This window comes from Streptomyces sp. NBC_01707 (assembly GCF_041438805.1).
Taxonomy (GTDB): Bacteria; Actinomycetota; Actinomycetes; order Streptomycetales; family Streptomycetaceae; genus Streptomyces.
The window spans coordinates 57,672-519,044 of record NZ_CP109190.1 but is presented as its reverse complement, the minus strand read 5'-3'; the positions used below and the strand labels follow the sequence as shown (position 1 = coordinate 519,044).

The 461,373-nt window shown below is 67.7% G+C and carries 385 protein-coding genes, 1 tRNA gene, 56 pseudogenes and 1 CRISPR repeat array (2 of these 443 running past the window's edge); of the genes and pseudogenes, 239 read left to right on the top strand and 203 right to left on the bottom strand.

All coding sequences use genetic code 11. From position 1 onward, the window contains the following. Positions 1-342: the start of a translation initiation factor 2 gene (locus tag OG963_RS02460; protein WP_093771429.1), read on the bottom strand. The gene continues 669 nt to the left of window position 1, outside the view; only the first 342 of its 1,011 coding nucleotides appear in the window; it begins with the start codon at positions 340-342; its stop codon lies beyond the left edge, outside the window. Between the two features lie 86 nt (positions 343-428). On the opposite strand from OG963_RS02460, the gene OG963_RS02455 reads away from it, so the two are divergent. The 4 genes from OG963_RS02455 to OG963_RS02440 all read left to right on the top strand — a co-directional run bounded on the left by OG963_RS02455 (position 429) and on the right by OG963_RS02440 (position 8,217). Then, on the top strand, positions 429-4,856 hold the full coding sequence (locus tag OG963_RS02455; protein ID WP_371798277.1) for an AAA family ATPase: 4,428 nt from the start codon (positions 429-431) through the stop codon (positions 4,854-4,856). Between the two features lie 71 nt (positions 4,857-4,927). After that, a complete protein-coding gene (locus tag OG963_RS02450; RefSeq protein WP_093771432.1) occupies positions 4,928-6,364 on the top strand; it encodes a hypothetical protein in 1,437 nt (478 codons plus the stop codon). A 325-nt stretch (positions 6,365-6,689) separates the two neighbouring features. Beyond that, complete coding sequence (locus OG963_RS02445) at positions 6,690-7,220, top strand: kinase (protein WP_093772239.1); 531 nt, start codon at positions 6,690-6,692, stop codon at positions 7,218-7,220. 193 nt (positions 7,221-7,413) lie between these two features. Continuing rightward, complete coding sequence (locus OG963_RS02440) at positions 7,414-8,217, top strand: hypothetical protein (RefSeq protein WP_093771434.1); 804 nt, start codon at positions 7,414-7,416, stop codon at positions 8,215-8,217. A 67-nt stretch (positions 8,218-8,284) separates the two neighbouring features. On the opposite strand, the gene OG963_RS02435 is transcribed toward OG963_RS02440, so the two are convergent. Beyond that, positions 8,285-9,802, bottom strand: coding sequence for an ATP-binding SpoIIE family protein phosphatase (locus OG963_RS02435; RefSeq protein WP_319740948.1), 1,518 nt, complete (start codon positions 9,800-9,802; stop codon positions 8,285-8,287). Positions 9,803-10,013: 211 nt separating this feature from the next. Next, positions 10,014-11,273, bottom strand: a complete 1,260-nt coding sequence (locus tag OG963_RS02430; protein WP_371798276.1) for a PP2C family protein-serine/threonine phosphatase — start codon at positions 11,271-11,273, stop codon at positions 10,014-10,016. 194 nt (positions 11,274-11,467) lie between these two features. Here OG963_RS02430 and OG963_RS02425 point away from each other — a divergent pair, with 194 nt between their 5' ends. The 4 genes from OG963_RS02425 (at position 11,468) to fumC (ending at position 16,696) form a co-directional block, all read left to right on the top strand. Continuing rightward, complete coding sequence (locus OG963_RS02425) at positions 11,468-12,193, top strand: response regulator transcription factor (RefSeq protein WP_093771440.1); 726 nt, start codon at positions 11,468-11,470, stop codon at positions 12,191-12,193. Continuing rightward, a complete protein-coding gene (locus OG963_RS02420) occupies positions 12,190-13,230 on the top strand; it encodes a sensor histidine kinase (protein WP_093771442.1) in 1,041 nt (346 codons plus the stop codon). The genes OG963_RS02425 and OG963_RS02420 overlap by 4 nt, the downstream gene beginning before the upstream one ends. 323 nt (positions 13,231-13,553) lie before the next feature. Beyond that, on the top strand, positions 13,554-15,236 hold the full coding sequence (locus OG963_RS02415) for an NAD-dependent malic enzyme (RefSeq protein WP_319740946.1): 1,683 nt from the start codon (positions 13,554-13,556) through the stop codon (positions 15,234-15,236). After that, complete coding sequence (gene fumC / locus OG963_RS02410) at positions 15,233-16,696, top strand: class II fumarate hydratase (RefSeq protein WP_319740945.1); 1,464 nt, start codon at positions 15,233-15,235, stop codon at positions 16,694-16,696. The genes OG963_RS02415 and fumC overlap by 4 nt, the downstream gene beginning before the upstream one ends. A gap of 137 nt (positions 16,697-16,833) precedes the next feature. Here fumC and OG963_RS02405 read toward each other — a convergent pair whose 3' ends face one another. After that, the gene (locus OG963_RS02405; RefSeq protein WP_030922311.1) at positions 16,834-17,574 is read right to left on the bottom strand and encodes an SDR family NAD(P)-dependent oxidoreductase; all 741 of its coding nucleotides are present in this window, start codon (positions 17,572-17,574) and stop codon (positions 16,834-16,836) included. Positions 17,575-18,300: 726 nt separating this feature from the next. Between OG963_RS02405 and OG963_RS02400 the strand changes: the two genes are divergently transcribed. Beyond that, positions 18,301-19,083, top strand: a complete 783-nt coding sequence (locus OG963_RS02400) for an MBL fold metallo-hydrolase (protein WP_319740944.1) — start codon at positions 18,301-18,303, stop codon at positions 19,081-19,083. 135 nt (positions 19,084-19,218) lie between these two features. Here OG963_RS02400 and OG963_RS02395 read toward each other — a convergent pair whose 3' ends face one another. Both OG963_RS02395 and OG963_RS02390 read right to left on the bottom strand, forming a co-directional pair. Then, the gene (locus OG963_RS02395) at positions 19,219-20,145 is read right to left on the bottom strand and encodes a CU044_5270 family protein (protein WP_371798275.1); all 927 of its coding nucleotides are present in this window, start codon (positions 20,143-20,145) and stop codon (positions 19,219-19,221) included. Further along, positions 20,142-20,753, bottom strand: a complete 612-nt coding sequence (locus OG963_RS02390; RefSeq protein WP_319740942.1) for a sigma-70 family RNA polymerase sigma factor — start codon at positions 20,751-20,753, stop codon at positions 20,142-20,144. The genes OG963_RS02395 and OG963_RS02390 overlap by 4 nt, the downstream gene beginning before the upstream one ends. Before the next feature lie 290 nt (positions 20,754-21,043). Between OG963_RS02390 and OG963_RS02385 the strand changes: the two genes are divergently transcribed. From OG963_RS02385 to OG963_RS02370, 4 genes are all read left to right on the top strand, one after another. Continuing rightward, positions 21,044-21,718: a helix-turn-helix domain-containing protein gene (locus tag OG963_RS02385; protein ID WP_030922302.1), complete on the top strand. Its 675-nt coding sequence runs from the start codon at positions 21,044-21,046 to the stop codon at positions 21,716-21,718. After that, a complete protein-coding gene (locus OG963_RS02380) occupies positions 21,715-22,452 on the top strand; it encodes an SRPBCC domain-containing protein (RefSeq protein ID WP_371798274.1) in 738 nt (245 codons plus the stop codon). The genes OG963_RS02385 and OG963_RS02380 overlap by 4 nt, the downstream gene beginning before the upstream one ends. 209 nt (positions 22,453-22,661) lie before the next feature. Beyond that, positions 22,662-23,234 (top strand): dihydrofolate reductase family protein, encoded by a 573-nt coding sequence (locus tag OG963_RS02375; protein ID WP_093771454.1) that lies wholly within the window; start codon positions 22,662-22,664, stop codon positions 23,232-23,234. 195 nt (positions 23,235-23,429) lie between these two features. Next, entirely contained in the window at positions 23,430-24,074 is a 645-nt protein-coding gene (locus OG963_RS02370) for a dihydrofolate reductase family protein (protein WP_093771456.1), read from the top strand. Between the two features lie 294 nt (positions 24,075-24,368). Here OG963_RS02370 and OG963_RS02365 read toward each other — a convergent pair whose 3' ends face one another. Then, positions 24,369-25,286 carry a DUF6461 domain-containing protein gene (locus OG963_RS02365; protein ID WP_371798273.1) on the bottom strand — a complete coding sequence of 306 codons (918 nt, stop codon included), beginning with the start codon at positions 25,284-25,286 and terminating at the stop codon, positions 24,369-24,371. 377 nt (positions 25,287-25,663) lie between these two features. Next, entirely contained in the window at positions 25,664-26,404 is a 741-nt protein-coding gene (locus OG963_RS02360; RefSeq protein ID WP_093771460.1) for an alpha/beta hydrolase, read from the bottom strand. A 700-nt stretch (positions 26,405-27,104) separates the two neighbouring features. Here OG963_RS02360 and OG963_RS02355 point away from each other — a divergent pair. The 3 genes from OG963_RS02355 to OG963_RS02345 all read left to right on the top strand — a co-directional run bounded on the left by OG963_RS02355 (position 27,105) and on the right by OG963_RS02345 (position 28,348). Then, complete coding sequence (locus OG963_RS02355) at positions 27,105-27,380, top strand: hypothetical protein (RefSeq protein ID WP_093771462.1); 276 nt, start codon at positions 27,105-27,107, stop codon at positions 27,378-27,380. Positions 27,381-27,786: 406 nt separating this feature from the next. Continuing rightward, a tRNA-Ala gene (locus OG963_RS02350) sits at positions 27,787-27,860 on the top strand. 122 nt (positions 27,861-27,982) lie between these two features. Next, positions 27,983-28,348 carry a hypothetical protein gene (locus OG963_RS02345; RefSeq protein ID WP_093771464.1) on the top strand — a complete coding sequence of 122 codons (366 nt, stop codon included), beginning with the start codon at positions 27,983-27,985 and terminating at the stop codon, positions 28,346-28,348. A gap of 187 nt (positions 28,349-28,535) precedes the next feature. Here the strand turns inward: OG963_RS02345 and OG963_RS02340 are convergent, their stop codons facing one another. Together OG963_RS02340 and OG963_RS02335 are read right to left on the bottom strand one after the other, a co-directional pair. Then, positions 28,536-28,967: an ankyrin repeat domain-containing protein gene (locus OG963_RS02340; RefSeq protein ID WP_371800252.1), complete on the bottom strand. Its 432-nt coding sequence runs from the start codon at positions 28,965-28,967 to the stop codon at positions 28,536-28,538. Positions 28,968-29,075: 108 nt separating this feature from the next. Then, positions 29,076-30,347 carry an MFS transporter gene (locus OG963_RS02335; protein WP_319740935.1) on the bottom strand — a complete coding sequence of 424 codons (1,272 nt, stop codon included), beginning with the start codon at positions 30,345-30,347 and terminating at the stop codon, positions 29,076-29,078. Between the two features lie 134 nt (positions 30,348-30,481). Between OG963_RS02335 and OG963_RS02330 the strand changes: the two genes are divergently transcribed. The 3 genes from OG963_RS02330 to OG963_RS02320 all read left to right on the top strand — a co-directional run bounded on the left by OG963_RS02330 (position 30,482) and on the right by OG963_RS02320 (position 34,488). Further along, positions 30,482-31,417 carry a LysR family transcriptional regulator gene (locus OG963_RS02330; RefSeq protein ID WP_093771470.1) on the top strand — a complete coding sequence of 312 codons (936 nt, stop codon included), beginning with the start codon at positions 30,482-30,484 and terminating at the stop codon, positions 31,415-31,417. 455 nt (positions 31,418-31,872) lie between these two features. After that, positions 31,873-33,390, top strand: coding sequence for an MFS transporter (locus OG963_RS02325; RefSeq protein WP_051878200.1), 1,518 nt, complete (start codon positions 31,873-31,875; stop codon positions 33,388-33,390). A 552-nt stretch (positions 33,391-33,942) separates the two neighbouring features. Then, complete coding sequence (locus OG963_RS02320; protein WP_143019973.1) at positions 33,943-34,488, top strand: hypothetical protein; 546 nt, start codon at positions 33,943-33,945, stop codon at positions 34,486-34,488. A 349-nt stretch (positions 34,489-34,837) separates the two neighbouring features. On the opposite strand, the gene OG963_RS02315 is transcribed toward OG963_RS02320, so the two are convergent. After that, positions 34,838-35,242, bottom strand: coding sequence for an STAS domain-containing protein (locus OG963_RS02315; protein WP_051878260.1), 405 nt, complete (start codon positions 35,240-35,242; stop codon positions 34,838-34,840). A 247-nt stretch (positions 35,243-35,489) separates the two neighbouring features. Next, entirely contained in the window at positions 35,490-35,852 is a 363-nt protein-coding gene (locus OG963_RS02310; protein ID WP_371798272.1) for a DUF488 domain-containing protein, read from the bottom strand. A gap of 239 nt (positions 35,853-36,091) precedes the next feature. Here OG963_RS02310 and OG963_RS02305 point away from each other — a divergent pair, with 239 nt between their 5' ends. Continuing rightward, positions 36,092-36,832 carry a uracil-DNA glycosylase gene (locus OG963_RS02305; protein ID WP_093772247.1) on the top strand — a complete coding sequence of 247 codons (741 nt, stop codon included), beginning with the start codon at positions 36,092-36,094 and terminating at the stop codon, positions 36,830-36,832. Between the two features lie 368 nt (positions 36,833-37,200). Here OG963_RS02305 and OG963_RS02300 read toward each other — a convergent pair whose 3' ends face one another. After that, positions 37,201-37,707 carry a signal peptidase II gene (locus OG963_RS02300; RefSeq protein WP_356505573.1) on the bottom strand — a complete coding sequence of 169 codons (507 nt, stop codon included), beginning with the start codon at positions 37,705-37,707 and terminating at the stop codon, positions 37,201-37,203. Positions 37,708-38,198: 491 nt separating this feature from the next. Next, positions 38,199-38,795, bottom strand: a complete 597-nt coding sequence (locus OG963_RS02295; RefSeq protein WP_093771531.1) for a TetR/AcrR family transcriptional regulator — start codon at positions 38,793-38,795, stop codon at positions 38,199-38,201. Between the two features lie 65 nt (positions 38,796-38,860). On the opposite strand from OG963_RS02295, the gene OG963_RS02290 reads away from it, so the two are divergent. From OG963_RS02290 to OG963_RS02280, 3 genes are all read left to right on the top strand, one after another. Further along, on the top strand, positions 38,861-39,058 hold the full coding sequence (locus tag OG963_RS02290; protein WP_030922246.1) for a hypothetical protein: 198 nt from the start codon (positions 38,861-38,863) through the stop codon (positions 39,056-39,058). 342 nt (positions 39,059-39,400) lie between these two features. Then, on the top strand, positions 39,401-39,886 hold the full coding sequence (locus tag OG963_RS02285) for a hypothetical protein (protein ID WP_319740931.1): 486 nt from the start codon (positions 39,401-39,403) through the stop codon (positions 39,884-39,886). A gap of 589 nt (positions 39,887-40,475) precedes the next feature. Beyond that, positions 40,476-41,207 (top strand): alpha/beta fold hydrolase, encoded by a 732-nt coding sequence (locus tag OG963_RS02280; protein ID WP_371800251.1) that lies wholly within the window; start codon positions 40,476-40,478, stop codon positions 41,205-41,207. Positions 41,208-41,292: 85 nt separating this feature from the next. Here OG963_RS02280 and OG963_RS02275 read toward each other — a convergent pair whose 3' ends face one another. Both OG963_RS02275 and OG963_RS02270 read right to left on the bottom strand, forming a co-directional pair. After that, a complete protein-coding gene (locus OG963_RS02275) occupies positions 41,293-42,189 on the bottom strand; it encodes an RNA polymerase sigma-70 factor (RefSeq protein WP_319740930.1) in 897 nt (298 codons plus the stop codon). Positions 42,190-42,457: 268 nt separating this feature from the next. Further along, on the bottom strand, positions 42,458-43,657 hold the full coding sequence (locus OG963_RS02270) for an NAD(P)/FAD-dependent oxidoreductase (protein WP_093771539.1): 1,200 nt from the start codon (positions 43,655-43,657) through the stop codon (positions 42,458-42,460). A 396-nt stretch (positions 43,658-44,053) separates the two neighbouring features. On the opposite strand from OG963_RS02270, the gene OG963_RS02265 reads away from it, so the two are divergent. Continuing rightward, on the top strand, positions 44,054-44,221 hold the full coding sequence (locus tag OG963_RS02265) for a hypothetical protein (protein ID WP_093771541.1): 168 nt from the start codon (positions 44,054-44,056) through the stop codon (positions 44,219-44,221). Between the two features lie 198 nt (positions 44,222-44,419). Continuing rightward, on the top strand, positions 44,420-45,271 hold the full coding sequence (locus tag OG963_RS02260) for a class I SAM-dependent methyltransferase (protein ID WP_093771543.1): 852 nt from the start codon (positions 44,420-44,422) through the stop codon (positions 45,269-45,271). Between the two features lie 317 nt (positions 45,272-45,588). On the opposite strand, the pseudogene OG963_RS02255 reads toward OG963_RS02260, so the two are convergent. Beyond that, positions 45,589-46,425: pseudogene (locus OG963_RS02255) on the bottom strand (RNA repair domain-containing protein); the annotation flags it as partial. A 356-nt stretch (positions 46,426-46,781) separates the two neighbouring features. Here OG963_RS02255 and OG963_RS02250 point away from each other — a divergent pair. The 4 genes from OG963_RS02250 to OG963_RS02235 all read left to right on the top strand — a co-directional run bounded on the left by OG963_RS02250 (position 46,782) and on the right by OG963_RS02235 (position 52,315). Beyond that, positions 46,782-47,027, top strand: a complete 246-nt coding sequence (locus OG963_RS02250) for a hypothetical protein (RefSeq protein ID WP_143019974.1) — start codon at positions 46,782-46,784, stop codon at positions 47,025-47,027. A gap of 799 nt (positions 47,028-47,826) precedes the next feature. After that, the gene (locus tag OG963_RS02245) at positions 47,827-48,852 is read left to right on the top strand and encodes an NlpC/P60 family protein (protein ID WP_362276746.1); all 1,026 of its coding nucleotides are present in this window, start codon (positions 47,827-47,829) and stop codon (positions 48,850-48,852) included. A 719-nt stretch (positions 48,853-49,571) separates the two neighbouring features. After that, positions 49,572-49,937: a hypothetical protein gene (locus tag OG963_RS02240; protein WP_371798271.1), complete on the top strand. Its 366-nt coding sequence runs from the start codon at positions 49,572-49,574 to the stop codon at positions 49,935-49,937. A gap of 1,151 nt (positions 49,938-51,088) precedes the next feature. After that, positions 51,089-52,315, top strand: coding sequence for a cytochrome P450 (locus tag OG963_RS02235; RefSeq protein ID WP_371798270.1), 1,227 nt, complete (start codon positions 51,089-51,091; stop codon positions 52,313-52,315). Positions 52,316-52,387: 72 nt separating this feature from the next. Here the strand turns inward: OG963_RS02235 and OG963_RS02230 are convergent. Beyond that, positions 52,388-52,661: pseudogene (locus OG963_RS02230) on the bottom strand (cytochrome P450); the annotation flags it as partial. A 141-nt stretch (positions 52,662-52,802) separates the two neighbouring features. On the opposite strand from OG963_RS02230, the gene OG963_RS02225 reads away from it, so the two are divergent. Both OG963_RS02225 and OG963_RS02220 read left to right on the top strand, forming a co-directional pair. Continuing rightward, a complete protein-coding gene (locus OG963_RS02225) occupies positions 52,803-53,447 on the top strand; it encodes a LysE family translocator (protein ID WP_371798269.1) in 645 nt (214 codons plus the stop codon). Positions 53,448-53,906: 459 nt separating this feature from the next. Next, the gene (locus OG963_RS02220; protein ID WP_371798268.1) at positions 53,907-54,815 is read left to right on the top strand and encodes a hypothetical protein; all 909 of its coding nucleotides are present in this window, start codon (positions 53,907-53,909) and stop codon (positions 54,813-54,815) included. Between the two features lie 156 nt (positions 54,816-54,971). Here OG963_RS02220 and OG963_RS02215 read toward each other — a convergent pair whose 3' ends face one another. The 3 genes from OG963_RS02215 to OG963_RS02205 form a co-directional block, all read right to left on the bottom strand. Further along, positions 54,972-55,322 carry a hypothetical protein gene (locus OG963_RS02215; protein WP_319740921.1) on the bottom strand — a complete coding sequence of 117 codons (351 nt, stop codon included), beginning with the start codon at positions 55,320-55,322 and terminating at the stop codon, positions 54,972-54,974. Between the two features lie 716 nt (positions 55,323-56,038). Next, positions 56,039-56,902, bottom strand: a complete 864-nt coding sequence (locus OG963_RS02210) for an alpha/beta hydrolase (protein WP_256328302.1) — start codon at positions 56,900-56,902, stop codon at positions 56,039-56,041. A 188-nt stretch (positions 56,903-57,090) separates the two neighbouring features. Continuing rightward, the gene (locus OG963_RS02205; protein ID WP_107441141.1) at positions 57,091-57,585 is read right to left on the bottom strand and encodes a transposase; all 495 of its coding nucleotides are present in this window, start codon (positions 57,583-57,585) and stop codon (positions 57,091-57,093) included. A 310-nt stretch (positions 57,586-57,895) separates the two neighbouring features. Between OG963_RS02205 and OG963_RS02200 the strand changes: the two genes are divergently transcribed. Continuing rightward, positions 57,896-58,636 (top strand): hypothetical protein, encoded by a 741-nt coding sequence (locus tag OG963_RS02200; RefSeq protein ID WP_371798267.1) that lies wholly within the window; start codon positions 57,896-57,898, stop codon positions 58,634-58,636. A 27-nt stretch (positions 58,637-58,663) separates the two neighbouring features. Here the strand turns inward: OG963_RS02200 and OG963_RS02195 are convergent, their stop codons facing one another. Together OG963_RS02195 and OG963_RS02190 are read right to left on the bottom strand one after the other, a co-directional pair. Further along, positions 58,664-58,801, bottom strand: coding sequence for a hypothetical protein (locus OG963_RS02195; protein WP_176902389.1), 138 nt, complete (start codon positions 58,799-58,801; stop codon positions 58,664-58,666). A gap of 454 nt (positions 58,802-59,255) precedes the next feature. Continuing rightward, entirely contained in the window at positions 59,256-59,675 is a 420-nt protein-coding gene (locus OG963_RS02190) for a CoA-binding protein (RefSeq protein WP_030931138.1), read from the bottom strand. A gap of 918 nt (positions 59,676-60,593) precedes the next feature. Here OG963_RS02190 and OG963_RS02185 point away from each other — a divergent pair. Beyond that, positions 60,594-60,995: a hypothetical protein gene (locus tag OG963_RS02185; RefSeq protein WP_371798266.1), complete on the top strand. Its 402-nt coding sequence runs from the start codon at positions 60,594-60,596 to the stop codon at positions 60,993-60,995. Positions 60,996-61,074: 79 nt separating this feature from the next. Here the strand turns inward: OG963_RS02185 and OG963_RS02180 are convergent. Then, a pseudogene (locus OG963_RS02180) lies at positions 61,075-62,056 on the bottom strand (IS481 family transposase). Positions 62,057-62,205: 149 nt separating this feature from the next. On the opposite strand from OG963_RS02180, the gene OG963_RS02175 reads away from it, so the two are divergent. Beyond that, complete coding sequence (locus OG963_RS02175; protein WP_319741529.1) at positions 62,206-63,081, top strand: IS5 family transposase; 876 nt, start codon at positions 62,206-62,208, stop codon at positions 63,079-63,081. Positions 63,082-63,091: 10 nt separating this feature from the next. On the opposite strand, the gene OG963_RS02170 is transcribed toward OG963_RS02175, so the two are convergent. Next, positions 63,092-63,613, bottom strand: a complete 522-nt coding sequence (locus OG963_RS02170) for a hypothetical protein (protein ID WP_319741530.1) — start codon at positions 63,611-63,613, stop codon at positions 63,092-63,094. Positions 63,614-63,991: 378 nt separating this feature from the next. Then, positions 63,992-64,957 (bottom strand): annotated as a pseudogene (locus OG963_RS02165) (IS982 family transposase). Positions 64,958-65,027: 70 nt separating this feature from the next. Here OG963_RS02165 and OG963_RS02160 point away from each other — a divergent pair. After that, positions 65,028-65,417 carry a hypothetical protein gene (locus OG963_RS02160; RefSeq protein ID WP_371798265.1) on the top strand — a complete coding sequence of 130 codons (390 nt, stop codon included), beginning with the start codon at positions 65,028-65,030 and terminating at the stop codon, positions 65,415-65,417. Positions 65,418-65,589: 172 nt separating this feature from the next. Here the strand turns inward: OG963_RS02160 and OG963_RS02155 are convergent, their stop codons facing one another. Further along, positions 65,590-66,012 (bottom strand): pentapeptide repeat-containing protein, encoded by a 423-nt coding sequence (locus tag OG963_RS02155; protein WP_371798264.1) that lies wholly within the window; start codon positions 66,010-66,012, stop codon positions 65,590-65,592. Here OG963_RS02155 and OG963_RS02150 point away from each other — a divergent pair. Beyond that, a complete protein-coding gene (locus tag OG963_RS02150) occupies positions 66,011-66,142 on the top strand; it encodes a hypothetical protein (RefSeq protein WP_256328300.1) in 132 nt (43 codons plus the stop codon). The two genes, OG963_RS02155 and OG963_RS02150, sit on opposite strands and share 2 nt — an antisense overlap. 803 nt (positions 66,143-66,945) lie before the next feature. Here the strand turns inward: OG963_RS02150 and OG963_RS02145 are convergent. The 9 genes from OG963_RS02145 to OG963_RS02105 form a co-directional block, all read right to left on the bottom strand. Continuing rightward, positions 66,946-67,326 carry a hypothetical protein gene (locus tag OG963_RS02145; RefSeq protein WP_093779213.1) on the bottom strand — a complete coding sequence of 127 codons (381 nt, stop codon included), beginning with the start codon at positions 67,324-67,326 and terminating at the stop codon, positions 66,946-66,948. 961 nt (positions 67,327-68,287) lie between these two features. Next, a complete protein-coding gene (locus tag OG963_RS02140) occupies positions 68,288-69,436 on the bottom strand; it encodes an aromatic acid exporter family protein (protein WP_371798263.1) in 1,149 nt (382 codons plus the stop codon). A 214-nt stretch (positions 69,437-69,650) separates the two neighbouring features. Beyond that, positions 69,651-70,067: an SsgA family sporulation/cell division regulator gene (locus OG963_RS02135; protein WP_371798262.1), complete on the bottom strand. Its 417-nt coding sequence runs from the start codon at positions 70,065-70,067 to the stop codon at positions 69,651-69,653. 85 nt (positions 70,068-70,152) lie between these two features. Continuing rightward, positions 70,153-70,581, bottom strand: a complete 429-nt coding sequence (locus OG963_RS02130; RefSeq protein ID WP_319787767.1) for a hypothetical protein — start codon at positions 70,579-70,581, stop codon at positions 70,153-70,155. Between the two features lie 715 nt (positions 70,582-71,296). Next, complete coding sequence (locus tag OG963_RS02125) at positions 71,297-71,584, bottom strand: hypothetical protein (RefSeq protein WP_371798261.1); 288 nt, start codon at positions 71,582-71,584, stop codon at positions 71,297-71,299. Between the two features lie 49 nt (positions 71,585-71,633). Next, on the bottom strand, positions 71,634-72,428 hold the full coding sequence (locus OG963_RS02120; RefSeq protein ID WP_093779203.1) for a L,D-transpeptidase family protein: 795 nt from the start codon (positions 72,426-72,428) through the stop codon (positions 71,634-71,636). Between the two features lie 387 nt (positions 72,429-72,815). Continuing rightward, positions 72,816-74,048: a CU044_5270 family protein gene (locus tag OG963_RS02115; RefSeq protein ID WP_371798260.1), complete on the bottom strand. Its 1,233-nt coding sequence runs from the start codon at positions 74,046-74,048 to the stop codon at positions 72,816-72,818. Further along, positions 74,045-74,611 (bottom strand): RNA polymerase sigma factor, encoded by a 567-nt coding sequence (locus tag OG963_RS02110; protein WP_371798259.1) that lies wholly within the window; start codon positions 74,609-74,611, stop codon positions 74,045-74,047. The genes OG963_RS02115 and OG963_RS02110 overlap by 4 nt, the downstream gene beginning before the upstream one ends. A gap of 266 nt (positions 74,612-74,877) precedes the next feature. Next, positions 74,878-75,873, bottom strand: coding sequence for an ArsR/SmtB family transcription factor (locus OG963_RS02105; protein WP_371798258.1), 996 nt, complete (start codon positions 75,871-75,873; stop codon positions 74,878-74,880). Positions 75,874-75,983: 110 nt separating this feature from the next. On the opposite strand from OG963_RS02105, the gene OG963_RS02100 reads away from it, so the two are divergent. The 6 genes and pseudogenes from OG963_RS02100 (at position 75,984) to OG963_RS02075 (ending at position 85,643) form a co-directional block, all read left to right on the top strand. Continuing rightward, positions 75,984-76,961, top strand: coding sequence for a hypothetical protein (locus OG963_RS02100; protein ID WP_256328298.1), 978 nt, complete (start codon positions 75,984-75,986; stop codon positions 76,959-76,961). Between the two features lie 241 nt (positions 76,962-77,202). Next, positions 77,203-77,465, top strand: a pseudogene (locus tag OG963_RS02095) (prolyl aminopeptidase); the annotation flags it as partial. A gap of 549 nt (positions 77,466-78,014) precedes the next feature. Then, positions 78,015-78,230 (top strand): annotated as a pseudogene (locus OG963_RS02090) (HU family DNA-binding protein); the annotation flags it as partial. An 813-nt stretch (positions 78,231-79,043) separates the two neighbouring features. Beyond that, positions 79,044-81,815: a LuxR family transcriptional regulator gene (locus tag OG963_RS02085; protein WP_093779195.1), complete on the top strand. Its 2,772-nt coding sequence runs from the start codon at positions 79,044-79,046 to the stop codon at positions 81,813-81,815. 801 nt (positions 81,816-82,616) lie between these two features. Beyond that, on the top strand, positions 82,617-84,299 hold the full coding sequence (alsS, locus tag OG963_RS02080; RefSeq protein WP_371798257.1) for an acetolactate synthase AlsS: 1,683 nt from the start codon (positions 82,617-82,619) through the stop codon (positions 84,297-84,299). A gap of 120 nt (positions 84,300-84,419) precedes the next feature. Further along, entirely contained in the window at positions 84,420-85,643 is a 1,224-nt protein-coding gene (locus OG963_RS02075; RefSeq protein WP_371798256.1) for a PP2C family protein-serine/threonine phosphatase, read from the top strand. Between the two features lie 123 nt (positions 85,644-85,766). Here the strand turns inward: OG963_RS02075 and OG963_RS02070 are convergent, their stop codons facing one another. Beyond that, a complete protein-coding gene (locus OG963_RS02070; protein ID WP_371798255.1) occupies positions 85,767-88,322 on the bottom strand; it encodes an ABC transporter permease in 2,556 nt (851 codons plus the stop codon). A 92-nt stretch (positions 88,323-88,414) separates the two neighbouring features. Further along, positions 88,415-89,182 carry an ABC transporter ATP-binding protein gene (locus OG963_RS02065; RefSeq protein WP_371798254.1) on the bottom strand — a complete coding sequence of 256 codons (768 nt, stop codon included), beginning with the start codon at positions 89,180-89,182 and terminating at the stop codon, positions 88,415-88,417. A gap of 137 nt (positions 89,183-89,319) precedes the next feature. On the opposite strand from OG963_RS02065, the gene OG963_RS02060 reads away from it, so the two are divergent. The 8 genes and pseudogenes from OG963_RS02060 to OG963_RS02025 all read left to right on the top strand — a co-directional run. Then, complete coding sequence (locus OG963_RS02060; protein WP_371798253.1) at positions 89,320-89,625, top strand: hypothetical protein; 306 nt, start codon at positions 89,320-89,322, stop codon at positions 89,623-89,625. Between the two features lie 126 nt (positions 89,626-89,751). Then, positions 89,752-90,399: pseudogene (locus OG963_RS02055) on the top strand (ATP-binding cassette domain-containing protein); the annotation flags it as partial. A gap of 113 nt (positions 90,400-90,512) precedes the next feature. Next, positions 90,513-91,184, top strand: a complete 672-nt coding sequence (locus OG963_RS02050) for an ABC transporter permease (protein WP_371798252.1) — start codon at positions 90,513-90,515, stop codon at positions 91,182-91,184. Continuing rightward, positions 91,181-91,321, top strand: a complete 141-nt coding sequence (locus tag OG963_RS02045; protein ID WP_371798251.1) for a hypothetical protein — start codon at positions 91,181-91,183, stop codon at positions 91,319-91,321. The genes OG963_RS02050 and OG963_RS02045 overlap by 4 nt, the downstream gene beginning before the upstream one ends. Next, positions 91,314-92,678, top strand: a complete 1,365-nt coding sequence (locus OG963_RS02040; RefSeq protein WP_371798250.1) for a sensor histidine kinase — start codon at positions 91,314-91,316, stop codon at positions 92,676-92,678. Before OG963_RS02045 ends, OG963_RS02040 begins: the two co-directional genes overlap by 8 nt. Positions 92,679-92,713: 35 nt before the next feature. Beyond that, positions 92,714-93,358: a response regulator transcription factor gene (locus OG963_RS02035; protein WP_319741218.1), complete on the top strand. Its 645-nt coding sequence runs from the start codon at positions 92,714-92,716 to the stop codon at positions 93,356-93,358. Between the two features lie 365 nt (positions 93,359-93,723). After that, positions 93,724-94,290 (top strand): hypothetical protein, encoded by a 567-nt coding sequence (locus OG963_RS02030; protein ID WP_371798249.1) that lies wholly within the window; start codon positions 93,724-93,726, stop codon positions 94,288-94,290. A 233-nt stretch (positions 94,291-94,523) separates the two neighbouring features. Continuing rightward, a pseudogene (locus OG963_RS02025) lies at positions 94,524-94,842 on the top strand (transposase); the annotation flags it as partial. Between the two features lie 347 nt (positions 94,843-95,189). Here OG963_RS02025 and OG963_RS02020 read toward each other — a convergent pair. After that, positions 95,190-96,224 (bottom strand): CBS domain-containing protein, encoded by a 1,035-nt coding sequence (locus OG963_RS02020; protein WP_371798248.1) that lies wholly within the window; start codon positions 96,222-96,224, stop codon positions 95,190-95,192. Positions 96,225-96,245: 21 nt separating this feature from the next. Next, positions 96,246-96,557, bottom strand: coding sequence for a hypothetical protein (locus tag OG963_RS02015; protein WP_371798247.1), 312 nt, complete (start codon positions 96,555-96,557; stop codon positions 96,246-96,248). Between the two features lie 436 nt (positions 96,558-96,993). Between OG963_RS02015 and OG963_RS02010 the strand changes: the two are divergent. Next, a pseudogene (locus tag OG963_RS02010) lies at positions 96,994-97,251 on the top strand (Tn3 family transposase); the annotation flags it as partial. Between the two features lie 207 nt (positions 97,252-97,458). Here OG963_RS02010 and OG963_RS02005 read toward each other — a convergent pair. Together OG963_RS02005 and OG963_RS02000 are read right to left on the bottom strand one after the other, a co-directional pair. Beyond that, positions 97,459-98,082: an NADPH-dependent F420 reductase gene (locus OG963_RS02005; RefSeq protein WP_371798246.1), complete on the bottom strand. Its 624-nt coding sequence runs from the start codon at positions 98,080-98,082 to the stop codon at positions 97,459-97,461. A 33-nt stretch (positions 98,083-98,115) separates the two neighbouring features. Then, complete coding sequence (locus OG963_RS02000; RefSeq protein ID WP_093779171.1) at positions 98,116-98,850, bottom strand: SDR family NAD(P)-dependent oxidoreductase; 735 nt, start codon at positions 98,848-98,850, stop codon at positions 98,116-98,118. Between the two features lie 144 nt (positions 98,851-98,994). On the opposite strand from OG963_RS02000, the gene OG963_RS01995 reads away from it, so the two are divergent. Then, on the top strand, positions 98,995-99,606 hold the full coding sequence (locus tag OG963_RS01995; RefSeq protein ID WP_362276833.1) for a helix-turn-helix domain-containing protein: 612 nt from the start codon (positions 98,995-98,997) through the stop codon (positions 99,604-99,606). Positions 99,607-100,059: 453 nt separating this feature from the next. Here OG963_RS01995 and OG963_RS01990 read toward each other — a convergent pair whose 3' ends face one another. Next, complete coding sequence (locus OG963_RS01990; RefSeq protein ID WP_078879313.1) at positions 100,060-100,332, bottom strand: hypothetical protein; 273 nt, start codon at positions 100,330-100,332, stop codon at positions 100,060-100,062. Continuing rightward, positions 100,329-100,607: a hypothetical protein gene (locus OG963_RS01985; protein WP_371798245.1), complete on the bottom strand. Its 279-nt coding sequence runs from the start codon at positions 100,605-100,607 to the stop codon at positions 100,329-100,331. Before OG963_RS01985 ends, OG963_RS01990 begins: the two co-directional genes overlap by 4 nt. A 419-nt stretch (positions 100,608-101,026) precedes the next feature. On the opposite strand from OG963_RS01985, the gene OG963_RS01980 reads away from it, so the two are divergent. Continuing rightward, the gene (locus OG963_RS01980) at positions 101,027-102,244 is read left to right on the top strand and encodes a PP2C family protein-serine/threonine phosphatase (RefSeq protein ID WP_371798244.1); all 1,218 of its coding nucleotides are present in this window, start codon (positions 101,027-101,029) and stop codon (positions 102,242-102,244) included. 16 nt (positions 102,245-102,260) lie between these two features. On the opposite strand, the pseudogene OG963_RS01975 reads toward OG963_RS01980, so the two are convergent. After that, positions 102,261-102,512, bottom strand: a pseudogene (locus tag OG963_RS01975) (XRE family transcriptional regulator); the annotation flags it as partial. A gap of 78 nt (positions 102,513-102,590) precedes the next feature. Continuing rightward, entirely contained in the window at positions 102,591-104,207 is a 1,617-nt protein-coding gene (locus tag OG963_RS01970; protein WP_327419898.1) for a metallophosphoesterase family protein, read from the bottom strand. Between the two features lie 835 nt (positions 104,208-105,042). Between OG963_RS01970 and OG963_RS01965 the strand changes: the two genes are divergently transcribed. Both OG963_RS01965 and OG963_RS01960 read left to right on the top strand, forming a co-directional pair. Next, positions 105,043-105,567 (top strand): hypothetical protein, encoded by a 525-nt coding sequence (locus OG963_RS01965; RefSeq protein ID WP_371798243.1) that lies wholly within the window; start codon positions 105,043-105,045, stop codon positions 105,565-105,567. 256 nt (positions 105,568-105,823) lie between these two features. Next, positions 105,824-106,675, top strand: a complete 852-nt coding sequence (locus tag OG963_RS01960) for a hypothetical protein (RefSeq protein WP_371798242.1) — start codon at positions 105,824-105,826, stop codon at positions 106,673-106,675. Between the two features lie 7 nt (positions 106,676-106,682). On the opposite strand, the gene OG963_RS01955 is transcribed toward OG963_RS01960, so the two are convergent. Next, positions 106,683-106,970 (bottom strand): transposase family protein, encoded by a 288-nt coding sequence (locus tag OG963_RS01955; RefSeq protein ID WP_371798241.1) that lies wholly within the window; start codon positions 106,968-106,970, stop codon positions 106,683-106,685. A gap of 270 nt (positions 106,971-107,240) precedes the next feature. On the opposite strand from OG963_RS01955, the gene OG963_RS01950 reads away from it, so the two are divergent. Next, entirely contained in the window at positions 107,241-107,984 is a 744-nt protein-coding gene (locus tag OG963_RS01950; protein WP_371798240.1) for a DUF6193 family natural product biosynthesis protein, read from the top strand. Between the two features lie 10 nt (positions 107,985-107,994). On the opposite strand, the gene OG963_RS01945 is transcribed toward OG963_RS01950, so the two are convergent. Next, the gene (locus OG963_RS01945; RefSeq protein WP_371798239.1) at positions 107,995-109,116 is read right to left on the bottom strand and encodes an IS630 family transposase; all 1,122 of its coding nucleotides are present in this window, start codon (positions 109,114-109,116) and stop codon (positions 107,995-107,997) included. 47 nt (positions 109,117-109,163) lie between these two features. On the opposite strand from OG963_RS01945, the pseudogene OG963_RS01940 reads away from it, so the two are divergent. The 7 genes and pseudogenes from OG963_RS01940 to OG963_RS01910 all read left to right on the top strand — a co-directional run. Beyond that, positions 109,164-110,297, top strand: a pseudogene (locus tag OG963_RS01940) (DNA polymerase III subunit alpha); the annotation flags it as partial. A 272-nt stretch (positions 110,298-110,569) separates the two neighbouring features. After that, positions 110,570-111,283 (top strand): hypothetical protein, encoded by a 714-nt coding sequence (locus tag OG963_RS01935; protein WP_371798238.1) that lies wholly within the window; start codon positions 110,570-110,572, stop codon positions 111,281-111,283. A 329-nt stretch (positions 111,284-111,612) separates the two neighbouring features. Then, on the top strand, positions 111,613-112,176 hold the full coding sequence (locus tag OG963_RS01930; protein ID WP_371798237.1) for a hypothetical protein: 564 nt from the start codon (positions 111,613-111,615) through the stop codon (positions 112,174-112,176). A gap of 176 nt (positions 112,177-112,352) precedes the next feature. After that, a complete protein-coding gene (locus OG963_RS01925; RefSeq protein ID WP_371798236.1) occupies positions 112,353-112,997 on the top strand; it encodes an ArsR/SmtB family transcription factor in 645 nt (214 codons plus the stop codon). Beyond that, on the top strand, positions 112,994-114,343 hold the full coding sequence (locus tag OG963_RS01920; protein WP_371798235.1) for an MFS transporter: 1,350 nt from the start codon (positions 112,994-112,996) through the stop codon (positions 114,341-114,343). Before OG963_RS01925 ends, OG963_RS01920 begins: the two co-directional genes overlap by 4 nt. A gap of 273 nt (positions 114,344-114,616) precedes the next feature. Then, the gene (locus OG963_RS01915) at positions 114,617-114,922 is read left to right on the top strand and encodes a hypothetical protein (protein WP_327419891.1); all 306 of its coding nucleotides are present in this window, start codon (positions 114,617-114,619) and stop codon (positions 114,920-114,922) included. Between the two features lie 386 nt (positions 114,923-115,308). Further along, on the top strand, positions 115,309-115,737 hold the full coding sequence (locus tag OG963_RS01910; RefSeq protein WP_371798234.1) for a hypothetical protein: 429 nt from the start codon (positions 115,309-115,311) through the stop codon (positions 115,735-115,737). Between the two features lie 352 nt (positions 115,738-116,089). On the opposite strand, the gene OG963_RS01905 is transcribed toward OG963_RS01910, so the two are convergent. Further along, positions 116,090-116,395 (bottom strand): hypothetical protein, encoded by a 306-nt coding sequence (locus tag OG963_RS01905; RefSeq protein ID WP_371798233.1) that lies wholly within the window; start codon positions 116,393-116,395, stop codon positions 116,090-116,092. Here OG963_RS01905 and OG963_RS01900 point away from each other — a divergent pair. From OG963_RS01900 to OG963_RS01890, 3 genes are all read left to right on the top strand, one after another. Next, a complete protein-coding gene (locus OG963_RS01900; protein WP_356476608.1) occupies positions 116,385-116,570 on the top strand; it encodes a hypothetical protein in 186 nt (61 codons plus the stop codon). The genes OG963_RS01905 and OG963_RS01900 overlap by 11 nt on opposite strands. Positions 116,571-117,177: 607 nt before the next feature. Beyond that, complete coding sequence (locus OG963_RS01895) at positions 117,178-117,450, top strand: hypothetical protein (protein ID WP_371798232.1); 273 nt, start codon at positions 117,178-117,180, stop codon at positions 117,448-117,450. A 1,195-nt stretch (positions 117,451-118,645) separates the two neighbouring features. After that, positions 118,646-119,884 carry an IS256 family transposase gene (locus OG963_RS01890; RefSeq protein WP_371798231.1) on the top strand — a complete coding sequence of 413 codons (1,239 nt, stop codon included), beginning with the start codon at positions 118,646-118,648 and terminating at the stop codon, positions 119,882-119,884. A gap of 3 nt (positions 119,885-119,887) precedes the next feature. On the opposite strand, the gene OG963_RS01885 is transcribed toward OG963_RS01890, so the two are convergent. The 3 genes and pseudogenes from OG963_RS01885 to OG963_RS01875 form a co-directional block, all read right to left on the bottom strand. Continuing rightward, positions 119,888-120,526, bottom strand: coding sequence for an SMI1/KNR4 family protein (locus OG963_RS01885; protein ID WP_371798230.1), 639 nt, complete (start codon positions 120,524-120,526; stop codon positions 119,888-119,890). A 75-nt stretch (positions 120,527-120,601) separates the two neighbouring features. Next, positions 120,602-121,126 carry a hypothetical protein gene (locus OG963_RS01880; protein ID WP_371800365.1) on the bottom strand — a complete coding sequence of 175 codons (525 nt, stop codon included), beginning with the start codon at positions 121,124-121,126 and terminating at the stop codon, positions 120,602-120,604. 261 nt (positions 121,127-121,387) lie between these two features. After that, positions 121,388-121,522: pseudogene (locus tag OG963_RS01875) on the bottom strand (hypothetical protein); the annotation flags it as partial. A gap of 179 nt (positions 121,523-121,701) precedes the next feature. Between OG963_RS01875 and OG963_RS01870 the strand changes: the two are divergent. Beyond that, on the top strand, positions 121,702-122,190 hold the full coding sequence (locus tag OG963_RS01870) for a hypothetical protein (RefSeq protein WP_371798229.1): 489 nt from the start codon (positions 121,702-121,704) through the stop codon (positions 122,188-122,190). A gap of 544 nt (positions 122,191-122,734) precedes the next feature. Here OG963_RS01870 and OG963_RS01865 read toward each other — a convergent pair. Beyond that, a complete protein-coding gene (locus OG963_RS01865; protein ID WP_371798228.1) occupies positions 122,735-123,970 on the bottom strand; it encodes an MFS transporter in 1,236 nt (411 codons plus the stop codon). 119 nt (positions 123,971-124,089) lie between these two features. Here OG963_RS01865 and OG963_RS01860 point away from each other — a divergent pair, with 119 nt between their 5' ends. From OG963_RS01860 to OG963_RS01850, 3 genes are all read left to right on the top strand, one after another. Continuing rightward, positions 124,090-125,112 (top strand): ArsR/SmtB family transcription factor, encoded by a 1,023-nt coding sequence (locus OG963_RS01860; RefSeq protein ID WP_371798227.1) that lies wholly within the window; start codon positions 124,090-124,092, stop codon positions 125,110-125,112. Positions 125,113-125,473: 361 nt separating this feature from the next. Next, a complete protein-coding gene (locus tag OG963_RS01855) occupies positions 125,474-125,824 on the top strand; it encodes a hypothetical protein (protein WP_371798226.1) in 351 nt (116 codons plus the stop codon). A 536-nt stretch (positions 125,825-126,360) separates the two neighbouring features. Next, positions 126,361-126,921, top strand: a complete 561-nt coding sequence (locus OG963_RS01850; RefSeq protein WP_371798225.1) for a YrhB domain-containing protein — start codon at positions 126,361-126,363, stop codon at positions 126,919-126,921. A 321-nt stretch (positions 126,922-127,242) separates the two neighbouring features. Here OG963_RS01850 and OG963_RS01845 read toward each other — a convergent pair. Continuing rightward, a protein-coding gene (locus OG963_RS01845; protein WP_371798224.1) for an IS5 family transposase occupies positions 127,243-128,051 on the bottom strand; the annotation gives its coding sequence in 2 pieces (ribosomal slippage) (positions 127,243-127,712 and positions 127,712-128,051; 810 coding nt in all). Continuing rightward, positions 128,009-128,602 carry a hypothetical protein gene (locus tag OG963_RS01840; protein ID WP_371798223.1) on the bottom strand — a complete coding sequence of 198 codons (594 nt, stop codon included), beginning with the start codon at positions 128,600-128,602 and terminating at the stop codon, positions 128,009-128,011. The genes OG963_RS01845 and OG963_RS01840 overlap by 43 nt, the downstream gene beginning before the upstream one ends. Positions 128,603-129,101: 499 nt before the next feature. Between OG963_RS01840 and OG963_RS01835 the strand changes: the two genes are divergently transcribed. After that, positions 129,102-129,239 (top strand): hypothetical protein, encoded by a 138-nt coding sequence (locus tag OG963_RS01835; protein WP_199823013.1) that lies wholly within the window; start codon positions 129,102-129,104, stop codon positions 129,237-129,239. A 153-nt stretch (positions 129,240-129,392) separates the two neighbouring features. On the opposite strand, the pseudogene OG963_RS01830 reads toward OG963_RS01835, so the two are convergent. After that, positions 129,393-129,812: pseudogene (locus OG963_RS01830) on the bottom strand (NAD-dependent epimerase/dehydratase family protein); the annotation flags it as partial. 88 nt (positions 129,813-129,900) lie between these two features. On the opposite strand from OG963_RS01830, the gene OG963_RS01825 reads away from it, so the two are divergent. Then, a complete protein-coding gene (locus tag OG963_RS01825; protein ID WP_371798222.1) occupies positions 129,901-131,349 on the top strand; it encodes a hypothetical protein in 1,449 nt (482 codons plus the stop codon). Here OG963_RS01825 and OG963_RS01820 read toward each other — a convergent pair. Further along, a protein-coding gene (locus tag OG963_RS01820; RefSeq protein WP_371800250.1) for an IS5 family transposase occupies positions 131,319-132,136 on the bottom strand; the annotation gives its coding sequence in 2 pieces (ribosomal slippage) (positions 131,319-131,788 and positions 131,788-132,136; 819 coding nt in all). The two genes, OG963_RS01825 and OG963_RS01820, sit on opposite strands and share 31 nt — an antisense overlap. A gap of 135 nt (positions 132,137-132,271) precedes the next feature. Further along, the gene (locus OG963_RS01815) at positions 132,272-133,519 is read right to left on the bottom strand and encodes an IS701 family transposase (protein WP_371798221.1); all 1,248 of its coding nucleotides are present in this window, start codon (positions 133,517-133,519) and stop codon (positions 132,272-132,274) included. 127 nt (positions 133,520-133,646) lie between these two features. Here OG963_RS01815 and OG963_RS01810 point away from each other — a divergent pair, with 127 nt between their 5' ends. From OG963_RS01810 to OG963_RS01800, 3 genes and pseudogenes are all read left to right on the top strand, one after another. Continuing rightward, the gene (locus OG963_RS01810) at positions 133,647-134,372 is read left to right on the top strand and encodes a hypothetical protein (protein WP_371798220.1); all 726 of its coding nucleotides are present in this window, start codon (positions 133,647-133,649) and stop codon (positions 134,370-134,372) included. A 151-nt stretch (positions 134,373-134,523) separates the two neighbouring features. Next, positions 134,524-134,880, top strand: a complete 357-nt coding sequence (locus tag OG963_RS01805; protein ID WP_371798219.1) for a hypothetical protein — start codon at positions 134,524-134,526, stop codon at positions 134,878-134,880. Positions 134,881-135,178: 298 nt separating this feature from the next. Further along, positions 135,179-135,388 (top strand): annotated as a pseudogene (locus OG963_RS01800) (N,N-dimethylformamidase beta subunit family domain-containing protein); the annotation flags it as partial. Between the two features lie 29 nt (positions 135,389-135,417). On the opposite strand, the gene OG963_RS01795 reads toward OG963_RS01800, so the two are convergent. Both OG963_RS01795 and OG963_RS01790 read right to left on the bottom strand, forming a co-directional pair. Continuing rightward, positions 135,418-135,927, bottom strand: coding sequence for a hypothetical protein (locus OG963_RS01795; protein WP_371798218.1), 510 nt, complete (start codon positions 135,925-135,927; stop codon positions 135,418-135,420). A gap of 372 nt (positions 135,928-136,299) precedes the next feature. Next, complete coding sequence (locus OG963_RS01790) at positions 136,300-137,148, bottom strand: helix-turn-helix transcriptional regulator (protein WP_371798217.1); 849 nt, start codon at positions 137,146-137,148, stop codon at positions 136,300-136,302. 137 nt (positions 137,149-137,285) lie between these two features. On the opposite strand from OG963_RS01790, the gene OG963_RS01785 reads away from it, so the two are divergent. Continuing rightward, positions 137,286-138,140, top strand: coding sequence for an NAD-dependent epimerase/dehydratase family protein (locus OG963_RS01785; protein ID WP_371798216.1), 855 nt, complete (start codon positions 137,286-137,288; stop codon positions 138,138-138,140). 515 nt (positions 138,141-138,655) lie between these two features. Here the strand turns inward: OG963_RS01785 and OG963_RS01780 are convergent. Together OG963_RS01780 and OG963_RS01775 are read right to left on the bottom strand one after the other, a co-directional pair. Then, a pseudogene (locus tag OG963_RS01780) lies at positions 138,656-139,072 on the bottom strand (DUF488 domain-containing protein). Beyond that, positions 139,033-139,131, bottom strand: a pseudogene (locus OG963_RS01775) (hypothetical protein); the annotation flags it as partial. The pseudogenes OG963_RS01775 and OG963_RS01780, both read right to left, overlap by 40 nt. Positions 139,132-139,328: 197 nt before the next feature. Between OG963_RS01775 and OG963_RS01770 the strand changes: the two are divergent. Beyond that, a complete protein-coding gene (locus tag OG963_RS01770) occupies positions 139,329-141,674 on the top strand; it encodes a SpoIIE family protein phosphatase (RefSeq protein ID WP_371798215.1) in 2,346 nt (781 codons plus the stop codon). A 621-nt stretch (positions 141,675-142,295) separates the two neighbouring features. Here the strand turns inward: OG963_RS01770 and OG963_RS01765 are convergent. Beyond that, positions 142,296-142,418 (bottom strand): annotated as a pseudogene (locus tag OG963_RS01765) (type III effector protein); the annotation flags it as partial. 407 nt (positions 142,419-142,825) lie between these two features. Here OG963_RS01765 and OG963_RS01760 point away from each other — a divergent pair. The 6 genes and pseudogenes from OG963_RS01760 to OG963_RS01735 form a co-directional block, all read left to right on the top strand. Then, positions 142,826-143,092, top strand: a pseudogene (locus OG963_RS01760) (MerR family transcriptional regulator); the annotation flags it as partial. A gap of 247 nt (positions 143,093-143,339) precedes the next feature. Then, positions 143,340-143,543, top strand: coding sequence for a cold-shock protein (locus OG963_RS01755; RefSeq protein WP_019072426.1), 204 nt, complete (start codon positions 143,340-143,342; stop codon positions 143,541-143,543). A gap of 555 nt (positions 143,544-144,098) precedes the next feature. Then, positions 144,099-144,302, top strand: a complete 204-nt coding sequence (locus OG963_RS01750; protein WP_093779146.1) for a cold-shock protein — start codon at positions 144,099-144,101, stop codon at positions 144,300-144,302. A gap of 303 nt (positions 144,303-144,605) precedes the next feature. After that, positions 144,606-146,108, top strand: a complete 1,503-nt coding sequence (locus OG963_RS01745; protein ID WP_093779144.1) for a DEAD/DEAH box helicase — start codon at positions 144,606-144,608, stop codon at positions 146,106-146,108. Between the two features lie 51 nt (positions 146,109-146,159). Next, the gene (locus OG963_RS01740; RefSeq protein WP_030935862.1) at positions 146,160-146,564 is read left to right on the top strand and encodes a CBS domain-containing protein; all 405 of its coding nucleotides are present in this window, start codon (positions 146,160-146,162) and stop codon (positions 146,562-146,564) included. Between the two features lie 55 nt (positions 146,565-146,619). Further along, the gene (locus OG963_RS01735) at positions 146,620-146,928 is read left to right on the top strand and encodes an SCO5918 family protein (RefSeq protein WP_093779142.1); all 309 of its coding nucleotides are present in this window, start codon (positions 146,620-146,622) and stop codon (positions 146,926-146,928) included. Between the two features lie 205 nt (positions 146,929-147,133). Here OG963_RS01735 and OG963_RS01730 read toward each other — a convergent pair whose 3' ends face one another. The 4 genes from OG963_RS01730 to OG963_RS01715 form a co-directional block, all read right to left on the bottom strand. Beyond that, the gene (locus OG963_RS01730) at positions 147,134-147,430 is read right to left on the bottom strand and encodes a hypothetical protein (RefSeq protein WP_371798214.1); all 297 of its coding nucleotides are present in this window, start codon (positions 147,428-147,430) and stop codon (positions 147,134-147,136) included. A gap of 292 nt (positions 147,431-147,722) precedes the next feature. Continuing rightward, positions 147,723-148,727 carry an ABC transporter permease gene (locus OG963_RS01725; protein WP_371798213.1) on the bottom strand — a complete coding sequence of 335 codons (1,005 nt, stop codon included), beginning with the start codon at positions 148,725-148,727 and terminating at the stop codon, positions 147,723-147,725. Further along, entirely contained in the window at positions 148,724-149,668 is a 945-nt protein-coding gene (locus OG963_RS01720) for an ABC transporter ATP-binding protein (protein ID WP_093779138.1), read from the bottom strand. Before OG963_RS01720 ends, OG963_RS01725 begins: the two co-directional genes overlap by 4 nt. Before the next feature lie 94 nt (positions 149,669-149,762). Further along, positions 149,763-150,017 carry a hypothetical protein gene (locus OG963_RS01715; RefSeq protein ID WP_371798212.1) on the bottom strand — a complete coding sequence of 85 codons (255 nt, stop codon included), beginning with the start codon at positions 150,015-150,017 and terminating at the stop codon, positions 149,763-149,765. A gap of 170 nt (positions 150,018-150,187) precedes the next feature. Between OG963_RS01715 and OG963_RS01710 the strand changes: the two genes are divergently transcribed. Beyond that, entirely contained in the window at positions 150,188-151,363 is a 1,176-nt protein-coding gene (locus tag OG963_RS01710; protein ID WP_143020035.1) for a sensor histidine kinase, read from the top strand. Between the two features lie 19 nt (positions 151,364-151,382). Then, positions 151,383-152,087: a response regulator transcription factor gene (locus tag OG963_RS01705; protein ID WP_093779245.1), complete on the top strand. Its 705-nt coding sequence runs from the start codon at positions 151,383-151,385 to the stop codon at positions 152,085-152,087. A 195-nt stretch (positions 152,088-152,282) separates the two neighbouring features. Here OG963_RS01705 and OG963_RS01700 read toward each other — a convergent pair. The 4 genes and pseudogenes from OG963_RS01700 to OG963_RS01685 form a co-directional block, all read right to left on the bottom strand. Beyond that, a pseudogene (locus OG963_RS01700) lies at positions 152,283-152,393 on the bottom strand (short-chain dehydrogenase); the annotation flags it as partial. A gap of 195 nt (positions 152,394-152,588) precedes the next feature. Next, positions 152,589-152,888 carry a hypothetical protein gene (locus tag OG963_RS01695; RefSeq protein ID WP_371798211.1) on the bottom strand — a complete coding sequence of 100 codons (300 nt, stop codon included), beginning with the start codon at positions 152,886-152,888 and terminating at the stop codon, positions 152,589-152,591. 655 nt (positions 152,889-153,543) lie between these two features. Beyond that, positions 153,544-154,974: an NAD(P)/FAD-dependent oxidoreductase gene (locus OG963_RS01690; RefSeq protein ID WP_371798210.1), complete on the bottom strand. Its 1,431-nt coding sequence runs from the start codon at positions 154,972-154,974 to the stop codon at positions 153,544-153,546. Positions 154,975-155,419: 445 nt separating this feature from the next. Continuing rightward, a complete protein-coding gene (locus OG963_RS01685) occupies positions 155,420-155,893 on the bottom strand; it encodes a VOC family protein (RefSeq protein ID WP_319740958.1) in 474 nt (157 codons plus the stop codon). A gap of 982 nt (positions 155,894-156,875) precedes the next feature. Between OG963_RS01685 and OG963_RS01680 the strand changes: the two genes are divergently transcribed. Beyond that, the gene (locus tag OG963_RS01680) at positions 156,876-157,346 is read left to right on the top strand and encodes a MarR family winged helix-turn-helix transcriptional regulator (protein ID WP_093779126.1); all 471 of its coding nucleotides are present in this window, start codon (positions 156,876-156,878) and stop codon (positions 157,344-157,346) included. A 265-nt stretch (positions 157,347-157,611) separates the two neighbouring features. Here OG963_RS01680 and OG963_RS01675 read toward each other — a convergent pair whose 3' ends face one another. Further along, on the bottom strand, positions 157,612-157,803 hold the full coding sequence (locus OG963_RS01675; RefSeq protein ID WP_143020033.1) for a hypothetical protein: 192 nt from the start codon (positions 157,801-157,803) through the stop codon (positions 157,612-157,614). Between the two features lie 678 nt (positions 157,804-158,481). Here OG963_RS01675 and OG963_RS01670 point away from each other — a divergent pair. Both OG963_RS01670 and OG963_RS01665 read left to right on the top strand, forming a co-directional pair. After that, positions 158,482-158,901 carry a hypothetical protein gene (locus tag OG963_RS01670; RefSeq protein ID WP_093779122.1) on the top strand — a complete coding sequence of 140 codons (420 nt, stop codon included), beginning with the start codon at positions 158,482-158,484 and terminating at the stop codon, positions 158,899-158,901. An 809-nt stretch (positions 158,902-159,710) separates the two neighbouring features. Beyond that, positions 159,711-160,187 carry a hypothetical protein gene (locus OG963_RS01665; protein ID WP_256328289.1) on the top strand — a complete coding sequence of 159 codons (477 nt, stop codon included), beginning with the start codon at positions 159,711-159,713 and terminating at the stop codon, positions 160,185-160,187. A gap of 370 nt (positions 160,188-160,557) precedes the next feature. On the opposite strand, the gene OG963_RS01660 is transcribed toward OG963_RS01665, so the two are convergent. Next, positions 160,558-161,499: an NADP-dependent oxidoreductase gene (locus OG963_RS01660; protein ID WP_319740961.1), complete on the bottom strand. Its 942-nt coding sequence runs from the start codon at positions 161,497-161,499 to the stop codon at positions 160,558-160,560. A 290-nt stretch (positions 161,500-161,789) separates the two neighbouring features. Then, positions 161,790-162,839 (bottom strand): 1-aminocyclopropane-1-carboxylate deaminase/D-cysteine desulfhydrase, encoded by a 1,050-nt coding sequence (locus OG963_RS01655; protein ID WP_371800249.1) that lies wholly within the window; start codon positions 162,837-162,839, stop codon positions 161,790-161,792. 101 nt (positions 162,840-162,940) lie between these two features. On the opposite strand from OG963_RS01655, the gene OG963_RS01650 reads away from it, so the two are divergent. Then, positions 162,941-163,843, top strand: a complete 903-nt coding sequence (locus OG963_RS01650; protein WP_093779116.1) for a LysR substrate-binding domain-containing protein — start codon at positions 162,941-162,943, stop codon at positions 163,841-163,843. A 274-nt stretch (positions 163,844-164,117) separates the two neighbouring features. Here OG963_RS01650 and OG963_RS01645 read toward each other — a convergent pair whose 3' ends face one another. Both OG963_RS01645 and OG963_RS01640 read right to left on the bottom strand, forming a co-directional pair. Continuing rightward, complete coding sequence (locus OG963_RS01645; RefSeq protein WP_371798209.1) at positions 164,118-164,864, bottom strand: hypothetical protein; 747 nt, start codon at positions 164,862-164,864, stop codon at positions 164,118-164,120. A gap of 19 nt (positions 164,865-164,883) precedes the next feature. Next, the gene (locus tag OG963_RS01640) at positions 164,884-165,645 is read right to left on the bottom strand and encodes a sulfite exporter TauE/SafE family protein (protein WP_371798208.1); all 762 of its coding nucleotides are present in this window, start codon (positions 165,643-165,645) and stop codon (positions 164,884-164,886) included. A gap of 83 nt (positions 165,646-165,728) precedes the next feature. On the opposite strand from OG963_RS01640, the gene OG963_RS01635 reads away from it, so the two are divergent. After that, positions 165,729-166,679, top strand: a complete 951-nt coding sequence (locus OG963_RS01635) for a LysR family transcriptional regulator (RefSeq protein ID WP_030934613.1) — start codon at positions 165,729-165,731, stop codon at positions 166,677-166,679. A gap of 445 nt (positions 166,680-167,124) precedes the next feature. Here the strand turns inward: OG963_RS01635 and OG963_RS01630 are convergent, their stop codons facing one another. Next, the gene (locus tag OG963_RS01630) at positions 167,125-167,685 is read right to left on the bottom strand and encodes an SMI1/KNR4 family protein (protein ID WP_371798207.1); all 561 of its coding nucleotides are present in this window, start codon (positions 167,683-167,685) and stop codon (positions 167,125-167,127) included. Beyond that, positions 167,682-167,963 (bottom strand): annotated as a pseudogene (locus OG963_RS01625) (hypothetical protein); the annotation flags it as partial. The gene OG963_RS01630 and the pseudogene OG963_RS01625, both read right to left, overlap by 4 nt. Before the next feature lie 112 nt (positions 167,964-168,075). On the opposite strand from OG963_RS01625, the gene OG963_RS01620 reads away from it, so the two are divergent. The 6 genes from OG963_RS01620 to OG963_RS01595 all read left to right on the top strand — a co-directional run bounded on the left by OG963_RS01620 (position 168,076) and on the right by OG963_RS01595 (position 175,702). Beyond that, positions 168,076-170,253: a HEAT repeat domain-containing protein gene (locus tag OG963_RS01620; protein WP_371798206.1), complete on the top strand. Its 2,178-nt coding sequence runs from the start codon at positions 168,076-168,078 to the stop codon at positions 170,251-170,253. 513 nt (positions 170,254-170,766) lie between these two features. Next, the gene (locus OG963_RS01615; RefSeq protein WP_093779108.1) at positions 170,767-171,186 is read left to right on the top strand and encodes a YciI family protein; all 420 of its coding nucleotides are present in this window, start codon (positions 170,767-170,769) and stop codon (positions 171,184-171,186) included. After that, complete coding sequence (locus OG963_RS01610; RefSeq protein WP_319740967.1) at positions 171,159-172,490, top strand: DUF6596 domain-containing protein; 1,332 nt, start codon at positions 171,159-171,161, stop codon at positions 172,488-172,490. Before OG963_RS01615 ends, OG963_RS01610 begins: the two co-directional genes overlap by 28 nt. 672 nt (positions 172,491-173,162) lie before the next feature. Beyond that, positions 173,163-173,543 (top strand): FKBP-type peptidyl-prolyl cis-trans isomerase, encoded by a 381-nt coding sequence (locus OG963_RS01605; protein ID WP_093779239.1) that lies wholly within the window; start codon positions 173,163-173,165, stop codon positions 173,541-173,543. 126 nt (positions 173,544-173,669) lie between these two features. Further along, positions 173,670-174,794, top strand: coding sequence for an NADAR family protein (locus OG963_RS01600; RefSeq protein ID WP_371798205.1), 1,125 nt, complete (start codon positions 173,670-173,672; stop codon positions 174,792-174,794). 275 nt (positions 174,795-175,069) lie between these two features. Next, positions 175,070-175,702 carry a DUF2461 family protein gene (locus OG963_RS01595; protein ID WP_362277203.1) on the top strand — a complete coding sequence of 211 codons (633 nt, stop codon included), beginning with the start codon at positions 175,070-175,072 and terminating at the stop codon, positions 175,700-175,702. A gap of 212 nt (positions 175,703-175,914) precedes the next feature. Here the strand turns inward: OG963_RS01595 and OG963_RS01590 are convergent, their stop codons facing one another. Further along, a complete protein-coding gene (locus tag OG963_RS01590) occupies positions 175,915-176,151 on the bottom strand; it encodes a hypothetical protein (RefSeq protein WP_371798204.1) in 237 nt (78 codons plus the stop codon). Between the two features lie 480 nt (positions 176,152-176,631). Then, entirely contained in the window at positions 176,632-177,366 is a 735-nt protein-coding gene (locus tag OG963_RS01585; protein ID WP_371798203.1) for a TetR/AcrR family transcriptional regulator, read from the bottom strand. Between the two features lie 129 nt (positions 177,367-177,495). Between OG963_RS01585 and OG963_RS01580 the strand changes: the two genes are divergently transcribed. The 7 genes from OG963_RS01580 to OG963_RS01550 all read left to right on the top strand — a co-directional run bounded on the left by OG963_RS01580 (position 177,496) and on the right by OG963_RS01550 (position 186,043). Beyond that, positions 177,496-178,044 carry a carboxymuconolactone decarboxylase family protein gene (locus OG963_RS01580; protein WP_093779096.1) on the top strand — a complete coding sequence of 183 codons (549 nt, stop codon included), beginning with the start codon at positions 177,496-177,498 and terminating at the stop codon, positions 178,042-178,044. Between the two features lie 81 nt (positions 178,045-178,125). Beyond that, positions 178,126-178,950 (top strand): isocitrate lyase/phosphoenolpyruvate mutase family protein, encoded by an 825-nt coding sequence (locus OG963_RS01575; RefSeq protein WP_093779094.1) that lies wholly within the window; start codon positions 178,126-178,128, stop codon positions 178,948-178,950. A 59-nt stretch (positions 178,951-179,009) separates the two neighbouring features. After that, a complete protein-coding gene (locus tag OG963_RS01570; protein ID WP_093779092.1) occupies positions 179,010-179,657 on the top strand; it encodes a nitroreductase family protein in 648 nt (215 codons plus the stop codon). A gap of 52 nt (positions 179,658-179,709) precedes the next feature. After that, positions 179,710-180,627 carry an NADP-dependent oxidoreductase gene (locus tag OG963_RS01565; protein WP_093779090.1) on the top strand — a complete coding sequence of 306 codons (918 nt, stop codon included), beginning with the start codon at positions 179,710-179,712 and terminating at the stop codon, positions 180,625-180,627. A gap of 134 nt (positions 180,628-180,761) precedes the next feature. Then, positions 180,762-181,145 carry an MmcQ/YjbR family DNA-binding protein gene (locus OG963_RS01560; RefSeq protein WP_371798202.1) on the top strand — a complete coding sequence of 128 codons (384 nt, stop codon included), beginning with the start codon at positions 180,762-180,764 and terminating at the stop codon, positions 181,143-181,145. 633 nt (positions 181,146-181,778) lie between these two features. Continuing rightward, a CRISPR array of direct repeats spans positions 181,779-182,107; the repeat unit is 24 nt; unit sequence GGATCCACCCCCGCGTACGCGGGG. A gap of 228 nt (positions 182,108-182,335) precedes the next feature. Further along, complete coding sequence (locus tag OG963_RS01555; RefSeq protein ID WP_371798201.1) at positions 182,336-185,194, top strand: CRISPR-associated endonuclease Cas3''; 2,859 nt, start codon at positions 182,336-182,338, stop codon at positions 185,192-185,194. Positions 185,195-185,821: 627 nt separating this feature from the next. Next, complete coding sequence (locus OG963_RS01550; RefSeq protein WP_371798200.1) at positions 185,822-186,043, top strand: type I-E CRISPR-associated protein Cse1/CasA; 222 nt, start codon at positions 185,822-185,824, stop codon at positions 186,041-186,043. Here OG963_RS01550 and OG963_RS01545 read toward each other — a convergent pair. Then, entirely contained in the window at positions 186,014-186,199 is a 186-nt protein-coding gene (locus OG963_RS01545) for a hypothetical protein (protein WP_371800364.1), read from the bottom strand. The genes OG963_RS01550 and OG963_RS01545 overlap by 30 nt on opposite strands. A gap of 243 nt (positions 186,200-186,442) precedes the next feature. After that, positions 186,443-187,272, bottom strand: a protein-coding gene (locus OG963_RS01540; RefSeq protein WP_371798199.1) for an IS5 family transposase whose coding sequence is annotated in 2 segments (ribosomal slippage) — positions 186,443-186,945 and positions 186,945-187,272 — 831 coding nt in all. Because the reading frame shifts where the segments join, the coding sequence is not laid out codon by codon here. On the opposite strand from OG963_RS01540, the gene casA reads away from it, so the two are divergent. From casA to OG963_RS01500, 8 genes and pseudogenes are all read left to right on the top strand, one after another. Then, positions 187,259-188,725: a type I-E CRISPR-associated protein Cse1/CasA gene (casA, locus tag OG963_RS01535; RefSeq protein WP_371800248.1), complete on the top strand. Its 1,467-nt coding sequence runs from the start codon at positions 187,259-187,261 to the stop codon at positions 188,723-188,725. The genes OG963_RS01540 and casA overlap by 14 nt on opposite strands. A gap of 83 nt (positions 188,726-188,808) precedes the next feature. Next, positions 188,809-189,510 carry a type I-E CRISPR-associated protein Cse2/CasB gene (locus OG963_RS01530; RefSeq protein ID WP_319740972.1) on the top strand — a complete coding sequence of 234 codons (702 nt, stop codon included), beginning with the start codon at positions 188,809-188,811 and terminating at the stop codon, positions 189,508-189,510. Position 189,511: 1 nt separating this feature from the next. Continuing rightward, complete coding sequence (gene cas7e, locus OG963_RS01525) at positions 189,512-190,705, top strand: type I-E CRISPR-associated protein Cas7/Cse4/CasC (RefSeq protein WP_319740973.1); 1,194 nt, start codon at positions 189,512-189,514, stop codon at positions 190,703-190,705. Next, complete coding sequence (gene cas5e / locus OG963_RS01520) at positions 190,702-191,490, top strand: type I-E CRISPR-associated protein Cas5/CasD (RefSeq protein ID WP_319740974.1); 789 nt, start codon at positions 190,702-190,704, stop codon at positions 191,488-191,490. The genes cas7e and cas5e overlap by 4 nt, the downstream gene beginning before the upstream one ends. After that, positions 191,487-192,146 (top strand): type I-E CRISPR-associated protein Cas6/Cse3/CasE, encoded by a 660-nt coding sequence (gene cas6e, locus OG963_RS01515; RefSeq protein ID WP_319740975.1) that lies wholly within the window; start codon positions 191,487-191,489, stop codon positions 192,144-192,146. Before cas5e ends, cas6e begins: the two co-directional genes overlap by 4 nt. 40 nt (positions 192,147-192,186) lie before the next feature. Beyond that, entirely contained in the window at positions 192,187-193,776 is a 1,590-nt protein-coding gene (locus OG963_RS01510) for a Mu transposase C-terminal domain-containing protein (protein ID WP_319740976.1), read from the top strand. Beyond that, a complete protein-coding gene (locus OG963_RS01505) occupies positions 193,773-194,552 on the top strand; it encodes an AAA family ATPase (protein WP_371798198.1) in 780 nt (259 codons plus the stop codon). Before OG963_RS01510 ends, OG963_RS01505 begins: the two co-directional genes overlap by 4 nt. A gap of 195 nt (positions 194,553-194,747) precedes the next feature. Further along, a pseudogene (locus tag OG963_RS01500) lies at positions 194,748-195,019 on the top strand (transposase); the annotation flags it as partial. Positions 195,020-195,058: 39 nt separating this feature from the next. Here the strand turns inward: OG963_RS01500 and OG963_RS01495 are convergent. Then, positions 195,059-195,946, bottom strand: a complete 888-nt coding sequence (locus OG963_RS01495) for an SDR family oxidoreductase (RefSeq protein WP_371798197.1) — start codon at positions 195,944-195,946, stop codon at positions 195,059-195,061. An 868-nt stretch (positions 195,947-196,814) separates the two neighbouring features. Continuing rightward, on the bottom strand, positions 196,815-197,405 hold the full coding sequence (locus OG963_RS01490; protein WP_327419754.1) for a TetR/AcrR family transcriptional regulator: 591 nt from the start codon (positions 197,403-197,405) through the stop codon (positions 196,815-196,817). A 111-nt stretch (positions 197,406-197,516) separates the two neighbouring features. Here OG963_RS01490 and OG963_RS01485 point away from each other — a divergent pair, with 111 nt between their 5' ends. Then, the gene (locus OG963_RS01485; RefSeq protein ID WP_030932034.1) at positions 197,517-198,527 is read left to right on the top strand and encodes an NADP-dependent oxidoreductase; all 1,011 of its coding nucleotides are present in this window, start codon (positions 197,517-197,519) and stop codon (positions 198,525-198,527) included. Between the two features lie 359 nt (positions 198,528-198,886). Then, on the top strand, positions 198,887-199,399 hold the full coding sequence (locus OG963_RS01480) for a cupin domain-containing protein (RefSeq protein WP_371798196.1): 513 nt from the start codon (positions 198,887-198,889) through the stop codon (positions 199,397-199,399). Positions 199,400-199,666: 267 nt separating this feature from the next. Here the strand turns inward: OG963_RS01480 and OG963_RS01475 are convergent, their stop codons facing one another. The 3 genes from OG963_RS01475 to OG963_RS01465 all read right to left on the bottom strand — a co-directional run bounded on the left by OG963_RS01475 (position 199,667) and on the right by OG963_RS01465 (position 201,335). Next, positions 199,667-200,083 (bottom strand): hypothetical protein, encoded by a 417-nt coding sequence (locus OG963_RS01475; RefSeq protein ID WP_362277184.1) that lies wholly within the window; start codon positions 200,081-200,083, stop codon positions 199,667-199,669. Further along, the gene (locus tag OG963_RS01470) at positions 199,978-200,478 is read right to left on the bottom strand and encodes an aldo/keto reductase (RefSeq protein ID WP_371798195.1); all 501 of its coding nucleotides are present in this window, start codon (positions 200,476-200,478) and stop codon (positions 199,978-199,980) included. Before OG963_RS01470 ends, OG963_RS01475 begins: the two co-directional genes overlap by 106 nt. Before the next feature lie 299 nt (positions 200,479-200,777). Next, on the bottom strand, positions 200,778-201,335 hold the full coding sequence (locus tag OG963_RS01465; RefSeq protein WP_371798194.1) for a hypothetical protein: 558 nt from the start codon (positions 201,333-201,335) through the stop codon (positions 200,778-200,780). A gap of 168 nt (positions 201,336-201,503) precedes the next feature. Here OG963_RS01465 and OG963_RS01460 point away from each other — a divergent pair, with 168 nt between their 5' ends. Then, on the top strand, positions 201,504-202,196 hold the full coding sequence (locus OG963_RS01460) for a TetR/AcrR family transcriptional regulator (protein WP_371798193.1): 693 nt from the start codon (positions 201,504-201,506) through the stop codon (positions 202,194-202,196). Between the two features lie 225 nt (positions 202,197-202,421). Further along, a pseudogene (locus tag OG963_RS01455) lies at positions 202,422-203,287 on the top strand (IS5 family transposase). Positions 203,288-203,307: 20 nt separating this feature from the next. Here OG963_RS01455 and OG963_RS01450 read toward each other — a convergent pair. After that, a complete protein-coding gene (locus tag OG963_RS01450) occupies positions 203,308-204,273 on the bottom strand; it encodes an NAD(P)-dependent alcohol dehydrogenase (RefSeq protein WP_371798192.1) in 966 nt (321 codons plus the stop codon). A gap of 101 nt (positions 204,274-204,374) precedes the next feature. On the opposite strand from OG963_RS01450, the gene OG963_RS01445 reads away from it, so the two are divergent. After that, positions 204,375-205,055, top strand: a complete 681-nt coding sequence (locus tag OG963_RS01445) for a TetR/AcrR family transcriptional regulator (RefSeq protein ID WP_030932015.1) — start codon at positions 204,375-204,377, stop codon at positions 205,053-205,055. 204 nt (positions 205,056-205,259) lie between these two features. Further along, a pseudogene (locus tag OG963_RS01440) lies at positions 205,260-206,717 on the top strand (NF041680 family putative transposase). 3 nt (positions 206,718-206,720) lie between these two features. Here OG963_RS01440 and OG963_RS01435 read toward each other — a convergent pair. Further along, positions 206,721-207,101: a hypothetical protein gene (locus OG963_RS01435; protein WP_371798191.1), complete on the bottom strand. Its 381-nt coding sequence runs from the start codon at positions 207,099-207,101 to the stop codon at positions 206,721-206,723. Between the two features lie 232 nt (positions 207,102-207,333). Between OG963_RS01435 and OG963_RS01430 the strand changes: the two are divergent. From OG963_RS01430 to OG963_RS01405, 6 genes and pseudogenes are all read left to right on the top strand, one after another. After that, positions 207,334-207,435, top strand: a pseudogene (locus tag OG963_RS01430) (IS5/IS1182 family transposase); the annotation flags it as partial. 69 nt (positions 207,436-207,504) lie between these two features. Beyond that, positions 207,505-208,313 (top strand): IS5 family transposase gene (locus OG963_RS01425; protein ID WP_371798178.1). Its coding sequence is split into 2 segments (ribosomal slippage): positions 207,505-207,844 and positions 207,844-208,313, totalling 810 coding nucleotides; the frame shifts between segments, so codons are not numbered across the junction. 196 nt (positions 208,314-208,509) lie between these two features. Beyond that, entirely contained in the window at positions 208,510-208,746 is a 237-nt protein-coding gene (locus OG963_RS01420) for a hypothetical protein (protein ID WP_371798190.1), read from the top strand. Between the two features lie 319 nt (positions 208,747-209,065). Beyond that, positions 209,066-211,237, top strand: coding sequence for a SpoIIE family protein phosphatase (locus OG963_RS01415; RefSeq protein WP_371798189.1), 2,172 nt, complete (start codon positions 209,066-209,068; stop codon positions 211,235-211,237). A gap of 886 nt (positions 211,238-212,123) precedes the next feature. After that, a pseudogene (locus tag OG963_RS01410) lies at positions 212,124-212,444 on the top strand (PAS domain-containing protein); the annotation flags it as partial. Between the two features lie 691 nt (positions 212,445-213,135). Beyond that, positions 213,136-214,008, top strand: a pseudogene (locus tag OG963_RS01405) (SpoIIE family protein phosphatase); the annotation flags it as partial. Between the two features lie 443 nt (positions 214,009-214,451). Here OG963_RS01405 and OG963_RS01400 read toward each other — a convergent pair. Beyond that, a complete protein-coding gene (locus OG963_RS01400) occupies positions 214,452-214,604 on the bottom strand; it encodes a hypothetical protein (protein ID WP_371800363.1) in 153 nt (50 codons plus the stop codon). A gap of 288 nt (positions 214,605-214,892) precedes the next feature. After that, positions 214,893-215,090: pseudogene (locus OG963_RS01395) on the bottom strand (IS256 family transposase); the annotation flags it as partial. Between the two features lie 125 nt (positions 215,091-215,215). Between OG963_RS01395 and OG963_RS01390 the strand changes: the two are divergent. The 3 genes from OG963_RS01390 (at position 215,216) to OG963_RS01380 (ending at position 218,254) form a co-directional block, all read left to right on the top strand. Continuing rightward, entirely contained in the window at positions 215,216-215,719 is a 504-nt protein-coding gene (locus tag OG963_RS01390) for a metallophosphoesterase family protein (RefSeq protein ID WP_371798188.1), read from the top strand. Positions 215,720-215,953: 234 nt separating this feature from the next. Next, positions 215,954-216,762, top strand: a protein-coding gene (locus tag OG963_RS01385) for an IS5 family transposase (protein ID WP_371798178.1) whose coding sequence is annotated in 2 segments (ribosomal slippage) — positions 215,954-216,293 and positions 216,293-216,762 — 810 coding nt in all. Because the reading frame shifts where the segments join, the coding sequence is not laid out codon by codon here. Positions 216,763-216,988: 226 nt separating this feature from the next. After that, entirely contained in the window at positions 216,989-218,254 is a 1,266-nt protein-coding gene (locus OG963_RS01380; RefSeq protein WP_371798187.1) for an MFS transporter, read from the top strand. Between the two features lie 300 nt (positions 218,255-218,554). Here OG963_RS01380 and OG963_RS01375 read toward each other — a convergent pair whose 3' ends face one another. Further along, the gene (locus OG963_RS01375) at positions 218,555-219,532 is read right to left on the bottom strand and encodes an aldo/keto reductase (protein ID WP_371798186.1); all 978 of its coding nucleotides are present in this window, start codon (positions 219,530-219,532) and stop codon (positions 218,555-218,557) included. 336 nt (positions 219,533-219,868) lie between these two features. Between OG963_RS01375 and OG963_RS01370 the strand changes: the two genes are divergently transcribed. Further along, on the top strand, positions 219,869-220,756 hold the full coding sequence (locus OG963_RS01370; RefSeq protein ID WP_371798185.1) for a helix-turn-helix domain-containing protein: 888 nt from the start codon (positions 219,869-219,871) through the stop codon (positions 220,754-220,756). Between the two features lie 141 nt (positions 220,757-220,897). After that, a pseudogene (locus OG963_RS01365) lies at positions 220,898-221,122 on the top strand (aldo/keto reductase); the annotation flags it as partial. A 487-nt stretch (positions 221,123-221,609) separates the two neighbouring features. Here the strand turns inward: OG963_RS01365 and OG963_RS01360 are convergent. Next, entirely contained in the window at positions 221,610-222,647 is a 1,038-nt protein-coding gene (locus OG963_RS01360; protein ID WP_371798184.1) for a hypothetical protein, read from the bottom strand. A 182-nt stretch (positions 222,648-222,829) separates the two neighbouring features. Here OG963_RS01360 and OG963_RS01355 point away from each other — a divergent pair, with 182 nt between their 5' ends. The 4 genes from OG963_RS01355 (at position 222,830) to OG963_RS01340 (ending at position 226,072) form a co-directional block, all read left to right on the top strand. Continuing rightward, a complete protein-coding gene (locus OG963_RS01355) occupies positions 222,830-223,093 on the top strand; it encodes a helix-turn-helix transcriptional regulator (protein WP_267007816.1) in 264 nt (87 codons plus the stop codon). Between the two features lie 156 nt (positions 223,094-223,249). Next, the gene (locus tag OG963_RS01350; protein ID WP_371798183.1) at positions 223,250-224,107 is read left to right on the top strand and encodes a DUF6083 domain-containing protein; all 858 of its coding nucleotides are present in this window, start codon (positions 223,250-223,252) and stop codon (positions 224,105-224,107) included. A gap of 191 nt (positions 224,108-224,298) precedes the next feature. Beyond that, on the top strand, positions 224,299-225,762 hold the full coding sequence (locus OG963_RS01345; RefSeq protein ID WP_371800247.1) for a UvrD-helicase domain-containing protein: 1,464 nt from the start codon (positions 224,299-224,301) through the stop codon (positions 225,760-225,762). Positions 225,763-225,916: 154 nt separating this feature from the next. Further along, on the top strand, positions 225,917-226,072 hold the full coding sequence (locus OG963_RS01340) for a hypothetical protein (RefSeq protein WP_371798182.1): 156 nt from the start codon (positions 225,917-225,919) through the stop codon (positions 226,070-226,072). Here the strand turns inward: OG963_RS01340 and OG963_RS01335 are convergent. Next, positions 226,041-226,364, bottom strand: coding sequence for a DUF1905 domain-containing protein (locus OG963_RS01335; protein ID WP_371798181.1), 324 nt, complete (start codon positions 226,362-226,364; stop codon positions 226,041-226,043). The two genes, OG963_RS01340 and OG963_RS01335, sit on opposite strands and share 32 nt — an antisense overlap. 219 nt (positions 226,365-226,583) lie before the next feature. On the opposite strand from OG963_RS01335, the pseudogene OG963_RS01330 reads away from it, so the two are divergent. Beyond that, a pseudogene (locus OG963_RS01330) lies at positions 226,584-226,700 on the top strand (TetR family transcriptional regulator); the annotation flags it as partial. A gap of 260 nt (positions 226,701-226,960) precedes the next feature. Then, the gene (locus tag OG963_RS01325) at positions 226,961-227,836 is read left to right on the top strand and encodes an IS5 family transposase (protein ID WP_319741529.1); all 876 of its coding nucleotides are present in this window, start codon (positions 226,961-226,963) and stop codon (positions 227,834-227,836) included. Between the two features lie 10 nt (positions 227,837-227,846). Here the strand turns inward: OG963_RS01325 and OG963_RS01320 are convergent, their stop codons facing one another. Together OG963_RS01320 and OG963_RS01315 are read right to left on the bottom strand one after the other, a co-directional pair. Further along, positions 227,847-228,368, bottom strand: coding sequence for a hypothetical protein (locus tag OG963_RS01320; protein ID WP_319741530.1), 522 nt, complete (start codon positions 228,366-228,368; stop codon positions 227,847-227,849). A 299-nt stretch (positions 228,369-228,667) separates the two neighbouring features. Next, the gene (locus tag OG963_RS01315) at positions 228,668-229,030 is read right to left on the bottom strand and encodes a DUF488 family protein (protein WP_319741008.1); all 363 of its coding nucleotides are present in this window, start codon (positions 229,028-229,030) and stop codon (positions 228,668-228,670) included. 229 nt (positions 229,031-229,259) lie between these two features. On the opposite strand from OG963_RS01315, the gene OG963_RS01310 reads away from it, so the two are divergent. Beyond that, positions 229,260-230,000, top strand: a complete 741-nt coding sequence (locus tag OG963_RS01310; protein WP_319741042.1) for a uracil-DNA glycosylase — start codon at positions 229,260-229,262, stop codon at positions 229,998-230,000. Between the two features lie 194 nt (positions 230,001-230,194). After that, positions 230,195-231,355: an alpha/beta hydrolase gene (locus OG963_RS01305; protein WP_371798180.1), complete on the top strand. Its 1,161-nt coding sequence runs from the start codon at positions 230,195-230,197 to the stop codon at positions 231,353-231,355. Positions 231,356-231,749: 394 nt separating this feature from the next. Here the strand turns inward: OG963_RS01305 and OG963_RS01300 are convergent. Beyond that, positions 231,750-232,984 (bottom strand): annotated as a pseudogene (locus OG963_RS01300) (amidohydrolase family protein). A 340-nt stretch (positions 232,985-233,324) separates the two neighbouring features. After that, positions 233,325-234,587, bottom strand: coding sequence for an MFS transporter (locus OG963_RS01295; protein WP_319741011.1), 1,263 nt, complete (start codon positions 234,585-234,587; stop codon positions 233,325-233,327). Between the two features lie 162 nt (positions 234,588-234,749). Here OG963_RS01295 and OG963_RS01290 point away from each other — a divergent pair, with 162 nt between their 5' ends. Continuing rightward, positions 234,750-235,664, top strand: coding sequence for a LysR family transcriptional regulator (locus tag OG963_RS01290; RefSeq protein WP_352307135.1), 915 nt, complete (start codon positions 234,750-234,752; stop codon positions 235,662-235,664). Between the two features lie 120 nt (positions 235,665-235,784). Here the strand turns inward: OG963_RS01290 and OG963_RS01285 are convergent. From OG963_RS01285 to OG963_RS01275, 3 genes and pseudogenes are all read right to left on the bottom strand, one after another. Further along, positions 235,785-235,979, bottom strand: a pseudogene (locus OG963_RS01285) (IS5/IS1182 family transposase); the annotation flags it as partial. A gap of 79 nt (positions 235,980-236,058) precedes the next feature. After that, the gene (locus tag OG963_RS01280; protein ID WP_319741013.1) at positions 236,059-236,598 is read right to left on the bottom strand and encodes a MarR family transcriptional regulator; all 540 of its coding nucleotides are present in this window, start codon (positions 236,596-236,598) and stop codon (positions 236,059-236,061) included. A gap of 717 nt (positions 236,599-237,315) precedes the next feature. After that, entirely contained in the window at positions 237,316-238,008 is a 693-nt protein-coding gene (locus OG963_RS01275) for an alpha/beta hydrolase (RefSeq protein ID WP_319741014.1), read from the bottom strand. A gap of 692 nt (positions 238,009-238,700) precedes the next feature. Here OG963_RS01275 and OG963_RS01270 point away from each other — a divergent pair. From OG963_RS01270 to OG963_RS01245, 6 genes and pseudogenes are all read left to right on the top strand, one after another. After that, a complete protein-coding gene (locus OG963_RS01270) occupies positions 238,701-239,567 on the top strand; it encodes a hypothetical protein (protein ID WP_319741015.1) in 867 nt (288 codons plus the stop codon). Between the two features lie 592 nt (positions 239,568-240,159). Next, positions 240,160-241,287 carry a BTAD domain-containing putative transcriptional regulator gene (locus OG963_RS01265; RefSeq protein WP_371798179.1) on the top strand — a complete coding sequence of 376 codons (1,128 nt, stop codon included), beginning with the start codon at positions 240,160-240,162 and terminating at the stop codon, positions 241,285-241,287. A 614-nt stretch (positions 241,288-241,901) separates the two neighbouring features. Next, positions 241,902-243,128, top strand: a complete 1,227-nt coding sequence (locus tag OG963_RS01260) for an acyl-CoA dehydrogenase family protein (RefSeq protein WP_319741017.1) — start codon at positions 241,902-241,904, stop codon at positions 243,126-243,128. Positions 243,129-243,491: 363 nt separating this feature from the next. After that, positions 243,492-243,929 (top strand): annotated as a pseudogene (locus tag OG963_RS01255) (hypothetical protein); the annotation flags it as partial. A gap of 59 nt (positions 243,930-243,988) precedes the next feature. Beyond that, positions 243,989-244,105 (top strand): annotated as a pseudogene (locus tag OG963_RS01250) (hypothetical protein); the annotation flags it as partial. A gap of 87 nt (positions 244,106-244,192) precedes the next feature. Then, positions 244,193-244,849 (top strand): annotated as a pseudogene (locus OG963_RS01245) (transposase family protein); the annotation flags it as partial. Positions 244,850-245,698: 849 nt separating this feature from the next. On the opposite strand, the gene OG963_RS01240 reads toward OG963_RS01245, so the two are convergent. Continuing rightward, positions 245,699-246,661 carry an NADP-dependent oxidoreductase gene (locus tag OG963_RS01240; RefSeq protein ID WP_319741019.1) on the bottom strand — a complete coding sequence of 321 codons (963 nt, stop codon included), beginning with the start codon at positions 246,659-246,661 and terminating at the stop codon, positions 245,699-245,701. A gap of 552 nt (positions 246,662-247,213) precedes the next feature. Beyond that, positions 247,214-247,978 carry an SDR family oxidoreductase gene (locus OG963_RS01235; protein ID WP_319741020.1) on the bottom strand — a complete coding sequence of 255 codons (765 nt, stop codon included), beginning with the start codon at positions 247,976-247,978 and terminating at the stop codon, positions 247,214-247,216. Between the two features lie 566 nt (positions 247,979-248,544). Between OG963_RS01235 and OG963_RS01230 the strand changes: the two genes are divergently transcribed. Then, complete coding sequence (locus tag OG963_RS01230) at positions 248,545-248,736, top strand: hypothetical protein (protein ID WP_319741021.1); 192 nt, start codon at positions 248,545-248,547, stop codon at positions 248,734-248,736. Between the two features lie 196 nt (positions 248,737-248,932). Continuing rightward, positions 248,933-249,514, top strand: a complete 582-nt coding sequence (locus OG963_RS01225) for a TetR/AcrR family transcriptional regulator (RefSeq protein ID WP_319741022.1) — start codon at positions 248,933-248,935, stop codon at positions 249,512-249,514. Between the two features lie 234 nt (positions 249,515-249,748). On the opposite strand, the gene OG963_RS01220 is transcribed toward OG963_RS01225, so the two are convergent. After that, a complete protein-coding gene (locus OG963_RS01220; protein ID WP_319741023.1) occupies positions 249,749-251,233 on the bottom strand; it encodes an MFS transporter in 1,485 nt (494 codons plus the stop codon). 746 nt (positions 251,234-251,979) lie between these two features. Here OG963_RS01220 and OG963_RS01215 point away from each other — a divergent pair. Continuing rightward, positions 251,980-252,600 carry a nuclear transport factor 2 family protein gene (locus tag OG963_RS01215; RefSeq protein WP_319741024.1) on the top strand — a complete coding sequence of 207 codons (621 nt, stop codon included), beginning with the start codon at positions 251,980-251,982 and terminating at the stop codon, positions 252,598-252,600. 462 nt (positions 252,601-253,062) lie between these two features. Then, on the top strand, positions 253,063-253,644 hold the full coding sequence (locus OG963_RS01210; protein ID WP_319741025.1) for a TetR/AcrR family transcriptional regulator: 582 nt from the start codon (positions 253,063-253,065) through the stop codon (positions 253,642-253,644). Positions 253,645-253,885: 241 nt separating this feature from the next. Here OG963_RS01210 and OG963_RS01205 read toward each other — a convergent pair. From OG963_RS01205 to OG963_RS01195, 3 genes and pseudogenes are all read right to left on the bottom strand, one after another. Beyond that, positions 253,886-254,694 (bottom strand): IS5 family transposase gene (locus OG963_RS01205; protein ID WP_371798178.1). Its coding sequence is split into 2 segments (ribosomal slippage): positions 253,886-254,355 and positions 254,355-254,694, totalling 810 coding nucleotides; the frame shifts between segments, so codons are not numbered across the junction. A 65-nt stretch (positions 254,695-254,759) separates the two neighbouring features. Continuing rightward, a pseudogene (locus tag OG963_RS01200) lies at positions 254,760-255,538 on the bottom strand (transposase). A 588-nt stretch (positions 255,539-256,126) separates the two neighbouring features. Continuing rightward, complete coding sequence (locus OG963_RS01195) at positions 256,127-256,594, bottom strand: nuclear transport factor 2 family protein (protein WP_319741026.1); 468 nt, start codon at positions 256,592-256,594, stop codon at positions 256,127-256,129. 741 nt (positions 256,595-257,335) lie between these two features. Here OG963_RS01195 and OG963_RS01190 point away from each other — a divergent pair. Further along, a complete protein-coding gene (locus tag OG963_RS01190) occupies positions 257,336-258,694 on the top strand; it encodes an MFS transporter (RefSeq protein WP_371798177.1) in 1,359 nt (452 codons plus the stop codon). Between the two features lie 857 nt (positions 258,695-259,551). Here OG963_RS01190 and OG963_RS01185 read toward each other — a convergent pair. The 8 genes and pseudogenes from OG963_RS01185 to OG963_RS01150 form a co-directional block, all read right to left on the bottom strand. Further along, entirely contained in the window at positions 259,552-259,740 is a 189-nt protein-coding gene (locus tag OG963_RS01185; RefSeq protein WP_319741043.1) for a hypothetical protein, read from the bottom strand. A gap of 100 nt (positions 259,741-259,840) precedes the next feature. Further along, positions 259,841-260,029, bottom strand: a pseudogene (locus OG963_RS01180) (MFS transporter); the annotation flags it as partial. Between the two features lie 8 nt (positions 260,030-260,037). Then, complete coding sequence (locus tag OG963_RS01175) at positions 260,038-260,304, bottom strand: hypothetical protein (RefSeq protein ID WP_319741028.1); 267 nt, start codon at positions 260,302-260,304, stop codon at positions 260,038-260,040. Between the two features lie 16 nt (positions 260,305-260,320). Beyond that, on the bottom strand, positions 260,321-261,283 hold the full coding sequence (locus OG963_RS01170; RefSeq protein WP_319741029.1) for an NADP-dependent oxidoreductase: 963 nt from the start codon (positions 261,281-261,283) through the stop codon (positions 260,321-260,323). Between the two features lie 786 nt (positions 261,284-262,069). Continuing rightward, positions 262,070-262,873 (bottom strand): citryl-CoA lyase, encoded by an 804-nt coding sequence (locus OG963_RS01165; RefSeq protein WP_319741030.1) that lies wholly within the window; start codon positions 262,871-262,873, stop codon positions 262,070-262,072. After that, entirely contained in the window at positions 262,866-264,023 is a 1,158-nt protein-coding gene (locus tag OG963_RS01160; RefSeq protein WP_371798176.1) for a CaiB/BaiF CoA transferase family protein, read from the bottom strand. Before OG963_RS01160 ends, OG963_RS01165 begins: the two co-directional genes overlap by 8 nt. Then, positions 264,020-264,274, bottom strand: a complete 255-nt coding sequence (locus OG963_RS01155; protein WP_319741032.1) for a hypothetical protein — start codon at positions 264,272-264,274, stop codon at positions 264,020-264,022. Before OG963_RS01155 ends, OG963_RS01160 begins: the two co-directional genes overlap by 4 nt. A gap of 269 nt (positions 264,275-264,543) precedes the next feature. After that, on the bottom strand, positions 264,544-265,422 hold the full coding sequence (locus OG963_RS01150) for a dioxygenase (RefSeq protein WP_371798175.1): 879 nt from the start codon (positions 265,420-265,422) through the stop codon (positions 264,544-264,546). A 158-nt stretch (positions 265,423-265,580) separates the two neighbouring features. On the opposite strand from OG963_RS01150, the gene OG963_RS01145 reads away from it, so the two are divergent. Continuing rightward, a complete protein-coding gene (locus OG963_RS01145; protein ID WP_319741034.1) occupies positions 265,581-266,387 on the top strand; it encodes an IclR family transcriptional regulator C-terminal domain-containing protein in 807 nt (268 codons plus the stop codon). Positions 266,388-266,419: 32 nt separating this feature from the next. Here the strand turns inward: OG963_RS01145 and OG963_RS01140 are convergent. From OG963_RS01140 to OG963_RS01125, 4 genes and pseudogenes are all read right to left on the bottom strand, one after another. Then, positions 266,420-267,228: pseudogene (locus OG963_RS01140) on the bottom strand (IS5 family transposase). A 74-nt stretch (positions 267,229-267,302) separates the two neighbouring features. After that, positions 267,303-267,989 carry a DUF6518 family protein gene (locus tag OG963_RS01135; RefSeq protein WP_371798174.1) on the bottom strand — a complete coding sequence of 229 codons (687 nt, stop codon included), beginning with the start codon at positions 267,987-267,989 and terminating at the stop codon, positions 267,303-267,305. A 396-nt stretch (positions 267,990-268,385) separates the two neighbouring features. Continuing rightward, positions 268,386-269,078, bottom strand: a complete 693-nt coding sequence (locus tag OG963_RS01130; protein WP_319741037.1) for an alpha/beta fold hydrolase — start codon at positions 269,076-269,078, stop codon at positions 268,386-268,388. Between the two features lie 824 nt (positions 269,079-269,902). Beyond that, a complete protein-coding gene (locus tag OG963_RS01125; RefSeq protein ID WP_319741038.1) occupies positions 269,903-270,508 on the bottom strand; it encodes an HD domain-containing protein in 606 nt (201 codons plus the stop codon). Between the two features lie 518 nt (positions 270,509-271,026). On the opposite strand from OG963_RS01125, the gene OG963_RS01120 reads away from it, so the two are divergent. The 3 genes from OG963_RS01120 to OG963_RS01110 all read left to right on the top strand — a co-directional run bounded on the left by OG963_RS01120 (position 271,027) and on the right by OG963_RS01110 (position 273,693). Beyond that, complete coding sequence (locus OG963_RS01120) at positions 271,027-271,815, top strand: alpha/beta hydrolase (protein ID WP_319741039.1); 789 nt, start codon at positions 271,027-271,029, stop codon at positions 271,813-271,815. Between the two features lie 499 nt (positions 271,816-272,314). Then, a complete protein-coding gene (locus OG963_RS01115) occupies positions 272,315-272,938 on the top strand; it encodes an acyl-CoA dehydrogenase family protein (RefSeq protein ID WP_319741040.1) in 624 nt (207 codons plus the stop codon). Positions 272,939-273,051: 113 nt separating this feature from the next. Continuing rightward, positions 273,052-273,693 (top strand): TetR/AcrR family transcriptional regulator, encoded by a 642-nt coding sequence (locus OG963_RS01110; protein WP_319740693.1) that lies wholly within the window; start codon positions 273,052-273,054, stop codon positions 273,691-273,693. A 45-nt stretch (positions 273,694-273,738) separates the two neighbouring features. On the opposite strand, the gene OG963_RS01105 is transcribed toward OG963_RS01110, so the two are convergent. After that, complete coding sequence (locus tag OG963_RS01105; protein WP_352307166.1) at positions 273,739-274,701, bottom strand: SDR family NAD(P)-dependent oxidoreductase; 963 nt, start codon at positions 274,699-274,701, stop codon at positions 273,739-273,741. A gap of 114 nt (positions 274,702-274,815) precedes the next feature. Here OG963_RS01105 and OG963_RS01100 point away from each other — a divergent pair, with 114 nt between their 5' ends. The 9 genes and pseudogenes from OG963_RS01100 (at position 274,816) to OG963_RS01060 (ending at position 287,718) form a co-directional block, all read left to right on the top strand. After that, positions 274,816-275,733 (top strand): AraC family transcriptional regulator, encoded by a 918-nt coding sequence (locus OG963_RS01100; protein ID WP_371798173.1) that lies wholly within the window; start codon positions 274,816-274,818, stop codon positions 275,731-275,733. 83 nt (positions 275,734-275,816) lie between these two features. After that, a pseudogene (locus OG963_RS01095) lies at positions 275,817-276,603 on the top strand (IS5 family transposase). A gap of 861 nt (positions 276,604-277,464) precedes the next feature. Continuing rightward, positions 277,465-278,607, top strand: a complete 1,143-nt coding sequence (locus OG963_RS01090; RefSeq protein ID WP_371798172.1) for an amidohydrolase family protein — start codon at positions 277,465-277,467, stop codon at positions 278,605-278,607. Between the two features lie 175 nt (positions 278,608-278,782). Further along, a complete protein-coding gene (locus OG963_RS01085) occupies positions 278,783-279,859 on the top strand; it encodes a tellurite resistance/C4-dicarboxylate transporter family protein (RefSeq protein WP_352307169.1) in 1,077 nt (358 codons plus the stop codon). 62 nt (positions 279,860-279,921) lie between these two features. Next, positions 279,922-282,291 (top strand): molybdopterin oxidoreductase family protein, encoded by a 2,370-nt coding sequence (locus tag OG963_RS01080; RefSeq protein ID WP_371798171.1) that lies wholly within the window; start codon positions 279,922-279,924, stop codon positions 282,289-282,291. 7 nt (positions 282,292-282,298) lie between these two features. Beyond that, entirely contained in the window at positions 282,299-282,757 is a 459-nt protein-coding gene (locus OG963_RS01075; RefSeq protein ID WP_352307172.1) for a hypothetical protein, read from the top strand. 1,069 nt (positions 282,758-283,826) lie between these two features. Further along, positions 283,827-284,846, top strand: a complete 1,020-nt coding sequence (locus OG963_RS01070) for a DUF4331 family protein (RefSeq protein WP_371798170.1) — start codon at positions 283,827-283,829, stop codon at positions 284,844-284,846. 837 nt (positions 284,847-285,683) lie between these two features. After that, positions 285,684-286,505 (top strand): PAS domain-containing protein, encoded by an 822-nt coding sequence (locus OG963_RS01065; protein ID WP_371798169.1) that lies wholly within the window; start codon positions 285,684-285,686, stop codon positions 286,503-286,505. Next, on the top strand, positions 286,465-287,718 hold the full coding sequence (locus OG963_RS01060) for a SpoIIE family protein phosphatase (RefSeq protein ID WP_371798168.1): 1,254 nt from the start codon (positions 286,465-286,467) through the stop codon (positions 287,716-287,718). Before OG963_RS01065 ends, OG963_RS01060 begins: the two co-directional genes overlap by 41 nt. A gap of 298 nt (positions 287,719-288,016) precedes the next feature. Here OG963_RS01060 and OG963_RS01055 read toward each other — a convergent pair. Next, a pseudogene (locus OG963_RS01055) lies at positions 288,017-289,280 on the bottom strand (PP2C family protein-serine/threonine phosphatase). 937 nt (positions 289,281-290,217) lie between these two features. Between OG963_RS01055 and OG963_RS01050 the strand changes: the two are divergent. Both OG963_RS01050 and OG963_RS01045 read left to right on the top strand, forming a co-directional pair. Then, the gene (locus tag OG963_RS01050; protein WP_371798167.1) at positions 290,218-290,553 is read left to right on the top strand and encodes a MerR family transcriptional regulator; all 336 of its coding nucleotides are present in this window, start codon (positions 290,218-290,220) and stop codon (positions 290,551-290,553) included. Positions 290,554-290,945: 392 nt separating this feature from the next. Further along, the gene (locus tag OG963_RS01045; RefSeq protein ID WP_371798166.1) at positions 290,946-291,650 is read left to right on the top strand and encodes a TetR/AcrR family transcriptional regulator; all 705 of its coding nucleotides are present in this window, start codon (positions 290,946-290,948) and stop codon (positions 291,648-291,650) included. Positions 291,651-291,927: 277 nt separating this feature from the next. Here OG963_RS01045 and OG963_RS01040 read toward each other — a convergent pair whose 3' ends face one another. Next, positions 291,928-292,332, bottom strand: coding sequence for an SsgA family sporulation/cell division regulator (locus tag OG963_RS01040; RefSeq protein WP_371798165.1), 405 nt, complete (start codon positions 292,330-292,332; stop codon positions 291,928-291,930). A 358-nt stretch (positions 292,333-292,690) separates the two neighbouring features. Continuing rightward, positions 292,691-293,098, bottom strand: coding sequence for a hypothetical protein (locus tag OG963_RS01035; protein WP_371798164.1), 408 nt, complete (start codon positions 293,096-293,098; stop codon positions 292,691-292,693). An 815-nt stretch (positions 293,099-293,913) separates the two neighbouring features. Between OG963_RS01035 and OG963_RS01030 the strand changes: the two are divergent. From OG963_RS01030 to OG963_RS01020, 3 genes and pseudogenes are all read left to right on the top strand, one after another. Next, a pseudogene (locus OG963_RS01030) lies at positions 293,914-294,213 on the top strand (DNA helicase); the annotation flags it as partial. 300 nt (positions 294,214-294,513) lie between these two features. After that, positions 294,514-295,950 carry a cytochrome ubiquinol oxidase subunit I gene (locus OG963_RS01025; protein WP_371798163.1) on the top strand — a complete coding sequence of 479 codons (1,437 nt, stop codon included), beginning with the start codon at positions 294,514-294,516 and terminating at the stop codon, positions 295,948-295,950. After that, a complete protein-coding gene (locus tag OG963_RS01020; protein WP_371798162.1) occupies positions 295,947-296,948 on the top strand; it encodes a cytochrome d ubiquinol oxidase subunit II in 1,002 nt (333 codons plus the stop codon). Before OG963_RS01025 ends, OG963_RS01020 begins: the two co-directional genes overlap by 4 nt. 41 nt (positions 296,949-296,989) lie before the next feature. Here OG963_RS01020 and OG963_RS01015 read toward each other — a convergent pair. The 5 genes and pseudogenes from OG963_RS01015 to OG963_RS00995 all read right to left on the bottom strand — a co-directional run. Beyond that, positions 296,990-297,109 (bottom strand): annotated as a pseudogene (locus OG963_RS01015) (IS3 family transposase); the annotation flags it as partial. 222 nt (positions 297,110-297,331) lie between these two features. After that, positions 297,332-297,547, bottom strand: a pseudogene (locus OG963_RS01010) (dehydrogenase); the annotation flags it as partial. A 454-nt stretch (positions 297,548-298,001) separates the two neighbouring features. Beyond that, positions 298,002-298,448, bottom strand: a complete 447-nt coding sequence (locus tag OG963_RS01005; RefSeq protein WP_327419835.1) for a hypothetical protein — start codon at positions 298,446-298,448, stop codon at positions 298,002-298,004. Positions 298,449-298,547: 99 nt separating this feature from the next. Continuing rightward, positions 298,548-299,162: a TetR/AcrR family transcriptional regulator gene (locus OG963_RS01000; RefSeq protein ID WP_327419834.1), complete on the bottom strand. Its 615-nt coding sequence runs from the start codon at positions 299,160-299,162 to the stop codon at positions 298,548-298,550. Continuing rightward, entirely contained in the window at positions 299,162-300,010 is an 849-nt protein-coding gene (locus tag OG963_RS00995) for an oxidoreductase (RefSeq protein WP_327424971.1), read from the bottom strand. Before OG963_RS00995 ends, OG963_RS01000 begins: the two co-directional genes overlap by 1 nt. Positions 300,011-300,200: 190 nt before the next feature. On the opposite strand from OG963_RS00995, the gene OG963_RS00990 reads away from it, so the two are divergent. Continuing rightward, on the top strand, positions 300,201-300,380 hold the full coding sequence (locus OG963_RS00990) for a hypothetical protein (protein WP_371798161.1): 180 nt from the start codon (positions 300,201-300,203) through the stop codon (positions 300,378-300,380). Here the strand turns inward: OG963_RS00990 and OG963_RS00985 are convergent. The 4 genes from OG963_RS00985 to OG963_RS00970 all read right to left on the bottom strand — a co-directional run bounded on the left by OG963_RS00985 (position 300,367) and on the right by OG963_RS00970 (position 302,748). After that, entirely contained in the window at positions 300,367-300,618 is a 252-nt protein-coding gene (locus OG963_RS00985) for a transposase domain-containing protein (protein WP_371798160.1), read from the bottom strand. The two genes, OG963_RS00990 and OG963_RS00985, sit on opposite strands and share 14 nt — an antisense overlap. 305 nt (positions 300,619-300,923) lie before the next feature. Further along, on the bottom strand, positions 300,924-301,370 hold the full coding sequence (locus OG963_RS00980; RefSeq protein WP_371798159.1) for a heme-binding protein: 447 nt from the start codon (positions 301,368-301,370) through the stop codon (positions 300,924-300,926). A gap of 61 nt (positions 301,371-301,431) precedes the next feature. After that, positions 301,432-301,752 (bottom strand): NIPSNAP family protein, encoded by a 321-nt coding sequence (locus OG963_RS00975; protein WP_327419831.1) that lies wholly within the window; start codon positions 301,750-301,752, stop codon positions 301,432-301,434. A 30-nt stretch (positions 301,753-301,782) separates the two neighbouring features. Further along, positions 301,783-302,748: an NADP-dependent oxidoreductase gene (locus tag OG963_RS00970; RefSeq protein ID WP_371800246.1), complete on the bottom strand. Its 966-nt coding sequence runs from the start codon at positions 302,746-302,748 to the stop codon at positions 301,783-301,785. 128 nt (positions 302,749-302,876) lie between these two features. On the opposite strand from OG963_RS00970, the gene OG963_RS00965 reads away from it, so the two are divergent. Both OG963_RS00965 and OG963_RS00960 read left to right on the top strand, forming a co-directional pair. Beyond that, complete coding sequence (locus OG963_RS00965) at positions 302,877-303,857, top strand: GlxA family transcriptional regulator (protein ID WP_371798158.1); 981 nt, start codon at positions 302,877-302,879, stop codon at positions 303,855-303,857. A gap of 485 nt (positions 303,858-304,342) precedes the next feature. After that, the gene (locus OG963_RS00960; protein WP_371798157.1) at positions 304,343-304,780 is read left to right on the top strand and encodes a nitroreductase family protein; all 438 of its coding nucleotides are present in this window, start codon (positions 304,343-304,345) and stop codon (positions 304,778-304,780) included. Positions 304,781-305,338: 558 nt separating this feature from the next. Here the strand turns inward: OG963_RS00960 and OG963_RS00955 are convergent. After that, positions 305,339-305,905, bottom strand: coding sequence for a TetR/AcrR family transcriptional regulator (locus OG963_RS00955; protein ID WP_327419828.1), 567 nt, complete (start codon positions 305,903-305,905; stop codon positions 305,339-305,341). A 168-nt stretch (positions 305,906-306,073) separates the two neighbouring features. On the opposite strand from OG963_RS00955, the gene OG963_RS00950 reads away from it, so the two are divergent. From OG963_RS00950 to OG963_RS00940, 3 genes are all read left to right on the top strand, one after another. After that, positions 306,074-306,799: an SDR family oxidoreductase gene (locus OG963_RS00950; RefSeq protein WP_371798156.1), complete on the top strand. Its 726-nt coding sequence runs from the start codon at positions 306,074-306,076 to the stop codon at positions 306,797-306,799. A gap of 66 nt (positions 306,800-306,865) precedes the next feature. Further along, positions 306,866-307,936, top strand: a complete 1,071-nt coding sequence (locus tag OG963_RS00945) for an aldo/keto reductase (protein ID WP_327419826.1) — start codon at positions 306,866-306,868, stop codon at positions 307,934-307,936. Between the two features lie 70 nt (positions 307,937-308,006). Then, entirely contained in the window at positions 308,007-308,753 is a 747-nt protein-coding gene (locus OG963_RS00940) for an SDR family oxidoreductase (RefSeq protein ID WP_327424968.1), read from the top strand. A 39-nt stretch (positions 308,754-308,792) separates the two neighbouring features. On the opposite strand, the gene OG963_RS00935 is transcribed toward OG963_RS00940, so the two are convergent. Further along, a complete protein-coding gene (locus tag OG963_RS00935; RefSeq protein WP_327419825.1) occupies positions 308,793-308,984 on the bottom strand; it encodes a hypothetical protein in 192 nt (63 codons plus the stop codon). Positions 308,985-309,062: 78 nt separating this feature from the next. Here OG963_RS00935 and gndA point away from each other — a divergent pair, with 78 nt between their 5' ends. Further along, positions 309,063-310,496, top strand: coding sequence for an NADP-dependent phosphogluconate dehydrogenase (gene gndA, locus OG963_RS00930; protein WP_371798155.1), 1,434 nt, complete (start codon positions 309,063-309,065; stop codon positions 310,494-310,496). On the opposite strand, the pseudogene OG963_RS00925 reads toward gndA, so the two are convergent. Continuing rightward, positions 310,463-310,637: pseudogene (locus OG963_RS00925) on the bottom strand (IS5/IS1182 family transposase); the annotation flags it as partial. The gene gndA and the pseudogene OG963_RS00925 sit on opposite strands and share 34 nt — an antisense overlap. Before the next feature lie 213 nt (positions 310,638-310,850). On the opposite strand from OG963_RS00925, the pseudogene OG963_RS00920 reads away from it, so the two are divergent. The 4 genes and pseudogenes from OG963_RS00920 to OG963_RS00905 all read left to right on the top strand — a co-directional run. After that, positions 310,851-311,828: pseudogene (locus OG963_RS00920) on the top strand (IS481 family transposase); the annotation flags it as partial. 415 nt (positions 311,829-312,243) lie between these two features. After that, the gene (locus OG963_RS00915; protein WP_327425463.1) at positions 312,244-312,732 is read left to right on the top strand and encodes a DUF4265 domain-containing protein; all 489 of its coding nucleotides are present in this window, start codon (positions 312,244-312,246) and stop codon (positions 312,730-312,732) included. Positions 312,733-312,956: 224 nt separating this feature from the next. Further along, on the top strand, positions 312,957-313,400 hold the full coding sequence (locus tag OG963_RS00910) for a hypothetical protein (protein ID WP_327425462.1): 444 nt from the start codon (positions 312,957-312,959) through the stop codon (positions 313,398-313,400). Between the two features lie 186 nt (positions 313,401-313,586). Then, positions 313,587-314,900, top strand: coding sequence for a HEAT repeat domain-containing protein (locus tag OG963_RS00905; protein ID WP_327425461.1), 1,314 nt, complete (start codon positions 313,587-313,589; stop codon positions 314,898-314,900). Positions 314,901-314,998: 98 nt separating this feature from the next. On the opposite strand, the gene OG963_RS00900 is transcribed toward OG963_RS00905, so the two are convergent. Further along, a complete protein-coding gene (locus OG963_RS00900) occupies positions 314,999-315,811 on the bottom strand; it encodes a DUF4253 domain-containing protein (RefSeq protein WP_327425460.1) in 813 nt (270 codons plus the stop codon). Between the two features lie 45 nt (positions 315,812-315,856). After that, positions 315,857-316,741 (bottom strand): barstar family protein, encoded by an 885-nt coding sequence (locus OG963_RS00895; protein WP_327425459.1) that lies wholly within the window; start codon positions 316,739-316,741, stop codon positions 315,857-315,859. Between the two features lie 188 nt (positions 316,742-316,929). On the opposite strand from OG963_RS00895, the gene OG963_RS00890 reads away from it, so the two are divergent. Further along, positions 316,930-317,472: a hypothetical protein gene (locus OG963_RS00890; RefSeq protein WP_327425458.1), complete on the top strand. Its 543-nt coding sequence runs from the start codon at positions 316,930-316,932 to the stop codon at positions 317,470-317,472. A 196-nt stretch (positions 317,473-317,668) separates the two neighbouring features. Here the strand turns inward: OG963_RS00890 and OG963_RS00885 are convergent, their stop codons facing one another. Then, positions 317,669-317,986, bottom strand: coding sequence for a helix-turn-helix transcriptional regulator (locus tag OG963_RS00885; RefSeq protein ID WP_327425457.1), 318 nt, complete (start codon positions 317,984-317,986; stop codon positions 317,669-317,671). Between the two features lie 168 nt (positions 317,987-318,154). On the opposite strand from OG963_RS00885, the gene OG963_RS00880 reads away from it, so the two are divergent. Both OG963_RS00880 and OG963_RS00875 read left to right on the top strand, forming a co-directional pair. Beyond that, the gene (locus OG963_RS00880; protein WP_371798154.1) at positions 318,155-318,988 is read left to right on the top strand and encodes a hypothetical protein; all 834 of its coding nucleotides are present in this window, start codon (positions 318,155-318,157) and stop codon (positions 318,986-318,988) included. After that, positions 318,985-320,814: a hypothetical protein gene (locus tag OG963_RS00875; protein ID WP_327425455.1), complete on the top strand. Its 1,830-nt coding sequence runs from the start codon at positions 318,985-318,987 to the stop codon at positions 320,812-320,814. The genes OG963_RS00880 and OG963_RS00875 overlap by 4 nt, the downstream gene beginning before the upstream one ends. A 230-nt stretch (positions 320,815-321,044) precedes the next feature. On the opposite strand, the pseudogene OG963_RS00870 reads toward OG963_RS00875, so the two are convergent. The 4 genes and pseudogenes from OG963_RS00870 to OG963_RS00855 all read right to left on the bottom strand — a co-directional run. Then, a pseudogene (locus OG963_RS00870) lies at positions 321,045-322,373 on the bottom strand (NF041680 family putative transposase); the annotation flags it as partial. Between the two features lie 171 nt (positions 322,374-322,544). Next, positions 322,545-323,797, bottom strand: a protein-coding gene (locus OG963_RS00865; protein ID WP_327425453.1) for an IS3 family transposase whose coding sequence is annotated in 2 segments (ribosomal slippage) — positions 322,545-323,518 and positions 323,518-323,797 — 1,254 coding nt in all. Because the reading frame shifts where the segments join, the coding sequence is not laid out codon by codon here. A 410-nt stretch (positions 323,798-324,207) separates the two neighbouring features. After that, positions 324,208-324,648, bottom strand: coding sequence for a hypothetical protein (locus OG963_RS00860; RefSeq protein WP_327425452.1), 441 nt, complete (start codon positions 324,646-324,648; stop codon positions 324,208-324,210). A 22-nt stretch (positions 324,649-324,670) separates the two neighbouring features. Then, a complete protein-coding gene (locus OG963_RS00855) occupies positions 324,671-331,771 on the bottom strand; it encodes a polymorphic toxin-type HINT domain-containing protein (protein WP_327425451.1) in 7,101 nt (2,366 codons plus the stop codon). Between the two features lie 607 nt (positions 331,772-332,378). On the opposite strand from OG963_RS00855, the gene OG963_RS00850 reads away from it, so the two are divergent. Beyond that, on the top strand, positions 332,379-332,852 hold the full coding sequence (locus OG963_RS00850; protein WP_327425450.1) for a hypothetical protein: 474 nt from the start codon (positions 332,379-332,381) through the stop codon (positions 332,850-332,852). A gap of 362 nt (positions 332,853-333,214) precedes the next feature. Here the strand turns inward: OG963_RS00850 and OG963_RS00845 are convergent, their stop codons facing one another. The 6 genes from OG963_RS00845 to OG963_RS00820 form a co-directional block, all read right to left on the bottom strand. Next, positions 333,215-333,409: a hypothetical protein gene (locus OG963_RS00845; protein ID WP_327425449.1), complete on the bottom strand. Its 195-nt coding sequence runs from the start codon at positions 333,407-333,409 to the stop codon at positions 333,215-333,217. Then, entirely contained in the window at positions 333,406-333,990 is a 585-nt protein-coding gene (locus OG963_RS00840) for a hypothetical protein (RefSeq protein ID WP_327425448.1), read from the bottom strand. The genes OG963_RS00845 and OG963_RS00840 overlap by 4 nt, the downstream gene beginning before the upstream one ends. 209 nt (positions 333,991-334,199) lie before the next feature. Next, positions 334,200-336,254 (bottom strand): hypothetical protein, encoded by a 2,055-nt coding sequence (locus OG963_RS00835; protein WP_327425447.1) that lies wholly within the window; start codon positions 336,252-336,254, stop codon positions 334,200-334,202. Further along, positions 336,254-337,039, bottom strand: coding sequence for a hypothetical protein (locus OG963_RS00830; protein WP_327425446.1), 786 nt, complete (start codon positions 337,037-337,039; stop codon positions 336,254-336,256). The genes OG963_RS00835 and OG963_RS00830 overlap by 1 nt, the downstream gene beginning before the upstream one ends. 111 nt (positions 337,040-337,150) lie before the next feature. Beyond that, the gene (locus tag OG963_RS00825) at positions 337,151-337,879 is read right to left on the bottom strand and encodes a Crp/Fnr family transcriptional regulator (RefSeq protein ID WP_371798153.1); all 729 of its coding nucleotides are present in this window, start codon (positions 337,877-337,879) and stop codon (positions 337,151-337,153) included. Further along, positions 337,876-338,370, bottom strand: coding sequence for a Pycsar system effector family protein (locus OG963_RS00820; protein ID WP_327425444.1), 495 nt, complete (start codon positions 338,368-338,370; stop codon positions 337,876-337,878). The genes OG963_RS00825 and OG963_RS00820 overlap by 4 nt, the downstream gene beginning before the upstream one ends. Before the next feature lie 566 nt (positions 338,371-338,936). Between OG963_RS00820 and OG963_RS00815 the strand changes: the two genes are divergently transcribed. Then, positions 338,937-339,743 (top strand): endonuclease VII domain-containing protein, encoded by an 807-nt coding sequence (locus OG963_RS00815; RefSeq protein ID WP_327425443.1) that lies wholly within the window; start codon positions 338,937-338,939, stop codon positions 339,741-339,743. Positions 339,744-340,007: 264 nt separating this feature from the next. Here OG963_RS00815 and OG963_RS00810 read toward each other — a convergent pair whose 3' ends face one another. After that, positions 340,008-341,102, bottom strand: coding sequence for a hypothetical protein (locus OG963_RS00810; protein ID WP_327425442.1), 1,095 nt, complete (start codon positions 341,100-341,102; stop codon positions 340,008-340,010). A gap of 235 nt (positions 341,103-341,337) precedes the next feature. On the opposite strand from OG963_RS00810, the gene OG963_RS00805 reads away from it, so the two are divergent. From OG963_RS00805 to OG963_RS00795, 3 genes and pseudogenes are all read left to right on the top strand, one after another. Next, positions 341,338-341,535, top strand: coding sequence for a hypothetical protein (locus OG963_RS00805; protein ID WP_327425441.1), 198 nt, complete (start codon positions 341,338-341,340; stop codon positions 341,533-341,535). Positions 341,536-341,751: 216 nt separating this feature from the next. Beyond that, a complete protein-coding gene (locus OG963_RS00800) occupies positions 341,752-344,583 on the top strand; it encodes an N-6 DNA methylase (protein WP_327425440.1) in 2,832 nt (943 codons plus the stop codon). A 454-nt stretch (positions 344,584-345,037) separates the two neighbouring features. Continuing rightward, positions 345,038-345,556 (top strand): annotated as a pseudogene (locus tag OG963_RS00795) (IS5 family transposase); the annotation flags it as partial. Positions 345,557-345,565: 9 nt separating this feature from the next. Here OG963_RS00795 and OG963_RS00790 read toward each other — a convergent pair. After that, positions 345,566-346,543 carry a winged helix-turn-helix domain-containing protein gene (locus tag OG963_RS00790; RefSeq protein WP_327425439.1) on the bottom strand — a complete coding sequence of 326 codons (978 nt, stop codon included), beginning with the start codon at positions 346,541-346,543 and terminating at the stop codon, positions 345,566-345,568. 88 nt (positions 346,544-346,631) lie between these two features. Here OG963_RS00790 and OG963_RS00785 point away from each other — a divergent pair, with 88 nt between their 5' ends. The 3 genes from OG963_RS00785 (at position 346,632) to OG963_RS00775 (ending at position 350,084) form a co-directional block, all read left to right on the top strand. Further along, entirely contained in the window at positions 346,632-347,948 is a 1,317-nt protein-coding gene (locus OG963_RS00785; protein WP_327425438.1) for an MFS transporter, read from the top strand. Between the two features lie 153 nt (positions 347,949-348,101). Beyond that, entirely contained in the window at positions 348,102-349,793 is a 1,692-nt protein-coding gene (locus tag OG963_RS00780) for an ISAzo13 family transposase (protein WP_327425437.1), read from the top strand. 147 nt (positions 349,794-349,940) lie between these two features. Next, positions 349,941-350,084, top strand: coding sequence for a hypothetical protein (locus tag OG963_RS00775; RefSeq protein ID WP_371798152.1), 144 nt, complete (start codon positions 349,941-349,943; stop codon positions 350,082-350,084). A 29-nt stretch (positions 350,085-350,113) separates the two neighbouring features. Here the strand turns inward: OG963_RS00775 and OG963_RS00770 are convergent, their stop codons facing one another. The 4 genes from OG963_RS00770 to OG963_RS00755 form a co-directional block, all read right to left on the bottom strand. Further along, complete coding sequence (locus OG963_RS00770) at positions 350,114-350,725, bottom strand: DinB family protein (protein WP_327425436.1); 612 nt, start codon at positions 350,723-350,725, stop codon at positions 350,114-350,116. A 102-nt stretch (positions 350,726-350,827) separates the two neighbouring features. After that, complete coding sequence (locus tag OG963_RS00765; RefSeq protein ID WP_371798151.1) at positions 350,828-351,079, bottom strand: DUF6406 domain-containing protein; 252 nt, start codon at positions 351,077-351,079, stop codon at positions 350,828-350,830. A 5-nt stretch (positions 351,080-351,084) separates the two neighbouring features. Then, the gene (locus tag OG963_RS00760) at positions 351,085-352,239 is read right to left on the bottom strand and encodes a C2 family cysteine protease (RefSeq protein ID WP_327425435.1); all 1,155 of its coding nucleotides are present in this window, start codon (positions 352,237-352,239) and stop codon (positions 351,085-351,087) included. A 10-nt stretch (positions 352,240-352,249) separates the two neighbouring features. Further along, positions 352,250-352,738, bottom strand: a complete 489-nt coding sequence (locus OG963_RS00755; RefSeq protein WP_327425434.1) for a hypothetical protein — start codon at positions 352,736-352,738, stop codon at positions 352,250-352,252. A 327-nt stretch (positions 352,739-353,065) separates the two neighbouring features. Here OG963_RS00755 and OG963_RS00750 point away from each other — a divergent pair, with 327 nt between their 5' ends. Further along, positions 353,066-353,302, top strand: a complete 237-nt coding sequence (locus tag OG963_RS00750) for a hypothetical protein (protein WP_327425433.1) — start codon at positions 353,066-353,068, stop codon at positions 353,300-353,302. Positions 353,303-353,671: 369 nt separating this feature from the next. Here the strand turns inward: OG963_RS00750 and OG963_RS00745 are convergent, their stop codons facing one another. Beyond that, complete coding sequence (locus OG963_RS00745; RefSeq protein ID WP_327425432.1) at positions 353,672-355,426, bottom strand: tetratricopeptide repeat protein; 1,755 nt, start codon at positions 355,424-355,426, stop codon at positions 353,672-353,674. 985 nt (positions 355,427-356,411) lie between these two features. After that, positions 356,412-358,202: a TerD family protein gene (locus OG963_RS00740; RefSeq protein WP_327425431.1), complete on the bottom strand. Its 1,791-nt coding sequence runs from the start codon at positions 358,200-358,202 to the stop codon at positions 356,412-356,414. Between the two features lie 71 nt (positions 358,203-358,273). On the opposite strand from OG963_RS00740, the gene OG963_RS00735 reads away from it, so the two are divergent. After that, positions 358,274-358,837: a hypothetical protein gene (locus OG963_RS00735; RefSeq protein ID WP_327425430.1), complete on the top strand. Its 564-nt coding sequence runs from the start codon at positions 358,274-358,276 to the stop codon at positions 358,835-358,837. Positions 358,838-359,132: 295 nt separating this feature from the next. On the opposite strand, the gene OG963_RS00730 is transcribed toward OG963_RS00735, so the two are convergent. Both OG963_RS00730 and OG963_RS00725 read right to left on the bottom strand, forming a co-directional pair. Then, positions 359,133-361,139, bottom strand: coding sequence for a DEAD/DEAH box helicase family protein (locus OG963_RS00730; RefSeq protein ID WP_327425429.1), 2,007 nt, complete (start codon positions 361,137-361,139; stop codon positions 359,133-359,135). 61 nt (positions 361,140-361,200) lie between these two features. Beyond that, positions 361,201-361,776 carry a hypothetical protein gene (locus OG963_RS00725; protein WP_327425428.1) on the bottom strand — a complete coding sequence of 192 codons (576 nt, stop codon included), beginning with the start codon at positions 361,774-361,776 and terminating at the stop codon, positions 361,201-361,203. 746 nt (positions 361,777-362,522) lie between these two features. On the opposite strand from OG963_RS00725, the gene OG963_RS00720 reads away from it, so the two are divergent. Continuing rightward, positions 362,523-363,326 carry a hypothetical protein gene (locus tag OG963_RS00720; protein WP_327425427.1) on the top strand — a complete coding sequence of 268 codons (804 nt, stop codon included), beginning with the start codon at positions 362,523-362,525 and terminating at the stop codon, positions 363,324-363,326. 539 nt (positions 363,327-363,865) lie between these two features. On the opposite strand, the gene OG963_RS00715 is transcribed toward OG963_RS00720, so the two are convergent. Then, entirely contained in the window at positions 363,866-366,103 is a 2,238-nt protein-coding gene (locus OG963_RS00715; RefSeq protein WP_327425426.1) for a hypothetical protein, read from the bottom strand. 240 nt (positions 366,104-366,343) lie between these two features. On the opposite strand from OG963_RS00715, the gene OG963_RS00710 reads away from it, so the two are divergent. Then, entirely contained in the window at positions 366,344-368,518 is a 2,175-nt protein-coding gene (locus OG963_RS00710; RefSeq protein ID WP_327425425.1) for a DUF262 domain-containing protein, read from the top strand. A gap of 631 nt (positions 368,519-369,149) precedes the next feature. Here OG963_RS00710 and OG963_RS00705 read toward each other — a convergent pair. Further along, positions 369,150-370,019, bottom strand: coding sequence for a hypothetical protein (locus OG963_RS00705; RefSeq protein WP_327425424.1), 870 nt, complete (start codon positions 370,017-370,019; stop codon positions 369,150-369,152). Between the two features lie 183 nt (positions 370,020-370,202). On the opposite strand from OG963_RS00705, the gene OG963_RS00700 reads away from it, so the two are divergent. Next, positions 370,203-370,379: a hypothetical protein gene (locus tag OG963_RS00700; protein WP_327425423.1), complete on the top strand. Its 177-nt coding sequence runs from the start codon at positions 370,203-370,205 to the stop codon at positions 370,377-370,379. A gap of 196 nt (positions 370,380-370,575) precedes the next feature. Here OG963_RS00700 and OG963_RS00695 read toward each other — a convergent pair whose 3' ends face one another. From OG963_RS00695 to OG963_RS00665, 7 genes are all read right to left on the bottom strand, one after another. Further along, positions 370,576-371,703, bottom strand: a complete 1,128-nt coding sequence (locus OG963_RS00695; RefSeq protein ID WP_327425422.1) for an ATP-binding protein — start codon at positions 371,701-371,703, stop codon at positions 370,576-370,578. A gap of 124 nt (positions 371,704-371,827) precedes the next feature. Continuing rightward, entirely contained in the window at positions 371,828-372,565 is a 738-nt protein-coding gene (locus OG963_RS00690) for a hypothetical protein (RefSeq protein WP_327425421.1), read from the bottom strand. Continuing rightward, the gene (locus OG963_RS00685; RefSeq protein WP_371798150.1) at positions 372,562-373,743 is read right to left on the bottom strand and encodes a hypothetical protein; all 1,182 of its coding nucleotides are present in this window, start codon (positions 373,741-373,743) and stop codon (positions 372,562-372,564) included. Before OG963_RS00685 ends, OG963_RS00690 begins: the two co-directional genes overlap by 4 nt. Continuing rightward, positions 373,656-374,024, bottom strand: a complete 369-nt coding sequence (locus OG963_RS00680; RefSeq protein WP_327425419.1) for a hypothetical protein — start codon at positions 374,022-374,024, stop codon at positions 373,656-373,658. The genes OG963_RS00685 and OG963_RS00680 overlap by 88 nt, the downstream gene beginning before the upstream one ends. A 133-nt stretch (positions 374,025-374,157) precedes the next feature. Beyond that, on the bottom strand, positions 374,158-374,421 hold the full coding sequence (locus OG963_RS00675) for a hypothetical protein (RefSeq protein WP_331762198.1): 264 nt from the start codon (positions 374,419-374,421) through the stop codon (positions 374,158-374,160). A gap of 33 nt (positions 374,422-374,454) precedes the next feature. Then, the gene (locus tag OG963_RS00670) at positions 374,455-374,862 is read right to left on the bottom strand and encodes a hypothetical protein (RefSeq protein ID WP_327425417.1); all 408 of its coding nucleotides are present in this window, start codon (positions 374,860-374,862) and stop codon (positions 374,455-374,457) included. 25 nt (positions 374,863-374,887) lie between these two features. After that, entirely contained in the window at positions 374,888-375,376 is a 489-nt protein-coding gene (locus OG963_RS00665) for a hypothetical protein (RefSeq protein ID WP_371798149.1), read from the bottom strand. Between the two features lie 248 nt (positions 375,377-375,624). Between OG963_RS00665 and OG963_RS00660 the strand changes: the two genes are divergently transcribed. Further along, positions 375,625-376,152, top strand: coding sequence for a transposase (locus OG963_RS00660; RefSeq protein WP_371798148.1), 528 nt, complete (start codon positions 375,625-375,627; stop codon positions 376,150-376,152). Positions 376,153-376,185: 33 nt separating this feature from the next. Here OG963_RS00660 and OG963_RS00655 read toward each other — a convergent pair. Then, positions 376,186-376,557, bottom strand: a pseudogene (locus tag OG963_RS00655) (transposase family protein); the annotation flags it as partial. A 410-nt stretch (positions 376,558-376,967) separates the two neighbouring features. Further along, the gene (locus OG963_RS00650) at positions 376,968-377,177 is read right to left on the bottom strand and encodes a hypothetical protein (RefSeq protein ID WP_331740998.1); all 210 of its coding nucleotides are present in this window, start codon (positions 377,175-377,177) and stop codon (positions 376,968-376,970) included. Between the two features lie 326 nt (positions 377,178-377,503). Between OG963_RS00650 and OG963_RS00645 the strand changes: the two genes are divergently transcribed. From OG963_RS00645 to OG963_RS00630, 4 genes are all read left to right on the top strand, one after another. After that, complete coding sequence (locus tag OG963_RS00645) at positions 377,504-378,295, top strand: hypothetical protein (RefSeq protein ID WP_327425415.1); 792 nt, start codon at positions 377,504-377,506, stop codon at positions 378,293-378,295. Positions 378,296-379,034: 739 nt separating this feature from the next. Continuing rightward, complete coding sequence (locus OG963_RS00640; protein ID WP_327425414.1) at positions 379,035-379,193, top strand: hypothetical protein; 159 nt, start codon at positions 379,035-379,037, stop codon at positions 379,191-379,193. 135 nt (positions 379,194-379,328) lie between these two features. Next, positions 379,329-380,468 (top strand): Fic family protein, encoded by a 1,140-nt coding sequence (locus tag OG963_RS00635; protein ID WP_327425413.1) that lies wholly within the window; start codon positions 379,329-379,331, stop codon positions 380,466-380,468. Positions 380,469-381,041: 573 nt separating this feature from the next. Further along, positions 381,042-381,314, top strand: coding sequence for a hypothetical protein (locus OG963_RS00630; RefSeq protein WP_327425412.1), 273 nt, complete (start codon positions 381,042-381,044; stop codon positions 381,312-381,314). A 137-nt stretch (positions 381,315-381,451) separates the two neighbouring features. On the opposite strand, the gene OG963_RS00625 is transcribed toward OG963_RS00630, so the two are convergent. The 5 genes and pseudogenes from OG963_RS00625 to OG963_RS00605 all read right to left on the bottom strand — a co-directional run bounded on the left by OG963_RS00625 (position 381,452) and on the right by OG963_RS00605 (position 390,347). Then, the gene (locus OG963_RS00625; RefSeq protein ID WP_327425411.1) at positions 381,452-382,462 is read right to left on the bottom strand and encodes an SDR family oxidoreductase; all 1,011 of its coding nucleotides are present in this window, start codon (positions 382,460-382,462) and stop codon (positions 381,452-381,454) included. 4 nt (positions 382,463-382,466) lie between these two features. Beyond that, entirely contained in the window at positions 382,467-384,248 is a 1,782-nt protein-coding gene (locus tag OG963_RS00620; RefSeq protein WP_327425410.1) for a glycoside hydrolase family 15 protein, read from the bottom strand. Positions 384,249-384,286: 38 nt separating this feature from the next. Next, a pseudogene (locus tag OG963_RS00615) lies at positions 384,287-385,437 on the bottom strand (enolase C-terminal domain-like protein). Next, positions 385,434-387,251, bottom strand: a complete 1,818-nt coding sequence (locus OG963_RS00610; RefSeq protein WP_327425409.1) for a thiamine pyrophosphate-requiring protein — start codon at positions 387,249-387,251, stop codon at positions 385,434-385,436. Before OG963_RS00610 ends, OG963_RS00615 begins: the two are co-directional and overlap by 4 nt. A 60-nt stretch (positions 387,252-387,311) precedes the next feature. After that, complete coding sequence (locus tag OG963_RS00605; protein WP_327425753.1) at positions 387,312-390,347, bottom strand: FAD-linked oxidase C-terminal domain-containing protein; 3,036 nt, start codon at positions 390,345-390,347, stop codon at positions 387,312-387,314. Between the two features lie 850 nt (positions 390,348-391,197). On the opposite strand from OG963_RS00605, the gene OG963_RS00600 reads away from it, so the two are divergent. Together OG963_RS00600 and OG963_RS00595 are read left to right on the top strand one after the other, a co-directional pair. After that, positions 391,198-393,684, top strand: coding sequence for a nitrate reductase (locus OG963_RS00600; protein WP_327425408.1), 2,487 nt, complete (start codon positions 391,198-391,200; stop codon positions 393,682-393,684). Next, positions 393,681-394,172: a hypothetical protein gene (locus OG963_RS00595; RefSeq protein ID WP_327425407.1), complete on the top strand. Its 492-nt coding sequence runs from the start codon at positions 393,681-393,683 to the stop codon at positions 394,170-394,172. The genes OG963_RS00600 and OG963_RS00595 overlap by 4 nt, the downstream gene beginning before the upstream one ends. 109 nt (positions 394,173-394,281) lie before the next feature. Here OG963_RS00595 and OG963_RS00590 read toward each other — a convergent pair whose 3' ends face one another. After that, complete coding sequence (locus tag OG963_RS00590) at positions 394,282-394,956, bottom strand: DUF6766 family protein (protein WP_327425406.1); 675 nt, start codon at positions 394,954-394,956, stop codon at positions 394,282-394,284. Positions 394,957-395,986: 1,030 nt separating this feature from the next. Between OG963_RS00590 and OG963_RS00585 the strand changes: the two genes are divergently transcribed. From OG963_RS00585 to OG963_RS00565, 5 genes are read left to right on the top strand one after another with little or no spacing between them, the layout of a single operon-like run. Then, positions 395,987-397,303, top strand: coding sequence for a hypothetical protein (locus OG963_RS00585; RefSeq protein ID WP_327425405.1), 1,317 nt, complete (start codon positions 395,987-395,989; stop codon positions 397,301-397,303). Between the two features lie 9 nt (positions 397,304-397,312). After that, positions 397,313-397,654 (top strand): hypothetical protein, encoded by a 342-nt coding sequence (locus OG963_RS00580; protein ID WP_327425404.1) that lies wholly within the window; start codon positions 397,313-397,315, stop codon positions 397,652-397,654. Further along, the gene (locus OG963_RS00575) at positions 397,654-398,526 is read left to right on the top strand and encodes a peptidoglycan-binding protein (RefSeq protein WP_327425403.1); all 873 of its coding nucleotides are present in this window, start codon (positions 397,654-397,656) and stop codon (positions 398,524-398,526) included. Before OG963_RS00580 ends, OG963_RS00575 begins: the two co-directional genes overlap by 1 nt. 12 nt (positions 398,527-398,538) lie before the next feature. After that, positions 398,539-398,769 carry a holin gene (locus tag OG963_RS00570; protein WP_327425402.1) on the top strand — a complete coding sequence of 77 codons (231 nt, stop codon included), beginning with the start codon at positions 398,539-398,541 and terminating at the stop codon, positions 398,767-398,769. After that, positions 398,766-399,017, top strand: coding sequence for a hypothetical protein (locus OG963_RS00565; protein ID WP_327425401.1), 252 nt, complete (start codon positions 398,766-398,768; stop codon positions 399,015-399,017). The genes OG963_RS00570 and OG963_RS00565 overlap by 4 nt, the downstream gene beginning before the upstream one ends. 186 nt (positions 399,018-399,203) lie before the next feature. On the opposite strand, the gene OG963_RS00560 is transcribed toward OG963_RS00565, so the two are convergent. Further along, positions 399,204-399,611 carry a hypothetical protein gene (locus OG963_RS00560; protein ID WP_327425400.1) on the bottom strand — a complete coding sequence of 136 codons (408 nt, stop codon included), beginning with the start codon at positions 399,609-399,611 and terminating at the stop codon, positions 399,204-399,206. Between the two features lie 47 nt (positions 399,612-399,658). Further along, positions 399,659-400,483, bottom strand: a complete 825-nt coding sequence (locus tag OG963_RS00555; RefSeq protein ID WP_327425399.1) for an ATP-binding protein — start codon at positions 400,481-400,483, stop codon at positions 399,659-399,661. A gap of 902 nt (positions 400,484-401,385) precedes the next feature. Here OG963_RS00555 and OG963_RS00550 point away from each other — a divergent pair. Further along, a pseudogene (locus OG963_RS00550) lies at positions 401,386-402,768 on the top strand (IS1380 family transposase). A 324-nt stretch (positions 402,769-403,092) separates the two neighbouring features. On the opposite strand, the gene OG963_RS00545 reads toward OG963_RS00550, so the two are convergent. The 3 genes from OG963_RS00545 to OG963_RS00535 form a co-directional block, all read right to left on the bottom strand. After that, positions 403,093-404,304 (bottom strand): IS110 family transposase, encoded by a 1,212-nt coding sequence (locus OG963_RS00545; RefSeq protein WP_327425398.1) that lies wholly within the window; start codon positions 404,302-404,304, stop codon positions 403,093-403,095. Positions 404,305-404,534: 230 nt separating this feature from the next. Next, positions 404,535-405,071 (bottom strand): transposase, encoded by a 537-nt coding sequence (locus OG963_RS00540; RefSeq protein WP_327425749.1) that lies wholly within the window; start codon positions 405,069-405,071, stop codon positions 404,535-404,537. Then, positions 405,068-405,607, bottom strand: a complete 540-nt coding sequence (locus OG963_RS00535) for a winged helix-turn-helix domain-containing protein (protein ID WP_327419962.1) — start codon at positions 405,605-405,607, stop codon at positions 405,068-405,070. Before OG963_RS00535 ends, OG963_RS00540 begins: the two co-directional genes overlap by 4 nt. A 223-nt stretch (positions 405,608-405,830) precedes the next feature. Between OG963_RS00535 and OG963_RS00530 the strand changes: the two genes are divergently transcribed. From OG963_RS00530 to OG963_RS00500, 7 genes and pseudogenes are all read left to right on the top strand, one after another. Continuing rightward, positions 405,831-406,130, top strand: a complete 300-nt coding sequence (locus OG963_RS00530) for a transposase (RefSeq protein ID WP_371798147.1) — start codon at positions 405,831-405,833, stop codon at positions 406,128-406,130. 219 nt (positions 406,131-406,349) lie between these two features. Then, positions 406,350-407,237, top strand: coding sequence for a transposase (locus OG963_RS00525; protein ID WP_327425397.1), 888 nt, complete (start codon positions 406,350-406,352; stop codon positions 407,235-407,237). 195 nt (positions 407,238-407,432) lie between these two features. Then, the gene (locus OG963_RS00520; protein ID WP_327425396.1) at positions 407,433-408,164 is read left to right on the top strand and encodes an IS3 family transposase; all 732 of its coding nucleotides are present in this window, start codon (positions 407,433-407,435) and stop codon (positions 408,162-408,164) included. A 67-nt stretch (positions 408,165-408,231) separates the two neighbouring features. Continuing rightward, a pseudogene (locus tag OG963_RS00515) lies at positions 408,232-408,912 on the top strand (transposase); the annotation flags it as partial. Positions 408,913-409,591: 679 nt separating this feature from the next. Continuing rightward, positions 409,592-411,397 (top strand): group II intron reverse transcriptase/maturase, encoded by a 1,806-nt coding sequence (ltrA, locus tag OG963_RS00510; RefSeq protein WP_327425395.1) that lies wholly within the window; start codon positions 409,592-409,594, stop codon positions 411,395-411,397. A gap of 72 nt (positions 411,398-411,469) precedes the next feature. Then, positions 411,470-411,988: pseudogene (locus OG963_RS00505) on the top strand (IS30 family transposase); the annotation flags it as partial. Continuing rightward, on the top strand, positions 411,972-412,268 hold the full coding sequence (locus OG963_RS00500; protein ID WP_371798146.1) for a transposase: 297 nt from the start codon (positions 411,972-411,974) through the stop codon (positions 412,266-412,268). The pseudogene OG963_RS00505 and the gene OG963_RS00500, both read left to right, overlap by 17 nt. A gap of 8 nt (positions 412,269-412,276) precedes the next feature. On the opposite strand, the gene OG963_RS00495 is transcribed toward OG963_RS00500, so the two are convergent. Next, positions 412,277-413,473, bottom strand: coding sequence for an IS110 family transposase (locus OG963_RS00495; protein ID WP_371800245.1), 1,197 nt, complete (start codon positions 413,471-413,473; stop codon positions 412,277-412,279). Positions 413,474-413,761: 288 nt separating this feature from the next. Here OG963_RS00495 and OG963_RS00490 point away from each other — a divergent pair, with 288 nt between their 5' ends. Further along, positions 413,762-414,976 (top strand): IS110 family transposase, encoded by a 1,215-nt coding sequence (locus OG963_RS00490; protein WP_327425394.1) that lies wholly within the window; start codon positions 413,762-413,764, stop codon positions 414,974-414,976. 371 nt (positions 414,977-415,347) lie between these two features. Beyond that, positions 415,348-415,797, top strand: a complete 450-nt coding sequence (locus tag OG963_RS00485; protein ID WP_327425393.1) for a hypothetical protein — start codon at positions 415,348-415,350, stop codon at positions 415,795-415,797. 872 nt (positions 415,798-416,669) lie between these two features. On the opposite strand, the gene OG963_RS00480 is transcribed toward OG963_RS00485, so the two are convergent. From OG963_RS00480 to OG963_RS00470, 3 genes are all read right to left on the bottom strand, one after another. Then, on the bottom strand, positions 416,670-416,873 hold the full coding sequence (locus tag OG963_RS00480; RefSeq protein ID WP_327425392.1) for a hypothetical protein: 204 nt from the start codon (positions 416,871-416,873) through the stop codon (positions 416,670-416,672). 148 nt (positions 416,874-417,021) lie between these two features. After that, positions 417,022-417,594 carry an HD domain-containing protein gene (locus OG963_RS00475; protein WP_327425391.1) on the bottom strand — a complete coding sequence of 191 codons (573 nt, stop codon included), beginning with the start codon at positions 417,592-417,594 and terminating at the stop codon, positions 417,022-417,024. 12 nt (positions 417,595-417,606) lie between these two features. Continuing rightward, positions 417,607-418,740 carry a helix-turn-helix domain-containing protein gene (locus tag OG963_RS00470; RefSeq protein ID WP_371798145.1) on the bottom strand — a complete coding sequence of 378 codons (1,134 nt, stop codon included), beginning with the start codon at positions 418,738-418,740 and terminating at the stop codon, positions 417,607-417,609. A 1,115-nt stretch (positions 418,741-419,855) separates the two neighbouring features. On the opposite strand from OG963_RS00470, the gene OG963_RS00465 reads away from it, so the two are divergent. Together OG963_RS00465 and OG963_RS00460 are read left to right on the top strand one after the other, a co-directional pair. Then, positions 419,856-420,398: a hypothetical protein gene (locus tag OG963_RS00465; protein WP_327425389.1), complete on the top strand. Its 543-nt coding sequence runs from the start codon at positions 419,856-419,858 to the stop codon at positions 420,396-420,398. Positions 420,399-420,605: 207 nt separating this feature from the next. Beyond that, entirely contained in the window at positions 420,606-420,761 is a 156-nt protein-coding gene (locus OG963_RS00460; RefSeq protein WP_327425388.1) for a hypothetical protein, read from the top strand. A gap of 155 nt (positions 420,762-420,916) precedes the next feature. On the opposite strand, the gene OG963_RS00455 is transcribed toward OG963_RS00460, so the two are convergent. From OG963_RS00455 to OG963_RS00445, 3 genes are all read right to left on the bottom strand, one after another. Then, positions 420,917-421,420, bottom strand: coding sequence for an NUDIX hydrolase (locus OG963_RS00455; RefSeq protein WP_371798144.1), 504 nt, complete (start codon positions 421,418-421,420; stop codon positions 420,917-420,919). A 146-nt stretch (positions 421,421-421,566) separates the two neighbouring features. Continuing rightward, a complete protein-coding gene (locus tag OG963_RS00450; protein WP_331740964.1) occupies positions 421,567-422,133 on the bottom strand; it encodes a transposase in 567 nt (188 codons plus the stop codon). Then, positions 422,120-422,641, bottom strand: a complete 522-nt coding sequence (locus tag OG963_RS00445) for a transposase family protein (protein WP_327425385.1) — start codon at positions 422,639-422,641, stop codon at positions 422,120-422,122. The genes OG963_RS00450 and OG963_RS00445 overlap by 14 nt, the downstream gene beginning before the upstream one ends. On the opposite strand from OG963_RS00445, the gene istA (OG963_RS00440) reads away from it, so the two are divergent. The 4 genes and pseudogenes from istA (OG963_RS00440) to OG963_RS00425 all read left to right on the top strand — a co-directional run. Beyond that, positions 422,580-423,833, top strand: a complete 1,254-nt coding sequence (istA, locus tag OG963_RS00440) for an IS21 family transposase (protein ID WP_327425384.1) — start codon at positions 422,580-422,582, stop codon at positions 423,831-423,833. The genes OG963_RS00445 and istA (OG963_RS00440) overlap by 62 nt on opposite strands. Before the next feature lie 3 nt (positions 423,834-423,836). Beyond that, the gene (gene istB / locus OG963_RS00435; RefSeq protein ID WP_327425383.1) at positions 423,837-424,634 is read left to right on the top strand and encodes an IS21-like element helper ATPase IstB; all 798 of its coding nucleotides are present in this window, start codon (positions 423,837-423,839) and stop codon (positions 424,632-424,634) included. Positions 424,635-424,971: 337 nt separating this feature from the next. After that, positions 424,972-426,476: pseudogene (locus OG963_RS00430) on the top strand (ISL3 family transposase). Between the two features lie 171 nt (positions 426,477-426,647). Next, positions 426,648-428,204, top strand: a pseudogene (locus OG963_RS00425) (transposase); the annotation flags it as partial. A gap of 114 nt (positions 428,205-428,318) precedes the next feature. Here the strand turns inward: OG963_RS00425 and istB (OG963_RS00420) are convergent. Beyond that, entirely contained in the window at positions 428,319-429,089 is a 771-nt protein-coding gene (gene istB / locus OG963_RS00420) for an IS21-like element helper ATPase IstB (RefSeq protein ID WP_327425382.1), read from the bottom strand. Further along, positions 429,086-430,504, bottom strand: coding sequence for an IS21 family transposase (gene istA, locus OG963_RS00415; RefSeq protein WP_327425381.1), 1,419 nt, complete (start codon positions 430,502-430,504; stop codon positions 429,086-429,088). The genes istB (OG963_RS00420) and istA (OG963_RS00415) overlap by 4 nt, the downstream gene beginning before the upstream one ends. Before the next feature lie 163 nt (positions 430,505-430,667). Between istA (OG963_RS00415) and OG963_RS00410 the strand changes: the two genes are divergently transcribed. The 4 genes from OG963_RS00410 to OG963_RS00395 all read left to right on the top strand — a co-directional run bounded on the left by OG963_RS00410 (position 430,668) and on the right by OG963_RS00395 (position 433,433). Further along, entirely contained in the window at positions 430,668-431,219 is a 552-nt protein-coding gene (locus OG963_RS00410; RefSeq protein WP_371798143.1) for a hypothetical protein, read from the top strand. A gap of 799 nt (positions 431,220-432,018) precedes the next feature. Further along, positions 432,019-432,888 carry an IS5 family transposase gene (locus tag OG963_RS00405; RefSeq protein WP_327425380.1) on the top strand — a complete coding sequence of 290 codons (870 nt, stop codon included), beginning with the start codon at positions 432,019-432,021 and terminating at the stop codon, positions 432,886-432,888. 57 nt (positions 432,889-432,945) lie between these two features. Then, positions 432,946-433,245 carry a hypothetical protein gene (locus tag OG963_RS00400; protein WP_327425379.1) on the top strand — a complete coding sequence of 100 codons (300 nt, stop codon included), beginning with the start codon at positions 432,946-432,948 and terminating at the stop codon, positions 433,243-433,245. Next, complete coding sequence (locus OG963_RS00395; RefSeq protein ID WP_327425378.1) at positions 433,242-433,433, top strand: hypothetical protein; 192 nt, start codon at positions 433,242-433,244, stop codon at positions 433,431-433,433. The genes OG963_RS00400 and OG963_RS00395 overlap by 4 nt, the downstream gene beginning before the upstream one ends. Before the next feature lie 781 nt (positions 433,434-434,214). On the opposite strand, the gene OG963_RS00390 is transcribed toward OG963_RS00395, so the two are convergent. From OG963_RS00390 to OG963_RS00375, 4 genes and pseudogenes are all read right to left on the bottom strand, one after another. Then, complete coding sequence (locus OG963_RS00390) at positions 434,215-434,871, bottom strand: helix-turn-helix domain-containing protein (protein ID WP_327425377.1); 657 nt, start codon at positions 434,869-434,871, stop codon at positions 434,215-434,217. Further along, positions 434,872-435,240, bottom strand: a complete 369-nt coding sequence (locus OG963_RS00385) for a ParB N-terminal domain-containing protein (RefSeq protein ID WP_327425376.1) — start codon at positions 435,238-435,240, stop codon at positions 434,872-434,874. Continuing rightward, positions 435,237-436,492: pseudogene (locus OG963_RS00380) on the bottom strand (ParA family protein). Before OG963_RS00380 ends, OG963_RS00385 begins: the two are co-directional and overlap by 4 nt. Before the next feature lie 296 nt (positions 436,493-436,788). Next, positions 436,789-437,235 (bottom strand): hypothetical protein, encoded by a 447-nt coding sequence (locus OG963_RS00375; RefSeq protein ID WP_327425375.1) that lies wholly within the window; start codon positions 437,233-437,235, stop codon positions 436,789-436,791. A gap of 225 nt (positions 437,236-437,460) precedes the next feature. On the opposite strand from OG963_RS00375, the gene OG963_RS00370 reads away from it, so the two are divergent. Both OG963_RS00370 and OG963_RS00365 read left to right on the top strand, forming a co-directional pair. After that, the gene (locus OG963_RS00370) at positions 437,461-437,667 is read left to right on the top strand and encodes a hypothetical protein (RefSeq protein ID WP_327425374.1); all 207 of its coding nucleotides are present in this window, start codon (positions 437,461-437,463) and stop codon (positions 437,665-437,667) included. Positions 437,668-438,324: 657 nt separating this feature from the next. Then, positions 438,325-439,677 carry a replication-relaxation family protein gene (locus OG963_RS00365; RefSeq protein ID WP_327425373.1) on the top strand — a complete coding sequence of 451 codons (1,353 nt, stop codon included), beginning with the start codon at positions 438,325-438,327 and terminating at the stop codon, positions 439,675-439,677. A 121-nt stretch (positions 439,678-439,798) separates the two neighbouring features. On the opposite strand, the gene OG963_RS00360 is transcribed toward OG963_RS00365, so the two are convergent. From OG963_RS00360 to OG963_RS00350, 3 genes are all read right to left on the bottom strand, one after another. Then, positions 439,799-441,451, bottom strand: a complete 1,653-nt coding sequence (locus tag OG963_RS00360) for a hypothetical protein (protein ID WP_327425372.1) — start codon at positions 441,449-441,451, stop codon at positions 439,799-439,801. Between the two features lie 480 nt (positions 441,452-441,931). After that, positions 441,932-443,158, bottom strand: coding sequence for a SpoIIE family protein phosphatase (locus OG963_RS00355; RefSeq protein ID WP_327425371.1), 1,227 nt, complete (start codon positions 443,156-443,158; stop codon positions 441,932-441,934). Positions 443,159-443,412: 254 nt separating this feature from the next. Beyond that, on the bottom strand, positions 443,413-443,586 hold the full coding sequence (locus OG963_RS00350) for a hypothetical protein (RefSeq protein WP_327425370.1): 174 nt from the start codon (positions 443,584-443,586) through the stop codon (positions 443,413-443,415). A gap of 47 nt (positions 443,587-443,633) precedes the next feature. Here OG963_RS00350 and OG963_RS00345 point away from each other — a divergent pair, with 47 nt between their 5' ends. The 5 genes from OG963_RS00345 to mihF all read left to right on the top strand — a co-directional run bounded on the left by OG963_RS00345 (position 443,634) and on the right by mihF (position 445,912). Then, entirely contained in the window at positions 443,634-444,122 is a 489-nt protein-coding gene (locus tag OG963_RS00345) for a hypothetical protein (protein WP_327425369.1), read from the top strand. Between the two features lie 171 nt (positions 444,123-444,293). Further along, positions 444,294-444,806 carry a hypothetical protein gene (locus OG963_RS00340; RefSeq protein ID WP_331740953.1) on the top strand — a complete coding sequence of 171 codons (513 nt, stop codon included), beginning with the start codon at positions 444,294-444,296 and terminating at the stop codon, positions 444,804-444,806. Continuing rightward, entirely contained in the window at positions 444,803-445,180 is a 378-nt protein-coding gene (locus OG963_RS00335; RefSeq protein WP_327425367.1) for a hypothetical protein, read from the top strand. The genes OG963_RS00340 and OG963_RS00335 overlap by 4 nt, the downstream gene beginning before the upstream one ends. An 82-nt stretch (positions 445,181-445,262) precedes the next feature. Further along, complete coding sequence (locus tag OG963_RS00330; RefSeq protein WP_327425366.1) at positions 445,263-445,508, top strand: helix-turn-helix domain-containing protein; 246 nt, start codon at positions 445,263-445,265, stop codon at positions 445,506-445,508. A gap of 89 nt (positions 445,509-445,597) precedes the next feature. Beyond that, positions 445,598-445,912 (top strand): integration host factor, actinobacterial type, encoded by a 315-nt coding sequence (gene mihF / locus OG963_RS00325; RefSeq protein ID WP_327425365.1) that lies wholly within the window; start codon positions 445,598-445,600, stop codon positions 445,910-445,912. A gap of 254 nt (positions 445,913-446,166) precedes the next feature. Here the strand turns inward: mihF and OG963_RS00320 are convergent, their stop codons facing one another. Next, on the bottom strand, positions 446,167-447,219 hold the full coding sequence (locus OG963_RS00320) for a PP2C family protein-serine/threonine phosphatase (RefSeq protein ID WP_327425364.1): 1,053 nt from the start codon (positions 447,217-447,219) through the stop codon (positions 446,167-446,169). A 1,231-nt stretch (positions 447,220-448,450) separates the two neighbouring features. On the opposite strand from OG963_RS00320, the gene OG963_RS00315 reads away from it, so the two are divergent. After that, positions 448,451-451,171 carry a tetratricopeptide repeat protein gene (locus OG963_RS00315; protein WP_327425363.1) on the top strand — a complete coding sequence of 907 codons (2,721 nt, stop codon included), beginning with the start codon at positions 448,451-448,453 and terminating at the stop codon, positions 451,169-451,171. A 125-nt stretch (positions 451,172-451,296) separates the two neighbouring features. On the opposite strand, the gene OG963_RS00310 is transcribed toward OG963_RS00315, so the two are convergent. Both OG963_RS00310 and OG963_RS00305 read right to left on the bottom strand, forming a co-directional pair. Continuing rightward, positions 451,297-451,467, bottom strand: a complete 171-nt coding sequence (locus tag OG963_RS00310) for a hypothetical protein (protein WP_327425751.1) — start codon at positions 451,465-451,467, stop codon at positions 451,297-451,299. A 17-nt stretch (positions 451,468-451,484) separates the two neighbouring features. After that, on the bottom strand, positions 451,485-451,997 hold the full coding sequence (locus tag OG963_RS00305) for a helicase associated domain-containing protein (RefSeq protein WP_327425362.1): 513 nt from the start codon (positions 451,995-451,997) through the stop codon (positions 451,485-451,487). Between the two features lie 635 nt (positions 451,998-452,632). Between OG963_RS00305 and OG963_RS00300 the strand changes: the two genes are divergently transcribed. Continuing rightward, positions 452,633-452,920 carry a hypothetical protein gene (locus OG963_RS00300; protein ID WP_371798142.1) on the top strand — a complete coding sequence of 96 codons (288 nt, stop codon included), beginning with the start codon at positions 452,633-452,635 and terminating at the stop codon, positions 452,918-452,920. Positions 452,921-453,226: 306 nt separating this feature from the next. Here OG963_RS00300 and OG963_RS00295 read toward each other — a convergent pair whose 3' ends face one another. The 3 genes from OG963_RS00295 to OG963_RS00285 form a co-directional block, all read right to left on the bottom strand. After that, the gene (locus OG963_RS00295) at positions 453,227-454,543 is read right to left on the bottom strand and encodes an AAA family ATPase (protein ID WP_331762217.1); all 1,317 of its coding nucleotides are present in this window, start codon (positions 454,541-454,543) and stop codon (positions 453,227-453,229) included. Continuing rightward, positions 454,540-454,662: a hypothetical protein gene (locus OG963_RS00290; protein ID WP_327425358.1), complete on the bottom strand. Its 123-nt coding sequence runs from the start codon at positions 454,660-454,662 to the stop codon at positions 454,540-454,542. Before OG963_RS00290 ends, OG963_RS00295 begins: the two co-directional genes overlap by 4 nt. Positions 454,663-454,729: 67 nt before the next feature. After that, positions 454,730-455,509, bottom strand: coding sequence for a hypothetical protein (locus OG963_RS00285; RefSeq protein WP_327425357.1), 780 nt, complete (start codon positions 455,507-455,509; stop codon positions 454,730-454,732). A 354-nt stretch (positions 455,510-455,863) separates the two neighbouring features. Here OG963_RS00285 and OG963_RS00280 point away from each other — a divergent pair, with 354 nt between their 5' ends. The 5 genes and pseudogenes from OG963_RS00280 (at position 455,864) to OG963_RS00260 (ending at position 461,160) form a co-directional block, all read left to right on the top strand. After that, positions 455,864-458,725 carry a DEAD/DEAH box helicase gene (locus OG963_RS00280; RefSeq protein ID WP_327425750.1) on the top strand — a complete coding sequence of 954 codons (2,862 nt, stop codon included), beginning with the start codon at positions 455,864-455,866 and terminating at the stop codon, positions 458,723-458,725. Then, a complete protein-coding gene (locus OG963_RS00275; RefSeq protein WP_327425356.1) occupies positions 458,722-460,083 on the top strand; it encodes an SWIM zinc finger family protein in 1,362 nt (453 codons plus the stop codon). The genes OG963_RS00280 and OG963_RS00275 overlap by 4 nt, the downstream gene beginning before the upstream one ends. Positions 460,084-460,307: 224 nt before the next feature. Then, a pseudogene (locus OG963_RS00270) lies at positions 460,308-460,586 on the top strand (transposase); the annotation flags it as partial. A 62-nt stretch (positions 460,587-460,648) separates the two neighbouring features. Continuing rightward, positions 460,649-460,915 carry a type II toxin-antitoxin system prevent-host-death family antitoxin gene (locus OG963_RS00265; protein ID WP_327425355.1) on the top strand — a complete coding sequence of 89 codons (267 nt, stop codon included), beginning with the start codon at positions 460,649-460,651 and terminating at the stop codon, positions 460,913-460,915. Then, complete coding sequence (locus OG963_RS00260) at positions 460,912-461,160, top strand: type II toxin-antitoxin system RelE/ParE family toxin (RefSeq protein WP_327425354.1); 249 nt, start codon at positions 460,912-460,914, stop codon at positions 461,158-461,160. The genes OG963_RS00265 and OG963_RS00260 overlap by 4 nt, the downstream gene beginning before the upstream one ends. A 108-nt stretch (positions 461,161-461,268) precedes the next feature. Here the strand turns inward: OG963_RS00260 and OG963_RS00255 are convergent. Beyond that, positions 461,269-461,373, bottom strand: a pseudogene (locus tag OG963_RS00255) (IS3 family transposase) (its annotated part continues 361 nt past the right edge of the window); the annotation flags it as partial.

Sequence of the window (461,373 nt, the reverse complement as noted above, 5' to 3'; positions counted from 1 at the left end):
GCGATCCAGGTTGATGGACGTGGTGAGGAAGTCGAAGTAGTCGGCGTCGCAGAGCGTCAGGGTGGTGACCGGGTCCTCGGCCGTGTGGGTCCGGGTGACGACCAGACGCCGCACCGCGAACCGCGGGTTGTTCCAGCGGTGTGGCTCGCCGGCCGCTTCCTTGACGGCCTCCTCGGCCTCGATCTCGCGACGCCACTCGGCGATCTCCTCGGGGAGCTTGACCGACTCGGGCACGTACCTCACCCGCATGTTCTCCTCGGCGATCGGGCGCGTCCCGTCGCCTTCGAAGACGTGGCAGTCGGTCCGGCGTCCCACCACGGTGAAGCGGTCCCTTGAGGTCATCAACGTGCCCTTCTCGAGGCTTTGTTGGCGATCACGCGACACACGTCACGGAGATCCACCAGTATAGGTGCGGGAGGGGCTACGGGATGTCGCTCGAGTTCGAGATCAGACGCGAAGAGCTACGGACGTCCGGCCTGGTCGGAACGGTGGCCATCGCCGAGTACGGCGAGCAGGGTGGGCTGCGGGACCGCAAGCATGTGCTGCACGCCCGTGAGCGGTTCATTCGGCTGTGCGACCAGCTCGGCTTCGGCAGGGCGGAGAAGCTGGAAGGAGACGGCACGCGGGCGGCGGTGGAGGTAGGCCTCCACCGATTCGTCGCCGCCGAGGCCGACCGGAAGATCCTCTACTGGACCGGGCACGGCCACGCCACCGACGACAGCTACGTCCTTGCGTGCCGGGACAGCTACAGGCTGGGCACTCCGCATCCCGACCCCCGTCTCGCGATGCCGTTCGACATGCTGATGGTCGAACTCTCCCGAGTGCAGGGCTCCGAACTCCTGGTGGTCATCGACGCCTGCGAATCGCAGCGCACCCTGCACGGCAGCCGATCACTCCACGACGCTCTGCGCGGCGCCCGCAGGACCGGTCTGTCAGCGGACGGTTTCGTGGTGCTGGCCACCGCGGGCGCCGACCGCCCTGTGGAGGAGAGCCTCTGGGTGGACTGGCTGCATCAGGCCCTGGACGACCCTCAGCTCGAACTCGACGGAACCGTAAGGCCATTCGAGCGGACGGCGCCCTTCCTTCTGATGCCGGACCTGCTGGAGGCGATCGACCGACGTGCCCAGGCCGCGGGTTTCGAGGATGCCGCGATGCGACCGGCGTTCAGCGAAATCCACTCCTTGAGCCGCCGGTTTTTACACAACCCGCACTTCGATGCGATCGGCCCTGTCTACCGCCCCGCCGTGCTGCCCCCGGACCGCGAGCCCTGGCTCACCTCCCACCGACTCGGCCCGATCACCGGCGGCATACAGCCGCATCAGTTCTCCGGCCGCGTGCGCCCGCTGAGCCGGCTCGCCACCTGGATGGCCTCCCAGAGCCGCGGCATGCTCGTGGTCACCGGCCCTGCCGGCACCGGAAAGACCGCGCTCCTCGCCCGCCTGGCCCTGCTCTCCGTACGCCGCCTGCGGCAGGCCCTGGACTCCGTGCCACCGCCGCAGACCGTGCCGCCGCCCGGCTCCGTCCACGGCGCGGTGTCCTGCCACGGCGCTTCGTTGCACTCCCTGGCCGCGTCCCTGCTGAACGCGCTGGCCCCGCTCGGCGTCGAGGTGCCGGAGGAGGCGGCCATCACCGCGCAGGCTGCCGTGGACCGGATCGGCACGGCGGTGCCACGGATCGGCGGCATCACGCTGCTCGTGGACGGGCTGGACGAGGCCATGCCCGGGCAGGCCCACGAGATCGCGCGCCGCCTGCTGAACCCGCTCTCCCGGTGCCCCGGTGTGAAGGTGATCGTCGGCACGCGTGCCCACCCGCGTCGACCGATGGACGGCGAGGCGCGCGAGTCGTTACTGGACGCGCTGGACCGCTCCTCACCCGACCTTGTGCTCGACCGTGACCGGGAGACGGAACGCGACATCGCGGCGTTGGTGGCATCCCTGCTCGACGACGTCCCCGGATCGCCGTACGCCGGTCCGGACGCCGAGGCACTGCGGCGGGAGGCTGCGGCACAGGTGGCGCGGCAGTGCGGCCGCAGATTCCTCGTCGCCCGTCTGGTGGCCCAGGCCCTGGCCCGGCGGCCGGAACCACTGTCCGCGGAGCAGTTGGACTCCTTCGTCCGGCACGGGGGCGACGAACTCCGTGAGCGCATGACGGACGAGCTGAACGTCCTCGACCCCGGCGACCGCGGTCGCTACGCCGAGCTGTTACTGCCGCTGGCCGTGGTCCAGGGCCCTGGCCTGGCCGACCGCGAGCTGTGGCTGCACCTGGCCAACAAGCTGCGCCGGAGGGGCACTTCCGAGATCATGCGCGTGATGCTCGACGGCATGCTCCAGCGGCTCAAAGGCGTGCTGATCACGACGGAACGCCGGCCGGGGCAGGAGCCGCTGCACCGGCTCGATCACGCCAGTTACGGCACCGCACTCCTGGAGCGCGCCCGGCTGAGCGAGGCGGCGGCGCACCGCCGCGTCTTCGACGCCCTGTACCGGCGGGCAGGCGACTGGGACCAGGCAGACGAGTACACCCTGACCTACCTGGGCGCGCACGCGGCCCAGATCCCGGCGAGCCTCGACGACCCACCGGACGAGCAGCACCCGCTCGAGCAGCTTTTCTGCGACCCGGGGTTCCTGGTGCGCACGGAGCCCGACGTGATGATGCCGCTCACCGGGCGGCTGATCGGCACCTGTGACGGTGCCGCGCTGTACCGGCGGGTCGCTGCCAGGTTTAAGAGCCACACCTCGCAGGACCAGCGCCGGGCAATGCTCGGCGCCGAGGCGTTCGTGGGCCACCCAGACACCCACGAGACGCTCGGTCGGCTGCCGGGCTTCGCCGAGCAGGTCTGGCGGGAGGTGTGGACCGACGCGGTCCCGCAACCGCCGGAACTGGCACTGCCTGCGCCGCTCGGCGGCGCCCTCGCCCTGAGCTGGAGCCGGGCCGCGGGTGGCACGATCTCCGTCGCCGGGCGCGGCGAGATCGTCACCCGCCGCGCCGACACGGGCGCCTATCTGCACACCAGGCGCCCTGACGACGGGCGGACGGCGGGGTCGGTGTTCGCCGAGGTCCGCGAGGTGACCGCACGGGGTGGGCGGATCACCGTGTCCCACGACGGACGGTGGCTGCACCTGTGGTGGGGCGACGAGCGCCGGCCCCGCAGAAGTTACACCTGGGACGGCCGGATCGGCGCTCTCGACGCCGCCCGCTGCGACGACGGGGTGCAGATCGTCGCGGCGGACGGAAAGTGCGTGTGGGCCTGGCGCTGTGCCGTGGCGCCCCGGAGTGCCGAGCCGGAGCAGGACATACGCTACGACGTCCTGCCGGTCGCGGCCGAGCGGGTGGCGCTGTTGAGCCTGCGGGACCGCTGCTTTCTGCTCACCGCGGGCGACACTCTGACCTTGCACGAGCTGAACGGCAAGCTGTACGGCGATCAGGACCTGGTGCGGGCGCGATGGAAGGTGCCCGCGGCCTCCGGCCGGTGCCTTGCGGTCTCCGCACTGCCCGAGGATGCCGAACGCGGGCTCGTCGCGGTCTCCGAGGCCACCTCGGACGGTGAACGGGTCACTGTGTGGCGCGTCACCGCGCAGGGACACACGCCGCCGGTGGTCACCCGGCTGCGCCAGTACGACTCCGTGGCACGGGAGCTCACCCTCGGGCGGCGCGGCGACTTACCGCTGCTCGCCCTGCACGAGGGTCACCGCGTGAGGGTGCACAGCCCCACCGACGACACGATCGAGGCCGTGCTGGAACTTTCCAACGAGCGCAGCGGCCTGGCGTTCGACCCCGCTGGCACCGGATGGCTGGCCGTCGGTGACGGCGACGACGTAAGGGTGATCGACACCGCGGTGCCGGCGGCGGCCGGCGCACTGCCCCTGCCTCGGCGCAGTGAGCCCTGGCCGAGGCCTGCCGTCACGACGGACGGGTCCGGGAACGTCATGCTGCTGGGGCGAGCAGCCGGCCGGCAGGTGATGGTGGGCCTGCATCACCCGGTGCGCGGGCGGGCCGGAGAAGGCCTGGTCCTCCCGTGCGAGTCGCGCGTGACCGCCGTCGCCGCCCTGGGGCACGACGATGGATGGACCGTGGCCGCCGCGGCGGGTCGCCGGGTCCGTGTGTGGCGCCTCGACTCGTCGTTGACGGTGCAGGCCGAGGACACGGTCGTTGACCTCAGCGGCGACGCCGGGGACACCATCCCGGGGCTGGCTCTGGTGTCTGGTCCGTCCGGCGGCCTCTGGCTGTTCGTGCCCGAGGGCAGGCGGGTGGTGCCCTTCCTGCGCAAGGGCGCCGGCTGGGCACCCCAGGGGGCCATCGAGGCCGCCCAGATCCGGGTGTGTGACGTGGCCGCGTACACGGCCTCAGGGCGGACCTGGGTCGCGGCGCACTGCGGCGACGCGCTGAGCTTGTGGGAAAGTACCGAGCAGGGCGGCTTCACCCGCCTCGGAACGCGTCGCGCCGAACCCGATTCCCGCGCGGGCATCGCTCTGACCTGCCAGTACGAAGACGGTGAGTTGTTGCCCATCGTTGCTTGGAGCGAGGCGGGCTCCGGGCGCCTGGCGGAGTACGACGGGGACTCGCCCGCGCGCCACTTCTCCAGCCCCCACGGCACCCCCACCGCCCTGGCCTTCGCCGGCACCTTGAGGCGCCCCCTGCTGCTGGCATTCGGCGGCGAAGGGACAGTCGCCGTCCGGGACGTCGTGGACAGGAGGTGGGTGACGGGACTGACCGTCCCGTACCGCGGTGCCGCCGTACACACGGCGAACGCCTTGCACATCACGCGGCACGGCCTGTCGCTGTTCTTGCAGGGCCGTGATCGGTGTGACCAGGTGAGGATTCCCCCGGATCGCCTCGGGACCGCCGTCGGCCGCGCGTGACCGGGGCGACGGAATGACTGCCGGGCCGGTGGTCGGCCCCAGGAGAGAAACGAAGACGGAGAACCCACCATATGAACCACGACCTGGTTGTCTTCGTGCCGGGCATCCTCGGCACGCGTCTGACCCGCGACGGCAAGGACCTGTGGAACCAGTCGAAACAGGCGCTGCTGAGTCTGCGCAGCCCGCGCAAAGTCGTGGACGGTCTGTTGCTGCCACCCGGCATCCGCGACCAGGCGCCCGACGGACCGTACGCGTTGGAGGCCAACCGGCTGCTGAAGGGTCCCGAAGCGCTGCCCGGGTTCCTGTCCTGCATCGGCTATCCCGACGTGCGGGCGGCGCTGGGCTGGAACGACGGACAAGCCGACCAACAGCTCCACCCGAAACAGTACTTGGTATTCCCCTATGACTGGCGGCTGTCGAACCGGCTCACCGCCCAGCGGCTGAAGGAGCAGCTCGACAGCTCTCTGGACGAGTGGCGGTCGATCGCTCCGGGCGTGTATCCGGAGGCCCACGACGATCCGCCCAAAGTCGTTCTGATGTGCCACTCCATGGGCGGGCTCGTCGCCCGCTACTACCTCGAGTGCCTCGGCGGCCGTGAGGACGCCCGCGCGCTGGTCACCTTGGGTACGCCCTTCCAGGGAGCGGCGAAGGCGGTCCGTGTCCTCACCGGTCATGCGTTGGAGCCCCGGAACCTGGCCACCCGAGCCGCTCAGCGGGTGCTGTCGGTCAACGAGAGACTCGCCGCACTTGCCAGGTCGTTTCCATCCGTCGCCCAATTGCTGCCGTTCTACGAGTGCGTGGTGAAGGAGGACGGACGCAGGAAGCGGCTGAACCGCGTGGCCGTACCCGATCTGCCGTCCGAACTGGTGCGGGAGGCGTTCGCCTTCCACGACGAGATCAACGACGCGTGGGACCGAAACCAGGTCGGACTTGCCGCACCGCCGTACCGAGTGCACTGCTTCGCCGGCCGGGCACACCCCACCGTGGCCGGCGTCGTCGTGGGTGTCGACGGCGGCCTCACGTTCCCGACGCGCCTCGACAACGACCGGGACTGGGGCGGGGACGGCACGGTGCCTGGCGGGTCGGCCTTTGCCTCGTGGGTGCTGGAGCGCGAAGACGACGCGCTGTGGAACGGGGAGCGTCATGCCGGGATGGCCGGCGCGGAGGCTCTGCGGAACCAGCTGATGGCGATCCGCCGCAGCAGGCTGGCCCGGCAGATGCTCGCGGGCGAAGCCGACTTCGGTCTCGAGGCGCCCGAAATGGCGGTGGCGGGTGAGCCGTTCACCGTCCGGGCGAGCGGCCCGACCGTCACCGGCCGGACGCTCTGGGCGCGGCTGACCGCTCCGGGGCTGCCGACGAACGACGCCAGGCCCGTGACGCTGCTGCCGGACGGGACGGGTGAGCTGGTTGCCGAGCTCACGGCGGCCGAGGGGACGTGGGTGCTGGAGGTTGAGGCGGATCGCCCGTACGGGGTGTGCCACGAGGTCGTCACCGTCGCTGGGGTGTGAGGCTGCCCGGTCCTGTGTCGGGGCTGGTCACCGTCGGCGTGCGGCGACCAGCCGACTCGTAGGCGAACGAACACCACCAGCTGTGCCCGGTCCCGGGCGCCCGGCTGGGGCATGGCGCGACCGATGTGGGTCTTGACGGCCAGCGCGCGGGGCGGTTCGACGGCTGGCTGCGGCCGGTGTCGATCTCCTACGGACGGAGACGCTGATCGTAGGGCCACAATTGATCACTCGTCCCATCCGGCAACGGCGCCGTGGCACGGCGCCAGGGCGAGCGCCGACGGACGGACGAGCGGTGTCGGTGGTCGCCGGTAGCCTTCTTCGGGTGATGGTGGGCACCGAGTACACGAGGTTGGTGGTCCTACGCGGCAACAGCGCCTCGGGCAAGTCGTCCGTCGCGGCCGGCATCCGCGACCGCTTCGGCCGCGGCCTGGCGCTCGTCGGCCAGGACAACCTGCGCCGGATCGTGTTGCGCGAGCGGGACCGGCCCGGCGCGGCGAACATCGGTCTGATCGACCTGACGGCCCGCTACGCCCTCGACGCGGGTTACCACGTGGTGCTCGAAGGCATTCTCTACGCCGACCACTATGGGGGCATGCTCGACCGGCTGCGCGCCGACCACCGCGGCCCGACCCACGGCTACTACCTGCACGTGCCGTTCACGGAGACCCTCGCCCGGCACGCCACCAAGCCGATCGCGAACGACGTCGGGGAGGAGGCGCTGCGCGACTGGTACCGGGAACGTGATCTCCTGCCCGGCGGCGTCGAGACCGTCATCGGCGCGGACAGTTCCCTGGCCGAGACTGTCGACCGCATCATGGTCGAAACCGGCTTGCTGGGCCTCCCCGCCCTCGAATAGGGGCGCGGCGAGCTGCTCCCGGCGGCCTGTGACGCTGATAGTCGGCTGGCCGCCTCCGCGCAGGCGATGGTTTCCGCGATCAGGGCCGGCAGATGCTCCAGGGCCCGGCTGCGGGACCTTCGCGATCTACACCGTGTGCCGCCAGCTGCCGGCTTCCTGCGTACCGGGGGTTTCTACGGCTAACCTCCGCAGCATGCTGCGTATCGTCGACGTCCGCACCGGCCGCCTGGTGGAGATTCCCTCCGCGCACCGCCACCTCCTGCGCATCTGCGTCCATCTGCCGGTCGTCGGCGACGGGATCGGCGCGCTGCACCTGCGTGTGCTGCTGCTCGGCGACGTACTGGCGCGCACCGCTGAGCTGCACGGCCTGCAGGCCCTCACGGTACTCACGGCGGGGGACCTGCCGAAGGAGCAACTTCAGGCGCTCGACCGGGTCATGGCCGTACTCGGCATCCATCCGCCCGCCACCGTCCGTGCTCACGAACCGTGTGAGACACCGAGCGCCGCTGCCGACGTGCACGTGCTCGCGCACGGTGCCGACCAGCAGGACAGCGTCGGCGGGGTACGGATCGACGTGGGCCAGGTCCGCACAGCACCCCCGGAGGAGGGCGGCCCGGGCTCCCTGGACGCAGCCGTCCCGGAGGCCGATCCGCTGGCTCTCAGGATGCTGCTGCTCGGCCATGCCCACCGTACGCCCGTCATGGTCACGGGTACCGCGCTCGCCGAGGCCCGGCGGACACTGCGGCACTGGCGGCAGCTGGTGGCCGACTGGGCGCAGGAGCCATCCAGGCCGATCCCTGCCGACCTGGTGCAACGGGCTCATGCCGCGCTCGCCGACAACCTTGGCTCCCCAGCCGTCCTGGACATGCTGCGCAATATGGAGAGCGACGCGGACGTGCCGGCCGGTGCCAAGTTCGAGACGTTCGCCCATCTCGACCGGGTCCTCGGGCTGGACCTCGCACGCGAGGTCGGCCACCAACACCCGGCGACACCATGACCTCGGGCGACGCTTGACACCACCGCGCGTATCAGCGCATGGACGGCAACGGTTCTGGACGACATGCTCAGGCCGTGGTGGCGGGTTGGTCGGGTGTGGGTGTGTGCTCGGCCCAGATGGTCTTGCCGTGGTGGTTGTGGCGGGTTCCCCAGCGTTCGGCGAGTTGAGCGATGATGAACAGTCCGCGCCCGCTCTCGTCGAAGGTGCAGGCCCGGCGCAGGTGCGGGGAGGTGCTGCTGCCGTCGGCCACCTCGCAGACCAGGCTCCCGGCGTGGTGGATCAGGCGCAGCTGGATGGGGGGTTCGGCGTGGCGGATGGCGTTGGTGACCAGTTCGCTGACGATGAGTTCGGTGGTGGGGGCGGCGTCCGTCAGGCCCCAGGCGGCCAATTTCTCCGTGATGTGGGTGCGGGCGTGGGAGACGGAAGCCGGGTCGGCCGGCAGGTCCCAGGCGGCGACGGTGTGGGTGTCCAGGGCATGGGTGCGGACGGCGAGGACGGCGGCCTCTGGTGCGGGGAGCAGGGCGTCGAGGGCGGATCGGCAGGTGGCGTCCAGGCTGGGCTCGGGCCGGGCCAGTGCGCTGGTCAGCTTCTGGCTGTCGAGTTCATCAGCGGTGGCGCTGTGTGTGTACAGCAGGAGCCGGCTGCCTTCGGGGAGGTCCACACCGGTGGCTTCGAAGGGCAGGTCCGTCTGCCCGAGGGGTGGGCTCTCGGGCAGGTCCACGGTCGTGACCGTGCCGTCGGGTGTGACGACGGCGGGTGGCGGGCCTCCGGTGCCGGCGAGCGTGCAGTGGCAGGTGATCGGATCGTAGACCGCGTACAGGCATTCGGCGCTGACCGTGGTCTGGGTGTCGTTGCCCTGTATGCGGGTGCGGATGTCGGGTCGGAGCCGGGCGAGGACATCGTTGAGATGGGTGAGCAGTTCCTCGGGCTGCAGGTCGATGTCGGCCAGGGTGCGTACCGCGGCGCGGAGTTCGGCGGCGGTGGCGTCGGCGCCCGGTCCGGTCACGGTGCCGATGACGAGCCCGACCCGGGCGCCGGACAGCGGGATGGCGTCGAGCCAGTGGGCGCGCATGCCCAGGTGGTCGCATCCGGTCCGGTAGTGACCGGCCAGTTCTACGACTGCGGGTTGCGGCAGCGCTGCGGGCACGATGCCGGGGGGTGGGGCAGGCACGGCACGCGGTGTGTCGGGGGCGTTGTCGGCCTGCCTGTTGGCCGGGCGGGGCAGGGTGGGCTGGTTCGGGGCGGCCGTGGCGGGCACGTACGGCAGATACGGCCGCGCCCGGTAGATGACGAGGCTGAAGACGAAGGACAGCGCCACTGCGGCGATGACGGCGGTCCGGCCACCGGCGGATACGCCGCGGATGGCGAAGCCGTAGGTGGCGATGCTGGCAGCCAACGTGACGATGCCGATGATCAAGGAGCGCCGTAGGGGCAGGAGGGCGGCGGCCGTGACGGGGACGAGCACGGAGAGTCCCGACCAGCGGACGAGGCCGCCCGCGGATTCCTCGAGTTGCACAGTGCACGATGCGCCGATGTAGACGATGAGCAGCGCGCACAGCCGCCCGTTCAGTCGCGTGACGGTCATTGTCGTCATCGCCTTTCACTAGGTGGTGCGTCGTGCCGGGAGCTCCCGGGGGGTGCCGGTGCGCCCGGCTCCGCGTGGCCGCGGGGTGGCGGCCTTCGAGGGGGATCCCGGGTTCGGCTGGATCGCCGGTGAAGGGGCAGGTACGTACGGTGGGTGCCGGATGGCCCGCCAGGCGGTCCGGGGCTACCCGGGGCGAAGCGGTGGTCGCGCCTCACGGGTCGGCCTCTGCGGGGTGGGGTGGCTCGGGGGAGTGCGGACCGTGGCCGGTGTCCGGCGCTGAGGTGCGTTGGATGGCCACCAGGGCGAGGTCGTCCTCCAGACGTCCGCCGGTGTGGATGTCCACGTCGTGGTTGATGTGCCGCAGCAGGTCGTGCGGGCATGCCCAGGGCCAGGTGGAGGCTCGCTCGAGAACGGGATAGAAGTCGCCGGTGGCGTTCCGGGCTTCGATGACGCCGTCGGTGTAGAGCAGCAGGGCATCTGCGGTGCCGAACTCGAACGTGTCGACGTGGTAGGCGTCGGGGGCGGTGCCGGCCAGCCCGAGGGGTGGTGCGGGACGCGGTATGCGTAGCGTGGTCACCTGGCCGCGGTGGCCCCGCAGGGGTGGTGGGTGCCCGCAACTGATGGCCTGGGCGAGAGGCGCCTCGTCGGGTATCTCCACCAGCAGCGCGGTGATGAAGCGCTCGCTGCTGTCGGGCTCGCTGTCGCTGAGCTGCGCCAGGTGTCTGCGGACGCTGCGCTCCAGCGCGGCAGCCAGCGCGGGAAGGGTGGCGTGTTCGTAAGCGGCCTCGCGAAAGGCGCCGAGAAGAGCGGAGGCGTCCTCGACAGCAGGCAGGCCTTTGCCACGGACGTCGCCGATGAGGAACCGTGTCGCGTGGTCGGTCCGGGCGGCGGCGTACAGGTCGCCGCCGACCAGGGCGTGCGCAGCGGCCGCCCGGTACGTACAGGCGACGCGCAGGGGACCCAGCCGACGGGGCAGGGGATGCAGCACGACCCGCTGGGCCACCTCGGCCACCGCGCGTACCTGGCTCAGTTCCCTCAGGTCGCGGTCGTGCAGAGCCCGGGCGGCTACGACGAAACCCGATACCACCAGCAGGGCGGCGATGTGGATCGGCAGGAGTGACGAGTGCAGCAGGCCGTCATGGCGATCGATGACGAACATCGCCGCGCTGGAAACCACTGCGGTGCCTGCGGTGAAGCGGGAAGAGCCGAACGCCGCCGTGGAGGTGGGAGCGGCGACCAGAAGAGGGGACAGGTGGACGGCCACAGGGGCGAAGGTGGCGGCCAGAGTGATCGCGGTGATCAGCGTCACCGGGACCGCCGCCTGGGCCAGGATCACTCCCGGCCACGGACGGCCCCACGCCAGGGGGATGCGCCACAGACGCCACTCACGCCCGCCGGTACCTCCGTCGACGGCCGGGCGCTTAGGCCTGCCGGAGCCGGCCGGGGAGACCGGGAGAGCGGAGTGGATCATGATGGCTTCCTCAGGAGGAGAAGGGGATGCACGTTGTGCTCCTTTGAGCATCCGTCCGCAGGACGGTGAGCACATCGGTGCAGACCCGCAGTGCACGTCCGCTTCTGCGCCATCCCCGCACACCTCCCTGCGGGTTTCCCGCACGCGCCCGACAGCGGCTGCCTGACGGCCATCGCGGATCTACCGTTGCACCTATGGACGCCCCCAGCTCCACCCCGTCCCGACAAGGCTCCCCGGAGGTCACCGTCGTACTGGCCGACGACCATCTGGTGGTCCGGGCCGGAATGCGACTTCTGCTGGCCCAGGACCAGGCATTCCGGATCGTCGCCGAGAGCGCCACAGTCCCCGACACTCTCGATGCCGTGCGTGAACACCGTCCGCGCGTGCTGGTACTGGACCTGACCATGGCCGGACAGTCGAGTCTGCCGATGATCCCCGCGCTGCTCACCGCTTCACCCGGCACTCGGATCCTGGTCCTCACGATGCAGGAGGATCCGGCGTTCACCCGAGAGGCACTGCGCACCGGTGCGGCCGGTTACCTGCTCAAGGAGGCAGCCGCCGAGGAGCTGCTGGCCGCCGCACACCAGGTCGCCGACGGTGCGACATACGTGCAGCCGGTTCTGGGAGCCAGGCTTGCCGTGGAGACGCCGGGCCCGGCGCACCAGGAGCCGTTGCCGGAGCTGGGAGCCAGGTCTGCCGCCGCGACGCCGGGTCCTGCGGACCAGGAGCCGCTCACCGTACGTGAGGCAGAGGTTCTTTCGCTGATGGCGTTGGGCCACACCAACCAGGAGATCGCGCAGCGTCTCTACGTCTCGGTCCGGACGGTGGAGACCCATCGCTCCCGGATTCGGGACAAGCTCGGCAAGGACACCCGGGCGGAGCTCATCGCCGCGGCCCGTGAGCGCGGCCTGGTGGCATGAGCGGATCACGCCGGAACCCATGGGCCCTTGCGCTGCAGGCGGCGGGGACCGGTCTGCTCGCGGCTGCGGTGGTTCTGGAGATCACCGACGAGCCGCTGCCCACCGAACTGGCCCTTTCTCTTGCCGCGGCCACCCCGTATCTCGCCGCAGCGCCGCTGTACACCGCGGGACGCCGGACCTGGATGGTGGTGGCCGCCGCCATCGCGCTCATGCTCGCCGTGGCCAGCCTGGTCCGCATCACCGAGCAACCGCTGGTGAACGCCCTGCACGTGCTGCCGCTGCTCCTGGTCGCGTACACGGCGTCCACCGTGCGCAGTGCGACCCACCGCGACCGGGGCCTGCAGCGCGCACGTGTACGGGCCCGCCACGACGGCGCTGAGCGCGAGCGCCGCCGCTGGGCCCGTGAACTGCACGACGACACCCTCCAGGAACTCGGCGCCGTCCAGGTGGTGCTCTCGTCCGCCGCCGCCGACGGCCGCCCCGAGGCCATGCGCGGCGCCATCGACCAGGCACGCTCCCTGGTGGGCAACCAGATCACCTCGCTGCGCCACCTGATCACGGATCTGCGTCCCCTGGTCCTGGACGAACTGGGACTGCGCGCGGCCCTGGATGCGCTGTGCAGGCGCACCTCGGAAACCTTCGGTATCCGCGTCGATCTCCGGACCGATCCGCAGGACGCCGACATCGGCGACAGGCTGACCTCGGAAGCACAGGCCCATGTGTACCGCATCGTGCAGGAGGCACTGACCAACGCGGTGAAACACGCCCAGCCCACCAGGATCACGGTCACGATGGAGGCCGATCACCACGCGGTGACGCTGACCGTTGCCGACGACGGGCACGGAATGCCCCAGCCCCCGGACTCCAGGCGCTGGCCGGCCCTGCGCGCGGCCACACCCCCGGCCCCCGTCGTGCGAGGCGTGGGACTCTCCGCCATGCACGAGCGCGCAGACCTGATCGACGCCCAGCTCACGCTCCGCAGCGTTCCCGGGAAGGGCACCACGATCACCCTGAGAGTGCCCCATGCGCAGACTTGAGCCGGCTCTCCCGCGCAGACAACCGGCGGATCCCGTCGGCGCGACTCCCAACTGCTGAGCCGGCATACCGATCTCGACCCACGCGAAGCGACCCGAGATCCGCCCCGACAGCCGTCGAACACCTCCAGCCGGCGGGTGGGAGCTACGCTGTGCCACCGTCCCGTCATCGTTCGTGGACACACCTGTCGCAGGTCAACGGCGGGCGTATCCCGCTCTGTACCCCCTGACCCGCCCGATCGCTATCGACGGCCGGAGTACCTACGCTTGTTCTGGGGGCTCAGGGCGCCCGGCTCAGGGCGCGCATCCAGACGCTGGAGTTATCCATGTCTCAGAGCACGCACCAACAGCACGGCCGCAGTCTCAGTGTTCTCGACGACCCGGCGCAGAACAGAGGCGTCGCCTACACCCAGGAGCAGCGCAGGACGCTGGGTATCACCGGCAGGCTCCCCACGGCCGTACTGAGCCTGGACGAGCAGGCCGCGCGGGCTCATCGGCAGTTGCAGGCCCAGCCGGACGACCTGGCGAAGAATGTGTTCCTGGAGGAACTGCACGACAGCGACGAGACGCTGTACTTCAAGGTGCTGATGGATCACCTCACGGAACTGCTTCCGGTGGTCTACGACCCCACGGTCGGGATGGCGATCGAGCAGTACAGCCACGAGTACCGCCGGCCGCGGGGACTGTTCCTGTCCATCGACCAACCGCAGGAGGTCGAGGAGGCGTTCGCAGGGCTCGGACTGGGCCCTGACGACGTCGACCTGATCGTGGTCACCGACGCCGAGGAGATCCTCGGGATAGGCGACTGGGGCGTGGGCGGCATACAGATCTCGGTCGGGAAGCTGGCGGTCTACACAGCTGCCGCAGGGGTGGATCCGACCCGGGTGATCCCGGTCACGCTCGACGTGGGAACGGACAACGAGACCCTGCTCAACGACCCGCTGTACCTGGGCAATCGGCACTCCCGGCGGCGCGGCGCCGAGTACGACAACTTCATCCGCACCTATTTGGAGACCGCCTCCCGGCACTTCCCGCACGCGTTGCTGCACTTCGAGGACTTCGGGCCCGGTAACGCCCGCCGCATCCTGGAAACGTACAAGGACCGCTTGCGGATCTTCAACGACGATCTGCAGGGCACCGGAGCGATCACGATCGCCGCTGTCCTGTCGGCACTGCGCATCACGGGCGTCCCGATGCGGGAGCAGCGGGTGGTGGTGTTCGGCGCCGGCACCGCGGGCGTCGGGATCGCCGACCAACTGCGTGATGCGATGGTGCGCGACGGCGCGCCCCACGACGAGGCCGTCGGCGGGATCTGGCTCGTCGACAAACAGGGCCTGCTCACCGACGACATGGACGGACTGCGCGACTACCAGCAGCCTTACGCGCGGCGCGCCCCGGAAGTGTCCGACTGGGCCTCCGACCCGCACGGCGCCCCTTCCCTGCTGGATACCGTACGCAAGGCACGCCCATCCATCCTCATCGGCACCTCGACCGCGCACGGCGCGTTCACCCGTGAGGTCGTCGAGGCGATGACCGAGGCGGCCGAGCGGCCGGTCATCTTCCCGCTCTCCAACCCGACCGAACGCATCGAGGCCATGCCCGCCGACATCATCGCCTGGTCCCAGGGGAAGGCGCTGGTATCGACCGGCATCCCGGTGGAGCCGGTGGAGTACAAGGGCGTCACCCACACCATCGGCCAGGCCAACAACGCGCTCCTCTACCCCGGGCTGGGACTGGGCACCATCGTGTCCGGTGCCGAGCGTGTCACCGACGGCATGCTGCTCGCCGCCGCCGAGGCCGTCGCCCGCCAGGTCGACGTCAGCGAGCCCGGGGCGTCACTCCTGCCCCCGGTGGCCGACCTGCGCGCCTCCTCGGCCGGCGTGGCCGTCGCCGTGATCGAGGCGGCCCAGGACGGTGGGATCGCCACCGCCGCCATCGACGACCCTGTGCAGGCCGTACAGGACGCGATGTGGCAGCCGGTCTACCACGACGGCGGCGGCGCGTCATGACCGCGCGCCACCAGGAAACCTCCGGCGCGCACACGCAGACTCCGCCTCGTGTCCTGGACCTGCCGGTGGGGCTGACCGCGACGGGCTTCCGCCGTGAGACGGATTCCATGGGCGAGATCGAGGTGCCGGCGGACCGCTACTGGGGCGCCCAGACCCAGCGGTCGCTGCTGCACTTCTCGATCGGGGACGACCGGATGCCGAAGGCCGTCTATCACGCGTACGGCTACGTCAAGAAGGCCGCGGCGCTGGTCAACGGCCGGGCAGGCAGGCTGACCGGGTGGAAGGCCGACCTCATCGCCAGGGTCGCCGACGAGGTGACCGGCGGGCAACTGGATGAGCACTTCCCGCTCTTCGTATGGCAGACCGGCTCCGGCACCCAGTCCAACATGAACACCAACGAAGTGATCAGTAACAGGGCCATCCAGCTCGTCGGCGGGGAGCTCGGTACCAAGAGCCCGATCCACCCCAACGACGACGTCAACATGGGGCAGTCCTCCAACGACACCTTCCCCACGGCCATGCACATCGCCGCCGTTCTCGAGATCGAAGACCATCTGATCCCGCAGGTACGGCGACTGCGGGACGCCGTTGATGCGAAGGCCCGCGCCTGGCAGGACGTCGTCAAGATCGGTCGGACCCACCTCGAGGACGCGGTCCCGCTGACGGTAGGCCAGGAATGGTCGGGATACACACGCCAGTTGGACGACGCGCTGGAGCGGGTCCGAGCCACCCTGCCAGGGCTGTTCGAGCTTGCCGCGGGCGGCACCGCCGTCGGCACCGGGCTCAACGCCCCCGACGGCTTCGGCACGGACATCGCGGCGCAGATCGCCGAACTGACCGGCCGGCCGTTCGGGACCGCGCCGAACAAGTTCGCCGCGCAGGGTGGACTCGACGCCATGGTGGCGGCCTCGGCGGGCCTGCGTGCGCTGGCCGTACCGCTGATGAAGATCGCCAACGACATCCGGTGGCTGGCTTCCGGGCCGCGCTGCGGCTTCGGTGAACTCGTTCTCCCGGCGAACGAGCCGGGCAGCTCGATCATGCCCGGTAAGGTGAATCCGACACAGTGCGAGGCCATGGTGATGGTCTGCATCCAGGTCCTGGGAGACGACGTGGCCGTCGCCTTCGCGGGCACGCAGGGCAACTTCGAGCTGAACGCGATGCGCCCCGTCATCATCAACAATTTCCTGCATTCGGCGAGGACTCTCGGTGACGCCTGCGGCAAGCTCCGCGAGTTCTGCATCGAGGGGATCGACCTCGACCGGCACCGGATCGGCGAGTTCGTGGACCGCTCCCTCATGCTGGTCACCGCGCTCTCCCCGGTACTCGGCTACGACCGGGCCTCGGCCATCGCACACAAGGCCGACCGCGAGGGCACCACACTGCGCGAAGCCGCCCTCGCCAGCGGCTACATCACCGCGGACCAGTTCGACCGCATCGTGAATCCGGAGCAGATGGTCTGACCGGTGCCGCGCGCACGTTCCTGCGCGCGCCCGTTGCGAGGTCGAGAACATGAAACTCGGAGGGAGATCCCGATCTCTCAGTCCGCGCGGTGAGGGTGCATCGCAAGCAAAGGGCCGATGGCAGAGATGCCCTTGGGTCAGCCGATTGCGAGGTGGCCGCCGCCGGCTTCAAGAACCGAGCCGGTGATGTAGCTGGCGCGGGATGAAGCGAGGAACAGGACTGCTTCGGCGATCTCTTCAGGCTCTGCGGGCCGCCCCAGTACGGTGGTTCGCGCAATCGTCTGGAGGGCTTCGTCTCCCATCTCCTTCGTCCCGGGGGTATGGACGGGGCCGGGGGACACGGCGTTCACCCGGACGCCCTGGGCGCCGAACTCGTCGGCCCACACACGGGTGAGGAGTTCGAGCGCGGCTTTGGAGGCTCCGTAGGCTGCCGCGCCTCGGGCGGGCGTGGTGGCTGCCACGGTGCTCAGACTCACGATGGCGCCGCGTCCTCGCGCGGCCATCCCTGGTGCGAGCGCGCCGACCAGGAGCAGCGGCGCGCGCGTGTTGATGGCCATATGGGTGTCGAACAACTCGGCTGTGGTCTCCGGCGTGCTACTGAACCGGTAGATGCCGGCATTGTTGATCAGAACATCCACCTCGCCCGCGGCGGCGGCAAGGCGCAGCACGTCCTCGGCGTCGCTCAGGTCCGCGGCGACGAACCGGGCGCTTCCGCCTGCGACGGCGACTTCGTCGACGATCTCGGCACCTCGCTGCTGGTCCCGCCCATGAACCACGACCGAGGCGCCCAGAGCGGCCAGGCGAAGGGCGATGACCCGTCCGATGCCGGCGGTGGCACCGGTGACAAGAGCGGTGGATCCGGTCAGTTCCGCAGTCACGGGGCTCCTCGGAGACGAGACGTGCCACATGCGTGCCAGTGGCCGTCCTGCGTGTAGTTGGTACCGTCCGTGCTCGATGTCTATCTCATGACCCCGGCCCCTCGGCGCCGGGCTCGCCGCGAAGGGGCCAAAAGGGCTCCGTCGCCCCGGGGTGACACGACAGGGACGCTCAGCCCTCTGGTCGTCACCCATCTGCTGACACGCCGGCTCAAGGAGTCTCAGTTGCGAGCTCCGCTTCCGGCGATCCAGCGGGCCGGCGGTCCTTCACGGCGTCGTCACCGGGAAGTGACCCGGCCGCGCGAGCCGGACGCACCACCGCTCCTGGGCGACGTCCTGCGACGACGGACCCTGGTTCCGTTGTCCGGTGGCCTGACGGAAGATGCTGTCATGGCTCCCGAGGAGAGGGCGCCGTGGGCGCTCCGCCGCAGTCGTCCTCGGTGAAGTGGAACGGCGACCGGTCACGACTGGAGGACACCGCGCGCTGCGTCGAGGGCCGCGCCCGCCACGCGGGCATTCTGAAAGGCTGCCCAGCGGCCGGGCTGTGGACAGGACTGCCGCGGCTGTCCGGGGGAGGCCGGACGGGACAGTCTGTGTGCGGTACGGAGGGTGGTCGCCTCTCGGCGGAGGGCGCTCCATGGGACTTGAGCCGAAGGATCTTCCCCATGGGCTATAGGTGAGGCCCGGGGACGTCGTCCCCTCCGTGTCCATCCGAGAGGCCTTTCCTTCATGTCTGCGACCAGCCCCGCCGGCGAGCAGTTTCCCGTCCGAGTCTTCGGCGGCCCGACCGCCCAGTTCGAGTACGGCGGCCTGTGGTTCCTGACTGATCCGACCTTCGATGCCCCCGGCGACTACCGGAGGCCCGGCCACCCGCTCCTGGTGAAGACCGCGCCCGCCTCCGGCAGCCCTGCGGACCTCGGCCGCGTCGACGTGGTCCTGCTCTCCCACGACGAGCACGCCGACAACCTCGACAACTCCGGGCGGGCCCTGCTCGCCGACATCCCGCTCACCCTCACCACCCCCGCCGGCGGACGGCGCCTGGGAGACCGTGCCAAGGGACTGGCCGACTGGGAGTCCATCGAGCTGGACCGTCCCGGCGGCGGCACCATCACTGTGACGGGCGTGCCCGCCCTCCACGGGCCCGGGACGCGGGAGGAGGTGGAGGCGATCGTCGGCCAGGTCGTCGGCTTCGTCCTGACCGGCGAGGGTCTGCCGACCGTCTACGTCAGCGGCGACAACGCCTCCCTCGACCTGGTCAAGGAGATCGCCGAGCGTTTCGCCCCCGTGGACACTGCCATCCTCTTCGCCGGGGCTCCGCGCTTCTCCGCAGTCTTCGACGGAGAACTGATCGTCCTGGACAGCGCACAGGCTGCCGAAGCCGCCAAGAGCCTCGGCGCCCGCCGGGTGGTCCCCGTCCACTACGACAGCTGGGCCCACTTCACCGAGGGCCGTGACGAGCTGGTGGCCGCCTTCACCACCGCCGGTCTTGCCGACCGCCTCCAGATGGGCTGAGCAGACCCGACCGGTTATCTGGGCCGCGTGCGGGCCCGGCCGCGTCGGCGACTGGGCCCTCGCCCTGGAGGCCCACGGACGGGAGTGCCGATGCTTGCACTCCCGTCCGTGGGCCTCCGGCCCCCGTCCGGTGGTTCAGCCGATCCTGTCGACCGGGCCGACTTCCAGGTAGGTGGCGCGAGAGTCCGGCATGCCCTTGGCCGTGTCGTACGACTCCAGGAGCTTGCCCGATTCCGGGTCGATCACGAGTCGGGTGGTCCGGGACGGAAGGATGGTCCTCTTGCCTTTGGCCGGGTCCTCCATCCATCCCGGCCGACCGGTGAACTCCACAGCTGTCCCCTTGCGGCCCTTGGTGTCCTCGACCTGTCCGATGAGCTTCACGCCCTCGGTCCTTGCCATGATCCTGAAGAGTGCCGCGCGCACCTCCGGGGCGAGCGGGGCGTCCTGGAGCAGGGCCGACGCCTTGCCGAAGACATCGTCACCGAGCCGCCTCTCCAGCGCGTCCGGGGCCGTCGGCAGGCTCTCCAGCTGCTTCCAGGTGAGGAACCGGTCGCCCACCGGCCACGCCTTCAACTTGCTGCCGGGGGACGGCTTCTCGATGCTCCCGTCGGGGTTCCGAGACCACAGGTGACCCTCGCGGTCGAACCACGAAGTCGACCGACGCTGCCTGTCGTCCTCGTTGTCGACCTCGACGTACACCTTCCAGTACGGCGCGTCCGTCTCCGACGCGCCCGCCGCCGTCGCCGCCATTCTGTTCAGGAACTCCGCCGCGGCCGCGGATGCGGGCGGCCTGCTCTCGCCAACCCCGATCACCGGATACGCCACCGCGCCCGCGGCGATCGCCGCGACCGCTGCGGCCGCGACGAGCAGACGCCGGCTGCGGGACGGCTTCCGCCGAGGAGCTTCCAGGGGTACGACGACGAGGCCCGCCGAAACCTGGCTGCGGGCCGCATCCACCACCCGGGACGAGGGCGGCTCGACGCGGCCGGCCGCGATCAAGGCGTCCGCGCCCGGGAAGTCGAGCACGTCGATGGAACCGTGACGCTGTGTGTTGTCGGTCATGCCGGGTCTCCAGTCAGCTGGATGCGGGTCTTGGCCGGGGCGAGCGCCGCGTGCGCCCGCAGTCGACCGCGGGCACGGTGCAGCCGCGAACGCGCGGTGCCCGCGGGGATGCCCACCACTGCGGCCGCCTCCGTCGGGGTGAGCTGCTCCCAGGCGATCAGCAGCAGCAACTCCTTTTCTTCGTGCGGGAGTTCGCTGATGACGCGCCGGAGCTCGGGCGCGAGCGCGGATGCGTCGAGCCGGTCGTCGACGGCCGCCCAGTCCATGACGTCCGCGTCGCCGGACGCCAGCAGCCCCGGACGGTCCTGAGCGAGACTGCGCCAGTGCGCGGAGAGCACGTTCCTGGCCACGCCGAACAGCCAGGCGCGGGCCGAGCCGCGCGCCGGATCGAAGTTCTGTCTGGCGGCGTACGCCTGGAGCCACAGCTCGGCGAGCAGGTCGTCGGCGGCGACGGGCGCTCGGCGGGCGAAGTAGCCGTGCAGCGCGGTGGAGTGCCGCGTCACCAGCGGCTCGAAGGCGGCCGGGTCGCGCGCGGAACGCGCCAGTGAGTCGTCGTCCCCCGCCCCGGTCAAGTTCCGGGTACCCCTGGTGTCCCCGTTCCTGTTCACGGGCCCTCCCTCTCGACCACCGGTCGGCGGTCTCACCCGGTACTTGTCACCTGCGCGCCGGAGCGTTCGGACTTCTCCCTCCGCCCCGCCCGGGCGGAGCCCGGAATCCCTGCTGAGCCAAGAGTGGCCGATTCTCCGGACAGGCGTCGGGCGAACGGACGCGCCATCACGCAGGTCCTGGTTGTGGGCTCGATGTCAGGTCGTCGCCATGTGGTTCCGGACCCCAGCCGCGATCATCCGACAATTTCTCCTGCCTTGACAAAATATTTTGTCGGTTGGATCCTGGGATGGTGCTTGACGTTGCTGTGATCGAAGAACCCGCCGCGGCCGAGGCGTCCCTGGACCCGATACGGTCCCGGATCCTCGCGGCCCTGGCCGAGCCCGGCTCGGCCGCCATGCTGGCCGTCCGCTTGGGGCTGCCCCGGCAGAAGGTCAACTACCACCTGAAGGAGCTGGAGCGGCACGGGCTGGTGGAGCTTGCCGAGGAGAGGCGCAAGGGCAACGTCACCGAGCGGATCTACGGTGCCACCGCCGCTTCCTACGTGATCTCTCCCAGCGCCCTGGCCGCTGTCAGCCCGGACCCCTCCCGGTCTCCCGACCAGCTCTCGGCCCGCTGGTTGCTGGCGCTGGGGGCTCGGCTGGTACAGGAGGTCGGGACGCTGCTGACCGGAGCCGCCCGGGCCAAGCGGAGGGTCGCGAGTTTCGGCATCGACGCCGAGGTGCGGTTCGCCTCCGCGGCCGACCGGATGGCCTTCGCCGACGAGCTGGCCCAGGTGGTGGGGGCCCTTGTCGGCCGCTACCACGACGAGTCCGCCCCAGGAGGCCGAACCCACCGGGTGATCGTCGGGCTCCACCAGGTCCCCGCGCCGCAGTCCGGCGCCCCGGGGAGCACGGCCGGCCCGCGGCAGGAGGCCGCCGGAACACACGAGACCGAATCCGAAGCAGGACAGGAAGACCGACCATGACGCACCCGTTCGAAATCGGGCAGGAGACGACCCTGCCCGCGAGCCCCGAAGAGGTCTGGGAGGCGATCGCCACCGGACCGGGAATCGACTCCTGGTTCATGGGGCGCAACGAGGTCGAGCCGCGCGAGGGCGGCTCCGCCGCCATGGATATCGGCGGCAACCGGCAGGAGGCACAGGTCACCGCCTACGAGCCCGGCAAGCGCTTCGCCACCCGCACCGGCACCGACGACGACGGCCGCTTCATGGCCTTCGAGTACCTGATCGAGGGGCGCGACGGCGGCAGCACCGTGCTCCGCGTCGTCCACAGCGGCATGCTCGGCGACAACTGGCAGGACGAGTACGACGCACTGCGCCGCGGCTGGCCCTTCCACCTCCACACGCTCCGCGAGTACCTGGCCCACTTCCCCGGACGCACCGGCTTCCCGGTCTTCGCGATGGCGCCTTCGGGCGAGCAGCCCACGCAGCAGCTGCGAGCGGCCTTCACCCGCGCGCTGTCCCTGCCGAGCGACGCCGCCGTCGGTGCGCGGGCGCACGCCGAACCCATTGGACTGCCGCCACTCGACGGCGAAGTGACCTGGGCGGACGACGAACGCATCGAGGTCCGCACCGCCGACGGGCTCTACACCTTCCACCACGCCCCCGGCGTCGTGCTGATGTTCCACCACCTTTTCGGCCCGGACACCGACAGCGCCCAGGCCGCCTGGCAGCGGTGGCTGACCGGCCTGATCGCCTGACCCTGACCCTGACCCTGACCCTGACGCGCCCGGGCACGCGGCCGCACCGTTGCGCACCCTGGACGCGCGTCCTCGCAGCAGCTGGACATGCCGCTCCTCGCAGTGGTCACCGGCACCTCAGCTTTCGTGCGTCCGCGCCGCAATACGCGGTCCGGGCGCGCACTGAGCAGTCACACATCGCACATCCACGACACCGAGGAAGAATTCTCATGCGCACTGTGATCAGCACCGCCTTCATCTCGCTCGACGGCGTCGTCGAGGGCCCCGGCGGCGAACCCGGCTACCGCAACTCCGGATGGACCTTCAAGGACATCGACTTCGTCCCTGAGGCGTTCGAGATCAAGGGGCGCGAACAGCAGGAGTCCACCGCGATCCTGATGGGCCGGAACAGCTATGAGGCCTTCAGCCCCGTGTGGCCGGACATGGCGGAGTTCGCGCACTACAAGACCATGCCGAAGTACGTCGTCTCCACCTCCCTCCCCGAGGACGAGCTCGTTGCGAACTGGGGCGAGACCACCATCCTGCGCTCCCTCGACGAGGTCGCCGCCCTCAAGGAGACCGATGGCGGCCCGATCATCGTCCACGGCAGCGCCCAGCTCAACCGCAGCCTCTCGGACGCCGGCCTGATCGACCGCTACCACCTGCTGGTCTTCCCGCTGCTGCTCGGCGCCGGCAAGCGGCTGTTCTCCACCACGGACAAGGACACGCAGAAGCTGAAGCTCGTCGAGCACGAGGCCTACTCGAACGGCCTGCAGAAGAACGTCTTCGACGTCGTCCGCTGACCAGACTTCGGTAGCTCGCGATCCAGCGACCTCTTCGCAGGGGGCGAGATGCCGGTCCCGGCGAGCGAGGCGTCGTAGGCTTCGGGTGCGATACCGACACCAGGCAACCTGACTTCTGAACCGTCACGGACTCAGCGATGAGTTCGTCCGGTCCCGGGAGTCTCACCACCGTTGTCGCGATCACAGGAGGAACACGTGGCTCAGCTACTGCGAGTCCAGAACTTCAACGTCTCGAGTGACGGAATCGGTGCTGGTGAGGACCAGACCCTCGACAGGCCGTTCGGTCATGTCGAGCCCGAGAAGCTGTTCGCCTGGGCCGGCGCCACGGCGAGCTGGCCCATGCGCACAGACCCCGGGGGCAGCCGGGGACTTGACGACTACCTCACGCGGGACTACGCCCGCAACATCGGCGCTGAGATCATGGGCCGTAACAAGTTCGGGCCTCAGCGCGGGCCCTGGCACGACCACGAGTGGAAGGGCTGGTGGGGTGACGAGCCCCCGTTCCGTACACCGGTGTTCGTCATGACCCACCACAAGCGTCCTTCGTTCACACTCTCCGACACCACGTTCCACTTCGTCGACGGCGACCCGGCCACCGTCCTCGATCAGGCGCGGGAAGCGGCGCAGGGCAAGGACATCAGGCTCGGCGGGGGAGCCACCACCATCCGGCAGTTCCTCGAAGCCGACCTCGTCGACACCATGCATGTGGCGGTCTCGCCTGTGAAGCTCGGTTCCGGAGTACGACTCTGGGAGTCCCCCGAAGAGCTGCTCGACCGGTTCCACCTGGACGTCGTGCCCAGCCCGAGCGGCGTGACGCACCACCTGTTCTGGCGAAAGTGACCGATCCTCAGGCCGGCCCCGGATGGTTGTCCTTCCTTCCGGGGTCGCCCTGAGGCGGGCCGGCTTTCGAAGGCCTGGGTCTCAGGCAGTGGTCTGCGGCCTTGAGGGGACCAGGTGACGACGACGCCGGAGTGCCGCATGGCACCCCCGGCGTGACGACGAGCGCGCGGAGAGCGAAGGGACTGATTTCAGAGAGGAACGAGAAGGAATTCCGTTCATGGCCTCGCCGGCGTCGACGCCGGCAGTCGACGGGGGATCAGGGCGCGCCAATTTTCCGGGGTGGTGATCACGGAATCAGGGTGCAGTCTCTCCGGACGTTCCTGGCTGCCCACAGCAAGTGCCCCGGGGCACCCTCCACGCGCTCGCTCGCCACTCACCTGTCTCGTGCTCCGAACGGCCCATGGCCGGCGGCTCGTTGTAGGTGATCACGACCGGCGGGTTTGCCTCCGCCCGTGCGCGGTCCGACGCCGCCGCGATCTCCTCGTAGGTCCATTCCCTGTACAGGCGCTCCCCGTGGGCATCGGTGATGTCGATGACCACGCCGGTCCACTCCTCGGCGGGCTGTTCGGGGACGAGTCCCAGCTCGTACGTAGCGTCCTGGAGGAGGGATTCGGTGACGCGTATGCCGGTGAGTCTCTCGGCCAGAGCGAGGACCGCCGCCTTCCGGTCGACGTCCGGGGCACGCTCGTCGTGCTCTCCCTCGGGGGTGAGGGGGAAGCCGACTTCCCGCAGCAGCGGGACCAGTTCATCGGGGGTGTTGCCGTCGCGCGACGAGGGGCCCTCGAACGTCGTACGGAGCTCACCGTCCTCGAACCAGTGGAAGAGGTCGATGGGATTGCCGCCGTTGGTCGAGTGCGCCACGGCCCGGCCGCCCTTCGACAGCGTCTCCACGCACGGGCCCGCGATCCCCAGGCCACCGTCGAAGCCGAGGACGAGTGTCCAGTCGCCGTTCTCGCCCGGAGTGCTGAAGGCGCCCGCGACGTAGGACTCGTCCCAGTAGTCGTAGTCCACCTCGGCGCGGTGGGCGTCCTCCGCCTCGATCAGCCCAGCCGTTCCCTCCCCGGTGCCGCGCGGTTCCGCCTCCATCGCGCGCAGCACCTCGCGCGGGGTCCGCCCCCGTACAAGTGTCAGGGTGTATCCGCTCTCCATCGCGTGGCGGAAGAGCGGCGAGGTGCGGATCCAGGCGTAGTCGTGCGCGGTCACCGAGTTCATACGGCGCAGTGTGCCTGATGCCCCTGACAACGCCCGGTGCAAACCGGTTCCTACAGCTGGAGCTGGTCCGCGGGTCGCGCCGAGTCCGTGTCAGCAACATGATCTTGTACGAGCTCATAGGGGCAACCGGAAGTACATGCTCCTATGTGGTTTGGGACGGTCGCTGTCGCCGCACCGCAGAAGTCCATGACGTCCACAGCCGTTCGAAGATCCTCCGGCAGGTCGTCCGACCGTCCGCCCTCGAGGATCAATGCGACATCTTCCTGAAGCATGACCGTGGCCCCGAGCCGGCGCATCAACCGGGCGACCGCGTCGAGCATCCGTCCCGGCCGAAGTGGGTGACCATGAACGCTCACCAGCCTCTGGTCGACGGACGGTCAGCCTTCGTACAGGCCGACGCCCTCGTCGGCCGCGGCGCGCACCAGGATGTCGGCCAGCTCCACCGGGGTGGAGAGCATCGGGTAGTGGCCGGTGGCCAGTTCGAAGAAGGTGACTCCGGGCTCGGCGAGCTTGGCGAACCGCGGCAGGCCGGTGCCGTGCAGTGCGCGGGCGAACTCCAGGCTGAGGCCGTTCGCGAGGCAGAACACCCCGGTGGTCGGGAGCTTGAGCCAGGCACCGGTCAGCTCGATCGGTTCGGTGACGGTCCGGACCGGGTGCGGGGTGGCCAGGCGGTGGTAGCGCTCCCGCTCCGTCGACGGGACGGCGTGCACCGCCGGGATCTCCTCAGGCACCGGGATGACACCGCCGATGGCGCGGTCCAGCAGAGCGAGCTGCGGCATCTGAGTCACCACCGACTCACCCGGCTCCGGGAAGCCGGTGTCCACGCACACCACCCGGGCGACCTGCCCGGGACGCCGGTCGGCCGCCGCGAGGGCGGGGAAGATGCCGTAGCTGTGCGCCACCAGCACAATTCCCGGGCCCTCCGCGTCGAGCAGCGCCGCCACGGCGTCGGTGTGCTCGCCCAGCCCGACGCCGGAGAGGTCCTCCGCCGCTCGCTCGGCCATGCCGGGCAAAGTGACCGGAAACGCCCGGTGCCCTTGCGCGGTCAGCTCGGCGGCCACCGCCTCCCAGGCCCAGCCACCCATGAAAAGCCCCGGGACCAGCAGAAACGTCGTCATGACAGACCTCTTTCGAAGCATCGCCTGTGCGGTCGGTCTGGACGGTAGGACCTCCTCCTGGGGGAGATTCCAGCCGCTTCTGGCGCGCGGGCCCGGCAAGACCCGCCGAACAGAGCCAAGGCCGCGGCTCCCGCCGATTCTGGCCACGAGGCGTCCTGGCGACGGGGCCTCAGGTGCCGCCCGGACGCGACAGCGCCGCCCGCCGACCGAGTTCGCCCCTCGCCACGTCGGCCTACCGGCCTCCGGCGACTGTGTGGCCGGCTGTGCACACAGCGTGCCCGGCGGCCATCGATCCCGATCGGCTCGTGGCGAGGCGCCCCCCGTCGTACGGTGGTAGCAGCAGGTGGCGCGCCTCCGCAGCACACTGCGGTGGTATCCGTCTCACTACAGGTCACGCACCGGCCTGCGGTCGATCCCACGCGGCCACTCCGGGGCCGGATGCCGTGGGCGGCTCCCCAACACCCCTCCCAGGGGCGGGACTCCCATGGGCACCAGCTAGAACTGCAAGTTCAAGGAATCCGGGATCGGTGCGAACGGCCAGTACACCGTCGAGCTCCCGTCACGTCGTGGTAGCCGCACGGCTGCTCCAACACCGAAGGAGACGTCAAGTCGTCGCCGAGCGACGCTCGGCGCCGTTCCCACACGGTTCGGGCACTGCTGAGGCCGGGCCGCGTGCAATCCCGGAAAGCAGGTACGTCACATGCGCACGTCGACCCGCGTCGCCGGTCTCATCACCGGCATTGCCCTCACGCTCGGCGCCACCGCTCTCACCGCCCCCGCCGCCCATGCGGACATCCCCGCCTGCACAAACATGGCCGCCCAGGCGGGTGTCGGCGCAACCGACGCCGTCACGACGGCGTGCCACCGTGGTGTGAGCGGCGACCTGCAGGGTTGTGTGAACGGGCTGACCGACGCCGGAGTGCCGGGGGGCGCTGCCAACGGCGCCTGCCGGTTGGCAGCCCATGAACCCCGATAGACCTGCCCGTCACGGTCGGCCCAGCGCACGAATGTCGGGGCTTCGCCGGGCGGATCACCGCCGGCTCCGGACCCGACCACATGTCCGTTCCGACTCAAGCAGATCCCGACGACGGGCCGGCAAGACCATCTGGTCAGGGTGGACCTCGGGGAACACGACATGTGGGTGCCGGGGCGTCCGACCGCGGACGCCCGCCCGGCATGGCGGCGGTGCCTGCCCCTGCACGGGTCGCTGCCCTTAGCGATGGGCTTGTCTGCGGCGCAGTTCGTCCGTCTCACCGGCTCTGCCCACCAGAACGGGTTTCTGGCTCAGCCCCGATGGCGTGGTCATGCCGAGCGACCCGCCGTCGCCTTCGATAATTCGAAAGCGGCGAAGCGCAGGTGGCTTGTACGATCCCGAGCGGGATGTGGCCCGTAGCGCAGTGGTTGTCGCGCCTTCACCGCATGTGGGAGGACACCGGTTCGAATCCGGTCGGCCGCATCCCGTCTGCCCTTGGCTGCGGTCTGAGTGGCCATGGCCTTCAACTCATCGGGTCGGCCGGGACCCGCCGATGTGCGGTCCGCGCAGGGGTACCTGGTCGAACATGAGGAGCTGGCAGGCTGATGGACGCACCCGAACCACTGACCGACGAGGAACTCGCCGAGATCGAGGAACTCACCGAGGCTACGACCCCAGGTCCGTGGTACGTCCGGATACTCGACGACGACTGGGCCATGAATTTCGTCGCCGTCAGTACCCTTCCCGACACCGGGCGCGCCGAACGCTGGCCGGACTTCGATCACCAACAGATCGTGGCCGCGACCCTCGTCCAGCAGCCGCGTTATGTCGACGTCGCAGACGCACGCTGGGACGAGAACGCCCAGTTCATCGCCAACGCCCGCCAGGACGTACCGCGCCTGATCGCCGAGATCCGCTTCCTCCGCCAACTGCTCGAAGCCAAGACAGCACCGGGCGCCGAAACGAGTTGATCACGCAGGGAGGAGTCCGGCGAGAAGGTCGCCTTCGGCAAGATCTTGACGATCGCCCAGGGTGGCTGTCCGGACGCCGGGAGCCTGACGCCCCACCGCCGTCACAAAGGCGAAGACCTGCCCAACCGGGGTTGAGTTGTGCGGAAATCTGTCGAGCTGGCTGGAGTCCTGATGGCGGATGCTGATGCTATGCAGTTTCCACGCGGGTTGCTCCGGCTGCGGTGAGGAGAGCGATTGTTTCGGGGTGGGGGCCGTCGATCGCCCATGCGAGGGGGGAGCGGCCCGTGCCGTGATCTTCATGCATGTTCGGATCCGCGCCGCGCGTCAGCAGGGCGTGCACCGCTTCGGTGTGCCCCCAGCATGCGGCTGCACACAGCGGCGTACCTTCCGAGCCGAGTCCGTTGCTCTCGGTGTCCGGCGAGGCCCCGGCCGCCAGGAGCAGGCGGACGACCTCGGCTTCTCCATTCACGGATGCCACATACAGAGGGGTGGTGCCCTCGCTGTCCACCAGCTCCGGATCGGCTCCAGCCTGCAACAACGTCTTCACGCGCGCGGTCTCGCCCATCAGGACCGCTACGAAGAGGTGCCTGGACAACTTCTTCCGCTGACGCCTGTTCATGGAGGGTGAGGTTAACGACTGAGTACACCGCAATTCCAGTTGTTTCCACCCGTTGACGGTGGTGACCGGCACGGTCCCTGGATCGCCCGGACATGTCCTGGCGGCCCGTCAGGTGGGGCTCGGTGTCGGCTCCGGCTCGGAGAGAGGCGCCTCCGCCGCGCGGCGGGGGAGCAGCAGCGGAGTCGCCAGAAGGAGGACGCCGGCCAGGCCGATGGCTGTGCGTGGGCCGAGCAGCACGCCCAGCACGCCCCAGACGGCTGTCAGGAGTGCGGTCATGGCCTTGGTCGTCACCGCCCAGGCGGACAGCGTGCGGGCGACCCGGTCGGTCGCGGTGCGTTCGAGGCGGCACGTGGTGTAGACGGGGTTGAAGACCCCGCAGCAGAAGATGAGCCCGAACTCGACGCCCATCACCAGCAACAGCCCGCCGGTGCCCGGCCCCAGGAAGGCCAGGCCGACGGGCCAGATCGCGCGCAGAGCCCCGGCCGTGACCAGGACCTGGTGCTGCCCGAACCGGCTGGCGAGCGGCCGGGCCAGCCGTGAACCGAGCAGCCCGCCGATCGAGGGCGCGGCGAAGGCGAGGCCGTACTGCCACGGTGCGAACCCGAGTCGGCCGAGCATCAGGACCGCCAGCAGCGGCTCGGCTGCCATCACCAGGCCGTTGAACAAGGCGGTGTTGAAGAACAGGGGCCGCAGCGTCGTGTCGGCGAGGATGTACCGCCACCCGTCGAGCAGGTCCCCGGCCCGCATGCGCGCGGCCTTCCGGCGCCCGGGTCGCGGTTCGTGCCCGCCCGTCGCGCGGATACCCAGGGCCGAGAGCAGGTAGCTGACCGCGTCGACCACCACCGTCGCCACCGGACCGAGGAGCCCGATCGCCGCGCCTCCCAGCGGCGGTCCGATGATCGTGGTCGTCCAGGCCGTGGACTCGAACCGGGCGTTGGCGACGAGCAGGTCCTCGGCCGGCAGCAGCGTCTTCAGGTACGCGCCGGAGGCGGCGCGGAAGGTGATGTCGGCCGCCGCGACGACGACCGAGACCAGCAGAAGCTGTAGGAATGTGAGGACGCCGAGTGCGAACGCGGCGGGGATCGTCAGCAGCGCCGCGAACCGCACAAGGTCCATCGCGATCAGCGCCGGCCGCTTGCGGCGGAACTCCACCCACGGGCCGAGCGGCACCGCCGCGGCCGCGCCCACCGCAGCCCCCACCGAGGAGAGCGCGGCGACCTCTGCCGGTCCGGCGTGCAGCACCCGGATGGCGATCAGCGGGAACGCGCCGAACGCGAGCCACGTGCCGAGCGCGCTGGTCCCGTACGCTCCCCAGAGCCACCCGAACCGCGGCCCCAGCCGATGTCCGAGCAGATCTCCCAGTCGGCGCCCGCTCCTCATGTCCGATGCCCCTCGCCACTCACCCTGCACAACCGATCCGTGATCGGAAGCATCAAAGCGAGTGCCACAACCAGGAATCAAACAACCACGGAGCCGTCAGCCACAACCAATGGTTGTGCCCCTAGGGTATCTGCATGGATCTCGACACCGTCCGGACCTTCGTCGCCGCAGCCGACGCTGGGCAGTTCCAGGAGGCCGCCGCCGAGCTGGCGGTCACCCAGCAGGCCGTCTCCAAGCGCATCGCCGCGCTGGAGCGCACCCTCGGCGTGCGGCTGTTCACCCGCACCGCGCGCGGCGCCGAGCTGACGATCGACGGGCAGGCGTTCCTGCCCCATGCGCGCGAGCTGCTGCGCGTCGCCGAGCGCGCGGTCGCGTCCGTGCGCACCGGCCGCCGTCCGCTGCGCGTCGACGTGATCGCCTCGCGCGGCGCGGCGGCGGGCCTGCTGCGCGGTTTCCACCGCGCACACCCCGAGATCGACCTCGACGTGGTGATGCTGTTCGACATCGAGACGGCCGTCGCCGCCATCCGGTCCGGTGCGATCGACGCGTCCTTCCGCGCCGTCGCCGTGCCCGGCCGGCCCCTTCCCGAGGACATCGAATCCGTACGGGTGCTCGATGAGCCGCTCCAGCTCCTCACCGGCCCCGCCCACGCGCTGGCGGGCGCCCGGTCAGTGCCCCTCGCTCAGCTCGCCGGGCACCGGATCTGGATGCCCGGCATCGTCCCAGGTACGGAGTGGGCCGCCTACTACGACGACCTCGTCGCCGAGTTCGGCCTCACCATCGAGGCGACCGGACCCAACTTCGGCTCCGACGCTCTCCTCGACACCATCGCCGACACCCCGGCCCTGGCCACCTTCATGGGCGAGCACACCCGCCTCGTCTGGCCGGCCGGCCACGGCCTCCGCCGCATCCCGGTGACCGACCCGACGCCCGTCTACCCGCACTCGCTCCTCTGGCACCGCGACAACCCTCACCCAGCGCTGACCACCCTCCGCGCCCACCTCGCCACCACAACGGCCGGCCACGACGCCGCCGGGACCTGGGCGCCGAGTTGGGTGATTCCGCGCTGAACGCCGCCGGGCCTCCGAGCGGCATGGCCGGAACGACGGACGGTGACTCGGGGGCAGGCGTCGCCGTGGGTACACTCCGGCTCTCCGCCTGCGTACGCCCCACCCGGATACGGTCGCGTAGTGCCCGACCGTCCTGGACCGTGACGGGGAGTCGAGGGCCTCGTGGCTGAGGATGTCGACACCGGTGGTCAGTCCCGGGACGAGCGTCGGCACGCATCGGTTCGTGTGTTCGTGGGCGAACCGCTACGCGCTGGAGCAGACGTGTACGTGGTTCCCGAGGCCTGCGAAGCCCGACCGGACAGGATCTGGTCAGGGAGTATCCCTCTCCACGTTGACCGGCGCGCCTCCCCAGCAAGGCATTGCTTCATGGTGCTGTTTATCCGTTTGGACCCGGGGTACCCGGCCTCGGCGCCAAGGGCGGCGACGCAGGCCGCCCTGTGAGGAGGCAGAGTTCCATGAGCCGAGTCGGAGGAGCAGTCACCGGAACGGTCACGACGAAGGTTCCCGCGAGACTGGACCGCCTGCCGTGGTCGCGATGGCACTGGATGATCGTGATCGGCCTGGGCACCGTCTGGATCCTCGACGGCCTGGAAGTCACGGTTGTCGGGAACATTGCCGGCCGACTCTCCGAAGCCGGCAGCGGCCTGCCGATCAGCAGCGCCCAGGTCACGGGTGTCGCGGCAGCGCTCTACGTGGCGGGCGCCTGCTCGGGCGCTCTCTTCTTCGGCTGGCTCACGGACCGTTACGGCCGCAAGAAGCTCTTCCTGATCACCTTGGCCGTCTATCTCGCGGCGACCGCGCTCACGGCCATCTCCTTCTCCGTCTGGTGGTTCTTCCTCTTCCGCTTCCTGACCGGGTTCGGTATCGGCGGCGAGTACGCGGCCATCAACTCCGCCATCGACGAGTTGATCCCCAGCCGGTTCCGGGGCCGCGTCGACCTGATCATCAATGGCAGTTACTGGCTGGGTGCGATGGGTGGTGCGCTCCTGTCGGTGCTCGCACTCGATACCGACATCTTCCCCAAGGACGTCGGCTGGCGGCTGACGTTCGCCCTCGGCGTCGTTCTGGGACTGGTCATCCTTCTGGTACGCCGTCATGTGCCGGAAAGCCCGCGATGGATGTTCATCCACGGACAGTCCGAGGGAGCGGAGAAGCTCGTCGACGAGGTGGAAAGGGGGATCGAGGAGGAGACAGGCCGCCCGCTCCCCGAGGCGGAGAGCGAGATCACCGTCGAACAGCGACGCAGCGTCGGTTTCATCGAGATCGGGAAGACCGTCTTCCGTGACTATCCCAAGCGTGCGACGCTCGGTTTCGCGCTCTTCGTCGGGCAGGCGTTCCTCTACAACGCGATCACTTTCGGCTTCGGTTCGATTCTGGTGACGTTCTTCGACGTCTCCACCGGAACAACCGGCTACTTCTTCGCCGCCATCGCGTTCTGCAACTTCCTGGGCCCTCTGTTCCTGGGCCGTCTCTTCGACACCTGGGGCCGCCGGCCGATGATCGCGGGGACCTACATCCTCTCCGGAGTGCTCCTGTTCCTCACCGCCTGGCTGTTCGATGCCGGACGGCTCGACGCCGTCACGATGACGTTGTGCTGGTGCGTGGTCCTCTTCTTCGCATCGGCGGGTGCGAGTTCGGCATACCTCACGGTCAGTGAGATCTTCCCGATGGAGACGCGGGCCATGGCGATCGCCTTCTTCTACGCCATCGGGACAGCGGCCGGCGGTATCTCGGGCCCCCTGCTCTTCGCGGGCCTGACGCAGAGCGGGGTCGTCGCGGACGCCGCTCTCGCGTTCTGCGTGGGCGCGGCCCTGATGGTGATCGCGGGCCTGGTGGCCGTCTTCTTCGCGGTGGCCGCAGAACAGAAGTCGCTGGAACAGATCGCAGCGCCGCTTTCGGCGGTCACGCCACAGGACAGCGCTCTGCGGCTCGGGGCCGACGAGAAGAAGCCGGGCTCCTCGCCAGGCCCATGAGGGTCCGTCGGATTCCCGGCGGTCCTTTTCGGCCGTCCGATCTGCCTGCCGACGAGACCGAAAATCGTTTGCCGCAGTCCCTGGAGCCAGAGGCCACAGATTGCCGGCGGGGTGCCCGAGACTGCTCGGGCACCCCGTCATGGGTCAGGTCACTGGACGACGACCTGGGCGCTGCCGTGATGCCACCGGAGGTCGCCGAGATGATGACGGGGCCGGGGCGGTGGGTGGGCAGGGCTCAGGCGGAGGGTTCCACCGAGGCGACCTTGGGGTTGCCGGACGGGCAAAACGGTCTGCCCCGCGCGCTACCGTCCACGCCTGCCAGGCAGGGTGAACCGATGAACAGAATTCCGAGCTCGGGGTGACGAAGTGCCCGAGCGGGGCCATCGGACAAGGGATGCAACAGGGTTGATGCCAATGAGGTCGGTACTGCGCGCCGGTCGCACGGTGACACGGCCTTGTGCGAGTTGACCCAGGCTGTCACCGTCGAATTGCAGATCACGAGGTCTGCATCGGCGGCGCCGGACCGGGCGCGCATACTCAACGGGGGAACACATGAACGTTCTGAGGGTGGTGGGGAGGGCCTGTGCGGTCCTGATCCTGGCCGCGGGCGCGATCGTCTGCGGCGGCGGCCCATCCCCTGCAGCGACCACCACGGCCGCAGGTGCGCCGACCCTGGCTGCGCCCGCCGCAAGTGCCGCAGTGCACAGCACGTACTTCTCCTGGAACGGAGAAATGTGGGGGCATATCAGCTTCGCCGAGTCGCTCCGGTTCGCCAATGCCAACGGCTATGCCGTGGCGGTGTTCTACGACGGGCTGGGCTACAACAACACCACCGGAAGCACGCTGGTGATCGTCACGCCGGAGGACTGCACCCTCTCGTCGAGCAACAAGGACTGGCGCTTTTCCCATATGCCCAATGGGTGGAACGACAGGGTCAGTTCGGTGACCACGCAGATGGGGAACGGTACGCACTGCGACGTTTGGTTCTCCTCCGACATCAACTTCGAGGGCGAGTGCGGCAACCGGTGGATCCACATGCAGGCGGACCTCCGCAAGGACGGCTGCCAGAACCGAGCCAGTTCCTTCGAACTCACCTGAACACCTGGTCTGCGGCCCGACTCCGCGGGCTTCGTCACCACGCGTGGATTCTTGTCAGCCCAAAGACCCGCATCGGCCGCCGGGACGGATGCGCCGCGTCACCGAAGTTCCTGGGTGAGCCGAAGGAGACCTTGGGCAAGCCGCCCTCCGCGACGGCTTGCCCACCTTCAGTACCTGAGTGGCGCTGTCCATCGCCCCGATGCCCGATACATCTTGAGAGGCGGCGGAGCTGCGGCTCATGACCTCCGCGTGGTGCACGGTCCGGGCCTTCGTTCAATCCGAACTCTCCTCGAGGCCGCGGACTCCGAGGCCAGAGTCCACGCTCGCCCTGCACGCCGGTGAGCGGTCCTCAGCTTGACGGGTGGGGCCAGTGCGCCAGGCTGCCGAGCGAGGGGGCATGTCGGGTTGCCTCCTCCGGCGAGGGGTGGATCTCGTAAGCCTCACGCAGGCCGCTGATGTCGAAGACCCTCACTATCCGGCCAGAGGCGGACGCGATCCGCAGTGAGCCGTCGTGTTCACGGATGCGCTTCGTGACCGCCACGAGCACGCCCAGCCCCATCGAGTCCAGGAAGGATACGAAGCTCAGATCAAGGACGAAGTGGCGGTGTCCCTCGTCGACGAGCTTGATCACTGCTTCACGGACCAGTGGGGAGGTATGGGCGTCCACATCGCCGTCGATCTCGACAACCGTCCAGCCGTTCACCGTGTCGTAGCTGATGGCCATGCGCTCGTTGCGGATAATATTCGTTCGCATCATCATCCTCCTCACGTCTCCAGGCGGTGCAGGATCCGCCGGCATGGCGTCACATGTGGGAATGGATTCGTCCGCGCGGCCGACGTACCGGCACCGCGAGGCCCGGGCGTGAGTCGGCATGGTCGACGAGTGACTGCGACGGTGCAGTCCGCGCCGACTGCGCAACGCCGCACGACGTGCGCTCCGCCGCTCCCACCGTCGACGATCAGATTCCGCAGCTCGCCGTCCTTATGCACACTCGTGTTCGTCACCGCTTCTTGGCCAGCCACTCGGCCAGAACAGCGGCCTGGCTGTGGTCGACGTCCTTGGTGGCGGTCAACAGCATGAGCTTGTCGTGCGCCGCCAGGTCACGCAAATGCTCGACGGCCTCGCGGTGCCCGGCATCGCGTAGTTCTGCCAGGTAGCGGCGACGGAACTCGGTGAAGCGGCTGGGGTCATGGCTGTACCACTTGCGCAGTTCGGTCGACGGGGCGACGGCACCCAGCCACTGGTCCAGGTGCGCGTCCTCCTTGCGCATGCCGCGCGGCCAGACCCGATCGACGAGGACCCGTTTGCCCTCCTTGGGCGCGGTCTCCTCGTAGACTCGGCGATAGGTGATCTGTTCGGCCATGACGGCACCCTTCAGATCGATCGGCCGCCCCGGCCCGGGACCGGCGGACAGCGGGTACGGCTCCCCGCGGGAGCGGATGTTCTCGGCTCACCCAATTTTATCGCCCGACGGGTGGGTCGGCCGGATCCCGCGCGGCCCGCACCGGCGCCTTCAGCCCGCAGAAGAGGAGAACGGCGTTGCGCGACACCGGCCCTGCCACCCCGGAGGCAGAGCACTTCCCGGCCGCGACCGCACCGCGGATGCATGACGTGAGCAGGTTGGACACCGCCGTGGCCTCCTGCCGCGCCTGCCCGCGCCTGGTCGCCTGGCGGGAGGAGGTCGCCCGGGTCAAGCGCCGGGCATACAGGGAGTGGGAGTACTGGGCGAGGCCCGTGCCCGGCTTCGGACCGCCGGACGCGGCGCTGGCCATCGTCGGTCTGGCACCGGCCGCACACGGCGGCAACCGCACCGGGCGGGTCTTCACCGGCGATCCGTCCGGCGATGCGCTGTACGCCGCCCTGTATGACCTCGGCCTGGCCTCCCAGCCGACCGCCACCCAGCGTGGTGACGGCATGGAACTGTACGGCGTGCGGATCACCATGCCGGTTCACTGCGCGCCGCCCGGAAATCAGCCGACCACCACCGAGCGTGACACCTGCCGCCCGTGGCTCGTTCGCGAACTTGAACTTTTGCAACCGTCGTTGCGGGCTGTCGTGGTACTCGGCGGCTTTGCCTGGCAGGCACTGCTGCCCGTGCTGACGGGTTCAGGCTGGCAGCTGCCTCGCCCCCGCCCGGCCTTCGGTCACGGCGCCGAAGTCCTCCTCACCGACATCGGCGGTGAACGGCGGGTGCACTTGGTCGGCGGATTCCACCCAAGTCAGCGCAACATGTCGACCCGGACCCTGACCCCGGCCATGCTTCGCGACGTGCTGCAACGGGGCGCTACGCTCGCAGGGCTACCGCAGGAGCCGCATCGCCCGCAGGCTCCCTCGTCGTCCTGAGAAGCGGCCGACGGATTTCACCTGTCCCGGTCCGTTCTCGATGACTTCTGCCAAGCCCTGACCTACCTGGGGGAGACCGGCCAAAGCGAGACAGCCGACGTGCGGATCAGGACTCGTGCGCACGAGGAGCTCACGCCAGGCTCCTAGCACGTCCGCGCATCCGGGTGGCCAAGCACGATCGGCCGGCAGCCCCCGATGCCGGGATGACTCACTGGGACATCCGCGGGTGGAATACCCGCGACTGGCGCCGACCGCAACCTGGGGGGCTGCCGGCCTTCCGCCAGGCAGCCCCCCAAGCATTCTTGCTCGACCTCGGTGCCGTGAGGATCCCGGTGCGTCGGACCGGGGGAGAGGCCTGCGCTGCACTGTCACCGCTCCAGCACACGACTCCCGAGGCCGCTCGTAACGACGGAGCGCATGGGAATGCCGCGGAAGGTCTGGATGAGGACGATCGCGGCACCGGCGGTCACACACTGGTCGGCGAGGTTGAAGATCCCTGACTCGCCGAACTGGATGAAGTCCAGCACAGCTCCACGACCGAATCCAGGGGTACGGAATATGCGGTCGGCGAGGTTGCCGCCGGCGCCCGCGAAGATCAGTCCGAGACCGACCGCCCAGCCGGTGGACCGGATGGAGGGGGCGACCCTCGCGATGAGGATAAGGACGACGACAGCCAGGAGTGTGAAGACAAGGGTTGCGCGGGGCGCGAAGGAGCCGGCCGCTCCGGAATTCCGGAAAGCGGTGAAGGTCACCGCACCGCCCAGCGAATGCTTTGGCTCATGGCCCTCAACGACAACCGCGGCGATCGCCTTCGTGATCTGGTCCACGGCGAATCCTGCCGCCGCAATCTTCCACAGCAGATACATCCGCTGCATCGCCCACCTCCTGATCGCTGGCCGTCCTTCACCGAGCCTACGCGCCAGGGCAGCATGATCCGCCCGCGCCATCTGGCGAAATCGACAGGCTGATGATCAGCGGCTATGAGCCGTGATCGACAGGGCGAACGTTGCGCAATGCGGGACCGTTTTACCAGTACTGCTTCAGCCGTCAGAGCCAGGTCCTCTCGCCTTCAACCACACATCCTCGAGCGTGGCCGTTCCCGCCACTGAGGAAGTTGATCCAGGAGGCGACAGTGCCGACCCGGAGCAATCGGTGCGGTACACGCCGTCGAGTGAGCGCTGGAGCACATCAGGAGCAGTCCCCGGCGGGTCGACGTTCGCAGTGGGTCAGGGCTGTGGTCTGGGTCGGGCGATGAGTACGGACACGTCGTCGTGGTCGTTCGGATCACGCAGTGTTTCCAGGAGTTGGTCGCAGGTTTCTTCGGGGGCCTCATCCGCAATCGGACACCAACTTGTGCACCGCTCACTCACGCGCAGAGCTCAGCCAGATGCTGGACCAACATGTCCCGCGCCTGCTGCGGGCTCAGCCGCGCTGGTCGGGCCAGCAGTTGCACCACCATTCCGTCCAGCAGGGCGTGCAGCCGCGCCGCTTCCACCGCTCGCGTGCGCCCCGCACCGAGCGTCCCCAGCTCCTCCAGCGCGGCCACAGCACTCTCCACCGCGCCGCGGATCAACTCGTCGACCTCATTGCGGCGCTGCGCCGCCGAGACGTCGCCGCGCGCGAGCACCACCAACGCGAACCAGGCCTCGGATTCCAGCCGGCGCTCGTCGTCCAGCGGCAACAACTGCTCCAGGTGGGCCTGTATCAACTCTGGCGAGAGTGAGCCCGCGGCGGCATTGGCCTCGCTGATCCGCTGTCGCACCGACTCCACCACGAAGTCGATGGCGAACAGGACCATCTCCGTCTTGTCCGGGAAGTAGTGTCGCAGCGCTCCCGCCGACCAAGCGGACTCCTCGGCCACCGAGCGGACGGACACCGCGTCGAAGCCGTCGCGCAGTGCGACCCGCCACAGGGCGCCGGCCAGCTCGGCGCGGCGGCCCTCGTGATCTACAACCTTCGGCACTCGGCCATTATCACACAGGCGTGTTACATTGTTTTCAATACGGACGTGTCAAAAAGGGGGCGGCCATGACCCGCATTCGCCGGGCTCCTTGGTGGATCTACGTCGTCGCCATCGGGGGGCTCAACATCGTTCGCCAAGTCCTCTTCCCGCCCGCTCAGGTGGGCACCGCGGTCACCGTCGGTCTGTTCTTCGCGGTGCTGGCGATCGGCTTCGCTGTCGTCACGGTCCTGCACGCGTTCATCGCGCCGCGAGTCCGCGAATAGCGGCCGCCACAGCCGGCATCACGCGGAGGCGGGCCGGAGCGCGTGGACAGTCACAGAATTCGCGGGGTCGATGCCGGGGCGCACCTCGCTGGCGCGTCTCGGTGTGGCTCAACAGGCCGAGCCGCAATGCGTGGATCCGGCCAGTTGCGAGGTTCACGCGGTGGGCGGGGGAGGAGCAACGAGGCGGTCGAGGGCGCTGCGGACGGTGTTGACGTTGCCGGTGCCGTCGTTCGCGGCCGAGTCGGCCATGACGGCGCGGCGAATGCCGGAGTCCCCGAGCGGAGGCCATGTCAGTGCTCCGTGAGACAGTCGTTCCCCTGATCGTGGTCCGGGGAGGAGCACATGCGCGTGTTGCCTGAGATTGTCGGACGTGATGAATTTGCTGCCCTGATCATCAGGACCGACTACAACGACGAATCCGCATGGCAGGCGGTGGCGACGGATCTGACCCAGCCATGGGGTGAGAACGGCGAGATCGAGGCCCACGTCCACCTTGTCGAAGATCCCGCCTGGGCCGATGCCACGCCCGATGACGTGCTCACCGCCGTGAGACGGGACGAGAACCTGAGCGTGGTGTTCATCGCCGACCGTGTGACCATGCACTCCGCCGACGGTCCGCTTCTGGCCTGCGATGTCTGGTCCGAGAGCGAGGATCTCGACCCGATGTACTACCAGGAACTCATCGACTCCCCGCCGCCCCGTGAGTTCCGTACGGCTCCGGCCGCCGTCCACGGCGTCCACGCGAATCTGTCGATTGCGAACATGGATTTCGAGGAGTTCGCTGAAGAGGCGTCCGCCGATCCCGAGGGTGTGCTCCGACCCCTGTAAGGCGACCTCCCTTCCGCTTCGATCGTTGGTCCTGGCGTGTCTGGCTTCGTTCACTTCCAGGAACAATGTTCGTCGATGGGTTCCGTCAGCGGTGTGGATCAAAAGCGCAGCGGAAGTTCACGAGTTTTGGTTCCGGCTCACCTTTTCTGGTGCTGTGCAAAGCACCGGTCTGCACACACAGAGGATCAACCCAGGTCGGCGGCACGGCGGTTGTGCCCGTCTCGGGCAGATCAACTACCACGCGATGGTGGTCGATCTCTGCTGGAGGCCGCCCCCGAGCGCATCCGCTGGATTCGCGCTGGGCATCAGGCGGAGGGTTGGGGCACAGGCGACGCGACGGAGTCGTGCACCCGTACAGCGAGCTGCATGAGGAAGCCCTACGTCGACGGGAGCCCTCGGAGGCGACGGAATTCGGACCGGTCGGAGCACTGAAGATTTCTCGACGACGGCGTACCTTCCAGAGCCTGTGCACGTAAGAATTCACCGCCTGCAGGAGGGCCGCCGCTTTGCCTTCCGGGCTGCCCTCGAATTTCGCACGGAGATCTCGCCGGTAGAGTCCCCTCATGGCCGGTGCCACCTGGGGGAATTGATGACAGCAGCGGAAGCGGTGCCCATAGTCTTCGTGCACGGGACGCGCTTGAGCGCGGGACAGTGGAGCATGCAGCTTGCTGCGCTCCAGGATGAATTCCCGGTAGTCGCCGTCGACCTGCCCGGCCACGGGGAGCGCTCGGCTCAACCCTGGAGCCTGAGCACCTCGACAGAGATCATCGCGTCCGCGGTGGACTCGCTCGATCGCGGACCGGCTCTGGTCGTCGGGCACTCGCTCGGCGGTTATGCCTCGCTGGAGTTCGCGCGGCGCCGTCCGGAACGCCTGCGCGGGCTGATCCTCGCAGGAGCCAGCGCCGCCACTTGCGGCCCCTGGGCAGCTCCGTATCGGTGGGTCGCCAGGCTGGTTCCTCGCCTACCGGCGGACCGACTGGCCCGGTGGAACGACCGGTTGTTCCGACGGCTCTATCCGCCGGAAGTGGTGGAGGCAACCATCCGTTCCGGCTATGCCTTCCATACCCTGCCGGCAGCCTGGGAAGAGATACTGGGGCGGTTCGACGCGGATGCGATGCGTTACGTGGAGGCTCCGGCGCTGATCCTGAACGGGGAGAAGGACACCCTCTTCCGCACCGGCGAGGCGGACTTCGCCCGCGCCCATCCGCATGCCCGCGTCGAATTGATCCCGCGGGCAGGACATCTCGCGAACTTCGACGCCCCGGACGCCTTCACCGATGCCGTCCGCCGCTTCGCCCGCCAGCTCACTGCCGTCGGCTGAGCTCGCTGCAGCCGGGATCGCCCGGCGGCCTTGAATATCTCGACGGAGACCGCGCATCACGGCCGCGGCCGTGATGCGGGGACGGTCAGCGGGAGGTGAGGGGGGTTTCCGATTCGACGCGGGTGAGCTTTTCGGGGTTGCGGACGTAGTAGAGGCCGCTGACGCGGGCGTTCTCCACGCGGAACGCCAGCACGCCGTCGATCACGCCGTCCAGGCGCAGGATGAGTCCGGGGTTGCCGTTGACCGTGGTGGGCTCACTGGTGAAGGCGCCCCCGGCCTTGGCGACACTGCCCGCCATGTAGCGGAGCACCTTGTCCGCGCCGACGACCGGCCGCAGGGCCGCAAGCTTGAAGCCGCCGCCGTCGCTGACGAAAACAACGTCCGGGGCGAGTACGGACAGCAGCCCCTGCAGGTCTCCGGTCACGAGCGCGCGCTGGAACGAATCCAACGCTGCCCGGGCTTCTTCCGGGGAAACCTGTGTGCGCGGACGACGGGCGTCGACGTGCCGGCGGGCGCGGTAGGCGATCTGGCGTGCCGCGGCGGGGCTCTTGCCGATCGCGGCCGCGACGTCGTCGTAGTCGATGTCGAACACCTCGCGCAGCACGAAGACGGCGCGTTCGGTCGGTGAGAGAGTCTCGAGGATGAACATGAGTGCCAGCGACAGGTTCTCGGACAGTTCGACGTCCTCGGCCACGTCCGGCGCGGTGAGCAGGGGCTCGGGGAGCCAAGGGCCCACATAGGCCTCCCTACGCCGCTTGAGAGTGCGTAGCCGGTTGAGCGCCTGCCGGGTCGTGATCCGCACCAGGTAGGCGCGCTGGTCCCGCACCTGCGCCTGGTCGACCTTGACCCACCGCAGCCAGGCCTCCTGGAGGACGTCTTCGGTATCCGCCGCCGAACCGAGCATCTCGTAGGCGACGGTGAACAGCAGGTCGCGGTGGGCGACGAAAGCCTCGGTCGCCGGGTCGGTCACGTGGTCGTTCATGTCGTGCGGTTCACTCTCTCGCGGTCGGCCCATGGGCCGGAAGCAGTCCGTGGACATGTACCCGGTCATAAGACGGGATATCGGCAGCAGCCACCCCGCTGATCAGGACACGTGGGGTGGGCGGGCTGATGGGAATGGCGCCCCGGCGCCTGGCCATGACACATGAGGCCGCGGCGTTGCGCGCTCGTCAGTCCGGGCTTGGTCCTTCTTCGGCCGGACCGGTCGGTCCGGCCGAAGAAGGGGAGACCTGGCTTCGCGTCCAGGGCCGCTAGACCGAGCGTCGGGTGCTGGATGCCGTCGTGCGGTTTTCCGGCCGAGGCGTTTCCAGGCGGTCGGGACCGTCGCCGTGGGATGCGCGGGAACTGGCCTTGCCCGCTCCGGAGACCAACTTGTTGAGGGTGAACCGGCAGGCCATCTCCTTGACGCCGGCACCGGGCCGACCGCCGATGTGGAGCGCGTTCACCCTGTCGTTCGGGTAGGAGAACTGGGTGACGCCCTCGTCTCTGCCGAGACTGAGGCACTGCCCCGCGAAGAACATCCGGACAGGAGCGGGTGTTTTCCCCGCGATCCGGCGCAGGATCGTAGCGGCGGCTGCCGGGCCCAGCTGCACGGCGGCCTGGCAGCTCATCCGGAACGGCCGGTCCGTCATCGCCGCCCCGTCCCCGGCGGCGACGATACGTACGTCGTCCACGCTGGTCAGCGTCGCGTCGGTGAGCAGACGGCCTTCGGTATCGGTACGCAACCCGCTGCGGGCGGCCAGATCCGGGACACGGAATCCTGCAGTCCAGATCGTCACCGCGCTGGGCAGCTCGCGGCCGTCGTCGAGCTGTACGCCGTCGCGGGTCACTCCCGTCACCCGCGCACGGGGACCTTCGAGGACGGTCACACCCAGCTTGACGAGCCGGCGGGTCACCGGGCGGCGGACCCGGGCATGCAGGGAGGGGCCAAGCACGTCACCGCAGACCAGGGTGACCTTGCGGCCCACTTCCGCCAGCTCGGCCGCGGTCTCCAGGCCGGTCGGACCGGCCCCGACCACGGTCACCGGAGCCGACGCGGGCGTCGCGGCGAGCGCCGACCGCAGTCGTTCCGCCCCCTCCAGGTCCGACACCCGATGAGCGAACTCCGCTGCTCCGGGCACGCCGGGGTCGGAGGTGCCGCTGCCCACCGCGTAGACGAGGTAGTCGTATGAGACCGTGCCACCGCCCGCCAGCGACACCTTGCGCTCGGCAGCGTCGATCCGGGTCGCAGTGTCGACCACCACATGGACGTTCCCGCCCAGAACCTCACTGAAGCCCACGACTGCGTCATCGGAGCCGGTCACGAGCTGGTGCAGGCGGATCCGCTCGACGAATTCGGGACGCGGATTGACCAGCGTCACCGACACGCCATCGCGCCGAGCCAGGCTGTTGGCCGCCGTCACGCCCCCGTACCCGCCGCCGACCACGACCACCTCGACGTTCCCGTTCATCATGTCTCCCTCGCGTTATGGACTCGGCATTGAGACACCAGCCGCGTCTCCGGTGTAACAACCCGCGGATGAGACGTGGCGCACATCGGACGCGGCGGAAACGCCGCACCTCCCGCCCCGTGTGCCGTGACGCGGCCCTGACCAGGTCGGGCAGGGGCCAGGCAATCGCGCGGCAACGGGCGAGTGGGGTCCGGCCCGCAGCATTCGGCCTGACACGGCTCGGTGGTGACCGCGGGGGCGACATGCATGGTCGGACACGACGTGGTGCCGGCGACAGCCCGCCATGGCCAGGCGGGTGACCCAGCTGTGGCCGAATCCCGTCGGCTGCGGTCCCGAGAGGTCTGCTTCTCGTATGTGGGGGCACACGTGTTCCAACTACGGAAAAGGAGTTCCGTCATGTTGGGTATAGCTGCGGCCGTGCTGTTCTTCATCGCTTTCCTGATCAACGCTGCCGATGTCGCGACCAACGAGGTCTTCGCCTCGGTGAACGTCATGCTGCTGGGCCTGGGTCTGTTGGCCTTGCATGTTGCAGGTATCGGAACCGGCTGGTCCCGTCGGCGCTGACCGCACCTCCCTCTCGGACGGAGGCCTCTCCGCCCACATGCGCGCCCGAACCACCTCACCTGGCGTCCGTGGCTGTTGATCTTCGCCGGATGGCGGTTTCAGTGGTCGTGTGAGGTCAGTGCGCACATGACTGGCCGGCCGCGCATGAACCTGGCTCCCCTCGTCAGGCCCCTGGAATCGTTCATCTAGGCTGGCGCGGTGACTGATGAGCAGGAGCGGGTGCAACCATCGGGAGTGTGGGCCACGGCGGTGGGGGTGGCCAGGGTGCGGGCACTGGAGACCGAGCGGGAGAACGCGCTGTTCCGCGACCCACTGGCACAGGCTTTCGCCACCGCCGGCGGGCTGTGGCCCTCCTCGGCGCCGCTGCCCGATGACGAGGCCGCGCGACGTCGTCGGCTGGCCGTGTCGTACTCCATCGTCATCAGGACGAAGTTCCTCGACGACCTGTTGCAGCAGGCCTCCGCGTCCGGGGTCCGGCAGGTCGTGCTGCTCGGCGCCGGCATGGACAGCCGGGCCTTCCGGATCGACTGGCCCGAGGGCACCCGGCTGTTCGAGGTCGACACCGCCGCGCCACTGGACTTCAAGGCTTCGGTGCTGCGCCAGGAGCGGGCCGTCGCACGCTGCGAGCGGATCACCGTCCCGGTGGATCTGCGTGAGGACTGGCCAGGCGCGCTGGCCGCCGCAGGGCACAACCCGGCCCTGCCGACCGCGTGGATCGCCGAAGGACTACTGATCTATCTGCCCGAGGACGCGGTGGAGCTACTGCTGGCCCGGATCAGCACGCAGTCGGCGGCAGGCAGTCGGATGGGGCTGACATTGGGCTCGCGCGGCGTGATCGAGCGCTTCGGCGCGGACGCCGCGCCGGGATCGGCGGCGTCCATGTGGGTCTCGGAGATGCCCGACGACCCGGTGGGCTGGCTGGCCGGGCACGGCTGGGAGGCCGACAGCCACACCCTGCACGAGCGCGCTGCCGCCTACGGCCGTCCGATCAGCACTCCACCGCAGCGCGAGGAGCGGCCCGGCGGACTGATCTCGGCGGTCCGCCGGTAGAGCGCCTCCCGGTTCCCGATCGGGAGGTGGACACGTTCGCAGCCCGGCTCGCCGAGCGGCTCGGCATCGAGATCGTCTGAGGTGACCGGGCGACCTTCTTCGCCGCCGGTCGGCCTCCGCCCGCCGTCAGCCCGGGCCGTTACGCGCTGGATCGTCACCCACCCCGACGCCGTACCCGAAGGCGATCGGCTCCAGCTCAAAGCCGTCCTGGCCAACTGCCCGAGCTGACGGCATGTGCCTCACCTGTCGGTGATCTCGGAGAGCCAGGCAGTGTCCTCCGGGCCCGGCGCTTCGGGGCCGGTTGCGGGCAGCGGGCGGACCTCGCCCGTGCGCAGGGCGACCGTGGCCCGTGGCCGCATCGGCCCGTCGCCCCTGCGCGAGAGCAGGACGATCTCCCAGACCGTCGCCGTCATGGCGTCGAGCCGGGTGGCACAGTCGGCCGTGACACGCCGCGGATCCCGGGTTCGGCCCAGTGACAGATGTGGGGTGAAGTTCTTGGCGGGCCTACAACAGCGCGGGAACCTCTGCTGCAGTGCGCGGTACAGGTCTGCCCACGGCGCTGGGCCGGCCGCAGTCGGGTCGAGCCACACGGTGAAGTACGCCCTGTGCCGGAAGGTGCGCACCCCGTCCAGCAGGGCGGTGAAGACCGGTGTCTCGGCCGTCGCCGCGGCGAGCAGCGGGGCCGCCCGCTCGAAGTCGGACTCCGGCACGAAGCCGAAGAGCACATTCACGTGCGGCGGCCAGCGGTGGATCTGCGGGTCGTAATCCCGGCGGATGTCCTGGATCGGGGGCCACAGTTCCGCGGGCGGGATCCAGGCGACCGCCGTGCGGGCCGTCGGGGACACGTCGAGGAAGTCGGCGGGCTCGCCCCTGCCGGAGCCCGTGTCGGAGCTCAGCTCCGCTTGCCGGTCCTGCACCCGGCCGACGCGCGACGCGTCGATGCGGTCCACACCCGTGGACCGGTCCCAGACCACCTCGCCGTCCGCCTCGATGAACACCACCCGGTGCCACGGGATGTCGCCCCCGGGCACGAAGGCAGGCAGTGGGACGCGTTTGAGGGCATCCCCACGCTGGCTGATCCCCAGCACGAACCGGGCCGGGTCGAACCGCGGGTCCCAGCGGACCCGGTGATAGATCTCGTCGCTGGTCCGCATCATGCCTCCTCTCCCGCCTTCACACCTTCTCTTTCTCCAGGGTGCCGCCCACCCTGTCGTCGACGGTTGTACCGCTCGCACCGCGACGCATGGATATGGCCAACCCGCCGCAAAGGCCAGAAGAGCGGCCTGGGCGCTGATTCAGTCGCACACTGATCTGCCGGACTCGCAACGCCGAAGTTCTCCTCGCCGGCAACAGCGTTGAGAAGGACGCCGAGCGACCGAGGACCTCTTCGCTCCCGCTTCGCGACGGCGGGTTGTTTCCGCAGGTCAGCGGACCAGGAGGACACCTTGGCAGCCGATCGGGATGTGCGCATCGGTACGCGCTACAGTGCTTCTTCTTGGAGGGGGCGGTGATGACCGAGAAGCGCGGTGGAGGCCGGATATACGGCCTGTGGATCACGATGATGATCTTCATTTCTGGCAGGGCTACCGTCTGGCCGTACCTCGAAGGGCACCGATTCGCTCAGGACGTGGCGATCTTCGCGTTGATGTTGCTCGTCTACCTGTTCGGGTTCGCCGGCGGAAGTCGGTCTACCTCTGCGAGTGACCAGAACTCCCCTGAGTGCCCGGCTGACGCGACCGAAACCCCGCTTGCATGAGCGGGGATTTCGTCAAGACCGCACGCGGCGGCTGGCATCGACGACTGACACCAACAAGCGTGAACCTGCTGTCAGGCCATTGCCGCGTCCATGGCGAACTCACCCGGTCGGGTATCACCGCCGCCACCACCGTCCAGGCAGAACTGCGGCAGGGCAACGTTCCGCGCGCGGGACGTGTGGGGCTCCTTCCCGCGGGCCCAGGCTTCCTCCACCGGCACCGCTCCACCTATCGCTCCGCCGAGGACCACGCCGGACCGTGGAGACCGGCCGGACAGCCCCCGTAATCCCGCTCCGACCGTATCCGCCGTTCCCTTCTACTCGGCGGCCCCCTCAAATGAGTACCGTGCGGCCTGACCGCGCCGAGCGAGCACGCTGGTCGGCCCGTCGAACCGAGGTCTCCACACGGCACGCCCTCAAGCACAGCCCGCTGGGCATCAGTTGCCGATTCCGGCGGGATGCTCGGACGAGGACGACTCGTGCCGGACTAGCGACGAATCTCCGACTCAGGTCGCTAGTGAGACTTGTTGCGATGTGCCGGAAATTAGGGAACTGGCCGTCAGATGGCCGCTACACGCCGTGTGATGTGAGTAAAGGATGTACCTCGCGTGACGAGATTCTTCCTGTGAGGATTGAATCGGTCACAAGATGGTCACTAGGGTCGTACTTCGAACCTTCGCGCGATTGATCACCCATCCGGGGTGGCAGCGGAGGAACCGCCGAGTCCGTGATGTGCACGGAGCCGGGGATTCACCTCCCCCATAGCCCGGTAGGCGGGTCGAGGAAGAAGGAGCTCGCCTTCGTGGCGTCCCACCGTCGTCCCAAGCAGCCGAGCCGCACCCGCGTGACCGTGCTCACCGCGACCGCCGCCGCGGCCGTTGCCCTGACCTCCCAGGCCGCCCACGCCGACCCCAAGCCGACCAAGAGTGAGGTCAAGGCGAAGGTCGACAAGCTCTACCATGAGGCGGAGCAGTCCACCGAGAAGTACAACGGGGCCAAGGAGCAGCAGGAGAAGCTCGAGAAGCAGATCGGCGCGCTGCAGGACAAGGTGGCCCGCGGTCAGCAGGAGCTCAACACGCTCCGCAGCGGCCTCGGTTCGCTCGCGGCCGCGCAGTACCGCTCCGGTGGCATCGACCCGTCCGTGCAGCTCTTCCTCGCCTCGGACCCGGACAGCTTCCTCGACGAGGCCTCGGCCCTCGACCAGTTGACTGCCAAGCAGACCGAGTCTCTGGAGAAGATCCAGGAGAAGCAGCGCTTCCTCGCGCAGCAGCGCAAGGAGGCCCAGGACAAGCTGGCCGACCTCGCGGACGTCCGCAAGACGCTCGGTGAGAACAAGAAGAAGTTCCAGGGCAAGCTCGCCGAGGCGCAGCGCCTGCTCAACACCCTGACTGCCGCCGAGCGCGAGAAGATACGCCAGGACGACCAGCGGGCCAGCCGCGCCGCCGGTGACCGGGTCGATCTCGGCAACGAGGTCCCCGCCTCCGCCCTCGGCGCCGCCGCCCTCCAAGCCGCCAACACGCGGGTGGGCAAGCCGTATGTCCGCTCCGCCACCGGCCCCAACTCCTTCGACTGCTCGGGCCTGACCCAGTGGGCCTACGGCCAGGCCGGTGCCCAGATCACCCGCACCACGTACACGCAGATCAACCAGGGCACCCGCATCGCGCGCAGCCAGCTGAAGCCGGGCGACCTGGTCTTCTTCAACAACACCTCGCACGTGGGGCTCTACGCGGGCGGCAACACCGTGCTCCACGCTCCGTACCCGGGCGCCTACGTCCGCTACGAGTCGATGAACACCATCGGCAGCTTCCAGGCCGCAGTGCGCATCTGATCGGGCCCGAACGGGCGAATCTCCACGCCCAGGAGTTGTTCGGCCTCCTCGCTCCGGGCACACGAGCAGAGACGCCCCAGCCCTGACAGGGACTCGGCCAGGAGCCCGGCCCTGTGACGATCCGGTGGCCCGGGCGATCGGTCCGTCCGCCGACAGGGTCGCCAGGCCGGACTCCATGACGCCGCAGTCGGGTGGCCAGGTCGGTGATGGTCCCGGTCAGGGTGTCCTTGCTTCCCTGGGTGTGGGCCAGGTGTCGGCGTGCAATCGAACGCGCCCAGGCGGGCACACGGACACGTATCAGGCCTTTGCGGTCAACGCGCGGACTGCGCGGACGTGTTGACGTTCCCCGCGCTCCGTCCAGGAGCAGGACGGCGGCGTCGCGGCCGATCCGGGCTCTTGACCTGATTCAGCAGGGGGGGCGATCGCACGCGACTGTTCAGGTCGAGGCGTGTGGCGTGGCTGTCATGCCGGAATGAGTGGCCATTGGTCAAATCGCAGATGGTTGCCGGGGAGCCAGCGGAGGAAACAACCGTCGGATTGGCGATCCCCCTGGCTGCTCCGGCGTTGCTGACCGCGTGCGGAGGGGTCGCGCGAGACACCCATCCCTGCACCCTGATGGGCACGCCGGCCGGATCCGGGTCGAGGTCCACCCTGAACTGGCGCACAGGGTAGCCGAAGCGACACTTGTTGCCTGCTGGGACGCCGCATACCAGGAGCGCATGCTGCTGCTGCGGAAGACCTGGTCGGAGGTACCGGCGACCCCGAATGTGGTGCACGATGGGGTCGACCGCGTACCGATCGGAAGAAGCCTCGTGATTGACCCAGTGGTCAAGCGCGCCCTGCGCCATCTCCGCACTGTGAAGTCGCGGCTGCCGTCCGATGCGGACCCCGTCGAGTTCGCCGACTGGCGGGAGAGGATCGCTGAAGCCTTGGACGGACTGGGCTGTGTGCTGGTCTTCGAGAAGGACCGGGTCAGGGCCGAAGCGGAGGCTGCAGCGGCACGGGAGCAGGCTGCAGAGGTTCGTCGCCGGGTCGAGACCGAGGCTAACAAGCACCGCTTGTGCGGCTGGCCATCCAGATGGTGAGGTCGCGGGCGATGTCGTAGATCCTGGTCGAGGAGGTGACTTCGTGTTCGTTTCGGGCGGCGTCGCGCCGGACAACCTCGTAGCCCCCATGACGTGGGACGCGTGCTCGCCACTGGTGAGCCCTACAGCCGCCCAGCACACCATCAAAGGGGAACGAAGCCCAGACGCGTCAGGACTGACGCGATAATGCAGCAGGCGGATCTCGCCCGTCCACTACATCAACCCACGTGACTTCAGACCGAGACCGATCAACACCCAGCAGGAACAGCGTGTCTTCTTCACGCTCCAGCGCGATGACCCACGGCGAGGGCGTCCCCTCTGGAGCCGTCAACACGTAGTTGCGGCAGATCCCGTGAAAGGGAAGGCTCGAGATCGAGTCCGCGATCGGGTCTCCCGGATGTGAGTCCCGCAGCAGGGCAACTATCTCGCCAACGAGATCAGGGCAGACATCCGCCAGGCACAACGGACTTTTCTCGGGACTCTTCCCGGACTCCATGCCGTGAAGCATGTCAGGTCCCCCAGCCCACCTGCTCGACGAAGTGGCAGCGCGCACGTTCAATGACAAGCTTAGGCGGCCTGTGTCCCCGACACACCGTCAGCGAAGTGCATTGAGTCGTCGCCAGCAGATGAGTGCGCATCCGAGGGTGAGGATGGCTTCGTGGATGCCGTCGCGGATCTCCCAGCGGATCCGCAGGCGGTGGAACCAATGCAGGTGGGCGAAGGCGCGCTCGACGAAGCAGCGTTGGCGGGCGCGCGACGACAGCTACGGCACTTCGCCGCGTTGTCGGAACGCCCGAATACGCCCAGTCTGAGGACCCCCCTCCACCTCGCGATCCACCGCATCTGACGCCGCGCGCTGATCCACCGGGGATTGCGGTACAGCCGTTGGCCGCGATTTTTCGTGACGGTCCATCGGTGGAACCGGGAGTCCGCTCACCGGGGGCACGAGCGGCCTGCACGGATCCGGTAGGCGTCAGGGCGATTCTGTCCCGGCTCCTGCCCCGAGGCCGAGTGCCCGTCCGCGCGTCGACCTCGTTGTTGTGAATGCATTGTCTGTCGGGCGCTCAACTTCGTTGTACGGCACACTGTTTGAGCCAACGAAAGATCATTAACCTGCACTGTGACGATGCGCATCTACCTCAAGGAGTCCCGTGTCCACTGCCCCCCAGGTGTCCGACATCCTCTCGCCCGAGTTCGCGACGGATCCCTATGCCGCATACGCGGCGATGCGCGAGAAGGAACCGCTGATCTGGCACGAGGCCACGCAGAGTTACATCATCTCCCGCTACGACGACGTCGAACGAGTCTTCAAGGACAAACAGTCCGAGTTCACCACCGACAACTACAACTGGCAGCTGGAGCCCGTCCACGGCAAGACGATCCTTCAGCTCAGCGGCCGGGAACACGCGGTGCGCCGCGCGCTCGTCGCGCCCGCGTTCCGCGGCAGCGACCTCCAGGAGAAGTTCCTGCCCGTCATCGAGCGCAACTCGCGTGAACTCATCGATGCCTTCCGGCACTCCGGCGCGGCCGACATCGTCAGCGACTACGCGACCCGGTTTCCGGTCAACGTCATCGCGGACATGCTGGGTCTGGACAAGGCCGACCACGCGCGGTTCCACCGCTGGTACACCACGGTGATCGCGTTCCTCGGCAACCTCTCCGGAGATGCCGAGGTGACCGATGCCGGCGAGCGCACGCGTGTGGAGTTCGCCGAGTACATGATCCCGATCATCCGCGAGCGGCGTGACAACCTCGGTGACGACCTGCTGTCGAGCCTGTGTGCCGCCGAGGTCGACGGCGTCCGAATGAGCGACGAGGACATCAAGGCGTTCTGCAGCCTTCTGCTGGCCGCCGGGGGTGAGACCACCGACAAGGCGATCGCCAGCATCCTGGCCAACCTGCTGCAGCACCCTGAGCAACTTGCCGCGGTCCGTGAGGACCGGAGCCTGATAGCCGCTGCCTTCGCGGAGACCCTTCGCTACACCCCGCCGGTCCACATGATCATGAGGCAGTCGGCCACCGACGTCGAGGTCAGCGGCGGCACCATCCCGCAGGGCGCCACGGTGACCTGCCTCATCGGAGCCGCCAACCGGGACGAGCGCCGCTACCGTGAGCCCGACCGGTTCGACATCTTCCGGGACGACCTCACCACCACCTCGGCGTTCTCGGCCGCGGCCGACCATCTGGCCTTCGCGCTCGGCCGGCACTTCTGCGTCGGCGCGCTGCTGGCCAAGGCAGAGGTCGAAATCGGTGTGAACCAGCTGCTCGACGCCATGCCCGACCTCCGTCTCGCCGACGGCTTCGACCCGCGTGAACACGGCGTCTTCACCCGCGGCCCGCAGTCGCTGCCGGTGCGTTTCACCCCGGTCACCGGCTGAACGCATACCGGTCGTCGCGCCCACCCCCTTCGCGTGCCGGGCAATCCCGCGCCCGGCACGCGAAGAGCGTGATCAGTGCATCGACGGGGTGAATCGCACCGGCAGGGACGTCAGCCCCCGCATCCAGATCGACGGACGCCAGGTCAGCTCCGACGGTTCGACGGCGAGCACCAGATCGGGGAGGCGGCTCCAGTAGCGTCTCCACCGCTGTACACGCCATCACACCGGCCAGGTGCGGGACCGGATAGCGGCAGCGGTGCTCGCCGTTGCTGAAGTACAGGTGTGCGGAGTTCTCGGCACCGACATGCGCCTCGGGCCGGGCCTGGAGGCCTGTGTTGGCCGCCGCGCGTGGAGATGCCGAGCGGCAAGGCCGTATCCTGCAGTAGGCGAAGGAAGGCGCTGCTGATGCGTCGCACCCGTCCGTTGCAGCCGGGCGACGCCCTACTCCGGGTACCAGGTACCCGACGAACGACCAGGAGGTCGACCGGTGATCACTCTGGCGGCAATCGGAGGAGTGGCCCTGGTCGAACTGGGCATGGCCCTGACTCCGGGACCGAACATGATCCACCTCGCCTCCCGCGCGATCACCCAAGGCCGCAGGGCGGGCCTGGTCAGCCTCAGTGGGACCGCTATGGGATTCGTGTGCTATCTGCTGGCCGCGGCTGCTGGACTGTCCGCGTTGTTCGCCGCCGTGCCGGTGGCGTTCACGGTGGTCAAGCTTGCTGGGGCCGCCTACCTGGGCTACCTCGCGTGGGGCATGCTCAAGCCCGGGGGCCGCTCGCCCTTCGCTCCGGCCCAGGACCTGCCTCCGGTCTCCGACGCCCGCCTGTTCTCGATGGGGCTGCTGACCAACCTACTCAACCCCAAGATCGCGCTTATGTATGCCGCCCTACTGCCCCAGTTCTTGGACCCGCAGGCAGGTCCGGCCTGGGGACAACTGCTCCAACTCGGTGGTGTGCAGATCATCGTGGGGATCTCCGTGAACGCTCTGATCATGCTGAGCGCAGCACGGGTGTCGGGGTTTCTGGCCGCCCGGCCCCGCGCCATGACCGCACAGCGGTTCACGGCAGGTGGTTTGCTCGGAGCCTTCGCGCTGCGCACCGCCCTGTCCCGCACTCCTGTCTCCAGCTGAGCCAACCCTGTGCGCCCGTGAACCGGTCCTGCTGTGAGCCCGATTCGGGGACGTTGTTGGCATCCATGGATGCCGGAATTCATCCCTGCCCAGGGCAGACCGCCCCAGCTCCCATCCCTTAAGCCGTCGACCCACATACTGTGGTCGGTCGCGATGTTCACGGCGCGGAACGTCACCGAGACGGCGGGTCTGGACTGTCGTGTCCCGGGGGTAGTGAACGGCCACGTCATCGCTCTGGCAAGGGGCGGCGGCCGCTGCTGTGCTGCAGGCCTGCCGCAGCGGCGATCAGCCATCGAGTGCAGAGTGAGTACATTTCTGGCCGGTGATTTGCAGCATTACTTGCCTTGCCGGCAGGTTGATTCCGCCGGCGGAGGGCGGGAGAGGACGTACTGAGTAGGAGAACTCATGTGCGTCAGGAGCCGGGCTGACAGGCTCTCAGGAATGACAAGTGGCAGAGGGGTGCTGACGGCCCTGCATCTTTTCCTGGTCTGGGCGGCGATGGCGGCAGCGATGCCTGTGCTCGGCTTCGAGTTGGTGGTGACGGCCTGGGGTGGGGGTGCCGGGGCGGCGGTGCCGGTCCTTGCCTTGAGTGTGCCGCTGATGGTGGGCCTGCTGGCCATGGCGGGCATACCGGCACGGACCGTGGTGCCGCTGTGTGGCTCAGTGGGCCGGCGGCTGGGTTGGGCGGCGGTGGTCTTCGTCCTCGGCACGCTCGGCGTCCTGGCGGGCCTGTCCGCCTACGGCGGGGACGTAGATTTGGGGAGTGTCGGCACTCGGGTCGCGTTGACAGGGGTGCCGTACGCCGTTGCCGCGGCGTTCTTCGTGCCGAGCCGGTGGGTACGGCTCGGGGCGGTGGCTGCGCTGGCGGCCGGCGTGGTCTACGGGGGATCCATCGGGCCGGTGCAGGCACAGCAGCGCCGGCACGCGGCGGAAATCGCGCGCTACCGGGAGCATCCGGAACTGCTGTATCTAGGCGATCCGCCGCCTGGAATGCGGTTGTCCCGTGCCGTGGTCGGGCCTGCCTACTTCAGCGTCGAATACCACCCTGTCCGGGAGGGGTACGAGTTGGGGTACGTGGGACTCGTGATGCGTCCACCGCTCACGCAGACACCACGATGCCCCAAGCTCGTCGAGAAGAGTGTGACCTGCACGGTGGACGTGCACGGCGAGATGCGTATGATCCGCCGTCTGCCCGGGGGCATCCGCGACATCACATTCACCCGCCGCCATCACGACGCGGAGGTCGAGGTCACCAGCCAGTCCCTCGACGAACCCGGCCTGCGCCGCCTCCTGAACACGCTGCACCCGGTGTCGAACGCGGAGCTGGAAAGGCTGATGCGGGAAAAGGCGATCACTCAGGGCCACTGAGTCATGCCTGCCCCGGGCCTCAAGCTAGTGTCCTGCGCCAGTAATTCGTCGGTAGATCCGTCCAACCCCCTGGCGGCCAGGGGGCTGGATGCCGACCGCGCGTGTTGGCCCTTCGAGCCCCAGCCGGAACTACCTAGGAACTTCCGGCGCGGGACACTAGCGTCCGTCGGCGCGCTTCCGGGTGGCGATCACGGTGGCGGCCTCGCCCGCCGTTCCGTACAGCGTGTACAGCAGGCCCTGGCCCAGGAGGTCGCCGCGCTTCACCTCCTGGGCGTACTTGAGCTGGTCGAACGTGGCTGTGCCGGTCGAATCGCCGCCGCGGACGCTGTAGTCGAGCGCGCAGGTATGGCCCTGCCGCATGGGGCCGGGGTGGTCCTCGCCGTCCTCGCCCAGCTGGAGCCCCGGGCAGTCCGGGACGCCGTGGGCCGCCCCAGCCCTCAGCAGGGTGATCACCCCCCACGCCAGCGGGACCAGGAAAAATGCGATGAACACTCCGCGCAACCTCATTGCGGCACCCTAGTGTCCTGCGCCAGTAATTCGTCGGTAGATCCGTCCAGCCCCCTGGCGGCCAGGGGCTGGACGCCGACCGCGCGTGTTGGCCCTTCGAGCCCCAGCCGGAACTACCTAGGAACTTCCGGCGCGGGACACTAGCCAGCGCTTGCCAGGCTCTCGCTCCCGGCGGTATCCGGACGTAGCGGGCTGTCCGACTGCGGTGCACATCTTCGCCAACTGTCGTGCTCAGTCATATACGTTCGGTGGCCGCGTAAGCGCACTGCGGCGGTCTGCCCTCGCGGAGTCCGCACCACGTATGCGAGGCCGAAGGGGTCCAGGATCTGGCCGCCCGACGGCGGTACCCACCGCCCACTCGCCCCTCAGGTTGCCGCGCCGTGCGAGCCGGTCGAACCCGCCCGCGTCGGCCGGTGCGTGGTGCGCCGTCGCGCCAAGGGCATGACCGCCGACGCCATCGCGGCGGCCCTCGAGGCGGCCCGGTGCGACGCGCGCCAGGACTCGCGGACGGCGGACGTGGGGCCTGCGAACGATGGCGGCCAGGACGGTGGGCGGATCGCACCGCAGGACCGGAGGGTGTTCGTCGTCGGGGGGTGGTTTTGGCCGTGCTGGTGGGCGCTGTCCCTGCGCCACGGGGCGCGGAGAGGCTGACGCCTTGGGTCCGCCAGTGTGGTGCTCACCGCCGAGCCGGCCGGTGAGCACCACACTGCGCTACGTCATTTCACCGACGCGATCGCCGACTCGATGACCTTGGTCACGGCAGCCGGATCGGACACCAGGGTCAGATGAGAACCGCCGGGGAAGATCGTCACCTTCGACCCCGCGCGACGTGCCATCTTCTTCTCCGACTCCGGCGTGATGATCTGGTCCCCGCTGCTGATGAAATACCAGGAGGGGATCGTCTTCCATGCCGCAGCCTTGGAGGGCGTGCTGAAGGCCGCTGTGGTTGCGGCCCGCTGCGAGGCCCACAGATTGATCGCCTGCTCGCGTGGCACACTGCTGGCGAACTTCGTGACGAATACGTCCTTCTTGAGGTAGAGGTTGGACGCCTTGGCAGGGGCGTTCGCGTACGACACAGCGTCGAACAGCTGGGAAGCCGGACGCTGCAGCGCGGACTTCGCACCGCTGAGCTGCGCCGTGGTCTCCCCGACAGCCGGAGCGGCAGCATCTACGTACACGAGTGCCTTGACGTTGCTCACTCCTGCCGCAGCGTTCGTGATCACCGACCCGCCGTAGGAGTGTCCCACCAGCACGATCGGCCCTGGGATGCTCTTGAGGAAGTCCTTGACCGTGAGTGCGTCGGTCGTCAGGTTCTGCAACGGGTTCCCGATGGCACGGACCGTATAGCCCGCGCGGCGCAGGATCTGTACCTCGCCGTTCCAGCTCGAGGTGTCCGCCCAGGCCCCGTGCACCAGCACCACCGTGGGCTTCGTGTTCTGACTGGCCACCGTCTGGGCAGCCGGATGCCCGACTGTCGTAGCGCCGTTCGCGGGGAACGCTGTAGCCATGGTCGCAGTGGTGGCAGTGGCCACCATCAGCGCCATCGGGATGAACCGCCGTCGCGTAGGGGATGCCTTCATCAGAAGTCTCCTTGCTCCAGCTCCGCTGGGGGACGCATCCTGAGAAGAGTGAGGGGCAGCGCACCGAATTGAGGGGGTACCGCGCTTCCACCAACGACACGTCCCGGCTCTGCCCTGAAGCTAGCGGCTGGCCGCTCCATCGGCCTCACAAACGGGCCGAACGGGTGAATGAGGCGCTGCCGCGGCACTCATGTCGTGGAAAGGACCCGTTTGCGGAGCAGGCCGAGGTTGGCTCGGCCATGGCCCTTTCGCTTGAGGATCTTGATTCGCGTGACGTGGCCTTCGACCTGGCCTGAGCTCCGGGAGCTTGATAATCCCGCGACGACGGCGTCCTGGTCCCGGCGCAAGCCGGTGACCAGGGAGTGCAGAGCTGGTAGGCCATCGGCGAGGACACCCGTCATCCAGTCGGGCAGCAGAGCGCCCCGTCGGTCGTGAAGCATGGCGGCGAAGTCCCGGACGTGCCCGGCCGCGGCGCCGAGGTGCGGGCAGACGGCCCGGACCTCCTTGAGTTCTCGGGCGTCGCCGGCAGAAAGGCGTCCCGGGTTGGTCGCGATCCATCGGACCGCACGGCGGGGCGGTGGGGCAGGCCGTGATACCGCGGGAAATCCGCCTTCCTTCGCCTGCCGAAGGTAGCGGCGGACGGTCTGGACATCCCCGGGGAAGCTGGAGCTGGGGGATGTCATGACAGCCCTCGTTCCAGCATTGGTGCAGGTGGGACTTGTCCCCGTCAAGGATCGACTGCCGGTCGGCAGCCTTGAACAGTAGCTCGTCGGTACTGGTGGCGCTGGCGAAGCGGCGCACAGTGGAGTGGTCCAGCCGCAATTCCCGGCTGATCGCCGTCAGAGACTTGCCCTCGGCGATCCGTTCCTGCACCGCCGCGTAGCGTTGATGAGGATCTGTGAATTTCCCCGGAGGTGCTCTCCCCTCCACTTGTTGGATTTTGAAGGGTGAGGGGAAGGCGGGGAGCGAAGAGCGTGTTCCGGGAGGTTTCTGGTGCTGTCGGCGGTGTCGCCTAGGATCACCGGCGATCGGGGGCGGGCTCCGGTGGGCAGGGGCATGATGAGTTTTGATCTTGCAGTGTGGTTCGAACAGACGCGTCCGTCGCGCGCGGAGGCTGTGCAGAAGCATCGGCGGATGTGCGAGGGCGGGTCCGGAGTGGCTGTCGGGCGCCTGGCCGTGGCGATGTTCCATGGGGCCCTGGTTGCCGAATTTCCCGAGGTGCCGCATCCGGTTTCGCCGTGGTCGGCCGGCTTGGACGTCTCCGAGGAAAGCGTGCTGATGCCGATGGCGTGGGGCCGGGTGGCAGAGGTGGCTCCGCGTGTGGTCGAACTGGCGGGTGAACACGGGTTGGTCTGTTTCGATCCCCAGGCCGGGGTGGTCCATGTCCCGCCTGGCCTGCGGGGGCCGGACGCGTTGCAGCTGCAGTCGTGTGTCGGACTGCAGGTGGAGGATCCGGATCCTGAGACCGTTGAGCGGGCGGTGCGGCGCTTGTCGGCGGAGAACTGGTTCGTGATCCTGGAAGGGAGCCCGGACCGGTATGTCCAGGTCGGGACCGGGTCGCGGGCTGGTGTCGCCTCGGGAGGTTTCGGAGTCGAGCACCGTGACGGTTCGCCCGATCGTCACTACCGCTGTGTGCTGCGCGACCTGGACCAGGTCGTCGCTGTGTTCGCGGACTTCGCGCGCGGCACTTCGGCCTGGAGCGTGGAGGCGAAGTGGGAGAAGCTGTCGATGTGACCGGCGGGCCCTTGCCGTCCGGTGAGTTCAGGGGCGACGCATCGGGACCACGTCAGGGATGCGGCCGGTGATGACGGGGCGGGCGGCCTCGGGGGTGGCCAGGAGCGCGACGATGGTGATCGGCTGGTCGCAGTGCCGGCAGTTGCGGGTCGCGGCGGGCTCCAACGGGTCGCGTTGCTGGGGCGGCTGACGTTGCGTCGGCCTGGGTGCGGGCAGGTCGGTGCGCGCGGCGGGTTCCGGGCGGGGCCGGGGACTCTCGCCCAGGCGTGCGGCGCGTTGCTGGTCGCGGTCCAGTTCTCGTCGAAGGTGTACGTCTTCCCGAAAGCCATGTCTTCGGCGGGGTCGATCGTATCGATCCGGCTCTTATCGGCTGCCGCTCTGTCCCCGTCGTCGTAGCTGGTGCGGTGAGTGATGGGGCGGCGGCGAGCAGGATGGCCGCGATGATGTGTGTACGCATGTTCCCCCGTATGCCGTGTACCTCACGGCCAACCTGCAATCGTGCACGAGCTCGACGACCGAAGCCCGCTTTGCTCCGCGGCCCTCGGCGGTCTCATCAACGAGCATCGATATGCCGTGTGACGTGCAACGACGACTTTTCGAGGCCCACAGGTCGTGGGGGTCAGCCCAGAGCCAGCCGGGGTATCTCTCGTCCGGGGGAGCGGTCCATCACCATCAGCAGGCCGGCTTCGCGAGTCCTGTCGTAGGCGGCCTCGTCGATGACGCCGAGTTGGAACCAGATTGCTTTGGCGCCGATCGTCACAGCTTGGTCCGCGATGCCGCCGGCGAGGGCGGAGTTGACGAACACGTCCACCACATCCACCGGGAAAGGGATCTCCGCAAGAGATGCGTAGCCCTGCTCGCCGTGCACCGTCTCTGCCTTCGGGTGCACGGGCACCACTCTCTTGCCTATGCGCTGCAGCTTCTCGGCCACGCGGTAAGCGGCCCGTTCGGGGTTGTCGGACAGGCCTACCACGGCCCAGGTGTCTCCGGCAGCGGTGAGAATCTGCCTGATTGTCGCGTCATCGCCGTAAAGCGTCATGCCAGGCACCTCCGTGCGGTGGTGAGTTTCGCGCCAGTTGCCACCAACCGCAGGCTGATGGGGCGCTCCGGGTCTGTGGGCTTTGCCAGTCGCATGAGTGGACGCTAACCGGTTTGCATACTGTATGCAATAGGGCTGCAGGTGTCCGCTGCTCGACACGAACGGCAGGGGAAGATCCTCATCTGCAGGAGCATCGCGCGTACCAACGCCGGCCGCACCGCTCCGCGGTGCGGCCGCGCAACGGGCTCGTAGCGCGCATCCGGACGTCGGGTCGCTTCGAGCGTGGTTGGCCGCTGTGCGCCCGATCGCCCCTCCGGATCGGGCGCATCCGGGCGAAGTTGAGCATGGAATGGTGGACGCCGTCGAACGTAGCTCCAACTCGCCATCAGACGCCCGCATTACTGCGGTTGCTTGTGCCAGCACGACCCGATGGTCAGTGGGGACTCCACTGCAGCGGCGATCAACGCCATCAGGTTGTCGGTCCAGTTGCACCCCTCGTTCGTTCGTTGCGACTTCGACACCACAGCCAGAACAGGCTGGGCCAGCCTGTCCGCTCGGTGGTTCGTCGGCATCGACCGGCGGGGGCGCGTCACTGGCGGCCTGGTCCCCGATAGGTTCCACGCTCGGGCAAGCGCTCTCGAAGTGGGCCGGCGTGCCGTTCCCTGGACCGGGCACTGTCTGCGCATCGGGCTGGCCTCTATCGGCCGCAAGAGGGGCAGGAACCCCATCGCTGTTGTCAGGCAGGGGGGCTGGGCCGCCGCTCCCGCTCTGAGGCGCCAGGCCCATGGCACCTTGCTCCCGTCTCACCTGGCCTTGTTCGTTCGCGTACCGGAGACGACGTCACGTGAGACGGACTCAGGGATTGGCCTGGCGTGCGGCCGCCCTGGCTGCGATAGCACCCTGCTAGATTCGTCCGCCATGCGATCACGTGAGTACGACCTCGACTTCCGCGACAGAGCCGGGCGGATACGAGCCTGGGGCATCGGTCTGTTGACTGTGGCGGTGCTGCAGTGGGCATGGTGTGCTCTGTTGCTGCTCACGCCGTACGAGGTCGATGAGGAGCCCGGCGACCGTTACCCCGCGGAGTGCGAGTCACGGTTGTTGACCGAACGTGGCACGGCCAACGACGGTCTGCGAAACGGTGATTGGTGTCAGAACGAACGTGACTGGCCTGAAGCCCTGGCCGTGCTCGGGCTGTCCGTGCCGATGTCGGTCGCTGGTGTGGCGCTCTTCATGAGCGGCAGTATGAGTATCCGGATGAGCGCCCACGCCGAGGCGATGCGTGAACTTGACAAGATCGCCGACGCGCCGGACGCGTAGCCCGCACGGTCAGTCAGCCATCCGGCCGCAGCCTGCAGAGGCCAGTCGGTACGGCTGGTGCCGTCCTGGGGCGCCCGAACTAGGTGTATTGACCCGTAGCGTTGTTGACTCGGCTGATCGGTGGCTTGCCGCCGAGTGCGGTGTGGCAGCGGTGGTGTTGTAGATGTGGAGGAAGTCTGCCAGGGCCGCGGTGCGTTCGGTGTTGGTGGTGTAGGGCCGTAGGTAGGCCCATTCCTCCAGCAGGGTGCGGTTGAAGCGTTCGACCTTGCCGTTTGTCTGTGGCCGGTAGGGGCGGATGCGTTTATGGGCGATGCCGGCTGCGGTGAGAGTCTGGGTGAACAGCTTGGACTTGTAGCAGGAGCCGTTGTCGGTCAGCACCCGTTCGACGGTGATGCCGTGGCCGGTGAAGAATGCCTGGGCGCGTTGCCAGAAGCCGATCGCGGTGTGCTGGCGTTCGTCGGGCAGCACCTCGCTGTAGGCGAGGCGGGAGTGGTCGTCGACGGCGGAGTGGATGTAGCTGTAGCCGATCACCGGCTTGCAGCTCTTGCGCAGGTCGGTGGTGGCCTGCCGGTTCTGGTTGCCGGCTGTTCTGCCGACCGAGCGCCAGCCGCCGCCGTCACGGATATTGCCGAGTTTCTTGATGTCGACATGCACCAGCTCGCCAGGGCGGCTGCGTTCGTAGCGGCGTATCGGCTCGCCGGTCGGCCGGTCCAGCCAGGCCAGACGGTTCAGTCCGTGACGGGTCAGGATCCGGTGCACCGTGGAGGCGGGCAGCCCGAGGATCGGGCCGATCCGGGCCGGGCCGAGCTTGCGGGCCTGCCGCAGATCGCAGACAGCGGCTTCCGTCTCGGGGACCGTGCGATGCGGGGTCGTGTGCGGCCGGCTCGAGCGGTCGAACAACCCCGGATCGCCTTCCGCGCGCCAGCGTCGCACCCACTTGTGGGCGGTTGCCCGTGAGATCCCCATCTCCTTGGCCACATGGCGACCGGGCGGCCGGAACGGACACGCTGGATCAACAGCCGCCTGCCATGAACAGTCAGCCGGGCATTACGGTGGGACACGAAGACCTCCGTGTGGTGCAGTCCTAGACAGCTCCACCACACCGGAGGTCTTCGCCTTTGATCAAGACCCTCGTGTCAACAACGCTCGTGATCAATACAACTAGGCCGTGTGTCGAAAGTGGATCTTGAGCGATGAATGATCACGGTTCATGGGGCGGGGAGATCTCACGGACGAGCAGTGGGCGGCGCTGGAGCCGTTGTTGCCGAAGGGGACAAAGTCGGGACGGCCGCCCGTCTGGCCTCGGCGGCAGCTGATCGACGGCATACGGTTCCGGGTCCGGACCGGTGTGCCGTGGCGGGACGTACCCGTCGAGTACGGACCGTGGGGACGGATCTACGACCTGTTTCGCCGATGGCAGCGGAACGGCACCTGGCACCGGATCCTCACCCGGCTCCAGTCTCTGGCCGACGCGAAGGGTTCGATCACGTGGGACCTGAGCGTCGACTCCACGGTCTGCCGCGCCCACCAGCATGCTGCCGGGGCTCGCAGGCAGGGCGAGCTACAGAAGGAACCGCCGGGTGGCGTGTTCACCGAGCCCGGTGATCACGGGCTGGGACGCTCGCGCGGCGGGTTCACCACCAAGCTGCACCTTGCCGTCGAGCAGGGCCAAAAGCCCATGTCGATCGTGGTCACGGCAGGACAACGCGGGGACTCGCCGCAGTTCGAACCCGTGCTGGCAAAGGTCCGTGTGCCCCGGATCGGGCCGGGCCGGCCGCGCGTCCGTCCCGATCGAGTGCGGGCTGACAAGGCGTACGCCTCCCGCAGGAACCGCGCCTACCTGCGCCGCCGCGGGATCCGCTGCACCATCCCTGACAAGGCCGACCAGGCGCGCAACCGCCAGAAGCTTGGATCCCGTGGCGGTCGACCGCCGCACTTCGACCCGGTCGACTACCGGGAGCGTCACGCGGTCGAGTGCGGGATCAACCGCCTCAAGAGATACCGCGCCGTTGCCACGCGATATGACAAGCTCGCGGTCCGCTACGAGGCGACCGTCCTTGTCGCTGCCATCAACGAGTGGCTGTGACCCTCGGCCGTCACGCGGTGGGATCCACGTTCCACGCCGTAGGCAGATCGCTGCCGCAGAAGACGCAGACGAAGTCGTCCTCGCGCACGATGTTGTGTTCCTGGCAGTCGGGGCACCGCCGGAACACCACCTCGTGGGTGAAGCCGGAGGGCCGCACGAGCTCCACGTCGTCCAGAGCACGGGCGACTTCCGACCAGGAGGCGATGTCCGGGCAGTATCCGGTGGACTGGTTGGTGACCTCACTCACGACCCACTGATCTGCCTCACGGGTGAAGCTGATCTCGCCGGCACTCAGAACCATGTCTCCGCCGGCACAGGCCACGTGCTCGCTTCGTCGCGGCGCCAGTCGAAGTACACCGTCCATACCGACCACGAAGGTGAACGGTTCGGCCAGCTCCGCCGCCGATCGCTCAGCGATCCAGCTGTCGAAGTCAGCCGCCGAGCTGATCCTGCACCCGCCGCCACCAGGACGGACCGCAGTCTTCAGCTCGACCGGTCCGACATATCTGTAACTCCGCCCCCGCGCACTCACGTCAGCCAACCTAGAGCACTTCCGACACAGGCCCTAGCACTGGGCCATGTACCAGGCTGCGCCCTATGTTCGGCCGCCCACCCGCGTGCTTCGCTCCGCACGGCGAATCGGTAACTATGGTGGCCTGCTCCTGCACACTGCTTGCAGCCTCGTCGCCCCTGCCGGCGAGGCTGTTCTCTTAATTGCCCCCGCCGAGCGACTGCGTCGGGCCCCGGGCGAGCGAAATGGCTTCGCCGATACGCGAGGCCGTTTCGCTGCCCCGGTTCCAGACGTTTTTCAGCTGGCCAGTGGCGCCCGCGGGCATCGGATGTGTATACGGCCAAGGCAGAAGTGATGGGTTCCGCCTCACAGTCTCCAGACATCTGGGCGCAGCGACGCTCAATCCGCGGCGCAACGGTGCTGCTCGACGAGATGATCTATTCCAAGGGGCCAGTGATCGTAAGCGATCAGTGAGCGTAGGACGGTTTTTCCGGTGGCGGCGTTGTGCCAGATCGCGGCGGTCAGCGCGAGGATGCGTTGCACGACGCGGGCTATGACACCTCCGTGTGCGCCCTCGGTGCCGTTCGAGGTCAAGCTGTCTCTTGAAGGTCTCGTTGGTCGATTCGATGACCTGTCGCATCGGCCTGAACAGGGCTGCGCCAGGCCGTTCCCGTTCACTTTTACGGGCAGGCCGCAGCAACTCGACTCCATGCTCGCACAGTTCGCGTTCGAAACCACGGCCGAAGTAGTTCTTGTCGCCGATGAGAGTCTGTCGGGGGCTCTCTCGCAAAGGCCCGCATTCGGCTGCCAGGAGGTCAAGGAGGGTCTCCCGTTCGTCGGCCTCGGCCCCCCGGTCAGGGCGAAGGCGATGGACAGGCCCTGAAGGGTGCAGACCAGGTGCAGGCGCCGGCCCCAGACGAAGCGGCTGTGGCTGGCGCAGTAGCCGTATTCGGCCCAACCTGCCAGGTCGGAGCGTTTGACGGTCTCGCGGGAGCGGCCGCATTCCGCCGGGGTGGAGTCCATGACCCCTACTTCGTCGCTCCACACCGAGGTGGTGGTGGCCAGGGTCCGGTTGACGCTTCGCATCAGACCGGCGGCCTTGCGCAGTCGCTTGTTGTAGCCGGGTTGCTGGGGCAGGTAGGGGAAGAGGTGGCGCAGGTGGGCACGGGTATGGCGGAGCCATTTGGCCTCGGAGGTGTAGTCGAGTACGGCCTGCATCGTGGCGAGGGTGACCAGTTCGGCATCGCTCAGGAGGGGCGTAATGCCGACCGGCGGGCGCCACGGCGCAAGGTCGGGATGCTCCCTCAGCATGTCGTCGGTCGTCGCATAGAGTGCTGTCGCGAGGGTATCCACGTCGTTCGTCACAAAACGATCTTGGACGCCCTCGTTCTCGTCTCCGCAGGCACCCCTTGGACCACGCCACCAGGAGGAACCAGTGTCATACCCGCAACTGCTCACCCCTGAGGAGAAGCTCGCCGACGCGAAGAAGCTGTTGGGCCTCCCGCGTATCGTCGTGGTCTGCGGCTCCACCCGCTTCATGACCGAGATGAACGAGGCCGATCTGCGGGAGACCAAAGCTGGAAAGATTGTCGTCAAACCGGGCTGTGACTTGAAGTCGCCGCACGAACTTTGGTCCGATCCTGTCGAGGCCGAGGCGCTGAAGGTTCGACTCGACGATCTGCACCGGGCGAAGATCCGGCTCGCTGATGAGGTGCTCGTAGTCGGCGACTACATCGGAGACAGCACCCGAGCCGAAATCGCCTACGCCCGGTCGCTGGGCAAGCCCGTGCGGTTCACGTATCCCGAAGTCGACCCTGACGCCTGACCGCCCGCTGCCACTTCGACAACCAGGACCGGCAGGCCGCCGCCTGTCCGTCTCGCGGTGGCTTCGGCCGCCGCCCACCCCACACCCTCCGCAGGCATCCCTTGGAATTGATCACCTAGGGGTGCCGGCCTGCTGGGTCAAGGCGGGTCCATCCGCCTCGGACGTCGGCCGGTTACCCGATGATGGGCCAGCCGATGACCTGGTCAAGCTGCAGGTCGCGGAGGATGGCATTGTCCAACTTGATGCCAGTGGCATTGGTCAGCCCATAGGGCGGGGTGCCGGTGAGGACCTGGCCCAACTGCGCGCCGCTCAGGTCCGCCCCCCGGAGGTCAGCTCCGGTCAGATCGCAGCCCGCCAGGGAGACCCCTCGCAGGGAGGCGCCGCTCAGGTTGCTCCCGCGTAGGTCGCACAGCTTGAAGCGGCAGCCGTCCAGGGTTGCTTGACGCAGATCAGCTCCGCGAAATGAGCACCGCGTGAACCACAACTGTTGCAGGCGCACTGATGGGAGATCGCCACCGTCGAAGGATTCCCGTTGGAGCGCCGCATATCGACGGCGGGACGTGAGGTTTTCCCTGGCCGTCACCACCTTGTCCATGGCGGACATCCTGTCAGCCCTGACAGACGGCTGTCGTCAGGAATTGTCGGCGCCGGCGCCGGCCGGCCCGGATGAGGATGTGCAGAAGCGGCACATGGGCCTGATGAGGGAGTTCAACGTCGGTGCGTGAAAACTGAGTTGGATTCCCTAGCGGCGCACTCTCTGTGCAGACGGGCTGCTGAAGAGATCGCCGTGGCTGGCCCCGGGCTGATGGTGGGGATCGAGCCGCAGTTGAGCGACGCGGAGCTGGTGACCTTGGCGATGGTGCAGGCTGTACTGGGCTTCACCTGCGAGGCCCGTTGGTTGGGGCACGACTGGCGCCTGCCTGCGGCACTAGTTTCCCCGTCTGCCCCGGCAGCCAGGCTGCGACACGTGCCTGCGTAAGGCCGCGGGGCTCGCCCCGACGTATCACCCGCGTACTGGCGAGCGGTAGCACGCTGTGGAGCGACCGTGCGTGGGTCGTGGGCTCCGTGCCGGTCGAGTGCGGCGGCCAACGGAGACCGTCAATCGCTCCGGCCTGGCGGGATAGGTCCAGTTCGGCTGACGCGTCAGCCGCAGGCGGTATTTCTGGGGCCTGCGACTGCGGTTGCACCCGGCCGGCCGATGATGGGGGAGGCCAGCTGGGCAACGGTGCGGTGCTGCCATGGGCGAGTTGCGGAGGCGTGGACGCGCTGCGGGCCAGTCAGTGTTGGGGGCCACCGTTTGGCGGGCTGGGGCCAGCGCCGTGGGTCGCGGGATGCGGGTGCCGGAGGGCGCCGTGGCGGCGCGTGGCCGACGTGAACGGCCGAGGGAGTCTCTCCGGGTGCGTGAAGCAAAGGGAACTGCAGGGATGGAGGGGGCTCGGCGGTGTGAACGCCCCTTGTGCTCGTCTCGGACCCGGTGGTGAGGTTCATCGTGGTCCCGGATTGACTCGGTCTGGTCAGTGCCCCGGTGTCAACGGTCGTTGCCGTCGTTCGTCTGCTGGGTGGCGGGGCTGTGGTGCAGGGTCCATTCGATCTGGTCGTTGACCCAGCGCCGGCGGGCGTCGTCGTCGTTCGTCTGCTGGGTGGCGGGGTCGTGGTGCAGGGTCCATTCGATCTGGTCGTTGACCCAGCGCCGGCGGGCGTCTTCGTCGTTGTAGGCCCGTCCTGCGTCCCGGCTGCCGCTGTCGTCATGGGAGTCGAGGAGTTGCACGTGGTGGGCAACGATGGCCGTTCGGCCGTCGGTGGGGTGGGTCGCTGCAGAGACGGGGCCACCCGTAGTGAGGAGTCCGGTTGCCGCGATGGTCACAGAGGCGGCCGCGAGAGCGGCGCGCCGCGCGATCCTGAAAGCCATGATCTTTCTCCTTGCTTACCGCGTGACCTGCGTAACAGGCCACGAGGGCTTGCCTTTGACGAGGCACTGACGACAGTACTCCGGAATGGTTGAACGATGAACTACTTGGGGGGTGATGTGTGCCATGTCCCGGAGAGTGGTTGCGTGAGGTTCTCTCCGGCGGCTCCATCGGTCGCCTGCCGCTCGGGGCCTCGCAGTTGGCAAGGCGGCTCTTTCTTCTGTACGTCGGTGCTGACGGCCGACTCGCGGTCGGCTCGGCGTGTGTGACCTGCTCGTCGATGGAGCGGAGCCAGGTGTTGCGGTCCGGGTACTGCTGACCTTCCAGGGTCCTGGCCGGCCTGAGGCTGACGCCTTGACCCCTTCGGCGAGTGACCGCCGGGACGCGCGGCTCCGGCGGATCGGTTCCTCGGCGGGCTCGTCCCCGCCCGGCTGCCGTACTCGCTCACCGCGGCGACATGAGCAGTGGTTTGTGCGTCGCCGTGCCTCAGCAGCCCCGCTCCGGTGGCCGGCACCGGCACCGGCACCGGCCGAAGCTGCCGCTCGTTGCGAGGGCGGCACCACAACGCCGTCAAGCGCACAGCCGGTTGGCCGCACATTCCTCCGGGTCGCCACGCTGGATCGACGACGGCCGCGACCGGAGGTGATGCCTTGTCTCCCTGCGGCTGCGGCTGCGGCGGGGGTGGTGCAGGTCTGCATGACGGGCTGCGGCCGGGTGTCGTTCACGGCCCCTTCCGCCTGGCTGAGCGCGTCATGGTGCGGCCGGGGAGCCCTTTGGTTGTCAGGGCATGCCAAAAGCCCCCGGTCCATGACTCCTGGGCCCTGCGCGGGTCAAGGGGTCGGCGTGAGGGCCCGGTGGGGCGGTATACGGGGTGGCTGATCTGATCCGTGCCGACGTCAGGTGCTTCGGCGGCCCTGATCTGGAAGTCCGGCGTGGCCGAAAGCCGCGCGAACCGGTGAAACCTCAGTCGGTGCGTGTCGGTGCGTGTCGGTGCGTGTCAGTGCGGTCGAGGTCGGCCAGCAGTCTTTCCGCGTCGGTCATGAGTGAGCCGTAGACGTGCCAGGCGCCTGGTTTGGTGAGGGTGCCCCGGGCGATCATGTCGGTCATGGTGTCGTGCCAGGCCAGTGTGCCGTCGATCGCTCCGCGCAGGCGTTCGCGAGGGGATGCGTCCGGTGAGCTGGTTGCCGGGGTGGGTTCGGCGAATGTCCGGACGGCTGCTCCTGCCAGCTGGAGGGTTTCGGCGTACTGGTCGAGGAACTGGTGTCCCAAGTGGTGGTCGGCGTGGTTGTCGTGCGCGTTGTCGGCGAGGGTCCGTGCTATTCCGCGTACCTGGAGCGACACGCCGCGCAGGGCCCTGAACGTGTCGTCGTCCTTGAAGGCCGACTCCTTGCGCCGCGTGTGCGCGACACAGCGTGTGTTCCACCGCAGGCTCTCGTTGGCCTGCCGAACCTGTTCCTCTGCACGGGTGAGACGCTCGTCCAGGCTGCGTGCCTGGTGCAGCCACGTGTGGGACTTCGAGGTGAGCTGTCGCCGGGAGAGGCCGGTACCCATGTCGTGCAGCAGTGTTCCCATGGAGCGGGCGAGGTCGCGTACGGCGGAATCGGACTCGCTCAGGTAGAGCGGTGGCAGGACGAGGGCGTTCACCGCGATGCCCACGGCCGCGCCGGTGAATGTCTGGAGCACGGGGGATATGAGACTGCCCATGGGATCGGCTGTGGTGGCGGCCAGTGCGATGACTGCGGTGGAGGCGATCTGGAGTCGGTCCTCAGCGGTGCGGCGGGGGCCTGCCAGGACCGCGATGATCGCGATGACGGCGACGGCGCCCGCGGTCGGTCCCAACAGTTGGGCTGCCGCGAGGGCGAGGATCAGTCCGGCGACCCTGGCCACTACGTTTTGTGCGGCTTTCGTCACGGACCGGTAGACCGTGGACGCGTTGACCATGAGCAGAGCCGTGGCTACTGCCATGTAGGGCCGGCCCCCGGTGGACCACGGGGCCACGATGACCCAGGTGAGCAGCGCCGCGATGAGGGTCTTGGTGCCGTGCACCACGTGGTCCGCACGCTTGGTGCGGAGTCGGCCGGCGAGGCGAGGTATCGGCCCTGGGGTCGTCACGGGCGTGCGCTCAAGGTGAATGGTTGAATCTTGCACGATATCGATGATGGCATCGTATGTCCGTTTTGACCTGGTGACGTCGGCCACGGTCACCCGAGGTGCCCGGTGCACCGTCTTCGCTGCTGTTGCGTCGGCCCGTCACCGTCGGTGTCGGGCGGGCAAGGGGGCTCGCGTGTGTGCCGATAAGCGAGGCTCCAGGGATCCCGGAACGGTTTCAGGCCGCTCCGTCCAGGAACTGGGTGAGGTGGGTTTCGAGGTCCAGTGCCTGGGTTTCCCTGGCGGCGGGCACGAGCTGGTACGTGCGGTGCAGCCACCGCTCGATCGCCGGGAGCGAGGCCGTGAGGTGGGCGGACCCGTGCGGGGAGGACGGCAGGAGGTGCAGCAGCGCCTCGCGGCCGGACCCGTCGGGCCAGACCTGTACGTCCCCGTCCCCGCTGAGGGTCTGAGTCCCTGCGGCGAGAAGGTCGCGCGCGAAGACCCACGGGACCAGGCCATGGAGGCCGTCCTGGAAGAGGAGCTGAACGGCGAGCGGGTCCTGTGACCTGTAGAGCAGGTGGGTCGGCACGAGGATCCGCTCACCCAGAGGGGAAGCGAGCTCCATGTCGAGCATGTGATCTACGCAGCTGGTCATGGTTCGGAGTGTGTTGGGGCCGGGGGCGCCGGGCCCGGACGGTAGAGCGGGTGCCCGGGCTCGGCGCGCGCCATGGTCCGTGCGTTCAGCGGAAGATGCCGTAGTCGAAGTCGTGCCCGTTGCTGATCACGACGACCCATATGCCGCGCTCCCACTGGTAGAAGCGGTGGTTGTCGAAGCGGTAACGGTGGCCGTGGTCGTTGCTGTACCAGTACCGGCCCTGCCGCTCCCAGCGGCGGTGACCATCCCAGCGCCAGTCGCCGCGGCGGTCGTCCCGGTCGCCCCAGCGGTGGCCGTCTCCGTCCCGGTCGCCCCAGCTGCCGCGGTGGTCGTTCCGGTCGCCACGGTGGTCGCCGTTCGTCGACGCGCCCGAGGTGTGGGAGGCGACCGCGGCATGGCCGGCCGCAGGATTCGGAGCTGCCGAGGCGGCGCCGCCCGCTGCCAGCAGGGTGCCGGCTATGGCTGCGAAAGCGACGGCCGCGGTGGCGGCGCGACGCCCGAAGGTGCGATTCATGATCTTTCTCCTTGTTCGGTGCCGGAGCCCTGTGGGTGGGGCCCTGGCGGCGCCCCGGGGCGGTGGGGCAAGAGCGACGCTACTCCCAAGCAAGTTGAACGTTAAACGTTGCGTCTGTGACATATTTCATCACCTTCAGGATCTGGTTTTCCCGCTCCGGGGATGTCGTGGCGAAGCCGGCCGCCGTCGCCTGCGCCCCTCTCGCCTACGCAGCCCGCGCTCACAAGCGTTCTGCGGAACAGGCAGTAGCCAGGCGTTGTTCCTCCCCGTCTTCTGGTTCGGCCATCCCGAGCGCGGCGCTGCCGCGCACCACACCCCTGCCGTGCTTCTGCGGGCATGCCGCAGGCTGTCCGAAACAGACTTCGATGCTCAATGAAGCGAACTCGAACCACAGCTGACCACCACTCACCCCGACGGCACGAACAACGGTCTGCACATCAGGCCCAGCTCCGGACCGCTTCACGCTCGAAGGCTTCCACCCCCCATGAGCGGCAGCCGCAGGCGGTTCCCGCTGCGGGCGCGGGCGGCGCCGCGAGACGGCCCGGCCAGATGGCTTGGCGAGGTGCCGTCAGGCAATCCCCGTCGTCGTGGCAGAGGCCGTATGCGTCCGGCCCCGTGTGCGATGCCATGCCAGGTGTGCGGAGAAGTGCGCGGAACGCCTGCTACCGGGATCGGGTCTGCCCGAGGTGCCGCAGGCCAGGGCGGCGTCGGGGGATCAGCGACGGTGGGCTCCGGCCACCGTCCTCGATGCCGGTTGTCCGCCCCTGGTGATGAGGGTGACGGACGAGGCCTTTCGTCCGAAGACTTCGACGTCGCCCGCGCTGCCGACGGACGCGTGCCTCTTGCCGTCGGCGACGCCCGCGGTGAGCTGGAAGGTCGCGGCCCGCCGCTCGAACGAGGAGGCCTTGGACGGTGCTGTCCGTTGCACGGTGGGCACGGTGCCGCGGGTCGGGCCCACGCTGGCCGCGAGCACCGACGCCCCGACGACGGCAAAGGCGGTCACTGTCAGACGGGGGAGGGGCGGAATACTTGCTCCTGTGGACCGCGAACTGTCATCGGACGAGAGAGGCCGCGTCGCCCATGACCACGACGGGGTGGTCAGCGGGGTCGAGGGCCTGTAGCAACTGCTTCATGTGCGTCTTGGAGAGGCTGACGCAGCCGCGCGTGGGGCCGCCGTGGTCGACGTGGATCCATATACCCCCGCCGCGGTTCGCGCCCATCGGCTGGGCGCCGTTCATCGGTGATGTGCCGGGCTGCCGGTTGTAGTTGATGGCGATGACGTAGTCGAAGGAACCAGTGAGCGGTTCGCCCTCGAAACCGGTGCCGCTGACGTAAAACGCGCCGGAATGGTGGTAGGGCAGCTTGGTGCCGGGGTCGGCCAGTCGTCCGCCGGCGTCGGTGAGAGCGAACACTCCTACGGGGCTGTGGAGGTCGCCCTCGTAGTGTTCGTCGGTCCAGCCTTTGTAGGCGTTGTGTGCGTCCCACACCGACCCGGGACGCCAGCCGTCGTCGACGCGCTCGTAGAGCACGACCTTCGAGGACGCCGAGTTCCTCGCAGCTCCCCTGACCAGGACGACCTGCCGGGTCTCAGCCGGGATGCGCGACAAGGTCTTGGGGCCGAGCCCCGGTAGCTGTGCGGGGAATTCCGTCCGCGGCGAAACCGTCGTCCGTGGTTTGACGGGCGCGGCCGCCGGCTGCCCGGCCGCCGGGCCGACGGCCTGGACGACCGACGCCGTCCCAGGCGCCGGGGTGGGGTTCCTCTCGGGTACGTGGTGGTACGCGGCGATTCCCAGCGAGGAGACGATGACCGCTGCAGTTGCGGATATGTAGGGCCTGTGGAGGCGCATTGGTGCAATCTTTCTCAAGAGGACGGGGAATTGAGGGGCAGCCCCATGGCGGGGCTCGCAGATCCGGCAGACCGGATGATGTCCGTGGGCAATGCGGCACGTCTGACATCGGTGGCCACGTCAGGGGCGCGAGCCTGGACCGGAGGTGGTTTCAGGCACGTTCAACCAGGCGGACTCCAGCTCGGGTTGCCCGGATGTCGAGGACCCGGCCGGGACCTGACGCCGAGGCTCCATTCGCCGTCAGACCGCGGCCGGGGACGCTGACCGTCGCTCGTGGATCTGCGGCGTCGAATCAGCGGCAGATCTCCGAGTCCGTCAGTCGGTGCGCACCGGGGGCGAGTTGTCCTTGCCTATGCTCCTTCTGGGTCGCGAAGCTCGACTCTCGGCTCAGCTACGAGCGTTCTTCGGCACGGTGATCTGGCGCTCGCCCCAGCTCATCCGGGTGGTCGCCGCGTAGTTCACCGTCGTGCCCGCGTCGAGCCCCGCCTCCTTTGCCCTGGCCGACGGATGGACCAGCAGGACGTCCTCGCTGAGCATCGCGCCGGTGGACGGGTCCACGACCAGCCGCTGCCGCGTGCTCCCCAGCGGGGTCCGGTAGGTGTCGGGGAACTCGACGCCGACGCCCTTACGCCCCAGGGGATCGGTGACCCGCCCGACCACCCGGACTCCGGGCAGATCCGCCATCACCCGGTACGCGGCCGCCCGGACGCCGGGCTTCACGGGCATCGTGATCAGGTCGGCTGCCTGGCGTAGCATCCAGGCGCTGTGGCCGGAGGTGCTGGTCTCGGCACCGCTGTCCTGCGCGTACAGTCGCTCCAGATATCGGCGCAACTCACCGCTGGTGGAGGGCAGCGCACGCAGATCCTTGTAGGAGACGTTGCGCGGGCCGACGGCGTAAATCTTGTCGTCGATGCTCGTCCGCATGACCATCGGCCGCCCGGTTCCCATTCTGTAGCCGATCCTGCCGGTCCCGGATCTTTTCGCGACCTCGGCTCGCACCGTCCCGGGCGAGCCCGCAGCGCGCCAGCGTGCCTCGTCCGCTGCCGTCCGCGGCTCGGTCACGGAATCCAGGCCGGAGACCATCAGGCTCCGGGTTCCGGGGCGCACGCCCACCGACCAGTCGACGGTCGACGTGGTGTGCACGGCGAAGAGCTGCCCCTTCTCACCGACGACGTCCACGTTCTCCGAGCGCGTGATGGTCTGCCAGTACGTTCCTTCGACGACCGAGCCTTCCGCCTTCGTGGCCGCGCTGAGCAGTTCGAAGTGGGCGTCGGCGCGGACGTCCTCGTCGGCGACCGTCCCCTCCGTGCCGGCGGAGGACCGCGGCTGTGCGGTCGGCCGCTCACCCGGCTCCTGCCAGCCGAGTGTGCTTACGACCACCACGGACGCCGCCACGGCTGCGAGGGCTGCTGCTCCCAGCGGCCGGAACCCACTTCTCCGGCGCACCGGTGTGAGGAAGCGTGCCGCGCGGCCGTCCGTCGCTCCGGCGACGATGCGTGCGAGGTCCTCCAACTGCCGCGCGGGGTCAACAAGCCGGGACGGATCCAGTTCGTCGGGCCGTGCGTCCGCGAGTACCTTCATGACGTCGGGCCGCCCGGACCGCTTGTGGCTGTTCTTCACGCAGGTGCTCCTTCGTGACGGGTGGGGTACGAGGCCTCTACGGGAGGTGTGGACGCCGCCTCTGACAGGGGTGCCGCCTCCAGGGCTCTCTCCAGACGGCGGCGGGCCCGGTACAGCCGGACGGTCAGCGTCGCGGTGGTGCAGTCCAGGACCTGCGCGGCCTCCTTGGCGCTCAGGCCGTGCCAGGCGATGAGTGCCAGCAGTTCCCGGTCGGCCTCCGGCAGGCTCGCGAGGGCCTGCAACGCGTTGTGCCGATCGGTGACCTCCGCCGCGATGTCACCGACGTCGGTCTGGGCTCCGCTGCTGATGCGCTGTGCTTCCTCGGCGGCGAGGACGTACTGGTGGGCGTCCCGCCGATGTAGTTCGCGCACCAGGTTGCGGGCCACGCCCAGGAGCCACGGCAGTGCCGGGTGAGGAATGTCCCGCACCCGCCGCCAGGCGACGGTGAACGTCTCGCTGGTGATGTCCTCCCCGATCTGCCGTCCGACGAGGCTGGTGGCGTACGCAAGGACACGTGGATAGCACTCCTCGTAGACGTCCCGGAAGCGTTGGGCATGTGTCACGCGCCGTCCCCTCATCTCGGCTCTCTCACCAAGGAATGAGCGAAGCAGCCCGTTTCTTACATTCCGAAACGAAATTCCTGCAGATGTGGTCCACATCACGTCCCCCTCGGCGTCACCCCACCCTCTGCGGGCCGGAGCTGGTCGAACGCGAACGTGCCACCTGTGCCAGTACGCCGACGAAGGCGAGCTCGTACGGCTCCTGTGGTGCCGGGCATACGGGTCCAGGAGCTACCGGACATCGGTCTCGTTCCGGATCAGACGCCCACTTAGCCGAGAAGGGCCGGGGGCTCGCCGTCCAGCAGGGCCCGGCCGAGTGGAGTGAGGCTGTGCAGGACCGCGATGCCGATCCGGGTCGTGCGCAGCAGCCCCGCGTTGCGTAGCACAGTCGCGTGCTGGCTGGCCGTGGCCAGGGAGACACCGACGCGTTGGGCGAGCGCGGTGGTCGTCGCCGGATCGCGCACACCGGCGAGGACCGCGGCGCGGGTCCTTCCGAGCAGCGGGCCGAGCACCTCGGGCGGGCCGGCCGGCGCGTCGGGGAGATGCATCGGGTAGGCGAGCACGGTCGCCTCCTCGGGCCGGTACATGATCACGGGACCCGTCGCGAACCAGGACGGCATGAGCAGCAGTCCCCGGCCGCACAGCGGGATGTCGTAAGAGGAGCGCGACGGCAGGTGCAGGGTCGGCGGGTCCCAGAGCCAGGTGGGGTTGAGAGTGGTCAGGAGGGCGTCGACGCCGCCACGCAGCAGCATCTCGGCCCGTAGGACGCGATCGGCCGTGGTGTCGGTGCGGACCTGCGGCCACAACGGAGCTATGGACGAGGTGAAGTACCGCCGCAGATCGTCCATCAGGGTGTGCCGGGCGGCGGCCGACCCGGCGGCGAGTTCCCGCGACCACCGGCTGGACGCCACCGGGCCTCCGTCGCGCCCGGGCAGGTCCGCGATCCGCAGGTCCTTGACGAGCAGCTCGGACGGCGTCCGTCCGGCCAGGTCGACAGCGGTGGCGAAGTCCCCGGCGGACGGCTGCAGCAGGAAGTCCGGCAGGTAGCCGTCGCGTGGCACCAGGTCGAGGAGCACCCCGGCGCGTTCGGTCAGGCTGCCGTTCACCCGGCGTCGCCACTGGTCGACGGCGGGCCGCGCGCGACCCTGCGCGGTCGTTCCGGTGCGCAGGCCGCGGACGCTGAGGGCCGCCTCGAAGAGGGCGTTGGGTGCCGGGGCGAGGGTGATCCGGCGGAGGTCGGCGGCGTCGAGGTGTAAGCGAATCACGTCGACCGATTATCGTCTGGGCGAAGCCTTTCGCCCAGACGTGAAAGGCCATGCGATCGCGAGGCACCCTGGGCAGGCTCTCGAGCGTCCCCGCGCGGCGGGGCCCACCCATGTACCCGGAGGTCGCAATGATGCCCGGCACCAACCGTCTTCTGTGTCTCGGCGCCTCGGTCCTGCTGGTCGGCCTGGCAGCCCAGCCCGCCTCGGCCGTTGCGCACGATCTGCCCCGCACCTATGTGGTCTCGCGGTCCCCGGGGGTCCTGCCCGAGGGGATCGCGATCGACCGCGACGGCACGATGTACGTGTCCTCCGACGGCACCGGCGCGCTGTACCGGGGGACCGTCCGCGACCCGCGCCTGCGTCCCTTCCGCGCGGACGGCGTCGAGGACCGTACGAGCACCCTGGGGGTGCACACCGACGCCCGGGGGCGGGTCTTCTCGGTGGGAGGCGCCGAGCTGACCGTCCACGACCGCCGCGGGCGCCTGCTGGCCACGCGTACCGCGCAGAGCGGACCGCTCGGCGCGTCCGACCTCAACGACCTTGTGATCACCGAGGACGCCGTCTACGTCACGGACTGGGCCAATCCCGTCGTGCACCGCGCCGAGATCCACGGCGGCGAACTCGGGCCCTTGGAGCCCTGGCTGGACGTCCGCTCCGCCTTCCCGCAGTTCCCGGCGCAGTTCTGGCTGCTCAACGGCATCGTGGCGGACCGGTCGGGCCGAACTCTGCTGGTGGCCTCCAACGGGACGGAGGCCGTGTGGCGGGTCGACGTCGCAACCCGGCAGGTCGGTCAACTGGATCTGGACGGGGCGTCCTTCGGTGCCGATGGCATGCTGCTGCGCGGGCGGACGCTGTACGCGGTGCTCAACTACGGCGCCCCGAGCGGGGTCTACGTAGCCACGCTCGACGAGGAGCTGCGCACCGGAGTGGTGACTCACCGGATCACGGGCGCGCCGTTCGACCTGCCCACCACGCTGGCCCGCCATAACTGCCGGCTCTACGTGGTGAACAGCCAGAACGACGCCCCGCCGGGGGAGCCCCCGTACACCGTGAGCGCGATCGACGACCCGACCTGCGACCGTCCCTGAGGGCTGTCCCGTAATCCCTGGCGGGCGCACGACGACAGGTACGGCACCTCACTGCGTTGTCGTAACGTCCTGATGCGACCGGTATGAGGACGCCCGTCCGCCTTGCGATGCACCGCATCCGACGCCGTGCGCCGATCCACCACGGATCACGGGACAACCCTTGGCTTGCTCGTCAGCTTCAGACCATACGTGCTGTGTTCGGCTCATGCCTTCGACGAACTCGATGGGGGAGTGCCGGACCATGGCCGTCCCTTACCCGCCGACCGAACCGTACGACCCCGGCATGTTCGATACGGGCGACGGCAACCTCGTCTACCGGAAGGCGTGCGGCAACCCGGACGGTAAGCCCGCTCTCGTGGTGCAGGGCGGCCACGGTCCGGGGTGCTCGGCAGGCCCCGCAAGACCTTCGATCCGGAGCGATAGCGGATCATCCTCTTCGATCAGCCCGGATGCTGCCGAAGCACGCCTCACGCGAGCGACCCGGCCACCGACATGAAGCTCAACCGGCCCATGGGCGCCCCTCCCGGACGAGTGTCGCTTCTACTTCTGCGGTGGCAGGGAGGGGAACACGTGCGGGTCTTTGACCGGTCGCGTGTCGACGAGGTGCGGCCCTGGCAAAGGGAGGACCCTCGCCACCGGGTGATCGCCCGCCGCAGCGTCAGCCGCTCCGACGAGATCTCCTGCTGCATCGGCTCCTGCCCCGCGGACACCACGCCCCATCAGCTGATCCACATCGTCGGCAGCCGCTCGGCCGTCGAGGAGTTTCTACTGGGTATTGCTCGTCCTGATCGATCAGTTCAGGTGGCGGAGGGGGCCGCGCTGTGGCCACGGCGCCACCCCGGAGGACTCCGTCGCCTACGCGTGAGGGAGGACCCCGGTGGCGGAGGGGACCGCACCGCAGACAGCGCCCTTTTTCCCTACGCCATGGTCATGGGCAGGTCATGGTATGGGCTGACAGGGCGAACTGTGGGAGATCCCGGTCAGGCCTCCGTCGGGAAGCCGAAGCCGTGGCTATCGTCGGACTATTCCCTACCTCCACCTATCGGGATGGACATGAACAAGGCTCAGCTCGTCGAAGCGATTGCCGACAAGCTCGGTGGGCAACAGCAGGCCGCCCACGCGGTCGATGCGGTCCTCGACGCCATGGTCCGCGCAGTCGTCGCGGGCGAACGCGTGTCGGTCGCCGGAATCGGCAGCTTCGAAAGGCTTGACCGGACCGCTCGTTACGCAGGCAAGCCGCAGACAAGTGAGCGCGCTCCCGCCAAGCAGGAAGAGCGCCGATTGAAATCCGGCGACGCCTAGATGCCGGCCTACAGCGAGTTGCTGGCAGACGGCACGATTTCCATGTCGAGGCCGAGGCGTGCCACGGAGAATGCCTCAGACGAACAAGTTCACCTCGGATCCGACGACAGCCCAACCGCGGATTCCCTTCGGCGGGCCGCAGCACCAGCGCCTTCACCGGGTCCGCGGTCGGCGGCCTGCCCGCCCGGCTCCGGCGCTTGCCGTAGTCCCACTTGCGGGTGATGAGTCTGGCGGTGCCACGGGGAAGGGGAACGGGCGTCACCGGGAACATGCGCACTCAGCGGCGTCGCGTGACCAGCGAGGACAGCGCAGCGAACCGCAGCGAACCACAGCCGGTCCGTCGGTTCGTACCGCCCTGCTGGCGAGAGCTGCCCGCGCAGCACCGCGTTCTCATGGTGCAGCACCAGCAATTAGGCATCCTTTGCCGCGCATCGGCGTAGCAGCACCGTGGGGACCGACAGCAGTTTCCGTGCCACCCGACACACGGGCGAGACGAACATCCGGACAGGGTTCCAGACGTGCGTCACCGTGCACCAGACCCACTCTGAGCAGCGGCGATGAGTTTCCGAACGCCACAGGGTGACAGGCAGTTCCTACACCGAAGACCGACCGTACACACCCAGCCCGGAGCCGGCCTGTGGCTCGGTCCGTCGGTCGGTCCAGGTCTGCCGGCGCGATGCACCTGCGGCTTCTGGCGGTCTTGTCGGCCGGTGACTGCGTTCGAGGGCATAAGCCCAGGTCGGAGAGGTACGGGCTGGATGCCGCAGGTAGATTGGGAACATGGTGTTGCCGGGGCGTGCTGCGGTCTTCCTGGGTCGGCGTGCCGAATGTGCGTTGTTCGACCGCTGGCAGGATGCCGTCAAGGCCGGTCGAGGTGGCGCTCTTGTGATCGTCGGTGAACCTGGTATCGGCAAGTCCGCGCTCCTCGACCACATGGCTTCGACTGCGGTCGGCTTCCGCGTGGTGCGGGCCGCCGGTGTGGAAGCGGAGGCGGAGCTGCCCTTCGGTGGGTTGCACCAGGTCTGCGCGCCGTTCCTACCCGCACTGGAGCACCTGCCCGGACCGCAGCAGGACACCCTGGCTGCGGCATTCGGGCTGCGGACAGGAGCTGCGCCCGACCGCTTCGTGCTGGGCCTGGCCGTACTGGGCTTGTTGTCCGAAGCGGCGGCCCGCCAACCGCTGATCTGTGTGATCGACGACGCCCAGTGGCTCGATCCGGGTTCGGCCCAGGCGTTGACGTTCGTGGCGCACCGCGTCGGTGCGGAGCCCCTCGGCCTCGTGTTCGCCACCCGCCATGCCGATGGTGGTCTGGGCGGGTTGCAGGAGGTGGTGCTGACCGGGCTCGGCCCTGGCGACGCCCGTGCCTTGCTGCACTCCGCTCTGCACGTGCCGTTGGACGAGGAAGTCGTGGACCGGATCGCGGCGGAGGCCCGGGGCAATCCGCTGGCCCTGCTCGAACTGCCCCGGGCGATGACGGCTGCCGAGTTCGTGGGCTGTTTCGGTCCGACGGGCACCGCAGCCGTGCCGGGGCGCATCGAGGACAGTTTCCGTAGCCGGGTCCTCAGACTTCCGCCGGCCACCCGGATGCTGCTCCTGGTGGCCGCGGCAGAGCCGACCGGCGACTCCGCGCTGTTGTGGCGCGCGGCCGCCCGTCTGGGAATCGGAGTCTCGGCCGCGACAGCGGCCGAGACCGACGGGCTGCTGTCCATCGGCACGCAGGTGGTCTTCCGCCATCCCCTGGTGCGGTCGGCTGTCTATCAGGCGATGCCGCCGTCGCAGCGGCGGGCCGCGCACCGGGCTCTGGCCGATGTCACCGGTCCTTCGGAACCGGACCGGCGTGCGTGGCACCGCGCGCAGGCCGCCGTCGGCTTCGACGAGGAAGCCGCATCGGAGCTCGAGGGGTCGGCTCACCGGGCCCTGGCACGCGGCGGTATCGCTGCCGCTGCGGCATTCCTGGAGCGGTCGGTCGCGCTCACTGCCGACCCCGCCGCCAGGGCGGAGCGGGCGCTGGGTGCGGCACGCGCCAAACAGCAAGCCGGCGCGTACGACAGCGCTCTGGACCTCCTTGCCCTGGTCGACCGGGGACCCGAGAACGAGCTGCGGGCCGCCAACAGCGAGCTGCTGCGAGGGCAGATCGCGCTTGCTCACAGTTTCGGCGGCGGCGCCGCCCCCGTGCTGCTGAGCGCGGCCCGCCGCTTCGAGTCCATCGACGTCTCCCGTGCCAGGGATGTCTACCTGCAGGCCCTGACCTCAGCAATGCTCGCCGGCCGGCTGGGCGACGAGTGCCGGATCGCGGAGGTTGCCCACAGCGCTCGCCGGCTGCCTGCGGCGTCCGTTCCACGCGCCTCCGACCTCCTGCTGGACGGGCTGACGCTCCTGATCGTCGAAGGCCGAGACGCCGCAGTTCCGGTGTTGCGCAAGGCGGTGTCGGCGTTCACCACAGCGGAACTGGCCCCCGAGGAGGAGTTGTACTGGCTGTGGCTGGCCGGCCACGGCGCCGGGCTGTTGTGGGACGACGAGGCATGGCGACTGCTGGCCACGAGGCTGCTGCGATCCTGCGAGGAACGAGGAGCACTCAGCATTCTCCCGATGGCCGCAGCCACACGTGCGGGACTGCACCTGCTGAGCGGGGAGCTCATGCAGGCCGCCTCGTTGGCCGAGACGGCCGCCGACGTCACTTTGATGACCGGAGCCGGCCCGGTTGCCTACGCGGAGGTGGGGCTCGCCGTCTTCCGCGGCCGGGATGATGAGGCCGCTGCCGCGATCCGCACCGCGACCCGGGACTCGCTGGCGCGGGGCGAAGGCATGGCGCTGACCTACCTGCAATGGGCCACCGCCGTGCTCCACAACGGTGCATGCCGGTACGATCAGGCGCTGGAATCCGCCCGCCAGGCCGTCGCCGACTCCAGCGTCCAGCGGATCCGCAACTGGGCGCTGCCTGAGCTCATCGAGGCGGCCGTACGTACCGGACACCAGGACCTGGCCGACGAGGCGCTGAGGGAGTTGTGCCGGACGACCGAGCCCTGCTCCAGCCACTGGGCCGCAGGCCTTGAAGCACACTGCCGGGCTCTGCTTGCCGTTGGCACGGACGTCGAAGACCTGTACCGCACGGCCTTGGGACAGCTTGAGTGCACCGGCTTGCGCGCCGCGGTGGCTCGTGTCCATCTTCTGTACGGGGAGTGGCTGCGGCGCGAGCGCCGCCTCCTCGAGGCACGAGACCAACTACGGCAGGCACACGACATGTTCGTGCGGTTCGGCATGGACGGTTTCGCCGAACGGGCTCGCAGCGAACTGTCAGCGGCCGGCGAACCCACCCGCAAGCGTCGGTCCGGTTTCGATGAGCAGCTCACTCCCCAGGAAAGACGGGTTGCGATGCTGGCGGCCGAGGGAGCCACCAACCCCGAGATCGCGTCGCGATTGTTCATCAGCGCCAGCACGGTCGACTACCACCTGCGCAAAGTCTTCCGTAAGTTCAAGGTCACCACGCGTACTCAGCTCGCCCGGCTGCTGCAAGACGGCCAGCCGATTCCCGGAGACACGGACCGGTCCTGACGCCGCGACCCGAGCACGACTACGCATTCACGTGGTGCCCTCGGGCGGGGGCGTGTGCCTACCGTTACAAGTGATGCGGCACCGGCGCGTGCCGGCGGCAGAACGTCGGCCGTGCTTGCCGCGACACACCGCGGAAAGCGAGCGGACCGCCATGATCACGCCCACGACCACACCTGATTCCTCCGTGTCCTGCCACGAGGTATTCCACCGGTGGGCATGCCTCCTGCTTCCCCTCGACCCGCCCAGGCAGCGCCATCGTCCTGAAGCGGCTCCAGGGGAGGACTCGGCCTCCACGATCGCCACCCAGTTCGACGGTATGTGGCGGCGAGGTGACGATCCGCGAACTCCCGTCGCAAGGCGGCGACTTCGGCTCGGACGCCTTCAACCCCCACGACAGCGCGTACTCGTCCTCGACGACCTGCCGCCATCTGCGCGTGCAGGGGCGCCCCGGCCGACCGGTCCCTGCCCGGCCGAACCTTCCCTGCGCGATCCGGGCGACCGGGGGCTCGATCGGCATCACCACCCGCCGGCATGGCGCAACATCCTGCCTGCTCGCTGCCGGCCCAGGCCCGCGGCGGACAGGAGGAAACCACCGGTGTCCGCTTCGACGGCGCTCCGGCCGGCTTCCACGTGCCCGGATTCGAGCACGCAGACCCGCCCGGCGGAGGGCGGGTGACGGCCCGACCTGGGCCGAGAACCGACCGGATCCGCACAGGTCGGCCCGGCAACGGTCACCACACCCCGCGCGGCAACTGCCACCACCGTTGCGCAAACCCAACGTTCAAGAAAGGCGGCGGGCACATGCCCACCCCACCCGTCGGTGCGGCCCATCGCATGGTCGAGACCCTCTCGCAGTACGGCGTGCCGTACGTCTTCGGTGTTCCCGGAGCCACGATCGACGCCGTTCACGGTGCCCTGGCCGTCGGAGGGCCCGAACTTGTGATGTGCCGCCACGAACAGAACGCTGCCGTGATGGCCGCCGCTGTCGGGCTGCTGACCGGTACGCCCGGAGCGGTCCTGGCCACCTCAGGAGCCGGCACCACCAATCTGATGACCGCTCTGCTCACGGCGACGACTGAGCAGTACCCCATGATCGCTGTGTGCGGGGCTATGACCCGCCGGGGCCGGTTCGAGCGAACCCAGCGGTCGATGGACGCCATCGCCGCACTGAGGCTGGTCACCACTTATACCTGCGAAGTCCACGACCCCGACAACGTCCCCGAAGCCATCGCCAGCGCCGTGCGTGCGGCGGTCACCCCACCCCGCGGTGCGGCCGCGGTGGTGATACCTGACGACGTCGCAGGCGCGCTCACCGCCGCCACCGTCGTCCAGCCGCACAGGCACCCTTCACCCGGCCCCGCTCCCGCTGAATGCATCCACCGTGCCGCACAGATCATCCGCGCCGCACAGCAGCCCGTCCTGCTGGTCGGGCTGCGTGGTGCGGATCCCGAGGCCTGCGCCGCGGTGCGCGAACTGATCCGCGTCACAGGCCTGCCCGTGGTGGAGACATCCCAGGCGGCGGGCATCGTCCCGCGCACACTGGAGGAGCAGTACGCCGGTCGGATCGGCCTTTTCCGCAACCAGCCCGGGGACGTCGTGGTGACACATGCCGACGTCCTGATCACCGTCGGCTACGACCCCGTGGAGTACGACCCGGGCCTGTGGAACACCGACCCGGCCCGTGCGATCGTCCACATCGATGCACTGCCCGCCGAGATCGGCAGCCACTACCAGCCCGCTCTGGAACTGCGGGGCGATGTGGCCGCGACGGTCGGTGAGCTGTCAGGGGAGCTGTCCGGGCTGGCGATCAGTAACCGGACCCGAGCTGCCCTGGCCGAACAGCGCGCCGCCCTGGCCTGTATCGAAGAGGAGGCAAGGGCGGTCCCGGCCACCGCTGTCGGCCTCAATCCCGCCGCGGTGATCCTCAAGATCGCTGAGAACGTGGAGGACGACGCCACCGTGGTGTCCGACACGGGCTCGCACATCTACATGGCCCGTCACCTCCGCGGACACGAGCCGCGGCGCATCCTGCTCTCCAACGGCATGCAGGCACAGGGAGTTGCCCTGCCACGGGCGATGACCGCCGCACTGCTGCGGCCGGGGACACAGGTGGTGTCGGTCTCCGGGGACGGGGGGTTTCTGTCCAGCGCACCGGAAATAGAGACCGCCACCCGTCTGGGCCTCCATGCCACGCATGTGATCATGCGGGACAACGCTTACGACATGGTGGCCTTCCAGGAGCATCGCAAATTCGGCAGGGCGTCCGGTGTCCGGTCGGGCGACTACAACATCGCCCTGTACGCCGGCGCGTTCGGCGCCAGAGGAATCCGGACCGAGACCATGGATGCCTTCGAGTCCGAACTGCGCTGGTCTCTCGACCCGGGCAGACTCTGCGACCCCGGCATCACGATCATCGACGTCCCGGTCGACTACGCACAGAGCACCGAACTCTTCGCGCAGCTCCATGACAGCAATCTGAGATGACGGGACGACGACCGCGGCTCGGGCGCAGCCCCCTCCAGCTGGTCCGGTCGGTCGGCCCAGCCCACGGTGGCGATCAGCCGCGGTGAGGCAGGCACACATCGCGACAAGCAGGAGGTTCTCATGACGACGCAGACACACATGATGACAAGCACGGGCCGCGCCGCGACATCCGCGGGACTCGCCTTCAGCCTCTCGGCGGTACGGCTACGACCGCTCATCGCGGTCGTGGTCGCCTCGGCCGTCCTGCTCGGCGTCACCCTGGGGGGTGTGATCGTCCCCGCGGACGTCCACCTGGTAGTGCTGCTGGTGGCGGTGCCGGCTCTCACCGCTGCGGCAGACAACACGTGTACCACCGTCAGCATGACAGCCCTGGCCTGTCTCGGCGTGGTCGCGGTCGACGTCGACGACGGTCTGCCCAGCTCACCGATCCTCCCGATCGACGTCCTGGGCCTGTTGGTCGTCTGCGTCCTGGTCCTCGTGTTCCGGCGAATGCGGGACGTGGACCATCGAACGCTTCGTGCGGTGCGCTCCGTTGCGGAGACGGCGCAAAGGGCGCTGCTGCCCCCCTTGCCCTGTCGTGTGGCAGGCCTGGAAATCGCCACCGCCTATCGCTCGGCCGCCGCCCACGCACACATCGGCGGAGACGTGTACGCCGCCGAACGTGTCGACCGCACGGTCCGGATGTTGATCGGTGACGTGCGGGGCAACGGCTTGGCGGCGGTCGACGACGCCGCAGCCGTCATCGGTGCGTTCCGCGAAGCCGCGCACCGTGACGTGCGACTGGAGCATGTCGCCCTGGCCCTGGACGCCGGCGTGCGCCGCCGTGTCGACCAGGCCGGACAGACGGACAGCAACGCCGCGGAGCGGTTCATCACCGCTCTCGTCCTGGAGATACCCGACGACTCGCACGTCGTCCACGTGATCAGCTGCGGCCACCCCGACCTGATGCGCTCTCACGGCACAGACGTGGACCTCCTCGAAGTGCCGCAGCCGGCACCACCGCTCGGCCTGGGCGGTGACCAAGCGGCCTATCAGGTCAACACGTTCGGATTCGAGCCGGAGGACACGCTGCTCCTGCACACCGACGGCCTCCTTGAGACCCGCGACGCAGCGGGCGTCTTCTACCCGGCGCTGGACCGTTTCGCGCTCCTTGCCGAGGACGAGCCGCAGTACCTGATCGAGCGCCTCATGAGCGACCTGACGGTCCATGCGGGCGGGGAGGTGCAGGACGACGTCGCCATGGTCGCGGTGCGCCGCCGGGCCGCACCGCCCACGGAGGGTGCCGACGAGGACGGCCACCATCCGAGTCCGTTCACTACCGAGTTCGGCTCGTGGCCCGCATAGACACCGGTGGGGCTCGTAAAGCCATCGCCACTGGTCAGCACCGGCTTCCAGGCTCGTCGACGATGAACCGGGGGCCGGGCCCTCCTCAGGGGAAGGCCCGGCCCTCTCGTCGTACGACAGCCGCTACTCGGTCTTGATCGCGTTCAGCATGTTCAGCTTCGCGGCGCTGCGGGCCGGCCACAGCGAGGCCAGCACGCCGACGAGTCCCGCGAGCACCAGGAAGATCCCGATCCGGTCCCAGGGCAGGACGAGCTCGTAGCCGGGGATCGACGCCCTGATGGTCTCGCCGATCGCCCAGCCGAGGAACACGCCGAGGCCGATGCCGATCAGTGCGCCGAAGAGGGAGATGACCACGGCCTCCAGCCGGACCATCCGCTTCACCCGGCGTCGGTCGAGACCGATCGCGCGGAGCATGCCGATCTCCTGCTGGCGCTCGAAGACCGACATCGCGAGGGTGTTGACCACGCCGAGGACGGCGATGAGGAGGGCCATCGCGAGAAGGCCGTACAGGATGTTCAGTATCAGGTTGATCATGCCGCCGAACTGGTCGCGGATGTCCTGGTGGTCCATCACCGTGATGGCCGGGTTCTCACCGAGGGCGCTGATCAGGGCCTTCTCGTTCGCCGTGGTCCGGCCGCCGTCCATCTTCACGAAGATCTGCGGGATGAACGGCTTGGCCTCGTGCGGGTTGACGACCTCGGTGCTGACGATGACGGGGGACACGAACTCGCTGTCCTTGTAGACCGCGCCGACCGTCAGGGTGCCCTGCTTCTTGTCGCCGAAGGTGACGGGAATGTCCGTGCCGACCTTCCAGCCCCTCTTCTCGGCCGTCTTCTCGGCGACCGCGATCCGTCCGTCGGCGAGCGATCCGAGGCCGCCCTGCACGACGTCGATGTTCAGGACCTTCTCGATGGCGCCAGGGGTAACCGCCGACACCGACACGAAGCCGTCCCTCTCGCCCTTCCTGTCCTTCCTGAGTTCGAAGTACACGGACTGCTGCGGCGAGACCGCGGAGACGCCGTCCGCCTTCTCCAGGGCGGTCAGCGCGGACTGGTCGAGGTCACCGCCGTTCGCCATCACGACCATGTAGTCGGCCTTGATGTTGTCCGTGGTCATCTTGTCGAGGGCCTGGCCGACCGTGACACCGAGCACCGACAGACCGGTCACGAGCGTCAGACCGATGGCGAGCGCGGATGCCGTGGCGCCGGTGCGGCGCGGGTTGCGGACCGCGTTCCGCCCGGCCAGCTTGCCGGAGACCCCGAACGGGCCGGTGAGCAGCGGGCGGATGAGCGCGATGACGGGCCGCGACAGCAGCGGGATCAGGATGATGATACCGATCAGCGCGAAGAACGCGCCTGCCGCGATACGGATCCGGCCGTCATCGCCGCCCATTCCGGCGCCCCACACGATGGCGGCGGCGCCGAGCGTGCTGATGAACGCGCCGATGGAGTTGCGTACCACCAGGGACTTGGTGGTGGCGACCGCGTGGACGCTGATCATCGCCGCCACGGGCGGGATCTTCGCGGCTCTGCGGCCCGGCAGCCAGGCGGCGAGCATCGTGATCAGCACGCCGACGGCGAGTGCGGCGATCACCGGGGTGGCGGTCACGACCAACGGTCCGGGCGGAACGTTCATGCCGAACGTGGCCATGCCCGAGCGCAGCCCGAGCGCCAGACCGACGCCGATGACGAAGCCGATCGCCGAGGCGATCGCGCCGACAACCGCGGCCTCGATGAGCACCGAGCGGGTGATCTGCTTGCGCGAGGCGCCGACGGCGCGCATCAGGGCGAGCTCCTTGGCGCGCTGGGCGACCAGCATCGAGAAGGTGTTGGAGATCAGGAAGACGCCGACGAAGAGCGCGATGCCGGCGAAGCCCAGCAGCACCTGCTTGAGGGCGCCCAGGCCCGACTCGATCTCCTTCGCCTGCACTTCGGCGGTCGCCTGGCCGGTCTTGGCCTCGGCGGACTTCGGCAGCAGCGGTTCGATCGCGTCGAGGAGCTTCGCGTCGTCGGCGCCGGGGTCGGCGGTGACGGTGACGTCCTGGTACCAGCCCGCCTCGAGGTACTGCTTCTGGGCGACGGCCGTGTCGAAGAGCACGAGGCTGCCGCCGGCTTTCACCTCGCCGTCGTCGGTGGTGAAGACACCGCTGAGGGTGAACACCTTCACCGGCCCGTTGATCGCGACCCGGACACGGTCGCCGACCTCGTAGCGGCCCTTGGCGGCAGTGCCCTCGTCCAGCGCGATCTGACCGGCCTTCAGCGGGCCCGAGCCGTCGGTGAAGGCGTAGGCGGGGTCCTTGCCGTCGTTGCCGGGGGCGAAGTTGGAGCCCTTGGGGCTGCCGAACGTGCCATCGATGAGCTTCCCGTCGGGGTCGGCGACCCCGGCGAAGCCCTCGACGCGGCCGTACGCGGCGGCCACGCCGTCCAGTGCCCGGATCTTGTCGACGGTCTTCTGGGAGATGCCGGGGTCGGACTCGGGGTCGTTCGGGTCGCCGAACGAGGTGACGGCCACCGCCACGTTGTCGTAGCTCTTGGCGGACTGGTTGCGGAAGGCGTTGCCGAGGGTGTCGGTGAAGACCAGGGTGCCGGAGACGAAGGCCACGCCGAGCATCACGGCGAGCACGGTCATCAGCAGCCTGGCCTTGTGCGCGAGCACGGTGCGCACGGCGGTACGGAACATGTGGGCGTCCAGGTGGTGGGGCGTCCGGACCCACCGGGACCGGACGAAGCGACGGGAGCGGGGGCTGGGCCCCGGAGAGGGGGCCTGAGGGCTCAGCTCGTGCGGCCCTTGGCGTCGAACGCCTTCATACGGTCCAGCACACCGTCCGCGGTCGGGGCGAGCATCTCGTCCACGATCCGCCCGTCCGCGAGGAAGACCACGCGGTCCGCGTACGAGGCCGCCACCGGGTCGTGCGTCACCATCACGACGGTCTGGCCGAGCGCCTGTACGGAGTTGCGCAGGAAGCCCAGCACCTCGGCGCCGGAACGGGAGTCGAGGTTTCCGGTCGGCTCGTCGCCGAAGATGATCTCGGGCTGGGAGGCGAGCGCGCGGGCGACGGCGACGCGCTGCTGCTGGCCGCCGGAGAGCTGGGCGGGACGATGGTGGAGCCGCCCGGAGAGCCCAACCATGTCGATGACCTGCTCCACCCACTGCTTGTCGGGCTTACGGCCGGCGATGTCCATCGGCAGCGTGATGTTCTCCAGCCCCGTCAGAGTCGGCAGCAGGTTGAACGCCTGGAAGATGAAGCCGATCTTGTCCCGGCGCAGCTGGGTCAGTTGCTTGTCCTTGAGGGAACCGAGCTCCGTCTCCCCGATCCGCACGGAGCCGCTGCTGAAGCTGTCGAGACCGGCCACGCAGTGCATCAGCGTGGACTTGCCGGAGCCCGACGGGCCCATGATCGCGGTGAACTCGCCCTGCGGGAAGTCCACGGTGACCCGGTCCAGCGCGACCACCTGGGTCTCACCGTGTCCATAGACCTTGGACAACTCCATGGCGCGCGCGGCCACTGCGGTGGCACGGTGGGTGATGGCGGTGGTCACGTGACGGCTCTCCTGGTGGCTGATCCTGAGGGACCTCACCATCCTGCTGTCCGTCAGGCCTCCGGATCGTCCGTCCTGGTGCCCGTTCCCGGGGCCCTCTTGGGTCTGACGGCGGTGCCAGCCCGTCCTCCTCTGGTATGACGGCGCCCCGGGTCGGCGGGCGCCCGAGCCTCGCCACCGAGGAAGTCATCCGCGCCGCCCGCGATCTGCTGCCCGATCCCGGCCGCTCGATCGGTGCGCTCGTCGCCTGGGCCGGCCGACAGGGCGTCAAGGTCCGGGTGTTGTTCTCTCCCGCCGACTTGGCGGTCATACGGGGGCTGCGGCGCGTCCTGCCGTTTCGGGCCGGGCAGGCCACCCCGGGGGCGCTGCTCGACAAGATTCGGGTCCACGACCGACAACTCGCCTTTCTGGGGCAGGTGCACCAGATCGTGCCCGACGCCTGAGGCCGGTCCCTGCGGGCGGGGCCGACTGGGGGAAATCCCCCAGGGAAGACGGAGGAAAGCCGCGTTCCACCGCCCCATGCCCACCCCTGGCGTGAAGACCATGAATGCACGCACCAGGAAGTCGCGATGATCGAGGCCAGGGGTCTCACCAAGCGCTACGGATCGACTGCCGCCGTCCCCGCCGTCACCGGTCTGAGCTTCGACGTCCGGCCGGGAGCCGTGACCGGCTTTCTCGGCCCCAACGGGTCCGGCAAGTCGACCACCATGCGCATGATCATGGGGCTCGATACCCCCGACGCCGGACAGGCCAAGATCAACGGTCGTCCCTACAACGAACTGCACTGGCCGCTGCGCGGGGTCGGCGCACTGCTCGAGGCCCGCACGCAGCACCTGGGCCGCAACGCCCACCACCATCTCTCCGCGCTCGCCGCCGGCGGCGGAATCCCGCGCTCCAGGGTCGATGAAGTCCTGGGCACAGTGGGTCTGTCCGAGGTTGCGGGCAAGCGAGCCGGCACCTTCTCGCTCGGCATGTCCCAGCGCCTCGGCATCGCGGGCGCCCTGCTCGGCGACCCCGGAGTACTGCTCTTCGACGAGCCGGTCAACGGGCTCGACCCCGAGGGCGTGCGCTGGATCCGCAATCTGATGAAGGGCCTGGCCGCAGAGGGCCGAGCGGTCCTCGTCTCCAGCCATCTGATCAGCGAAATGGCGCTCACCGCCGACCACTTGGTGGTCATCGGCCAGGGCCGACTGCTCGCCGACACCTCGGTGACCGAACTGACCGCGGGCGGCTCCAGTCTCGAAGAGGCGTTCTTCCGGCTGACCAGTGAAAGTGCCACCTACCGTGGCGTCGAATCGCAGCTGCCCTCGGCGGCGCAGAGGAGGCAGCGGTGAGCACCGCGAACCCCACCTGGACCGGTGAGCGGCGCATCCCCGCCGGGAGCTATGGCTTCGGCAACGCCGCACGAATGGAGTGGATCAAGCTCCTCTCACTGCGCTCGACCTTCTGGACGCTTGCAGCCGTGGTCATCGGAATGACCGGCATCGGCGTGGTCACCATGGCCAACACCAAAGCCCCGTCCGCCGACAAGCTGGCCACCTTCGACCCGACCAACAATGTGCTCGCCGGGATCGCCCTGGGTCAGCTCCTGATCGGGGTGCTCGGCGTCCTCGTCGTCACCGGCGAGTACTCCTCCGGTTCGATCAGGTCGACCCTGGCGGCCGTGCCCAGGCGTCCGACGATGCTCGCCGCCAAGGCCACCGTCGTCGGAGTCCTCGCGCTCGTCCTCGGCGAGCTGGTCACCTTCGTCACCTTCTTCGCCGGGTGCGCCACGCTGGAAAGCTCGGTGCCGAGCCCCTCGCTCGGGGATCCCGGAGTGCTGCGAGCCCTGCTGATGTCCGGCTCGTACCTCGGCATGATCGCGGTCATGGGCATCGCGATCGGGGCCATCACCCGGCACACCGCGAGCGCCATCGGCACACTGGTCGGTGTGACCTTCGTACTTCCCGCACTCCTCGCGGGAGTGACCGGGACGGCCGTCGCGAAGTTCTTCCCGACATGATTCTCGCGAACTCGCTTGCCGTCGCCAAGCCGGTGGACGGGCTGCTTGCCCCCTGGCCCGGATTCTTTCTGCTCTGCCTCTACACCGCGGCCGTATACGTCGTGGGCAGCCGGCTTCTGGTACGCAGCGATGCCTGAGCAGACGCGCCCGCCGGGACGGGGAGTCGAGGTGCGCGCCCTGGTCCGTACGGTGCTGCGCGACCCGCTGACCGGACGGGCCTGGGCCGAGGCGGCGTACTGCCTGCTCACCGCGCCCGTCGGCATTGCGGGTGCGCTGGTCCTGCTCGTGCTGCTCGCCCTGGGTGCCGGGTTCCTGGTCTCGCTCCTGGGTGCGGTTCTCGGGCTGCTCCTCATGGTGACCGGGATGGGTCTGGGCCGTGGACTCGGCTCGGTGCACCGGATACTCGCGGGGCGGCTCCTCGGCGAGCGATTTCCCGGGCCGGTCCCGTTCCGGTCTCCCGAGGGTCTGGGCCTGGTCGGGCGGCTCGATGCCCGGCTGCGGGACCGGACCGGCTGGCGGCATGTGGGCTACACACTGGTGAAACTGCCCGTGTCGCTGGTCTGTCTGTACGCCGCGCTCTGGTGGGCGTCCGGCCTTGCCAATCTCACCGCGCCCCTGCGCTGGGCTCTGTTCGGCGCCTTTCCGCCGGCCGACGGCGGGCGTGGGATGGTGGCGCTCACCCCGCTGCCGTTCGGTGGCTCCCCCACCGTCACCACCTTTCCCGGCACCCTCCTCGCCGCGGCCATCGGCTTGGCCACGGTCCTGACCGCTCCCTGGCTCGCCCGGGCGGTGGTCGGCGCCGACCGGCGGCTGATCCGTGCCCTGCTCGGACCGGTGTCGCTGAGCGAGCGGGTCCGCGACCTGGAGGAGACCCGGGCGCTCGCGGTCGACGACTCGGTGGCGCTGCTCCGCCGAGTGGAGCGCGATCTGCACGACGGCCCCCAGGTCCGCCTTGTCGCTCTCGCCCTCAGCCTCGACATGATCAAGAACAAGCTGAGCGACGACAAGCAGCCGATCGACATCGCGACCGTACGACGCCTGGTGGAGAGCGCGCACACCAACGCCACCGAGGCCCTCACCGAGCTGCGCGACCTGTCCCGCGGGATACATCCGCCGGTCCTGGACGACGGACTGCCCGACGCCCTGGCCACCCTCACCGCACGCAGCACCGTGCCCGTTCAGCTGCACATCGAGGTGGACGAGCGACCGTCGCCCGCCATCGAGACCATCGCCTACTTCTGCGCCGCCGAACTGCTCACCAACCTCATCAAGCACAGCGGCGCTCGACAGGCCGAGATCTCGGTGCTGCGCCGGGACGACGGCACGCTGGGGCTGCGGGTCTCCGACGACGGCTGCGGCGGAGCGCGGGCGGGGGCGGGCAGCGGCCTGACCGGGCTGCAGCAGCGGGTCCGTACGGTCGACGGGACCCTGGACATCCACAGCCCCGAGGGCGGGCCGACGGTGATCACCGTCGAGCTGCCGCCCCGCGCATGAGCCCGCCAGGAGGGCCTCGTGAGAGCATTTCCGCCATGCGGGTAGTGATCGCCGAAGACGCCGCCATCCTGCGGGAACTGCTCGTGCAAATGCTCACCGACCGCGGTTACGAGGTCTGCGCCGCGGTCCCGGACGCGGAAACGCTGCGATCGGCGGTCGCCGAACACCGCCCGGACGTCACGATCGTCGACATCCGGATGCCCCCTTCCCACACCGACGAAGGACTGCGCGCCGCCATCGGGATCCGCCGGGAGCACCCCGGCACCGGTGTGCTGCTCTTCTCCCAGTACGTCGAGACCAAGTACGCCACAGAACTGCTCGCCGCCGGTTCCGCGGGCGTCGGCTATCTGCTCAAGGAACGGGTGGCGAACATCGCGGAGTTCACCGACGCCCTGGACCGGGTCGCCACCGGCGGCACCGCGCTCGACCCCGAGGTGGTCACCCAGCTCGCCGGCGCGGGCCGGCGCGCCGCCGACCTCAGGACACTCACCGACCGCGAACGCGACGTCCTCTCACTCATGGCCGAGGGCCGCTCCAACACGGCAATCGCCCAGGCGCTGCACATTTCGCCGGGCACGGTCGAGAAACATGTGGCAAGCCTCTTCGGCAAGTTGGGCCTGCCGGCCTCGGAGGACCTCAACCGCCGGGTGCTCGCGGTGCTGCGGTTTCTGCGGGACTGACCGACGGCTTCAAGCAGGTCGTGGGCGAGGGCGGCTGTCGTCCACTCGGGGTGGTCGTGTCTGTCGTTGACGACGGTGACCGGGGGCCGGCCGCCGATCCGCCCTCCTTCGTCCCCCTGCACTCGAAGGACGCCCCGGTCGCTGTCGCGGCCGCCGTGGTCATCAGCCATGCACGACCGACTGTCGTTCCCGACGACTTTCGCTGAGCAACTCTCTCGGTGCAGCCGGCCGCTGGGGGCCGTCCGCCGCCGGAGAGGTTGGTGAGCTGATGGATCACCACTTTCGGGGCGACCCGTACAACCAATCCCGTGACCGGCATGTCGTACATGGCAGGAAACCAAGAGCCGCAAACACAAGGGGGAACGATGCGCACGAGACGATACGGGGCGATGCTGGCCGCCCTGACGATGGCCGGTGTCGGCGTGGTAGTGGCCGCGCCCGCGACGGCGGGCGCGACCACGACGGCTGTCGCGTGCCCGACCGGCTGGGGCAGCCTTCCGAAAACTGCGGCGGACACCAGCGTCGGCTCGCTGACCGACATCAGGACCGGTGAGCACGACTGCTACGACCGCATGGTCTTCGACGTACCCACGGCGGGCATCGAGCCGATCGGGTACACCGTGCGCTACGTCGGCGCCTTCTATCAGGACCCTTCCGGCATGCGCATTCCGATCTCCGGCGGGGCGATCATCGAGATCAGGGTGTCCGCCCCCGCCTACGACCCGGAGACGCACATGGCGACCTACCCAGGCCGGGGCGGCCGAGTGCTTCCGGGCGTCGACCTGACCGGCTACCGCACCTTCCGGGAGGCGAAGTTCGGGGCCAGCTTCGAAGGGGTCACGCAAGTGGGCCTTGGTGTGCGGGCCCGGCTGCCGTTCCGGGTGTCCCAGCTCTCCAACCGCTTGGTGGTCGATGTCGCTCACACCTGGTGAGGCAGTCACCTCAGCCGCATCCGGCCGGTGGCGCGGTGCGGTGACGCCGGCGCCCCCGCACGCGGTCGGCGGCGGGACGCTGTCGCGAGAGGGCCGCGGGGCATCCAGGGATCGCCTGCGCCGGCCTTGGCAGCCCACCAATCGGTCCGACAGCCGAACAGGGGAATGGGCGTTGTCCCGTTGGCTGAAAGGGGGGAGGGTCGTCGGGCTGATCGCGGGGGAGGGGGTCGTCCGTGGAGGGCGTGTCGCCGTCACACAAGTGGCACCGGTATCGGGTTCGAGGTGATCTCGCACTGCGTGTGGCTGTACTTCCGGTCCCCGCTCAGTTTCCGTGAGGCCGAGGAGCTGGAGCGCGGCGTGTTCGTTTCCTACGAGACGGTCCGCCGCCGGTGCCTGAAGTTCGGTCAGCAGTACGCCAACGGACTGTGCCGTCGGCGGTCCCAGCCCGACGACAAGTTGCATCTGGACGAGGTCTTCATCAGGATCAATGGTGAGCGGGAGTACCTGTGGCGGGCTGTCGACCGGGACGGCAGCGTGCTGGATGTCCTGGTGTAGAGCCGCCGGGACACAACTGCGGCCAGTCGTTTCTTCGGCGCGCCGCTGACGGTTGGCACTACGGCACGAGAACGCGATGCTGCGGCGTCAGATCGCCCGAGGCCGCTACGAGCCGGCCGACCGGATCCGGCTCGCGACACTCTCCCGGCGTCGGTCGCGGACGAGTGGCTTTGGGTAAAGATGCAAAACTTCTCCCACAGATGGCGGATTTCAATCGCTGACACACACGTCACAACGGTCGACGGCAAGGCTGCAAGGGGGTGCAACACCCGGGAGTTCCGTGCCACCCGCAACGACGCGGGGACCGCCATCCCGGAGAAGGCCGGCCAAAGGCACGAGTCCACTCAGTGGTTGGCCTCGGCTTGGCTGAGGGCTACCAGGATCTCCTGGGCGTGGGGTGTTTCGCAGATGTCTCCCAGGGAGAGCAGACCGACGAGCTGCCCCTGTTCCACGACGGGCAGCCGGTGAAAGTTGTGCATGCACATCAGTGCCGCCGCGTCGCAGAGAGTGGCGCCCGGAACCACGGTGACCAAACTCTTGGATGCCGCCTGCTGCGCTGTGGTGGTGCCGGCGATCAGCCCCTCGGCGGTGATCCGGACGGTGATGTCACGGTCGGTGATGATGCCTTGGAGGGCACCGTCATGGGTGACCATGACGCACCCGACGTTGTCATCTCGCATGCAGGCGGCGACGGCGGTAAGGGACGTGTACGGAGGCACTGTGACGCATCGCGTGGTCATCGCGTCGCGAACGAGTTCCATGAGCTTCTCCGGTTCCGGTGTGCGGAAGAGTCTGTACACCGCGCCCCATGCATGTCGCCACTCCGAGAGCAGTGAGCGTGATGTCTGGGTCCAGAATGCGGCACTTTGGTTACACCGTTCGTTTGACAGACCGTCGCAGGGGGGTGCCGTCGGCGTGGGTGCCGCACAGCCGATGGGTGAGCACGGTGCGGTGCCTGCACACCCGGCCCAGGAGGGCGGCCGTGAGCGCAGCCCCCACCGTGGTGGCGAGCAGGTAGACCCACAGGAGGCGGAGTTGCCCAGAGACCATCGTCGACCGAACTGGCGTGCCGGGTTGACCGAGCCTCCCGTGGCGGTGCCTAGCAGTGCGATCACCGCTGCGATCAGGAGTCCGGCGAGCCAGGGGACCAGGGGCGCCAGTTTGGGGGTCTGCAGGAAGAACCCGATGGCGTAGACGATGAGGCCCATGGTGGCGGTCTCGGCCGCGAACAGCTCACCGGCCGACCAGCCGAGGCCGGAGTGCAGCGTGGCGTTGGCCACCGGCGGGTTCTCGACTGCGACGCCCCGTACGGCGCGGGCTGCGAGGACTCCGAGCACGGAGCCGATGAGCTGCGCCACGATGTAGGGGAGGACCGACACGCCGGGGAAGACCCCGAAGCGCTACATGGCGAGGGAGCTCGCGGGGTTGATGTGCCCTCCTGACGTCCTCCCCGGTCGACTGAGGATCAGCCCGACCAGGAGCAGCCCCACGCAGCCGCCGATGATCAGCAATTGCAGGCGGATCTGCGGGACCGCGTCGGAAATGGGTGAGGGCCCTGCGACCCAGCGAACGATCGTGGTCACACCGAAGAGCAGCACGAACGTCAGGAGGCACTCCAGGGCGCTGTGTCCTGCAATCAGCGCCGGTGTGGGCCTGGTGCCGGTCCGGTCGGGGAGTTCTGGTCGGCGGGGTGGTGCGGGAACTGCTGTCATGGTCGCGGACACCTAGTGGGAGCGGATGGGGAACGGGAGCGAGTGGCTGCCATCCGATGCCAGGTGCTTCCCGGATCGCCGCGGCGACCGGTCAGTGCCATGCGGAGGAGGCGTCGGCGTTGATCATTGCGATGGTCGTCGGAGGGCGGACCAGCTCGTGCCGCAGGAGGAGCCGACGGCCGAGCACGGCTTTGCCGAGCAGGGCGAGAACCGAAATGATGCGTGGCCCAGCAAGCCTGCCGTCGACCGACCTCTGACCGACACCCCCGGCAGCCTCGAACCCGGCGGACGGAGTCGGTGCGGATCTGACCGCATGACCAGATGAGGCCCCGCCGATGCTGCGGAGAGGCCTCACCGCTATCCAGAACCACCGGTACACGCCCCGGTCGCGGCCTCAAACCCCTGAAGCCGAGAACTCGGGCGGCGGTCACGACCGATCTTCGCCTGCGACTATCTCCCTGATGAGCATCTCCGGCGCCAGATCAACGGCGGACTACAGGTCGTCGAGAGCTGGAACTCCACCAACGACAAGATCTTCTACGGCCGCGAGAGCGTCCTCGCCGGCGCCGACCGCGAGCACGCCGAGGTCTCCATGCTCGCACTCCATCTCCTGCAATCCAGCCTGCTCCTGATCAGCACTCAGCTTCTCCAGGCGGTCCTCCGCGACCCGCAGTGGGCCGGGAAGCTCACCGCCACAGACCGGCGCGGGCTGTCCCCGCTGTTCTGGTCCCACGCCAACCCGTACGGGAGTTTCACCTCGATATGGACAGCAGGCTCGACATCATCAGGAGGTGGGCCTACCTCGGATGGTCTGGGTGCCGCTTACTGCCCGTCGCCGCGATGCGGCGGCGGCCACTTCCGCGGCGGGCGCTCTCCTTTCGGTAATCCGTCAACCGTTTGCTCAGACGGCGAGTTCGGTGATGCTGAGGGCGAAGTCCAGGTTCCCCACCCCATGGTTGGCGAGGCCCACGGTGACCACGCCTGCTCCTTCCAGCCAGTGCGCCATTCTCAGGCCGCCGACGTCCAGCGGGCGCAGCCCGAGGGTCTCGATGAACGCCTCCACACTTGCCTTGGCCTGCGCATTATCGCCAGCGATGAAGACGTCGGGCCGGCCCTTCTCCAGGACATGGCGGAAGATGGTGTTGAACGCCTTCACCACGCTGGCGCTGGCCGGGGCCGCCTTGGCGACTTCCTGCGCGATCGAGGTCTCCTCGCGGTGGGCCAGCCCGTCGAACGTGGAATTGAAGGGGTTGCTGATGTCGACGATGACCTTGCCCGCGAGAGCGTCTCCGTACTGGGCGACGGCCGGCACGACACCGTTGTGCAACAGGGCCACGATGACGATGTCCCCGGCCGGGGCGGTGCCCCATTCTCCCGTCGTGGTGCCGTCGCCGAGTGCCTTGGCCAGGTCAGCGGCCTTGGACTGATCGCGGCCCATGACCTCGACGGTGTTGCCGCCCGCTATTGCCCGCGCGCCGATGGTGCGGGCCATGTTTCCGGTGCCGATGATGCTGATGTTGCTCATGAGATGTCCTGCCCTGGTTGTGTGTTGTTCGGTTCAGATGGCGGTGGTGCCGCCGTCGGCGACGAGTTCCGTGCCGTTGACGTAGCTGGAGTCGTCGGAGGCGAGGAAGAGGGCGGCGGTGGCGATCTCGTCGGGGCGGCCCATCTGGCCGCGGGGGATGAGGGACTCGAACTGGCGCTTGGTGGCCTCGTCGAAGAGTTCTTCCTGCTTGGCGGTGGCGACCTGGCCGGGGGTCAGGACGTTGACGCGGATGCGGCGGTCCTTGAGCTCGTTGAGCCAGATGCGGGCCCAGGCCTGCTGGACGGCCTTGCTGCCGGCGTAGACGCTCCAGCCGGGGAAGGCGCCGAGGGAGGCGTTGGAGCCGGTCATGAGGATGGAGCCGCCGTCGTTGAAGAGCGGAAGGGCCTTCTGGACGGTGAACAGGGTGCCGCGGGCGTTGAGCCCGAACCAGGTGTCGAACTGGGCCTCGGTGATCTCGCCGAGCGGGGCGGCCTCGCCCCCGCCTGCGCTGGCCCACAGCACGTCGATGCTGCCCTTCTCACGCTTGACGGTGTCGTACAGGCGGTCCAGGTCGTCCAGGTCGGCGGCGTCGCCCTGGACGCCGGTGACGTTGCGGCCGATCTGCTTCACGGCCTCGTCCAGGGCGTCCTGGCGGCGGCCGGTGATGAAGACGTGCGCTCCCTCGTCGACGAACAGCTTCGCGCCTGCCAGTGCCATGCCGGTGGTGCCGCCGGTGATGACCGCGACCTTGCCGTCGAGCTTTCCCATAGTCGTTCCCTTGGGTCGGTGGTGCCGTGTGCACCTGGGACGACGGTGTTATGTACACCGCTCTGTGTACGTACCGTACGGGGCGGGCGGCCGGGACGCAAACTATGTACACCGGCCGTTACCCGGCTGCGGTACGATGGGCTCATGACGGAGTTGGAGAAGGGCCCCACGGGCCGCCGCCGCGGCCGGGGAGCCCGCGAGCGCATCCTCAGCGCATCCCAGCAACTGTTCCGCGAGCAGGGCATCAACCGCACCGGCATGGACCAGCTCTGCGCAGCGGCTCAGGTGTCCAAGCGCACGGCCTACCAGCACTTCACCGGCAAGGACGAACTCGTCGCCGAGTACCTGCGCCGGTTCGACCCCTCCGTTCTGTCCGGCGTGTTCGACCGCACCGACCTCACGCCCCGCGAACGGCTCCTCGCCGCCTTCGACATCCCCCCCACCACCCCCCTGTGCCCCTACATCGGTGCCGCTGTCGAACTCCACGACCCCCAGCACCCCGCGTCCCAGTACGCGCGTGACTACAAGAAGGCCGTCGCCGCGCGGCTTGCCGACACCGCGCGCGAAGCCGGTGCCGCCGACCCTGAACAGCTCGGCGAGCAGCTCGCGCTGCTCATCGACGGCGCCGCAGCCCGCACCCGGGTCCTCAACGCCGACGCCTTCCCCACCGCCGCCGCCATCGCCGCCGTCCTCATCGACAACGCCATCCCCGCCACAGCCGGTGATGACCGGCGGCGGGAGGAAGTGTCGAGTTGACTTGGCACTCCGCGGCCGGGCTGGACGCGCTGCCGATCGGGCGGCTGCACCCGCTGGTTCGCGACACCAGCCGCCCGGCACCTCGCCCAGATCTGCCGGCTTTTACGCTGCCCGCCCGCCTGCTGCAGGCCGCGGAGAAGCTTCGCCGGCCTGGACATTAGTTCGTGAACCGGATAGACCGGCCCTGCGTTCACCGAGCGCTGCGCGAAGAAGCCAACCGCCCGGGGGACGAGACCACCACCGACACGTAGCCATACCTGGCGCCAGACCAAGGTTGTTGGCGGGGCCCCCAGGCGGTCAGCCTGCACTCAAGTCAGGGGCCCCTCAATTCGTCAGGCGGCGGAGCGAGTACACAGATGCCCGGTGGGGCAGGCCTCGCAGCCCTTCTAGTCGACGTACCCGGACGCCAGTTCCGGCTCGCGTGCGAGGCGTGCGCGACGGGCCGGTGGGCGGTCAGTGGAACCAGACCAGGACAGGCACCCGGATTTCCTTCGCGTCCCTCATGATCATGTACTCGATGATGACCGGCTCGCCGGGCACTTCCAAGGAGTACCGGACTGCGATGTCGTCCATCGGATCACCCGGGGGACGCCGCCCGAGATCGAGCGCACCTGCGACTTCGATCGCCAGTGCCCTCAAGAAGTTCGCGGTCCTCCTCCGCAGATCCGCAGGCATGTCCAGGACAGTCTGTGCGGGAATCTCTTCGGTCCAGACGCTCCAGCTCATGCGACGTCGATGCGGGCGATGAGCTCGTCCACCGACAGCAGGGCACGTCCACTCTCCACGTTCGCACGGCTACGGGCAGCCTCGGGAACGCGGGCGATCATGGCTGCTTTCCACCAGCGGCGCATCACCCCAGGCACGGCCGACTCTTCCGCCGCGAGAACCTCGGTCTTGAAGCGCGCACTGTCGGCGCCGCCAAGGGCGTCAGCAATGGCGTTGATGGTGTGCGGAATGGCAGGGACCCGGCGGTCCCGCGGGCTCTCGGGCTGGGCGCTCACACTCGTCCTCCAGGTCGGTACTCCGAGTGTCCTACATCATCGCGCGCGAGGCAGGCCACATAGCGGGCTTCGTACGGAAAGGGGTAAGGGAATCGAAGTTCCCTGCGAATATCTGTCCGGGTGCAGCCGGACAGCGCCGCTTCACGGAAGGACGTGCCGACCTGCTCGGCGTGATCCTGGGCGATCCGCCCGGAGACCTCTCGTTCGGACACCGCCTCAAGGTACACGGCGACCTACGCCCCGTCCGGGCTGGGTTGTACCGCAAGGCGGGCATCGTCGGCGTCGATCCGGGCCCGGTTGAACCAGCCGATGCCACCGTTGCTGCGACGTGGGGAGTGTCGGCCGGCCGAAAGAGGTCTGGCTGGGGTAGACGTCGGAGAATGTGCGCTTCCGGCAGTGATGAGGGTCCGTCGTTCGCTGTGGACTATGCGGCGGTCTTCCGCGCGTTCGCGGGCCCAGCGCTGCTCCTGACGCCGGATCTGCTCGTGGTGGACGCCAACCAGGCTTTCCTGGATTCGTGCGGCCACGTTCGCGAGGATCTGGTGGGCTCTTCGGTGTTCGACGTGCCTGTGCAGGACCCTATGGTTCCGGGCGACCGGCTACGCGCGTCCGTGGAACGAGTGCTCGCGACACGGGAGCCGGACACCATGGAGCTGTACCGGTACGACCTTCCGGTGCCCGGCCGCCGGCCAGGGCGTTCCGAGGAGCGTTATTGGAGCTCCTTCACCGCGCCGGTTCTGGGCCCAGACGGGGAGGTCCTTCTGATCATTTCGCAGGTGAAGGATGTCACCGCGCAGGTCCGTGCCCGTGTTGCTCTGCACAACGGCGAGACGCTGAGCGGTGAAGAGGCCACGACCGCCGCGCTGCTGGCCTGGTCCCGGGAACTTCAAAAACGCAACGAAAACCTGCGGCGCGCTCATGAGCAGGAGAGCGAGATCGCGGTGAGTTTGCAGCGGGCCATGCTGCCCGACACCGCACGCGAACGCACCAATGTTGCGGTGCGCTACCGGCCCGCCACCAGCGCGCTGCACGTCTGCGGGGACTGGTACGACTTCCTCGAGCTCGGCCCCGGCTGGCTCGCGGTCGCCGTCGGGGACGTAGTCGGCCACGGCCTGACCGCCGCCGGCATCATGGGCCAGCTCCGCAGCGCGCTGAGCACCGCCATGCACGCCACAGGCCAGCCCGCCCGCGCCCTGAAAGCACTCGCCCACTACGCCGTCACCATCGAAGGCGCCTTGGCGACCACCGCCGTCCAGACCGTCATCGACGAAACCACCCACACCATCACCTACAGCCGCGCCGGCCACCCTCCACCCCTCCTGCTCGACGCCGACATGCAGGCCGTCCAAGTCCTTGACCAGGCAGCCGATCCACCCTTGGGAGCATTGGAGCCGGAAGTGGCCAGGACCCAGAGCACACTGTCCTACCGGCCCGGCTCCACCCTCGTTCTCTACACCGACGGACTCATCGAACGCCGCGACCAGGACATCGACACCGGACTGGCCCGCCTCATCCAGAACCTCACCCGCCACGGCCATCTCGGCCCCGAACCCCTGGCCGACGCCCTCCTCACCGACATCCCACGCCACAAGGACGGCCCGGACGACGACATCGCCCTCGTCGTCGTTCAACTCTGAACGCGTGCGTGCCGCTTCAGAGGCTGAGTTCTACGTAGTCGATGTCGGTGAATTCGACCAGAAGCCCGTCGGCACGGCGGCCGCGGTCCTTGAAGTACTCCTGCTGGAGTCCTTCGGCGAGGACGGCCTGGAGCTGCTGCTCCGGGGCACCGGCAGCCTCTGCTTCGAAGAGGCTGGCCGCGTAGGTGGCGGGAAGGTGCTGGGTGATGCGCCGGATGCGTCCGTCGTCCGTGCTGCCCGGCGCGGCCGTGAACCCGAACCGCGCTAACCTCCTGGCCGGCAACGCCTGGGTCGGGACGACGTCCCGGCCCAGGCGTTGACGACTACTGCTGCTGGTCGCGGTGGGTCAGTGGTGGCCGTTGCCGCCGTCACTACGACGGCGTTGGAGCGTGAACTTCTCGAAGACCGACAGCTCACCTGTGGGCGTGATGATGTTGTAGTAGGTGACGTGGATGCGGGTCATGTCACCGGGGTGACGCCCCGGGTCGACGGCGAACTCGGCGAAGCCGTACGGATGCTCCGCGTCACGGACGCCGATCCAGACCGCCGTCTCCTTCTCCTTGACCGAGTTGTACTTGCCGACGTGCTCCATCTGGACGTATGCCGAGTGATGCCCGTGACCGTCGGCGTCGTCGGTGGTGAAGCTGTTGTTGGTGATGCCGGACACGCCGCCCCCGCCGAGGACCATGTGCGTCGTGCCGTGCGCGCTCTCGATCACATCGAGTGCGGTCTGACTCGGGTTGGGTGTGAGGGTGACGCTGCCGGGGACGACGCCACGCACCGCCAACGAGCGCTCGTAGTCGTGCTCGTGGCCACAGACGACCAGGTCGACGCCGTACTTGTCGAACAGCGGGCCGTACGCCGCGCGCAGCGCGACATCAGGGCCGTTCGCGGCGGTCGCCGAGCTGATCATCACCTGGTGCATACAGACGACGATCCAGTCGATGTCCTTCGAAGCCCGTGCCGACTTGAGCTCCTTCTCCAGCCAGGCGAGCTGCCGGCCGCCGGAGTAGCCCTTGATGTAGATGTCGCCGCCCTCCTGCAGGGCGATGTCGTCGTTCTGCAGGGAGATCACCTTCACCGAGCCGACCGTGAAGGAGTACCAGAGGTTGTCGAGCTCGGGCTGCGTCTCGGTCGAGGGCAGCTCGAAGTAGGTCTGGTACGCGTCGAGACCGAGCTTGCCGTTGCCCAGCTCGATCTCATGGTTGCCCGCGCACGGCATCCACGGACGGAATCGCGCCGAGCGGCTGTTGTTGGTGAGGAAGTCGTGCCAGACGCGAATGCGGTCGGGCCCGGTGTTGGCGTAGCAGAGGTCACCGTTGAGGAGGTGGAACAGCGGGCCGACCTTCTCGACGCCGGTGACGATGTCGGCAGCGGCGGGCGTGGCGTTGGGCTCGAAGTCCCGGCCCGAGGCGTCGGCCGGGTTCGCTCCGGTCTTCCACGTCACACTGGGCGCGCCCTGGTCGCCGAAGCTGGTGAAGGTGAACGGAGCTCTGCCGGACGGCGCCGTGTGGAAGGTGCCGGCGTCGGGGGTGGCGCCGTCGTGCTGGGCAGCGTACAGGTAGTCGGTGTCGGCCTTGAGCTTGCTGATCAGCGCGTGATGGACCCAGACGGCCCGCCCGGAGGCGCCGTCCACGTAGGTCTTCGTCGTCGCGTGCGCTGTGGAGCCGAAGCCGCCACTCAGCGTGCCGTAGACGACCCGCGGGTTCTTGACGGCCGCGTCGGTGACCCACGAGACGACCATCTGGCTGCGTGGGTCGGCGCCGAAGGTCAGGTGCAGGCCCTGGACGGGGGTGGTGGCCGAGCCGGTGGTGAGACCGGTGACCTCCGACTTCGCCGGAACCGCCTCGGCGGTTCCGGCGCCGAGGACCAGTGGCCCGGCGGCGGCGCCGGACACTGTCGCGCCGAACAGGCCGATCGCGTTGCGACGAGAGATTCGAGTTTGCTTGGATTCTTCGGACATTCCGAGGGCCTTTCGCGTCTTCGGGTGCAGTCGAACACCAACCGGACAGCAGCGGTTCGAACCTGACAGCGGACTGCGGCAGGCCAGTGGTGCGCACACTCACGGACGCTAGGAAGAACAGACGACCGGCGCGGCGGGACGGGCATGAACGCCAGATGGCAGTCACCGCAACGGACAGGAACTCCCGGCCTGGCCCTGCAGGCCTCCGGCAGCGCGGCCGGCACCCCCATCACGTTCACCGGACGATCCAGGTCGCCATCGGCGAGGCAGCGCGGCGCGGGCATGTGCCGACGAACGCCGCGTTGACATCAAAGACTATGGGCAGCCGCGGCGTTCAGCCGTCGCGAACGGCCCGAGTACGCGCCGGCGGAGCCCGACAGACAGCGGGTGGATCGACCTCCTAAAGCGGATGTCGAGCACGGGCCAGGGCCCGCCGATGATCAGTTGTTGCTGTGCAGCGGCATAGCGTGCGCATCATGAAGCATGGGGATTGATCTGGAGCTGTACTCAGCACGGCCGACCCGCAACAACTGGCGCAAGTCCCGGGCAACACTCCTGCGGAGCTCCTGCGGGCACGGCGACGCTCTGGCCGATGCACTCGGCCCGCCCCAGCTGCCGAAGCGGCCCGACGTCCACCCCGGCGCGCACCAGATCCTTCTCCCGCAGTACCGGAAGTCCTCGGTCACGTGGCACGCTTGCCTCCTCCAACGCTTGGGCGTACAGACAGGTGGCGCCCTCGCACTCGGGGTCCTCCTCGGTGAGGCAGAGCGGCAGACTTGGCGGCCTGGGCCCTGTGCAGCGGGCGCGAGGCCGAAGAAGTTCACGGAGTGCGTCGGTGGATCTCAGCTCAGTGATCATCGCGGTGGCAGGCGTCGCAGGAACTCTGGGAGGATCGCTGCTTACCCAGCGCGGCTCCGAACGAGCGAAGCTCCGGGAGATAGAGCTCGTTCGTGAGCATGAAGAGGTCCGCGAGAGCCGTTCACTGCGACGTACCTGCTATGCGGAACTCAACCGAGATGCCCGGCAGTTCAATACTGCACTCAACCGCCATCTGCACGTCATGAGGGAGCGTGGCGCGGAGGACGCCGACAGCGTCGCGCTCGATGAAGCAAAGAACGCGCATCGTGATCGATACTCCGAAGCACAGATGGTTGCCCCCGGAGAAGTACTTGTGCGAGCGAGTGCCGTCAACCAAGCCCTGAACAAGGTCTACGGCCAGGTCAAGCGCCTCGAACGCGGTGCCCCCGGACCGGGCGAAACGACGGAGACCGCGGCTCAGGCCCAGTACGAGGTCTGGGACATGCTCCGCACTATGAGAACCGCTATGCGTCACGATCTCGGTGTGGCGCATGAAGATTGAGAGCTGGCACTCAGCTCCGTGCGGTGTCTCTTCTCTGCCTAGACCAGCCAAAGGCTGACCGTGCGCGCTGTTACGTCCGACCTGCTCCGGTCCGCCCGGGTTGTCCGCGAATCGCGAACAGACTACTGGGGTGCGCGCGCTTTCGCTGTCGTATCCGTTGACACCGGTCAGCCGGAGACCTATGTTGCGCCATACCGACCGGTTGGTACCTCGGGTGTCCCGCCCATGTCTCTAGTATCCGTGGAAGGACTGGCACATGAAGGCAGCACGATTCGCGTGGCGGCGACTTGAGCCTCTCCACGGCATGGTCTACTTCGTTCCCGAGGCCAGGAACCGGTACAGCGAGCTGGGACTCCAGGGCAGGGCAGGATATTTCGCCTCCCGTGGTGCGGCTCTCGGCCGCGCCTCGGCGGAGCTGGTCATCGCGACCTTCTACAACTTCTGCCCGGATGTTGTACGGGGGGCGCTACCGGCCGCCTGGGACGCGGCCACCCCCGAGCAGATGTTGGCCGCCCGGCTCGCCGGCGCGGGCGAGGCCTTGCGCCGGGCCAAGATCCATGAGCTTCCGGGACTGGACGAGATCATCGGCCTTGCGCGGCGGGCAGCCGAGGCGGCGTGCGAACACCCGCAGGGGCGCCCGCTGTTCGCCGCTCATGCCGCCCTGCCCTGGCCGGACGAGCCGATCCTGCAGTTGTGGCACGCCCAGACGCTGTTGCGGGAGTTCCGTGGCGACGGCCATATAGCCGCGCTGCTCACTGAGGGTGTCGGGCCCCTGGAGGCCCTGGTGCTGCACGGTGCCAGCGGCCTGGTTCCCGCCGCCGCGCTCAAGCTCAGCCGCGCCTGGCCGGAGGAGCAGTGGGCCGCCACCAGGGAACACCTACACGAGCGTGGTCTCCTCGACGGGGATGTCCTCAGCATCGAAGGCAGTGCCCTGCGTCAGCACATCGAGGACCGCACCGATGCCCTGGCCCTGCCCGCCTACGGCGTCCTGGGCGAAGAGGGTTGTGAGCGTCTGGCCGAACTTGCCGACACTTTCGGCCGTGCCGTCACCGACGCCGGCCTTCTCGACCGCTCCGGCTTCCTGGCTGCGCTGCGCGCTTCCGCCTGAGCGGCCTTTACATGGCAGTTCCCGTCGACGGCCAGGCCGCGCGGCCGACCTTCGACAGGGTTGCAGGGGTCGGCAAGCCAGAGGCCGACGGCAAGGTCCAGTGCGTCGTCGTCGATCCGGCCCAGCAGTCGCGAACCGTCGTTTCCGCGGGCAGGGACCGCTTGGGGGGCAGCGGGTCGAGCCGCGCGCCGACATGGGCCAGCACGTGGGGCGGAGCATCGGCGATCCACTCGCCGACCGCCAGGAGCGACGTCGCCCCGGCCAGCACCGCGCAGGCCGCCAGGGTCAGCACCACGAGTGCGCCGAAGATCGCCCTTCTTCCTTGGTGTTCCCTCGCTCTTCCAAGAACGTGCTGGGGAATGCGTACCGGGAGCGCAGCCGACTTCGCGCACCTCCGAGGAAACTCGTCTCGACGCCATCGACCTGGAGGCATGAGTCCCGGTTCTGACCCACGAGTTCCGCCATGGGCACCGCACGGCGGCTGACCGCGGGAAGGTCGCGGCAAGACCCCTGGGAGGGAGCAGGCCCGTGCGCCCGCGCGACGTGTCAGGCACAATCGAGCGTCGTGCCTATACCTCCCGATCCCGCAGACCTGTATCCCGACGTTGCGTCTCATGCCAGCCTCCGCGCGGCGCTGCACGCCGTGTCAGAAGGCTGTCTGGCAACCGCCTCGATGCGGAGCTCGGAGTCCGAGCCGCTGACGCGCGTCTCGGTCGATTGCCCCCTGCCGCATCGCAACCCGCTGTTGATCAGTGCCTGGGTGCATGAGCGGAGGTGGTCGATCCGAGGGACCGACTCGTTCCAGGGCTTGGAGCTCGTCGGCGGCCGGGCGGAGCAATTAAAGGTGGTCGCCGCGGCCGCCCTGGCATGGCACAACGGGGAACCGCTCGACGCCCTGCAACAAGTCGCTCCGTTTGTGCACCTCAGCGGCCGCTTCGAAGTGCCCAACCTCGACCCAGCTCGCCTGACGGCAAGCGAATGGCAACACCTGCGGACTGAGGCAAGCGAGCTGGACTACCCGTGGGGACCCGCCTATCAAGCCTTGATCGAAGCGGCCCACGCCGAGCCGACGCTGCGTCGGCTCTATCCCTTCACCAGCCATTGGGCCTTGCGCTTCTCCACCACCACCCGCCCGGACCTGACTGTCGTGGGACCGATGTTGTCTGCCCGCAGCATCGACCACTACACAGTCTCCAAGAGCATGATGGGCAACGACGGGGCGCAGTTCAGCACACCAGAAGATGCGGTGGCAGCGGCCGTGAGCGAACTGCCGTTCGGCCTCGCGTCGGTCACTCTCGGCAACACCTAAATGCGTGCCGCTAGTGTCCTGCGCCAGAGATCCGTCGGCAGAAGCGGGCGAGGGAGTCCAGGATCTCTTCGGCGGTCTTGGTCCAGATGAACGGCTTGGGGTCTTCGTTCCAGTCCTTGACCCATGCTCGGATATCGGCTTCCAGGGCCTGGATGTTCTTGTGTGCGCCACGACGGATCATCTGGTGGGCCAGGTAGCCGAACCACCGCTCGACCTGGTTGATCCACGAGGAGCCGGTCGGGGTGAAGTGCAGCTCGAACCGCGGGTGTTTGGCCAGCCAGGCTCTGATCGCGGGAGTCTTGTGGGTGCCGTAATTGTCCACGATCAGGTGGACCTGCAGGTGAGCGGGCACATCCTTGTCGATCCGGATCAGGAACTTCTTGAACTCCACGGCCCGGTGCCGGCGGTGCAGGGCCGTGATGACTTCCCCCGTGGCGACATCGAACGCGGCAAACAGTGTGGTCAGGCCGTTGCGCACATAGTCGTGGGTACGCCGCTCAGGCATACCCGGCATCATCGGCAGCACCGGCTGAGACCGGTCCAGAGCCTGGATCTGCGACTTCTCATCCACCGACAGCACCACCGCACCCTCGGGCGGGTTGAAGTACAGGCCCACGACGTCGTAGACCTTCTCCACGAACAACGGGTCCGTCGACAGCTTGAAGGTGTCCGCCAGATGCGGCTTGAGCTGGAACTGCCGCCAGATCCTGCCCACCGTCGACTTCGACAGACCACTGTGCTCAGCCATCGACGTCCGCGACCAGTGGGTGGCGTTCTTCGGCAGCTGTTCCAGCGTGGTGACCACCACCGCTTCCACCTGATCGACGCTGATGGTGGGCGGCCGGCCCGGCCGGGGCTCGTCCACCAGCCCCTCCAGCCGCTCGGCGAGGAACCGCCGTTGCCACTTGCGGACCGTGTCCGCGGCCACCCGCAGATCCCGGGCGACCGCGACAATCGGCGGCACCTCCGGTCCCGCACACGCCAGCACAATCCGCGCCCGCAAGGCCAGTGCTTGGGCCGACGTCGCCCGACGCGTCAACCGCTCCAACTCCGCGCGCTCCTCCACGGACAGCAGCAACGGTTCCAGCTTCGGGCCCCGACGAGGAACTGACGCACCAGCAGTAGAAGTCACATACCAACTAACGATCAACTACTGGCGCAGGACACTAGTTCGGAGAAGGGTTCTGCCGCGCGCACGCCGTCGCGTTCGCCGTTCCGGCCCTGCAGTCGGCCTGGCTCAAGGCGCACCACCCTGCCGCGCTGTATGCGGGGCTGCTCGAGCACGACCCCGGCATGTGGCCGCTGCGCGTGATCGTGGCCGACGCCCGCCGCCATAACGTCCCCGTGCTGCCCGTCGACATCAACCGCTCCCGGCCCGCGTACACCGTGGAGGAGACCGATGCGGGCTGGGGCGTTCGCCTTTCGCTCTCCTCGGTGAAGGGCATATCGGAGGAGCAGGTCGAGCGGATCGCGACCGGCCAGCCCTACAACTCCCTGCAGGATTTCTGGCAGCGGGCCCGGCCCGCCCTGCCGATCGCCGAGCGGCTCATCCAGATCGGCGCCCTCGACCAGCTCAAGGACGAGCTCACCCGACGCGACCTTCTCCTGCAGGCGGCCGAGCTTCACCGGCACACTCGCGCCCGCCCTACTGGGCAGCTACCGCTCGACGACACCCTCGTCACGGCCGGGCCGTCCGGGCTGCGGGAAATGTCCAGCCGCGAAGTTCTCGACGCCGAACTCGGCGTGCTCAAGATCGACGTGTCCCAGCACCTCATGGAGCACCATCACCGTCTGCTGCGGGAGATAGGCGCCACCGACGCCAAGCACCTCAAGTTGATGCATCCCGGACAGCAAATCCTGGTGGCGGGTGTCCGGGCCTCCACCCAGACACCACCCATCCCGTCCGGAAAGCGGGTCATCTTCGTCACCCTCGAAGACGGCTTCGGGCTGGTGGACATCGCGTTCTTCGAGGACAGCCACGACGACTGCGCCCACACGATCTTCCACAACGGGCTCCTCCTCGTCCGCGGAACCGTGGAGGCCCGGGGCCCGCGCAGGACGGTGGTCGGAAAGATGGTCTGGGACCTCGAAGAGCTCGCTGCCGCACGCCGGGACTTCGGTCCGCAGCGTGTCCTCGACCTCCTCGGCCATACCACCCCCGCACCCACACCCGCCCAACCCGCCCCGTCCCGGACCCTTGCGAACGGCACCGCTGGCGCCAAGCTGCACCCGTACGCAGACCTCCAGCCCGCCGGCACCCGTTCCGCCGACCTCACCCGACTCGGCCACACCAGCCCCGGGAGTGCCGGATGACTCCCCGCCAGCGCACGATCATGCGGATCCACTTCCATGCCGCCGAGCCGACCGACGAGCTTTACGAGTAGCTCCTGGCTGTCCTTGAAGGCATCACGCCGCGGGTAGAACCTCACCCGGCCGACTGGTCCGCCGACGTCGACCTCACCGGTGCTCTGCGCTACTGGGCGCAGGATGCCGCCGGGCTGGTCGGTGTCATCAGGCTCAGGGCGATCGCCTGCCACGGCGTCCAGAGTTCAGCGGGCGCCGGTCCGAACCGGATGATCGCGGCGATGGCCGCAGCCGTCACCGCGCCCGGCGCCGCCACGATCGTCGGCCACGGCCCGTACGAGATCGCCGCGTTCCTCCGTCCCCAGCCGGCCGTAGCGCTTCCCGGTGTTGGCCCCGCCAGCGCACGGTCCTTGGCCCGGTACGGGATCACCACCGCCGGCGACATCGCTGATACACCGCTTGCCACCCTCCAGCGGATCCTCGGCACCGCCGCCCGCCAGACCCACGACCGAGCCCACGGCCAGGACGACCGTTCCGTCGTCCCTGCTCTCGCGCCGAAAACGATCAGTGCTTCTCGCCGGTTCGACCGCGACGAGCTCGACCCTGACCAGCACCACCGCACCGTCCTCGGTCTCATCGAGCAGCTCGGCGCCCGACTCCGCGACGAGCGGAGCGTCGCCCAGGCGATCACTTTGACCGTCCCCTACGCCGACCGGACTAGCACCACCCGCACCCGGACTCTCACCGAATCAACGGCTCACACCCCCGACCTCGGCGCCACCGCGCGCGAACTCCTGGCCCTCCTCGGCCTCCAACGCGCCCGCGTCCGCGCCATCTCGCTCCGCGCCGAACGGTTGATCCCGGCCGAGCAGGCCGTCCACCAGCTCACCCTCGACACCCGAGACGACAAAGCCCGCGACCTCGAAGCTGCCCTCGACCGCGCCCGAGCCCGCTACGGGCCCGGCATCGCCGGAGCCGCAGCCGCGTCTGGATGAGCCGCTGGGTTTCTTCCGACGCCCAACGTCTACGCGCTTACGGTGGGGCGTTTGCCCATCTGTGCGACATCCCGTGAGTTCCCCTGAGCCCCGCAGAGTCCCTGTGTCCGTGGCCAGGGGGTTCTTCCTCCCTCGGGTGTTCTGCAGCTTTGTGACCCACCTTCGGAATTCTCGAAGCGTTCTCACTCCGTCCGACCGATCAGCGGTCAGACTGAAGGTGAGGAGGCTCGGGTTGGCGCTGGCGGTCGTACGCGACCTGCGCGAAGCCGAGCAGGCATCTCAGTGAAACCCACTCGCCCTGCTCAACCCACTGACGAGATCATGGGCAGATGCCGTCGACCGAACCATCAGCCCGCGAGCTTCAAGACCGCGCCGTTCTCTCGAGCATGGGCGAGATCTGCGCAACCGACGTCGTCACTGCTGCCTGTGCTGCACTCGTTGCCGGCCTCGACAGTCCTGCCCTGCGGACCCTGGCCGCGTGCACACGCGCGGAGGCGGATTACGAGGTCCCCGACCTCCTTCCACCGGCACTCGACGAACTGGGCCTCACCTTCCACCCACCGGGCAGCGTTGCCGGACAGGAAGCCGCTGCCAGAGCAATTGCCACCCGGATGCTGGCCGGCGAGCTGACACCACGCGAGCTGGCCTTCCGGATCCACCAGCGCTTCGGGCACGAGCTGCCTCTGGCCGAGCGACTCGCGAATCTGGACGACGAGTACGACCTCCTCGAATACGACGGCGACGGAACACCAGCCCAGATCGACGCCGATGTCACGGCCGAAGCTCTTCGGCTTGCACAGCATCCTCGTGTTCAAACCGAACCCGCGGGTCCACCGCCTGAAGCAGACCGGTGGAGCCGTGAGTTCAAGCTGAAGGACCTTCGGCTTCCTTGAACCCATGGGGATCTTGGGGTGCCGGTAAGAACCCTGCCACCAGCCGTAAACGGCGGTGATCTTGTCCAGTCCGGTTGCCCGCGCGGTGTCGGTGACACGGACTACCAGCCAACTTGCCAAAAGAAGTTCTGCAAAAATACTTTTGGAAATTCCCTGGTTCGCCCTACCCTCCTGTCATGGTCAGCGAAGAGCAGAAACGCGTACTCGATCCCGAACAGGACGCAGCAGCCCTGAAGGCACTCACGCACCCGCTTCGTATCCGGCTGCTCGGGATGCTGCGGCAGGACGGCCCGGCCACCGCAAGTGAACTCGGGGTCAAGACCGGGGAGTCATCCGCTTCCACCAGCTATCACCTGCGGGTGCTGGCGAAGTACGCGTTCGTCTCCGAGGCCGAGCACCGTGACGGGCGGGAGCGCCGCTGGCAGGCGGTGCATTCCCTGACCTCCTGGAGCAACAAGGCAATGCAAGCCACGCCGGGCAGCCGAGCCCATGTCAGCTTGTCCCGCAGGGCTCAGATCGAGCACCTGGAGGCTTCTCTTGCCCGGCACGAGGCCGACATCGCCGACGGGCGGCTGGGCCAGGAGTGGGTGGAGCCGTCCGGGATCGGCGACCTGATGCCCCGCCTGACCCCCGAGTCGCTCACCGAGCTCTGCGAGGTGCTCGACCGGAAGCTGGAGGAACTGACCACCCGCGATGCGGGGGATCCGCGCGCAGTGCAGGTCATGTTCCTCACCGCCGGGCTGCCCCTGGCTCCGCGCGACGCCAACGCTGAGGCGGACACCTCTGCCCCGGCGGGGACAGATGCCGAGGACGCGTCATGACCGGGTCGCTGGACATACGTACCGCATGCCGCCGCTACGTCACGGTCTGCGTTCTGTTCTGGCTGCCGCTGGGGCTGACTATCGCTCCGCTGATCCTGCTGTTCACCGAGCGCGGCATGGCCATGGTGGCCATCGCGGGCTTCTTCGCCGCGCACTCCCTCACCGCTGCCGCGCTGGAACTGCCCACCGGAGGGCTGTCAGACGTCTTGGGACGCCGTGTTGTGCTGGCTGCAGCCGGCCTTCTGAACCTGGCCGCCTTAACCCTCCAAGGCCTGGGCACTGCTCCCTGGCTGCTCGGACTCGGCATGGCCCTGATGGGCGCGGGCCGTGCCCTGTCCAGCGGACCGGCCGAAGCCTGGTATGTCGACACCGTCCACGCGCACTCCGGACCCGACGCAGACCTGCGCACCGGACTGGCCCGCGGCGGCTCCGCGACATCCGCCGCGCTCGCCACGGGCACCCTGTTCGGCGGTGCCCTTCCCTGGCTGCTCGGACTCGGCCCCGACCTCGGCGCCCGAATGAGCAAGGCAACTTCCGAACTGGTGCTGCCCCTTTCCGTCCCGCTGCTACTGGGCGCGGCGGTTGAGATCGCCTTCGTCCTGTACGTCTTGACTGCTCTGCCCGAGCCGCCCCGGCCAAGGACCAGCCTGCGCGAGGTACTCCGAGGAATCCCGGCCACCGTCATGGGCGGACTGCGGTTTGGGGGCCGCGACGCGCTGGTCCGCCGGGTACTCCTCACCGCAGCGGCCGCCGGCAGCGCCCTGGCCGCGATCGAACTGCTCACGCCAGGCCGTGCCGCGACCCTCACCGGCGCATCGGAGTCGGGGGCGGTGCTCTTCGCCGCACTGGCCTGCGCTGGATTCGTCTGCTCCGGGATCGGTAGCCACCTCGCACCGCTGGCCGCCCGGCTTGCGGGCAGTGGCGAGCGAGCAGTCATGGTGAGCCTCGGCACCAGCGCGAGCGGCCTGCTTCTGCTCGGGGCCACAGCAGCCTTCACGGCATTGGGCTCCATAGTCCTCGCGGCCATCGGCTACGGCCTGGTCTACCTCGGGCTCGGCATAGCCGGACCGAGCGAGAACGACCTCCTGCACCGCCACGTCGCCAGTTCGGGTCGCGCCACCGCGCTGTCCGTCCAGTCTCTCGCCCAGCAACTGATGGGAGCTCTCACCGGCTTGATCATTGGGGCCCTTCCCCCAGGCCCGCTGCCCTGGCTGCTGGGCGGCGCAGTGCTGCTGGCAGGAGCCCTCCTGTGGATTCACCGCAGCGGGCCCACATCCCCGACCCCGGCGCTAACATCTCAGCCGCATACCGTGTCGTCTTTCCCGAGCACGGCCGAACTACCCTGACCCTCCAGGTCAGAGGACTGAGCACTGCCGTTTGCGGCTGGCGACACGGTTCTGACCAGTACCCCATCTTCAGCTCCGGCGGCCCCCGAGAAGGATTGCTGTCGGGACCGGCCATGCGGTGAGTGGCTTTGTCCATAAGAACCGGCTCTGGCTCGACTTCTGCGATCGGTGACGTTCGGCCGCGAAGTCGTCTCTCGAAGCGGATGCTGGACCTGGATGGCAAGGAGCAGCCTGATGTACGTGCGGGGAGTTCGCCCTCGTACCCTGTGCCGGATGGGAACCGTGCGGCAGTCGTTGTGGGAAAAGTACCTGGCGGTTGAGCGGGTAGTGGGGGCCGGTCTGCCTCGGACCCGTCTCCAGAAGTGGGCCGCAAGTCATCCCATTCGATTCGGCGTCTACGTAGCTGTTCCCATCAGCCTCGTCGGACTGTTGTGGACCGAAGGACCCGGCTCGGGCTCGGCGCTAGTCGCGCTGATTTTCGGCCCGGTGATGGGGAGCATCTACTCCATGATCATCGTCATGGACCGGGCACTTCGAAGCCGCCTCAGACGGCGTATGGGGCTTCGCAATGAAGACTGACCGGCCGGGTCAGGCCCAGCCATCACTCAACGTTGCCCGCTCCACAAAAATTGAGCCAGAACCCGAGCTTTGACGGCGCTTCACGTTGCAGTCGCGGCCTCGGGGAACAATGGAACCGTGGGTGGCGGTAGCGATGGTTCCGCTTATGTGTCGAGAGAGCTACCGCACGAGGCGCCTTGGATTCGCAGGTGGAGCACCGGTGTTGCCTGTGCCGGTTGCTCAGAAAGGCAAGGGTCGGTCTTGGGGCACTTCGGGGACCTGACCCCGGCCCGCGCCGTCTCGCGGGCCGGGGCCTGCTGAGGCAGAGCCAGCTTCCTTCGTGCAACATCGACGTCGCTCAGCTCATAGAGTGATCACTTCATCACGCCACCGATCAGAGAAGGCTCATGTCTCACTTCACCACACTCTCCACCGTCGCCAAGCGCGCCCGTCTCGGCCGCCGCACCGCCGCCGCCCTGACCGGGCTGACCACGGTCACCGCGCCGTCCGCCGGCGCCGTCGAAGCGCCCAGCAGCGGCTGGGACCACACGTACTCCGGCAGGGGTGTCAGGGTCTACGTGGAGGAACACGGGGACATCATCTCGGTGTGCGACACGTCCACGAACGGCCACTCGGCCTGGGTGACCGTCGACGACCTCACCCAAAACCGCTCGGGCTACAAGGTCACGGCCAGCGGCGGTAAGGGCAGTTGCGCCACCCGCCGGGCCAGTGACGGCATCAAGTACAACCCGGACGAGGGAATGCGTATCGGCCTCAACTACGAGGGCGAGGGCGGTAACGGCTCGTACGCCGTCAGCTTCGTCAACGACCACTGACGGCCGCGGCAGGCCTGCGCGCCGCGCACGGGTCCGCCGGCAGGGGGCTGATCTCTCCTCTGGGCTGGCCCATGATCCGGCCCGAGGATCCCCGGGCCGTGCCAGAGTGAAGAACGCGCGTGCGCCCGCCCCCATATCGTGGGGGGGGCGGGCGCACGCGCTTTGAAGCGGGAGTACGGCCTTGGGGCACTTCGGAACCGGTTCCGAAGTGCCCCAAGGCCGAGTCGTGTCCGTCGCCAGGCACGCCCATAACGTTCAACACGGGTTCCTCACCCTCGGGGATCTCGAAGGTGAAGTTCGTCCCCGTAGGGGTAGCGGTAAGACCTCCGTCACCAGCCGCAAACCGGGGTCTTCACTGCGCCCAGTCCCAGGAGATGGCGCGAGGCTGAGCGCCGATCTCGGACATGAACGAGTCGGTGCCGTCGGCCGGAACTGGGTTCTGCTTGGAGGCCAGGTCCGGCGCGCACACCTGCCTGTACAGGGTTCGGGTCCCGTATGGGGCGATGCCCGCGTCCTGCGTGAGCGTCTTGACCGGGCCGTCCACATCGTCGGGGTACTCGCCGTCGGCGTGCTTGGGCGTGTACGAGGTCTGGAACTTCTGGGTGATGGAGATGACCGCGGTGTCAGAGCGGTTCTCGTAGACGGTCATGACGTTCACGCACTTGTTCGTCGCGTCGCCGTCGTGCCATTCGGTCAGAGTGACCGATCCCAGCGGGGCGCGGGGTGGGGCTGGCGCGGGTGCCGAGGAGGCGGTCGGTGTGGGGATGGCCGAAGCGTGGCTGGCTGCAGGCGTGGATGTCGGTGTCGGCATGGGCGTGGGTGTGACGGTCTGAGTGACCGTGACCGTGGGGGCTGCTGCAGCCGGCTGCGGGCGTGGCTGCTACAGCCAGCGCCGAGGAGTGCGGCCGCGCAGGCGGCTATGACAGGAAGGAACCGGCGGGCCATGTCTGCCTTTCACGTTCAGCGAGAAGACTGCGGCAGGCGCTGCTCGGCCGGTTTCTGTGGGGGACGAAAGCGGAGAGTTGCTACCTGACATTCGGTACGACGCGGATCATAGCGGCGGGTACGGCTACTCCAGCGACCGCACCTCACTGAGTACCGCCGCCGTTGGCGGCAGGTGACACGGTTCTTACCGACACCCCCCGTAGGGGTCGCCACGAGCGAGCACTGGTCACCGAAGGTCAGCGGCGGATAAGGCTCCCAGGAACAGCCGATCCTGTCCAAGGCGGAAACGACGTCCACCTGCCTGAGGTGAGGCACTACACCATCGACGCGCATATATGACTATTTGAGCTGAATGAGAAATTGATCTGTGTTTCCTGAGATGAAGTGTTCTGCGGCGATTTGGCGGTGTCGGAAGGTGAGGATCAGTCCGTGCCCGGCCGAACGATCCGGGCAGTGCCGGGACGTCAGCCCCGGTTCGTACGGAAAGGTCTGAACATGATCAACGGGTTGAAGAGGGCCGCGGCCCTGGGGGCGGCGACGGTGGCCCTGACAGCGGGTGCGGTCGTCGGCACGGTCGGCACCGCGTCGGCTGCTCCGCACGACCACCGGCGGCCGACGGCGTCGCACCACTGCGTGAAGGTGGCGGGCCACTGGGCACGGCAGTGGCACCCGGCGTTCCGGGACCGGCACCACCGCTGGCACCCCGGCCAGTGGACCCGCGTCTGGCGCCCCGCCCACCAGGAGTGCCACCGCTCACCCCGTAGCTGACGCCAGCACCCGCCCGTAGGGGCGGCGGCGATCCGGCCTGGCTCCGGCACCCCCTTCGAGGGGGTGCCACCGCTCACCCCGGATCGCCGCCGCCCCTACGGGTCTGCGTACCAAGCCCTGTTGGACGGCACGGACTGGGCGTCGATCGCCACCGCGTCCGGGACTGGCGAAGCCTTGCTGGCGGCGCTGGCGCGCCTCCTCGATCCCGACCCGGCCGTCAGAGCGACTGCCGCCGATCACGCCTTCAGGGCAGCGACTGACCAGTAGCTCGTCGGGCTTGGGATTCTTGGTCCCCCTGGGGCTGTTGGTCACAGGCGGAGGCTATAGCTCGCGAGTTGGTGGCGTGCACGACTGGAGAACGCCTTCCGTCACTGAACGTGACAGCATCACAGAAGTTGCGCCAGAGCCGCTGAAAGTGAACGAAGCCACTGTCCGGCCGGGCCCGGACCGATCAGCTGCGGCGCATGCGGTTCGCCGCCGAACACGGCTATTCGGCCTATGACGTCGAGTCGCTGGGCCTGACCGGTATGCGGGTTCCGTGAGCGCCGCGGGGGAAATTAATGCGGCGCTGGCCGTGTCGGGGCCTGAGCCCCGCTTCTCGGTGGAGACGGCAGAGTCCTGGCTTCCGGAGCTGTCGGCCGCGGCCAAGCGCCTCGAGCCGTGGATCGAGTCCGACTGACGCCGCCGGGCCCGCCCGCGGCGCGCCGTTCCCCGCACGGTTGCCCGTTCGGGGGACCCGGCTGCCGTTCCGGGCCGGCTAAGCGGCTCGCGTCGAACTCAAGGGAGTCCTCGATGCCTAGCGTGCGCATCATGTAGGAGACCGGTGCGGGCAGGTCGGCCCGGGCTTCGGAGCCGCGCCTGTGGTGTTGGGAGATGGTGTAGCGGCGCCCGGCTCGGCTGATCTCGATCAACGGGCCGAGCTACCAGTTGAAGATTCGGCTCGCCGCCATCGAACGCGACACCATCGTCGCTTGATCAATCGCCCAGCCCGGGCGCTCAAGCCGCTGCCCACGGCTCAGCACGCCAGCCCGGCAGTTCCTTGTCCAGCCATTCCTCGGTTGCGTCCAGGGAAGTGGTGTACGGGTTTCCACCTAAATCGGGGGTTTGATCCCGTAGTTGGGTGAGAAGCCTGAACGTAAGACGGCCACCGGCTGATCCTTCGAGAACGACCAAGCTCTTGAAGGAGAACAGCACGATGACCGCACCGGACAGTGTGCCGTTTGCCGCCCTGTTGGAGGAGAACCTCGCCTCGGCGAGTCCCGATCTGCTGCGGCAGATGGTGAAGACCTTCGCCGACGCCATGATGTCCGCCGACGTCGACGCCGCTTGCGGCGCGTCCTACGGCATGCCGAGTGAGGAACGGGTGAACTCCCGCAACGGTTACCGGCACCGCCAGTGGGACACCCGGGCCGGCAGCATCGACCTGGCCATCCCCAAGATCCGCTCCGGTTCCTACTTCCCCGACTGGCTGCTCGAGCGCCGCCGCCGCTCCGAACAAGCCCTGATCTCCGTGGTCGCCACCTGCTACCTGCTCGGCGTCAGCACCCGCCGAGTCGAGAAACTCGCCGCCACCCTCGGCGTCACCCAACTGTCCAAGTCCCAGGTCAGCGAGATGGCCAAGGTCCTCGACGCCCGGGTCGCCGAGTTCCGCAACCGGACACTGGACGCCGGCCCCTACACCTTCGTATGGGTCGACGCCCTGACCCAAAAAGTCCGCGAAGGAGGCCGCGTCGTCAACGTCCACTGCCTGGTCGCCGTCGGCGTCAACAACGAGGGCAAACGCGAGGTCCTCGGCATCGACGTCGCCTCCAGCGAGGACGGCGCCGGCTGGCTGGCGTTCCTGCGCTCCCTGACCACCCGCGGCCTGACCGGCGCGGAGCTGGTCGTCTCCGACGCCCATGTCGGCCTGGTGGGCGCGATCGGAGCCGCCCTGCCCGGCGCCGCCTGGCAGCGCTGCCGCACTCACTACGCCCGCAACCTGCTCTCGCAGGTCCCCAAATCCGCTCAACCATGGGTGGCGACCCTGCTGCGGACCGTCTTCGAACAGCCCGACGCAGCCGCCGTCCGCAAACAGATGGCCGCCGCCATCGCCGGCCTGGACGAGAAGTACCCCAAGGCCGCCGAGCATCTCGAAACCGCCCGCGAAGACCTCCTGGCCTTCGCCGCTTTCCCCCGCGACGTGTGGAAACAGATCTGGTCCAACAACCCCCAGGAACGCTTGAACAAGGAGATCAGGCGCCGGACCGACGTCGTCGGCATCTTCCCCGACCGAGGCGCCATCATCCGCCTGATCGGCGCCGTCCTGGCCGAGCAGAGCGACGAATGGGCCGAACAACGCCGCTACATGGGACCCGAAATCCTCGGCCGCTGCCGCCTTCACCTGATCGAAGGAAACACCGCCGAGACAACCGACCCAGCAGCCCTTACCGCCTAGCTTTCACAAAGGATCACCGAGTGGCCGTCGATACACCACGCCACCGGACGTGACCCATTCCTCGACGGTCCGCCGCCAAGGGTCGGTGGAATCACTGTCGACGACATCGGCCCAGGTGTCTTCCGCGACGTCCCGATCGACGACGAGGCTGTCGAGGTAGGCGTCGAAGTCGTGAGCGACTTTGGTGAAGACCCCCTTCGACAGGTATCCCGGGTGAGGGATGCCATGCACGAAGGCATGGAGCTGGCCATGAGTGGCCGGGTTCAGGTCCAGGAACAGGGTGTCGCTCCCGCCGTTGCGGGCGATCGGGAGAAGGCCCGCCAGTGAGACCTCATGGGCGAGCCACCCCTCACGGCTGCGGCGGTACTCGCCCAGCAGGGTGCCCCAGCCGTATTCGCCATCGTCGTCACGGCCGAGCTGATAGAGGTCGTCGAAACTCTGGAGCGGCTCCGGGTCGCAAGCTGGCAATCGGACCGAGTACGTGAGGCTCTCGCCGCCCGCCGCCTCCAGGAACGAGCGATAGGAAGGCGGCAGTGGCAGCCCGATCTCCCGTTCGAGACCTTCGACTTCACCGACCTCGAACGGCCTGAACGGCCCCACGACCAGGCGGCCTCGATACCAGCGCGACAGCTCCTCAGACACGGCAAGATTGTCCCACTCCGTGGGATCCCGAAATCCTCCAAGCTCCCGCGCTACTGAACGTCGAACTGAGCACGTTCATCCGTACCTGCTTGAGCACTCCGACGAGTACGCGGACATGCGGCGAGGTGTGAAGGCCGGGAGGTCGTCTCGTCGGACGGCTTCGAGCCACTGCGGCAGGCGTTCGCCCTGGCGCTCGGTGAGCATCTGACCGAAGGAGCGGACGTGGCCTGTGAGGGCGTCAAGTTCAGGGCAATGGACCAGAACGGCCTTGAGCCGAAGGTGCTCCGTCTCGGTGAGGGTCTCCGGCCGACGGAGGATCCATCCAGCGACGAGCCGGGGTGACGGTGGCCGAGCTGCGACGGGGCCCGGCGAGAGCCGCTTCTCCCGGAAATGGGCGCGAACCCGCTGGTAGCTGCCCTGATAGCCAAGCGGAACAATCTCCTCCCACACCGTCCAGGCGTTCGTGCAGCCGTGGTTCCAACGGTCGTCCAGGTAGGGCTTGAAGGCGTCGAGTTTGGATGGTGGGCCTTGCCACTGCCTGTGGAACAGGTCCTCCGGGGTGGCTGCGTCGGCGAAGAGCTTGACGGTGCGGGAGGTCATTCGGAGTTGGCGGCCAATCGCCCTTCGGCTGAGCCCGGCGGCCAGTAATTCGTGGACGGTGGCGTGCGTGACACGGGTGTGGTCAGCGAAGCGGTGTCCCCTCGGCCAGGGCGAGCCTGACGGGTCTTCGAACTTCTCCGGCTCGGGGGCGGGCTGGGCTGGATGTGGCGCCAGGACCTGCAGACATCCGCGGTGGTTTGCGACGCACCGCTCTGCAGCCTTGGTCAGGTTGTGCCAAAGATGCCATCTGTCCGCTACCCGCACCGCCTGTGGTGCCCCGGCCGTGGCACCTTCGGCGAAGAACGGCGCACGATCGCGGCATACAACCTCCACTCCGGGCCGTTTCGCGAGCCGTGCGGCCAGGCTGGACGCCTCCCGGTCGGGCAGCAGGTCCACTGGACGCCGACTCTCGACGCCGACCAGGACAGTCCCGTAGTGACTCCTGGCACGCGTCCCATTCGATGAAGCAATTGCCTTCCCCTCAGAGTCCCAGGCAGCAGCGACAGCTACGGCGTGACTAGGACGGCCCTGTCTCTCCGCTCCAGCCCGCCGGGCGGCAGGATGTGCGGATGGCGATGAGCGATATGGAAGTGCTGGCGCTCCTGCGCGAACTCGATGACCCCGAACGGCTGGAACGGCCTCTGCACTACGACCGCGCGGCGACCAGCCTCAAGTTGGGCGGGCTGGTGCGCCGGCTCGAAGCGGACTTCGGGGTCCTGTGCGAGTCTGAGCGGGACACCCAGGACTCCAGCGAGTACGGGCGCGTCCGCGTGCCCGGGGACGCGACGGTCTGCGGGACGCGGATCGTGGTCTGCGTGAGCAAGTTCGGCTCCCTCGCCGAGGTCTGCGCTGACAATCCGGGGGCCTTCCTCGGCACGGACGAGGCCCATGAGGAGGGGGCACTGGACCTCGGGGACCTCGCCACCGTGGAGCGGGCGCTGGCCGACCTGGGCTACGTGAGCGTCCCCGAAGAACTGCTGGAGAGCGACTACGAGGGCCTCAGCGCGCTGGAGCACTTCGCCGCACGGCCCACCTGGTGGACACGATTCTTCGGCCTCTGGTGATCCACCCGCCCGGCGGGCATCCTCAGCCGACGGGCCCAGGGCCGGGCCATCGGCAAGATCCGAAAGAGCGGCTCAACACCTCACGGCTTGACGGCTTAACTGCATGAGTGTCTTTCTCCACGTTAGTCGGAGGAAGATGCTTTATTGTCTGACGGCCCAGCGCGGCCTGCTCGCGCTGCCGTCCCCTCCTCGCTGCTCGGTCCGCTCCCTCGAGCCCTGACCCCGGCGTGGTGTTGGCCGGCCACTGCCTCCGCCAGCCGCGCTGCCTGGCGTGTCCCTGGCGAGGTCCGGCCGCCGACTGGCGCGCTTCGCCGCCCCTCGGCTCTGCGCGGCGAATCGGGCGCAACGGTGGCCTGGTCCTGCCAAACTGGCTGCAGCCTCGCCGCCCCCGTCGGCGAGGCGGCTTTCTTGTCCGCCTCTGCCGAGCGACTGCACCGGGGGGAAGAACGAAACAGCCCTGCCACTAGCTAGGTCGATTGCGACTTGAATGGGGCGTGCTGCGTGGAGGTGCCACCGGAATTCCTGGGTCTTGGGTCGTCTGCGCCTATGCCGCCGATGGCGAGCGGCAGTCGGACGTATGCGGAAGCCGACGCAGGTCCGGGGAGACGAGCGGTAGCAGCACAACCCCCGCGTAGCACAGCGCCGCAGCGGTGGCGACGTGGAAGCCGCCGAAGCGCTGCGCGAGCGGTCCGATCAACAGCTGGCCGATCGGGATGGCGATGTAGGAGAGCAGGTCGTCGTAGGCAGCGACGCGGGACAGGACCCCGTCGGGGATGTGCTCCTGCAGCGAGGTATCCCAGGCGGTCGCCGCCGCCGCGCTGCCGAGTCCCGCCGTGAAGGCCGCAACGACCAGCAGCGGTGCCCCCAGCCGCATGCCGAGCGCGAGCAGCGGCAGCGCGCCGAGCACGCTGACGAGCTGGCCGAATCGGGCCAGGTACCGGACCGTCAGCCGGTACATCAACGTGCTCATCAGCAGCATGCCGACGCCCCGGGCGCTGAGCACGAAACCCCACATGGCCTCCCCGCTGAGCTGCTCGGTGAGCTGCGGGCCGAGGATCTGCCAGGTGCCGGTCTGCACCAGGTTGACCACACAGAATGCAAGCGTCACCGGCCAGACCCACGCGGTTCCTCGGAACACGGCCCAGCCCACCCGCAGGTCCCGGAAGAGCTGGTGCCGGCCGGCGCCCGCGGTGGCGGTCGCGCCGACGGTTGCGGGCAGACGTGCCAGGCAGGCGGCTGCGAGCAGGTAGCTCAGCGCGTCGCAGGCGATGGCCGGTCCGCTGCCGGCCGCCCCGACCAGCACGCCGCAGATGCTCGGCCCGAACACCTTGGTGCCGTTGGCCATCGTGGCCAGCAGCGCGTTCGCCCGCTGCAGGTCGTTCCTTTCGACCAGCTCCGGCACCAGGCCGCGCAACGCCGGCGTGGTGAACGCGGCGAGGAGCCCGTTGAGGAATGCGAGCACGCTGACCGCGAGCAGCGAGTAGTGGCCGGACAAGAACAGCGCCGCGACCATTGCCTGCGTGAGGCCGGAACCGAGATTGGCGGCGATCAGCACGGTCCGCCGGGAGACCCGGTCGGCGGTGGCGCCGCCGACGAGGAGGAACCCGAGCAGCGGGACCATGTGCGCGGCCAGCACGATGCCGAGGTCCCCGGCGCGGCCAGACGCGTTGAGCACGGCGAAGGCCAGAGCGACGGGTGCCATCGAGCTGCCGAGCAGCGAGACGAGCCGCCCGACGAAGAACCAGCGGAAGTCTGATTGGTGGAGGAGTAGCGGAAGCACCGCGCGAGTCTGGGTGATCGACGTGGCTGAGCACTATCGTTTCGGCGGGAGGCGAAAGGTCGCCCCGGCACGGGGGGCACGAGGGTCCGGCGCGAGACGACTGAGGGGGACGATCCTGCATGGTGCTGTTGCGTGTGGATCCGCTCGGGCTCTCCCGGTCACGCTTCGCGCTCTCGCCGTTCGCGGAGACGCTGAGCGCGATGATCGTGCTCAGTCGTCCCTGCACCGACTTCTGGCTTGCCGCGTGGCACGCACGTCACCACGCCGCGTTCCGCGCCCGATTGGACGCGGACCCGTTCACCCGTGGGCTGGTGATGCTGTGTGGCTCGACCAAGTACCTGCCGGACCACCTCGTCCTCCCCCCGTCGGGCGGGATGGGCACCACCCTGGAGTCCGAGCTCGTCGAGGTGGCCCGGGTCCCGGATACGGCTGTGCGCAGCAGCCTTGTGCAATCGGTGGCGCAGAGCTGGGAGGCCCACGACCTCGACTGGCTCACCGGCCATGCCCACGGGGCGCGCACCGCGGAGCTCTTTCGCGAGGTCTGGCAGGAGCACGTGGCCGCGGACTGGGCCGGCCGCAGGGCGCTGCTGGAGCGCGATGTCACCTACCGCGCCGGACTGCTCGCCGCCCACGGCTGGCCGCGAGCGCTGCACCAGATGAGCCGGCGCAGCGCCTGGGTGGGCGCGGATGCGATCCGTTTCAACGACCGACCCGGTCCTGACCGAGTGGTCGGACCGGACGGCATGCTCTTCGTCCCGGTCAGCGGGCCCCGCGGGGTCTGGCTGTGCGAGGCGCCGGGCCGCCCCTATGCCCTGGTCTATCCGGCACGCGGCGCCGGTGGACAGTGCGAGGGCGAGCGCCTCGACCCGGCCCGGTCGGAACGCGCTGTGGCGCGCCTGATCGGGGCGGGACGCGCGGCGATTCTGCGCGAGCTGGCACGCCCCGCCACGACCAGCGAACTGGCCGCGCTGCTGGGCCAGTCCCTCGGCACGGTCGGCGGTCACCTGGCCGTGCTGCGGGAGGCGGATCTGTTGGTGGGCACCCGAGTCGGCCGCCGTGTGGTCTACCAACGCACCGAGCTCGGCGACCTGCTCGCCGACGCCGGGCCCGGATCCGCGAGCTCGGCAGCCGAGCCGACCTGATCACGAGCTCGACTACTCATCGACGGCGTCCGGGTCACGCAGCGACCGCATTTCCGCCCGGCAGCTCCGTCAACTGGAAGGAGAAGAGATAGCAGGTCACCAGTTCACCGGCCAGGCTCACGGTCACATCACCGAAGTCGACTTCCGCCTTATGGCCAGGCGGTTGCGTCGGCGGGACGACGGTGGCCTCGGACACTGTGGCGCCAAACGCAGCACCTAGTGTCCCGCGCCGGAAGTTCCTAGGTAGTTCCGGCTGTGGCTCGAAGGGCCAACATGCGCGGTCGGCGTCCAGCCCCCTGGCCGCCAGGGGGCTGGACGGATCTACCGACGAATTACTGGCGCAGGACACTAGGGTGCCGCAATGAGGTTGCGCGGAGTGTTCATCGCATTTTTCCTGGTCCCGCTGGCATGGGGGGTGATCACCCTGCTGAGGGCTGGGGCGGCCCACGGCGTCCCGGACTGCCCGGGGCTCCAGCTGGGCGAGGACGGCGAGGACCACCCCGGCCCCATGCGGCAGGGCCATACCTGCGCGCTCGACTACAGCGTCCGCGGCGGCGATTCGACCGGCACAGCCACGTTCGACCAGCTCAAGTACGCCCAGGAGGTGAAGCGCGGCGACCTCCTGGGCCAGGGCCTGCTGTACACGCTGTACGGAACGGCGGGCGCGGCCGCCACCGTGATCGCCACCCGGAAGCGCGCCGACGGACGCTAGTGTCCCGCGCCGGAAGTTCCTAGGTAGTCCCGGCTGGGGCTCGAAGGGCCAACACGCGCGGTCGGCATACAGCCCCCTGGCCACCAGGGGGCTGGACGGATCTACCGACGAATTACTGGCGCAGGACACTAGGACTTATCCGAGCGATCACGGTTGTGGGCTATCGGGCAAGACCGGGATCATCGCATCGGCCCGGCGTGCCGCCCCAGCATCCCTCCCGCCTCAGCGGAACTCGTGGACCAACTGGATATCGCCGACGATGTGGGCGTTGAAGTCGTCCAGTTCCTCGGCCGGAACCCAGAGCTCGAGGATCGTCTGTCATCTGCATCGCTCTCGGAACGTAGGCCGCTGGTATGGCGGGTCGAGAGCGGGACGATACCGGCGCCGCGAACGCAGTAGCTACGCAGTTTCCGCAGCCTGGGCAGCTCGTGACCAGCAGTTACGGGACAGTTAGCCGTCGCTGCAACGAAAGGAGTTGTGACTGTGGGCCCGGAAACCTGCTGGTCAGACCTGGATCCATAGTGGATGCTGCACGCGTGATCGAGCGAGAGACCGCGGTTCGTATCGTCGAGGAAGAGCTGGACCGCGAGAACCAGAAGTGGGCGGCTCTGGGCGTTGAGCCGGTGCGCACAACAGTGCTGCATGTAGAGAAACACGAGCTGGTCTGGAAGGTCTACTGGCAGTCCGAGGAATACGCGCGCACCCGGAACCCCGCGGCCATGTTGGTCGGCCACGGCCCCTACCTGGTCGACCGCATCGACGGCGGGCTGCACCAAATTGGAGCCGTCTCCGAGATAGAGGGAGCCTGGGAGGCTGACTACCGCGTTCGTATCCGTGGGCTGACCATTCGCACCTCTGTGGACGATCTACACGAAGAGATACGCGAAGCTGCCGCCGTGCGTGGCCGCATGCCAGCGGTACGCATCCTGCGCCAGAGACTGCCGACGCTGTCTCCATCGCAGGCCCTCGAGTACGTGAGTGCGTTGCTGCAGGCCGATGCCCCAGCCCACCTTGTGGCTGTCGCCGTTGAACATCTCATCGAACCCATGAACCCAGTGCTCGCCGTGCAGACCATCCGCCAGGGAAAACTCGATTAGGCCAGAACCCAGAAGTGACGACGCTGTGTGCGGGGGCAGCGCAGAAAAGGGAAGGCGGGAGCCGACGGGGCGTTAGCAGGATGCCGGCCGACTGGCTCTTCCCGGGTTGCCGGGAAGCACTGCGTCCCCGGCGACCACACTCGATCGTCACCGACGCTGTCACCGGCCTCAGCACGTCAGCGCCGGGAGGCAGTAGCCACCGATTCGATGACACCGCGCCAGGTTCTGCGGTAGCCCTCGCGAAGAGGCCCGCCGACCAGGTTGAGGATCCCTGATGCCGTGTTGATCATGGGCTCCGGGTCGCCCGACTTACTGATTGTTTCAGAATGAGGTTCGGAGTCGTCTCAAACAGATGATGCTACAGGCGAGTTGGAGCAGTCCGAGGTGGAGGTCGGCGCGTATCTCGTAGCGGATGCGCAGTCGCTTGAACTGGTGGAGCCAGGCGAAGGTGCGCTCGACGACCCATCGGGTCTTGCCCAGGCCGGAGCCGTGCGGAGTGCCGCGGCGGGCGATCTTGGGTGCGATCCCGCGAGCCCGGATGAGGCGCCGGTACTTGTCGAAGTCGTAGCCGCGGTCGGCGAACAGCCGCCGGGGCCGGTGCCGTGGCCGGCCGCGCAGGCCACGGATGCGGGGTATCGCGTCCAGCAGCGGCACGAGCTGAGTGACGTCGTGACGGTTTCCGCTGGTCAGCGAGACGGCCAAGGGGGTTCCGTGCCGGTCGACGATCAGGTGATGCTTGCTGCCTGGCCGTGCCCGGTCGACCGGCGAAGGTCCGGTGTGAGCCCCCCTTTGAGCGCCCGGACATGTGAGCCGTCGATCGCGGCGTCGTCCATCTCCAGCAGGCCTTCTTTGCGTAGTTCGGCCAGAAGTACCTCGTGCAGGCGGGGCCACACTCCGGCCTCGGTCCAGTCCCGCAGACGCCGCCAGGCCGTCACCCCGCTGCAGCCGACCCGCTCCGCGGGGACGTCCCGCCAGCTCACGCTCTTGCACAGCACGTAAACAATGCCTCGCAGAGCAGCACGGTCATCCACCGGCAACCGCCCGGGATGCCGATGCCGCCGCGGCGGACGAGGTGGCAGCAGCGGGGCTATACGTTCCCACAGGTCATCAGGCACAAGATCAGCAGACACCCAACAGATCCTGCCGAGGCGGACACACCATCGGACCGGGTGATGATCAGAGGGAGCGCGCCTGTGTGGGCGTCGTCGTAGTCCTGGGCCACCAACTGTGTGACGTTGAAGAGTTGCTTGTCGAGTCGGCCGGAGGCGATGTAGGGCATGGCCTCATCGGGGTACACAAAGGTGTCACCGCCCTCGGTGGCGACGCGAACCGACCCCTTGGCTCCCGGTGCGCGCTCCACGTCCACCAGAGGGCTACGACCATTGCCCTGAGTCACCGTCACCTTGTCACCCGTGATCAGCGTCACCGTGAGCGGCGCACTCTGAGGGCCGCCGTGTCCCTCATAAGCCACATGGGCACCGGGGGCATGGGCGGCACCGTAAGCGGCCGCGGCGGGTGTCTCCGTACCCGGCACGGTGTCCCCGCTCGGTGCGGCCGCCCCGGTCGCCTGCGCGGGAGAGGTCAGGCCGGTGACGCTCAGGGCCGCTGTGACAGCAAGCAGCGCCGACAGACCGGCGCGTCCGGGTCTGCGAGCAGGCCGACGCCGTATGTGTGATGACATGTACAAGTGCCTCCGACGGCCCGGTACAGCCCGGGTCCGGTAGTGGGACATCAGATAATCGGCGCACCATCGCGCCCGCGGCTCGGACTGCACCTTTGTCGCCCCGCAGATGAACCACAAGGGGATCTCCGGGGCCAGTAAGCGCAGTTGCACAGGTGCGAAGCAGCAGGTACCCGAACCGCTTCCAGAGGAGGTGCGTGGATACTGACGTCGTGGAGCCGTCATTCAGGCAGCCCCGCAAGGTCGCGGCTGGCCCGGAACGTCTACAGGCACGGTGAAACTTGAGTGGCACCTCGCGTGCGAAGCCGAGCCCAAAGGAGTGGTCAACAGACCGGTGTGGCTGCTGGTGCTCCAAGTGCGCGCTGGCCCGGCGTGGTCGGCCAGGGGCCTTCGCGTTCGTAGCCCGGCCTCGACGGTGACGTGCCCCACAGGCAGTGAAGGCGCCTGTTCTGCGGAGTGCCGACACGCCTACCTCGACAGCCTGTTCATCGACCCCGGCATGGCGGAGGACGCCTGGGCCGACGTCGCCGACAGTGATCCCTCGGATCCTTGGCGAAGGACCGTCGAGGAGTGGCTGGACAAGGAACTGCCAGCCTGGACGATGAGGAAGCCGTCGGACTGGGCGGGGTGGAGCTGATCCGGGCCGCGATGCGCAAAACGGCCCGGCAACTCGGCTGGAAGGCCACCTGCCACCAGCAGCACGTGAAGCAGAGGCGATGTCATCACCCCTACCCCCCGCGGACGGATGCCGGCTGGGCGGATCACCAGGGCTGACCTGGCGCGGTGACCGTCACAGGGCTCCGGCGTCCCGGGCCGTCCAGACGCTCGGGTAGATCGGCCGGAAGCCGAGTTCCCGGCGGATCCGCCGGTTGGACGTGATCCCGAACCACGGGTCGGGGTCCGTGAGCTCGTGGATCCCGGCGGGCACTTCGACGCCGTTGAGCTGGTACAGCTCGACCGTCGTGACGGGAGCGTCATCGGCGATGTTGTAGATCCGGCTGGCGATACCTGGCGCGTACAGCAGACGCATCAGGCCCTGGGCGACGTCCGTATGGTGGGCCATCTGCAGGAGCTGGTGCGGCGCCCAACGGGCGGCCCAATGCAAGGAGTTGGCGAGGTGCGGATCGCCCTCGCCGTAGACGAAGGGGAGCCGCCCGATGCGTACGTCCAGGCTCTTGAGCCCGAGCAGTTCGCGCTCTGCCATCTTCTTCACGGAAGGCCGAACTAGACCACGGCCTCCAGCGACAGGGGGAACCAAGGTGTCATCTAGCAATCCTCGAAGACGGTCCAGGCTGATTATGATCGGAGCGTTCGTAGCCGCCTTGACTGTGGGATCCATTGCAGTTCCGGAGTTCACGGGCGGAGCCAGCGCTTCCGCTGCCGAAGCGTGCCATACAGAGGTGGCGACATACCTCATAGACCCCGATGGAAACAAGGTGCAAAAGTATCTTGACTGGAACCCGTCGGACGCCACCGATTCAGCATTGTTCGATACGGGGGTATCAGCGACGCTGAACAGTGACAGCGTCTACCTCTCCGGCGGACACGGCGTGATCTACGAGGTCACGTCGGACGGAATACTCAAGTCCTACAAGGACCGCAGTGCCAGTGGGGGCGCCTTGCTGGCTCCCGTAAAGACTTACACATCCAACTGGACGGCTCGCCGAAATCGGCTTTGGTCGAATGGGGATCTGATCTTCTCCATTCACGGCGGCGGCAAGTTGGAAATCTGGCATCAGAGCTCGCCGCTCACTGGGGACGGTGAAGTTACCCTAGATCCCACTGTCCATGCCTACAACAATCCGGCAGTGGTCGCCTTCACCGAGGCAGATGACGTGTGGGCAGTCGGATCAACCGCGTACACCCTCACCGACGGCGTGATCCGCGCTTGGACGTACACTCCCAGCACCTACCCCAGATTCCCGTCTCAGGGCACTGTCGTTGGTACCACCGATTCCGAGCAGAGACAGGGGTGGGGAGTCGGCCCGGGAACTGTACGGACTGCCACGAGTGACGGCACCGTGCAGGCGTACGCGGGAGCGTCGAAACTAGCTGTCACCAACAGCGAATACGGCGTGGGGCTTTTCGGCTATTTCCTCGCGGATACAGCTACATGCCTTGCAGACGCAGGCGAAGCAAAGCCCACAATGGGTGCCGCAGCGGATGACCCTGACGCCCCCGCCGCTGTGGCCGAGGAACCCGGCGAGCCCCCCGCCCCTGGTGCTCCCGAAGTACTCAAGGGCAAATTCACCCTCGGAAGCGGCGCGCCGGCCGCCGGGCTGACCGTCAGGGTCGAAGCTATAGATGCCGTCCCCGAGGATGGTACCGAGGTGGACCTCCCGTCGCTGGGGTCTACCGTCACCGCTGCCGACGGCACTTGGTCACTTACCCTGCCCAGTACGCTGCCCACCGACGTGCGGCAAGCCGCGGCTGAAAACGGCGGAATCGTCAACGCGATGGCGACCGCCACGGGCAAGACGTCGACTGGTGTCCCCATGGGGGGAATTACCCACCTCGCGGCGGCGCCGGCCACCGCCGCCGCCTCGGCGCGGAGTCTGGCAGTTGCTGACGACGAGAACGCCGAGCCTGCGCAACTGCTGCCGCTGTCCACGTCCACGGACAGCAACGAAGTATCAAGCTTGAGCGAGGCGCAAAACCCAGCGACGGACTCCAAGCTAACTGCGGCCTTTTCCCAGAGTTGGGCTAAGACGGTGTCCTATGTGGTGAGTTTGAGGAAGCGTTTGTAGCAGCAGAGGGCGGCAGCGAGGCCGAGAAAGCCCAGGTAGTTGCGGGGATAGCGTTCGTAGCGGTGGTTGAGTCTGTGGTAGCCGGTCAGCCAGGACATGGTCCGCTCGATCACCCATCGTCGGCGTCCTAATCGTTCGCTGGACTCGGTGCCTTTGCGGGCGATGCGCACGCCGATGCGTTTGCCGCGTAACCATTCTCGCAGGTGGGGGATGTCGTAGGCCTTGTCGGCGTGCAGGCGTTGGGGCTTGAAGTACCTGCCTCGGTGGGGGTCGTGTCTCGTTTGGTGACCGGCCACCATGGGCTTCAGCCCTTCGCTGTCGTGGGTGTTGGCGGCGGAGAGGCCGACGACCAGGGGCAGTCCGTTCGCGTCCGACAGGATGTGCATCTTGGAACCCGGCTTGCCTCGGTCCACGGGGCTCGGACCTGTAAGTTCGCCCCTTTTTTTGCGCGCACGTGGGCGGAGTCGAGGACGACGCGGGAGACGTCGATCAGACCGGCGTCGTCGAGCTGGTGCAGGACCGCCTCGTGCAGCCGGCCCCACACCCCGGCCCGCGACCAGATCATGAACCTGCGGTGGGCCGTCGACTTCGATATCCCGAAGCACGGCGGCAGAGCCCGCCAGGAACATCCGCTCACCAGCACGTAGATGATCGCCGCGAACAGCGTCTCATCAGGCGTGTTCTGGGTGCCGCCGCCCTGCGGTCGCACCCGGTCCTCCGGGATCAACGGCCTGGCGATCTCCCACAGCCCGTCCGGAACAATCCAACTCCACGTACCCCGCCCCATGACCAGCACAACGAGCGAAGCCCACATAGGACACCGTCTAATACTCCAGTCAGATTTGGTGTCCTGAGCTGGCTCTTTTCCGGTAGTGGCATCGTTGGGCGATGGCTTGGTGGTGTCTGCGCCAGTGGGACCATCTCAGGGCTTGCTGACGCTGGTTGAGTTCGGGTCTGGGGTGGGGCAGGAGAGTGTCCAGGAGCCGTCGGATTTCTGCCACGGTGAGGGGGACGATGCTGGTCGGTTCGTTTCTGCGGTTTCCCGGTGGGCGGCTTGGGCGGCCAGGGAGGTGAGGAAGGCATGGGCGAGCATGGCCAGGGTGATGTGCCGGTACCAGCCCGGATAGCGGCGGACCTCGTACTCGTCCAGGCCGCACTCGTTCTTCGCGGCCTGGAAGCATTCCTCGACCGCCCACCGGCTGCCGGCGATGCGGGCGAGTTCGTCGATCTCGATGCCGACGGGTGCGTGGGCGAGGTAGTAGGCGATCTCGGTGGGGTCGGACAGACTGCGGCGGGCCAGCACCCAGCGATGATGACTCGGCGGATCCGGGTCGAAAATGATGTTGGCGGGCAGTTTCGCCGCTGCCCAGTCATAGACGCGTGGGCCCTTCGCCCCGTCGCCGCAGGACAGCCGCTGCCAGGCATCGGCGGGGGCTTCGTCGATGAGCTGGTCGATGCGCCAGATCCCCGCCAGGGACTTGATCTGCTGGGACTTGGGCACCGCAACCACGTAGCCGAGGCCGAGCTGCTCGAGCAGGCGGCGGAAGTTCCAGTCCTGCCCATAGGCCTCGTCCGCGGTCACCCAGGCGGCCGGGAGGCCCGCGGCCAGGCAGCGGCGCACGATCTCCCGGGCCAGCTCCCCTTTGGTGGCAAAGCCGCGTTCATCAGGGATTTTCGCTGCCTGGCACCGCTCACGGTCGGAGGTCCAGACTTTCGGCAGGTTGAGCTCCCGGTCCACCAGGGCCCGGCCCGAGCTGGTGGCATAGGCGGCGAACACGCCGATCTGGCAGTTGTCGATCTTCCCCGAGGTGCCGGTGTACTGCCGGCTCACCCCGGCCGAGGTAGTGCCCTTCTTGACGAACCCGGTGTCATCGATGATCAGTACCCCGCCCGGACCGAGCTGATCGGCGACGTAGTCCCGCACGTCGTCGCGGACGGCATCGGCGTCCCAGCGGGCACCGTTCAGCAGGTGCTGCAGGCCCGCCGGATCACGGTGGCCGGCCCATTCGGCCAGCTGCCAGCCATTCTTCCGCCCGACCGGCGCCAGCAATCCCCGCACATAGTCACGCATCCGCCACCGCAGATCCGCCCGCCCGAACCGGCCCGCCACCCGAGCGAAGACCGACTCCAACTCGGCCTTCCAGCAATCGACTTCAGGTAACACGTCCATACCCGAACAACGACAACCAGCAGCTCAGGACACGAATTCTGACTGGAGTACTAAGAAGCAGGAAGCGAGCCCCACCGATACGCTTGAGGACGGTCCACTTCCCAAGTGGCAGAACGCGACAGGGGGCTTGCCGACCGGCTACAACCCCTACGTAGTCAACGGGCAGGACACCAAGGGCCTGATCGTGCGGCCGATGGACGGAGGATGCGACCGCACAAAGTCCAAGGTCATCGACAAGAAGATCTACTACACCACGGTGGGCGAAGGTCACGCCTACTGGGACGCCAAGGCATCGGTGGACTACGACAGCAAGCTGTCTTCGACTGTAGATATCGCAGCAAAGACCGGCAGCAACTGGACGATCTCCGGCAGCGCGAGCCTTGGATCCTCCATGAGCGTCACCACAGGCTACACAGCCAAGGGTCCTTACTACGCAAAGCAGTGGAAGGTGCCGATCAAGTACTACAAGTACCAAGAGACATGGAAATGTGGTGGCGGTAACACGTTCACCCGCTACGTCATCAAGCCCGGAAAATATACGATCCCTGCAGGCGGCGCCACAGGGAAGTACGGCAAGGACGTCCGCAACAAGGACGGAGCTGCATACCTGTCCTCTCCTAAGAGTCATCGCGCCTACGTTGCGCGAGGCTCGTACTTCCAACTGAGCAAGAACCGCAGCGTCAAGTGGTCCGGCGCCGTCAGCGCTTTCGGAGTCTCCCTGGGCGGGTCGACAGGCTACGACCGCGACCACAAGCAGCGCATCACCGCACTTGACCGGACGAACTCCAAGCACTACATCTGGGGGAAGAATGACGGTCCTTCGGGGAAGCCGGGCGTTTTCTACTCCTACTAGGCTGGCAACAGTGCTGGCGTGCGCTCTCCTCGTCGGCTGCTCTGTGTCCCGGTCTGATGGCCACGCACTGGATGCAGAAGGAACACAGTCGAGTGGGACAGTCGGCAACACGCACGCACAGGTGGGTCAAACGTGGTATTTCGCGCTTCCCGTGCCCCACAACGTAAGCGACCAGAGCATCGAGATCACGGGAGCGAGTGTCGTTGACCCGCCCAAAGGCCTCAGGATAATCAGCTACGCGGCCTACGACCTCAACGACACTGAGGGGCTACCTCTACTAGTCTTGGGCGGCGAGTCGGACACACCAAATTTCAGCCGCCTCAAGAACTACGCAGAGTCCCTGGTCAAGGTCCCACCGAAGAAGGAAAGCGACATATTCTTTCAAGCTAAGATTCGAATCGAGTCACCGCCCAGGAAGAATATCGAGCGTTGCCGATTCCAGTATCGTCAAGGAGATCATGAGTTCACCCAGACCCTTGACTGCAGAATGGAATTGAAGGTGGGCTAGTCCCATTCCCGGATAGACGACACGTGTCCCCCTCAGCCGAACAAGCTTTAGGGGGACACGTGCATAGCGACAGCAAAAAGAGACATGCTCGACCGGGTCGCATCCGTCGTGGTGGTGCGGTGCGGCTACTGCACGTAGGTCGCTGCGGCCATGCGAGCCTGATTGCCCGCCATGCCCTCTGGGTTGACGGTCGGGGCGAGTACTCTTCACCCCGCTCGGCGGATCCCTGCGGTTCGGCCGGTTGTACGACTGGACGGTCAATAGTGCTGACGAGATCCGGGCCGCGCAACTGCTTCGGGTGGAAAGACTGCCGGAGGGTGCGTACCTGCTCCGATTGGAAGCGGACAACGGCCACCAGCGCTATGTGCCGTTGATCGTCCGTTCGGCATCCGGCGAGGGCAGGACAGTGCTGATGCACGCAGCATCGACCTGGCAGGCGTACAACGCGTGGGGCGGGTACAGCCTCCATCACAGCGAGGACGGTGCGTACGGGACACGGTCGCTCGCTGTCAGCTTCGAGCCCAGGCACCCGACTGATCAACCCTGGGACTCATGGCGAGCCCGGTGCCATGCTTCCTCGAAGTTGTCACAGCTGATCTTCAGGGACGCATACTGCGGGTCATACAGGTCACAGGCCACGCTCGTCTTGACGGCACCGCCGTCCGAGTCGATTTCAACTTGCCGCAACCGCCGTCCGTCCGGACCGAGTTCCATCAGGAAGATCTCTTCGTCGCCGCCTTCCTGCCAGCGCAAGTACACACGGTCCTGTCCTGCCAAGATGCCGAAACCAGGCTGGCCGCGCTGGGCATCCCGCTGGGTGCGGAAACTGGACAGCGGGTTCGGATCCGGTGCGTCGAGGTGGACCTCCTCCAACGTCCAAGCCTGCGCGCGTTCGATGGCATCCGGGTCGGTGACTACCTCGACCTCGGCGCAGACACGCACGATCTCCTCCGCGGACTCAGCCCACACCCACCACCACAGGCCCCCCATCCCATAGTCGTGAAGGACCAGATAGCGCGTCTTTCGAACCTCACCCAGTTGATTCACAACCCGTGAGCCTACGTCGGCCTCGGGACGGCTCCGCCTTCCTCCCCCTGGGCAGTCCCTCACAACCGATTCGCAGGCCACCCGCGATTCCGCAGAAGCCAGTTGCACTGAGAACCGCGAGCAGAGCGTTCTCACAACACCTGGCAATCCAGCAGCTCAACCCAAGATCCGCAGACATGCTCAGTGCGACAGGACACAGATGCCCGGCGTGGCCGTCGGGCAGGGGCTTGGGTACGCGGTAGTAGGGGTGGTCGTCTGCCTTCCTGTGCCGGTGGGAGACGTTGTGCCGCCGTCGGCCCCACATGGCGCGGAGTTCGGGATCGGGGGCGACGTGCGGCGGGCCTGGAGCGAACTCGGAAGGCGCGCACGCGGTCAGAGGCTCGTCGGCGTCAGGTCCTGCAAGCCCACCACCCGCAGCAGCTGCAAGCGCTCGTACGACTCTGTGCCCGGGCGGGCCGTGTGGATAACGAGCTGCTGGTTGTGGTCGGCGTTGACGAGGATCTCGCAGTGGAGTTCGAGGATGCCGATCGCAGGGTGCCGGAAGCGTTTCGTGGCGGCGCGGCGTACGGCGACCTCGTGTTCGTCCCAGAGGTAGGCGAACTCCTTGCTTGCGGCGCATAGTTCGGCGACGAGGGAGGTCGGTTCGGGGTCCGTGGGGCGCGCCGAGGCCACCGCTCGCAGGCCGGCGACCTGCTCACGGGCGCGCTCCGGGCGGTCCTCGGGCGGGAACAGCTCCTGGGCCGCCGGGTCCAGGAAGAAGCGGCGGATCATGTTGCGTTCTCGGGGCGGGCGGGCGAGAGCGTCTCCGCTCAGCGCCCGCGACAGCGCGTTCTGGGCCAGGACCTCGCCGCAGTCGGTCACCACCATCGCCGGGGTGTCGTACAGCCGGTCCAGTACCAGGAGCAGACCCGGGCGCACGTAGGTGCTAGTTGCCTCCCGGCGCGGCGGCTCTTCACCGGTGAGGTGGAAAAGGTGGTCGCGTTCGTCCTCCGTCAGGCGCAGGGCCCGGGCCAGCGCGGTGAGCATCTGGCGGGACGGACGCGGGCCCCGGGACTGTTCCAGCCGCGTGTAGTAGTCCACGGACATGCCGGCCAGCTGGGCCACCTCCTCGCGGCGCAGCCCCGGCGTACGGCGGCGGGCGCCGGCCGTCAGACCCACGTCGGAGGGGTCCAGGCGGGCACGAGCGCGGCGCAGGAAGTCGGCGAGTTCGGCTCGGTTCACCTCGCCAGGGTGCGGGATGCGGGCCGGCTTATCCAGGGACTCCCGATCCCATGATGAAGAGGTCTCTCCCGGTCGTCCCCGCATACGCCGAGGCTGGTCATCAACGACAGGCGACACAGTGCGTTAAGGAGCACATCATGCTGATCTTGGTGACCGGTACGACGGGACAGGTTGGACGGCGCTTCGTGCCGAGGCTGCTGGTCCAGCGACAGCCGGGCGAGCAGGTGCGAGTCCTGCTGCGGGACGCGGCCCGTGGCGAGCGCTTCGCGGAGCTGGGCGCCCAGGTCGCCGTGGGAGATATGCGCGACGAGGAGGCACTCGGCAAGGCGCTCGCCGGTGTGGACGCCGTCGTGAACGTCGCCGCAGCCTTCCGCGGAGTGCCGGATGAGGAGGCGTGGGCCGTCAACCGGGACGCCGCGGTGGCCCTGGGCCGCGCCGCGCAGGTCTCCGGCGTGGAGCGGTTCGTGCAGGTCAGCACGAACAATGTGTACGGCGTCGGACGGGGCCGCCCGCTGACCGAGGAGGACGAGAGTCGGCCTGGCGGCGCGATGTGGGGCGCCTACCCCGAGTCCAAGGCCGAGGCCGAGCGCGAACTGCTCGCGCTCAAGAGCCTGGACGTACGCATCGGGCGGCTCCCCTTCGTCTACGGCGAGGGCGATCCGCACCTAGCCAACTCCTTGCATTGGGCCGCCCGCTGGGCGCCGCACCAGCGCCTGCAGATGGCACACCACGCTGACGTCGCCCAGGGCCTGATGCGTCTGCTGTACGCGCCAGGTATCGCCGGCCGGATCTACAACATCGCCGATGACGCTCCCGTCACGACGGTCGAGCTGTACCAGCTCAACGGCGTCGAAGTGCCCGCCGGGATCCACGAGCTCACGGACCCCGACCCGTGGTTCGGGATCACGTCCAACCAGCGGATCCGCCGGGAACTCGGCTTCCGGCCGATCTACCCGAGCGTCTGGACGGCCCGGGACGCCGGAGCCCTGTGACGGTCACCGCGCCAGGTCAGTCCACCCCTGTGATCCGCCCAACCAACGTCCGGCTGCGGGACGCAGAGGCGGTGACATCGGCTCTGCTTCGCGTGCCGCTGGTGACAGGTCGCGCGCCGTGTCGGTGACATCCACTGTGCTTCGCCCGACTGAAGCCGCAGTTCAGCGGATGCCGGTGGTGACACCTGATGGATGGGGCCAGTGCGCCAGGCTGCCGTATCCGGCTAGAGGCGGACGCGATCCGCAGTGAGCCATCGTGTTCACGGCTGCGCTCGTTGCGGATCATGTTCGTTCGCATCATTACCCTCCTCACGTCTACGGGCGGTGCAGGATCCGCCAGCATGGCGTCACACGGGGGATTCGTCCCGGCGGCCGACGTACCAGCGCCACGAGGCCCGGGTGTGAGTCGGTGGAGGTCGCGCCGACGGTACAGCGTCGCACGGACGTGCGCTGCGCCGCTGCCACCGTCGACGATCAATTCCGCAGCTCGCCGTCCCTGTGGACACTCGTGTTCGTCACCGCTTCTTGGTCGGCCACTCGGCCAGGACAGCGGCCTGGCTGTGGTCGACGTCCTTGGTGGCGGTCAACAGCATGAGCTTGTCGTGCGCTGCGAGGTCACGTAGCTGTTCGGCCGCCTCGCGGTGTCCGGCGTCGCGTAGTTCTCACAGGTAGCGGCGACGGAACTCGGTGAAGCGGCTGGGGTCACGGCTGTACCACTTGCGCAGTTCGGTCGACGGGGCGACGGCACCCAGCCACTGGTCCAGGTGCGCGTCTTCCTTGCGCATGCCGCGCGGCCAGACCCGGTCGACGAGGACCCGTTTGCCGTCCTTGGGCGCGGTCCGGCGTCGACGGCGGTCCTGCCGAGCGCGACGGACAGCATGGTTTTGCTGACCCCCGGCGGTCCGACGAACAGAACGTTGGAGGCGTCGCAGAAGAAGCAGGAGCTGCGCAAGCAACGACGGCGGCTCCAGGACGCTTGCGCGGAAGGCACCGCACCACCATCCCAGTCCACGGCGGCCGCTTCCACCACGGCCACCTGCTTGCCGAAGCCCTGCAATACCACTCACACCGCTCCACGGACACCCGCCCGTGGAGCGGTGTGAGTGATGAGGTGGAAGACTGAAGGAGCTGCAACAGGAGCGGATGGTCATGGGTACTTCGGCGTGGCGGAAGTCCGGCGGCGCAGTCGTGGAACCGGCCTCGGATGGTGTGGCATGGCTTGCGGTCGGCGCGGATGGCACCGTGTCCGAATGGGGCCCGGTCGCGGAGCGTCTTTTGGGGTACCCGGCTCGTGACGTCCTTGGTCGACCGGTAGCCGATCTGCTCGCGACGCGGAGTGGTGTCGATTCCGGGTATGGCGAGATTATGTTCCGGCACCGCGACGGCCATATCGTGCGCTGCCGGTTGCTGGTCGAAGGCACGGGCCCCAGCCTGGCCGTGGAGCTGTCGCCAGCCGGGCCCATTCCGCCTTCGGACATCGAACAGGCTCTCGTGGAGGCTCTGTTCACCCGATCTCCCATTGGCTTGATCCTCTTGGACCCTCAGCTGCGACTGATGCGCATTAACGCCGCGGCGGAGGGAATGCATGGCACCCGGATAGGGGAGGTCCTGGGGCTGCGGCCCACCCAGGCGTGGCCCGAGTTCAGCGGCGAGATGGTGGAGCGGGTGCTGGGCGAGGTCCTCAGGACCGGGGAGCCCGCGATCGAGTTCGAAAAGCGCGGACGGCCGCCCGGCGATCCGGGGCGGGAGCATGTCTATTCGACGTCGGCGTTCCGCCTTCAGGCCCAAGACGGCCGGATCCTCGGGGTCGCCGATCTCGTGGTCGATATCACCGAACGCCACAGGGCCGAGCGACGTCTTGCGCTGATGGCCGAGGCCGGCGCGCGGATCGGCACCACCTTGGATCTGCTGCGCACAGCCCAGGAACTGGCAGAAGTAGTGGTGCCCACGCTGACGGACAGCGTCTCCGTGGACGTCCTGGAACCCGTACTCGGTGGGGAGGAGATTCCCCCCGGTCCCATCAAAGGAACCGCCGTCCTGCGGCGGGCCGCTTCCTGCTCCCGCCGTACCGACGCCCCGCCCGGAGCCTACGCTCCCGGGGAGATCAGCAGCTATCCGGGAGATACGCCCGCCTGCCAGGTGCTGGTTGACCACGTGCCGCGGCTGGTGCGTACCCTCACCGAGGACAGTCCGTGGGTAGCTGGTGATCCGGCGCGGGGGCGCAAGATGCTGGAGGACCGCGTCCACTCGCTGATGCTGGTACCTCTTGTCGTCCGCGGTTGCGCGCTGGGACTGGTCTGTTTCTACCGGTGGGGTTCGGCGAGGGGCCCGTTCGAGGACGATGATCTCGAGCTCGCAGTGGACCTGGTCGGCCGGGCAGCGGTCGCCTTGGACAACGGCCGCCGTTACATTCGCGAGCGTAACACCGTACTGGCTCTGCAGCAGGGCATGCTGCCCCAGCGGTTCGCCGCCCCCCGCGCCGTGGACTGGGCCCACCACATGGTCTATTCCGGAGCCGGCGGCGACTGGACCGACGTCATTCCCCTTCCCGGAGCCCGCGTGGCACTCGTGACCGGCAGCACTCCCGGCCGCGGTGTGCGCACGGCCGCCACCATGGGGCGGCTGCGTGCCGCAGTGCATACTTTGGCCAACCTCGACCTGGCCCCGGACGAACTCCTCGCCCGCCTCGACGACCTGGTGCGTGCCTTGGGCAGGGAAAGCGGCGAAACCAGCGCCGGCACCCCCATCGGCGCGTCCTGCCTCTACCTGGTCTACGACCCCGTGACCGGCCACGGCAGCATGGCCTCGGCAGGCCACCCCGCACCGGTCCTCGCCCACCCCGACGGAACCGTCACAGCCCCGCCCCCTCCCGCAGGCGAACCCCTTGGCCACCCGGGCCCACCGTTCGAGAAGGTTGTGTTGGACCTGCCCGAAGACACCCTGATCGTGCTCCACACCCGCGGACTTCTTCAGAAGTTCCCAGCTCAGACTGGGGCGGCCGAACTCGAGCGCCTCGTGGCCTCACCGACCGGATCCCTGCAGAACCTCAGCCTCACCCTCACCGAAGCGCTGGTGCCCTCGGACCCCCAAGAAGACGCGGCCGTCCTCGTGGCTCGCACCCGTCCCCTGGATCCGGGCAGTGTCCTCCTCTGGGACCTGCCGCCCGACCCCGCCGCCGTCGCCACCGCTCGCACACTGGCCACCCGTCAACTGGCTACCTGGGGACTGGCAGAGGAAGAAGTGTTCGCCACAGAACTGATCGTCAGCGAACTCGTCACCAACGCCATCCGCTACGCCGCACCCCCCATCCGGCTCCGCCTCATCCGCGACCGGGCCCTCACGTGCGAAGTGTCTGACTCCAACAGCGCCGCCCCCTTCCTGCGGCACGCCCGCACCACCGACGAGGGCGGCCGCGGACTGCTGCTCGTCGCTCAGCTCGCCGAACGGTGGGGAACGCGGTACCAGGAACGGGGAAAAATCGTATGGGCCGAGCTGCCGATCACCGGACCGGTCCGTCAGATGGAAAGTGCGTAACCAATCACTGCGCTCGGTGTGCTGCGCCGAGCTCAAAAGTGCGTTGATGCTGAAGGGCGTGAAGCGTGCCATTGGCAGCTGGTGGGCTACCTGCTGATCGACACGCTTGACCGGTACCGGATCGACGCCCTCGGGCTGTACCCAACGTGCCCCGGAGTCGTATCTGCCCAGCCGGTGGAGGAGTACATGGACCTGCTCGGCATCTGTTGGCTGACCGGAGAGTGCACGGCCCGAGCCCCTCGCGGCAGCGGCTTGAACAGGAGACCCGGGGAACTTCGTGGCACAGCGCCAGCATCTGTCTGCCGAGCCCGCCGTGCTATCGGACGTGGCCCGACGGCTGGTTCGCATGACGTTTGTGGGCGCCTCCAAGCCGCAGCCGTTGGCGGCCGGTGCCTGGTCTCAGAGGTACTCCTAACGCGGTCGACGGCCTTGTCGGCCTTCGCAAGACATCGTCGGTGGCGATGATCATGACGCGCTCCCGGAATGAATAGAGACCCGTCCGGTGCACCGCAGTCCTGAGGTGGGAAGGAGGTCTGCTTCGAGTCCCGGGGCCGAGGGGTGCGACGGCCTGTGGTGGCCCGTTGATCGGGATGGCAGGCTCTGCCTCCACTCGAAGGGAGCTCCGCGATGACGGGCGAGGTCGGCCCCGCTGGCGCCTTGGTGGCGTGCGGATTCGATCAGGCCGGTCTCCCGTCCGGCGAGCTGCTCGCGCACCTGTCGCAGCAGGAGAAGGGACGCGTCGGCGTCGGCGCACGCGGGAACGGTCGGCTGCGGCGTGGACGCTCATCGTGTTCATCAGGTCGTGGTTCCCTGATCGTCAATGCCCGGTCCGTCTACGCGGCACCAGCGCCCGGCCCGGGGTCCGTTGACCCTGCCCTGCTCCGTTCGAGGGCGATTACCTCACTGTCGAACACTCAAAAATCTATGTTGGCTGGAGTAGACATTGGGTGGTGGCGTGGTCATGGCTTCTCTCGTAGCCGAGATCAACAGGGCCCGGCAGGGACGAACTGGCGGGCAGCAGTACACGCAGTTGCAGTGCGCAGGACGGTGCGGTGGTGGGGTTCCGTCCCGGTGCGCGCGTCCGCAGCCGACGCCTTCACCGAGGTGCTGCTCACTGACTTCACTGCTGGGTACTGCGCACTGCACTTACCGCCGAGGTGCTCGGCACCACCCAGGGCTTCCTCCGCGCCATCGGCGAAGCCCGCCTGATCACCCCGCTGCGCTCCGAGGGCGGACACCGCCGCTACTCCCGTTACCAACTGCGCATCGCCGCCCGCGCCCGGGAGCTCGTCGACCAGGGCACTCCCATCGAGGCCGCGTGCCGGATCGTCATCCTCGAAGACCAGCTCGAAGAAGCCCAGCGCATCAACGCCGAACACCGCCGTGCCGCAGAAGCGTCCGGTCCGCCCGCGGCCTGAGGGAGTGTGCCCGCCGGGTACCGGCGGGCCCCTGGGCACGCCCCAGCCGGGTGTGACGCGTGGTCATTTCCCTCTGGTGACAGGGTGTGTGGGCGTGTAGCGTCTGCGTCAGCTGTCATGGTTCGGAAGTTCCCCTTCGCCCACGTCTTCGGCGTGGGCGTTCTGCTGTGCTGTGCCGCAGGAACCAGGGCGATCACCTCTGCCGTCCGCACGTTGTGGGGGGCGTTCATCGACTGGAAGGCAAGACATGGCTACCGGAACTGTGAAGTGGTTCAACGCGGAGAAGGGGTTCGGATTCATCGCCCAGGACGGCGGCGGCCCGGACGTGTTCGCTCATTACTCCGCGATCAACTCCTCGGGCTTCCGTGAGCTCCAGGAAGGCCAGGCCGTGACGTTCGACGTCACCCAGGGCCAGAAGGGCCCCCAGGCCGAGAACATCAACCCCGCCTGACCTTCCCGCCCGCGCTCGGAGCGTATGGCTACCCCCGGGCAGGCCTGCTGTCCGACTGGTTCACCCTCCGCGGGCGCCGGCCTTCAGGCGGCGGTGGTCGGGATCTGGGCGCACGTGATCAGGGCCGCGCAAGCTGCGCGGCCCTGATCTGTGTCGAGACCGGCTACGGACCGATGGTCGACGTCGGGCGTGGTGACGGTGCCACCGGAGTAGTTGTGCCCTCCGAGCCGTGAACAGCGACAGCTCTTCCTGAAATGCTGCGCTACGGGTGGATCAATATCTATGGCCGCCAGGTGAGGGTTTAACACGCCATGCGGGGAGTGTTTTTACCGCAACGAACAGAGCGGAATTATTTAACGTACACAGGCCGCTACCGTATGCTACTGTCGGTCTAGTTGCAGTCTTGGTTCCCAAAACTTCAAGCGCCTTCGCCGGTATTTTCAGCCGTGGGAAGCGTTTTTATATTTCCGGTCATTTTCCGGGCGGGGCATCATCGCGGCGACCCGGTATCCGTGTATTGCGGGTCCCGGCGTACTGCCCCAAGGGAGATATGACATGGCGTCTGGCACCGTGAAGTGGTTCAACGCAGCCAAGGGTTTCGGCTTCATCGAGCAGGACGGTGGCGGCGCTGACGTGTTCGCCCACTTCTCGAACATTGCCGCCCAGGGCTTCCGTGAACTGCTCGAAGGCCAGAAGGTCACCTTCGACATCGTGCCGAGCCAAAAGGGCCCGACGGCAGAGAACGTCGTTCCTGCCTGACGCTGACGCGTATTTCTTAGCTGGGGCCGGTATCCCTCGGGGTGCGGGCCCAGCTACGGGTATTTCCCGCAGCGGTTTCCTGTGGGACAACCATCGCCCGCAGACATTTCTCCAGGGATGCGGGCCTCTTCAAAGCTGCTTCACGTCCGCGTGACGTCACCTATTTCGTTGCCTGCACCCGCATCGGATTCACTGCAGGCCAGATTCTTTTTCGCATTCCATTCGGCCCGTTCTTGTGATTCCCTGCGCTGTTCTTCCGCTGCGGGAATTCCTTGATACGTGCCGTATCAAGGAAGGTTCTGAATGAACCCCACACGCACGAACGACCGCTCCTCCCGCACCCGCAGCCGTACCGGCGGCTCCGGTGCCGGCTTGGGCCGCGGCCGCCGCTTCGGCTCGTCCGCCCCGAGCCGTTCTGGGGGGCCGAGCCGCTCGGGCGGCCACAGCCGACGGCCCGCAGCGCTCCAGGGAGAGTTCGCCCTGCCGAAGACGATCACTCCCGCACTGCCCGCCGTCGAGGCGTTCGCCGACCTCGACCTGCCCAAGCAGCTGCTTGCCGCGCTGACCGCGCAAGGCGTGAGCGTCCCGTTCCCGATCCAGGGCGCGACCCTGCCCAACACCCTCGCGGGCCGCGACGTCCTCGGCCGCGGGCGCACCGGCTCCGGCAAGACCCTCGCCTTCGGCCTGGCCCTGCTGGCCCGCACCGCCGCACAGCGCGCCGAGCCCCGCCAGCCGCTGGCCCTGATCCTCGTGCCGACGCGTGAGCTGGCGCAACAGGTGACCGACGCGCTCACCCCCTACGCCCGCTCGGTGAAGCTACGCCTGGCCACGGTCGTCGGCGGGATGCCGATCGGCAGGCAGGCCAATATGCTGCGGGGCGGTGCCGATGTCGTCGTCGCGACGCCGGGCCGCCTCAAGGACCTCATCGACCGCGGTGACTGCCGGCTGAACCAGGTCGCGATCACTGTCCTGGACGAGGCGGACCAGATGGCCGACATGGGCTTCATGCCCCAGGTCACCGCTCTCCTGGACCAGGTCCGCCCCGAGGGCCAGCGGATGCTGTTCTCCGCCACCCTCGACCGCAACGTCGACCGTCTGGTCCGTCGCTACCTCACCGACCCGGTCGTCCACTCCGTCGACCCGTCCGCAGGCGCGGTCACCACGATGGAGCACCACGTGCTGCACGTCCACGGCACCGACAAGCACCGCACGACCACGGAGATCGCCGCACGCGAAGGCCGGGTGATCATGTTCTTGGACACCAAGCGGGCTGTGGACAAGCTCACCGATCACCTGCTGGCCAGCGGGGTACGGGCCGCCGCCCTGCACGGCGGGAAGGCGCAGTCGCAGCGCACCCGGACCCTGACCCAGTTCAAGACCGGGCATGTCACCGTCCTCGTGGCCACGAACGTCGCGGCGCGCGGCATCCACGTCGACAACCTCGACCTCGTTGTCAACGTCGATCCGCCGACCGACCACAAGGACTACCTCCACCGTGGCGGCCGTACCGCGCGGGCAGGGGAGTCCGGCAGCGTCGTCACCCTGGTCACCCCCAACCAGCGCCGCGACATGACCCGCCTCATGACCGCCGCCGGCATCGTCCCTCAGACCACCCAGGTCCGCTCCGGCGAGGAGGCACTCAGCCGGATCACCGGCGCCCAGACCCCCTCCGGCATCCCCGTGACAATCACCGCACCGGTCGCCGAGCGCCGTAAGCGCAGCGCGTCCTCACGCGGCCGACGCAGCCCCGCTTCGGCCGCCCGTCGCGTGACCGCGCATCAGTCCTCCTTCGACGCGGCGGCCTAGAACCTACGTGATCCGGAAGCTGACCCATCTCATCTCTGCAGGAGGCACGTTTTGACGCTCGTTCAGATGCAGCCCCGCCCGGCGAACGCCACCCCCGTGCACAGGACGGCGGCCGACGCCATGGACACAGGCGGACCGCAGGTCTGTGACGACATGACCGTCGAGGTCGCCCTGGCCGTCATGGCAAGCGCCCGCACCGTGCACCTCCTCGTCTGCGACAACGACGGCCTGTGCACCGGGCTGGTCACCCAGGCCCAGCTCGCCGCCGTCAGTGACAGCTCCGCGTACACGGACCGGGTCCAGCTGCGCGACATCCTCGGCAGCCGCGGGCCGTTCACCTTTCCCGTGACCACCATGACCGAAGCCGAGCACGCGATGCGCTACCACCAGGTCGATGCCCAGCCTGCGGCCGACGAACAAGGCAGCGTCCTGGGCATCCTCGCCCTTGCCGGCTGAACCGCCTCACCGCGGCAGAACCATCCCCCTTCGTTCTTTCTCCTTGTGAGGCATCATGCGCTGTGTCATCGCCCGCTTCCCGTTCGACCTCACCAAGAGCGGCGTCCTGGAATCGATGAAGGGCATCAAGCCCGAGCAGGTCTTCGGCGAGTCCGTGATCATCGGCCGACGCACCTACCCGGTCAAACAGGTCGGCCAGGTCGTCACACGCCAGGACCGCCGCGATTTCAGCGCCGGTGAAGTCCTGCGGGCCATGACCCAGCTCGGCTTCACCTGCCGCGGCCTTCCCCAGGCCGCTACCATCCGCGTTCCCAACCCGTTCCAACAGGCTTCCGCGATGCTCGGCGCCCCTGCAGCAGCCTGACCGACGGGCAGGCGCGAGCCGCCATAAAAGCGGTGGTGAGGGTCCGACCGGGCTACGCCGGTCGGACCCTCACCGCATACCTAAGGTTTCTTAGCGCGTGGAGATGGGGTCAGGGCCCCGCCTTCACGCGCGACGTACTGAGGGGCCGCAACGCCCCGCGTGAACGCCGCCGACACCTTGCCCGGACGGGGCAGCCGTGCTCTTCTTAGCTGGGGCTGCAGTGGGCCGGTCTAGGGTTGGATGCCGAGTGCGGCGAGTCGTTCCTGTTGCTCGGTGGTGAGCTGCGCGAGGTGCCCGGCTGCTTCTGCTGCTGAAGCCACTTGCCGAGGTCGTCGCCTTTGTAGAGGACGCCGGGCTGGATGTCGGGCAACACCCCGTTGGCGTCGACCAGGCCGGCAAGGACGCGGTGATGCCCGATGGAGAGACTTCGCTCACTGTCTCGCACAGAGCCGTGGACGGCTGGTAGCCGCACCGAACCGGCGTTGCGCTGATCAGGGGTCACCTGCCGACGGGCTCAACGGCCCACGGGAGGCGTGGGCCGTTCGGCGGGTCCCGGGGGGATCGCGGAATGCTTCGCCATGGCGGGCCGCATTCCGCACGCACAGTGCAGGGTCATCGCTGTCCTCGTGTGCCGGTCGCTCCGTGATCCGCCGGTGGAATGTGAGTGGTGGCCGGGCCCGTTGACTGCCTGACTGCTTGACCGCACGTCATATTGTCGGTGGCGGCCCGCTCCTGCCGCACGGACGGACCGGACCGGGACCGACCACTTCGGTCCCGGTCCGGTCCGAGGGGGATCAGGACGGGTTCCGGCGGATCCACCACACGGAGAGGGCGACGAGCGCCACACCGAGCGCCAGGCACACCCCTGTCGCTGCCCACTGCAGGGGCCAGAGGTCCGCGGCGGGATGGTAATCGGCCCATCGGCCGGTGATACCGCGCTCGGTGAGGCACCGGTGGAAGTCGCTCTGCGCGTAGCAGCCCGTGACCTCGGACACATGCCGGCCGTCCGACGACACCGGGCCGTCCGCCAGCAGCCAGGCGTCACCGGGGACCGGCGGCTCGATGGTGTGCTGCGCGGACGCGGTACGGATCGGCCAGAGGTACGGCCGAACCTGTTCGAGCAGGACGAACAGACCCGCGCCGGCGGCGAGGGCCGCGCCCATCGCCAGGACGGTACGGCGCAGTACGAGTCCCAGGGTCGCCCCCAGGAGGTAGAACAGGACGCTCATGCCGACGATGACGGGGCCCACCCCGTAGAAGGGGTACCACCCCTGCCACGGGAACAGGGGTCCGAGGACCGCGGCGACCGGGTGCCACCACCAGGTCATCGCGGCGGCGAATACACCGCTGATGAACACGGTCATGGCGAGCGGCACACCCAGCTTCGCCGCGAACCAGCGCGTACGCGTCACCGACTGGGTGGCCACGGTGCGGTACGTCCCCGACTCCAGTTCCTGGGCGAGCTGGGGGCCGCCGAGGAACAGGCCGAACAGGAACGGCAGCAGCAGCATGGCCTGCAGCGGGCGCCGCAGCGGGAACTGGTGCTGCCGCTCGAAGCTGAGGAGGTCCCTCAGACACGTCGTCGAGGTCTCATGGCCGCGGCAGGCGTCGAGATGCTGTGCGGCGACGGCCGCGGTGACGTGCTGGTGCTGTACGGCTGCGTAGACGGCGACGGCCGCCGCGGCGGCCAGGCCGATCCAGAAGGCGGTGCGGTTCTGCCGCCAGATCAACCAGGTCAGCCCGTGCAGCCGCGGACCGCGGCGGACGCCGGCCTGGGCCGGTGCGGTATGGGTGTTCATACGGCCACCTCGATGTCGACGACGCGCGCGCTCGCGGTGAGCAGCGAGGGCGCGTCGGGTGCCCTGAGGTAGCCGAGGACGAGGTCCTCCAGGGTGGGTGGCCGGTGCTCGGCGTGTTCCGGGAGTGCGTGGCGGGTTCGGACCAGCGAGGTGATCCGGTCGATGCCGCCGGAGGTCGCGATGACGTCGTGCCCGTCCAGGGTCCGCAGATGGTGCTCGTGGTCCGACGTCATGGTGGTGACCCGTCGGTGCTCGGCGAGCAGGAGGTCCACCTCGCCGGCCAGCCGGACCGTGCCGTGGTTGACGAGGACGAGGTAGTCGCAGGCGCTCTCCAGTTCGGAGACCAGATGCGAGGACATGACGACCGTCGCGTGGTTCTGTCGTGCCTGGGCCTGGAGCAGATCGGTCATCTGGTGCCGCACCAGCGGGTCCAGATCGGCCATCGGCTCGTCCAGGAGCATCAGCTGTGGGCGCTTGCCCAGGGCGAGGGCGAAGGCTACCCGGGTGGACTGTCCGCCGGAGAGCGTGCCGATCCGGGCGTTCATCGGGATGCCGCCGGCCTCGACGACGGACTCGGCGGTTTCCTGGTGCCAACCGGGGTTCAGCTCCTCTCCCATGCGAAGGATCTCGTGGACGCGGAAGCGCGGGTACAGAGCCTTGTGCTGGCTGAGGAACGCCGTGCTCCGGCGGGCCCAGGCGCTGCCAGGTCGGTGGCCGGACAGCGTGATCGTCCCGGTGGTGGGCGTGATCAGGTCGGCGGCGAGGGACAGCAGGGTCGTCTTGCCGGCGCCATTGGGACCGACGAGGGCGCAGACGCGGCCCGCAGGCAAACGGAAGGAGGTGTCCCGCAGGGCCCACCCGCGGCGATAGCGCCGACCCAGCCCGATGGTCTCGATCGCGGGAACAGGGGAGGCTTGGTGATTCGTGGCGGAGTCGGTCATGACGTACTGGCCTGTTCGGTCTTCCTGCGTGGGGTCAGGACGGCGGTCGCCGCCCGCTGTGAGAGCCGTGCGGCGCCGCGTCCGAGGCTGCGGATCAACGGTCCTGCGGGCACGTAGTGTTCCTGCGGCGCAGCACGAGGGCCAGGGTCGCCGCTCCCGCTGCGAACAGCGCCAGGTGGAACAGGCCCGGGACGGGCACGGAGAGGCTCCACAACGCCAGGTGGGCGAGGAGGCGCTCGGCCAGGTGCACACCTCCCAGGAGGAGGAGCGCCGCGCCGAGCAGGCCGGAGGCGAGCCGCCTCGGGTGCTGGAGGAGGGGGACGATGTTCGTGCTCAGGGATCGGTTCATGGCTGCGACGCTATGGCGCGGGACAGGGAGCCGGCTTCGGCAGAAAGTAGGCACTTCGCGGGTGACTAAAGTCGCGGCCGGACGGGACGCTCATACCTTGGTAGGCAAGTTGCGCGCCGAGGCCTGAGAGGTTGGCCGTCGTGAGCCGGGGCGACGTAGGTTGCGGAGGCGTGAGCCAGAAAATTACGGTCGACGGCAGACGGGCTGTGTGGCGCGACCTGGCGGTCGTAGCAGCGGGTGCGGTACTGACGGCCAGCACGGTCGTCGCGAGCAACAGGGGCTTGTGGCTGTACCCCCGGATCTTCACCAGCGCGGTCCTGCCCGGGCTGCCGTTCGGAGTGCACGACATCCTTGTACCGCTGGCGGGCTGTGTGCTGCTGTGGTGGCGGCGCAGATGGCCGGTGGCCGTTGCCCTGATCCTCGTGGTGATGTGTGCCTTCGTGCCTGTCATTCCCGCCGCGGCCATCGCCTTGTTCACCGTGGCGGCACGGTGCGCGGTCGCCACCACTCGCTGGGTGACGGCGGTCGCGCTGCTTCCCGTCACGCTCTATCTGGCCACGCGCTGGTCGTTCCAGTCCGCCGAGGTGGCCTCGGCCGTGACCGGGGCCCTGCTCGTGGTGGGGGCCGTGGGCTGGGGTCTGTTCGTACGCACACTTCAGGAGCGTGCCGAACGCGCCGAGAGCGAATCCGCGCTCCGTGCCGAGCGGGCACGCCAACGGGAGCGCGAGGCGATCGCCCGGGAGATGCACGATGTTCTGGCCCACCGCCTGTCCCTGCTGAGCGTGCACGCCGGCGCCCTGGAGTTCCATCCGCATGCACCGGCTGAGCAGGTCCGGCAGGCCGCAGGCGTGATCCGTGACAGTGCAGGTCGGGCTCTGGAGGATCTGCAGCACGTCCTCGGCATCCTGCGCTCGCCTCTCGATCCGGGTGCCGTCGCCAGAACCGAACCGCCGCAGCCCACTCTCCGGGACCTGACACATCTGGTCGAGGAGAACCGCGGGGCGGGTATGCACATCGAGGTGGAACTGGATCTCGCCGACGCGGACTCGGTGAGCGACTTCACCAGCCGTACCCTCTACCGGATCGTGCAGGAAGCACTCACGAATGCTCGCAAGCATGCCCCGGGCGAGGCCGTACACCTCACTCTGGCAGGTGCGCCGCGAGACGGCCTCACACTGGAGGTGACCAACACCCTCCCTGCCGCCTGGCCTTCCACTGCGCCGCCGGGGGCGCGGCAGGGACTTATCGGAATGTCCGAACGTGCTGCGTTGGCCGGCGGCACGTTCGCGCACAGTCGCACGGCCGACCGGTACCAGGTGATGGCCTGGCTGCCGTGGGCCGCGTGATCACCGTACGGTGGGCGACATGATCCGCGTACTGCTGGCCGATGACGATCCGTTGGTCCGTGCCGGGCTGCGCATGATGCTGGGGGCCGCCGAGGGAATCACGGTGATCGCGGAGGCGTCCGACGGCACAGAGGTACCGGCCCTCGTCGATCTCCACCGTCCGGACCTGATTCTGATGGATATCCGCATGCCGATCATGGACGGCATCGAGGCCACCCGGATTCTGCGTGCTCGCGCAGATGCTCCTGAGATCATCATGCTCACCACGCTCGCCACCGACGGTTATGTTCTGCGCGCCCTGCAAGCGGGCGCCAGTGGCTTTCTCCTCAAGCACACCCTGCCGCAGGACCTCGTGGCCGCGCTGAGAAGAGCCGCCGTGGGGGAGCCGGTGTTCTCCCCGGGCGCTCTGCGCCAACTCGTCGACAGCGTCGCCGTGCGGCCTTCCGGCGACCAGGCGGCGCGGCACTCTTCCGAGGGACTGGAACAGCCGGCTGGAGGCGGGAGGGATGCGCGCGGCGCGCAGGAGCTGCTGGACCGGCTGGGTGCCCGCGAACGCGAGGTCTCTTTGGCTGTCGCGGAGGGGAAGACCAATGCGCAGATCGCCGGTGAGCTGTACCTGAGCATCCCGACGGTCAAGGCGCACGTCTCCCACATCCTGACCAAGCTCGGACTGAACAATCGCGTCCAGATCGCCCTTCTGGTCTACCGGGCCGGCTTGATTTGATCGTTGTGCCGGTGTGCGCCGGGACGCCGGTCCCGTGGAGGGCTGACCACCAAGGTGCACGAGCCGGCGCGGTCGGCGTAGCAGGGCCGTGAGCATGCAGGGGGCGATGATGTTGACCGGCATGACCGCGGACCCGCTCCAAATGCCGGCGTTGTGGATCACGACGTCGAGCGGTGCAGCGTCGTTGAGTGCGGCGGCGATGTGCCGCACCGCGTCGCGATCTGTGAAGTCGCCCATGACCAGGCCCGCACCGCGGCCGATCAGGTCCTGAACGGCGGCCGCGCGCTGCTCATTGCGGGCATGCACGACCACGTCGTGGCCGGCCGACAGCAGCGCGCTCGCAACTCCGCCCCAGACCTTCCGCGGAGCCCTGTCACCAGGACAGGGAAGTGCAGGGGTGGAGGGGGCTCGGCGGTGTGAACGTTCCTTGTGCTGGTCCTGGATCTGGTGGTGAGGTTCGTCGTGGTCCGGGATTGACTGGGTCTGGTCGGTGCCCCGGTGTCAACGGGCGTTGTCGTCGTTCGTGTGCTGGGTGGTGGGGTTGTGGTGGAGGGTCCATTCGATCTGGTCGTTGATCCAGCGTCGGCGGGCGTCTTCGTCGTTGTGGGCCTGTCCTGTGTCCCGGTTGTGGCTGTCGTCATGGGTGTGGAGGAGTTGCAGGTGGTGGGAGGCGATGGTTGTTCGGCCGTCGGTGGGGTGGGCTGCTGCTGAGGCGGGGCTGCCTGTTGTGAGGAGTCCGGTTGCTGCGATGGTCACGGAGGCGGCTGTGAGAGCGGCGCGTCGCGCGATCCTGGGGGCCATGGTCTTTGTCCTTGCTTACCGTGTGGCCTGGATAGCAGGCCGCGAGGGGTTGTCTTTGAGGAGGTACTGACGAGGTAGGTGTGGTTGAACGGCGAATTGTTTGGGGGTTTGGTGCGCCATGTCCCGGAGAGCCGTTGCGTGGGAGTGTTTCTGGTAGCTCTGTCAGTCGCCTGCTGTTCGGGGCTGGGTAGTTGGCGGAGCGGGTCTTTCTTCTGTGCGTCGGTGCTGACGGCCGGCTTGCGGTCGGTTCGGTGCTGTGTGACCTGCTCGTCGATGCTGTGGGGCCGGGTGTTGCGGTGGCGGTGGGTGTCCTGTTGGCGTCGCCGTGGGGAGGGGGGCGGACAAGGGGGGTGCTGCTTCACCGCGTGTCGTCATGAAGGGGGATCGTGCAACAGGGGGGTCTGGGACTGTTAGGCGGTCCTGCCCTTGTGCGCGGGTGTCGTGGGTCTGGCAACTGTTTTGTGATCTTCGACCGTGATCGAGTGGTTCTTTACCCGGGCCGGTTGTGGCGCATCGACGCTCGAGCGCAGAGGGGCGGTATCTGACGGAGGGCTTTCCGGCTGGGCTCGCCGGTGTTGGGGGAAGCAACGCCGTGCGGTGAACCGTCGGAAAGCTTCCTCACCGGTCGGTTGCGGGTGACGCGCAGTGGCTGTCTTCAGCCTCGGTGGGTTTCCAGCAGTCGCAGCCAGATTTCGCCGAGGGTGGGGAAGGCGGGGACGGCGTGCCAGAGGCGGTCGAGGGGTATTTCGCCGGCGACGGCGATGGTGGCCGAGTGGACGAGTTCTCCGACGCCGGGGCCGGCGAAGGTGACGCCCACCACGGTGTCGCGGTCGGTGTCGATGAGCATGCGGGCGTGGCCGCGGTAGTCCTCGCTGTACTGGTGGGCGCCGGCGACGCGGGCGAGGTCGTAGTCGACGACCTTGATTCGGCGTCCGCTCTGCTCGGCCTCGCGGGTGGTCAGGCCGACGGAGGCGACTTCGGGGGTGGTGAAGACGACTTGGGGGACGGCCGCGTGGTCGGCGGTGGCGGCGTGTGTGCCCCAGGGGGCGTCGTCGACCGGTTCGCCCTTGGCGCGGGCGCCGATGACGGTGCCGGCGATCCGGGCCTGGTATTTGCCCTGGTGGGTCATCAGGGCGCGGTGGTTGACGTCGCCGACGGCGTAGAACCAGCCGTCGGCGACGTCGGTCACTCGGAAGGTGTCGTCCACCTTCAGCCAGTTGCCGGGGGTGAGGCCTATCGTCTCCAGCCCCAGGTCCCGGGTGTTCGGGGCGCGGCCGGTGGCCAGCAGGATCTCGTCCGCCGTCAGTTGTCCGCCGTCGGCCAGGGTGATGTGGACTTCGCCGTCCTCGCGGGCCAGGGAGGTTACGGAGGTTTCGAACCGGATGTCGACGCCGGCTTCCCGCAGGCCGTCGGTGACCAGTTCGCCGGCGAACGGCTCCATCCGCTGCAGCAGCGCGTCCTCGAGGACGAGCATGGTGACCTGGGAGCCGAGGGCCTGCCAGGCGGTGGCCATCTCGACGGCGACCACGCCGCCGCCGACCACGGCCAGACGTTCGGGGACCTTGTCGGCGCTGGTCGCCTCACGGCTGGTCCAGGGGTGGACGGTGTCGATTCCGGGGATGGGGGGCAGGGCGGCGCGGGTGCCGGTGGAGACGGCCACGGCGTGCCGGGCCGTGAGAGCGATCGTCTCGCCGTCGGGGGTCTGCACGGCCACCTGCTTGGGGCCGGTGAGGCGGCCGTGGCCGCGTATGAGGTCGACGGAGACCGAGTTCAGCCAGTCGACCTGGTCCTCGTCCTTCCAGTACGAGGACATCTTGTCGCGGTGCGCGAGGACCGCTTCGACGTCCAGCGGCCCGGCGACCGCCTGACCCAGCCCGGGTACGCGGCGCGCGTCGGCGCGCGCCACCACCGGGCGCAGCAGCGCCTTGCTCGGGTCGCAGGCCCAGAACGAGCACTCCCCGCCGATCAGTTCGCGCTCCACGATCACGGTGCTGAGCCCTGCGGCGCGGGCGCGTTCGGCCACGTTCTCGCCGACCGGCCCTGCGCCGATGACGACCACGTCGTAGGTGCGGGTTGTCTCGTTCATTGCTGCTCCGTTCATCATTGCTTCTGCGACTCGGCCGGATATTTCGGCGGCCCGGCAACCGGCCGCGCGCTGTTCCGCGCTTTCACCGGGGAGATCCGCAGAGCGGTGCCCGGTTGATGCGGTTGCCTGGTAGCCGGACCACTGGTGGTGGGGCGCGCCATTGCGCCTGGTGGGTCGGTTCCAGGGGTGCGGGTGTTCGGCTTCACGGGTGCTGCGGCCAGGGGTCGAAGGGGCGTGGCCGCGGTCCTGGTCGGTCATGGCCGATGTGACTGTGGCCAGGGGTCGAAGGGGCGTGGCCGCGGTCCTGGTCGGTCATGGCCGTTGTGACTGTGGCCAGGGGTCGAAGGGGCGTGGCCGCGGTCCTGGTCGGTCATGGCCGTTGTGACTGTGGCCAGGGGTCGAAGGGGCGTGGCCGCGGTCCTGGTCGGTCATGGCCGTTGTGGTGTCAGCGGCCGGGGGCGCGCTGTGTCACTTCCTGGAGCACCCAGCCGTTGCCGTCCGGGTCGCTGAAGGTGAGGTAGGAGCCGTAGGAGGCGCGCTCGGGGTGAGGACCTGTCAGCCGCTCCTGGCCTGTGCCGTGGTGGACGGCGTTTCCGACGTCGTGGCCGTGGTGGAGGAGTCCTCCGGCGTCGTGGAACACCTCGCTCACGTCGATGCCGCGGCGGGTGAGCTCGGCGTGGGCCTCTTCGATGTCGGTGACGATGAGGTACAGGCTCTGGGTCGTGCCGGGGGCGGTGGAGGTCATTCCCTCGCCGAAGATGATCGAGCACTCGGAGCCGGGCGGTGTGAAGTGGACCGCCCGGAAGTCGTCACTGGCTGTGTAGTCGACGTCCAGGCGGAATCCCACTGCCTCGTAGAAGGCCTTGGTCCGGTCGATGTCGGAGACGGGCAGCACGATCATTTCGAGTTTCAGATCCATGGGGGGTGTCCTTGCTTCTTGGCACGAGCGCATTTCACGCATCTGTGCGTCACCGGTTCAACAGGTGGCGGGATGGATGGCGGGGTGGCTCATCCAGCGGTTCGACCTGCCAAGAAACCTATCCGGCACTTAACTCGTGCGCAAGTAAAACTGAGGCACTGAAAGTGTGGCAAAGGAAACAGTCGGCGGGTCGGGCCCCGGTCTCCGGGGCCCGGTGGCGTCCCTTCGGGTGCGGCCGACCCCGGCGCTCGGGTGGAGCCCTTGCTGTGCGGGCCGGTGCGCCACGGGCAGCCGCCGCACGGGCGCCGGTGCGTGCGGGCCCTTCGGGGGGGGGCTTCTGCGAGGCGGTCATCCTTGTGGGCCCGGCGACGGTGACGAGGCGTCCAGGGCTTCAAGGGCGGCCGGAATGTGCCGCGGTGCGGCACACGCGTGACGCTGCGGACGGCCCGGGTCCGGCTCGCGGTAGCGCTCCGGAGAGCCGCTTCTTGCGCGGCCCACGGTTTCGACGGAGGTGCGGCGTCTCGCCCGCGTTGCTGATCGGCATGTCGAGTCCGCCCCTGTGGCGACGGTGTCTTCGGCCGAGCCGGTCCGATACGGCGGGCGCCAAGGACTGCGCACTGCTGTCACTCTCGGTGATCGCGGGCCGCTTCTTGGCACCGGCCGACCGCAGGGGTGACGGGGTGCTGAGGCCCCGAGAGGTGATGGGCGCCCTGAAGGTCGCCGCGGAACGTGGGATGGGACGGCTTTCCCCTGCGCGTAAATCCCCGGTTGGACCGCTCCGGTGATCGGGTGTGGGTGCGGACGTGAGGTGCCGACGGCGCCGTGGCGCGGATGGCGGTCGGGTGTGTGATGACGCTGCGGTGTGTCCAGGGTGCCGCCGCCGGGCGGTCCGTCTATTAAGTGTGCACAATATAATGTTGAGCATGTAAGTTTTGGAGTAGGCTAACTATGCGTGAAAAATTTGCACAGAGAAGGAGTCGTGATGAGCAAGATCGAGACGGATGCCGGACAGGGCGACGCCGCCGAGGTCAGCCTGCTCCTCGGGGACCAGATGTGCTTCGCCCTCTACGCGGCGCAGCGCGCGGTGACCAGTCGCTACCGCCCGCTGCTGGACGAGCTCAATCTGACCTATCCCCAGTACCTGGTGATGCTGGTGCTGTGGGAGCACGGCGCCCTTCCCATCAAGGCTCTGGGCACGCTTTTGCAGCTCGACTACGGCACCTTGACCCCGCTGCTCAAGCGCCTGCAGGCTCACGGGTTCATCCGGCGCGAGCGCCAGGCGAGTGACGAGCGCTCGGTGCAGATCACCCTCACCGAGCAGGGGACCGAGCTTCGCGAGCGCGCTCGCGCCGTCCCCGCCGCCATGGGCGAGGCTGTCGGCATGAGCCCTCGGGAGATCGAGGATGCCAAGTCCTTCCTTGAGCGTCTGGCGGCCAACCTCTCCGCAACCTGACCCGGGTGCCGCCCCGTCGCTGATCCGCCGGGAACGATTCCCCGGACGGATCACCGCCCCGAGCATGCTCGATCGGGCATCCGCCGCCGGCCGCCACCTGCGCTTCGCACCCCGGCATCAGCCGGGATCATGAGGTTCGGCGTGGCTGCCACTGGAGTGGCCGGGCTACGTGTCTCACCGGACGCCGGGCACGTTTGCCCAGCTCAAGGGCTGTTTCAAGGTGACCATGGTGACGCTGCCCCGAACCCTGCCGTGAGAGCGAGCCTCATCGTTCGGTCCCGGCTTTCGCGCGCCTGCTGAGTCCCGCCCGGCCTGCGCTCTGGTGCGGTGGGGTAGTGCGGTGGATGTTCTGAGGTTCGGCCACGTACATCCCGCTCTCGGGTTCGGCGTCGAAGAAGAGGACGACGTCGCGGCGTCTGCCGTGCGTCCGCACGCTGCGCTCTGCGGCATCGGCCATCAGTACATGCGCGAGTGGATTATCACGCGAACCGTCCCGGTTTCTCCCACCCCCGTCCACTGTGCCCGCTCCCGGATGGCGCCGGGCGCAGCCCCCCTTTGCCGGACCTGCGCGACGACATTGCGCACGCGCTCGCAGGCGGCCACCGGACCGACGGGGCACTCATGCCGCTCGCCCCCATGAAGGCGCTGCCTCCAGGCCGTTACCGACCCTCTCGCCGCCTGCGGGCCCGCCCGCGTTCACGCCTCGCGGCGCCCTTCTCGGGAAAGCGGCTCGACAACCTGCTCGTCGTCGGCCGACGCCGGCAGGCGATGAGGCCATCGGCCTCCGGGCGGCGGCGTGAGGCCGTCGGATCGGCCGCCTCGAGCGGTGGCCGGTACATGCCGGTCGCTGCGCGGTGGGCGGCGTAGAAGGCGAAGCGCAACTGGTCGTCCATGAGCGAGGACAGCTTCGATATCCCTTTTCTGTCGATTTAGTGGGGCAGGTAACAGGAAGTGCTCCCTTTCTCGCCGCGGTACTGGTCAGGCGCGTCGCACCCGTGATCCATCACCCATTTCACGAGCAAATCACCCACGTGTAACTTGTGGGCGAGGTAATTTCGCTCTAGGGTTTTTGGTGTGGCGCCGGACAGTCCGCAATCCCGGAGCCGCCCATGAGGATCCGACAGGGAGATCACCGATGAACCACAAGCCCAAGAGCCACTCTTTCCGGACGTACGCCGCCCTCGGGACCGCCGCCGGTGCGGCAGCGCTGGCCCTGATGATCACCACACCCGCCGGCGCCACCGAGGCGACCGGGATCGAGTCCCACCGCCCGGGCGCCAAGCCGCCGGTGGTGCTGGTGCACGGCTCCTTCGCGGACTCCTCCAGCTGGAACGGCGTCGTCAAGGATCTGAAGCGCTCCGGCATCGCGGTCATCGCGCCCGCCGACCCGCTGCGGGGCTGCACACCGACGTCGGCCCTGAACGCGTACATACCGCACGACCGGACCGAAGCCCGTGAGCAGGCGGCCGGCCGTCGAGCGGAGGCCGCATCCCGCCCGTGCGTGGACGGATCCGGCAGGCCGATGCCGATGCGGGCGAGCGCGATGACCGGCTGACCACCGACGAACTTGAAGAACCGGCCCAGCTGCGCCGGATGAGCGAGGTCCAGCGCGCGCCATGGCTTTTTCGCCACGCGGCTCGACCCGACCCAGGTGACCGCGCCCTTTCGGGCCCGGACCGGCGGCCCCCCGGCGGGCCTGGAGTACTTCACGAGCAATCCGCGCCCCGGGCTGCGCCGTTGGGTGCTGAGCACGCTCACCTTGGGCGGCGGCCGGGAGATCTACGCAGAACTGCACCACGACGGCAGTGTCGTGCCGGCGGCCGACCTGTCCTGGAAGGCCATGCGTGAGGCAGTCCCGGGAGAGGTGCCTGAAGAATGCCTGGTCCTGCGCCAGGACGTGGTGGGGGGCATGCTGCCAGGATCTTGCTGCCATCGCCGTCGAGCCGGCGCGCCGGCTCCGCGTGGACAGCGTTCTGCATCTGACCGCTGCCATCGCTGCCGCCCCACCGGCAGCTTCGCCGGCACCGGTCATCTGCGAGTACGGGAGTTTCTTGACCATTCCCGATGACGCGCGCCGCCCGCACCGTATCCAGCCGGTGGCCGCCGCGCTGGCCCGCGTCGGTACGGACCGGGCACTGGGGGAGACCGCACGGGAGCTCTCCCACCGACCTGATGACTCGGTTCGGCCTCGACCCCCAGCTGTTGACCGCCTTCGATCACCGTCCATCGGGCCGGACGGCGCTCCAGCAGGCAGGCCAGGCGCAGGACCGGCCTGCTGAACCGCTCCTGGGTGTGTCAGCGGTCTCGCGTAGCGTGCGTACGGATTGCGCGGGCTGTGACCTGCGCGGATGGGTGGGCAGTGACGTGAGTGACCGTATGGGGTGGCCGGCGGGGCGCGACCGGGACGCGGCGCTGATCATCAGGACCGATTACCGCGACGAGCAGGCATGGACTGCGGTGAAAGAGGAGCTGATGAGGTCCTGGGGTGATGGGGACTTCGAGCCGTACGTCCATATCGCCGATGATCCGAAGTGGGCGGGATGCACCTCGGCTCAGATCCTCTCCGCGGCGGTTGCCGATGAGGAACTGGGCGTGGTCTTCCTCGCCGACCGCGACTCGATGCGCGACGGTCCCCTCACGTTGCTGGCGGTGGCCGTGCTGGCCAGGGAAGAGTGCGACAGCGACGAGGAGTTCGAAGCGGACGGCGGCGAGTTCCGCACCGTCCCCGCAGGCGTCCACGAGATACACGCGAACCTGATGATCGCCAACCTGTCCTTCGGCGATTTCAAAGAAGCCGCCGAGCAGGGCCCTCAGGGCACCTTCCAGGGGTTCGCCATCTGAAGGACTCGGCTCGCCGACCGGAGCGCTCATCCGCCAACTGTGGTGCTCAGTCACAGATGCAGCAGTGCGGCCTGCCGTGCGCGGGCGCGTCAGTAGCCGAGATCGAGGCGGTCGATGTCGGTGAAATCGACGCGGAGGCCTCGAGCGCGGCGGCCGTCCGCGCGACGCCCGCCGCACCTGGCGCACCGAACAGGCCCGCACACACCGACCTGCCCGGCCTCGACCCGACCGCGACGCAACCACGGCCTCCCCGCCCACCCCGGCGACACCACCGTCGCCCAGTACCTCACGTACGGGCTCAACACCGTTGCCGTCCACCGTCTCCGAGCCACCACCTGGACCCGCGACGAGACCACCATCCGCCCCTGCTTCACCGGACGCGGATGATCGTCTTCCCGTTGACCTTCCGGGTCGGGTCGAGGACAGCGACAGCATCGTCGAGGCTTGCGACCTGGCCGATGTGCGTCCGCAGACGTCCGTCCTGCACCCGCCGGGCGATCTCGCTCAGTTGGGTCCGGTCGGAGACGACGACGAAGTCGATCGCCAGGCCGTTGGCCGGCCGCGCCTGCGGCGGGCCGGTGACGGTCACGAATGTTCCTCCGGCTCGCACCAGCCGCGCGGATCGTGTCCCGATGTCACCGCCGAACACGTCGAATACGAGGTCGACCGCGCCGACGTCTTCCAGTGTGTCGTTGTCGAGGTCGATGAACTCGTGCGCGCCGAAGCCGAGCGCCGTCTGGCGGTGGGCTGCGCGTCCGGTGCCGATGACGTACGCACCGGCCTCGCGGGCGAGCTGCGCCGCCATCGAACCGACCGCGCCGGCGGCACCGTGCACGAGCACGCTCTGCCCCGCCGAGAGGTGACCGTGCTCGAACAGCCCCTGCCACGCGGTCAGGCCCGTCATCGCGACGCTCGCGCCGACCGTGAAGTCGACGTCGCCGGGCAGGGGAGCGAGGTTGCGTGCCTCGACGACGACGTACTGGGCCAGGGTGCCGTCGCGGGTCCAGTCGGTGAGGCCGAACACGCGCTGTCCGACCGACAGGCCCGCCGTTCCGAAGCTGAGAGAGGTGACCACGCCGGCCACCTCGTGACCGGGGATCGACGGCGTCCGGTCCCGCCCGAGGCGATCGATCCAGGTCGAGGGCCACTCCAGCTCGTTTCCGGTGAAACCTGACGCATGGACTTCCACGACGACGTCGCCGTAGTTCGCGCCGTCAAGACTGGCGAGGCGCGCCGCGTCCGGGTCGGGCCGTTCCGTCAGCGTCATCCCAGCGGTTCCGGCGGCCGGGTCCGTGACCACGATCGCTTTCATCTGTGTGCCTCTCTCCACGCTGGTCCTCGCTCGCCCGTCACGACGTGACGGGCAGTGGGTGGTCTTTGCCCCGCTACGGACGGATCTGGATGACCGTCTTTCCCTTGGCTCGCTCGGTCGGACCGAACGGCGCATCCGCATCATCGAGGGTTTGCCAGTTGTCGATGACTGTCCGCAGGCGTCCGTCCCGCACGCGCTGGACGATATCGCCCAGTTGGGCGCGGTCGGAGACGACAGGCCGGCCCGAGGCTGCGCCGGGAGGTCCACGGCGGGCTCGGCCCGCTGCGCGCTCAGTCGGTGATGTGGCCGACGACTTGGGGGATTTCGAACAGGTTGCCGGTGTCTCCGGTGTGCAGGAACGCGACGTTGCTGTCGGCGGGGATCCGTCCACTGCGGGCGTGGTCGAGCAATCCGGCGAGTCCCTTGCCGGTGTAGACGGGGCCGACGAAGACGCCCTCTGCCCGGGCCAGCTCGCGGATGGCTGCTGTGCTTTCGGGGGACGCGACGGCGTATTCCTCGCCGATGAAGCGCTGGTCGATGTCGATCTCGGCGCGGATCGTCGTGTCGTCGGGTACGGGCGCGCCCAAGGTGGCCAGCACCGCCTTGGTGCGTTCGACAATGACGCCGGGGTTCATCCGGTCTTCGTCATTGAGCCTCTGGACGGAGACCGACCGGAGCTTCACCGGGTGTCCCAGGCTCAGCTTGGCTGCCAGCAGCCCCGGCAGCGCGGTCCCGGTGCCGATCGTGTGGTAGACGTGGTCGAGCTCGACCCCTGCGGCATCGCACTGTTCGAGCATCTCCCGGAACGTCAGGGCGTGCGCGATGAAGCCGTCGGGGTGCGCACCACCGGCCCCGACGACGAGGACCTTGTGCCCCGACGCCTCAAGTTCGGCCTTGCGCGTGGCAATGGTGTCGGTGACCCGCGCGGCCTCGTCCGGAGCATGCCATTCGTTGCCGCTGACGTTGATGACGTGGGTTTCGACCCCCATCGTCTTGTTGAGCAGATAGTTGCCGCGGAACTCGCCGAGCTCGCCATGCCGGGGCACGTTGCGCGTCAGAACCAGGATCGGCGTGATTCCCGCGCTCAGGCAGGCGGCGGCGAACTGCAGGCCCGAGTTCGTCAGGTATGCGCCCTGGGTGATGACGTGTGTCACCCCGTTCTCGAGGGCCCGCCCCAGGATGAACTCGGCCAGGCGCATCTTGCTCCCGCTGATCGCGCTGGGTCCTGCCAGGTCCTCGCGCTTCATGAAGAGGTTGATTCCGTACGCCGCCGACAGGTTGGGCAAGGCGTGGAACGGGGTGGGGTAGAACCCGACCCGGCGTCGGGGGAGTTTGTCGATCGCGGCGTCGAATTGCGTGATGCATGCGTCCAGCGTCGGCCACGTCTCCGAATTAAATCAAACAATGATCTCTTCTTGGTCGATAAGATATCCTTAACTTCATGTCTTGGTTGTTCGATCCGCGGCATCTGGTGACCCTTGAGGCTGTCGTGCGTATCGGCTCGTTCGCCGCTGCCGCGGAGGAGCTCGGTTACACCCAGTCCGCGGTCTCGCAGCAGATTGCGGAACTGGAACGGCGGGTCGGTGCGCGCGTCGTGGTCCGACGGCCCGTCCGCGCGACCGAGGCCGGGCAGGTCCTTCTCGACACCGAGGCCGCGATCAGCGTGTCGATGACTCGCGCTGCCACCGAGCTCGCGGCGATCGCGGACGGAACCGGCGGCGAGGTGCGGCTCGGTGCGTTCATCTCGGCGGCGGCCTCCATCGTCCCTCCCGCGTTCGCACGCCTGCGGGCGAGCCATCCGGCAGTTCAGATCACACTCCGTGAGCTTGAGCAGCGTGAGACGCATGCGCTGCTGTTCCGGGGAGAGATCGACCTGGCCATCACCTTCGACTACGAACACGCTCCGGGGCCGGCGCCCGCCGGGCTCATGCAAGAGCACCTCATGGACGATCCGATCATGGTCGCCCTTCCCGTCGGTCATCCCCTGGCCGGAGCCGACAGCGTCACCCCGGCCGACCTGCCGTCGGACGCATGGATCAACACCGCGGTCGACTTCCGTGACCTGGCAGCGTCTGCCCTCGACGGCGATCGGGGAAGCGGACATCGTCTGGACTTCGACGGCATGGACTTCCGCACCGCGCTCAATCTCGTCGCGGCGGGTCTCGGCGTCGCGCTGCTGCCGCGGTTGTTGTTGTTGGACGCTCCGCCGAGCGTCGTGGTCGTGCCCATGCGGCAGCCCACACTCGTCCGTCGCCTCTACACCTGCCGGCTCGACACGAAAGGCGTGACCGCATCGGTCAGGCGGCTGGAGACGTACCTGCGGGAAGCAGTGGCTGAACTGTGAAACACCAGCGTTTCGGGTTCACACGCAACCGCGGACAACGCAGGCACGCATGCTCATGCGGACAGTCAGTCCCAGTGGGCGCCCGCGCAGGAGCGCGTTTAACGAGCTCGTAAGGGCTGTCCCGTAATCCCTGGTGGATCAGTACGCGGCGTCAGATGCGGTGCATCGCAAGGCGGAGGGGCGTCCTCATACTGGACGTATCCGGGCGTTCCGGCAACGCGGCGAGGTGCGGTAGCTGTCGTCGTGCGCCCGCCAGGGATTACGGGACAGCCCTTTAGCGCGTCGTCGAGGACCCCTCCGGACCAGGCCGCCGGAGACGGCGTGGTGTCGAGGCTGCTGCCGCCGTCCTCGTGGCGCAGAACCCGGTCGTCGAGATCGAGGGCCACTTCCAACGGTTCCCTGGCCATCCCTGATCTTGCGTGGGAATCCCGGCCTTCAGTTCAGGCCGGGCGGGAAACGCATCATGAGAATCGGAGCCGCGAAGCGGCGTAGTACGCTGCGATCCTGTCTCGGCAGCGGTCAGGGCTTGGCCGTCATGAGACCCCGTGGGGTCAAGTGAGAAGCCGCCTCGTTTACGAGGGGGAGGAGTCACGTAGGCGCGCAACCGACCCGCCTCACCCGCGGCTGGACCCCTTTCGGGGAAGAGCAGTTCCCGGAAGGCGGTCTCGGCCATCGCGAAGCGCGCCTGCGCGGTACGCGCAGACACCTCCAGGACATCACCGATGACCTGCCAGTCGGCACCGCCCATCCGCTCGAACACGGCCGCGGCCTCGAAGAACCGCTGCGCGGCCCCGACCGCTCGGGCGGCGTCGGCCAGCACGGTGCCCGGCGAACGGTTGGTGCCGTCGGGGTTCAGCTGGTGCTCGCCGATCGGGACAAATGCACGGGCAAGGTCGGCCAGTTCGCATGCCTCGTAGGCCATCACCAGCCTCGCCCGCGCCGCATCCGTGTACGGGGCGGTGGCTCCCGAGCCGCCTTCGATCATGTCAGTCAGCCTCAGCTCGACGATGGGGATGATCAAGCGTGGTTTCCCCGCATGGTCAGCCGCGCAGGAAGTACAGGACGGTCGTCACCGTGGCTGTCGCCAGAAGGACGCCACGCAGCAGCCGGGCGGGAAGACGGCGAGCCAGGTGGGCGCCCGCGAAGCCACCAGCGGTCGCGCCGACCAGCAGGGCGGCCAGGAGCATGGGGGCGCGCAGTGCGTCCGAGGTGAACAGGAACAGTACGCCCGAGGTGAGGAAGACGGCCGCGAGTTGAGTGATCCGCATCGGGTTGCCGGCCGCGGGATCGAGGCCGAGGCCGATGCTCCACAGGGCCACCATCAGAATGCCTACGGCTCCGCCGAAGTATCCGCCGTACACGGCGATGAGGAACTGGCCGATCAGTACGGCCCGCGTACTCATGCCGGGAGAGCGGTCCAGCACCCGGCCCAGCACGCGGGACAGGTGGCGGCCGAGGGCGAGGACCACGGTGGCGAAGGCGAGCAGCCACGGCGACGCGGACTCGAACGACGAGGCGGGCAGGACGAGCAGCAGGAAGGCACCGACCCCGCTGCCGGCCACACTGGTCGCGGTCAACGCAGTGGTGGACGCGCCTCCCACCGGGGCGAGTTCGCGCCGGTACACCCAGGCGCCGGTCACGGCGCCGGGTACGAGGGCTATCCGGGCGACCGCGCTCGCCGTCACCGGCGGCAGGCCGACGGCGACGAGTGCGGGCAGCGCCACGAAGGTTCCGCCGCCTCCGACGGAGTTCAGGACTCCGGCGGCGACGCCGGTCAGCAGGACAAGGGCCAGCTCGGTCATCCGCCGAGCGTCACCCGTGGGAACGTGCTTTCACAATGCGGAATCACCACACCCTGCCTCAGGCTGGGCCTTAGCCTGACCCGATGCGCTACGACCTGGACGATCTGCGACTGTTCCTCCACATCGTCACGGAGGGATCGATCACCGCGGGCGCCCGCCGCATGCACTTGAGCCTGCCCTCGGCCAGCGCCCGAGTGCGCTCGCTGGAACACCACGCCGGAGTGGCCCTGCTGATCCGCGGACGCCGAGGCGTACGGCCCACCCCGGCGGGCACGACCCTGGCCCGCCACGCGCGCGACGTCCTCGACCGGACCGCTCGACTCGAAAGCGCCGTCGCGAGCTACACCCGGCCCCCGGCCGCGCCGCTGATCCTGCTCGGCGGTGGCTCCGCGATGCACCGGCTCGTACCGCAGGCCCTGATCTCATTCCTCCGCGCCCACCCGGACACCGACGTCACCGCGTCCGAGAGCCGCACCCCGCAGACCGAGCGGAAACTCGCCGACGGCGAGGCGGACCTGGGCATCGTCCTGGACGACGAGGCCGGCGGCTGCGGACTGCGCACGGAGCCGCTCGGCGACGACTCCCTCGTCGTCATCGGGCAGGCCGGAGGAATCCTCGCCGGGCGCACCGCGCTCACCTACCGCGAGGCCGCCGAACACCCACTCGTCGGCCTCGACGCCGACTCCTCGCTGCGCCGCTGGATCGAAAAGCACCTGGGACCCCATGCTCCCGTGGTGCGCCACCGCACCACCGTCACCGACCTCGGCGTCCTCATCTCCCTGGCCGCCGCCGGCGCCGGGCTCGCCGTCGTCCCGCGCCGGGCCATCGACCCCCGCCAGAGCCTGGAGGTGTGCGAACTCCAGGAGCGCTGGGCCCGCCGCCACCACCTGCTGGCCTGGGGCGTCACGGACCGCGCCACCTCGACAGCAACCGCGACGCTCGCCGAGCACCTCCGCCAGGCGGCGCGGTCCGAGCCCCCCGACCGCAGCGCCCACGGGGACAACCTCGGTCGACCGCCCTTCCACGACTGCTGACCGACCGCCTTCGGCTGCCCTAAGGGCATGCCGATCGACTGGCCATACCCCTGCGGCCAGCGCCCCGCGCCGACCGATCCCCGCTGTGCTCGCCTCGCCGCGGAGCGCCGTATTCACCGCGCTGGCAGCGATGTCCGGTACGTGGCGCGAGTACCACCGAACCCGCACCCTCGAAGGCCACGAATCCGCTCGCAAGCACGGCCATGCCATCGGCTTCACCGCGGGTGGCCGGCGAGAGCTCCCCCTTCATGACGGTATGTCAGGTCAACGATGCTCCAGCGCGGCCACCAGGCCGTCCGCCTCGGCCGGCAGGCCCTGAGCCCGGAGCAGGGCGAGCTGTGGCCTGTCTGCCGGCACGGTTTGAGTCGCAGCCCCACGCTCGGTGCCCGCCGACAGCGCCCGGCACTACCGGGCCCGCCGGGAGGTTTCGACGACTCGCGGAGTGTCACGCAGCGTCATACCAGGGTTTGTTCGCGGCCCAGTGCCGGACCCAGCCGGCAAAGCCGGGTTCAGCGGTGGTGTACCCGAACTGCTCGCCGAAGGGGGCAGCGCCCACGTCAGTGATCAGCCAGATGTGTCCTCGGTGAGGTCCGGCCACGATGAGATGCCAGTTCATCGCGCATCCGTCGGTGCCGAGCACGATCGAGCCGTGGTTGTAGACCTGCTCAAGGATCTCGTCGGCATCCTCGAACCGGTCCGAGTCTTCCTCCCACATCCATGGCGCCACCAGCGGGAACGGCTTGCTCAGGTCGCGTTCCTGCTCGTCATCGCCCCAGTCGTTGGGCAAATCGGCCACCGGCAACAGCCCGTACTCTGGCGGCCCGGAGTACGAACCGTCCGTCATCTCGGCGACGAAGGTCCGATACGGCTCGGGCAGCACGACTTTGTGTTCGGCCTCGAAGGCATGGACTGCCTCCCAGCCAAGAGCCGACTCCTCACCGTCATCGACGTCGAAGGCCGCACGGAGCGCCACCAGTTCGGCAGGGTCAGCTTGATCGATGTTCATGCCGGATGGATACCACCTCGCAGTGACAACCCCCCGACGCGTTGTGGTCGGTGACGAACCTCCTCGCGGCCGGTCCTGATGACAAGGTCGTGTATCCGTGCCACCCGGTCCGCAGCACACGTACAGCGGGCGTCGGCCGGCGGCGGCAGCCAGGTGCTCGGGTCCTGATCGGCCTTGCTGCGGTTCGTCTTCGCCGTCACGGCAACGAGCGAGCGCTCGGCGTCGAGGTCGTTCGCATACGCCTCGCGTCGAGCCGCCGTCCACTGCGAGGCACCGGTCGGCAGGGAGCGTCATTCGATGTGAGCGGTATTCCTCGCTCGTCAGCGCCCAGTGGGTCGGCTGTATCTGCGGTGGGCGGGTATGTCAGTGCTGCCCGGCATAGTGCCGGGCATGATCAACGACTTGAACAGCATCGATTGGGCAGCTCTGGAGCACGCCTACGGGCCGGGTGACGACGTGCCGGGGTGGTTGTGCGGCATGGTCTCTCCCGACCCCGACACGCGGAAGGAGGCGTTCAGCGACTTCTACAGCAAGGCCCTTCACCAGGGAAGCGTGTATTCGAGCACGGTGGCCAGTCTGCCGTTCCTGTTCGCTATGGCGGACGATCCGGCGACGCCTGACCGCGGGGCTGTCGTCGCGCTGCTGCTCAACATAGGGCGGGAGGTGATCGACGCCGAGGAGATCTACGCTGTCGTCTGCGGCCCCGACGGGGAAGATTCCACGATCTACCCGGACACCGCGAACCTGATGCGCGAGCACGCCGACGCCTTCGTCGCCTACGCCTGTGACCCCGACCCGCGGGTGCGCGGGGCGGCGATCGAGGGCCTGGGGCTCTTCCTGGACGACGCCGAACGCGCGGTGGCACTGCTGCGGGACCACCTTGAGACGGAGAGCGGCGCGGCCGAGCGAGGGCTGGTGGTGCGGACGATGGCAGACCTCGTACTCCGTCTGCCTGCGGCCGCCGGACCGGCACGGCCATGGTTCGACGCGCTGGCCGACAACGGCTCCACAGCCCCGGACACCCGCCTGGCCGCGCTCGTCCACCGGGCCCGCTGCGCCCCCGAGTCCGTCGACGACCGGACGGTACCGACCGCGATCCTGCTGCTTCGCGAGATCACGCCGTCGCCCCGGCTTGAAGAGGACCGGGCTTCCACAGGTCCGTGTACGTGCGAGGCTGAGCCCGAACCCGACCCGGATGTCCCCGGGCACATCGCCGCCGCCTTCGACGACCTCGAACGCCACGGACGCGTCCACGCCGCCACCACGCCGCTGCTCACGGCCTTCCACGAGGCCCTCGGCGCGCGTTTCGACGACCGGGAAGCCCTGCTCACCGAGCAGCTGCGCAGCGCGGACCCTGGCACCCGGTACGACGCCATCGACATGGCGCGCCGTCTGATCACCTCCTGGCGGGGCGATCACACCCGCCTCGTCCGGCTCATCGGTGACCGCCTGCAGCCGCACGACTCCTACACCGCCGCGGCCGCGGCCGAGGCCCTCGGGCAGCTGGCCGGCCTCGCCGAGCCGGCACGGGAAGCTCTCGCTGCCTACGTCACCGAGCACCGGCCCGATGCGTGGGCGAGCCCTCATCGTGTTCTGCGCCGCGCCCATCAACAGGCCGTCGTGGCGCTGGCCGGTCTCGGCGACGAACGGGCCCTGCCCAGCCTGCTCGTCGCGCTGGACACCGGCACCGACGCCTGGCGCGCGGTGCCCGCGGCCTGTCACCTGCCTCATGCCGCCGCGCAACTCACGCCCCGACTCGTTCGCCGGCTTGCCGAAGTCGACCACTCCCGGGAGCAGTTCGGTTTCGGCCTCACGGCTCTCACCAGAACCCTCTCCAGGCTCGGCGACCCGGCGGCCGTGCCGGCACTCGCCTGCACCGTCCACACCGCCGTCCGACACAAGCAGTGGCGTACCGCGGAGCCTGTTTTGAAGGCGCTCGCGTCGTTTGGTCCCCGTGCGGCGTCCGCTCTGAATGTTGTCCGTCCCCTCACCGACGCGGACAACGTCGGTGTCCGTACAGCCGCGGCGAGCTGCGTCTGGGAACTTGAACGCCGCCCCGAGACCGTGGTGCCGCTGCTGGAACGCCTCCTGGAGTACCACCGGAACTTCGACGCGATCGACCTCGCCGGCCGCATCGGCCCTCCCGCCGCTCCCGTACTGCCGCGCCTGCGACAGATACTGAGCGATCAGGCCGAGGAGAACGCACGGAACGAATCGAACGACGCGGCCGTACTGAACACGGGAAACGCATGGACTCTCGTCCGTACCGCATCAGCTCTGTGGGACATAGCCGGAGATTGCGAGGCCGACACCGTTGTGTCGGCGCTGCTGAACGCCTGGAAGGACAACGACTCCACTGCGCGCGATGTCCTCGCCTGCCTCAACCGCATGGGCCAGGCAGCACGTCCCGCCCTTCCCCGGATCAAGACGACACTTGAACAGCCCCACCGCGGCAATGACCGTTGGAGTGATGCCGTCGCCTCCGACCTTGAGATCGAGCGCATCTGCCGGTCCCTCGTGACGCGCCTGCGAAATCTCCCGGAACCTACACCGGCCGGGGAGCAGTAGCCGTCGACGGGTCGGTGTGCGGAGCCGCCCGAGATCGGCCCCGCACACCGGCCGGGGGCACGCGGCGGGGTATGTCGACGACCGGGGTCTTTCCGGAAGCAAGGCCTCCTGCTGCACCCTGGTGGTCGCCTCTCGAAGTCCTTCGGAGGCTGACGTGGAGCTGACGTGGAGCCTGCCTGACCGGTGCCTGGAAGTCATCCAGCGACCGGTCCAGTGCGTAGGCTGCCGGTGGCCGGTTGGCTTTCCCCCGCGGAGGGCCACGGGGGAGTTCATCGCCATCACCGAGGACGGCCCCGCATCCTTACCCTGCCCTGGGCCCGGATCCGCTCGTACGCGGTAGCCAGCCCACGTCGGCGTGGGCCCCGACCGGGCGGAGTGCGGCTGTCGTTCCGGCATCCGGGCCTGGCGTCGTGTTCGGCGTAAGTCGCAGTGGCGTCGTGTCGATCCGCGGTCGTGCCGTTCGACCTAGGGGTGAGAGGGTCGAGGGACGACCCCGTACACAGGAGGCCGAAGATGGCGAAGTACATGCTGATCATGCGCGGCACGGACGAGTCGATGGCGAAGATGATGGAGACGCCCTTCGAGGAGATGCTCGAGACGGTGGGCCGCTTCAACGAGGAGCTGATCCGGGCCGGTGTGCTGGTCGCCGCCGAAGGGCTGGATGACCCGGGGCAGGGCGTGGTGGTCGACTTCAGCGGCGAGACGCCGGTGGTCACCGACGGTCCCTACGGCGAGACGAAGGAACTGTTCGGCGGCTTCTACGTGATCGACGTGGCCTCGAAGGAGGAGGCGGTCGAGTGGGCCAAGCGCCTCCCGGCGGTCGCCGGCTCGAAGTGCGAGATCCGCCGGGTACCGGGCATCGACGAGTTCCCGCAGGACAACGAGTGGATCGCCAGGGAGCGGGTGTGGCGCGAGCGGACCGGCCAGCTCTGATGGCCGCGGACGCGGAAGGCCCGGCGAGCCCGCAGGCGGCTCGGCGGGCCGTGGAGGCCGTATGGCGGATCGAGTCCGCCCGGATCGTCGCCGCGCTGTCCCGCTACACCGGGGACTTCGGGCTCGCCGAGGACGTCGCCCAGGAGGCGCTGGCCGAGGCGCTCGTCAGCTGGTCGCGCGAGGGCGCGCCGGCGAACGCGGTGGGCTGGCTGCTGGCCACCGGGCGGCGGCGAGCGATCGACAACTACCGCCGCCGCGCGGCCCTCGACGAGCGGTACGCCCTGCTCTGCGGCCAACTCGCCGAGGGAGAGACGAGTTCGGGCGCGCAGGCCCCGCCGGAGCGGGCCGACGACCTGTTGTGGGACCCCGACCAGGTGGACGACGACGTCCTCGCGCTGATGTTCATCGCCTGCCACCCTGTGCTGGCGCCCGAGGCACGAGTGGCATTGACGCTACGCACGGTCGCCGGACTGGCGAGCGAGGAGATCGCCCGCGCGTTCCTGGTGCCCGTGCCGACCGTCCAGGCACGAATCACCCGGGCGAAGAAGACGATCGCCGCGGCGGGAGTGCCGTTCGAGCTGCCGCCGTCCCAGGAGCGCCGCGCACGCATCGGCGGGGTGCTGAGCGTGCTGTACGTGATCTTCACCGAGGGCTCGACAGCGACCGCCGGCGACGACCTGCTGCGCCCCGACCTCGCGTACGAGGCGATCCGGCTGACCCGGATGCTGGCCGCCCTGCTGCCCGACGAACCGGAGGTGTCCGGGTTGCTGGCGCTGTGCGAGTTGACGACCGCGCGTTTTCCCGCCCGCACCGGCCCCGACGGGGATCCGGTGCTGCTCGAGGATCAGGACCGGCGCCTGTGGGACCGCTCCGCGATCCGCCGCGGCCTGGCCGCGATCGGCCGGGCCGCCGCCGTCGGACGCGGCCTGGGGCCCTACGGGCTGCAGGCCGCGATCGCCGCCTGCCACGCGACGGCCCCCTCGGTGGCGCAGACCGACTGGGAGCGCATCGTGCTGCTCTACGAGGCGCTGGGCCAGGTGGCCCCCTCCGCCGTCGTCGAGCTCAACCGGGCGGTCGCCGTCGCGATGGCGACCGGGCCGCAGCAAGCGCTCGCCATCGTCGACGACCTGGTCGCCACCGACCGCCTGTCCGGATCGCACCTGCTCCCGAGCGTGCGTGGCGAACTGCTGCGCCGGCTCGGCCGGACCGGCGAGGCCCGGGCCGAACTCGAACTCGCCGCCCGCCTGTGCCGCAACACCCGCGAACGATCGGTGCTGCTGCGCAAGGCGGCCACGCTGTCGTGAGCGGGGGAAGGGCATCCCCACGCGCCGATCCGACAAAGTCCCGCGCCTTGACTGTCGGCTCCGGCACCGGTGGTGGACATGGCGGACATCCTTCCCGACCGGACGAGAAGCGGATGCGGCAGGCTGCTGCCCGCCGTGATCCACTTCTGCTGATCGGTTTGCCTGCCCATGCCCGTCGCCGCCGCGCGCCCCATCTTCCTGACCGCCGCCGAGCGGCACCGGCACACCCGACCGAGGGAAGAATCCTTCGTCACGCTGGGAGCTTGATCAACCCCCGAAGGACTTCGGCCGCAGACCACTTGGCGCCCCGTAACGGCCACCGTCCCCAGCACACGGACCCTCGCCCGGAACGGTCTGCAATGCGAAATCACCACGAGGCCCGGTAGGCCGCCGACTGCCCTTGACAGCAGGCGCATTGGTTCGGACTCAGGCGGCGTGCCGCGTAGCCGCCGCAGGAATGACACCAGCGGTCGGCGGTCAGGGATGCCACACCGTGCTGCGCCGCGAACCGATGACGTAGCACGCCCGGTCACGCCGAGCATCGTGCTCCGTCGGGCTTGATGCACTCCAGGAGATCAGCGTTCACGGCAGCATGATGATCTACTGCATGGGGTGACCATGCGCCTGGCCGGTCTGTACGAGGGCTTCCGGCGGCGAGCGAATGAGGCTGTGATGAGTGAACTGACGAAGCCCGAGATCGACCTTCCGGGGGGTGACGCTCCCACCGAGCTGACAATCCGTGACCTTGTCGTCGGGGACGGGCTCGAGGCGAAGCCGGGCAGGGTTGTCCAGGTCCACTACGTCGGGGTCACCTTCGAGTCCGGAAAGGAATTCGACACCTCCTGGGACCGGGGCCGGACGTTCAAGTTCGCCGTGGGCGGTGGCAAGGTCATCAAGGGCTGGGACCGCGGGGTCAGAGGGATGAAGGTCGGCGGCCGGCGCGAGATCATCGTTCCCCCGCGCCTCGGCTACGGCAACCAGTCACCCTCGCCGTTGATCCCGGCGGGCTCGACACTCGTCTTCGTGGTGGACCTGCTCTCCGTCGCGGTCTGAGGCCTTCTGCTACCCGGCCTCTCCGCCCGGGCAGGAAGCAGCGGCCTGGGGACTCCCGTGCCACTCCCATGATCGTCTCGCAGGCGATGGCGTGCGCCCATGACTCGGCGGGGACCGACATATCGGATGGTGGACGGGGAGAGAATCGATGGGGCCTGGTGCCACATCTGGCGGCGTTATCGACCAGGCGGTGAGTACTACCTCGACGACTTGATCGTCTTCGCGGATGGAGCGATCACCTGCGGAGAACGTACGGACCTGGCCGGCCTCGAGGAGATGCTGGCAACGGGCCGATTGGCGGTGACCGACCCTGGGACCCCACCCCTTTCCGACGAACCATCGAAGTGGGCGTCCCGTCACGGCGAACCGCTGACACCAGAGGGCTTTCTTCTGGAAGTCGCTGATCGCATCGAAGCACTCAATGAGCGACCAACTGCCGGGCAGCGTTGCTGGGCTGCGATCCGACACTTTCAGCAGGAGCCGGCCGAGTCCAACCGAGCACTGCTCCGGGCGGCATATCTGGCGGTTCCGCCGCATCTTCGGATCTACGTCCTCGGAGATATGGACCGCCAGGACCGTCCCTTGCGGATCCTGCTCACGAACATTGGTGAGGTCGTCGACGGCGATGGCCCGGTGGTGACAGCGGAGATGCATCAGGACGTCCTGGATTACTTCAGCCGCGGAGATCAGGGAGTTCGGAGCGAGCGGGAGCGGCGAGCCGTCCAGCACGCCGACGATCCTTCAGAACCGGGCCGACCTGCTCTCATATCGCGCGAAACCGTCTACCCGCAGGGGTGGCCTGAGCAGCCGGGTCTGTTCATGCTCCGCAACGACTTCCCTGCACAGATCGTGTTCGCCGGCGAGTCCTATGCGTCCGTACTGCATGGGTACTGGGCGCTGTCGACGGCCGACGCTTTCGACAGAAGCAGAATCCGGGATGCGGCCTCCGGCAGAGAGGCGCATGACCTGGGTGGCCGGGCCACGCACCGGAGTGACTGGCCCGACGTTCGGCTCGCGGTCATGGCAGAACTCCTTCGCGCGAAGTTCACTCAGCACCCTGAACTCGCCCAGGTCCTCGTTTCCACCGGGGACGCCAGGATCAGCTACACCGGCCTCTCGGACTCACCGTTCTGGAGAGATGTCCCCGACGGTCGGGGACGAAACTGGATGGGGCGGTTGCGCGAGCTGACCCGCTCCGAGCTCGCCGCCCAGCAGTTGCTCCGCCCCGAGGACCCCAGCGTGCTGAAGTAGGAAGAGTTGATGAGCGGTGGGAGCGCTCGACTACGCGCACATCGTGGGTAGACGTGCCGGACCGCATCCGCTCCCCGCAACCGTCCTGTGGGATCTCACCGCCCGCTTCATATCGACTGCGCTCTCCGTGTTCCTCGACGAACTCGCCCCTCCGCGCACGGCACACCTAGCCGGCCGGCGAGCCCTGCCGCGACATCTCCCACCGTGTCCGGGGCTATGCCTGCCTGCCTGACTCACTCTCCGCGCGCGGATCATGGGTGAGCTATCCTGCGCGCATGCGCGGACAGTTCACCGGCTGGCCGGAGCAGGCCATGGACGTGTTGTGGCAGCTCCAGGGCGAACCGACCCACGCGACCCGCGAGCGCTACCGCGCGGACCGCGAACGCCTGGTCCGGCAGCCGATGATCGCCCTGCTCAACGAGGTCGCGGACACCGACCCCCGGTACGAGGACTTCTCCGTCTGGCACTACCGCACCGACTCCTGGTGGTGGCAGCACCAGGCCGCGGTGATCCGGCTCGGCCGCAAGATCGAGTTGGGTCTCCGGTTCTCCCTGGACGGCCTGCGGATCCAGGGCGCCTGGTGGTACCCCGATCCCGGCCAGGTGGACATGTTCCGCAAAGCCGTGGCCTCCGAGGGGAGCGGCCGCGAACTGTCCGCCATCGTCGAGGACGTGCGGAAGAAGGGCTACGACATCTCCGGGGACGTGATGAAACGCCCCCCGCGCGGCTATCCGGCAGACCACTCCCGTACGAACCTGCTGCGCCACCGTTCTCTGATCGCCGCCCGCCCCCTCGGCTACGAGGAGTGGCTGCACACCCCCGAGGCGGTCGACCGAGTCCTCTCGGCCGCCGCTGACCTGGACGCCCTGCTGATGTGGCTGGTCCGCCACGTGAAGCGCGCCGCCTGAGCCGGTAAACGATCACCGCAGTGTGATCAGCGGGATCTTGTTCCGGGTCCGAAGGCCGGTACGTGAGTCGGCCCCACCGGCGGGGGGTGCGGGTGGGGCCGCGGGGCTCGGGCAGGTCGGGGATGCGCCTGCTGGAGCTCGGGTCGTAGGGTCTGGTGCCCCGCTTCCGGGGGGTTATGCGTGGCACGGCCTGGCCGGGGTGGGCGGCTCGGTCAGAGCATTGCCTTCAGGTGCCGCATGAACCGGGCCCTGCGGAAGACATTGCCCAGGATGCTCCAGGTGAAGGAGGTCCGCTCCCAGCAGCGGTCCGCCGGGTCACCCTTCGCCCGGTACGTGCCCGGTCCGATCGCATTGTCGGCCGTCCCCGGCTTCGCCTTCACCTTGTACGTGCCATCCGAGTACGACCGGGACGTCTTGCCTGAAAGGTCTCTCGGTACCGGCGTCGACATAGGCGGGCGGCAACTGGGACAGGCCCGTCTGCGTATTCAATCCCCCGAACGGCACCAGCGTTGCGGAGTGGATACGAGGTCGGGCTGGGTTCCCGCGTGGCCTGAAAAGCCGCCGGCGGTCCAGCCACCGGTAGTAGGGCTGGCGGGCCGGCCCGAGCACCCAGCACGTCACCGCCACCGCCACCCGGCAAGGGGCATCGGCGGCGGCCGGCTCGCGGACGAGCGGTTACATCATTCCGGACAAGGAGCCCGTCTCCGGCACGTTCCGCGCCATCAACGCCCGTGCGACGGGATCCAGGCTTCCCACCTGCATGGCCGCCGTATGGCGAATTACCGGTGCGGTGAGGAGGCGTCCCTCGCTGACCGGGGCGTCCTCCGCCGCCACAAGCAGCCGCAGGAGTAACGAGGCGACGCCGTTCGTCCCACCAGGGCGCGCCCGGTCCTGGCCGGCACCGCGACCCTGCAGCGCTGCCGCCCGTCCTACCGCGAGAGGAGCTGCCCCTGCCCACCGCTGACGCCCTCACGATCGAGACGTTCTCGGGCCTCGTGCACGCCACCGTCGGTCCCCGGTGCGATGACGCCGGCGTCGGGAGACGTCGCGAAGGTCTGCACATGGTCGATGGCTGTCTGCAGCGCATCTTTCAGTGGAGCGATGTCCCGTGCGACCTGGGCGAGGAGCATGCCGCCCTGGAAGGCCGCAAGGAGCAGCGTGGCCAGCCGTGGGGGATCTGCCTCAGGGCTGATGCGGCCGACGTGCTGCATGCGCTCGATTCCATCGCGGAAGATGTCCCTCCACTGATCGAACGCGCTCGCGAGCTCGTCGTGGACGTCAAGGTCCGTCTTGATGATCTCGCTCGCCAGGGAGCCGAGGCTGCAGCCTTCCTGGTAGGCGCGCTCGTAGCCGACGTAGTAATCCGCCCACGCCCGCAACGCGTCGAGGTTGTCGAAGTGGGTGAATCGCTCACCGCGGTGGAACGTGAGGACGCGCTCGGCCTGCCAGGCGATCACGGCCAGGACGAGACTCTCCTTGGTCGGGAAGTAATGGTTGAGCTGGGATCCGCTGACGCCTGCGGCGCGGCGGAGCTGTTCGTTGTTCGTCGCGTGGACCCCATTGGTGTAGATGAGCTCCGCGGCGTGCTCCAGGATGCGGGCCCGCGTCGCCTGCCCCTTGCTGGTGAGCTTGCACGGCTCCCGGGAGCCGTTGGTTGAGGTCATGCACCACACGATACTCCAGATTGGGCTTGACAGCCCAGTGGTGCGTGGTGTTGCCTCAAGGGAGTGGGCTGCTGAGCCCAAAAAAAGATGCTCGCCTGGCGACGACCACTCACTGGAGACTGATTCCACATGCCGCGACTGAACGCTCCCGCTCCGGACGCCGCCCCTGGTGGGGCGAAGGGCGTCCTCGATCAGGTCGGCGCGCAGTTCGGGTTCGTCCCGAACATGTTCGCGACTCTCGCGTCGAATCCCACCGTCCTCGACGTCGTCATGACACTGCAGGCCACCTTGAGCCGGGTTCTGGACGCGAAGACGCGGCACACCATCGCGCTTGCCGTCTCAGAAGCCAGCGGTTGCGATTACTGCCTGGCGTTGCACAGCTACGTATCGTCCGAACTCGGTGGGATGTCGAGCGAGGACATCGACCTGGCCCGGGCCGGCAGGTCGACCGATCCCAAGCGCGCCGCGGTCGCGCGTTTCGCTCAGCAGGTAGTGGACTTCCACGGCCAGGTCAGCGACGCCGACCTGGCGGAGGTGCGAAGTGCGGGATACACCGACCCGCAGATCCTGTCGATCGTCACCGTGGCGGTGCAGGTCCTGCTGACCAACTTCATCAACAACGTCAACCAGACCGGCATCGACTTCCCCGACGTCCCCCCGATCGGCGCGACGCGATGAGCGTCGGCGCCCCTGCCGAGGCGGTGCACCGAGCCGCTCGATCCACCGATCTCTTTAACGATCATCCAGGAAAGGTTCGTTATGCCGGGCTCTGAGGTCTATGAGAAATTCATGGCGCTGCACACCCGCGACGGCGGCCTCGTCATGCCGAACGCATGGGACGGCCTCTCGGCGCTGATGCTGGCCGATGCCGGTTTCGAGGCGATCGCAACATCGTCAGCGGCGCTCGCCGCCACGCTCGGCCGTCCCGACGGGCGTCACGAAGTCACCCGTGGCGAACACCTCGAACATGCACGGCTGCTCGGCCGGCTCACCGGACTGCCCGTCAACGGAGACTTCGAGGACGGCTACGGCGACACGCCGCAAGACGTCGCTGCGACCGTGGAAGCCGCCGTCGAGTCCGGACTGGCCGGTATCGGGGTCGAAGACACCTCGGGCAACCCCGATCAACCGATCCGCGACTTCGACGAGGCAGTCAACCGCATACGCAGCGCCGTCGAGGCGGCCAAGGGGCGCATCGTCATCACCGGCCGCACCGACAACTTCATCCAGGGGCGGCCCGATCTCGACGACACCATCCGGCGTCTGACGGCCTTCGCCGAGGCCGGCGCGGATGTGCTCTACGCCCCTTACCCACCCGACCTCGACGCACTCGTCGCGATCGTCACCGCCGTCGCGCCGACACCGGTCAACGTACTCATCTCGCCGGCGGACAAGGTGCTGACCGTCGCTGAACTGCAGAAGGCCGGCGTCAAGCGCATCAGCGTGGGTCCAGCGCTCTACACCCACGCGATGCAGGCACTCGAACAGGCCACCAAGGCGCTGGTCGCGGGTGACCTTGCCCCGGCGACGACAGGAATCAGCTTCGAGCGCATCAGCGACCTGCTTGCCCGCGGCACGAACTAGCCCAAACCCTGCGAACCACCGCTTCTCACTTACTCATCGCACGAAGAAGGCAGATCGACATGAATCTCGACAAGCTCATGAGCAAGCACCTCACCAGGTATTTCGACCCCAGCAAGACCATTCCGGAGGAAACCCTTCAGCAGCTGCTGAGGTTCCTGCGCTCCACGCCGTCATCGGTGAACGTACAGCCCAACCACTTCTACGTCCTCGCCACGCCCGAAGGCAAGGAGCGGCTCGCCGACAACCTGGGCGAACGATTCCAGGACAACGCCGAGAAGATCCTGAACGCGTCGCACACCATCATCCTCACCACCCGGGCAGATGTGCCTGACAGCCACCTCGAGGCGGTGTTCACGAAGGAGAGGGCCGACGGCCGGTTCCCTGACCCGTCGAAGCAGGAGCTGTGGGAATCAATGACCCGAGACTTCCTCAACCTGCGCAACTACGGCTACAAGGACCTGAACCACTGGATGGAGAAGCAGACCTACATGGCGGTAGGCCTGACCATGATGGCGGCCGCCGAGCTCGGCGTCGAGGCCACGCCGCTGGAGGGGTTCGACCCGACCAGTGTCGACAAGGCCTTCAAGATCCGCGAGAGCGGACACACCACGACGGTGCTGCTGGCCCTCGGCTACCCCGACCCGGAGAGGGTGTACACCACCCCGATCTCGCGCTTCGACGCCGACCAGCTGTTCACCTTCATCTGAAAACCCACCCGGAAACCAAAACCCACCACACATACGAGGAAGAGCCATTTCGATGAAAGCCATTGTGGTCACCGACCAGGCCGCGGGAACGGCCCAAATGACGCTGACGGAGCGGCCTGAGCCGCTCGCAGCGATCAACGACGTCATCGTTCAGATCCATGCATCGGGCTTCGTCCCCACAGAGATGGAGTGGCCGTCGACCTGGGCCGATCGCGCCGGCCGTGACAGGACACCGTCGATCCCCGGCCACGAGCTGGCCGGAGTGGTCACCGCCCTCGGCTACGGCACGACGGGGCTCTCGGTCGGGCAGCGGGTGTTCGGCCTCGCCGACTGGCACCGCGACGGCACCCTCGCGCAGTACGTGGCGATCGAAGCACGCAATCTCGCACCGCTGCCGGGCGACGTCGACTTCACGGTGGGCGCGTCCCTGCCGATCTCAGGTCTGACCGCGTGGCAGGGGCTGTTCCAGCACGGCCGCCTCCAGGCCGGCCAGACCGTCCTCGCCCATGGCGCAGCCGGGGCGGTCGGGACGATGGTGACCCAGCTCGCACGTGAAGCCGGTGCTTACGTCATCGGCACCGGACGCGCCGCCGACCGCGAGAAGGCGCTCGACTTCGGCGCGCACGAGTTCGTCGACCTCGAGACGGACACGCTGAAAGACGTCGGCGGCGTCGACCTGGTCTTCGATGTCATCGGTGGCGACGTTCAAAATCAGTCCGCCGCCCTGATCAAGGCCGGAGGAACATTGGTGTCCATCGTCGGGCCGGTCGAAGCCCGGCCCACTGACGGCCTGGCCATCGACTTCGTCGTCGAAGCCGATCGCGCCGAACTCGGTGAGATCGTCCAGCGGGTCCGGGACGGACGGCTGCGGACCAACATCGGTGACGTCGCGAGCCTCGACGATGCCATCGGCGCCCTCAACCCGACCACGCGACGCCGCGGGAAGACAGTCATCCGCGTCCTCCCGTAGGCAGCGGACGGCCACAGCCCGACCGGAAGGAAGGTCATGGGCCTGATCTACGCCATGGTCATCGGCCACCGGCCGGCACACATGCCCGCACCGCCACACGCCAGGCACTCGAATCGATGGAGGAGCTGATCACCTTGGACGGACACGAGCTGCAGAAGATCGCGCGCGACTGCACTGTGGAACTGCCCGGCACCGACGTGGAGCATCGTTTCGGCCCCGACTGGGAGCTCCACAAGGTGCGCGGCAAGGTCTTCATGCTCATGACCGACATGCCGGGGCGCCCCGTCGTGATCCTGAAAGCTGATCCGGACGACGCCGCAGTCCTGCGTGAGCAGTACGCAGACATCACCCCCGGATATCACATGAACAAGAAGCACTGGATCACAGCGGAAGGCGGCGACACCATCGACGAGAAGCTGCTGAAGGACCTCGTGACCGACTCCTACCGTCTCGTGGTCGGCGGGCTTCCCAAGTCCAAGCAGCCCGTGGATCCACACACCTACGACCGCCGTACCTGATCTTCGCCATGCCCATCAGCGGCAAGAAGCTCCCAGTGGTCTTGGCCGTACTGTCAGGGTCCGGGCGCAGGGACCGGTGCGACTTCGCACTTCGATGTCACCATGAGTTCTCATTCAACTGTCTTCAGTTTTAACTGGTTAGAAGGCAGATCGGATGGCATCGCGTGAGAAGGACTCGTGACATTGAATGAGAATGTCCAGTGCATTGAGGTGAGAAGTCCATAGGGATAGTGCGCCTGAACTGCGGATTCGCTGGTTTCTGCCCACGCACGTGCACACAGGAGCAGGAGGCCAGGACCGATTCCCCGGAGCGCAGGGACAGGCGCGGTCGGTGGCTATCTGGTTCGCAAGGTCGAGTCGCCTCGTAGCCTTGTGCAGGGAAGACGCTGATCTGAGGAACGTGGTCGGGAAACAGCCCCCACCTACGCGGGGCCTGCTAGCGTCCTCGATCTTCACCTCAATGTTGACGGGGTCCCCCCGCGCACGCGGGACCTACATGGCGGATGGCGGCGATGTGGGACGCGATCTTCGGGGCGGATCCACCCCGCTTATGCGGGGCCCACACGTCGTTGTTGGAGTACAACTCCCTTACGGGGCCCAACCGACAGCGTAAAGTACCGGCGCCGATCGCCAGGATCCACCCCCGCGTACGCGGGGCCCACCAGTTCTTGACCGGCCACTCCAGCGGGTCCGCGGATTCACCCCCGCGTACGCGGGGACCACGTTCGCGCGCAAAGCGTCCTCGGCAGGGTGCGGGATCCACCCCCGCGTACGCGGGGCCTACCTCCAGGCACTCGAAGAAGGCTGGGACCTCCGGGATCCACCCCCGCGTACGCGGGGCCCACATTGCGCCTCCGTCCGGGTGCTCGGCGAAGGCGGATCCACCCCCGCGTACGCGGGGCCTACCCGACGAGCTGACCGAGGCTGAACCCGCTGAGGGATCCACCCCCGCGTACGCGGGGTCTACCCTCCCTGACCTGCGTGGTTTGCGGAAGCTGGGCAGGTTTGGGCCTGGTTTCAACTGCAAGGAGATGCCAGTGGGTTGATTTTGACCAGCAGCGAGAGACCCTCGCTGTGGTCGCCGCCTGAGCGATTGTGCGGGGAGGCGCATCGTGGGGTGGACTGTAGCAGTCGGCGACCGAGTCCCCCGAAAGGCGGGGGCAGTTGAGCGTGTGGGGAGTGCTGTGGGGGTGCTGGAGGATGCACGGTTCGGCGGAATTGACGTATCGCCGTGGGGGAAGTTCGACCGGGGATTGTTGGCGGTGTATCCACTGCTATTCCATCTGTTGGATGCTGCGGCGGTCGCGGGGGAGGTGTGGGACCGGGTTCTTACGGCTGGGCAGCGCCGGCTGATTGCCGAGGGGGTGGGTGTGCGGGAGGGGGAAGCCCGTTGCCTGGTGATGTTCGTCGCCGGGCTGCATGACTTGGGGAAGCTGGCGCAGTTTCAGCAGCGGGAGTCGCATCCGTGGGCGCGGGTGAGCCTTGCTTTGCGGGCGGATACGGCTGGCTGGCAGCGGATGCCGCACGAACGGGCGTCGATGCACAGTGCGCTGCAGCTGTTGGAGGAGGCCGGTTACAACACCGACACTTCGGACAGTCCGGGGGTACGGGTGGCGCAGATTTTGGGCGGGCATCATGGCCGCTTCCTGCAGCTCGACCTCGACGGCGCGGCCAAAGCTTCCCGGGTGAATCTGGCTCTGGGTGGCCCGAAGTGGCAGAACCTGCGCCGTCGTTACTTTGCCTTGTTGCGTCATCTGACCGGCGCTCAGGTGGTGCCCTCGCGGTTGTCGGTGCCGGCCTCGGTCTTGATCACGGGGGTGGGGGTGATCGCTGACCGCTTGGCGAGCCAGCGCCATTACTGGCTGCCGAAGGCTCAAGCCCCGGCATTTGGTGCAGCGGAGCACTGGGCCCAGGTGGTCAAGGATGCCCCGCAGTTGGTGGACGAGTCCGGTCTGGCCCGCGTGGAATTGCCGCAGATGCCCTTCGCTCGTGTTCACCGCGGTGTTGATGCCCCCAACGCCCTTCAATCCTCACTGATCAGACAGCTCACGCCAGTAGCGGAGGTGAAAGGGCCAGGCATTGTGGTGGTCACCGACACTACGGGCGCGGGGAAGACAGTCACGGCCTTGGAAGCAGCAAGGATCCTCAACGCGGCCTCCGGGACGGCCGGGGTGGCCTGGCTGCTGCCGACCACCGCCACTGCGGACGCCGCTTACGAGGTCCTCGAGGCATATGTGGCCGCGCACCGCCCCGAGCGGGCGCCGGTCTCGCTCGTATATAGCCACAGCTGGCTCAACACGGCCTACAGCGATCGCCAGGTCGCCGTTCACGAGCCGTCGACGACGGACGAATTCTGGGACGAGGCGACAGGTGCTGAGGGGGCGGAGCGTCCGCAGGAACGGGTGACGGTCCCGGACGGCTGGCTGCGCGGCTGGGACCGGGCCCTACTTGCTCAGTTCACCGTCGCCACCCACGATCAGGCTCTGATGGCGGCTCTACCGGTCCGGTTCAGTGCGCTGCGGCTGCTGGCCCTGTCCGGGCGGACCGTCATTGTTGACGAGGCCCACTCCATGTCTCCGTTCATGCAGCAGCTGCTCAAGCGGCTGCTGCGCTGGCTGGGCGCCCTGGACTGTCCGGTCGTCATCCTCTCCGCCACCATGCCGGCCCGCCTCAGCAACGAGCTGGTGCACAACTATCTTGCCGGTTCAGGCCGCCCCAGCAGCAGTCTGGCCGGCCTGGACGCCGCGCCCTCCTATCCGGGTTGGCTGTTTGCCGCGGCCGCTGACGCCTCCCTCGCCCGGATGGATCCGGACGCGTGTGCCGCCCACGCCACGAGGCACCGCCGCCGAGCAGAGATCCGCCTTTACCCGGTGCGTCATCCCTCCCACACCGACCCCGACGGCACGCCTGCACGGGAGAGCCGCCTGGACCACATCGCCGCGGAGATCTCCCCCGTCGCCACGGGTGGCGGATGCGCCGCAGTGGTCTGCGCCACCGTCGCTGACGCCCAAGCGACCTACCAACACCTGCGTGACGCCCTGGCCTGGAACGCCGGGCCGGACGGTGACTTGGCGCTGCTTCACGCCCGGTTGCCCGGTCACGAGCGCGAATCTCTCACCCGGCTCGTTCGCGAGAGGCTGGGCCCCACAGGCGAACGCCCCGAACGCCTCGTTGTCGTCACCACCAGTCTGCTGGACATGAGCCTCAACATCGACGTCGACATCATGGTCAGCGACCTGGCAAGCCTCGAACGGCTCCTGCAGCGCCTGGGACGGCTGTGGCGGTTCGAGAACCTGTGGGGGCCCGACTCAGGCCGCAGACCCGCCTGGGTACGCCGGCTCAAGCGGCCCCGCCTGAGCGTCCTGCAGCCCACCGACCACGGCGGCCGCGTCGTGATGCCTGCTGCCTGGCGCACACTCGAGGCAGCCTTCCTCACACACGCCACCGCCACCTACCTGGAGCAGCAGCCGGAACACACTCTGTCCCTCACCTTGCCTGATGATATCCAGCAGATCGTTGAAACCGTCCACGGCGACGCCACGGAACTCGCCCGCACCGCCCCCGCTCTCGAAAAGCGCCACACCGCTTACATCAGCAGACGCCATGCCGAAGAACACCTGTCCGCCCTGCATCTCGTCCCCACGCCCCGGCACACCGCTTCCCTCGCCGACCTGCATCACCAGCGTCTGCATGCCCGCGAAGCCGCGACCCGCCTGGGCGCTCTGCCTCGCCGGTTGTTGCCCGTCTACCGCATGTCGGACGGCACCCTCACCCTGGACCGCGCCGGCATCCAGCAGCTGCACCTCGACCGTGCACCCACGACCCGACAGGCCAGGCGCATCCTCGAACACACCTTGCCCGTCCCCGCCGCCTGGGTCGCCGAACGCCGTCGCGAGCACCACGCGCCCGCAGCCTGGAGTACCCACGCACTGTTGGCGGACCTCGTGTTGCTTCCGCAGGACTCCGACACGAGTGCGGCAGCGCGCTTCGGCCGCCACACTCTGTACGTCGATCCGGAGCTCGGGCTGGTGGCCCACCACGACCAGTGACGGCCTCTGCTCCTGTTACTGATGCCTCCTGGCTGCCCGCTGAGGGCCAGTTTTCTGCTTCGCCGAAGAACCAACGGACGGTGGGGGAGGGGAGCAGCAGCCCGATCACAGCAGACGGAGGGAAGCCCACCGCGGATCAGGAGCCGGCGGCGACACGTCACCCGTGCGGGGCGCTGCAAGACAAGCGTCCCGCACGTGCCAACCTGACCACCCGCAGGCTGTGGGGAGGCCCGCGGCGCGGCCCGCTGGTGCTGCCACAGGGAAGAAGCTCCGGCCCTACCGCCCTGCTGCTGCCTGTCCCACTAACAGGCCGCTCATCGAATCCCGCAGAGGACCAGCCGGTAATTGAGGGCTGTACTACGTGGTCGGGAAAGCTGCTTGTCTATGGATACTATGAACACGCGGGGAGGCGCCCCATCTTGCTGGCTGCATCGTGTCTTTCCGTGCCGCTTCGCCGCTGGGCGCCGTACCCCTGGCGCTTTCAGTGCAGCACCGCGGGCAACGCCACATCTGGCCCGGTTGTATCCCTGCCCCAGGGGAAAACCCCCTTGCTTGCCTAACGGCCTGGGCGGCCTGCTGTGGACACCTTCAATGCGCCCCCACGGTTGAACATTTCTCCGCTATTTTGTGTCCGGCATCTGGAGATTGCCTGTGCCTGTCCAGCCCACGTACGCAATAGACAAAGAACCCTGCGTACCTGTTCGATTAGTCGGCGGCCGCCAAGAATCCCTCGGATTACGGGACGTCCTGATCCGCGCCCACGAGATCGAAGACCTGGCGCTGCCCGTGCCGCCAGCCGTCTCCGCGCTGCTACGCCACCTAGAGCCTGTCTCTCAGATCCGGCCGTGAGATCGTCGTGCTCATGATCGAGTCCTGGGTGATCGATGGCGGCATCACCGTGCCCGTGTTGTCCGAGATGGCGCTGCAGACCCTCCGAGCGAGGATCGCCGACGGGCTGCTTGAAACGTGGCTGACCAGCTCTTCTGGTCGGTCGTTGGCGTTCATGACCAATACCGAGCGCGCGATGGTGGTGTTGCTCGAAGGGGAGGGCGATCCCGGCGAGCACGCCGTGGACCCGGGAGCAGACGGGTCCAGCGAGGGATTCGTCCTCTCTAACGGGCAGCATGACGCTATCCGGACGAGGACACCGTGCCGCTTGAGGAAGCGTTCAGGATCGTCGACCACATCGTCAGCAAGGGGTCCTGGCCGCCGAACGCGCGCTGGGTGGTTGATCGGTGACCGAGCAGGCTAGCGCCGGATCCAGATGAGGATGGCGGCAAGGTGAAGTGCGGCCTGGTAGGCGATGGCGAGCTTGTCCGTTCGCATGGCCAGGCCGCGCCACTGCTTGAGACGGTTGATGCATCGTTCGACAGTGTTGCGTTGCTTGTATGCCTCGGCATCGAAGTGGGGCGGGCGACCTCCTTCACGGCCTCTCCGGAGACGGTGGCGGATCTGATCAGCGGGCTGCGGAATGACGGCCCGGATCCCTCGCCGGCGGAGATACCGGCGGATCGCGCGGGAAGAGTACGCACGGTCCGCAAGGATGACTGCCGGTCGGGTTCTCGGCCTCCCAAGTCCACTTCGCGGAACCCGGATCCTGGCCATGACCGCCTCGAATGCCGGCGCGTCACCAGCCTGGCCCGCAGTGACGTGGATGGCCAGAGGCCGCGCCTGGCTGTCACTGACCAAGTGCACCTTCGTGCTCAGACCACCACGGGAGCGTCCGAGCGCGTGATCTTCAGGTTCGGTCCGGTCAGGCGCCCCTTTTTTCTGGCTCCGGCCGCGTGCTGGTGAGCCCGGCAGACGGTGGAGTCCACCGATGCGGTCCAGCCCACCTCGTCACCAGCGTCTGCGACGGCAAGCACGGCAGCGAGGATCCGTTCCCAGGTGCCGTCCACCGCCCACCTGATCAGGCGTTTGTGGGCGGTCTTGAAAGAGCCGAGCTTCTCGGGGAGGTCCCGCCAGGGCGAGCAAGTGCGGTACTTCCATGCGATGGCCTCAAGAGTCCGGCGATGGTCGGCCCACCGTCGTCCACGAACCGGATCGGCCGGCATCAACGGCTCGATCCGGTCCCACATCGCATCACTGATCACCAACCGGACAGACACATCCGATCAACCGACCAACCCATCAAAGAGACACGCTCTAGTCGCCATCACCGCCAGGATCACCACCCTGGACGACCCGGACATGACTACCGGCGAATGGACAACTCACCGCCGCACCCTGCTCCAACAACCCAGCGGGTTTGACCCCTCAGCCGTCCACCGATATTTCGACCGCTACGTATGGGACCTGTTCGATACGACCCGGCCCTTCCTGCAAGACCCCCGCCTTTCCGGCCAATGCCAGGAACGCGCCGGAGTCAACAAGCTCATCTTCGGACGCCCAGCGGGCAACAATCTCGCCTGGCTCAGCCCCCACCACGACACACACCCCGAGCCAGTGCCCTGCGACCAGGCACTGTGGCACCTGCTCGTTCACCACTCCTACGGCGCGTCCGGCACCTGCTCCATGCGCACAGCGGGCGACGTCTCCAGCGGCAACGCTACAGCCGGCCCACTGCGCTCCACCATTTCGTTCCACCCCCTGGGCCGCACCCTGTACGAAACCCTGCTGGCAGGCCTGCCGCAGCCAGCCGACGACTGGCCCGAGACAGCCGACCGGTGCCCGTGGGAAGAACCGGAACTGCCCGACCCCACCGCACCGTTGCCACCAGTGACGTGGCCGGGACGACTCCTGACCGGCCGCTCACGCCACGCGATCCTCCTCGTGCCCGACCACGACGGTCGCCACGTCACCGACGCCTATCTGACCTGGGCCACCCAGCACCCCAAACTCCAAGCCCGCGACCCGTACCTCATCCATCACTTCGACCCCGACAAGCCCGTCTCACAACGCCTTACCCCACGCAAGGCGGACACCGACCGAGCCTTGTGGCGCGATCTGGACGCACTGCTCCTGGCCGGAGACGAGACCTCAGCCGTGCAGCGGCCCGCAGTCTTCTCCACTGTCAACGATCTGCCGGGCGATCTGCGTGCCCGTCTGAGGGTCCGTGTCTGCGGCTTCGACCAGGACGGTAAGACCAACAACCGCATCTGGTTCACCGCTTTGACCCCGCCGATCTGGCCCTGGGTACAGGAGAACGACCCGTCCGTGGCCAAGCGGATCGCTGAATGCCGCATTGCCGCCGACGACACCGGCAGCCGGCTGCTCAAGGTTTCCAAGGAAGCGTGGCACGAGACCGCTTTCCCACCCCGAGACACCGCCGGCGGCAAGAAGATGCCCAGACGTGTGCCCGCGTGGACGCTGCGCACGAGTGTCCAGTACTGGCCCCGTGCCGAAGCCACATTCTGGCGGCTCATCGACCAGCCCAGCCAGCCGGCGCCACCCGCATTCGCTGCGGACGCCGTCACCGCCCTGCGAGAGGTGACCCGCCCGGCGATCGCCCAGCACTTCCGAGCTGCCCACGCCGTAGCCCGGGCCGTCGCGACCCTGCACCGGGCCTCCAAACGCCGCACCACGTCCTGACCCACCCCCGGCAAAGATTCCTGCTGCCTCCTCCCGCCCAGCAGTTGCCCACGCACACTCAGCCCGAGGAAACACACCTGCTCATGCCCGCTCTCACCACCGTGCAACGCCGCGCCCACTACGACGACTTCGTGGCCCAAGTCATCGACCAGTGCACAGAAAACTCCATCCGTGCCGACCTCGCCTCAGGCCGAGGGCGCCCCTGGGCCGAGTGCGACCGGATGCAGCCCCACCTCATCCGCCTCATCGCCGGATACGGAGCCCGCCGCGCCCACTCCACCATTGCCTGCCTCATCGCAATGCAGCGCCGTCTTACCGACGACAGCCCCTACCCGCCGGAGTCTGCCTCCGACGACCCTTCTGCGGACGCGGACGGCACAGCACGGCCCTCGTCAACCGCTGTCGACACCGCAACCGCCGCCCCGACGCACGAGGGTGCACCACCAGGCAACCCAGCAGCGAAAGAGGCGACCCCAGGGCTGCTCTGGCGCAAGCGGCCCAACCTCGGCGCCAGTCTGGCGATCGCCGTTGTCCGGCACGGCTTCGACGAAGAACGGATGACCGAACGCCTCAAAGCCCTCACCAAACTGCCCAGCGAGCTGCTGCACCCACGGCTGTGGTCCCTCGCGAGCTACCTGCGCAACCAGGGTGCCGCACGTCTCGACTTCGCTGTCCTCCTGGAAGACCTGGCCTGGTGGGACAACGACCAGCCAGAGATCGCCACCCGCTGGCGCGAGTCCTACTTCCCCACAATCGACCACCTCCGCCTTTCCGAGGAGCACTGACATGACTACCTACTCTCCCGCCCGCTATATCGACCTGCACGCCCTGCACCCGATGCCCGCCTCCGTGCTCAACCGAGGAGAGGACAACGAACCCAAGACACTGCTGCTGGGAGGAGCAGTTCGCGCCATGGTCTCCTCCCACGCCCTCAAACGCCCCATCCGCCTGGCCCTGGAACAAGAGCTCGACGAGCACGCCGCCCGCACCCGCATGCTGCCCCTGCGCGTCGCCGACGCCCTGCGCGCGACCGGGTGGCCCGAGGACCTGGCCGCCTTCGCCGGCGCCCAGGTCGTACGCTCCGCCAACCGGGAAGGACTCAAGACCGAGGACACCCAAAACGGCATCACCTCGGCCATGCTCTACCTGCCGCGCGACGTCCTCGACGACCTGACCGCACTGTGCCTCAAGTACCGCGCTGACCTCGAGGAAGCGCACGCAGAGGCCGTAGCCGACGCCGCACGCCCCAAAACCAAAGGCGCCCGCAAGAGCAAACCCGCAGCCGTCCTGCCCACCGGCGACGTTGCCGCACTGATCAAGAGGCGTACTGCCACCATCAACCTCTTCGGCCGGATGCTCGCAGAAATCCCCGGCGCGCAGGTCGACGGCGCCGCACAGATCGCACCGGCCTTCTCCGTGCACCAAAGTGGCCTGCAGCCAGACTTCTTCACAGCGGTCGAGGACTGGGGCGGCGAAGGCGACTCCAGCGGAGCCCACCTGCAGACCGCGTTCTTCACCACCGGCACCCTCTACCGGTACGCGACCGTCAACCTCACCGAACTCATCCGCAACCTCGACGGAGACCAGGCCCAGGCCCACAACCTGCTGGCCCTGTTCACCGAGGCGTTCATGATGACCCTGCCGCCGGCGAAGAAGACCTCCACCGCCCCCCACACCGTGCCGCACCTGGTGCACTACGCCGTACGCGACCGGCGACCCGTCTCCTACGCAGCCGCCTTCGAACAACCCGTCAAAGCAGCCCCCACAGGCGGCTACACCGCCCCCGCCGTACAGACGCTGTCCGAACACGCAGGTGCCCTCAACCGGCTGCTCGGCACCCGCCGCCGCGTCGCCCACGGCTACGCCACCGCCCAGAACACCCCCATCGACCACCTCGGCACCCGGCACGACTCCTTCGACGAACTGATCGACGCCCTCACCACGGCCGCCGCCCCCTCCACCTCGGCGATGAGCGCATGAATGGGCTCCTGCTACGCCTGTCCGCCCCACTCATGTCATTCGGCGAACACGCAGCCTTCCGCTACCGCGACACCGCACCCTTTCCCACCCGCTCCGCCCTGATCGGCATGTTCGCCGCCGCCGACGGACGCTCCCGCGAAGACGCCCTGACACCGAACCCCAAGACCGGGGCAACACCGTACGCCGACCTCGTCCTCACCATCCGCGCCGACCGCCCGGGCACCCGCCACACCGACTTCCACACCGCAGGCGGCGGACGCCCCAGCAGACAAGGGCTGCGAACCAGCAGCGGCAGCTACCGCCCCCAGAAGGCATCCACTCACATCAGCCACCGCGTCTACCTCGCCGACGCCGTCTTCACCGCCGCCGTCCAAGGCCCCGACGCACTGATCCAACAGATCGCCGACCGTCTCGAACACCCCGCCTTCGCCCCCTACCTCGGCCGCCGCTCCTGCATCCCCAACGAACCCCTGATCCTGAGCCCCTTCACCGCCGACCCCATCCAAGAACTACTGCGCAACGTGCCTCTCAGCCTGCCCGCCCCACCCCCCACCGGCCAGGACACCGTGCCCGTCGACTTCCTGTGGGAAGCCCCACCCCCGCACGTACCCGCAGCCGAATCCCACCACGAACTCGCCGACGACCCAGTCGACTTCACCGCAACCAGCCGAAGACACCGCACCCGACAGGTATGGCGCACCACCGAACAACTCCCAGCCGCCCTCTACGCCACCAAGCAACCGCTCCATGCCCTTACCGCCTACATCCTGCAGGACACCACATGACCCCCACCGCCACGGCGACGCTGACACGCATCCGCCTCAACCGCCGCAGCACAACCGTCCGCCGCGACCTCGCCGACGCCACCCAGCTCCACAAGACCGTCATGCGCCTGGCCCCCGACCACCTCGGCGACAGCCCCCGCCAGAAAGCCGGCCTCCTCTTCCGCCTGGAGCCCGCCACCGACCACACCCCGCCCACCCTGCTGATCCAGTCCCACCACATGCCCGACCTCACCCGCCTGCCCGACACCTACGGCACCGCCGAAACCCGCAACCTCGCACCCATGTTCCACGCCCTGACACCAGGACAACGCGTCCGCTATCGCATCACCGCGAACGCCAGCGCCAGCCGCCTCGCCCCCGAAGACCGCCACCCCGGATCAAAGAAACGCGGCACCGTCACCCCCCTACACGGAGAACAAGCCCTCACCTGGTGGCACCGCCGCGCCACAGCCGCAGGCCTCACCGTCATCACCGCCGACGCCACCCCCATCCGCTTCCCCCGCCGCAGCAAAGAACCAGGCCCCCTCCATGCCCTGACCCGCTTCGACGGCACCGCCGTCGTCAGCGACCCCGAAGAGCTCAGCCACGCGGTCCTGCACGGCATCGGCCGCGGCAAGCCCTACGGCGCCGGACTCCTCTCCCTCGCCCCCGCCTGACCCCACCCCTGCCAGCCCAACCCAGCAGAAAGGCACCCGCGTGCCCGCCACGCCCCCACCCAACGGCCCCTACGACCTGACCACCCTGCGCAACGCATCCATCCAGCGACTCCTACGCCTACGCCACGACAACCGACTCACCACCGCCGCCCTGCGCGGCGTCAGCGAGGTCTTCCAGGTCAGCCCGCGCACCGTGCGGCGCTGGATGGACAACGCCGATGCCCACGACGGCACCTACACCCCCCAGGGCCGACGCCACTTCACCCTCACCCCAGCCATGCACGACGCACTGACCCGCTGGTGCGGCAACGTTACCGCGGCCTACCGCGAACTGATCAAAGACGGACTGCTGAACCACCCGCCGCGCGTCACACTGGCAACGTTCCACCGCGCCGTGCACCGCGAACTCAGCCCAGGACAACGCGCTGCCCTGCGCGGCGGAGAAAAAGCCCGACGCCGCCACGATGTCCACGGCCAGCGCCGGCCCGGCTTCCGCAACGACGCCTGGGAGACCGACCACGTCGAAGCCAGCGTCTGGGTCAACTTCGAAGGACAGCCACATAAGCCCTGGATCACCTGGTTCATCGACCACGCCACCGCCGTGATCTGCGGCATCGCCATCACCCCCCACACACCCAGCCGGGAAGCGATCCTCGCCGCCTTCCGCGACGCAGTGCTGTGCGGAGAACACCACCGGCCCTTCGGCGGCATCCCTGCCCTCGTACGCGTCGACAACGGCCGCGACTTCCTCAGCCCCACTGTCGAGCACGCGCTCAAAGCCTTCGGCACCGAACTGATCGTGCTGCCCCCCAACAGCCCCTATCTCAAAGGCACTGTCGAATCCCTCAACGCGGCCGTCAAACACACGCTCTTCATGGGCCTACCCGGCTACACCCACGCACCGGTCAGCCGCCGCGACAAACGCCCCACCGTCACCTGGGACATGGACGAACTCCTCCACTACGAAGCCTTCGTCACCCTCGTCCTGCAATGGGTCGACTGGTGGAACCACGAACACACCATCGCCCGCCTCCACCGCCGCACCCCCGCACAGGCCTGGCAAGCAGACCCGACCCCCATCGACACCATCGACCCGCTCGTCCTGCACACCTACACCCTCGAACGCCACGGCCCGCCACTGACCATCACCAGCAAAGGCGTCCACTGGAAGGGCGCCTACTACGTCGGCGACTGGATGCACGGCCACGGCAACGCCGGCGAACAAGTACACCTACGCCACGAACCCCACCACTACCACCAGGTCGAGCTCTACGACGCGGACACAGGCCGCTACCGCGGCCCCGCCACACGCGCCGACGAAATGACCCCCCAGCAGGCCCGCTCCTTAAGACGTGCCTGGCAGCGCGAAGCCGACCACTTCGCCACCAAGCGAAACAAGGCCCGCAAGAACGCCCGCGCCCGCTACGCCGCCACCTCAGCCCCCGTCCCGCCGACACTCCTCAACCGCCTCACCGCGCAGGAAGCAGCCGCCCAGCTCCGCGACCTCCAAGCCGGCGACCTGGCAGCCGAGGCACGCCCCGATCTCCTGCCCCGCCCCAAGCCGACCTCCGAACGCTGGACTGCCCCCAAGGCCGACTCCCCGAAGCCGCCCACTCAGGAGAAGCCATGACCACCCCGCCCGAAACCAACCCCAACTACCACTACCTCGGCCTTGCTGGCGCTCGCCCCATCCTCACCAACGCCAGCGAAGAGACCTACGCCAACCTCGTCACCACCCTGGGCGCCGACAACGGCAACGGCGCCATCATGTGCATCCACGGAGGCGTGGGCCTGGGCAAGACCTTCGCCGTCAACCTCCACCTCGACGAACTCGCACCCCACACCACCCTGCGCATCAAAGTCAGCTCCGCGAAGATCCAAGCCCTGCGCGCCTCGCTCTACAACAAGCTGGGCCTGCCCGGCGAAGCACCCGCCAACAGCACCCGATGCGAAACCATGATCAAAAGCGCACTCTCCGAAGGGCCTCGCGTGCTCGTCGTCGACGAAGCGCAATGGCTGGACACCAGGACCTTCGAGTTCATCCGCGAACTGTGGGACGACGAAGAGACCCGACTGTCCGTCGTCCTCGTCGGCGCCGAAACCACCTACCAAAAGATCAAGAACCGGCCTGCGCTCGACTCCCGCATCCTCATCTGGCAGCGCTACAAGCCCCTCACCCCGACCGAGGTCCTCACCACCATCCCGCAATACCACCCCGTCTGGACACACACGCCCCCCGACGACCTCCTGTGGATCGACGACCTCGCCTGCCACGGCAACTTCCGGCAATGGGCCAAGATCACATACCTCCTGCAGGAAGCGATGAACACCCCGCCCCACCCGGAGTACAGCCGCGACCTGGTCGCCGCCGTGTTCAGCAGGCTCGACCCCACCACCCGCCGGTAGCCACAGACTTCGCAACACGGCACGTTGTACGGCATCGGCCAAGGCGTACCTGTAGTCCCCGCAAGGGTTCGTCCACACGTCAGTCTGAGGAACTGCGAACCTGCACACTTCCGCGTTCGACGTCCTCCAGGCCAACGACACCGAACTCCTGGGCCGAACCCGGTGTAGGCCGCTTAAGTCCGGCCTACACGGGGCCCGGTTCCCAGAGACTCTGGACGGATCAGCGGCAATATGCGCCGTCCACGGCGCTACTGCCGGCGCCTGCTGCGGGTCTTCTACATGTCCGCGCAAGTCGCTGCCCGCTGCTGCCCCACCCCGAGGCGTTCTACGACCGCAAGAGAGCTGAAGGCAAGAACCACAGGCAAGCAGTCATTGCCCTCGCGCGGCGTCGATTGAACAATTTCTGGGCTCTCATACGCGACGGCCGAGTCTTCGAGATCGCCGCCCTGCAGACGGAAAGTCAGTAGTCACTCACCCTGCCCGGTCCCGGAGGCATCCCGTGGACTTCAGCCCAGGGCGGGATAGTCGCCGGCAGTGAGGTCGTCGATCAGGCTCGGGTGGGTGGGCTGCCAGCCGAACCGTTCCCGGGTCAGTGCACTCGACGACGGCATGTCAAGGGCGAACACGCGACCGATGACGCCGAAGCGCTCAGGCGGCGCCGACTCGACCGGCACGTCGAGCACGCCGCCGATGGCCTCGGCCAGCGACCGCATGGTGTCGCCCCCGTCGGCTACCGCGTGCAGGACCGTGCCCGGCGCGGCGTCCTCGAGTGCGATGCGGAACAGCGCTGCGGCGTCGAGCCGGTTGACCGCCGGCCAGCGCTGCGTGCCGTCACCGACGTACGCTGACACGCCCGTTTTCTGCGCGGCGGCGATGAGCACCGAGCAGAAGCCGTACTGCGACCCGCGCTGATGCACGGAACGCGGCAGCCGCACGACAGAGGACCGGACGCCCTGGGCGGCCAGAGCCAGTACCGTGCCGGAATTGCGGCCGCGGCCACCGACCGGACCGTCGGTGGTGTCGGGGTCCTCCTCGGTGGAGACGTGGCCTGGCATCATCGGCGTGAGGCCGGCATGCACGAACGGCTTGCCACTGCCCGCGAGTGCGGCCCCGAGGGTCTGCAGGGCGCGCGCTTCCTCGTCGATGCCCTGCTCCAAGTTGTTCCAGTCGTTGCTGAAGGCCAGGTTGATGACACCATCGGCCTGCGCGGCGCCGGCGCGGAGGCTGTCAAGGTCGGTGAGGTCTCCGCGGAGCGGCGTCCCGCCGGCAGCGGCGACGGCCGCAGCCGCCGCATCGGAACGCACCAGGCCGAGGACCTCGTGACCAGCGGCGATGAGTTCGGGAACGACAACTGAGCCAATGCTGCCGCTGGCTCCGGTGACGAACACGCGCATGGAAGGCTCCAAACGATTGCTGCGACGCTACGTCGCAGAATAAGCACTGACGGTCCAGGCCGCTCGCGCAACACCCGCCGCTGGAACATCCCCGACGAGGCGAGCGCATCTCCCCACCTCTACAGCAGGCGGAGTCGCAGCACAGCCGGCAAGGAGGCCCTCGACCACACAGACGCCAACGGGCGCCATTACGCCCGCCGGTTCCGCACCGAAGCACTCGCGGCCGTCGCCGACACATTCCAACACGTCGTCCCACGACGACGTAGCGTCCACGGCGTTGCGAACGCGAGTCGGAGCTCACGCCACCTGGTCGACACCCAGCTCGGCGAGCTGCGCGAGTTGTTGCCCGGTGAGCGTGTCGCGTCGGGTTTTCCGATTGCTGACTTCGCCCTGCCGAGCAGGCGAGCGAGCCTGCGACTTCCGGGGGTGCCGGGGGCATTTCAGTGCTGGTCGGCGGCCCGCCGCCCTGCCGGAGCCGGCTCATCCGCGTGACCATCGCCCCGAGCCACCGAGAGACCCTGCCTTCAGGCGCGTACAGCTAGAGGATCACCCGACCAGAACCCTCGTTGCCCAGCTGCGTCGGGAGATGAGCCAGCTGCGCCGGGTGAATGAGAGAGACACCAGCCGACTTGGCTTTTCGCCACGCGGCTCGGACACGCCCCAGGCGGCCGCGCTCCTGCGAGCGTTGATCGGCAGCCAACGCTGCCTGCTGGATGACGTAGATGCCTCGGAGCAGTTCGTGCGCGGCGATGGTGGCTATGTCCCGGCCGTTCAGCAGGAACCGGCAACCGCCTTGGCGGACTCGGCGTCGATCCGCACTTGTTGGGTGCACGGCCGAGTTCGCCGGTCCCGCGCGCGACGACTTCGGTTACGGGCGCGAGGGGTGGCGTTCTCCCTGGGTGTCGCTGTTCGCTGCGCTGGTCAGGATCGCGCTTGCGACAACGTCGAAGAGGTGACCGGCGCGTGGCGCGAGCGAGCGTTGATCGCCGAGCCAGGCGAGCGCCGTTACCAGCGCGAACAAGTCGGCGCCATCGATGTCGGTGCGCGCCGTGCCGGCGGCCTGGGCGCGGGCGAGGAGCCGCGCACCGGCCGCGCGCAGAGTGACGCACGAAGTGTGAAGTGCGGACTCGGTGTCCTCGATGGCGGCTGCCATCAGCGCGATCGCGCCCCGGTACTCGGTCGTCCACGCGACGCAGTCGCGCAGCCATGAGACGAGCGCATCGTCGGGGGAGTCGGACGTATCGAGGGCGTCTGCCTCGGCGGTCAGCTCGTCGAAGCTCGTGCGGAGCAGGGCGTCGAGCAGCGCCTCGCGCGTCGGGAAGTGGCGCAGCAGGGTCGCGAGTCCGACATCGGCCCTGCGCGCGATGTCGCGCAGTGACACGTCGACGCCTTGCTCGGTGATGGCGGTGCCCGCTACTGCGAGCAGGTGGTCGCGGTTCTTCCTGGCGTCGGCACGCATCTGTCCCTCTTGACTATCCGGATCAGTGGTCCATATATTCGGATCAGTGGTCCACTTATGTGGATCGCTGATCCGAATAAGACTATCCCGCAACGCGGGCAGGAGAAAACGATGCCGACACACACGATGAGGGCGGTCCGGCTCCATGAGCACGGCGGCCCTGAAGTTCTGCGTCACGACGAGGTGCCGATACCCGAGCCGGGACCGGGCGAGGTGCTCGTTCGCGTGCACGCGGTCGGCGTCAACCCTCCCGACTGGTACCTGCGCGACGGGATGTCCAACCTCCCGCCGGAAGTGAGGCCGAAGTTCAGCCTGCCGGTGATTCCGGGGACGGACCTGTCGGGCGTCGTCGAGGCCGTCGCCGCGGATGTGGACGGCTTCTGCGTCGGTGATGAAGTCTTCGGTCTCCTTCGCTTCCCCAGCTTCGACGGCAGCACATATGCCGAGTACGTGGCCGCGCCTGCGTCGGACCTCGCACTCAAACCGGCCGGCATCGATCACGTGCACGCCGCCGGGGCGCCCATGGCCGGGCTCACCGCGTGGCAGTTCCTGATCGACCTCGGACACGATCACCCATCGCCCTTCCAGGCGGCGCAGCATCGTCCGGTGCCACTCGACACCAACGTGACGGTACTCATCAACGGCGCCGCGGGCGGCGTGGGGCACTTCGCGCTGCAGCTGGCGAAATGGAAGGGGGCACGTGTCATCGCGGTGGCGTCGGGCGCGCATGAATCGTTCCTGAGCGAGCTCGGCGCCGACGAGTTCATCGACTACACCAAGAGCCGTCCCGAGGAACTCGTGCACGACGTCGACCTCGTTCTCGACGCCGTCGGCGGCCCCCACAGCAAGCGCCTCCTGCGCACGCTCAAGCGGGGCGGCTCCCAGTTCCCCGTGTTCTTCGGCGAATTCGACGAAGAAGAAAACGCGAAGCTGGGCGTCACCGTCACGGGCACCCAGGTCCGCTCGAACGGCGCACAGCTCGCCGAACTGGGACGCCTGCTCGACGCGGGCACGGTCCGCGTCGCGATCGACAGCACGTTTGCGCTCGCGGATGCCCGAGCCGCGCACGAACGCGCCGCCCGAGGGCACATCCAGGGCAAGATCGTGCTCACGGTCGCTTAGGAACGAGCCGTTCCACCGGCACGTCCGGCGCTCGTCCGCGGGGTGAGGCCGTATCTCCGCGAGGGCCGTGCACGGTCTGCCGCACAATCACGACAGTCAGCAGCCGCAGACGGCAGAACGGGGCGGTCACGGCTGCGGGGACCGCCGAGGCCAACGGGTTCCTGTTCCGTCTGCGCCGTAGGTAGCTGCTCGCGAAGCCGGACTGTTCACTCGTCGCTGGACTGCGGGGGCGGGGGATTGCGGGTGCGGGTGCGTGAGGTTTCCGCTTCCTCTGTGGCACCGGCCTGGGTGTACACGGTGGCTGAACGTCTCCCACGCAACCATCAACGACGCGGCACCCGCAACGCCACGGAGTGTCGTTGCAGTTACTACGCCCACGAAAGGGCGGACCGGTACGGTGCGGTCCGCCCCCGGGGCACTCTATTCCTCTGGAGCCCTACGGGACGCCGCCGGCGACGCTGTCCTCTCCGGTCGGCAAGTACCCCTGGGCGGAGACCGAGCGCGCCTTCGCTGCCATTGCCGGCCATGCCACCGGCAGCGAGGTGGACGGCATCTCTCTGAAGTACACCAACCCGTGGACCGGCGGGCCGGTCCTCCCGACGACTTCTTGCCGCGTGCAGCGGCTGGTCCCCGGCTTCCGCGGCGCCGCACGCCGACACACCGCCGCGACGACCCTGCACGTCGTGCGCGGCGAGGGCCGCACGGTCATCAACGGCGAGGAGTTCGCCTGGACGGACAAGGACATTTTCGTGGTGCCGTCCTGGACTTCCTACCACCACATCGTCGATTCATCCTCCGACGCGGTGCTGTTCGCCTACTCCAACGAACCTGTGGTCAAGGCACTCGGCCTGTACCGCGAGGAACTCCTCTGACCGGACCGGGCGGGCGGCGCGTGATCCTCCCCCGTCCGCGCCGCCCGCCGACCGATGCTCTCTCACCCAGCAGCCGTGGCAGGTCTCCTTCCTCGGCTGCTTCCACTGCGGAAACTGCCTGATCAGCCGCGATCAGCCGCCCACCTGCTCGCCCTGCTCGAGGCCCTGGCACAGCGCCGCCGCGAACTGCCGCACGAGCTGTGGTGGCAGCGCAGCGGGCCGCCCGGGTCGCAGGCCGGTAGCGTCCGCACGCCCCGGGGCGCTGATTCAGGACTCGTCCTCGGCGAGGAAGTGGTCGGCGACGGGGGTGCCGGCGAACTTCTCGTGCATGAGGCGGGAGAAGAGCAGCATCGCGTTGCGCGGGCGGTGCAGTACCGCGAGGTCCTGGGCCTGCCCGGCGGCGTTGCGGGTGACCGTGACGACGACCTTCAGGGGCTCGCCGTGAATCGAGGAGTCGTAGATCTCGAGGAAGCCGTCGTCGCCGAAGTCGCCGGCGTAGCTGAAGTCCTGGTGCCCGTACAGTTCGCGGGCCTTGACCACGATGGAGCGGACCGTCTCGGCGCCGCGCGCAGTGCCGTTCATCGCCGCGCCTTCCAGGGTGGCGTCGTCGGCCAGGTTGTCCAGCCACCACGGGTAGTAGCTGAGGCCCTGACGGTCGACATCGCCGTTGCCTGCGTTCTGCATGTCGTGTCTCCTTCGAAGATCCCGGCCAAAGGCCGGCTGGTGGGGGGTGGGCCGCCGGGGAGGGCAGCCCCGGCCAGCATATAGGAGCATATGCTCTTATTTTGCTTCCGCGCGATCAGGCCGGGCAGCCCGCCGTGGTCGTAGGCGAGGGCGCTCAGCATGTTGCGGATCTGGCTCATCAGGGGGCCGACGTGCGCGATCTTGCCCTCGTCACTGAGCTCCTTCATCGTGCCGATCTGGTCGGTGAAGGGCACGTCCGGGTCCACGCGGTGCAGGTGGAGGAGGTTGATCCGGTCCACGCCCAGCCGGCGCTGGCTCATCTCGCACCGGTGGCGCAGATAGGCGGGACGGTCGACCGGCACCCATGCGCCGGGCCGCGGTTGCATCTGGCCCACCTTCGTGGCGATGAGCGGGCGGTCGGGGTATGGGTGCAGAGCCTCGCGCAGGACGTCCTCGAGATGCCGAAGCCGTAGGCGTCGGCCGTGTCGATGTGATCGACGCCGAGCTCCACCGCCCGCCGGGCCGGTCGGATCGAGTGGTCCCGGGCCGCCCGCGGCCCTCAGATCCCCGGCCCGGCCGGCCTCGTGGCGCCGAACGCCGTCCGCCGCACCGTACTGTCGCCGAGCCGGGCCCTGTGGGGCGCGTCCGGACTCGCGCGGGGCATCCGCTCGCCGCGATCCCCGGTCGACACCGGTCAGCTCCTGGGGGTCGAGCGGGACAGGCGGAACGCCGAGACGAGGAAGAAGATTCCTCCGAGCGTGGCGTAGCCGGCGAGGGTGGTCAGCGAGGGGGCATCCTGTGAGGCGCCTCGGAAAAAGGACGCGCCGGCCAGCACCGAGATTCCGCCGCTGACGATCATGGCCCACTGGCCGCCCATCGGCCGGCGCGCGACGCCCACGAGGAGCTGGACCAGGCCGGAGACGACCGCCCACGCGCCCCAGACGCGCAGCACATCGGCGACGCCCGAGGCGCTGGCGACCGCGACGCCGACGGCGGCGAGCGAACTGATGGCCATGTTGGCGTACAGGCCCTTGACCGGCCCGGCTGCGCGCGCCGACCTGGCGTCGACGACGGCCGCGGCGACGTCGAAGGCGGGATAGAGGAACAGCAGCAGCTTGGCCCCGGTGGTGAGGTCGGAGCCGGAGACCAGCAGGAGCACCGCCCACGCGGCGGCGAAGACGAAGCGGATGACGTACAGCCGGCGCAGGGCGGGCGCGGTGTCGACGTGCTCGGCGGAGGCGACGGATGCCATGGGGTTCTCCAGTGAGTGCGGGGAGAGGTACGGGGATGGTTACGGGCGGCGGGAACGCCTCGAAGTAGAGAGAACGATCTCTCTTGTTAGCAGCCTGGCACACCCTGTCCGTTTAAACAAGAGAGATCGTTCTACATTGGATGTAGAGAGATCGTTCTATCCGCTATGATGAGCGACATGACACAGACGGAAGCCGGCACCGGCAAGAGAGTCTCAGAGGCCCGAGGGCGGCTCCTGAGGACCGCCGGGCAGCTCTTCTACGCCGAGGGCATTCACACGGTGGGCGTCGACCGCCTGGTCGCCGAGGCGAAGGTCACCAACGCCACCTTCTACCGCCACTTCCGCAGCAAAGAAGACCTGGCCGTGGCCTACATCGGAAGTGTCGACCAGGCGATCCGCACCCAGATCGGCGCCCTGATGGCCGCGGACGCGCCGACCGACGGCATCCTGCGAGGCATCGGTGCGTCCCTGGTCGAGCAGATCCGCCTGCCCGGCTACCGCGGATGCGCCTTTCTCAACGCGGCAGCGGAATTCCCGGCCCCCGACCATCCGGTCCACCGGGCCGTCGTGCAGCACCGCGAGTGGTTCCTGCAGACGATTACCGGCCTGTTCGCCGAGATCACGGACGCGTCCGCCGAGTACGCCGGGCGGCACTTCGTCATGCTCCGCGACGGCGCGATGAGCGCCGGCTACCTCGGCGACCCGGTCCTGGCCGGCGAGACCTTGCTGCGCGGCATCGAAGGACTGCTGCGGGTCCATGCCGCCCGTGGGCTCGAGGAAGGCGCCGCACCCGCCCCCGACCAGGCGCCTTCGGGGGCCACGACGGTCCCCGACATCGAGTGCTCGCCGCCCAGCGCGTAGCGGTCGGGGTGCGACCGGCCGCGTTCAGCGCCGAGTGAGCCGAGGCGCGGTCAGCTGCCGGACTGGAAGGCGCGCGAGAGTCGTAGGGCAAGCCGGCGCTCAAAGGCCGAGCACGGGGACGGCGAACCGCGCCGGCCCCGCCCGAACCGAAACCGGGGGAGCGTCCTCGCCTTGGCGTAGGCCGTGCATCGAAAGTAGGTCTTGGGCTGTGAATGATCACCGTTCATGGGTCGGGGAGATCTCACGGACGAGCAATGGGCGGTGCTGGAGCCGGTGTTGCCGAAGGGTGCCAGGACGGGGCGGCCACCCGTCTGGCCTCGGCGGCAGCTGATCGACGGCATACGGTTTCGTGTCCGGACGGGAGTTCCATGGCGGGACGTGCCCGTCGAGTACGGACCATGGAACAGGGTCTACGACCTGTTCCGCGGAACGGCACCTGGCACCGGATACTCACCCAGCCCCAGTCCCTGGCCGACGCGAAAGGCGCGATCACGTGGGACCTGAGCGTCGACTCCACGGTATGCCGTGCCCATCAGCACGGGGCCGGGGCCCGCAAGCGGGGTGACTCACGGAAAGAACCACCAGGCGGCATCTTCACCGAGCCTGGTGATCACGGGCTGGGACGCTCACGCGGCGGGTTCACCACCAAACTGCACCTGGCCGTCGAGCAGGGCCAAAAGCCCATGTCGATCGTGGTGACCGCTGGGCAGCGCGGGGACTCGCCGCAGTTCGAACCCGTCCTGGAGAAGATCCGCGTGCCCCGCATTGGGCCGGGGCGGTCACGTGTCCGTCCCCATCGAGTCCGCGCTGACAAGGCATACGCCTCCCGCAGAAACCGCGCTTACCTGCGCCGCCGCGGAATCCGCTGCACTATCCCCGACAAAGCCGACCAGGCGCGCAACCGTCTCAAGCGTGGATCGCGTGGCGGCCGGCCGCCGAAGTTCGACAAGGACGACTACAAACAGCGGCACGCGGTCGAGTGTGGGATCAACCGTCTCAAGAGGCACCGCACCGTCGCCACGCGATACGACAAGCTGGCGGTCCGCTACGAGGCGACCGTCCTCATCGCTGCCATCAACGAGTGGCTGTGATCAGCACCTCCACAGCCGTCCTACGCGACCCTGACCACGTACTTGCCCTGGACGCCGCCCGCTTCCAGCGCCTGGTGTGCCGCTGCTGTCTCCTCCAGGGGGAAGACCGTGTCCACCGCAGGGCTTAGGTTGCCCTCGACCACATGGCGGGCGAGGTCGTCGAAGTCCGCCCGCGTGGGGTTGCCGCTGAAGAAACGCACCCGGCCGTGTCCGTGGACCGTGCTGGCCGCGAGGTAGCCGAGCGACGCCGCGGGCCGTTTCAGGTCGAAGGCGATGGTGACCATGCGCCCGCCCGGATTCAGTAGGCGCCGGAAGGCCCGCAGGTCGGTCCCCGCGGTGTCCAGGACCACGTCGAAGCGGCCCAGTTCCGCCGGCCGCACGGTCCTGTGGTCGACGGCTTTGTGCGCGCCGAGCCCGCGGACGAAGTCGAGGTTGGCTGCACGGGCCAGGGCCGTGACCTCGGCGCCGTACGCCCGTCCGAGCTGGACGGCGGCGTTGCCGACACCGCCCGAAGCACCCCGGACGAGGAGTCGTTCGCCGGGGCGCAGCCCGGCTTTGTCCCGCAGCGCGGTGATGGCCGTGGTGGCTACCGGCAGCGCGGCGGCGTCCACCAGGTCAAGGCCGTCGGGGAGCCGGCCGACCCGCTCAGCGGGTACGGTCACGTACTCGGCGGCGCTGCCGAACCCGGAGGTGCGGCCCAAGACCCCCCATACGCGGTCGCCTGCCGCGAACCGGGTGACTCCGGCGCCCAGTGCGGCGACCTCGCCGGTGAAGTCCAAGCCGACGCGCTTGGGGAATTTCCGGCCGCTCAGGAGGCGGAGACGGCCGGCACGTGCTGCCAGTTCGCCGCCGTTGACGCTGAACGCGCGCACCTTCACAAGGACCTCGCCGGTGGCCGGCTCAGGGCGTGGCACGCAGCCCGTGTAGAGCACATCGGGGCCGCCATAGCGGTCGTAGAGGACTGCCTTCATCATGCGGTCGTTCATCGTTCTGCCTTTGCCGCCGGGGGCCGTACAGGGATCTGGCATCGACCGTAAGCTCTTAAGTGGACGCAATCGTCCGCTTGGACCGGAAGCGAGAGACAGTGATGGCGGAATCCTCTCGGATCACAGCCCGGGACGGGGTGCGGGCGGATGCCCGGCGCAACCGAGAGCGCGTCCTCGTCGCCGCCCGTGCGGTCTTTGCGGAGCACGGGATCGACGCCCCGATGGCGACCGTGGCCCGACGGGCCGGGGTCGGCGTGGCAACGCTGTACCGGCATTTCCCGACCCGGGACGCCCTGGTGAGAGGCGCGTTCGCGCAGCAGATGGAGACCTGCGCGCGGGCGCTCACCGAGGCTCTGGCCGCCCCTGACCCGTGGCAGGGTTTCCAGCAGCTGGTCGAGACGGTCTGCGCTCTGCAACGGGAGGAACGCGGGTTCCCGGCCGCGTTCGTCGCGGCCTTCCCGGAAACCGCGTCGGAACACGCGCAGTCCCGGCAACGAGCCGAGCGGGACTTCACGACTCTGGTACGCAGGGCCCAGGCGTCGGGCGCGCTACGGTCCGATTTTCACCCTTCCGACCTCGCCGTGGTCCTATTGGCACACTGCGGTCTGGCGACCGCCCTACCGGATGACGGTGCAGCGTCCCGGCGCCTGGTGGCCTATCTGCTCCAGTCGTTCCGCACCGACCCGGCCAACAAACCGCTGCCCCCACCGGCTGCACTGACACTGCGCAGCCTCCCGATTGCAACAGACAGTCCCCAGGGGCAACGACCCTCCCGAGCCTGACAAGAAACGGTACTTGCCGCCGAGCACATCCAGCCCGACAACTCCACTTTCGCAACAGGCCCTAGCTTGATCTTTAACATCCGGCGTCGAATCGTGCGTCGAACTTGATCGCTCGGTTCGGTAATCGGCGTACGCCAGAGCGGCCTTCGTTTGAACATGTGTTCCGACCAAGGAACACACACGTCCAGCACGAAGGCCGCGAGGCTGAGTTTGCTGCATCGTGATGCCCAGCAAGAGCCGTTGGCGCAACTGTCATGCTTCCGGGGTGAGTTCTACTCCTGTCTCACCGCTCGTTCGGACGCCTTGTTCGAGCTGGCTGATGCCGTCTTGTGCGGTGACGGGCCGGTGAGCTCTCTGGTCGAACTGTCGTTGGTGGGCGAACACCGCCGTGGTCATGGCGGCCTCTACGCCGCGGTGGCCCGTGGACGGGTCGATGCCGGGCCGGCTCCGGTGGGCACTGGCCAAGGTGCCGCTTCCGCGGGCCGTCGACGGCCGGCTGGTCCTGGCCGTCGACGTCACCTGCTGGCTGCGTCCCGACGCCCACACCTCACCCCAGCGGATCCTGTGCCACACCTACGGGCGGGGCAAGGACCAGCACATCCCTGTCCCCGGCTGGCCGTACTCGATCGTCTGCGCGCTCGAGCCCGGCCGCAGTTCGTGGACCGCACCGCTGGACGCACTTCGTCTGGCACCGGGGATGACACCGCCACCGTCACCGCCCAGCAGCTGCGTGACCTGGTCGAACGGCTCATCACGGCCGGACAGTGGTCCACCGGCGACCCGGACATCCTCATCGTCGCGGACGCCGGATACGACGCACCCCGCCTCGCCTTCCTCCTGGAGGACCTGCCGGTGCAGGTCCTGGCCCGGATGCGTTCGGACCGGGTCCTGCGTCGAGCCGTCCCGTCCCGGCAGCCGCACACCCGGGGCCGGCCGCCCCGACACGGTGGCGAGTTCGTCTTCGGGCGGCCTGACACCTGGGGCAGCCCGGACACCGAGACCGTCACCGACACACGTCTCTACGGCACCGCCAGGGCCCGTTCCTGGGACCGCCTGCACCCCAAGCTGACCCACCGCTCGTCCTGGGCCGCAGCGGACGGCACCCTCCCGATCGTGGAGGGAACCGTGATCCGTCTGGACATCGACCACCTGCCCAGCGGAGCCACCCCGAAGCCGGTCTGGCTGTGGTGGTCCGGCACCGACGCCACCCCCGCCGACGCCGACCGCCTCTGGCAGGCATACCTGCGGCGCTTCGACATCGAGCACACCTTCCGCCTGTTCAAACAGACCCTCGGCTGGACCTGCCCGAAGATCCGCACCCCCGAAGCAGCCGACCGCTGGACCTGGCTCATCCTCGCCGTCTACACCCAACTCCGTCTCGCCCGCCCGCTGGCAGCCGATCTCCGACGGCCGTGGGAGAAACCGAGCCCGCCGGACAGGCTCACGCCTGCCCGCGTCCGACGCGCTTTTCGGCACATCCGCCCGAAGGCCGCCTGCCCGGCCCAAGCACCGAAAACCGTCCGCGCCGGCCCCGGACGACCCCCAGGCCGCAAGAGCACCCGGCCCACCCCACGCCACGACGTGCACACAGTCCGCAAAACAGACACCACGAAACCGAGAACCAAGAAGTCCGCGACACCACGACCCCGCCGCACAGGTTAAAGATCAAGCTAGGTCGAGCGGCTTCCAGCCCGGTGCCGCGTTGAGGCTCCTGAGGTCGTCGAGAGCCGGGTCGATGCGGGGCGGCCGGGGCTCGCCGCCGAACCTGACCATGCGAGTGTCTTCCAAGGCCATCGATTCGACGTTGACCACGCGTGAAGGCGTGTCGGCCCGCAGCGGGCAGAGCGGCAGCTTGGTCGGCGTGAACGCGGCGAGATAGTCGATGACGATGTGCATCTCGATGCCGTCGGCGTTGAGCTTCCGCTTGCGGAAGTGTGAGCCGGCATTGTTCACGCGCAGGTGCAGGGCTGAGTGCCGGGCGGTGAACCGTCCGGCGAGCCGGTGCAGGTCGCCCTGTGAGGTGAGGGAGGACGGAAGGACGGTCACGCGGCGACCGTCGGGGGCTGGTGCACGAAGGTGGACTCTATGGCCGCGCGTAGTCGAGCAGGTTGCTCGGGAGAGCACAGTTTCATCGATCAACTGAGGTTGTCCCGTATGGGATCTGAGTTATCCGCTGAGAGCCATGTCGTGTAGGCCAATGAGGTGCCAACCGTGTTCAGGCACTTCCATCGAGCGGTGCGCTCAGGCGGAGCGCTGCAGCTCCTGTGTCGGCAACGACCGCCTGCGCATCCGTTGGGGGATCCGCGACGACATCCACGAAGCATTCCTCGTCCTCGGATGCACACTGATCTGCTGGCGTCGGCTGTCACAACTGGCCTAACTGATCGTTTCAGAATGAAGTTTGGTGTGGGGCTTGGCAGTTGGGTGTTGTTTCGGCAGGATCTGGTGAGTGCCTGTTGATCTTGTGCCTGATGACTTGTGGGAACGTGTGGCGCCGCTGTTGCCGGCCCGTGCGCCTCGGCGGTATCGGTATCCCGGGCGGTTGCCGGCGGATGACCGTGCTGCTCTGCGGGGCATCGTCTATGTGCTGTGCAAGAGCGTGAGCTGGCGGGATGTCCCTGCGGAACAGGTCGGCTGCAGCGGGGTGACGGCCTGGCGGCGTCTGCGGGACTGGACCGAGGCCGGTGTCTGGCCCCGGCTGCACGAGGTGCTGCTGGCCGAACTGCGGGCTACCGGCTTGCTGGACATGGACGACGCCGCAATCGACGGCTCGCACGTCAGAGCCCTCAAAGGGGGGCTCACACCGGACCTTCGCCGGTCGACCGGGCCCGGCCCGGAAGCAAACACCACCTGATCGTCGACCGACACGGCACCCCGCTCGCCGTCTCTTTGACCAGCGGAAACCGCCACGACGTCACCCAGCTCATGCCACTGCTGGACGCCATACCCCACATCCGTGGCCTGCGCGGCCGGCCCCGCCACCGGCCTCGGCGGCTCTTCGCCGACCGCGGCTACGACTACGACAAGTACAGGCGTCTCGTCCGCGCTCGGGGGATCACACCCAAGATCGCCCGCCGCGGTGTCCCGCACGGCTCCGGCCTGGGCAAGACCCGATGGGTCGTCGAGCGCACCTTCGCCTGGCTCCACCAGTTCAAACGCCTCCGCACCCGCTACGAGATACGCGCCGACCTCCACCTCGGACTGCTCCAACTCGCCTGCAGCATCATCTGCTTGAGACGACTCCGAACCTCATTCTGAAACGATCAGTAAGAATCCTCCGACTTCACGCAGACTGGCGGTTCCGTCAGCCAGATCCGTAACCCGAACGCTCCCGACGTCGGCGGGGAGACGCTGCTGGCCATGCACCCGCGGGCAGTTGACCGAGGGGTGCGGGTCGTGGAGGAGAAGCACTGGGACGGCCTGCCCACCGGCAAGGGACGCCGGGTCACCACCGGTGTCGTCCCGCCGCAGCCACGTCATGACCTCGGCGGCCGACGGCCTGGACCTGGACGGCGAGGACGTGCTGAGCATTGCCTGGAACGCACACATCACGGCGACCGGCGAGCAGCTCCCTGCCGAGGCGTTCACCATCCGACACCCCGAGCTCGACTCGTCCTGGAACTTCGACTTCGATGACCGAGACGAGATGGCTTGCCGACTGCCGCGTTTGGCCGCTCTCTACCTGGAGTGAGTTGGTTCTGGTTCGCTCATCGAGACCGCGTCATCACAGGCTCCGCAGCCAAGCGGTGTTCGAAGGTATCGGTCGCCGACTTGACGAGTTAGCACCGTGAGGTGTCTTCCTCAAAATCGCTTGTTGCCTGATCTCCCCGCGACAGACCACCTCATGCGTCAGCCATGTAGGTCATTTATCGATTACGTTAATTCCCTCTGATGGTCGGGGCCCGTCGGCTCATCGGTATTGCACATTTCAAGGTGGCATCCTCTGATGTGCTGGCCCATCAGAGTATGCTGGGACGTCAGTTTCGTGAGTATGTAAAGCGGGTGAAGTTTTGAAAGGCTACGGAGATCCTACTTCGGCGGGGGAGGCTGCCAAGCATCTCGACGCATTGCTGGAGGAAATTCGCCAGGCTGTCGGCGCCCACATCGGGGTCATGTACCTCCCGATTCCTGAGCGGCAGGTACTGAAGATGACCACGGTGATCGGAGCCCCAGGGAGGTTGGCTCTTCCTTGGGCCCGGCTGGCTCTGGCGGAGCCGGCCCCCGTGCCCGTGGCCGTGCGGTCGCGGCGCCACGTGTGGCTCCGCAGCCAACAGGAGTTCGCCCGCCGTTTTCCCCGTGCTGCTCTCGCCTTTCCTTACTCCGTCGCCCACTACGTCGGCCCGCTGGTGGCTGACGGAGTGTGCTGGGGCGCCATCAATCTGTTCTGGCCGGGCAGCCACGCAGAGGACCTACCGGAAGCCGATCAAGCCCAGATCATTGCGATGGTGGACCGAATGGCCAAGGTGTTGCGGGATGCCGCCGCTCGAGGACGGCCGGTGTCTCCGCGGAAGGAGCCTCTTGCCATGATGCCCCCGCCAGCACCGCATACTGAGCCGGCGAACGCTCTGGTGGAGCGTTTTCCCTATGGTTTCTTCGCGCTCGACCTGCACGGTCGAATGACCTTTCTCACCGCCCGGGCCATCCAACTGCTGGGCCGCGACCGCGCCGAGCTGCTGGACTCGGAGCCCTGGGACGTGCTGCCGTGGCTGAACGACCCGGCCTACGAGAACGCATTCGTCGGCTCGCTCATCGGCCGACAGCCCACCAGTTTCTCTGCCCGGCGGCCGGATGGGACAGCGCTCTCCTTTGTTCTCTACCCGGACGCGACGGGCGTCAGTGTGCGCGTCAGGCGCGAAGCTGCCACCCCCAGCGAGCAGGAACCGAATGAGGACACGCCTCACGGACCCGCCCGCGTCGGTGCCCTCTTCCACCTCCTTCACCTGGCCTCAGCGCTCACCGAGACAGCGGGCGTCAGCGAGGTGACCGAATCAATTGTCGAGCAGATGCGGCCAGTCCTTGGCGCGAAAGGACTGGCCCTGGTCGTCGCCGACGAGGGAAGATTGCGAGTATTGGCCTCATCCGGTTTCCCCCTTGGGATGCTGGAGGGCTTCAACGGGCTTTCGACGGCAACCCCGAGCACGGGCACACGAACCATGGAGACCGGCCTCCCATCATTCCACTCGACCAACGCCGAGTTGGTGAAAAATTATCCTGATTTCCCGCACTACCAGGAGATGGGTGCCTTCGCCTTCCTGCCACTCACAGTCTCGAATGACGCATTCGGCTTCCTGATGTTCGGGTACTCCAGCGCACGGACCTTCAGCTCCGACGAACGAGCTGAACTGACTTCGCTGGCCGGGATGATCGCCCAGGCGCTGGATCGGGCACGGCTTTACGACACTAATGCGAGTACAGCGCGAGGTCTCCAGGAGGGGCTCCTGCCGCGCCACTTGCCCCGGGTGCCAGGTCTTGAGGTCGTCACGCGGCACCTCCCGGCGACACACGCGTTGGAGGTGGGCGGCGATTTCTACGACCTGATTCGCCTCGGGAACGGCACTGCGGCCGCCGTGATCGGCGACGTCCAGGGGCACAGTGTCCAGGCTGCGTCCCTTATGGGACAGATTCGCACCGCCGTGCACATCTACGCGGGGACGGGTGCGACGCCCGAAGAGGTCCTCGCCCGCACCAACGCATTCCTTACGGAGCAGGGAAGCGACTTGTTCTGTAGTTGCATCTACGCACAGATCGACGAACGGGGGCATCGCGTTCAGCTGGTTTCCGCCGGCCACCCACCGGCGATGGTCCGCCGCGGTGCTGGCGATGTAGAGGTTCTCGACCTGCCTCCTGGATTGCTTCTCGGCGTAGAGGAGGAGATCCGCCTGCAGAGCGTCGAGGTGTCCCTGCCGCCCGGCGCGGTCCTCGCCCTGTACACCGACGGCCTCGTGGAGAGGCGGGGCTCCGACATTGGGAGGTCTATCGACCGCCTCGCCCAGCAGCTGGGTCAGGCAGAGGACCAACCGCTGGACGTGCTCGCGGACATGATCATCAAACGCGCCCGGGAGACGGCCGATCCACACAGCAGTGACGACATGGCGCTGCTACTTGTGCGGTGCGGCACCACGGACGGGGGGCCAGTCACCGGTGGGCAGCACGGTCAAGAGAAACGACGACCGTCGGGATGACTCGCCCTGACGCTGGGAGGGGGGCTTGTTGGTGTGTTGGGTGGTGGCTGGGCTGGGGTGTTGTCGGTTCGCTGAGAGACGGAATTGGCGGGTCGGTCGGGCTGGTCAGGGTGTGTGAGCTGGGGCTGTGCGGTGTGTGCTGAGCGTGGCTGGGTGTGTTGTAGGTAGTTCTAGCGTGTAAGGGCCCGGACGGTGTTTGTGCTGGTCAGCGCTGTTTTGCCAGCTTGGCTGGTGGGGTTAGCGGGTGCGGGTGCGGGTGCGGGGGCGGTGGTGGGTTTTGGCGAGGTGGTCGAGGCGGATGGTGTCGAGGGCGGTTTTGGTGATTCTTTTCGGTGCCGTCGTGGATGGCGGCTTGGTAGATGAGCCTTGTGAGGGATCCGATGCGGCCGGAGGTGCCGTCCGGGAGCTCTTCCACGTGCTGTCGTCCGACTACAGTCATCTCCCCCCGCTGGATGTACTGCTGGAAGGCCGCTACGCCCCGCTGGAACGCGTCGGAGCCGTTCGTTACCCAGCAGTCTTCGCCGTTGGTTCGCGCTGCGGCCTTTTGGGGCCACACAGCCGGTTTCACGCGCACCTCGTCCAGGCGGTGTTACTGCTCCGCGATCAGCCGCACCCAGTCCCGTACCTGCCGCGTGGGCCAGGGGTCGATGTCGTCGCCGCGGTGGGGAGAGCCGGTGCTGCTCTGCGGGCGCCGGGCGGGGCGAGGCCGTGGGAACACCGACCGCCTGTGGTCCGCGGTGGTGCTGGGGGCTGTTCGGGTTCCCGATGCGGCGTGGCGGTCTATCGGCACCCCGCGTCGGGCCAGTCTGGGTGGCGGAGGTGATCTTTGTGGCGGACAAGGAACCGATGCGCCGGACGCCGGGGGGGCGGGGAGACGGGGGACGGGGTGGAAGGGGCGCTCTTGGACGCCTTGTTCACCCAGTCACCGGTAGGGCTCCACGTTCTGGATACGCAGCTGCGGGTCGTGCGGGTCAACACCGCCGCGTCGGGTATGCGTGGTGTGGCGGTCGACGACGTGCTCGGGCTGCATTTCGCCGAGGCATACACCGACCTGTCCGCGCCCGACGAGGTGGAAGCGATGCTTCGTGGCGTGCTGGAGAGCGGTGTGCCCGTGCGCGAGTATCTGCTCCGCAGGCGGATGGCAGCCGACCAAGGACTGGAACGAATCTGGTCGTTGTCGGTGTTCCGTCTGCAGGACCCGCAAGGCAAGGTCCTGGGACTGGCTGGCACGGTGGTCGACGTCACGGATCAGGAGCAGGCGCGTGCCCGGAAGCGTGTCCTGAACACTGTGCGCGAGCGTGTGGGACGGACCCTGGATGTGATCGCGACCTGCCAGGAGCTGGTGGACACCTTGGTGCCCGGCTTTGCCGACATCGCCATGGTGGACATCGTGGATGCCGTGGTACACGGCGAGGAGTCCCCGACAGGGCCACTGGCTCAGGATGTTGCTCTGCGCCGTGCCGCCTACCGCGCCCGCGACGACCTGCAGGCACAGGACCATCCGGTGAGTGACGTGCGGAGTCTCAACTTGCTGACCCCCTACGCGCAGGCCATGAGCGACTTTCGTCCCCGCCTCGTGCCCGTGAGTCCCGGCATCCCGTGGCTCGACGCCGCCAGGGCCGGGGGGGGTCCGCGCAGTCGGAGCGCACACGCTCATCGTGGCGCCGCTGGTTCTGCGCGGAACGGCCCTGGGAGTGCTGAGCCTCATCCGCGCTGGCGGGTCCGATCCCTACAACGAGGACGATGCCGGCCTTGCTGCCGATGTGGCCTCCCACACCGCCCTGTGCATCGACAACGCCCGCCGGTTCACCCGCGAGTACACCATCGCCGCGACGGTCCAGCACCAGCTCCCGCGCTATCCCGCCTCACACAGCACTGTCGAAACCGCCTCCCTGTACATGCCCGGAGCCAGTGGCGGGGGAGGCTGGTTCGACACGATTCCCTTGTCCGGCGCCCGCACTGCTCTGGTGGCCGGAGAGGTCACCGGTCGCGGCATCCAAGCCGCCATCACCATGGGGCAGCTGCGCATCGTCATCCGCTCTCTGGCCGCGCTGGATCTGCAACCCGACGAGCTCCTCGCGCGCCTCAACGACACCGCGGTCTTCTTGGCAGCAGAGCGCGCGGCTCTGCACCCCAGCGACCCCCTGCACCCGCAACCGTTCTCGGCGAGCTGCGTCTACGCGGTCTACGACCCCATCACCCGCACGTGCACCTTCGCACGTGCCGGGCACACCGCCCCCGTGATCATCCGCCCCGACAACAGCACCGAGGTCCCGGACGACTGCACCCCAGGGCCTCTCCTGGGCAGCGCGGAAGGACCGCCCTTCGCCGCCACCACCACCGACCTCCCTCACGGCAGCATCCTCGCCCTCTACACCCCCGCGACCCTGCCCACACCCCCCGCCGAATCCGAGATTGCCCCCGCACCCCTGCGTGATGTCCTTGCTCAACCCGGCCGGCCCCTTAAGGACCTGCGTGACGACATCCGCTGCACCCTCCGCGGCAAGGACCGTCCCGGCGACGCCGTTCTCCTCCTCGCCCGCACCCGGCCCTTCCCCGCCCACTGTCTGGCCACCTGGCTCCTCGACCACGACCCCACAGCAGCCGCCACCGCCCGCCAACACACCCGCCGCACACTCGCAGACTGGAACGTGGACGAAGACACCGCCTACGCAGCCGAACTGATCGTCAGCGAACTCATCACCAACGCGATCCGCTACGGCGCCCCACCCCTGCAGCTACGCCTCATCAAGAACCGCACCCTCACCTGCGAAGTACACGACGACGCCGCTACTTCCCCCCCGCCTACGCCACGCCCGCACAGTCGACGAAGAGGGACGCGGCCTGTTCATCGTCGCTCAACTCGCCCAACGATGGGGCACCCGCTACACCACCGAAGGCAAGACAGTCTGGAGCGAACAGACCCTCCCCCACTCAGGCACGTGACCCGCGCGGATCGCACGTCACCGGACCCCGGTGCGCGTCCTGGCCGCCAACAGCGAGACCAACTCGTCCACCGCAGCCGACGACACCGCCGTCCCGGCCAGCACCCGCAGAGCGCACGGTCACCGCCGACTGATGCAGGACAGCCCTTCCCCCGTACGCATCGTGCTGCTCGGTGCTCATGCGCTCCTCCCTTGTCGTCTGGGAGTCGACAGGTACCCCAGTTCGGACCGTGCCCGGTGGGACGTGCTGGGCTTTTCGCAGCGATCGCCTACAACACGGTCCACTCCACTCCCAACTGGGCGAGGGCCGCGAGCTGCTGGCCGTGGAGTTTGTCGCGGCGGTTTTTCTGGTTGCCGATCCAGATACCGGTGCGGTGCTCTGTGCCGTCGGCCAGGATCTCGACGTGGCCTCGGCCGGGCATCGCGCCCTCCCTCTCGACGTACTGCGCCAGGGCATCCAAGCCCTTCTGGAAGGCCGCACCGCTCTTGTCCGACCCGGAACGCCGTGCTGGCCTTCGCGGGCTCCTTGCGGGGCTGTACGGCCGCTTCCACGCCCAGCTCGACCAGCTGCTGCTCCTCGTTGCGCTGGCCCCAGGCCCGCCGCTGGGTGGCGAGCCAGCGTCCGATGTCGTCGCCGTGGTGGGTGACGCCGGGCTGGATGTCGGCGAGGCGGGTGTGTCAATTTAACGGCTGATCTTGGTTGTTAAGGTTCAGTTGTTGGCCGGGGTGAGGCGGCCTTCGAAGGCGATCTGGAAGGCGTTCAGGGGGGTCTTCCAGCGCATGGTCCAGCGCTTGCGGCCCTTGCCGGTCGGGTCGAGGGACATGATCGCCATGTAGTCGTATTTCAGCGCGGCCTGCTCACTGGGGAAGTGGCCCCGGGCCTTGACCGCCCGGCGGATCCGCGCGTTGTTCAGTCGCCGTGGCCGTCTTGCTCAACAGGTGGGCGGCCATCTCCACCGCGAAGCATGACGCTTCAGGGTCCGGTACCTGTTCCTTCCGGGGTATCCAGAGTTATGCGGCTTATCGTGGCGGTATGCAGCTGTTGCTGACCTCCGACACGCACCTGCCGACTCGTGCTAAGCGGCTGCCCGAGGCCCTTCTCGCGGGTGTCGACGAGGCCGATGTCGTCATCCATGCCGGCGACTGGACCGACGAGGCCACCTTGGACCTGCTGGAGTCCAGAGCCCAGCGGCTCATCGGGGTGTACGGCAACAACGACGGCCCGGGCCTGCGCCGGAGACTTCCCGAGGTCGCCCGGGCCGAGCTGGGCCGGCTCCGCTTCGGTGTCGTGCACGAGACAGGAGCTGCCGTCGGGCGGGAGCGGCGCTGCGCCCGGTGCTTCCCCGACCTGGACGTCCTCGTCTTCGGGCACAGTCACATCCCGTGGGACTCCACGGCCCCCGGCGGGATGCGCCTGCTGAACCCCGGTTCGCCCACCGACCGCAGACGCCAGCCCTTTTGTACATACATGACCGCGAGCATCACAGGCGGCGTTCTGCAAGACCTCGCCCTGCACCGGCTTCGACCGAAGTCCTGAAGCGCGTTCACGGGTGATGCGGCGAGACCCCGCCGATGGACGACTTCCTTGTCTTCGTCGGCGCTCCTCAGCTCGGGACTCACGCAGCGACTGAGGGGGCGACCGCGGTGGGCTGAGCCCCGGTCGGAGAGCCAGCTCGTCGGACCCGTCGAAGAACCGCCCTTACTGATCGTTTCAGAATGAAGTTTGGTGTGGGGCTTGGCAGTTGGGTGTTGTTTCGGCAGGATCTGGTGAGTGCCTGTTGATCTTGTGCCTGATGACTTGTGGGAACGTGTGGCGCCGCTGTTGCCGGCCCGTGCGCCTCGGCGGTATCGGTATCCCGGGCGGTTGCCGGCGGATGACCGTGCTGCTCTGCGGGGCATCGTCTATGTGCTGTGCAAGAGCGTGAGCTGGCGGGATGTCCCTGCGGAACAGGTCGGCTGCAGCGGGGTGACGGCCTGGCGGCGTCTGCGGGACTGGACCGAGGCCGGTGTCTGGCCCCGGCTGCACGAGGTGCTGCTGGCCGAACTGCGGGCTACCGGCTTGCTGGACATGGACGACGCCGCAATCGACGGCTCGCACGTCAGAGCCCTCAAAGGGGGGCTCACACCGGACCTTCGCCGGTCGACCGGGCCCGGCCCGGAAGCAAACACCACCTGATCGTCGACCGACACGGCACCCCGCTCGCCGTCTCTTTGACCAGCGGAAACCGCCACGACGTCACCCAGCTCATGCCACTGCTGGACGCCATACCCCACATCCGTGGCCTGCGCGGCCGGCCCCGCCACCGGCCTCGGCGGCTCTTCGCCGACCGCGGCTACGACTACGACAAGTACAGGCGTCTCGTCCGCGCTCGGGGGATCACACCCAAGATCGCCCGCCGCGGTGTCCCGCACGGCTCCGGCCTGGGCAAGACCCGATGGGTCGTCGAGCGCACCTTCGCCTGGCTCCACCAGTTCAAACGCCTCCGCACCCGCTACGAGATACGCGCCGACCTCCACCTCGGACTGCTCCAACTCGCCTGCAGCATCATCTGCTTGAGACGACTCCGAACCTCATTCTGAAACGATCAGTTAGAACGGTCCGCGGTCTCGACGCCAGCGCTGGGCAGTCGAAGACGATACGGGCACCCTCCCGTGCCACATCCTCGGCGGTCGCGGCCACCTCCAGCAGGTCCCGCAGTTCCGGCATCCGCAGGCCTCCCCTTGTCGTGGGGCAGCACACCTTCCGCTCTCGGGATGGGAACGTGGCCGCCGTCGGCTCGAAGCACTGGCGGGTTTCACCGGCACCGTGATCGAGTTCTACGATCTGACGTTGTACGCGGTGGCCGCGTCCCTGGTGTTCGCTGACCTGTTCTTCCCGGCCCTCGGCCCGGCAGCCGGCACGATCGCATCGTTCGGCACGCTCGGGGTGGCGTTTGTAGCCCGCCCCATCGGCGCGCTGATCTTCGGCCACTTCGGTGACCGGCTCGGGCGTAAGCGCATGCTGATCACGACATTGCTCCTGATGGGCGGCGCGACGGTCGTCGTGGGCGCGATGCCGACGGCGGACGAGATAGGCGTTACCGCTCCCATCCTCATCGTCCTCATGCGCATCGTTCAAGGCGTCGCGGCCGGAGGCGAGTTGGCGGGGGCCGCGCTCTTCAGTACGGAGAGCGCGCCCACCGCGCGACGTGGCTTCTGGACGATGTTCACCTCGCTCGGCGGAGGGTTCTCGATCGTTCTCGCCAACGCGACGCTTCTCGCGGTGGGCACAGGTCTGTCCGACGAGCAGTTCGCCTCGTTCGGGTGGAGGATCCCGTTTCTGGCAAGCGCCCTGCTCGTTGTAGTGGGCTTGTACATCCGTCTCAAGATCGACGAGAGTCCGGTGTTCGAAGCCGAGGCCGAAGCCGAAGCCGAGGCCGAATTGGATAGTCGGGGCGGCCGTTCGAAGATTCCCTTCGTCGAGGCGTGGCGGCACCAGCCGCGACAGATGCTCCTCGTCGCGGGAATCTCGATCATGCAGGCCGCGTTCACGTACCTCGGTGCGACGTATTTCGCGAACGTCGGCACCGGGCAACTCGGCCTGACCCGGAACACGGTGCTCGGCGCCGGGATCGCGGGAGGACTGTGCTGGGCACTCGGCGTCCTGGTCGGCGCAACAGCGTCCGACCGGTTCGGAAGACGCCCGGTCCTCCTGACGGCGACCGCCGGCGCGGTCGTCTGGGCGCTCCTGGTCTTCACTCTCCTGGAGTCGGCCTCGGCGGGCGCGTACCTCCTGCTCCTGTGCGTGACGATGTTCCTCGCAGGCCTTGAGATCGGCCCGATCAACGTCATGCTGTCCGAACTCTTCGACACCCGGTACCGATACACGGCTTCCGCGTTCGCCTACAACATCGGACTGGTCATCGGAGGGGCCGTGCCGCCGCTGATCGGTGCCACGATGACCGCTGCGTACGGCGCCTTTGCATTCGGTCTTTTCCTGGCCTTCCTGTGCCTGGTCAGCCTGCTCAGCGCGATCGGCCTGCCGGAGACACGCGGCCGGGACCTCTCCGACGTCCGTGCGTCCCCACGCTGACCTGCTTGCCGCTTCTTCGACTTCGCTCTCGCCGATGACGAGATGGCGTCCGTCGCAACCCTGGACACCGGTGCCACGCTCTTCTTCGACCACCACGACACGGAGATCGTCAAGTGGCTCAGCGCCCGGCGGCTGGAGGACTGAGCCGGAGCGTCCTGACCACGAACGTGTTCCCCCTCCCGGCAGGCCTCGCCGACGGACTCACGGGGGCGCGACGAAGAGGTCCGGGAAACACCAACGGGCCGAGGTGCCACCCCCAGGCGATCGGAAGCAGAGCGGGCCCGGCCTTGGTTTGCGGGATCAGAAGTAGGTGGGCAGGCGCGGGGTGTAGGGGGCTTCCAGTGCGGCGATCTCGTCCGCGGTGAGCGTGAGGTCGAGCGCGGCGACGGCGTCGGTGAGGTGGTGGGTCTTGGTGGCGCCGACGATGGGCGCGGACACGACGGGGTTCTTCAGTACCCAGGCCAGCGCGACCTGGGCCATCGGGACACCGTGCGCGTCGGCGATCTTCTGGACGGCGTCGACGATGGCTTCGTCGGTGTCGACGAACAGGGGGCGGCCGGCGTAGTCGGTGTCGGGGGTGGCCTTGGCCCGTACGGTGCTGTCCTGGCCCCAGGGGCGGGCGACGCGGCCGCCGGCCAGGGGGCTCCAGGGGATGGAGCCGACGCCGGAGTGGGCGAGCAGGCCGAACATCTCCCGCTCCTCCTCCCGTGCCAGCAGGCTGTACTGGTCCTGCATGGACACGAAGGGCGTCCAGCCGTGGCTGTGGGCCGCGTGCTGCATGGTGGCGAACTGCCAGGCCCACATCGAGGAGGCGCCGAGGTAGCGGACCTTGCCGGCCTTGACGAGGTCGTGCAGGGCTTCCATGGTCTCCTCGACCGGGGTCTCCGGGTCGAAGCGGTGGATCTGGTAGAGGTCGATGTAGTCGGTGCCCAGCCGGGTCAGGGAGGCGTCGATCTGCTCCATCACGGCCTTGCGCGACAGGCCCGACCCACCGGGTCCGTCGTGCATAGGGTTCGACAGCTTGGTGGCCAGGACGACGTCGTCGCGCTTCGTGTACTTCTTGATCGCGCGGCCCACGATCTCCTCGGAGGTGCCGTAGCCGTAGATGTTGGCGGTGTCCCAGAAGGTGATCCCGGACTCGACGGCCTGGCGGAAGATCGGTTCGGCGCCGTCGTCGTCCAGAGCCCACGGCATCTGCGAGGTGTCGCCGAAGGCCATGCATCCCAGTGCGATGCGGCTGATTTTCAAGCCCGAGGTACCCAGGCGGGTGTACTGCATGACGCGCTCCTCAGTGTCGGTACAGCCGGCCGACGCTGGCTGCCTCGTCATCGAGGCTAGGTAGCCGACGGTGGCGGTGGGAGATGCTGCCAGCACCCCCCAACCGGGCAGGCGACGCGCCTGCTGCCGAGGTATGAGCCGCCTGGGGTGCGGTGCTTCCTGGCCCCGTCCAACAGGCACAGATCCCCCCGGCCCGCGGGCAGGTGCGCGCGACGACTCGCGGCCCGGCATGATCGTGCGGTGGTGCATCGGACGGACGCCGCCGTGCGGGATGATGCTGAGGGGGGTGCTGGCAGCATCTCCCACGTCCGAAGCAGAGCTCGTAGCGTGAAGAACATGAACAACCGCAGCGAGGTACGGGACTTTCTGATCTCACGCCGCGGCAAGGTCACCCCCGAGCAGGTAGGCCTCGTCGACCACGGCGGCACCCGCCGTGTGCCCGGTCTGCGACGCAGCGAGGTGGCCGACCTGGCAGGGGTGTCGGTGGAGTACTACACCCAGCTCGAACGCGGCAACGTGCGCGGCGCCTCCGAGAGCGTCCTGGACGCCGTGGCCCGGGCGCTACGGCTGGACGAGGCCGAGCGGGGGCACCTGTTCGATTTGGCGCGTGCGGCCAACAGCGGCACGGCGGTACGCCGACGCCCGGCGGCACAGCGGGTACGTCCGGCCATCCAGGCGATCTTGGACAGCCAGCTGTCCCCGGCGTACGTCTCCAACGGCCTCGGGGACGTCCTGGCCACCAACACGCTGGGCAGAGCTCTCCTGTCACCGCTGTACGAGGACCCCGCCCGCCCGGTCAACGCCGCACGGTTCCGCTTCCTGAACCCCCGCGCGGCCGATTACTACCTCGACTGGGAGGCCATCGGCCGCGACGGCGTCGCCGGGCTGCGTCTCATGGCCGGCAAGAACCCCTACGACAAGGCACTGACCGACCTGATTGGCGAGCTGTGCACCCGCAGCGAGGAGTTCCGCACCCGGTGGGCCGCACAGGACGTCCGGCTGCACCGTACGGGAGTCAAGCGGCTGCACCACCCGGTCGTCGGCGACCTCGAACTCGCCTACGAAGCCCTGGACCTGCCCGCCGACGCCGGTCTCGTACTGATCGTCTGCACCGCGGAACCCGGCTCGCCCAGCCGCCAGGCCCTCGACCTGCTCGCCAGCTGGGCTGCCGCGCCGGACCCCGCTCGGCCCGCTCAGGAAGAACCGAGCGACCGCAGCCGGTAGCACCCGGCCCGCATTTCCCCCGACCGTCCCGCCCGCCGTCGGCCAGCGGCCGGGCACGGGCGGCGGACCGCCGTTCCCACACGTGCCGGTGCGCATCCTCGCGCCCTTCAGCACCACCCCGAAAGGTTCATCATGTCCAAGATCCCCGACGTCACGCTCAACAACGGCGTCCAGATGCCGATCCTTGGCTTCGGCGTCTTCCAGGTCCCCGCCGAGGAGACCGAGCGGGTCGTCACCGACGCGCTTGCCGCCGGCTACCGCCACCTCGGCACCGCTGCCGCATACGGCAACGAAGAGGCCGTCGGCAGGGCCGTCAAGGCCAGCGGCATCGCCCGCGAGGAACTGTTCATCACCACCAAGATGTGGGCGCTCTGCGATGGCCCGGTGGCATGGCGACGGACGCGTTGAACTGCTGGTTCTTGAGCCGGATCGCGATGGGTTCTACCTCCCGGAGTATCGGATGTACCCGGGGCGATGACGTTGTCCGTCGAGGCCAGCGTGGACGACTACTGGGCGGGGGTCGGTCACGAGCCAGGCGATCATGGGGTCGATCGCGATCTCGGCAAACGTCATCGCTGTGACCGGACCTTCCGGGAGATGGGGGTGCTGGGGTGAAAGGGATCCCGAAGTCGCAGTCTTCCGGGGTTTCCCGAACGCAGCCACACGGAATGAATGGCGCGCACAGTTCGGGCCCTTCCTGGAGGTGTCAGGCGTGTTGGAGTCGTATCTTCCGCTGACCTTCGCGGGTCGGACCGTCCCGGAGAGTATGCCGCAACCCTGACCGCCAACTACGCTTCGCCGGGCGGCAAACGACCGTAACGCCACGAAGCGCCCCGCCGGAACTCCGGCGGTCTTACGCAGGGAGCGGGTCCCAGGACACGTCTTCCGTGACCGGTTCGAACATCCATGCTCCGACGGCGTTCACGGACATGAGGCGGTCGAGTGTCGCGGTGAGTGTGTTCCGGTTGAGTCCGCAGGTGCGGGTCAGGTGATCTACGTCCATGCTGGTCCGCCCGGGGTTGGGGGAGTGGTGCGCGGTGAGTACCAGTGCGGTCAGACGGTCTGCGGCCGGCAACGCGCGCAGCTGTGGCCGGGAGACCGCACGCAGGGCCCAGTCGGCGGCCTGGTGACGGTCGTGTCGGGAGGGTTCCTGGGTGAGGACGGTGGCATCGAGCAGTTGTGCGGCGGCAGTTCTGTGCCCTGTCTGTTCTGTGGGGTGCGGCAGACGGTGCAGCCAGCGGGCGTCCTTCAGTTCGTCCCAGGGTGCGAGGTCTCGGGCTAGGCGCATGCCGCGGAGTAGTCCGGCCGGGAGATGCACCTGTCCGGATGTGTTGCTGCGCAGTGCGCACTGCAGGGCGAGGAGTCGGCCTTCGGCGCTCGCATCCGGGGGAAGGGCGGCCGCGAGATAGCTGAGCATGTCGCGGACACGATGCGCCGGAGGAGCACCATCGGGCAGCCTGACGTGCTTTGCCCCGTCGGAACCGGGCCCGGCATCGGGTCTCGCTGAGGTCGATGTGATGGCGGTGTCGGGGACGATGGCGCTGCCCGGGGTGGCGCCTGCGCAGGCGGCGCAGGCGTCGGCCAGGCGCCAGAGACGGCCCCCGCGTTCACGTGTGAGGACGAGCAGGACGGGGCCGGAGCAGCCACGGTGGCGCGGATGCCACCGGCATCCGCGTTCGTGGCACTGGCAGGTGCGCAGGTGCGGGGGCAGTACATCGCGCCGCGCGTGGTGGGCCAGGTGCGCCAGGACCGCGGGCCGTGCCGCAGAGGCTGCCAGGGCGTGACCGCCCGGTGCGCACAGGGCGCAATAGAGCACGGTTTTGCCCTGCTGTGGGCGTAGTTCCACGGTCCAGGTGCGCCGTACCTGGGGGCGCAGGGTGCACAGCCTCATGGGGCGCCCGTTCCTCCTGTCTTCAGCTGGGAGCCGACCCGCCCCTGGGGGTTGTGGTGAGGGGAGGGGTGTCGGCGGCACACCGTAGTGCAGACCTCTGCCCTTCCGTGGGGCGGTCACCTGCAAAAATAGGGCAGAGGTCTGCACTGACAGGGCAGGGGTCTGCACCTTCGGATGGGGGAGTGACGACCTTCCCGCCCGACCCGAACCTCACCGCCCTCCGCCTGGAGCTCGCGCGGCTGAGGAGCGAACGCGGCTGGACCTACGACGAACTCGCCCGCCGCACCGGCCTGGCCAGACGCACCCTCATCGAAATCGAGCAGGGCCGCACCATCGGATCCCTCAAGACCTGGCACGCCCTCGCCCACGCCCTCGACGTGTCCGTCGACCACCTCTTCGCCACCCTCTGCGAAGGCCACGAGCCGCCCGCCGAGCCCGCCGAATAGCATCATCGGCCCCGCCGTTGAGGATCACCCGATCCAGTCACCGACGGGAACTCCCGTACGGGAAACCGCACATCAGTCCCGCTCGGTTGAGCCATCCGCAGGACAATCCGGCACGCTCACCGTGGCGGCGGCGCGGCGCCTGTCACCTTCGCCGTCATGTCCTCCACTGCCTCATCCGGCCGCCGATGGGACGGAACCCCCGCCCGCCCCCACCGACAACGTGCCCTGCGCGTCGCCCACGACAGCCCCACCCGCCTCGTACGCAGCGCCCAGCTGAGCCGCTGCCGGGACTGCGGCAACCGCATCGACTGGTACAGCCGCCCCGACAACCGCCCCGTCAGCCTCCACCCGCACGAACTCGACGCCACCACCGTTCCGGCCGCCAGCCGCTGGCACGTCAGCTCCGGCATCGCCCACCCCGCCGACGACGGCACCTCCTGGTGCCGCATCCCGCACCTCGCCCTGTGCCCCGCACGCACCGCCCCCACCCCGCTCACCCCGCAGATCGCCGCACTGCGCAGCCACCTTGCCCTCCACACCCGCCGGCTCCTCGACACCGGCACCCTCACCCCACCCACACCGGACACAAACCCACCGGCCACCGCCCCGGAGCCCTGCCGCCCGGCCCGGCCCATCGTCCTGCTCCTCCACACCCGCTACCTCGCCGCCCAGCCCATCGACACCATCCAATGCGTAGCCCAGACCCGCCGACGCCACCGCTGCACCCACCCCATCCTCAGCCCCAGCGCACCGCCCGGCACGTGGACCCTCGTTCCCGCTACCACCGGACGCAGACAACTGGCCCTTCCCGACGGCCTGATGGCCGTCTACGACCTGACCCACCTCACCTACGCGGAACAACTGCGCTGGCGCCACCAACGCTGCCCCGCCCACGCCGCCGCCCCGGGCGCAGCCGACCTCGCCCTCTGGGACTGGGAACCCTTCGACCCGCTGCTCCACCACCAGCACATCCACACCCGCCTGCCCACCACCATCCGCAACCACAGACGCTGACAAGCGCGACCGCCCTGATCGCAGCAGCACTCAGCAATGAACACCCCTTCGGGATTTGACCGACCGCATCCCCAGCCCCGACCCAAGCCGCCCCGGTCCCTGGCTGCCGACCAGCCCAACATCGCACCGGCGCGCCCCGCTGCCCCGGATACAGCCGTAAGCCGCAACCCGTACATGGAGTCCCACAGGTGCTGAGTCCCACCGACGAACAAGCCGCAGCCGCCGAACGCTTCCACGCAGGCGATCACCTAGCCCTCCAGGCCGGAGCAGGCACCGGCAAGACCACCACCTTGGCCTACTTCGCGCACAGCACCCGCCGCCGCGGCCGCTACCTCGCCTACAACAAGGCCATCGCCCAGGACGCGGCCGCCCGCTTCCCCGCAACCGTCACGTGCAAAACCGCGCACGCCATGGCCTACGCCGCCCTCGGCCACCGCTACCGCAGCCGCCTGAACGGCCCCCGCCAGCCGGGCTGGAAAACCGGAAAGGACCTCGGCATCACCAAACCCATCCGCATCGGCGACCGAGACCTTTCACCCCGACTCCTCTCCTACGCCACCCTGCGCACCGTCACCCGCTTCTGCCACTCCTCCGACCCAGCCCTCACTCACCGCCACGTCCCACCTCTGCGCAGCCTCGAAGCGCCCATCCTTCACATCCAACTCGCAGCAGCAGTACTGCCTTTCGCCCGCAGAGCATGGGCCGACCTACAGAATCCCGATGCCGGCGCTGTCCGCTTCGACCACGACCACTACCTCAAAATGTGGTCACTGACCGAACCGAAGATCAACACCGACTTCCTGCTCCTCGACGAAGCCCAGGACACCAACCCCGTCGTCGAGCAGATCTTCAACGCCCAACGCGACCATGCCCAGCTCGTCATGGTCGGCGACTCCGCCCAGGCCATCTACCAATGGCGCGGAGCCTGCGACGTCATGACCACGTTCCCCGGCACACGCCTCGCCCTGTCAAAATCCTTCCGCTTCGGCCCTCATCTCGCAGCAGAAGCGAACCGCTGGCTCACCATCGCCAATGCCCCCCTGCGCCTCAAAGGCACCGAGACGATTGCCACCGAGCTCGGCCCGGTCCAGACCCCCGACGCCGTCCTGTGCCGCACCAACGTCGGCGCCATGCGCGAAGTCATGCAGCTACTGGAAACAGGTCACCGCGTCGCGCTGGTCGGGGGAGGAGAAGCTCTGCGGGCCTTGGCCCGAGCAGCCAACGACCTCAAAGAAGGCCGCCGCACCTTTCACCCCGAACTCATCCTCTTCCCGACCTGGGGCGAGCTGCAGGACTACGCCGATCACGATCCCGCCGGAGGCGACCTGCAACCACTCGTCGACCTCGTCGAAACCCACGGCACCGACGCCATCCTCAGCGCCGTCGATCAACTCGACGACGAACAAACGGCTGACATCACTGTTTCCACCGCGCACAAAGCCAAAGGGCGCGAATGGCTCCGCGTGCGAATCGCCGACGACTTCACCCCACCACCGGACACTGACGAGCGCGATGACATGGGCCGCCCCCTTCCCGGCCCCATCGACGACGGGGAAGCCCGGCTCGCCTATGTTGCCGTCACACGAGCCTGCCACCGCCTCGACATCGGCGGCCTGTCATGGATTAACCACCACCCCGACGGACTCCCCGCATGAACGAGACAGAGCCACCGACGATCACGCGGGCGGCGCCGCACAGCGGCTGTGAAGACGGGTTGCGCGATGATGGCAGGGTCTGGTCTGCTGCTCGAGCAGGCCGTCCCTGAGAGGGTGCCGGATGCAGTTCACCCCTGCTGAGCAAGCCGCGATCATGGCCCATTCTGCCAGCCTGGGCATCAGCCACGACGAGTACGTCCGGCAGGCGGCGGCCGAGCGCGCACTGCTCTGGCAACGCGAACAGAACGCCTACGTCAGGCTCGCTGCGCAGCGGGGCGTCAGTGTGCAAGACCTCCTACGCCGCTGCTGACCGCTCCGAGGCGAACGGTCAGCTCCACGGTCACATCGTCACCCGTCGAGAGGCCCTGTGGCTTGCGCACGGCGTTCTTGAGTGGCAGCAGGTAGCCGCCGTCCTTGGGGAAGAGTGACGTCGTGAAGGCGGTCTCACCGATCCGGGCCTCGACAGGAATCACGCCCCAGCCGTACGTGGCCATCGCGGCCACCTCGCGGATCTCGGCGGACTCCTCGTCCGGCACGGCGACGAAGTAATACGGTGAGGGCCCGCGCCATTCGGTCACGCGGCCGGCGAAGACGAGTTCCATGAGGGCAGTCTCGTTCCTCGAGGAGGGCCAGGTCGGGCTCAGCGTACATGCGGTGCCACCACTCGTCGTTGAGGGCGTCCGGCAGTCATTCGCCGACAAGGAAGGACTCGCCTCGTCTGTTCTGACCCCCGGATCGACTTGCGCCGCCCCTTGTCCCGGACCGAGCCGATCGGCACCCCTGACTTTGCCCGCGCCATCGGCGTGACCTTCGACGTGAAGTCGGTCTACCGCCACCCGACGCGAGCGGACCTCGTCATCGCCGTCTACCGGCATCAGGTCGACGCCTGCGCCGAGGCCGGGCCGGCCCTCCTGGCGACCAGCCCAACTCCTCACGCCCTTCGCGTCCGCGTCGGCCTTCAGCTGTGTGCTGCTGTCCGTCACCCAGGACCTCGAAGGACGTATCACACAGGCATCGATGCAGTCGATGAACTATCCGAACGTTTCCTCGAGGTCGGACTCCGAGGACAGAGTCCACGCTCGCCCTGCACGCCAGTGAGCGTTCGTCAGCTTGACGGGTGGGGCCAGTGCGCCAGGTTGCCGTATCCGGCTAGGCCGTGTGTCGAAAGTGGATCTTGAGCGATGAATGATCACGGTTCATGGGGCGGGGAGATCTCACGGACGAGCAGTGGGCGGCGCTGGAGCCGTTGTTGCCGAAGGGGACAAAGTCGGGACGGCCGCCCGTCTGGCCTCGGCGGCAGCTGATCGACGGCATACGGTTCCGGGTCCGGACCGGTGTGCCGTGGCGGGACGTACCCGTCGAGTACGGACCGTGGGGACGGATCTACGACCTGTTTCGCCGATGGCAGCGGAACGGCACCTGGCACCGGATCCTCACCCGGCTCCAGTCTCTGGCCGACGCGAAGGGTTCGATCACGTGGGACCTGAGCGTCGACTCCACGGTCTGCCGCGCCCACCAGCATGCTGCCGGGGCTCGCAGGCAGGGCGAGCTACAGAAGGAACCGCCGGGTGGCGTGTTCACCGAGCCCGGTGATCACGGGCTGGGACGCTCGCGCGGCGGGTTCACCACCAAGCTGCACCTTGCCGTCGAGCAGGGCCAAAAGCCCATGTCGATCGTGGTCACGGCAGGACAACGCGGGGACTCGCCGCAGTTCGAACCCGTGCTGGCAAAGGTCCGTGTGCCCCGGATCGGGCCGGGCCGGCCGCGCGTCCGTCCCGATCGAGTGCGGGCTGACAAGGCGTACGCCTCCCGCAGGAACCGCGCCTACCTGCGCCGCCGCGGGATCCGCTGCACCATCCCTGACAAGGCCGACCAGGCGCGCAACCGCCAGAAGCTTGGATCCCGTGGCGGTCGACCGCCGCACTTCGACCCGGTCGACTACCGGGAGCGTCACGCGGTCGAGTGCGGGATCAACCGCCTCAAGAGATACCGCGCCGTTGCCACGCGATATGACAAGCTCGCGGTCCGCTACGAGGCGACCGTCCTTGTCGCTGCCATCAACGAGTGGCTGTGACCCTCGGCCGTCACGCGGTGGGATCCACGTTCCACGCCGTAGGCAGATCGCTGCCGCAGAAGACGCAGACGAAGTCGTCCTCGCGCACGATGTTGTGTTCCTGGCAGTCGGGGCACCGCCGGAACACCACCTCGTGGGTGAAGCCGGAGGGCCGCACGAGCTCCACGTCGTCCAGAGCACGGGCGACTTCCGACCAGGAGGCGATGTCCGGGCAGTATCCGGTGGACTGGTTGGTGACCTCACTCACGACCCACTGATCTGCCTCACGGGTGAAGCTGATCTCGCCGGCACTCAGAACCATGTCTCCGCCGGCACAGGCCACGTGCTCGCTTCGTCGCGGCGCCAGTCGAAGTACACCGTCCATACCGACCACGAAGGTGAACGGTTCGGCCAGCTCCGCCGCCGATCGCTCAGCGATCCAGCTGTCGAAGTCAGCCGCCGAGCTGATCCTGCACCCGCCGCCACCAGGACGGACCGCAGTCTTCAGCTCGACCGGTCCGACATATCTGTAACTCCGCCCCCGCGCACTCACGTCAGCCAACCTAGAGCACTTCCGACACAGGCCCTAGAGGCGGACGCGATCCGCAGTGAGCCATCGTGTTCACGGATGCGCTACCTCCTCACGTCTACGGGCGGTGCAGGATCCGCCAGCATGGCGTCACACGGGGGAAGGGATTCGTCCCGGCGGCCGACGTACCAGCGCCACGAGGTCCGGGTGTGAGTCGGTGGAGGTCGCGCCGACGGTACAGCGCCGCACGGACGTGCGCTGCGCCGCTGCCACCGTCGACGATCAATTCCGCAGCTCGCCGTCCCTGTGCACGCTCGTGTTCGTCACCGCTTCTTGGTCAGCCACTCGGCCAGAACAGCGGCCTGGCTGTGGTCGACGTCCTTGGTGGCGGTCAACAGCATGAGCTTGTCGTGCGCCGCGAGGTCACGTAGCTGTTCGGCCGCCTCGCGGTGTCCGGCGTCGCGTAGTTCGGCACGGTAGCGGCGACGGAACTCGGTGAAGCGGCTGGGCTCATGGCCGTACCACTTGCGCAGTTCGGTCGACGGGGCGACGTCACGCAGCCACTGGTCCAGGTGCGCGTCCTCCTTGCGCATGCCGCGCGGCCAGACCCGGTCGACGAGCACCCGCTTGCCCTCCTTGGGCGCGGTCTCCTCGTAGACTCGGCGATAGGTGATCTGTTCGGCCATGACGGCACCCTTCGGATCGATCGGCCGCCCCGCCCCGGGACCGGCGGATAGCCCCCTGGGGGAGCGGATGTGCTCGGCTCAGCCGATTTTACCGCCGGACGGGTGGGCCGACCGGAGACCCGCGGCCGGCGCCGGCGCCCTCAGCCCGCAGGAGAGGAGAACGCCATTGCGCGACACCGGCCCTGCCACCCCGGAGGCAGAGCACTTCCCGGCCGCGACCGCACCCTGGATGCGTGACGTGAGCGGACTGGACACCGCCGTGGCCACCTGCCGCGCCTGCCCGCGCCTGGTCGCCTGGCGGGAAGAGGTCGCCCGGGTCAAGCGCCGGGCGTTCCGAGACTGGGAGTACTGGGCTCGTCCCGTGCCCGGATTCGGCCCGGCGAACGCGCCGCTGGCCATCGTCGGTCTGGCACCGGCCGCGCACGGCGGCAACCGCACCGGGCGGATCTTCACCGGCGACCCGTCCGGCGATGCGCTGTACGCCGCCCTGTACGACCTCGGCCTGGCCTCCCAGCCGACCGCCACCCACCGTGGTGACGGCATGGAACTGTACGGCGTGCGGATCACCATGCCGGTCCACTGCGCGCCGCCCGGAAATCAGCCCACCACCACCGAGCGCGACACCTGCCGCCCGTGGCTCATTCGCGAACTTGAACTTTTGCAACCGACGCTGCGGGCTGTCGTGGTACTCGGCGGCTTTGCCTGGCAGGCACTGCTGCCCGTGCTGACGGGTTCAGGCTGGCAGCTGCCTCGCCCCCGCCCGGCCTTCGGTCACGGCGCCGAAGTCCTCCTCACCGACATCGGCGGTGAACGGCGGGTGCACTTGATCGGCGGATTCCACCCCAGCCAGCGCAACATGTCCACCCGGACCCTGACCCCGGCCATGCTCCGCGACGTGCTGCAACGGGGCGCTACGCTCGCAGGGCTGCCACAGGAGCCGCATCGCCCGCAGGCTCCCACGTCGTCCTGAGAAGCGGCCGACGGACTTCACCTGTCCCGGTCCGCCCTGTACGTGCTGCACGAACGGGACCGGCTGACTTCCTCCGCCTGATCTTCATACGTACCGCGCCAGGACACTCCAGCAGCCCAACCCGGCTGGTCGGTGCCCCAGGGCGCCAACAGGCTGACCCAGGGGACCTACGATCACGTTGGGAATCCGCAGACATGACATCCTCGCAACGACGTCCGATAGCCCGCAACACCCGCTACGGCACCATGGCCGCGCTCCTGGTGGCCACCAGCGCAACGCTCAGTGCCTGCGCCGGCCACGGCGACCGCGCCGCCGACAGCAGCCGGGCCGTGGCCGCTGGGGCCAAACAGGTCCAGGCCGGGTACGTGCCCTGCGGTGATCCGCCGGTGAAGCTGGAAAAGGTCGATCAGGACTTCCTCGACACGCTCGCGGCGGCCGGCGGCACCCCGCTGTACGAGCAGTCGTACAAGGATGCCCGGGAAGTGCTGAACAAGCTGCAGGCAGGTCCCGTGGACATGCTGCCCGCGCAGATCAGTGAGCGGACCGTGCCCGGTGGTCCGACCGGTCCGGTGTCCATTCACGTCGTCCGCCCCGAGGGTGTCCAGGGCGATCTGCCCGCCGTCGTGTACATCCACGGCGGCGGCTGGGTACTGGGCAACTTCATGACCCACGAGCGCCTCGTCCGCCAGATCGCCGACGGCGCTCGTGCCGCTGTCGTCTTCGTCGACTACACCCCCTCCCCCGAGGCCCAGTTCCCCGTCCCGGTCGAGCAGGCGTACACCGTGGCCAAGTGGGTGGCCGATCACGGCGGTGAGATCGGCGTCGACCCCAGCCGGCTGGCAGTCGCCGGCGACTCGGTGGGTGGAGACATGACCGCGGCCGTCACCATGATGGCCAAGCAGCGCGGTGGCCCCCACTTCAAGCAGCAGGTCATGCTGTACCCCGTCACAGACGCCGACTTCGACACCGCCTCCTACAACCGCTTCGCCGAGAACTGCTGGCTCACGCGGCCCGCCATGAAGTGGTTCTGGGACGCCTATGCGCCCCGCGAGGCCGACCGCAGCAATCCGCTGGCCTCCCCGCTGCACGCCACCGTCGACCAACTGCGCGGCCTGCCGCCCGCCCTGATGATCACCGACTCCGATGTTCTCGTGGACGCGGCCAACGCCTATGCCGCCAAGCTCCGCGCAGCCGGCGTCCCGGTCACCTCGTCCCACCACAGCGGGGTCACCCACGACTTCATGATGCTCAACGCACTGGCCGGCACCCAGGCCGCCAAGGAGGCCGTCACCCAGACGACTGCGACTCTGCGCGAGGCGCTGCACGCACCGACCGACCCCGGCCCCGGCAAGTAAGCCAACCTCCAAGACAGTCCTGGACCGCTGCACGATGCGGCGGTCCGGGACAGTCGCGCTGACGACCTCGCACGTGGTGGCGTGAGGCTGTGTTGAGTCGGGGTCGGTGTTGTGATCAGGCATGTGCAGGCAGTGCGAGTGTCTTGTTTTTGTGTTTGGGGGCCTGCTCCTGCACGGATGGTCTCGGGGAGGCTGTCTCGCAAGGACTGTTGTCCGAGGTGTGATCGAACACGAGAGGGTCGCTCTTACCTGCAACCCTCTCGAACAGACCGGCGGACCGGTGGCGGGGGCAGGACCGCCCTCGCCACCGGCCCCCTACGGCACTCGCAGGTTCCCGTGGTGCCGTAGCTCGGTCATAGCCTGGCCTCCGCTATGTCACCTCATGAGTGCGGCACTACACCTCCGGCTGGTGGCGGTCGTCGCCGCCATCCCATGAGGTGTAGGTGTAGGGGTTGGAGATTCGCTCGCTGTGGGGGAGTTCAGGCTCGCGGGCCGCCTGCCACTCCTTCTCACCCATGGTGGTGCGGAAGTGCTCGACGGTCTCCGCTGTGGCCGTGCGGGCGGTGGTGAGGGTGTCGTGGAGCAACGCATGGTCGTACTTGACGATCTTTCCGTTGACCATGACGGTGTGGACGTCCCCGCGGCCGGCTTGGAAGACGACGTGCCCATAGGGGTGGATGATCGGGTGCATGGCGGGTGACCGGTCGTTCTTGATCAGGACGAGGTCAGCCTTCTTTCCTGGTGTGATGCTGCCGATCACCGAATCGAGGCCGAGGGCCTGCGCACCGCCCATGTGGCCCAACGTACGACGTCCTCGGCGCGCAGGTGGTTGTGCACGATGGTCTCGTCGCGGCTGTGGGCTGCCAAGTGCTCCCGTGCCCGGTCGGAGCTCAGAGTGGAGCGCATTGCGGAGAACAGGTCGGCGCTCCACCACATGCTGGAATCCATGGACAGGGACACCGGTATGTCGTGCTTGCGTAGCTGCCAGGTGGGCGGGTAGCCCTGGCCCGCGTTGAGCTCGCTCTCGGAGGAGACGGAGACACTCCCGCCGGTCGCCGCGATCCGGTGGTAGGAATCCGGGGAGAGCGATGTGGCGTGGACGTAGGTGACGTCGGGGGTCATGAAGCCGTTTTCCCACATCAGGCGAATGCTGTCGTCAGTGGTGGCGCCCCACACACCGGCATGCGTGGTCACGCGCAGACCCAGGTCGCGTGCCACTTCGAATGCCTTCCGCTCGGGGAAGGATGGGTCGGCCGTGACATCGAAGGCCAGTTGCAGGCCGAGCATGTCGTTGCCCGGAGTGAATCGGCGATTTGCGAATGCTTTGAAGTCGGCGCTGGTGGCCCATTCCCAAGGCGCTCCGAGCAGGTTCCCATAGGCCAACACGAAGCGGCCGGGCGTCGCTTGGAGGGCGTCCACTGCTGCGTCGGCATGGTCCAGCGTCTGCAACCCATGTGACCAGTCCAGCGTGGTCGTCACACCGGCGTCGAGTGCCTCGACGGCGGCGAGGAGGTTGCCTGCGTAGACGTCCTGAGGCCGGAAGAGCCGACCCCAGTTGAGGTAGCAGAAGACGAAGTACTGGCTGAGAGTCCAGTCGGCGCCGATGCCGCGCAGTGCTGTCTGGTACATGTGACGGTGGGAGTCGATCATGCCGGGCATCAGGATGCCGCCGGTGGCGTCAACCTCGACCGTCCCCTCGGGAACGGTCAGGTCGCGGCCGATCGCCTCGATGCGGTCTCCTATGACCAGTACGTCCCCGTTCTCGATGACGCCATGGGAATCCACGGTCAGCACCGTAGCGTGACGGAAGACGACGGGGCGGCCGGGCCTGAGGTCCTGTGGGTGCGCGGCGTCTCGGTGCGTGGAGTCGGTGGCGGGCGAGGTGTCTGTGGTCATGATCAGTGGTTCTTCCTTATGGCGGAGATGATGTGTGAGTGGAATGCGCGGCCGGTCGGTGCGGGGACGCGGGTTACGCCGTCGTAGCCCGGTGTCTTCCGCCCGCAGGCGCCTCGAGCCGGCGCGAGGCGATGACCGAGGTCAGAGCACCCAAGGAGAGGGCAGCGGCAAAGCCGATCATCGACGGGCGCAGCCCTAGCTGGTGGGAGACGAGGCTGAAACCGATCGAGGGCAGCCCCATGCCGGCGTAGGCGATGGCGAAAAACACTGCGAGCACGCCTGCCCGGGACGAGGGGAGGGCTGCTGCCACGCTCTGGCCCACGGATGCCTTGAACAGCAGTCCTGCTCCGGCGCCGGTGATCGCCGCGGCGGTGAGGAAGAGTGCCAGTGCCGGGTGGAAGAGTGCGAGAGCGGTCAGGGCGAGGCCGACCGGGAAGAGCACTGTGCCGGTCATCAACATCCGGGGAGCGGACAGTCGGGCCAGCGCCAGTTGGGCCCCTGCAGAGGCCGCGAACACTGCGAAGGGGGCGAGGCCCGCGATGAACGGTGAGGAGATCCCCAGCACGCCGCGGACCATCACCGCGCCCAGCGAGGAGAAGAAGCCCATCACAGCGAACGAGAAGAAGCCGATACCGGCTGCGGCGGCGAAGGCCGTGCCGCCTCCCGGACGCAGCCCGAAGCGGGCGGGCACCGCCCCCGCCGCTTGCCGGTCCACGGTCTCTGGGCCGGTCAGCACCAGAACCGACAGTACGACCAGCACGACGCCGAACAGTACGAATGGGGTCGTCAGTGGTGCGGGCGCCCACTGTGCCAGTGCCCCGGCGGCCAGCGGACCCAGGGCCAGTCCGCCAAGGTTGGCGACGGCGGCCACCAGCCCGGGCACAGGCGAGCCCGCCCGCTCCGGGTGGGACCGGACGTAGAGGTCGCTCAGGTAGGCCGTGGCAGTCGAGGCCATCAGCCCCGTCCCGAGCCCTGTCACCACGCGGGCGATCAGCAGGCCAGCCGTGCCGTGCCACACCACCAGCAGCAGAGCGGCGGTGGCCGAGGTGAGCAGCGCCGGGACGATGATGCGCCGGCGCCCGAGACGGTCAGAGAGGTGTCCCAGCAGCAGGAAGCTTGCGGCGGCGCCGACAACCATCGCTGCAAAGGCCACAGTGACCATCGTGGAGCCGAAATCATCGCGGGCGGCGAACAACGGCCACAGAGGCGTCGGCAGCGTGCCGAAGGCCATAAGTGCGGCGAAGGCGAAGGCCACGATCCAGAAGCTGCGCGTCGGCGCGGCTGGACCTGGTGCCGTGGTCTCCAGACCAGGACCGCGGACCGAAAGGAAGGGCATCGGAAACTACTTTCCGCTGGTACGGGAAACAACAGAAACACGAGCTGTGCCGACCGAGACTGGTCGGTACACCTGCTCTCAACCTCTTCTGGCGCCAATGCCATTTCCGCTCTGAGGCAGCAGGTAGAGATACAGTTCATCTCTCTGGGAGATGATGTCTCCATGGAACTCCGTCATCTGCGGCACTTCGTGGCTCTCGCCGAGGAGGGCAGCTTCACGCACGCGGCTGCCCGGGAGCTGATCGTCCAGTCAGGCCTCTCCTCATCCGTGCGCGCTCTGGAAAAGGAAGTGGGAGCCGAGCTGTTTGTACGCGGCAGCCGCCCCGTGCGGCTGACCGCCGAGGGCCAAGCCCTGCTGCCTGTCGCCCGCCACACCCTGGAGTCCGCCGCCGCAGCCCGCCAAGCCGTTCAGGACGTACGGGGCCTGCTGTCCGGTCACCTGCGCATCGGAACCTACCCAGTCAACCCCAACTTCCTGCCACTCCCGACATGGTTGGCCGGGTTCGCCCGTGCCCATCCAGCGCTGGAGATCACGGTGCGGCAGACCGGCGGACCGGCCATGACACAGATGGTGGCCGACGGCCGCCTCGACTGCGCTCTGCTCGACCCGCTGGACAGCTCCCCGTCCGGGTTGCAGGTCCTGCCCATGGTTTCCGAGCGTCTCATGGCGGCAGTCCCGGCCGGGCACCCCCTGGCTGGGACGCAGTCAGTCACCCTGCGCCGACTGGCACGTGAGCCCTTCGTCGAGACCGACCCCACCTGGACAACCCGCCACCGCACCGACAGAGCCTTCGCCGCAGCCGGCTTGACCAGGCGCATCGCCTGCGAAGTCGCCGATTGGCGGCTTCTGCTCGACCTGGTCCGTGCCGGACTCGGCATCGCTCTAGCCCCCCCGAGCCAGGTCGGCACCACCGACGAGGAATCGGGGCAGACCCTCCGTCTCATTCCACTGGCGGGCGCGGAGATCGAACGCGAACTGGCCCTGGTACTGCCTGCCGGTCTGGCGGCCTCACCTGCAGCCCGCCGCATTGCCTCGTACCTGTGCGCAAGAACGCACGAGAGTGTTGCGGAAGTGTGAGAGAGCGTTAGACGTCTTTGGTGGCGAACTCCGGGAATGAGAGTTCGTTGCCACGCTGCGCGAGGGCCGCGCCAATGCGAGCATCGTCGACGTCGTGCTCCGCTACGTGAAGGCAGAGCCCTGCCGCCACCTAAGGTTCGTGCACCAGCATGTGGCCACGGGCAGTACCCGGTCCGCCAGCCGCAAGCCCCACGGCCGGCCCCGCTGCAATCACAACCACGACGGCGAACCAGCGCCACCAGTAACTCGCTGCGACACACTCACCTCGGAGAACGGCTCGATCCACTTCGTATCAGCCGCTGAAATCACCCACATCGACAGCTGGCCGACGCCTCAGCAGCTGCACCAGTCACCGACATGCCCTTCCAGGTAGTGAGCGGGTCGCTACGGTGGCTCACCGCCGCTGCCAGGGCAACCCACCCCCGCCGCCGGCCGACTCAAGCCCTTGCGCGATGATCCGGCACAACTCGCCGAACTGCGCGGCCTGCTCAGGCGTGAGGCGATCGAAGATTCCGTACTGCAGGGCTGCAACATGCCCAGGAGTGGCTCGCTGCAATACCTCGCATCCCTTGTCGGTCAGGACCGCGATCCGGCCGCGCTTGTCGGTGCGGCACACGTCGCGGCGCACCCAGCCGAGCTTCTCCAGCCGCTCGACGGCATGTGTGAGCCGAGGCCGGGTGATTTTGGTGTTGACTGCCAGGTCCAGCATGCGCAGCTGGCGAACAGGGGCCTGCGACAGTCGCACGAGTATCTGGTAGTACAGGTGCGGCACCCCCGCCGAGCGCTGCATCTGGTGGTCCAGGATGTCCTCAATCAGCGCCGTGGCATCGCGGTACGCATGCCAGGTCTCCTGCTCCAGCACATCGAGGCCACTGGGCTCAACGTGCAGGAAGTCATTCGTATCCCAAGTGCTCGGCAGCGCAGGGGTGGTCATGGTCGATCCTCTCGTGCGTCAACGGCAACTTTCCCGTACATCCCCGTGGTTCGCCCTCGTCCGCCGGGAGCATGCCATCGGCGCGGATGCCGAACATGGTGCCAACGCGGTCGTTGGGCATCCTGACCGTCATGGTCCGGTCCCCGATGAAGAGACCCCGCGCTTGGAGTTGCCACATCTAGCGGGAGTGGGCCCCGCCAGTGCGGAGAACGGTCTGCGGTCTGTGCCGTGCGTACCGGCCTCGGTGTCCGATGCTGTGGGACGGCATCGGCGCCTTAGCTGGCGAGACGCGTCTGCTGTATCCAACGCGGGAGCCTTCCGCCTCTGAGGCCGACGCTGAGCCCCCGACAACGGCAGCATCCGGCCACGGCACCGCCGGACGGCGAAATGGCGAGTGAGCGCCAACTGTCGCAAGCTTCCCAGCACTGACCGCCTGCGGCCTCGGGCGGACCACCGCCCTTGCTTAGGCGAGCGATGGTCCAAAGACCTGTTCGTGCGCACGGATCCGGGCGGCACCTGCATCGGCACCCTCCACACCGGCCAGACCTGCACGGTGGGCGCAAACAGAGCGGTCGGGCGTATGGTCAACCGCCCCGGCTGGGACCCGACGGCTGGTTCTGCTGACCACGGTCCGACTGCAGGAAATAGAGGGCAGCGACCACCCCCGGACGATCGCCTGCGGGCCACAGTCGCGGGGGAGAACGGTGGGCCGGGCCCCTAGCGGCCGGCGTCGGTGGTGATCAACCCGGCCAGTTCGGCAGGCATAGACAGGAAGGGGGAGTGGCCGCAGGACAGCCGGTACGAGCGGCCGGAACGGGCCGACATCGCTTCCTGGAACGCAGGCGGGAGAATCTCGTCCTGCTCACAGATGATGTAGCTGGAGGACACTGTTTTCCACGCCGTTGATGTGAGCGGCTCGCTGAATGACTTCATGGTCTGAGGCACCAGCCGCTTTGCGGCGCGATCGGCGTCCTCCGCAGCGGCACCGCTGTAGAGGTGTTTCGACGGTTCCGCGGGGACAGGGAGTGTACCGGTGTCACTGCTCGGAATCTGTCCTCCGCTCAGGCCAGCGAGGGACTCACCCTCGTCCAACTGAAACGCGGAGAGATACACAATGCGGTCCACATTGGTGGCATCGGCGACGGCCTGCGTAGCGGGCACGCCTCCGTAGGAATGGGCGACAATGGTCACCGGCCCGTCGATGCTGTCCAGGCACGCGCGAACGACGCGGGCGTCGTCGTACATTCCGGCGGTGTTGTCGGGCTCGGCTGAAGCGCTCGGCAGATCTACGGCGATGACGTGCCATCCCTTGGCGGTGAGCTCAGGGACTAGCTTCTCCCAGCACCAGGCGCCGTGCCAGGCACCGTGGACGAGCAGGATCGCTGGCTTGCCTTGTGCTGCGGTGGTCATGGTTCAGCCTTTGATGAAGAGATGTACAACGGGTGCGCTGCGCCCCGTACGTAAACGGGAACCCACGTCCGGCCTGCGATACCTGCACGTGCGGGTGTGAGGGACCACGGAGGACCGGATGACGCCGCTACTCCTTGCCGAGGTTATGAGAGCGCCGTGCGGCGAGCCATGCTTCGTCGTCCACGTGTCTTGCGTGAGCGTCCGGCACGTGCGGCAACCGAGCAGCAGACCCGGTGGCCAGTGGGTCTTCGCCCCGGCAGCCAGCCGCCCGGGGAGTCAGCAGCTCTTGCAGTGGCCGCGGCCCGTCTGGAGGCAGGACCAGGCATGGACACCAAGGTCGGTATCGGCCGTGGGCAGCCGTAGGTGTGGCCCTTCGGTCCTGCCCGTCCGAAGTCCTACGCCGAAGGTCCAGTGGCGCCGGGACGACGACGCAAGAAAGATCGGCGGCGCCGCTCCGGACCGGTGACGCCCCGGCCGGACGGACTCACTCGCATGCCTGTGCAGCTCACCATGCAATCACTTCTGGAGTGCCCATGAACGACCACACAACGGCCGGCAGCGTAACCACACGGCGCCGCCTTCTGCGCGCCGGAGCCCTTGGCGGGAGTGCGGGGCTTGCAGCGAGCCTGCTCCTGACGGGGGCCGCCTCCGCCGCGACGGGGAGAGACCGAGACGCTGGGCAGGTTCGCGGCGTGCAGACTGCCGTCGATGCCTCCCGCGCCACCCCTGCCGTCGCCGAGCGGCTCGTACGGTTCTTCCAGCACAAGAGCGCCCAGGATCTCGAGGGCACCATGGCCTTCTTTGCGCGCCGGCCCTGCACGTACATCGACGCGACCCTTGGCTGGAACCTGGGCTCATGGACGGAACTCCAGGATTTCTTCGCGCAGTACATGCCCGGTTGGCCGGGGGACAGCGCGTCCTACCCGGTCCGGATACTCGGCGACCTGCACAGTGCGGTGGTGTTCTTCACCGACACGGCCGGACTCTTCGGTCCCTCCGAACTCCGGCTGGCCGGAGCCGTCGACTTCGAGAGGGGCTTGATCACACGCCAGGTCGACTACTGGGACGGACGTCACTTCGGGGTGGACAACCTGGCCGGCTTGCAGGTGCCGGCGGACCGGTTCCCCTCGGACTTCGGCGAGTCCACCGTCGCTGGTTCGTCCTCAGCCGTCATGCGACGCGTGGTCCGTGATCTGGCTGGTGCCCTACACAAGGGCGACGGTGCGGCGGCGGCGCAGCTCTTCTCACCGGACGCCGTCGTCGAGGACGCCCCGGCCCACGTGCGGATCGTGGGCCCCCGGAGTATCGGCAGCTACCTGACGAGCACCATGGGACTGCTTCCCTACGTCGGCCCAGGCACTGGAGTGCGGCATGTCCTCGGCAACGCGCTTGGCGGCGGGTACGAGTTCACGGCCTCGGACGGACCCGTTCCGCGGGGTATCGTCGGGCTGGAACTGGACCGGTGGCAGAAGATCAACCGATTCACGGCCATGTGGGATGGGTCTCTCGTCGATGACGCCACCCTGCTTTCCTTGGCAAGAAATGCCATCGAGCGTTGAACGTGCGCCCGCACAACGACGGCCGCCAGTCTGCCCGCATCACCCGATCCCAGGGGTCGGACGAATTCGTGCGGACGCGGGCGGCTGCGCTTGACGGTCCTCCGTTCGTTGCCCCACCGACGGAGACCGTGGCAGGGAACATCGATGGACTGTCGTAGTATCTCGTTGCTCTGTGAGCCCGAACCTGAGGCGCACGGCTGCGGCTCATCACGTCTGCGGGGACGCTCGATGGAGACCGTAAGCCCCGAAGCACCTGCATCGTTGGTGAACCCCCTCAGGTCGTGCGCCTGCAGAGCGAGCGTCCCCTGATCGCCGCGTCGTGCCGTCGACCCCCACGCCATGAGCCCTGACCAGCGTCGACCGTACGAGGCGTAGGTCCGTTCTGCTGTACCGCGGGGGCATTCGGGAACAGTCACACATGGTGCAGTTGTCGGCACGGGAGTCTTTGTGCATACGCGTTTCGCTGTTCTGGGCCCTCTTCGGGCCTGGCGCCGCGGCATGGAACTGGAACTCGGGACACCGAAGCAGCGCGGCCTGTTGGCACTGCTCCTGATGCAGGCAGGGCATCCGGTGGCGGTACAGGACACCGTGGATGTCCTGTGGGGTCAGGATCCGCCCGACAGCGGTCAACGTCGTCCAGCGCCACATCGGGTCGCTGCGCCGCCTGCTCGAACCAGATCTGCGGGCCGGAGGCGATTCCCGTCGGCTCGTACGTGGCTCGGGCGGCTACCGCCTGGAGGCGGAACCAGACGCCCTCGACCTGCTGCGCTTTCGCGCTCTGCGTCGGCACGCGGGACAGCTGGCGGAGGATGGCAAGCGAGGTGAGGCCACCGAATTGATGATCGAGGCCATCGCACTGTGGCGTGGTCCCACAGCCCTGGGGATCACATCCGAGACGCGGTCCCATCCGGTCTTCACAGCCGTGGATCAGGAGCACCTGGCAGCGGTAAAGGAGGCTGCCAATCATGCCCTGGGCGCTGGAGCGGATCTCGCCGCACGGGTGCTGGCGCCCCTGCGGCGGGCCGCTGCACAGCATCCACTGGACGAGGGACTGCACGCCGGACTGATCGAACTACTCGCCGCCACCGGCCAACAGGCCGAGGCTCTCGATGTCTACCGGACCGTTCGCGCTCGGCTGGCCGATGATCTGGGGGCGGACCCGGGACCCGAACTGTGCGCCGCACAGGAATCCGTGCTTCGTCGGACGGTGAGCCGGTACAGCTCCATGCCGAGTCACCGCGCGGACGCCGCCGTTTCGGACAACGAGACGGGGACGCCAGGTCCCGGCGAGTCAAGACCGAAGACCGTCGTCGCCGTGACGCCAGCTCAACGTCCTGCGGGCAGCGGGGTATTCACCGGACGTAACGGTGAACTCGACCGACTCCGTTGCTTGCTGCCGACGATCGGTGAGCGCCCGTCGACGCTGGTGATCAGTGTGATCGGCGGTATGGCGGGCATCGGGACGACCACACTGGCCGTACCCCCTGCTGCCGGGAGGCCCCGGCCGCCTCGTCATTGTTACCAGCCGCAATCAACTCTACGGACTGGTGGCAAGGAGACGGCGCGCACGCGGGGGACTCACCGCTGGCCACCTCCACAGCGCGACCGATGGGGAGGTGTTCACGGTTTCGGTGCGGTTGGGCATGGCTCATGCGCCGCCGTGACATGCCCGAGGCGTTGCGTCGTTCACACGGCTTTCCGGGGCTCGAGCTGCATTTGATGTCCTGGCTCGAAGCTGGCCTCTTGGCACGGGCGCTTTCCTTGCTGGACGCTACGTTGGACACAGTGTCCGATTAGTTTTATAGTCTGGATTGTCGGTAGGTCGCCCGTTCGCTACGACCTTTGAAAGTTGATCGCCGTGGCTGCCGATGGGGCCACCAGCCTGGCCTTGTTCATCGTGCACTTCGTGGTGACGGGGAAAGGTGATGCCGGTATCGACCGCCGCTGGTAGCGCACAGAGACCCTGGTAGCGCACAGAGACCGTCGACGTCCCGACTCGCAAGCCGCCCGGCGATGCGGCGCACGTCGTCCAGCAAGGCCTGAAATCTATCAACGGCTCAGCTGTGGTGGTCGCCCACATCTACGGCGGCCCGTCGGGCTACGGCCTGGGCGGGCAATATGGACAATGTGGTCCACCTAGCCGCCTTCCGGCCGAATGACAGCGGCAGTCTCCGCGGCGTCGTTGGTGCAAGACCTGCGTGGCTCGATCCGGCAGCGCCTCGGCACAGACGGCAAATCCCCGAACGGATCTCCAGGTCCCACCCGCACATCATCATGCCGTGCCTACCATGCCCCACCCTGCTACCGGCAACACGGGGCGGGCGCGGCGACACCATGAAAGAAGAGGAAGACGTGGTACATCCCGTCGACAGCGTGAGCGCGCCGTCCGTAGAGGAACGAAGGGCGAAGCTCGTTGCCCAGGCAGCCGCACTGCAGCCGTTGCTGCGCAGTCAGGCGACCCGTGGTGAGGAAGCACGCGTCCTGCCTACCGAAGTTGTCCATGCCCTTGCCGAGGCAGGCGTCTTTCGACTGCTGACTCCCGAAAGATTCGGTGGTCACCAGACCGATCTGAGGACGCTCACGGAAGTTTCGGAAACGTTGGCCCAGGGAGATGGCTCGACCGCATGGGTCGGGATGATCGTCGCCGTGACCAACTGGCTGGCGTCCCTGTTCCCGGATGCGGCTCAGGAAGAGGTGTTCGGAGCCGATCCAGATGCACGTGTGACCGGTGTGGCCGCGCCCACAGGGTTCGCCGAACAGGTCGAGGGCGGCTGGCGTGTATCGGGCAGGTGGTCGTACAACTCGGCTGCTCCGCATGCGACGTGGGCGGCGGTCGGCACACTGATGAGGGACGAAACCGGTTCCGTCGTGGACCAGGCGCTCGTTCTGATCCCCGCCTCAGATCTGTCCATCGAGGACACCTGGCGAACCGCAGGCATGAGGGCAACGGCCAGCAACACCCTCATAGCGCAGGACGTTTTCGTGCCCGCACACCGAGTCCTTTCGGTCCCGGCCGCGGCTGAGGGCTCCTATCCGCGCACGGCTGACGACGGACCCCTCTATGCCTCCGCCTTCGGGTCGATGCTGACTCTCTGCCTGGCAGGCCCGCTACTGGGACTGGGTAAAGCGGCGTTGGACACCGTAGTGGAACAGGCAACTTCCAAGCCTCTGTCCTTCACGACCCACGCACGGCAAGCGGACTCGGTGGGGATTCAGGTGCAGGTGGCAAAAGCCGCCATGCAACTGGAAACGGCCCGCCTGCACATCTATGCGGCCGTGGACGCGGTGGACGACGCTGCATCGACGGGCCCCCTCGACTACGCCGCGCGCACCCGAGTCAGGGCGCAGGCTGGCTACGCGGCGCAGAAGGTGCTCTCAGCGATCTCCACGTTGCTTGACGCCCATGGCGCGTCCGCGTTCGCCGAGGCCAACCCCCTGCAGCGAATCTGGCGGGATGCCAGCACAGCGGCGCGCCATGCGGGCCTGGTACCGGCGGTCGGCCTGGAGGTCTACGGAAAGTCCCTTCTCGGGGTCGATGAGCGAGTCAGCCTCATGGTCTGAGTCCCTTACTCAACAGTTCTTCCGTCTCCGGCTCCAGACCCGTCCGACAACGGGACGCCTGGAGCCGGAAAAGGGACCTGCCGGCCTCAGCCGTCCGGTCCGTCGCAGGACCGTCTTCGCCTGGCTGACCCGCGACAACACCCGCCGCCGGCACTCCGCCAACGGCCATCTCAGCCCCGACGAATACGACACCGACACCACACCACACCACACCCCTAAACTCACGCTCACCGCGTGATCCATGACTGCGTGCCCACCTTCGCGGGGAAGCCTCTTGGACCACCGATCGATTCTGCGATCACTGCGCTGAGACGCCGAGGCGCTGGGGCGAGTCTGTTTGCGATCTGAGGATCGAGCGAACCCGTGTCCGAACGCCTCCACGCGCAAGTGCTACCACGGTGCGGGCAGGCCCGGCCGGTCTCTTGCGCGACCTGCAAGACCTCTACCACCGCACGGTGGTGTTCCAGGAGAAGGCTCAGCGATTTCCCTCGCCTGGGCGGCACGTGTGAGCGCCGCGTCAACGCCCTGCTCGCGGCGGGTGCCGCACTGCTGGCACTGACCGCCGTGACGGCCTGCGGGAACGATTCGGCGGAGGGGCGGGTACCCGCCTCCGCGCAGGCGAATGCGGTATCCGGCGCCCCGTCGGCCCCGGCGGTGACGAAGTCGGTTGGCGCGCTGACGGTGCGTACCGACCCCACGCTCGAGGAGGTCGTGGTCGACGGCAAGGGCATGAGCGTCGACGTTTTCGCCAAGGACACCAAGCCGGGCGTTTCGAGCTGCGATGGCGAGTGTGCGACGCAGTGGCCGCCGGTTCCGGCGGCTGACGCCGAGGCCGCGAAGGGCCGGGCCTCAACCAGGAGCTGCTGGGCTCCATCACCCGAGCCGACGGCACCGCGCAGCTCACGCTCGCGGGCAAGCCGCTGTACTACTTCGCCAAGGACACCAAGCCCGGGGACGTCAAGGGTCAGGGTGTCAACGACGCCTGGTGCGCCTCCGCGCCCGACCGCTGGAAGGCCGGCGTGAAGCGCCAGGCCCTCGGGGTGCTCGACCGCCCGAAGCTGGGGAAGATCCTGCAGTACAAGAACGGCCGAACGCTGTACCTGTTCACCAAGGACGAGCCGTGGCCGATGAAGACCGCGTGCGACGACGCTTGCCTCCAGAACTGGACCCCCACCCCGCCGGTCACCGCCGCGGACGCCAAGGCCGTCGGCAACGACCCGAGGCACTGCTCCCCTTCACCACGCCGAACGGCAACAAGCAGGAGCCGTTCAACTGCTGGTCCGCCTACACCTCGTAGCGGCGTCGATGACGACCTGCACATTCGCCGAGAACCGTCGGTTGCGGCTGGAGGCGTCGACCTGCCGGTCACGGAAAAGCTGGTCATCGCCACTGCTCGGCCCGCGCCCGGCAACCGGGCAGACGCCCGTGTGTGGAGAGAATCCGGCCTGGCCGAGCACTGCCGGGACGTGACCGTGCTGGGCGACGGTGCCTACATCAATACCGGGCTCGTCGTCTTGCACCGCAAACGCCCAGGACGTCCCCTCCTCGCGGGCGAGGAAGCGGGCAACGCCGAGCACCGCAAGGTCCGCGCCCGCGTCGAGCACGCTTTCGCCCGCTTGAAGAACTACAAGCTTCTCCGCGACTGCCGGCAGCGCGGCGACAGTTTCCACCACGCTGTCCAGGCCGTCGCCCGCATGCACAACCTCGCCCTCGAGTCATGACCAGCAAGGGGCCCTGAACCGCAGCTCAATCCGCCTACCCGCACCCTTATGTAACACGTTTTAGGCGAGGACACCCAGGCGTTATCTTTGAACCGCCCTCTGGGCAGGGGGAGTTCACGGCGCAGTATCGGCCATTAGAGCTCGAACACGATCATGCGAATCGGTCCTGATGGCCGTATCGTGGCCAGTATTTGGGGGCCGGGACCGATCTCTGGGGGTTGTGTGAGCGTGGTCTGGGCTACGACGTCGCCCGGAATCGGGGCGGTTCTCCGCGGTTGAGAGGCGTTCGGACGTCAGTGGCCTCTCGGTCCGCTTCAGTCAACTCCGTGCCCGTGGGCACGGATACCTCGAAGTCCGATTGGCGGACAGTGACTATCCTCTATGTCCTCGTGCAGAGGAGTGCCTGCGTGTTCGGCGGCATGGGAGCTCTGACCGTTTCGGTGGCACGCAACCCCGTCCGACCGGCGGTGGCCCCGGACACATCGCGCTGACGCTGCCCGCCGGGACCGGGGCGCGTTCATACAGGAGCAACCAATTTCCGCCCTGCCTCAGCTGCCTGAATCTCGGAGCTGGCCGTTGGGGCAGCTTGTCGTCAGCCCCACGAGCGGCCTAATGGGTCTGCTCAGCCAACGCTGTAACGCGTGTGTGTCAGCGGCCGCCGAGGGCGATGCCAAGACCTGTACGGCGGGCGTCCCTCGCACTCGTTCGGGAAGTGCCCGCAGGCCTGGGGAGCCTTGCGTATGCGGGCGTTGACGGACTCGATGGCACTCGACGGCGCGGCAGATTCCGTGTCGAACGGCAGGGGCGGCACGAACTCGACAGCACTGTCGCTCGGACGGCCCCCAGCGCTCAGAAGTTGAGGACGAGCCTGCCGCGCACGCCGCCTGCTTCGAAACGACGATGTGCCTCGGCTGCCTGGTCGGCCGGGAACTCCTCCGCGACCCGCAGCGAGATCCGGCCCTCCTCCGCGAGCACGCGCAGGGCATCGAGTTTGTCGCTGGCGTAGCGATACTCAGGCACGAAGACATTCCGGACTGTGGCGTACTTCTGTTCGCCCAGGGGAGAGGTGCCGGGTTCTCCCTCGCTGCGCACCAGGGCGATCTGGCCGCCGGGCCGAACGGCGGGGAGCGTCTCAGGGCCCATGACCGCGGCGTCCACGACGGCCTCCACGCCGCCGGGAACGACCTCGCGGATGCGCTCCGCGATGCCCGGCCCCCGGCCGACGATCCGATCGGCGCCCAGCGAACGCACCAGTTCCTCGTCGGCCGGAGCCGCGTCCGCCACGACGCGCAGGCCGTCCGCCTTGGCCAACTGCACGGCGTACCCTCCCACAGCGCCTGCAGCGCCGGTCACGGCGATCCAGTCGCCGGGGGCCAGACCCAGTACGTCGAGGGCCCGGCGGGCGGTCAACCCGTTCATCGGAAGCGTGGCGGCCTCAGCGTGCGTGGTTCCGGCTGGGGCCCTGACGACCTGCCGGGCGTCGAGGACGATGTACTCCGCGTAGGCGCCACCGGAGGGGTCAATGGGTATGACCACCGCCATCACGTGGTCACCGACCTGCAGGTCGGTGACCACGTCCGGGCCGATTTCGTCCACCACACCCGCCGCGTCCATGCCGGGCCGGTACGGCAGGGTCAGGCGACCCGCGAGGAACTGGTCGGTGTACCCCCTGCGCAGCAGGATATCCGCGGGGTTCACCGCCGCCGCGTGCACGCGCACCCGGATCTGCCCGGGTCCGACCACAGGGATGGGGAGATCGACGACCTCGAGGGCTTCGGGCTCGCCGTAGTGGAAAACTCCTACAGTCTTCATTCGCCTCTTCGTCTCTTTCCGGACGCCGCGCGGGCGACCTTGATGCTTTTAGGTACGGGGACTGCCGCGGGTGCGCGGGAGTGAGTTCAGCGATCGTTGGTGCCAAGCAGGGGACGCCCTGACCGGGCGGCGCCCGGCTGTATGTTCCGCAGGACCTGACAGGGGGCGGGAACGGCCACCGTGCCCGGGATGTGGACACGGCGGAGCCGGATACGGGGCCCTTGGGGCTCGGTGGCGGACATGACCCTCCTCATGGTTGGTGCCGGGGGCGGCAAGCTCATATCGGTGAGCAGGCGCAGGCGGGTCCTCTGCACGAGGACATGCGCCACGTCGTCGATACCGTGTGCACGGTGGCAGCGACGCCTAGGAATGTTGGAGTGGGGCGTCGCCGCCGTTGGCGGGGCCGTCTCGGCCTGCCAGGTGTCCCGTGTTCGGCGGACGCCGCGGCTGATCGGAGCGGCGCGACCGGGCGCGTGTGACGCCGGCCGACAGGGCCGCGTGGTGATCGCCTGGCGCGGGGACAAGGAGCGGGACGGCCGGGCTTGCGGAGGCTCAGTAGCCGGCGGTCAGGGCGCCGTCGATCGCGAGAGCCGCGCCGGTGATGAACGGGCTCTCGTCGCTGAGCAGGAAGGTGGTGAATGCGGCGATCTCCGCCTCGTCGGCGGCCCGGCCGGTCGGCTGCTGGTTGAGGAGGCTGCTTGCGGCTTCCGGGTTGCCTGCAGAGAAGCCTTGCCAGAGTGGGGTGTTCACCAGGCCCGTCACCAGGGCGTTGACGCGCACGCCTTCCTTGGCTGCGTCGAGCGCCGCGGAGCGGGTGAGGCCTACGACGCCGTGCTTGGCGGCTGCGTAGGCGACGGCGGTCGGGTCGCCCGCAACGCCGACCACGGAGGCGTTGTTGACGATGGAGCCGCCGCCGCTGGCCACGATCGCCGGAATTTCGTGCTTGAGGCTGTAGAAGACGCTGGTCAGGTTGAGGGCGATGACGCGGTCCCAAAAGGAAGCCTCGGTGTTCCGGATCGTCCCCTGGATGTTGCCGCCGCCGGCGTTGTTGAAGGCGCCGTGCAGGCCGCCGAACTCCTTGACCGCGACGTCGACCAGGTGGGCGATCTCCTCCTCGACGGTCACGTCCGTCGGGACGAAGAGGGCTTTCCCGCCCTCCCGGGCGATCTCCGCCACGGTCGCCTCGCCGCGCTCCTTGTCGCGTGCCCCGATGAGCACGGTCGCGCCCTCGGACGCGGCTCGCCTCGCGAATGCCGAGCCCATGCCGGAGGTGCCTCCGGTGACGATGATGACCTTGGACTGCAGGCGGTTGGACATGTGTGCTCCGTTCCTTGCCGGCATGGCCAGAGGTCCTGACTTGCCGGGAGTTATGTGATGAGGTGCGAGCGGTCGGATCGGCATGTGTGCGGCGATCCACAGGGCGCCGTCGGTTTCTCCGGTCCCGCCCTTCCAGAAGCCTATCATTATCAGGAACGACCGGTCGGTAAATAAGCGGTGTCGCGGTGGCCACATCTGCCGCCCTGCGATGGTGCCGCGGCATGGTGGGCCCTACCGGTTCACCGCCTGTTGTCCCCCCGCGTGTGTGGGGTCCACTCCTGAAGTAGTCGAGACCACCTCTACGGAGTGGTGCAGTCCTTCGCTCGGGAAGCGAGAGGCGGAGAGGCGGGATGCGGCGGGGCACGCACTGCCAGTTCTTCGATCACCTCTGCGACGGGCCGGCGACGGTGCTTGAAGTAGGCCATCGACCCGTAGACCGGGTGTCCTGCCAGGCGCGCAGCATCGGCGACGACCGGCTTGCGGCTGATCGCGAAGCCCTGGCGCATGGGACAGGGCGCCGCAATGAAGCTCTATCGGTATCGTGATCAAGTCGCACCATCCCCGCCATGGCGATCGATGTCCTCGCCGAAGACCTTCAGTCCGGCGACTTCCTTGAGCTCTCGACCGAGTCGGGTACCCAGATCTTCCGGCTGGCTCTTCGGAGCGGCGCACCCACGGCATCAAGTTCACGGGTCGCAACCACGGGGCAGCGCTACTTCCAGTGGCGTGAAGTACGGCCATCTGGCGTCCGGCCGTAGCCCGTCGCGCCAGCCCGCCGATAACAGTTGCGGGACAGCCCTTGGGCCGACCGAGAGGCAGGACGTGAGGCACAGCGCCTGAAAGGCGGAGCAGGCTTGCCCTAGGGTGTACGCGCCTGCCAGCAGTACCTCAGGGTGAGCTGCCGCGCTGAGGAAAATCTGTACCGTTCGTTCTGGTAGCCGTATACTCCCCGCTATGGCACGGATCAGGGAGTTCGACACCGAAAAGGCGGTGGAGGCGGCGATGAACGCCTTCCGCCGTAACGGCTACGACGGCACATCGATCCAGGACCTGGTCGATGCAACTGGCGTGGGCCGCGGCTCCCTGTACGCGGCCTTCGGTAGCAAGGAAGGCCTCTATCTGGTGGCCATGGACCGCTATCGCGAGTATTACGCCCTGCCGCTGGTCGAGGTCCTTCGTGACGGAGCCCCGGGCCGTGAGCTGCTGCGTGCGGTCCTGGTCGCGGCGGTGGACGAGGTCGTGAGGGACGGCAGTCGGCAAGCCTGCCTGATAGTCGGCGCTGCCGTGGGCCGGGTCGCCCACGACCCGCAGGTCGCCGCTCACGTGCAGTCGACGACGGAGTTGCTGGAGGACGCGCTTTATCAGGTCATCGCGGAGGCGCAGGCGGACGGTCAGCTGTCCGGCAAGCGTGATGCGCGGGATCTGGCCCGGTATCTCGTCGTGACGATGCACGGGCTGAGGGTCATGGGTGCCATGAACCCCGACCGCGCGTCGCTCATGGCGGTCGCCGAGATCGCCCTCGATGCTCTCGGCTGACCCTCTCTCCTGACGATCAACATTTCGACCGCGGACGTTGTTCGGGGCGCGCGCAGGCGAGGCGGCGATACCGCTCCGAGTAGCCGTCCGCAGGGGCGATCTTGTCCGTGGGACCGCCCGCATGCAGAGCGCAGGCGGTCCAGACTTGTTCGGCGTTGTGTTGGTATCGGTGCGCCACCACCTGCCGGTCCGCCGGTTGACACCGAGGGCTCGCCAGGGGGCATGTCGTAACGGTCAGTGCACGGGGACGGGCTTTTCCGTGCCTGTCCTGTCGTCGGACGAGGCACTGTGGTCCGGTCGCGGGGCGTTGACCGCAATGAGGGAGAACAGCGCGGACAGAAGCAGGAAGCCGACGGCCCACCAGTACGCCGTGGTGAAGCCATGCACCAGTGCGACGTTGGGGTCGGCCTTGCCGTGTCCGTGGGAGGCGAGGTAGGCGGTGGTGGAGCCAGCGGCGATGGTGTTGAGCAGAGCGGTGCCGACCGAGCCGCCCACCTGCTGCGAGGTGCCGACCATGGCGGAGGCGATCCCGGCGTCCTCGGCGGCAACTCCGTGGGTGCCCAGACTCATGGCGGGCATGAAGGCGGTGCCGATACCGAGGCCGGTGATGATCTCGGCAACGGCCAGCAGGCCGTAGGAGCTGTCTGCCTGCAGCAGTGCGAGTAGGAGGACGCCGATCGCGGTGACGAGGTAGCCGCCGCTCATCAGCAGGCCGGGGCGCACCCTGCCGGACAGGCGGGTGCCGATCACCATGGAGCCGAACGCCTGGGCGGCCCCCAGCGGCACGAACGCGAAGCCGGTGAGGACGGGGGAGTATCCCTTGACGAGCTGCAGGTAGTAGCTGAGGAACAGGAACATGCCGAACATGCTCATCACTGCGAGGCCCACAGAGAGGTAGGCGCCGGCCCGGTTGCGTTCAGTGAGTACATGCAGTGGGAGCAGCGGAGACTTGATCTTTCCTTCCACGATCAGGAAGACCAGCAGCAGCACTGCGGCTCCGACGAGCAGAGTCACGGTGAGTCCGGAGTCCCAGCCGCGACTCTCGGCTTCGGAGAAGCCGAAGACGAGGGCGACCAGGCCGAGGGTGGCGAGGACTGCGCCGGGTATGTCGATGCGGGTGTGCTTGTTCTCGGTAGGGATTTCGTGCACCACGGTGATCGCGCCGATGATGCCGATGACGGCGATCGGGATGTTGACCAGCATCGACCAGCGCCAGTCCAGGTACTCGGTGAGTACCCCGCCCAGGAGCAGACCCAGGACGCCGCCAGCGGTGGCGATGGCACCGTAGATGCCGAAGGCTTTGGCTCGCTCCTTGGCATCGGTGAAGGTCAGCGAGATAAGGGCGAGGGCGACCGGAGCGAGCAGTGCACCGAAGACGCCCTGCCCGGCTCGGGCGACCAGCAGGACGCCCAGGCTGTTGGCGGCTCCGCCCAGTGCGGAGGCCAGGGCGAAGCCGATCAGGCCGATGGTGAACGCCCGCTTGCGGCCGAGTAGGTCGCCCAAGCGTCCGCCGAGGATGAGCAGGCCGCCGAAGGCCAGGCCGTAGGCGGTGATGACCCATTGGCGGCCGCCGTCGGAGAAGTGAAGCGAGTCCTGAGCGGAGGGCAGCGCGATGTTCATGATTGCGCTGTCCAGGAACACCATCAGCTGGGCGATGGAGATGAACAGCAGCGCAGCCCATCGGCGGGGGTTTGGATGAGGGGTGGTTGTTGCAGGCATGGGAAAGGTGGTTCCTTGCAGACAGGTGGGGGGGTTCAGAACTCCAGTACGAGGCGGGCCATGGACGCCGCCGGCCTCCAGCAGCCGGTGGACCTCGACGGCGGTTGCAGCCGTTGGTCACCGGGGCAAGTTCCCCTGCATGGATGGCGCTTCTTCGACTGTCGCAGCCTAACATGTTCTGGAATGAACGGTAGGTAAAGATAGTTTGAGGCTCCGATCGAGGCATGTCGCGGCGATCGCCGGAAACCGTGGTCGTTTCGCACGCCGACATTTCCTGCCAGGCGCGGAGCTGTGGCTCCGGCCGCTCGGAGCGGGGTGTGCCCCCGGGGCGCGCATCCCATCGAGCAGGAGGTGGTGACCCTCGCCATCTGTCAGGCCCCGCGTCGACACCGAGGCGGTGATCCGTGTCCAATGACGCCCGGGAGCAGTTCATGATGTCCCGCCAGGTCACGTCCGTGCGCATCCGTGGCGCACCCTCTCTCCGGCGCTCTGAAGGCGCGAGAGGAATTATTGACCGATCGTTCGGCATAGTGTTCACTGTCGAGTACTGACGCAGGCGCCGCTCTGGCCCTGCGCGTACCGGCTCGGCCCTCTGCCGCCGCACAGTGACTGCGATGTGGCAGGTCGCGCCGGGACCCACACAACGCTGATCGTCCGCGCAGGTCCGGTCCGCAGCTCTTCTCCCCTCGAAGGATGCGTGGTCCACAGCCGCCCGGAACCGGTGCGGAGGCGAAAGGAACCACATCATGAACAAGCAGGAAACCCGGAAGGCATTTGCGTGGCGCTCCCGGATCGCCGGAACGGCTGCGGCGGCTGCGCTGCTGGTCGGCGGCGGGGCGGGCGCAGTGGCCTTCACCTCTCCGTCCGCGAGTGCGCACGACCAGACGGCGAGCGCCTCCTCTCAGTCCCTCGCGGCCCGGGTGCAGCGCCTGGAGGACATCGAAGACATTCACCAACTCAAGGCCCGCTACTTCCGCTTCGTGGACGAGAAGAAGCACGATCAGCTGGTCAAGATCTTCACCCCGAACGCCAAGATCGTGACCGATGGGCAGGCGTTCAAGTCGCCGAAGGAGTTCGCGGACATAATTCGTGACGCCATCGGTGCCGCACCGACCGCTCACAGTGGAGCCATGCCGGAGATCAAGATCACGGGGCCGGATACGGCGACCGGCATCTGGTCGATGGAGGACATGCTGAGCTTCCCCGCAGGCCCGAACGCTCCGCAGGGGCACCACGGCTACGGTCAGTACCACGAGACCTACAAGAAGGTCCACGGTAAGTGGCTGATTGACTCCGTAGTGCTGACCCGCTTCCGGATGGAGCCGCTGGCGAACTGGACCCCCCCGACGTCCACGACCAGCAAGTGAGGCGCTCGGTGACGCCAGGGTCCGCGGTCACCTTCTAGTGTTCTTTGCAGGAAATCTCAACTGAGGCTATTGCGAGGTGAGTTACCCCGACGGCTGAGCAGTGGTGCGCGGGTCTAGAACTCAATTCTTGACCCGCGCCACGGCTTGCTCCAGATAAGGGGAGGCCGGGGTCCGGTTGGTTCAGTCTGGTCGGCGGGCGGCGGGGCGATGTCTACGGCAGCGCCCACACTCATCAGGTCCGTGTCGCCTGCCCGTGAGCGCGGCAGCAACGTCGTCGACGCTTTCCATCACAGGTATGACGTCGTGTGACCTCGCGTGGCGCACAACCCGCCCCAGTCCGATGGAGCCAAGCCGGAGTTGGCCGCACCCATGGTCGACGGGTTCCTTGATGGCAGGTGGAGGGGGGTACCTGCCTGACCGTGCTAAAGAATCTGTACCGTTCGTTCTGGTATGCTGTCTGGTATGGCACGGATCAGGGAGTTTGATACCGAAAGGGCCGTGGAGGCGGCGATGAACGCCTTTGGCTACAACGGCTACGAGGGCACATCGATCCAGGACCTGGTCGATGCAACCGGCGTGGGCCGCGGGTCGCTGTACTCGGCGTTCGGCAGCAAGGAAGGCCTGTATCTGGCGGTCATGGACCGATACCGGGAGTGTTACGCCATGCCGCTGGTCGAAATCCTTCGCCAGGGAGTCCCGGGCCGCGATCTGCTGCATTATGTCCTGGTCGCGGCAATCGACGAGATCGTGCTCGACGGCAGCCGGCGTGCATGCCTGAGCGTCGGCGCTGCCGTGGGCCGGATCGCGCACGACCCACAGGTCTCCTCCCACGTGCAGGTGACGACGGAGTTGCTGGAGGACGCGCTGGATCAGGTCATCGCTGAGGCGCAGGCGGACGGTCAGCTGTCCGACAAGCACGATGCGCGGGACCTGGCCCGGTTCCTCATCATGACGATGCACGGGCTGAGGGTCATGGGTGCCATGAACCCCGACCGCGCGTCGCTCATGGCGGTCGCCGATACCGCCCTCGATGCTTTCGACTGACCCTCTCTGCAGGCCATCCACCTTGAACCCATCACCGCTTGGCCGACTGACCCATGAGTGGCCAGAAGGTGCACATAACGTAACAGTCGTTTAGGAGTCAACCTTTGCCAACCACATGGTGAGCCTCCCTACGCGGCGGAGTACCGATCCGGGCACGGCGGCCACCTGTGCGTGGCGCGCCGCGGAGCAGTGGAAACCGCCTGGGTATCTGCTCGAACAGGCATGACACTTACTGATCGTTTCAGAATGAGGTTCGGAGTCGTCTCAAGCAGATGATGCTGCAGGCGAGTTGGAGCAGTCCGAGGTGGAGGTCGGCGCGTATCTCGTAGCGGGTGCGGAGGCGTTTGAACTGGTGGAGCCAGGCGAAGGTGCGCTCGACGACCCATCGGGTCTTGCCCAGGCCGGAGCCGTGCGGGACACCGCGGCGGGCGATCTTGGGTGTGATCCCCCGAGCGCGGACGAGACGCCTGTACTTGTCGTAGTCGTAGCCGCGGTCGGCGAAGAGCCGCCGAGGCCGGTGGCGGGGCCGGCCGCGCAGGCCACGGATGTGGGGTATGGCGTCCAGCAGTGGCATGAGCTGGGTGACGTCGTGGCGGTTTCCGCTGGTCAAAGAGACGGCGAGCGGGGTGCCGTGTCGGTCGACGATCAGGTGGTGTTTGCTTCCGGGCCGGGCCCGGTCGACCGGCGAAGGTCCGGTGTGAGCCCCCCTTTGAGGGCTCTGACGTGCGAGCCGTCGATTGCGGCGTCGTCCATGTCCAGCAAGCCGGTAGCCCGCAGTTCGGCCAGCAGCACCTCGTGCAGCCGGGGCCAGACACCGGCCTCGGTCCAGTCCCGCAGACGCCGCCAGGCCGTCACCCCGCTGCAGCCGACCTGTTCCGCAGGGACATCCCGCCAGCTCACGCTCTTGCACAGCACATAGACGATGCCCCGCAGAGCAGCACGGTCATCCGCCGGCAACCGCCCGGGATACCGATACCGCCGAGGCGCACGGGCCGGCAACAGCGGCGCCACACGTTCCCACAAGTCATCAGGCACAAGATCAACAGGCACTCACCAGATCCTGCCGAAACAACACCCAACTGCCAAGCCCCACACCAAACTTCATTCTGAAACGATCAGTTAAGCCAGTTAGTTCGGACAGTTGCCGACTCTCCGGACGGACGGGTGCTTTGGAAGGGCCGGGCCGGAAGTGGCCTCGATCGATCCAGGTCTCGCTCGCCGGGAACGGCGAGTTGAATATCGCTTGGCGCCGATGAAAGCGAGGTGACCTCGTTCTCCGTAACGGCGCGCGCATTGCTCGACCGGACCGCGCGGCTGGGCGCCGGACGGCGCATCACCCGGTCCGAGCAAAGCCGACCCAGCACCTGCACCGGCAGATCGGCCGGCAGGTGTGCGATCCGCGGAGCGTCGTAGCCGGCGTCCATCACCACCAGGATCTCCGGATCGCCCGCCTCCACCGCCCCGTGGCGATCAACCGGCCTACGGTGTTGCGGAGTTGGGTGGCGGTGACGGCGGCCAGGTCGGTGCCGGGCCCCAGCCGCACCGCGTCCAGGACGGCGATCCAGGAGGGGCGGCCAGTCTCCGAAGCGACGACGAACGAGTACGGCCAGCCGGGGATTATCTGGTGCTTGGCGTCGCCGCGGCCGTAGGTGTGGCAGAAGGAGCGGTCCAGGCAGGTCTGCGCGTCCGGGCGCAGCCACGGGGAGACGTCGACCGCGAGCACCAGGCGGCCGTCGGCGGCGCGCGGCAGCGGCAGGCCGGCCAGCGCGGTCCGCGGCCGGTCGGCGTCCACGCGGCCGCGGCTCAGCGCACCGTACAAGGCACCGTGCCCCCGCCGGTGCTCGGGCGCCAGCGCCAGGTCCACCGAGGTCCTCACCGGCCCGTCGGTGCACACCGCCGCGTCTGTCAGCTCGAACAGCGCGTCGCGCCGTCGGGTCAGGGACGTAGAAGACACCCCGGAAGCGTGACAGTTCCGCGAACGGTGCGTACTGCCCGCCCTGCTCCATCAAACTTACCCACTGCGGCCTTCGCATCAAGTCCTGTCCCTCTTGGCCGAGTTCAGGATCACGCGAAGGCCACACCCACGTCCCGGAGACACCCGGACGAGTGATCGCCGGACGTTAAACGACAAGCTAAGGGCTGTCCCGTAGTCCCTGACGGGCGCGCACGACGACAGCTACGGCACCTTGCCGCGTTGTCGGAACGCCCGAACACGCCCAGTATGAGGACGCCCCTCCGCCTTGCATACACCGCATCTGACGCCGCGCACTGATCCACCCGGGATTTGCGGGAAATCCTTTAGAAGGCGGGCATCGCGAGCTACGTAACAAACACCCAGCTGTCCCAGGATTTTGGACTTGGTGAGAGTGTGAGACGTGGGGCGGTACCAGGAGACCCCGGAGGGTGAATATGACAAAGAGGCATAGGGTGCAGGTCCGCAGGGCCTATGCAGCGCCAGCACGCGTGAAGGCAGTTGACGGTCTCAGAATCCGAGGTCGCTGAGGCCAGGGTGGTCGTCAGGTCGTCGACCGAGCGGCCAGTGGTACTGGCGCTCGGACTCGGTGATAGGAACATCGTTGATGCTGGCGTGCCGAACGGCCATGAGGCCGTCCTCATTGAACTCCCAGTTCTCGTTGCCGAACGAACGCCACCAATTTCCGTCGGCATCGTGACATTCATAGGCGAAGCGAACTGCTATCCGGTTGCCGTCGAACGCCCAAAGCTCCTTTATCAGCCTGTATTCGAGCTCTCGTGACCACTTTCGAGTAAGAAAAGCCACGATCTCCTCACGTCCCGTGACCCATTCACTGCGGTTTCGCCAACGTGAATCAGAGGCGTAGACCTTGGAGACTCTGTCTGGGTCGCGGCTATTCCAACCGTCCTCGGCCGCACGGACTTTTTGGATTGCGGAGTCCCGTGTGAAGGGGGGTACGGGGGGATGATTAGTCACAGCTACTCCTGAAGGGCTGCTGCGGCTCCACGCTGCGAAGACTGTAACCGCTCGCCTTCTCCGCTCCAGCCGCGAGGGAAAGCCATCAACTCGACGGTACATCCGGGCCGGAAGGCCTGCCCGTCAGCTCGACCTGTCCCGGTGCCCCCACGGCTCATGAGGGGATGGGGGCTGCGCCGACGCGCTGCCGGCGTCCTGGTAGATGCGTGCAGAGGAAGAACCGCGAGGGCAAACGGCCATGGTTCGACGATCCGGCGGTGAGCGCCGAGGGCGGAACCGGGGAGTGCCGAGCAGGGTGCCAACAGCGGGCTGATGCTGAGAGCGCAGACCGGGCGACGATAGCTGTCGTAGTAGACGCACCGGTTGAGAGGTATTACCGACGGCGCTGCGGTTTCAGGGCGCGGGGGCGGGATGCTCTGGGGAGCCAGACAATCACTGGTTACTGTGCAACGGACGACTGTCCGCTTCGCGGTTGGGTGACGGGTGGCGACAGGCCCCGGTCCTGCCCTGTGTTTTGCGCGCGGGTGCACCCCAAGGGCCATCCCGTGCATGCTCACCCACATTGAGGGCCGTCAAGCGCTTGACATGCCAGGGGCTGGCTCACAAACTCTAGCGGACGCTTGTCCGTACAGCGGACGACTGGAGATTCGCGCGCTGCGCCGCCCTACCTGCCGGTCGTCCACCAACAGACCCTTCGCCCTCGCGCCACCGGGCGCTCGGGGGGCCGCCGTGGAGGAAACTTTGACTGCCACTGAACCACCGCTCGCCGAAGGCGCCCCGCTTGCAGGCAGGCCGTCCAGCGGGGAGGGCTCTGCCAAGGCGCTCTATTCCAAGATCGGGTGGCGGCTCATCCCGCTGCTCTTTGCGGGGTACGTACTTGCTTACCTGGACCGCATCAACATCGGCTTCGCCCAGCTTCAGATGAAGGACGAGCTGGGTTTCAGTGCTGCCGTCTACGGCTTGGGCGCCGGGCTGTACTTCGCCACCTACTTCGTCTTCGAGGTTCCTAGCAACCTGTTGATGAAGCGCATCGGGGCCAGGCTGACGCTCTCACGGATCATGGTCCTCTGGGGGCTGGTGTCGAGCTGCATGCTCTTCGTTCAGACGCCCACACAGTTCTATGTGATGCGGCTGCTTCTGGGCGCCTTCGAAGCAGGCTACGCACCCGGCGTCATGCTCCTGCTCACGTATTGGTTCCCTAACGACAGGCGAGCCCGGGTGATGGCGCTCTTCCTGTGCGGCAGCCCTATCGCCGGAGCACTGGGCTCACCCATATCGGGCTGGATTCTTCAAGGCATGAACGACGTCGCCGACTTGGGCGGGTGGCAGTGGCTGTTCTTGATCGAGGGCCTGCCGAGTGTGGCATTGGGCGTGATCTTCTTCTTCATCCTGCCTGATGCTCCCGCGAAGGCGAAGTGGCTGACTTATGACGAACAGCGACGCGTTGTTGGTGACCTCGACCTGGACCTCGACCGGACGCCGGGAACATCCACACAGGGCTTTGGAAGTGCCCTTCGTGACATTAACGTCTATGTAATGGCGCTCGCCTGGTTCACCATTGTGTGCGGCATTCAAGCGGTGTCCTTCTGGATGCCGTTGATGCTCAAGGATGCGGGCGTCGGCACGCCCGCACAGATCGGCGCGTGGGCGTCAATACCCTTCGCGGCCGCCACGATCACCATGCTTCTCCTATCCCGCCACTCCGACAGAACCGGTGAACGCCGCTGGCACACCGCGATACCGTGCATGACTGGCGCGACAGCACTGATACTGCTGTCTTTCGCGGGGGCGAACCTGGCACTGTCGTTGATCTCGCTAGCACTCCTTGCATGTTCCGTCTACGGCGCGATGCCGATCTTGCTATCTATACCTGTCAAGTACCTTGCGCCAGGAGCCAGGGCCGGCGGTATCGCTCTGATCAACTCCATCGGGCTGTCCGGAGGCTTCGTCAGCCCGTTCATCCTGGGGTGGGTCAAGACGCAGACCGGCAGTGTCAACAACGGCCTCTACTGCATGGCAGGGTTGCTTCTGGTCGGCGCGGTTCTCGTCTTGACGGTCATACCCGCGGGCCCACGGGCAGCCCCCTCCCGCGGCGAATAATGCCTCTGCCCGCACCTTGCCGCGGGTACGCATCCCGGGTAGATGGCTCGCCACCAATCGCCCGCGACGTCTTCGTTGCCCGTAGCCCAGCACCGAAGCAAACAGCTTCCTCGCCAGGCGTGGGCAGCGAATTCAAGCGACTGCAGGCGGCGAGTGCTCGACGTCGTCCCGTTCCATGACGTAGTACCTTGCAGGAAATCTTGGGGAGTCGCCCCCTGACTCATCGACGATTTGATGCGGGTCGCCGTGCTGCCGGTCGGGCGCCCAAAGTGCGTGCGCGGCCTCCCTCTGCAGGAGGTGGGGCCGCGCGGTGCCCGCCGATCCAGTGTTTATCGAGTGATCATCCTGATAGCGGGCTGGTGGTGGGGTGCGGGGAGGGGTGCAACCCGCTGAGGAATCGTCAAGACCTGTCGATCAAGGCAGCTGGGCTGGTGCCTGTCCCGCAACTGACGGCTTGCTGCGTTTCGAACGCGGCGTGTTCGTCCGTGCGGCCAGCAACCTGAGGGCCTCGATCGATATGGTTGCGGCCACGCGCTGACACCAGTCGGATGCGTTGGTGAGCTCCTCGGCGGCCCACGGCTTGCCCAGGGCGATGGTACTGAGCAGGGTCCACACTCGTGCGGGCGGCGGGTGAGGAAGTGGTGATCCGCGATCACTTCGGCCATGGTCTGGGACCAGGCCGTGAAACGGGGCTCGGTCAGCAGATCAGTAGGTCAGCGGGGCGGTCCAGATGGTGGCCCACCGCACTGTCCGCCATCGCCGCGTCCTGGTCGCGCAGGAGGCGGCGGGCGTGTGCTGATGAGGCGGACCAGCGGCGTCTTGGAGGTGACTGGCCAGTACCGTTCGGGGTGGGAAGATCAGAGGACCATTTCGGGGACGTTGGTAGTTTCCTCGGTGCCGCTGAGGCTGGGGCGGGGCGCGTTGACCGCCACCAGGGAGATCAGCGCTGAAAGCACGAGGAAGCCAACTGCCCACCAATATGCCGTGGAGAACCCGTGTACCAGCGCCGTGTCCGTGCTGGTCTTGGCGTGAGCATGGGAGAGCACGTGCGGCGGTGGAGCTGGCCGCGATCGTGTTCAGCAGCGCGGTACCAACCGAGCCGCCGATCTGCTGAGAGGCACCGACCATAGCGGAGGCGACGCCTGCGTACCGGGGCTCAGCCCCGTGGGTGCCCAGGCTCATGGAGGGCATGAACGCTGTGCCGATGCCGAGCCCGGTAATCACTTCGGCGATGGCGAGCAGTGTGTATGAGCTGTCCTGCTGCAGCAGGGCCAGCAGCAGCACTCCTACCGCGGTGACGAGGTCGCCGGAGCTCATGAGCACGCCTGGGCGCATCCTGCCGCTCAACCGCGTGGCGATGAACATGGAGCCGATGACCTGGGCAGCTGCCACGGGAGGAAGGCCACACCGGTTTCGGAGGGGGCGTACCCCTTGACGAGCTGCAGGTAGTAGCTGAGGAACAAGAACATGCCGAACATGCTGATGACGGCCTGGCCCACTGAAAGGTAGGAGCCGGCGCGGTTGCGTTCCGTCAGGATGTGCAGTGGCAGCAGAGGTGAGTTGGTCTTTGCCTCGAGGGTGACGAAGGCGGGCGGCTCATTTCGTGCCATTCGTGGGAGAGGAGGGCTAGAACTCCAGAACCAAGCGGCCGCGGACGCCGCCGGCCTCCAACAGGCGGTGCGCTTCGGTGGCCTGCGCGGCGGGCAATGTGCGGGCTACGCGCAACGTGAGGTCTCCCGCCTCGGCCTGGAGGCGAAGACGGTCCAGTCGGCTGCGGTCACCGAGGTGTTTGGAGACGAGCACCGTGTGGATGTTCAGGGATCGACGTCGCAGCTTGGCGGGGCTGATGCTGTAGAGGTCTTCGTGCACAAGCAGGGAAATTCCCCCGCCGTCGCGTACTGCCCGAGCCACCGCCGCGGAGCCCATGCTTGCCGCGTCCACCACACCATCGACGCCTTCCGGCGTGTTCCGGAGCACGTGCTGGGCGAAATCGTCGCCTCTCGGGATGACGATGTCGGCCCCGAGGGAACGCACCAGCTCCTCGTCCTCGGGCCAGGCATCAGCAATTACCGTGAGCCCATCGGCGGCCTTGGCCATCTGGATGACATATCCGCCGACCACTCCCGCGCCGCCGGTGACCGCGACGGTGCGTCTGGCGGGCAGAGCGAGAAGGTCCAGGGCCTGCCGGGCGGTGAGACCGTTCATGGGCAGTGTGGATGCCTCGGCATGTGTGCTCCCCGCAGGGGCGCGCGCAACCCACTGTTCGGGCAGTGACAGGTACTGGGCGTAGGCGCCGCCGCTGGGATCGGTAGGCATGGTCAGGGCCATCACCCGGTCCCCGATACACAGATCGGTGACGGTGCCCTCCCCGATCTCATCCACCACCCCGGCTGCTTCCATGCCAGGGATGTACGGCGGCCCCGCGCTCGTGGAGCCGAGTGAGCCGTTACGCAGGTACCTATCGCCGGGGTTAACTGACGCTGCACGTATGCGGATACGTACCTGACCGGGGCCGGCGTGCGGCTCAGGTATATCCAAGACCCGCAGAGCCTCTGGTCCTCCGAATCGGCGTACTCCTACCGCTTTCATATTCCCTCACAATCTTGACTGTCCGTTACAGATATTGACCATGGGTAACCCTTGCGCCAACCCGGCCGCAGGTCGCACCCGGGGGGCTCCGGTCGGGGGCGATCACGGACCGGAAGGGGGTGTATCGCCAGCAGGCCGCGGCGACGCTATATGGAATGATAAGTCAATAAAAATCATTCCCCTCCACGCCCTCGCGTGCGTGACCTTCTGCCGCGTGTTCCGCAACTCCCTCAGCCCGCCCAGCGTGGTAGTCACGTCGTGCAAGTAGGGCGTGAGAGATGCGTTTGCGGGAGCGGCAATGGGCCCGCCACCTTCATCGGGCGAGCCGGAGAGAGGGCTTGCGGGGGCCTCCGCCGCAACTCCGCTGGCCGCGTCGGCCCGGTCGGACCCGGCGGCAGGGTGCGCCCGTCGGCACCAGTGGCATGGCTCGGACATGCGAGGACGCCGGAAAGCGCTGTGATTGTGTGAACAATCGCGCAGTTTTCGGACCGTCGAGTCGTGCGCGGGATTCCGGCGCGTCGGCCGCTTCCCGCCACGGTGTTCCCTGCTGCTCATGCATCACAAAGCGGGTCACCGCCTCCGTCACATTTGGGTGACCCGCCGTGATCAATTCCCGTTCGCCCTTCCGAAGTCGCATGGACGTCGCCTGACCCCTCAGATGAATCCGGGGCCTGGCGTCCCTGCCTGCGAGACTGCGCTTCGGCGCAGAACCTCCAGGAGGCAGGAGGGCAGGGGGCTGGGCAGCGGCCCGGGTGAAGAAGCCGCCACGCCGGGAACTGCTACTCGTTACGCCGCCGTCGGGCCGAGAGGGGTCGGCGGAACCGGTGTGTTGTTGAGATCCACCGACAGGAAGATGTCGTTCGCGACCGGGTGGCGTAGCTCCTCAGCGAGTTGACCGATGAGGCCGGCAGTTCGGGCGAGTAGTGCGAAAGCCCTCAGCAGCTCCAGCGGCAGGCCGAGGTCGGCGAGCGCGGCACCGCAGACTCCGGCGCCGTTGAGCGGAAGCGTCTTCCCGAGCACCTCGGGATGCACCCTGCCGATAGCGGCAAACAGGGACAGGTGCGGGCCGAAGAGGCCTTCCTCCGCGGCGATGTGGAACAGCCTCGAGGTGCGAGGGTCGCCATCCTTGTGGACATGGTGCCCGAGCCCCGGGATGAACGCGCCGGCCTCCCGCCGTGCGCGCACGGCGGCCAGGGCAAGTGCGTCCCAGCCGGCCTCGTCGAGGGGGTGTTCTCCTGCCGCTGTGGCCAGTACCTGGTGCAGGAAGCGGCCGCAGTCCTCTGTCACGCCCAGGAAACGCGAGCCTCCGCCGAGGAGTCCGGCAGCGAGCGCGCCCTGGACGGAGTCGGGGGCCGAGAGATACGTCAGCCTGGTGATGATCGCGGTCGGGGTGAAGCCGTGATCGGCGAGTGCTGCGAGCACAGCTTCGAATACGCGCGTCTCACCTGTTGTCGGACGGCGCTGGGAGGCCAGCCAGAACGCCAGCTCACCGAAGCCGACCTCACCCATCACGTCGGCCGCGAGGTCCTGGCCGAGCAGGGTGATGCGATCCCGTGAGGAAGCGCCGAGCGCGGTCGGGTACTCAGGCATTCTTGTCCTCCAGCCATGTGCGCAGTTCGTCGCCGTGTTCGTCTAGTTCCGGCGGCGGGAGCCGGTAGGCGGCAGGTGTCTCGGAGAACCGGATCGGGTGTCGCGTGGTTGGCACTGCCCGCTCGCCCTCGCCGGCGTCTACGACTGGGTCAAGACCGAAGCGCTCGGCCATGGCGAAGCCGCCGTCGATGGTGTTGATCGGACCGCACGGCACGCCGGCGTCGACGAGCAGGTCGAACCACTCTAGAGCGCCCCGCGTGCGCAGCCGCTCCACCAGGAGAGGCCTCAGCTCCTCGCGGCGACGAGTGCGGTCGGCGTTGTGCAGGAACCGCGGATCATCGGCGACCTCCGGGATGCCGAGCACATCGCACAGGCGGCGGAACTGGCCATCGTTGGCGGCGGTGACGATCAGGTCCCGGTCGGCGGTCGGCAGCGGCTCGTAGGGAAAGACGCTGGGGTGCGCGTTGCCCATGCGGTATGGGACGGTGCCGCCCGCGATGTAACCGGAGCTGTGGTTGACCAGCCCGGTCAGCGCCGACGACAGCAGGTTCACCTCGACGAGCTGCCCTTGGTCGCTGGCGTCGCGGTGACGCAGCGCGGCGAGGATGCCGATGGCCGCATGGTTGCCCGCCATCACGTCGAACACTGAGATGCCCGCCCGATACGCTGGCCCATCGGGATCACCGGTAAGGCTCATCAGGCCGGAAACTGCCTGGACCATCAGGTCGTAGCCGGGAACCTTCCGCCCGGCGCCGGATCCGAACCCGCTGATCGAGGCGTAGACGACGCCCGGGTTCCGGGCACTCACCGAGGCGTGATCGAGCCCGTACTTTGCTAGCCCGCCCGGCTTGAAGTTCTCGATCACCACGTCCGCGCGCCGCGCCAGCTCCCTGGCCAGCCGGGCGTCCTCCGGATCCCGGAAGTCGAGTGCGATGGACCGCTTGCCGCGGTTGATGCCGAGATAGTAGGTCGAAACGCCATCTCGGACCGGCGGCATCCACGCACGTGTGTCGTCGCCCCGGGGGTCCTCGACCTTCACGACGTCCGCTCCGAGGTCGGCGAGGAGCATCGTCGCGTACGGACCCGCCAGGATGCGGGAGAAATCCGCGACCAGCAGTCCGTCCAGCGGCCCTCGTTGCTTTCCGCTCATGTCTGTGACTCCTCGTGCTGCACCGCGACGCCCTCGCCGCGGAATTTGCTGTAGGTGTAAGGACTGGAGAGCAGTTCGGTCTCCGGGATCTCGGGCGCGGGAGCCTCGCGCCATGCCTCTTCGCCGAGTGCGTGTTCGACGGTTGCGCCGACAGCGTCGCGGGCCCGCGACAGGTCCGCCCCCAGCAGCTCATGCCGGTGCCTGGGGCGCGCCGTGTCGAAGCCCTCGAGCCCTGGTTCGCCGACGGTCATTGCATCGCCTCTTCCATGGTGCGCGGTGGGTGTCGAAGTCAGTGGCATTTCATCGGTTGTCGGAACAGGCGACGGGTGTCACCCGCGGCGGCGTGGTGACGCCCCGCCATCGGGGGGCGATGGCGAGTGAGGACACCCCAAGGTGCGGGCCCTCGAGCCTCCTGTCCCGGACCCTGCTGGGGCGAGCCCCAACAGACTGGGACTTGCGGCGCGCATCGAGGGCTCTGAAACTGTTCAGCGCGCAGAGGCCTCGATCTGCATGGTGCGGCTTACCGCGTGCATTCGGCCCCCGTCGTCTGCAGTGCGAAGTTGAACTCCGCGTGCAGATAAGGGCGGTCGATGATCCCGTCGTCGGGCGTCTTACCTGCCGGCCGCTCGGTGAAAGACACGATCAACTCGTCCTTGGTGCCGAACACCACATCGCTGTCGAGGTAATCAGCTCCTTGGCGAAAGAGGTGGGTGACCAGCCTTTCGTGGCCTGGATGGTCGATGAGGAAGTGCACGTGAGCGGGACGGTACGGGCTGATGCCGGTTCGGCTTACAAGGTTGCCGACCGGGCCGTCCATCGGGATCGCGTACCCGCGCGGCGAGACCGTCCGCACGCAGTACGTGCCGTCCGCCCGTGTCCGGTACTTGGCGCGCAGCTGTGCCTCATCCACGTCCGACAACTGCGCCTCGTAGGCGCCGTCGGCGTCGGCCTGCCACACGTCGAGCACGACGTCGGGCAGAGGTCGCCCGTCGGGGTCCAGGACCCGGCCGGTGAGGAAGAGCGGGATGCCTGGGAGACCGTCGGACATGTCGGCCCCAAAATGCACTTCCGGAGAGCCGTCGATGTGGAACGGGCCGACCACTGTCGCAGGTGTGGCCTGCGGTGAGAAGTGGTTGTTGAGTTGCACGACGAGGGTGCTCAGACCGAGGACGTCGGAAGCGAGGATGAATTCCTGACGCTTGTCGTTGCTGATCCGCCCCGCAGCGGCGAGCCACTCAACGGCTGCGGCCCACTCGTCCTCGGTGAGGCTGACCTCGCGGGTGAATGCGTGAAGGTGCCTTACCAATGCCGTCATCAGCTCGGCCGTGCGGGAGGAGTGGGCTGTTGCCCACCGCTCCACCGCGAGACCGGTGAGGTTGTCGTTCGTGACGAAGGCCATGAATCCTCCTAGATTCAGCCGGCCCGCTCTGTCCGCAAGGCGGACACGAGTCCGTACAGCGGACACCATGACTCATAGTTGCGTGGTAAATCAAGTCTTTCGCCCAGGTGATGTAGGCGTATGTCTACGGACCACCGTCCGACGGTTAGCCTTAGTCCATGCGCCGAGAAGGAAATCCCGAGTTCATCGAAGCCCTGGCAAGGGGCCTGGACGTGCTGCGCTGCTTTCCGCCGGGTGTCAGAGCGATGACACTCAGTGAGATTGCGGCTGCCACCGGCCTCGCCCGCCCCACGGCCAGACGCATCCTCATCACGCTGGAACAACTGGGCTACGTCCGTTCAGAAGAACGCGGCTTTTCGCTCGCCCCGCGGGTGCTCGAACTCGGTATGGCCTACATCGGTTCGATGAACCTCTGGGAACTGGCGGAACCACACCTGAAGCACCTGGTCGCACAGACCGGTGAATCGTGCTCCATAGCCCAGCTCGACGGCTCCGACATCATCTACACAGCCCGGGTCGCTGTGCCGAAACTGGTCACCCTTGCCGTCACGATCGGCACCCGGTTCCCCGCCCTGTCGACCTCGCTGGGCAAAGTCCTGCTTGCCGCACTCTCGCGCGACGAACTCAACAAGGCCCTGGCAGAGCCCAGCCGTTCCGGCATCACGCCACGCTGGACGCCCGACCGTGAGGAGATCGAGGACACCCTGCGGACCGTACGCGCAAAGGGATGGGCGGTCACGGACCAGGGACTGGCTCTAGGTATTCGGTCCGTTGCGGCCCCGGTGCGTGACGGAGAGGGGAACGTGGTCGCAGCGGTGAACGTAAACGCACATGCAGCCGAGACCACCGTGGACACCCTCGTCGATCACCACCTGCCACTGCTGCTTACCACTGCGAGCGCCATCAGTGCCGACTGGGCGGCCTGGCAGGCGCGACCGCTGGAGACAGTGCGCGGCGCCCTCTGAACGAAGTCGTGACTCGTGACTAAGAAGTCATCTCATTTGGTGAGTCTGCGGTAGCAGATGAGGGTGCAGGCGAGGCTGGTAAAGGCGAGGAAGTGCTCGGCTTTGCGCTCGTAGCGTCGGTGGAGGCGGCGGCAGCCGGCGAGCCAGGACATGGTGCGTTCGACGGTCCAGCGGTGGCGACCCAGTCGCTGTGAGGACTCGACTCCTTTCCTCGCGGTGCGGTGCTGGATGCCGCGTTGGCGTAACCATCGCCGCAGGTGGGAGTAGTCGTAGCCTTTGTCGGCGTGGAGCTTTGCGGGCTTACGTCGTCGGCGTCCGCGGCGGGAGCGGATCGGTGGTATCCCTTGCACCAGGGGGATCAGGGCCTGGCTGTCGTGCAGGTTCGCCCCCGAGATTGCGACGGACAGGGGCAGACCGGTCCGCTCGGTGATCAGATGGATCTTTGACCCGAACTTGCCCCGGTCGACAGGATTCGGACCTGTCAGGTCCCCCTTTTCAGGGCTCGCATGTTGACTGAGTCGATCGCGCACCGGGACCAGTCCAACTCGCCGCGGGCACCGAGCTCGTCGAGGACCAGGCGGTGGAGCTTGGCCTACACCCTGGCCTTCGTCCACTCGGGAAAACGCCGATGAGCCGTGGCCCCCGACGGCCCGAACGAAGCAGTGGGCAGCTGCTGCCACGTGCAGCCCGACGTGGCCACGAACATGATCGCGGCCAGCACCTCACGATCACCATGCCGGCGCCGTCCACCACCCTGAGGCCGCGACGGCGCCTCCGGCACCACCCGCTGAAACAACACCCACAACTCATCCGGCACCAGCCGCTCAACGATCCCCACCATGACCGACAGCTACCGACCTCACCAAATAAGATGACTTCTATTGGCGGGTCACTTGTCGCCTGGTTCGCGGCTCGTCACCCCAACATGAAGGCCATCTCGATAGGGATCACCGCGGCGATGGCGGCTCCCGTGGCAGCAGCCAACGCCAGTAGCGCACAGATCCGGTCGCGCGATGTGCGTGTGAGGGCGAGAGCGAAGATCACTCCGACGGCGAGGTAGCACCAGCCCGCGGTCCTGCCCGGCCCGCTATTGGAGTTTGCGTCCGACGCGAGCGACAGGAAGTGGATGCCTTCCATCAACCAGACCGAGCCCGTGACTCCGGCCGCTGACGTTCGTACCCAACGCCGGTCGCTTCCTAGCAGAGCACCAGCCGCTCCGTAGACCGGACCAGCAATGGCGCCGGCGGCAATCCAGATCACCACGCTGGACATGGCCACAGGAAAACTGCGTAGCTCCGAGGTTGCGTAGTAGCCCACGACCAGGCCACCCTGCGACAGTGCACCCGCTACTGCAGCTCTGCGCCACCGAACGGGAGCGAGCAGGCCGATGAGAAGAGCGACAGTGACCCAGGGAGCGGCCGAGTTGACCACAGCGTTCCAACCACCGTGGAGAACGCTTTGCCCGAAGGACGTAAGAACGCCCCCGGCCAGACCCACGGCGAGGGCGAGCACGTAAAGAGACCACTGTGACTTTGAGCCCGAACGCTTGGTAGCGGCCACGGATAATCTCCTGATAGATGTGTTTGGCAGCACAGCCAGCATGGCTATCATGCGAGCGCTGCGCTGTCTGGCAGGTGGAACTGACTTCATGCCACTCGGTCGCGTCGTGTCCGCGCATCTTCCGGCGTTCGCACGCGGGGAGGGAAGCCGGGCTACAGGAAGCTGCAAGTTTCCCGAGGTCACCTTGCAGATTCGCCCGTGACCTTTGAGTCCAATACGGTGCTCATCAGCGGGTGGTCGGCGCATACGCTGCGGACCGGAAATCATCGGTGCGGCCTCCGATGAGTGACGACGTCCAGTGGGCCTACCCTCCGGGGCCTCCGCACCGACGCGAAGGCAACGACGCAACTCCCACCCACCGGATCGGCAACCCGCTGTTGGAATGGGTGGGGCAGCTGGCGACGACCAGGCCGGTTATCCACCCGGCGCTCCGCCCGCTTATATACCAGCGTCAGTGGTGATCAGACTGGCCAGCACGGCAGGCATGGACAGGAAGGGGGAGTGGCTGGAAGACAGCCGATATGAACGCTCGGAACGGGCTGACATCGCTTCCTGAAACGCGGGCGGGAGTATCTCGTCCTGCTCGCAGATGATGTAGCTGGAGGGAACCGTCTTCCAGGCTGCCGCTGTAAGCGGCTCGCTGAACGATTTCACGGTCTGTGGGACGAGTCGCTGCATGGCACGATCAGCGTCCTCCTGTGAGGCATCGCCGTAGAGATGTTTCGCCGGACTTTCCGGAACCGGCAGCGTGCCGGTGTCACCGATCGGCATCTGCCCTTCACTCATGCCAGCCAGGGAGTCGCCTTCGTCCAGCTGGAACGCGGAGAGGTACACGATGCGGTCGACGTTGGTCGCGGTCGCGGCGGCCTCCGTGACAGGCACGCCACCGTAGGAGTGCGCGAGTACGGTCACCTGCCCGTCGATGCCGTTCAGGCACGCGCGAACAGCGCGGGCGTCGTCGTACATCCCGGCGTTGTCGTCAGGGTTGGCCGAAGCGCTCGGCAAATCGACGGTGATGACGTGCCATCCCAGAGCGGTGAGTTCGGGGACGAGCTTCTCCCAGCACCAGGCACCGTGCCAGGCGCCGTGGACGAGCAGGATAACCGGTTTGCCGTGTACTGCGGTGGTCATGGTTCGGCCTTTTGCGAGGAGAGTTCGACGAGGAAAGTCCCGAAGCGGGAGCGGAGGCACGCCCCGGCCGAACGCCCTGCACGTGTTGGCATTGAGGGTCGGGGCATGACTTCTGCCGAGGCTATGAGGCCAGCCAGGCGACAGCCATGCTTTATCGTCCACGCTTCTTGCGCGAGCGTCCGGCAGGTGCGGCAGGGCGCCTCAGCCTGACCGGCTATCAGCGGAGCTCGGGTCCTTCCCCCGTCCAAGGACCTACGCCGAAGGTCCAGTGGCGTGGGCGAGAGGGCGCAGAGAGGATCGACGACGCCGCTCCGGCCCGGTGATCGCTCCTGGGCCGGACGGACCCATCCGTGCCTCTGCTGCCTACGACGAGATGCTGCCGGAAGTGCCTCCCCCATGGACAGCCGCATCACGCACATCACGGCGGACGCCGGAACCCCGCGGCGACGCCCTTTGCGTGCCGTCGGCACAACAATTGGGTTGAGCTTGGCTCCGATGCGGGCCGCGTCGGCCGCGGCGGGCGATGACCAAGGACGGGTGTCTTCCCGGCCAGGCCCCCAGAGTGCGTAGTGCCGTCAACGTTCCCCAACGCAACAACTGCTGTTGCAGGAGCGGCTCGTACGCCTTTTCCGGCAAAAGAGCGACCAAGACCTTGAGGGCACCATGGCGCTGTTCTCTCAATGGCCCTGCACATACATCGACGCGACCCTTGACTGGGAACTGGGCTCGTGGACAAAGCTCTACGACTCCCTCGCCCACATCTCCGGCTGGCCGTACAGCGCGTCCTACCCGTGCATCGGGCTTCGGGTAACGTCTACGCTGAGCTAGAAGGCAGGGTTGACTCCGGAGTACTCCGGGTTCGCCAGGTGGGCGGCGAGCAGTCCGCCTGGCCAACTGGAGGAAGGTGCCTTTCCGGGACACCGGAGCGCCTGCGCCACCACAGCCTTACCCAGCACGGACTCGATGTTCAGACGTGGGAACAAGGCGAGTGCAGAGGCCAGTTGGTCCTCGCCATCGGTCTCGATCAGCTCAGTCGCACCGAAGTCCGCCCTGACACCGACCCGGACGAGCCTAGGCAGCCTTCCCATCCGTTCTGCGATGCCCGGTGAAGTGTGTAGAGCGATGGCCTCCCATACTCCCTTGATGAGCGGTGCTGGCCAGCGATGTCGGGAAAGAAAAGCGCTCGCCGCGTCCGCGCCCTCCACTTCAAAGCGCTGCGGCCCGTCGTGCTGGTGAGCTGTCCCCACGTCGTGGAACAGACAGGCCACGGCTAGAGACTCACGTTCTGGCGTATCGATCCCCTCGCGGCGGGCCAAGTGATCGGCCAGCAGCCAGACCCTCACGCTGTGATTGAGGATCGCTGGCACAAGCAGGCAGCGTACGTGTGCGTACGCGGCTTCGGCGGCCGCTCCACCGAACGAGACCTCCATCCTGCTACGCCTTCCTTCGCGTTCATGACTTGGACACAGCGACGATAGCCGCCGGGTAGCCGAAGGTGTTGCCGCTGCCGTTAGCCGAGGTGCGGCATCTACGAGGCTCAGGGTTGTCACATAGCAATGTCGACCCTCATGTACCGCGCGCAATACCGGGGATGCGGAGGGTGCGGCGCGGCGAGAAAGTCTGCTGCTGCCTTCGTCCGCTGGCCAGGAACACGTTTCCGACTAGCCCGCGTTCGACTGTAGGATACCTGGACACTGTGTCCAACACTGTGTCGCTCCCCGTGCGTGCTCGACCTCGGTTGAACCGCCAATCGGTTGTGCACGGGCGGGCTACCGGCATACAGCGCACCCGCTGGTGATCCGCTGTGACAGGTCACCCGCGACCGGTCGGCCCTTCGCTCGGCACCGGAATTTTCTCCCTGGCCGTGTCAGAGCCGCACGAAGCTGCCCATCTGATGAGCCAGATCGGCTGCTGGCACCGGCCTCGTATCTCTGCAGAGGTGAAAGAAATGAAGATCGAACGACGCCAGATTGACGGGGTCTTCGTCGAACACGCCAAGCCGGAAGGAAGGCCTGAGGGTCCTCCGGTGGTGTTCGTCCACGGCGGCAGCCACGGCAGCTGGCTCTGGGAGCAGTGGCTGCCGCACTTCGCTGCCGCAGGCAGACACAGCTACTCCTTCAGCTGGTACAACCACACAAACTCGGAAGCTCTGCCGCAGGAAGAGTTCGTCCGACGGAGCATGCTCGACGTGACCCGCGAGCTGCGGACGGTAGCCGCGCATATCGGGGAAGCGCCGGTGTTCGTTGCGCACAGCATGGGTGCGGCGGCGGTCCAGAAGTATGCGGAGGACTTCCCAGTAGAGGCTCAGGTCCTACTGGCGCCAGTTCCCTGCAGTCAGTCCGCGGGAGAGGCCATACCGCTCCCCATCGATATGTCCAAGCCGTTCCCCCCGATGCCATACGAGATGGCCGTGGAATGGTTCTTTGCCGGCTGCTCGGACGAGGACTCACGTCGGTACTACGACCTGATGCCGGACGAGTCTCCGCGAGCGGTGTGGGAGGCCGCGCAGCGTGGCGCCGCCATCGAGCTCGATCGTGAGCGGATCGATGCGCCCGCGTTGATGATCGCGGGCGGCCGCGACATCGTGTCCCCTGCCGAGCTGGTAAGCCGGCATGCCGCCCACTTTGGCGCCGACTACCTGTACCTGGCCGACCGTTCCCACAGCCTCGTTCTGGAACCGAGCTGGAAGGAAGTCGCCGACCACGTTCTCTCGTGGCTCGCCCGTGCGGGCCGGTGACGACGTCCCCGGGAGCGGCAACACGCCGCTACTTCGCGGTCTCGTGATCCCCCTCCGTTTGTTCGCCATCCACCCCTGGCGACCCACAACCAGGCATCGGACGAGCCGTTGGACACATGTCCGGATCACTCTAGAGTTGATTACGTACGGCTGGGCGGCCTGATTTCATGACCATGAGAGGCGGCCTCCCCGGTTAGGTGATGGGGCCGAGGCCCTTCTGACCCCCTCGTACCGCAGAAATCAGAAGGGCCTCGGCGGCATGGTGGCGGAGGCCGATGACATACCGTTCCGCCGCCCCGCTGTTCCCTTGCCGCCCACGAAAGGTTGAGGGCGGCTGGCGCGTGACAGGGAAGTGGTCGTACAACTCGGCTGCCCCCTATGCGACGTGGGCCGCGCTGGGTGCGCTGCTAAAGGATGACGCCGGGGCGGTCCTGGACCAGGCGCTCGTTCTGATTCCGCATCCGAGCTGGTCATCGAGGGCACGTGGCGTACGGCAGGTATGAGGGCAACCGCCAGCAACACCCTCATTGCACGAGACGTCTTCGTGCCGGTACACCGCGTGCTCTCGGTCCCGGCTGCCGCAGAGGGTGAATACCCGCGCACGGCTGAAGACGGTGCTCTTTACAAGTCAGCCTTTGCACCCATGCTGCTTCTGTGCCTGACCGGGCCGCTGCTCGGGCTGGGCAAAGCAGCACTGGACACTGTGATCGGACAGGCGACCTCGAAGCCCTTGTCGTTCACGATCCATGCGGGACAAGCAGATTCCGTGGCCGTGCAGACCCAGGTTGCTGAAGCCGCATTGCAACTGAAAACGGCCCGCCTGCACATCTACGCAGCCGTGGATGAGGTGGACGCTGCCGCCTCTACGCGTTCCCTTGACTACACGGCACGCACCCGGATCAGGGCGCAGGCGGGCTACGCGGCCCAGCAGGTGCTTTCCGCAGTCACCACCCTGCTAAATGTGCATGGCGCGTCCGCGTTCGCCGATGCCAACCCGCTGCAGCGCATATGGCGCGACGCCAACATCGCGGCACGCCACGCTGGCCTCGTGCCGGCAGTTGGTATGGAGGTCTACGGCAAGTCCCTGCTCGGGATCGATGAACGAGTCAGCCTCATGGTCTGAGTGTTAGACCAAGAACGCGTCCGGCTCCGGGGTCGCCCTCAACTAGGCGCTTTAGAGCCGGCGAGTGGCCGTCGCGGTGCAGGGCACCCGACCCTGTTCCTTAGGATGCTTGTATGGCTTCCACTACGCGACGACCCTCTGACGCGGCGCACCGACGCGCTGAACTGGAAAAGCGGATTCTGTCGGTGATCGAAGACCGTCTGCGTGATGGGGTGACCTATACGGAACTGAGCGTCGAACAGATTGCCCAAGCTGCCGGTATCTCACGCTCCACGTTCTACCTCTATTTTCGCGACAAGGTCGATGTGCTGTTGCGGTTGAGCGGTTCACTCAAGATCGAGAGCAGCAAGATCGCCGCTTCTTGGAAGCCCACAGGGCCTGGCGGTGGCGTCGACGGACTGGCGCACACCTATGAGCTCATTCTGCGGCACTACCGCAAGCACGCGGTGCTGTTGGCTGCGATCAACGAGGTGGCTGCGTACGACCCCGTGGTGCGGGAGGCGTGGACGCTTGACCAGGATCGCTTCACTGACACTCTGGTGACCATTTTGGAGGACGAGCAGCGCGCAGGCCGTACCTCGGCGGACATCGATCCCCGCCTTGCCGCCACGATTATCGTGCAGGGCGGCGCACATGTCATCGCTCAGCAAGTGGCCACCAGTGAAGGGAGCAACGACGGTGCTGTTGCTCGCGAGCTCGCCTGCGGGTACTGGTACGGCATCTACAGGCGTCCCCATGGGCAGGCCGCCGAATGAACACCGACTTGGGGCTGCACGATCTGAAGCCGCTCCAGGCGGGGCTCAGAGTCTGATGGTGCCTGCGGCGTACTGCCACAGGCGATCGGCTGACTCCGGGTCGAGCGCATGGGTGGCGACGGCACCCGGCGTGTTTGTGCCGTCGGCCGCGACCGGCGCTTCCTGGTTGTCCTCGAAATAGCGCCCGGTCACGTTGTCCAGCAAAGGCGATGTGGCGAGCAGGACGGAGGTTGCGGCTCCCTGGGCCGGCGTCTTGTAGTAGGACAACGGCGTGAGGTTCCCTTCGGCGTCCATGACGCCCAGCGAACGCATAGTTTCGTCGTCAATGTGCCGCTGCAAATTTGTGAGGATATATCCCGGATTGAGCGCATTGGCTGTGATGCCGTCGACGGCCCACCGCCGAGCACCCACGGCGAACAGGACTCCTGCCGTTTTGGACTGGCCATAAGCAGCCCACGGATCGTACGGACGCCTATCGAACTGGGGATCGCCGAAGTCGAAGGGTGCCTGGCGATGTGCACCGGAGCTGACCACTACGATCCGAGCGGCCCCGCTTTCCGCGAGCGCGCCGTGGAGGGCCGTGGCGAGTGCGAAGTGGCCGAGGAAATTGGTGGCGAGCTGGAGCTCCCAACCCTCGGGAGTGACTTCTTTCTGCGGCAACGCCATGATTCCGGCGTTCGCCACAAGAAGGTCAAGAGGCCCTTGCCAGGCCCGTGTGAATGCGTCGACGGAGGTCAGGTCGGCCAGGTCGAGGTCCGATGCCCTTACCGAGCCGGCCCCTCCGACGTCGGCGATCTCGCGGATGAGTAGCTCTGCAGTCTCTGGGCGGCGGGTCGCGATGGTTACTTCCGCGCCAGCGGCGGCAAGAGCTCGGACAGTCTCGGCGCCGATCCCCGAGGCGCCGCCGGTGACAAGGGCGCGCCGACCGGTGAGATCGATCCCGCTGATGACCTCGGCTGCCGAGGCGTCCCGAGGGAAGGGAGTGACCAAGCTGTCTTGAATACTCACAGAAGAGCCTTTCAGCATGATAGGTGCGATTCCGTCTCGATTTTAAAGTCACTACTCTGTACGTACTATCATTAAGGGTCCGCAGTACCTTATTGAGCGTCCAGGAGAGCATCGATGGACCCACTGGAAGACGTGCTGGCGCTTCTGGAGACGCAAAGCCACGTGTCTGCAAGTCTCACGGCCGGCGGGGAGTGGGCGGTGCGGTTCGACGGACCATCCGGGGTGAAGTTCAATGCCGTGCGGCGAGGGCACTGCATCCTTGAAGTCGAGAGCCTGGATGACCCGATCGCACTGTCACCCGGTGACTGCTACCTGCTCACCCGCCCTCAACGTTTCATCCTCCGCAGTGATCCCCCAGGCCCGGAGGTCGATGCCAGCACTGTCTTCCGCTCCGCGGAGAACGGCGTCGCACACGCGGGAACAGGTCAGGATGTCCTGTTGATCGGCGGCCGCTTTACTTTTGGGGCGCCCGGTCAGGACCTGCTACTCGCTGATTTGCCTTCCGTGATCCATGTGCCCGCTGGAACCGCCAATGCCGAGACGATTGAGTGGGCGCTCACCATCATCGAACGCGAACTGTCGGACAAGCACATGGCTTCCACGCTGGTGGCTGAGCATCTTGCCGTAGTCATGCTCGTCCACGTCCTGCGCCTACACCTTGCGCGTGAGCCACAGATGGTCTCGGGCTGGCTCGCGGGACTAGCCGATCCCGTGGTGGCCGCGGCCCTGACGTCGCTCCACGCGGATCCGGCATATTCTTGGACAGTCGCCGAGTTGGCGCATGCGGGAGCCGTATCCAGATCCACCCTGGCGGCGCGCTTCAAGACTTTGGTGGGCCAGGGACCCCTGGAGTACCTGACTCACTGGCGCATTCAGCTGGCGGCGCAGAAGCTACGAAAGAGCAGTGAGACGATCTCGTCCATCGCCCGCTCCACCGGATACGGATCCGAGAGTGCGATAAGCACGGCATTCAAGCGTGTCATGGGTGTGCCCCCGAGTGCCTATCGCAAGCATCACCATACGAGCTCGTAACGCGATCTTGTTGATGTCGGCTGGTGGGGCGTATCCGGTGTGATGATTCGGCGGTTCGTGAGGGTGTGAGTACTCGACCGTGGATCGTGGAAGATGAGTTTGTGGGCTCTGATCGAGCCGCTGCTGCCTCCTTGGCCGGAGTCGCCGGGGCCGCGTCCAGTGTCGGACCGGCTCTGTCTCCAGGGCGTCCTGTTCGTGCTCTACAACGACAAATCCTGGCAACTCCTGCCTCTGGACCTGGGGTTCGGCTCGGGGGGTGGACCTTCTGGCGACGTCTGGACCGATGGCAGAAAGCACGGGTCTTCGACCGGCTGCACCGGATGCTTCTCGCCAAACTGAACGCGGCCGGCGAACTCGACGTGTCACGTGCATGCATGGACGGTTACCACGTCCGGGAAAAAAGGGGGTCAAGACACCGGCCCATCGCCGGTCGACCGGCGAAGAACGGGCAGCAAACGCTACCTGACCTGCGATGGACGCGGCACCCCACTCAAAGTCATCACCACTGCGGCCAACGTCAACGACGTCACCCAGATGCTTGCCCTGGTCGACGGGACCCCGCCCGCCCCGGACGACCCCGCCGAAGGCCCGAAGCCCTCCTTCGGCGACAAGGGCTACGACTCCAACCCGAACCGAGGCGCGCTGCGCGAGCGCGGGATCCTGCCCGTCATCTCACGCAAGGGCTGCCCGGACATCAAGGGCCTGGGCAAGCTCCGCTACGTGGTGGAGCAGACTTTCGCCCTGCTCCACCACTTCAAGCGCCTCGCCGTCCGCTGGCAGCGACGCACTGAACTTCACGGTGCCTTCGTCCAGTTCCTGACACCGCACGCTGGTGACCGTGTCTCACGGACGGGATGCACCAAGGCGTGAACGCCCCGCGAGCGGGTGTGTGGTTGGGCGATCGGACGCGTCCGGGCCAGCGGGGTCGCACTTCGCATCCTTGACTCCTGCGTCCGTCGATGAAGAGGTGCCATCCCGGGTAGCCATACGTAGAACATCGCGTTGGACATAGTGTCCGATGAGCTTTATGGTCAATAGCGGCGCCACTGGGCGCCGTAGCTCAGACCGATCATGAAGGTGAATCTTGTGGCGCGGGGGATCACCCGGCCGGTGCTGATCCAGACTGCGCGCGGCGAGGTTATGCCAGCGCCAGATGCTGATATGCCCAGTTCGAGCGTGGCCGACAGCACGCATGACGTCTCTGCGATGCGGGATGCGTTCGGGGCCATCGATGGTTTTGTCGTGGCCAGCACCTACCCCTGCGGAGGCACCCTGACGGGGGAGCCCGTAGATGTCGCCGCAAACCGAAGCAGTGGGGGTGGGAGCTGATTGCGCGCTGAAACACATCGTTGCGAGCGCGAGCCAAGAGATCTTTGCGGACGCGTTCAAGCCACGCGAGGCGCCTGACCACCGGGGCGGTGGGACGCGTGGCGTGGTGCGCCCAGTTCAAAGATGTCGACCCCACGGAGGGAGATTCGTCCATCCAGAATGCCGACCGATCCGCCCGGCCCCGCAACGAGCATGGCTGGTGAACCTCCCATGAAGAGAGTGACATTGCAGCCCGCACGTCGTTATTACGCCCCCATTGTTCTGCCCATGGACGCTAGCTGCTCCGTAGTCCGGGACGGCGTCGTCGATGTGGGGGCCGACGGTCGCGTCGCCTACTGCGGGCCTCGCGCCGACGCGCCCCCGTCCAACGGACAAGCTGTAACGCAGCTGACCGGGATCCTCATGCCTGGGCTGGTCAATGCGCACGCGCACAGCGCCATGACGCCACTGCGCGGCGCCGGGGGAGACCTGCCTTTGATGTCCTGGCTGAACGACGTCATATGGCCCGCCGAGGCGCGGATGCGTCCAGAGGATGCGTATGCCGGTATGTTGCTGGGCTGCGTTGAGATGCTGCAGCACGGTGTCACTACCAGTGCGGAGATGTACCTACACGCTGAGGCCGTGGTTCAGGCTGCCCTTACGGCCGGCAGCCGAATACTTATGGCGCCCGCCTACTTCGACCTGCCGGGTGCGCACTGGCAGAGTGCGGTGGCACGCATCGACAAGTGGATCGACGCGGACGGTATGCAGTTCGGGCCGGGTGATCGCATCGAGTTGTGCTACGGCCCACACTCCGCATACACCCTCCCCGTCGAGGCGCTGCGTGCGACGGCAGAATCGGCCTCCGCTCGCGGAGCCCTCGTCCACATCCATGTCGCTGAGTCCCTGAGTGAGGATCAGAAGCAGCGTGCCGCTCACGGTTCTGTTCCGCGACTGCTCGAGGAGACGGGGCTGCTGAATGGGCGACTGCTGGCGGCACACTCCGTGCACCTGTCGGTGCACGACATTCGGCTCCTGGCCGACTACGGCGCTGGAGTCGCACACTGCCCGGGGTCCAACGCAAAGCTGGCTTCAGGGGTCGCCGGACTCACCGCTTTGCGGGCGGCGTCCGTCTCAGTCGGACTGGGCACGGACGGCCCGGCGAGCAACGATGATCTCGACCTATGGGAAGAGATGCGGATCGCCATGATGCTGGCCCGGGTAACTACCGAGGATCCCATGGCCTTGACCGCTCCGGCCGCATTGATGATGGCGACCCGTGGAGGCGCCGCCGCCCTCGGGCGAAAGGACATCGGCGCGCTTTGCCCAGGCACGTGGGCCGACATGGTGCACGTCGGCGTGGACGGACCGTCCTTCGCCGCAGGGCTGAACGTGCCCGACGAGCAATTGATTGCCAACCTGGTGTGGGCAGCGGGATCGCGGGCGGTTCGCAGCGTCTGGGTCGCCGGTGAGCAGGTTATCGCCGACGGGCAGCCGCTGCGAGTCGACCTCGTTCGAGCCCGGCGAGCCGTCGCAAGGGCGGCGTCCCATCTCCTGACGCAATAGGAGGCAGGCCAAGGAAGCGGACGACGCCCGCCTGCTCCGCTGTCGGACGTCGTTCACGCGACACCGGATGCGGGGCCGTGATGCTCACATTCCGATGCGGAGAGTCGCGTGAAATATCTGGGCAAAAGACGCATAATCCTTGCGTAGAACCGCCTAGCCCAGAAGGTTCCCGTCGATGGTCCATAGGGCTGCTGCGCACTACCGCCTCCGCCAAGAGATCGCCGACCTGCACCCGGGCTACGCAGCTCTCGTCATGGCAACCGGGATCGTATCCACGGGGCTGGAACTCTTCGGGGCCCACGCGCTCTCCACTGTGCTCCTGATGCTGGCGATCCTTGCCCTGGCTGTGCTGATAGTGACGTACACCTGGCGTGCCGTGCGCTTCCCTCAACGGGTAATCGACGACGTGCAGAACCCCTCCCGCGGCTTCGGCTACTTCACCCTGGTGGCCGCTCCCAACGTGGTCGGCATGCGGCTGGCCGAGGATCATCCTTTGACCTGCGCGGTACTTGGGCTGACCACTGTCCCCATCTGGCTGGTAGTCACCTATGTCGTCCCCGGTGCGATGGTGGTGGGCCAACGCCAAGCACCGGTGCTGCCCAAAACCGATGGCAGCTGGTTCATGTGGGTCGTCGGTACACAATCCCTGGCTGCTGCTGCTGCCACCGTAGCCGCGGTGGAGCCTAGCCTCACCGCCTCCCTGGCGCCGTTGGCAGTGGCCTTCTGGGGTGTGGCTGTCGTTCTCTACCTGATGCTGGTCGGCCTGGTCACCGTCCGCCTGCTTGACTCTCCGGTCGCCCCACACGCTCTGAGCCCCACCTACTGGGTTTACATGGGGGCCACGGCCATCAGCGTGCTCGCCGGAGCCAAGATCCTGGACCTTCCGCCGACGCTGCCCGTCCTGGTCGCGACCAAACAAGTGGTCTCCGGGCTCGCCTTCGTGCTGTGGGCCTTCGGAACGTGGTGGATTCCCCTGCTGCTGGCCTTCGCGGTGCGGCGCCACCTGGTGGACCGAGAGCGAGTGGAATACGAACCCGCCCTGTGGAGCATGGTCTTCCCTCTCGGCATATATGCAGCGGCGAGCGCTACCTACGGTCGGACGACCGGACTCGCCTTCATGGTCAATATTGCCCGGGTCGAGGTGTGGTTCGGGTTCGCTGCGTGGGTCGTTATCGCTGTCGCCATGTGCAGATCCTTCCTGAGGCGCGGCGACAGACCGGAGCCGGCGAGCAGTGCGCATGCAGAGAGCTGACCGACGGCCGCTGCGGGCACAGGTCGCAGCGAGAACAGCACGGCACGAAAGGACTGTGGGACATGCAAAGCGATCGCATCTCGGACATCTGGGGAACTCGCACCCCGCACACCGCGGGAAGCCCGTGGCCGAAGAGGGTCGACCAATTCCTGCTGGACGGTATCGGCGAGGCCGACGTCGAAAAATGGGTGCGGGGAGCGTGCCTGCTGTGCTCCAACGGGTGCGGACTGGAGGTGGCGGTGCGCGACGGCCGGATGGTCGGAGTCCGAGGCCGTGCCGAGGACCGGATCAATCACGGGCGACTGGGGCCCAAAGGCCTCTACGGGTGGCAGGGCGAGCAGCGCGATCGCTTGACCACACCGCTGATCCGTGAAGAGGGCCGGTTGATCGAGACCGACTGGGACACCGCCATGGGCAGGGTCGTCGAGCGATCGCGGGCACTCCTGGACACCAAGGGACCGCTGAGCCACGCCTTCTACACCTCTGGCCAGCTGACGATCGAGGAGTACTACACCCTGGCGGTGATCGGAAAGGGGGGAATCGGCACGCCGCACATGGACGGAAACACGCGCCTGTGCACCGCCACCGCGGCCGCCGCGTTCCAGGAGTCCTTCGGCACGGACGGTCAGCCAGGTTCCTACACGGACATTGACCACTGCGACGCGCTCTTCCTCTTCGGCCACAACGTCGCGGAAACCCAGAGCGTACTGTGGGCACGAATGCTCGACCGCCTGGACGCCACGGAACCACCGAGGCTGGTGTGTGCAGATCCCCGACGGACCAAAGTGGCCGAGCGTGCCACCGTTCACCTGCCGATCCGCAACGGTACCAATCTCGCTCTGATGAACGCCCTCGTCCACGAGCTAATTGCCAAGGGCTGGGTCGACACCAACTACGTAGACACCCACACCGTGGGCTTCGACCAGCTGGATCAGCGCACCCGCGAGACCACCCCGGAGTGGGCCGCCGAGATTTGCGGCGTTCCGGCCAGGGACATCGAAGCGGCAGCAGAAATCTTCGGCTCAAGCAGCCGCGTCGTGTCGACCTGCTCCATGGGCTTCTACCAGTCACACCAAGCCACCGCAGCCGCCTGCCAGGTCAACAATCTCCACCTGCTGCGTGGCATGCTCGGGAGACCGGGCGCGGGCATTCTGCAGATGAACGGCCAGCCCTCAGCGCAGAACAACCGCGAGGCCGGTTGCGGCCCAGCGCTTCCAGGATTCCGCAACTGGGAGAACCCACACCACGTACGGGAACTGGCCGAATTGTGGAACGTGGACCCGATCGTAATCCCGCACTGGGCCGCCCCCACGGACAGCAACACCATCTTCCGCTACGCCGAACAAGGCTCCGTCGGATTCCTCTGGATCGCCGCCACCAACCCAGCCGTATCCATGCCAGATCTCGCACGCATCCGACGCATTCTCTCGGGCGACCAGTGCTTCGTAGTGGTCTCCGACGGCTACCGCACCGAAACCACCGAACTAGCTGACGTGGTGCTGCCTGCGGCCCTGTGGGCAGAAAAGACCGGAACGTTCACCAACGTGGACAGGACCGTGCACCTGCAAGAAAAAGCCGTCGAACCACCGGGTCAAGCCCGCGGCGACATGGAAATCTTCGTCGACTACGCCCGACTGATGGGGCTGACTGATAAGGAGAACCATCCGCTGCCCTCATGGGACACACCCAAGCAGGCCTTCGAGGCGTGGAAGGCAGCCAGCGCCGGACGACCGTGCGACTACACGGGGCTTAGCTACGAAAAGCTGCACGAAGTAGGCGGCATCCAGTGGCCCTGTACCAGTGCCACGCCCGATGGGAGCGAACGGCTCTACACCAATGGGCAGTTCAACACAAACCCGGATATTTGCGAGTCCTATGGGCACGACCTTGCCACAGGTGCGCCCGTAGGGCAGGACACCTACCTGGCACAAGGAGCCGACGGACGCGCCATTTTGAAGACAACTGCCTACGAGCCACCGTTCGAAGAGCCAGACGCTGCCTATCCACTACGGTTCACCACCGGCCGCACCCTGTACCACTGGCACACACGTACCAAGACCAGCCGCAGCCCCCAACTCAACGACGCAGCGCCCTCGATGTGGGTGGAAATCTCCGAGCCCGACGCCCAGCGACTCGGCATCAGCGAAGGCGACATTGTGCGCGTCACCTCGCGGCGCGGCAGCATCCAGGCACCCGCCCGGATTTCCCACACCCGAGAAGGGGTGGTGTTCGCCCCCTGGCACTACGGAGGCACTGACACCGCCGCCAACGAGCTCACAGTCACTGGATGGGATCCGGTTTCCAAACAGCCGGAGTTCAAAGTCGCTGCAGTCGCTCTGCAACGGATCAGCGCCGGCCACGGACCCGCGCCCGCTCCCACCACCACGGCCTCAGCACCGGTGCGTCCTCTGGACGGCACGGCACAGAAGTAGGGACACCATGCACCTCATCACTTACCTCGACTTCCTGCAGACGGCCGAAAAGACCCTGGGACACAGCTACGAGCTGGTCTCCGAGGGCCACGCGGCCGACGCCGACGTGCATTGGACCACCGCTCGCTTCTACGGACAGTGCGCTGAGCATGCCGAGACACTCGCCCACATCCGAGCACGATACGAAGATCCGAGCGAGCTCGCGCCCGAACGCCTCCACGCGCAAGGGCTGACCGCTGTGCGGACCGGCCCAGCCGGTCTGTTGCGCGACCTGCAAGACCTCTACCAGCTGGCCACGCTCGTCGACATCACCTGGCAACTCATCGGGCAGGCAGCCCACGCCGTTCGCGATCGAGACCTCATCCACGCAGTCAGCGACTGCAGTCCTGACACCGGCACACAACTCGGCTGGCTACGCATGCAGATGAAGGCACTCGCCCCTCAGACCCTGGTGGTGGCCCCGTAACGCGTCCTACCCAGCGCGTACTTTCGCGGCCTGTACTGCTCTCGCCACCGCAGGCCCGCTGGTGCTGCCGTTGGACGGGATCCCGTACGGCTGTCGGCAGGCGGCGCGGTTCGAGGTCGCCGATGCCCGGCAGGCCAAGTGCGAGACGCTTCGTGGTCGGACCGGTGTGCCCCGGCCGCCAGCGGACGCAACCGGTGGGACGGGGCGGCCGTCGGCCTCCGTGCGACGCCCCGGTCATTACATCGACCCGCCCGCCCGCCCGCACGCGCGGCAGGGCCAGAGCGGCGCCTGCGTCAATACCCGACAGTGAACACCAGACGGAACGATCGGTCAATAATTTCCGACGATGCGGGATGTGGACCAGTCTGGCGGCCTGACCTGCAGCGGGATCTCGATGAGTCGGGGCCGGGGACGCCCTGGCGGCCACCCGATGGGGATGATTATCGTCCGCTTTACCGGCCGGCCGCGCGGGCGAGACACGCAAGGAGGCCCGATCGTGCGACGGTCTTCTTGAAGGGCACGAGTGGGCCTCGGGGGAGCGCGGTCGCTGGGATGAATCAGGCCCGATTGCTCCTTGGTTTCACGCCCTCACATGGCCATCTCCAGTGCTTCCAGAGGGAAATCGGCGCGCATGTGGGCGGCGAGGGGCTGCATGTTGTCCTGACGGGCAGGGGAGCGCCTGCTTGGCAGCAACCGCCCCAGACGCTCGCCGCCGATGTGCGCGGTATCACTGTGCGTGGAACCACCATCGCATCTGGGTGAACGCCGCCCCGCTGATGCGCGGTGAGCAGGGGGCGCTGACCCCGGCGAACCGGTGGAAGCGCAGCAGCCTGGGGGCGAGCCGCGTCCGGCTGATGTGCTCACTGTGGGAGGTGCGCCCAGGCCCGGCTCGCCTGTCGGTGACCCATTCGAGCGTTGTTTGCCGGCTGTACCTCCGCCCTCGACGGACGGAATCCTGTGGCGGCTAGCGTGGACGCACCGCCCAGATGTGTGTATCTCACGTGCCCAGAACGGCCGTTCGAGCGTTCTAGTGGCTTTTTCCGGCGGGCGAGCAATGGAAGGGCCTGACATGTCCAACCACTTCACCGGCCTCAGCCTTGGGCCACCACTCGGCGACCAGCGTCTCGATCTGTGCGATCTGTACGCCTTCGGGGCTCCCGGCGATCCGAGCAGGACCGTTCTCATCCTCAACGCCAATCCCAACGCCGATGCCCTGCACCCCGACGCCGTTTACCGCCTGAACGTCGACAACGACGGCGACTACCTGACCGACGTCGCCTTCAGCTGGGTCTTCGGCCCGCCGGCAGCCGACGGCTCGCAGACCTACAGCGTCTTCATGGCAACCGGCACGGAGTCCCGCAGGCCCGAGGCGGTCGGCACCAAGATCGTGTCGGATGCCGCCGTCTCCTTCGGTCCCCGGGCCGACGTGGTCGACAGCGGTGACTACAAGGTGGCCGCCGGCAGCCGCAGCGACGCCTTTTTCTTCGACTTCGACGGAATCAAGGATCTGTTCGACACCAGCGGCAACCGGAATTTCACCGCGCCGCATCTGGGCGGAAAGTCCCCTTGGACCGGCGTCGACTCGAACAGCACGGCCAACGTCTTCTCCATGGCCATCGAACTGCCGACCGCGGAGCTGGCCCCCAAGACCGAGCTGCACATCTGGGGCCGGTGCAGCGTCCTGCGCGACGGCGAACTCGTCCACGCGGACCGGGCCGGGCACCCGTCGATGAGCAGCTTCTTCAACACCGACGACACGAAGGAGGAGTACAACGCCGGCGAGCCGGTCAACGACCGGGCCAGGTGGACGGACCAGTTCGTCCACCTGTTGGGCCACACCGGCGGCTACTCGCGTGAGGAGGCGATCACCGCGCTCGACGAGCACGGCCTGCTGCCGGACGTGCTGCACTTCGACCCGTCCAAGCCTGCCGCGTACCCGAACGGCCGGACATTCGCGGAAGACGTCATCGACATCCGGGTCGCCTTCCTCACCAAGAACCAAGCGCCGCCCACCGGTCTGACTGCGCACACCGACACCCTGGACCGGTTCCCGTACCTCGGCGACCCGCACCCGGCGACCACCACCTGACGGATCCCGGCGGGACACACCCAGGGCTCCGACGGCCGAAGACACTGCCGTCGGAGCCATTCGCCGTCCGGCTCGGCTGTGGGTTCGCCTCTTCACCCGAAACCGGCCGCTCCTTGGGACTGGGCATGATCGTGGCGATCACGAAACGCATCCGTGAACACGATGGCTCACTGCGTATCACGTGCATCCACGGCCGGATAGTCAGGTTCTTCGAGATCAGCGGCCTGCACGCGACTTGCCAGATCTAACGAGTCTCTTGAGTATTGGCGGCGCAACCGGGCATGCGATCCGCTCTGTGGCCGGGGAGCGCGGCGCAGGGATGCGGGCGCTGACGCCCCGACCTTGCCAGCCGGGCCGTACCGCAAGCTCACAGATCCCCAAGGCACTCGCAAGCGAGGAGGCCATTGCGTAGGGCCGCTGAACGCTCTGCATTGGGGGAACAAGGAGCGAACTGTGCGACCAGCTGGCGCGTTCACCCCTGTGGTGCATTGATGGTAAAAGGCGCGGCTTGGTCCAAAGGAATGTCGTACTTACGGCGGGACTGCCCGCGAAACAAGAGCCGAGGCAGCACATGGCCATTTTCACTCGACGGGTGAACACCAGGTCATCACGTTGGAGCTGCGGGAACAAGCCGACCAGCCGGCCCGTCGCAGACCCAGGCCCACGCCCGCGACCCTGCCCACGGCGGTACCGGGCATCTGTCCTGCGGACGCCGGGCGCCAGGAGCCTGAGGGATGCCGGTCCCGCCACGGGTTGTGCTGGCCCGACAGCCACGTGCCGCCTGTGTCGCGGGCCCCGGAGGGACACAGGAGCCACGGCCCGCCTCCGCACGGGCTCATGAGCCCCGGCCGCGGGGAATGGTTCGAGAAGGCCCTGTTCGAGCAGGCCGAGGCGGGGCTCGAGGTCTACGACACGGACCTGCTGGTGCTGCGGGCCAATCCCGCGGCGCTGGGCATGCGTGGCCTTCCTCGCAGCTCGGTGGTAGGCACCCCCCTTGCAGACCTGGACACCGGCATCCCGATGTCGGCGGTGATCCGTGAGGCACTGGGGAGCGATACCGTCCGCGACCAGCACGTCGTCGGATACACGGGGGCCGACCCCGAGCACCGGCACGACTACTCGGTGACCGGCTACCGGCTGCAGGACGGCTCCCACCGAATCGTCGGCGCCGCGGGAATGATCCACGACGTCTCCGTCTCCATGAAGAACCGCCGGGGGCTGGAACTGCTGAGCACCGCCCGCGCTCGAATCGGCAACACCCTCGACTCACTGCGGACTGCTCAGGAGCTTGCCGAGGTGGTCTTCCCCGAATTTGCCGACGCCGTGGCCGTGGACCTGCTCGAGTCCGTCCTTACTGGTGACGCCCCTCTCAGCCCTGTGAGGAGCAGCCTGCCCATGCGGCGGGCTGCCTTCCGAGCGCGCGAAGGGCAGTACGGGGCCTATCCCGTGGGAGCAGCCAGCTACTACGCGTTCCCCACCCCTTACACACAGGCTCTGGCCGACCTGCGTCCGCGTCTGGTGGATCCAGTGAACAAGGCGGGCGCGTGGCTTGCCCACGACCCGGCGCGGGCGGAGTACATCGCCCGGGCCGGCATCCACTCGCTCATCGTCGCCCCGCGTGCACGGGCTGGTCATGGGCCTGGTCAGCTTCTACCGTGACCGCTCCCGTCCCGACCCCTTTGACGAGGAGGACCTCGCACTGGCCACCCAGCTGGCCAGCCGCACCGCGCTGTGCATCGACAACGCCCGGCGCTTCACCCGCGAGCACGCCATCGCGACCACCCTGCAACTGAGCCTCCTCCCTCACGCGCCCCCCACCACCTCGGCCGTGGACTCCTCGCACTGCTACTTCCCTGGCCGGTACGGCGCGCACTGGTTCGACGTCATCCCACTCGCGTGTGCGCGCGTCGCCCTCGTCATCGGCTTCGTCCCCGGCGAGGGCCTCGATGCCTCCGCCACGATGGGTCGGCTGCGAAGCGCCGCCGCCACGCTCGCCGGCCTGGAGCTGCCCCCGGACGAACTGCTCGTCCACCTCGACGACGTGGTCCAGCGGATGGCGCACGAGCGCAGCGCCGACCCACGGACTCTCCACCAGGCCAGGCCGCCGCTCACCGCCAACTGCGTGTACGCGGCGTACGATCCGGTTACCCGGCGTTGCGCCGTCGCCGCAGCAGGGCAGGACGGTCCGCTGCTCACCCATCCCAACGGAACCGTCACCGAGTTCGGGGTTCCTCGAGGAGCGCCCCTGAGCCACGGAGCCCCGTACGAGATGAGCGAACGCGAACTGCCGGAGGGCACTCTGCTGACCTTCTACTCCGACAGCGTCTCCGGACGCTACCCCTCGGAGGCCGACGAGCGCCTAAGCCGGATCCGCGAAGCGGTGGCGCGCCCGGTCGCCCCCGCAGAGGTGTGCGACACCATCGCCTACACGGTGCTGCGCAAGCCCTTCCAGGACGGAGCGGCCCTGCTGGTGGCCAGGACCCACAGCCTCGCCCCCGCGCGCGTCGGCAGCTGGATCTTCCCGGCCGAGGCCCAATCGGTGAGCGACGCCCGGCACGCGGCCCGCGAGTGCCTGACGCGATGGGACCTGGACGACCACATCCCCACCACGGACCTCATCGTCAGCGAACTGGCCACCAACGTCATCCGCCACGCCCAGGGGCCCATCAGGCTGCGCCTCATCCTGGACCGCGCCTTGTCCACGGAGGTCTCCGATGATGCTGACACGGTTCCGCACCTGCGCCACGCCCGGCTTCAGGACGAAGGGGGCCGCGGGCTGTTCATCGTCGCTTCCCTCGCCCAGCACTGGGGCACGCGCTACGAGGAGACCGGCAAGACGATCTGGGCCGAGCAGGACCCGGCGGCCGGGTGACGAACAGCCAGCTCTTCGGTACCGACCGCCTGTTGCACGCCAACGAGGTCAGATGTCCTTCGTCGGTGAGGCCGAGGGTTTCGTACTCTGATGGACTTTGTCGCAGCCGATGTCGTACGTGTATCGGGCGTGTCGGCGACTTTTCGGTGGGGCAGGTAGGCCGGGGCGAGTTCGAGTGCGGTGGCCAGTTTCGCGCCGGCCGCGACCATCTCGTCGGCCAGGCGCCGTACCACTGTCATGTCAGTGGGGTGCCGTTGCGCGTCAGCGAGCGCCCGTTGCAGAACATTGGCCGTCTCTGTCACAGGCGGAGGATGACCAGGGCGGTGTCGTCGGTGGCCTCGGCTGGTGGGGTCAGGTCGGCCAGGAGGGCGTCGGCGAGCGTTTCAGGGTCGGCATCCTGGTGGCGTGTGAGGGAGTCGGCGAGCCGGGTCAGGCCGGCGTCGATGTCCTCGTGGCGGCGTTCGATCAGTCCGTCGGTGTACAGGACAAGGGTGGCCCCTTCGGTGAACGTGGTCTCGGCCTGGGGGCGGGGGGCGTGTTCGGGGCGGGCGCCGAGTGGGGGGTCGGTGGCCTGGTCGAGGAAGTCCACGGTGCCGTCGGGGTGCAGCAGGGCCGGTGGAGGGTGGCCGGAGCTGCTGTAGGCGATGGTGTGGTTGGTGCCGTCGACGATGGCCAAAATGGCTGTTGTCGATTCCGCGCCGTCGACCGAGCGGGCGTACAGGCCGAGGGCTTCCAGGGCCTGGGCGGGACCGTCAGCAACGAGGGAAGCGGCGCTGAGGGCGCTACGCAGCTGGCCCATGACGGCAGCGGCGGCCAGGCCGCAACCGACGACGTCGCCGACGGCCACCGCGACGCGGTCGCCAGGCAGTTCGACGAGGTCGTACCAGTCCCCGCACACGTTCAGCCCCCCCGACCGCCGGGCGGTAGCGCACTGCCGCGCGGTGATGCCTCACAGGCCCGGGGGCGGGCAGCATCGCTTCTTGCAGCCTCAGAGCGACTTCGTGTTCGTAGGCGTGGGTCTCGCGCAGCCGTTCGTTGACCCCCTGCAGTTCCCCGGCCCGGGTGTACAGCTCGGCTTCCAGTACCGTCGGCCGGTCACCGGTGCCTCGGTCGGTGAGGGTGCGGATCAGCTCGGTGATGTCCTCCTCCCGGTGCAGCAGCAGCGCCACCCGCCCGTCCGGGCCGAAGACAGGGACGTTGACCGGACTCCAGTACCGCTCCTCCCACACCCCGGGCCGATCCGGGTACTCCACGTCGTAGCGGTGCAGCGTCATGGCGTCGCGCTCCCCGGTGGCAGCCACCCACCGCAACGAGTCCCGCAGCTTGCGCATGCCGGTCACGACGGCATCCTCGGGATCGTCGGGGAAGGCAGCCCACAGGTAGCGCCCTACCACCTGCTCGCGGGTACGCCCCATGCTGCTCAGGAACGCCTCATTGACGTCGACGTACACCAGGTCCGTGGTGAACAGGGCCACCGCGCTCGGCAGGACCTGGAATACCGCCTCGTAGTCCACCCCGGATACGTTCACGATGCCACCTGCCCACGACGCCACGTCGATCATGTGCTTTCACAATAAGCACCGGCGGCGCCGCTGGGCAGGGACGGCCAGCCCTCCCGAGTGATCGAACAACGCCTTCGACCCCTTGGCGTGCGCCGTCCATCCCCGGCCGTGCAGGAACGCCCGGAACTTCCGGCACCAGCGCCCGGTCCGGGGTCCGTTGACCCTGCCCTGCTCCGTTCGAGGGCGATTACCTCACTGTCGAACACTCAAAAATCTATGTTGGCTGGAGTAGACATTGAGTGGTGGCGTGGTTATGGTTTCTCTCGTAGCCGAGATCAACAGGGTCCGGCAGGGACGAACTGGCGGGCAGCAGTACACGCAGTTGCAGTGCGCAGGACGGTGCGGTGGTGGAGTTCCGAAGCCAGAGCGGTTGCAGGACGGCGACGGCGCTGACGACCGGACCGGGTGGCCCGCAGTGATCAGGGGCCGCCACGAGCGGTAACCGCAGTGGCAGTACCAGTAAGTGCAGTGCGCGGTACCCAGCAGTGAAGTCAGTGAGCAGCACCTCGGCGAAGGCGTCGGCTGCGGACGCGCGCACCGGGAGGTTCGGCAGTGGGGTTCTAAGCCAGAGCAGACGCAGGACGGGCGACGGGGCTGGCTGCCGAAGAGTGGCGCTGTCACGGGCCGCACAGCTGTACGCAGGAGAGCAGTACCAGCAGTAGGTAAGTGATTGATCCCAGAGGGAAAGAACGGAGGAGCCAGGCGCCATCAGGATCGCCCGGGCGGAGTCTGAGCCCGGGTACCGCAGGACATCGATAGTGAGGTGGTCTCCGGTCAAGCAACCGCGATCCCCGCACACGCTCTCATCCCCCGTGAGTTGGTGCGGATCAAGAAGGCCGGCGCAGTACCAGGGCCGGCAGATGGTGTAGAAGTTCCTTCGGGGCCCTGGTGCCACATGGCACCAGGGCCCCTCCAGCGTGTTCCACAGAGAGGTGCAATGACAGCAGACGACTCGTTCGGCCGTCTCGACGACGACGACTACCCCGCCTACACCATGGGTCGGGCCGCCGAGATGCTCGGCGCCACCCAGGGCTTCCTCCGCGCCATCGGCGAAGCCCGCCTGATCACCCCGCTGCGCTCCGAGGGCGGACACCGCCGCTACTCCCGTTACCAACTGCGCATCGCCGCCCGCGCCCGGGAGCTCGTCGACCAGGGCACTCCCATCGAGGCCGCGTGCCGGATCGTCATCCTCGAAGACCAGCTCGAAGAAGCCCAGCGCATCAACGCCGAATACCGCCGTGCCGCAGAAGCGTCCGGTCCGCCCGCGGCCTGAGGGGGTGTGTCCGCCGTACCGGCGGGCCGCCGGCACATCGCAGCTGGGTGTGACGCGTGGTCATTTCCTCTGGTGACAGGGTGTGTGGGCGTGTGGCGTCTGCGTCAGCTGTCATGGTTCGGAAGTTCCCCTTCGCCCACGTCTTCGGCGTGGGCGTTCTGCTGTGCTGTGCCGCAGGAACCAGGGCGATCACCTCTGCCTTCCGCACGTTGTGGGGGGCGTTCATCGGCTGGAAGGCAAGACATGGCTACCGGAACTGTGAAGTGGTTCAACGCGGAGAAGGCGGCAACTGCACCAATTCCGCCAAATAACCGGAGTAAATCGGCACCCGCAGCTTGCGGTCTAAGGCCACAACTCCGATTTCGAGGGGGCCCTCATGTTAGTCTGGGCTCATGAGCCAGCAACAGGTCCTCCCCGCGCCCGAGGCTCCGGCCAAAACGCTGCGCCGTGATGCGCAGCGCAATCGGGACGCGATTGTGGCCGCCGCCCGCGAGGCCTTCGCGGTGCAGGGCCTGGGTGCGTCCCTGGAGGGCGTCGCCCGGCAGGCGGGCGTCGCCATCGGAACGCTCTACCGGCACTTCCCTAGCCGGCTCGCCCTGGTCGAAGAGCTCTTCGCCGCGAAGTTCGCCCATCTGCTCGACGCCGCCGAAGCGGCCGTCGCCATGGATGACGCCTGGGAGGGGTTCTGCTATTACCTGGAGAGGCTCTGCGAACTTCAGGCGTGTGACCGCGCTTTTAACGACCTGATTTCCTCCCGGTTGCCCACCCGGGCGGTCTGCGGGCAAGCCAATGAGCGCTCGCAGGAACTGTCCGCTCAGCTCTTCCGCAATGCCCGTCAGCAGGGTGTGCTCCGCGACGACGTCACTCCGGAAGACCTCGCCTTCGTGATCTGGTCCCAGGCAGGCATCATCCAGGCGACCCGCACCGTCGCCCCCAACGCCTGGCGCCGCCACCTCCACCTGATGCTCGACGCGTTCCGCCCCCAGGGGGCCCACGAGCTGCCCGAGCCACCGCTCACTCCGCACCAGGTCGAGCAGTCCCTGTCCGTCTTCGAGTGCCGCGAGCAAGAATCCTCTGAGTGCCACGAGGAGGACTGACCGCCGCCGCGGGCGCGGCGACATGCGACACGGCACACACAGGGCACGGCTCGGACCGGAAACCGACTTCTCCGTCGCTCGACGGCGACGGTTTGCACTCCTCGGTGGCGGATGCCGAAACGAGCCGGCACCGGCAACGGCTGGTACCGGCAGATTCGGCAAAACCGCAGTCGTCGGCGGCCAGGCACACCAATGCGTCACAGGTGCTGGGTACGTGTGAAACTCTCCGCGACGATCGTCGGCGCCCGAGGCGGCGCCTGCGTAGTGCGGGAGGCGTTCAGCTGCCCGCCAGCAGGTGTGCCAGCTCGGCATCCAGGTCGAGTTGGCCGGACTCGGCCCCCGGCGGCACGACGGATTGCGTTTCGCGCAGGAAGGATTCCACGCCCTGCGCGGGGACCTCGAGCAGGATTGAGCCCCCAGGCGGACTGAGGGCGATGTACAGCACATCGCGCCCGACGCCCACACCCGACCACATCCGGACGTCGCCATGACCGGCGTGACCCCGCAGGGCCTGAGCCAGCATGTCACGACCGAAGAACCACTCAACCGTCCCGCCATGGCCGAGGGGGTAAAGGGCGGCACGGACGGCGTAGGGATCGCCCGCCTCGTACTGCAGCCCCATGGGCAACGGCATTGACAGGTCACGTGACACGACAAGCCGCACGGGCAGCTCGTACACCACGGTTCTCAACGATTTCACAGCCTTTCACTCCGAGGTGTCTGCTTCACCGCTCACTCCGACTGCTCGCACCTGGCCTTGAGCCGGATCAACAACGGTCACCGTGACGCAGCACGAACCACCGAAGAGGAAGGGCGGCAAAAAGCAGTTCCTTTGCGGACCCTGCCCGGAGGAGGCGATCTCACCGCAGCGTCCTGATGCCGCTTTGATGAGCGGTCACCCGACCGTGCCAAGTCTCATTCGGCGACTGTGCCTTGGCGCCGCAGTACATCAACCGGACGGCGACCACCGACGACGGGGCGAGCCTGTGCGCGCCGGCGGGCCGGTACGGGCAAGCCGGGCACTTGTCCGGGCAGCTGAATCAGCGCTGGTCCTGCAAGAGCTGGTCCACGTACCAGAAGTCAATGCTGCCGTTGTGGAACGGCGTCACATCGACCCATCGGCCGTCGTCCCAGACGTAGAGGCGGTGTCCGTCCCAGCGGTAGTGGCTCTGGTGGTGCCAACCGTGGTGGTGGTCCCGGTGGCCGTCGTGCGTGTACCAGCTACGGTATCCGTCCCAGCCGTCGTTGCGTCCCCCGTCGTGGCCGTACCGGACTGCTTGGTAGCCGTCACGGCCGCCGTCGTTCACGGGATTGACGATCGAGGACCGGTTGTGGTCGATGGGGCTGGAGGTCGCCGCCGACGCCGATCCTCCGGCGCCGAGGATGGCTCCGCCTGCGATCGCAGCGGAAGCAACAGCAACCGAGACGCGCCTTACGAACCTGTTCATGGTCATCTCCTTGTGACGTGCCGGTGGCGCGAAATATTCGAAACAGATCGCTACCGAGTGAACCAGCCAATCGGAGGGGTCCCTCACGTTTGGCTCTGCCAGCGTACTCGAGGGCCCCCTCATGTTTTCGGTGAGTCTCATCACAGCAGGTGGAGCGCCATCCGGAGGGGCCTCGCGGCACCTTGGGCAAGCGCGTGATGGGTGTGGAAGTGGCCCGCGCGAGTGTCGGCGCACGGCTCACTATGGACCTGCAGTGCCGCGACATGTCATCAACGTGGTGGTGACCCCTTGTCGCCCACGTGTCCTCAATCAACCTCAGCGCGAACCACCAAAGGCATCCTGCAGGCCGGCCGCGATGCGGCCCCACCTCGCTCCTGAAACGGGCATCGCAGGTCCGAATGCTGCCGAGAGGGGCAGAGCAGGGAACGGCGCACTCGCCCAGCACCGTCTGGCTGCCCGTGGTGGGTAAGATCCGGGAGTTTCAGCGGCCGCGAGTGCGCGGCGAGAGCATGTGCGAGAGCGTTCGAGGGGGCAGCACATGACACAGCAAGGGATCATCGCGACAGAGCGCATGGATGGATGGATCGCAGTGCAGGCCGAGGACGCATTCAGGCTGATCTACGCCGAAGCGTTTTCCGAGCCCCATTACAACGAGAGCGAGGACGATGTCGCCGCTGCCTTCCTCCGCTTCCCTGTGCAGGCTCGCAACCTCGCGCTGTCTTGGCCCGTACCGAGGATGGCGAGCCGATCGGCATGGCGTACGGCCACCCGCTCAGGCCCGACGCGAGGTGGTGGGACGAACTGACCGAGCCCGTGCCTGGGGCGATCTGCAGGATTATGCCGAACACGAGCCGGCCGGTCAGGAGCTTCAGCGCTGATCGACCTTGTCGATCCCCATGGTCAAAGGCAGGGAATGGCACCGGGTAAGAGCCGCCGTCGACTTCAACCCGCCCCAGGACAGCGACGAATGCGACGAACATGGCCGCCCCCTGCCGGGACCCATCGACGATGCCGAGGCCCGTCTCGCCTACGTCGCGGTCACCTGGGCCCGCAACCACCTGGACGTCGGTGGCCTGTCATGGATCAACTCCCATCCCAACGGGCAGACAGCCTAGAGGTCGCCGTGGAGCGGCTGTCGGAGACCCCGCACGTTCCGATCCTGGGCGACGGGAACGCATGACCGACACACGCCATGCGCAGCTTCGATCCGGCCCTGCTCCACCAGGCCTGGGCCGGCCTTGAGGTGTACGGCATGCAGCTGCGCGTGCTTCACCGAGTCTCCTCCGAGCATCGCCGGTTCCCGAACCGCGCCAGCCCCAGGGGGCCGGGGTATGGGGTGATCCGCTCGGGTTAACGAGCTCGGCGGGGCCGTGTCGGCACGCAGTTCGATGACAGCCAGCGCGAGGATACGAGGCATGCCGTCAGCCTCATGCGCCACCACCGTAGTGCTGCAGGCGCTGGCGGCAGGTGAGCCGTCGCAGTTGCTGCCCGCTCGTGAACAGATGGCCTTCACTCTCGGCTTCCATATCATCATCGTGCCGTTCGGTGTGGCCTTCACCTTCCTGATGCTCCTCGCCAACCATCGAGGACTACGCCGCGGGGACGAGCAGGCCATGCTCCTGGCGCGCCGTTGGTCGAAGGTTGCCGCAGTGCTGTTCGCGGTGGGAGCCGTGTCCGGCACCGTACTCACCTTCGAACTGGGCATCCTGTGGCCCGGACTGATGGGGCAGTACGGCGCCGCCTTCGGGTTCCCGTTCGCCATCGAGGGAATCTTCTTCTTCCTCGAAGCGATCTTCATGTCGTTCTACATCTACGGATGGGACCGGCTGACGCCCTGGGCCCACTTCTGGAGCGGTGTCCCGGTGGTGATCTCCAGCCTCGGTGGTGCCTCCGCCGTGGTGGCTGCCAACGCCTGGATGAACCAGCCCGGCGGCATCACCATGCATGCGGGCCGCATCGTCGACGTCAGTCCGGCCAAGGTTTTCTTCAACGGCGCGTTCTGGTTCGAGACGATCCACATGCTGCTGGCGGCGTACATCGTCGCCGGCTTCGTCGTAGCCGGGGTGTACGCGGCGGGGATGCTCAAAGGAAGACAGGACGCCTACCACCGCACCGGCTTCCTCATCGGCTTCGTCGTGGCCGCCGTCACCGTGCCCGTGCAGATCTTCGTCGGGGACCTGGTCGCCCGTCAGGTGTTCGACTCCGAACGGGCGAAGTTCGCCGCCATCGAACTGCTTCCCGACTCCGGTGACCACGTCCCCGAGACACTCGGCGGTGTCCTGATCGACGGGAAGGTCCGTTACGGGCTGCCGATCCCGGATATGGCATCGCTTCTGGCCGGGTTCCGCCCCAGCACTCATATCGACGGGCTGGACGCAATCCCCGCACCGGTGCGCCCAAGCGACGCGGGTGTGAGCATTGTGCACTTGGCGTTCGACGTCATGGTGGGCGCCTCCATGGTTCTGCTGGCCCTGTCCGTGTGGTTCGCCTGGCTGTGGTGGCGCCATCGCCGCGTCCCCACCAACGTCTGGTTCCTGCGGTGCGCCGCGCTGTCGGGCGTGGTGGCCTTGGTCTCCCTGGAAAGTGGCTGGGTGGTCACCGAAGTCGGACGGCAGCCGTGGACCGTGGTCGGACTGCTGCTGACACGGGACGCCGTCACCACTCACGGCAACCTGTGGCCCTTCTTCGGCGCGACCACGATCATCTACGTCGGCGTCGGCACCGGTGCCCTGCTGGTTCTGCGCGCCCTGCGCCGGCGATGGGCGGCACAGGGCGACGAAGACGTCCAGGTCCCCTACGGCCCCGAAGCCCCTGCTGTCTCCGCCGCGAGCCCAGAAGGCCGAACGCCATGACCGATGCGATCGGCGTCATCCTGTTCACCGGCGTCATCGCCTACGCCGTCTTCGGTGGTGCCGACTTCGGCGCCGGGTTCTGGGATCTGACCGCGGGCGGAGCCGTACGGGGCAGCGCCCCTCGCTCGCTCATTGACCGGTCCATCGGCCCGGTCTGGGAAGCGAACCACACCTGGCTCATCTACTGCCTGGTGGTGCTGTGGACGGGTTTTCCGCCCGCCTTCGCCGCAATTACCACGACGTTGTACATCCCGCTCGGCCTCGCGGCATTCGGCATCGTCCTGCGCGGGTCCGGCTTCGCCTTCCGCAAGGTGACACTGCGCACCGCGCAGCAACGTCTCACTGGGGTCCTCTTCGCGGCCTCCTCGGTGCTGACCCCGTTCTGCTTCGGCGGCATCGCAGGGGCCGTCGCCTCAGGCCGCGTCCCCAGCGCCGGCGGCGGCGCCCCGCTGTCCAGCTGGCTCAACCCCACGGGTGTGCTGGGAGGTGTCCTGGCGGTCGTCGTATGCGCCTACCTTGCTGCCGTCTTCCTCTCCTCGGCTGCCACGCACCCGTATCCGGACGAGGCTCTGCACCGATACTTCCGGCGGAGGGCACTGGCAGCAGGCATCGCGGCAGGCATCGTCTGCCTGGTCGGCGTCTTCGTTCTGCACGCGGATGCACCGCGCCTGTTCCACCAACTCAGTACCCGCGGACTTGCTCTACTGATCGTGTCCGCCGCGGCCGGACTCGCGGCCCTGGCAACACTCAGAGCCCGTCGGCCGCGCCTGCCTCGGTCGATTGCGTCGCTGGCGGTGGCCACGGTGATCGCTGGATGGGGCGTCGCCCAGTATCCGTACCTCCTGGGCACCCACCTGTCCTTGACCCAGGCCGCGGCTCCCGAGCCGACCTTGTGGGCGCTGGTCGCTGTGGCCTGCACCGCGGCCGTGCTGATCGCTCCCTCTCTGGCCGCCCTGTACGTGCTGCACGACCGGGACCGGCTGACTTCCTCCGCCTGACCTTCCGCTTTGGCCCCCCTCGCCCGCGAAGCCAACCGCCGGCGGCACTTCTTGCCCCGGACGGCGCCGGTGATGCTGAGCTCACGCATCAGGCGCTCGACGGTGCACCGGGCCACCTCGTGGCCCTGGCGGTGCAGCTCGCGCCATACCTTCCTGGCCCCCCTCCGCGAGCCAGTAGTTCAGCTGAGTGCTGAAGTCGGCTCGTTTCATCGCGCAGGCTCGGGAACAGCGCACGGGCACGGTCGGGTCCGGGCTGCCGGGGCCGGTGACCGGGCTGTACATCCGTACCCCGCCTGCGAACTCATCCACTCCGGGGATCTCCCCGGGTGCACGGTGCCGCCCGGTCAGCTGCTGGGTCAGGCTGCGGACGTCGTCCGCTACTTGCGGGCGCCGGGGCGGTGCTTTAGGTGCGGGGCGACCAGGCGCCAGGCCAAGGACCAGTTGTCGCTGGCGGAGGCCATGGCGATCGGGTCGAGGCCGGGTGGGAGGGGGACGAGCATGGCGTCGGCGTAGGGGACGTGGACCAGGTCGGAGAAGAGCCCGCCCCAGTTGCCGCCGATCGGCGCGCCGTACATGGCCATGTGCGGCACCGACGTGCAGAGCCCTTCGCCCGCTGGTCCTTCCGCGGCACCGACGCGAACACGTCAGCTACGAATAACGCCAACTTCGCCCGAGCACGGTTCACTTCGTATGCGTCCACACTCACAGCTGCCCGCGCGCCGATGACCGGTTCACGTACCAGGTGGTCGTGGGTGCGCGTGCCCCCGAAGACCCAGCCGCCGCCGTGGATGTACAAGACGGCGGGCAGCGGCCCGTCAGCCTGCCTCGGGCGCACAAGGCGCACCGCGACGCTTCCCTTCGGCCCGCCGCAAACCGCGACCCAACTGTCCTCCACCTCAAGATGGTGGTGCTCTGCGGCCTGCACCTTCGCCAGCGCCCTACGGCCTGCCGCCGGTCCCAGATCAAAGGGGAATGGCGGGGCCGCGGTGGCTTCGGTGAACTCGCGAGCATCCGGTTCAAGAACCGTCTGCCGCAAGGGGACGTACTCAGGCATCACGTACTCCTGGTGGGGGGAGAAGAGAATCCGTGCCAGCCGGGGGAGCCGGACTTGTAGCGGGCCGCGTCCGCTGCCGGTCTCCCGGGCCCGCCCTGCGCACAGACGCTGCCTGCGATCCAACCGCGAAAGTGTGCGTTGTTGTGGTTGCGGACTTCCGAGGTTGATGTGGTGATCTCGGCTGCTGCGAGTCCTGCTTCCTCGCGCACGTCCCGGTCGAGGTGATTGAGGAACGGCTCGATCAACGGGCTGGCCTGGGCATCGTGCGTCGCGCCGAGGATGTAGAGCGTGTGGGCAAGGAGTTCGGGTTCCATCGTCGTCATGACCTCAGCCAGCGGTTCGCCCAGGTTCAGGGGCAGGTGGTGATGGTTGAATGCCTCGCTGATCTGGTTCAGGGCGGACTCGCGCACCTTGGCCACCGGTTCGTTGATGGCCAGGCTGACCAAGCGTCCGACGGCCAGGCGGGCGGAGTCCGCGTCGAGTGCGGTGCCGCGCAGGAGGTCTCCGAGGACGTCGGCGGCGCCTGACCGTCCACATCGGATGCTTCAGGTGGTCAGACCCGCGCTGGTCAGCCAGATGTGTTCGCACGTCGCGGATGCTTCTTCCAGCTTCTCGCGGGACTCTTGCGAGGCGTGGTAGAAAGTCCGCTCGATCATCCAGCACAGGGCGCGTGCCATCGCTGGGGCTTGTTGTGGTTCGGTGCCTTCCTGGATGCCGGCTCGTTCCAGGACGGCGGTGATGGCCGTGATGAACAGGTCGGCCGTGTGGTCCCACAGCTCGCCGATCTCCGGCACGGTCAACGACAGGTCGATCGCTGTGCGCATGACCAGGCCGTGCTCGTTCCAGAGCTCGACTGTGCGTTGCATGGCTGCTGCGATGGCGCGTCGAGGCTCGTCTGCCTGGGCAGTGGCTCGGGATCGCTCCCATAGATGCTCGACGGTCCGGGCTACGAGTGCCGTGACCACTTCTTGCTTGGAGCCGAAGTAGAAGTACAGGGCGCCGCGTGTGATGCCGGCGCCCTGGGCGATGTCGCCGACGGTCATGGCGTCGTAGCCCTTCTGCGCCAGCAGAGCCTCGCACGTGTCGAGGATGGCTCGTTCCCGGACATCGCCCTTGCGTTCGGCGGTGCGGCGGCTTCGTGCGGGGTGGTGGCCGGACATCAGAGCTGAGCACCCTCGGCGAAGTCGGTCGTACGGGAGAGCGTCTCCCATGCGCGGATGTCCTCGTCCACGGCCGTGCGCGCGGCAGTGACCAGTCGCAGCGCGTCCGAGCCCAGGACGAGGTGAGCCGGTGGCTGTTCGACCGATGTGATGTGCACGACGGCTTCCCCGGCCTTGGCGGGATTGCCCAGTTGGTTCCCGCTGGCCTTCAGCCGCGCTTGGCGGATGGGGGTGAACAGCTCGTCGTAATCGTCGATGTTCTGCGGGGCGCGCGTCATGGACCGTCCGGCCCAGTCGGTGCGGAAAGAGCCGGGCTCGATGGCCGTCACGTGGATGCCGAACTGTGCGACCTCCTTGCCCAGGGCCTCCAGAATGCCTTCCAGGGCGAACTTGCTGCCGCAGTACGCGGACATGCCCGGTACGGCCATGAGCCCGCCCATGGAGGTGACGGCCATCAGGTGCCCGCGGCGGCGCCGGCGCATGTGGGGCAGCGCCGCCTGCAGGGTGGCCACGGCCCCGAAGACGTTGACATCGAACTGCCGCCGGACTGCGGCCAGCGGAGTCTCCTCGAAGGTGCCCTCCAAGCCGTAGCCGGCGTTGGCGACGACGACATCCAGGGGGCCGACGCTCTGCTCCACTTCCGCGACCACGCTTGAGACGGCATTGCTGTCGGTCACGTCCAGGATCCGGCCGTGGGCGTGCCCTGGTTTGAGATCTGCGAAGGCCTGCAGATCCTCCTCTGAGCGGACGGTGCCTACGACGGTGTGACCGGCGGCCAGGGCGGCTTGGGCGAAGGCACGTCCAAGGCCCGAGCTGACGCCGGTGATGAGCCAGTTCCGCTTTTCCATCATCTCTCCCAGAGTTCTCGCGAGGCGCCGGACCGCCCCCTTCCAGAAAGTCTACATGGTGTCGATTTTTATCGCCGGAATGTTGATTCTGTGGGCTTCACGGTGCGGCCAGGGACGGTCCGACCCCTCATGGAGGTCGGGGCCGCTGTAACCACCTAAAGTTGGGCAGGGCGTGGGCGAGGTGGGGCAGGTGGATGCCGGTGAGGGCGGCCAGGCGGTGTTGTGCGGGGGTGGTGCGGCCGCCGGATGCGCCCGCCACACCGTCGGGCTGTGCAAGGGCACCGGGCTGTCCACCGCGGTCTGGCCTCAGCACCGGCACGGCCTCATACCCGGCCTCGGCCTGTCCCGGCACGGATTCACTCCCGTCTGATGGACGGGCGCACGCCGAGTCTCGTGCGGGCTTGCCACAACCCGGTGGCGGTGATGTGCGGCAGCGGCAGGGACCTGAGGGCGCCGGTGAGCTTGGACCACACGGCCACATAGCCGCACTCGGCGAACAGGACAGCGGCCAGCAGCTGGTAGACCACCACCCGGGCGGGCAGTCTGCCCAGCCGCTGCTGGACGGCCCCGCACTCGGCGAGCACCGCATCGACCATTTCGAACGGCACGATCTGCGTGAGCTCGCCCTGATGGCCCGGGGCGAAGAGCCCTTCAGCTACCGCGATCTCGCGGCTGATGACACACTGGCCCGACAGCGGAGCCTCTGGTTGTGTGAACGGCTTGTCTTGGTCGACTGCCAGTTCTACCGGGGCTCCGCTTCTCGCGTCAGGCCATCAACACAGCGAACCACTCGCCCCACTACCAGCGCCGAAGCCGTAACTTCACGGCCTTGGGCTTTAGCCCGGTGACGTCGCACGTGCGTCTGTGGCTTGGCCGGCGCCCGTCAGCCACAGGCCGACCCTCCGGCGGCCGGTCAGTGACCGGGCAGCTCGAACCCGAGGGCGGCGAGGGCCTCCTCGGCGGCCTGCTGGTCCTGGTCGTAGGTGCCACCGGATATCCCCAGCCCTCCGATGTACCGGCCGTTCTCGATGATCGGGTAGCCGCCGCCGACGGCCATCACACGGGGGTGGCCGCCCAGCGGCGCGATCTGCGGGTTGGCGAGCAAGTCGTTCCACGTGTGGGTGGGGATGCGGAAGGAGGCCGCGGTCCAGGCCTTGTCGAGGGCGACCTCGGCGGTGAGGAAGGGCGCGTCGTCGGCCCGGTCGAATGCCTTCAGATGTCCGCCCTGGTCGGTGACGGCGATGGACGCCGTGAAGCCGATCCGGGCAGCGGCGGTGTGTACCGCCGCGATGAGTGCGCCGGAGGCGGCCTGGGTGATGGACGAGGCGGGGGCCGACTTCTGGAGTGTCTCGGTGCTCATGATGGTTCCTTTGTTGCCGTGCTGTGCTGTGCGGTGGCGGATGAAGCGGCCGTAAGCCGGGTCACCGCAGGGGTGAGGCCGGGGTGGGGACCACGTGGGTGACGACGGACTTCTCGGGGATCAGCAGGCTGTGGACGACCGGCCCGATCTCGTTCTTCCAGCGGTCGTGCTGGTACACGGCCGCGTACAGGGCCTCGCTCTGGGACTCGTCCTCGAACCGGCGGATCCACACGTAGCCGTCCTCATCCCCGGCGTCGACGAAGGAGGCGGTCACGTCCATGCCCAGCGAGGCCTGGAACGGGATGACCACGTCCTCCATGTAGCGCACCCACTCCTCGCGGCGCCCGGGATGCGCCTGGTAGCGGCGGATCTCGTAGTACACGGTGCTGCTCCTGACTGCTTGCAGGGATGGTCAGTCGGTCACGGTGAGGACGACCTTGCCGCGCGTGCGGCCGGCCTCGACGCGGGCGTGGGCCGCGCCAGCCTGCTCCAGCGGGAAGGTTTCCTCCACCTCGACGGCGACCTCACCGGCGTCGATCAGGCCTGCGATCGTGGTCAGCGCGGGACCGTCCGGCTCGACCAGGTACGGGGTGACCCGCACGCCTGCCGCCTCGGCGGCCTGGGCCAGTTCCGGGGAGACGCCGGCCGGGACGGCGACCAGCAGGCCGCCCGGGCGCAGGACCTTCAGCGAGCGGGTGCTGGTGTTGTCGTGGGCGTCGCCCACCAGGTCGATGACGACGTCGATGTCCTTGGTGGCGTCCTCGAAGCGGGTGGTGGTGTAGTCGATGGTCTCGTCGGCGCCGAGTTCCTTGAGCCAGGGGTGGCGTGCGGCGCCGGCGGTGGCGATCACGGTGGCGCCCAGGTGCCGGGCGAACTGGACCGCGAAGTGGCCCACCCCGCCGGCAGCGGCCGTGATCAGGACGCGCTGGCCGGCCTGGACGTGGGCGGTGTCGACCACGGTCTGCCAGGCGGTCAGCGCCGCCAGCGGCACGGCGGCCGCGTGCGCGTGGTCAAGGGTGGCCGGCTTGCGGGCCCACTGGCGGGCCGGGGCGGTCACGTACTCGGCGTAGCCGCCGGCGGCACGCGGGAACCACGGCATGCCGTAGACCTCGTCGCCGACCTTCAAGGTGGTGACGCCGAAGCCGACCTCCTCGACGACACCGGAGACGTCCCAGCCCAGGATCAGCGGGAGCGTCTGCAGCCCCGCCATGCCCTGGCCCTCGCGGGTCTTCCAGTCAACCGGGTTGATCCCGGCGGCGTGCACTCGGACCAGCACCTCGGTCGGCAGCGGCTCGGGGCGCGCGACCTCCTCGACGGTCAGCACCTCCGCTCCGCCGAACTCCGTGACGGTGACTGCCCGCATGGTGTGCTCGCTCATGTTGTCCTCGCTCATGTCCGTTTCACGCCTTCTTTTGCCGGGACCGTGGTCCCGGCAAAAGAAACAGTGGCGTGTGCTCGCGGAGGCGGGTGAGTGGCCGGGGAGTCACCTGTCGTACCATTCCGGCCATGCCGCATCGTGTTGCCGTTCTCGCCCTCGACGGAGTCCTGCCGCTGGACCTGGGCATCCCGGCCCGGGTGTTCAACGAGGCCCGTGAACCGGACGGGACCCCTCTGTATTCCGTCAGCACCTGCTCCCTCGGCGGCCGACCGGTACGCACGCATGAGGACTACCGGATCGTCGTCGACCACGACGAGTCGGTGCTGGAGACCGCGGACACCGTCGTGCTCGCCACCCAGGAGCCCGGCGAGCAGCTGCTCGCGACCGGCACGCTCGCCGAGGAACTCGCTGCGGCGCTGGACCGGATAGGGCCGCGGACCCGCATCGTCAGCCTGTGCACCTCGGCCTTCCTGCTCGCGGCGGCCGGTCTGCTGGACGGTCGGCGGGCCACCACGCACTGGGCGCTGTGTGACGCGCTGGCGAGGCTGTTCCCCGACGTCGAGGTCGATCCGGACGTGCTGTTCGTCGACAATGGACGCATCCTGACGTCCGCTGGCGGAGCGGCCGGCATCGACCTGTGCCTGCACCTGGTCCGTCTGGACCACGGGGCGGCGGTTGCCTCGGCCGCCGCGCGGCGCTGCGTGGTGGCGCCGTGGCGCGAGGGCGGGCAGGCGCAGTTCATTGAGCACCCGGTTCCGCAGGACACTGACCGTTCCACTTCGGCGACCCGGCAGTGGGCGCTGGACCGGCTGGCCGAGCCGATCTCGCTGGAGGACATGGCCCGGCACGCCCACATGAGCGTGCGCACCTTCACCCGGCGGTTCCGCAGCGAGGTGGGCAGCAGCCCGCTGAAGTGGCTGGCGCAGCGGCGGCTGGCCCACGCGCGCCTGCTGCTGGAGTCCACCGACCTCACCGTCGCGCGGATCGCCACCGCCTGCGGCTTCGGCGACCCCGTCGCACTGCGTAAGCACTTCCACACGCACTTGGGCCTGTCACCACTGGCCTACCGTCGCGCCCACAACGCACCGGAGCCTATGACGGCACAGTGACCACCCAGCCGGGTCATCGCCGCGACAACACCCACCAATCGCCCGGCGCATAAAGTGACCCACGCAAAGGAAGGCGCGAGACTCGTGGCGCTCAGCCAGCAGATCCGGTGCTGCAATTGTGGTGGTGGGTCGTCGGCACGCGTCCAGGTTCACCGATACGACTGTGAGGATGTTCAGGTGCCGCTCCAGGCGGTGGTCTGACTCGCGATACGACTGGCCTTGGTGCCTTGAGTTTGATCTGTCGGCCACTGCTCGGGGCGGTATTCGCTGCCGCCGGGCAGGGGATGTGTCCCGATAGGGGCCTTCGCAACAGGCACCGTCACAGTCTTGACCGCCCCGGCCGGCGACGGCCACCGGTTCCCGAGGCGATCAGGAGACAGGCGACCCTGACCAGCATCACGCAGTCCACCGCCCCATGTCACATTCCAGCGGACGCCGAGGACGTCCTGCTGGCGAAGGCGGCCGACATCTGGCGGGCGGGGCTCATGACCGGCGCTCCCGACGAGCACAGCTCCGCTCCGATGCCGACCCGGATGAGCTTCGCCTCCTCGGAGTGGGCACGGATCCGGGGCAGTCTCGGCCACTTGGTCCAGCATCTACACGAGGTGCCGGTGCTCATGATCCCGGTGGTGCGGGTGGCGCGTCGCGCGGAGTTCAACTCGACTCGCGGCCAGGCGCACAACTGGGGCTCGGTCATCCCCGCGACCTGGAGCTTCATGCTCGCCGCACGGGAACGTGGCCTGGGAACCGCGTGGACCGTCGCTCACCTCACCTACGAGCGTGAGATGGCCGATTTGCTCGGCATCCCGTTCAACAACACCGTCCAGGTCGCGCTGACCCCCATGGCCTACACCATCGGCACCGACTTCAAGCCGGCCCCGCGGGCCGACGGCGGGAGTTTCAGCCACTGGAACCACTGGTAGCCGTCCTCGACGCCCTGGCCGGAGGAAAACCCCGGTGCAGCCGGAGCTGTCAAGGCCGACGACGGCGCGCTGTCTCCCGCGGCACCATTTCCTTCAGCCTTGCCGCGCCGCGGCCAGCACGGCCTGACCGGCACCGCGGAAATACCCGTTCGTCCAGCAGGCCCTCTTGGACGGGTCGTCGTTCAGGTCCAACGAGAGGACGCAGGCGGAGAGTGCACGGACGTGCGGAAGGCTGCCTGCGGGACTTGAGAGCACCAACCATGAACCGAGAGGCGGGGTAGAACGTTCGGCATCGACAAGGCGCGGCCGGCTTCCGGCTGGCTCGCCGCTACGGCGCGGCGGGCCGGCGCGCGGACGTCCTCCGCAGCCTCCAGCAGTCCCGTATTCATCACCACGCCGCCGGGATGGCGTTCCCCGGCCTTGCCGACACCGAACTCGCCAGGGCACTGACAGGCTCGGCACCGAGAGCCCGCCGCGTTCGCCGGTGCCGGTGAGCGCTTCGGCGTGGCCGCTGACCGCGTGGTGGTGACGTGCCGTCGGATCGGAAGGGTGCGCCTGTCAGTCGCGCACCCTCAGCCCGTCGACGACGATGGTGAGCATGCGGTCGAGCTGGGCACGCTGCTCGGGTGCGCCGGCCACGGAGAGCACTCCGGCGAGGATGCCGCCGACGTCGACCGGATCGATGTCGCGGCGCAGTTCTCCTGCCTCGCTGCCGGCCTCCAGCACCATCCCCAGGATGTGCTGGACCTCGTCGCAGACCGGCCCGGTGCCGAAGCGGCCGGAAGCGCTCATGGCGACCAGGGCCTCGCAGATGCCGCGCCGTTCGCCCGCCCACTCGGCGAAGTGACGCATCCAAGTGTGAAGAGCCTGCGCGGGCCGCTCGGTGGCCAGGAGGGCCTGCGCGTCGTCGCGCAGCGGGCGGATCTGGTCGCGGTAGATCTCTTCGACCAGGTCTTCGCGGGTGGGGAAGTGCCGGTAAAGGGTGCCGCTGCCCACGCCCGCGCGTTTGGCGATCGCGTCCAGCGAGACCGTCTGCCCGGAGGCGAAGGCCTCGGCGGCCGTGGTGATCAGGTGCTTGCGGTTGCGTTGGGCGTCAGCCCGCAGGGTCCTTCGTGGAGAAGTCATGGCCTTCGCGATCGGGAGGGGCGGGTGGGGTTCGGGGGTGAATCGGGGATGTCTCCGTTTGTGTGCGGCGACACATTCGGGGACATCTCCGGTTAGTGTACAGTGACGCAAGTGGGGACCTCCCCGCTTATCGGTGACACCAGCCCCCGCCTTGACGAAAGGCCCGCCATGCCCACAGCACTCATCACCGGTGGCACGACCGGGATCGGCAGAGCGGCCGCCGAACTGCTGCACGCCCACGGATACCAGGTCGCCGTCACCGGACAGAACCCCGACTCCCTCGCCCGGGCACGGCGCGAGCTTCCCGACGACGTACTTGTCGTTCAGTCCGACGCACGCGTACTGGCCGACACTGACGCTCTGCTGGCAACGGTTTCCGAACGTTTCGGCTCTCTCGACCTGCTGTTCCTCAACGCCGGGATCTTCCGCCTCGCGCCGGTGGCAGACGTGACGGAGGAGTCGTTCGACGAACAGGTCGACGTCAACTTCAAAGGCCAGTACTTCACCCTCCAGAGGGCCCTTCCGCTCATGAACGACGGCGGATCGATCGTCTTCACCGTGGGCATCGGATCCCGTCGCGGCAGCCCTGGCGCCACCCTGGGGGCGGCAACGCGGGGCGCCCTGCTGGCGATGCTGCCCTCGCTCGCGCTCGAACTGGCTCCGCGCAGGATCCGCGTCAACGCAGTGAGCCCCGGGGCGACCGATACCCCGCTGTTCGACAAGCTGGGAGTCCCCCACAGCGGCCGGGAGGCCATGCGCACGAAGATCCCGTTCGAGCGCTTCGGATCCAGCCGGGAGATCGCGGAAGTCGTCGCCTTCCTCGCATCAGACGCCGCCAGCTACGTCACCGGGCAGGACGTCGCCGTGGCCGGCGGCTACGGACTCGGCGCCTGAAAGCCGGGCGGGCCGGCCACCGGCCCACGCTCTCGACATCACGAACCACATCTACAGGAGTACACGATGCCACTCACTCTCGACACCTACCGGCTGCTGGGCCGTTCCGGGCTGCGGGTCTCACCGCTCGCGCTGGGCGCGGCGACCTTCGGCACCGAATGGGGCTGGGGCGCCGAGCGCGAGGAGGCGCGCAAGCTGTTCGACCGCTACACCGAACTGGGCGGCAACTTCTTCGACACCGCCAGCACCTACACCAACGGCAGTTCCGAGCGGATGCTGGGCGAGTTCGCCCGCGGTGATCGCGAGCGCCTGGTGCTGGCGACGAAATACTCGACGCTGCGTACACCTGGTGACCCCAACTCCGGTGGCACTCACCGCAAGAGCATGCTGGCGTCGGTGGAGGCCAGCCTGCGGCAGCTCGGCACCGATTACATCGATCTGCTCTATCTGAACATCTGGGACTTCAGGACGCCGGTGGAGGAGATCCTGCGCGGCCTGGACGACCTGGTGCGGCAGGGCAAGGTCCTGTACGTGGCGGTCTCCAGCGCACCGGCCTGGCAGGTGTCGCGCATGCAGACGATCGCCGACCTGCGCGGCTGGTCGCCGCTGGTCGCGCTGGAGATCGAGTACAGCCTGATCGAACGTACCGGGGAGCGCGACCTCATCCCCATGGCACGTGAGATGGGACTGGGGGTGGTCCCCTTCTCCCCGCTAGGCGGCGGGGTGCTCACCGGTAAGTACGGCCGGGACGACCTGAACCCGGCGGGCCCCGTCGCCGGCGAGACCGCCGGCAACCGCAGGAGCCTCAACGCCGCCCTGGGCATGGTCACCGAACGCACCCTCGCGATCGCCGACGTGGTGAAGGAGGTGGCCTCAGAGCTGGGCCACACGCCCGCCCAGGTCGCACTGGCGTGGACTTTGAACGCCCCCGGCGTGGCGGCACCGATCATCGGCGCCCGCACCGTCGCGCAGCTCGAGGACAACCTGGGTGCCCTCCAGGTCGACCTCACCCCAGCCCATCTGGCCCGCCTCGACGAGGTCAGCGCCATCGACCCCGGCAATCCGCACGCCCTGCTCGCCAGCGACCACATCCGCACGGTCACCGCAGGCGACATGAGCATCGAGACCCGCCGCTGATCCGCCCCACGGACGGCGACATCCAGACGTGCCACCACATTTTTCGGCGACGGAACGGAGCAACCTCGGCATGGGTAAGTACAGCGACAAGAATGCAGTGATCACGGGTGGCAGCAGCGGCATGGGACTCGCGCTGGCGGAGCTGCTGGTAGAAGGCGGAGCCCGCGTGGTGATAACCGGCCGGTCGCAGGCCAAGCTCGATGCGGCGCGCGAGCGGCTCGGCACGAATGCCGTGGCCGTCCGGGCCGATGTGGCTTCACTGGCCGACCTGGACACGCTCGCCGACCGGGTGAAGAGCGACCTCGGCTCGGTCGAGGCCCTCTTCGTCAACGCCGGCATCTCGCCCCTCACGCCCCTCGCCTCCACGACCGAGGAGATGTACGACGAACTGTTCGCGATCAACGTCAAAGGGACCTTCTTCTCCGTGCAGAAGCTCGCCCCGCTGCTGAGCGCGAACGCCGGTGTCGTCCTCACCACCTCGATCGCCAACGTCATGGGCATGGTGGACACCAGCGTCTACGCGGCCGGCAAGGCGGCGCTGCGTTCGATGGCCCGCACCTTCTCCCGCGAGCTGCTTCCGCGAGGGATACGTGTCAACGCGATCAGCCCGGGTCCCATCGACTCGGGGATCCTGGAAACGATGGGCTTGTCCAAGGAGGCCGTCGACGATTTCAGGGCGGAGCGGACCTCGAGCAATCCCATGAAGCGCTACGGCACCGTTGAGGAGTTCGCCAAGGCGGCTGCGTTCCTCGCCTTCGACGCCACGTACACCACCGGCATCGAGCTGGCTGTGGACGGCGGCGAAACCCAGCTCTGACAGACGGAGCAGTGTTACAGGCAACAGGGGCACCCTGCCCTACGCCACCCCCGCGGCCAGGCGGGTCAACGACCCGTCGAGCTCGTCGGCGCAGACAACAGGCGGGCGGGACACCTCTGCCGGGTGGGTGACCGCCGTCCAGCCGTAGGTCTGGGTCACCTCGGTGTGGCCGTCGTGGGCCGGGTTCCCACCCGGCCGGCCGGGGGTCCCGGCGATCTTACTCGCGATCACCCGCCTACCGGCCTGCGCCCCAAGGGGGCGAGGGACGGGTTTCTCGCACAGACGTATCCAGAAACGGAAAACGCTCACATGGAACTTGCGCACATCGGCGTCACCGGCCTCGGTGTGATGGGTCGCAACTTGGCCCGGAACTTCGCCCGCAACGGCTACACCGTCGCCGTTCACAACCGCACAGCGGCCCGTACCCGCTCCATGATCGAGGAGTTCGGGCACGAAGGAGCCTTCGTGCCCGCCCAGTCGATCGAGGAGTTCGCCGCCGCCCTGGAGCGTCCCCGACGCGTGATGATCATGGTGCAGGCGGGCGCCGCCACCGATGCCGTCATCGATGAGCTGATCCCGCTCTTGGAGAAGGGCGACATGATCATCGACGGCGGCAACGCGCACTTCGCCGACACCCGTCGGCGTGAGGCCGCCTTGCGTGAGCATGACCTTCACTTCGTTGGCGCGGGCGTCTCCGGCGGTGAGGAGGGCGCACTCAACGGGCCCTCGGTCATGCCGGGCGGCTCCCCGGAGTCGTACGCCGTGCTGGGCGAGATGTTCGAGAAGATCAGCGCCAAGGTGGACGGCGAGGCCTGCAGCACGTACATCGGCGCCGACGGGGCCGGTCACTTCGTGAAGATGGTGCATAACGGCATCGAGTACGCCGACATGCAGCTCATCGCCGAGGCGTACGACCTGCTGCGCCAGGTCGCCGGTTACACCCCTGCGGAGATCTCCGAGATCCTCCGCGGCTGGAACCAGGGCCGCCTGAACTCGTATCTGATCGAGATCACCGCCGAGGTCCTGGCTCACACCGACGCCGACACCGGCCTTCCCTTCGTCGACGTCGTCGCCGCCGGGCAGAAGGGCACCGGCCGGTGGACCGTACAGACCGCACTCGATCTGGGCTCCCCGGTCACCACGATCGCGCAGGCAGCCTTCGCCCGCGCGGCGTCGGGTCAGGAGCAGTTGCGTGACGTCTACCGGAGCCTAGGCGGAGGAACCACTCCCGCGCTGTCGCGTACCGAAGCCGAGCGCTTCGCTGCCCAGGTCGAATACGCCCTGTACGCGTCCAAGATTATCGCCTATGACCAGGGCTGGAAGATGATCCGGGATGCCGCCGCCGAATACGGATGGGACATCGACCTCGGTGCGGTCGCGAAGATCTGGCGGGCCGGCTGCATCATCCAGGCCTCCTTCCTCGACCGCATCCGCTCCGCCTACGCCGCCGACCCCGAGCTGGCCAGCCTGCTGAGCGAGGAGAGCTTCGCAGCGGAGATCACAGCAGCGCAGGTGCCCTGGCGTGAGGTGGTGGCCTCGGCGACCCGGCGGGGCATTCCCATACCGGCGTTCTCCGCCGCTCTCTCCTACTACGACACCCTGCGCGCCGACCGCCTGCCGGCCGCGCTGCTGCAGGGGCAGCGCGACTACTTCGGGGCGCACACCTATCAGCGTGTGGACCGAGAGGGTGTCCACCACACCCACTGGGCTCACGCGGACCGGCCTGAGACGCTGGTCTCCTGAGTCTCGAGAAGACGTTCGGATCGAAGAAGCGGTAGTCCGGTTGCTCGTTTCGCGAGGTTGGAGATCATCGCGAGGTGGATCAGGCTCTCGGAGTGGGCGGGTTCGGTAGTTGCGGGCGAGGCGCCGGTGCATCATGATCCAGCTGGTTGGGCCGGCCGTGCGGTGAGGTGCCTGTCGTGACAGATCCTGTTCCGCGCGGCCTCCCGCCGAACCGGATATGACGGTTGCCCGGTCATCTGCTCTCCACCGACTAGTTGTATTGATCACGAGCGTTGTTGACGCGAGGGTCTTGATCAAAGGGGAAGACCTCCGGTGTGGTGGAGCTGTCTAGGACTGCACCACACGGAGGTCTTCGTGTCCCACCGTAATGCCCGGCTGACTGTTCATGGCAGGCGGCTGTTGATCCAGCGTGTCCGTTCCGGCCGCCCGGGCGCTCATGTGGCCGAGGAGATGGGAATCTCGCGGGCGACCGCACACAAGTGGGTGCGACGGTGGCGCACGGAAGGCGATCCGGGGTTGTTCGACCGCTCGAGCCGGCCGCACACGACCCCGCATCGCACGGTCCCCGAGACGGAAGCCGCTGTCTGCGATCTGCGGCAGGCCCGCAAGCTCGGCCCGGCCCGGATCGGCCCGATCCTCGGGCTGCCCGCCTCCACGGTGCACCGGATCCTGACCCGTCACGGACTGAATCGTCTGGCCTGGCTGGACCGGCCGACCGGCGAGCCGATCCGCCGCTACGAACGCAGCCGCCCCGGCGAGCTGGTGCACGTCGACATCAAGAAACTCGGCAACATCCCTGACGGCGGCGGCTGGCGCACGGTCGGCAGAACAGCCGGCAACCAGAACCGGCAGGCCACCACCGACCTGCGCAAGAGCTGCAAGCCGGTGATCGGCTACAGCTATATCCACTCCGCCGTCGACGACCACTCCCGGCTCGCCTACAGCGAGGTGCTGCCCGACGAACGCCAGCACACCGCGATCGCCTTCTGGCAACGCGCCCATGCGTTCTTCACCGGTCACGGCATCACCGTCGAACGCGTACTGACCGACAACGGCTCCTGCTACAAGTCCAAGCTGTTCACCCAGACCCTCACCTCAGCCGGCATAGCCCACAAACGCATCCGCCCCTACCGGCCACAGACAAACGGCAAGGTCGAACGCTTCAACCGCACCCTGCTGGAGGAATGGGCCTACCTGCGGCCCTACACCACCAACACCGAACGCACCGCGGCCCTGGCAGACTTCCTCCACACCTACAACCACCACCGCTGCCACACCGCACTCGGCGGCAAACCACCGATCAGCCGCGTCAACAACGCTCCGGATCAATACAGAAGTTCCAGGTCTGGGAGTGGTTCCCGCAGCACGTCACATTCCCGGGACGCTCTGCGGCCGGCACACCGGAGATCCTGTTGGCTGAGGTCTCCCTCTACGACGCAGGGGGTGACTGGCTTGAGGTCTCACTCGACGTGGAGTGGACCAAGGAGGGCCTTCTCAATGTCTGGTCAGCCATCAGCGTGGCCTGCTGGTGCGAGGCGGACCATAACGCTCACTACGTAGACCCCGTGGAACGGACTGTCGTCGGAACGACTTCGCTGGCTGACGCTTTCGAGACTGTGGCAGGCCGGTTCATCTCGTGGCTCGCCGGACCACGGGACCCTGAGTTCTGGAGAGCCCACGCGAGCCTTCCCCCACGGAAGCAGAGATGAAAAGTGGGCGACTGCGGTGCAGCGACGAAGATGGTGCGGTGACGAGCATCAGTGGCGACCATGTGAAGGTCCACTTCCGGATGGACATAGGCGAGGACGGCTGGCCTCCTGCGAGCGTCGAGAGCCTGTGGGCTGTGGACCTCGGCGACGGCACGGTGCGGTTGGACAACACCCCCTGGTTCGTACGCGGAGTCGCCAGCGGCGACATCATCCAGGTGGAGCCCGATGGGGAAGGTGTCCGTTGGGCCGGGGAAACGGTCCGCGCCTCGGGAAACTGCACGATTCGGCTGATCGTACTGAAGGACGGCGGCTCGGCCTCTGCTCGTGAGAGCGTCCTGAAGATCTTCCACCGCCTCGGTACGACCGGTGAGGGGATCGAGCGCTACCAAATGGTCGCTTTGGATGTCCCGAAAGATGCGGACCTACCCCGAATCCGCGAGCTGTTGGAGCACGGCGAGGCGAAGGAATGGTGGCATTGGGAGGAAGGATGCATCACGACTGCATGGAGAGACCTAGCTGCGACATGACCGGGCTGTGCGACCCGTGCGACCTTCGTGGACGTGTGCACAGAGGTCGGCTATGCGACCGGCACGTCGTGCTGGTTGTGGCACCTGCTGCCCCTCAGGTGCAGTCGGCGCAGATCCTGGAGTGCGGCGTTAGGGAAGGGGTGCTGCACCCACTTCTAAGGGAAGGCCCCTGCGTGGTCGGCTGGGCGGCCCGAGTAGGGTGCGGTCAAAAGTGGGGGAAGATCTTGAACTTTGATGTGCCTGGCCCGGAAGCCGGCTGGCTGGATGCACCGGTCTCGGCGTGTGCGAATCCGAACCCTGCTTGGCAGACCAGCATGTGGTGGTACATCTCGGGTCTATTCCGTGTGGTGGCGGGCCTTGCACCGTCGCTGGACGCCGTGGCGGGCCGGTTGAAGCTGACGACCGAGCGGGGCTGGGAGGAACTGAGCCCCGTCGATGTCGCGATGATCCAGATCCGTGGCGTGCACTTTGCGCTCCACCGCATGGAGTACAGCCCGATGACCGACACCATCGTGTCCGTCATCAACGAAACGGACGACGACGAAGCAGCCATCGACATCCTGCTCGATGCGTTGGGCATCGGGCGTGAGGCGCTGACGTTCAGGGGAGATCTCCGACGCGGCGACGACGAAGTCGAATGGCTGCCGGCAGCACGTCCCCTGGATTGACCTGAAGGGGCACTTCTTGCCACCACGAAGCGTCTGCTGCTGCAGGCTCCGGGACGCGCTGGCTTGGGCTGTGGCTCCCCGAACAGAGCCGTTCGCGATGATGCGTAGGGGGAGCCCCCCCACACACAGCCGTTCCTCACGAGCTGCTGGAGCTGCCCTGTCGGTGCCGTCGGCTAGCGTGCGCTCGTGACCACACTCGAACTGGTTCTCGCTCTCGGGGCCGATGACGTGACAGAACGGGATGCGGCCGCCACTGCCGTAGCTGATCTGGGCGCCGAGGTCCTGCCCGTACTGATCGGGCAACTGCAGGATTCCGGCTCGCCCGTGAGCGAGCCCGTCCTGCTGGCTGTCTTGCGCCGCATGGGCACAGAGGCGTTCGAGGCGGTGCTCGGCGCCCTGGAAACCTTGCCACCGGGAGAAGCGCCTCATCGACTGTTGCGGGCGTTCGCCGGATTCGGGGCGGCGGAACTGGACGGCTACGTTGACGCCCTCCTGCTTGAGGATCCAACCCTGCGGCGCGCGGCTGTGACAGCGATCAGCCGCTGGAGCAGCGACGTGCCGTCTGCCGCGCGACATGTGCTGCCATTGCTGGGTGACCGGGACGCAAAGGTCAGGCAGGCGGCGGTTCAGGCGTTCTCGTCGTGGGGAACCGCCGTGGTGCCGCTGCTCCAGGCGGTCCGCCTCGACGGTCCGGGGGCGGCGCGCGCGGGCGCTCTGGAAGCCTTGGCAGAGATCGGCGGCGAGGCGGTGATCGGTGCCCGTGACATCGCGGCACTGGAACGGCTGGCCAGGATCGAAATCGCCGGCGACACGCCGGTTCCGCTCTCCTGCTGCTTCCTCTCCTGGATCGCGGTGCCTACCGGGGACCAGGCGGGTGTGATGGAGATGCTCGGGCTGTCGCAGCCGCGTCTGGTCCCGTTCTCCGTCGGCGTGTATGCCGCGGACATCGACAGTCATGGCGACCTCGACGCCGATCCACTCGATGTGTACCGCAGGGTGTTCGTTACTCCTGAGCTCGCCGGCTGGACGTTGGTGGTCGGTTCCTGGTGCGATCCCAGCGCCACCGAACGCCAGAACGAGGTCCTCGAAGCGTGCGAACGCCTCAGCACCCGCTTCGGACGCGCGCAGGCCTACTGGTGGAGCGCCTCGCAGGACGGCTCGGCGGTCCTGGCCGCCGAGGATGGCGTCGTTGTCCGCCGCTTCGGCTACTTCCCTGACGAGGACGTGCAGCACCTGGAACTGGGAGAACCTCTTGCGTACGAGCAGCAGCGGCGCGCCGAGCTGGGGCTCCCCGCTCTGGCAGCCGACCAGGTGGACACCGAGGAAGACGCCGACGGTTGGATGTGGGAGCTCCTCGACCTCGCGCCCAACCTGGCCGGCGCCTTGGGACTGAACCCCCTGTCCATCGATGCCTCGACACCGACCCGGGGCACCGGGAAACTCGCTCTGACCGAGTACGGCCACCGCCTGGGCACACCGCCCGGAGCACTCAGACGGTGATCGAAATGACGTGGCATCGCAGGCGAGTGCCCGTGAACACCGTGTGCCTTGAAGATCGCTTCCCAACTATCGGGTGATCGTTTCCCGACGGGCCAGGCTCAGTCCCACCAGAATTCCCAGCAGTGCGTGTCGATGAGTCGCTCGGCGTACGCCTCCAGGGTCTGAGGTCGGGGGCCCTGCCAGATGTTGTCGGGACAGAAGGCGAAGTGTTCGGCCGCGACGAGCAGGGCGTCTTCCCGGCTCGTCGGGGGTGTGGCGACGCTCAGGTGGAGTGTGTCGGATCCAACGGCGACTACGCATACTCCGAAGCGTTGTTCCCAATCGCTCACAACGGCGGAGAACGTGGCGGTGTCGTTGTCCCAGTTGGCAGGCCCGTCCCAGCCGACGAGGGCGAGAGCGTCGGCACCGGAAGGCGCGGCGACCAAGCCCAAGCGTGACTGCGGCCGACTCAGGACGAAGTGGTCTGCGTACTCGGCGGCCAGCCGGCTGGAGTCCGTCGTGTCTTCACGGCCGGGTGCGAGGCCCGGCCAGGTCTGTCCGAAGGGGGCCGTGATGGCCAGCCGTTTGGCGGGCGACAGCATGTCGTCGTCTTCGTCGATCGCGGTGTACGCCGCCCACCACTTCTCGAGCAGCTCGGCCGGGTCGTGGTCGTCGGGTGATGACATCTGCTCGGGGAAGAGCTCGCCGGTGCCCCAGGGACGGAAGTCGCTGTCTTCAGGGTCGCGCGAGTCGAGAAGCAGGGGCCAGACGCCTGAGCGGGGATGCTCGTCGCGGATCCGCGTCCACAACTCTGCGGATACGGCGCCGTCACTCAGCCACAGGGCTTGGGCGCCTCCGTCACCTTCATCGGACGTGATCAACCGTCCGGGCGGGAGGGGGACAGCGATGGTCGATAGCAGCTCAGGGTTCACAGGCGGATGCTAGCCGTGGGCTCTGACATGCTCGCGATCGTCGGCTTAACCTCGGCGGTTGGAGTCCAGCCATTCATCGCTGTTCCACATGACGGGCATGGCGCCGACCGGGTCGAATTGAATGTCGGGGTCGTTGCTGTGGACCAGGCAGATCAGCCGGCGCTGAAGTACGGCCGCCCGTCGGGCTCGGTCGGCGATGATGTCGAGTACGACTTGTGCGGCCCGGGGGCAGGCACCTGCGAATCGGTCGTAGTCGGTGAAGGCGAGGACCAGTCCAGCGCCTTCCGCTGAGTCGTCGTAGCCGCCGTAGCAGGCCACGTCACCGAGGCAGTCGTTGAGCGCGTCAAGGTTGTGGCCGTAGTAGTCGGGGAACTGCAGGGCCGCGGCGATGGCACGGTGCATGTCCTGCTCTGTGCTCCATTGGCCTGCTGACAGCCGGACAACGCGGAAATCACGGTCTTCGAGACGCTGCACAGCCTGGTTGAGAAGTCGCTGGCGCCAGAAGAGGGTGACGAACGTGTTGCCCATGTACTCGATGCCGGGGAAGCCGGCCTTTGACGTTCTCGGCGTTGGCTTCGAGGCGACGTGGCGGCGGTAATCGTCCAGCAGTCGGAAGAACTCCTCGACCGGGTTGGAGTCGGCAGGCGTGGTGCGTTCGATTTCGGCAGCCCAGCTGAGTGAACTGGATGTCCCGCGGCTCTCGTGGAGCCATTGCGTGAAACGCTCTTCGGGCCAGAAAGCGAAGGGCTCGTCGATCGCGTGCACGCCCAGTGCGACGCGGTAGCCGGTGAGGAGCGCTTCCAGATGACGCAGTGAGTGACCCGGCAGCGACATGCTGGGGCGGAGGCGGATCTGCTCGAGGAAGTCGTACACGTCCGTGCAGTCCTGCCAATGCTTGACGGTGTTCTGCGGGCTGTCCTCGATCGGCATGGGGTGAGCCTACGGGGCGGGCAGGAGTGGTCTTTCAGCGCAGGGGTGCGGACCCGAGGCGGGCGAGGGCGGTCGTTTGGGAGCATCTGCGGTCACCCTCTGCGATCTTGTTGCGGCTCGCCCTACGTTTGGCTGGGGCTTCCAGTGCCGCGAGGCCCCGATGCCGGCTGGGTGAAGGCAGGGCTGCGATGACGTCGCTCTTCGAGCGTCTGGACACAGAAGAAGCCATCGTCCGCGGGGAGTTGTCTTCACTTCGCGAGAAGATCGCGACGGCGGAGGAACGGCTGGCCCACCTGACGATCACACGGGAGACTCTGCTATCCCTAACAGGCCATGCCGGCCAGGCCGATGACGGTGCCGAACTTCAGTCACAAGGGCAGGGCCCAGGTGACGGCGGGGATCTCGTGGATGGGTCGGTGCCCGGAGCGGCGCCCGGCGTTGTAACCAATCCCCGTGATCCGTCGGTCGCATCGAAGCCACTGGAGTTGTCGGTGGCCCGTGAGCGAATGCTGGTGCTGCTGGCAGGGGCCGGGCGGGCGATGAAGGCACAGGACATCGCCGCGGCGATCGGCGAGGACATCTCGGATACCTCGAACGGTCGAAGGACGGAGACGACGCGGTCCCGGTTGAAGGCGCTGATCAGGGAAGGCCGGGTCGTAGAGGACCCCACTGGCTGGTTCGCGATCGCCCCGGCCACCAGGAACGAGCAGGGAGGTTCCGTACTGGTGTGAGCCATGCCGCGAGCGCGCGGCATCCAAGGGTGGCACCGCCGAGGGTTCAGCTCGGCGGTGCCGGATTGCGTGACCGCCCAGCAGGGGTGGCTTCCGCACGTCCGAGCGTAGTAGAGGCATTCTCCGCTCGGCGTCCGGAGCCACGAAGTTCGTCATGCCCGTTCGCTGTTTGGTGTTTCCGGGCACGGATCGAGGCTCAATGCGTTCTGTTCCGTTCGATATTGCTACTGTCCGGCCACAGTGCGAAACCGGTGAAGTGGGCCAGGCGGGCGATGGTCGCCACGTCGGGCCAGGACCGTCCGGCCAGCAGGTCGGCGATGGCCTGCCGGTTGACTCCAGAGCCGGCCGCGGCCGCCCGCAGGCTCAGTCCGAGGCGCTCGAGGGCCTGGGCGAGGGTTCGGGCGATCTGGCGGACCGCTTCGGCGGCCGGATCGGCGATGACCTGCTCGGGCCAGGCTTCCGGATCCTGGGTGAACTGCCGGGGGGAGCGTGCGCGGGCGCGTCCGCCGACCATGCGTGCACCACCTTGTCTGTTGTAGTTGATCAGCTGTGGAATGGCTGCTTGTCCAGCCGGTATGCATGGACCGTGGTCCTTGATCCCGACACGTCCGCGAAGATCACCCGGTACCGGCCCCGGGAGGCGCCCCCGCTCTGGGTGGAGGTCGCGCCGTTGGTGCGGTCCGTGGTCGCCGCCACCGTGACTGCGGTCCCCTACGACGTGGAGCGGTTGCTGCACGTCACCGGGCGTCTGGCGCTGTGGGCCGAAGCGAGCGGACTGGAGCGGTCTGCGGATGCGTGGTTGCGCAACGAAGTAATCGACGCGTTCGTCCTCTCGCGCGCCGGCGACATCGAAGGGTCGTCGGTGCGGACGTATCGGACCTGGTTGCTGAGGGTTCGGGATGCGCTGGCGTGGAGTGAGCGCGGGGAGGCTGCTCCGGCCCGGATGCATGCCGAGGCGAACACGTATCAGCCCTATACGGCAGCCGAGTTGGCGGGTCTTCGGCACTGGGCCGCTCATCTGCCCCGCCAGCAGAAGACTGATGCGCTCGCGCTGATGGGCCTGGGGGCCGGTCTCGGCCTCATGCCGAAGGAGGTAGCGGCGAGCCGGGGCGCCGATCTGCAGCGTCTGCGTGGGAACGGCCCGCTCTTGCACACCGCCGTCGACCGCCTGGTTCCGCTCGTCGCCCGCGCCGCCTGGGACACCGTCTTGGGAGAACTGGCAGACCAGGCCGGGCGAGGGTACTTGTTCCGCCCGCGTCGGACCACCGAGTACGCGAAGAACCTGATCGGCTCCTGGTCTCTCAGCCACCGGCCGCCGGACAGCCTGCCGGCGGTGTCGGTGGGCCGGTTGCGGGCGACGTGGATCGTTGAGCTGATGCGGGCCCACATCGATCACAATCTGATCGCGCAGGCGGCTGGGCTCGCCTCGGCTGCGTCGCTGGCACGCTGGCAGCACCTCGTCCCTCCCATCGATGACGCCACCGCCGCACGGCTCCTACGCGGACCTGAGAGGTGAGCAAGCCCCGGGCCTGGCGGAGTCCGGAGAAGATCAGGAAGTGCCGGCCACGGCCGGTCACCGACGCGCCGTTCGAGATCCCGGACTCGAAGGTCGGCCAGCTCGACGCTCTCCTGCACGGAACGGGTGTGCTCGAGCTGGTCGACGTCGAGCTGGCAAGGCGTCCCGGGCCGAAGGGTCTGCCGGTGCGGACCGTGCTGGTGGGGCTGCTGCTGTCTCTGCACTACCACCGCAGCGCGAGCCTCGCGGATGTCTGCCGGGTTCTCCTGGACGAGCTGCGGGCCCCTGCCCGGGGCTGGCTGGGGGTTCCGGATCCCGACTCGCTCGACGCCCACGGACGGCACGCGTTCACACGGTGTGTCTACCGGTCCTTCGACCGGCTGACCACCGCTCTGGACCCCTTCCGCTGTGACCGCCGCAGTCGGCTGCCCGCCGACGAGGCCACGGTCGTGGCCTCCGCCTGGGAGGACACCGATGCCGAACGAGTGCGCCGCCGGGCTGTGCTGCAGGAGATCAGTGACCGCCTGGTCCTGGTCACGGTCCGCCTCGCTCACCGCCGGGGCCTGTTCAAGGGCTGGCGGGGCGATATCGGCGTCGGCACCACCCCGGTTCCCGCCTGGCACCACGAGCCCAGCGAGCATCGCGGTCTCGCGTCCGTCGAGATCACCGCCGGCTGGCACTACTGCGGCGGCTCCGACGAAGGGATCTTCGGGCACTCCGCCACGCTCCTCGTCGCCGCCAGCCGCAGGCACCCAGTCGGCCACCCTCAAGCCGGAGAGCGCGTCAGCCGGCACCCGCAGCTCGTGCTCGGCCTTGTCCTGGACAGCCCCGGCAAGCGGATCGGCCCGAACGCGATCCACGCCCTGACCGCCCTGGCCCCGTTCGGCTTCCCCACCGGGATCCTGGCCTCCGACCGCGCCTACACCGACCAGGTCTCCACACACTTCGCCCAGCCCGCAAGACGCCTCGGCTACCAGCTCGTCCTCGACTACAAGCGAGAGAACCGGGGCATCCAGGGCACTCACGAAGGCGCCCTGCTCGTCGACGGATCCCTCGCCTGCCCCGCCATGCCCACCGCCCTCGCCCAGGCGACCTTCGACCTCAGCGACAAGGCCGTACGCGGCATCGACGACGACACCGTGCTCCGCGAGCAGATCGCCGCCCGCGAGCCGTACTACCTGCGCCTCAAGGAGTCCGCAGACGAGCGCGGGGCGATCCGGCTCCAGTGCCCGGCCAGCGGACCGTCGCCCGCGGTGGCCTGTCCCCGCTTCAACCAGGTCCACCAGATCCCCGCACCGCGGCCTGCCACCGTGGACCTCACCAACCGGCGGGCCACCGCCGCACACACCGCGGCCAAGCCGACCGTGCCGATCCCCCAGGCCGAACGCCTGCGAGCCCTGCCCAAGCAGGAACTGCCGCGGATCTGCCAGAAGCCGACGATCACGGTCCGGCCCGGCGACCTGGGCAAGCGTGACAAGTTCCGCCAGGACCGGCACTACCTCCACCCCAGCTGGCAGGACGCCTACCGGCCCGAACGGGCGAACATCGAAGGGGCGAACGGAAGGCTCAAGAGCCACGGCATCAACATCGCCGACCCCAGCAAGCGGCTCGCCCACGGCCGCGTCGCGCAGACCATCCTCCTCGCCCTGATGGTCTGCAGCGCCAACCTGCAGATGCTCTTCAGCTGGGACCAGACCACCGGCACCGCAGCCAACGGGGATCTTGTCTCTGTGATCGCGGAGCTCACGGAAACAGTTCCAGCCTCCATCACCGCGAATGGGCTCTCCCCACCCCAGCCGCCGACGATGGTCCGCACGAGCACCTGAAGCCCCGGCACCACACGACGAGCTCAAGCACGCCCAGCGGCGGCTCCGACGCCCCTCACGCACCCGAACCACCCCGAACCCCAGGCCGATCCTCCGCCAGGCGACCACCCGAGGCCCCGTCCACGTTCGGACATCACCTCGAACACACACCACAAACGCCGAGATCCCGCCCAGCCTTTCGGCTGAACGGGATCTCGAGACGATTCTTGAGAGCTACTCAAGAACTGTCGTGGGCCGGGGCGGGAGGATTTCGGTGCTCCGGCAGGACAGGCCGCCTTCGGGCGGAGGTGCCGGAAATCGCGGCGGACGCGGGCGGGAGTGAGCCTGTCGGGCGGGCTCGGTTTCTCCCATGGCCGTCGGAGGTCGGCCGCCAGCGGGCGGGCGAGCCGGAGTTGGGTGAATACGGCGAGGATCAGCCAGGTCCAGCGGTCGGCTGCTTCGGGGGTGCGGATCTTCGGGCAGGTCCAGCCCAGGGTCTGCTTGAACAGCCGGAAGGTGTGCTCGATGTCGAAGCGCCGCAGGAACGCCTGCCACAGACGGTCGACGTCGGCTGTGGTGGCGTTGGTGCCCGACCACCACAGCCACACCGGCTTCGGTGTCGCGCCGCTGGGCAGGTGCTCGACCTGCAGGCGGATTACGGTGCCTTTGATCACCGGCAGGGCGCCCAGTTGGGCAGTCCAGGCGGATCGGTGGGTCAGTCTCGGGTGGAGCCGGTCCCAAGCCCGTGCGGTGGCGGTGCCGTAGAGACGGGTCTCGGTCAGTGTCTGCGCGTCGGGGGTGTCCCAGGTGGCGGGGTCGCCGAAGACGAACTCGGCGCCGTGGCGGGGTGGACGGCCCCGGGTTCCGGGCTCGCGGGGCGAGACTGTGCGGCGCAGGACACGGTCCGAGCGCATCCGGCCCAGCACCTGCACCGGCAGATCCTTCAGCAGGAAGGCCAGTCGGGGCACGTCATATCCGGCGTCCACCACGATCAGAACGTCCGGATCGCCGTCTTTCCACTGCCCGGCTGCCATCAGCCGCTCGACGAGTTCACGCATCTGCCCGGACGTGACGGTGGCAGCATCATCTCCCGGGGCCAGACGCAGTGCGTCCAGCGGCGCCGTCCATGAACTGCGGCCCGTTTCCAGCGCGCAGATCACCGAGTACGGCCAGCCGGGAACAGGAATGTGCTGATCCTTGCCCCGCCCGTAGGTGTGGCACAGGATCCGCTGCGGTGAGGTGTGCGCGCTCGGTCGCAGCCAGCAGGTGATGTCGGCGGCCAGGACCAGTCGGCCGTCCGCCGCCCGCGGCAGAGGCACCGCAGCCAGGGCCCGCCGCAGCCTGCTGACATCGACCTCGCCCGCGGCCAGTGCGTCGTAGAGCCCACCGTGCCCGCGACGGTGTTCGCCCACCAGCGATAGCTCCACCAGCGACCGGACCGGACCATCCGCACACAACACGGCGTCCGTCAGCTCGAACAGCGCATCCGCACGCCTGGTCAGACAGGAGTAGAACTCACCCCGGAAGCGTGACAGTTCCGCAAACGGATCCTGCCCGGCAGCTTGATGCAACAGACTCATCCCCACGGTCTTCGTGCTGAGCTTGTGTGTTCCTTGGTCGGATCACATGCTCAGCCGAAGGCCGCTTCGGCGTACTCCGGTTACCGCACCGAGTGATCAAGTGCGACACATCGTTCGACGCTTGAGGTTAAAGATCAAGTTAGGTGAACCGTTCCGGGTTCGGTAGAGATCTCAGACGTTGTGTGTGACCTGCGGTTTTGTGGTTGCCAGGTAGTGCAGGGCTTCGTATTCGACGGGTGGGACGTGGCCTATCTCGCCATGGAGTCGTCGGTGGTTGTACCAGTCGACGTACTCGGCGGTGGCGAGCTCGACGTCGGACAGTGTCTTCCAGGGGCGTCGGGGCTTGATCAGCTCGGTCTTGAACAGGCCGATCGTGCTCTCCATCAGGGCATTGTCATACGCGTCGCCGACGGATCCGATCGAGGCGGCGATGCCGGCGGTGTCCAGATGCTCGGCGAGCCGGAAACTGGTGTACTGCGACCCGGCATCGCTGTGATGGATCAACTCGCCTGGCTGGATGGGGTGTTGTTCGCGGTCGCGTTGCCAGATTGCCATCTCCAGTGCGTCCAGGACGAACACCGTTTCCTTCACGGTGGCCGCGGACCAGCCGACGATGCGGCGGGAGAAGGTGTCCACGACGAACGCGACGTAGACGACACCGGCCCAGGTCTTCACGTGGGTGAAGTCCGCGACCCAGCACCGGTTCGGGGAGTCGGCGACGAAGTCGCGGTCCACCAGGTCCGGCGCCCTCCCGGCCTGCCCGCCGGGCAGCGTGGTGATCACCTTCGTGCCGCGGACCACACCGGCGATGCCCAGCTCGCGCATGAGGCGTTCGACGGTGCAGCGGGCCACCGCGTGGCCCTGCCGGTTGAGCTCACGCCAGATCTTCCGTGCCCCGTAGACACGGTAGTTGGCCGCGAAGACCTCGCTGATCCGTTCCTTCAGCTCGGCGTCCCGCACGGTCCTGGCCGACGGTGCCGCCCGGCGCTTGTGGTGGGCGTAGTAGGTGGAAGGGGCAATCTTGCATTCGTGCTCGGTCAGAACACGGCAGATCGGCTCGACTCCGCCGAAGCGGTCCCGGTGCTCGTCGATGAAGTTCACGAGCGTGTGTGTGGCCGGTCGAGCTCGGCCGCGAAGAAACTCGCCGCGGCCTTCAGGATCTCGTTCGCCCGCTTCAGCTCGGCGATCTCCTTCTTCATCGCCTTGACCTGCGCGGACTCCTCTGTCGTCGTGCCCGGCCGGGCACCGGCATCGACTTGGTCCTGCCGCACCCACTTCCGCAGTGTCTCGGTCGTGCCGATGCCGAGCTTCGCGGCGACCGCTTTCATCGCCGCCCACTCGGTGTCGTAGTCGGGCCGCACCTCGGCGACCATCCGCACCGCACGACGGCGCAGCTCAAGCGGGTACTGGGAAGGACGTGCCATGACTCGATCCTCTCAAATGATCGAGTCCCTACCGAACCCGGAACGGTTCACTCCTCGACCTGCGCTGGGAAGAAACCTGGTCGGCGGAACCGCTAGCATCCGCCGCACCCTCCAGTGCGCCAACAGCAGCGGCCTGACTGCCCTACCGACGAAGACGCAAAGCTCGGACCGGCGGTTCGCACTGCCCACACCGTGCCGGCGCTATCGAACAGCACCGCAGCCGACAACTCGAGGAACGCGAAGCGGCAGGCGAAAGCTGGCAGAACAGCGGCTACGTGTTCACCCGGCCCAACGGTGCCCCGATCGAAGGAACCACGCTCACCCGGCACTTCACCGCCCTCTCCGTCGTGCCAGCCTCAGAGCAGAGGCCTCGCCGGATTCAAGAATTCCCGGCGGGGCCTCTGGCATGTTCAAACTGACAGCTCCTGCTGCGCCTCGGCATACGAATTAGCAGGGACAAGCTCGGACATCTTCCTGAAGAAGATCATCCCAGCTACTTTGACAGCATCCAGGAAATCCGGAAATGAGGCATTTGCCGTCTTCGTTTCTTCATCAATCTTGGCGGTCACCAAGATGCGAGACCCTGCGGCTCGAAAAGAGAGCTTGATCGGCTGATCCGGAAAGTACGTCTCCGCGTAACCCGACGACTGTACTTTCGTCACCATCTCGGCGATATAACACCAGAGCTGGTCAACGTAGTCCCATTCTTCAGTGCCGATGATTTCCAGTCCATCAACGGAAAGCCGAATGGCACCCTCAATGTAGTCAAGGTCGGGCGGCGGGGTACGGCAGGCTTCCACCTGCACGAACCCGCCGTCCGCGTCCTTCAGGAACGTCTCAATCTCAACCACGTCTCAGGTCCTTCGATGATGTTTATTCCGGATAGAACTGGCCCACTCGACCTCTATTCATGCCGAGTACGTAATTGACGCCGTTGACGTTCCCGCGAATCTGATACATGCCTTGGCTGCCTCGCTGAACCAGCGTATCGCGGTTCTGCCGCATGACTTGACCGATAGCGCCTCGGACGTCATCAACACTCATGCTCGAATCGAAGAAGGACTGCTTTTTCTTCACCGAGCCATCCCAATACTTCGGGTGATGACGAGTGAGGATGTGTTCCATTCCCTTCTTGTCGAGCAAGAAGGCCTGATTCCCGAACTGGAACCGCTGACTGCCCCAGCCCCGGAGAGCAGGAAGGCATCCTCCACTGTTATGAACCAGAACCGGCGTCTGCCCAGCGAGTACATAGTACGTGTGCAGGCCGTCTACGGTGAGGTTGCGGGTTTCCTTCATCTCGTGGAAGGAGCGCGTCGCGTGGACGGTGACATGTGTGCCGGCGTCAGTGCGCAGGGTCATGCCAGTGCGTAGGTCCGCGGTGTCTACCCAAGCATGCTCGGACGGCGACCAGAAGGGGTGATGGTCGGTGGCAATGATTTCTGCGTCGCCGTGACTGGTGGCGATGGTCAGCTCAGTGAAGTCCTTGTCGTTCTTCGTGATGATGGTGGCGAGGACTGTTCGCGACTCTGATTTGCCGGTTTCTGGGTTCGTCGCCAGGACTTTATCCCCGGCCTTGATGTCCTTGATAGATATATTCCGGCCATCCGCTGTGCGAATCTCCGTATCCGGGAGGAAGCTGTTGAGGCAAGGCCTCGAAGTTCCTTTGCCGCCGGTTATTCTGCTAAGGATTACGTCGAATCCTACGTTGCCGCAGATGGGGCAGGTATCAAGGGTTGGAATGCTGTCGACATGCTTCCAGCCGTCGTAGAATTTCCGGAACTCTGCGCACCCGTCCACAAAGCTGTAGCTGCAACGCTCGCGAAGATACAGCTCAACGTTCAGCTCGTCGCTGAGTTCAGCAGAATAGGTACCCCATCCCTTTGCCTGCTTAATCAGTGTCGAGACATTGCCCGCCGGACCAGTGAACAGCTTCACGTCGTGAGATGTCGGAAATCCATCGGGTGCGCCGTCCCCGAGATCGTGCGTTAGCGGCTCACCACCAGGAAATTCCTTCTCGACCTGCGCGGGGGTAAGGCCTCCCGGAGTTCCACCTGTGTAGCAGGCTCCGTGTGCTCCGCACATCTCGGAGAGGCCGGACGGGTCGCTGAAGTTGATGGGGTCGTTGTGGCTGTAGCTGAAGGCGGAGAGGTTTTGTGGGTCGTAGGGGGCGCTGATGAGGTCGGGGCTGAGGAACCGGCCGAGTTTGGGGTCGTAGGCGCGGGCACCGAGGAGGGAGAGGCCGGTGGCGGTGTCTTCGGTTTCACCGAGGAATCCGTGGTCGGTGCCGACGGGGAGGCTGCCGCTGCGTTCGTTACCGAAGGGTGTGTAGCGGCGGCGGGTGGTGGTCCCGGTCTTGGCGTCGACGGCGAGCTGCGTTGATGCCTGGGTGTCGGCCATCAGGTAGGTGACTTTGCCACCGTCGGGGGCGGTGGTGCGCATGGCGACGGCGGCCCCGCCGCAGGTGTAGTAGCGGGTGGCGGTGGCGGTGGCGGTGGTGCCGTCGGTGGTGCGGAGTTCTGTGCCGCCGAGGTAGGCGACCGTCTCCTGGGGGCTGGTGCGGACCAGGAGGTTGCCGTCGGCGTCGTAGGTGTAGCGGGTCAGTTCGCTGCCGCTGGATTTGGTGGCCTTGACCGTGGCGAGCTGTCCCTGTTTGGTCCAGGTGTAGTCGGTGGTGGTGCCGGGTTCGACGCGTCGGGTCATCTGCCCGTCGGCGTCATAGGTGAAGTTGTCGGTGGTGGTGGTGCCATTGGTGATGTGGTTGGTCTTGCGGACGCCGTGGGGCTGCTCGGTGTTGGGGGTTGTCCAGGTGCCCGCGTCGTCGTAGCCGGGGTAGAGGTGGTCGTCCTTGGTGACCTTGCCCGTCGCGTCGGTGTTGGTGGTGGACTGCAGGTTGCCCATGCGGTCGTAGGTGTACGCGGCCTGGTACGGCGCTGTTCCGATGAAGTCAGAGGTGTTGCCCGTGTCGCAGATGCCTTCGCTGTTGCGGGTGAAGGCGTTGGTCAGACGATTCTGGGGGTCGTACTTGAAGCACTGTGACTGGGTTATCTGGCCACTGGCCTGCTCGCGCAGCTCGGTGAGCTTGCCGGACAGGTCGTACTTGTACGTGTCCTTCTGCTGCTCGGTGACGAGCTCGTTGACGCTGGTGGTGGTCGAGATGGACTGCAGCCAGCGGGTGCCGTTGCTGTCGTTGTAGCCGTAGCTGCGTTGGGCGTGGACGCCGGTGCCGCCGATCTCCGGGCCGTAGTTGCGCTCGATGAGACGCCCGTAAGCGTCGTAGGCGGTGCCGTCCACGTAGACGCTGCTGCCCAGGGTGGACGTGAGGCGGTTGGGCTGCCCGTAGTCGTCGTACGCGGTGGTGACCGTTTCCGCGTTGAGACCGCCCGCAGGGGGGTAGGTGGTGGAGGTGATGTGGTCGGCCGCGTCGTAGCCGACCGTGGTGGTGTAGCTGCCCGCGAGGCCGTTCACATTCGACGGGAGGGTGACGGTGCTGGTCGTGGGGCGGCCGCGTTTGTCGAATCCGCCGGACTTGACGGTGTAGGTGTTGCCGTCGCTGTCGCGGCTGACGCTCTGAGTGATGTGTCCCTTGCTGCTGGGGACCTGGGGGTCGTCCCAGGTCCAGGCGGCCAGCTGGTCCGCGCCGCTGACCACGGAGGTCTGACGGCCCAGGTTGTCGTAGCCGTAGGTCAAGACCGTCTTGGGGTTGTTGCTGGTGTCCGTGGCAATGTTGCTGGTGACCGTTTCGACCTGGCCGTTGTTGTCGTAGGTCGTGGTGGACTTCCCGGCGTCCGGGTCGTCGACCGCGGTGCGCTGGCCGGCCCAGTCGTAGGTGTAGAGGGTGTTGTTGCCTCGCGTGTCGGTGATCTTGTCCAGGTCGCCGGTGCCGGTGTAGCCGTAGGTCGTGGTGTAGGCGCTGCTGCTGTCGTGCTCGACGACCTGGGACACCTGTCCGTACACGTCCGTGTAGGTCTCAATCGGGGTGCCGACGGCAGGGGTGACCTTGGTGTAGTCGCCGAAGTAGCTGGTGGCGACCTTCCCCTCCAGCTTCTGGGCCCCATACGCCTGCAGTTGGGAGACGACGGTGCGTCCGGCCCAGTCGACGATCACGTCGTTGTAGGACGGCAGTTCGGACACCAGGGGGCTGGTGGGGCCGCCGGATCCTGCGGTGCCCTTGTTACGGAAGGCCGCGGAGGTGCCGGCGACCTGCCCTGCGGAGTCGTAGCGGACGACCGCCACCTGCCGGTAGTGCACCTGTTCGGTGCCATTCGCGTCGTAGTCGTCGGGCAGCGGAGACTGCGTCTCCCGTCCCCGCCCCAGGCCGTCGGTGTAGGAGTGGGAGGCCACGTAGGTGCTGCCGGACTGCAGTTGGTAGCTGGCCACGTGCGGGTAGCCGTCCACCGAGTCAGGCACCCCGGAGCCGTTGGTCGACGTGGGGATGGTGTAGGTGAACTTCATCGACGGCGAGCTGCCGGTCTCTGTCGGCTTCCATACCTCAACCGGCCGGCCCGCTGAATCCAAGGTGATCTTGGTGAGGTTCCCGTTCGGGTCCTGGGTCTGGTAAGCACTTCCCCAGAAGCGGGACAGCCACACCGTCGAGGTGAGCGGGACGCGGACCCCTATGGTGCCGTCGGGGTCTGGCGTGGTGGTGGTGATGCCGTCGAGCGGCCAGGTGTTGGGCGGGTTGTAGGCGATAGTGGTGCGGTTGGACTTGCCGTCCTCACTCCACACGGTGCGCCCGGCGTTGTCGTAGTGCGACTTCACCGTGCGATAGGCGTCAGCCTTGGTGTAGGTGTGCACCTCGGTGGGGTTGCCGTCCGCGGGCTTGTTGTCGGCCACCGACGTGGAGCCGTCGTAGTACGTCGTGGTGTAGCCGTCCTGGTTGCCGTCGGCGATGCTGGAGCAGCCCACCCCGTAATGCTTGACCTGGTCCTGAAGGACGGTCCAGCGTTGGGCGCCGGTGGAGTCGTAGACGTCGGTGTTGTAGGCCCGCCCGTATGTGGTGCAGCGGTTGTCGGAGACTCCGGTCGCACCCCAGTCGTCGGTGCGCATGGGCAGCCCGTAGGTGGTGGAGGCGCCTTCGGATTCGTCGTACTCGTCCTCCACCACGTGCTCGCGCCAGCCGGTGGAGATCAGGGTGCGCGTCGTCGTCTTGGACTCGCGGACGAAGCGGGCATCGGGCAGGCCGTCGTACTGGGCGGTGTTGTGGTCCCAGTAGGAGTGGTACGTCCGCTCGTGCGAGACGTCGGTGTCATCACGCAGCGAGGTGGACAGGACCTTGCCGGCGAGCCAGGCGTGGTCGGCGTAGTCGTTGCCATCGCCGTCGTTGACCGTCACGGTCTTCGTCGCCGACGTGTCGGTCTTGGAGCTGCGGTCGCCGTCCAGGCCCCGGTACAGCCAGTACTTCATCGTGCTCCGGCCTGCGCCGGATCCGGTGATGACCTGGGTCTCCTGGTAGCCGCGCCAGTCCGACCAGGACTCGTCCTCATCCGCGGTGAGCGGGTCGTTGGTGAAGCGCCAGCCCGCCCCGTCCTCGTAGAGGTAGGAGGTGGTCATTTCCGGCGCGCCGTCCTGGTTGGTGGTCACCGTCGGGTCGACGACCACCTTGGTGACCAGGAACTTCTTGAACCAGCCGGTCTTGGAGTCTGTCGCCCCCTCCGGGGTCCACTTCTGCCAGTAACAGTCCATCGTGTTCGAGGACTGCGTGGGCAGATTGTCGGTGGTGCAGGGGTTGGCCAGGCCGTAGGTGACGGTGGTGGTGGCACCGAGATCACCGTGGATCTCGCTGAGGCGGCGGAAGTTGATCTCGGTCGAGCCGACCTTGTTGTCCAGATCGATGCCGTTGAAGTTGATGACCGGCAGGATCTGGTTGGTGCCGTTACCGTAGGTCCGGCGCTGCACGTAGTCCAGCCACAGCGTCTTGCCGACCGACCCGTCGGGGTTGGGCAGGCCGTGCTTGGTCTGGTACTGCTGCACCAGATCCCAGCCGGTCCCCGCCTGGTCGGAGACATACGTCTTGATGTCCCAGAGCATGTCGGTGGAGAAGAACGTGGGGTAGTACGTCTTTCCCGCGCAGTCGTAGTCCGCCGACGTGCCGTCACACATCAAGTCGATCGGCACATCCGGATACGAGGTCGGCTTGTCCTTGAACGTCGGACACCCCGCGGGCTCGCTGCGCAGCGGGTCCTTGTCATTCATCCGCTCGATACACCGGTTGACGTGAGTGAGCTCAACCTTGGCAGGCAGCTTGGCGTCGGCGATCTGCGACGACCAGCCGTACTGGATCTCCTTCACATAGCCGGAGGAGACATACGAGCGGGCCTGGTCGGTTCCGGCGACCGAGCGGTAGTGGTTGTACTCCTTGTCGTAGAAGTACATGGTCTCGACCTCGTTGGCGTCCACCGCCCGGTCCAGGTTCCACCGCCATGCCTGCGTGCACGGATCGGGGAACTGGTCATGGCACGGCTCACCCACATCGTTGCCGACCACCGGCATGGTGAACACGGAGGCGGTTGCGGTCGTGGTGCGCTCCGAGCGGCCCCAGCCGAAGTAGTAGCGGTGCCCGTCCTGGGAGGAAATCACCCAATACTCGCCGTCCCGCCCGGCGCCGTAGCCGCCGAACAAGCGCTGAACCCGCCAGCCCGGGTCGTCCTTGACGTGGTAGGAACCGGTGCCGGTGTTGTCCTGGATCAGTTCCGAGGACACGCCGTTGAGATTGATGACATAGACCGCACCGGAAGGCTCCTTGGTGGAATTCGGGGAGTCCCAGCACATGTCGCCGATCGTGGGCAGCCCGTCCTGCGTGCAGTTGCGGTAGCGCCGCTCGATGAACCCGACGCTCAGGTCCCAGCCCATGCCCACCCAGGACGCCTGGTTGTTGGAAGCCGAAGTGCGCCCGTCAACCGACTGCGAGTTGTACGTCATCGCCAGCGGCGGCGCTGCACCCATGGGCGGAGTGGGAAGCTGAACGGGCAGGCTGTAGGTGAAGGCACCCGATCCGGTCGCCACGTCCCACGAGCCGGTCGGCGAGAGCGTCGAGGCACGGTAGTCGCCCTGGTCCGAAGACGAGGCCGACGTCAGCGCATACACACTCGCGCCCGCACCGCTCCCCAACTGCGCGGACACGCCCGACCCGTCAGGCTCGGCGATCACGGTCGCGGTCAGAGTGCCCGTTTTCGTGTCGTTGTCGGCCGGCACGAACTCCCGCGCCGCGCAGTCCTGCGCATCCGGAGTCTGCAGCGCACACGCCGGGAGCTTCACCAGCCGCAGCCGGTCGGCGAAGTCACCGCCATAGGCGTACTTGAAGCCCGAGTAGTCGATGTCGACCTGCACCTGACCAGCCGCATCCACCCCATCGGCGCGCAGGACCTGAAGCCCCAGACCTATGCCGCCTGCCGGGGCCACCTCCTTGCGGTCCAGAACCCGCACATCCACCTGATCCGGCGACACGCTCTCTATGACCGGATCGGCGGTGCCGGAAGGTGCAGAGGCAGAAGGCGACGCCGAGTCGTCCGGGCTCGCGCTGGGATCCGCACCCTCTGAGGAACTCGGGCTCGGGCTCGGCGATGTGGTGCCCTCATCCGCCAGGCGGGAGGCGTACAGCTGTGGCGCCGTCCCTTCCTCGGCCGGTACCGGGGCAACTTCCACCACTTCCCCGACCTGTGTGGAGCCCTCACCACCCGCGCTCTCGGATGGAGACGGCGCGGGCGCCACCGTGCCCGGATCACCCGGCGCCGCCTGCGACAAGTCAACCGTGGCTTCCGCCGCACTAGGCCAGTCGGGAGCGGGCAGCGGCGTGCCGACCTCCTCGGCCTGCTGAACAGGTACCGACCCCAAGGGTTGCGACGACACCACCGGCGTCGGATCATCCGCTGCCGCAGCCGTCTGAGGTGCCACCGGCATCACCGACAACAACCCCGCCAGCAGACCACCAGCCACACTTAGCGACACAAAACGCGCACGCCCGCGCCGAGCAGCCACCCGAAACTCCCACCCCAAGCCCCCACGACATAACGTAACGGGAGGGCAGTCCAATGAAGAAACCATCGGCCACGGGGCAGCAGGACCTGCCGCACTTTCCCAGCACGGCACCCAACAGTCAGACCCGACGAACGATCAGTGAAGCAGGAACGTATCTCCTGTGAACTCACTGTGAAAAGAGGGATCGGGAAACGGTTCCCGGCGCAACGAGTGATCTACCTCATATGCCATCTGTTGAGCTCCCAGAAGACGCCGTCGAATTCGGTCCAGCAGGCAAGCTCTAGACCGCCTACAGCCTCACTGCCACCCACGCCGCGACGACCGGGCAGCGAGCCGAGGAGCGAGGGCTTCGGCCCTCGCACGGGAGATCCGCAGAACCTGGATGGATGGGGGAGCAGCTTCTGACCTGGATGTTCGCGAACCCGAGATGTGAAAGAGGTGGGCCTTGCTCAGCCAGAGCGGATGCTGGTCACTAGGCCGCTTCGTCCAGATCACTCGACTCCGGCCCTGTGTTGTAATCCTCCGAACGGCGCTGGGGAGAGCCGATGAGAGATGAGGGGGACAAGGCGTGGCTGCTCGGGTGGGACCTACCGCTGGGGTGCTCGTGATGGCGGTGACCCTGCTGCTGGCCGGTTGCGACGGTACCGGCGGCGGTGGTGGGAGTAAGGAGCGCGCGGCGGCCGCCATCGAGGCCGCGCGGGCCTTCCAGCAGGCTTCGGTGGATCAGGACTGGGAGGCCGCTTGCGAAGCCCGGACCGAACGCCTGCGGCAGAGTTGGGGGGCGGACACTATCGCCGAGTGCGTCGAAATCACTGGTACGCCCCGGCTCGGCGACTACTCGGACGCGCGGGTGAGCACTGGTGAGGCGGTCGAGGTCTCGGCCTTCGGTCCGCACCCGGCGGGATTCGGGCTGCGGGTGACCTTGGAGACCGGTACTGCGGCACTCGGCAGGACCTCTCACACCGCGCTGCGGCTTGTTCCTGGGGAACAGGGTGCGTGGCTCGTCGATCAGGCGGTCAACCTCGTCGACACCGAGGGCACGGATACCGAGGCCGTGCGGTCCGCGCTCGAGCGCAAGTGAGCTAGCCGGTTTCTTACGGATCGCCATGTCCGCCAGGAACTGGTGGTGATCTGATGGCTCCATGTCTCTCGAGCACCACGTGACCAGGAACCACATCGAGGTGTGGAACGAGCGGGTGCTACCGTCCGGCGGTCAGGATCACGTTCTGGAAGGTGCCGCATGGCTCTCTCCTGCCGATCCTTGCTCTGGGCTGGCGTCACGTGCTTCGTCTACCTCGACCGCAGGAGACCGCCGGAAGCCAGCACGCCGAGGCGGCTGCAGCCGGACGCGACCCAGTGCCCTGAGGCGGTCACGTCCGGCTCGAGCCTTCTGCATAAGGCGCGAGTAGATGCTCCCTTGTGTGCCGCTTCCATCTCCTTTGGTCAGCGGTGTTCGTCGCGGGAGTTTTCGACGAGATGCCCGTGGTGTCGGTACACCATTTCGTCGGGATGGCGTGTCACTCGGGCCAGCCGCCAAGCCGCGTCGTAGGAGATACGCCCGCGTTCTCGGGCATGAAGCCGCAAGGCCAGTAGGCTGGTTGCCGGGTCGAGCAGCCAGCGCAAGGTGGATAGCTTCATCGGGCGTCGCCCGCCTCACCGACTGGACGTGGCTCTCTCCCGTCAACGCGGACGCTTTCCGGCGAATGAGCGGCTGATGGCTCGACCGGCCCCGGAAAGGCAACCGCGTCGCTCCATCCCATTTGCCCAAGGACGGTACGCATTGTGGTGATGAAGCGTGCATGCTGGCCTGGGTTGTCGCCCAATTTCTCCCAGACGTACAGGAGAGTTTGGGCGATGCGCTCGGCCTTGGACTGTATGTCGTCGGCTGCGCCGACCAGTGGGAGGATCTTCTCCTTGAAGACGGCCCAGTCGAGGGAGTCCAGATCGTCCAGGTGACGGTCGAGCCACCAGATGCGCGTAGCGTCCGGCGTGTCCAAGACCGCTTGTCTGAACCGTTCTCGGCGTTCGTGATCCTGCGCGAGCTGTAGCGTCACCTCGCGTAAGGCGTCTTGGTACCTCTGGGACCGGTCCACGTCTTGCTCGGTGAGTATCAGGGTGACGTGCGCCTTGAGCCAGAGGCCAGGAGTGTCTTCGGGGGTGTGCCAGTGCGCCGCGGCGAGTGTGAGGCGTTCCTGAGCTGTGGCGAGCTGTTCGGGCATGTGGCGCTCGGTGATGCCACGGCCGAGTTGATCCAGGGCGAGTCGTGCTGCGGCTCGGGTGGCGGCGGTGCCGCCGGTCTTGAGGGGGGCATGTGCGCCGTAGGTGAGTGTGCCGCGGGCGCAGAAGCGGATACCGGGCAGACGCGTGGGCCACTGGGCCCGGATCCGACTGCGCCGGCGGCTCCACCACGGGCCAGGTCCATCGGTCGTCAAGGGGTCGATGCCTCCTTGGACGACTGGTAGCGGTTGGCGGCCAGCACCAGGACCTCGCGCCAGAAGGGAAGAATGGCCGACTCTTTCGTCACCATGAGCCGGTCGAGACCGGGGCGGAGGCTGGGCGGGGTGAAGATGTCGGCGAGGACGTCCACCACGACTTCCCGGCGATCGACGGCCTCTTGGAATCGCTCATGCCATTGCGACAGTTGCGTGACGACCGCGTCCACGGCGTCGTCGGTGGACAGCAGCTTCTGCCATGCGTGGATGATGCGCAGCCGGGCCTCGGGGGCGAGTGTGTCGTTCAGGATGAGGTCTGTTCCCTCATCGCTGGAGACGAGGGCGAGGAAGGATCCGAGAGTTTGGCGGCGCAGGGTGTCGTCGTCGGGCCGGGCTTCGGCGTCGCTGAGCCATTGGTCGACGGCTTTGCGCACCTCGTCCGGTCGGTGCAACGCGAGTTGCCTGAAGGCAGTTACGACGGTTGCGGAGCCGAATGCCTTGTGCCCTGCGGCTTTACCCAGCCGTGTCAGTGCGAGGGCCGGCTGTTGCATTCCCCAGGTGCCTGCACACATTGCGATGACGAGGTCAACTTTGTTGTCCGAAGGGTTTTGGGCATCCATCCACTGGCGCAGGCGGTCCCTGACGTAGCGGCCGAACTCGGCATCTCCGGCTGCATTGGTAAGGGCCTCCACGGCCAGGGCCCTCCGGGGGCCATTGAGGTCGCTCGCCAGCCCGTCGAGGATGGCTCGGTCATGGCGGTGCACCGCCAGCATCCACAGTGCAGTGGTGACCAGGCGGGCGTCTTCTTCCGGGACGGTCCGGTCTGCAGCGATGCCGATGGCCCACCTGCGCAGGAGTTCGTGCTGGGTGGGGAATTCGTCCCACAAGTGACGCAGGATGGCGGCAGGCAGGCCTTTCTTCAACGTGTCGTGGAATGCGCGATCCCCCTCACGAGTGATCTCCGCGGCCTTCAGCCGGCTCGATGTGGTGGCGTCGGTCAGAACGTTGGCGGGGCTGCGTTCGTGGCCGAGTCGGGTCAGGAGGTCTTCGGCTGCCTTAACGATGGACCTGCGCTGTCCCCCGTGCAGCAGGGCGCCGGCCCAGACCGTGACCCGGGTGGAAAGCAGCTGTGCGTCGCTCCCTCTCGCCCGATCCTTGCTGAGGAGTTTCTCGACTTCCGTGTGCCAGTCGCCGAACTCGTCGACGATCGCCTGGATCTGCTCCGGGCCGGGAGCGTGGAGCAGACGGTCGGCCAGACGCCACGCGGCGCGCGCGGACGGGTTGGCTTTCCAGATGTCAGCGAACTCTTTCCTTTCCAGCCAGAACACACGATCGCCGTGGTGGTGCGTCCGGAATTCCGCTGTGACGAGGGCCCGCGCGTCGGGAGACTCCAACCGGGTGGTGAAAGGCAGCGTGGGTTCGGCCCAGTGGCCGTACCAGTCGGCGGGTGTGGCCAGGATGACGAGGAAGGAGTTGTTCTTGCGTAGTTCCGCCCCATGGCCGACCAGGTCGGTGCCTAGCCGCTCGCCGGGTTGCTCCGCGAGGTCGGAGAGATCGAGGAGGTATCCCGTCCCCGCCTCTTTCGGCAGCGGGCGGATCGAGGGCTTGGACCATTCCGGGTCGAGGCCGAAGATGGCCGGCGGAGGGGTGGTCGCCGTACGCAGAAGGCGCATGGCAGCCGTGCGTCGGCCGGTGCCCTGGGCTGCGCAGAGCACGACGATTCCGTACTCGTTCAGCTCTTTGGAAGCGGCCTGCCACTGATCTGTGTTGCGCGGCGGGACGAACCGGCCGTCCTGGCTCGCCCTGTAGTCGGCATCGCTCTCGGTGATGGGGACGGGGATCGCCTGGTCGCCGTTCAGGTGCAGGTTGTAGGCCTGGATGCCGTGTTTGCCGGCGTGAGTGAAACTCACTGAGCTGGGATGCGTCTGGCCGTTCGGCTCGCCGCCCTCTGGCGGTGGAGGGGAACCTGCGTGCTCGTGCGGCGCGACGAACTCTGCCGACGGTGAAGTGGGCTTGATGCGGTCTTGGTTCCCCTGCTCGTGGTCGATCATCACTGCCCCCGCCCCGTGCCGAAGAGGTTGTACGTCTGGACGCCGTGCTCTCCGTGGTGACTGAAGTTCACCGTGCCCGGGACCGGTGCAGCCGCCTGAGCTGCCATGGACGCCGGGGCCTTCGGCTGCTCAGTGACCGCATCAGTGGCGTTGACCGGTTCGAAGATGTCCGGGTCCGCGAGCCTCCAGTCGAACCCGGGGATGTGGATCCAGGCCGGCTGCTGGAACTTCTTCGCCCTCGCCAGGTGGCTGGTGAACTGGCTTGGCAGGACATCGCCGTTGACGCATCCGCTTTCGACTACGTCCTCGTACACGCGCTGCGAGATGATCACCACGGTGTTGGTGATCTCCGGGTTCGCACGGTTGAGCACGGCTCGCAGCGCGTCGTCGTCCAGGAGGCGGTGGATGTGCACCATCGGCACGCCCAGTCCGCTGTTCGGCAGCGGGCCAACGTGAATGCTGACCCGCAGCTGCAGGGGCGGGCCTGCCGGGGTCTCGGCCCGTCGGCGAGCGAGAGCTGCCCGGAGGGCTTCGGGGAAGCAACCCACCAGGGCAGGCAGGACTTCCGGATCCATGCCGGCGACATAGCCGTCGCCGGTGTGCTGGCCGAACATACGCCGCTCCCAGTGAGCGCTCACGTTGCTCTCGCTGAGTGCCTGCGCCAGCAATGGCGGGATATCGGCGTTCACCTGCTGCATGCCCTTGCTGTCCAGCGCACTGAAATTCCGGGCGTCCACGGCCAGGACTGCCCGGTAGGGCCACAACGGCTCCCATGACGGCAACAAGTGCTGCTCCTCTCGTCGCGTGTGTTTCGCCGCGAATGACGGCGAAGGAAACGCTCGTCGAGAGGCAAGAACGGAATGGTCCAGCGTTGGACGGTACGGGCGTGTGGTGAGTCACATCGCAGGTGTGGCGTCGTCGCGGCCTTTGGCGCCGGGGAGCTCCTCCCCTCGGGCGACTGCCTTGAGGCGGGCCACATCCGTGATGATTAGACGCCGACGGCCGAGCGTGAGAATGCCGGCCGACTGGAGTTGGCCCAGGGCTGCAAGTGCGGATGAACGGCGCATGGCCGCCATGGTGGCCAGCTCGGCGCGGGGCATCCCCAGCTCCACGAGCAGGCCGGTCACTCCCTGGGGGTGACCGACTTCGTCCGCAAGACGACTCACTACTCGGGCCACGCGTCCGGTAGGGGGCAGGTGTACGAGGTCTGCCCGAAGGCGCTCGTGGCTGTTCAGCCGTTCCACGGTCAGCTGGTAGATGACCGTCTCCAGACGATGCCGCTCAACGTAGCCGCGGAAGGCATGAGCGGGCAGCACCACGCCGGTACAGCGGCGCGCCGCCGTGACAGTGGCTGAGCGAGGACGACCAAGTAAGGCACCCATTTCCCTGAGGACTTCGCCAGGTCCGCGCAGCATTAAAGTTAGTTCGTCGCCGCACTCGTTGCTCTGCACGACCTTTACCAGGCCTTCGACCAATGCGATCACGCAGTCGGGTGACTCGCCTTGCGCGAGGAGCACAGACTTGGATGGGTAGGTCCGCTGACGACCGCGGTCGATCAGGTCGCGCCAGACGTCGGTGGATACCAGGGAGCGGAAGTTCATCACGGTGCTCTCCTGGTGTGTCATCCGACGACGGTCGCCAGGCCGAAGGCGGCACATCCCGCGACCGCCAACATCAGCGACCACTGCACCCGGCGGTGCTTATTCCAGGCGATCTCGCTCATCACCACAACCTGCCGGGACAACGACGGCAACGGGTCCTTGTTCCGCAGCGCGGCCTCCAGCACCTCCGGGTCCAGGTGCCGGACGTGCCCGAAGTACAGGAAGTCGTCATCGTTTTCCGGCCCTCGTCGTTCCTTGCGGAGGTTGGGCGAGATAGCCCAAGCCGCGCAGCTGACTCCGCCCACCATCAGCAGCACGCCGATCCACAACAGAAGACGCGGGGCAGCGGAGTCGAGATCACCAGACGCTCGCTTGGATGTCGCCAGCAGCCCCAGAACCGCCAAGGCCGTGGACTGCATTGTCAGAGCGAACGACGCCTTCGAATCAGCCTTGGCCGTCCAATCCGCAACAGCCGCCTGAATACGCCACGCGGTCTCCGTCGGCTCAACCGCCATCAAGCCATCCCCCTAGCCGTCAACCGGCCGTTCAATCACCGGTCCTGGCCTGAAGCCTGGACACAGCGACCAGTCGGAAAACCCACTTATGGCACTTTGGCCGAGAATGGCGGTGTGAGGCTCCGCCCGTTCGCGCGAGGTGGCCGGGGCAAGCAGGAGGGTGTGAGGCGGGTGGCTCTGACGAAGATGAGTTGTGCCGCGCGGCGGACCGTTATGGAGGCACGGGCGACGCTGTGCTTGTTTGCCGACCCGTCCAGGCATTCAAGGGCGAGGTTGGCGGTGTGTGTTTCGCCTTCAGCGCTTTGGATGGTGCCCCGCCAGTGCGGCCACTGGACTGGGCACCAGATCCTACATCTGGGGCCTCAATACGGTACGAGATTTATGGATTCCCCGTCACGCACTGGGCCGAGGCTGTTTCACTGGCCCACATGTCGAAAACGTGCAGTACGGGCTGCGGCAAGCTCGCCTCTCGTAGGGGCATGTGCCAGCCCTGCTACCGGCGATTCAAGCGCAACGGAACAACCGAGCTCGTAGGACAGAAGCCGCCGATCAGCATCGCCGTCGTTATGGCCAACGTGAAGCTCGCCAACGCCGGCTGCATGATCTGGACCGGAGACACCGACAAGGACGGACGTCCTCGGTACTACGACGGCGACCGGTACCAGCGCGGCGAGAACCCGCTCGTTTACGTACAGCGATGGATGTACGAGTACCACGGAGGTGCCCTGAAGAAGGGCCAGACGCTCACTCGTAACTGCCCGAACAAGCGGTTGTGCGTCAATCACACACACTCCCGCCTGTGGCGCGACCTCGGCGAGCAGGCGTTCGGTGCACCCAAAAAGGAGCGGGTCGTGCCCGACCTGTGCGCCAACGGGCATCCGCTGGACGAAGAGAATCTCTATACCAACCCGGTCACCGGGGCCTGGTCTTGTCGGCAGTGCTCCTGGGAGTCAAAGCTGCGTTCCCAGGGCATCGACCCGGCCTCCCGCGAACGCAGGTCGCACAACCGGGAGAAGACCCACTGCTACAAGGGCCACCTACTCGACGGCAATAACGTCTGGATCAACCGCGACGGCAACCGCGTTTGCAAGCGGTGCCGCGCCACGGTCGCCTTCAGACAGAACCTGAAGAAGGAGTACGGCCTCACCGTCGAGGGCTACCTGGCGATGCTGAAGGCGCAGGACGACCGGTGCGGGGTCTGCGACCGGCCCTTCGCTGAGACCGGCAGCCAGATCAACGTCGACCACTGTCATCGGACCGGCAGGATCCGCGGGTTGCTGTGTCGTTCCTGCAACCTCGGCATCGGCCACTTCGATGACAACCTCGACGTTCTCCAAAAGGCGATCGCCTACCTACGGCGGCAAGCAGCCTGAGCAACACGGAGCCCCCCATCGCATACCGGCGGGGCTCGCTGCGGGGGTGAGCCGGCTGGTTCGCGGAGATCACCAGGGCCACACGACCCCGGGCCGGGTTCGGCGAACTCGTGCACAGCTCCACGCTGACTGGCGCAGCAGCCATCAGCGTCCCGGTGACGCGACGCCGCGTCCCGCTGGTGCGGGGCCTTTGGCTCACGGCAGTGAAATGGACTTCTCCCGAACGGCGGAAGGGGTGAGCCAAGAGCGGGCCAGCCCGCACGATTAGGTGCGGATCTTGCTGGTCCACACTCCCAGTACCTCGGCCAGATTGACCAGGTCTAGGGGGGTGAGGACGATGAGCTTGATACCGGCGTGCTGGGCGAGTTGCTGCTTCGCCTGGATCTTTGCGAGGTAGTCGTCGCTGGTCAGGCCTGCGTATTCGACGTAGGTGCCGTCGGGCAGCCGCCAGTCGGCGCGGCGGCGGCCGTGCCCGTTGAGCTCTGGGTGAGGCGGCCAGACCGGTTCGATCTGGTGCTCGACGCCGTGGCGGCTGAGCCAGTCGTCGATGGTGCGCTCGGCCAGGGAGCGGCATGGATGGCCGTCCGCGGCGATGCAGTAGGTTCCTCGGGCTGGGCGCCAGGCGTCGGGGACGATGTCCGTCGTGCGCAGGACCTCGATCCAGCTGCCGGCACCCAGCAGGCTGCGGAGGGTCGGGGCGGGCGGGCATGCGGCCATGGCTCCAACGATGGCGTCTCGCTGTTCGGTTGGAAGGTCGAGAGGAACGGGACGCTGGCAGAAGTCCTGTGGGGGCGCGGCGCCCATGCTCGTCGAGAGAGCGGTCAGCGCCTGGCGGGCTGCGCGCGGCGTCACAGCACCCCCGTGGCCATTGCGGGCCTGCATGCAGCACTGCTTGCACCAGCGCGCAGGTCCGAACTGGCGGATGATCCACGGATTGAGCTGCCCGGCAGTGAAAACGGCTGCGCACAGGGGACAGGTCTGCGGGAGCGCATCCGGCCAGGACCGCCGGGCACGCGCAGCATGGAAGGGACCGTACATGGCGGCATGTTCGTACACGGCGTCCGACCGGTCCCGGTAGGTGTGCCCCTGCCCGATCAGCTTCCGGAGAGCAAGATCATGCAGGCTCTCCGCGAGCGCCGGCAGGCGCGTGAGAAGGCGCTGCGGACATACCCAGGGCCACATCGCCCCGTACGCCTCGATCAGGGCATCGACAAGATCATCACCGTCCCTGGTCCACACCGCGGCGAACCGTTCCTGATCGGCATTGTTCCATCCGTACGGGTTGAACCCCCCGTACGGATCCGCGTATCGGAAGGACCAGTCCCGGTCGCTGCCCCTGTTACCAGATCCGGCATGCATCGAAGATTCCCCTCAGGCGGACCCAGACGTGCCGTCGAACCACAGCCCCGTCGCAGAGCACGCAAGGGACAGCCACGGCAGGGACAGTATCGAAAGCTACCAACACGGCCGACAATGCGTCTGCCCCGTAGCTGACGACCACACACGATGACGCGCAGCGGCGGTCAGGGCGGCTGCGCGAGGATGGCAAAGCCTGGTCTGCCGCTGGAGCGGGCCGTCTTTCGGGAGGTACCGGATGCAGTTCACTCCGACTGAGCAGGCCGCGATCACGGCCCACGCCGCCAGCCTGGGCGAGTACGTTCGGCAGGCGATGACCGAGCGGGCGCTGACCTGGCAGCGCGAACAGGACGCCTTCACCAGGCTCGCTGAGCGGCGCGGCATCAGCCTACGAGACCTCCTACGGCGCGGCCGCCCCACCGACGACCTGTCCTGACGTCGTCTCTCGTTCCTGTGCCGTCCCGCCCGCGTCAGCTGTTGCTCCTTCCGGATCTGAGGCCAGACTGCTGGACGCAGCCCCACTCACACGCGCCCAGCCGACGCAACACCACGCCCTTTTCGCTAAGTTGATCCCTCTCGCGAGTGCCGCCGAGCACCGCCAACGGGCCGGCCCCACCGGTTCCGCGCGCCTACAACCCCGGGAGGGCCCCACATGACCGAAGAGCAGCGGCCGGTCGAACAGCGCCTGTGGCGTCTCCTTGACTCCCTGCGGGGGCGTATGGATGTCAGCGAGATGGCTGACATGCTGCTGTGGAACGCGGTGGACTGGAGAACCCGGACCACGGGCCTGCCTGCGCCGGAGCTCGACCACCTGCAGAATGCTGCACGACAGGCACAGCGCAGAATCCCTACGCTGGACTCCACACTGCAAGGCGAGCAGCAGGCGCTGCACGGCTACACCCCGAACCAGATACGTCACTACGCCCGGATGCTGCTGCGGCCTTACTCCGCCTCGGACCACCGTGGAGAGTTCACAACGTCCACCTCTCTGGTGAAGATCGCCAGAACCGCCCTGACGGCATACGAGCGCGAATCCAGCACCGAGGCGACGCAGCTCTACGATCCGGCGTGCGGCTCCGCCACCCTGGCGCTGGATACGGCACACGCGCTGGCTGAGCAGACAGGAACACCTGCCACCATCGCGGGCCAGGACGTCAACGCGGCCACGGTCCAACGCGCCCGGGCCCACGCCTTACTCCTCGGCGCCGACGCCGAATTCAGCCGGTCGAACTCCCTCGAACACGACGCCTTCCCCAACCGTCGATTCGACTACACGGTGGCAGAGATCCCCTACAACCTGTCGTGGAACGACAGCTTCGCGGGGTGTGCAGCAGAGGCCGCCCGCTCGGATGGACGCTTCCCCGCCGGCCTTCCACAGCCCCAGAACGCCTCCCTGCTGTTTGCCCAGATCCTGCTCAGCAAGCTTCGAGATCCGGCAGAGGGTGGCGGCCGAGGCATTATGTTCACCGCCACCGGGCCGCTGCACGACACCGGCGGTACCACGATCCGCACCTGGCTGCTCGACCAAGACCTCCTGGACGCCGTAGTCGCCCTGCCCCAAGGGCTCAGCACGAGCACCAGCTTCCGGCTGTTCGCCCTGATCTTCTCCAACAACAAGCCCAAGTCGCGCCGGAACAAGGTGCAGTTCATCGACCTCCGCGGCTTCTACGGAGACGGGGACACCCGCCGACGTGAGCACCGCACGATCAGCGGGGCAGCCCTCGACGAGCTGGCTCGGAGCCTGAAGCATCAGAAGCCGACGGCCTACAGCAGAACAGCCTCAGCAAAGGATCTCTCCTTCCGCCAGGTCACCGTCACCCACCACACCACCGCAGCCACCGGCAAGCCCGAGCCACGCGACGTACCGTCCCTGACCATGCTCCTGCCGACAACCACCGCCACCGAAGCGTGGCGCGACACCCGGTATGCCACGACGAGACCGGACGTGAGGGAAATACCGAACTCACAGGTCACGAGGTTCGACGTGGACCGCGTCTTCAGAACCGACCGAACTCCGCGTGCACTGAGAGACCTCACCCAGCTCGGCTGGAAGACCGCCCGCCTGACGGAGCTGACCGAGCACATCTCCTACATCCCCTCGGCTAAATCCGCCGACCGCCCCGCCATGCTGTCATCCGTCACGGGGGAGCAAGCTCTCATCCTCCCCATCGAACCCCATCTGGATGCAGTGACCGGGGACCCAGGCGAAGCCGCACCCGATAACCGCATCCTCGTGCTCCGGACCAGGGACACACACACGGACGCCGAATACCTTGCGGGCTGGCTCAATTCCCCCCTGGGCCGGCGCCTGCGTTCAGCGGCCACCGGCTCCGGCAGCGACAGCTACGTCAGCCCCCGAACCGTCAACCTCTCCCAGGCATGGCGCATGGCTGACGACCTCCTGATCGCCCTGCCGGACCTGTCCGTCCAGCGGGACATGGCCCGCACAGAACGCGCACTGGTAGCAGCCCGCCGTCACTTGATCGATTCGCACCGAGAGCTCTGGAACGACCCTAAGAAGCGCTCCGACATCTACCGAGAGGCCAACCGCCTCATCCCGTCAGCAGACCTCGCCCAATGGACAGCCAGCCTGCCCTTCCCCATAGCCAGCGCCCTATGGGCGTACGAATCCAAAGGCGACAACAACCTCCACGCCCGCCACGCCCAGATGTTCCACTTCTGGGACGCCACCATCCAGTTCCACGCCACCGTCGTTCTTTCCGCCCTTCTCCAGGACCGCTCACGCCTCGAACAGGAACTCCCTGCCCTCGCCGCACAGTTCCACGACGTGGGAATCACCCCCGAGCGCGCCACCCTCGGCATCTGGCACATCATCCTGCAGCGCCTCACCAAGAGATACCGCACTGCACTGACCGGAACCGACACCGACGAGCAGGCACGAGCACGAGCAGCCTTCGCCGACGCCCCACCAGACTTCCTGGACACCCTCCTCAGCACCGACGTCACGAACCTGTTCGGAGAAGTGATCCAACGACGCAACACCTGGAGCGGCCACTCCGGGACGACAGGCGACGACTCCCTGAAGGAGCAGCTCGATATCCTGACCGGCCACATACACACCCTGCGGAACCTGATCGGTTCCGGCTGGCTGGACTTCCCCCTGGTGCGCGCCGGCGGCGCCCGGTTCAGGAACGGGGTGCACCACCATGACGTAGACCTGGCGATGGGACCGAACACAACGCTCAAACAGGAGCGGATCCAGACCAGCCTGCCCCTGGAGGAGGACGGCCTCTACCTCGTCTCCCGCGACAGCGGAAGCGCGCTCCGACTAGCTCCACTGATCAAGCTGCGCCCGACAACGTTCGGATCGAACAGCAGCTGCTACTACTTCAGCCGTCTCCAGCCTGACGGCACCCGGTTCGTCGCCTACCACGAAGTAGCCGAATCTGAACGGATCGAGGAGGCGACCGCCACCACCGACCTTGCCTCCGCCCTAGCCTCCGGCGATCCCGCCACCCTCTAGACGCCCACACGATCCTGCCTGCCGCTCAACCCGAAAGGAATGCCAGGACAGGGCCGTCGCAGGCACCACCAGGCACCGCGCCGAGTCCCGCATACCCAGGGGCAGGGACCAAGACGAAACGCATGCTTTCCACGGGCTGATCTGAGAAGTTCTGAACGCACTACAGGCCAGGATCTGCGCCAATCGAAGGTGCTGCCGCGCCCCCGCGTCTTGGATTCGAAGGAGTAGACGAGTCTCTGCCATGCAGGCTTGGTTGTCAGGCGGCGGTCGGTAGTTCGCTGCAGGGGCGCGGGGTCCCGAAGGCGCTGTCGAAGGCGAGGGAGCGGGATAGAGCGACGAGGTGGTAGGGGAGCCGGAGCCAGCGCGTGCGTAGGGGCCTGTGCGGCCGGTCACCAGTACGTTATGGGGTGTGAGCACGTCGAGGTTGTTGAAGACGTAGTAGACCGGGAGCTCCTTGGACCTGTCCCGCGCCTCCGTCGACGGCTCCCACCTGCGGGCCCTGAAGGGCGGAGACGCCACTGGGCCCTCGCCAGTGGACCGGGGCAAGACGGGAAGCAAGCACCACATCATTGTCGACGCCCACGGCATACCCCTGGCCGCCGCCGTGACCGGTGGCAACCGCAACGACGTCACCCAACTCCTGCCCCTGATCCACGCCGTACCGCCCATCCGCGGCAAGCGCGGACGTCCCCGTCAGCGCCCTGACGTCTTCTACGCCGACCGCGGTTACGACCACAACATTTACCGCCGTCAGGTCCGTGAGCTGGGCATCCGCCCGCTCATTGCCCGGCGCGGCACCGAGCACGGAAGCGGCCTGGGCAAGAACCGCTGGGTCGTCGAAGCGGCTTTCGCACTTCTGCGCTGGTTTCGTCGGCTGCGTATCCGGTGGGAATTCTGCGCTGACATCCACCAGGCCTTTCTCACCCTCGGCTACGCAATCATCTGCTGGCGGCGCCTCAAAAAACAGTGCTGATCTGCGCCCTCAGTCCGAACCGGCGACCAGTGCCTCACCGAGTGGGGTGCGCCGGTAGAGCACCGCCCGTCCGGACCGGGCGCGGACGAGCAGCCCCGCGCGTCGCAGGATGGCGAGGTGGTCTCCTACCGCGCCGGGTGCCATGGCGAGGCTTCGGGCGAGGTGGCTGGTGCTGGCCGGGGCGTCCAGCGTCAACAGCAGCCGGGCTCGGGCCCGGCCGACCAGAGCGGTCAGCGCGTCCGGTTGGGGGACGGTCTCCTGTTCGCCCCACAGGGCGGCGGTGCCGCGGGCAGGATAGATCAAGGTCCTGGGCCAGGGGTCTTCCAGGTGGGCGGCGATATTCCCGACGAGGACCGAAGGGATCAGCAGGAGACCGTCGCCGGCGAGGCGGACTGTTCCGCCTCGGAAGAAGCCGAGCTCGATACCGCCGGCGCGCCAGGCGATGCCCGGGTGCAGGCTCTCGATGGTCGTGGCCCATCCGTGTTCGCCGATCACCCCCACCCGGTGCACGACATCGCGCTCACAGATCGCGCGCAGTTGCGGCCAGTCCGTGGCGAGCAGCTCGTGCCACGCCTGGTCCATCGCCTCGGCGATCCTGGAGACGGCGTCCGTCGAGTCCAGCACTGCGCGTACGCGGGGATCGCGGGCCAACGGGCCGGTCGCGGTGGTGGCGAATTCGTGGCGGGCCGCTTCCAGCGGTGTTGCCCGGATCATGGCCAGGTCGTCTGCCCAGGTCTGGTTGAGGCCGCGCGGGGGCGGGGCGACGAAGTTCGGTCCGCCTTGCGGGCTTTGCAGGGCGAGGGCGGCGTCCAGTTCGGTCTCGCGGCGAAGCCGTTCAACGGCCGGCATGAGCCGGGTGGCCCATGCTCGCGGCAGCGGCCGGTCTTGGCCGGTGAGCGAGCGCAGCAGTAGGCAGAGGTCCAGCGCGGGCGACAGTGCGAAGCGGCTGCGCAGAAGGTCCTCGACGGAGACTTCGAAGCGCAGCACCCTGCCATGCTACCGCGGGACGTTGTTCCGATTCGTCCAGCGACGAATCATTGGTGAGTGGCGTAGGCGCACGGCGAGGCTGGGCGTCATGACCCCAACCGCCGAACCCGCGCAGGCCAACCACCGTGCCACCTACCGGGAGGTGCTGGCCGAGCCACGATTCCGGCTGCTCTTTTCAACCCGCACCGTCGCGATCACTGCGGACTCGCTGCGGATCACCACGTTCTCGGTTCTGGTCTTCGCAGCCACCGGCTCCGCGCTGCTGAGCGCACTGGCCTTCGGCATCGGCTTCCTCCCGCAGCTGTTCGGCTCGCTGCTGCTGGGCTCACTGGCCGACCGACTGCCGCCCCGCGCGCTCATCACCGGCGGCTACGCCTTGGAGTGCGCCGCCGCCCTGCTGCTCGCCCTGGTGCGGATGCCGATCGCGGCAAGCCTCGGTGTCGTGGCGCTGGTCGCCCTCGCCACACCGGTGTTCGGCGGCGCGTCGAGTCGGCTGGTCGCGCAGTCGCTGCAGGGCGACGCCTATGTACTGGGCCGTTCACTGAACAACATCGCCTCCTCCGGCGCGCAATTGTTCGGTCTAGCACTGGGAGGTGCGGCCGTCGCGGTACTCGGCCCACACCGGGCACTCGCGGTAAGCGCCCTCCTCTACCTCGGCTGCGCGCTCGCTATCCTCATCCGGCTACCCCGGCTGCAGCCGGGAGAGTTCGGCGGCACACCCGGCAGCGCTCGGGGCAATGGCGGGGCCGTCCGGGCAAGCCTGCACGGTGCCGGCCTGCTGCTGCACGGACGCACGGTGAGACGACTGATGCTGGCCCAGTGGCTACCGTCCGCGTTCGTAGCGGGCGCGGAAGGCCTGATCGTCGCCTACGCGGGAGGACGCCACTTCGCCCCCGGCTGGTACGCGCTGCTGATGGGTTGTCTGCCGGTCGGCATGCTTGTCGGCGACTTGCTGGTGGGCCGACTCCTACTACCACCCACCCGGGAGCGACTGGTAGTCCCGCTGATTGCGCTGATGGGATTGCCGCTGGTCGGCTTCGCCGCCGAGCCCGGAGTGGGCGTCTCGTCCTGTCTGCTGCTGCTCTGCGGCTTCGGATTCGCCTACAGTCTCGGCCTGCAACGGCCGTTCCTGGACGCTCTGCCGCCAGATGGCCAGGGCCAGGCCTTCGGTCTGCTCGGCTCCGGCAACATGACGCTGCAGGGCGTCGGACCGGCCTGCTTCGGCTCGGTGGCCGCAGGCATCGGAACAGGCAGCGCAATCGCCCTGGCAGGCGGCGCGGCGGCGCTGACCGCCGGCTGGATTCTCACCTGGCACCCGCCCACCTCCCCGGCCCCCGTCCCGAACTACTCAACGGGATCAGAGAACGGCACCGAACAGCATGCGTGTAGTTCTCCTGCGCAGTAACCGTCGCACGTCGGGTCGGCCGCAAGCCGTCACACACCCCACCGCCACGTCTCTCTGACAGACAGCCATTCCGATAGCTCATTGTGTTAGGCGACCTTAGGGCGTGCAGATCTTTAACTCGTGGCTTTCTGCTCGGTGGTTCGTTGATCCGGCATGAGCGGGTCGGAAGAGCAACGGGCCATGCTGGCAGCCAAGTTCGAGGCGATACTGCCGCACCTTGACGAACGGCAGCGTCGTCTGCTGATAGGAGCGGAGGCCCAGTCCCTCGGCCACGGCGGGATCAGAGCGGTCGCCCGCGCCGCCGGCGTCCGTGAAGCCAGGGTGTCTGCCGGAATACGCGAACTCGCCTCTGGAGAGGCCCCGTTGGGACGGATCCGCCGACCCGGCGCTGGCCGCAAACGCGTCGCCGACCGGAGCCCGGCCGTACGGGAGGCGCTTCTCGCGCTGGTCGAGCCCGACGTCCGCGGAGATCCCATGTCGCCGCTGCGCTGGACCACCAAATCGACCCGCAAGCTCGCCAAGGAACTGACCCGGCAGGGTCACAGGATCTGTGCGGACACGGTGGGCGACCTCCTGCGCGAGGAGGGCTTCAGCCTGCAGAGCAACGCCAAGACTCTGGAGGGCAAGCAGCATCCCGACCGGGACGCGCAGTTCCACTACCTCAACGAACAAGCCCGCGCCCACCGGGACGGCGGGGCGCCGGTGATCAGTGTGGACACGAAGAAGAAGGAATTGGTCGGCCCGTTCAAGAACAACGGCCGTGAATGGGAGCCTAGAGGCGAGCCGGTACGGGTCGACACCCACGACTTCCCCGACCGCGAGCTGGGCAGAGCAGTGCCCTACGGCATCTACGACGTCGCCGCGAACACCGGCTGGGTCAACGTCGGCACCGACCACGACACCGCCGCGTTCGCCGTCGAATCGATCCGACGCTGGTGGAATGCAGCCGGGCGGGCCGCCTATCCCACGGCCGGCCGGTTGCTCATCACCGCCGATGCGGGCGGCTCCAACGGGTATCGCACCCGCACCTGGAAAACCGAACTCGCCCAATTCGCCGCCGAGTCCGGCCTGACCATCACCGTCTGCCACCTGCCTCCCGGCACATCGAAGTGGAACCGGATCGAGCACCGGCTGTTCTCCCACATCACCATGAACTGGCGGGGCAGGCCCCTGACCAGCCACGAAGTCATCGTCGAGAGCATCGCGGCGACCACCACCAAGACCGGCCTGACCGTGCACGCCGAACTCGACACCAACTCCTATCCCACCGGCATCCAGGTCAGCGACGACGAGATCGCCGCCCTTCCGATCACCCGGCACCGCTTCCACGGCGACTGGAACTACACCCTCCACCCCCAACATCCGGCAGACGCGATGGCCAGCAACAGCACGTCAGACCAGGCCCTGGCGAGCAGACCGCCTCGCCTCACGCGGCGTTCGCTGCAGGACCCAGAACTGACCGGGATGACCCGCCAACGGCTCAGCGAGCTCATCGATGCGCTGACTCCAGCACTGAAGGTTCAACGCGAGCAAGTGCTCCGCACACGTCGCGGTCACGAGCGCCTGGTGGCTCCTGGGACAGGTGCCAAAGCCAAACTCACCCCAGCCGACCGGGTCCTGGTCACCGTGCTCCACCTGCGCAAACTCGCGACCATGGACCTCCTCGGCCAACTCTTCGGCGTCACCGCCATGACCATCAGCCGCGCGAAACAGGAAGTCCGCCCACTCCTCGAAGCACACGGCCACCCCATCAGCACCTCTACCGCCCGCCTCCGCACACCAGCAGACGTCGCGACGTTCCTCGCTCCCGACTCCACCCAGACCAAGGTCAAAAAGACGAGTTAAAGATCTGCACGCCCTTAGGAGGGTGGCGGACCGCTGGGGCGACGCACCTGGCGCGAACCCGTTATGCGGGATGGCGGGACTTGTTGAGCCGCTGGTGGCCAAGAGCAGGGTGCCCCGAACATCAAGGGCCTGGGCAAGCTCCGCTACGTGGTGGAGCAGACCTTCGCCCTGCTCCACCAGTTCAAGCGCCTCGCCGTGCGCTGGGAACGACGCCTTGAACTCCACGACGCCTTCATCTCGTTGGCCTGCAGCCTCATCTGCTGGAGGCGCCTCAAGAGGGCTGGATCGTGAACGTGTCACGAGCTCTACGGAGCCCCGTGTTACGAGCTCTTGGTAGAACTAGCGTGATCAGGCATGGTGACGGCTGCTTTGGCAGCTCGCTCGATCTTCTCTCGGTGGGCATCCCAGAAGGCTGCGTCGTGCTGCTGAGTCGCGTATTCGGCGGTTGTCCCGGTTGAGTTGTCGAGCTGTTCGCGCAGGATGTCGGCGTGCCCGGCGTGCCGGCTGGTCTCGGTGAGCATGTGGACCAGGATGTTGAACAGCTTCACGTTGGGGCGTGGCCACCAGGGCACGTAGCCGGGGGCGTCGATGGTGAGGGCGGAGATCGTCGCGTCTGAGTGCTCCCACACGCGCCGGTAGCGGTCGGTGATCTCATTCCTCGTCTCCTGTTCGGTCGCCCACATGTCGGCGCCACGTTCTCCGGTGTTGTCCCACCGGGGCATAGGTTCGGGGAACGGTCGGTCGAAGACCTCGCCGAAGTACCTGGACTCCCAGATCGACAAGTGCTTGACCAGGCCGAGAAGGTTGGTTCCAGTCGAGGTCAGGGGGCGGCGGATGTCGTACTCAGCGAGCCCATCGAGCTTCCAGAGGACCGCCTCGCGCGTCTCTCGTAGATCGCTGTGCAGGTACTCTTTCGCGAAATTATCGATCATGCGAGACGACTCTGCCATCACTGGCGACGGACCGGTGCTGGAACCCCTCACCCGCCCAACCGGGTCATCCCTGCAAGATCTTGTTACGAACTCCAAGGGACACTACTCGATCTTGCGGAGGACAACCCACCAATCCGGCCTCGGAAGATTCTCTACACGGTCGAGCGTCCAGGTCTCATCACGCACAGGGAACGTGTCCCCGATGCCTAGGTCGTAATCCTGCTCCCGATCAGTAACAACGACGAGAGCTACGGAAACCGGCAGATCTTTTGGAGCGCGAACACGGCGTACAGCGTACCTGACGCCATCCCGTTCCCCAGGAACTCCATGCTCAAGGAAGACTTCATCGGCCATCACATTCACCCCATCGTTGTGTAGCGGTTCTTGATGTTTTTTTTGAAGTCCTCGACCGTCAGTGGTTTCGGATGTGCAAAATTATGCGGGTTGCGCAGATGTATCAATCCTTGTTCATCCACTTCGGTCACTTCATAGGCATGACCATCGTAGAGCCCCTTGGGGAGGTCACGCCTATCGTTGAGCTCCAGGTTCACCGTGCCGACCAGCACCGGGCATCCATCCGTAAGTTTCTCTCTTAATGTTTCTATGAGTTGCCGGTCAGGGCTGCGCCCCTGCATGTCGAACTGGGTCGGGAAGTCATCCGTGTATGCGGGCTCGCCGGTGAGCTGAGTGAGCAGTTCAGCACGGTGATTGGGGAAACTACCCCGGCCGAGGCGTACGTAGCCCTCGACCGACTTGGTACGGCCCTCGTCCCACGTCGCGTCGACTCCGGCGATCGCTTTCTCCAGAATCGGTACCCACGCCACATCGTTGGCGCTCGACCTTGCATAGGCCGGCTGGTCGGGTGAGTCACTTGCTACCGGAAGGTCGGGCGTGATGGTCAGGACAGTGACTGCTCCCGTTGGCTCAAAGCGACTCCAGTCGCCGTAATGTGATCGCTTCGTCTGGTGAAGCGTCACCTCGTATGTGCCGTCACCGTTCTCCCGGACACAGTCGGAAATTACCTCAGGGCGATGTCCGGCGACTGCGCCCATGGTGGAAATGATTCCACAGTCACTCAGCCTCCCTTGATGGGTCTGCTCGCGGGCGGGTGGCCCGTCGAACAAGGGGATGCGCTTTCCGTCGGGGCCGTCGAGTGGCGTACCGTAGCGGTATTCTCCTGCCGGCGTCACCTCATTGAAGTCCGGCCGATCGACCGTGGCGTGTAAGTCGACTGCTTCCTCGGTCGGTTCCTTCCACCAGGACACCGCATCGCGCACCTGCCCGAGGAAACCCCCTTCGGGACCCTCCTCGCGAGCAGACAGCTCCAGCGGCTCCCGCTCGCCCTCCGGTTCGACCGGCTCATCGAACTCGGAGGGAAGACCGACCAGATCGAGCGGATCCTCCGGTTCGCCGGGCTCCACTGGCTCCGCCCGGGCATCACCGAAATCGACCGGCAGGGAGTCGGCATTGGCGCCCGTCTCAGCTCCGCCGTCGGACGTATACAGCTCGCTCATAGCTTCTCCTTCAGGGCCGAGGGGACGCCACCGGCTTACGCGGCCTGCGTTCGAAGCACGCGAGCACGCGGGCGAACCGCCTGGCCCACTCCTCCGACGGATCCCCGCAGCCGACTGCCTTCTCCAGCACGGACGGCGTGTAACGCCCGTGGTAGTACTGCCGTGTTCTAGCTCCCTTCCCGGCCTTCCACTGCGGCTCCGCAACCGGGCAGGGGTCATCCCCGTCGAGTTGGGCCCGCATCAGTGCGGCGACGTGCTCGGCCAGTGCGCCTGGAGAGCCCACGGCCCCGACCCGGCTGTGTACCGCTCGGTCGACCGCCTGACCGATGGAGCACTCCACCAGGCGCCGGTCCGAGGTCCAGTGCGGAGCGAGATCGTGGCGCATGGCCTCCCCGGGCAGGGGAGTGAACCAGCCCAGCAGATGGGCCGCCACGGTCATTTCGGCCCAGAGGGTGATTCGCAGTTCGTCCTGTTCGGTCAGGCGTTGTGCCGTACGCAACTGCCGGAGCGTGCAAGGAGCCGCGGCGCAGTCTGGGCTGCAGGCCCCACTGCGTGGCGCGACCATCGGGGCTGGGGATGCCGGATGCATGGCCGCTGAGTCCTCGCGTGACGAGCCGTCCTCCATGCGGACCAGCAGTGGGTAATCCATGCCGTCGGTGTGACAAATCCGCTAACGATCACTAGGTGAATGGTGTGCTGACATGTGTATCTAGTGATCGTTTCGGGATCTCTTGCTGTGGTGTGGCATGGATCTGACCTGGGGTTTCCTGGGGCAGTTGAGATGCAGCCAGGCTCTGAGGTGCAGATTTAGTGATCGTTTCGGAACATGGTGATCGGCTCAGGATTTCCATATGGCTGCGTGGCCTGGGCGGCTAGGTTTGTGCTGGTCAGACATGCCATGGCGCATCTACGACGGTTGCCGATGAGCGAGCTGAGGATCGATCGCTCTTTCGTGGCGCAGGTCGCCGTCGATGCCGAAGACGATCGTCTGCTGTTCCGTAGGCTCGTGTCCCTGCTTGCGTATGAGATTGATCTTGATTTTTGGCTGTCGCCTGATGAGTAGTGTGTCTGACGGAACGTGCATCTGTGGCCTGGAGTGTGGAAGGGCTTGAGGTGCGGTCCCTCGGTTTGTCTGAGATTCCCTGACAGCGTTGAGAACCCTTACGGCGCTGAGTGGTTACCAAAGCAGTCATGGCCCAGGCTTGGGGGCCGAACTGCGCGCTGAGCGGGGGCACTCGTCCTACGGCGACCGTTACATCGACGGGCCCTATGGCCTGCACGTCGACCACCTGGTCCGCTCGCCGGTGCCTGGGATTCTGGCGCCTCCACCTGAACGCCGGGGCGGAGGTCTGTGGACGACCGTGGCCGAAGGGCTGTGAGGAGGCGGGAAGCCGCGCCCACCGCGCGGGAGTTGCCCCGATCGTTCGGCTGGCTACGTCGGCTTGGACTGGCTGCGTGTGCAACTCCACCAGCGCCTCTGGTGCTGCTCTTGCCAGTGGGACAGCCGGTTGTCGACCGAGACGGTGTACGGATGGTCGGCGCCGAACGTTGTCCGGCAGCCGGTGAGGGATCGGTTCAGCAGGGCAGTGGCCGCCGACCTGTCGCCCCGGGACCAGTACAGGACGGCGAGTTTGACTTGGCATTCCAGGGTCGCGGGGTCTCCAGGACCCAACAGTCGTGCGCGAACAGCAACGGTGTCCTCCAGCAGTGCAAGGGCATGGACGCGCCCACGGGCAGCCGTAGAGGGCTCCTGTCGTTCACGGGCCAGACGCTCGTCCTGGTGGGGTAAGTCCTCCTGCAGGAGCGTGAAGGCATCCTTGTGACGGCGCGCGAGGAGGCAGGCCCATGCGAGATCGCGTCGAGCGACGAGGGTCATGGGGTGAGCGCGGCCCAACAGTTGCTCGCTGATGCCGATCAGCCGCTGCCCGTAGGGAACTGCAGTGGCAAGGCCGACACTGATCAGACTGCGCAAAGTCCAGCGCAGGAGGTAATGGCCTTCGACATTCCACAGCAGGTCCCCGGCGCGTGCATCGACGCTGTCGATGTTGGTGCGCAGCACGGCTGTCGCCTCACGGTCGAACCACGGGACCTCGTCGCACAGTTCCCTCAACGAGTCGACGGCGGTTTTCACGACCGCCTGCACCGTGGCGTCGGGAGTGCACTCGCGTACGGCTCGTGCGGTCAGGGCGTGCAGCCGCACCGCGCGGGAACCAGCCTGAGCGTGATCGGCGAGCAGGCCGTAGCGGTGCAGAAGTCGCAGGGCTGCCCGCACCTGGTCGGGATCAACGGCGGCGGTAACTCCGTTGGGAGGTACGGTGCGTTGGGTGTCGAGGTAGTGGGTGACGGCGTCGCTGGCCCACAGGGAACGGGGGTGTCCGGCCGGGTCCAGAACGGCGGCCAGACGCATGACCGGAACAGCCAGGCCGACGGGCTCGCTCGCTTGAGCGACATCCAATGAGAGCAGGAGAGCCGCGGCGACCTGCCGCCCGTAGCCCTCGGTGTCTGCCGTGCGTGGCAGCAGGTCGTCCAGGCGTGCTGTGCTGCCGTTGAAGCGGTGAAGATACTCCGTACAGGGGACGTCTTCGTTGACCATGTAGGCGGCCGCGTGTGACAGAGCCAGCGGCAGGTAGCCCAGTGCCGCAGCCAGTTCACCGGCCTGAGAGTCCATGAGATGGGCGGCATGCGCCGAGTCGAGCCGCTCGTGCAGATAGGCCTCGGCCTCTTCCGTGCTGTAGGTGTCGATGTCCACCACGGCTCGGCCGCCGCCGGACAGCACCGCGTCGTGGCGGCGGGTCGTCGCCACGACGCGGCCGCAACCGAAAGCGGAGGACGGCGGCCACCACTTCTGCATGGCCTCTGGATCGGTGAGGTCGTCAAGGATGAGCAGCCACGGGCGTCGGGTGGTCGCCAGCCACTGAAGGAACAGTCCGGCATCGGACTCAGCACTCTTGCCCAGAAGGTGTTCCGCCGCCGCTTCCACGACCTGTGCGGCATGCGCGTAACGTGCGATGACCTGCTCGATGTCACTGGCGTCGACCCACACCACCAAGTCGATGCCGTCCTCCAGAGCCTGGTGGGCATAGGCGGCAGCGAGTTGGGTCTTGCCCACGCCCCCGCCGCCGGACAGGACCTGGGCCAGCACCACCGTGGTATGGCCTGCCCTGGCCTGATCGATCCGATCGCGCACCGCAGACCGGTCCTGGAATGCAGACGCAAGCACCGGTACCGAGCCCAACCGGACGGGCCAATGCAACGGCTGGCGCGGCGGGGGAGCAGAGACCAGCACTTGGCTTACATTGCCGCTGATGGCCACCGCATGGGCGGCCGCGGCGATCGCATCGCCTGACCGTTCCACCCGCACGGCCCGGCCATCCGCCTGGGGGCCCGGGCCGCGGTAGCCGCTCAGCGCATCGCCGCTATCCGTGGCGACGGCATCACCGCTCTCGCTGACGCTGACGGGCGGCGCCGTTTGCTCGGTGCCGTCCTCGCCACGGGTCGGGCGCCTCACCCGGAACCGTTTCATCGGCCCTCTCACCATCCACCCCGCCGCCATGGCAGCCTTAGCCGGTGTAGTCGATGCCGGTGCCGGCCCTGCTTCCCTGCCCGCGGGCGCTCGCATCCCCGCTCTGCTCCACACTCCCCTCTCCGCTGCCTCCATGACGACGGCGAATGCCGGTGTGGGCCTCTCCTCCGCCGTACGCTTCAGCCCGCCCCGTCCGTGTGACGGTGTCCCGTGCCCGTGCGGCTGGCTGCTTCCAGGCCCACAACAAGGCGCACACCCCTGTGGCGCCCTGCACCGAAGCCCCCACCATCTGCCCGGCATTCGGCCCATCGAGCAGCCAGAAAGCGGGAGTTGAGGCGATAACGGCCACAGCGGCAACCGTCACCGTGACTCTGTGCCCACGCGACATGTCCATCCCTCTCTTACCGTGCGCCACCTCTTGCAGCTCCCGAACCCCGGCAACCAGTGGGCACGGGATGAAGGACGGTTCCTGCGATCAAAGCAGTTCCCGTAGTACCCGACGCGTGATGTGGCTTTCGGTCACGATCGCACCCGCGTGCAGGAGACGAGCGACGGACTGCCTTCCGCCATGCCCCCTTGCCGGCCGGCGGGTTTGGCTCTTGGCCACTGATCACAGAATCGACCCTAGCGACAGGCACTGACATTGCCGTCAGGGTTCGACGTTGATGCCGTAGTCCGCGGCCAGGCCAGCAAGCCCGGTGTCGTAGCCCTGGCCGACAGCACGTACTTTCCAGCCCGAACCATGCCGGTAGATCTCCATAGCGATGGTGACGGTCTCGCCCGAGACGAACGGGGCAGGCGTGAAGGCGAGTCCGCCGCCAGCGGGTTGGGTGACCTCGACGTGCCACGTGGTGTTCTGGTCGAAGGAAGCGGTGGGTTGGGCTTCGAGGTCGATGCTGGTGATGACGGCCACGGTGTGGACGTCGTCGGGTACGTGCGGCAGATCTGCGGTGACCGTGTCGCCGCTGGTGCGGACTCCGTCGTGGTGCGGGTGGTTGTAGAAGACCAGGTCGTGGTCGCTGCGTACTTTGCCGTGGCTGGTGAGGAGTACGGCAGAGACATCGACTGGCACGCCGGTAGTGATGAGGCGCACCGCTACCGATTCGGTTCGCAGAGGGGCGTTGGCTCCCTTGGCCAGCACGTGCTTGGTGTTGTCCAGCAGGCTTGGGGCGGCCTCGGCCGTCCCTGCGGCAGGTTCACTTGCGGGCGGGCTGGTGTTGGTCAGAGCGGCGAGGGTGTGCTGGAAAAGCGGCCAGCCCTCAGTTTCCTCTCCGGGCCATGGCCAGGCCAGGCGTGAAGAGCCGAACTGTTTGCCCGTTGGGGGCTGTCCGAGCGCTTCGTGGAGCTGCAGGTATCGCAGGCTTTCGACGGCTAGGCGGCTGAGTTGCCACTGCCGTCGGGCTTCTTCGGGCTGGTTCATGCGCAGGTCGTTGTCGACCGTGGTGCCGCCGAGCGCGGTGTAGACGCGCTGGGCGACGTCATAGCCGTCACCCGGCAGCAGACGGGCCGGGTGCAGTTGCTGGGCGGGTGCGGGTTCCCCGATCGCGGTGTAGAGAGCGCCGAGGTCGCCGCCGGTCCACTGGTTGGCTGCGGCGGTGGCGAACTGGGCGAACTGGATCAGGGTGGGCGGACGGCCCTTCGCGGCCACGAACCGGTGGTGCGCCTGGGCGACGCCTTCCAAGGCGGTGCGCCAGCGCTGCTGCAGGTAGGTGTCGAGGTACTGCTCGGTCCAGGCACGACGATGGCGGGTGATGATGTCGCGGGCCCGTTCGAAGCCTTCGCGGCGGCTGCCGCCGCTGATGGTCGACGTCATGGTGAAGGCGCCGATGGCGGTGTCCACCGGGAGCTCTGTGCGCTCCTTGATGATCATCTCTGCGGGGCCCAGGTGCTGCTCAGCGATGCGCAGTTCCTCGAACAAGTCCGGGGGGACCGGGCAGCCGGCGGCAGTCAGCGCGGTGAGGGTGCGGCTGTAGTAGTCGGCCACACCGGACAGGGGAGCGCGGGAGTAGGGGCCTTCGCACACAAACCAGGCGGTCAGCGCGACGCCGTGCCAGAACTCCGGGGCGGGGCCGAGGGCTTCGGCCATCAGCTGGTGGGGGCGGGGGTTGCTGACGAGGCTCTTGGCGTGCCGCTGCAGGGTCACCGACTGCCACAGCCGGTCCACCTGCTCGTTGACGGAAGCGGGCAGCACCTGCCGGTACAGCTGCTGGGTGAAGCCGTGTTCGTCCTGCCAGGAAAAGGCCATGATGTTGTCGTCGACGAGCCCCCACAGCGGCCGCATGCCGGGTCTTTGGACGGCGTGCGCCTGGTCGAAGGCCGTCCACCACTCGCGCAGAGCCGCCACGCGTTCTTCGACGGGGGAGAGGGAGGTCGGGCCGCCGAGGAAGGCCGCGAGCATCGCGTGGATCTCGTCCTCTGGGATGCCTGCCTCGGCTGCCATGTCGGCCGCCTGGGCGGACATTCCCACATACAGGCGCGGTTCGGGCAGCGCGGTGATGACCTCCTCGTCGGGTGCGGCGGCGCCTGCAGGTAGTCCAGCGTGGCCAGCCAGTCGCCGGCGAAGTAGCCGGAGACAACCGGCTGCAGTGCGCGCGTCACAACCCGGCGCGCGAGGGCGGTGCCGGTCTTGGATTTCTTGGCGAATCCGGCCATCAGCGCCTGCAGTTGCAGGATGCGATGGCGGGTGACGAGCTGCAGCGGATCAACGGCCGCCAAAGCGTCCAGGAGGCGCAGGCGGGCGTGCTGCTGGCCGTGCCGGTCCAGCCGGTGCCATCTGCCGCCGAAGCGGAAGGCATCCAGAACATCGCCGGCGATGCCCAGCAGCCGGTAGCGTTCCTCGATGCCGGACCACATTTGCCGCTGGTCGTCGGTCGTCTTCCCAGACCCCGCTGCCCGAACCCGGATCGGTTCGATCAGTGTCTCGAACAACGGGACCAGCACTGCCCACAGCAGCACCGCGTCGGCTGCGCCGTCCACCAGGCTCACGCTGGCCGAGTCGTCCGCGGCCAGCGTCAGGGCATGGGCTGGGCGTTCGCGCACCAGCTGGGGCAGGTTCACCGACCCGGCTTTCAGTGACAGCTTCTGCGGCAGGTACCAGGCACCGCGCCGCTGCTGCTCCGGCACCCCGAACGTTTCAGCGCACCACGCCTTTTCCTGGGATCTGAGCCCCAGCACCTCGACGTTGTCCGCGGCCTGCGGCCCGGTGCTGCGGACCACCGAGACCGTGGGCTGGCCGTGGAGCGCTGCAGTCAGCAACCGGGTGGCGAGCGTGTCGAGCTGGACGAACCTTTGTTGCTGGCCGGCAGCTGCCTCGAAGGCAAGCGCGTCTTCGGGGGACGCATCGATAACGGGTTGCCACCAGCGCGGCTGGTCACTGGCCACCGGTCAGCCTCCGCATGTAGTCGACGAACTTCTCAAACGGCATCGGAGCCGCGGTGTTTTGCGCGTAGACGGCGTAGCGCTGGGCCATCAGCTGCATTTCCCGCTCCGCCCGCCGGGCCTCCACCCGGTCCAGGTCATGCACGACCCGCTGCTCAACACGCCCCTGCTCGTACAGCACGAACGCGTCGACTCCGACCGGGAGCGCACTGTCAGAGTCCCTTTCCCCGAGGCCGTTACCGCCGGCGAAGTCCGCCTCCAGCGTGGAGGTGTCGATCAAGGGAACGCCGAGCAGCAGCGCGGGATCCATGTCGTTGTCCGCGCACATGGCCTCCAGATGGTCCTCAAGGCCGAGTTCGGCATGGCAGACCACATCCAGATACTGCTGATCGGCGGCCAGACCCGGCTGGCGCAGCACCCGCACGCCACGTCCGATGAACTGGTAGAACTCGCCGAAACTGCCATAGGGACGCACCGGTACGACGACGGTGATGGGCGGGAAGTCGTAGCCCTGGCCAAGCATCCGCAGTTGCACGATGCCCTGCAGATCACCCGCGTCCGACTCGAAGCGCCGCCGTGTGGCTTTGATCGACGACGGCGACATGCTGTGGTGCAGCGTGGCGCAGGGAATGCCGTGCTCTTCGGCGATCCGGGCGATCTGCTGAGCGTGGGCCTCACCCATCGCCGCAAACAGCGCCCGGGGTTTGACCGGGGCCAGCAGCTTGGCCTGCGCATCCAGACAGGCCCGCGTCACCATCATCACCTGCCGGATCGAGGCATCGGACTGCGCGGTGATGCGGGCCATCCTCCGCTCGTCGCCCAACGCGGCCAACAGCGCATCGCGGCCGGTGATCTGCTCGCGTCGCCCGTCGGACCACACCGCCTCGTACACCGTCGTCGCCGCGTCCGGGGCGAACCGGTGCACGCGCAGGTTCTTCGCCGAGCCGTCCGCGATGGAATCCACCAGCCGGTAGCGGTAGACGACATCGGCGTCGATCGGCTTGCCGTCCAGGCGCTGGAAGCACGCCGACATCAACAGCGTGCGCGCATCCCGGAAGTGGGCGAACAGCCGCTGGTAGGAGGCGCTGGCCGCGATATGGGCCTCGTCGACCACGATGAAGTCGACATCGCCCGGCTCCAGCTTGGCCAGCAGGTCCCCGCCCTTGTCGCCAGTACCCAGCGCATGGAAGTTGGTGACCAGCACGTCCGCAGCCAGCAACCGCTGCCGACTCACCTGGCTGATCTGCTCGTCATCCGCGTCCAGCACCAGTGTGGCCGGCGGCCGGGCACCCGGCAGCAGGGGCCCGCCCGCCAGCCCGTACAGGACATTGCCCGGCACACCGGGGTCGAGTGCCTTGGCGAAGGTGCCGCGGATGACCGAGCCCGGAGTCACCACCAGCGCTCGCCGCCTGGTGAAGGACAACGCGGCCGCCACCCCCAGCGCGGTCTTGCCGGCCCCGACCGCCATCACCGTGGCCGCATGCCGACCGCCGGAAGCGTAGTAGTTGGCCAGCGCGGCCAGGGCCTCGTCCTGGCAGGTACGCAACGGCTCTCGGGTCACCTGAGCGCGCACACCGGCGAAGTAGGCCTCATCTGCAGATGACCGGGTACCCCGAGGCGGATCGGCCGCCCGCAGGGGATCGCCCACCATCTCCGGGACCTCGACGCGCGGCGCGGCGATGACCAGTGGCGAGAGCACGGCATCCTGGCGCAGCATCGCCTGCAACTGCGCGACGCAGCGTGCGGTGTCCAGGCGCACCGCGTCGTAGGAAAACCGCAGCACCGTCAGCCCCGTGGCCGCCAGGTCGTTCTGCCGCAACCGGTCGTAGGTGAAGGCGGCACGGTCACTGTGGAAGGTGAACCCGTCCAACTCCACGGCCAGATGCAGCGACTCGCCAGCGATCAGATAGTCCAGTCGGTAGGTCCGTTCGTTGACCGTCACCGGATGCTGACTGCGTACATGCGCCACGATGCCCCGCTGCGCGGCTGGAGTGAGCACCCAGCGTAGGAAGGCCTCTTCCAGGTAGGACGCCGAGGGGATCGCAGCTCCAGACCGGCGCTCATGCCGCCCCGCCAGCCGTCGCCTCGGCCGCCAGTGCGCCGATCTTCTCCGAGAGACGGTCCACCGCATCCTCACCCTGCTCGAAACGGGCCAGCCGCCGCGCCACTTCGAGGGCGTCGGTGAAGGCGCCTTCGCGTTCCAGCAGCATCACCAGCCGGGGAACGGACGTCACGTGCACGAACGAGGTCGGGACAGAGCCGGTGTCAAAGGAGACGGCCTGCGGGGCAGCCTCCATCAACTCCAAGTCCAGCAGCGCGAACACCTCAAGCAGCTCAAGCCCGTCAGGGTAGGAGCGTCTGCCGCTCCACAAGCGGTCCACCGCGCCTTGGAGGACGAAGTGGTAGTCCATCGCCCCACCGGGAAGCTCCAGCGCCTCCCAGACCCGGGTGACCAGGTCCGTTCCGCTCGCCTCCACCGGCACATGCCGGCTGGCCGGCGTTGCCGACGTACGGCCCTCAGCAGACGGCCACGTCAGCGAGCCGTACGACACCTTCGGACGGACACGCGCCGCTGCGAGCGCTTCACGGGCGACACCAGGGCTTCCGGTGAACCGCACACCAGGAATCGCTGCCATCCGTTCAAACCACGTCGCCATGTCCCCCCGCTCATCCCACTCCCACAGCGTCCACCGCCATCCAACCCCCACAGACATGCTGGGGTTCGGCCGGTCCGGGAACCATGCGCCTTCGGTGACCCACTGCGTACTGCCCACCGACCCAGTGCATCCTCTCGTGGAGCCCCCGGTCGGGCGCAGGATTCTCCAGAACAGCACACCGATTGAGCGACGGCCGCTCCGTACAGCGCGAGCTGCCGCATCTCTAACCCGGCGGACGAGTTGGTCCGACGGGCCATCTGGTCGAGGTCGTGCGGATACGGCGAGTTCTGGATCGGCCAGTCCAAGGCCTTTCCGTGCGGACGGAGTTCATGCATACGGGTAACGGCAGCAGCGATCCGCCTCTGGCGGCCGGTGTCTCTTCCTACGCTGCTGGTGGGGGCAGCACACGGGGAGGGTGCCATGGCGGACGGGACGGCAGACACGCAGGAGCTGTGGCCGCAGCTTCTGCAAGTCGTCAAAGAGCGGATGCGGTTCGCCTGGATCCTGCTGAGCCAGAACGCGAGCGTGCTCTTCTACGACGGCACCACGCTGACGCTCAACATGTTCAGCCCGGGCGCATACGACACCTTGATCAACTCGGAATGTCCCAACGTGCTCGAGGAGGTACTCGCAGAGTTTCTCAATCCTCCGCCCGCGGTAGAGCTGCTGGTGCAAGGCAGGACCCCGTCGACCCCGACCTCCCCAGCCCTGAAGGTCCCACACAGGTGTATGCGCCCGGTGCCGTTGCGGCCACCGACACGTCACCGGAGCCGGACGAGACCCTCACGGCCATCTTGCATCGCGTCCTGGCCCAGACAGCGTTCCTGCTGTACGAGGACGGAAACAGCCAGGCCGCCGCCTTGCTGGCGGACGTGGAAGACATCGAGCATCTCCCCAGCGACCTGTCCGAGGAAGGCGAAGACGTCGCACTCATCGTTCCGCTCTACCTCGTTGCCCGCTTCACCAAGGAGGTCCTCGCTGCCATCCGGCCCCTGCTCGTCCACGTGGCGGCACGTCACGACCTGCTGGTCGACAACGTCAGCGCCATACCAGCCCTCCCCGCGACCGGTGACGACTGGCGGCAGAGCCTCCAAGAGAAGCTGATCAACAAAACATCCCCCAGCCAGTACCCCCGGCCCCGTGCCAAGGAGGCAGCCGCCACCCTCAGCAGGGACGGTTTCACCTTCGAATCCCGGCAGCAAATCCTCGTCTACGAGGCGCTGAAGCGGGCACAGGCACAACTGCCGCAAAATTCCACCATCGCCATCTTCCCGCTGCCGAGGGCCCGGGTCGGCGGCGGCAGCACCTGGGCTCCGGACTTCCTCGTCACCGCCTCCGGCCGGGTGGGCGTCATCGAGGTCGGCGAGCCCCGTCACCACGAACACTTCGCCGCGGACGCCAGCCTCGACAGACTCTGCCGCAACAGCGGAATCGCCCACATCGAACGCATCCTGGTCGAAGGATTCAGCGCCGACGAAGCCGACGCCCTCGTCCGGCAGTTCCTCACCCGGCTGCACGAACACCGCTGACCACAGCGGGGGCCCGGCCGATCACCGAACGGCCGAAGGCGACCGCAGCGCGGCGTCCACAAGCTGCACCGCGGCGGGGTACGCCAATGCCTGTCTTGGCCGGCGCATCTACCCATCCCCGCGGCCGGGGCGGCGGGCCTTCCCGCGCACCACCGTGCGCGGCGCACGGCATCGGAGCAGCGATAGCCCTGTGACCAGCCAGATGTCACAACGCCCGGAGAAATCAGCACGGTTGTGGTGGGTGCGATGCGCGGGCGATACCGAGCAAGCCATCCGGAAGGGGAACGTACGGCATGGATCCTGTGATCGCCGGAGCGACGGTGACCGTGGCCGCAGCGTAGTCAACGGCATAGTGAAGATCGCTCAGCGGCGCCTGGCCGCTGACGGTGCTCGCAGTGCGGGACGCACTGTCCCTGCCAGACGCCATGGGGCGCCGTGACGCATGGCAGATCCCCCCTCCAACTGACGCTCTGCTCCAGCTGCTTGCCGCCAGCCGGCGCCGTAGCAGGCAACCTGCCGCTGTCCGTCTTGCCGCCTTGTCAGGGCGATGGCCTCGATGCTGTGCCTGCCGGGCCGTTGGGCGTATTGAACAGATCCTGATAGGCGCGTAGTTCCTCACCGGTCACTTCCGGGTCGCCGCTGATGGCACTCATGGTGGTGTCCCATTCCCGGTAGCCGTCGGCGCGGGGAGTGAGCAGCACACCGACCGACATGAGCTGGGCGAGGTTCGCATGCTCGCCGCGTTCGTGATGGCGGAGCTGAAGCCAGGCGGAGAACGCGGCGCGGGTGTGGTCGGTCAGGGCGGAACAGACGGCGAAGCCAAGCTGATCCAGGTCAGGCCCGGCGATGAAGGTGCGCATCCGCCATACCGTGGTGCCTGTCTCAGGCTCGGCGACCGCGGCCAGCGCGTCCAGCAGAAATCGGCCCAGATCTGTGCGGCACCCGACCGGCAGGCTGTCGAGAGAGGCCAGGACGCGTTGCCGGGTATCCCACTCGTCCGGGTCCAGTGGGCTGGTCGCTACGTCCTCGAGCATGACGCGGACCATGGTGTGAGCTTCGTCGTCGTCACTGCCGGCCGGGGCGGCGGGCAGCAGCGGCACGCTGTGCGGCTGTCCGCCGCGCCGAGTCCAGGACGGGTCCGCCTCTTCCGGTGCTGCCTCGGCATCCGCGGCGGCCAGCTCGTAGTAACGCTCCGGCTCGCCGCCCAGAACGGGCGCCGACGTGCCGACCCGGTGCAGATAGCCGACGACGGCGTGGGTGGAGCGAAGCTGGTGGAACAGGAACTCCCAGTCACGCCGCAGCAGGGCGATCACCGGCGTGTTCCCGTGGTGTTCGGGAACAGTCAACTCCTGCGGGGGAACGGGGTGTTCGATGATGGTGACGCCTACCCAGTCGATGGCCGGGCTGTCGATGCTGAGACGGTGGCCGCGTCCGTTGACCATCTGCACGCCCTGCGTTTTCAGCCGGCGTACAGTGCCGTGGATCTGCTTGCCCGCCGCGGTCAGCTGTTTGAGGACCCAGGACGTCTCCCGCTCCACGGTGGCGGGTTCGCCCTCGCGGGCCTTGATCTGCACGACCACACCGCGGTCGCCGACCACCAGCAGTCCGTCACTGATCTCCCGCACCCCGCGGCCTTTGCGCTCCACGCTCGGGGCCATCACAAAATCGGGCAGGCCCCAGGTGGCGGCCGCATCCTTGACGGCTGTCTCCGCGGCCGTGCCCCGCCGGTCGTGGTGGCGCAGGGGTGTCGCGTGCGGGACGACCCGCTCGAACACACCGCCGGGCGTGCTCACCATCAGCGTGAGCGTGTCGGCGTCCTGGACCCGCCCCAGGCCGATGTCCGAGGAGGCCAGTGCGGCCAGCTCCTCGGCGGACCAGTGCCTCGACGAGCGCGTGGCCTCGATCCAGGTATCCGTAGCGCCGGCGCGTCCGGCAGACAGCACGCGCCGGCTGCCCGGCACCTGGCTGGACAGCCACGCGAACGAGGTGGCGAACCGGGTGACCGCCTCGATCACCAGCGACAGCCGCTGACCGAAGGTGTCCTCGTCATCGGCCGGGGCGAACCCCTCGGTGAAACACAGATCGACCCAGGTGCCGGCCTGCGCGTTCACAGCGCACCCGCTCTGGTAGGAGCTCAGCCGGTAGCGGGCCAGGACACGCTCTTGTCCGTCGAGCGCACCGGGCTCCGCCGCCTCCACGCTCTCGACCACCGCGGGCGCCGCGGCATGGACCTGCGGTTCGATGGGAGTCGCCCAGGCGCCCATCACCGCACCCGAATCCAGCGCTGCCTCCCACTCCAGCAGATAGCCCAGCCCGCGGCGGATTCTGTCGATGACCTCGTCGCCGTCGCTGTCCTGGAAGGGCTGGCAATCCTCCACCATCGCCACGTGCGAGCGCAGGGTGCCGTCCATGCACGACTCGGCCAGCGACGCCCTGAACCCCTCGAGAGAATCAGCGACCGGAAAGAACCGGGGACACTCCGGCCTGCGCAGCCGCTGCAGCGCACTGAACGCCTCAACCGACTCCGTCACCAGCGCATCCAGACAAGCCCACAACTCTCGCACACACCCGCGGAACAGCTCGGTCAGTTCCGCCTGCCCGCCTGGTGGCCAGGCCAGCCAGGCACCGATGACCCCCGACCCGTCCGGATGCGTGACCACGCTCTCCTCGACGAGTCCGTCCTTGAGGAGCGTGCTCCACAGTGGCGCCATCGCCATCTTGGCCTGCTGCGCGTCGCGCAGGTGCTGCCACGCCCGCGGGTAGTACTCCCTGATCACAGCACCGACCCTAGCGGCGGGCACTGACACCGCCCCGTTCAGTCGCGGCTGCCATCACCCACAACGTCGGCCTGCCCGCAGCCCGCACGGCTGCGGGCAAACGTGCGCCGCGGCAGCGGCTGGGACCGTAGTCGGGAAAAACAGCGGGCCGGGGACGACACCGTCGCCTGCGCCGATGTTTCTGCACGCCGCCGACCAGACTCCCGCGCCGTCTGTACGCCGCGGCGCCGGATTGGGAGCATGACGGGATATGCCTGGCAGGTGAGGGGTGGTTGCGTGGGGGCGGACGAGATCAGGTCTCAGGGATTCAGCCTGAATGAGCTGTTCCGTGACGTGACGTACGAGATCGACTACTACCAGCGTGACTACACCTGGGGTGACGAAGAAGTCCGCACCCTGCTGCGGGATTTGTGCGATTCGTTCAAGCACTGGTTGGGCGACTCCGCGTACCGGCGCCGCCCCCACACCGCGCCGCAGTACTTCCTCGGCCCCTTCGTCTACCACGAGCCGTCGAAGAAGCGCCGCTTCCTCGTCGACGGTCAGCAGCGCTTCGTCACTTTGCACCTGCTCTTTTTGCAGCTGAGACTGTCGGCTCGGGAGGCCGGTGACACGCACACGGTCGACCAACTCAACCGTGTCATCACGACCGACGGGAAGCACTTCAGCGTCGGCATCACCGACCACGACCCCGTCCTGCAAGCCGTCAGCGAGGGCCGTAAATACGAGGCCGGCGCGGGGGACTCCCTCTCCCGCCGCAACCTGTGGGCACGCGGCCAGCAGATCGAATCCCAGCTTGCCGAGGAACTCGATGCCGAGAAGCTCCACCCCTTCACCGAATGGCTCCTGACACGCGTGGTCCTGGTGGGCATCCGCGCGGCAGGCCCCGACCACGGCTACCGCATGTTCGAGACGATGAATGACCGCGGCGCCCGCCTCACCACCGTCGACCTCCTCAAGAGCCATCTGCTGTCCAACGTCGGCTCCGCTGAAGATCAGCTGAACACCCAGTGGCAGGAGATGCTGAGGGAACTCTCCACCGACCGCGATGACCCCCAGGCGGCATCCCGCTTCATCAAGGCATACCTCCTTGCTCGCTGCGCGCGCGAGGACTGCGATGAGGACCGCCGCCAGATCACCACCAACCTCAACGTGTGGGTACGCCACAACGCGGAGTACCTCGGCCTGACCCCGGGACGCCCCGACCACTTCCTCAACTTCGTACAGAATCTGCTGAAAACGGCTCGTCTGTACAGGCCCGTCCTCGCCGCCACCCGCACCCTGAAGATGGACGGCGACCGCCTGGAGACGGTGCTGTTCAACGAGCGCAACGGCCTCGGCGTCCAGTCCGTCGCCGTGCTCGCTGCCATCGCCCCCGACGACCGGCCCACCGACGCCAAGGACAAGGGCCGCCTCGTCGCCTCCTACATCGACCGCTGGTACGCCCTGCGGATCCTGCAGGACCTGCCCGTCCAGTCCGCCGACGCCGACGCCCTGGTCCACACCGAGCTCGTCCCCCTCCTGCGCGGCTGCCGCACCGTCGCCGACGTCGCCTCCACACTGGGCGACCTCGCCCAGCACAACGGGAACCCGGTGCGCGAAGCAATCACCCTGGGCCTGAGAGGCAACAACGCCCATCAGATCCGCTATCTCCTCGCCCGCGCCACCGCTTACGCCGACGAGGCCTGCAAAAAGCCCTTCGACATCCTCGCCTACCTCGACCGCGACCAGTTCCACATAGAACACCTGTGGGCCAACCACCACCATCGCGTCGCCGGTGACATCCCAGACCCGGTCGTCTTCCGCAGCCGCCGCAACCAACTCGGTGGCCTCGGCCTGCTGAGGGGCCGCGAGAACTCCAGCATCAATGACCTCCCCTTCCACGACAAGAACCGCCTCTACGCCCGCAACAACGTCCTCCTGGGCGTCCTGGCCCCTGAATACGATCACCGCAACCCTGAACTGCGCGACTTCATCAAGGCACACCAACTCGACAAGCACATGCGGGCCTTCGGGCCGACAGAGACCATGACCACGGTCATCGAGACCCGACAGGAGCTGTATCTGCGCCTGTTCGAACACATCTGGAAACCCGAACGCCTGGGGTTGCCCGTCTCTGCTGCCGTTGCACCTCCGGGGCCTGACGCCGGCCAGCCGGTCGCCCGTCCGCGCCAGGCCCCTCCGCGGCGCAGAGCGGCTTCTGGCCGACGCACCGACGTGGCCAGGATGATCGACGCCCAAGTTTTGACAGCCGGCACCCGGATCGTGCTCACCTACCGCGCCACCGAGCACTGGGCCACCATCGACGCGAACGGCGGCATCATCCTCGCCGCGACCGGAGGCACACCTTACGGCCGGGCCGACGAGGCCGGGGCCGTCGCCCGCGGCACCAAGACCTGCCAGGGAATGAACGAATGACACATCGAAGAAGAGAACGGAGTACGCGTCAGCCTGCGGACCATCCGCGACCGCGCGGCGGCGGCCGGCGCGCTGTAGCCGGTCAGGCAGGTCTGTCGGCGGCGGCTGCCCCGATCCCGGTCAGCGAAGTGAGCAAGGGATCGTTTCGGCAGAGTATGTCCTGGCATGGCGAGCAAGACGGTCGAGGCTGTGCTGTTTTCGGGGATCGATGTGCGAGTGGAGCGCGTCAGCGACTCCTCCGTTGACACCAACCCTCCGCCCGAACCGGCGGGCGTGAGGACGGCACGGAACAGAAGCCCGCATACGGACTGCCCCGTCGGCTGACCGGGGGCGGGCGGGAGCCGCGTGGTGTTTCACCGGCGAGCCGGACGGTGCCGTCGGCGTGGGCCGAGAGGGCGTGGATGCCGGTGTCGGGAGCGGTGCCGTTGCGGTGGGCCTCGGCACTGAGGAGGCGATCGAGACGCGACGGATCGATCAGCAGCTCGCTCTCGCAGACAGCCAGGCATAGAGTGCCCGCGACGACGGCCCCCACTTTCATCGCTCATCTCAGGGCCATGAACTCAGCCTTGAACGAGCGAAGCTCCATCGTCGGGCTGCTTGCTGGCCGGCCCGCGGCCAGGCGCGCCGTCCGTCACTGCTGACGCTGCCTCAGCAGGAGGCCCACGGTGTACAGCAGCCGTTTGCCGGCGGTGTTGACCTGTTCGTCCAAGGTGGGGGAGCGGAAGGCGTCGGCGAGGGACCCGGCCGCAGCCTCGAGACCGGGGCGCTCGGCGAGATAGTCGGCCGTCCAGGCCCGGGCCGAGGCGCGCGCTTCTTCCAGGAGCTGCTCACTCACGCCCGCGCGCAGGACGTGCTGCACGGCCAGGCTGATGATCTCGGCGTGGGCGATGACGTGCTCGCACGTCATCGGGGCCCCCACGGGACCCACGGCGCGCACTATCCCGCTGGCGGCGAACACGCTGTCGGGTTCCATCACCTCCCGCACCGCGTCCACCAGTTCGGCCCGCCCTCGTGGGGTCAGGGCCCGGCCGTTGCCCAGGTCGGTGACCAGCCGTACCAGGCGGGTGCGCGCCGTCGGTGTGGCGAGCGGGTGGTCGATCTGTCGCAGCAGTCCCACAGCCCCCTCGCGGGCGACGTCCTTGTTGCGCTGGCTGCGCCCGAGCCAGGTGGAAAACGCCCGCTGCGCCTGTTGCACGACCACGTACTCCTCGCCCCACCACAGCCACAGGGCCAGCGGGATCTGGGCAAGGGAGTTCAGCTTCAGCTCCGGCGACCGGCGGCGTTTGTCGAGCACGATGAGCAGCAGCCTGCGCTGATGGGCGCTGTGCAGGGCCTTGTCGGAGCCGCGGTGCAGGGTGCGTTTCTGCGGGCTGCCCAGGATGCCCTTGGCGATCCACGCATGGGCCAGCCGCGCGTTGAAGTCTGCGTGGCCCGCCGCGTGCGCGTCGGCCACCAGTTCGTCGATGGTGCCAGGTCCGGTGATGCTCTCCCAGTACTGCACGATCTGGAAAATACAGCGTTTCCGCCCCAGACAGAGCCGCCTTGAGCGTGCGTCAGCCGCACGGTCGCTGCCACGATCGAAAGCACAGGCCACCTGGCAGCCCGCCCGGTCGACAGTCCGCCGTCTTTCCCTGTTCCTGGCCGGATTCTGCGTGCCTGCCATCCACCCAGAGAGGACTTCTCCATGACCACAGCAGAGCCCGCGAGCCACAACTGCCCCGGCACCTCGCCCGCGCAGTCCGATCCCTGCCAGCGGGGTATGTCCTGGCCACGTCTGATGTCCCTGAGCCTCCTCTCCGGCGCTTTCCGGCATGTCGGATCGCTACTGGCCGGCTGGGTGCTCGCCCAATGGCACGACTGAATCCCCCGCCCGCCGGATCGTTACACCCGCCTTCGCCGCCCGGAGACCTTCACCGGCATCGGACGCCTGAGCGAGGGCAATCCGCCGGTTCCGCAGAACCCCGCGCTGCTGGGCGAGCGGACCACACGGACGCCGGGCTCCCGCCGTCCGGCAGCCGCAGGCGTGAACGGGGCCCAGTTGTCCGCTGCCGTTCGTTTCAGGGGCCGAGTTGGGCTGTCGCGGCGTCGATCTCTTTCATGGTGATGTTCTCGCTGCCGCTGCGGATCGCGATGACGGCGGCGGTGGAGATGACGTAGGCGAGGGCTTTGAAGTAGCCGCCGGTGCGCCGGTGCAGTTCGACGGCGTGTTTGCTCAGGGCGTTCTCCTCCAGCCGGTACAGGCTCAGGTCGGCCTCGAAGCTCGCCAGCACGCGCCGGAACATCTCCTGTTCCTCCCTCTTGGTGCCCAGGGGCAGAGGGTGCAGCCAGGTCACCGGCAGCAGGGCGGTGGGGGAGGGTGAGACGGGTCCGGCTGGCTGTCCCGCCTGTTCGAGCCGTACCTTGTTCTCCTCGCTGACTCGGGTCAGGTCCTGGGCCAGGATGCGGGCCTGGTGCAGGCGGTGGCTGGCGCCGGTGCCGCAGAAGACGAGCGAGATACCCAGCTTGTCGCGCAGGTAGTCGAAGTAGGGCAGCACGTTCGCCAGGTGCTGCGGCGAAGCGCGGTCGATGTCGTCGATGAGCAGCAGGCGGGTCTGCGCGGTTTCCAGGACGTAGTTGACCGGCAGGGTCACGTCCTGGTGCTTGCGCATCTCCAGGACTTCCACGAGGCTCTTCGGCTCGGGATTGAGACCCAGGTAGGAGCCGATCTCCCAGAGCCAGTTCACCCTCGGCTCTGGGTCCGCGGGGGTGGTGATGTGCACCACCGGGATCGTGTTCTGGCGCCTGCCGCCCATGGCGGCTTCGACCTCCCTCTGGGCGGTGCGTCCAATCGCCCGCAGCAGACAGGTCTTGCCGGTGCCCGCGGGGCCGTCGATGACATGGTCCATCAGCCCGTCACGGCGCCCGCTGTTGGAGTGGACCGCCTCGACGACCATCTCCTGCATGTGGGTCACCGCGTCGGTGGGCACCATCCGCAGATGCCGGTGGTAGGCGATGGCCTGTTCGTCCGTCTTCCTGTCCTCAGTGGGACTGCTGCCCGCCGCCAGTGCGGGCGGCTCCACTTCCTCGTCGACGAAGTGGGTCCAGCCGGTGAGCTGGAACAGCGGCAGAGGCCGCATCGGGGTGTCCTTGAGCTGCTGACGCAGACGGGCTTCACGTTTGTCACGCAGTTCGATGGATGCCTTCATCACGCTTCTCTCTCGTCACGGTCCTGCCCACACCCACGCCCGCATACCGGCTCCGGACCGTAGAACCTGTCCGTTCTCGGGGCCGGCCTGGGGCTGCGTCGTCACGGTTCCTGTCCTCGGTCGTCTATATCTCCCATACGTCGTCTTCGGCCTCGTCACCGTCATCGCCGTCCGGATCGAGGTCGTCGAGGAGTTCCGCCTCGACGACCTCGTAGATAGCTGCCGGTGTGCCGGTCGCGGAGGCATCCGGCGGGCTGCCGTCGCCGTCGTCGGGGAAGAGCGCTGCCAGCGGATGCGGAGCCTGTCCGCTGTCCGAGGGCCGCTCCACGTTGCTCGTGCCGGCGGGCAGCGCCGGCGGGGCGGCTGCGGGCGGGGGAGCCAGGGGGGAGATGGGCAGCGCCGGGTAGGGATGCAGCGTCGACAGGTCGAACTCCTCCAGGCCCGCGTAGGGGTCCCGGGAGGGCTGTTCGGTCTCCAACTCCAGCCCCTGGAAGGGTGGTTCGGCTCCGGTGCGCTTGGGTGGCGGTCTGCGGCTGCGGCGGCGCCGGTCGCGCTGTGCCAGGGCCAGGGTGATCGCCGCTTCGTCCTGTTCACTGCCGCCGGCCGCGCGGTGCTGCTCGGCGTGCTCCTGCCACATGTCCGCGGTCCACGGATCGTGTAGTAGGTGCCGCAGCCGGAAGTCGCAGGTCACCCAGGTGTCGGCCGTGTGGTCATACAGCCACACCCGCTCGGGACGGTAGGGGTTGAAGCGACATTCCCACCGGTCCCCTCGGCCAGGCAGCTTCGAGCCGCCGCGCAGGAGGATCTCCCGGTAGTGCCCGGCGTCCTGTGCGACGGGCTGATAGGTCCGATAGTTGATCATGAAGCCGCCCTTGCCGGGGTGACCCACCGCGGCAGCAGGAAGAAGCGGTTCTGGGCGGGGGAGAGCGGCACGGCCCGGTAGCCGCTGCGGGCTACCTGAACGGCATACATGTCGTTGGGAGACAGCACGACGTGGGGCCGGAACGGGTCGCGTAGCCCCGCATCGGGGGTCTGCTGGTACTCCAGCGCGACCCATTCCTGGGCCATCTGCTGAAGTTCGGCGATCGTGTACAGCGGCATGCGGTCGATGCCGCGGCCGCGTTTTTTGTGGCTGCGGCCCTGCCAGCCATGCCGCACGTACTGGCTGAAGCGGTGCGCGAGGGTGGTGAAGAAGTTTTCGGCGAGCGGCTTGTCGGTCGGGGTCTTCTTGCGTGCCGGGCGGCGGGCGATGCGCAGTCGGTCGCAGACCTCGTTGAAATGCTCGCTCACATAGGGGCTGCCCTGGTCATAGACGATCAGCTCGGGACGGATGACCGGACGGGCGGCGGTGGCCTCAGTGAACCGCTCGTCCGCCGCACGCAGCGCCCCAAACGGCAGGCTGGACGCGGCGGCCGCGCTTAGCGGATCCCAGCCGGGCATCACCGGCCAGGGCGCGAGAGCCTGGGCCAGCATCAGGGTCAGGTCGATCGCCCGGGTCGCCTGGCCTGCCTGTCCGCTCTCGGCGTCCCTGGGGCGGCTGGGCGTGATCATCAGCGCGCACATGTTGTGGTTGGCCACGTCGATGAGCGAGGTCATCTCCGTGGCGGTGGGTCGGCCGTCGTCGCCGTGGGCCAGGATCCGCAGCGGCGTGGTGTCGGCCTGGGTGACCTGTCCCGGCCGCAGGATGGCCTCGCGCCCGCCGTGAGGCAGGGGCGGGGTGGAGGCCAGGGCGGCACGGGCCCGCGTCGGCCGGTCCAGGGCATCGGCCAGGCCGGATTCCTTCATCCGCAGGTAGAAGGTGGACCGGGAGGGCAGTAGGGTCGCCACGGCAGCCGGATCGCCGAATTCCTTGCCGTAGCGCGCGTGCAGGAGATCCTCGACCTCCTCACGGATCACGTCGATCGTCACGTCCGAGTCGTGCGCGCGCCGGGCCACCACCTCCTGCATGGCCGTCAGACACCGCGGATCGGTGAAGCCCCCGGCTGTCCCTCCCGCGGCCGAGGCAGCAGGACGACCGGTTTCTCCCCGGCGGCCTTCCACTTGCGCTGCTTGTCGGCGAGGGTGTGGGCGGAGCAGCGGATGCCCTCGGCGGCCAGCCGCGCCGACATCGCGGCACACTGCTGAGCCAGCGTTGTCCCGGGGCCGAATCCCCGCGCATGCCCGCTTCGGCCCGGCGCCAGACCGGTATCGATCTCCACCATGCGCGCCTGCCACAGCGCGGCCTCCTCCCGGCCCTCCTGACGCCCCCATCCGCCAAGAGCAGAGCCGTCCACGACCGGCGCCGCACCGCCGGTGACGACGGCGAAGTCCTCCGCGCCCACCAGCCACCGGTACGACACCGCCCGCGGGCACGGCCGAGGACGACGGACCAGGGTTGCCGCCCTCGTCCCGGGCGATCGTCTCGCCCTACGACACCACGGCACGTTACGCACGGCACGGGCCTGCTTGCGCCGGTCAACCGGCCATGGCCGCCACGATCAGCGCAGCAGCCGCACCGCAGAGCAGTACTTTGAGTGGCCATGCCAGCCGGTCGCGCCCGGTGCGCTTGCGCCACAGCGTCAGCCACAGTGCACACGCAGCCACGAACACGACCGTCACACCGCTCATCTCACCTTGCCGCCATGCCACTTGTACGGCGTCAGGGCTAGAACCCCATACAAGGAGAGCGACGAGGACGCCAACGGTCAGCGCGCACACAGCTTCCAGGAGCCTGCTCATACGGGGCCCTTCTTCTTCGGGTTGTCCGTCAGGTCAGTGCGCGGGCGGGACTGACGGCTTGATCTCAACGGTCTCCGTTTTGCGGCCCTCTGCGTCCGTGCTGGTGGACCGCTTCTCCACGGCCCGAGGACCTGCCACGGGCGCCTGGGGCGCATCGGGCTGCGAGATCTTAACGCGCGTCTTGACCATGAGGGTCTTGCCGTTTTCGTCCTTGACCGGCTTGCCGTCCGCCCCGATCAGCGGCAGCTCTTCGGGCATCTTGGACTCGTCCACCGTGCCGTCGGGGTTGACCCACTCCGGGGTGGGCGCGGCCTTCTCGGCCTGCCCGTTGTCGGCGGGAAGGGGCCCTCCATCGGCGGAGGCGTTCGCCATCAAGGCGCCGCCCAGTAGCATCATCCCGGCCATGGCTCCCACAACGAGGGATACACGGATCTTCTTCATGCGTGGTGTCTCCAGTCCTTGCAGGCTACGGCTCGATGAAGTGCTGTCCGGACCAGACAGGAACGTTGCCCCCATACCAGGAGCCGCCGTAGTAGACGGTGGACCCGGCCTTGGTGGCGTAGTCGCCGCCGCCGCAGGGCGGCGCGACCCCGAAGTCGTAGGTGAGTTCCATCCTGGAGGTCTCGGTGGTGTTGGCGTAGCCGCTCCAGGTGCCGTCGGGGTTCTGGGTGCCCATGAGACTCCGGCACACGCCCCACGTGGAACCGCCGTCGGAGGAGTAGAAATACTGCCATCCGGTCTTGAGCTGGCCCGGGGGGCGGTTCCAGACCAGGACGCACGACTGTGCGAGGGGGATGCCGGAGGAGGCCAGCCCGTAGGACTTGGCGTAGCCTCCTCGACCGCCGTGGGAGACCTCCGCATAGGTGTACAGGCACTTGGATGAATCGGTGTTGGCCCACACCTCGTCGGACTGGTACACGACGTGCGCATGGGCGGCGGTGGCGGTGGTGAGCACCAGCAGCAGCGATGAACCGAAGGCGATCAGAGCGCTGAGTGGGCGGGTTATCCGGCATCTTGCACGTGGAGCGGGACGTTCGGGGAGTCTCACAAAGATCCTCTCGTCTTGTTCGTGCATGCCTGAGCGGGCCCGCTCACTTGCCGGACTCTATGGCATGCTCTTGCCAATTTTTTAGTCTTTCTTTGAACTTGGCTGAGACAAGGCGGAGGTCTGACGTGCTTAGCCTCGCTAAGGCTGTCCCGTAAATGATCTTCGTGCAGGCTCTGGGACAGCAGGCAGTGGCACTCATCCGGCAGGTCGACGCCGCTTGCGTCAGCGTGGCCCAGTTGGCGGTGGCGACGGAAGAGGCATTCCTCGCGCACCCGGATGCCGAGATCATCACCAGTTTCCCAGGGCTCTCCGTGCTCTCTGGAGCACGCGCTCTCGCCGAGATCGGAGACGACCGCGAACGCTTCGCGGACGCCAGAGCCATGAAGGCATACGCCGGCGCGGCTCCTGTCACACGGGCCTCCGGCCGCAGCCACGTGGTTGTGGCCCGGACCGTCAAGAACCAGCGACTGGCATCAGCCGGGCACATGTGGGCCTTCGCAGCCCTGCGCACGCAGGCTCCACGCGTCCACTATGACCGACGGCGTGCTGGTGGAGAACGGCATACCGCAGCTCTCAGGAACCTGTTCAACAAGCTGCTCGGCTGCCTCTTCCACTGCCTACAGCACCGCACGCTGTTCGACCCCGACCGGGCCTTCGCACCACCCATGGATCTTGCTGCCTGAGCGCCTACTTGACCCGCCAGCGACATGAGATGTCTTCGACTGCTCGGCCACCCTGTGGTCGCGCGTCGGAACCAGAGTGCCGTCCACGATCAGCACCGCGTCCTTCGCGAACCGTTTCCGTGGCTGCAGCGCAAGCTTCGGCCCGAGGTGGTCGATCACGCGGTCGGCAGCCGACTTCGACACCCCGAACAACGGCGCCAGTTGGCGCATTGTCAGGTTGGTGCGCCAGTAGGCCACGACCAGCAGCACCCGGTCCTCCAGCGACAGTTTCCACGGCCGGCCCCGTCCAGACTCGTCCGCGTCCTCGCATCGCAGTGCGGTCACCAACTTCCCGAAGCAGCGCGGGCTCGGCCCGGTGAACGGGGCTATCCAGGACGGTTCAGATGCCGTGATCACACCAGCCACGGCCGTGATCATCGCCCATCGTGATCACTTAGCCATCGAGACTGAATTGCTCGAGTACCTGCTTCGCAACGTCTTCTGGCGAGAGGTGCGTGTTGTCGATCCGCAGGTAGTCAGTGCGGTCCTGGAACTCCGTAGTGGAGTTGAGCCGGTGCCTCTCGTCCAATTTTAGGAGCCGACCCCGCGACGCATCGACGTCGCGCTTGGATGGCTTCTCGGCGAGCCGGGACGCGCCCGTGGTCCGCTGCAGCCTGGCTTCTTGCCTCGCCTTGAGCTCGAGGTACAGAGCTCGGCCGCCTCGCTCACGGAACGGAAGGGCGTACTGCTCCAACGCTCGCTGACCGTCTGGCTGGTCGAATGCCCACACGCAGGTGAAGATCAGGCCGGCAGGTCGCTCGCGGCGACTTCTTCGATCAAGCTCTGCCGGAACCCGTCGACGAGGCGCCCGAACGCAGGGCTGCCGAAGTCGAAGAGCGGAGGACCGGCTCGATGGCCATGTGGTTGTGGAACAGGCGGAGCCCGGTGCGCGTGGCGATCTCGTGACCGACGATCGCCTTGCCAACAGCAGGCGGCCCGACGATGTACAGGAGTGTCGGAGCAGTGAGAGAAGATCCTTCGGCCATCGCCCGAACCTAGACGGGACGTGGACTCCTTGGCCAGCGCTTTCCTGCTGAGCTCCCGCCGCTTTCTGGTCAACAGCCTGCACTCGGTCAGGTCAGGTCGGGCCGCTGCTCAGAAGGTGCACCGCTTACGGGACAGCCCTTAGGCGCTCACAGACGATTGGTGGAGCGGGCAAGTCCGTGTGAGCAATCGGGTGGATGGTTCAAAGGCGCCGAGTCATGCTGTTCCCGGCCGATACTTGGCGGCTGGTTGCGAGTGGGGGAGCAACGGTGGGAAGTGGCGAGCCGGGGGCGGTTGAAGCGAGGCACAGGGTTGTCTTGAGGCGTTTGTGCTGCGTGCGCGCAGAGTGGAAGAGCACTCCCTCGCGGCGGACTGGGATGCGCTTGTCGCTCTGACCCAGACGCAAATAAGCGTTGTCCAGCTTGACAGTGGCGAGACGCGGATCCGACAGGAATTTCCGGACGAAGAGGTACTTGAGTCCGCCGCTGCACGACTCAGGCCGATTCTGCTGAACGGTGACGCCTGTTTCTATCAGAAGGCGTTGGGAGCGTTGGGCTACTTCTGTCGAGAATTGCCGCTGGATACGGAGTGGGTGAAGGCCGCACGTGCCGAGTGGCGGTTGCGCGTGGATCCATCCACGCCGGAGGAATCTGGGTACTGGGTGCTGATCAGTGACACGGTCACCGGTGAGGACCAAGGTCTCGATCGTCACAAGTTGGCCATGGCCTGGATCTATGGGGACGTGGTGCATCACGACATGGAACGACGGCAGGAAGGCGACGCCTTCGGGCTGTTCGAGCGGTTCCGGGGCGCAGTGCCACTCGTCGCTTGGGCCATGGTCGGAACGATCGAGCTCCTGAACTACATTCGCGCCCTGCACGAAGACGGGGTCCTGCAGCTGCGGCAGGAGGTTCTTGACGAGCGGATGGCACTGAAGTCGACCACGTGGGAACACAGTGGCCAGGTGTTCTTCGCTCCTGTCGGAACGGAACCCCCGACGAATGCGAGTACTTCGCTGCCCAAAGATTGGGCTCGACTGGGGAAGTCAGCCGACCTCTCGCTTCCGAACCGGATTTGGGGGACACCTACTGCGTGCCGCTCGTTCACCGCACATGCCTGAACTGCCGTCGCCTGAAGAAATCGAAGCCGCCCGCACGCCCGCTGGCGGCTGGAAGCGTGACCAGCTCGCCGCGTGGGGAGTCCAGTGGCCCCCGCCCAAGGGGTGGAAGGACGAACTGAGCGAGCGCTGGAAGGACGCGCGCCAGGACGGCACGCCGCCGCCCCTGCCCCGCCCCGCCCCGCTCCAGCCAACTTCGCACAGGCGACCGCTCGACTTTGGCTGATCCGATCCGACGACAGCGGTCCCGGACAGGATCACCCTGTCCGGGACCGCTGTCGTTCCCGGCTGCTCACTGGCTGAGGCGGATGCGCGGTCCCCAGGCGAACTCGAGGTCGTCCAGCAAGTTGGCCTCCAGCGCCTCGTCCCACCGGCTGCGCAGGACGAACGGCGCGGTCTCCATCCTGTTCACAGACGATCAGGCTCTCGGGCTGGCCGGCCAGCATGTAGCGGCCGTGCGAGGCGGGCTTACTGCCCGGCCCGTACGTCCGCAGCATCTCCACCAGGTGGGCGCGGTGGTGCTCCACTGAAGGCGGGCGGGCCGCAGGGCGTGGGGTGGGGGTCGTCCCCATGGTCCTGCCAGACGCGCATCGGGTGCCACGGGGAGGCGTTGCGTAGCCACTGCTCCAGCACGGGCCTGTCCACCGTGATCTTTGTTCGGTAGATGCCGAAGGGTCCCTCTTCGCGGGGTGCGGTCGCACCGAGCGGCGCAGCCCCGCCCTTGGCCCGCAGTGGGTGAGGGATGGAGCGGGCCACGCGCGGCGGCGTCGACGTACCGGTTGCCCTGGTGCTGGGATTTAACGGCCTGTTCTATCACCTCGACGACAACGTCCTGGGGCTGCCCCTCGGGCGGGATGGTACTCAAAACACCGGCCTTTCCTGGGTCCTGCGCCGCCCGTAGGCGGTCGTTGCGCAGGTTACCGGGCTTGGTACAGCCGGCCCGGGGCCGGGAAGCCGGTCTGCGGGGCGATCACTCGAACCTCAACCCCTATGGCACCAGATTGAGCGAATGATAGTCACTGGGTATCATTGATTCATGTTGTATCGGACGCCCCGCCTGGAACCCGTCGACCTTCAGGTCCTGGATCAGGTCAATGCCATGCGCGACCAGCTGCGGCACGCGGTGCAGCAGGCTCCCATGAAATGGACACTCGACCTGCGCAAGGCCCTGACCGCCAGCGCCATCGCCGCGTCGAACACGATCGAGGGCTACCAGGTCGACGTCAAGGACGTCGCCGACCTCATGGACGGTGAGCGCGAGGTCGAGGCCAGCGACGAGAACAAGGCGGAGACCCTGGCCTACCAGCAGGCCATGACCTACATCCAGTCCCTCCACGACGTCGCCGACTTCCGCTACAGCAAGGAACTCCTCAACAGCCTCCACTGGATGCTCCAGGGCCACCATCACCCGATCAGGACCGCGGGACAGTGGCGCAAGACATCCATCCGCATCACGGCCCCCGGCGACGAACTAGCCACCGACTACGAGGGACCGGACCACGAGCTGCTCCCCGGCCTCATGAGCGAGCTCGTCGGCTGGCTCAACGAGGGCGACCTCGACAGCCACGTCCTTGTCCGCGCCGCAATGGCGCACCTGAACCTGGTGAAGATCCATCCCTGGTCGGACGGCAACGGCCGGATGTCCCGCTCACTGCAGACGCTGCTGATCGCCCGCGGCGGAGTCCTGGCCCCCGAGTTCTCCTCGATCGAGGAATGGCTGGGCATGCCCGGCAATACCTGGGACAACTACAAAGTGCTGCGCGAGGTCGGCGGCCCGGTCTTCTCACCCGAGCGGGACACGCTGGCGTGGATCAAGTTCAATCTCCTCGCCTACCACCAGCAGGCCCAGCGGGTGCAGCGCCGCGTGGACCGGTCCAACGACTGCTGGATGCAGCTCATGGACGCTGCCCCCGCCTATGGCCTCACCGAGCGGCAGCTGACTGCTCTGCATGAGGTGGCAATGGTGGGGCGGGTGCGACGCTCGCGCTACGAGAAGGCCGAAGCACTCAACACCCAGCAGGCAACCCGGGACCTGCAGGCTCTGACGAAGGCCGAGCTGCTGACCGCGGTCGGGCAGACCAAGGGCCGCCACTACGTCGCCGGACCCCGATTCCCGCGGAACGTAGTGGCCATCGCCCAGCGGCACCACACCATCGTCAACCCGTACTCCGCGTAACGGACTTGCTGGGGCCCCGGTACACACTCCCGCGCGGTGGTCATCCCGGCGCGGTTGGCTGCCGGAGCGCCGCCCGCCGTGCCCGGGGCATCCCGGGTACGGGCACCGGCCTGATCCGCTGTGTGGAGATGCCATGCCCGTTGCGAGTCCCTTGGCCGACCGTACGACGGTCGTGACCGGACCGCCGCCCGGGTTTCGAGGCCGAAATGGCCCGGACACTGGTGCGGCGCGGCGCCTGGGTGGCGCTGCTGGGGCTGGAGGAAGGGGAGTGTTGGCGTGGACGGCGGGTGCGCTGCTCGAAGTGAGTGCCCGCTGATGGGCCGTCGACGTGCGACGCCACGCGATGGAAGAGACGGGCGCGCATGTATGGTTCCCGGTTCGGCTTTCTCTCGGTGGTGATCGGTAATGCGGGCATCGTTGCGGCCGACCCGTTCGTGGACTCCGATCCGCTCCTGTGGCGGCGAGTCGTCGAGATCAACGTGGTGGGGAGCGCGGCGACGGCACGCGCTTTCCTGCCGCACCCAGGGAAAAGTCCAGGTGTGCTCCCTCGCGGCGCTCGCGCCGGCACCGCTCATGAGCGCTTACTGCGCCTCGAAATCGGGGGCTCTGTCGTTCGCGCAGATCCTGCGGGCCGAAGTGGCGCACCGGGGTGTGGGCGTGGGAGTGGCCGACCTGAGCTGGACGCACACGGAGATGATCCGGGCGGGCGACACTTTCGTCGCTTTGCGTCGTTGCGGGCAGGCGCCGGACGCAGGAGCCCTCCAGTGCGCGGCGGCCTGGACCGCCACCGACGGGATCATGGACCTGGCCGTACCGTGTACCGCCGGTGGCCTATATGGGGTTTGAGTCAGGGGAATGTGCATGTGCTGGTTGAGTGGATGTGCCGTCCGGCCCAGGGAACCGAACCTCACGCCGGCCGGATGGCGACTCCGCCCCAATTCGGGAGGGGGCGGACTCAAGCTGGGCTGCGAGGACTTGCCTGGTCAGCGGGTTCGTTGACCGGCCAATCGCGAGGCCGCCCATGTGCTTCCCAGCGCGGCGCTTGCGAGGAGAGCCGCTGCGAGGGCCGGGTGGTGGGACAACCACAGTTGGGGGGCGCGGGCGCTGGACTGGTCGTCAAAGTCTCCGTGGGCACCGTAGTCTTCTTCGTCGTCTGCTGGCGCCCAGAGGTTGTGGCGGCGTTGCGGGTTGTCGGGCTGGTCGGTCTGCTGAGAGTCGTAGCCGGTGCGTGCGAGATAGCGGTCGAGAAGGCCCGGGGCGATCTTGTTGGCCAGGATGGTGGCGGCGGTGCTGGCGCCGACGTAGAACTGCTTGCGCCCGGGGTGGTCGGCTGCGTATAGGACGGCTTGCGCCGCTACTTCAGGCTGGTAGATCGGTGCCACTGGGCGGGGGCTTCCGGGCAGTCGGGAGAGGACCCAGGAGAACTGCGGGGTGTTCACGGCCGGCATCTGGGCGATGGTGATGCGTACGTTGCTGCCGCTGTGCATGAGTTCGGTGCGCACCGTGGAGGTGAAGCCGTTGATGCCGTGCTTCGCCCCGCAGTAGGCGGACTGCAGCGGCACGGAGCGTGAACCGAGAGCGGAGCCGATCTGCACGATCGTGCCGCGGTTGTGCGGCAGCATGCGGGCGAGCGCGGCTCGTGTCCCGTTGACGAAGCCCAGGTAGGTGACTTCGGTGACGCGCGCGTATTCCTCGGCCGTGATCTCGGTGAAAGGCGCGAAGACCGAGGTGAAGGCGGAGTTGATCCATACGTCGATGCCGCCGAACGTCTGCACTGCGGCGTCAGCCGCGGCTTCGACCTCCTGGTGGTCGGCCATGTCGGTGGGCAGGGCCAGGGCGTGGCCGCCGGCCCTTTCAACGTCGTCGGCGGCGGTGGCCAGTCCGGCCCGGCCACGGGCAAGGAGGATGACGTTGGCTCCACGAGCGGCGTAGGCACGTGCGGTGGCACGGCCGATTCCCGCGCTGGCGCCGGTGATGACGACGGTTTTGGGCATGGGATCACCTTCCGGTTTCGGGGGCGGTTGCGAGCCTGGTGGAGGTCTCCAGCATCAGGGCGTGAACGAATGCCTGGGGGACGTTGCCGCGCAACTGCCGTTGGGCGACGTCGTATTCCTCGGTGTAGAGGCCCGGTGGGCCGCATGCGGCCCGGTTGCGTTCGAACCAGCGCAGTGCTTCTTCCTGGTTGCCTTGCTGGTGCTCCGCCAGGGCCATCAGGTATCCGCACAGCAGGAAGGCGCCCTCGGCCTCTTCGAGGGGCCGTGCGTCGTGGCGGAAGCGATAGGCATAGTGGTCGTCGGTCAGTTCCTGGGCGTACGCGCGCAGGGTCCGCACCGTTCTCGGATCCTTTGCCGGCAGGGCTCCGCGCAAGGGGGGCAGGAGCAGGGCGGCGTCTAGGCCGGGGTCCGCCGGAGAGCGCTGCCACCGACCGCTGGGGTGGATACTCGTTGCCGCTGTTTCGGCGACGAGGGAGTCGGCAAGTTCGGTCCATGTCCGGGCGCGCCCGGCTGGGGCGGCTGTGGCAAGCGAGCGTAGCCCGGCCGCGCAACTGAGGCGGCTGTGGGTCCAGGCCCGGTTGTCGAGTTCCCAGATTCCCGCGTCGGGTTCGTGCCGCCGCAGGGCGATGGCATCGGCCGCGATCTCAGCGGCCCGCCAGCCGTCTGCGTCCAGGCGGTCGTGCCGGTGGGCGGCGGCGAACAGGAGCAGTGCCTCGCCGAAGACGTCCAGCTGGAACTGTTGGTTGACCCAGTTGCCGACCCGGTCGTAGCCGCCTGGGTAGCCGCTCAGCCCGAGGGTGCGCTGGTCGGGGACCAGGCCACCGGTGACGGTGTACGCGGGTGCCGTGTGCGGACCGTCCTCATGCAGGCGCGCCGCGACGAACTGCACTGCGTCGTCCAGCAGGGGGTGGGGGCCGGCGGCGGCCACAGCCTGACCGGCGTAGCACTGGTCACGAATCCACACGTACCGGTAGTCGTAGTTGCGGCCCGCCTCGGCGCGTTCGGGCAAGCTCGTGGTAACCGCACCGACCATGCCGCCGGTTGAGCTGGTCAGTCCTCGCAGCACGATGTAGGAGTGGCGGGTGTCTCCTGGTGCGAGATTGTCACCCAGAGCGGGGGTCTCGTCGTGCCAGGCAGCCTTGGTGGCACTCCACGTGCGTGGGGCGTCCGGTTTCTCACGCAGCGGTTCGTCACTCAGTTCGAGGACTAGATCGTGGCAGTCACCGGGATTCAGGTGCAGGTCCAGGGCCAGGCCGGTGGCGTGCTGCGTGTGGTTCAAGGGACGGGCTGTGGCCGCTCCGCTCCAGCGCCACCGCAGGGCCCCGCCGTGCCCGTTCCAGGTGCCGTCCTGGTCGCGCCGTAATTCTTGGGAGCTGTGGGAACCGAAGTCGGCATAGGGCTCCAGCCGGACACTCAGGTCGGCGGGGCCTTCGACGGCGGTGATCCGGCGCAGTAGCACGGCCCGGCGCGGGTCACCGGGAAAGGCCAGTGCTTCCCGGCACTCCACGATGCCGTTCTCGGTGATCCAGCGATTGCGCCAGATCAGTGTGCCGTTCTCGTAGAAGCCGCCCCACACGAACCGGCCTCGTGGGCTGATCGTGTAGTGGCCCGGGCCGCCGATGAGTGAGGAGAAGACAGCACCGGAGTGCCAGCGAGGGGCACACAGCCAGACGATGTCTCCGCGCGGGCCCACGAGGGCGCCACGCTCCCCGTCGGCGATCAGTGCATACTCTCGCAGGACCTGCGGAGAGGGCGCCTCGTGCTGCGACGAGTGCGGCGAGGTCACAGGGTTTCCGTTCCTGTAGGGCGGCGGTTTGCAGGGCATCAAACGCGGTAGCGCTCGGCGGCTTCCGTCCGGAAAGTGAGGCCCAGGCCCGGCGCGCCAGAGGCCCCAGGTTGGATCGCTCCGCCCGCCGGGTCCAGTACGCCCTCGAACAGGAGTTGTTCGATGCGCACGTGGTCGTGGAACCACTCCAGGTGGCGGAGGTTGGGCACGGCGGCGGCGACGTGTGCGTGGACGTGGGGGGCGCAATGGCCCGAGACTTCCAGCCCCGCCGCTTCGGCGAGGGCTGCGACACGCAGCCAGACGGTGATGCCCCCGCACCGGGTCGCGTCAGCCTGTGGGCAGTCCACGGCCTTAGCGTCGAGCAGATGCCGGAAATACGGCAGCGAATAACCGTACTCGCCGGCCGCTACGTCGGCGGATACTGCGGCCCGGACCTGCGCCAGTCCCGTCAGATCGTCGGAGGAGACGGGCTCCTCGAACCAGGTGACGTCCTGATCGGTGAGGAACCGGGCGACCCGGACGGCCTGCTTCCGGGTGTAGCCACCATTGGCGTCGACGTACAGCTCCGTCCGTGATCCGATGCTGCGGCGCGCCCGTTCAACCCGTTCCCGGTCGCGGTATTCGGCCTGCCCCCAGGACTCACCGATCTTGATCTTGACCCTGGGGATGCCTTGCCCTTCCACCAGCCGCGCAGCTGCCGGTCTTGCTGGGCTTCGTCGTACGGCGTGAAACCACCGCTGCCGTAGACGGGGACCTCGTTGCGGCTCGCTCCCAGCAACCGCACCAGAGGCAGCCCGAGCAGGCGGGCTTTGAGGTCCCACAGGGCGATGTCGACGGCCGAGATCGCCCCGGCGACGAGACCAGGGCGGCCGACGTTGCGAACCGCTCGGCTCATCGCCTCGTTGGCCGCCGGTACGTCCCACACGCTCCGACCGGCGACCACGTCGGCCAGCAGCTGGCCGACGACCTGCGTGGTGGCAGCCGCACCGTAGGTGTAGCCAAGGCCCGTGGTCACGCCGGAACGAACCCGTACGAGCACCAGGGTGGTGGAGGTCCAGGACAAAGTGCCGTCACCCTCCGGCGCATCGGTGGGGACGGTGTACGCGGCTACGTCGACAGCATCCACCACCGGCCCCTCCTTCGATGCGCCGGTCGCAGATCCGGACGGTGCGGCGTCCTCAAATGTCATTGCTGTCCCCGCGTGCCGGGGCCCTTCGCCCGGCGCCGGCGTCCGGGCAGGAATTCCTGCACCTTCGCTTTGAACCCCTGTTTGATCACGTCACCGCGGTCACTGTCCCCCTTAACGATTGCGGACGCCACGGCTTCTGCCTGTTCCCGAGTGGCGTGTGGCGGGATGGGCGGCACGGCCGGGTCGGTGCGGAAGTCGATCAGGAAGGGCCGGTCGGCCGTGAGGGCCTGCCGCCATGCCGCTTCGACCTGGTCCGGCTTCTCCACCCGGACACCACCGAGTCCGATGGATTGCGCGAAGTCGGCATAGGGAACGTCCGGAATGGCCTGAGAGGGCAGGAACTGAGGGGCACCGGACATGGCACGCATCTCCCAGGTGACCTGGTTGAGGTCCTGGTTGTTCAGTACGGCCACGATCAGCCGCGGATCCTGCCATTCATGCCAGTACTTGGCGGCGGTGATCAGCTCGGCCATACCATTCATCTGCATGGCGCCGTCCCCGACGATCGCGAGGGCCGGACGGCCGGGGTGAGCGAACTTGGCGCCGATGACGTAGGGCACGCCGGGACCCATTGTGGCGAGGGTGCCGGACAGGGAGCCGCGCATCGTGCCGCGGATGCGCAGGTGGCGGGCGTACCAGTTGGCGGCGGAGCCTGAGTCGGCGGCCAGGATCACGTCGTCCGGCAGCAGCGCGTCGAGACTGTGCACCACGTACTCGGGGTTGATCGGGTCGGCCTCCACGGCGGCGCGCCGCTCCATGACGTCCCACCAGCGGGTGGTGTCCTCCTCGATCTTCTTACGCCAGGCGCCGTGCTTCTTCCGCTCCAGCCGCGGCAGCAGGGCCACCAGCGTCGCCTGTGCGTCGCCCGCCAGGTTGACCTCGAACGGGTAGCGCATCCCAAGGTAGTGCGGATCGATGTCGATCTGCACCGCGCGGGCCTGATCGAACTCCGGCAAGAACTGCGTATAGGGGAAACTCGAACCCACGACGAGGAGCGTGTCGCAGTCCGTCATCATCTCGTAGGAGGGGCGGGTGCCCAGTAGTCCGATCGCCCCGGTGACGTACGGCAGGTTGTCGGGGAGGACGTCCTTGCCGAGCAGTGCCTTGGCGACACCGGCGCCGAGGAGGTCTGCCACAGCCTCGACCTCGGCCCGGGCGCCGCGTGCGCCCTGCCCGATCAAGAGGGCGACCTTCTCGCCCGCGTTCAGCACCTCGGCGGCGCGGGCGAGGTCCTCGTCCGCCGGCACGGGCACGGCGACGGTCATGCCGAGGCTGGAGGGCACCATCTTGAAGGCGTGAGTGGGCGGAGAGTAGTCGAGTTCCTGCACATCGGCGGGAATGATGACGGCGGTTACCGTCCGCCTGCCGTAGGCGGTGCGCATGGCCCGGTCGATGACGTTGGGCAGCTGTTCGGGGACGGTGACCATTTCGCAGAAGTCGGAGGCCACGTCCTTGTACAGGCTCAGCAGGTCGACTTCCTGCTGGTAGGAGCCGCCCATGGCGCTGCGATTGGTCTGCCCGACAATCGCCACCACGGGAACGTGGTCGAGTTTGGCGTCGTACAGCCCGTTGAGCAGGTGGATGGCCCCGGGTCCCGAAGTTGCCGCGCAGACCCCGATTTTCCCGGAGAACTTCGCATAGCCGACGGCTTCGAACGCGGCCATCTCCTCGTGCCGGGCCTGGACGAACACCGGTTGGTTCTCGGCGCGCCCCCATGCGGCGAGCAGGCCGTTGATGCCGTCGCCGGCGTAGGCGAAGACATGGTCCACCTCCCACTCGCGCAGCCGTTGCAGTACGTAGTCGGACACCTTCATCGGCTTCGTGCTCCCTTCCTCAGGTGCAGGACCGGGTCCCGCGCGGTTGGCCGAGTTCGCTCAGTGCAGGGCCCGGCGCAGCAGTGCATAACCCGCTACGGCCGCAGCCCCAGCGACCGTGACCGCGCCCGCCACGACCAGCCGGGCGTCCCGGATCACGGCCGCAGGTCGGTCGAGCGCCTTCTCCGGATGGTCGGCGGGCGGGAGTCCATCGAGTCCGAGGGCGAGGGCCTCGGCCAGGTGCATTGCCCGCCGGCCGGTACCGCCCTGCTCGATCTGGGTGCGGCAGCTGAAGCCGTCCGCCAGAACGAGCGACCCGTCGGGCGCATCCCGCACGGCTGGCAGCACGCCCTGCTCTGCGATCGTCATAGACAGCTTGTGGTGCCCGCGTTCGAAGCCGAAGTTTCCGGCGAGGCCGCAGCAACCCTCATCCAGCACATCGGCGTCAACGCCGGCACGGCGCAGCAGTTCGCGATCAGCGTCGTATTTCATCACCGCGTGCTGATGGCAGTGGGTTTGGACGACCGCGGCCCGGGCGAGCCGCGGCGGCCGCCAGCCGTCCGGAGCGTCGTTGAGGAGCAATTCAGCAAAGGTCCGGAACTGCGCGGACAGCCGCTGGACGTCCTGGTCATGCGGCATCAGTTCGGGGGCGTCGCTGCGGAAGACGGCGGTACACGAGGGTTCCAGACCGACCACAGGGGTCCCCGCCTCAATCCAGGGCCGCAGCACATCCAGGGTGCGACGCAGAACCTTCTTCGCGGTGGCCAGCTGCCCGGTGGAGATCCAGGTGAGTCCGCAGCACACAGCCCGCACCGGAACGGCGACCTGAAACCCCGCGTCTTCCAGCACGCGCACCGCGGCCTTCGCGATCGCGGGATGGAAGTACGTGGAGAACGTATCGGGCCACAGCACGACGGTCCACGGATCGGCAGGATCGGGCTCGGGAGCGCCGCGCGCCATCCACCACTGGACGAAGGATTCCTCGGCGAAGGCGGGCGCCTCGCGTTCGCCGGCCACCCCGGCCACGAACTTGCCCACCCGGGCGACCCCGGGTGCGCTGAGCGCGGCATTCACCAGGCGGGGCGCCAGGCGCGACAGCCGGGCCCACAGCGGGAGCCAGCCCATCGAGTAGTGGGTCGCCGGACGCAGCCGCCCGGCGTAGTGGTGGGAGAGGAACTCCGCCTTGTACGTGGCCATGTCCACGCCGACCGGGCAGTCCGACTTGCAGCCCTTGCAGGACAGACACAGGTCAAGGGCGTCCTTGACCTCGGTGGAGCGCCATCCGTCGGCCACGGGGGAGTCGGCATGGCCACCGAGCATCTCGAACAGCAGACGGGACCGGCCGCGGGTGGAGTGTTCCTCCTCGCCCGTCGCCCGGTAGGAGGGGCACATGACTCCTCCTTCGTCGCTGCGGCAGTTACCGATGCCGACGCAACGCATGACTGCCCGGACGAAGGAGCCGTCGTCCTCGGGATAGCCGAACTCGGTCCGGTCACCCCGGGGACGCCACCGAGCGCCTAGGCGAAGGTTCTCGTCGGTGCGATAGGGGGAGACAATCTTCCCCGGGTTCATCCGGTTGTCCGGGTCGAACAGCGCCTTCACCTCACCGAACGCGGTGACCAGCGTCTCCCCGAACATCCGGGTCAGCAGCTCGCCGCGGGCCTGCCCATCGCCGTGTTCCCCCGACAAGGACCCGCCGTAGGAGGTGACCAGGTCGGCGGCGCGGAACAGGAACGCGCGGAACACCGCCACACCGTCGGCCGTCTTCAGTTCGAACGGGATACGGGTGTGCACGCAGCCCTGGCCGAAGTGACCGTAGAGCGAGGCGGCGTCGTAGCCGAACTCGGAGAAGAGCCCGCGCAGATCGCGCAAGTAGTCTCCGAGCCGGTCCGGGGGGACGGCCGAGTCCTCCCACCCTTCCCAGGTCTCCCTGCCGTCCGGCGGTCGCGCAGTGACGCCCAGCCCGGCCTCCCGCGCACGGAGCATCTGCTGTTCACGCTTCGGATCATCGGAGACCGCCACGTCCGGGTCATTCTCCCCCTTGCCGAGAGCCTCGAGGACTTCGCGTACCTGGGCGTCGGCGGCCTCCTGGCTGTCGCCGCTGAACTGCACCAGTAGCCAGCTCTCACCGACGGGGAACAGGTCCAGCGAGTCGAGGTGGGAGTTCTCCTCCCGCATGAGCTGCGCCATCCGCCCATCGATGGCCTCCAGCAGCTCGGGGTCTCCGTGTTCCAGCAGTCGCGGCACGTCATCCGCGGCGACGCAAATGTCGCTGTATCCGAGCACAACCATGGCCTCGTACGGCGGCACCGGCACCAGGTCGAGCTCGGCCCTCAGCACCGTCACCAGCGTGCCCTCACTCCCGACGAGCGCACGCGCTACGTCGAAGCCCTTCTCGGGCAGCAGCGAGTCAAGGTTGTAGCCGGAAACTCGCCTGGGAATGTCGGGGTAACCCAACCGCACGTCACCCATGTGACGGCTGATGATGTCCCGCAACCCCTGGTACAGATCGGCCCGCCGCCCCCCGGCTCCGACGATCTCCTCGAATTCCTCGTCCGGGGTAGGGCCGACCCAGCAGCGTGTCCCGTTGTAGGTCACGATCTCCAGGCGCCGCACATTGTCCACGGTCTTGCCGTACGCCTGCGCGGATGCACCGCAGGAATTGTTGCCAATCATGCCGCCCAGCGAGCAGTGGCTGTGGGTCGAGGGCTTGGGGCCGAACTTCAGCTGGTAGGCGGACAGCTGCCGGTTGAGCTCGTCCAACACAATCCCCGGCTCCACCACACACGTACGCCGCTCCACGTCGACCGACACCAGGCGGTTGCAGTACTTCGTCCAATCGATGACGACCGCCGCGTTGGTGCACTGGCCCGCGAGGCTGGTCCCGCCGCCCCGCGACAGCACGGGAACACCGAACCGGGCGCACACCGCGACCGCTTCGGCTCCCGCGTCCACGTCACGCGGCACGACCACACCGATCGGAACCTGCCGGTAGTTAGAACCGTCGGTGGAATAAGCGCCCCGGCTGCCCGCGTCGAAGCGAACCTCACCGCGCACCCGGGCACGCAAGACCTTCTCCAGCTCAGCCGCCTCCACCGTCGTGCCACCCCCGAATTCGGTGACCGCTCCGCTGTTCTTCGACACCGACTCAGGCTCCACCGATCGTCTCCCTCTCACGCGCTCCACCGGGACGCAGGATGACCTTCATCGGCCTTCGCGGTTAAAGGCTTATACAGGTACACAACCGCATGGATCCGTCATGGGCATCCTGGACGCCGCCTCACCGCTGAATCGGGGTGGAAACGCTCATCTCAAGCAAAGGAGAGGTCAAGCCTCTCCGCCGCTGCCGAGCAGCGGCGCTGCACAGGACCGATCTGTTTCTTCGGCAGGGCCGCCATCAGCGTGACACTGGGCTAGTCAGCGCCCCAATGTCCTCACGGCCGGCATCTGTGTTTCCATGGCTGCGTACCCCATCAGTCTCCTGCGACGGGGGTTGCCCTCCGGACGGGCAGCGGGTTCTGGACGAAGCAAGCGGCGCGGATTGTCGACGTCGCGGCGCTGGGAAGGGTTCTAGGTGCGCCGCAGGTGGGCCCGTGCCGTCCTCGCGGAAAACCCGTCGTGCGAGTTGCGACGGCCGCCTTTGCGCGACCGACTGTTGCATTTCACGGTCGCACGGGGCCGGCCTCGGCTCCGTCTGCACGGGCGTGACGTCACATCCCCGGGCTTTGGTGTCGGCGAGATGAACCAGCCAGCGGTCAAACCCCTCCAGACTTCGCCTCCGCGTATACGTCGCCGTATGGTCCCGTGCGGCGGGTCAACGGAGCCCGAACCAGCCCGGGCTAACCATGATGATGCCGACGTGGAGGGCTGAGCGGCCAGTTGCACACCAGGCTTCACCCATCGGCACCCGAGCACGCGTCATCAGATCTGCAGACAGGAAACAGTGATGGAGTCCTCGGTGGACCGGATCCGTGATCCGTGGGGCAGCCGTGTCCCACATGGGCGTCATGCACGCTGGCCGGCTCGGGTGGATACCTTCCTTGCCAACGGTGTGGAATCCGGCATGGTGCAGGAGTGGGTGCAGGCCGCCTCGATCCTCCATTCCGACGGGGATGCCATGGACATCGCCGTCATGGATGGTCGCATGGTCGGTGTGCGGGGGCGGGCGACCGACCGGGTCAACCGCGGCAGGCTGGGTCCCAAGGACCTGTTCGGCTGGCAGGCCAATGCCTCGCCCGACCGGCTGACCCGGCCGCTCGTGCGTGAGGGCGGGCGGCTGGTGGAGAGCGACTGGGAGACCGCGATGGGCCGCGTCGTCACCCGCTCCCAGAAGCTGCTGAAGGATCGCGGGCCCGGGTCTATCGGTTTCTACACCTCAGGGCAGCTGTTCCTGGAGGAGTACTACACCCTGGCGGTGCTGGCCCGGGCGGGTATCGGCACCAACCACCTTGACGGCAACACCCGGTTGTGCACCTCAACCGCCGCGGAGGCGCTCAAGGAGTCTTTCGGTTGTGACGGGCAGCCCGGCAGTTACGATGACATCGACCACGCCGACGTGATCGCCCTGTTCGGCCACAACGTCGCCGAGACCCAGCCCGTGCAGTGGATGCGGATCCTGGACCGGCTGGAGGGCACCGAACCGCCCCGGCTGATCTGTGTGGACCCGCGTCCTACCCAGGTGGCGCGCAGGGCGACGGTGCACCTCGCCCCGCGCATCGGCACCAATGTCGCCCTGCTCAACGCCCTGCTGCACGAGATCATCCGAACGGACCGCGTCGACCACGCGTACATCCAGGCCCACACGGTCGGATACGAGCAGCTCGCCGACCGCGTCAAGGACTGCACCCCCGCCTGGGCGGCCAGCATCTGCGATGTCCCGGCGGTACTGATCGGTGAGGCAGCCGAACTCCTCGGGACCGCCGACCGGTTACTGTCCACCGTGCTGCAGGGCGTTTACCAGTCCCACCAGGCCACGGCGGCCGCCGTCCAGGTCAACAACCTGCACCTGATTCGGGGCATGCTCGGGCGGCCGGGCGCCGGCGTGCTTCAGATGAACGGGCAGCCCACCGCCCAGAACACCCGGGAGTGCGGTGCCAACGGTGACCTGCCCGGGTTCCGCAACTGGCAGAACGACGCACATGTGGCCGACCTGGCCAAGGTGTGGAACGTGGAGCCAAGCTCCATCCCGCACTACGCGCCACCCACCCACGCCATGCAGATGTTCCGCTACGCCGAGCAGGGCTCGATCCGGATGCTGTGGGTCAGCGGCACCAACCCGGCCGTCTCGTTGCCCGAACTCGCCCGCGTCCGTTCCATCCTTGCCCAGGAAAGGCTCTTCGTCGTCGTACAGGATCTGTTCCTGACCGAGACGGCACAGTTCGCCGACGTGGTGCTGGCTGCCGCCACCTGGGGCGAGAAGACGGGCACCCTCACCAACGCCGACCGCACCGTGCATCTGTCCGCCAAGGCCGTCGAACCGCCAGGAGAGGCGAAACCGGACCTCAACATCTTCCTCGACTACGCCGCCCGGATGGACTTCCGTGACAAGGACGGCAGACCGCTAGTCTCCTGGAACGACCCGGAGTCCGCGTTCGAGGCGTGGAAGCGATGCAGCGCCGGCCGTCCTTGTGACTACACCGGCCTCACCTATGCAAAGCTGCGCGACGGTAGCGGCATTCAATGGCCGGTCAACGAGCAGGCGCCGGACGGTACCGAGCGGCTCTACACCGCCGGCATCAGCTGGGCACACCCCGATGTGTGCGAGAACTACGGCAAGGACCTGGTGACGGGGGCCGCGGACGGCGAGGTGGAGTACCGCCACGTGAACCCGGACGGCAAGGCCATGATCAAGGCGGTCAGCTACCTGCCACCCTACGAGATCCCCAACGAGGAGTACCCCTTCCAGCTGACGACGGGCCGCACCGTCTACCACTTCCACACCCGCACCAAGACGGGACGCTCACCCCAGCTGAACGAAGCGGCTCCGGATGTGTGGGTCGAGATCAGCGAAGCGGACGCCGCCGCACAGGACCTTTCCGAGGGCGACCTGGTCGAGGTCCGTTCACCCCGCGGCGCGCTTCGCGCCCGACTGCGCCTCACAGGGCTTCGGCCAGGACTGCTGTTCGTGCCGTTCCATTACGGCTACTGGGACACGCCCGCCGGTTCCGGTCCGGACGAGACCACGCCGGGCCGGGCGGCGAACGAGACGACGATCACCGCCTGGGACCCTGCCTCCAAGCAGCCACTGTTCAAGACAGCCGCAGCCGCCCTCATCCTCATCGAACGCGGCAACGGGAAACGGGCCCCTGCACCCACCAACACCGCGTCCGCCCCGATGGACCCTGCAAGCGTCCCGGCCACCCTCGGGGGACCGCGAGCGCAAGTGTCACAGGCTCCGGACACCACATGGGACCCTCCGGGAGACAACCGTTGAACGGCATCGAAAGCGTCCTGCGCACCCTGTACCGCGGTGAACGCGACCTCGCTGAAGAACTCGTAGCCGTGTCGGAACGCCACCGCACGGAACACGAGGTCTCCCGCATCGCCACCGACGTCGCTGCCTGGTCACGTGAACATGTCCGGCTCCTCACCGCAGCGGCGGCCGACCAAGGCTTGCACCTCAGCGGGCCGTCCGACACCTGCTTCGAAGGCGTACTCGGCACGCCCCGGCGGAAGGCGCCAGAGGCGGTAGGCGGCCGCCCCGAACCGGGTCTGCTGCTCCTGCGGGACCTGCGTGACCTCCATTTGGCCGCGACGCACAACTCGCTGCACTGGGAGATGCTCGCCCAGGCCGCGCAGGCCACCAAGAACACTGGGCTGCTCAGCCTCGCATCCTCCTGCCACCCCCAGACGCTCCGCCAGATGCGCTGGACCAACACCATGATCAAGAACCTGTCGCCCCAGATCCTGACGAGCCTGTAGGCCTGGCGCTCGTCCCGGTCCCACAAGCAGGCCCTACTGATGGCGGCACCCCTTGAGCCGGATCGCGGGCGTTCGCCCGGTCGGACCCCGACGCCGTGGAGAGTCGAGGTTATCCCTCGACCCCGGTTGAGGTGTGGGGGGTGCCGACGGGTTTGGATTCCGGGGAGCCGCGCTGGCGTAGGTAGACGGAGAGGATGGCCATGGAGGCTACTGCGAGGAGCTCGGACTGCCAGTTCTGCAGGCTGCGGCTCCAGAAGTCGGCGGAGGCGAGATAGCTTCCCCAGTCGATGGGGGCCCGAAGCTGGCGTAGTTGCTGTTCGTTGTACGCGGCGACTCCGGAGACTGACTGCGCCAGCCACGACAGCAGGAACAGTCCGCCCATGACCAGGCCCAGTGAGCGCGAGAACAGCGCTTGGCGGGCGCCGCCGATACCGGCCCAGCGCGGTGAATCGTGACTGGCATGTTCACCTGCCCGCTGTTCTTGATCCGACTCGGTGCCCGCCTTGCTCAGTGCCTTGGACTCAGGGGATCCGCGTTGCAGCAGCCAGACGGTCGCGACGATGTACAGGAAGAACTGCAGGTATTCCGACTGCCAGTTCTCCGTCACATCGACGGCGAAGTCCGAGGACATCAGGTAATTTCCGAAGCTGATCTGCGCGAAGCCGTCAGTTGCCAGCTGATGGTTGAATTCCGCATGCCCGGCGACCGCCTGTCCTGCGAGGGCGAAGAGGAACGCGATGCCGAAGCCCAGGCTCAGCCCGTTGTCACGTACGAAGCGGCGCATGGCTCTCTCCTGCCTGCGGGGCTGCGGCGGGCGTTGGAATGTGGATGCGGAGCGGGGGTCGAACGGTCACCGGTGCATCATCCCCAGCGCAATGAAATAGGCAAGGCCTCCCAGCACGAGGGTCAGACACAGCACGAACATGGCCCGCATTGCGTTTCACCCTCCCTTGACGGCGCACTGGTACGGTCGGCCGGTCTGGAGCTGACAGCCGGCGGCAACAACCTTCCAGCCATCGGAAAACTGCGACAGGAACAGCGTGTCCGACGTCAGAACGACCCGTGCTTGTCGGCCGTAGACATCCACCGTCAGGACGCGGCCCCCCGAGGGGAGCTTCTCGGCCGCGATAGCGTCAGCGCACCCCGCCTTCGCGGATTCTTCCAATTCGCTGCGCGTTTCCGGGGCCAGAGCCGCACATATAGCGGCACCGCTGTCTGACCCCGCTGCCCGCTCAAATCCGGACGCAGCAAAGGACGCGTCCGAACTGCGCTCGCCGGCGCTGCCACACCCGCCGAGCCCCAGCCCGAGCAGGGGAGCGATCAGCAGTCCCGCACGCCACCGAGAGCCTGTCACATTGCTTCCTTCCCGCTGATAGGCCCCGCCGCGTCGGAACGTACGAATATGCTCAGTGTGAGGACGCTCCTCCGCCTTGCGATGCACCGCGACGGACGCCGCGCACTGATCCGCCAGGGATGACGAGGAACAGGTCCTGGACCCCGTGAACAGTGTTCTTGGGACATGATGGAGCGCACGCGGGTCAGTTCCGGCAGGGACACGGCCGGTTGGTGCCGCTGATCCACAGCATCCGCAGCGTGCCCTGCTCGGCGTAGGGGAACATCCGTGGGTAGGCATCGAACCCGACACTGACGCCGCATGACCGGCCGCACGGAGCTCTCGTCACAGCAGTCACGTCAACTGTCTGAGCCGACCTCTACCATCACGTCGTGACCGATCAATCGCCCTGTCCCCCTTCATCCTCGATGAGGCGGAGTCCGCTCAGACCTCGCACTGCTTGATGCTCTTCGATGGCGACATGGAAGAAGTCGAGGATGGCTTTGTTCACGAGTTGGGGTCCTGGCACACGTTCCGTGGAGCGGTTACGGAGAGTCAGAACCCGTCAAGGAACGCGCTGGGGTCTGCCACGCTGATTCCGAAGCTGGCACAGCGGCGGTCAGGCGCGAACCAGGAGTACGCCGCCTGCGGCCAGGAACGCGAGTCCGAAGACGGAGAGAAACCCACCCCAGATCCGCACGAGCCGCCGCTGGAGTGGGGCGTACCGGAGGAAGTCCATCCCTGGATGCTCGAATCCCAGTCGGCTGAAGTTCCGCAGGAGGCTGGGGTCGGCGTGGGCAGGGTTGAGGTACGTATCCACGGCCCGTTGAGCGATACCGCGGTGGTCCGTCGCCAGCGCAAGGCCGAGCAGTATCAGCCCGGGGCCCAGCAGCAGCGGGACCAGATACATCCGTTCCTCCAGCCAGTACCGGGGCTGTCCGACAGGTGCACAGTACGCGGGGATCTAGACAGACTGTCATGCCAGCGACCGGCAATCTCAGGCCCAGTTCTTCTGCTAGTCAGGCACCGACGACTGTCCGACGGCCAGAGCGTTCTCCCACCAGTCACCCACGGTTCACGCTTCACGGAATGTGCGCCAGAACGCGAAAATGGGCAGCACCTGGATGAGGCGGCGGGGGCCGCGCCGGTCCTCGACCCTGACCCGGGCAATCAGCTCCAGTGCGGTCCGGACGGCCTGGTCGTCCCGGCTGCCGCCGGGCTCGAGGTCGGCCCTGGCCTGACTGGTACCGGCGTTGTCGGCGACCCCGTCGCGGCCGCCGTCAGCGCGTGGCCGTACGCGTGCGACCTCGACGACAACGCTGGCCTTGTGTACGCCGACAGCGCGGGTCGGCTGCGGTCGGAGCAGCGCGGCGGGATCGTCCGCTACGTCTCGTTCTTCGAAGAGCGGTACTACAACAACCTCACGGTGCCAGCGGGATTCGACCAGCCCGGCGCCAACTTCGAGACGACGATCACGAACCCCGACCCGTGCCATGAGGCGCTGTTCGTCGTGATCCGCGAGGCGGACGTCGACTTCAACCTCCCTGCCGGTGCTGGTGCCGCGTACGGCAACGGCAGCGACGAGATGTTCTACTTCCGCAACTCCGGGTCGAGCACGAGCACGGACATTCACACCCAGACCGTGAAGCAGTTCCACAACGCCGTCCCCTTGGGGCCGGGCGCTTCTGAGGTCATCCCGTTCGACGTCACCCTCGGCCGCGGGTCTGGCGGAGCGACCTACAACCGCATCCAGATCAACATCCGTTGCTTGATCATCAGCCTCCCCGTAGTCCTCTAAGGAGCCCCCATGGCTGACGCATCTGTGCTCGATGAGCAACCGGCCGGAGAGCCGCGCACGTACTGGGTCCTACACGAAGACGGGACACTCGCCCGCATCGAAGCCACCGGCGACGAGGTCAAGGTGCCGGAAGGCGGACAGCTCCTCACAGAGGAGGAATACGAGCAGCGCCTCCAGCAGTGGCAGGAGGCCAACGACGCGCACGTTGCCGAACTCAAGGCGGCGGACCGGGCTCGACAGACCGAGGACTACGAGGCCCTGCTTGCGGCCGGTCTGCCTGAAGCGAGCGCCGCCCGACTCGCGGGCTACGAGGCCCCGCAGACGGAGGAGCCCCCGGAGGAGGATCACTGATGGCGAACCCGATGAGCGCAAGCGAGCTGCTTGCCGCGCTGCTCGCCGAAGGTCTCACCGTTGTCGAAGAGGGCAACTGGCGTACGCACAACCGGAACAGCAAGGGTGCGTGGGGTCCGGTGAACGGTGTGATGATCCATCACACCGTGACCAAGGGCACCGCGGCCACGGTCGGGATCGTCCGCAACGGGTACGCGGACCTGCCGGGGCCCCTGTGTCACGGCATGATCGCGAAGGACGGCCGGATTCACCTGATCGGCTACGGCCGGACCAATCATGCGGGCCTCGGCGATGACGACGTGCTCCAGGCGGTCGTCGCGGAGAAGCAGCTGCCGTCGGACAACGAGGCGAACACCGACGGGAACAGGCACTTCTACGGCTTCGAGTGCGAGAACCTCGGCGACGGCAAAGACCCTTGGCCGGGCTGCCAGCTCGAAGCGATCGAGAAGGCCGCCGCCGCGATCTGCCGCCACCACGGGTGGAAGGCAGCTTCGGTGATCGGCCACAAGGAGTGGCAGCCCGGCAAGATCGACCCCCACGGCTTCGACATGGGCGAGATGCGTGACGGCATTGACAGCCGCCTCGGAGCCAGGCCGGACAAGCCGAAGCCGCCCGCGCAGAAGCCGCCCGCACGGCCGCCCTTCCCCGGCCGGGGCGCGTTCGGCGCCGGCCAGTCGAACGGCTCGATTCTGCTGCTCGGCCAGCAGCTGGTCCGCCGCGGCTTCGGCAAGCACTACCGGGTGGGGCCGTCGAAGTCGTGGGGCGAGGCCGATCGGCTGAACCTTGCCGACTTCCAGCGCTCCAACAAGCAGCTGGCCGGCGATGCCGACGGCTACCCCGGCCCGCTCACCTGGCACATCCTGTTCTCCTGAAAGGCCCGAAAGATGATCACTCTTGCCTTCTGGCGCGCCACTGCGGAGCGCACTGTACGCACCGCCGCGCAGACCCTCGTCGCGGCCCTCGGCCTGGAGACCGTTGGTGTCCTCGACGTCGACTGGGGTCAGGGGTTCTCGCTCGCCGGGAGCGCCGCGCTCCTGGCGGTCCTCACCGGTCTCGCCACGTCCGGGGGCGGTGAGGGACCGGGGGTCACGGAGATCGTCCGGACCCGCACGTGACCCCGGCGAGCGGCGACCGGGTCGCTGTCGAACTGGCTGAGATGCGCGGCGAGATCCGAACTGGGTTCGCCGAGCTCAACGGCCGGCTCGACCTGGCGTTGCAGCGGACGGAGGTCGCCGAGTCGGACATCGACGAGCTCCAGGACCGTGTTGCCGCTCTGGAGCGTGGCCGCTGGCCGCTCCCGGCGATTGCCGCAGTGACCGGCGTGGCCGGGGCGGCAACTGGCATCGTCGCGCTCTTGCGGTGACCGCCACCGGATACCGGCCCCCTCCCGAGTGCGGCGGCGAGGGGGCCTTCCGTTTTCCGGCGTTGTCGGACCCTGCCGATACGTTGGCGGGGTCCTTATCCAGCTAGCTGGCTGCTTGCCGCGACTCGGACTCGCCTCGCCCGATCAGCGCCGGGCGAGGCACCCAAGTCAGGCTCCCCGCGCCGGTCAGTCGGTATCAGGCTCGGGGTGCCTCACGACCCGCTTCAGTTCCATCTCAACGTTGCAGCGGCAGTTGCGGGTCAGGTTGCGGGCGAGGTTGTCCAGCGTGCTGTAGTCCAGACGGGGCCGGCGTTCTTCCAGGTAGTCGATCAGCAGCTCGCGGATCGGCTCGCAGGCCACGCCGTGGCGGTGGACGAGCTGTTCGCAGCTGAGCTGGCCGGTGACCCGGTGCAGAAATCGAAGCGTCACCGGAGCGTCGGACGGCAAGTTCCCCAGCTCCCGCAGCCACGAGTAGAAGAGCGTGCCACTGCCACTGCCACTGCCTCTGCCGAGGCTGGCCTTCCGCAACTCCGCCGCGTACTCGAAGACATCTCCGGGAGTGATCTCCGCGAGACCTCCGCCCTTGTCGATCATGATCCGGGTCAGGGCCAGGCGGGGGCACGGGAAGGCGCTACGAATTCCTAATTCGTAGCAATGGCTTCACCGTGCGACCTCGCAGGCAATTGAATGCGAAATGTCGTTCGCCCGGGCGTGGATTCAACGTGAACGTGGCCCCTGTGCGCAGTTGTGACGGCTTTTACGATGGCCAGCCCCAACCCTGTAGATCCGGCATTTCGCGCCCGGGATGCATCACCCCGAACAAACCGCCCAAATGCGCGCGGCATGAGATCGCTAGAAATGCCCGGCCCATCGTCAATTACTTCCAAGATTACTTCTGCCCCTTCGCTGCTAAGTCGAGTGGTCACGGTCGTCGCTGGCGGCGTATGCACACATGCATTTGTGAGCAAGTTACCCAAGACTTGCCGCAATCGCGCGTTATCGCCAAATACGGCTATAGGCTCCTCGGGTAGATCCAGGTGCCAGTTATGGTTAGGCCCGGCAGCGCGTGCATCATTTACACAGTCCATTACCAGCAAAGACAGATCCACTTCGCTGCTATCAAGAGGGCGACCGGCATCGAGTCGAGCGAGCAGTAGCAGTTCATCAACCAATTCACCCATGCGGCGCCCCTCAGACTGAATGCGATTGAGGGCTTGGTGCAGTTCCGGCTGATCTTCGAGCGTAAAGCGACCGGCCATTTCAGCGTAGCCTCGAATTGACGACAACGGAGTGCGCAACTCGTGACTAGCATCGGCAACGAACTGCCGTACACGCATTTCGCTTACCTGCCGCGCAGTCAGCGCCGCACCAACATGGTCCAGCATCCGATTGAGTGCGGCGCCCATCTGCCCAACTTCTGTGCGCGGATCTGCTTGAGACTCTGGCACCCGCTCCGCAAGATCCACGTCCCCCCGCTCCAACGGGAGGGCAGATACACGCCCAGCGGTCACTGCCACGCGACGCAGGGGGAGCAGGGCGCCAGAGACCATTCCGGCACTCGCAATCCCGGCGACCGCAATGCACACAACGCTGAGAACGACCTCCACCAGGACCAGGCGCTGTATTGCGTTGTCGACCGACTTAGTCGGAATGCCCACAAGGACGGTGGCTCCAGCGGCCGTCTCTGTCGACCGCATTCGGTAGGAGCCTGCGTCTTGAAGCCTCACCGTCTGGGGCTGTCCGTTCAACGATACCGAGTCTAGGGACGCTAGGGCCACCGGGGAGAGCGCCTTGGAATCGATGCCCCACGAGCTATTGCTTGCGGTCCCTTCAGTGCTGATCACGCCGGCGAAAACGGATCCGTCAGGCTTGACCGTTGCGCCGATGGTGCCCACCGGCTGGCCCCCTCTAATGACGAATCCAAGCGGATCCGCCTGTTCATCTGGTAGTTGCCTGCCCTCTGCGCCGGTCGGGGGGCCCGGCGCGTGCGCCCGCGTCGCCGCCTCGCGCAGTTGGTCATCGAGCCGGTCCATGAGGTAGTTGCTGAAAGTCAACGCTGTGACGGCACTCAGAGCCGCAGCGACGACGGCAACAAGGGCTACCACTCCGCCTACAAGACGCCCACGGAGCGACCAAGGGCGATGCATGTCAAATGCCATGCGAGCAGTCTGACGGAGAACCCTGTGCGGGCGCTGTGGGCCTGGTGGTGGTGCAGGTCACCACCGCCTTCTGAGGTGCAGATTCGACCCGGATCCACCGGCTTGACGCCTGTGGATAGTTTCTCCGGAAACGAGGAAGTGCCTTGTGACCTGCGATGATGGGGTTTCTCTAGGACCACATCAGGCACGATCGGCAAGGCACTTCCGAGATGCAATCTTCCCATGCCGCGGCAGCGGTCTCATCCGCGTTCGACGACCCGAACCTGATCGCGTACGGCGGGCTGGAGCCGGTGGTGCGGTTGGCCGAGCAGTGCGGTCTGCCCGCACTGGTCGGGGAGTACATTCGTCTGCCGGCCTCGAACGACGGCACCGGTGCCTTCCCCGCGGCGAAAGTGATGTCGCTGGTGGGCGGCATGGTCGCGGGCTCCGACAGCATCGATGACATGGACCGGCTGCGGCATGGCGCGATGGGCCGCCTATTCTCCGGGGTGCGGGCCCAGTCCACGCTGGGGGCCTTTCTGCGTTCCTTCACACACGGGCATGTGAAGCAACTGCACGCCGTGGCGCGCCGGTTCCTGCCCGCACTGGCTCGTCACACCCCGCTGCTGCCCGGCGCGGACCAGGTCGCTTACGTGGACATCGATGACACCATCCGCCGCACCTACGGCTACGCCAAGCAGGGCGCCGGTTACGGATACAGCAAGGTCAAGGGCCTGAACGCGCTGCTCGGCATCGTCTCCACACCCCTGTCCGCCCCGGTGATCGCCGCCACCAGGCTGCGTAAGGGACCGTCGAACTCCGCGCGCGGGCGGCAGCGTTCGTGGCCGAGACCATCCGCACCGCCCGCGCCTGCGGCGCCAGTGGCCTGCTGGTGATGCGCGCGGACTCGGCGTTCTGTGGTGCCGATGTCGTGAACTCCTGCCGGGCACCGGGCGCGCGGTTCTCCATCACGGTGCGGATGAACGCTTCCGTCAAGGCCGCCATCGCCCGTATCGATGAGGACGCCTGGACGCCGATCAAGTACCCCAAGGCGATCTGGGACGAAGAGGGCCAGTGCTGGATCTCGGACGCCGAGATAGTCGAGACGGCGTACACCGCCTTCCAAGCCGAAGAAACAGCAGGTCACCGCCCGTCTGATCGTGCGCCGCGTCAAGCGCCTGGGCGTCGGCGCCGTCCTCGCCGGGCAAGGCACGCTCTTCGATACCTGGCGCTACCACGCCGCGTTCACCGACTCCCCGCTCTCCTTGCAGGATGCCGAGCGTGATCACCGCCGGCACGCTGTCGTCGAGCAGGTGATCGCCGATGTCAAGAACAGCGCCTTCGCCCACGCGCCCTCCGGCCATTTCCCGGCCAATGCCGCCTGGCTCGCCCTGGCAGCCCTGGCGCACAACCTGACCCGCGCCGCTGGCGCCCTGGCCGGAACGTTCCACGCAAGAGCGACCACCGCCACCATCCGTGACCACCTGATCAACGTGCCCGCCCGCCTGGCCCGCTCCGCCCGCCGCCTCACCCTGCACCTGCCCGAACGCTGGCCCTGGAGCCAGGACTTCACCCAGCTCTTCAGCACCGTGCATGCACCACCAGCCCTCTGACGCTCCCCGACCGACCTGCCCGAAAGGCCCGAGACCTAATAGCAGTGCACGGCGTCGGATGACTCCTACTCAAGACTCGGAGCACTGACTCCTGTCCACAGGCAGAGGGCTCCGTCGCCGTGCACTCGTGCGAGTGAGCATCGATCACCTGCACCGGGGCATTCATGATCGTGACCCGAGCCGTCCGTACGACCACCCGCTCCTCAATACGCGAGCCATGGAGCTCTGTCCGAAGACCGGGGCCGTGCGGCCAGCTGGGGCCACGAACAGCTACTGATTCCCAATGTGGTTGTCAAGGCCGGTTGATGACTCGTTGTGAGGGTGTCAGCCCAGTGGGACGGGGCTGGGTGGCGCGGTGATCTGAAAGGTTCGGCCGTCACGTATCAGGGCCCAGAGAACGTTCAGGCGGCGGCGCGCGAGGGCGATGACGGCCTGCTTGTGAGTCTTGCCTTCGGCTCTCTTGCGTTCGTAGAACGACTTGGAGACAGGGCAGCAGCGGGCGGCGACCATGGCGGACATGTAAAAGACCCGCAGCAGACGCCGGCAGTAGCGTCGTGGTCGGCGCATGTTGCCGCTGATCCGTCCGGAATCCTTGGGGACAGGCGCCAAGCCCGCGACACCGGCGAGGCGGTCGGAGCTCCCGAAAACGCTCATGTCGCCACCGGTGTGGGCGATGAACTCGGCGCCCAGGACGGGGCCAATACCAGGCATGCTCAGGACGACCTCGGCGTGCGGGTGGTCGTGAAACCGGCCCTCGATCAGCAGATCGGTGTCTGCGATCTCCTCGTCGAGGGTCATCACCTCCCTCGCGAGCTTGGCCACCACCGTGGCGGCCAGCTTCTCTCCGGAGACGGCGGTGTGCTGGGCTTCGGCGGCCTGGACGGCGGTGGCCGCAACTAGCCGATAGTTGCGGACCTTGCGGTTCTTCAGCCAGACAGCAAGGCGGCTCTTGCCGATCCGGCGCAGGGCGGCCGGGGTCTGGTAGCCGGTCAGAAGCACCAGGGCCGCCTTCGAGGTGCTGTAGTCGAAGGCCCGTTCCAGGGCGGGGAAGTACTCCAGCATCTGGGCTCGCAGTCGGTTGATCGCCCTTGTGCGGTCGGCCGCCAGGTCGAGTCGGCGCGATGTGAGGATGCGCAGGTCCACGGCGATGTCGTCGCCGCGGTGCATCGTCTGCAGATCACGGCGCATGCGGGCCTGGTCTGCGATGACGAAGGCGTCCTTCGCGTCGGTCTTCCCGTCGCCCCGATAGGAGCCGGAGGCGTGGTGGACGGTGCGGCCGGGGATGTAGAGGACCTTCTGCCCGTTGTCGGTCAGCAGGGCGATCATCAGGGCGGCTCCGCCGGCATTGAGGTCGATCGCCCAGGTCACAGCCTCGCCCTCGCTCAGCGCGAGGACATCGGCGATCAGTTCGAGCAACGCAGTCTCGTCATTGGCGACTCGCCGTGACAGCTTGCGCTTGCCGTCGGTGTCGATCACCGTGCAGTGGTGCTCGGCCTTGCCCGCGTCTGTTCCGGCCCACAGTTCGGGCACGGTCACCTCCGAGATCGTTCCTCTACTTGTCCCAGCAGACGACCTCGCCAGCGTGTCCTTACCAAGCGATCTTGTCGCGCGTATCCCAATCAGTGGCCGAGTCGTCGCGGGGCACTGGGCGGCCAATCAGTAGAAGCCACATGTGCGGCATGAGGTTGACAGCCACACCCAGTGCCCCTGGGCCTCCCGATCCTACGAGTGACCGGAATCGACCCATCAACAACGTAAGGAGGTTTTCAGGGTGAGGTCGGTGGGTTGATAGCCAGGCCCGTGGCGGTGAGGCAGCCGTCGATCAGGTGGGGCCGGATCTGGATTCTGCGTAACTCGCGGCGAAGTGTGCGGTCGAGGTCGTCGGGTGTGTCGAAGGCGGTGTTGGCCGTGGCTCTGCGCACGAGTGACCAGACGGCCTCGACGGGGTTCAGGTCGGGTGCATAGGGCGGGAGGCGGATGGTGGTGAGCCAGTCGTTTTCGGCCTCGTACCGTTTCAGCCCAGCAGCCAGGTGGGTGTTCAGATTGTCCCAGACCACCACGATCGGCCCGCCGAGCTGGATGTGAGCGCGGACCAGCAGATCGCGGTAGTCCTGCCAGGAGAAGCTCTTGCGTGCGCCCTTGAGCAGGAGGTGGTTGCGGGGCCGATGGACGAGACGGCTTTTCTCGCCAGGTTTGTAGCAGCACAAGGCTGCCACCGAGGTCCGGCGACGGGATCTGCCTCTCACCCGGATGACGGGGGTGTGTCCGCGCCGGCCCCAGGTGCGGGCGCGGGGCGGCGTCATGGAGAACCCGGCCTCGTCCTCGAAGACGATCCAGCCACCATGGGCCGCCGCGAGGCTTTTACCCGCGGCCACACCTCCTTCTTCCACAGCTCGACGGCGCGCTCGTCGCGTTCGAGGGCTCTGCGGGCAGGTGCCTGCCAAGACCAGCCGTGCCGTTTCAGCAGCCGCCATACGGTCGCCACCGACAGACTCACTCGCAGACGCCGGCGGATCACCGTCTGGACCCGGGCCAGGGTCCAACGTTCATCTTCGAAACCGTGCGCCGACGGGCCCTTGCCGAGTTCGTCCTCGAGCACGGCGAACTGGGAATCGGTAACGGTCGGAGAGTTGGCCGGGCCTGCGGAACGCAAGGCCTCCATGCCACTCTCGCGCCAGGCACGGCGCCAGCGTTCCACCGACCGCACACTCACCCGCAGATCCTTCGCGATCACCGCGGTCTTCTCACCCGCCGCGAACCGCTCGCCAGCCTTCAGCCGGATCCCCTCACGAAACGCCCGACGCTCAGCAGTCAGGCCCCCACCCTCCGGATAACGCATACCACCGGCATACCGCAGGGATCATGAACCGTCACTACCCGACGACAACCCGAAAACCTCAGTAATCGGATGTCGGGCCACTGAGCCCTCCTATTAGGTCGCTGCGTGTCCCCGCACAGGCTCACATGCTGGGCGAACACCGGGAGAGACTGGGCTTGATCCGCTTTGACGGACATCGGAGATCAGGGGCTTCGGCCCCGGGAGGATGTCCATCATGGAGAGCATGGGGAAGAAGAAGCCTCGGCCTCGGCGTTCGTTCACGCCGGAGTTCAAGGCCGAGATCGTCGAGCTGTGCCGTCGCGGTGACCGCTCGGTCGGTCAGATCGCCAAGGACTTCGATCTCACCGAGACGGCGGTGCGACTGTGGGTCAGCCAAGCCGAGGTCGACGCGGGTGAACGAGATGGCTTGACCAGCAGTGAACGTGAGGAGCTGGCCGCGTTGCGGCGCGAGAACCGCAGGCTTCGTGAGGACGTTGACATCCTCAAGCGTGCGACGGCTTTCTTCGCGTCAATGCCAAAGTAAGGGTCACCGGCATCCGGGTGGTGTCAGAGTGGCAGGACCGGCGGGGTTGGCTCTCTTTTCGCTGCCCCGTTCGCGGTGGCTTGTCCTTGATGTGCCGCCCCGCCGGCCCTGGCGTCCCCGTGGAGTGGCTTGATAGGAGCGTGCTCTCAGCCCGATTGAGGCGTGCCCCCGCGGCGGACCCGGCACCGGATCCCCGCGCCCGCTGTTGGAGGCACCTTCATGATCGTGGTCGGCGTCGACGCTCACAAGAAGACCCACACCCTGGTCGCTGTCGACCCGCTCGGACGGCGGCTGGCCCAGCTCACAATCGCCGCAACCACCACTGGTCATCAGCAAGGATGCGAGTGGATGCAGCAGTTCGGCCACGTCCTGGTTGCAGTGGAGGACTGCCGGCACCTTACCCGTCGCTTCGAGGTCGACCTCCTGGCCGCCCGCCACTCCGTCGTCCGCGTGCACACGAGGCTGATGGCCGGTGCGCGTCGCTCTGCCCGTGAGCGCGGGAAGTCGGATCCGATCGATGCCGAGGCGGTGGCCCGGGTCGCCCTGCGAGAGCCTGACCTGCCGAAGGCCTGCCTGGACGGCCCGTACCGTGACGCGAAGCTGATAGCCGACCACCGTCGCCTGTTGGTCCGCCGGCGGACAGCCGCGGCCAACAAGCTTCGCTGGTTCCTTCACGAGATCGACCCCGAGTTGCCCGTACCCTCGCGTGGCCTGCGCCGCCTGTGTGTCTTCGACGCGCTGGAGGCAACCTTGTCTGGTCGGGCGGGGGTAGTCGTCGAGATTGCCATCGACTTGATCGCGGAGTGTCGAGGGCTCACTGAGCGGATCAATGCCCTGGAAGGGCGGCTGCGGCGCCTGGTGCGCGATCTCGCGCCTGCCCTTCTGGAGGTCCCAGGCTGCGGGGCGATCGGGGCCGCAGCAATCCTCGGCGAGACCGCCGGCGCCGCCCGTTTCAAATCGAAGGACGCGTTCGCGCGCTTCAACGGCACCGCGCCGATCCCGGTCTGGTCCTCGAACAAGGTCAGGGTTCGACTCAACCGAGGCGGCAATCGGACAATCAACAACCCTCCACATGATCGCGGTCACGCAGGTTCGTGGAACAGGTGAGGGAGCCGCCTACTACGCCAAGCTGATTGCGGCCGGAAAGACCGCGAAAGAGGCTCTCCGCGTACTCAAACGCCGCATCTCGGACCGGGTCTTCCGTGCCCTACTTGCCGACGAGCCCGCACGGCTTCAGCACGCCCAACCTGCGACGGAGCCAGTCGAGTTGGCTGCTTGACATAGGAGCATCAAGGAGACCCGGTGACGGTGCACCCGTTCATCGAGGCGGAGAAGCAGAGCGGCCACAACGTCAAGCGCGCGTGTGAACTGCTGAAGGTCTCCCGAACCGCCTTCTACGCCCGCCGCACCGGAAAACCCGGTCCGCGGGCGGTCCGCGATGCTGAACTGACTGGGCAGATTGCCGCAGTCCACCAGCACTCGCGCGGCACTTACGGAGCCCCGCGCATCCACGCAGCGTTGCAACGGAAAGGTGCCGGCTGCGGCCGCCGCCGGGTCGCCCGGCTGATGCGGGCGGCCGGCCTGCAGGGCCGCCACCGCAGACGGCGGCACCTGACCACGATCCCTGATCCGCGAGCCGCCTTTCGGCCCGACCTTGTCCTTCGGGACTTCACCCCCGATCCCACGGCGATCGACACCCGCTGGTGCGGCGACATCGACATCGCCTCCCGCCGCGTGATCGGCTGGGCAACCGCCGATCACCTGCGGACCGACCTGGTCGCCGACGCCCTCACAGCCGCCTGCCGCCAGCGCCATCCCACCCGTCCAGTGATCTTCCACTCGGACCGTGGCTGCCAAGGCGGATTCAACTGGTCGTCGCAACACCTCGTACGCATGGAGGTGTTGGATGGTGCGTCGTCAGCAGGCAGCGGACCGGGCGCTGCGTCCGAAGCTGAGGTCTCCGGGGCATCCGAAGTATCAGCGTCATATCGAGGCGGCGTTCTGGACGGAGATCGCCAAGGGCCTTCTCGCTGAGGAGGCTGCCGCCGTCATCGGCGTGGCGCCGGCTGTTGCGACGCGCTGGTGCCGCCAGTGTGGCGGCATGCGACCGTTCGATTCGAAGCCGCCCTCGGGCAGGTACCCGTCGTTTTCCGAACGAGAGGAGATCGCGTTGCTCAGGGCCCAGGGCAAGGGAGTGCGCGAGATCGCTCGAGACGTCGGTCGTAATCCAGGCACGATCTCCCGCGAGCTGCGACGCAACGCCGCCACAAGAAGTGGGAAGCTCGACTACCGGGCGTCGGTGGCGCAGTGGAAAGCAGATATGGCGGCCCGGCGTCCGAAGACAGCGAAGTTGGTCGCCAATCCGAGGTTGCACGCCTACGTCCAGGAGAGGCTGTCCGGCCAGATCGCCACATCTGGCGGTATGCCGATCGCGGGACCGGTGACGGGCTCGTGGACGGGGCGGAACAAGCCGCATCGCAAGGATCGTGCGTGGGTTCAGGCATGGAGTCCGGAACAGATCGCGAACCGGATCAAGCTCGATTTCCCGGATGATGAATCCATGCGCATCAGTCACGAGGCGATCTACCAGGCCCTCTACATCCAGGGCCGCGGGGCGCTGAAACGCGAGCTCATCCTGTGTCTTCGGACCGGTCGCGCTCTGCGTGCGCCGCGGGCGCGTTCACGGCGGAAGGCCTGGGCGCACGTCACGCCAGAAGCGTTGATCAGCGAGAGGCCCGCCGAGGCCGAGGACCGCGCTGTCCCCGGCCACTGGGAAGGGGATTGTGCGACACGAAGTTGCACGAATTTGAGTGGACTGACCGATTGGAGAGGCAGTTGATGAAGCTGTAGGTGCAGTCACGGGTGCGTGTCCATAAGACCCGTCCCCGCCCTTGGCGTGCGATGCCGGTAACGGCGTGGTGCGAAGCTCAGGGGAAAGCCCAAGGACTTCCGTTCCATCCGGGAGTTACCGGCAAGGGGAAGACCGGCCGGGTGAAGTATATGAACTCCCGATGATGCCTCGTGATCCCAAGCCCCGCCGATGGAGTGCGTGAGTGGGGTGGATGGCTAGCCGTTGAGAAGCGGCAGGCGCTGGCCGGTAGAGGTCACTCCGGCCAGGTGGGCACCGCCGCCTCGGGGTAAAGGGAGCACCCACCCCGGTCGTATCTCATTCGTGCGGAACGTGGAAACCCCGTTGGGGTCCGGGCCGTTTTGGCCCGGTCAGCCGCCCGTAAGGAAGGCTTAACTCCTCAGCGGGAACAGGACGGCCCAAGAAGCTAACGCCGGAAGCCGAAAGGAAACGGGAACCCGGGGCAGACGATCGGACTCTCCGCCGGTCGCCCCGCATAACCGTCCGGATACGGGTGATCTGCCCGGACCCGAAAGGGTGCTGACGTGGGCCGGGTGAGCCTGTGCAGAATCACTGAACAAAGACGACGGAACCGAGGGGCAAGTTGGACACCATGCAGATAGCGGACGGGGCGGCTTCGGCCCTTCCGGCTGCGCCTGCTCCGGTGAACGGACCCGAGGGCGAAGACTTGGACTGGGCGTCGATTGACTGGCGGCGGGTCGAGGAAGACGTACGGCGTCTGCGGCAGAGAATCTTCACGGCATCGCAGGCAGGGGACCTGAAGAAGGTCCGCAATTTGCAGAAGCTGATGCTCCGGTCCCGCTCGAATACGCTCCTGAGCGTGCGCCGGGTCACGGAGATCAACGCTGGACGCGCGACGACGGGAGTCGACGGACAGGTGGTGCTAATTTCCCAGTCCAAGGCCGCATTGGCCAATTGGGTTCAGCACCGTGCCCGACCGTGGATTCCCAAGCCCGTCAAGCGGGTGTTCATCCCCAAGCCGGGAACCATGAAGAAGCGCGGACTCGGGATTCCCGTGATTGTTGACCGGTGCCTGCAAGCTGTGGCATTGGGAGCATTGGAGCCCGAGTGGGAAGCGCGGTTCGAGCCGAAGTCGTACGGCTTTCGGCCCGGCCGTGGCTGTCACGACGCGATGGGGGCCATCTACTCCACGCTCAACGGGAAGAACCCGCAGCGTGCGTGGGTACTCGACGCGGACCTGACGGCGGCGTTCGACCGTATCGACCACGCCCGGCTTATGGCCGCTCTCGGCACCTTCCCCGCTCGGGGATTGGTCCGTCAGTGGCTGAAGGCCGGGGTCGTGGATCGCGGTCGGTTCGCCCCGACCGAGGAGGGAACTCCGCAAGGTGGGGTGATCAGCCCGTTGCTCTTCAACGTGGCCCTGCACGGAATGGAGGAAGCCGCAGGGGTCCGCTATTACACCACCGGCAGAGATGCCGGGAGTGCACAAAGCGGCAGCCCCGTGCTGGTGCGGTACGCAGATGATTTTGTCGCGATGTGCACCAGCCGTGAACAGGCCGAGCAGGTCAAGGAACGGCTGGCTGCATGGCTGACGCCCAGAGGACTCGCCTTCCACGAGGACAAGACACGAATCGTTCACGCGGAGAGCGGATTCGACTTCCTGGGGTTCAACGTCCGCCGCTATCACGGCAAGCTGCTGATCAAACCGAGCAAAGCGGCCCAGAGACGGATACGGGAACGGCTCAGCACCGAAATGGCGGCCCTGCGAGGAGCTAACGCCGGTGCGGTACTCAAGAAGATCAACCCGATCGTGCGGGGCTGGTCGGCCTACTACCGGACGGTGGTGTCCAGCGAGATCTTCACGGCGCTGGACAATCACATGTGGAAGCTCGCTTACAAGTGGGCCAAGCACAGCCACCACCCGAACAAGCCGAAGCGCTGGATATCCGACAAGTACTTCGGCCGGTTCAACAGGTCCAGGAATGACCGGTGGGTGTTCGGTGACCGCGACAGCGGCGCCTACCTGCCCAAGTTCTCCTGGACGAAGATAGTCCGGCACCAGTTGGTCAAGGGGAAGGCGTCCCCGGACGACCCAGCCCTGGAATCCTATTGGGCTCAGCGGCGACGCAAGGGAACCCCTCTACCAGTCGACGCCACGACCGTGCGCCTACTACAGGCACAACACGGCCGTTGCTCGATCTGCGGAGGGCTCCTGCTGCACGCCGACCACCCGCCACAAAGCCCACAAGAATGGGAAACATGGCGGGTCATCATCCGGAAAGCGATCTCCAAGCAATACATCGCGTTCCCGGACGAGAGCACGCCGGACGGTCAACGACTCCGTCTCCTCCACACCCATTGTCAACGGCGGAATGGAACCGCCACGATGACGAGTCCAGCACTTTTGCCTGCCGACGAGCCTCTGGGGCTTGCTTGAGCCGTGTGCGGTGAAAGCTGCGTGCACGGTTCTGAGGGGGCGGGGACGCAGTAATGCGTCCCCGCTACCCGACTGATCATCGGGCTGGAACGTTCAGCGGTCGGCACCGTCGTGGAGCGAACGACCAGGTTCACCATGCTGGTCCACCTGCCCCGGGAAGAGGGGTACGGCGAGATCCAACGGACGAAGAACGGTCCTGCGTTGGCCGGCTACGGCGCAATATCGATGAAGAACGCGCTGGCCACAACGATGTCGACCCTGCCCGCGCAGCTCGCTCGATCGCTGACCTGGGACCGTGGCAAGGAAATGTCCGCGCATACGCAGTTCCGGGTCGAGACCTGTATCCCCGTGTTCTTCGCTGATCCGCACAGCCCATGGCAGCGAGGAACGAACGAGAACACCAACGGACTCCTGCGCCAGTACTTCCCGAAGGGCACCGACCTCTCGCGCTGGTCCGCCGAAGAAATCGAAGCCGTTGCTCACGCGCTGAACACCAGACCCCGCAAGACACTTGGTTGGAGGACCCCGGCCGAGGCATTCAACGAGCAGCTACTCTTGCTCCAACAAGCCGGTGTTGCAACGACAGGTTGAGTCCAGCCAATACACCAGCCACCAATTCGCAGTACTGGCCGACAAGTTCGGCGTTCGACTGTCGGTCGGCCGCACCGGCCAGTGCTGGGACAACGCGCTCGCTGAGTCGTTCTTCTCGACCATCAAGCGCGAATTGCTCGATACCGCCGTCTGGCCCAGCCGGGCAGCCGCCCGCACTGCGATCTTCGACTTCATTGAAGGCTGGTACAACTTGCACCGACTGCACAGCAGCCTCGGCTACCTCAGTCCCGCCGACTACGAGACCGCACTCGCTTCCTAATGTTGTTGTCAAGCGGCTGTGTTCACTGGTGGTGTGACCTCGTAGCACCGTCGGTCACGGATCAGCGCCCAAAGGACGTTGACGCGTCGGCGGGCGAGTGCGAGCACGGCTTGAACGTGCTTCTTCCCCTCGGCGCGTTTGCGGTCGTAGAACTTCCGCGAGTTCGAGTCGCACCGGACGCTGACCAACGCGGAAGTGTAGAAGACGCGCTGGAGCCGACGGTGGTAGGCGGCCGGCCGGTGGAGATTGCCGCTGACTTTGCCCGAGTCGCGCGGTGCGGGGGCGACACCGGCGAAGGCCGCCAAGGCGTCCGGGGAGTCGAATTCGTCCAGGCTGCCGCCGACGGCGGCGAGGAACTCGGCACCGAGGATGGCACCGATGCCTGGGACACTCTGGACTATGTCGGCGAGCTCGTGCTCGCGAAACCGGCCCTCGATGAGCTTGTCCATCTCGGAGATCTGCTCGTTGAGGGTCATCACCTCCTCGGCCAGGGTGTGAACCAGCTTGGCGATGGTCTTCTCCCCGGGGATTGCGGTGTGCTGGCGGTCGGCGGCCTCGATGGCGGCTTCGGCCAGGGCTCTTGCGTTGCGGACCTTGCGGTTGGCCAGCCACTTGGTCAGCCGCGTGGCCCCGGCGCGGCGGATCGCGGACGGGGTCTGGTAGCCCGTCAGGAGCTTGAGCGGGCCGGTGTTGGTCACGTCCAGGGCTCTCTCCAGGGCCGGGAACATGCTCAGCAGGGTGCCGCGCAGGCGGTTCACGGAGCGGGTGCGGTCCTCGACCAGGTCGACCCGGCGTCCGGTCAGCAGCTTGAGCTCGATGGCGGCTTCGTCGCCGGGGTGGATGGGCCGCAGGTCGCGGCGCATCCTGGCCTGGTCGGCAATGACGTAGGCGTCGCGGGCGTCGGTCTTGCCCTCACCGCGGTAACCGTCGGAAGCCCGGTTCACCAGGCGGCCGGGAATGTAGAGGACCTCCTGGCCGTGATTGATCAGCAGGGCCAGCAGCAGCGCGGGTTCCCCGCCAGTCATATCGATGGCCCAGGTGACCTGACGGCCGTCGGCCAGGTCCAGGACATCACCAATGAGCTTCAGCAGCTCGGGCTCGTCGTTGACGACCCGCCGCGACAGGAGGGTCTTCCCGTCGGCATCCAACGCCAGGCTGTGATGGTGGCCCTTGCCACTGTCGATCCCCGCCCATATCCGGCTCATCATGCTCCTGACGTGCTCGTTTGTACGGTCCGTGCCACGGACGACCTCGCCGGCATTGCTCTACACAGCGACTTGTTCGCACTTCCTAATCGGCGGCCGAGTCGTCGTGGGGTGCCGGACGGCGAAGCGAGCGAAGCCACGAAGCGGCAGCAGCCTGATAGCCACACCCAGCACCCCTGGGCGACCCAACCCTACGAATGGCTCGATCAACCCAGCCAAGAAGGTAGAGCAGCCTGACCACCACACCAAAGGTGTCCGTCAAAGCGGAACAAGCTCAGAGGGGCAGGGTTGAAAATCACCTGCGGAATCGACTGGGCAGAGAACCATCACGACGTGGCCCTGGTCGACGAGGCCGGACAGCTCGTCGCCAAGCGGCATATCAACGACGATGCCGAGGGCTACCGGCAGCTGCTCGGCCTGCTGGCCGACGCCGGGGACACCCCGCAGAACCCCATCCCCGTAGCCGTCGAGACCCTGCGCGCCACCGGCAGGAAGGTGTACTCGATCAACCCGATGGCCGTGGCACGATACCGCGAGCGGTATCGCGTCGCCCGGGCGAAGTCCGATCACGCCGACGCCGTTGCACTGGCCAACATCCTGCGCACGGACGCCGACGTTCACCGGCCGCTGCCGGCCGATTCCGAACTGGCCCAGGCCATCTCGGTCCTCGCACGAGCCCAGCAGGACGCCGTGTGGAACCGGGCCCAGCTGAACAACCAGCTCCGCTCCCACCTCAAGCAGTACTTCCCGGCCGCACTGGCGGCCTTCCAGGTCCGAGGCATCGGCCTGGACTCCCGAGAGGCGCGGGCCGTACTCACTGCGGCGCCGGACCCCACGACGGCCGCGAGACTGACCCGCGCCCAGCTGCGATCCCTGCTGCGCAAGTCCAGACGGCAACGCAACATCAACACCTGGGCCGAACGGCTACGGACAGTCTTCACCGGCGACTGCCTCCACCAGCTGCCCCTGGTCGAGCAGGCCATGGGACGCCAAACCATGGCGCTGGTAAATCAGTTGGATGCCGCATGTCGGGCTGCTGACGACCTCGCCGCCGCGGCGGCCGAGGCGTTCGCCCAGCATCCCGACTCCGAGGTCCTCAGCAGCTTCCCGGGAATCGGACCGCTCACCGGCGCCCGCGTCCTCGGTGAGATCGGCGATGACCGCTCCCGTTTCCGCGATGCACGCGCCCTCATGGCATACGCCGGAGCCGCACCGATCACCATCGCCAGCGGAAAGAGCCACGCCGTCCGCCACCGGCGCGTGAAGAACCAGCGCCTGGCCGCCGCTGGCTATGTCTGGATCTTCGGGGCGCTGCCGGTACCGCAGGTCAAGGAGCACTACGACCGGCGCAGAGCCCGCGGGGACAGACACACCGCCGCGATGCGGAACCTGTTCAACCGGCTCCTGGGCTGCCTGCATCACTGTCTGGCCACCGGCCAGAAGTTCGACCCCGCCAAGGCGTTTCCGGCGCTCACAACGGTGACCGGACCTGCCGCTACTTGACTTCTTACGAAGCTCGGATGTCTGTGGACAAGTGGAAAGGCTAGACAGACCAGCGGCCACCCCACGCCCGAATCCGCAGCTCAGCCCCGACACGACCTGCACGACCCCGAAACGATCGCCGTGGAATCAGCCGGTGGATCCGGGTTCGACTACGCAGGGCGCTGGCTGGTGATGCATGTGATTGCAGCCGACCGCGCCGCCTCATCGCCCGCCCGAATCTGCATCAGCAAAAAAGTGAAACAGCTGCACACAGGGCAGATGTAGCCAAACCTCACTATTAGGAGTGCATTTTGTCACCGAGCTTTGAGGACTCGCATGGAAAATGCCACCGGCATTGACACGGGCACGCATATGCCGGTTAGAATCCGTTGTTGATCGATCACTACACACAACGGGCATCCCCACTGCCCCGCAGCCAGGCAGAGAAAGAGGGATCAGCAGTGAACGGATTGAAGCTCAAGCGGTTGGTGGCAGTTGGAACAACCGTCATGGCAGCGATTGCCATCTCGGTGTCCCCGGCAAGTGCTGATTCAGACATGTATACCTGGGTCACCGATAGGGGTTACATGCACTTCATTGACGACGGGGACGTGTTCGAAGTCTGCGATAAAGTGGCCGACGGCTACGGCATGACGGGAAAGCTGCAGCGGCAAAACACACTTTCCGATGGCTGGACTACCGTACTCACCGTTACAGATGGTGGTGACGCGGGCTGCGACAAGGGTGGATTCGATATCGGAAATCTTGCAAATTACAGGATGAACGTCAGCTGGAATGGCCAGCCCAACTACGAAGTCCACTCCGTGATGTTCAATGAATGAGCTAGCCATCTGTTCAGCTGGCTAAGGAATTTTGTGCACCAATTCTAGACTTCTCGTCGACAAGTGCAATGAGGGGAGTATCCGGGCCCCTCGATTATTCTGCCGACTCGAACTCAATACCCGTCGACCGGCCGCCCTTACGCTCGTCTCGCACTCGTGCGCTCGCCCACCTCGAGCCTCTTCCAACCTGCTGACGGGTCAGGTTGGTTAGGTTCGGCGTGCGCAACGACGAAGCTCCTGGTAAACGGCGTCACGACCAAGATCCACTGCCTCGCGCAAGGACTTCACGTGCTTGTCTACCCGTCGGCGATGACTTTGGAATCCTACTGCTGGCCCTCGTGAACGCGCAGGTAAGTGGCAGTCGCAAGGTATCCGTACGTTTCATGGAACGCCTCCGGCCCGGAGCGATCGTGCTCTGCGATCGCTCGCACGTGATCTCCCCTGCTGACCTGTGGGTTCGGAGATCAACAAGCTTGGATACCCCTGCTCGCGCAGGGAGAACAAACCGGCATGCGGGACGACAGCCCATCCGCGCGAGAGACCCCTGCTCGCGCGGGGAGAACAAACCGGCATGCGGGACGACAGCCCATCCGCGCGAGAGGCCCCTGCTCGCGCGGGGAGAACCTGGTGCCGGTACATCACCTTGCGCACGTAGCCGAGAGACCCCCCCTTACTGACCTGTTCGGCTACGGATTTGCTGTTTTTGAACGTTGTGATGCTTGTTCAGTGAGGTCTTCTCGGCAACGTGACGGTTGCGGTGTGTGACAGGGTGCGAGTGCCCGCTCGCGGCCTGCTGGCTGCTTGGCCCGACTCGGACTCGCCTCGCCCGATCAGCGCCGGGCGAGGCGCACACAACGAGGTCTCTGGGCCGGTCAGTCGGTGTCAGGGTCGGGGTGTCGCACGACCCGCTTCAGTTCCATCTCGACGTCGTAACGGCTTTGTTCCGTCGCTTCGGCGTGGGCGGTGATCGCCGCCTGCACGCGGGCCGCGGTCTCCACCGTCAACCCGTTCTCCTGCTGCTCGGCCCAGGCCGCGCGCTCCAGTTCAATCAGTTCGTCACTCAGCTCGATTGTCACGGGGTGGGATCGTGCTGGCACGGCACCATCGTCACGCCGAGGCGCACGGTCCTGCCGTAGTCGTACACCCGGCCGCACGCGGACGAGAGACGTGCAGTGGGCCCCGCCTCGACCAACGAGGGGGATCCACCGTCACGTGCCGTCAGCTCTACTTCTCGCCCATCGTCATGCGCAGCCAGTCCAGCGGCGCGCCCTCCAGGACTGCGTCGGCGAGCTCGTTCGCGGTCTTCGTGGTGAGACGCCCTCGGCTGTTGTCGATCCACCGTTGGGTGTCGTAGCCCTGCGCCCGGTACTCGATCCCCTGGATCATGCATTCCAGTTTGTCGGCGTCCCGAGCACAGACCGCTTCCGGAGATTCCTTCGCTTCGTACTCGGCGACGACCTCGCGGATAGCGGACGCCAGTACCTCGGGCATGCCGACGACCTGGTCGGCCGTGACTGCGTCGGGGTCGGCGCTCGGCGCGTACTTCTTGCCCAGGTGGTTCACGTCGCCGGTGCGTGTCTCCTGCGAGTCGTGCCACACCGCGAGGAAGGCGGCCTTCGCCGGGTCAGCTCCTTCGAGCTTGGCGATGACCGATGCGAGGAGGGCGGTGCGCCAGGAATGCTCCGCTACCGACTCGGGATCGCGTACGCCGGCCATCCACCACCCGGTGCGCTTGGTCTGCTTCAGCGTCCCGGCCTCGAACAGGAACTTCGCCACTGCGGATAGGTCGTCTGCCACCTCGGACTCCTCTCACGCCTCGGCGAGGCGGATCGCGTACTGGATGCTCTCCAGCTCCCGGCGAGCGCGCGCGGAAAGCTCCTGGCTATCCAACATCACGACGAGGCGGTCGAGTAGGGCGCGGGCTGCTGCACCGGACCGCAGCAGGTTGGGACGGATCTGCAGGAGAGACCACACGGTGTGGATGTTCAGGTCGACGTAGCCGTGGTGAAGCGCGAGCCCCAGAGATAGATGCGTGAGGAGCTTTTCGCCGGTCCATGGCCCCGGGGTGCGGACGGCAATGAAGTCGTCGGATAGTTCAAGGTGCGGCGTCTCACCGAGCCAGTAGGCCCAGTAGTTGAGGTTCGCGGCCTCGCCCGCGTCATCACCGGTGAGGTCCTTGTCGATGAAGTAGCTCATGCGGTCGCGGTCGCCCTGCCTGGCGGCAACGGCGGCCACAGACCGGCCGTTGAGCCAGCGAGTGAGCCAGTCCTGTGGCCTCTCGGTGCGTTGCTGGTAGGCGAGCCACTCCGACGTGTCGGCCTGGTCGTCGTATCCGCAGAGGTAGAGAGCCTGGCGTCGCAGGAGGAACTGCCGGTCACCGCGGGCGTGCTCAGCTGTGCGCCTCATTTGCCGGAAGAACCGGGTCCGGTCGGATAACGGGAGCTCCGGCCCGGGTGGTGCGGGACCGCGACGGGGGCGGGGTGGTTGGGGGAGCTCGCGCACGGGCTGGGGCGCTACGCCGTTGAGGGGCCAGGCCAGCAGCTCGACCAGGTCGCGTTGCATCACCCAGGCGCCGAGCGGGCTCTCCTCGACTGGGCCCTCCTCGTCCAAGGCGCTCGCGAGGAGGACGTCAGCTTCAAGGGCGCGTTCGAGGGCCTGAAGCAGAGCGGGCGCAGTGCCCATCTGCATCAGCCGGTGCCGGTGCATGAGCATCTGCCCTGTAGGTACGGCGGTGAGTGGGCGGCGTCCGGTTTCCCATCCGGCGATCGTGTCGGTGGACACCTTGAGAAGCTCGGCCGCTTCCTCTTGGGTGCGCCCCTGCTGCTCTCGTATCACGCGGAAGACGTAGCCCGAGATGACGCCCGTGCGGGGGCGTCCGGATGATCCCTGACCTCTGGTCAGGGTTTGTGGCGGGCTCAACTGCATGGCTGCCCCATTCCCCATTGCTGACGGCGGCCCACCTGTACTCGCGGTCACTTCAGGCGCTGAGCTGAGCTTTCTACCGTCGTAGTCATCACCAGACGAGCCTAGTAGGGAGGCTCTCAGTAATGGGCACCGTTGCAGATCCCGAGGGCGTTCAGCCGGTTGACTACGTGCCGATCAAAGCTGGCGCCGCTTCACCGCCCACCGCATCTGCGGAGTGTGCGCTCCAGGAAGTCCTGGTGCACACCCGCTTCGAGCGGCAGCTGGCGGTCGGGCATTGGCTCCTTGCGGCCGCCCCGGACATCAAGGAGGCTCGCAAGGAGTGGGCGGTGGACGGGATTGCGCTCCTGCGATGCGGGGGCATCTTCTCCGCGATCCGCGTCCCGGCCGAAGTGGTGCACGCTGCCGCCGGCACGGAGGAACTGCACCAGGTCAACGCCTATCTCTCGGCGGCGTTGATGGGCGGGCCGGTGTTCGTCGACGTCGCGTCGAGCGGTACTACATCCTCGTACCGGCGAGCGCCGGTCGCCAAGACGTGTGGAAGTCCAGGCTGGTGCCGGAAGCGGAGTGTCTTGGGTCCGGCTGTTTCCTCGGCGTCCCGAAACCGGATGCGACCGCCCCGTCCGAGGCCCGCTCGTACTGGTGCGTGCCGATGGACAGCCCCGGCGAGCTCTGCGTCCCGCAGGCGGTCTCCCAGGTGGTGATGACCGGCCGGTATCAGCGGGCGGCGTTAGAGCGGGGAGCCGATGAGTGAGCGCCGCTCACGGCCCCTCTGCCCGCCGGTTCCCCCGGTTCCTGGAATCCTGCTGAAAGGACGTGCCTGGTGACCACGACTGCCGAGCCCCATACCGTTGAGAAGGCATTCCGCGTCTACCTGGGCCACACCGTGACCTGCGCCGACTGCCGTGGCGGCGTCTCGTGCGAGACGAGGCGCGGACTGCATCGTGCGTGGCGGGGTCTTTGCCGGCGGTGGGCCAGCTGCGGTACGACCAGCCTTCCCGCCCCCAGCGCCCAAGGGGCAAAGATCCCTCTGTGCGACAATTGCAAGCCCTCGCGGCTGGGCCGGTGAGCTTCCCCGGCCGCTCGTCGTTCCGTACATCGCGTCGTGGTCGGAGGAGCAAGCCCGCAGCCCTGTGGTGATCGGTCCCCGCGGTGGCATCGCCTACCAGGACGAGGGCCCGTACGACCGGGATGCCGACGGCTACCTGTGGCTACGGGCGCCGGCCAAGCAGGGGTGCGGGCGCCCGGAGTTCGGCAGGGTGCATCCCTTGCGGCAGCGGCGCGTGATGCGCCGACTTCTGTGTCAGGTCTGCGGCGGGTCGGCCGAAGAGGATGAACGGGGCACGCTCTGGCTGCTGGAGGACCACCGCGCTGACTGGGACGGCTGGCCGAACGGTCTGCTGACGACGCACCCTCCGGTGTGTGCCCCCTGCGCTCGGGAGGCCGTCCGCTCCTGCCCCAACCTGCTCGGCCGGTGCGTGGCCGTACGGGTCGGCACATCCGAGGTGAGCGGCATATATGGGGTCCGCTATCTGCCAGGGAGCCCGTTGACGCCTGGTGTCGCGGAGTACGGCGACCCCGCCGGGCGGTGGGTCCTCGCCAGCCAGCTTGTCCGCTCCCTCTCGGACTGCACCATCGTCCTGGACGAGCTCGCCGGTGTGCAGGCGCGCTCTCAATGACTCCCGCCCGCGGCCGTTTCGCCGATCGGTCGCGGGCGGATTCCCGAGGCACAAACGACGGCACTCACCGTAGCTTCAAGAGCACCTGAGATTCCTTCCCGACCTGAGGCCGGCGGTGGCCCGGGTCGGGGAGGTCCATCCGCCGCCGTTCTGGATTCCCGGCCGAGAGCCAGGGCCGCCTGGCGGCACCGAGGAACGGCGCTGCAAGTGGATCAGTACGACACCGTCACCAGGCTGAACGACTACCTGGTGGCGGACGGGCCGGGGTGCCTGCGTGTGCTCGCGCAGCCGAGCTGTTTCGGATTTCTCCTCTTCATCGCTGTGCTGCTCGCAGCGGGCGGCATTGCCGATCTCATTTCGTAGGCCCGACCGCACTTCATTGGTCTCCCACGGGCCCTACCCCCCGGCTGCGGACAGCACGACGTCGACCAGGCGCTCGGCGGCGTCGGGCCGCCCGTACAACCGGGGCTTTTCGCAGGCAAGTTGTCGCGGCGTCCCAGCCTGCGGGGCGGGCAAGGTCAGGACCGCGTGGTCCTGAACGCGAGATACCGGCTGAAGGCTTCGTGGCTGTCGGGGGTGAAGCGCCACTCCAGCAGGGCCGACCGCAGCTCCGGCTCGGTCAGCCAGCTATGCCAGGCGACCTCATCAGGATTGGCGGCCACGGTGTCAGGCACCACGGCTTCGTGCACGCCGAGCCAGTGAGGGCTCAAACCGCTGCGGTTGATGAACGTGAACAGCAAGCGCGGCAGCACACGGATGCCCAGCTCTTCGGCCAGCTCCCGGGCGGCGGCCTGTTCATAGGATTCGCCGACATCCACGGCGCCACCGATCACGACCTCGTAGAGCCCGGGGAAGCGCGGCAGCTGCTCCGACCGCCGGTGAACGAGGATCCGCCCACGCTCATCACGACACACCGTCACGGCGACCCGGTGCAGCCAACCCTCCCGGATGGCCTGCCGGCGGCTGACCACCACCCCCAGCACACGATCGTGGTCGTCGACACGCTCCACCAGTTCGTCCACGACGCACACCCTGGCAGAGCGCACTGACAACGCCGCCTTTCGGTGGCCCGTGGGGACCGACCGAGGAGAACCTGCGCCAGGAGGCCGAACGTGGATGACGACGGTTGTCGGGCAAATACGCCACCTATCGTGCTCAGGCTCAGGTCTCATGGGCACTGGAGTGGGTACCCGCAGATCAGGCCACCTTCGCGTTCGCGGTTTTCCCACGGGAAAACGGCGCCGGGCTGAAGCGGCTTGAAGCGGGCCGGAACGGGTTGATGCGGGCCGAGGCGCTCGAAGTTTGTGCAGGTCAGAGCAAAGTTGCAGGTCAGGGCGCTGCGAGGGGCCCACTCGGACTCGGCTTCGGGAGTAGCGGGGACGAGGACACGCAGGCAGTGGCGGTGCTGGGCGACGCTTCGCTCGGTGGCATCGCTGAGGTTGTGCCAGAGATGCCACCGGTCCGCGACCTGAATCGCCTGCGGGGCCCCGGCCGTGGCGCCTTCTGCAAAGAACGGCGCACGGTCCCGGCATACGACTTCGACACCTGGCCGTCGGGCGAGCCAGGCGGCCAGACTGGATGCCTCACGGTCAGGGAGAAGATCGATTGGACGGCGGGTTTCGACATCCACCAGGACGGTGCCGTAGTGGCGGCCCTTGCGGGTGGCGTACTCATCGACGCCGACCACGCGCGGCGCGGCCGCCTCCGGATCGGGGAGCGCGTCAATCAGGCGCAAGACCGTGCTCCGACTGACGGATAACCCAAGGACGGAGGCCAGGCGGGCGCCGGCTCGGCCCGCCAGGGCGAGACCTACCGCAGCCAGTGTGGCGCAGCAGCTCAGTGCGCTGGCCGTGCCTGCGCGTCAGGCCGGGTATTTGCTCGACGAAGGTTCGGCGCGGGCACATGGCGTTGCCGCACCGGAACCGACGAACCCGGAGCTGGAGTACGACGCTCCGTCCGGCGCTGGGCACGTCGGCAGGAAACCGCAGGTAGAAGCTGTGGACCTGGGTCGACCAGGCATCGCATCCCGGGCACGCGGCGCCAGTCGCGGTGCACTGTGCGTCGACACGCACTATCTCGATATCCACGTTCACCGACAGCACCGCGACGCCTGTCGTTGCTCCCGCAAGAATGACCCCCCAGGTGCTCCTGCAGAATTGACCCCCCTTGATGATCTGGAGGGTGCTGAAAGTGGAGGACTGGGCCGAGATACGCCGTCTGCACCGGGCGGAGGGTGTGCCCATCAAGGAGATCGCGCGGCGGTTGGGGGTGGCCCGGAACACGGTGCGGGCCGCGTTGAACTCAGACCGGCCGCCTGTGTTCGAGCGGGCCCCGCGGGGTCACGTCGCGGACAAGTTCGAGCCTCAGATGCGGGCTCTGCTGCAGGAGTGGCCGACGATGCCGGCGCCGGTGATCGCCGAGCGGATTGGCTGGCCGTACTCCTCGGCACCGCTCCGCAAGCGGCTGGCGCTGATCCGGCCGGAATACCTCGGAATCGACCCGGTCGACCGGGTCACCTATGAGCCCGGCGAGGTCGCCCAGTGCGATCTGTGGTTCCCGGAGACGAAGGTCCAGGTCGGCGCCGGGCAGGAGCGGGTGCTGCCGGTGCTGGTCATGGCCTTGGGGTTCTCCCGTCATTTGTCCGCGGTGATGATCCCCTCGAGGCAGGCCGGCGACATCCTTTCGGGAATGTGGCAGCTGATCCATGAGATCGGCCGGGTCCCCAAGACGCTGGTCTGGGACCGGGAAGCCGCGATCGGCGGCAGCGGGAAACTCACCGCGCCGGCGGCGGCGTTCGCCGGAACTCTGGCCACCAGGATCAAGCTCGCGCCGCCCCGCGACCCCGAATACAAAGGGATGGTCGAGCGGAGCAACGGCTACCTGGAGACCTCCTTCCTGCCTGGCCGGCAGTTCGCCTCCCCAGCGGACTTCAACCAGCAGCTCAAGGACTGGCTGATCAAGGCGAACTCCCGCACGGTCCGCTCGATCCACGGCCGGCCCGTCGACCTGCTGGAGCGGGACTACCTGTCGATGACGCCACTGCCGCCCCTCGAGCCGCCGACCGGCCTGAGTTCGCGGATCAGGCTCGCCCGTGACTACTACGTCCGGGTCGACACCGGCGACTACTCGGTCGACCGGCAGGTCATCGGCCGGTTCGTCGACGTCACCGCCTCCCTGCAGGAGGTCGTGGTGTTCTGCGACGGCCAGGTCGTCGCACGCCACCAGCGGTCCTGGGCCAAGCAGGCGGTGGTCACCGATCCCGCCCATGCCGCCACGGCCAAGCGGATGCGCCAGGCCCTGGCCGAGGACCGCCACCGGCGCCAGGCAGCAACACGGCAGCACACCGACGGGCACATCGTCGCCCTGCGGCCCCTGCCGGACTACGACGCCCTCTTCGGCGTCGATTTCGACCAGCCGTCAACAGAAGCGAAGTGACACATGACCATGGCCACCCCGATGCCGAAGGACGGCCTGCCGTCCATGATCGCTTACCTGACCCGGGTCCTGAAGACCCCGACAATCGGGGCCTGCTGGGAGGACCTGGCAACCCAGGCCCGCGATGAGAACTGGTCCCACGAGGAATACCTGGCAGCCTTGCTGCAGCGGCAGGTCGCCGACCGCGAATCCAAGGGCACCGTGATGCGGATCCGCACCGCCCACTTCCCGCAGGTCAAGACCATCGAGGACTTCAACCTCGACCACCTGCCCTCAATGCGCCGCGATGTCCTGGCCCATCTGGCCACCGGGACGTTCGTCTCCAAGGCGGAAAACGTGGTCCTGCTCGGGCCGCCCGGCATCGGCAAGACACACCTCGCCATCGGCCTCGGAGTCAAAGCGGCCCACGCCGGCCACTCCGTCCTGTTCGACACAGCGAGCAACTGGATCACCCGCCTCGCCACCGCCCACCAGGCCGGCAGCCTCGAGGCCGAACTGAAGAAGATCCGCCGCTACCGACTGATCATTATTGACGAGGTCGGCTACATCCCCTTCGACCAGGACGCCGCGAACCTGTTCTTCCAACTGATCGCGTCCCGCTACGAGCAGGGCTCCGTGATGGTGACCTCGAACCTGCCCTTCGGACGCTGGGGAGAGACCTTCTCCGACGACGTCGTCGCAGCCGCCATGATCGACCGCCTCGTCCACCACGCCGAGGTCCTCACCCTCACCGGCGACTCCTACCGCACCCGCCAACGACGCGAACTCCTCGCCAAGGAGAACCGCACACACCGAGACTGAACCAACCCCAAGGGGTCAATTCTGCGGGAGCAGAACGTGCGCAATTCTGCGGGAGCATTGACAGACGCCAGCGATCGACGGGAACAACAGCTTCTCCAGCCGGAGCACGACCTCGTCCATGGCCGGGACTTTCAGCCCAGCCATGGCCACCAAGGCTCATTTTCGGACGAGTTGGGAGCCTGCCCGAAGACGCACAGCGGTCACTCACAGTGGCCACTGCACGGAAGCGATGCTGTTGGGGGACTGCAAAAAGAACGGATCTGTCTCACTTCCGGTGGTGACGGAGCGCGACTGGCGTCGTTGATATGGCGTGTGTGATGTCAACGAGGTTGTGAGCATGGTGTTTTCGGGGCTGTCCCCTCTGGTCTTCGAGGGCATAGTGGACGAGGGGGAGCGGATCCTGGTGAGGGCTCGGACGCCCTGCGGGGCGGTGGCTTGCCCGGATTGCGGGGCCTGGTCGGGGCGGGTGCACGGATATCACGTAAGGGTTGTCGCGGATGTGCCCGTGGATGCCCGCCGCGTGGTGGTCGAGGTGCGCGTACGCCGCCTGGTCTGCCCGACTATGGGATGCCGCCAGACGTTTCGAGAACAGCTTTCCGGGATCCTGGAGCGCTATCAGCGACGCACGTCTCGGCTGTCCTTGCAGGTCGGAGCGGTGGTGCGGGAGTTAGCCGGCCGTGCTGGCGCTCGTGTGCTGTCCATACTCGCGGTGGCCGTCTCACGGCACACCGCCCTGCGCGCGCTGGTGCGGTTGCCGCTGCCCGCCCGGCGGGTGCCGCGGGTGCTGGGGGTGGACGACTTCGCGCTGCGTCGCCGCCACGACTACGCGACCGTTCTGATCGACGCCGAGACCTGCGAGCGGATCGATGTCCTGCCCGGTCGTACCACCGACGCCCTGGAAGCCTGGCTGCGTGACCATCCTGGTGTCGAGGTCGTGTGCCGGGACGGCTCGGCCGCTTACGCAGAGGCGATCCGCCGTGCCTTGCCGCATGCGGTGCAGGTAGGCGACCGGTGGCACATCTGGCACAACCTGGCCGAGGCTGTCCGCAAGGAGGTGGCCGCGCACAGTACCTGCTGGGCCAAGACCGGCCCGCCACCGAGCGAGGGCAAGCAGGCGGCCACCAACCGCGAGCGCTGGCACCACGTCCACGACCTCCTCGATCGGGGCGTGGGCCTGCTGGAATGCGCCAGGCGTCTGAACCTGGCACTGAACACCGTCAAACGCTACGCACGTGTCCCGGAACCCGAGCGACTCATCCGGCCCCCAAGTACCGCCCCACGCTGGTGGATCCATACCGAGACCACCTGCGCCGACGCCGCGATGAGGATCCGGCCGCACCGGTCTCTCACCTGTTCGCCGAGATTCGGGAACTCGGCTACCCGGGTAGCCTCAACCTGCTCCACAAGTACATCAACCAGGGCCGCGTCGAGGCCGACCGGCCAGCGCTTTCACCGCGTCGGCTGGCCCGCTACCTCCTCACCCACCCTGACCACCTCAAAGATCACCAGCGGGAACGGATCGAGGCTGCTACCGCCGCCTGCCCGCAGATGACCGCCGTCACGGGCCTCGTCCACACCTTCGCCGCGCTACTGAGACCGGCCGAGGAGAACGCCGGGCAGCTGAGCATGTGGATCGATGCCGCACAGGCCGAGGGCTTGCCCCACCTGCACGCTTTCACCCGCGGCCTCGAGAGAGATCGCGACGCTGTGAACGCGGCCCTCACCTACTGCCACCACAACGGCGGCACCGAAGGAGTCAACAACAAGACCAAGCTGATCAAGCGCCAGATGTACGGCCGGGCAGGATTCGCCCTCCTCCGCCATCGCATTCTCCTGGGGTAACTGCACCCTCCGTCACCACCGGAAGTGAGACAGATCCGTTGATTGGACAGTCCCGCTGTTGGCGATCTTCGCTCGGTGGGGTGAAGCCTGCCCCCGAGGGGTTGTTCGCGCTGGCGGTGGTGTGCTGCCGTTGTTGAGCGGGGCAGTCTCTGCCGGTCGGAGGGGGCCGGAATGTCGATGGGGTGTGGTTCTGGTCGAGTGGTTCCGCCACTGACCGTGAAGATGGCCCGGGCGAGTAATCCGCGTGGCACGGCAGCAATGTGGATGCGTGACCGGCTCGACGAGCTGTTCGTGGACGAGGATTTCACCGACTGGTATCCGGCAGACGGGCGCCCTGGTCTGTCACCGGCCCGGCTTGCGCTGGTGTCGGTGTTGCAATACACGGAGAATCTGACCGACCGGCAGGCGGCGGAGGCCGTCCGGTGCCGTCTGGACTGGAAGTACTGCCTGGGCCTGGAGCTGGACGACGCTGGCTTCGACTTCTCGGTGCTGAGCGAGTTCCGTGACCGGTTGGCCGAAGGGGACCGTGCAGACCGGCTGCTGGCTGTGATGGTGGAACGTCTTGCGGCTGCGGGCCTGGTTAAACGCCGTGGCCGGGTCCGCACCGACTCGACCCATGTGCTGGCGGCAGTACGCCGGCTCAATCGGGGTGAACTCGTCGCCGAGACCCTGCGGGCGGCTCTGGAAGAACTCGTTGCGCACGGCGAGGAATGGCTGGCCGGACTTGTTACCGCGGACTGGGGTGACCGCTACGGCCGCCCAGTCCGCTATGACCGGCTTCCTCGGGGAGGTGACGCCCTGATCGCCTACGTGCTACGTGTCGGCGAGGACGGCATGCACATCCTGCGAGCGGTTCACGACTCCGATGCCCCACCCGGACTGCGGGCACTACCCGCCGTTGAGGTCCTGCGGCAGGTCTGGGTTCAGCAGTACTGGCTCGACGGGGACGGCCAACTGCGCTGGCGGGGACCGAAATCCAGTCGGAACCGGGCAAGCCGCAGGACGACCGAACGCCGCAACACGGGCAAGGCATCAGCGGACGGCCGACCCGATCCCGCTTCGGCGCGAGTGCCGTGGTCGGGCATGGAGATCGTCACCCCGCACGATCCCGAAGCCCGATACAGCCAGAAAGTCACCGCTGCCGGACAGCAGGACTGGATCGGCTACCGCGACCACCAGACCGAGACCTGCGACGAGACCGGCCTGAACGTGATCGTCCAGGTCACCACCCGGCCGGCGCCCGAGCAGGACATTGATGCCCTGGACCGGATCCACCTGGGACTGACCGCGCAAGGGTTCCAGCCCACCGAACACGTCGTTGACAGCGGCTACATCTCGCCGGACAGCATCCACCACGCTGCCCGGCAATGGGACATCACACTCTTCGGACCAGTCCGTGACGACCCACAGGCCAGTAAACGGCCCGGCTTCGCCAAGCAGGACTTCCACATCGACTGGCAAGCCCGCACCCTGACCTGCCCTAACGGCGTGACGAGTCCACCATGGAAGCCCACACTCGGCGACGGCCACCCCCGGCTCTCCGTGCTCTTCCCACGCAAGGCCTGCCGCGAATGCGCCGACCGGCTCAAATGCACCGGCAACGTCGAAGGCAAGGGCCGTCACGTCTTCCTGATGCCCCAACCTCTCCAAGAGATCCAGACGCAGAACAGGGCCGAACAGACGACGACCGAGTGGCGCAGGAGATACGCGATCCGCGCAGGCTGCGAGGCCACCGTCTCCGAGACCGTTCATGCCCACGGCCTGCGGAACTGCCGCTACCGAGGCATGTGTCGGCGTACGGACTTATGTCCCCAGTCCCGTACCCTTCTTCGTCCCCAGCTGTCAGGCCACTTCGGTCTCGCGCTCGATGGCTTGGAGGCGGTTCTTGAGCCGGTAGCTGGGGCCGTTGATGGGGACGACTTCGCAGTGGTGCAGGAGCCGGTCGAGGATCGCGGTGGCGAGGACTTCGTCGCCGAAGACCTGGCCCCATTCGCTGAAGGTCTTGTTCGAGGTCAGGATGATCGACCCCTTTTCGTAGCGCTTGGAGATGACCTGGAAGACCAGGTTCGCCTCGGCGCGTTCGAGCGGCTGGTAGCCGACCTCATCGACCACGAGAACGCTCGGCCGCAGGTAGGAGCCGAGTTTGCTGGTCAGACGCCCTGCTGCCTCGGCGGCTTTGAGGTTGCGGACCATGTCATCGAGGCTGGTGAAGTAGATCGAATACCCGGCCCGGCAGGCCGCGACCGCCAGCGCGATCGCGATGTGGGTCTTGCCGACTCCGGGCGGCCCGAGCAGGGCTGCGTTGGCCTTGGCCTCGACGAAGGACAGGGTGGCAAGGTCTTTGACCTTGCGTGGGTCGAGATCCGGCTGGAACGAGAAGTCGTACTCATCCAGCGTCTTGTGGTGCGGCAGCCGAGAGAGCCGTAGGCCTTGGCGGAAACGGCGGTCGTCACGGACGGCCAGTTCCTCGGACAGGACCAGGTCGAGGAAGTCGAGGTAGCCGAGCTTGCCGTCGTCCGCGCGACGGGTGAACTCGTTGATGGTTTCCGCCAGATGGGGCAGGCCGAGCTTCGCGGCCGTGGTGCGGATCCGGTTGCCAGTCAGCTCGCTCAAGACGATTCCTTCGTGGCGCGGTGGGTGGTGAAGGGGCGGGTGCCGGTCAGCTCGTCATAGACCGACAACGGCCGGCGGCCGACCTCGACCTGGGTGGCGGCGGCCCGGTTCAGCAGGGCCTGCAAGGGTCCGGCTTCTTCGCCCAGGGGGCGGTGGTGGCGCGGCTGGACGGGGACGTCGCCGGTGGTCGTCCGGCGGCCCTTGCCAGTGGGCAGCCCGTCCCAGTGCGTTTCCTCGACCACGCGGACCCCGCGGCCGACCGCCCTCGGGTGCATGGCCAGCAGTGTTTCGCCGCCCGAGTCGGGGACCGTGGAATGCAGCATGACCTGCGACTTCGTGGCCCGGATCTCGACGAGCTGGCGGGGGCGGACCTTGCGGGCGGGCACCGAGTAGAGGTTGCCGCCGAACGCGATCAGGCAGTCCTTGCCGACCGGCCGCAGGTGCCGTTCGGCCACCAGATACGGGGCCGGCGGCAGCGTTTTGAGGGCTGCGTGGTCCCGGGCGGCACGATGCCCGATCACCTCGCGGTGGGTCTTGTGGATCTGAGCACGTCGCTGCGGCACCCAGGCCGTGAACGCGGCGTCCATCTCCTCGATCGACGAAAAGGACCGCCCGGAGAGAACATGGTCGCGGACGATCAGCACCTGACGCTCGACGCGCCCTTTACCGGTGGGCCGATAAGCGGCCAGCACGTCGATGTCGAAGTCGTAGTGCCCGGCGAATCCGACCGCTTCCGGATGCAGCGGCACCGCCTCGCCCGGGGCGACGTGCCGGCGCACGACCGTCTTGGTGCGGTCGTAGACGACCGTCATCGGCACCCCGCCGAAGTGCGCGAACGCCCGCCGGTGGCAGTCGAAGAAGGTCTCCAGATCCTGGCTCGTGGTGAAGCAGCAGAACGGGTCACGGGAGTACGACAGGGTCATGTGGAACGAATGGACCTTCCCGATGCCCATATGCGCGAGGATCTTGCCCTCGTCGCCCCAGTCCACCTGGGCCTGGGCGCCAGGGATCACCTCGAACCGGCGGTGCATTCCCGCCAGTTCCTTCGGCGTGATGCCGAGTTCCTCGGCGACCCTGGGCCGGGCTTCCTGAACGTAGAGCTTGACCCGCTGGTAGTTCCCAGTGAACCCGTACTCCGCGACCAACCGCTCATGGATGACCGCGGCCTTCATCAGGACTTCGGCCCGCAGCATCGCATCGACCAGCGGCGCGAACTCGTCGATCACCCTCGCTCGGGACCGTCCGTTCGGCGACCTCCGCGGCGGCGTCGCCGGCCCCGGCGACGAGAGGTACTTCCGCACTGTCTTACGGTCCAGGCCCGTCTCCCGGGCGATCTCCGACAGGCTCAACGCCCCGGACTCCAACAGCCCACGGAAACGCCGCAGTTCCAACCAGCGATGCGGGTCCAAGACCATCGTCAGCCACCCTCCACCGTCACACCGACAGCAGCAGAGTGCCGAGCGACAGGGTTCACCGCATCAACATCTGTCCCTTTTCATCCGTACGAAGCTGGGGACGTAAATGTGTACGCCGACACTGATCGAATTTCGTTCGACACTGCTACTAAACTCGGCCCACGTGACCCATGCTGACGCTGCTGACAAGACACGCTTCCTCGTCGTGCACGACTACGGCATGGGCGGTTTGTGGTGGTGGGTCCATGCGAGGTCGACCCGGGAAGTGGTCGAGACGTTCGCTGAGGTCGAAGTCATCAACCATTCGGACGCGGTCGAACGGGCTGAGAGCTGGGACCTGGACGAGGTCGACATCGACGCGCCCGCTATGCCCGGCGGCCTGTCCGGCCTGCGGGCCCAGCGCGACGCTCAGCGCAACCGTCTCGGCTTCGGCGCGCTGGCGGACCGGAGCGTCGTGCACCTGCGGCGCCGATGGGATGGTGAGGATGACGTTGACCCGGCGGTTTACCTGATGGAAGTTGGGCCTGACGGGCGCCGACTTCGCCAGGTGGAGCTGGGCGACAACGGGGCCGCTGTGCGGAGCACTCCGGACGATTGGCCGTTCAACCCGCCCGTCGTGGACATCTTCGACCCCGACCTTGTGGGCATGGAGATCAGCCGAGACGAGTTCGAGGCGGCATGGCTGTGCGCTCACCACGACGACGCCAGTCAGTAGTTGGGCACCTGCCCAGCCCTGAGGGCGACCCCGATACTCGCCCGCCATGCGCGGGACCCGCAGGGGCACGAGCTCTCTGTCGCGTCCTGAGGACCAGGAACAAGCGCAACCGACAATACGACGTGAGACACGCGGGCCATCTCGCCTCCCACCGGCAACATCAAATGAGATCGGTCCACAGTCCCGTCTCAACCCTGATTGCATAGGCCCAGCTCAGGGGACCGGCTATCGGCAAGATCAATTGAGACAGGACAGCCGCGAGCAGTAAACGGCGTTCGAACGCCGATCTACCCCGGCCACCCAAGTCGCCCCGCACTCGGGACACTCGGCCCGGCCGACACCGCTCAACTCAGCGGCCACCCGCTTGCGCAACCGGCGGTCACGGCGCCACTGCCTGGAACGACACGCCGCCGAGCCGAACACGGCAGCGGGCCGCGCGTCCGGCCTCAGCCGTTCACCACAACCGCCGCATACCCGTTTTCCGGCCTCCCCGGCGCCCTCGGACAGCCAGCCAGCCTAAGGCCCAAAGCTACCCAAAACCGGGGATTGAAAACAGTCACTCAGAGGTCGTTTTCATCTGCATTGCCTTGCTATAGGCCGATTCTGAAAGCGTGTGGTCGCGGTGATGGTGAGGTAGCAGGTGTGTTTCGGGACCTCTTGGACGGGCGGGGTGACGGGTGGGGCGGGATGTGTTTTGCGCCTGTCTCATCCCAGAAAGCCCGGCCTTCGTGGCCCGTATGCTTTCGTCGTCATTGCCGTGCGCCTGGGCGCACTCAGTCTGCGGCGGTACGCCGGAAGCATGCCGAAGCGACGTCCGTATCCGAGTGATCTGTCCGATGCCCTCTGGCAGTTGATTGAACCGGTACTTGCCGCTTGGCGTTTCGAGCGCCGTGGCAGGGCCCTGGACTTCGGGCGACCGCCCGAGCACGACCTGCGCGACATCATGGATGCGATCTTGTACGTCGACCGCACCGGGGTCCAGTGGCGCTACCTCCCGCACGACTTCCCGCACTGGAACACGGTCTACGGCTACTTCGCCAAATGGGCCGATGAGGGCGTGTTCGCCCAGCTCAACGGCCTGCTCCGGCAGCTCTTACGGGGGACGGAGGGACGGGACGGCGAGCCGTCGGCCTGCGTGATCGACGCGCAGAGCGTCAAGACCTCCACCAGCGTCCACGCCTCCAGTCAGGGCATCGATGCCGGTAAGAAGATCGTCGGCCGGAAGCGGAGCATCGTCACCGACACGCTCGGACTCTTGCTCGCCGTGCTGGTCACCGCGGCGAGCGTGCAGGACTCCATCGCCGGCACCCGACTCCTGGACCAAGTCGCCGCACAACACCCCGGCATCCGAAAGGCATGGGTCGACGGCGGCTACCGCCAGCACCTCGTCGAGCATGCCGCAACTCTCGGCATCGACATGGAAATCACCGCCCGCACCCCCGGGACCAGGGGATTCACCCCCATACCGAAGCGGTGGGCAGTCGAGCGAACCTACGGCTGGCTCATGCTCCACCGGCGCCTGGTCCGCGACTACGAAACTCTGCCCACCCGGTCCGAAGCAGTGGTCCACATCGCAATGACCGACCTCATGGCCCGCCGCCTCACCGGCGAGAACACAATCTCCTGGCGCGACCCGAAAAAGGCCGCCAAAAAGCCCATCTCGGGATGAAACATTGGACGAAAACGACCTCTCACGTACGGATCGTCTCTGCGAAGGAGCCCCACCATGCTCACCCCGCGTCCACGCCGCCGGATCGGCCGGCCCCGCCCCACCCCATCCCTGGGGTGCGTGATGGCGGCCGGCCACGACGTGGCCGACGTCGACCCGCATGCCGCAGCCGAGCCCGAGGCGACGACCCCGGTGTTCAAACGCCTGTGCGCACCGTCCGGGCCCGCCACGAAACGCCAGCTCAGGGCCATGGGCTTACGGCCCGGAGGTCAGGACCCGGTCGCCGAAGTTGAGACGCGCGGCCCGAAGAACGGGCTGCTGTACGAGATCGCGAAGCGCTACCGGTCCGCCCCATGACGCTCGCCAAGGAAGCCGCGCTCGACAAGGCCATGGCAGCCAGGGAGACGTGCGGCATCTGCCGCCGCCGCTACCACTTCGTTCTGCCTACCTCGATCGACAGCTGCCTGGAATGTCACGACGGGACCCCAGCCGACCCGCACAGTTACATCGCTCCCCCGGCCGCAGGCCACCAGCTGGCTGCCTGAGCTCCGAACAGCACGATGCCCGGAACAGCCGGCGCAACTTCCCGGCTGGACGGCTGTTCCGGGCTTTCCATCCCGTAGCGCTACGAGAGGAAGCCACCATTATGACCACGCTCGCGTTACCGAGGAAGACGCTCCACATCACGGCCATGGCCGTCCCGCTGCGAGGAGAGGGCTTCACCACAGTGCCCAGCGTCAACGGTCGCCGCGAAGGACGACCCGGTACCGCGGCACGCACCACCACCCGGCCATGACCACGCCCGGGCAGCCCGTGCTGCTCGACTGGCGCGACGGCCTCCACTACCGCCGTCCCGCACCGTGGGTGCTCTGCGGAAACCCGACCCCGCTGCGCTCCCACGCGGGGGAGGCCTCCCACAAGGTTTGTGCGGAGAACTGGAATCTGGCGCATCCCGGCGAGAGCCGGTTCGTCTCCGACACCAAACCGCGCCGCGCAAGGACGACGACGACCACGCTTGACAGACAAATGCCCGGGGTGGCCGTTCCGTCACCGGCGCCATACACCGGACGCCCACCCCGGCACCGCCCACCCTTCCACACCAGGGACAGGCACTCAGCTCACTTCAAAAGAGTCCCGCGCGGGACACTTTGAGCTGCCCCGGCCCTCTGGGACCGCTGGAAGCTGGGCTTCGCGGGCCTGCTTCGCTCCATCCGGTCTCGCTGATCACAGCTCGACACTGCTCATCAACAGGGCCGTGGCCTCCGCTTGTCGGAGGCCACGGCCCTGTTTTGCGTTTCAGGGCGCTGCGATCAGTTGGCTGTCGCTTCAGCTGACGTTCGCCCGGCGCTCGTCACGGTCCCGAAGGAGCATCTCCAAGACCTTGTCGCGTTCCTCCGCCGGCATCTTGAAAAGGAGCAGGCCCCCTGCCTCCACCCCGCTGTGGTACGGGAATTTCTTTCCCGCAGCCGGGCCCTCCAGGCCCGCACCGGCGTCCGCGTCCCGTTGCTCCGGAATGGCCTCCTCGGGCGCGTCCTGCCTGTCGGTGACGACTGGCGGTGGGCCCTGCGCGTCGACCGTTACCGTGTCGCTATTCTTCACGCCGTGAAAATCTGCGGCCTCAGCGACAGGTGTGTGCCGGGTTCGTGACCTACGCTGTGCCGCCTCAGCTCGCTCGTTCGCTTTGGTCTTCTGGGCTTCCGGCGCCAGCTTGCTCAGGTTGCGGACGTGTTCGGTCTTCCGCTCCCCGGTCATCAAGTCCTTCTGCAGCTCAGGGGACAGCTTCAGAAGCGACAGCTTGCTCGAGAGCGTTGAGGGAGACATGGACAGCCGCTTACATGCCTTCGTTTGTGAGCCCCCGTAGTAGTCGACCAGTTGCTTCAATGCATGGGCTTCCTCAAGGTCCGTCATGCCCTCGCGGTGGTAGTTCGCGATGAACGCGGACTCAAGGATCTTCTCGTCGGTGCTCAGTCGCGCGTCATCCACTCATACGGGGATGGTGGCCAGGCCGACCTGCCGAGCAGCTTCCAGGCGCCGGTGGCCGTCGATGACCACGTACTGGGAACCAGAAGCCAGATCGTCGGCCCGGTCGGGTCGGCTGCGGACGTACGTATCGACGGTGCCGACCACGATGGGCAGGATGACGTGGACTTCGCGCACCGATTCAACGGTGTTTTCCAAGTTGCGGAGATGATTGCGCGGGTTATCCGGGTTATCGCTGATCGCCGGGACCGGCAGGTCGGTTAGAGCCGACGTATCGGCTGGATCACCGCTGCGGATGGTTCGGTCGATGGCGTTCCGGCGGGCGCTGCCCCTGAACGAAGCACCCCGTCCCAGTTGGTCCTTCTTGCTCACTTACCGGCTCCCGCCACGATCAGCCGCATGACGTTAGCCTGCTTGCTCTCCGGGACGTAGGACAGCAATGGCCTCTTGAGCCGGACGCTCTCGCGCTGCTCCTTGAGGGCGTCCACCACAGCGATCACGCTCTGGTCCTCCACGTTGTGCCACTCCTCCAGCGACGACGTGGCGATGTAGCCGCGACGGCTGTCGAAGAGGTTCACCACGATGCCAAGCCGGTCGATCTCAAGATGCAGGTCAGCCTCCAGGTCACCGATTTGGTCGACAAGCATCTCGTACGCGTCGGCTGAGCTGTCCTCGGACTGCACAGGGATAAGCACGCCAGAGCGTCCAGGCTTCTCGTTGGGCCGCCTGCGCCCGTAATAGAGGCCGGCATCCATACTGAGACCGAGGCTTGGCGGAGAGTCGATGAGGATGACGTCGTAGTCGGCCTCAAGCGGGTGCAGGGCACGCTCTAGCGCTGAATCCTTCTGGAAACCCCGGGACTGAGCGGCCGTGAGCGCCAGTTTGGAGTCGAGCAGAAATCCCTTCCGGGTGCCCGGCAGGACGTGAAGCCGGCCTGCGAACCGGGGATTGTCGATGGTGACGACCAGATCGCTGATCTCCCCCTTGGGGTCTCCCGTCATGTGAGTGACCAGGCTGTCTTCCCCCACAGCGATGGGCGTGATGCCGAGCTGGTTACTCAGGTGGAGCTGCGGGTCGTAGTCGACCAGGAGGACTCGCTGACCGCCCGCCGTGTAATCGGCGACGACAGCCAGAAGCTGCTCACGAGTGCGGTTCAGTCGTTCAAGCTCGGTGTCGGTGAGGGTGCCCACGAAGTTGTGGAGGCATTTGACGCCGATACCCGCCGTCTCGGCGTGAGCCTCTGCGATCCCTGCAGAGATCGTGGTCTTGCCGACGCCACCCTTCTGATTGCACACGATGATCCGGCGCGGCGGGGCGGGAAGGCCGACCTGCTTCGGGGAGGGGTTGTCCTCCAGCCAGGCCCGGATACTTTGCGCGAGGCCCTGAATGTACGACAGATTGCGGTCGGTGCAGGTCGCTTTGAAGTCGTCGTACATGCCCGTAGGCAGCCAAGTGGAGAACGACTTCGCTCCTGCGGTGTCTACGTCGGGAACGGACGTGCCACCGCTGCACCAGCTGATGATGGCCGTGGTGGCGGCATCCTGAATGTCCAGGCCGAGCACTGCACAGGGGGAAGCTTGGACGCCACCTTTTCCCGGTCTCCGTCAGGGTATGGAGAGGCCATGGCGTCACCATACTCACTCTGGCGCGGGCGGCGACGTCCCGGTCTGTGTGAATTGACGCGGCTTCACCCGGTCGATGCGAGTGGGTGAAGCCGGTCCGGACCGTGGGTTGACGCACGAGATGGCGGCGTCATCATGGCCCGCGGCAGACTCGTCTGCTGGTGTCTGGTCGCTCATGGGGCGTGGTGAGCCGCGTCCCGTGGAGCACCGGAGCTCTGCCGGTCTGCACCTTCTGTCGTGGGGGCTTGCTGCCGCCGCTCACCAGGACTGCCGCGAGTCACGGTGGGAACGGATGGTGTCAATGGTCTGTGTCGGTGCCGCTGGCGCGGGCGATGCCGTCCAGCTCGGTGTTGATGGTTTCGCGTTCGGTCGCCCAGTTAGTGATCTTCTCGCGGAGCTTCGCCAGTTCGTCGGGGTCGTTGGCGAGTTCTGGGGTGACGACTGCGTAGCCGGGGCTGCCGTCGGGGCCGGGCATGTCCACGACCTGGTGGTCCATGCGGCCGGTCGTCACGATCGCCATCACGGTGAGGAACTCTTTCTGGATGGTGTCCGTGAAGTTCTCGCGGTTGCCGGCCTCCCAAAAGCCCTCTCGGCCGTCGGCGAGCAGGCGGGCCATCTCGCGCACGGCCTGGTGCAGGGTCTCGAACTCTTCCGCGGGCATCCGGGCCTTGACCGATTCAAGGTAGAGCGCGACCTTCGCGATCCGGTCCTGCGGCGTCTCATCTGCATGGTTGTCGTCGTTCATCTACACACCCTGGTCCGGCAGATCCCGCGCGTCCAGCCCCCCATGCTCTTGCCGTGCGACCTAAGCCAGTTGCCGCCATCGTGATGCCTCTGTAGGTCGCATCCTCGAGGAATCCGGCCAGGGGTGCGCTTTGCCGCCAATGATCGGCAACCGGACCACTCTCGTACCGGTCTCGCGCTACACAAGAGGACGGACGATGCTCTCTTGTACGGGGGGACTGGTCGGGTGCTGACGATCAACGTGGCGGTGCTGCTCGCTGTCATTGTCGTTCTGCGGCCGCGCCGTCGGACACAGGCCAGAAGCCGTCTGGACGAGAAGTTCACCGTGGTCATCGTGCTGGCGCTAGGGGTGTTGATTGCCCCGACAGACTTCGGTCAGGGAGCTCTGAGCGTCCTGACCCAGCTCGTGCAGGGCATTTCGCAGGCCGGCTGACACACCACGGCCGGTCGGCGGTGCGGCTGGCGAAGGTCGCCCGCCTACCAGTCGTTTGTGCCGTGGCTCTCGGGACGACGGTGTCCAGGCGCCGTCCCGGGAGCTTCAGGGCTGGCGCCATTCAGGGTGGGGCCTGGGCGCTGCTGGGATTCACTCTCGGCGCTGGGTGGGATGTCGGGGCGGTGACGCGCGAGCGGGCGGCGTGTACGTCACCTGGTTGGTCCGCGGCCGGCTCGTCTGCTGGTCGGTCATGGGGCGTGGTGAGTGGTGTCCGGTGCGGCACCGGAGCTCTGCCGGTCTGTGCCCTCACTATCGAGCTGATGGTCCGCTCGTCGCCATGACCGCTCGCGTTCCGGGCGCAGGATGATGCGTGACCGATGAGCGGCCGATGAGCCGGGCAAGCCTTGGTCGTGCCTTGCACTTTTCCCTACAGCCCGCCCTACAGTCGCCCCTACACTCTGGTCTACAGTGATCATTGACGCGGTGACTGGTTGCCGTGCAGGTCAATGACCGTTTCGTGGCTTGCCCGCCGCACCGACTCCCCTTTACCGACTGTTTGTTGTCGGTGAAGGGGACTTGGACAGACACGGTGGCGGGCCGGGGCCGGCGAGCAGTTGTGCTGTCCGCCGTGGGGCCGGGCGAGGGATGGGGGAGCGGATGGGTAGGGCGGAGTGGCCGTACAACTCGACGGCCAGGGCGCGGGGTCTGGTGTTGTTGGCGTTGGGTGTGGTGAAGGTCGCGACGGCGGAGCAGTTGCGGCAGTTGGTGCTGCCAGGCACGGCGGATCCGCAGACGGTGCGTAACGCGTGCAAGGACCTGCGGCACGCCGGGCTCATGGAGTCGGTCGGCCGGACGTCCAGTCCGGGGGCGAACGGGCGGCCGGTGCGGCGGGACTCGTGGAACCTGACGACGGCCGGGCTCGCGGCGGCCGCGTCGGAGCTGAGGCGGCCGCTACGGGAGATGGGCGGCACCGCGAGGGACGCGGCGAAGGCCGGCGCCGCGCACGCTCTGGCGGTGACGGACACGATCGACGCGTTCCGCCAGTCCCCGCCCCTGCCGACGAAACCCGTCGCCCGCCGCACCACCCGCCCCGCCCCAGATCGCGTGCTCCCGGTACGGCCGCGAGGGCTCGGGCACCTGCGGGGCTGGGAGACCGAAGTCGCCCTTCCGGTCACGGGCACGTTCACGACCCCCGCCAGAGGCAGCCTGCGTGCCGATGCGGTCCTGACGGCGCCGGAGGACCAGGTGCCGGTGTTGTTCGTGGAGGTCGACAACCACACCGAACCCGCCGCGGTCGTCGCCGCGAAGATCGAGCGCTACCGACGCTTCTTCGGCCGCCAGGTGAAGAGCGACCACGGGCGTGACGTCCCGTTGTGGTCGACGCTGTGGGACGACTCCGGCAGAGGCGGCTTCCCGCCCGTCGCCCTGGTCTTCACGAAGGACGTCGGCGCGCAGGCTCGGATGAACCGCATCAAGGCCGTCCGCGATCTGTCCCGCACGTGCTGGCAGCCCCGCTGGCAGAACCCACACGGCTGGTCGCCCAAGGATACGGAGGAAGACGGGTGGTGGGACCACGCCGGCACGGTCCCCGTCATCGCGACCCACCTCGACCAGCTACGCACCCACGGCCCCCACGGGCCGGTGTGGTGGCGCTTCGGTCACAGTGACTGGCAGCCGATCACCGAGGCTCTCACCAACACCGGCACCAAAGACGAGTACCACGCCCGCGAAGAACAGCGCAGCCAGGAGCGTGAAGCCAAGGAGGAGCGCCGCCGCCAGGAGCGGGAGGAGGAGCTGCGTCGTCGGGAGGCGGACAAGTGGGAGTGCCCGTCCTGCGGTGGCCTGGTCTACCCCGGCGATGCCTGGGGCGAGCCAGCGGCCACAGGCGGCCCGTGCACGGTTTGCCGCAAGATCACGGCCAGCCAGCAGCCGCCCACGACTGAACGGGCGGTCACGGCTGCGGAGTCCGCCGAGGTCAACGGGATCCTGGCCCGCCTGCGCCGCAGATAGCCGCCCCGGACCCGGTGATGCTCGCGCTGCTTCCGGGGATCGGCCCTTTCTTGCGGACTGACGCTGGAAGAACTGAAGGAGACGGGAGGTTGGTGAGGCTGTCATCGTTGCGGGAAGCGTGTTACAGCAGCCCTCCGAGCGGTAGGACCCGCTCGGCGAGCTGTCCGTGAAGCATTCCTTGGGCGGTGTCGGCTTCGGCGAGCCAGTCGGCGGCGACCAGCAGCCCGGCGTGCTCGGCGATTTTTTCGGGTGGCAGGGCGCAGAACGCGGCGATCTTGCCAAGGTGGAGTCCGCCGTCCTCGGCGTGTCCCAGGCGGCCGTCGGGGCGGGTGTGGGCGGCGGTGTAGAGGGCGAGGAGCCGGGTTGTGGCGTCCAGTTTTTTCTTGCGGATCTTCCGGTCGCCCACGACCTTTTGGGCCCAGCCGGAGATTCTGGCGCGGCTGGTCTTGCCGAAGGTGAACGGGCGGGGCTGTGCGGGCTGCAGTGTGGGGATGGTGAATGCGGTGGGGTCCTCGGGGCGCGAGGCGAGGGTTTCGGTGACGGTGCCGGGCAGGTGTAGCCAGTCGGCTGCGATCAGCCGTTCCAGTACCTGCTCGGCGTCGCCTGGCAGCCAGCCGGTGAGGTCTTGTCCGATGATGTTTCCGGCGCCGGCGCGCGCGGCCCGCAGGGTGAGCAGGAGCACCACGAGGCGCACTTCGGCGTCGGGATGGGGTGCGTTGGCCTGGACGTAGTCCAGCACGGTGCGGGCGTGCGCGGCCTGGCTGCGGGTCAGCAGCCGTTCCACCACCGGCTCGTTCGCACTGACTGGCCTACCGCGGTTGGCGTGCATGTCGCGGGTGGTCTGCGCGGCAATCTCGGCGCGGTTGGCCTCGTGGTGCAGGGATCCGTCGCCGGTGACGTCGGCCCACAAGGCGAACGCGCGGGCCTTGCGCTCGTGGAGTTGGGCGAGGAGGGCGAGGTCGGGTTCAGTACGTCGTTGATAGGCGCGGAACGCGTCGCCGAGTTCGATGAGTTCCAGGCGTAGCACGTCGGGCCGAAGGTCATGCGGCACGGTCCGCTGCGCGATTTTCCCCCACCGCTTCGCCTGCCCGGGCGTTGTTGCCGGTGAGGTGGCGCGGGCGCGGGGCACCGGAGCGGGCCCGGTGGCCGCGCGAGAAGGAGCGTCGGCCACGGGGGGCATGGGGGAGGGGCCGTGGTCGGAGAACACCGCCGCCGCCTCACTCCTGGCGGTGCTGCCTGCGGGCTTGCGCTCTGCCCCTGGCTTCTGCGCCGCTTCCTGGCCCGCCTCGGCCGGGGCCGGGGTAGGGCGGGCGGGTGGTGGGGCGGTGTCCAGGACGCGGCATTCGGGGGTGGCGGCCGCGCAGCGTGCGCACGTCTCCGCGATCCGCCACAGCCGCCCAGCCCGGTCCGCGTATACCGCCAGGACCACTGGGCCCCCGCACCGCACCGCTCCCGCCCACGGCTGCGCACCGGTCCGCCTTTTGGGGAGGGTGTCGGGGTCGGGGGTGTGCCACGCGCAGTCGGCGGCGCGGCAGCCGCACCATGCTCCGGGGCGCGGCCCGCCGCCTGCGCCGATGTGGGCCAGGTGCGTGTTGACGTGTGCGACCGCTGCCTTGCGCCCCGCAGTGGCGTTGGGCAAGCGCTGGTCGGCGCAGGCCGGGCGGGAGCAGGAGAGCCGGACCGTGCCGGCGGAGGGACGGCCGTACGGATCCAGGCGCACCACCCACACCCGCCCCACGATGTGTTCCTCCTGCGTGCCGGCCTCCACTGCCATGTGCGTACTCCCAGCGTTGCTTGATCCGTTGCCCGGGCGATCCCCATCATCGGGGATACCGGCCGATCAGCCCCCGAGGACCGACCGTTTCGCCCACGACGGAGACCTCGGCAACCAGCGCGTTGAGGAGCATCGGCGCGTCGATTACGTACCTGTGGAACTGCTACAGGACTTGATTGAGGAAGAGTCGAATTCCGCGCAGGACGAAGTAGCCCGCGCCCGTCACTTCACGGAGGAGCCGCCGAGACCAACGGGATCCTGGCCCGCCTGCGCCGCACGTAGCTGTCGTCGGCGTACTGGGTGAGGACGGTGTCGGCATTTTCCTGCTCGGATGGGTAGGTCGAGGTGGGTTCGGGAGCGGTCTGTCCAGTTTTCCGCGGGCTGTGAGCATCTCGTCGACCAGGTGCCGTGCGGCTGTCGTGTCAGTGGGGTGCCGCTGCGCGTCAGCGAGCGCCCGTTCCGGAGCATTGGCCGTCTCTGTTACAGGCGGAGGACGACGAGGGCGGTGTCGTCGGTGGCACCGGCGGGTGGGGTCAGATCGGCCAGGAGGGCGTCGGCGAGGGTTTCGGGGTCGGCTCCCTGGTGGCGGGTGAGGGCGTCGGCAAGCCGGGTCAGGCCGGTATCGATGTCTTCGTGGCGGCGTTCGATCAGTCCGTCGGTGTACAGGACGAGGGTGGCGCCTTCGGTGAACGTGGTCTCGGCCTGGGGGCGGGGGGCGAGTTCGGGGCGGGCGCCGAGTGGGGGGTCGGTGGCCTGGTCGAGGAAGTCCACGGTGCCGTCGGGGTGCAGCAGGGCCGGTGGGAGGTGGCCCGCGCTGCTGTAGGCGATGGTGCGGTTGTGGCCGTCGATGACGGCCAGGATGGCTGTGGTCGATTCCGCGCCGTCGACGGATCGGGCGTACAGGCCGAGGGCTTCCAGGGCTTGGGCGGGGCCGTCGGCAACGCGACAAGCGGCGCTGAGGGCGCTGCGGAGCTGGCCCATGACGCAGGCGGCGGTCAGGCCGCAGCCGACGACGTCGCCGACGGCTACCGCGATGCGGTCGCCAGGCAGGTCGACGAGGTCGTACCAGTCCCCGCACACGTTCAGTCCCCCGACCGCGGGGCGGTAGCGCACTGCTGCGCGGTGATGTCTTACAGCGGTGGTGGGCAGCATCGCCTCTTGCAGGCGAAGGGCGACTTCGCGTTCGTGGGAGTGGGCCGCGCGCAGCCGTTCGTTGACCTCCTGCAGTTCCCCGGCGCGGGTGTACAGCTCGGCTTCCAGTACCGTCGGCCGCTCACCGCTGCCTCGGCCGCTGAGGGTGTAGACCAGATCGGTGATGTCCTTCTCCCGGTGCAGCAGCAGCGCCACCCGCCCGTCCGGGCCGAAGACGGGGACGTTGACCGGACTCCAGTGCCGCTCCTGCCACACCCCGGGCCGGTCCGGGTACTCCACGTCGTAGCGGTGCAGCGTCATAACGTCGCGCTCCCCGGTGGCAGCCACCCACCGCAGCGAGTCCCGCAGCTTGCGCATGCCGGTCACGGCGGGATCCTCGGGGTCGTCGGGGAAGGCATCAGACAGGTGGCGGCCTACCACCTGCTCACGGGTGCGCCCCATGCTGTTCAGGAACGCCTCATTGACGTCGGCATACACCAGGTCCGTGGTGAACAGGGCCACCGCGCTCGGCAGCGCCTGGAATACCGCCTCGTAGTCGATCCCGGATGTGTTCATGATGCCCCTGCCCACGACGCCATGCGGATCATGTGCCTTCACGATAGGCACCACAGGTGCTCCGGGCAGGTCGCCGTCACCAGTACCCGGGGCCGACGCAGCCAGCCTCCGAGGGCGCGGACGGACAGGGGGCGCGAGAAGCACGAGGGAGACGCGCCCGCCCGAGTGCCCTGCCGGGCCCTGGCTGGTCGGGTGGTTCCCTGTGGGGGAGTCTTGTTGCTGTGGAGGGTGCGCTGGTGGTTGTGCACCGGCTGTCAGCGTCTGGCGGCCGGCTTGTGATGCTGCGCCGCCATGGCCGCGAGAGGATCCTTGGTCTGGCGCACTCCGACCACGACCTCATCGTGTTCGTGGAGGCCGCCGGAGTAGCCGATCCGGAAAGCGTCCTGGACGATCCACGCCGACTGGAATGGCGAGGCGATTGCGCGCACCAGTGGGATGCGGAATAGCTGCCCCGCGGCCACCACGGTAGGCGTCTGTGGCCACACATCTGGTCTGCTTATCAGGCTGCCCAGTCGTATCCGAGGGCGGCAAGGGCTGCGAGCTCATCGCGACCCACCTCGACCAGCTGCGTACCCACGGCCCGCACGGACCCGTGTGGTGGCGGTTCGGGCACAGCGACTGGCAGCCGATCACTGACGCGCTGGCGAACACCGGCACCAAGGACGAGTACCACGCACGGTGGGAACAGCGCCGCCAGGAGGAGGAAGCGGCCCGTGCCGTGGAGGACCAGCGGCGGCGCGAAGAACTGGCCCGGTGGGAAGCGACTTGGGAGTGTCCGTCCTGCGAGAGCGATGTCGAGCCGGGCACTGTGGGCCCGGACGGGTACCGCCCCATCGAGGGCGGTCTGTGCCCGGCCTGCGAGCACATCCGCCGCGAAGCCGAACGCGAGCACCAGGTTGCCGAGGAAGCCGCACGCAACAACGGCGTTCTTGCCCGGCTCCGCGCCCGCACCGTTGACCGGTAGACGCCGACCAAGCCCAGGGGGGCCCTGGGCAAGCTCATCGTGCGGGAGGCTTGCCCAGCCCCGGAGGCCGACGGCCAGGGCGCTGCGCCGGCCCGTTGCCGAAGCATGGTCCGCGGCGGGATCCTGGAAAGGGACGTCGAGGCGTCCTAACCGTGATCGGGAGGCGCTGTCATGCCGAACCGGCGGCCCCGTGGATATCAGCCGCGGTGGAAGCCCCGCGCCCGCACGTGCGAGCTGCTGACGGCTGTGGACCGGGTTCTGGAGCGCTACGCCGCTCAGCTGCCGCTCACGATCCGGCAGGTCTGGTACTCGCTGATCTCCGACGGGGTGCTGGTCAAGGAAGAGCGCACCTACAAGCAGACGGTGGAGGCCCGCCGCTCTGGCCGTATACCGTGGGAGACCCTGCGCGATGACACCGGGATCCGCGCTGAACCCGTCGCATACGAGGGGCCCGACGGCTTTAGGGCCGGGCTGCGTCGGGCGGCGCTGGACTACCGGCTGGACCGGCAGGCCGGCCAGCCGGTGCGGCTTGAGATCGTCTGCGAGACAGCCGGGATGGTTCCCCAGCTTGGCGCGGTCGCCGACTGTACGGCGTGCCGGTGTATTCGGGCAGCGGCTTCAACGGGCTGCCGGCGAAGCGGGGAGCAGCGCTGCGTGCGGCTGCTGACCGGCATCGCGCGGTGAGGGTTTTCGTCGTCTCCGACTGGGACCAGAGCGGGGTCCACCTGTTCTCCGCGCTGGCCGAGGATGTCACCGCGTTCGCTGCCGTGGACGCCCCGGGAACGGAGGTCGTCTTCGAGCGCCTGGCGGTGACCGAGCAGCAGATCGCCCACTACCAGCTGCCTACCGCGCCGCCGAAGGCAAGTGATCACCGCTCGTTCAGCGGCACCTCCACCACCCAGGCCGAGGCCCTGCCGCCCGACGTCCTCGCCGCCGTGCTGAAAGCCGCGATCACCTCCCACCGAGACATCCGCGCCCTGGCGGCACTCCTTGAGCGCGAGGAAGAAGAGCGCCGCCGTCTCCTTGAGAGCCTCGGATACGGCCCTGACGCCGACTGAGCCGATGCGCCGCATCACGGACGCTCCCGGGTAAAGACCGCCTGATGTGCCGGTTCGCCGCGGGGCGCCGAGCCGATGCGCGATGATCACCACTGCGGACCGAAGCGGCGAAGGAGACGAAATCGTGGACAAGGGCAAGCGGATCACCGGCACGGCGCGCGAGACGCTCGCGGGCGATCTGAAGAAGGAGTACGAGGGCGGCGCGTCCATCCGCGCGATCGCCGACGCGCACGGGCGTTCGTACGGGTTCGTCCACCGGATGCTCAGCGAGGCCGGCGTCACTCTGCGCGGGCGCGGCGGAGCCACCCGCAACAAGCCCAGCTCCTGACGGCCCCAGGAGAGCGAACCTGCTGGTCACCGCGCCTGCGGGCGCGTCATGATGACAGGCGTAAGCCGTACGAGGAGAGGACCGCACCCATGCCCCTGCCCGCCCTGTCCGCCGAGACCCGTGCAGAAAATCTCCGGAAGGCGGTCGCGGTCCGCCGCGAACGCAGTGAACTGCTCGACGCGCTCAAGCACGGCCGCCTCTCCCTGCGAGAGGTGCTGGAGCGCGACGACCAAACCGTCGGGAAGATGTTCGCCAAGCGCCTGCTGGAAGGACTGCCCAACATTGGCAAGATCCGCGCCGACCAGCTCATGGCTGAGCTCGGCATCTCCGACCGTCGGCGCGTCCGGGGCCTCGGCGCCCGCCAGCGCGCCAAGCTCCTGGAGCTCTTCCCGCACCAGCGCTGACCGGAGCGTCGCTGCCGAACAAGCGGGCCCCGGCGGTGGGATCACCGCGCCGATCCGGACTCCCGGGTTGCATGGATCGGTCACGCCGCTGACGTGCGGTTTGGCCGATGGCTGCGATCGGATCGGTCACACGGCCGGTCACCGGTCACGGCCGCAGACATATGACCGGTCACGAGTGCCGGGCAGCCCAAGAGGGCCCTGGGCAAGCTCACCGTGCGGCAGGCTTGCCCAGCCCCGGCGGCCAGGACGCGACGTTAGCGACGACGGTGTCCTACGTTCCCGCTCGTCGACTGGTCTGCCGCCGACCGGCTTGCCGGCGCCTCGGTTTCTTCGCTGAGCCGTTCGACGAGGATCATCGCCACATCGTCTGCCAAGCGGCCCCCGGTGTGGTGGAGCAATTGCCGGTGCAGGCGTTCCAGGATCTCCTGGGGGGTGGTGGCATGCATGCCTTCCATGGCTTCCGTCAGGGGAAAGAAGCTGTTGTCCCGGTTGCGGGCTTCGATCACGCCGTCGGTGTAGAGCAGAAGACGGTCACCCGGCAGAAACGGATAGCTTTCGGCTTTGACGGGAGCACCCGTGACGAGGTCTTCCAGGCCGAAGGGCGGCAGCGGGCAGTTGGGCTCCAGGGCACGGACCCTGCCCTGGTGCAGGACCAGCGGTGGCGGATGGCCGCGGTTGACCAGCCGCACCACGGGTTCGTCCGGCAGCACCTGGGCCATGAGCGCGGTGGTGAATCCCTCCATCAGGGCTTCCTGGTCGAATGCACCCGGCACGGCGGCCTCCCGCTGCAGTGCAGCCGCGCAGTGGTTCATCACCTCCACCGGGTCCTCCTCGTAGTGCACGGCCTCCCGGAAGGCGCCCAGCGCCACCGCGACCGCGCGCATGGCATTCAGCCCCTTGCCGCGTACGTCTCCCACGATCATCCGGACGCCGTGCCGGGTCTGAACGGCCTCGTACAGATCACCGCCGACCTGTGCTCCGGTCTCAGCCGCCAGACACAGGCTCGCCGCCCGCACCGGCCCTAGCTGCGCAGGGACAGGCCGCAGGATGACCTCCTGCGCCGCCACCGCGATCCGGCGGACCTGATCCAGCTCGATCCTCCTGCGCGAGGCGATGGCCCTGCTGGTCATGACACTGGCCACGGACACCACCAAAATGGCCAGGAAGTTGGTGTAGACCTGCTGGCTGCTCCATGCGTGGTTGTACGTAGCGGTGGTCACGCTGACAGCCAGTGCGAGGACGGCCGCCGAGAGGGTGCCCTTGGGGCCCATCGTCACCGCGGCCAGCGCCGGCGTCGCAGTCAGCACAGGGCCGGTGTACAGAAAGTGCCCCGGCGACAGCTCAATCCCCAAAACGAGCAGAGCGAGCGCAAAGGGCACACACCGCGCGAGCGTGAAGAGAACCCCGCCATAGCCGTCCGCTCCTGGCCGAGGCGATGAGCGGAAGAGTGACCGCATGCATTCAGCCTGCCCCGGTGCAGCTCAATGCTCCACTCGCGCTTCCACCACCCAGGCCCGAGGCCCTGCCGCCCGACGTCCTCGCCGCCGTCCTCAAGGCCGCAACACCTCGCACCGAGACGTACGCGTCCTGGCGGCACTCCTTGAGCGAGAGGAAGACGAACGCCGCCATCTCCTTCAGAACCTCGGATACGACCCTGACACCGACTGAACCGGTGCGCCGGGTTCAGCCGGGCCCGTGTGTCGCTCGTCCGGGCCAGGTGCCGCCGAACGTTCCCGCCCGCCTGGTGGGCCTTGATGTACTGGACTCGGAGCTGGGCGAAGCAGGGGAGCGGGACGTGGCCAAATACAGCGGGGGTCACACGGGGCGCGTGAAGGACTTCAAGGACTTCGGGTGGGTGGTGTGGCGCCTCGAGGTCGAGGACCCATCGCAGCTCGCGGGATCCGGATCTGGACGAGCGCACCCGGGAGACGATGACGGAGCTGGCCGCCTTGCTGGGCTGCGTGTACGCCCGCGCGAAGCGATGCCAGCACCTCCTGGAGCCCCAGGGGGATCGGCCAGCACTTGGGCGTCCCGGAGCAGGGCGCCTGGTGTGATCCCCGGGCCGGACACGCCGTCACCGAACGATTGCCGAAACAAGCGGCACGGATCGTGTGAGTGACGGGAGAATGGGGTCATGGGGATTTGGTTGAGAGCGTGTTGGTGGGTGCTGGCAGTGGTCGGGGCCGGTGCAGCGGTGGGCCTGCTGGTGTGGGTGACAGCGGCGGATCTGGAGCGGTCGAGTCAGGTTGCCGGTGTGGTCGGCACGGTGGCGGGTATCGCCGCGCTGGGTGTCGCGTTGCGGCAGCTCAGGACCTCAACTCCGCCGCCACCAGCCCCGACACCTGTCCCGCCGCCGTCGGTTCGTGCGGAGGGTGGATCGAACGCGGCTGGCGGGAGCGCCCGTAACGTGCACGCCCGGGACACCGCCGCCCCGACCACAGCTCCGGTCGCGGGGCCGGCTGGCCCAGGGGTTCACGCGTCGGGCGGGTCGAATGCGGCAGGCGGAGACATCGAAGGCTCGACCGCGCAGCACAGCCGGTGAAGGGCAAACGCCTCCGCGACAAGCAGGACGATACGCCGGCCGCGCCGGAGGTGTCCGCGTCCCAGGGGGCAAACGCGGCGGGCCGTGATCTGGTGAACTCGGTGGCCGTGTACGCCGAGAACGCGCTGCCAGCCGAGGCGTACGGGCCGATACCCGACGACGCCGCCAAGAGCCCGGTGTTGAACATCCCGCGCACCGATCTGTTCATCGGCCGGACCAGCCACCTCGACTTGCTGGACGAGGCGTTCACGAACCCGGGCGGGGTGGTGCTGCGGGCGGTGAGTGGTCTGGGCGGGGTCGGGAAGTCCACGCTCGCCGCCCACTGGGCAGCGCACCGGGCCACCGCACCAGTGCGCTGGTGGATCACTGCCGACAGCCCGGCCGCCATCGACGCCAGCCTCGCCGAACTCGCCCGCGCCCTCCAACCCGGCCTCGCCTCCCTTCCCACCGAACTGCAGAAGGAAAGAGCGGTGGCCTGGCTCGCAGGTCACGACGACTGGCTGCTGATCCTGGACAACGTCGACGCCCCCGCCGACGTACAGCCGCTCCTCAACCGGCTCACTACCCGCGGCCGGGTCCTGATCACAACCCGCATGGCGACGGGGTGGCACCTGCACACCGCCACCATCCGCCTCGACGTCTTCACCCCCACCGAAGCCGTCGACCTCTTCACCCGCATCCTCACCCACGACGGCCCCCGCGACACCGAAGGGACCCCTGACCTGTGCGCCGACCTCGGCCACCTCGCGATCGCCGTCGAACAAGCCGCCGCGTACTGCCACGAAACTGGCACCACCCCGCAGCGCTATCTGGACATGCTCCGCCAGTGGCCAGCCGAGATGCTCGCCGAGAGTGCGGCGGGCACCGACGCCGAGCGCACCGTCGCACGCATCTGGCACCTCACCCTCCACCGCCTTACCACCACCCCCATCGCCGAACAAATCCTCCGCCTTCTCGCCTGGTACGCCCCCGACCACATCCCGCGCACCCTCCTCGACGGACTCGCTCCACCACCGGCGCTCACGACCGCGATCGGCCGACTCATCGCCTACAGCATGATCACCGACAATCCGGACGGAACGCTCTCCGTCCACCGCCTCGTCCAAGCCCTCGCCCGCACCCCACAAACCGACACCACGACTACCGCCCGCGAACAGGCCACCCGCCAACTCCTCACGGTATTTCCAGATGAGACGGGGGTGCCGACGAACTGGCCACGCTGCCGGGAACTCCTCCCACACGTTGGCGCACTGGCGAGCAGCAGCGCACCCCAACTCGACACCACCGACACCACCCGACTCCTGTTCCTGGCAGGTGACTATCAGCGAGAGCAAGGGGCCTTCGCACCCGCCATCGCCTACCTCGCACGCGCCCACGCCGGCAACGCCCAGGTACTGGGCCGGGACCATCCGGACACACTGAAGTCCCAGAGCGCTAGGGCCACCACGTTTCTCCGGGCCGGGGACTTGGAGCGGGCGACTCTGCTGCACGAGCGGACGCTTGCCGACCGCGAGCGTGTCCTTGGAGATGACCACCCGGACACCCTGGCCTCCCGTAACGGCCTGGCTATCGCGTACGCAGACTCCGGGCACCTGGACAGGGCGATCCAACTGCACGAGCGGACGCTTGCCGACCGCGAGCGTGTCCTTGGAGGCGACCATCCGGACACCCTGTCCTCCCGCAATAACCTGGCCATCGCGTGCTACGAGGCCGAAGACCTGGAGCGGGCGATCCCGCTGTTCGAGCGGACGCTCGCCCACCGCGAACGCGTGCTCGGAGCTGACCACCCGGACACACTGCAGTCCCGCTTCAACCTGGCCAACGCGTATTCGAGGGCGGGCGATCGGGAGCGGGCGATTCCGCTGTTCGAGCGGGCGGTTGCAGACCGTGAGCGCGTCCTTGGAGACGACCACCCGAATACCTTGGACGCCCGCCACGGTCTGGCTATTGCGTACGAAGCGGCGGGCGATCGGGAGCGGGCGATGCCGCTGTTTGAGCGAGCCGTTGCAGACTATGAGCGCGTCCTTGGAGGCGACCACCGGGCCACCCTGGACGCCCGCTACGACCTGGCTGATGCGTATTCGGGGGCGGGCGATCGGGAGCGGGCGATTCCGCTGTTCGAGCGGGCGGTTGCAGACCGTGAGCGCGTCCTTGGAGACGACCACCCGAATACCTTGGACGCCCGCCACGGTCTGGCTATTGCGTACGAAGCGGCGGGCGATCGGGAGCGGGCGATGCCGCTGTTTGAGCGAGCCGTTGCAGACTATGAGCGCGTCCTTGGAGGCGACCACCGGGCCACCCTGGACGCCCGCTTCAACCTGGCCAACGCGTATTCGAGGGCGGGCGATCCGGCGCGGGCGATCCTGCTACACGAGCGGACGCTTGCCAGCTACCAGCGCATTCGAGGGGACGGACACCCGGACACCCTAGTCTCCCGTAACGCCCTGGCTATTGCGTACTTCGAGGCCGACGACCTCAAGCGGGCGATTACGCTGCTTGAGCGAACGCTCGCCGACCGCGAGCGTGTCTTTGGAGGCGACCATCCGGACACCCTGTCCTCCCGCAACAACCTGGCCTACGCGTATATGAAGTCGGGCGATCCGGGCCGGGCCATCCTCATGTGGGAGGAGGTACTGGTGGTCTGCGATCGAGTACTTGGGAGCTCACATCAGTTGTCGGCTCTGGTTCGCGAGAACTTGGACTCCGCGCGAGGCTGAGTTGACTCGCGTGAAAGGCGACAGGACGCCAGAGTAGGCAGGCGGCGGGCGCCTACCGCACCCGCAACGTCTACGCCCTCACCCCCGCCTTCTACGGGTGCTGCTCCGCCATCGCGCTATGGGCCCTACGCTGCCCAGTCGTATCCGAGGTTGGCGAGGGCCGCGAGCTGCTGTTCACTGAGCCGGTCGCGGCGGTTTTTCTGGTTGCTGAGAAATACGCCCAGGCGTACGGGGGTGCCGTCGGGGCGTTCTTCGACGTGCTGCCTGCCAACCACGTGCTTCCCCTCTCGCGCAATGTATTGCTGGAGGGCTGCTACGCCCCGCTGGAACGCGTCGGAGGCCTTCGCTGCCCCACAGTCTTCGTGTTGGTTCGTGCTGTGGCCTTGTGGGGCCGTACGGCCGGTTTCACGCCCGCCTCTCCCAAGCGGTGTTGCTGCTCCGGGTTGAGTTGCGCCCAGTCGCGGGCTTGCCGTGCGAGCCAGCGCCCGATGTCATCGCCCCGGTGGGTGACGCCGGGCACGATCTCCTCGAGGCCGGCACCGCCCGCGAGGAGCGCGGTCAGGCCGGTGTAGTGGCGTTGCCAGTCGACGGTCCAGCCGAGTTGTCCGGGGTTCCAGTCGGGGTCGATGGCGGCGAGTTGCTGGGCGCGTCGTGCTGCGCGTTCGGGGTCTTTGCCGAGTCCGCCGGGGCGTCGGAGGTTGGTGAGCCATTGCCCCACCGGCCTGTCGAGGGCGGTCGCGTGCCGAGGGGCGGCCAGGGTGCCGGCCTGTGCGTAGTACGCGCGGGCTGCGGCGAGGTTTTCGGCGAACGCTGTGATGATCTGCAACTTTTTGTCAGTGTTGGTTCGGCATGGTTTTGTCAGTGTGGTTGTCATCGGGTTTGTGCTGTTCAGCGGGATGTGAGTCGGGTTTCGAGTGGTGACACGGATGCCGGTTCAGTGCTGACGTTTTTGACGATGTGCAGGTCATTCGGTTGCAGATCGGTATGGCCTGGAAGGCGTTTCTGCTGGTGAGGTGTGTGTGGGGTGAGGGACCGGAGCCGGTCGGTCTTTACGGGGTGGGGGCCAGGGTGTAGCGGATTCCTGCCGCGGAGCGGTGGAGTTGGTGCCCCTGTCGGACGGCGATGAGGGGGAGGAGTGGGTTTTCGGGGGCGCGGTCGTTGAGTTGTCCGTGGATGCGGGCGGCGTGTATCAGGGGGCGGGTCCTGGGCCGCACTGCCGTGGACTTTGACGACGGTCGCGGCCTCGTTGATGTCGATGCCGCGGATGAGCGAGAGCTGGTTGAGGTCAGCTGCGGTGACGGCGTGGATGGTCAGGGCCGCGGCGTGCAGGGGGTGCGCGACCGTGCCGAGGCGGGCGGAGAGGACTTCCGCGCTGCGAGAGGTGCGGTCATGGCGGTGCGTTGACGGTGGGCTTGTGGGGGCGGCCTCTGATGCGCCCTGGCACGGGGCCCGTGCGGGGCGGTGCACGACGACGCCGGCGGAAGGCGGCCGAAGGGCGATCCATTGACTGTCATCCTGCTGGCGCGACGGTTGCCGTGGCTGATGCTGCTTTATCCCCTCACCCGTCGGCGTGTACGCGCCCAGGCCCAAGTCGACCCGGGCCTGGGGGAGACGGTCGATGATCTGGTACGGGGTCTGCTCGAGGAGCGTCTTCACCTCGGGGCTGACAGGCCGGTGCCACAGGAGAGTGAGGCGGATACCGCACCGCTCGCGCATGGCGAGGAGTTGTCTTTGGCGGGCGGCCGGTGAGGCGGTCGGTGCGGCAGACGATCAGGTGTCCGATGTGGTGGGCGAGTACCCAGGCGCAGGCTGCGCCCCATGCGGGGCGTTGGGAGTCGGCCCAGGTTCCGTAGATTTCTCCGCCTTGGGGGAGGCGTTTGCCCAGGGCGTAGAGGAGGTCGTGGGCGAGGGCGGCGGGTGCGCCGTTGGCGGGACTGGGGTCGATGGTCAGACGTCCCAGGGCCGGGTCGTGTGCGGCGTGTGCGGTGGCTGTCCAGTCGGGGTGGTCGGTCTTGTCGATGAGGACGGTGACCGGGGGAGGGCCGCCGGCGGTCACTACATGCCGCCGATCTTGCTGTAGACCCAGCGCACGAGGTTTTCGTCGACCTGCTTGAGGTTGAGTTTCTTCATACCGGCGAGGACGTGGGTGGTGATGTTGGCCCAGTTGCGGAAGCTTCCGTGGGCGGCCTGCTTGTCGATCGCGTCGATCAACGCGGTGTCCACGTCCGTCCAGACGGGGTGGAAGGCGGGGATCGTGGTCCGTACCTCGTCTTTGGACATGCGGGTGAATTCCTGCCAGATGAAGATCCTGGTAGCCAGCATGGGTTCGCGTCGCAGGACCTTGTAGCAGCCGTCGCCTCCGGCGAAGATCACTGCGATGTTGGTGCGTTTGTCGTCCCACAGGTGGCGCCAGAACTCGAACCCGGTCTTCTTCATCCACTGCGCCTCGTCACAGACCAGGACCCGGAACTCCTCGGCGAGTGCCTCCTTGAGGAGGGTGTCGAATTCGATCGGGCGGGCCGGCGGCTCACCCGGCAGCCCCAGCGCCTGGAAGAGACCGTGGCGGATGTCCCTGGGGGTGGGTCCGGCCCGTAGTTCCAGGCGGTGGGTGATGTCCGGGGCGAGGTGGCGCAGCGCGGAGTTCACCGACATCGTCTTCCCGGATCCGGCCGGTCCGTAGACGCACATCATGGCCTTTGCCTCGATGACGGCCTCGATGTTGTCCCGGGTGGTCAGCAGCGTGTCGGTGCCGACCAGCTGTGCCTGCTCCAGGCCGAGGAAGTGGTCTTCGCTCTCGTCGGGCAGCAGCCCGTAGTCCAGATCAGCGATCATCAGCTTGTTCCGAGATCGGGACGGGCCAGCGCGCGGCGGTCCGTCTGCGCTGCCGCGCCCAGTTCCTCTTTGGCCTGCGCGGAGGTCGAAGAAGTGAGAGGCCTTGGAGGCTTCGAAGCGCTGGCGGCGCAGCTTCTCCGCGGCCTTCAGATCGGCCTTGAGCCGCCGGGCGGCCGCGGTGCGTGCGGCCTGGACGGAGCGGATCTGTTCCCGGCTTGCCGCGGCGGCCAGGAACGCCGACCCGAGGTGGTGGCCGGTGGTGGCGTCGAAGAGTTCGATGGTGTCGTCGTGGTGGCGGAGGTGGCGTACCGAGACTTTGGTGCCGGTGCGGCCGTTCATCCAGGGGGCGAGGTAGTCGCGGCGGCGCCACCGCACTCCGCTGGTGGTGATCGTGTACGTACGGCCGTCGTCCTCCAGCGCGAACGTCGCCAGTTGCGCGGTGGACACATCCGTCAGCGGCGTCGCGTCGGCCTGCCACGCCTCGACGGGGGTTTTCCCGTTCAACGCGGACGGGTGATGACGGGTGTTCCACCAGGTCACCCAACCAGCAGCAGCACCACGAACGCCTCGTACGTCAAGGGCGGGGCCTCGGGGTCGGCGAGCCGGCCGCCGGTGAGATTCTGGCGGCCGGTGTAGCGGGGGAGTGAGACGAGGAACATCTCCTCGACCGTTCGTTCAGCGCCTCGATGGTGCCCTTGAGATGCGGGGCGTAGGCGGGCAGGTCAGTCACGGGGACGGCGAGCGCGCCCATCGCCGCGGTGACCGTCGCGCACAAGAACTCCTTGCCCCGATCCACCCGGATCTGACCGGGCAGCCCGCCCACGGGCCGAACGGCTCGCTGCGGGTGATCGCGATCCGTAAGGAGGCCAGCACCGCGTCGCGGCTCGGCGCGTGCGCGGTGACCGCGACCCCGGTGATCGCTTTGGTGGCGCAGTCGATGAACCAGGTCACCCACGGCGTGGCCAGTTCACCCTCGACGTTGACCTCGACGGGCACGTGCTTGTGGTCGCCTTCCCATACGGCGTTGCGGTGCGTCGGTGGCCGCTGCCCGAACACGTCGTGCGCGCGCCGCGCGGCCTCTCCGCTTTTCAGTCCGGCCCGCTCTCCGCGGGTCAGGTCCCGGCGGATCGCCCGGTGCAGCGTCGACAGGGACGGCACCGCCGGCGCGTCCGGATCCTCGGCCGCTCGCTGCATCAGCTCGGCGTGGACCCGGGAGGCGTTACCGCCCCACAGCGCCAGCAGCCGCCGGATCTCCGCCGTGATTGTGAAGCGCGACGCCTCTACCCGAGCGAAGCGCTGATCTTGAAGCGCGGCGGCCAGCCACCGCCACACGGTCCGCTCCGATTTCCCCAACGCCTGGGCGACCAGACGTACATGCGCAGCGGTCAGTTCCCCGCGTTCGTCGAGGTCCAGCAGCCGGGGCATCGCTGCCGCCCGCCCGGTCTGGGGCCAGAACACCGCCGACGGGCCGCTTTCGTCCTCGGCAGCTGCCCTCGCCGGGTGCATGCCCCTGGGTGTCGACAATCGAGACGGACAGCACGTTTTGCCGCCCGAGTCTTTAGGTGTGCCAGGTCTTCGGCACTCAGCTGACCAGTATCGGCATACGGCTGACAGCAGTTGTCGCCATCCACTACGCCGCCCCTGACACCCCGCGCGCGGCATTGCTGAACTCCCGTTCCCTGGCTCCCTGGCCGGGGAGCGGAGTTCAGCAGCGGCTCGGTGCCCGGCTCGGTTACGCTCGATGGGCGGCTTGATACCTGCCGCGCAATTTCGGATCGAAAGCAGCTCACCTCCGTGGCGACCGGCCCTGATGTCATCGAGACTGACGACGATGAGATTTCCACCTCGGCACCGGCTGTCATGGACCCGGCCCGGCTCGGGGAGCTGGCTGCCTGCGCTGCTGTTTTCCTGCCCGCTGACCCGCCCCGGCTTGGCCGGGTGGCGTTCTGGCGTACCGACGGCCAAGCTCCGCCCGCGGTGACCGGCCGGCTGACCGTGGTGAGGCCGCATGGTGTTTCTGTGCGGCGCCGTGATGTCGACGCCACGATCGTGCCGGTCTCCCAGGCCCTGCCCGCCCTTGGCCGGATGCGCGGTGTGCCGGGAGCGGACCGGGCCGCCGCGTTCTGGGGCGCGGCGAGTGTGCTTGCTCTGCAACTCCTCGCCCGTGGCAGACTCTTGCCCGGTGTCAGCCCCGGTGGTTTCGACGCCTGGCGTATCGGGCCGTACGACCAGCAGGACGTGGCGCGGGTGCGGGAGTTGGCTGCTGCGATGCCGCCCGAGGCCCGGGCGGTGCCGCTGGCCGGACCGGCGCCGGTTCGCCTGCCCGAGGCCGAGCCGCTGTTGCGGGCCTTCCTGGACGCGGTGGCCGATGCGCTGCCCCGTACGCCCGCCGCACCGGCGGCCGCCGGCGCCACGGCCTGGACCGCTCAGGCGCCGCAGCCGGTTCCCCACCAGCGCGGCTGGGCGGCGGAGGTCGCCGCCGGGCTGGATGCGGGGGTACGAGTCTCCCTGCGGCTGGAGCTCCCCGGCCTGCCCGCCCGCGACCGGGACGACATCGACGATCCGGGCGCCTGGGAGGACGAAGACGGGGGCAGTCCCTTCCGGGCTGTCGTCCAGCTGCACAGCCTCGGTGACGCCACCGTGGTGGCGGACGCCGCGGACATCTGGTCGGGCCGGTCGGCCGCCAGCGGCGTTTTCGGTCCGCGTACGAAGATCGACACTTTGCTGACGCTGCGCCGGGCCGCGAGGGCCTGGCCGCCGCTGGGCCGGTTGCTCACCGCCGTCGCTCCCGCCGAGCTGGAGCTCTCGGACACCGAGGTGTCCGAGCTGCTCGGGGAAACCGCTGCCCCTCTGGCTGCCGCGGGGATCCAGGTGCACTGGCCGAAGGAGCTGGCCCGCGAACTCCTCGCCCGCGCGGTGGTCGAGCCGGCCGAGAGGGCCGGCTCTGACCAGCCGTCCGTGCTTGGTGCCGATACGTTGCTCACCTTCCGCTGGCAGCTCACCGTCGGTGGCCGCGAGCTGGACGACGCCGAGCTGGACCAGTTGGCCGAGGCTCAGCGGCCCGTGGTGCGGCTGCGTGACCAGTGGGTGCTGATCGACCCGGAAGTGCTGGCCCGGGCCAGGGACCGCCAAGACCGCCAACTTACCCCTGTCCAGGCACTGGGCACGGTCCTTGGCGGCAGCGTGGAGGTCGGCGGCCAGTGGGTGGAGGTCACGGCCGGCGGCTGGCTGACCGAACTGAAAGAACGGCTCGCGGACCCCGAGGCCACGGCCCGCCGGGCACCGCTGGCGCAGCCCGCCGCGCTGAGGGCGACCCTGCGGGACTATCAGCTGCGCGGTCTGGCCTGGCTTCATCAGATGACCGAGCTTGGACTCGGCGGCTGCCTCGCCGACGACATGGGCCTGGGCAAGACCATCACTTTGATCGCCCTGCACCTGCACCGGCAGAACATTCCGGCACTCGCGGGCCCGACCCTGGTGGTCTGTCCGACCTCGCTGCTCGGCAACTGGAGCCGGGAGATCGAGCGGTTCGCTCCAGGCACGTCCGTGCGCCGCTTTCACGGCCCGGCCCGCAGCCTGGAAGATTTGGTGCCGGGCGAGTTCGTCCTCACCACCTACGCGACGATGCGCCTGCACACCGCGCAACTGACCGCGGTGGGCGCCTGGGGCCTGGTGGTCGCGGATGAGGCCCAGCACGTGAAGAACCCCTTCTCCGCCACCGCCAAGGCGCTGCGCACCCTCCCCACCCAGGCCAGGGTCGCTCTGACCGGCACACCGGTGGAGAACAACCTCTCCGAACTGTGGGCACTGCTGGACTGGACCACCCCGGGCCTGCTGGGCCCGCTCAAGGCTTTCCGCGACCGCTACGCCCGGGGCGCGGAGAGCGGTGAGGATCCGCAGGCGGCCGTCCGGCTCGCCGCGGTGGTCCGGCCGTTTCTGCTGCGCCGTAAGAAGGCCGACCCGGGGATCGCTCCGGAGCTCCCGCCGAAGACCGAGACGGACCGGGCGGTCGCTCTGACGAAGGAGCAGATCGCGCTGTACGAGGCGGTGGTCCGCGAGACTCTCGCCGAGATCCGTCAGAGGGACGGCTTCGCCCGGCGTGGCCTGGTGGTCAAGCTGCTGACCGCTCTGAAGCAGATCTGCAACCACCCTGCGCAGTACCTCAAAGAACAGGGCGGCACGATCGCGGGCCGGTCCGGGAAGCTCGACCTGCTCGACGAACTGCTCGACACCATCCTGTCCGAGGACGGTGCGGTGTTGGTTTTCACCCAATACACCGCGATGGCCCGGCTGATCGAGGCGCACCTGACAGCACGCTCGGTGCCCGTCCAGTTCCTGCACGGCGGTACCTCGGTCAGCCGGCGCGAGGAGATGGTGCGGCGCTTCCAGGACGGGCAGGTTCCCGTCTTCCTGCTCTCCCTCAAGGCGGCCGGGACCGGCCTGAACCTGACCCGGGCCGGGCATGTGATCCACTTCGACCGCTGGTGGAACCCTGCAGTGGAGGACCAGGCCACCGACCGGGCCTACCGGATCGGGCAGACCCAGCCGGTACAGGTGCACCGCATGATCGCGGAGGGCACGGTGGAGGACCGCATCGCCGAGATGCTCAAGCGGAAGAAGGATCTCGCACAATCCGTACTCAGTGGCGGCGAAGCCGCGTTCACCGAGCTGACCGACGCCGAACTCGCCGATCTCGTCCAGCTTCAGACGAGCTCCCGATGAGCCGCCCGAAGAAGGCTGACGACGGCCGTACCCGGACCTTCCCACCGCTGACTGCGGCCCGGGGGCGGCGGTCCTTCGCCGAATCCTGGTGGGGCAACGCGTGGGTGGAAGCACTGGAAGGCAAGCAGCGCCTGGCGACGGGGCGTCTCGCGAGGGGACGGACCTACGCGCGCGGCGGCAACGTCGGTGAGATCACCGTCACCCCGGGCCGGGTGGCCGCCCGTGTCCAAGGCAGCCGCCCTGCGCCGTACCGGACGTCGATGGACATCCCCCAACTCAGCCCCCGTGACTGGGAACTGCTGCTGGATACCGCCGCCGGCCAGGCCGGGCATATCGCGGCCCTGCTCGACCGGGACATGCCCACCACCCTGGTCGACGACGCCGCCCGGGCCGGCGTCCGCCTGCTGCCCCGGCGAGGCGAACTGACCCCCAACTGCTCCTGCCCCGACTGGGGCTACCCCTGCAAACACGCCGCCGCCGTCTTCTACCAGGTGGCCCGCCTCCTCGACCACGACCCGTTCGTCCTGCTCCTGCTGCGTGGGCGCGGCGAGCGCGAACTGATGAACGAGCTCCAGCGGCGCAACGCCGTCCAGGCAGCGGCCGAGGACACCGCGCCGCAGGACCTCGCCCCGGCCGGACCGCTCGGTGTGCCCGCCCGCGACGTATTCGCCACCGCCCGCGCAGGGATAGCACCCCTGCCTGCCCCGCCACCCGAGGCTGACCGCCCAGCGCAGGTGGCATCGTTCGCGACCGCGGGCGACCCCGCACCCGAACTGGACCCGTCGGCCCTTCAGTTCCTGGCGGCCGACACGGCCACCCGCGCGGCACGACTGCTCCGCCAGGCCGCGCTGTCCCACGACATCCCGCACCAGCCCACCGGCCCGGCCAACCTCACCGCGGCCGAGGATCTCGTACGCCTCGCGGCGGCCGCACCCCCGTCGGGAGTTTTCGCCCGGCTCTGCGGGCACGCAGGCCGCACCCCCCAGGCGCTCACACGAGCGGTACGGGCCTGGCGGCAGGGCGGCGCCGCAGCCCTGCCGGTCCTGGACGACGCGTGGGACCCGGACCCCTCGCAACTCAACCTGGCCCGCGAGGCGATCAAGCAAGCGTGGGAGGGCGAACAGCCCCCAGGACTGCGAACCGCCCGCAACCGGCTGACGGTGATCGGACACGACGCCCAGCTACGGCTGGGCACCGACGGACGCTGGTACCCGTACCGCAAGGAACAGGGCGGCTGGTGGCCGGCCGGTCCCGCAGACCGGGACGTGACAGCAGTACTGGCCGGGCTGCTCGCCAGCCCGGACATCACGCCCACCCCACGCCCAGCTCCGCGAGCGCGACGCGCTGCTCCGCGGTGAGCTTGTCGCGGCGGGTCTTGGTGTTCGTGATCCGCACGCCCAGCTTCACCATGACGGGGGCGGTCTCGCTTTCCGCGACGATCTCTTCTGCGTGCCCGCGCGGACCCGGTGGTGGCCCTCCCGGGCGATGTTGAGGTCTTTGATCAGGTCGGCTGTTTTGCTGCGTGGTGGTGCGGGTCCGCGACCGGTCCCGTCTACGTGTTGATCACGCTGGGAGGGGATCGCTGGTGTCGTCCGTGACGGTCGAGGTGATCTCTCACTGCGTAGGGCTGTACTTCCGGTTCCCGCTGTCATTCCGCGAGCTCGAGGAGCTGATGCTCGAGCGCGGTGTGATCGTCTCCCACGAGACGGTGCGGCGGTGGTGCGCCAAGTTCGGGGAGGCCTATGCCGACGGACTGCGGCGCCGACGTCCCCGGCCCGGTGACAAGTGGCATCTGGACGAGGTCTTCATCAGGATTAACGGGGTGCAGAAGTATCTGTGGCGGGCTGTCGACCAGGACGGGCCGTGTTGTCCGACACCGACAGCCCATTGCCACGAAGTGTGATGTAGGTGTAATCTAGATCCATGTCGAGTACATATCCGATTGCTGAAGCCCGTACCTGTCTGGGTGACCTCGCGCGTCGTGCCGCCCAGCACGAGCACATCACCCTCACCGACCGGGGTACACCCGCTGCCGTCCTGATCTCGCCCGCGGAACTGGAGGACCTCGAAGACGCCCTGGCCATCGCGCGCCTGGAGCGCGACAGGGCCCTGGGGATCACCCCCGCTCCCGTCCCCCACGCCGAGGCGCGTCTTGCGCTCCTCGACGCGGCAGGTCGGAGCGGAGAGTGAGCTGGAGCGTCACCTGGGAGCCTGCCGCCCTCAATGAAGCAGCCGGCCACCTGAAGGCCGACCCTGCCGGCGTGGACGCACTGCTGCATGCCACGGACCGGCTTGCGGATGATCCGGCCCCCGAAGGCTCTCGCGCGTGGGGAAGCAGTCACCGGCGTCTGCACAGCGGCCCTTGGAGAATCCTGTACCGCATCGATACCCAGAACAGCACGCTGCACATTGAGCACGTAGGACACACCGCCTGATCGAGAGGCGGGCAAACTCCCTGAGGCTTCGGGCAAGATTCTGGCGTTGTCACGTTGTTGGGTGTGCGTGTCGGGCCTTCCCCGTGAAGGTGGGCACGCGGTTATTGATCACGCGGCGAGCGTGAGTTTAGCGGTGTGGTGTCGGTGTTCGTATTCGTTGGGGCTGAGGTGGCCGTGGCGGAGTGCCGGCGGCGGGTGTTGTAGCGGGTCAGC

Excerpts from the sequence above, each read along its gene's own strand:
- OG963_RS02455 (WP_371798277.1), top strand. The coding sequence starts at position 429 with ATGTCGCTCGAGTTCGAGATCAGACGCGAAGAGCTACGGACGTCCGGC.
- OG963_RS02450 (WP_093771432.1), top strand. The coding sequence starts at position 4,928 with ATGAACCACGACCTGGTTGTCTTCGTGCCGGGCATCCTCGGCACGCGT.
- OG963_RS02445 (WP_093772239.1), top strand. The coding sequence starts at position 6,690 with ATGGTGGGCACCGAGTACACGAGGTTGGTGGTCCTACGCGGCAACAGC.
- OG963_RS02440 (WP_093771434.1), top strand. The coding sequence starts at position 7,414 with ATGCTGCGTATCGTCGACGTCCGCACCGGCCGCCTGGTGGAGATTCCC.
- OG963_RS02435 (WP_319740948.1), bottom strand. The coding sequence starts at position 9,802 with ATGACCGTCACGCGACTGAACGGGCGGCTGTGCGCGCTGCTCATCGTC.
- OG963_RS02430 (WP_371798276.1), bottom strand. The coding sequence starts at position 11,273 with ATGATCCACTCCGCTCTCCCGGTCTCCCCGGCCGGCTCCGGCAGGCCT.
- OG963_RS02425 (WP_093771440.1), top strand. The coding sequence starts at position 11,468 with ATGGACGCCCCCAGCTCCACCCCGTCCCGACAAGGCTCCCCGGAGGTC.
- OG963_RS02420 (WP_093771442.1), top strand. The coding sequence starts at position 12,190 with ATGAGCGGATCACGCCGGAACCCATGGGCCCTTGCGCTGCAGGCGGCG.
- OG963_RS02415 (WP_319740946.1), top strand. The coding sequence starts at position 13,554 with ATGTCTCAGAGCACGCACCAACAGCACGGCCGCAGTCTCAGTGTTCTC.
- fumC (WP_319740945.1), top strand. The coding sequence starts at position 15,233 with ATGACCGCGCGCCACCAGGAAACCTCCGGCGCGCACACGCAGACTCCG.
- OG963_RS02400 (WP_319740944.1), top strand. The coding sequence starts at position 18,301 with ATGTCTGCGACCAGCCCCGCCGGCGAGCAGTTTCCCGTCCGAGTCTTC.
- OG963_RS02395 (WP_371798275.1), bottom strand. The coding sequence starts at position 20,145 with ATGACCGACAACACACAGCGTCACGGTTCCATCGACGTGCTCGACTTC.
- OG963_RS02380 (WP_371798274.1), top strand. The coding sequence starts at position 21,715 with ATGACGCACCCGTTCGAAATCGGGCAGGAGACGACCCTGCCCGCGAGC.
- OG963_RS02375 (WP_093771454.1), top strand. The coding sequence starts at position 22,662 with ATGCGCACTGTGATCAGCACCGCCTTCATCTCGCTCGACGGCGTCGTC.
- OG963_RS02365 (WP_371798273.1), bottom strand. The coding sequence starts at position 25,286 with ATGAACTCGGTGACCGCGCACGACTACGCCTGGATCCGCACCTCGCCG.
- OG963_RS02360 (WP_093771460.1), bottom strand. The coding sequence starts at position 26,404 with ATGACGACGTTTCTGCTGGTCCCGGGGCTTTTCATGGGTGGCTGGGCC.
- OG963_RS02355 (WP_093771462.1), top strand. The coding sequence starts at position 27,105 with ATGCGCACGTCGACCCGCGTCGCCGGTCTCATCACCGGCATTGCCCTC.
- OG963_RS02345 (WP_093771464.1), top strand. The coding sequence starts at position 27,983 with ATGGACGCACCCGAACCACTGACCGACGAGGAACTCGCCGAGATCGAG.
- OG963_RS02340 (WP_371800252.1), bottom strand. The coding sequence starts at position 28,967 with ATGAACAGGCGTCAGCGGAAGAAGTTGTCCAGGCACCTCTTCGTAGCG.
- OG963_RS02335 (WP_319740935.1), bottom strand. The coding sequence starts at position 30,347 with ATGAGGAGCGGGCGCCGACTGGGAGATCTGCTCGGACATCGGCTGGGG.
- OG963_RS02330 (WP_093771470.1), top strand. The coding sequence starts at position 30,482 with ATGGATCTCGACACCGTCCGGACCTTCGTCGCCGCAGCCGACGCTGGG.
- OG963_RS02325 (WP_051878200.1), top strand. The coding sequence starts at position 31,873 with ATGAGCCGAGTCGGAGGAGCAGTCACCGGAACGGTCACGACGAAGGTT.
- OG963_RS02320 (WP_143019973.1), top strand. The coding sequence starts at position 33,943 with ATGAACGTTCTGAGGGTGGTGGGGAGGGCCTGTGCGGTCCTGATCCTG.
- OG963_RS02315 (WP_051878260.1), bottom strand. The coding sequence starts at position 35,242 with ATGCGAACGAATATTATCCGCAACGAGCGCATGGCCATCAGCTACGAC.
- OG963_RS02310 (WP_371798272.1), bottom strand. The coding sequence starts at position 35,852 with ATGGCCGAACAGATCACCTATCGCCGAGTCTACGAGGAGACCGCGCCC.
- OG963_RS02305 (WP_093772247.1), top strand. The coding sequence starts at position 36,092 with ATGCATGACGTGAGCAGGTTGGACACCGCCGTGGCCTCCTGCCGCGCC.
- OG963_RS02300 (WP_356505573.1), bottom strand. The coding sequence starts at position 37,707 with ATGCAGCGGATGTATCTGCTGTGGAAGATTGCGGCGGCAGGATTCGCC.
- OG963_RS02290 (WP_030922246.1), top strand. The coding sequence starts at position 38,861 with ATGACCCGCATTCGCCGGGCTCCTTGGTGGATCTACGTCGTCGCCATC.
- OG963_RS02285 (WP_319740931.1), top strand. The coding sequence starts at position 39,401 with ATGCGCGTGTTGCCTGAGATTGTCGGACGTGATGAATTTGCTGCCCTG.
- OG963_RS02280 (WP_371800251.1), top strand. The coding sequence starts at position 40,476 with ATGACAGCAGCGGAAGCGGTGCCCATAGTCTTCGTGCACGGGACGCGC.
- OG963_RS02275 (WP_319740930.1), bottom strand. The coding sequence starts at position 42,189 with ATGAACGACCACGTGACCGACCCGGCGACCGAGGCTTTCGTCGCCCAC.
- OG963_RS02270 (WP_093771539.1), bottom strand. The coding sequence starts at position 43,657 with ATGAACGGGAACGTCGAGGTGGTCGTGGTCGGCGGCGGGTACGGGGGC.
- OG963_RS02265 (WP_093771541.1), top strand. The coding sequence starts at position 44,054 with ATGTTGGGTATAGCTGCGGCCGTGCTGTTCTTCATCGCTTTCCTGATC.
- OG963_RS02250 (WP_143019974.1), top strand. The coding sequence starts at position 46,782 with ATGACCGAGAAGCGCGGTGGAGGCCGGATATACGGCCTGTGGATCACG.
- OG963_RS02240 (WP_371798271.1), top strand. The coding sequence starts at position 49,572 with ATGCTGCTGCTGCGGAAGACCTGGTCGGAGGTACCGGCGACCCCGAAT.
- OG963_RS02215 (WP_319740921.1), bottom strand. The coding sequence starts at position 55,322 with ATGAGGTTGCGCGGAGTGTTCATCGCATTTTTCCTGGTCCCGCTGGCG.
- OG963_RS02210 (WP_256328302.1), bottom strand. The coding sequence starts at position 56,902 with ATGAAGGCATCCCCTACGCGACGGCGGTTCATCCCGATGGCGCTGATG.
- OG963_RS02205 (WP_107441141.1), bottom strand. The coding sequence starts at position 57,585 with ATGACATCCCCCAGCTCCAGCTTCCCCGGGGATGTCCAGACCGTCCGC.
- OG963_RS02190 (WP_030931138.1), bottom strand. The coding sequence starts at position 59,675 with ATGACGCTTTACGGCGATGACGCGACAATCAGGCAGATTCTCACCGCT.
- OG963_RS02185 (WP_371798266.1), top strand. The coding sequence starts at position 60,594 with ATGCGATCACGTGAGTACGACCTCGACTTCCGCGACAGAGCCGGGCGG.
- OG963_RS02175 (WP_319741529.1), top strand. The coding sequence starts at position 62,206 with ATGGGGCGGGGAGATCTCACGGACGAGCAGTGGGCGGCGCTGGAGCCG.
- OG963_RS02150 (WP_256328300.1), top strand. The coding sequence starts at position 66,011 with ATGGCGGACATCCTGTCAGCCCTGACAGACGGCTGTCGTCAGGAATTG.
- OG963_RS02155 (WP_371798264.1), bottom strand. The coding sequence starts at position 66,012 with ATGGACAAGGTGGTGACGGCCAGGGAAAACCTCACGTCCCGCCGTCGA.
- OG963_RS02145 (WP_093779213.1), bottom strand. The coding sequence starts at position 67,326 with ATGGCTTTCAGGATCGCGCGGCGCGCCGCTCTCGCGGCCGCCTCTGTG.
- OG963_RS02135 (WP_371798262.1), bottom strand. The coding sequence starts at position 70,067 with ATGACCAGCTGCGTAGATCACATGCTCGACATGGAGCTCGCTTCCCCT.
- OG963_RS02130 (WP_319787767.1), bottom strand. The coding sequence starts at position 70,581 with ATGAATCGCACCTTCGGGCGTCGCGCCGCCACCGCGGCCGTCGCTTTC.
- OG963_RS02120 (WP_093779203.1), bottom strand. The coding sequence starts at position 72,428 with ATGCGCCTCCACAGGCCCTACATATCCGCAACTGCAGCGGTCATCGTC.
- OG963_RS02100 (WP_256328298.1), top strand. The coding sequence starts at position 75,984 with ATGTACCCGGAGGTCGCAATGATGCCCGGCACCAACCGTCTTCTGTGT.
- OG963_RS02085 (WP_093779195.1), top strand. The coding sequence starts at position 79,044 with ATGGTGTTGCCGGGGCGTGCTGCGGTCTTCCTGGGTCGGCGTGCCGAA.
- alsS (WP_371798257.1), top strand. The coding sequence starts at position 82,617 with ATGCCCACCCCACCCGTCGGTGCGGCCCATCGCATGGTCGAGACCCTC.
- OG963_RS02075 (WP_371798256.1), top strand. The coding sequence starts at position 84,420 with ATGACGACGCAGACACACATGATGACAAGCACGGGCCGCGCCGCGACA.
- OG963_RS02070 (WP_371798255.1), bottom strand. The coding sequence starts at position 88,322 with ATGTTCCGTACCGCCGTGCGCACCGTGCTCGCGCACAAGGCCAGGCTG.
- OG963_RS02060 (WP_371798253.1), top strand. The coding sequence starts at position 89,320 with ATGACGGCGCCCCGGGTCGGCGGGCGCCCGAGCCTCGCCACCGAGGAA.
- OG963_RS02045 (WP_371798251.1), top strand. The coding sequence starts at position 91,181 with ATGATTCTCGCGAACTCGCTTGCCGTCGCCAAGCCGGTGGACGGGCTG.
- OG963_RS02040 (WP_371798250.1), top strand. The coding sequence starts at position 91,314 with ATGCCTGAGCAGACGCGCCCGCCGGGACGGGGAGTCGAGGTGCGCGCC.
- OG963_RS02035 (WP_319741218.1), top strand. The coding sequence starts at position 92,714 with ATGCGGGTAGTGATCGCCGAAGACGCCGCCATCCTGCGGGAACTGCTC.
- OG963_RS02030 (WP_371798249.1), top strand. The coding sequence starts at position 93,724 with ATGCGCACGAGACGATACGGGGCGATGCTGGCCGCCCTGACGATGGCC.
- OG963_RS02015 (WP_371798247.1), bottom strand. The coding sequence starts at position 96,557 with ATGACAGCAGTTCCCGCACCACCCCGCCGACCAGAACTCCCCGACCGG.
- OG963_RS02005 (WP_371798246.1), bottom strand. The coding sequence starts at position 98,082 with ATGAGCAACATCAGCATCATCGGCACCGGAAACATGGCCCGCACCATC.
- OG963_RS02000 (WP_093779171.1), bottom strand. The coding sequence starts at position 98,850 with ATGGGAAAGCTCGACGGCAAGGTCGCGGTCATCACCGGCGGCACCACC.
- OG963_RS01995 (WP_362276833.1), top strand. The coding sequence starts at position 98,995 with ATGACGGAGTTGGAGAAGGGCCCCACGGGCCGCCGCCGCGGCCGGGGA.
- OG963_RS01990 (WP_078879313.1), bottom strand. The coding sequence starts at position 100,332 with ATGAGCTGGAGCGTCTGGACCGAAGAGATTCCCGCACAGACTGTCCTG.
- OG963_RS01970 (WP_327419898.1), bottom strand. The coding sequence starts at position 104,207 with ATGTCCGAAGAATCCAAGCAAACTCGAATCTCTCGTCGCAACGCGATC.
- OG963_RS01960 (WP_371798242.1), top strand. The coding sequence starts at position 105,824 with ATGAAGGCAGCACGATTCGCGTGGCGGCGACTTGAGCCTCTCCACGGC.
- OG963_RS01935 (WP_371798238.1), top strand. The coding sequence starts at position 110,570 with ATGGCCGCAGCCGTCACCGCGCCCGGCGCCGCCACGATCGTCGGCCAC.
- OG963_RS01930 (WP_371798237.1), top strand. The coding sequence starts at position 111,613 with ATGCCGTCGACCGAACCATCAGCCCGCGAGCTTCAAGACCGCGCCGTT.
- OG963_RS01925 (WP_371798236.1), top strand. The coding sequence starts at position 112,353 with ATGGTCAGCGAAGAGCAGAAACGCGTACTCGATCCCGAACAGGACGCA.
- OG963_RS01920 (WP_371798235.1), top strand. The coding sequence starts at position 112,994 with ATGACCGGGTCGCTGGACATACGTACCGCATGCCGCCGCTACGTCACG.
- OG963_RS01915 (WP_327419891.1), top strand. The coding sequence starts at position 114,617 with ATGGGAACCGTGCGGCAGTCGTTGTGGGAAAAGTACCTGGCGGTTGAG.
- OG963_RS01910 (WP_371798234.1), top strand. The coding sequence starts at position 115,309 with ATGTCTCACTTCACCACACTCTCCACCGTCGCCAAGCGCGCCCGTCTC.
- OG963_RS01900 (WP_356476608.1), top strand. The coding sequence starts at position 116,385 with ATGACGTTCACGCACTTGTTCGTCGCGTCGCCGTCGTGCCATTCGGTC.
- OG963_RS01895 (WP_371798232.1), top strand. The coding sequence starts at position 117,178 with ATGATCAACGGGTTGAAGAGGGCCGCGGCCCTGGGGGCGGCGACGGTG.
- OG963_RS01890 (WP_371798231.1), top strand. The coding sequence starts at position 118,646 with ATGACCGCACCGGACAGTGTGCCGTTTGCCGCCCTGTTGGAGGAGAAC.
- OG963_RS01880 (WP_371800365.1), bottom strand. The coding sequence starts at position 121,126 with ATGACCTCCCGCACCGTCAAGCTCTTCGCCGACGCAGCCACCCCGGAG.
- OG963_RS01870 (WP_371798229.1), top strand. The coding sequence starts at position 121,702 with ATGAGCGATATGGAAGTGCTGGCGCTCCTGCGCGAACTCGATGACCCC.
- OG963_RS01860 (WP_371798227.1), top strand. The coding sequence starts at position 124,090 with ATGGTGCTGTTGCGTGTGGATCCGCTCGGGCTCTCCCGGTCACGCTTC.
- OG963_RS01855 (WP_371798226.1), top strand. The coding sequence starts at position 125,474 with ATGAGGTTGCGCGGAGTGTTCATCGCATTTTTCCTGGTCCCGCTGGCA.
- OG963_RS01840 (WP_371798223.1), bottom strand. The coding sequence starts at position 128,602 with ATGTCATCACACATACGGCGTCGGCCTGCTCGCAGACCCGGACGCGCC.
- OG963_RS01835 (WP_199823013.1), top strand. The coding sequence starts at position 129,102 with ATGGCGGAGGACGCCTGGGCCGACGTCGCCGACAGTGATCCCTCGGAT.
- OG963_RS01825 (WP_371798222.1), top strand. The coding sequence starts at position 129,901 with ATGATCGGAGCGTTCGTAGCCGCCTTGACTGTGGGATCCATTGCAGTT.
- OG963_RS01815 (WP_371798221.1), bottom strand. The coding sequence starts at position 133,519 with ATGGACGTGTTACCTGAAGTCGATTGCTGGAAGGCCGAGTTGGAGTCG.
- OG963_RS01785 (WP_371798216.1), top strand. The coding sequence starts at position 137,286 with ATGCTGATCTTGGTGACCGGTACGACGGGACAGGTTGGACGGCGCTTC.
- OG963_RS01755 (WP_019072426.1), top strand. The coding sequence starts at position 143,340 with ATGGCTACCGGAACTGTGAAGTGGTTCAACGCGGAGAAGGGGTTCGGA.
- OG963_RS01750 (WP_093779146.1), top strand. The coding sequence starts at position 144,099 with ATGGCGTCTGGCACCGTGAAGTGGTTCAACGCAGCCAAGGGTTTCGGC.
- OG963_RS01745 (WP_093779144.1), top strand. The coding sequence starts at position 144,606 with ATGAACCCCACACGCACGAACGACCGCTCCTCCCGCACCCGCAGCCGT.
- OG963_RS01735 (WP_093779142.1), top strand. The coding sequence starts at position 146,620 with ATGCGCTGTGTCATCGCCCGCTTCCCGTTCGACCTCACCAAGAGCGGC.
- OG963_RS01725 (WP_371798213.1), bottom strand. The coding sequence starts at position 148,727 with ATGAACACCCATACCGCACCGGCCCAGGCCGGCGTCCGCCGCGGTCCG.
- OG963_RS01720 (WP_093779138.1), bottom strand. The coding sequence starts at position 149,668 with ATGACCGACTCCGCCACGAATCACCAAGCCTCCCCTGTTCCCGCGATC.
- OG963_RS01715 (WP_371798212.1), bottom strand. The coding sequence starts at position 150,017 with ATGAACCGATCCCTGAGCACGAACATCGTCCCCCTCCTCCAGCACCCG.
- OG963_RS01705 (WP_093779245.1), top strand. The coding sequence starts at position 151,383 with ATGATCCGCGTACTGCTGGCCGATGACGATCCGTTGGTCCGTGCCGGG.
- OG963_RS01695 (WP_371798211.1), bottom strand. The coding sequence starts at position 152,888 with ATGGCCCCCAGGATCGCGCGACGCGCCGCTCTCACAGCCGCCTCCGTG.
- OG963_RS01690 (WP_371798210.1), bottom strand. The coding sequence starts at position 154,974 with ATGAACGAGACAACCCGCACCTACGACGTGGTCGTCATCGGCGCAGGG.
- OG963_RS01685 (WP_319740958.1), bottom strand. The coding sequence starts at position 155,893 with ATGGATCTGAAACTCGAAATGATCGTGCTGCCCGTCTCCGACATCGAC.
- OG963_RS01680 (WP_093779126.1), top strand. The coding sequence starts at position 156,876 with ATGAGCAAGATCGAGACGGATGCCGGACAGGGCGACGCCGCCGAGGTC.
- OG963_RS01675 (WP_143020033.1), bottom strand. The coding sequence starts at position 157,803 with ATGGCCGATGCCGCAGAGCGCAGCGTGCGGACGCACGGCAGACGCCGC.
- OG963_RS01670 (WP_093779122.1), top strand. The coding sequence starts at position 158,482 with ATGAACCACAAGCCCAAGAGCCACTCTTTCCGGACGTACGCCGCCCTC.
- OG963_RS01660 (WP_319740961.1), bottom strand. The coding sequence starts at position 161,499 with ATGAAAGCGATCGTGGTCACGGACCCGGCCGCCGGAACCGCTGGGATG.
- OG963_RS01650 (WP_093779116.1), top strand. The coding sequence starts at position 162,941 with ATGTCTTGGTTGTTCGATCCGCGGCATCTGGTGACCCTTGAGGCTGTC.
- OG963_RS01640 (WP_371798208.1), bottom strand. The coding sequence starts at position 165,645 with ATGACCGAGCTGGCCCTTGTCCTGCTGACCGGCGTCGCCGCCGGAGTC.
- OG963_RS01635 (WP_030934613.1), top strand. The coding sequence starts at position 165,729 with ATGCGCTACGACCTGGACGATCTGCGACTGTTCCTCCACATCGTCACG.
- OG963_RS01630 (WP_371798207.1), bottom strand. The coding sequence starts at position 167,685 with ATGAACATCGATCAAGCTGACCCTGCCGAACTGGTGGCGCTCCGTGCG.
- OG963_RS01620 (WP_371798206.1), top strand. The coding sequence starts at position 168,076 with ATGATCAACGACTTGAACAGCATCGATTGGGCAGCTCTGGAGCACGCC.
- OG963_RS01615 (WP_093779108.1), top strand. The coding sequence starts at position 170,767 with ATGGCGAAGTACATGCTGATCATGCGCGGCACGGACGAGTCGATGGCG.
- OG963_RS01605 (WP_093779239.1), top strand. The coding sequence starts at position 173,163 with ATGAGTGAACTGACGAAGCCCGAGATCGACCTTCCGGGGGGTGACGCT.
- OG963_RS01600 (WP_371798205.1), top strand. The coding sequence starts at position 173,670 with ATGGTGGACGGGGAGAGAATCGATGGGGCCTGGTGCCACATCTGGCGG.
- OG963_RS01595 (WP_362277203.1), top strand. The coding sequence starts at position 175,070 with ATGCGCGGACAGTTCACCGGCTGGCCGGAGCAGGCCATGGACGTGTTG.
- OG963_RS01590 (WP_371798204.1), bottom strand. The coding sequence starts at position 176,151 with ATGTCGACGCCGGTACCGAGAGACCTTTCAGGCAAGACGTCCCGGTCG.
- OG963_RS01585 (WP_371798203.1), bottom strand. The coding sequence starts at position 177,366 with ATGACCTCAACCAACGGCTCCCGGGAGCCGTGCAAGCTCACCAGCAAG.
- OG963_RS01580 (WP_093779096.1), top strand. The coding sequence starts at position 177,496 with ATGCCGCGACTGAACGCTCCCGCTCCGGACGCCGCCCCTGGTGGGGCG.
- OG963_RS01575 (WP_093779094.1), top strand. The coding sequence starts at position 178,126 with ATGCCGGGCTCTGAGGTCTATGAGAAATTCATGGCGCTGCACACCCGC.
- OG963_RS01570 (WP_093779092.1), top strand. The coding sequence starts at position 179,010 with ATGAATCTCGACAAGCTCATGAGCAAGCACCTCACCAGGTATTTCGAC.
- OG963_RS01565 (WP_093779090.1), top strand. The coding sequence starts at position 179,710 with ATGAAAGCCATTGTGGTCACCGACCAGGCCGCGGGAACGGCCCAAATG.
- OG963_RS01545 (WP_371800364.1), bottom strand. The coding sequence starts at position 186,199 with ATGAACGCCAACGACCGACCAGAAGAGCTGGTCAGCCACGTTTCAAGC.
- OG963_RS01530 (WP_319740972.1), top strand. The coding sequence starts at position 188,809 with ATGCCCGCTCTCACCACCGTGCAACGCCGCGCCCACTACGACGACTTC.
- cas7e (WP_319740973.1), top strand. The coding sequence starts at position 189,512 with ATGACTACCTACTCTCCCGCCCGCTATATCGACCTGCACGCCCTGCAC.
- cas5e (WP_319740974.1), top strand. The coding sequence starts at position 190,702 with ATGAATGGGCTCCTGCTACGCCTGTCCGCCCCACTCATGTCATTCGGC.
- cas6e (WP_319740975.1), top strand. The coding sequence starts at position 191,487 with ATGACCCCCACCGCCACGGCGACGCTGACACGCATCCGCCTCAACCGC.
- OG963_RS01505 (WP_371798198.1), top strand. The coding sequence starts at position 193,773 with ATGACCACCCCGCCCGAAACCAACCCCAACTACCACTACCTCGGCCTT.
- OG963_RS01495 (WP_371798197.1), bottom strand. The coding sequence starts at position 195,946 with ATGCGCGTGTTCGTCACCGGAGCCAGCGGCAGCATTGGCTCAGTTGTC.
- OG963_RS01490 (WP_327419754.1), bottom strand. The coding sequence starts at position 197,405 with ATGCGTGCCGACGCCAGGAAGAACCGCGACCACCTGCTCGCAGTAGCG.
- OG963_RS01485 (WP_030932034.1), top strand. The coding sequence starts at position 197,517 with ATGCCGACACACACGATGAGGGCGGTCCGGCTCCATGAGCACGGCGGC.
- OG963_RS01475 (WP_362277184.1), bottom strand. The coding sequence starts at position 200,083 with ATGCAGAACGCAGGCAACGGCGATGTCGACCGTCAGGGCCTCAGCTAC.
- OG963_RS01465 (WP_371798194.1), bottom strand. The coding sequence starts at position 201,335 with ATGGCATCCGTCGCCTCCGCCGAGCACGTCGACACCGCGCCCGCCCTG.
- OG963_RS01460 (WP_371798193.1), top strand. The coding sequence starts at position 201,504 with ATGAGCGACATGACACAGACGGAAGCCGGCACCGGCAAGAGAGTCTCA.
- OG963_RS01450 (WP_371798192.1), bottom strand. The coding sequence starts at position 204,273 with ATGAACGACCGCATGATGAAGGCAGTCCTCTACGACCGCTATGGCGGC.
- OG963_RS01445 (WP_030932015.1), top strand. The coding sequence starts at position 204,375 with ATGGCGGAATCCTCTCGGATCACAGCCCGGGACGGGGTGCGGGCGGAT.
- OG963_RS01400 (WP_371800363.1), bottom strand. The coding sequence starts at position 214,604 with ATGCCCGGCCGAGGCCACGTCGAGATCCTGGCCGACGGCACAGAGCAC.
- OG963_RS01390 (WP_371798188.1), top strand. The coding sequence starts at position 215,216 with ATGCAGCTGTTGCTGACCTCCGACACGCACCTGCCGACTCGTGCTAAG.
- OG963_RS01375 (WP_371798186.1), bottom strand. The coding sequence starts at position 219,532 with ATGCAGTACACCCGCCTGGGTACCTCGGGCTTGAAAATCAGCCGCATC.
- OG963_RS01370 (WP_371798185.1), top strand. The coding sequence starts at position 219,869 with ATGAACAACCGCAGCGAGGTACGGGACTTTCTGATCTCACGCCGCGGC.
- OG963_RS01360 (WP_371798184.1), bottom strand. The coding sequence starts at position 222,647 with ATGAGGCTGTGCACCCTGCGCCCCCAGGTACGGCGCACCTGGACCGTG.
- OG963_RS01350 (WP_371798183.1), top strand. The coding sequence starts at position 223,250 with ATGTCCTCCACTGCCTCATCCGGCCGCCGATGGGACGGAACCCCCGCC.
- OG963_RS01340 (WP_371798182.1), top strand. The coding sequence starts at position 225,917 with ATGGCCCATTCTGCCAGCCTGGGCATCAGCCACGACGAGTACGTCCGG.
- OG963_RS01335 (WP_371798181.1), bottom strand. The coding sequence starts at position 226,364 with ATGGAACTCGTCTTCGCCGGCCGCGTGACCGAATGGCGCGGGCCCTCA.
- OG963_RS01325 (WP_319741529.1), top strand. The coding sequence starts at position 226,961 with ATGGGGCGGGGAGATCTCACGGACGAGCAGTGGGCGGCGCTGGAGCCG.
- OG963_RS01315 (WP_319741008.1), bottom strand. The coding sequence starts at position 229,030 with ATGGCCGAACAGATCACCTATCGCCGAGTCTACGAGGAGACCGCGCCC.
- OG963_RS01310 (WP_319741042.1), top strand. The coding sequence starts at position 229,260 with ATGCGTGACGTGAGCGGACTGGACACCGCCGTGGCCACCTGCCGCGCC.
- OG963_RS01305 (WP_371798180.1), top strand. The coding sequence starts at position 230,195 with ATGACATCCTCGCAACGACGTCCGATAGCCCGCAACACCCGCTACGGC.
- OG963_RS01295 (WP_319741011.1), bottom strand. The coding sequence starts at position 234,587 with ATGCCCTTCCTTTCGGTCCGCGGTCCTGGTCTGGAGACCACGGCACCA.
- OG963_RS01290 (WP_352307135.1), top strand. The coding sequence starts at position 234,750 with ATGGAACTCCGTCATCTGCGGCACTTCGTGGCTCTCGCCGAGGAGGGC.
- OG963_RS01280 (WP_319741013.1), bottom strand. The coding sequence starts at position 236,598 with ATGACCACCCCTGCGCTGCCGAGCACTTGGGATACGAATGACTTCCTG.
- OG963_RS01275 (WP_319741014.1), bottom strand. The coding sequence starts at position 238,008 with ATGACCACCGCAGCACAAGGCAAGCCAGCGATCCTGCTCGTCCACGGT.
- OG963_RS01265 (WP_371798179.1), top strand. The coding sequence starts at position 240,160 with ATGTCCTGTGGGGTCAGGATCCGCCCGACAGCGGTCAACGTCGTCCAG.
- OG963_RS01260 (WP_319741017.1), top strand. The coding sequence starts at position 241,902 with ATGAAAGAAGAGGAAGACGTGGTACATCCCGTCGACAGCGTGAGCGCG.
- OG963_RS01240 (WP_319741019.1), bottom strand. The coding sequence starts at position 246,661 with ATGAAGACTGTAGGAGTTTTCCACTACGGCGAGCCCGAAGCCCTCGAG.
- OG963_RS01235 (WP_319741020.1), bottom strand. The coding sequence starts at position 247,978 with ATGTCCAACCGCCTGCAGTCCAAGGTCATCATCGTCACCGGAGGCACC.
- OG963_RS01230 (WP_319741021.1), top strand. The coding sequence starts at position 248,545 with ATGGCGATCGATGTCCTCGCCGAAGACCTTCAGTCCGGCGACTTCCTT.
- OG963_RS01225 (WP_319741022.1), top strand. The coding sequence starts at position 248,933 with ATGGCACGGATCAGGGAGTTCGACACCGAAAAGGCGGTGGAGGCGGCG.
- OG963_RS01220 (WP_319741023.1), bottom strand. The coding sequence starts at position 251,233 with ATGCCTGCAACAACCACCCCTCATCCAAACCCCCGCCGATGGGCTGCG.
- OG963_RS01215 (WP_319741024.1), top strand. The coding sequence starts at position 251,980 with ATGAACAAGCAGGAAACCCGGAAGGCATTTGCGTGGCGCTCCCGGATC.
- OG963_RS01210 (WP_319741025.1), top strand. The coding sequence starts at position 253,063 with ATGGCACGGATCAGGGAGTTTGATACCGAAAGGGCCGTGGAGGCGGCG.
- OG963_RS01175 (WP_319741028.1), bottom strand. The coding sequence starts at position 260,304 with ATGGCACGAAATGAGCCGCCCGCCTTCGTCACCCTCGAGGCAAAGACC.
- OG963_RS01170 (WP_319741029.1), bottom strand. The coding sequence starts at position 261,283 with ATGAAAGCGGTAGGAGTACGCCGATTCGGAGGACCAGAGGCTCTGCGG.
- OG963_RS01165 (WP_319741030.1), bottom strand. The coding sequence starts at position 262,873 with ATGCCTGAGTACCCGACCGCGCTCGGCGCTTCCTCACGGGATCGCATC.
- OG963_RS01160 (WP_371798176.1), bottom strand. The coding sequence starts at position 264,023 with ATGAGCGGAAAGCAACGAGGGCCGCTGGACGGACTGCTGGTCGCGGAT.
- OG963_RS01155 (WP_319741032.1), bottom strand. The coding sequence starts at position 264,274 with ATGACCGTCGGCGAACCAGGGCTCGAGGGCTTCGACACGGCGCGCCCC.
- OG963_RS01150 (WP_371798175.1), bottom strand. The coding sequence starts at position 265,422 with ATGGCCTTCGTCACGAACGACAACCTCACCGGTCTCGCGGTGGAGCGG.
- OG963_RS01145 (WP_319741034.1), top strand. The coding sequence starts at position 265,581 with ATGCGCCGAGAAGGAAATCCCGAGTTCATCGAAGCCCTGGCAAGGGGC.
- OG963_RS01135 (WP_371798174.1), bottom strand. The coding sequence starts at position 267,989 with ATGCTGGCTGTGCTGCCAAACACATCTATCAGGAGATTATCCGTGGCC.
- OG963_RS01130 (WP_319741037.1), bottom strand. The coding sequence starts at position 269,078 with ATGACCACCGCAGTACACGGCAAACCGGTTATCCTGCTCGTCCACGGC.
- OG963_RS01125 (WP_319741038.1), bottom strand. The coding sequence starts at position 270,508 with ATGGAGGTCTCGTTCGGTGGAGCGGCCGCCGAAGCCGCGTACGCACAC.
- OG963_RS01120 (WP_319741039.1), top strand. The coding sequence starts at position 271,027 with ATGAAGATCGAACGACGCCAGATTGACGGGGTCTTCGTCGAACACGCC.
- OG963_RS01115 (WP_319741040.1), top strand. The coding sequence starts at position 272,315 with ATGAGGGCAACCGCCAGCAACACCCTCATTGCACGAGACGTCTTCGTG.
- OG963_RS01110 (WP_319740693.1), top strand. The coding sequence starts at position 273,052 with ATGGCTTCCACTACGCGACGACCCTCTGACGCGGCGCACCGACGCGCT.
- OG963_RS01100 (WP_371798173.1), top strand. The coding sequence starts at position 274,816 with ATGGACCCACTGGAAGACGTGCTGGCGCTTCTGGAGACGCAAAGCCAC.
- OG963_RS01090 (WP_371798172.1), top strand. The coding sequence starts at position 277,465 with ATGCCTGGGCTGGTCAATGCGCACGCGCACAGCGCCATGACGCCACTG.
- OG963_RS01085 (WP_352307169.1), top strand. The coding sequence starts at position 278,783 with ATGGTCCATAGGGCTGCTGCGCACTACCGCCTCCGCCAAGAGATCGCC.
- OG963_RS01080 (WP_371798171.1), top strand. The coding sequence starts at position 279,922 with ATGCAAAGCGATCGCATCTCGGACATCTGGGGAACTCGCACCCCGCAC.
- OG963_RS01075 (WP_352307172.1), top strand. The coding sequence starts at position 282,299 with ATGCACCTCATCACTTACCTCGACTTCCTGCAGACGGCCGAAAAGACC.
- OG963_RS01070 (WP_371798170.1), top strand. The coding sequence starts at position 283,827 with ATGTCCAACCACTTCACCGGCCTCAGCCTTGGGCCACCACTCGGCGAC.
- OG963_RS01065 (WP_371798169.1), top strand. The coding sequence starts at position 285,684 with ATGAGCCCCGGCCGCGGGGAATGGTTCGAGAAGGCCCTGTTCGAGCAG.
- OG963_RS01050 (WP_371798167.1), top strand. The coding sequence starts at position 290,218 with ATGACAGCAGACGACTCGTTCGGCCGTCTCGACGACGACGACTACCCC.
- OG963_RS01045 (WP_371798166.1), top strand. The coding sequence starts at position 290,946 with ATGAGCCAGCAACAGGTCCTCCCCGCGCCCGAGGCTCCGGCCAAAACG.
- OG963_RS01035 (WP_371798164.1), bottom strand. The coding sequence starts at position 293,098 with ATGAACAGGTTCGTAAGGCGCGTCTCGGTTGCTGTTGCTTCCGCTGCG.
- OG963_RS01025 (WP_371798163.1), top strand. The coding sequence starts at position 294,514 with ATGCCGTCAGCCTCATGCGCCACCACCGTAGTGCTGCAGGCGCTGGCG.
- OG963_RS01020 (WP_371798162.1), top strand. The coding sequence starts at position 295,947 with ATGACCGATGCGATCGGCGTCATCCTGTTCACCGGCGTCATCGCCTAC.
- OG963_RS01000 (WP_327419834.1), bottom strand. The coding sequence starts at position 299,162 with ATGTCCGGCCACCACCCCGCACGAAGCCGCCGCACCGCCGAACGCAAG.
- OG963_RS00995 (WP_327424971.1), bottom strand. The coding sequence starts at position 300,010 with ATGGAAAAGCGGAACTGGCTCATCACCGGCGTCAGCTCGGGCCTTGGA.
- OG963_RS00980 (WP_371798159.1), bottom strand. The coding sequence starts at position 301,370 with ATGAGCACCGAGACACTCCAGAAGTCGGCCCCCGCCTCGTCCATCACC.
- OG963_RS00970 (WP_371800246.1), bottom strand. The coding sequence starts at position 302,748 with ATGAGCGAGCACACCATGCGGGCAGTCACCGTCACGGAGTTCGGCGGA.
- OG963_RS00965 (WP_371798158.1), top strand. The coding sequence starts at position 302,877 with ATGCCGCATCGTGTTGCCGTTCTCGCCCTCGACGGAGTCCTGCCGCTG.
- OG963_RS00960 (WP_371798157.1), top strand. The coding sequence starts at position 304,343 with ATGACCGGCGCTCCCGACGAGCACAGCTCCGCTCCGATGCCGACCCGG.
- OG963_RS00955 (WP_327419828.1), bottom strand. The coding sequence starts at position 305,905 with ATGACTTCTCCACGAAGGACCCTGCGGGCTGACGCCCAACGCAACCGC.
- OG963_RS00950 (WP_371798156.1), top strand. The coding sequence starts at position 306,074 with ATGCCCACAGCACTCATCACCGGTGGCACGACCGGGATCGGCAGAGCG.
- OG963_RS00945 (WP_327419826.1), top strand. The coding sequence starts at position 306,866 with ATGCCACTCACTCTCGACACCTACCGGCTGCTGGGCCGTTCCGGGCTG.
- OG963_RS00940 (WP_327424968.1), top strand. The coding sequence starts at position 308,007 with ATGGGTAAGTACAGCGACAAGAATGCAGTGATCACGGGTGGCAGCAGC.
- gndA (WP_371798155.1), top strand. The coding sequence starts at position 309,063 with ATGGAACTTGCGCACATCGGCGTCACCGGCCTCGGTGTGATGGGTCGC.
- OG963_RS00895 (WP_327425459.1), bottom strand. The coding sequence starts at position 316,741 with ATGCCGATCGAGGACAGCCCGCAGAACACCGTCAAGCATTGGCAGGAC.
- OG963_RS00890 (WP_327425458.1), top strand. The coding sequence starts at position 316,930 with ATGACGTCGCTCTTCGAGCGTCTGGACACAGAAGAAGCCATCGTCCGC.
- OG963_RS00885 (WP_327425457.1), bottom strand. The coding sequence starts at position 317,986 with ATGGTCGGCGGACGCGCCCGCGCACGCTCCCCCCGGCAGTTCACCCAG.
- OG963_RS00850 (WP_327425450.1), top strand. The coding sequence starts at position 332,379 with ATGGCGGTGACCCTGCTGCTGGCCGGTTGCGACGGTACCGGCGGCGGT.
- OG963_RS00845 (WP_327425449.1), bottom strand. The coding sequence starts at position 333,409 with ATGAAGCTATCCACCTTGCGCTGGCTGCTCGACCCGGCAACCAGCCTA.
- OG963_RS00840 (WP_327425448.1), bottom strand. The coding sequence starts at position 333,990 with ATGCCCGAACAGCTCGCCACAGCTCAGGAACGCCTCACACTCGCCGCG.
- OG963_RS00835 (WP_327425447.1), bottom strand. The coding sequence starts at position 336,254 with ATGATCGACCACGAGCAGGGGAACCAAGACCGCATCAAGCCCACTTCA.
- OG963_RS00825 (WP_371798153.1), bottom strand. The coding sequence starts at position 337,879 with ATGACACACCAGGAGAGCACCGTGATGAACTTCCGCTCCCTGGTATCC.
- OG963_RS00820 (WP_327425444.1), bottom strand. The coding sequence starts at position 338,370 with ATGGCGGTTGAGCCGACGGAGACCGCGTGGCGTATTCAGGCGGCTGTT.
- OG963_RS00815 (WP_327425443.1), top strand. The coding sequence starts at position 338,937 with ATGGCCAACGTGAAGCTCGCCAACGCCGGCTGCATGATCTGGACCGGA.
- OG963_RS00810 (WP_327425442.1), bottom strand. The coding sequence starts at position 341,102 with ATGCATGCCGGATCTGGTAACAGGGGCAGCGACCGGGACTGGTCCTTC.
- OG963_RS00805 (WP_327425441.1), top strand. The coding sequence starts at position 341,338 with ATGCAGTTCACTCCGACTGAGCAGGCCGCGATCACGGCCCACGCCGCC.
- OG963_RS00800 (WP_327425440.1), top strand. The coding sequence starts at position 341,752 with ATGACCGAAGAGCAGCGGCCGGTCGAACAGCGCCTGTGGCGTCTCCTT.
- OG963_RS00785 (WP_327425438.1), top strand. The coding sequence starts at position 346,632 with ATGACCCCAACCGCCGAACCCGCGCAGGCCAACCACCGTGCCACCTAC.
- OG963_RS00780 (WP_327425437.1), top strand. The coding sequence starts at position 348,102 with ATGAGCGGGTCGGAAGAGCAACGGGCCATGCTGGCAGCCAAGTTCGAG.
- OG963_RS00770 (WP_327425436.1), bottom strand. The coding sequence starts at position 350,725 with ATGATCGATAATTTCGCGAAAGAGTACCTGCACAGCGATCTACGAGAG.
- OG963_RS00765 (WP_371798151.1), bottom strand. The coding sequence starts at position 351,079 with ATGGCCGATGAAGTCTTCCTTGAGCATGGAGTTCCTGGGGAACGGGAT.
- OG963_RS00760 (WP_327425435.1), bottom strand. The coding sequence starts at position 352,239 with ATGAGCGAGCTGTATACGTCCGACGGCGGAGCTGAGACGGGCGCCAAT.
- OG963_RS00750 (WP_327425433.1), top strand. The coding sequence starts at position 353,066 with ATGGTGATCGGCTCAGGATTTCCATATGGCTGCGTGGCCTGGGCGGCT.
- OG963_RS00740 (WP_327425431.1), bottom strand. The coding sequence starts at position 358,202 with ATGGCAGCCGAGGCAGGCATCCCAGAGGACGAGATCCACGCGATGCTC.
- OG963_RS00725 (WP_327425428.1), bottom strand. The coding sequence starts at position 361,776 with ATGGCAGCGATTCCTGGTGTGCGGTTCACCGGAAGCCCTGGTGTCGCC.
- OG963_RS00710 (WP_327425425.1), top strand. The coding sequence starts at position 366,344 with ATGACGGGATATGCCTGGCAGGTGAGGGGTGGTTGCGTGGGGGCGGAC.
- OG963_RS00700 (WP_327425423.1), top strand. The coding sequence starts at position 370,203 with ATGACCACAGCAGAGCCCGCGAGCCACAACTGCCCCGGCACCTCGCCC.
- OG963_RS00695 (WP_327425422.1), bottom strand. The coding sequence starts at position 371,703 with ATGAAGGCATCCATCGAACTGCGTGACAAACGTGAAGCCCGTCTGCGT.
- OG963_RS00690 (WP_327425421.1), bottom strand. The coding sequence starts at position 372,565 with ATGATCAACTATCGGACCTATCAGCCCGTCGCACAGGACGCCGGGCAC.
- OG963_RS00675 (WP_331762198.1), bottom strand. The coding sequence starts at position 374,421 with ATGAGCAGGCTCCTGGAAGCTGTGTGCGCGCTGACCGTTGGCGTCCTC.
- OG963_RS00670 (WP_327425417.1), bottom strand. The coding sequence starts at position 374,862 with ATGAAGAAGATCCGTGTATCCCTCGTTGTGGGAGCCATGGCCGGGATG.
- OG963_RS00660 (WP_371798148.1), top strand. The coding sequence starts at position 375,625 with ATGATCTTCGTGCAGGCTCTGGGACAGCAGGCAGTGGCACTCATCCGG.
- OG963_RS00650 (WP_331740998.1), bottom strand. The coding sequence starts at position 377,177 with ATGGCCGAAGGATCTTCTCTCACTGCTCCGACACTCCTGTACATCGTC.
- OG963_RS00640 (WP_327425414.1), top strand. The coding sequence starts at position 379,035 with ATGGAGCGGGCCACGCGCGGCGGCGTCGACGTACCGGTTGCCCTGGTG.
- OG963_RS00635 (WP_327425413.1), top strand. The coding sequence starts at position 379,329 with ATGTTGTATCGGACGCCCCGCCTGGAACCCGTCGACCTTCAGGTCCTG.
- OG963_RS00630 (WP_327425412.1), top strand. The coding sequence starts at position 381,042 with ATGAGCGCTTACTGCGCCTCGAAATCGGGGGCTCTGTCGTTCGCGCAG.
- OG963_RS00625 (WP_327425411.1), bottom strand. The coding sequence starts at position 382,462 with ATGCCCAAAACCGTCGTCATCACCGGCGCCAGCGCGGGAATCGGCCGT.
- OG963_RS00610 (WP_327425409.1), bottom strand. The coding sequence starts at position 387,251 with ATGAAGGTGTCCGACTACGTACTGCAACGGCTGCGCGAGTGGGAGGTG.
- OG963_RS00600 (WP_327425408.1), top strand. The coding sequence starts at position 391,198 with ATGGAGTCCTCGGTGGACCGGATCCGTGATCCGTGGGGCAGCCGTGTC.
- OG963_RS00590 (WP_327425406.1), bottom strand. The coding sequence starts at position 394,956 with ATGCGCCGCTTCGTACGTGACAACGGGCTGAGCCTGGGCTTCGGCATC.
- OG963_RS00585 (WP_327425405.1), top strand. The coding sequence starts at position 395,987 with ATGGAAGAAGTCGAGGATGGCTTTGTTCACGAGTTGGGGTCCTGGCAC.
- OG963_RS00580 (WP_327425404.1), top strand. The coding sequence starts at position 397,313 with ATGGCTGACGCATCTGTGCTCGATGAGCAACCGGCCGGAGAGCCGCGC.
- OG963_RS00575 (WP_327425403.1), top strand. The coding sequence starts at position 397,654 with ATGGCGAACCCGATGAGCGCAAGCGAGCTGCTTGCCGCGCTGCTCGCC.
- OG963_RS00570 (WP_327425402.1), top strand. The coding sequence starts at position 398,539 with ATGATCACTCTTGCCTTCTGGCGCGCCACTGCGGAGCGCACTGTACGC.
- OG963_RS00560 (WP_327425400.1), bottom strand. The coding sequence starts at position 399,611 with ATGATCGACAAGGGCGGAGGTCTCGCGGAGATCACTCCCGGAGATGTC.
- OG963_RS00540 (WP_327425749.1), bottom strand. The coding sequence starts at position 405,071 with ATGACGCCGCCCCGCGCCCGCACCTGGGGCCGGCGCGGACACACCCCC.
- OG963_RS00535 (WP_327419962.1), bottom strand. The coding sequence starts at position 405,607 with ATGCGTTATCCGGAGGGTGGGGGCCTGACTGCTGAGCGTCGGGCGTTT.
- OG963_RS00530 (WP_371798147.1), top strand. The coding sequence starts at position 405,831 with ATGGGGAAGAAGAAGCCTCGGCCTCGGCGTTCGTTCACGCCGGAGTTC.
- OG963_RS00525 (WP_327425397.1), top strand. The coding sequence starts at position 406,350 with ATGATCGTGGTCGGCGTCGACGCTCACAAGAAGACCCACACCCTGGTC.
- ltrA (WP_327425395.1), top strand. The coding sequence starts at position 409,592 with ATGCAGATAGCGGACGGGGCGGCTTCGGCCCTTCCGGCTGCGCCTGCT.
- OG963_RS00495 (WP_371800245.1), bottom strand. The coding sequence starts at position 413,473 with ATGAGCCGGATATGGGCGGGGATCGACAGTGGCAAGGGCCACCATCAC.
- OG963_RS00470 (WP_371798145.1), bottom strand. The coding sequence starts at position 418,740 with ATGGGGAATGGGGCAGCCATGCAGTTGAGCCCGCCACAAACCCTGACC.
- OG963_RS00445 (WP_327425385.1), bottom strand. The coding sequence starts at position 422,641 with ATGGGCACACCCTCCGCCCGGTGCAGACGGCGTATCTCGGCCCAGTCC.
- istB (WP_327425383.1), top strand. The coding sequence starts at position 423,837 with ATGACCATGGCCACCCCGATGCCGAAGGACGGCCTGCCGTCCATGATC.
- istA (WP_327425381.1), bottom strand. The coding sequence starts at position 430,504 with ATGGTCTTGGACCCGCATCGCTGGTTGGAACTGCGGCGTTTCCGTGGG.
- OG963_RS00405 (WP_327425380.1), top strand. The coding sequence starts at position 432,019 with ATGCCGAAGCGACGTCCGTATCCGAGTGATCTGTCCGATGCCCTCTGG.
- OG963_RS00400 (WP_327425379.1), top strand. The coding sequence starts at position 432,946 with ATGCTCACCCCGCGTCCACGCCGCCGGATCGGCCGGCCCCGCCCCACC.
- OG963_RS00395 (WP_327425378.1), top strand. The coding sequence starts at position 433,242 with ATGACGCTCGCCAAGGAAGCCGCGCTCGACAAGGCCATGGCAGCCAGG.
- OG963_RS00375 (WP_327425375.1), bottom strand. The coding sequence starts at position 437,235 with ATGAACGACGACAACCATGCAGATGAGACGCCGCAGGACCGGATCGCG.
- OG963_RS00365 (WP_327425373.1), top strand. The coding sequence starts at position 438,325 with ATGGGTAGGGCGGAGTGGCCGTACAACTCGACGGCCAGGGCGCGGGGT.
- OG963_RS00360 (WP_327425372.1), bottom strand. The coding sequence starts at position 441,451 with ATGGCAGTGGAGGCCGGCACGCAGGAGGAACACATCGTGGGGCGGGTG.
- OG963_RS00355 (WP_327425371.1), bottom strand. The coding sequence starts at position 443,158 with ATGAACACATCCGGGATCGACTACGAGGCGGTATTCCAGGCGCTGCCG.
- OG963_RS00340 (WP_331740953.1), top strand. The coding sequence starts at position 444,294 with ATGCCGAACCGGCGGCCCCGTGGATATCAGCCGCGGTGGAAGCCCCGC.
- OG963_RS00330 (WP_327425366.1), top strand. The coding sequence starts at position 445,263 with ATGATCACCACTGCGGACCGAAGCGGCGAAGGAGACGAAATCGTGGAC.
- mihF (WP_327425365.1), top strand. The coding sequence starts at position 445,598 with ATGCCCCTGCCCGCCCTGTCCGCCGAGACCCGTGCAGAAAATCTCCGG.
- OG963_RS00290 (WP_327425358.1), bottom strand. The coding sequence starts at position 454,662 with ATGTTCCTCGTCTCACTCCCCCGCTACACCGGCCGCCAGAATCTCACC.
- OG963_RS00285 (WP_327425357.1), bottom strand. The coding sequence starts at position 455,509 with ATGCACCCGGCGAGGGCAGCTGCCGAGGACGAAAGCGGCCCGTCGGCG.
- OG963_RS00280 (WP_327425750.1), top strand. The coding sequence starts at position 455,864 with ATGGACCCGGCCCGGCTCGGGGAGCTGGCTGCCTGCGCTGCTGTTTTC.
- OG963_RS00275 (WP_327425356.1), top strand. The coding sequence starts at position 458,722 with ATGAGCCGCCCGAAGAAGGCTGACGACGGCCGTACCCGGACCTTCCCA.
- OG963_RS00265 (WP_327425355.1), top strand. The coding sequence starts at position 460,649 with ATGTCGAGTACATATCCGATTGCTGAAGCCCGTACCTGTCTGGGTGAC.